Annotated in this window: 358 protein-coding genes, 2 tRNA genes, 3 pseudogenes and 2 riboswitches (2 of these 365 running past the window's edge); of the genes and pseudogenes, 212 read left to right on the forward strand and 151 right to left on the reverse strand. The window is 63.9% G+C overall.

What is annotated here, in order from left to right:
• On the forward strand, positions 1-704 hold the 3' portion of the coding sequence (locus LR961_RS01795; protein WP_232146718.1) for an alpha/beta fold hydrolase. The gene continues 190 nt to the left of window position 1, outside the view; the window shows 704 of its 894 coding nt (coding positions 191-894); its start codon lies off the left edge, out of view; it ends in the stop codon at positions 702-704.
• Between the two features lie 204 nt (positions 705-908).
• On the opposite strand, the gene LR961_RS01800 is transcribed toward LR961_RS01795, so the two are convergent.
• Entirely contained in the window at positions 909-1340 is a 432-nt protein-coding gene (locus LR961_RS01800) for a YkgJ family cysteine cluster protein (RefSeq protein WP_232146719.1), read from the reverse strand.
• Positions 1341-1444: 104 nt separating this feature from the next.
• Here LR961_RS01800 and oleC point away from each other — a divergent pair, with 104 nt between their 5' ends.
• Entirely contained in the window at positions 1445-3103 is a 1659-nt protein-coding gene (gene oleC / locus LR961_RS01805) for an olefin beta-lactone synthetase (RefSeq protein ID WP_232146720.1), read from the forward strand.
• A 168-nt stretch (positions 3104-3271) separates the two neighbouring features.
• On the opposite strand, the gene LR961_RS01810 is transcribed toward oleC, so the two are convergent.
• Positions 3272-3598, reverse strand: coding sequence for an endonuclease domain-containing protein (locus LR961_RS01810; protein WP_332311006.1), 327 nt, complete (start codon positions 3596-3598; stop codon positions 3272-3274).
• A 367-nt stretch (positions 3599-3965) separates the two neighbouring features.
• Here LR961_RS01810 and oleD point away from each other — a divergent pair, with 367 nt between their 5' ends.
• Complete coding sequence (oleD, locus tag LR961_RS01815) at positions 3966-4964, forward strand: 2-alkyl-3-oxoalkanoate reductase (RefSeq protein ID WP_232146722.1); 999 nt, start codon at positions 3966-3968, stop codon at positions 4962-4964.
• A gap of 222 nt (positions 4965-5186) precedes the next feature.
• Positions 5187-5342 (forward strand): DUF1328 domain-containing protein, encoded by a 156-nt coding sequence (locus LR961_RS01820; protein WP_232149146.1) that lies wholly within the window; start codon positions 5187-5189, stop codon positions 5340-5342.
• Between the two features lie 78 nt (positions 5343-5420).
• On the opposite strand, the gene ddlA is transcribed toward LR961_RS01820, so the two are convergent.
• Complete coding sequence (gene ddlA / locus LR961_RS01825) at positions 5421-6521, reverse strand: D-alanine--D-alanine ligase (protein WP_232146723.1); 1101 nt, start codon at positions 6519-6521, stop codon at positions 5421-5423.
• A gap of 229 nt (positions 6522-6750) precedes the next feature.
• On the opposite strand from ddlA, the gene LR961_RS01830 reads away from it, so the two are divergent.
• The 3 genes from LR961_RS01830 to LR961_RS01840 are packed head-to-tail and all read left to right on the forward strand — an operon-like array spanning position 6751 to position 9805.
• Positions 6751-7404: an SCP2 sterol-binding domain-containing protein gene (locus LR961_RS01830; protein WP_232146724.1), complete on the forward strand. Its 654-nt coding sequence runs from the start codon at positions 6751-6753 to the stop codon at positions 7402-7404.
• Positions 7401-9068, forward strand: a complete 1668-nt coding sequence (gene ubiB / locus LR961_RS01835) for a ubiquinone biosynthesis regulatory protein kinase UbiB (RefSeq protein ID WP_232146725.1) — start codon at positions 7401-7403, stop codon at positions 9066-9068. The genes LR961_RS01830 and ubiB overlap by 4 nt, the downstream gene beginning before the upstream one ends.
• Complete coding sequence (locus LR961_RS01840) at positions 9065-9805, forward strand: pseudouridine synthase (protein WP_232146726.1); 741 nt, start codon at positions 9065-9067, stop codon at positions 9803-9805. Before ubiB ends, LR961_RS01840 begins: the two co-directional genes overlap by 4 nt.
• Positions 9806-10172: 367 nt before the next feature.
• Here LR961_RS01840 and LR961_RS01845 read toward each other — a convergent pair whose 3' ends face one another.
• Positions 10173-10697, reverse strand: coding sequence for a DUF2059 domain-containing protein (locus LR961_RS01845; protein WP_232146727.1), 525 nt, complete (start codon positions 10695-10697; stop codon positions 10173-10175).
• A gap of 305 nt (positions 10698-11002) precedes the next feature.
• Here LR961_RS01845 and LR961_RS01850 point away from each other — a divergent pair, with 305 nt between their 5' ends.
• The 8 genes from LR961_RS01850 to dcp all read left to right on the forward strand — a co-directional run bounded on the left by LR961_RS01850 (position 11003) and on the right by dcp (position 21701).
• Positions 11003-12064, forward strand: coding sequence for a HEAT repeat domain-containing protein (locus LR961_RS01850; RefSeq protein ID WP_232146728.1), 1062 nt, complete (start codon positions 11003-11005; stop codon positions 12062-12064).
• Positions 12061-13578: a glycosyltransferase gene (locus tag LR961_RS01855; RefSeq protein WP_232146729.1), complete on the forward strand. Its 1518-nt coding sequence runs from the start codon at positions 12061-12063 to the stop codon at positions 13576-13578. Before LR961_RS01850 ends, LR961_RS01855 begins: the two co-directional genes overlap by 4 nt.
• Positions 13575-14876 carry a YaiO family outer membrane beta-barrel protein gene (locus LR961_RS01860; RefSeq protein WP_232146730.1) on the forward strand — a complete coding sequence of 434 codons (1302 nt, stop codon included), beginning with the start codon at positions 13575-13577 and terminating at the stop codon, positions 14874-14876. Before LR961_RS01855 ends, LR961_RS01860 begins: the two co-directional genes overlap by 4 nt.
• Positions 14877-14888: 12 nt before the next feature.
• Positions 14889-17270 (forward strand): LTA synthase family protein, encoded by a 2382-nt coding sequence (locus LR961_RS01865; protein ID WP_232146731.1) that lies wholly within the window; start codon positions 14889-14891, stop codon positions 17268-17270.
• Entirely contained in the window at positions 17267-18196 is a 930-nt protein-coding gene (locus tag LR961_RS01870; protein ID WP_232146732.1) for a hypothetical protein, read from the forward strand. The genes LR961_RS01865 and LR961_RS01870 overlap by 4 nt, the downstream gene beginning before the upstream one ends.
• A gap of 199 nt (positions 18197-18395) precedes the next feature.
• Positions 18396-18827: an alternative ribosome rescue aminoacyl-tRNA hydrolase ArfB gene (gene arfB / locus LR961_RS01875; RefSeq protein WP_232146733.1), complete on the forward strand. Its 432-nt coding sequence runs from the start codon at positions 18396-18398 to the stop codon at positions 18825-18827.
• Between the two features lie 45 nt (positions 18828-18872).
• Positions 18873-19433 carry a lysophospholipid acyltransferase family protein gene (locus LR961_RS01880; protein WP_232149148.1) on the forward strand — a complete coding sequence of 187 codons (561 nt, stop codon included), beginning with the start codon at positions 18873-18875 and terminating at the stop codon, positions 19431-19433.
• 111 nt (positions 19434-19544) lie between these two features.
• Positions 19545-21701 (forward strand): peptidyl-dipeptidase Dcp, encoded by a 2157-nt coding sequence (dcp, locus tag LR961_RS01885; protein WP_232146734.1) that lies wholly within the window; start codon positions 19545-19547, stop codon positions 21699-21701.
• 201 nt (positions 21702-21902) lie between these two features.
• On the opposite strand, the gene LR961_RS01890 is transcribed toward dcp, so the two are convergent.
• The 3 genes from LR961_RS01890 to LR961_RS01900 all read right to left on the reverse strand — a co-directional run bounded on the left by LR961_RS01890 (position 21903) and on the right by LR961_RS01900 (position 23129).
• Positions 21903-22127, reverse strand: coding sequence for a hypothetical protein (locus LR961_RS01890; RefSeq protein ID WP_232146735.1), 225 nt, complete (start codon positions 22125-22127; stop codon positions 21903-21905).
• 147 nt (positions 22128-22274) lie between these two features.
• Positions 22275-22718 (reverse strand): 3-dehydroquinate dehydratase, encoded by a 444-nt coding sequence (locus LR961_RS01895; protein ID WP_232146736.1) that lies wholly within the window; start codon positions 22716-22718, stop codon positions 22275-22277.
• A gap of 3 nt (positions 22719-22721) precedes the next feature.
• Positions 22722-23129, reverse strand: a complete 408-nt coding sequence (locus tag LR961_RS01900; RefSeq protein WP_232149335.1) for a hypothetical protein — start codon at positions 23127-23129, stop codon at positions 22722-22724.
• A gap of 172 nt (positions 23130-23301) precedes the next feature.
• Here LR961_RS01900 and lepB point away from each other — a divergent pair, with 172 nt between their 5' ends.
• From lepB to LR961_RS01930, 6 genes are all read left to right on the forward strand, one after another.
• Positions 23302-23922 (forward strand): signal peptidase I, encoded by a 621-nt coding sequence (gene lepB, locus LR961_RS01905; RefSeq protein ID WP_232146737.1) that lies wholly within the window; start codon positions 23302-23304, stop codon positions 23920-23922.
• Positions 23923-24295: 373 nt separating this feature from the next.
• Positions 24296-25954: an L-lactate permease gene (gene lldP, locus LR961_RS01910; RefSeq protein WP_232146738.1), complete on the forward strand. Its 1659-nt coding sequence runs from the start codon at positions 24296-24298 to the stop codon at positions 25952-25954.
• A gap of 54 nt (positions 25955-26008) precedes the next feature.
• A complete protein-coding gene (gene lldR, locus LR961_RS01915; protein ID WP_232146739.1) occupies positions 26009-26773 on the forward strand; it encodes a transcriptional regulator LldR in 765 nt (254 codons plus the stop codon).
• 3 nt (positions 26774-26776) lie between these two features.
• Positions 26777-27916, forward strand: a complete 1140-nt coding sequence (gene lldD, locus LR961_RS01920) for an FMN-dependent L-lactate dehydrogenase LldD (RefSeq protein ID WP_232146740.1) — start codon at positions 26777-26779, stop codon at positions 27914-27916.
• Complete coding sequence (gene dld, locus LR961_RS01925; protein WP_232146741.1) at positions 27913-29610, forward strand: D-lactate dehydrogenase; 1698 nt, start codon at positions 27913-27915, stop codon at positions 29608-29610. Before lldD ends, dld begins: the two co-directional genes overlap by 4 nt.
• Positions 29611-29987: 377 nt before the next feature.
• The gene (locus LR961_RS01930; RefSeq protein ID WP_232146742.1) at positions 29988-31304 is read left to right on the forward strand and encodes an MFS transporter; all 1317 of its coding nucleotides are present in this window, start codon (positions 29988-29990) and stop codon (positions 31302-31304) included.
• Between the two features lie 138 nt (positions 31305-31442).
• Here the strand turns inward: LR961_RS01930 and LR961_RS01935 are convergent, their stop codons facing one another.
• The gene (locus LR961_RS01935) at positions 31443-32363 is read right to left on the reverse strand and encodes a LysR family transcriptional regulator (RefSeq protein WP_232146743.1); all 921 of its coding nucleotides are present in this window, start codon (positions 32361-32363) and stop codon (positions 31443-31445) included.
• Positions 32364-32496: 133 nt separating this feature from the next.
• Positions 32497-33465, reverse strand: a complete 969-nt coding sequence (locus LR961_RS01940) for a LysR family transcriptional regulator (RefSeq protein WP_232146744.1) — start codon at positions 33463-33465, stop codon at positions 32497-32499.
• A gap of 107 nt (positions 33466-33572) precedes the next feature.
• Between LR961_RS01940 and aceB the strand changes: the two genes are divergently transcribed.
• From aceB to LR961_RS01960, 4 genes are all read left to right on the forward strand, one after another.
• Complete coding sequence (gene aceB / locus LR961_RS01945) at positions 33573-35213, forward strand: malate synthase A (RefSeq protein ID WP_232146745.1); 1641 nt, start codon at positions 33573-33575, stop codon at positions 35211-35213.
• 55 nt (positions 35214-35268) lie between these two features.
• Positions 35269-36600, forward strand: a complete 1332-nt coding sequence (gene aceA, locus LR961_RS01950) for an isocitrate lyase (protein ID WP_232146746.1) — start codon at positions 35269-35271, stop codon at positions 36598-36600.
• Positions 36601-36766: 166 nt separating this feature from the next.
• On the forward strand, positions 36767-37789 hold the full coding sequence (locus LR961_RS01955) for a GGDEF domain-containing protein (RefSeq protein ID WP_332311007.1): 1023 nt from the start codon (positions 36767-36769) through the stop codon (positions 37787-37789).
• A gap of 24 nt (positions 37790-37813) precedes the next feature.
• Complete coding sequence (locus tag LR961_RS01960) at positions 37814-40339, forward strand: putative peptide modification system cyclase (protein WP_232146748.1); 2526 nt, start codon at positions 37814-37816, stop codon at positions 40337-40339.
• On the opposite strand, the gene LR961_RS01965 is transcribed toward LR961_RS01960, so the two are convergent.
• On the reverse strand, positions 40318-40638 hold the full coding sequence (locus tag LR961_RS01965) for an NHLP-related RiPP peptide (RefSeq protein WP_232146749.1): 321 nt from the start codon (positions 40636-40638) through the stop codon (positions 40318-40320). The genes LR961_RS01960 and LR961_RS01965 overlap by 22 nt on opposite strands.
• Before the next feature lie 73 nt (positions 40639-40711).
• Here LR961_RS01965 and LR961_RS01970 point away from each other — a divergent pair, with 73 nt between their 5' ends.
• Positions 40712-41887 (forward strand): putative peptide maturation dehydrogenase, encoded by a 1176-nt coding sequence (locus LR961_RS01970; RefSeq protein WP_232149149.1) that lies wholly within the window; start codon positions 40712-40714, stop codon positions 41885-41887.
• 189 nt (positions 41888-42076) lie between these two features.
• Here LR961_RS01970 and LR961_RS01975 read toward each other — a convergent pair whose 3' ends face one another.
• The 3 genes from LR961_RS01975 to LR961_RS01985 all read right to left on the reverse strand — a co-directional run bounded on the left by LR961_RS01975 (position 42077) and on the right by LR961_RS01985 (position 47052).
• Entirely contained in the window at positions 42077-44056 is a 1980-nt protein-coding gene (locus LR961_RS01975; protein ID WP_232146750.1) for an acetyl/propionyl/methylcrotonyl-CoA carboxylase subunit alpha, read from the reverse strand.
• A gap of 19 nt (positions 44057-44075) precedes the next feature.
• On the reverse strand, positions 44076-45686 hold the full coding sequence (locus tag LR961_RS01980) for a carboxyl transferase domain-containing protein (protein WP_232146751.1): 1611 nt from the start codon (positions 45684-45686) through the stop codon (positions 44076-44078).
• 202 nt (positions 45687-45888) lie between these two features.
• Positions 45889-47052: an isovaleryl-CoA dehydrogenase gene (locus tag LR961_RS01985; RefSeq protein WP_232146752.1), complete on the reverse strand. Its 1164-nt coding sequence runs from the start codon at positions 47050-47052 to the stop codon at positions 45889-45891.
• A 145-nt stretch (positions 47053-47197) separates the two neighbouring features.
• On the opposite strand from LR961_RS01985, the gene LR961_RS01990 reads away from it, so the two are divergent.
• The 3 genes from LR961_RS01990 (at position 47198) to LR961_RS02000 (ending at position 50339) form a co-directional block, all read left to right on the forward strand.
• Entirely contained in the window at positions 47198-47815 is a 618-nt protein-coding gene (locus LR961_RS01990) for a TetR/AcrR family transcriptional regulator (RefSeq protein ID WP_232146753.1), read from the forward strand.
• Between the two features lie 149 nt (positions 47816-47964).
• Positions 47965-48483: a c-type cytochrome gene (locus LR961_RS01995; protein WP_232146754.1), complete on the forward strand. Its 519-nt coding sequence runs from the start codon at positions 47965-47967 to the stop codon at positions 48481-48483.
• A gap of 119 nt (positions 48484-48602) precedes the next feature.
• On the forward strand, positions 48603-50339 hold the full coding sequence (locus tag LR961_RS02000; RefSeq protein WP_232146755.1) for an ExeM/NucH family extracellular endonuclease: 1737 nt from the start codon (positions 48603-48605) through the stop codon (positions 50337-50339).
• 266 nt (positions 50340-50605) lie between these two features.
• Here the strand turns inward: LR961_RS02000 and LR961_RS02005 are convergent, their stop codons facing one another.
• Entirely contained in the window at positions 50606-51466 is an 861-nt protein-coding gene (locus LR961_RS02005) for an EamA family transporter (RefSeq protein ID WP_232149152.1), read from the reverse strand.
• 63 nt (positions 51467-51529) lie between these two features.
• On the opposite strand from LR961_RS02005, the gene LR961_RS02010 reads away from it, so the two are divergent.
• The 4 genes from LR961_RS02010 to LR961_RS02025 all read left to right on the forward strand — a co-directional run bounded on the left by LR961_RS02010 (position 51530) and on the right by LR961_RS02025 (position 58396).
• Positions 51530-52201, forward strand: coding sequence for an alpha/beta hydrolase (locus tag LR961_RS02010; protein WP_232146756.1), 672 nt, complete (start codon positions 51530-51532; stop codon positions 52199-52201).
• A 2-nt stretch (positions 52202-52203) separates the two neighbouring features.
• Entirely contained in the window at positions 52204-53301 is a 1098-nt protein-coding gene (gene zapE, locus LR961_RS02015; protein WP_232146757.1) for a cell division protein ZapE, read from the forward strand.
• 360 nt (positions 53302-53661) lie between these two features.
• Positions 53662-55203, forward strand: coding sequence for a VWA domain-containing protein (locus LR961_RS02020; protein ID WP_232146758.1), 1542 nt, complete (start codon positions 53662-53664; stop codon positions 55201-55203).
• A gap of 395 nt (positions 55204-55598) precedes the next feature.
• Positions 55599-55817: riboswitch (cobalamin riboswitch) on the forward strand.
• 269 nt (positions 55818-56086) lie between these two features.
• Positions 56087-58396: a ribonucleoside-diphosphate reductase subunit alpha gene (locus LR961_RS02025; protein ID WP_232149156.1), complete on the forward strand. Its 2310-nt coding sequence runs from the start codon at positions 56087-56089 to the stop codon at positions 58394-58396.
• A gap of 63 nt (positions 58397-58459) precedes the next feature.
• Here LR961_RS02025 and LR961_RS02030 read toward each other — a convergent pair whose 3' ends face one another.
• Complete coding sequence (locus LR961_RS02030; RefSeq protein ID WP_232146759.1) at positions 58460-58816, reverse strand: four helix bundle protein; 357 nt, start codon at positions 58814-58816, stop codon at positions 58460-58462.
• A 152-nt stretch (positions 58817-58968) separates the two neighbouring features.
• On the opposite strand from LR961_RS02030, the gene LR961_RS02035 reads away from it, so the two are divergent.
• The 5 genes from LR961_RS02035 to purU all read left to right on the forward strand — a co-directional run bounded on the left by LR961_RS02035 (position 58969) and on the right by purU (position 63989).
• Positions 58969-59967: a ribonucleotide-diphosphate reductase subunit beta gene (locus tag LR961_RS02035; protein ID WP_232149159.1), complete on the forward strand. Its 999-nt coding sequence runs from the start codon at positions 58969-58971 to the stop codon at positions 59965-59967.
• Between the two features lie 518 nt (positions 59968-60485).
• On the forward strand, positions 60486-60884 hold the full coding sequence (locus LR961_RS02040; protein WP_232146760.1) for an acyl-CoA thioesterase: 399 nt from the start codon (positions 60486-60488) through the stop codon (positions 60882-60884).
• Positions 60885-60945: 61 nt separating this feature from the next.
• Positions 60946-61764, forward strand: a complete 819-nt coding sequence (locus tag LR961_RS02045; protein ID WP_232149160.1) for an NAD-dependent protein deacetylase — start codon at positions 60946-60948, stop codon at positions 61762-61764.
• A 72-nt stretch (positions 61765-61836) separates the two neighbouring features.
• Complete coding sequence (locus LR961_RS02050) at positions 61837-62946, forward strand: NADH:flavin oxidoreductase/NADH oxidase (RefSeq protein ID WP_232146761.1); 1110 nt, start codon at positions 61837-61839, stop codon at positions 62944-62946.
• 191 nt (positions 62947-63137) lie between these two features.
• Positions 63138-63989 (forward strand): formyltetrahydrofolate deformylase, encoded by an 852-nt coding sequence (gene purU, locus LR961_RS02055; protein WP_232146762.1) that lies wholly within the window; start codon positions 63138-63140, stop codon positions 63987-63989.
• Between the two features lie 208 nt (positions 63990-64197).
• Here the strand turns inward: purU and pncA are convergent, their stop codons facing one another.
• The 3 genes from pncA to LR961_RS02070 all read right to left on the reverse strand — a co-directional run bounded on the left by pncA (position 64198) and on the right by LR961_RS02070 (position 68374).
• Complete coding sequence (gene pncA, locus LR961_RS02060; RefSeq protein WP_232146763.1) at positions 64198-64821, reverse strand: bifunctional nicotinamidase/pyrazinamidase; 624 nt, start codon at positions 64819-64821, stop codon at positions 64198-64200.
• A gap of 220 nt (positions 64822-65041) precedes the next feature.
• Positions 65042-67330, reverse strand: a complete 2289-nt coding sequence (gene metE, locus LR961_RS02065; RefSeq protein WP_232146764.1) for a 5-methyltetrahydropteroyltriglutamate--homocysteine S-methyltransferase — start codon at positions 67328-67330, stop codon at positions 65042-65044.
• Positions 67331-67532: 202 nt separating this feature from the next.
• Positions 67533-67769: riboswitch (cobalamin riboswitch) on the reverse strand.
• Positions 67770-68041: 272 nt separating this feature from the next.
• Positions 68042-68374: an SMR family transporter gene (locus tag LR961_RS02070; RefSeq protein WP_232146765.1), complete on the reverse strand. Its 333-nt coding sequence runs from the start codon at positions 68372-68374 to the stop codon at positions 68042-68044.
• A gap of 204 nt (positions 68375-68578) precedes the next feature.
• Between LR961_RS02070 and LR961_RS02075 the strand changes: the two genes are divergently transcribed.
• Entirely contained in the window at positions 68579-68923 is a 345-nt protein-coding gene (locus tag LR961_RS02075) for a DUF3307 domain-containing protein (protein ID WP_232146766.1), read from the forward strand.
• Between the two features lie 81 nt (positions 68924-69004).
• Here LR961_RS02075 and LR961_RS02080 read toward each other — a convergent pair whose 3' ends face one another.
• Complete coding sequence (locus LR961_RS02080) at positions 69005-73243, reverse strand: ESPR-type extended signal peptide-containing protein (RefSeq protein WP_232146767.1); 4239 nt, start codon at positions 73241-73243, stop codon at positions 69005-69007.
• A 622-nt stretch (positions 73244-73865) separates the two neighbouring features.
• Here LR961_RS02080 and dusA point away from each other — a divergent pair.
• The 4 genes from dusA to LR961_RS02100 all read left to right on the forward strand — a co-directional run bounded on the left by dusA (position 73866) and on the right by LR961_RS02100 (position 77680).
• Positions 73866-74909: a tRNA dihydrouridine(20/20a) synthase DusA gene (gene dusA / locus LR961_RS02085; protein WP_269670531.1), complete on the forward strand. Its 1044-nt coding sequence runs from the start codon at positions 73866-73868 to the stop codon at positions 74907-74909.
• Positions 74910-75102: 193 nt separating this feature from the next.
• Complete coding sequence (locus LR961_RS02090) at positions 75103-75474, forward strand: hypothetical protein (RefSeq protein WP_232146769.1); 372 nt, start codon at positions 75103-75105, stop codon at positions 75472-75474.
• 72 nt (positions 75475-75546) lie between these two features.
• Positions 75547-76230: a response regulator transcription factor gene (locus LR961_RS02095; protein WP_232146770.1), complete on the forward strand. Its 684-nt coding sequence runs from the start codon at positions 75547-75549 to the stop codon at positions 76228-76230.
• A gap of 22 nt (positions 76231-76252) precedes the next feature.
• Complete coding sequence (locus tag LR961_RS02100) at positions 76253-77680, forward strand: ATP-binding protein (RefSeq protein ID WP_232146771.1); 1428 nt, start codon at positions 76253-76255, stop codon at positions 77678-77680.
• A 65-nt stretch (positions 77681-77745) separates the two neighbouring features.
• On the opposite strand, the gene LR961_RS02105 is transcribed toward LR961_RS02100, so the two are convergent.
• Together LR961_RS02105 and LR961_RS02110 are read right to left on the reverse strand one after the other, a co-directional pair.
• Complete coding sequence (locus LR961_RS02105) at positions 77746-78474, reverse strand: M90 family metallopeptidase (RefSeq protein WP_232149162.1); 729 nt, start codon at positions 78472-78474, stop codon at positions 77746-77748.
• An 11-nt stretch (positions 78475-78485) separates the two neighbouring features.
• Positions 78486-78764 carry a hypothetical protein gene (locus LR961_RS02110; protein ID WP_232146772.1) on the reverse strand — a complete coding sequence of 93 codons (279 nt, stop codon included), beginning with the start codon at positions 78762-78764 and terminating at the stop codon, positions 78486-78488.
• A gap of 84 nt (positions 78765-78848) precedes the next feature.
• Between LR961_RS02110 and birA the strand changes: the two genes are divergently transcribed.
• The 8 genes from birA to LR961_RS02150 all read left to right on the forward strand — a co-directional run bounded on the left by birA (position 78849) and on the right by LR961_RS02150 (position 83705).
• The gene (gene birA / locus LR961_RS02115; RefSeq protein ID WP_232146773.1) at positions 78849-79853 is read left to right on the forward strand and encodes a bifunctional biotin--[acetyl-CoA-carboxylase] ligase/biotin operon repressor BirA; all 1005 of its coding nucleotides are present in this window, start codon (positions 78849-78851) and stop codon (positions 79851-79853) included.
• Positions 79850-80587, forward strand: a complete 738-nt coding sequence (locus tag LR961_RS02120; RefSeq protein ID WP_232146774.1) for a type III pantothenate kinase — start codon at positions 79850-79852, stop codon at positions 80585-80587. Before birA ends, LR961_RS02120 begins: the two co-directional genes overlap by 4 nt.
• 9 nt (positions 80588-80596) lie before the next feature.
• Entirely contained in the window at positions 80597-81376 is a 780-nt protein-coding gene (locus tag LR961_RS02125) for an SPOR domain-containing protein (protein WP_232146775.1), read from the forward strand.
• Positions 81377-81455: 79 nt separating this feature from the next.
• A tRNA-Thr gene (locus LR961_RS02130) sits at positions 81456-81531 on the forward strand.
• Positions 81532-81736: 205 nt separating this feature from the next.
• Complete coding sequence (rocF, locus tag LR961_RS02135) at positions 81737-82660, forward strand: arginase (RefSeq protein WP_232146776.1); 924 nt, start codon at positions 81737-81739, stop codon at positions 82658-82660.
• Between the two features lie 279 nt (positions 82661-82939).
• Positions 82940-83092: an entericidin A/B family lipoprotein gene (locus LR961_RS02140; RefSeq protein WP_232146777.1), complete on the forward strand. Its 153-nt coding sequence runs from the start codon at positions 82940-82942 to the stop codon at positions 83090-83092.
• 54 nt (positions 83093-83146) lie between these two features.
• Positions 83147-83281: an entericidin A/B family lipoprotein gene (locus LR961_RS02145; protein WP_232146778.1), complete on the forward strand. Its 135-nt coding sequence runs from the start codon at positions 83147-83149 to the stop codon at positions 83279-83281.
• Positions 83282-83483: 202 nt separating this feature from the next.
• Positions 83484-83705 (forward strand): CsbD family protein, encoded by a 222-nt coding sequence (locus LR961_RS02150; protein WP_232146779.1) that lies wholly within the window; start codon positions 83484-83486, stop codon positions 83703-83705.
• Positions 83706-83853: 148 nt separating this feature from the next.
• On the opposite strand, the gene LR961_RS02155 is transcribed toward LR961_RS02150, so the two are convergent.
• Positions 83854-84660: a hypothetical protein gene (locus tag LR961_RS02155; protein WP_232146780.1), complete on the reverse strand. Its 807-nt coding sequence runs from the start codon at positions 84658-84660 to the stop codon at positions 83854-83856.
• Positions 84661-84769: 109 nt separating this feature from the next.
• Between LR961_RS02155 and LR961_RS02160 the strand changes: the two genes are divergently transcribed.
• The 4 genes from LR961_RS02160 to LR961_RS02175 all read left to right on the forward strand — a co-directional run bounded on the left by LR961_RS02160 (position 84770) and on the right by LR961_RS02175 (position 89533).
• A complete protein-coding gene (locus LR961_RS02160) occupies positions 84770-86071 on the forward strand; it encodes a tryptophan--tRNA ligase (protein ID WP_232146781.1) in 1302 nt (433 codons plus the stop codon).
• A gap of 34 nt (positions 86072-86105) precedes the next feature.
• On the forward strand, positions 86106-86399 hold the full coding sequence (locus LR961_RS02165; RefSeq protein WP_232146782.1) for a hypothetical protein: 294 nt from the start codon (positions 86106-86108) through the stop codon (positions 86397-86399).
• Positions 86400-86484: 85 nt separating this feature from the next.
• Positions 86485-87417 (forward strand): MBL fold metallo-hydrolase, encoded by a 933-nt coding sequence (locus LR961_RS02170; protein ID WP_232146783.1) that lies wholly within the window; start codon positions 86485-86487, stop codon positions 87415-87417.
• A 463-nt stretch (positions 87418-87880) separates the two neighbouring features.
• Positions 87881-89533 (forward strand): M28 family metallopeptidase, encoded by a 1653-nt coding sequence (locus LR961_RS02175; RefSeq protein WP_232149163.1) that lies wholly within the window; start codon positions 87881-87883, stop codon positions 89531-89533.
• Positions 89534-89651: 118 nt separating this feature from the next.
• Here LR961_RS02175 and LR961_RS02180 read toward each other — a convergent pair whose 3' ends face one another.
• The gene (locus tag LR961_RS02180; RefSeq protein WP_232146784.1) at positions 89652-90983 is read right to left on the reverse strand and encodes an MFS transporter; all 1332 of its coding nucleotides are present in this window, start codon (positions 90981-90983) and stop codon (positions 89652-89654) included.
• 209 nt (positions 90984-91192) lie between these two features.
• Between LR961_RS02180 and yedA the strand changes: the two genes are divergently transcribed.
• Together yedA and rarD are read left to right on the forward strand one after the other, a co-directional pair.
• On the forward strand, positions 91193-92092 hold the full coding sequence (gene yedA, locus LR961_RS02185) for a drug/metabolite exporter YedA (protein WP_232146785.1): 900 nt from the start codon (positions 91193-91195) through the stop codon (positions 92090-92092).
• Positions 92089-92994, forward strand: coding sequence for an EamA family transporter RarD (rarD, locus tag LR961_RS02190; protein ID WP_232146786.1), 906 nt, complete (start codon positions 92089-92091; stop codon positions 92992-92994). Before yedA ends, rarD begins: the two co-directional genes overlap by 4 nt.
• Before the next feature lie 209 nt (positions 92995-93203).
• Here rarD and LR961_RS02195 read toward each other — a convergent pair whose 3' ends face one another.
• The 5 genes from LR961_RS02195 to LR961_RS02215 form a co-directional block, all read right to left on the reverse strand.
• Complete coding sequence (locus tag LR961_RS02195) at positions 93204-94274, reverse strand: alpha/beta fold hydrolase (RefSeq protein ID WP_232146787.1); 1071 nt, start codon at positions 94272-94274, stop codon at positions 93204-93206.
• A 111-nt stretch (positions 94275-94385) separates the two neighbouring features.
• Positions 94386-95693 carry an ABC transporter permease gene (locus tag LR961_RS02200; RefSeq protein ID WP_232146788.1) on the reverse strand — a complete coding sequence of 436 codons (1308 nt, stop codon included), beginning with the start codon at positions 95691-95693 and terminating at the stop codon, positions 94386-94388.
• A gap of 10 nt (positions 95694-95703) precedes the next feature.
• Positions 95704-96864, reverse strand: a complete 1161-nt coding sequence (locus tag LR961_RS02205; protein ID WP_232146789.1) for an ABC transporter permease — start codon at positions 96862-96864, stop codon at positions 95704-95706.
• An 11-nt stretch (positions 96865-96875) separates the two neighbouring features.
• The gene (locus LR961_RS02210; RefSeq protein WP_232146790.1) at positions 96876-97562 is read right to left on the reverse strand and encodes an ABC transporter ATP-binding protein; all 687 of its coding nucleotides are present in this window, start codon (positions 97560-97562) and stop codon (positions 96876-96878) included.
• A 766-nt stretch (positions 97563-98328) separates the two neighbouring features.
• A complete protein-coding gene (locus tag LR961_RS02215) occupies positions 98329-99582 on the reverse strand; it encodes an efflux RND transporter periplasmic adaptor subunit (protein ID WP_232146791.1) in 1254 nt (417 codons plus the stop codon).
• Between the two features lie 206 nt (positions 99583-99788).
• On the opposite strand from LR961_RS02215, the gene LR961_RS02220 reads away from it, so the two are divergent.
• The 4 genes from LR961_RS02220 to LR961_RS02235 are packed head-to-tail and all read left to right on the forward strand — an operon-like array spanning position 99789 to position 103326.
• Positions 99789-100694: an ABC transporter ATP-binding protein gene (locus LR961_RS02220; RefSeq protein ID WP_232146792.1), complete on the forward strand. Its 906-nt coding sequence runs from the start codon at positions 99789-99791 to the stop codon at positions 100692-100694.
• Positions 100694-101488, forward strand: coding sequence for an ABC transporter permease (locus tag LR961_RS02225; protein ID WP_232146793.1), 795 nt, complete (start codon positions 100694-100696; stop codon positions 101486-101488). Before LR961_RS02220 ends, LR961_RS02225 begins: the two co-directional genes overlap by 1 nt.
• Before the next feature lie 39 nt (positions 101489-101527).
• Complete coding sequence (locus LR961_RS02230; protein WP_232146794.1) at positions 101528-102727, forward strand: sensor histidine kinase; 1200 nt, start codon at positions 101528-101530, stop codon at positions 102725-102727.
• A complete protein-coding gene (locus LR961_RS02235) occupies positions 102724-103326 on the forward strand; it encodes a response regulator transcription factor (protein ID WP_057632236.1) in 603 nt (200 codons plus the stop codon). The genes LR961_RS02230 and LR961_RS02235 overlap by 4 nt, the downstream gene beginning before the upstream one ends.
• 88 nt (positions 103327-103414) lie before the next feature.
• On the opposite strand, the gene LR961_RS02240 is transcribed toward LR961_RS02235, so the two are convergent.
• The 9 genes from LR961_RS02240 to LR961_RS02280 all read right to left on the reverse strand — a co-directional run bounded on the left by LR961_RS02240 (position 103415) and on the right by LR961_RS02280 (position 111411).
• A complete protein-coding gene (locus LR961_RS02240) occupies positions 103415-103954 on the reverse strand; it encodes a cytochrome b/b6 domain-containing protein (protein ID WP_232146795.1) in 540 nt (179 codons plus the stop codon).
• A complete protein-coding gene (locus LR961_RS02245) occupies positions 103951-105057 on the reverse strand; it encodes a catalase family peroxidase (RefSeq protein ID WP_232146796.1) in 1107 nt (368 codons plus the stop codon). The genes LR961_RS02240 and LR961_RS02245 overlap by 4 nt, the downstream gene beginning before the upstream one ends.
• A 170-nt stretch (positions 105058-105227) precedes the next feature.
• A complete protein-coding gene (locus LR961_RS02250; RefSeq protein ID WP_232146797.1) occupies positions 105228-106595 on the reverse strand; it encodes a M17 family metallopeptidase in 1368 nt (455 codons plus the stop codon).
• Between the two features lie 31 nt (positions 106596-106626).
• A complete protein-coding gene (locus LR961_RS02255) occupies positions 106627-107337 on the reverse strand; it encodes an HAD family hydrolase (protein ID WP_232146798.1) in 711 nt (236 codons plus the stop codon).
• Between the two features lie 82 nt (positions 107338-107419).
• A complete protein-coding gene (locus LR961_RS02260) occupies positions 107420-108517 on the reverse strand; it encodes an AI-2E family transporter (RefSeq protein ID WP_232146799.1) in 1098 nt (365 codons plus the stop codon).
• A 47-nt stretch (positions 108518-108564) separates the two neighbouring features.
• Entirely contained in the window at positions 108565-109014 is a 450-nt protein-coding gene (locus LR961_RS02265; protein WP_232146800.1) for a protein sip-5, read from the reverse strand.
• A complete protein-coding gene (locus LR961_RS02270) occupies positions 109011-109499 on the reverse strand; it encodes a phage holin family protein (RefSeq protein WP_232146801.1) in 489 nt (162 codons plus the stop codon). Before LR961_RS02270 ends, LR961_RS02265 begins: the two co-directional genes overlap by 4 nt.
• 5 nt (positions 109500-109504) lie before the next feature.
• Positions 109505-109864 carry a hypothetical protein gene (locus LR961_RS02275; RefSeq protein ID WP_232146802.1) on the reverse strand — a complete coding sequence of 120 codons (360 nt, stop codon included), beginning with the start codon at positions 109862-109864 and terminating at the stop codon, positions 109505-109507.
• Between the two features lie 119 nt (positions 109865-109983).
• The gene (locus LR961_RS02280) at positions 109984-111411 is read right to left on the reverse strand and encodes a Do family serine endopeptidase (protein WP_232146803.1); all 1428 of its coding nucleotides are present in this window, start codon (positions 111409-111411) and stop codon (positions 109984-109986) included.
• A 466-nt stretch (positions 111412-111877) separates the two neighbouring features.
• Between LR961_RS02280 and LR961_RS02285 the strand changes: the two genes are divergently transcribed.
• The 3 genes from LR961_RS02285 to LR961_RS02295 all read left to right on the forward strand — a co-directional run bounded on the left by LR961_RS02285 (position 111878) and on the right by LR961_RS02295 (position 115932).
• Positions 111878-114028, forward strand: a complete 2151-nt coding sequence (locus LR961_RS02285) for an adenosylcobalamin-dependent ribonucleoside-diphosphate reductase (protein ID WP_232146804.1) — start codon at positions 111878-111880, stop codon at positions 114026-114028.
• A 148-nt stretch (positions 114029-114176) separates the two neighbouring features.
• Complete coding sequence (locus LR961_RS02290; protein WP_232146805.1) at positions 114177-115016, forward strand: histone; 840 nt, start codon at positions 114177-114179, stop codon at positions 115014-115016.
• Positions 115017-115095: 79 nt separating this feature from the next.
• Positions 115096-115932, forward strand: coding sequence for an NrdJb (locus LR961_RS02295; RefSeq protein ID WP_232146806.1), 837 nt, complete (start codon positions 115096-115098; stop codon positions 115930-115932).
• A 303-nt stretch (positions 115933-116235) separates the two neighbouring features.
• Here LR961_RS02295 and LR961_RS02300 read toward each other — a convergent pair whose 3' ends face one another.
• On the reverse strand, positions 116236-117120 hold the full coding sequence (locus tag LR961_RS02300; RefSeq protein WP_232146807.1) for a hypothetical protein: 885 nt from the start codon (positions 117118-117120) through the stop codon (positions 116236-116238).
• Positions 117121-117604: 484 nt separating this feature from the next.
• On the opposite strand from LR961_RS02300, the gene LR961_RS02305 reads away from it, so the two are divergent.
• The 3 genes from LR961_RS02305 (at position 117605) to LR961_RS02315 (ending at position 119448) form a co-directional block, all read left to right on the forward strand.
• Positions 117605-117904 carry a hypothetical protein gene (locus tag LR961_RS02305; RefSeq protein WP_232146808.1) on the forward strand — a complete coding sequence of 100 codons (300 nt, stop codon included), beginning with the start codon at positions 117605-117607 and terminating at the stop codon, positions 117902-117904.
• A 297-nt stretch (positions 117905-118201) separates the two neighbouring features.
• Complete coding sequence (locus LR961_RS02310; protein WP_232146809.1) at positions 118202-118633, forward strand: hypothetical protein; 432 nt, start codon at positions 118202-118204, stop codon at positions 118631-118633.
• A 137-nt stretch (positions 118634-118770) separates the two neighbouring features.
• The gene (locus LR961_RS02315; protein WP_232146810.1) at positions 118771-119448 is read left to right on the forward strand and encodes a hypothetical protein; all 678 of its coding nucleotides are present in this window, start codon (positions 118771-118773) and stop codon (positions 119446-119448) included.
• Positions 119449-119579: 131 nt separating this feature from the next.
• On the opposite strand, the gene LR961_RS02320 is transcribed toward LR961_RS02315, so the two are convergent.
• Entirely contained in the window at positions 119580-120884 is a 1305-nt protein-coding gene (locus LR961_RS02320) for an alpha/beta fold hydrolase (protein WP_232146811.1), read from the reverse strand.
• Positions 120885-120965: 81 nt separating this feature from the next.
• On the opposite strand from LR961_RS02320, the gene LR961_RS02325 reads away from it, so the two are divergent.
• Entirely contained in the window at positions 120966-121463 is a 498-nt protein-coding gene (locus tag LR961_RS02325) for a MarR family winged helix-turn-helix transcriptional regulator (protein WP_232146812.1), read from the forward strand.
• Positions 121464-121787: 324 nt separating this feature from the next.
• On the opposite strand, the gene LR961_RS02330 is transcribed toward LR961_RS02325, so the two are convergent.
• Positions 121788-123620 (reverse strand): hypothetical protein, encoded by a 1833-nt coding sequence (locus LR961_RS02330; protein ID WP_232146813.1) that lies wholly within the window; start codon positions 123618-123620, stop codon positions 121788-121790.
• A 569-nt stretch (positions 123621-124189) separates the two neighbouring features.
• Positions 124190-124555, reverse strand: coding sequence for an SH3 domain-containing protein (locus LR961_RS02335; protein ID WP_232146814.1), 366 nt, complete (start codon positions 124553-124555; stop codon positions 124190-124192).
• A gap of 392 nt (positions 124556-124947) precedes the next feature.
• Between LR961_RS02335 and LR961_RS02340 the strand changes: the two genes are divergently transcribed.
• From LR961_RS02340 to LR961_RS02350, 3 genes are all read left to right on the forward strand, one after another.
• The gene (locus LR961_RS02340; RefSeq protein ID WP_232146815.1) at positions 124948-125493 is read left to right on the forward strand and encodes an Ltp family lipoprotein; all 546 of its coding nucleotides are present in this window, start codon (positions 124948-124950) and stop codon (positions 125491-125493) included.
• A gap of 198 nt (positions 125494-125691) precedes the next feature.
• Positions 125692-126204 (forward strand): hypothetical protein, encoded by a 513-nt coding sequence (locus LR961_RS02345; protein ID WP_232146816.1) that lies wholly within the window; start codon positions 125692-125694, stop codon positions 126202-126204.
• 162 nt (positions 126205-126366) lie between these two features.
• On the forward strand, positions 126367-126687 hold the full coding sequence (locus LR961_RS02350; protein ID WP_232146817.1) for an MliC family protein: 321 nt from the start codon (positions 126367-126369) through the stop codon (positions 126685-126687).
• A gap of 217 nt (positions 126688-126904) precedes the next feature.
• On the opposite strand, the gene LR961_RS02355 is transcribed toward LR961_RS02350, so the two are convergent.
• From LR961_RS02355 to LR961_RS02375, 5 genes are all read right to left on the reverse strand, one after another.
• Positions 126905-128377 carry an MFS transporter gene (locus LR961_RS02355; RefSeq protein WP_232146818.1) on the reverse strand — a complete coding sequence of 491 codons (1473 nt, stop codon included), beginning with the start codon at positions 128375-128377 and terminating at the stop codon, positions 126905-126907.
• Positions 128378-128686: 309 nt separating this feature from the next.
• Positions 128687-129673 (reverse strand): hypothetical protein, encoded by a 987-nt coding sequence (locus tag LR961_RS02360; protein WP_232146819.1) that lies wholly within the window; start codon positions 129671-129673, stop codon positions 128687-128689.
• An 833-nt stretch (positions 129674-130506) separates the two neighbouring features.
• Positions 130507-133623, reverse strand: a complete 3117-nt coding sequence (locus LR961_RS02365) for an efflux RND transporter permease subunit (protein ID WP_232146820.1) — start codon at positions 133621-133623, stop codon at positions 130507-130509.
• A 9-nt stretch (positions 133624-133632) separates the two neighbouring features.
• A complete protein-coding gene (locus tag LR961_RS02370; RefSeq protein ID WP_232146821.1) occupies positions 133633-136857 on the reverse strand; it encodes an efflux RND transporter permease subunit in 3225 nt (1074 codons plus the stop codon).
• Between the two features lie 47 nt (positions 136858-136904).
• The gene (locus LR961_RS02375) at positions 136905-138143 is read right to left on the reverse strand and encodes an efflux RND transporter periplasmic adaptor subunit (RefSeq protein WP_232146822.1); all 1239 of its coding nucleotides are present in this window, start codon (positions 138141-138143) and stop codon (positions 136905-136907) included.
• Positions 138144-138426: 283 nt separating this feature from the next.
• Here LR961_RS02375 and LR961_RS02380 point away from each other — a divergent pair, with 283 nt between their 5' ends.
• The 11 genes from LR961_RS02380 to LR961_RS02430 all read left to right on the forward strand — a co-directional run bounded on the left by LR961_RS02380 (position 138427) and on the right by LR961_RS02430 (position 150664).
• Entirely contained in the window at positions 138427-139743 is a 1317-nt protein-coding gene (locus LR961_RS02380; RefSeq protein WP_232146823.1) for a M20 family metallopeptidase, read from the forward strand.
• A gap of 46 nt (positions 139744-139789) precedes the next feature.
• Complete coding sequence (locus tag LR961_RS02385; protein ID WP_232146824.1) at positions 139790-140653, forward strand: DUF4261 domain-containing protein; 864 nt, start codon at positions 139790-139792, stop codon at positions 140651-140653.
• Between the two features lie 82 nt (positions 140654-140735).
• Positions 140736-141551, forward strand: coding sequence for an NADPH-dependent 7-cyano-7-deazaguanine reductase QueF (queF, locus tag LR961_RS02390; protein WP_232146825.1), 816 nt, complete (start codon positions 140736-140738; stop codon positions 141549-141551).
• Between the two features lie 93 nt (positions 141552-141644).
• Entirely contained in the window at positions 141645-141947 is a 303-nt protein-coding gene (locus tag LR961_RS02395; protein ID WP_232146826.1) for a LysM peptidoglycan-binding domain-containing protein, read from the forward strand.
• A gap of 50 nt (positions 141948-141997) precedes the next feature.
• Positions 141998-142474 (forward strand): hypothetical protein, encoded by a 477-nt coding sequence (locus tag LR961_RS02400; RefSeq protein WP_232146827.1) that lies wholly within the window; start codon positions 141998-142000, stop codon positions 142472-142474.
• 678 nt (positions 142475-143152) lie between these two features.
• Positions 143153-145384: an NADP-dependent isocitrate dehydrogenase gene (locus LR961_RS02405; protein WP_232146828.1), complete on the forward strand. Its 2232-nt coding sequence runs from the start codon at positions 143153-143155 to the stop codon at positions 145382-145384.
• 459 nt (positions 145385-145843) lie between these two features.
• Positions 145844-146842 carry a hypothetical protein gene (locus LR961_RS02410; RefSeq protein ID WP_232146829.1) on the forward strand — a complete coding sequence of 333 codons (999 nt, stop codon included), beginning with the start codon at positions 145844-145846 and terminating at the stop codon, positions 146840-146842.
• Positions 146839-147387, forward strand: coding sequence for an ATP/GTP-binding protein (locus LR961_RS02415; protein ID WP_232146830.1), 549 nt, complete (start codon positions 146839-146841; stop codon positions 147385-147387). Before LR961_RS02410 ends, LR961_RS02415 begins: the two co-directional genes overlap by 4 nt.
• Entirely contained in the window at positions 147380-147796 is a 417-nt protein-coding gene (locus LR961_RS02420) for a roadblock/LC7 domain-containing protein (protein WP_232146831.1), read from the forward strand. The genes LR961_RS02415 and LR961_RS02420 overlap by 8 nt, the downstream gene beginning before the upstream one ends.
• 197 nt (positions 147797-147993) lie before the next feature.
• Positions 147994-149724, forward strand: coding sequence for a bifunctional isocitrate dehydrogenase kinase/phosphatase (aceK, locus tag LR961_RS02425; protein ID WP_232146832.1), 1731 nt, complete (start codon positions 147994-147996; stop codon positions 149722-149724).
• Between the two features lie 187 nt (positions 149725-149911).
• Positions 149912-150664 (forward strand): energy transducer TonB, encoded by a 753-nt coding sequence (locus LR961_RS02430; protein WP_232146833.1) that lies wholly within the window; start codon positions 149912-149914, stop codon positions 150662-150664.
• Positions 150665-150753: 89 nt separating this feature from the next.
• On the opposite strand, the gene rho is transcribed toward LR961_RS02430, so the two are convergent.
• Together rho and trxA are read right to left on the reverse strand one after the other, a co-directional pair.
• Positions 150754-152496, reverse strand: a complete 1743-nt coding sequence (rho, locus tag LR961_RS02435) for a transcription termination factor Rho (RefSeq protein ID WP_232146834.1) — start codon at positions 152494-152496, stop codon at positions 150754-150756.
• A gap of 237 nt (positions 152497-152733) precedes the next feature.
• A complete protein-coding gene (gene trxA, locus LR961_RS02440) occupies positions 152734-153063 on the reverse strand; it encodes a thioredoxin TrxA (RefSeq protein ID WP_232146835.1) in 330 nt (109 codons plus the stop codon).
• Positions 153064-153262: 199 nt separating this feature from the next.
• Between trxA and rhlB the strand changes: the two genes are divergently transcribed.
• From rhlB to LR961_RS02475, 7 genes are all read left to right on the forward strand, one after another.
• Entirely contained in the window at positions 153263-154924 is a 1662-nt protein-coding gene (gene rhlB / locus LR961_RS02445; RefSeq protein ID WP_232146836.1) for an ATP-dependent RNA helicase RhlB, read from the forward strand.
• A gap of 205 nt (positions 154925-155129) precedes the next feature.
• On the forward strand, positions 155130-155816 hold the full coding sequence (gene ftsE, locus LR961_RS02450; RefSeq protein WP_232146837.1) for a cell division ATP-binding protein FtsE: 687 nt from the start codon (positions 155130-155132) through the stop codon (positions 155814-155816).
• A 10-nt stretch (positions 155817-155826) separates the two neighbouring features.
• On the forward strand, positions 155827-156774 hold the full coding sequence (gene ftsX, locus LR961_RS02455; RefSeq protein ID WP_232146838.1) for a permease-like cell division protein FtsX: 948 nt from the start codon (positions 155827-155829) through the stop codon (positions 156772-156774).
• Positions 156775-156781: 7 nt separating this feature from the next.
• Positions 156782-157624, forward strand: coding sequence for a response regulator (locus tag LR961_RS02460; RefSeq protein WP_232146839.1), 843 nt, complete (start codon positions 156782-156784; stop codon positions 157622-157624).
• Positions 157621-158328: a uracil-DNA glycosylase gene (gene ung / locus LR961_RS02465; RefSeq protein ID WP_232146840.1), complete on the forward strand. Its 708-nt coding sequence runs from the start codon at positions 157621-157623 to the stop codon at positions 158326-158328. The genes LR961_RS02460 and ung overlap by 4 nt, the downstream gene beginning before the upstream one ends.
• Before the next feature lie 201 nt (positions 158329-158529).
• Positions 158530-159405: an RNA polymerase sigma factor RpoH gene (gene rpoH / locus LR961_RS02470; RefSeq protein ID WP_232146841.1), complete on the forward strand. Its 876-nt coding sequence runs from the start codon at positions 158530-158532 to the stop codon at positions 159403-159405.
• Between the two features lie 191 nt (positions 159406-159596).
• Positions 159597-159995, forward strand: coding sequence for a GFA family protein (locus LR961_RS02475; RefSeq protein WP_232146842.1), 399 nt, complete (start codon positions 159597-159599; stop codon positions 159993-159995).
• Between the two features lie 205 nt (positions 159996-160200).
• Here LR961_RS02475 and LR961_RS02480 read toward each other — a convergent pair whose 3' ends face one another.
• On the reverse strand, positions 160201-161484 hold the full coding sequence (locus LR961_RS02480; RefSeq protein WP_232146843.1) for an NAD(P)/FAD-dependent oxidoreductase: 1284 nt from the start codon (positions 161482-161484) through the stop codon (positions 160201-160203).
• Between the two features lie 126 nt (positions 161485-161610).
• Between LR961_RS02480 and LR961_RS02485 the strand changes: the two genes are divergently transcribed.
• From LR961_RS02485 to LR961_RS02495, 3 genes are all read left to right on the forward strand, one after another.
• Complete coding sequence (locus LR961_RS02485) at positions 161611-162462, forward strand: NYN domain-containing protein (RefSeq protein WP_232146844.1); 852 nt, start codon at positions 161611-161613, stop codon at positions 162460-162462.
• 229 nt (positions 162463-162691) lie between these two features.
• Positions 162692-163312: a glutathione S-transferase gene (locus LR961_RS02490; protein ID WP_232146845.1), complete on the forward strand. Its 621-nt coding sequence runs from the start codon at positions 162692-162694 to the stop codon at positions 163310-163312.
• 120 nt (positions 163313-163432) lie between these two features.
• The gene (locus LR961_RS02495; protein WP_232146846.1) at positions 163433-163894 is read left to right on the forward strand and encodes a hypothetical protein; all 462 of its coding nucleotides are present in this window, start codon (positions 163433-163435) and stop codon (positions 163892-163894) included.
• 3 nt (positions 163895-163897) lie between these two features.
• Here LR961_RS02495 and LR961_RS02500 read toward each other — a convergent pair whose 3' ends face one another.
• On the reverse strand, positions 163898-166672 hold the full coding sequence (locus LR961_RS02500) for a TonB-dependent receptor (protein WP_232146847.1): 2775 nt from the start codon (positions 166670-166672) through the stop codon (positions 163898-163900).
• A gap of 748 nt (positions 166673-167420) precedes the next feature.
• On the opposite strand from LR961_RS02500, the gene LR961_RS02505 reads away from it, so the two are divergent.
• From LR961_RS02505 to LR961_RS02540, 8 genes are all read left to right on the forward strand, one after another.
• Entirely contained in the window at positions 167421-169883 is a 2463-nt protein-coding gene (locus LR961_RS02505; protein ID WP_232146848.1) for a GH92 family glycosyl hydrolase, read from the forward strand.
• Between the two features lie 98 nt (positions 169884-169981).
• Entirely contained in the window at positions 169982-171043 is a 1062-nt protein-coding gene (locus tag LR961_RS02510; RefSeq protein WP_232146849.1) for a LacI family DNA-binding transcriptional regulator, read from the forward strand.
• Between the two features lie 39 nt (positions 171044-171082).
• Complete coding sequence (fucP, locus tag LR961_RS02515; protein WP_232146850.1) at positions 171083-172390, forward strand: L-fucose:H+ symporter permease; 1308 nt, start codon at positions 171083-171085, stop codon at positions 172388-172390.
• Between the two features lie 7 nt (positions 172391-172397).
• Positions 172398-172595, forward strand: a complete 198-nt coding sequence (locus LR961_RS02520) for a hypothetical protein (RefSeq protein WP_232146851.1) — start codon at positions 172398-172400, stop codon at positions 172593-172595.
• A 6-nt stretch (positions 172596-172601) separates the two neighbouring features.
• Positions 172602-173594 (forward strand): carbohydrate kinase, encoded by a 993-nt coding sequence (locus LR961_RS02525; RefSeq protein ID WP_232146852.1) that lies wholly within the window; start codon positions 172602-172604, stop codon positions 173592-173594.
• Entirely contained in the window at positions 173591-174829 is a 1239-nt protein-coding gene (locus tag LR961_RS02530) for an AGE family epimerase/isomerase (protein WP_232146853.1), read from the forward strand. Before LR961_RS02525 ends, LR961_RS02530 begins: the two co-directional genes overlap by 4 nt.
• A 324-nt stretch (positions 174830-175153) precedes the next feature.
• Positions 175154-177766 (forward strand): glycoside hydrolase family 2 protein, encoded by a 2613-nt coding sequence (locus LR961_RS02535; RefSeq protein WP_232149165.1) that lies wholly within the window; start codon positions 175154-175156, stop codon positions 177764-177766.
• Complete coding sequence (locus LR961_RS02540; RefSeq protein ID WP_232146854.1) at positions 177763-179202, forward strand: glycoside hydrolase family 47 protein; 1440 nt, start codon at positions 177763-177765, stop codon at positions 179200-179202. Before LR961_RS02535 ends, LR961_RS02540 begins: the two co-directional genes overlap by 4 nt.
• Positions 179203-179495: 293 nt before the next feature.
• Here the strand turns inward: LR961_RS02540 and LR961_RS02545 are convergent, their stop codons facing one another.
• Entirely contained in the window at positions 179496-181691 is a 2196-nt protein-coding gene (locus LR961_RS02545; RefSeq protein ID WP_232146855.1) for a primosomal protein N', read from the reverse strand.
• 421 nt (positions 181692-182112) lie between these two features.
• On the opposite strand from LR961_RS02545, the gene LR961_RS02550 reads away from it, so the two are divergent.
• The 4 genes from LR961_RS02550 (at position 182113) to sppA (ending at position 187138) form a co-directional block, all read left to right on the forward strand.
• A complete protein-coding gene (locus tag LR961_RS02550; protein ID WP_232146856.1) occupies positions 182113-183114 on the forward strand; it encodes a hypothetical protein in 1002 nt (333 codons plus the stop codon).
• Entirely contained in the window at positions 183101-183670 is a 570-nt protein-coding gene (locus LR961_RS02555; RefSeq protein WP_232146857.1) for a DUF3106 domain-containing protein, read from the forward strand. The genes LR961_RS02550 and LR961_RS02555 overlap by 14 nt, the downstream gene beginning before the upstream one ends.
• Positions 183671-183796: 126 nt before the next feature.
• The gene (locus LR961_RS02560; RefSeq protein ID WP_232146858.1) at positions 183797-185161 is read left to right on the forward strand and encodes an MATE family efflux transporter; all 1365 of its coding nucleotides are present in this window, start codon (positions 183797-183799) and stop codon (positions 185159-185161) included.
• Between the two features lie 69 nt (positions 185162-185230).
• Positions 185231-187138, forward strand: coding sequence for a signal peptide peptidase SppA (gene sppA / locus LR961_RS02565; protein ID WP_232146859.1), 1908 nt, complete (start codon positions 185231-185233; stop codon positions 187136-187138).
• Between the two features lie 355 nt (positions 187139-187493).
• Here the strand turns inward: sppA and LR961_RS02570 are convergent, their stop codons facing one another.
• Positions 187494-187724 (reverse strand): hypothetical protein, encoded by a 231-nt coding sequence (locus LR961_RS02570; protein WP_232146860.1) that lies wholly within the window; start codon positions 187722-187724, stop codon positions 187494-187496.
• A 94-nt stretch (positions 187725-187818) separates the two neighbouring features.
• On the opposite strand from LR961_RS02570, the gene LR961_RS02575 reads away from it, so the two are divergent.
• Positions 187819-188595: an SDR family oxidoreductase gene (locus LR961_RS02575; RefSeq protein WP_232146861.1), complete on the forward strand. Its 777-nt coding sequence runs from the start codon at positions 187819-187821 to the stop codon at positions 188593-188595.
• Between the two features lie 90 nt (positions 188596-188685).
• Here LR961_RS02575 and LR961_RS02580 read toward each other — a convergent pair whose 3' ends face one another.
• The 7 genes from LR961_RS02580 to LR961_RS02610 form a co-directional block, all read right to left on the reverse strand.
• Positions 188686-189309 carry a DUF4124 domain-containing protein gene (locus LR961_RS02580; RefSeq protein ID WP_232149167.1) on the reverse strand — a complete coding sequence of 208 codons (624 nt, stop codon included), beginning with the start codon at positions 189307-189309 and terminating at the stop codon, positions 188686-188688.
• A 193-nt stretch (positions 189310-189502) separates the two neighbouring features.
• Positions 189503-190063: a Sua5/YciO/YrdC/YwlC family protein gene (locus LR961_RS02585; RefSeq protein WP_232146862.1), complete on the reverse strand. Its 561-nt coding sequence runs from the start codon at positions 190061-190063 to the stop codon at positions 189503-189505.
• A 136-nt stretch (positions 190064-190199) separates the two neighbouring features.
• Positions 190200-192692, reverse strand: coding sequence for a DNA topoisomerase I (locus LR961_RS02590; protein ID WP_232146863.1), 2493 nt, complete (start codon positions 192690-192692; stop codon positions 190200-190202).
• Between the two features lie 185 nt (positions 192693-192877).
• Positions 192878-193837 (reverse strand): RDD family protein, encoded by a 960-nt coding sequence (locus LR961_RS02595; protein WP_232146864.1) that lies wholly within the window; start codon positions 193835-193837, stop codon positions 192878-192880.
• A gap of 376 nt (positions 193838-194213) precedes the next feature.
• Positions 194214-194687, reverse strand: a complete 474-nt coding sequence (locus LR961_RS02600; protein ID WP_232146865.1) for a DUF494 family protein — start codon at positions 194685-194687, stop codon at positions 194214-194216.
• A gap of 45 nt (positions 194688-194732) precedes the next feature.
• Positions 194733-195863, reverse strand: a complete 1131-nt coding sequence (dprA, locus tag LR961_RS02605) for a DNA-processing protein DprA (RefSeq protein ID WP_232146866.1) — start codon at positions 195861-195863, stop codon at positions 194733-194735.
• Between the two features lie 77 nt (positions 195864-195940).
• Positions 195941-197065: a LysM peptidoglycan-binding domain-containing protein gene (locus LR961_RS02610; protein ID WP_232146867.1), complete on the reverse strand. Its 1125-nt coding sequence runs from the start codon at positions 197063-197065 to the stop codon at positions 195941-195943.
• Positions 197066-197191: 126 nt separating this feature from the next.
• Between LR961_RS02610 and def the strand changes: the two genes are divergently transcribed.
• The 4 genes from def to LR961_RS02630 all read left to right on the forward strand — a co-directional run bounded on the left by def (position 197192) and on the right by LR961_RS02630 (position 201841).
• Positions 197192-197707 carry a peptide deformylase gene (gene def, locus LR961_RS02615; protein ID WP_232146868.1) on the forward strand — a complete coding sequence of 172 codons (516 nt, stop codon included), beginning with the start codon at positions 197192-197194 and terminating at the stop codon, positions 197705-197707.
• Between the two features lie 126 nt (positions 197708-197833).
• Positions 197834-198757: a methionyl-tRNA formyltransferase gene (gene fmt, locus LR961_RS02620; protein ID WP_232146869.1), complete on the forward strand. Its 924-nt coding sequence runs from the start codon at positions 197834-197836 to the stop codon at positions 198755-198757.
• A gap of 4 nt (positions 198758-198761) precedes the next feature.
• Positions 198762-200105 (forward strand): 16S rRNA (cytosine(967)-C(5))-methyltransferase RsmB, encoded by a 1344-nt coding sequence (rsmB, locus tag LR961_RS02625; protein ID WP_232146870.1) that lies wholly within the window; start codon positions 198762-198764, stop codon positions 200103-200105.
• 38 nt (positions 200106-200143) lie between these two features.
• Entirely contained in the window at positions 200144-201841 is a 1698-nt protein-coding gene (locus LR961_RS02630) for a glycosyltransferase family 39 protein (protein WP_232146871.1), read from the forward strand.
• A gap of 10 nt (positions 201842-201851) precedes the next feature.
• Here the strand turns inward: LR961_RS02630 and LR961_RS02635 are convergent, their stop codons facing one another.
• From LR961_RS02635 to LR961_RS02650, 4 genes are all read right to left on the reverse strand, one after another.
• Positions 201852-202973, reverse strand: coding sequence for a glycosyltransferase family 4 protein (locus tag LR961_RS02635; protein WP_232146872.1), 1122 nt, complete (start codon positions 202971-202973; stop codon positions 201852-201854).
• A gap of 308 nt (positions 202974-203281) precedes the next feature.
• The gene (locus LR961_RS02640; RefSeq protein WP_232146873.1) at positions 203282-204199 is read right to left on the reverse strand and encodes a glycosyltransferase family 2 protein; all 918 of its coding nucleotides are present in this window, start codon (positions 204197-204199) and stop codon (positions 203282-203284) included.
• Positions 204196-205275 (reverse strand): O-antigen ligase family protein, encoded by a 1080-nt coding sequence (locus LR961_RS02645; protein WP_232146874.1) that lies wholly within the window; start codon positions 205273-205275, stop codon positions 204196-204198. Before LR961_RS02645 ends, LR961_RS02640 begins: the two co-directional genes overlap by 4 nt.
• Positions 205276-205671: 396 nt before the next feature.
• The gene (locus LR961_RS02650) at positions 205672-206484 is read right to left on the reverse strand and encodes a glycosyltransferase family 2 protein (protein WP_232146875.1); all 813 of its coding nucleotides are present in this window, start codon (positions 206482-206484) and stop codon (positions 205672-205674) included.
• Between the two features lie 101 nt (positions 206485-206585).
• On the opposite strand from LR961_RS02650, the gene LR961_RS02655 reads away from it, so the two are divergent.
• Complete coding sequence (locus LR961_RS02655) at positions 206586-207617, forward strand: CDP-glycerol glycerophosphotransferase family protein (RefSeq protein ID WP_232146876.1); 1032 nt, start codon at positions 206586-206588, stop codon at positions 207615-207617.
• A gap of 37 nt (positions 207618-207654) precedes the next feature.
• On the opposite strand, the gene LR961_RS02660 is transcribed toward LR961_RS02655, so the two are convergent.
• The 4 genes from LR961_RS02660 to LR961_RS02675 form a co-directional block, all read right to left on the reverse strand.
• Entirely contained in the window at positions 207655-209154 is a 1500-nt protein-coding gene (locus tag LR961_RS02660) for a PH domain-containing protein (protein ID WP_232146877.1), read from the reverse strand.
• Entirely contained in the window at positions 209151-209666 is a 516-nt protein-coding gene (locus tag LR961_RS02665; protein WP_232146878.1) for a PH domain-containing protein, read from the reverse strand. The genes LR961_RS02660 and LR961_RS02665 overlap by 4 nt, the downstream gene beginning before the upstream one ends.
• Positions 209667-209910: 244 nt before the next feature.
• Positions 209911-211041: a GTP cyclohydrolase II RibA gene (ribA, locus tag LR961_RS02670; RefSeq protein ID WP_232146879.1), complete on the reverse strand. Its 1131-nt coding sequence runs from the start codon at positions 211039-211041 to the stop codon at positions 209911-209913.
• Between the two features lie 73 nt (positions 211042-211114).
• Positions 211115-212035: a lauroyl acyltransferase gene (locus LR961_RS02675; RefSeq protein ID WP_232146880.1), complete on the reverse strand. Its 921-nt coding sequence runs from the start codon at positions 212033-212035 to the stop codon at positions 211115-211117.
• Positions 212036-212098: 63 nt separating this feature from the next.
• On the opposite strand from LR961_RS02675, the gene dtd reads away from it, so the two are divergent.
• From dtd to LR961_RS02695, 4 genes are all read left to right on the forward strand, one after another.
• Positions 212099-212539, forward strand: a complete 441-nt coding sequence (dtd, locus tag LR961_RS02680; protein WP_232146881.1) for a D-aminoacyl-tRNA deacylase — start codon at positions 212099-212101, stop codon at positions 212537-212539.
• A gap of 92 nt (positions 212540-212631) precedes the next feature.
• Positions 212632-214485: an RNA polymerase sigma factor RpoD gene (gene rpoD, locus LR961_RS02685; RefSeq protein ID WP_232146882.1), complete on the forward strand. Its 1854-nt coding sequence runs from the start codon at positions 212632-212634 to the stop codon at positions 214483-214485.
• Positions 214486-215243: 758 nt separating this feature from the next.
• Complete coding sequence (locus LR961_RS02690) at positions 215244-216506, forward strand: outer membrane protein transport protein (protein ID WP_232146883.1); 1263 nt, start codon at positions 215244-215246, stop codon at positions 216504-216506.
• A 327-nt stretch (positions 216507-216833) separates the two neighbouring features.
• Positions 216834-216909: transfer RNA gene (locus LR961_RS02695), tRNA-Ile, on the forward strand.
• A 69-nt stretch (positions 216910-216978) separates the two neighbouring features.
• Here LR961_RS02695 and LR961_RS02700 read toward each other — a convergent pair.
• On the reverse strand, positions 216979-218166 hold the full coding sequence (locus LR961_RS02700; protein ID WP_232146884.1) for an integrase: 1188 nt from the start codon (positions 218164-218166) through the stop codon (positions 216979-216981).
• Between the two features lie 38 nt (positions 218167-218204).
• On the opposite strand from LR961_RS02700, the pseudogene LR961_RS02705 reads away from it, so the two are divergent.
• Positions 218205-218462: pseudogene (locus LR961_RS02705) on the forward strand (SOS response-associated peptidase family protein); the annotation flags it as partial.
• Here LR961_RS02705 and LR961_RS02710 read toward each other — a convergent pair.
• The 5 genes from LR961_RS02710 to LR961_RS02730 all read right to left on the reverse strand — a co-directional run bounded on the left by LR961_RS02710 (position 218459) and on the right by LR961_RS02730 (position 228729).
• Positions 218459-219235, reverse strand: coding sequence for a DUF5677 domain-containing protein (locus LR961_RS02710; RefSeq protein ID WP_332311008.1), 777 nt, complete (start codon positions 219233-219235; stop codon positions 218459-218461). The pseudogene LR961_RS02705 and the gene LR961_RS02710 overlap by 4 nt on opposite strands.
• A gap of 1161 nt (positions 219236-220396) precedes the next feature.
• Positions 220397-221911: a DUF1254 domain-containing protein gene (locus LR961_RS02715; protein WP_232146886.1), complete on the reverse strand. Its 1515-nt coding sequence runs from the start codon at positions 221909-221911 to the stop codon at positions 220397-220399.
• Positions 221912-221941: 30 nt separating this feature from the next.
• Positions 221942-223210 (reverse strand): DUF1214 domain-containing protein, encoded by a 1269-nt coding sequence (locus LR961_RS02720; RefSeq protein WP_232146887.1) that lies wholly within the window; start codon positions 223208-223210, stop codon positions 221942-221944.
• A gap of 1195 nt (positions 223211-224405) precedes the next feature.
• Positions 224406-224804, reverse strand: a complete 399-nt coding sequence (locus LR961_RS02725; RefSeq protein WP_232146888.1) for an autotransporter domain-containing protein — start codon at positions 224802-224804, stop codon at positions 224406-224408.
• A gap of 97 nt (positions 224805-224901) precedes the next feature.
• A complete protein-coding gene (locus tag LR961_RS02730; protein WP_232146889.1) occupies positions 224902-228729 on the reverse strand; it encodes a transporter substrate-binding domain-containing protein in 3828 nt (1275 codons plus the stop codon).
• A gap of 98 nt (positions 228730-228827) precedes the next feature.
• Here LR961_RS02730 and LR961_RS02735 point away from each other — a divergent pair, with 98 nt between their 5' ends.
• A complete protein-coding gene (locus LR961_RS02735) occupies positions 228828-229445 on the forward strand; it encodes a response regulator transcription factor (protein WP_232146890.1) in 618 nt (205 codons plus the stop codon).
• A gap of 581 nt (positions 229446-230026) precedes the next feature.
• Here the strand turns inward: LR961_RS02735 and LR961_RS02740 are convergent.
• The 5 genes from LR961_RS02740 to LR961_RS02760 all read right to left on the reverse strand — a co-directional run bounded on the left by LR961_RS02740 (position 230027) and on the right by LR961_RS02760 (position 239852).
• Entirely contained in the window at positions 230027-231577 is a 1551-nt protein-coding gene (locus tag LR961_RS02740) for a bifunctional diguanylate cyclase/phosphodiesterase (RefSeq protein ID WP_332311009.1), read from the reverse strand.
• Positions 231578-231907, reverse strand: coding sequence for a hypothetical protein (locus tag LR961_RS02745; protein ID WP_232146891.1), 330 nt, complete (start codon positions 231905-231907; stop codon positions 231578-231580).
• A gap of 346 nt (positions 231908-232253) precedes the next feature.
• Positions 232254-233087: an OmpA family protein gene (locus LR961_RS02750; protein ID WP_232146892.1), complete on the reverse strand. Its 834-nt coding sequence runs from the start codon at positions 233085-233087 to the stop codon at positions 232254-232256.
• Between the two features lie 94 nt (positions 233088-233181).
• Complete coding sequence (locus tag LR961_RS02755) at positions 233182-239205, reverse strand: ESPR-type extended signal peptide-containing protein (protein WP_232146893.1); 6024 nt, start codon at positions 239203-239205, stop codon at positions 233182-233184.
• Between the two features lie 53 nt (positions 239206-239258).
• Positions 239259-239852: a hypothetical protein gene (locus tag LR961_RS02760; protein ID WP_232146894.1), complete on the reverse strand. Its 594-nt coding sequence runs from the start codon at positions 239850-239852 to the stop codon at positions 239259-239261.
• 599 nt (positions 239853-240451) lie between these two features.
• Here LR961_RS02760 and LR961_RS02765 point away from each other — a divergent pair.
• Positions 240452-241555, forward strand: a pseudogene (locus tag LR961_RS02765) (IS3 family transposase).
• Positions 241556-241666: 111 nt separating this feature from the next.
• On the opposite strand, the gene LR961_RS02770 reads toward LR961_RS02765, so the two are convergent.
• Positions 241667-244585, reverse strand: coding sequence for a TonB-dependent receptor (locus tag LR961_RS02770; protein ID WP_232146895.1), 2919 nt, complete (start codon positions 244583-244585; stop codon positions 241667-241669).
• Between the two features lie 391 nt (positions 244586-244976).
• On the opposite strand from LR961_RS02770, the pseudogene LR961_RS02775 reads away from it, so the two are divergent.
• Positions 244977-246049: pseudogene (locus tag LR961_RS02775) on the forward strand (IS3 family transposase).
• An 858-nt stretch (positions 246050-246907) separates the two neighbouring features.
• Here the strand turns inward: LR961_RS02775 and LR961_RS02780 are convergent.
• A complete protein-coding gene (locus LR961_RS02780; RefSeq protein ID WP_232146896.1) occupies positions 246908-247045 on the reverse strand; it encodes a hypothetical protein in 138 nt (45 codons plus the stop codon).
• A 244-nt stretch (positions 247046-247289) separates the two neighbouring features.
• On the opposite strand from LR961_RS02780, the gene LR961_RS02785 reads away from it, so the two are divergent.
• Positions 247290-253511 (forward strand): autotransporter outer membrane beta-barrel domain-containing protein, encoded by a 6222-nt coding sequence (locus LR961_RS02785; protein WP_232146897.1) that lies wholly within the window; start codon positions 247290-247292, stop codon positions 253509-253511.
• 772 nt (positions 253512-254283) lie between these two features.
• On the opposite strand, the gene LR961_RS02790 is transcribed toward LR961_RS02785, so the two are convergent.
• Entirely contained in the window at positions 254284-255588 is a 1305-nt protein-coding gene (locus LR961_RS02790) for an MFS transporter (protein WP_232146898.1), read from the reverse strand.
• Positions 255589-255724: 136 nt separating this feature from the next.
• On the opposite strand from LR961_RS02790, the gene LR961_RS02795 reads away from it, so the two are divergent.
• Positions 255725-256309: a TetR family transcriptional regulator gene (locus LR961_RS02795; protein WP_232146899.1), complete on the forward strand. Its 585-nt coding sequence runs from the start codon at positions 255725-255727 to the stop codon at positions 256307-256309.
• Positions 256310-256382: 73 nt separating this feature from the next.
• On the opposite strand, the gene LR961_RS02800 is transcribed toward LR961_RS02795, so the two are convergent.
• From LR961_RS02800 to LR961_RS02830, 7 genes are all read right to left on the reverse strand, one after another.
• Positions 256383-257108, reverse strand: a complete 726-nt coding sequence (locus LR961_RS02800) for a nuclear transport factor 2 family protein (RefSeq protein WP_232146900.1) — start codon at positions 257106-257108, stop codon at positions 256383-256385.
• 93 nt (positions 257109-257201) lie between these two features.
• Entirely contained in the window at positions 257202-258245 is a 1044-nt protein-coding gene (locus LR961_RS02805; RefSeq protein WP_232146901.1) for a helix-turn-helix domain-containing protein, read from the reverse strand.
• 264 nt (positions 258246-258509) lie between these two features.
• The gene (locus LR961_RS02810) at positions 258510-259046 is read right to left on the reverse strand and encodes a Clp protease N-terminal domain-containing protein (RefSeq protein WP_232146902.1); all 537 of its coding nucleotides are present in this window, start codon (positions 259044-259046) and stop codon (positions 258510-258512) included.
• Positions 259047-259053: 7 nt separating this feature from the next.
• On the reverse strand, positions 259054-259272 hold the full coding sequence (locus tag LR961_RS02815; protein WP_232146903.1) for an Lrp/AsnC family transcriptional regulator: 219 nt from the start codon (positions 259270-259272) through the stop codon (positions 259054-259056).
• 614 nt (positions 259273-259886) lie between these two features.
• Positions 259887-261014, reverse strand: coding sequence for an agmatine deiminase family protein (locus LR961_RS02820; protein WP_232146904.1), 1128 nt, complete (start codon positions 261012-261014; stop codon positions 259887-259889).
• Between the two features lie 105 nt (positions 261015-261119).
• Positions 261120-262352 carry a HAMP domain-containing sensor histidine kinase gene (locus LR961_RS02825; protein ID WP_232146905.1) on the reverse strand — a complete coding sequence of 411 codons (1233 nt, stop codon included), beginning with the start codon at positions 262350-262352 and terminating at the stop codon, positions 261120-261122.
• Positions 262336-263013, reverse strand: coding sequence for a response regulator transcription factor (locus LR961_RS02830; RefSeq protein WP_232146906.1), 678 nt, complete (start codon positions 263011-263013; stop codon positions 262336-262338). The genes LR961_RS02825 and LR961_RS02830 overlap by 17 nt, the downstream gene beginning before the upstream one ends.
• A gap of 492 nt (positions 263014-263505) precedes the next feature.
• On the opposite strand from LR961_RS02830, the gene LR961_RS02835 reads away from it, so the two are divergent.
• Positions 263506-268326, forward strand: a complete 4821-nt coding sequence (locus LR961_RS02835) for an autotransporter outer membrane beta-barrel domain-containing protein (protein WP_232146907.1) — start codon at positions 263506-263508, stop codon at positions 268324-268326.
• A 50-nt stretch (positions 268327-268376) separates the two neighbouring features.
• Here LR961_RS02835 and LR961_RS02840 read toward each other — a convergent pair whose 3' ends face one another.
• Positions 268377-269840: an amidohydrolase family protein gene (locus tag LR961_RS02840; protein WP_232146908.1), complete on the reverse strand. Its 1464-nt coding sequence runs from the start codon at positions 269838-269840 to the stop codon at positions 268377-268379.
• Positions 269830-270117, reverse strand: coding sequence for a hypothetical protein (locus tag LR961_RS02845; RefSeq protein ID WP_232146909.1), 288 nt, complete (start codon positions 270115-270117; stop codon positions 269830-269832). Before LR961_RS02845 ends, LR961_RS02840 begins: the two co-directional genes overlap by 11 nt.
• Before the next feature lie 173 nt (positions 270118-270290).
• On the opposite strand from LR961_RS02845, the gene LR961_RS02850 reads away from it, so the two are divergent.
• From LR961_RS02850 to LR961_RS02870, 5 genes are all read left to right on the forward strand, one after another.
• Positions 270291-270776 carry an RNA polymerase sigma factor gene (locus LR961_RS02850; RefSeq protein ID WP_232146910.1) on the forward strand — a complete coding sequence of 162 codons (486 nt, stop codon included), beginning with the start codon at positions 270291-270293 and terminating at the stop codon, positions 270774-270776.
• Complete coding sequence (locus LR961_RS02855) at positions 270763-271335, forward strand: hypothetical protein (protein ID WP_232146911.1); 573 nt, start codon at positions 270763-270765, stop codon at positions 271333-271335. Before LR961_RS02850 ends, LR961_RS02855 begins: the two co-directional genes overlap by 14 nt.
• Positions 271336-271527: 192 nt before the next feature.
• Positions 271528-272433, forward strand: coding sequence for a LysR family transcriptional regulator (locus LR961_RS02860; RefSeq protein ID WP_232146912.1), 906 nt, complete (start codon positions 271528-271530; stop codon positions 272431-272433).
• Positions 272434-272558: 125 nt separating this feature from the next.
• Positions 272559-273566: a cyclase family protein gene (locus LR961_RS02865; RefSeq protein WP_232146913.1), complete on the forward strand. Its 1008-nt coding sequence runs from the start codon at positions 272559-272561 to the stop codon at positions 273564-273566.
• A 1138-nt stretch (positions 273567-274704) separates the two neighbouring features.
• Positions 274705-278814 (forward strand): autotransporter outer membrane beta-barrel domain-containing protein, encoded by a 4110-nt coding sequence (locus tag LR961_RS02870; RefSeq protein ID WP_232146914.1) that lies wholly within the window; start codon positions 274705-274707, stop codon positions 278812-278814.
• A gap of 400 nt (positions 278815-279214) precedes the next feature.
• Here LR961_RS02870 and LR961_RS02875 read toward each other — a convergent pair whose 3' ends face one another.
• Positions 279215-280216: a 2Fe-2S iron-sulfur cluster-binding protein gene (locus tag LR961_RS02875; protein WP_269670535.1), complete on the reverse strand. Its 1002-nt coding sequence runs from the start codon at positions 280214-280216 to the stop codon at positions 279215-279217.
• A gap of 9 nt (positions 280217-280225) precedes the next feature.
• Positions 280226-280492 (reverse strand): glutaredoxin family protein, encoded by a 267-nt coding sequence (locus LR961_RS02880; protein ID WP_232146916.1) that lies wholly within the window; start codon positions 280490-280492, stop codon positions 280226-280228.
• Between the two features lie 604 nt (positions 280493-281096).
• Between LR961_RS02880 and LR961_RS02885 the strand changes: the two genes are divergently transcribed.
• From LR961_RS02885 to LR961_RS02895, 3 genes are all read left to right on the forward strand, one after another.
• Entirely contained in the window at positions 281097-282575 is a 1479-nt protein-coding gene (locus tag LR961_RS02885; protein WP_232146917.1) for a DUF1254 domain-containing protein, read from the forward strand.
• A gap of 422 nt (positions 282576-282997) precedes the next feature.
• Positions 282998-284158 carry a serine hydrolase domain-containing protein gene (locus LR961_RS02890; RefSeq protein ID WP_232146918.1) on the forward strand — a complete coding sequence of 387 codons (1161 nt, stop codon included), beginning with the start codon at positions 282998-283000 and terminating at the stop codon, positions 284156-284158.
• A gap of 300 nt (positions 284159-284458) precedes the next feature.
• Entirely contained in the window at positions 284459-286840 is a 2382-nt protein-coding gene (locus tag LR961_RS02895) for a membrane-bound PQQ-dependent dehydrogenase, glucose/quinate/shikimate family (RefSeq protein ID WP_232146919.1), read from the forward strand.
• A 129-nt stretch (positions 286841-286969) separates the two neighbouring features.
• Here the strand turns inward: LR961_RS02895 and LR961_RS02900 are convergent, their stop codons facing one another.
• Together LR961_RS02900 and LR961_RS02905 are read right to left on the reverse strand one after the other, a co-directional pair.
• Complete coding sequence (locus LR961_RS02900) at positions 286970-287611, reverse strand: CDGSH iron-sulfur domain-containing protein (protein WP_232146920.1); 642 nt, start codon at positions 287609-287611, stop codon at positions 286970-286972.
• Positions 287612-287783: 172 nt separating this feature from the next.
• Positions 287784-288626 (reverse strand): MnmC family methyltransferase, encoded by an 843-nt coding sequence (locus LR961_RS02905; protein ID WP_232146921.1) that lies wholly within the window; start codon positions 288624-288626, stop codon positions 287784-287786.
• 339 nt (positions 288627-288965) lie between these two features.
• On the opposite strand from LR961_RS02905, the gene LR961_RS02910 reads away from it, so the two are divergent.
• Positions 288966-290465 (forward strand): SulP family inorganic anion transporter, encoded by a 1500-nt coding sequence (locus LR961_RS02910; RefSeq protein ID WP_232146922.1) that lies wholly within the window; start codon positions 288966-288968, stop codon positions 290463-290465.
• Between the two features lie 143 nt (positions 290466-290608).
• On the opposite strand, the gene LR961_RS02915 is transcribed toward LR961_RS02910, so the two are convergent.
• Complete coding sequence (locus LR961_RS02915; RefSeq protein WP_232146923.1) at positions 290609-292357, reverse strand: acyl-CoA dehydrogenase family protein; 1749 nt, start codon at positions 292355-292357, stop codon at positions 290609-290611.
• A gap of 179 nt (positions 292358-292536) precedes the next feature.
• Between LR961_RS02915 and LR961_RS02920 the strand changes: the two genes are divergently transcribed.
• Positions 292537-293451 carry a hypothetical protein gene (locus LR961_RS02920; protein ID WP_232146924.1) on the forward strand — a complete coding sequence of 305 codons (915 nt, stop codon included), beginning with the start codon at positions 292537-292539 and terminating at the stop codon, positions 293449-293451.
• Between the two features lie 227 nt (positions 293452-293678).
• Entirely contained in the window at positions 293679-294752 is a 1074-nt protein-coding gene (locus LR961_RS02925) for a chitinase (protein WP_232146925.1), read from the forward strand.
• 238 nt (positions 294753-294990) lie between these two features.
• Here the strand turns inward: LR961_RS02925 and LR961_RS02930 are convergent, their stop codons facing one another.
• A complete protein-coding gene (locus LR961_RS02930) occupies positions 294991-295338 on the reverse strand; it encodes a hypothetical protein (RefSeq protein ID WP_232146926.1) in 348 nt (115 codons plus the stop codon).
• 88 nt (positions 295339-295426) lie between these two features.
• Here LR961_RS02930 and LR961_RS02935 point away from each other — a divergent pair, with 88 nt between their 5' ends.
• Complete coding sequence (locus tag LR961_RS02935; RefSeq protein WP_232146927.1) at positions 295427-296200, forward strand: lytic transglycosylase domain-containing protein; 774 nt, start codon at positions 295427-295429, stop codon at positions 296198-296200.
• A gap of 164 nt (positions 296201-296364) precedes the next feature.
• Here LR961_RS02935 and LR961_RS02940 read toward each other — a convergent pair whose 3' ends face one another.
• On the reverse strand, positions 296365-296811 hold the full coding sequence (locus tag LR961_RS02940) for a hypothetical protein (RefSeq protein ID WP_232146928.1): 447 nt from the start codon (positions 296809-296811) through the stop codon (positions 296365-296367).
• An 88-nt stretch (positions 296812-296899) separates the two neighbouring features.
• Here LR961_RS02940 and LR961_RS02945 point away from each other — a divergent pair, with 88 nt between their 5' ends.
• On the forward strand, positions 296900-298981 hold the full coding sequence (locus LR961_RS02945) for an NHL repeat-containing protein (RefSeq protein ID WP_232146929.1): 2082 nt from the start codon (positions 296900-296902) through the stop codon (positions 298979-298981).
• Positions 298982-299097: 116 nt separating this feature from the next.
• Here the strand turns inward: LR961_RS02945 and LR961_RS02950 are convergent, their stop codons facing one another.
• The 3 genes from LR961_RS02950 to LR961_RS02960 all read right to left on the reverse strand — a co-directional run bounded on the left by LR961_RS02950 (position 299098) and on the right by LR961_RS02960 (position 306734).
• On the reverse strand, positions 299098-302079 hold the full coding sequence (locus tag LR961_RS02950) for a TonB-dependent receptor (RefSeq protein ID WP_232146930.1): 2982 nt from the start codon (positions 302077-302079) through the stop codon (positions 299098-299100).
• A gap of 859 nt (positions 302080-302938) precedes the next feature.
• Positions 302939-305965, reverse strand: a complete 3027-nt coding sequence (locus LR961_RS02955; RefSeq protein ID WP_232146931.1) for a TonB-dependent receptor — start codon at positions 305963-305965, stop codon at positions 302939-302941.
• Between the two features lie 391 nt (positions 305966-306356).
• Entirely contained in the window at positions 306357-306734 is a 378-nt protein-coding gene (locus LR961_RS02960; RefSeq protein WP_232149169.1) for a YciI family protein, read from the reverse strand.
• Positions 306735-306894: 160 nt separating this feature from the next.
• Here LR961_RS02960 and LR961_RS02965 point away from each other — a divergent pair, with 160 nt between their 5' ends.
• The 11 genes from LR961_RS02965 (at position 306895) to LR961_RS03015 (ending at position 316877) form a co-directional block, all read left to right on the forward strand.
• Positions 306895-307329 (forward strand): YciI family protein, encoded by a 435-nt coding sequence (locus tag LR961_RS02965; protein WP_232146932.1) that lies wholly within the window; start codon positions 306895-306897, stop codon positions 307327-307329.
• 26 nt (positions 307330-307355) lie between these two features.
• Positions 307356-307793, forward strand: a complete 438-nt coding sequence (locus LR961_RS02970; RefSeq protein ID WP_232146933.1) for a VOC family protein — start codon at positions 307356-307358, stop codon at positions 307791-307793.
• Positions 307793-308200 carry a VOC family protein gene (locus LR961_RS02975; protein ID WP_232146934.1) on the forward strand — a complete coding sequence of 136 codons (408 nt, stop codon included), beginning with the start codon at positions 307793-307795 and terminating at the stop codon, positions 308198-308200. Before LR961_RS02970 ends, LR961_RS02975 begins: the two co-directional genes overlap by 1 nt.
• 61 nt (positions 308201-308261) lie before the next feature.
• Positions 308262-308618, forward strand: a complete 357-nt coding sequence (locus LR961_RS02980; protein ID WP_232146935.1) for a DUF1428 domain-containing protein — start codon at positions 308262-308264, stop codon at positions 308616-308618.
• A 139-nt stretch (positions 308619-308757) separates the two neighbouring features.
• Entirely contained in the window at positions 308758-310023 is a 1266-nt protein-coding gene (locus LR961_RS02985; RefSeq protein WP_232146936.1) for an RNA polymerase sigma factor, read from the forward strand.
• A gap of 52 nt (positions 310024-310075) precedes the next feature.
• On the forward strand, positions 310076-311725 hold the full coding sequence (locus LR961_RS02990; protein WP_232146937.1) for a M28 family metallopeptidase: 1650 nt from the start codon (positions 310076-310078) through the stop codon (positions 311723-311725).
• 183 nt (positions 311726-311908) lie between these two features.
• Positions 311909-313861: a hypothetical protein gene (locus LR961_RS02995; protein ID WP_232146938.1), complete on the forward strand. Its 1953-nt coding sequence runs from the start codon at positions 311909-311911 to the stop codon at positions 313859-313861.
• A gap of 29 nt (positions 313862-313890) precedes the next feature.
• The gene (locus tag LR961_RS03000; RefSeq protein WP_232146939.1) at positions 313891-314340 is read left to right on the forward strand and encodes a GNAT family N-acetyltransferase; all 450 of its coding nucleotides are present in this window, start codon (positions 313891-313893) and stop codon (positions 314338-314340) included.
• A gap of 121 nt (positions 314341-314461) precedes the next feature.
• Entirely contained in the window at positions 314462-315757 is a 1296-nt protein-coding gene (locus LR961_RS03005) for a histidine kinase (RefSeq protein WP_232146940.1), read from the forward strand.
• A complete protein-coding gene (locus LR961_RS03010; RefSeq protein ID WP_232146941.1) occupies positions 315747-316520 on the forward strand; it encodes a LytTR family DNA-binding domain-containing protein in 774 nt (257 codons plus the stop codon). The genes LR961_RS03005 and LR961_RS03010 overlap by 11 nt, the downstream gene beginning before the upstream one ends.
• A 27-nt stretch (positions 316521-316547) precedes the next feature.
• On the forward strand, positions 316548-316877 hold the full coding sequence (locus LR961_RS03015) for a hypothetical protein (protein WP_232146942.1): 330 nt from the start codon (positions 316548-316550) through the stop codon (positions 316875-316877).
• Positions 316878-317001: 124 nt separating this feature from the next.
• Here LR961_RS03015 and LR961_RS03020 read toward each other — a convergent pair whose 3' ends face one another.
• Positions 317002-317604 (reverse strand): hypothetical protein, encoded by a 603-nt coding sequence (locus LR961_RS03020; RefSeq protein ID WP_332311010.1) that lies wholly within the window; start codon positions 317602-317604, stop codon positions 317002-317004.
• Positions 317605-317936: 332 nt separating this feature from the next.
• On the opposite strand from LR961_RS03020, the gene LR961_RS03025 reads away from it, so the two are divergent.
• Complete coding sequence (locus LR961_RS03025) at positions 317937-318857, forward strand: oxygenase MpaB family protein (RefSeq protein ID WP_232146943.1); 921 nt, start codon at positions 317937-317939, stop codon at positions 318855-318857.
• 245 nt (positions 318858-319102) lie between these two features.
• Here LR961_RS03025 and LR961_RS03030 read toward each other — a convergent pair whose 3' ends face one another.
• A complete protein-coding gene (locus LR961_RS03030; RefSeq protein ID WP_232146944.1) occupies positions 319103-321205 on the reverse strand; it encodes a M13 family metallopeptidase in 2103 nt (700 codons plus the stop codon).
• Between the two features lie 304 nt (positions 321206-321509).
• Between LR961_RS03030 and LR961_RS03035 the strand changes: the two genes are divergently transcribed.
• Entirely contained in the window at positions 321510-324455 is a 2946-nt protein-coding gene (locus tag LR961_RS03035) for an EAL domain-containing protein (RefSeq protein ID WP_232146945.1), read from the forward strand.
• A 205-nt stretch (positions 324456-324660) separates the two neighbouring features.
• Here the strand turns inward: LR961_RS03035 and LR961_RS03040 are convergent, their stop codons facing one another.
• Positions 324661-325557, reverse strand: a complete 897-nt coding sequence (locus tag LR961_RS03040) for a LysR family transcriptional regulator (RefSeq protein ID WP_232146946.1) — start codon at positions 325555-325557, stop codon at positions 324661-324663.
• Between the two features lie 122 nt (positions 325558-325679).
• Between LR961_RS03040 and LR961_RS03045 the strand changes: the two genes are divergently transcribed.
• Positions 325680-326471 carry a class III extradiol ring-cleavage dioxygenase gene (locus LR961_RS03045; protein ID WP_232146947.1) on the forward strand — a complete coding sequence of 264 codons (792 nt, stop codon included), beginning with the start codon at positions 325680-325682 and terminating at the stop codon, positions 326469-326471.
• Between the two features lie 224 nt (positions 326472-326695).
• Positions 326696-328345: a Na+/H+ antiporter gene (locus LR961_RS03050; RefSeq protein WP_232146948.1), complete on the forward strand. Its 1650-nt coding sequence runs from the start codon at positions 326696-326698 to the stop codon at positions 328343-328345.
• A gap of 184 nt (positions 328346-328529) precedes the next feature.
• Here the strand turns inward: LR961_RS03050 and LR961_RS03055 are convergent, their stop codons facing one another.
• Positions 328530-328778 (reverse strand): DUF3297 family protein, encoded by a 249-nt coding sequence (locus LR961_RS03055; protein ID WP_232146949.1) that lies wholly within the window; start codon positions 328776-328778, stop codon positions 328530-328532.
• Positions 328779-328908: 130 nt separating this feature from the next.
• Between LR961_RS03055 and LR961_RS03060 the strand changes: the two genes are divergently transcribed.
• Complete coding sequence (locus LR961_RS03060) at positions 328909-329451, forward strand: hypothetical protein (RefSeq protein ID WP_232149171.1); 543 nt, start codon at positions 328909-328911, stop codon at positions 329449-329451.
• Between the two features lie 93 nt (positions 329452-329544).
• On the opposite strand, the gene LR961_RS03065 is transcribed toward LR961_RS03060, so the two are convergent.
• The 5 genes from LR961_RS03065 to msrB all read right to left on the reverse strand — a co-directional run bounded on the left by LR961_RS03065 (position 329545) and on the right by msrB (position 333405).
• Positions 329545-329820, reverse strand: coding sequence for a DUF4031 domain-containing protein (locus LR961_RS03065; protein ID WP_232146950.1), 276 nt, complete (start codon positions 329818-329820; stop codon positions 329545-329547).
• 14 nt (positions 329821-329834) lie between these two features.
• Positions 329835-330308: a hypothetical protein gene (locus LR961_RS03070; RefSeq protein ID WP_232146951.1), complete on the reverse strand. Its 474-nt coding sequence runs from the start codon at positions 330306-330308 to the stop codon at positions 329835-329837.
• Between the two features lie 378 nt (positions 330309-330686).
• Positions 330687-331616 (reverse strand): flagellar motor protein MotB, encoded by a 930-nt coding sequence (gene motB, locus LR961_RS03075; protein WP_232146952.1) that lies wholly within the window; start codon positions 331614-331616, stop codon positions 330687-330689.
• A 10-nt stretch (positions 331617-331626) separates the two neighbouring features.
• Complete coding sequence (gene motA, locus LR961_RS03080) at positions 331627-332481, reverse strand: flagellar motor stator protein MotA (protein ID WP_232146953.1); 855 nt, start codon at positions 332479-332481, stop codon at positions 331627-331629.
• A gap of 456 nt (positions 332482-332937) precedes the next feature.
• Entirely contained in the window at positions 332938-333405 is a 468-nt protein-coding gene (msrB, locus tag LR961_RS03085) for a peptide-methionine (R)-S-oxide reductase MsrB (protein WP_232146954.1), read from the reverse strand.
• A gap of 124 nt (positions 333406-333529) precedes the next feature.
• On the opposite strand from msrB, the gene LR961_RS03090 reads away from it, so the two are divergent.
• The gene (locus tag LR961_RS03090; protein WP_232146955.1) at positions 333530-333985 is read left to right on the forward strand and encodes a classical arabinogalactan protein 4; all 456 of its coding nucleotides are present in this window, start codon (positions 333530-333532) and stop codon (positions 333983-333985) included.
• A 237-nt stretch (positions 333986-334222) separates the two neighbouring features.
• On the opposite strand, the gene LR961_RS03095 is transcribed toward LR961_RS03090, so the two are convergent.
• The gene (locus tag LR961_RS03095) at positions 334223-334702 is read right to left on the reverse strand and encodes a winged helix-turn-helix transcriptional regulator (RefSeq protein ID WP_232146956.1); all 480 of its coding nucleotides are present in this window, start codon (positions 334700-334702) and stop codon (positions 334223-334225) included.
• Between the two features lie 148 nt (positions 334703-334850).
• Between LR961_RS03095 and LR961_RS03100 the strand changes: the two genes are divergently transcribed.
• A complete protein-coding gene (locus LR961_RS03100; protein ID WP_232146957.1) occupies positions 334851-336116 on the forward strand; it encodes a D-amino acid dehydrogenase in 1266 nt (421 codons plus the stop codon).
• The gene (gene alr / locus LR961_RS03105) at positions 336116-337186 is read left to right on the forward strand and encodes an alanine racemase (protein ID WP_232146958.1); all 1071 of its coding nucleotides are present in this window, start codon (positions 336116-336118) and stop codon (positions 337184-337186) included. Before LR961_RS03100 ends, alr begins: the two co-directional genes overlap by 1 nt.
• A gap of 250 nt (positions 337187-337436) precedes the next feature.
• Here alr and LR961_RS03110 read toward each other — a convergent pair whose 3' ends face one another.
• Positions 337437-338006 (reverse strand): DUF3016 domain-containing protein, encoded by a 570-nt coding sequence (locus LR961_RS03110; protein WP_232146959.1) that lies wholly within the window; start codon positions 338004-338006, stop codon positions 337437-337439.
• 186 nt (positions 338007-338192) lie between these two features.
• Here LR961_RS03110 and LR961_RS03115 point away from each other — a divergent pair, with 186 nt between their 5' ends.
• The 5 genes from LR961_RS03115 to LR961_RS03135 all read left to right on the forward strand — a co-directional run bounded on the left by LR961_RS03115 (position 338193) and on the right by LR961_RS03135 (position 343184).
• Positions 338193-340208: a PAS domain-containing hybrid sensor histidine kinase/response regulator gene (locus LR961_RS03115; protein WP_269670537.1), complete on the forward strand. Its 2016-nt coding sequence runs from the start codon at positions 338193-338195 to the stop codon at positions 340206-340208.
• 69 nt (positions 340209-340277) lie between these two features.
• On the forward strand, positions 340278-340562 hold the full coding sequence (locus LR961_RS03120) for a DUF3247 family protein (protein ID WP_232146960.1): 285 nt from the start codon (positions 340278-340280) through the stop codon (positions 340560-340562).
• Positions 340563-340741: 179 nt separating this feature from the next.
• A complete protein-coding gene (locus tag LR961_RS03125) occupies positions 340742-341797 on the forward strand; it encodes a class I SAM-dependent methyltransferase (protein WP_232146961.1) in 1056 nt (351 codons plus the stop codon).
• Positions 341794-342495: a pseudouridine synthase gene (locus LR961_RS03130; RefSeq protein WP_232146962.1), complete on the forward strand. Its 702-nt coding sequence runs from the start codon at positions 341794-341796 to the stop codon at positions 342493-342495. Before LR961_RS03125 ends, LR961_RS03130 begins: the two co-directional genes overlap by 4 nt.
• Complete coding sequence (locus tag LR961_RS03135) at positions 342492-343184, forward strand: HAD family phosphatase (protein ID WP_232146963.1); 693 nt, start codon at positions 342492-342494, stop codon at positions 343182-343184. Before LR961_RS03130 ends, LR961_RS03135 begins: the two co-directional genes overlap by 4 nt.
• 517 nt (positions 343185-343701) lie before the next feature.
• On the opposite strand, the gene LR961_RS03140 is transcribed toward LR961_RS03135, so the two are convergent.
• Positions 343702-344268, reverse strand: a complete 567-nt coding sequence (locus LR961_RS03140) for a DUF1415 domain-containing protein (RefSeq protein WP_232146964.1) — start codon at positions 344266-344268, stop codon at positions 343702-343704.
• A gap of 205 nt (positions 344269-344473) precedes the next feature.
• On the opposite strand from LR961_RS03140, the gene LR961_RS03145 reads away from it, so the two are divergent.
• From LR961_RS03145 to LR961_RS03155, 3 genes are all read left to right on the forward strand, one after another.
• The gene (locus LR961_RS03145) at positions 344474-345955 is read left to right on the forward strand and encodes a benzaldehyde dehydrogenase (RefSeq protein WP_269670538.1); all 1482 of its coding nucleotides are present in this window, start codon (positions 344474-344476) and stop codon (positions 345953-345955) included.
• A 13-nt stretch (positions 345956-345968) separates the two neighbouring features.
• The gene (locus LR961_RS03150) at positions 345969-347090 is read left to right on the forward strand and encodes an NAD(P)-dependent alcohol dehydrogenase (RefSeq protein ID WP_232146965.1); all 1122 of its coding nucleotides are present in this window, start codon (positions 345969-345971) and stop codon (positions 347088-347090) included.
• Between the two features lie 72 nt (positions 347091-347162).
• Positions 347163-348269 (forward strand): helix-turn-helix domain-containing protein, encoded by a 1107-nt coding sequence (locus LR961_RS03155; RefSeq protein ID WP_232146966.1) that lies wholly within the window; start codon positions 347163-347165, stop codon positions 348267-348269.
• An 18-nt stretch (positions 348270-348287) separates the two neighbouring features.
• On the opposite strand, the gene LR961_RS03160 is transcribed toward LR961_RS03155, so the two are convergent.
• On the reverse strand, positions 348288-348773 hold the full coding sequence (locus tag LR961_RS03160) for a YajQ family cyclic di-GMP-binding protein (RefSeq protein ID WP_232146967.1): 486 nt from the start codon (positions 348771-348773) through the stop codon (positions 348288-348290).
• Positions 348774-348921: 148 nt separating this feature from the next.
• Positions 348922-349971, reverse strand: a complete 1050-nt coding sequence (locus LR961_RS03165; protein ID WP_232146968.1) for a serine hydrolase domain-containing protein — start codon at positions 349969-349971, stop codon at positions 348922-348924.
• Between the two features lie 153 nt (positions 349972-350124).
• Between LR961_RS03165 and LR961_RS03170 the strand changes: the two genes are divergently transcribed.
• The 6 genes from LR961_RS03170 (at position 350125) to LR961_RS03195 (ending at position 355409) form a co-directional block, all read left to right on the forward strand.
• On the forward strand, positions 350125-351021 hold the full coding sequence (locus tag LR961_RS03170; protein WP_232146969.1) for a DMT family transporter: 897 nt from the start codon (positions 350125-350127) through the stop codon (positions 351019-351021).
• A gap of 282 nt (positions 351022-351303) precedes the next feature.
• Positions 351304-352311: a methionine ABC transporter ATP-binding protein gene (locus tag LR961_RS03175; RefSeq protein WP_232146970.1), complete on the forward strand. Its 1008-nt coding sequence runs from the start codon at positions 351304-351306 to the stop codon at positions 352309-352311.
• Positions 352308-352997 (forward strand): methionine ABC transporter permease, encoded by a 690-nt coding sequence (locus LR961_RS03180; RefSeq protein ID WP_232146971.1) that lies wholly within the window; start codon positions 352308-352310, stop codon positions 352995-352997. The genes LR961_RS03175 and LR961_RS03180 overlap by 4 nt, the downstream gene beginning before the upstream one ends.
• Positions 352998-353078: 81 nt before the next feature.
• Positions 353079-353873 (forward strand): MetQ/NlpA family ABC transporter substrate-binding protein, encoded by a 795-nt coding sequence (locus LR961_RS03185; RefSeq protein ID WP_232146972.1) that lies wholly within the window; start codon positions 353079-353081, stop codon positions 353871-353873.
• 151 nt (positions 353874-354024) lie between these two features.
• Positions 354025-354588 (forward strand): DUF1453 domain-containing protein, encoded by a 564-nt coding sequence (locus LR961_RS03190; RefSeq protein WP_232146973.1) that lies wholly within the window; start codon positions 354025-354027, stop codon positions 354586-354588.
• 59 nt (positions 354589-354647) lie between these two features.
• Positions 354648-355409, forward strand: coding sequence for a YiiX/YebB-like N1pC/P60 family cysteine hydrolase (locus tag LR961_RS03195; RefSeq protein ID WP_232146974.1), 762 nt, complete (start codon positions 354648-354650; stop codon positions 355407-355409).
• A 210-nt stretch (positions 355410-355619) separates the two neighbouring features.
• On the opposite strand, the gene LR961_RS03200 is transcribed toward LR961_RS03195, so the two are convergent.
• Entirely contained in the window at positions 355620-356258 is a 639-nt protein-coding gene (locus tag LR961_RS03200) for an OmpW family outer membrane protein (RefSeq protein ID WP_232146975.1), read from the reverse strand.
• A 203-nt stretch (positions 356259-356461) separates the two neighbouring features.
• Here LR961_RS03200 and LR961_RS03205 point away from each other — a divergent pair, with 203 nt between their 5' ends.
• From LR961_RS03205 to LR961_RS03225, 5 genes are all read left to right on the forward strand, one after another.
• Positions 356462-357022: a DNA-deoxyinosine glycosylase gene (locus LR961_RS03205; protein WP_232146976.1), complete on the forward strand. Its 561-nt coding sequence runs from the start codon at positions 356462-356464 to the stop codon at positions 357020-357022.
• Positions 357023-357198: 176 nt separating this feature from the next.
• A complete protein-coding gene (gene aceF / locus LR961_RS03210; protein ID WP_232146977.1) occupies positions 357199-358590 on the forward strand; it encodes a dihydrolipoyllysine-residue acetyltransferase in 1392 nt (463 codons plus the stop codon).
• The gene (locus LR961_RS03215) at positions 358587-359246 is read left to right on the forward strand and encodes a hypothetical protein (protein ID WP_232146978.1); all 660 of its coding nucleotides are present in this window, start codon (positions 358587-358589) and stop codon (positions 359244-359246) included. Before aceF ends, LR961_RS03215 begins: the two co-directional genes overlap by 4 nt.
• 17 nt (positions 359247-359263) lie before the next feature.
• Positions 359264-361417 (forward strand): dihydrolipoyl dehydrogenase, encoded by a 2154-nt coding sequence (gene lpdA / locus LR961_RS03220; RefSeq protein ID WP_232146979.1) that lies wholly within the window; start codon positions 359264-359266, stop codon positions 361415-361417.
• 60 nt (positions 361418-361477) lie between these two features.
• Positions 361478-362179 (forward strand): DUF6624 domain-containing protein, encoded by a 702-nt coding sequence (locus LR961_RS03225; RefSeq protein ID WP_232146980.1) that lies wholly within the window; start codon positions 361478-361480, stop codon positions 362177-362179.
• Between the two features lie 73 nt (positions 362180-362252).
• Here the strand turns inward: LR961_RS03225 and LR961_RS03230 are convergent, their stop codons facing one another.
• Positions 362253-363074, reverse strand: a complete 822-nt coding sequence (locus LR961_RS03230) for a hypothetical protein (protein WP_232146981.1) — start codon at positions 363072-363074, stop codon at positions 362253-362255.
• 409 nt (positions 363075-363483) lie between these two features.
• Between LR961_RS03230 and LR961_RS03235 the strand changes: the two genes are divergently transcribed.
• From LR961_RS03235 to LR961_RS03275, 9 genes are all read left to right on the forward strand, one after another.
• The gene (locus LR961_RS03235; protein WP_232146982.1) at positions 363484-363849 is read left to right on the forward strand and encodes a hypothetical protein; all 366 of its coding nucleotides are present in this window, start codon (positions 363484-363486) and stop codon (positions 363847-363849) included.
• A 27-nt stretch (positions 363850-363876) separates the two neighbouring features.
• Positions 363877-364674, forward strand: coding sequence for a F0F1 ATP synthase subunit A (gene atpB, locus LR961_RS03240; RefSeq protein WP_232146983.1), 798 nt, complete (start codon positions 363877-363879; stop codon positions 364672-364674).
• 74 nt (positions 364675-364748) lie between these two features.
• A complete protein-coding gene (gene atpE, locus LR961_RS03245; protein ID WP_054661978.1) occupies positions 364749-365051 on the forward strand; it encodes a F0F1 ATP synthase subunit C in 303 nt (100 codons plus the stop codon).
• Between the two features lie 114 nt (positions 365052-365165).
• Complete coding sequence (locus tag LR961_RS03250) at positions 365166-365636, forward strand: F0F1 ATP synthase subunit B (protein ID WP_232146984.1); 471 nt, start codon at positions 365166-365168, stop codon at positions 365634-365636.
• A gap of 3 nt (positions 365637-365639) precedes the next feature.
• A complete protein-coding gene (locus LR961_RS03255; RefSeq protein WP_232146985.1) occupies positions 365640-366167 on the forward strand; it encodes a F0F1 ATP synthase subunit delta in 528 nt (175 codons plus the stop codon).
• A gap of 45 nt (positions 366168-366212) precedes the next feature.
• A complete protein-coding gene (gene atpA / locus LR961_RS03260) occupies positions 366213-367760 on the forward strand; it encodes a F0F1 ATP synthase subunit alpha (RefSeq protein WP_232146986.1) in 1548 nt (515 codons plus the stop codon).
• A 77-nt stretch (positions 367761-367837) separates the two neighbouring features.
• The gene (gene atpG / locus LR961_RS03265; RefSeq protein WP_232146987.1) at positions 367838-368701 is read left to right on the forward strand and encodes a F0F1 ATP synthase subunit gamma; all 864 of its coding nucleotides are present in this window, start codon (positions 367838-367840) and stop codon (positions 368699-368701) included.
• Between the two features lie 37 nt (positions 368702-368738).
• Complete coding sequence (atpD, locus tag LR961_RS03270; RefSeq protein WP_232146988.1) at positions 368739-370145, forward strand: F0F1 ATP synthase subunit beta; 1407 nt, start codon at positions 368739-368741, stop codon at positions 370143-370145.
• A gap of 83 nt (positions 370146-370228) precedes the next feature.
• Entirely contained in the window at positions 370229-370651 is a 423-nt protein-coding gene (locus LR961_RS03275; protein ID WP_232146989.1) for a F0F1 ATP synthase subunit epsilon, read from the forward strand.
• 590 nt (positions 370652-371241) lie between these two features.
• On the opposite strand, the gene LR961_RS03280 is transcribed toward LR961_RS03275, so the two are convergent.
• Positions 371242-371625, reverse strand: coding sequence for a GtrA family protein (locus LR961_RS03280; RefSeq protein ID WP_232146990.1), 384 nt, complete (start codon positions 371623-371625; stop codon positions 371242-371244).
• An 84-nt stretch (positions 371626-371709) separates the two neighbouring features.
• On the opposite strand from LR961_RS03280, the gene glmU reads away from it, so the two are divergent.
• Positions 371710-373077, forward strand: coding sequence for a bifunctional UDP-N-acetylglucosamine diphosphorylase/glucosamine-1-phosphate N-acetyltransferase GlmU (gene glmU, locus LR961_RS03285; RefSeq protein WP_232146991.1), 1368 nt, complete (start codon positions 371710-371712; stop codon positions 373075-373077).
• Positions 373046-373579 carry a GNAT family N-acetyltransferase gene (locus LR961_RS03290; protein ID WP_232146992.1) on the forward strand — a complete coding sequence of 178 codons (534 nt, stop codon included), beginning with the start codon at positions 373046-373048 and terminating at the stop codon, positions 373577-373579. The genes glmU and LR961_RS03290 overlap by 32 nt, the downstream gene beginning before the upstream one ends.
• A 312-nt stretch (positions 373580-373891) precedes the next feature.
• On the opposite strand, the gene LR961_RS03295 is transcribed toward LR961_RS03290, so the two are convergent.
• From LR961_RS03295 to LR961_RS03355, 13 genes are all read right to left on the reverse strand, one after another.
• Entirely contained in the window at positions 373892-375244 is a 1353-nt protein-coding gene (locus tag LR961_RS03295) for a HAMP domain-containing sensor histidine kinase (protein ID WP_232146993.1), read from the reverse strand.
• A gap of 10 nt (positions 375245-375254) precedes the next feature.
• Positions 375255-376598, reverse strand: coding sequence for a sigma-54 dependent transcriptional regulator (locus LR961_RS03300; protein WP_232146994.1), 1344 nt, complete (start codon positions 376596-376598; stop codon positions 375255-375257).
• A gap of 54 nt (positions 376599-376652) precedes the next feature.
• The gene (locus tag LR961_RS03305) at positions 376653-377876 is read right to left on the reverse strand and encodes an FtsX-like permease family protein (protein ID WP_232146995.1); all 1224 of its coding nucleotides are present in this window, start codon (positions 377874-377876) and stop codon (positions 376653-376655) included.
• A 13-nt stretch (positions 377877-377889) separates the two neighbouring features.
• Complete coding sequence (locus tag LR961_RS03310) at positions 377890-379221, reverse strand: ABC transporter permease (protein ID WP_232146996.1); 1332 nt, start codon at positions 379219-379221, stop codon at positions 377890-377892.
• Positions 379218-379706, reverse strand: coding sequence for a nuclear transport factor 2 family protein (locus LR961_RS03315; RefSeq protein ID WP_232146997.1), 489 nt, complete (start codon positions 379704-379706; stop codon positions 379218-379220). The genes LR961_RS03310 and LR961_RS03315 overlap by 4 nt, the downstream gene beginning before the upstream one ends.
• 41 nt (positions 379707-379747) lie before the next feature.
• Complete coding sequence (locus LR961_RS03320) at positions 379748-380971, reverse strand: FtsX-like permease family protein (RefSeq protein WP_232146998.1); 1224 nt, start codon at positions 380969-380971, stop codon at positions 379748-379750.
• 132 nt (positions 380972-381103) lie between these two features.
• Entirely contained in the window at positions 381104-382417 is a 1314-nt protein-coding gene (locus LR961_RS03325) for an ABC transporter permease (RefSeq protein WP_232146999.1), read from the reverse strand.
• Between the two features lie 22 nt (positions 382418-382439).
• A complete protein-coding gene (locus LR961_RS03330) occupies positions 382440-383663 on the reverse strand; it encodes an FtsX-like permease family protein (RefSeq protein WP_232147000.1) in 1224 nt (407 codons plus the stop codon).
• A gap of 147 nt (positions 383664-383810) precedes the next feature.
• Positions 383811-385115 (reverse strand): ABC transporter permease, encoded by a 1305-nt coding sequence (locus LR961_RS03335; protein ID WP_232147001.1) that lies wholly within the window; start codon positions 385113-385115, stop codon positions 383811-383813.
• A gap of 17 nt (positions 385116-385132) precedes the next feature.
• Positions 385133-386359 (reverse strand): FtsX-like permease family protein, encoded by a 1227-nt coding sequence (locus LR961_RS03340; RefSeq protein WP_232147002.1) that lies wholly within the window; start codon positions 386357-386359, stop codon positions 385133-385135.
• A gap of 2 nt (positions 386360-386361) precedes the next feature.
• A complete protein-coding gene (locus LR961_RS03345; protein ID WP_232149174.1) occupies positions 386362-387690 on the reverse strand; it encodes an FtsX-like permease family protein in 1329 nt (442 codons plus the stop codon).
• Between the two features lie 15 nt (positions 387691-387705).
• Positions 387706-388428: an ABC transporter ATP-binding protein gene (locus LR961_RS03350; protein ID WP_057631663.1), complete on the reverse strand. Its 723-nt coding sequence runs from the start codon at positions 388426-388428 to the stop codon at positions 387706-387708.
• A gap of 267 nt (positions 388429-388695) precedes the next feature.
• Positions 388696-389964, reverse strand: a complete 1269-nt coding sequence (locus tag LR961_RS03355) for an efflux RND transporter periplasmic adaptor subunit (protein ID WP_232147003.1) — start codon at positions 389962-389964, stop codon at positions 388696-388698.
• A 215-nt stretch (positions 389965-390179) separates the two neighbouring features.
• Here LR961_RS03355 and glmS point away from each other — a divergent pair, with 215 nt between their 5' ends.
• A complete protein-coding gene (gene glmS, locus LR961_RS03360) occupies positions 390180-392012 on the forward strand; it encodes a glutamine--fructose-6-phosphate transaminase (isomerizing) (protein ID WP_232147008.1) in 1833 nt (610 codons plus the stop codon).
• A gap of 116 nt (positions 392013-392128) precedes the next feature.
• Here the strand turns inward: glmS and LR961_RS03365 are convergent, their stop codons facing one another.
• The 7 genes from LR961_RS03365 to LR961_RS03395 form a co-directional block, all read right to left on the reverse strand.
• Complete coding sequence (locus LR961_RS03365; protein ID WP_232147009.1) at positions 392129-392365, reverse strand: hypothetical protein; 237 nt, start codon at positions 392363-392365, stop codon at positions 392129-392131.
• A complete protein-coding gene (locus LR961_RS03370) occupies positions 392347-392541 on the reverse strand; it encodes a hypothetical protein (protein WP_232147011.1) in 195 nt (64 codons plus the stop codon). Before LR961_RS03370 ends, LR961_RS03365 begins: the two co-directional genes overlap by 19 nt.
• The gene (locus LR961_RS03375; RefSeq protein WP_232147012.1) at positions 392538-395798 is read right to left on the reverse strand and encodes a DEAD/DEAH box helicase family protein; all 3261 of its coding nucleotides are present in this window, start codon (positions 395796-395798) and stop codon (positions 392538-392540) included. Before LR961_RS03375 ends, LR961_RS03370 begins: the two co-directional genes overlap by 4 nt.
• An 8-nt stretch (positions 395799-395806) precedes the next feature.
• Complete coding sequence (locus LR961_RS03380) at positions 395807-396220, reverse strand: hypothetical protein (protein WP_232147014.1); 414 nt, start codon at positions 396218-396220, stop codon at positions 395807-395809.
• Between the two features lie 214 nt (positions 396221-396434).
• On the reverse strand, positions 396435-397688 hold the full coding sequence (locus tag LR961_RS03385) for a restriction endonuclease subunit S (protein WP_232147015.1): 1254 nt from the start codon (positions 397686-397688) through the stop codon (positions 396435-396437).
• Between the two features lie 8 nt (positions 397689-397696).
• Positions 397697-399763 carry a class I SAM-dependent DNA methyltransferase gene (locus LR961_RS03390; RefSeq protein ID WP_232147017.1) on the reverse strand — a complete coding sequence of 689 codons (2067 nt, stop codon included), beginning with the start codon at positions 399761-399763 and terminating at the stop codon, positions 397697-397699.
• A 149-nt stretch (positions 399764-399912) separates the two neighbouring features.
• Positions 399913-400485 carry a hypothetical protein gene (locus tag LR961_RS03395; RefSeq protein ID WP_232147018.1) on the reverse strand — a complete coding sequence of 191 codons (573 nt, stop codon included), beginning with the start codon at positions 400483-400485 and terminating at the stop codon, positions 399913-399915.
• Between the two features lie 260 nt (positions 400486-400745).
• Here LR961_RS03395 and LR961_RS03400 point away from each other — a divergent pair, with 260 nt between their 5' ends.
• The 6 genes from LR961_RS03400 (at position 400746) to LR961_RS03425 (ending at position 409546) form a co-directional block, all read left to right on the forward strand.
• Entirely contained in the window at positions 400746-400910 is a 165-nt protein-coding gene (locus LR961_RS03400) for a hypothetical protein (RefSeq protein WP_232147021.1), read from the forward strand.
• A gap of 625 nt (positions 400911-401535) precedes the next feature.
• On the forward strand, positions 401536-402393 hold the full coding sequence (locus tag LR961_RS03405; RefSeq protein ID WP_232147022.1) for a TnsA endonuclease N-terminal domain-containing protein: 858 nt from the start codon (positions 401536-401538) through the stop codon (positions 402391-402393).
• Positions 402390-404597 (forward strand): Mu transposase C-terminal domain-containing protein, encoded by a 2208-nt coding sequence (locus tag LR961_RS03410; protein ID WP_232147023.1) that lies wholly within the window; start codon positions 402390-402392, stop codon positions 404595-404597. The genes LR961_RS03405 and LR961_RS03410 overlap by 4 nt, the downstream gene beginning before the upstream one ends.
• Entirely contained in the window at positions 404575-406200 is a 1626-nt protein-coding gene (locus LR961_RS03415) for an ATP-binding protein (protein ID WP_232147024.1), read from the forward strand. Before LR961_RS03410 ends, LR961_RS03415 begins: the two co-directional genes overlap by 23 nt.
• Before the next feature lie 2 nt (positions 406201-406202).
• Entirely contained in the window at positions 406203-407942 is a 1740-nt protein-coding gene (locus tag LR961_RS03420; protein WP_232147026.1) for a TnsD family Tn7-like transposition protein, read from the forward strand.
• Positions 407939-409546, forward strand: coding sequence for a hypothetical protein (locus tag LR961_RS03425; protein WP_232147027.1), 1608 nt, complete (start codon positions 407939-407941; stop codon positions 409544-409546). The genes LR961_RS03420 and LR961_RS03425 overlap by 4 nt, the downstream gene beginning before the upstream one ends.
• 443 nt (positions 409547-409989) lie before the next feature.
• On the opposite strand, the gene LR961_RS03430 is transcribed toward LR961_RS03425, so the two are convergent.
• The 5 genes from LR961_RS03430 to LR961_RS03450 all read right to left on the reverse strand — a co-directional run bounded on the left by LR961_RS03430 (position 409990) and on the right by LR961_RS03450 (position 414608).
• On the reverse strand, positions 409990-410940 hold the full coding sequence (locus LR961_RS03430) for a plasmid partitioning protein RepB C-terminal domain-containing protein (RefSeq protein ID WP_232147028.1): 951 nt from the start codon (positions 410938-410940) through the stop codon (positions 409990-409992).
• Positions 410937-411818, reverse strand: a complete 882-nt coding sequence (locus LR961_RS03435) for a plasmid partitioning protein RepB C-terminal domain-containing protein (protein ID WP_232147031.1) — start codon at positions 411816-411818, stop codon at positions 410937-410939. The genes LR961_RS03430 and LR961_RS03435 overlap by 4 nt, the downstream gene beginning before the upstream one ends.
• Before the next feature lie 11 nt (positions 411819-411829).
• Positions 411830-413395 (reverse strand): recombinase family protein, encoded by a 1566-nt coding sequence (locus tag LR961_RS03440; RefSeq protein ID WP_269670539.1) that lies wholly within the window; start codon positions 413393-413395, stop codon positions 411830-411832.
• Between the two features lie 98 nt (positions 413396-413493).
• The gene (locus LR961_RS03445; RefSeq protein WP_232147033.1) at positions 413494-413874 is read right to left on the reverse strand and encodes a helix-turn-helix domain-containing protein; all 381 of its coding nucleotides are present in this window, start codon (positions 413872-413874) and stop codon (positions 413494-413496) included.
• A gap of 242 nt (positions 413875-414116) precedes the next feature.
• A complete protein-coding gene (locus tag LR961_RS03450; protein WP_232147034.1) occupies positions 414117-414608 on the reverse strand; it encodes a helix-turn-helix domain-containing protein in 492 nt (163 codons plus the stop codon).
• A gap of 682 nt (positions 414609-415290) precedes the next feature.
• On the opposite strand from LR961_RS03450, the gene LR961_RS03455 reads away from it, so the two are divergent.
• The 7 genes from LR961_RS03455 (at position 415291) to LR961_RS03485 (ending at position 433981) form a co-directional block, all read left to right on the forward strand.
• Positions 415291-416358 carry a hypothetical protein gene (locus tag LR961_RS03455; RefSeq protein ID WP_232147036.1) on the forward strand — a complete coding sequence of 356 codons (1068 nt, stop codon included), beginning with the start codon at positions 415291-415293 and terminating at the stop codon, positions 416356-416358.
• Positions 416297-418045: a hypothetical protein gene (locus tag LR961_RS03460; protein ID WP_232147038.1), complete on the forward strand. Its 1749-nt coding sequence runs from the start codon at positions 416297-416299 to the stop codon at positions 418043-418045. The genes LR961_RS03455 and LR961_RS03460 overlap by 62 nt, the downstream gene beginning before the upstream one ends.
• Positions 418046-418899: 854 nt before the next feature.
• Complete coding sequence (locus tag LR961_RS03465; protein ID WP_232147040.1) at positions 418900-419769, forward strand: sulfotransferase; 870 nt, start codon at positions 418900-418902, stop codon at positions 419767-419769.
• On the forward strand, positions 419766-426353 hold the full coding sequence (locus tag LR961_RS03470) for a DUF4347 domain-containing protein (RefSeq protein ID WP_232147041.1): 6588 nt from the start codon (positions 419766-419768) through the stop codon (positions 426351-426353). The genes LR961_RS03465 and LR961_RS03470 overlap by 4 nt, the downstream gene beginning before the upstream one ends.
• Positions 426354-426557: 204 nt before the next feature.
• Entirely contained in the window at positions 426558-427154 is a 597-nt protein-coding gene (locus LR961_RS03475) for a PAS domain S-box protein (protein WP_232147042.1), read from the forward strand.
• Between the two features lie 501 nt (positions 427155-427655).
• The gene (locus LR961_RS03480) at positions 427656-432656 is read left to right on the forward strand and encodes an autotransporter domain-containing protein (RefSeq protein WP_232147046.1); all 5001 of its coding nucleotides are present in this window, start codon (positions 427656-427658) and stop codon (positions 432654-432656) included.
• A gap of 893 nt (positions 432657-433549) precedes the next feature.
• Entirely contained in the window at positions 433550-433981 is a 432-nt protein-coding gene (locus LR961_RS03485; RefSeq protein ID WP_232147048.1) for a CBS domain-containing protein, read from the forward strand.
• 233 nt (positions 433982-434214) lie between these two features.
• Here LR961_RS03485 and LR961_RS03490 read toward each other — a convergent pair whose 3' ends face one another.
• Both LR961_RS03490 and gloA read right to left on the reverse strand, forming a co-directional pair.
• Positions 434215-434643 (reverse strand): VOC family protein, encoded by a 429-nt coding sequence (locus tag LR961_RS03490; protein WP_232147049.1) that lies wholly within the window; start codon positions 434641-434643, stop codon positions 434215-434217.
• Positions 434644-434733: 90 nt separating this feature from the next.
• Positions 434734-435252, reverse strand: coding sequence for a lactoylglutathione lyase (gene gloA / locus LR961_RS03495; RefSeq protein ID WP_232147051.1), 519 nt, complete (start codon positions 435250-435252; stop codon positions 434734-434736).
• A gap of 56 nt (positions 435253-435308) precedes the next feature.
• Here gloA and LR961_RS03500 point away from each other — a divergent pair, with 56 nt between their 5' ends.
• From LR961_RS03500 to LR961_RS03520, 5 genes are all read left to right on the forward strand, one after another.
• On the forward strand, positions 435309-435521 hold the full coding sequence (locus tag LR961_RS03500) for a hypothetical protein (RefSeq protein WP_232147052.1): 213 nt from the start codon (positions 435309-435311) through the stop codon (positions 435519-435521).
• A 160-nt stretch (positions 435522-435681) separates the two neighbouring features.
• Positions 435682-436077 carry a CopL family metal-binding regulatory protein gene (locus tag LR961_RS03505; protein ID WP_232147054.1) on the forward strand — a complete coding sequence of 132 codons (396 nt, stop codon included), beginning with the start codon at positions 435682-435684 and terminating at the stop codon, positions 436075-436077.
• 101 nt (positions 436078-436178) lie between these two features.
• Positions 436179-438896 (forward strand): TonB-dependent receptor, encoded by a 2718-nt coding sequence (locus LR961_RS03510; RefSeq protein ID WP_232147055.1) that lies wholly within the window; start codon positions 436179-436181, stop codon positions 438894-438896.
• Positions 438897-438953: 57 nt separating this feature from the next.
• Positions 438954-439646, forward strand: coding sequence for a PepSY domain-containing protein (locus LR961_RS03515; RefSeq protein WP_232147057.1), 693 nt, complete (start codon positions 438954-438956; stop codon positions 439644-439646).
• The gene (locus LR961_RS03520) at positions 439643-441463 is read left to right on the forward strand and encodes a 2Fe-2S iron-sulfur cluster-binding protein (protein WP_232147058.1); all 1821 of its coding nucleotides are present in this window, start codon (positions 439643-439645) and stop codon (positions 441461-441463) included. The genes LR961_RS03515 and LR961_RS03520 overlap by 4 nt, the downstream gene beginning before the upstream one ends.
• Before the next feature lie 434 nt (positions 441464-441897).
• Here the strand turns inward: LR961_RS03520 and LR961_RS03525 are convergent, their stop codons facing one another.
• From LR961_RS03525 to LR961_RS03545, 5 genes are all read right to left on the reverse strand, one after another.
• Positions 441898-442455 (reverse strand): DUF411 domain-containing protein, encoded by a 558-nt coding sequence (locus tag LR961_RS03525; protein ID WP_232147060.1) that lies wholly within the window; start codon positions 442453-442455, stop codon positions 441898-441900.
• 57 nt (positions 442456-442512) lie between these two features.
• Positions 442513-442821 (reverse strand): EF-hand domain-containing protein, encoded by a 309-nt coding sequence (locus LR961_RS03530; protein ID WP_232147062.1) that lies wholly within the window; start codon positions 442819-442821, stop codon positions 442513-442515.
• Positions 442822-442882: 61 nt separating this feature from the next.
• Positions 442883-444037 carry a copper resistance protein B gene (locus tag LR961_RS03535; RefSeq protein WP_232147063.1) on the reverse strand — a complete coding sequence of 385 codons (1155 nt, stop codon included), beginning with the start codon at positions 444035-444037 and terminating at the stop codon, positions 442883-442885.
• A complete protein-coding gene (locus LR961_RS03540) occupies positions 444034-445833 on the reverse strand; it encodes a copper resistance system multicopper oxidase (RefSeq protein WP_232147064.1) in 1800 nt (599 codons plus the stop codon). Before LR961_RS03540 ends, LR961_RS03535 begins: the two co-directional genes overlap by 4 nt.
• 124 nt (positions 445834-445957) lie before the next feature.
• Positions 445958-446317 carry a CopL family metal-binding regulatory protein gene (locus tag LR961_RS03545; RefSeq protein ID WP_232147066.1) on the reverse strand — a complete coding sequence of 120 codons (360 nt, stop codon included), beginning with the start codon at positions 446315-446317 and terminating at the stop codon, positions 445958-445960.
• Between the two features lie 276 nt (positions 446318-446593).
• On the opposite strand from LR961_RS03545, the gene LR961_RS03550 reads away from it, so the two are divergent.
• From LR961_RS03550 to LR961_RS03560, 3 genes are all read left to right on the forward strand, one after another.
• Complete coding sequence (locus LR961_RS03550) at positions 446594-447715, forward strand: PLP-dependent cysteine synthase family protein (protein WP_232147069.1); 1122 nt, start codon at positions 446594-446596, stop codon at positions 447713-447715.
• Positions 447716-447751: 36 nt separating this feature from the next.
• The gene (locus LR961_RS03555) at positions 447752-449779 is read left to right on the forward strand and encodes a M3 family metallopeptidase (RefSeq protein WP_232147070.1); all 2028 of its coding nucleotides are present in this window, start codon (positions 447752-447754) and stop codon (positions 449777-449779) included.
• A gap of 78 nt (positions 449780-449857) precedes the next feature.
• Positions 449858-450205, forward strand: a complete 348-nt coding sequence (locus tag LR961_RS03560) for an SH3 domain-containing protein (RefSeq protein ID WP_232147072.1) — start codon at positions 449858-449860, stop codon at positions 450203-450205.
• 194 nt (positions 450206-450399) lie between these two features.
• Here LR961_RS03560 and fabB read toward each other — a convergent pair whose 3' ends face one another.
• Positions 450400-451608 carry a beta-ketoacyl-ACP synthase I gene (fabB, locus tag LR961_RS03565; protein WP_232147073.1) on the reverse strand — a complete coding sequence of 403 codons (1209 nt, stop codon included), beginning with the start codon at positions 451606-451608 and terminating at the stop codon, positions 450400-450402.
• Complete coding sequence (gene fabA / locus LR961_RS03570; protein ID WP_232147075.1) at positions 451608-452123, reverse strand: 3-hydroxyacyl-[acyl-carrier-protein] dehydratase FabA; 516 nt, start codon at positions 452121-452123, stop codon at positions 451608-451610. Before fabA ends, fabB begins: the two co-directional genes overlap by 1 nt.
• Before the next feature lie 211 nt (positions 452124-452334).
• Between fabA and dinB the strand changes: the two genes are divergently transcribed.
• From dinB to LR961_RS03605, 7 genes are all read left to right on the forward strand, one after another.
• A complete protein-coding gene (dinB, locus tag LR961_RS03575; RefSeq protein WP_232147080.1) occupies positions 452335-453411 on the forward strand; it encodes a DNA polymerase IV in 1077 nt (358 codons plus the stop codon).
• Between the two features lie 320 nt (positions 453412-453731).
• Positions 453732-454382, forward strand: coding sequence for a phosphoglycolate phosphatase (gene gph, locus LR961_RS03580; protein WP_232147081.1), 651 nt, complete (start codon positions 453732-453734; stop codon positions 454380-454382).
• Positions 454383-454629: 247 nt separating this feature from the next.
• Entirely contained in the window at positions 454630-456873 is a 2244-nt protein-coding gene (locus LR961_RS03585) for a TonB-dependent siderophore receptor (RefSeq protein ID WP_232147082.1), read from the forward strand.
• A gap of 13 nt (positions 456874-456886) precedes the next feature.
• A complete protein-coding gene (locus LR961_RS03590; protein ID WP_232147083.1) occupies positions 456887-457879 on the forward strand; it encodes an alpha/beta hydrolase-fold protein in 993 nt (330 codons plus the stop codon).
• A 188-nt stretch (positions 457880-458067) separates the two neighbouring features.
• Positions 458068-459450: an ATP-binding protein gene (locus tag LR961_RS03595; protein WP_232147084.1), complete on the forward strand. Its 1383-nt coding sequence runs from the start codon at positions 458068-458070 to the stop codon at positions 459448-459450.
• Positions 459451-459615: 165 nt separating this feature from the next.
• Positions 459616-460620 (forward strand): ABC transporter substrate-binding protein, encoded by a 1005-nt coding sequence (locus LR961_RS03600; protein WP_332311028.1) that lies wholly within the window; start codon positions 459616-459618, stop codon positions 460618-460620.
• Positions 460620-461373, forward strand: the 5' portion of a protein-coding gene (locus LR961_RS03605; RefSeq protein ID WP_232149176.1) for an iron ABC transporter permease. The gene runs 287 nt beyond the window's last position; only the first 754 of its 1041 coding nucleotides appear in the window; the start codon lies at positions 460620-460622; its stop codon lies off the right edge, out of view. Before LR961_RS03600 ends, LR961_RS03605 begins: the two co-directional genes overlap by 1 nt.

Consider the following 461373-nt stretch of genomic DNA (forward strand, 5'->3'; position numbering starts at 1 on the left):
CGGACCACATCGGCATGGGCCTGTCCGACAAGCCGGACGACAGCCGTTACGAATACACCCTGCAGTCGCGCGTGGATGACGTCGAAGCGCTGCTCAAGCACCTGGGCATCACCGGCCCGGTGACCCTGGCGGTACATGATTGGGGCGGCATGATCGGCTTCGGCTGGGCGCTGTCGCACAACGCGCAGGTCAAGCGGCTGGTCATCACCAATACCGCCTCGTTCCCGCTGCCGCCGGAAAAGCCGATGCCGTGGCAGATCGCAATGGGCCGCCATTGGAAGCTGGGCGAGTGGTTCATCCGCACCTTCAATGCGTTTTCCTCCGGCGCCTCGTGGCTGGGCGTAAGCCGGCGCATGCCGGCCGATGTGCGGCGTGCCTACGTGGCCCCGTACAACAACTGGGACAACCGCATCTCCACCATCCGCTTCATGCAGGACATCCCGCTGTCGCCTGCCGACAAGGCGTGGTCGCTGCTGGAGCGCGCGGCGGAGGCGTTGCCGTCGTTTGCCGACCGCCCGGTCTATATCGCCTGGGGCCTGCGCGACATCTGCTTCGACCATCATTTCCTGACCGGCTTCCGCAAGGCGTTGCCGCAGGCCGAAGTGACCGCGTTCGAGGACGCCAACCACTACGTGCTGGAAGACAAGCACGAAGTGATCGTGCCGGCGGTACGCGCGTTCCTGGAGCGCAACCCGATCGCCTGAAGGCAGGGTGGCGCGGCAATCCACCGGAACCGGCGCCAACGACCATAGGAGCGGCGTCAGCCGCGAAGCGGGCGATGTGGCCAGCGCCGGGCATGCGTGCGATTGCAGGTATTCCGCAACCGGGAGCTTGATCGGCTTCGCAGCTGGCGCCGTTGCTGCATGGCTGCCGTGCGCGACGGTGGAACTTTGCCGCTCAGTCGAACGTCACGCCGCAATCGGCGTATTGGGCGGCGACGATGGGGTGTTGCCGTTGTCGTCCGGATGATCGTCGTCATTGTCAGCGCCATCACGCCAGCGCCAGTCGGCCAGGGTCAACGGCTGCATGCCGTGGGCGATGCGCGCCCGATCACACTGCGAACTGGCCTTGCCGTATTCCCACGAGGCATCCACCTCGCGGCACACGCTGGGCCGGTTGGGGTGGATGGTGCAGCGTGAGTACACGCCGATTTCCGAATCCAGCGCCACGCAGCGGATCGGGTCCGAATAGGTGCCCTGCATGCACAGCCGGTGAGGGTCCAGGCGCTGAGTAAGCTGGTGGGGTACGCCGCCTTCGGTCACTTCGTCCGATTCCATCCAATGGAAGGCAACGCGGTACTGGGTGCAGCAGGCACCACACGTGAGGCAGGGATGGGGCATGGGGCACCGGCCTTGGGGCGGCGATTAGGACGGAAGGAAGGCGGCAGATTTTCCATGCTGCCGGCCCGCGCGCAAGAAATTTCTGCAGCGGCGACAATAGAAACATGAACAAACCCTGCAATATCGCCGCACGTTTGCCGGAACTGGCCCGTGAACGCCCCGACCAGATCGCCATCCGCTGCCCGGGCAAGCCCGCTGCCAGCGGGATGGCGGCCTACGACGTCAGCCTTGATTACCGCAGCCTGGACGCGCGCAGCGATGCGATCGCCGCCGGCCTGTCGGCTTATGGCATCGGCCGTGGCGTGCGCGCGGTGGTGATGGTGCGTCCGGGGCCTGAGTTCTTCCTGCTGATGTTTGCCCTGTTCAAGATCGGCGCGGTGCCGGTGCTGGTGGACCCGGGCATCGACAAGCGCGCGCTGCGCCAATGCCTGGATGAGGCGCAGGCGCAGGCGTTCATCGGCATCCCGCTGGCGCACGTGGCGCGGTTGCTGCTGCGTTGGGCGGGTTCGGCCACGCGGCTGGTCACGGTCGGCCAGCGTTGGGGCTGGGGTGGCACCACGCTGGCCCGGCTGGAGGCTGCCGGCGCCGGCAAGGGCAGCCAGCTGGCCGACACGGCTGGCGATGATGTGGCGGCGATCCTGTTCACCAGCGGCTCCACCGGCGTGCCCAAGGGCGTGGTCTATCGCCACCGGCATTTCGTCGGCCAGGTGGAATTGCTGCGCAATGCGTTCGGCATGCTGCCCGGTGGCGTGGACCTGCCGACCTTCCCGCCATTCGCGTTGTTCGACCCGGCGCTGGGGCTGACCTCGGTGATCCCGGACATGGACCCGACCCGGCCCGGCAGTGCCGACCCGCGCAAGCTGCACGACGCGATTGCACGGTTCGGCGTGACCCAGCTGTTTGGCTCGCCGGCGCTGATGCGGGTACTGGCCGACCACGGGCAACCCTTGCCGACGGTGACGCGCGCGACGTCCGCCGGCGCGCCGGTACCGCCGGACACGGTGGCCAAGATCCGCGCGCTGCTGCCGGCACATGCACAGTTCTGGACGCCCTACGGCGCCACCGAATGCCTGCCGGTGGCGGTGATAGAAGGCGGCGAACTGCAGGACACGCGCGTGGCGACCGAGCAGGGCGCCGGCACCTGTGTCGGCAGCGTGGTGCCGCCGAACGAAGTTCGCATCATCGCCATCACCGACGCGCCGATTGCCGACTGGAGCGACGTACGCGAATTACCGGTTGGCGAGGTGGGCGAGATCACCGTGATCGGCCCGACCACCACTGACAGTTACTTCAACCGTCCGCAGGCCACCGCTGCGGCCAAGATCCGCGAAGTGCTGGCCGATGGCAGCGAGCGCATCGTGCATCGCATGGGTGATGTGGGCTGGTTCGACGGCGACGGCCGTCTGTGGTTCTGCGGTCGCAAGACCCAGCGTGTGGAAACCGCCAGCGGCCCGCTGTACACCGAGCAGGTCGAGCCGGTGTTCAACACCGTTGCCGGCGTGCGTCGCACCGCGTTGGTGGGCGTGGGCGCGCTGGGAAGTCAGTTGCCGGTGTTGTGCTACGAACTGCTGCCTGGTGCCGATGCCGGCGTGGTGGAACCGCAGCTGCGCGCATTGGCGGCAGCGCAACCGAAGCTGGCAGGTATTGGTCATTTCCTGCGACATGACGGGTTCCCCGTGGATATCCGCCACAACGCCAAGATCGGCCGCGAGAAGCTGGCGGTGTGGGCGGCGTCGTTGATTGCCGGGAAGGCCAAGCGCTAGAGGCAGGGGCACCCCTCCCCAACCCTCCCCTTGGCCTTCGGCCAAAGGGAGGAGGCAGTGCGCGTGCGCGATGGGTTGGCCGAAGCGGGCATTGCCGCTCTTGCTCCCTCCCTTGCGCCGAAGGCGGAGGGGAGGGTTGGGGAGGGGTGCTCTGGCTCTGGCTTTGCTCTACCCCATCAACACCCGCAGAACATCCTCCAGCACATCCGAGGTCTGCTTCAGCACCGCATCATTCCAATAGCGCAGCACGCGATAGCCTGATGCTTCCAACACCTGGCTGCGTTGCTGGTCATAGCGCGCGTGCTCAAGGTGCTGCCCACCATCCAGCTCGATGACCAGGCTCCGTTCCAGGCAGACGAAATCCACGATATATCCGGCCAATGGAACCTGTCGGCGGAAACGGTAGCCCGCCAGTTGCCGTCGGCGCAGGAACTGCCACAGCCGGGCTTCGGCATCGGTGGGATTGTTGCGCAACCTGCGTGCACGCCTGCGCATCCGATCCATGCTGCCCCTGCACTTTCCGTTGAACACAGAGCAGAAGCTGGCCATGGCTGGTCTGTGCCGCCATCAGGAAGGTGTCGGTTCGGGCGGTCAGGGAGCGCTCTTTTGCATTGCGCGAAGAACAACCCCTCCCCAACCCTCCCCTCCGCCTTTGGCGCAAGGAGGGGGCAGTGCGCGTGCGCGATGGGTTGGCCGAAGCCGGCATTGCTGCTCTTGCCCCCTCCCTTGCGCCAAAGGCGGAGGGGAGGGTTGGGGAGGGGTAACTTTCCGCCAGATGCCAAAAGCCTCTCCCTGCCGCGTGCTGCGATACTTATGCCCGGAAGCGCTGGCAGCACGGCCGGCAACAGAGGCGATGGAGCAGATGAAGATTCTTGTCACCGGTGGCGGTGGTTTCCTCGGGCAGGCGTTGTGCCGCGGTCTGCGCGCGCGCGGGCATGAGGTGCTGAGTTTCAATCGCGGCCACTATCCGGAACTGCAGGCATTGGGTGTGGGCCAGATACGCGGTGATCTGGCCGATGCCAATGCCGTGCAGCACGCCGCGGCCGGCATGGATGCGGTGTTCCACAATGCCGCCAAGGCCGGCGCATGGGGCAGCTATGACAGCTATTTCCAGGCCAACGTGGTCGGTACCCGCAACGTGCTGGCCGCGTGCCGGGCGCATGGCATCGGTCGCCTGGTCTATACGTCCACGCCCAGCGTGACCCACCGTGCCACGCACCCGGTGGAAGGGCTGGGCGCCGACGAAGTGCCGTACGGCGAGGACTTCCAGGCACCGTATGCAGCCACCAAGACCATCGCCGAGCAGGAAGTGCTGGCCGCCAATGGCGCCGAGCTGGCAACCGTGGCGCTGCGGCCGCGGCTGATCTGGGGGCCTGGGGACAACCAGTTGGTGCCACGGCTGGCGCAGCGGGCGCGGGCCGGGCGTCTGCGCTTTGTCGGCGATGGCAGCAACAAGGTGGATACCACCTACATTGACAATGCCGCACAGGCGCATTTCGATGCGTTCGACCATCTGGTGGTGGGCGCGGCCTGCGCCGGCAAGGCGTATTTCATTTCCAACGGCGAGCCTCTGGAAATGCGTGTGCTGCTCAACAAGCTGCTCGAAGCCGTGGGCGCGCCGGCTGTGCACAAGTCGATCTCGTTCAAGACGGCGTACCGCATCGGTGCGGTGAGCGAAAAGCTGTGGCCGCTGTTGCGTCTGTCCGGCGAGCCGCCGATGACGCGCTTTCTTGCCGAACAGTTGTGTACGCCGCATTGGTATTCGATGGAGCCGGCGCGCCGGGATTTCGGTTATGTGCCTGCGGTGTCGATCGAAGAGGGATTGAGGCGGTTGCGCGAAAGCGTTGTGAACAAGGGCTAGAAGCCAAGGCCGGCCCTCACCCCAACCCCTCTCCCGCTGGCGGGAGAGGGGCTAGCTCGCTGTGAGCTGACGCACTGCGAGTCTCTCTCCCGTACACCGGAGAGAGGCTGGGCTGAGGGCAGCTTCCAGGCACTTGCATGCGTATTCATCACGCATCATCACCACATGGAAACCCGCCTTGGTGCAGTCTTGCTGTCACGTTCAGCTGATGTGGAGGGCACCATGCTGCATTACGCAGTGATTTTCTTCGTCATCGCCATCATCGCAGCGCTGCTGGGGTTCAGCGGCATCGCGGGTGCGGCGAGCAACATCGCCTGGATTCTGTTTGTCGTATTCCTGATCCTGGCCGTGGTCTCGCTGTTCCGGAAGAAAGGCTAGGCCGCAGCAGAACGCAACGGCCCGCCCGGGTTTCCCCGGGCGGGCCGTCGTTGTGTCATCCGCAGGGTGGTGGTGCGGTCAGGCGGAGGTGATCGAGCTACGCAGCGCCTTGTCGGCAGCGTGGCGTTCCAGCGCCAGTTCGATCAGGCGCGTGATCAGTGCGGTGTAGTCCAGGCCGGTGGCGCCCCACAGCTTGGGGTACATGCTGATCTTGGTGAAGCCGGGCAGGGTGTTCAGCTCGTTGATGACCACCTCGCCGGCCTCGGTGAGGAACACATCCACGCGCGCCATGCCGATGCAGTCCAGCGCCTGGTAGGCACGCGCGGCGATCTGGCGGATGCGCTCCTGCGCATCGGCCGGGATGTCGGCCGGGATCACGGTTTCCGCGCCGCTGGCGCTGATGTACTTGGTGTCATAGGCGTAGAAGTCGTCATGCACCACCACTTCGCCGCAGACGCTGGCCTCGGGGATCTCATTGCCCAGCACCGCGCATTCGATCTCGCGGCCGCTGATGGCCGATTCCACCAGCACCTTGTGGTCGAACGACAGCGCCAGCGCGATCGCGGTGTCGTACTCGGCAGCATTGCGTACCTTGCTCACGCCGACCGACGAGCCCTGGTTGGCCGGCTTCACGAACAGCGGCAGGCCGAGCTGGGCGACCAATGCGTCGTAGCCGGTGCTGGCGGCGCTGATGCGGTTCAGGCAGACGAATGGCGCCACCGCCAGGCCGGCATCGCGCAACAGGCGCTTGGCCACGTCCTTGTCCATCGCCGCGGCCGAGCCGAGCACGCCGGGGCCGGCGAAGGGCAGGTTCAAGGTGCGCAGCAGGCCCTGCAGGGTACCGTCTTCGCCCAGCGTGCCGTGCACGATCGGGAACACCACGTCGATCTGCGGCACGTTGCTGCCGTCGGCGGCAACCAGCTGACCACGTTCGGCACCGGGCACCACCGACAGCACCGGGCCGGCGGTGTTCAGTGCGATGCGCTTGGGGTCATCGGCGTTGAGCAGGAAGCTGGCCGGATCGCACAGGTGCCACAGGCCCTGCTTGTCCACGCCGATCAGGCTGACGTCGAACCGGTCCTTGTCCAGGGCGTCGAGGATGTTCTTCGCCGACTGCAGCGAGACCTCGTGCTCGGCCGAACGACCGCCGAAGATGATGCCAACCCGGGTCTTGCTCATTGCCTGTGTGCTCCTGCTGCTGTGCTTGGGGTGGGCATAGCATGAAGCAGGAAATGGGCGATGGGGAACAGGCAACGAACCGATGTTTGGGATGCAGCCATGTGAACGCGCTGCCCGCCGAAAGACGGGGCGCCGACGCAGCGCCCTGCGCCCGTGGCATATCGGCATGGATGAACCTCCCGTCTGCGGTTCCTCATTCCCGATTCCCCGCTTAGGTAGAATGCCCCGCATGTCTCCATCCCCCTTCAATGTCATCAAGCCGCTGGCCGGGCGTGCGCTGGAAGTGGCGCTCAACCGCGCGCTGGCGCTGGACCCGGATACCCGCACCGCACTTGCCTCGCTCGATGGCCAGCGCATCGTCCTGGCCCTGGAATCGCCCGCACTGGCGATGCAGATCGGGGTCAGCGGCCAGCGTTTGACCGTCGGCCCGGTTGATCCGTCGCTGGAACCCGACCTGGCGGTGCGCAGCACCACGCTGGGCGGGGTGCTGGCGCAGTTGCCGTTCATGGCCAATGCGCGGCGCGGCAACAGCGCGCCGGCCGGCAGGGTCAAGGTCTCCGGTGATGCGGAACTGGCGCGTCGCCTGCAGCAGCTGGCCGCCCGTTTCGATCCGGACTGGCAGCAGCCCTTCGTCAAGGCCTTCGGCGAGGTGCTGGGCGTGCAGATCGCGCAGACCCTGCGCGCGGCGCTGGCCCAGGCGCGACGCAGCGCGAAGGATCTGGCCGAAAGCGCCGCCGAATACGTCACCGAGGAATCGCGCGATGTGGTCGCGCGTGCGGAACTGGATGCGTTCCACGATGACGTGGATGTGATCCGTGATGATGTTGAACGACTGGCCGTGCGCGTGTCGCGGCTGCGTCAGCGCACTGGAGGTGCGGCATGAAGGCAACCCGCGCCATGTTCCGCGCCAGCCGCATCGGCCGGGTGATCCTGCGCTACCGCCTGGACGACCTGCTTGATGGCACGCCGATGGAGCGCTGGCTGCGTCTGGCCAAGCCGTTCGTGCCGCGCGCCAGTGCCAGCATCGCTTCGCAATCGCGCGGTGCGCGCCTGCGCCTGGCATTGCAGGAGTTGGGTCCGATCTTCGTCAAGTTCGGGCAGATCCTGTCCACCCGCCGCGACCTGGTGCCGCCCGATGTCGCCGCCGAACTGACCCTGCTGCAGGACCGGGTCAAGCCGTTCGACGGCGAACGCGCGCTGCAGATCGTCGAGCAGGCGCTGGGCCTGCCGATCACCGAAGCGTTTGCCAGCTTCGACACCGCGCCACTGGCGTCGGCCTCGATCGCCCAGGTACATGCCGCGACGCTGGACGATGGCCGCCAGGTGGTGGTCAAGGTGCTGCGCCCGGATATCGAAAAGCAGATCGACGGTGACATCGCGCTGCTGAAGTCGCTGGCCATGCTGGTCGAGCGCACCCACCCGCGTGCGGACAAGATCCGCCCGCGCGAAGTGGTGGCCGAAATCGAAACCACCCTGGCCGCCGAGCTGGACCTGCAACGCGAAGGTGCCAACGCCAGCGTGCTGCGCCGCTTCTGGCAGGACTCCGACGATCTGTATGTGCCGGAAGTGATCTGGAGCCACACCGCCGAGCGCGCGCTGACGCTGGAGCGGGTGTGGGGCATTCCGTCGGATGACATCGCCGCACTGGACAAGGCCGGGATCGATCGCAAAGCGCTCGCCGCCAAGGGCGTGCGCGTGTTCTACACGCAGGTGTTCCGCGACAACTTCTTTCATGCCGATGCGCACGCCGGCAACATCTGGGTGGATATCGACCCGGCACGGCGCGCCAACCCGCGCTTCATCGCACTGGACTTCGGCATCATGGGCCAGCTTTCGGAGGAGGATCAGTATTACCTCGCCGAAAACTTCATGGCCATCTTCAACCGCGACTACCGTCGCATCGCCGAGCTGCACCTGCAGGCCCAGTGGATGCCGGCCACGGTGCGCATCGACGAGCTGGAAGCGGCGGTGCGCGCGGTGTGCGAGCCGTACTTCACCCGGCCGCTGTCGCAGATTTCGCTGGCCGAAGTGCTGATGAAACTGTTCCGCACCGCGCAGCGCTACCAGCTGACCTTGCAGCCGCAGTTGATCCTGTTGCAGAAGACCCTGCTCAACATTGAAGGCGTTGGCCGCCAGCTCGACCCGCAGCTGGATATCTGGGAGGTGGCCAAGCCGGTGCTTGAACGCATCCTGCGCGAGCGCTACAGCCCGCGTCGTGCATTGAAGGAGCTGCGCAAGCGCCTGCCGGAGATCATGACCCAGGCCCCGGACATGCCGGCGCTGCTGCACAGCTGGCTGCGTCAGCAGGTCGAAGGCAAGCACGAACTGGCGATGCGTTCGCAGGACATCATCAATCTGGACTTGACGCTCAAGCGCATGCAACGGCGCGTGGTCACCGCCGTGACCGGCGTTGGCCTGGTGGTGGTGTCGGCGCTGCTGTACGGCCTGCAGGCCGGTGGCCCGCAGTTCGCGTCGATGCCGTTGTGGTCGTGGATCACTGGTGGCGTGGGCGTGCTGGCGCTGGCTTCGGCCTGGTTGCGTCGATGAGCGAGGCGTTGGAAACCGAAGAAGCGGCTGTCGTATTCGAGCCGTTGCCGTTGTTGTACGAAGACCAGTGGCTGGCGGTGGTCAACAAGCCGGCTGGCCTGATGGTCCATGACAGCAAGCTGGCGCGTGGCGAGGATGACTTCCTGGCCGACCGGCTGCGCGAGCAGCTGGGCAAGCCGATCTTCCTGGTGCACCGGCTGGACCGTGCCACCAGCGGCTGCCTGTTGCTGGCCTTCGATCGTGAAACGGCCAGTGCGCTGGGCAAGGCGCTGATGGGCGGCGAGGTGAGCAAGGATTACCTGGCCGTGTGCCGTGGCTGGCCGGCCGAAGATGCGTTCACGGTCGATCACGATCTGGACGGTGGCCCCGGCAAGCCGGTCAAGAAGCAGGCCATCACCCATTTCCAGAAGTTGCTGACGGGTGAATTGCCGATTCCTTCAAATGGTTTCCCGACGTCGCGTTATGCGCTGCTGCGTTGTCAGCCGCAGACTGGGCGGTTCCGGCAGATCCGCCGCCATCTGAAGCATCTGTTCCACCATCTGATCGGCGATACCAGCCACGGCGATGGGCGGCACAACCGAACCTTCCGCATGCAGGGCGTGCACCGCATGCTGCTGCACGCCGAGCGCCTGGCGTTCCCGCATCCGCACGAAGGTGGTCGGGTGGACGTGCGCGCACCGCTGGATCGCGAGTTCCAGAAGGCGATGGATCTGTTCGGGTGGGTTCTGGCTGAGTGAGTTGAGGGCAACGGCACAAGCCGAAGCAACGGCTGCCCTCACCCCTACCCCTCTCCCGTAAACGGGAGAGGGGAAAAGCAGCAGCAAACGCAGCAGCAAGAGCAGCAGCAAGAGCAGCAGCAAGAGCAGCAGCAAGAGCAGCAGCAAGAGCAGCAGCAAGAGCAAAAAAGCCGCAGCACGGCAGCGGCGATCATGCGCGCTGTGGCTGTGGCCTTGGTTGTGACCTCGGCTTTGGTTGTAGTTGTAGCCGTAGCCGAGGCCGAGCTGCTGTTGCCGTTGCTGTTGCACTTACTCCTCTCCCGTTTACGGGAGAGGATGCCGAAGGCAGGTGGGGGCAGCCGTTGCTTCGGCTTCTGCTGCTCTCAACTCACTCCTGCTTTTCGTTGACGATCTGCTCCAGGTCTTTCTGCAGATCCGCGAGCAAGGGATTCATCTTCTGCTGGATGGCCACCATCAGGTTCTGCATCAGCGCCGGCGTCTTGTCGAGCAGGCTCTGCCCGGCCGGGCTCTCGTAGAACTCGGCCATCGCAAGCACGTCCTCCTTCGAGAACGACTGCTTGTACAGGTCCACGTACATCGGTCGCAGCTGCGACCAGGACAGTGCCTCGCGCAGGGTCTGTGACGTGCGTTGCTGGATGCGCTGCACGCGTTCCTTCTGCGCGGCGCTCAGGCTCGAATCCTGGGCCAGCTTGGCGAACTGCTGCTGCTGCATCGCTTCCATCTGCGGCAGCATCGCGTCGAGCATGCTTTGCGCGCGCGAGGCGGCGAGCAGGCGGTTGATGTCGCTGTCCGTGGGCGGTGCGGCCAGCGCCGGGGTGAGCGTCGCCGCGCATAGCGCAGCGGCCAGCAACAGCCGCGAAAGCTGGCGATGGACGGGGCGGGCATGGGGCATTGGCTTGTTCCTGAAGTGTCCGGGACGTGCCGGGAGCATAGCCCGGCGCAAGTCAGAAGCGGGCTGTCCCCGGGGGCCCGGAATCGACGCGGATTTTTTCGGGTACAGCACCATCAGCAACTCGCTGTTTCGCAAGGGAAATGCTGCACTCTTACGATCCGCTAGCATAAAAAAATACGAATGTCTTCATGTTGCTGCAATAAAAGCGAGACTTGGTTCTCAGTTTTGTCTATCCTGAGGGTGATCGTAGAGGGTGGGGGAAACGGGCGACTGTCCGTGTACCCGGATGCGAACAGGGGAAAGTGATGGACGTCGTAACCAATCAATCAACCGTGCTGGTTGTGGCCGGCTGGGTAGCGGTACTGACCCTGCTGCTTGCCTTCGTGTTGCTGACAATCATCGTGATCCTGCGAATGCGCGCGCAGCGCCGCGAGCAGCGGGATCTGCTGGCACGCCAATACTGGACGCGTGTGATAGAGCGCGAGCTGGCCGGTGAGGATGTGCAAGTCCACCACCTGCAGCGGCACGAAGTGCCCGGTTTCATCGAAGCCTGGAACACCGCGCATGATTCCCTGCTGGAAGCCGACTCGCGGAAACTGACCATGCTTGGCCAGCGCGTGGGCCTGGAAGAAGCCGCAAAGCGGATGTTGCGCGGCAGTTACCACGACCGGGCGATGACCATCATCGCGCTGGGCCACCTGCATGATCGGCGCGTGTTCGACATGATCGAACCGTTCCTGGCCGACCGCAGCCCGATCGTCTCGCTGTGCGCGGCGCGTGCACTGGCGCAGGTGGACCCGCCGCGCGCGATGGCGCTGTTCGTGCCGATGATCGTGGAGCGCAACGACTGGGTGCCGGGCAGCGTGGCGCGCATCCTTTCCGAGAACACCGATGGCAGCGCCGCGCGCGAGATCAGCAACGCGCTGCTGCGTGCCAATGCCGATACCACGGTCAAGCTGGTGCGCTTCCTCACCGATATCGATCCCGGCCGCGCCGGCGCGGTGATCCGGCAACTGCTCGATGGCCATGTCGATGACCACATCATCTCGGTGTGCCTGCAACTGGTGAACGACAAGCAGGACCGCGACAAGGTCGCCAGCTTCCTGACTGCTTCGCGCTGGCACGTGCGCATGCATGCGGCTGCAGCACTGGGCCGCATCGGCGAGGCGACCGACAGCCGCAAGCTGGAGCCGCTGCTGGCCGACAGCGTGTGGTGGGTGCGTTACCGCACTGCACAGGCGCTGCTGGCGCTGACCGGCAGGAACGAAGAAGCCATGCGCGGCGTGCAGCAGCGTCAATCCGATGCCTACGGGCGCGACATCATCGACCACGTGCTGGCCGAACATGGTTTGAGGAGCATGTCATGAGTACCTACTGGCAGATGCTGGTGACCTACCTGCAACAGGTGCCGTGGATCCAGTTGGCCGCATCGCTGCAGTGGGTGTTCATGGCCTACTTCGTGGCGATCAACCTGGCCTACCTGATCCTGAACTACATCTCGGCCTATCAGATCGTGCGCTACATGCGCGAATACCGGGCCAACTACCTGCCAGCGGGGCTGCGTGACTACCAGCCGCCGGTGAGCATCGTGCTGCCGGCCTACAACGAGCACAAGTCGGTGGTCACCTCGGTGCGCTCGCTGCTGAAGACCAGCTACCCGGACTTCGAGATCGTGGTGGTCAACGATGGTTCCACCGATGGCACGCGTGAGGCGTTGATCGAGGCGTTCGGCCTGGTCAAGGTGCCCGAAGCCTACCGGGCACGCCTGCGCACCGAGCCGGTGCACGGTGTCTACGCATCGGCGCGCTATCCGCGCGTGCACATGGTGGACAAGGACAACGGTGGCAAGTCCGATGCGATCAATGCCGGCATCAACTGCGCACGCTATCCGCTGTTCTGCGTGATGGATGCCGACAGCATCCTGCAGCCGGAAAGCCTGTCGCGGGTGGTGCGTCCGTTCCTGGAAGACCGCCGCGTGGTGGCCAGCGGTGGCGTGGTACGCGTGCTCAACGGCTGCACCGTGACCGATGGCATGCTGTCCAAGGTCGGCCTGCCCAACCGCTGGTTGCCCAGCTTCCAGCTGGTGGAATACCTGCGTGCGTTCCTGTTCGGGCGCATGGGCTGGTCGCCGATGAACGCGCTGCTGATCATTTCCGGTGCGTTCGGTGTGTTCTACAAGGAGCGCGTAGTGGCAATCGGCGGCTACCGCGTGGACACGGTCGGTGAGGACATGGATCTGGTCATGCGCCTGCACCGCAACCTGCGCGAGGAGAAGCGCGACTACCGCATCGTATTCGTGCCCGACCCGGTGTGCTGGACCGAGGCGCCGCCGGATATCGCCTCGCTGCGCAACCAGCGCGTGCGCTGGCAGCGGGGCCTGGCCGAAAGCCTGTGGACCAACATGCGCCTGATGTTCAGCCGTCGTGGCGGTGCTGCCGGCTGGATCGCGTATCCGTTCATGCTGATCTTCGAGCTGCTGGGGCCGATGATCGAAGTGGTGGGCTACATCTCGATGATCGCGTTGACCATTGCCGGGCTGGTGTCGCTGGAGGTGTTCCTGGTCTTCCTGGCTGCAGCGGTCGGCATGGGGATCCTGTTGTCGGTCAACGCAATGCTGCTGGAGGAGTTGTCGTTCGGCCTGTTCACCCGGCCACGGCAGCAGTTGCGTCTGTTCGTGGTGGCCATCCTGGAGAACTTCGGCTATCGCCAGATGAATTCGTTCTGGCGTTTCAGCGGCACGTTGGGTTGGTTGTTCAGTAGAAAACGGCGACACAGCTGGGGACGGATCAACCGCGATGGTTCGTGGCAACACCGTCCGCAGGCGCATCCAGGGGCCGCCAGTGTGGCCGCAAGCTTTACCGAAGGGGGGACAAAGCCATGAAGTGCACGCAGGTTTCCAGGGCAGGAAGACAACGCGGGCGCCGTATCACCCGCCCGCTGCCGGCATGCCTGCTGCTGGCGCTGCTCGCCAGCCCGGCGCTGGTGCTGGCGCAGGAGGCAGCGCCCGATGCACTGACCGTGCAGCTGCAGCAGATCCGTGGAATGGCCACGGGCGGGCAACGCGCGCAGGCGATCGAGCGCTACAACGCGCTGCTGCTTGAACATCCCGGCAACGGTGACGTGCTGTTGGCGCGTGGCCGCGCCTACGCCTGGGATGGCCAGTACGCCGCCGCCGAAAGCGACATGCAGGCAGTACTGAGCAAAAGCCCCGACTACGCCGATGCGTGGTCGGCGCTGGGTGATATGTACCGCTGGAGCGAGCGCCCACAGCAGGCTGCCGAGGCCTACTCGCGCTGGGTGGCGCTGGCGCCGCAGGACCCCAGTGCGCACCTCGCACGCGGACGCGCATGGCGCGATGCCGGACAACTGGCCGATGCCCGTGCCGACTTCGATGCGGCAGCGGCATTGGGCGCCGATGCGGCCGAGGTATCGGCGCTGCGCGAGAGCCTGTTGCCGCGTATGGCCAACCCCGATGTTGCCGCACCGGAAGGCTATCGCTGGAGTGCCAGCGCGGGTTGGGACCACACCGGCTTCAGCGGTGACCGCGAAAGCTGGAACGACGCCGATCTGTCGTTGCGCCGCCATTTCAAGCGCGGTTCGCTGGCGCTGGAAATGCTGCGCGCCGATCACTTCGGTGAAAGTGATATCGCCTGGGCACTGGATGGATACGTGCCGCTGTGGTCGCGTGCCTACGCCAACCTGCGCTACCAGCATGGTCCGTCCGATGGCATGTTGCCGCGCCAGGCCTGGCGCGCGGAAGTGTTCCAGGGCATCGGCAGTGGTTGGGAACTGTCGGCCAGCGTGGACAACCTGCGTTTCTCCGATAACACCGAGTTCTACGGCATCGGCATCGGCCACTACACCGGCAACTGGTACGGGCGCTACAAGATCCAGCACGTTCCAGGGGTGGGTTCGGGCAGCTGGAGCCATCGCCTGTTGCTGCGCAACTACTACAGCGGTGATGGCGACAACTACCTGGAAGTGAGCGTGGGCAACGGCCGCAGCACCGACATGGATCGCTTCGGCACGGTGGTGCGCGACAACAATGCCGCCATCGGTGTTGCCTGGAAGTACTACTTCGCGCCGAACTGGGGCTTCAAGCTGGGCGCCGGTTACGCCGACGACGATGGCGGCTATGACGAGCAGCGTGTATCGCTGGCGTTGTATACGCGCTGGTGATGGAGCTGCACGATGAACGCGACACCCCACGACAGCGCCTACGCGCGTTTTTCCTCGGCCTTTCCCGCGTTGCTGTTGGCGCAGCTGGTGCTGGTGGCGGCGGCGGTGACCAATGGCATGGCCGGAGCAAGCTGGGACGCTAGCCAGCGCTGGGCAATTGCCGGGGTGGCGGTGCTGCAGGCGCTGGGTGTGCTGTTGCGCGCGGTGCCGGTGCTGCTGCTGCTGTCGTTGCCATTGCTGGCGATCCGGCAGCCACGCCTGCGGTTGATGGCACTGGCATTGCTGTGGTCGCTGTTCATCGTGGTCCAGTCGTTGCTGGACCAGTACTACCAGGTGGCGCATGTGCCGCTGGGTGCGGACCTGTTCGGTTACAGCGCGGCGGAAATACGCACCACGCTGGCCGATGGCGCCGCACTCAAGCCGCGCACGCTGCTGATGCTGTCTGCGCCGTTGCTGGCGTTGTGGCTGGGCCTGTGGTGGTGGGCGAGCCGCGCTGCGCCGGGGCGGCGTTGGCGCACGACGGTACTGCTGGTGGCCGGCCTGCTGTTGTGGCTGGCGCCGCTGTCGGCCGGGGCGGGCACGCTCAAGGATGACGCCGCACGCGAGCTGGCCAGCAACAAGCTGGCCTGGTTTGGCGCCGATGTGCGGCGCTGGTCCAGTCGCGGCAAATTGCCTTCCGCACCTGCCGACGCCAGCAGCAACAGTGTCGCTGCGACCGAGGCGGCGCTGGATCCCAAGTACCCGTTCCTGCGTGATGAACACACACCGGACGTGCTCGGTCCGCACTTCCGGCCAACCAGCGACGGACAGCCGCCGAACGTGGTGGTGATCGTGGTCGAAGGCCTGGGCCGCTCGTTCTCCGGGCCGCAGGCGTCGTTGGGCAGCTTCACCCCGTTCCTGGACGAGCTGGCCACGCGCAGCCTGTACTTCGACAACTTCCTGGCCAACCAGGGCCGCACCTTCGGCGTGCTGCCCACCCTGTTTGGTTCGGCACCGTTCGCCGACGAAGGTTTCACTGCGCTGGATGAGCAGATGCCGGCGCATCCGGGCCTGTTCAGCGTGCTGGGCCAGCAGGGTTATCACAGCGCGTTCTACAACGGCACCGATACCACCTTCGACAACGAGCGCGGTTACGTGGAGTTGCAGCAGGTACGCACGCTGGTGGACATGCACAACTTCGGTGACGGCTACCAGCGCAACCCGTTCAGTGCCTGGGGTTACCCGGACAAGGAGCTGGTCTCGCGGGTGCTGGCCGACAGCGGCACCTTGCAGACGCCGTTCGTGCTGGCCGTGCAGACCATCTCGATGCATACCAGCTACCAGTTCCCGGACCAGGAGCGCTACAAGGCGCTGTTCGAGCATCGCCTGGCCGAGCTGCGCATCAGTCCGGCGCAGCTGCCGGCTTATCGCGCGAATGCCGATATCTACAGCACCATCCTCTACACCGACGCGCAGCTGCGGCGTTACTTCGACGCGGTGAAGACCACGCCGTGGTACGCCAACACCGTGTTCGTGGTGACCGGCGACCACCGTCTGCCGGAGATTCCGATGGGCGAACACGTGGAACGCTACCACGTGCCTCTGCTGATTTTCTCGCCATTGCTCAAGCAGCCCAAGCGGGTTGCCGCGGTGTCCTCACAGCTGGATGTGACGCCGTCGTTGCTGGCGCTGCTGTCCAACACGTATGGCCTGAAGCGGCCACAGAAAACCGCGTGGCTGGGCACCGGGCTGGACATGGCCGAGAGCTTCCGCAACGTCCATCAGCTGCCGTTGAAGCAGACCAAGACCAGCGCGATGGAATACCTGGCCGACCGCTGGTGGCTGCGCGACGGCAAGTTGTACGAGTTGCAGGACGGCATGCACCTGGTGCCGGCCGCCGATGCAGCCGCGCGCGACTGGGTGGTGGGCCGCCTGCAGCGCTATCAGCAGGCCAATGCCGGCTTCATGGAGCAGCAGGCACTGACACCGGAAGGCGTGGCGCCGACCCTGGTGGCCTACCAGGCGCCACCGCCGGCGCCGGTGGTGGCCGCAGCGCCGGTGGCACGCGGCTTGTCGATGGAGTCGGCGCAGCTGGAAGCGGGTACCGGCAACGTGCAGCTCACGGCGGTGTTCAGCAACGGTGATGCACGGACCAGCCGCGTCTTCGTGCCCCTGGCGGTGATGGCCGGCCAGGATGGGCGTGAGCTGCTGGAGGTCTACGGCACCGCCGTGCAGTTGCCGGCGCATGGCCGCCAGCAGGTGCGGTTGCAGCTCAAGCCGGCGCAGCCTGCTGATTGCGGCGGGCGCTGTTATGTCTCGGTGTTTCCTTCGGACCCTGATACCGGCAAGGCGGTCGGTCAGGGCCGCTATCGCCTGCCATTGGACGTTGCCCCCGCTGCTGGAAGCCAACCATGAAGCTGTTTGCCCCGTTGCTGTTGTCCCTGTCGTGCCTGTTGCCGTTCACCAGTAAGGCCGCCAGCCGCGCGTTCTGGACCTGGGAGGCGGAGTCCTACGCGATGATCGAGGACCCCGCCGTGGCCACCGAAGCGATGGCCTATCTCAAGACCCAGCGCATCGACACGCTGTATCTGTACGCAGACGAGTTCAAGGGCCGCAACCTGATCGTGGAGCAGCCGCAGCTGTACCAGGCCTTCATCGAACGCATGCACGCGCAGGACATGAAGGTCTACGCGCTGCTGGGTTCGGCCTATCTCAATACCGAAAACTACGTGCTGCCGGCCTACCGCAAGCAGGCCGAAGCGATGTTCCGGCGGGTGGTCGAATACAACGCCTCGGTACCGGCAGCCGCGCGCTTTGATGGCGCCAACCTGGACATCGAGCCGCACATCCTGGACGAGTGGAATGACGACACGCGGCTACGGTTGCTGACCGGCTTCCTGGACATGAGCGATGCGGTGATGCGGATCAAGCGCGAGCACGGCGCGACCCTGGCGGTCGGTCCGGCGATCCCGTTCTGGCTCGACGGCATCGAGCTGGAGTGGAAGGGCAAGCTGCGCCCGGTCAGCGAGCACAGCATCGATGTGTACGACTACGTGGCACTGATGGACTACCGCGACAAGGCCGAGGGCAGCGACAGCATCCTTTCGCACGCGGCCAGCGAGATCGCCTACGCCAACAAGGTGGGCAAGAAGGTGGTGATCGGGCTGGAGGTGTCTTCCAACGACATCAACAAGGTCACTTTCTACGAAGAGGGCCCGAAGGTGTTCGAGCAGGAAGCGGCCAAGGTCGAGCGCGCGCTGGGCGGCGAGCCGTCGTTTGCCGGTTTCGCCATTCACCATTACCGCGCCTGGCGGCGCTGGGCCGAGCAGGACTGGGACTGACCGGCGCATGCCGCTGGAGCGGAGCCGCGCTCCGCTGTGGCGTTGCCGGGGATGGCACCTGCCGAGCATGGCTCGGCACTGCCGGCCCCGGCCGCACGGGTAGAGCAGACCCATGCTCCGCTGCGGCGTTGCCGGAGATGGCTCCTGCCGAGCATGGCCCGGCGCTACCGGCCTTCCGGCCCGCTTACAATGCGCGGCTATGGCAACCGGCGTGATTGAAATCTCCGAGCAGCTGGCGATACCGGAAACGGAGATCGTCGAACGCTTCGTGCGCGCCAGTGGCGCCGGCGGGCAGAACGTCAACAAGGTTTCCACCGCCGTCGAGCTGCGTTTTGACGTGGCCAACTCGCCGTCCTTGCCTGAACCGCTGCGCCTTCGCCTGCTGGCCCGGCGCGACCGGCGCATGACCAGCGAAGGCGTGCTGGTGATCGATGCACAGCGCTTCCGCACGCAGGACCGCAACCGCCAGGATGCGCGCGACCGTCTGGTCGCCTTCATCCAGGCCGGGCTGGCGGTGCCCAAGCCGCGTGTGGCGACCAAGCCCAGCTACGGCTCCAAGCTGCGCCGGCTGGATCAGAAAAAGGAACGCGCGCAGGTCAAGCGCGGCCGTTCAACACGCAACTGGGAGTAGTGTTTGAGTAATCCGAACCCAACGATTCCTGTCATTCCGCCGAGCATGCCGCAGGTCCGGGGCGGCGCGTTCACGCGCTGGCTGGGCCGCAGCATCCTGCGTCTGGGCGGCTGGCACATTCGTGGGCCGATTCCCGACCTGGCCAAGGCGGTGGTGATCGCCGCGCCGCATTCGTCCAACTGGGATGGGTTGTGGGGCCTGGCGGCAAAGATGGCACTGGGCCTGGAAGCGCGCATCCTGGGCAAGGACAAGCTGTTCTGGTGGCCGCTGAGCACCGTGCTGCGCCGGCTCGGGGTGGTGCCGCTGGACCGCAGCTCGCCGCAGGGCACCGTGGGCCAGGCGGTGGAGATGATCCGCACCAGCGAGCGGGTCTGGTACGCGCTGGCGCCGGAAGGCACGCGCAAGCCGGTCAAGGAATGGAAAGGCGGCTTCCTGAAGATCGCGCGGATGGCCGAGGTGCCGGTGATTCCGGCGTACTTCCACTATCCGGATCGGGTGATCGGCTTTGGCCCGCCCTTCCACACCAGCGGTGACGATGCCGCCGACATGGCCGCCATCCGCCAGTGGTACCGGCAGTGGATGGGCCGCAACCGCGGCACCGGCTGAACCGCTGCGGCAATGGCTGCGCGGTCATGCGCCAATATCGGCACATGCCGCAGATCGGCGAACGGAGTAGGGTTGCGAATCGATCCACGCCTGTTCCCAAGGAGCCGTTTCATGTCGCGTACCGTTGTTCTGGCCGCTGCCATCAGCCTTGCACTGGTGGCCTGTGGCAAGGAGTCCACCGCCCCCGTGAATACCAATGCCCCCGCCTCGGCCGGCCAGCCCGCCGACGCTTCGACCAACCCGTTCATGGCCGTGAGCACGCTGCCGTTCCAGGCGCCGGCTTTCGACAAGATCAAGGACAGTGATTACCTGCCGGCCTTCACCGAAGGCATGCGCCAGCACCTGGCGCAGATCAAGCAGATCACCGACAACACCCAGCCGGCGACGTTCGACAACACGCTGCTGCCGATGGAGCAGTCCGGTGAAATCCTGGACCGTGTCAGCCGCGTGTTCTTCAGCGTGGTGCAGGCCGATACCAACCCCGAGCGGCAGAAGATCCAGGAAGAAGTGGTGCCGAAGCTGGCCGCGCACAGCGATGCCATCTACCTCGATGCCAAGCTGTTCGAGCGCGTGAAGGCGGTCTATGACGCACGCGCCAGCGCCGGGCTCGATGCCGAGCAGCTGCGTGTGGTCGAGGAAACCTACAAGGGCTTCGTCAAGGCCGGTGCACAGCTCAACGACACCGACAAGGAAACGTTGAAGCAGTACAACGCCGAGGAAGCCACGCTCGCCAACGACTTCCACAACAAGCTGGTGGCAGCCACCGCCGCCGGTGCGGTGACCATCGAGGACAAGGCGCAGCTGGCTGGCCTGTCCGATGCCGACATCGCCGCCGCCGAGGAAGCCGCCAAGGGGCGCAAGCTCGACGGCAAGTGGGTGCTGAGCCTGCAGAACACCACCCAGCAGCCGGTGCTGACGTCGCTGCAGAACCGCGACGTGCGCGCCAAGGTGCTGGAAGCCTCGGAAACCCGCACCGAACACGGCGACGCCAACGACACCCGCAAGATCATCCAGCGCCTGGCCCAGCTGCGCGCAGCCAAGGCCAAGCTGCTCGGCTTCCCGAACTACGCCGCCTACAACCTCACCGACCAGATGGCGCAGAACCCGGCCAACGCGCTGAAACTGCTCACCGACACGGTGCCGGCGGCCACGGCCAAGGCACGCGGCGAGCTGGCCGAGATCCAGCAGGTGATCGACACGCAGAAGGGCGGCTTCAAGGCGGCTGCTTCGGATTGGGACTTCTACGCCGAGCAGGTGCGCAAGGCCAAGTACGACCTGGACGAGTCGCAGATCAAGCCGTACTTCGAGCTGGACAACGTGCTGCAGAACGGCGTGTTCTTCGCCGCCAACCAGCTGTACGGCGTGACCTTCAAGGAGCGCAAGGACCTGCCGGTGTACCACCCGGATGTGCGCGTGTTCGAAGTGACCGATGCCGACGGCAAGGCGCTGGCGCTGTTCTACGCCGACTTCTACAAGCGTGACAGCAAGTCCGGTGGCGCCTGGATGGACGTGTTCGTTGAACAGAACGGCCTGACCGGCACCCGCCCGGTGGTCTACAACGTGTGCAACTTCACCAAGCCCGCCGCCGGCCAGCCGGCGCTGTTGAGCTGGGACGACGTGACCACGATGTTCCACGAGTTCGGCCATGCGCTGCACGGCATGTTCTCCAACACCAAGTACCCGAGCGTGGCCGGCACCGGCGTGCCGCGTGACTTCGTCGAGTTCCCGTCGCAGTTCAACGAGCACTGGGCCTCGGACCCGAAGGTATTTGCCAACTACGCCAAGCACTACCAGACCAAGGAAGCGATGCCGCAGGCGTTGGTGGACAAGATCGCCAAGGCCAAGACCTTCAACCAGGGCTACATGACCACCGAATACCTGTCGGCGGCATTGCTGGACCTGGCCTGGCACACGCAGGGCGCCGACGCGCCGTTGCAGGATGTGGACAAGTTCGAAGCCGACGCGCTCAAGCATTTCAAGGTGGACCTGACGCAGGTGCCGCCGCGTTATCGCAGCAGCTACTTCGACCACATCTGGGGCGGTGGTTATTCGGCCGGTTACTACGCCTATTTCTGGGCGGAGATGATCGACCATGACGCCTTCGAGTGGTTCAAGGAGAACGGCGGCCTGACCCGTGAGAACGGCCAGGTGTTCCGCGACAAGATCCTGTCGATCGGCAACACCCGCGACCTGTCCACCGCCTACCGCGATTTCCGCGGCAAGGACCCGAGCGTGGAACCGCTGCTGCACAACCGGGGCCTGAAGTAATCGCGGCATCGCAGTGGTTTGATTGAAACGACGAACGGCAGGGAAAACCCTGCCGTTCGTGTGTGTGGCGTTGTTGCAGGAGCGGCGTAAGCCGCGAAGCCACTGACGTGCAACGGCGTTCTGCAGACTGCAATTGCAGACGCCTTGCATGCGTCACCGGTGCCAGTTTCGCGGCTTACGCCGCTCCTACAACAGCGGTTGTTACAACCGGCTGACCATCTTCAGCCGTACCTGCGAGGCGGCCACATCGTGGCGCTGTGCGGCCATCGCACACAGCCGATCCAGCAGTCCCTGCGGGTCGTGCAGCAGCGGGTCGGCATCATCGATGCGAACCGCAAGATGCCCCCACCAGAAAGGGTGGCCGTCAACGTAGATTTCGTAGCCGGCCACGTATTGGTGTTCGTGGTTCAGATCCATGGTGTTCATTGGCGATATCCGTCCGACCGCGCAGGAGCGGCCTTGGCCGCGAGGCTGGCATTGGTGAGGGCGGCATGACGCCTGCAATCACATGTGCCTTGGAGACGTTGTGCGTCACTGGCCTCGCGGCTTACGCCGCTCCTGCAGGTGCGTGTTTCAGGTGCCTACATGCACACGGTTGCCGACTTCATTGCAGCCCATGTGCTCCAGCGCCATCTCCAACGCCAGCACGTAGCTCTGTGCGCGGAAGCCCTGGGCCACGCCGAGACGATGGCCGTTCGCAGCAGGCAGGCGCGGTTCCTGGCCATCGTCGTCATGCACTTCGATGTAGGTGTTGTGCAGGCGCGGCAGCAGCCGTTGCAGGCGCGCACTGCGCACGCAGGCGCCGGGCGCGAGCAGGGTGATCTCGCCGGGGCTGTGGTCGGCCACGCACAGCGCTTCCAGCAGCTCCTGCTCGCAACGGCAGTTGCGCACGGCGATGCTGGTGCCGCTGTCCAGGGCGCGATGCACCAGCGACTTGAGCACTGCTTCGGGCAGCGGCGCGGCAGCGCGCTGCAACGGGCCGTTGCCCTGCGGGCCGCGCACGATATAGATCGACATGGCTCAGGCCTCCTGCGCTTGCAGGCGACGGGCGGCGATGGCCAGCGACAGGCGGCAGGCTTCATCGCGGGTGCTGCCGCAGACCAGCACTGCCGGTGCGTGCTGCGGATGCAGGTGGGTGTCCAGCGCATCGGCATCGCTGCGTGCGATCTCGATGTAGGGCACGGGCAGGGCATCCAGTGCCGCGCACAGGGCAGGGCCGTGCAGCGTCCATTGCTGTTCGTTGGCGGCTGCGGCTTCAATCAGCACCCAGGCCGGCTGGCTGCGGTGCGCATGCTGCAGGCAGCGCACCAGCGCCGGCAGCGAGTCGCAGTCCTGGCAGGACAGATCATGCCCGGCGATGCGGGCAGGCAGCGGCGAAGTATCCGGCGCGTTCGCGTCGCGTGCATGCCGGATCAACAGGATGGTCATGTGACACCTTTGCAAAGCGCCGATCGGCGCGGTGGTGGCACGATGCGCCTGCTGCCCGTAATGCCTCCATGCCGCACCACGCCGGCCCGCGTAAACAATGCGTAGCTTTTCGCGGCGGGAACTTACCCCGGCAGTGCCGGTCAACTGCCCAGCCCCTTTCCGGTGATCCCCCATGAACGCAGCCGCCCCTGCTCCCCGGCTTTCCCCCGTGCTTGCCTGGCTGCGCCGCGAGGCCCTGCCGCTGGCAGCGATGCTGCTGTTGCTGTGCGCCGCACGCGACAGCCTGGCCAATCATTACCAGGTGCCCAGCGGCTCGATGCAACCGACCCTGCAGCCCGGCGACCGGGTTGCCGTGGACATGCGCGCCTACGGCCTGCGCCTGCCCTTTACCGATGTGCAGCTGCTGGGTACCGGCCGTCCGCAGCGCGGCGACGTGGCGGTGTTCGATTCACCGGCCGAGGGCACGCGGCTGATCAAGCGCGTGGTGGCTGTGGGTGGTGACCGAGTGGAACTGCACGACGGCTACCTGAGCATCAACGGCCAGCCGTTGCAGCAGGCGCCGGCCAATGAAGCGTTTGGCAGCAAGCAGGTGCGTCTGGACCTGGACCAAGGTGGCGGCCCGGACATCAACGGCATCACCCTGCCCGAGGGCAAGCTGCTGGTGCTGGGCGATCACCGTGGCAACAGTTTCGACGGTCGCTTCTTCGGCCTGGTCGATGCCGATGCGGTCTACGGCAAGGCGCTGGCGGTGTACTGGCGGCGCGGAGAAGGGCCGCAGTGGCAGCGGCTGTAACGCAGCAGAAAACACAGAAGCCGGCACGGAAACGTCGCCGGCTTTTTCGTGGGCGACGAATCCTGCAGGAGCGTCTTCAGCCGCGAAGCTGGCCCGCCATCGGCCGCTTGCCGGCAACGGCATGGTCGGGATAGGCGGGCGGCTGCGCCCTGATCGCACACTCGCTTCGCGGCTGAAGCCGCACCTATGGTTGCGGCAAGTGGTATTACCAATAAATCAGGACTAACCCTATGGTCTAATAGAATCTTCGTTGAAACGGCGATTCAATCGCGGCTCGTTGGTCAGGTCATTGGTTTATTGGTAATACCAATGATCGTGACCACGGAATCTCCACCTGCGGGTGGGCCGCCTTTCGCCTTAGTCGAGAACCTGCATGCAGCCCTGGGAACAACTGTACGACCCCGCTGGCAACCTCTGGCTGTCCAGCCTGATCGCGCTGTTGCCGATCGCTTTCTTCTTCGTCGCCCTGGCCGTGCTGCGCATGAAAGGCTGGCTGGCCGGCACGATCACCGTGGTGATCGCGCTGGCCGTGGCGCTGCTGTTCTATCGCATGCCGCTGGAGCAGGCGCTGGGTGCGGCGGGCTTCGGCTTCATCTACGGCTTGTGGCCGATTGCCTGGATCATCATCGGCGCGGTGTTCCTGTACAAGGTTGCGGTCAAGACCGGCCAGTTCGCGATCATCCGCGCGTCGATCCTGTCGGTGACCGAGGACCAGCGCCTGCAGATGCTGATGGTGGGCTTCGCCTTCGGTGCGTTTCTGGAAGGTGCCGCCGGTTTTGGTGCGCCGGTGGCGATCACCGCCGCGCTGCTGGTCGGGCTGGGTTTCAAGCCGTTGTATGCCGCGGGCCTGTGCCTGATCGTCAACACCGCGCCGGTGGCGTTTGGTGCGATGGGCATTCCGATCATCGTCGCAGGGCAGGTGACCGGGCTGGATGCGTTCGAGATCGGGCAGATGGCCGGCCGCCAGCTCCCCTTCCTGACCCTGATCGTGCTGTTCTGGATCATGGCCATCATGGATGGCTGGCGCGGCGTCAAGGAAACCTGGCCGGCGGTGCTGGTGGCCGGTGGTTCGTTCGCCATCGCGCAATACCTGACGTCCAACTTCATCGGTCCGGAGCTGCCGGACATCACCGCGTCGCTGACCTCGCTGGTGTGCCTGACGCTGTTCCTGCGCCGTTGGCAGCCGCGCCGCATCTTCCGTTTCGAAACCGAGGCCAGCGCCGAAGCCGCCGCACAGGCGCTGGACGCACCGCAGTACAGCGCCGGGCAGATCACCAAGGCGTGGTCGCCGTTCCTGATCCTCACTGCGATGGTCACGCTGTGGAGCATCAAGCCGTTCAAGGCGCTGTTCGCCGCCGGCGGCCCGTTGCAGGACTGGGTGCTGAAGCTGCCGGTGCCGGGGCTGGATCAGCTGGTGCAGAAAATGCCGCCGATCGTAAACACGCCGACCGCGTATGAAGCGGTCTACAAGTTCGATGCGTTCTCGGCCACCGGCACCGCGATCATGCTGGCTGCAGTCATCACCATCGTTTACCTGCGCATGCCGGTACGTGCGGCGGTGCACACGTTCGGCGAGACGGTGAACGAGCTGAAGACGCCCATCTATTCGATCGGCATGGTGCTGGCCTTCGCCTTCATCGCCAATTACTCCGGTCTGTCGGCAACGCTGGCGTTGGCCCTGGCGCATACCGGTGATGCCTTCACGTTCTTCTCGCCATTCCTCGGTTGGCTGGGCGTGTTCCTGACCGGTTCGGATACGTCTTCCAATGCCTTGTTCTCGGCCTTGCAGGCCACCACGGCGCAGCAGATCGGCGTGTCCGAAGTGCTGCTGGTTGCGGCCAACACCACCGGTGGCGTCACCGGCAAGATGATCTCGCCACAGTCCATCGCCATCGCCTGTGCGGCGGTGGGCCTGGCCGGGAAGGAGGCGGACCTGTTCCGCTTCACCGTCAAGCACAGCCTGATCTTCACCGTGATGGTCGGCCTGATCACCACCGCGCAGGCGTACTGGCTGACCTGGATGATTCCCTGAGCCATGTCCGCGTCTGTTCGCCAACGTCGTGCAGCTTCGGGCCACAATGCCGGCATGAGTACGCAACGCATCTCCGACAAGGTGGCCGCGCAGCTGCGCGCGCTGGTGGATGAACAACAACTGCAGCCGGGCGACCGCCTGCCGGCCGAGCGTACCCTGGCGGTGCAGCTGGGCGTATCGCGCACCGCATTGCGCGAGGCCATCGCCCAGTTGGGCAGCCAGGGCCTGCTGGTGGCGCGGGTGGGCGGCGGCACCTTTGTTGCCGAGCCTGCCGCACGCGCGCGGCAGGCACTGGATGAACCTCTGGCACCGTACCTGCCGTTGTTCCAAGGCGATCCGGAATATCGCTTCGACGTGCTGGAAATACGCCACGCGCTGGAAGGCGCCACTGCCTGGCACGCCGCCCTGCGCGCCACCGACGCGGACCGCGCACGCATCGCGCAGGCGTTCCAGACGATGATGGATGCGCATGGCAAGGACGACCCGGCCGGCGAGGCGCAGGCCGATGCCGCGTTCCATCTCTCCATTGCCGAGGCCTCGCACAATCTGGTGTTGCTGCAGGTGATGCGCGGGCTGTTCGAGCTGTTGCAGACCAACATCTCGCAGAGCCGCGAGAAGCTTTACACGTCGACCACGACGTTCTCACCCCTGTCCAACCAGCACCGCGAAATGATGGATGCCGTGCTGGCCGGCGATCCCGAACGCGCGCGCGCCGCCGCGCACAACCACCTTGAGTTCGTGCACACCACGCTGCGCACGCTCGATGACAACGAAGCCCGGCGTGCGCGGGCCTCGCGTCTACCTTCCCCCCACGGTTGACCCATGATCATTTCCGCCTCCACCGATTACCGTGCGGCTGCGCAGCGTCGTCTGCCGCCGTTCCTGTTCCACTACATCGATGGCGGCGCGTATGCCGAGCACACGCTCAGGCGCAATGTTTCCGATCTGGCCGATATCGCGTTGCGCCAGCGCGTGCTGCGCGACATGTCCGAGCTGAGCCTGGAAACCGAGCTGTTCGGCGAGAAGCTGGCGATGCCGGTGGCGCTTGCGCCGGTCGGACTGACCGGCATGTACGCGCGCCGCGGCGAAGTGCAGGCTGCGCGCGCGGCCGACAGCCGTGGCGTGCCGTTCACCTTGTCCACCGTCTCGGTATGCCCAATCGAGGAAGTGGCACCGTCGATCAAGCGGCCGATGTGGTTCCAGCTGTACGTGCTGCGCGACCGTGGCTTCATGCGCAATGCGCTGGAGCGCGCGCAGGCGGCGGGCGTGACAACGCTGGTGTTCACCGTGGACATGCCGGTGCCGGGCGCGCGTTACCGCGATGCACATTCGGGCATGAGCGGGCCGAATGCCGGCATCCGCCGCATCGGCCAGGCGATGACCCACCCACGTTGGGCGCTGGACGTGGGACTGCTCGGTCGCCCGCATGACCTGGGCAACATCTCCGCCTATCGCGGCAGTCCGACCGGGCTGGAGGATTACATCGGTTGGCTGGGCAACAATTTCGATCCATCCATTTCGTGGAAGGACCTGGAGTGGATCCGCGAATTCTGGAAAGGCCCGATGGTCATCAAAGGCATCCTTGATCCGGACGACGCACGCGACGCGGTGCGCTTTGGTGCCGATGGCATCGTGGTATCCAATCACGGCGGTCGCCAGCTCGACGGCGTGCTGTCCACCGCGCGCGCGTTGCCGGCCATCGCCGATGCGGTGCAGGGTGACCTGAAGATCCTCGCCGACTCGGGCATCCGCAACGGCCTGGACGTGGTGCGCATGCTCGCGCTTGGCGCGGACAGCGTGCTGCTGGGCCGCGCCTTCGTCTATGCGCTTGCCGCGCAGGGCGAAGCAGGCGTGGCCAATCTGCTGGATCTGATCGCCAAGGAAATGCGCGTGGCGATGACGCTGACCGGCGCACGCCGCATTGCCGACATCAGCCGCGAATCGCTGGTCAACCTGGCATGAGCGTGCACGACGTACTGCTGGCGCAGTTGCGCGCGGCAGTTGGTGACACGCATGTACTGACCGGCGACAAAGCCACACGTCGCTTCCGCAAGGGTTATCGCTTCGGTGATGGCGCGGTGCTGGCGGTGGTGCGGCCGGGGACGTTGCTGGGAATGTGGCGTGCGCTGCAGGCCGCGGTGCAGGGTGGGGCGGCGATCATCCTGCAGGCGGCCAACACCGGACTGACCGGTGGCTCCACGCCCGATGGCGATGACTATGGCCGGCCGATCGTGCTGATCAGTACATTGCGCCTGACTGGTGTGCGGCTGCTCGACGGCGGCCGGCAGGTGCTGTGCCTGCCGGGCGCAACGCTGGACCGTCTTGAACAGACACTGGCGCCACTGGGGCGCGAACCGCATTCGGTAATTGGTTCCTCGTGCATCGGTGCCTCGGTGCTGGGTGGGGTGTGCAACAACTCCGGTGGCGCGCTGGTGCGGCGCGGGCCGGCTTACACCGAAATGGCGTTGTTCGCGCGTGTGGACAGTGCTGGTGAGCTGCAACTGGTCAATCACCTGGGTATCGCGTTGGGCGATACGCCGGAAGAGATACTGCGACGCGTTCAGAGTGGCGATTACAACGCGGCCGACGTGCAGCTGGAATGCGGCCGCGCCGCCTCCGATCCGCATTACGCCGAACAGGTGCGGCAGGTGGATGCGGACACGCCGGCACGTTTCAATGCCGATGCGAGCCGCCATTACGAGGCGGCGGGTTCGGCGGGAAAGCTCGCGGTGTTCGCGGTGCGGCTGGATACGTTTGCCAAGGAAGCGGCCGAGGTGTTCTACATCGGCAGCAACAAGACGCAGAGCCTGACCGCCATTCGCCGGCATCTGCTGACCGGTTTCGAGCGGTTGCCGATCAGCGGCGAGTACATCCATCGCGTCGCCTATGACATCGGCGAGCGTTACGGCAAGGACACCTTCCTGCTGATCGACAAGCTTGGTACTGCGCGGGTGCCTGCGGCGTTCGCGCTGAAGAGTCGCATCGATGGCTGGTTCGAGCGCATCGGGCTGCGCAGCGTCACCGACCGGGTGATGCAGGCATTGACGGGCTTGTTGCCCTCGCATCTGCCGGCGCGCATGGGTGAGTTCCGCCAGCGCTATGAACATCACCTGCTGCTCAAGGTGTCGGCGCAGGATGCGGCAGCGACCGAAGCCTGGTTGCAGGAGTTCTTCGCTGGGCATGAAGGCGGTTTCTTCCATTGCACGCCCGATGAGGGGCGCAAAGCCTTCCTGCATCGCTTCGCCGTGGCCGGTGCAGCGGTGCGTTACCGCGAAGTGCATCGCGCGCAGGTGCAGGACATCGTCGCGTTGGATATCGCGCTGCGCCGCGATGACCGTGAGTGGTTCGAGCAGTTGCCGGCCGATCTGGATGGACGCCTGCTGCACAAGCTCTACTACGGCCACTTCCTGTGCCACGTGTTCCATCAGGACTACATCGCCCGCAGGGGCGAAGATCCGATGGCGATCGAGCATGCGATGTGGATGCTGCTCGACGAACGCGGCGCCGAGTACCCGGCCGAACACAACGTAGGCCATCTCTACCCGGCCAAGCCGGCGCTGGCCGAGTTCTACCAACAGCTTGATCCGAGCAACACCTTCAACCCCGGCATTGGCCAGACCAGCAAGCAGCCGGGTTGGAAGGGCTGTGATTGCTGAGGCTTGCTCAAGCCTTTGCTTAAGCCTTTGCTTAAGCCCCTCTCCCGCGAGCGGGGCGATGCGGGCTTGCTTGCGAACCATTGGTTCGCAGCCCGTTGAGCGCCCCTGCGCTGGCGCAAGGGCCGGGGCGCGGAGCGGGGGTTGGGGTGAGGGAAAGCTTCTAGCTGGAAAGGCCAAGAGCCAAAGCTAAGAGCCAAAGCTGCCCTCATCCGCCCCTTCGGGGCACCTTCTCCCGAACACGGGAGAAGGGATGGCATCCACCGTCATGTAATTCGGCGCTGTCATCGGCTCCTGAATCGATACCTTCTACATATCAATCCGTACACAACAGGTTATGGATCGACCTGTTCAACAGGTTCAAGCTTTCCGCATCTTCAATGAACCGGTCCGGCCGCGACGGCCTTGATGCGATGGAACTTGAACGCAACGGCGCGCCCACCTGCCGTGAATCCCTGGCCCCGGCGACGGCATTGACCGTCAGCGCCGAACAGCCCCACATCCAACAGGGCACGTCTGAATTCCGGCGCGCGGTGCTGGCGCTGTTCATGGCCGGCTTCGCCACCTTTGGCGTGTTGTACTGCGTGCAGCCGCTGTTGCCGGGTTTCAGCAGCCACTTCGGCGTGAGTGCCGGTAACAGCGCGCTGGCGTTGTCGGTCAGCACGGGGGTATTGGCGGTGTCGATGCTGGTGGCCGGCATCGTGTCCGACCGCATCGGCCGCCGGCCGGTGATGGTGGTTTCGCTGATGAGTTCGGCGTTGCTCACATTGGCCACCGCATTGGTCGATGACTGGAGCACGCTGCTGGTGTTGCGGACGTTGCTTGGGCTGAGCCTGAGTGGTGTGCCGGCAGTGGCGATGACCTGGCTGGTCGAGGAAATGGACAGTCGCTCGCTGGGGCTGGCGATGGGCCTGTACATCGGTGGCAATGCCGTGGGCGGGATGAGTGGCCGGCTGATCGCCGGCGTGGTGGCCGATCACTGGGGCTGGCGTGCGGGCATCGGTGCAGTGGGTGCGATCGCCCTGCTGGCGACGGTGGCGCTGTGGACACAATTACCCGCATCGCGTCACTTCCGTGCCAGACGCGCGGAAGTGACGCGGCTGCCGGCCCGCTTCGCCGGACTGTTCCACGATGATGCGTTGCCCTGGTTGTTCGCCTGCGGCTTCCTGCTGCTGGGCATCTTCGTCACGCTCTACAACTATCTTGGTTACCACCTGCTGGCACCGCCCTACGGGCTGAGCCAGACGGTGGTGGGCTTGATCTTCACCGTCTACCTGGTGGGCAGTTTCAGCTCGGCATGGATGGGACAACTGGCGAACCGGCTGGGTCGCGGACCGGTGCTGGCCCTTTCCTTCGCTCTGGTGCTGGCCGGTGTCGTGTTGCTGATGCTGCCGTGGTTGGCTGCGGTTGCCCTGGGCATCGCGCTGGTCACCTTTGGATTTTTCGGCGGGCACTCGGTGGCGAGCAGCTGGGTGGGGGTGCGTGCCGGTGACCTGCGTGCCGAAGCGTCAGCGTTGTATCTGTTCTCGTACTACCTGGGGTCGAGCGTGCTGGGTGCGCTGGGCGGCGTGTTCTATACGCGCTGGGGTTGGGCCGGTGTGTGCGGTTTCACCTTGCTGCTGACACTGGCTGGCGTGGGTGCGGCGTGGCGGGTGTGGCATCAGGTGCAGGTCGGCGTGCCGGTGTTGGCGCGTTGACTGCAACGGCTGCCCCCTCTCCCCAACCCCTCTCCCGCAAGGGGAGAGGGGCTCAACTTCCCGCATGTTGAAGCAGTTCCTGCAACCGCAGCTTCCATAGCCCCTCTCCCCTTGCGGGAGAGGGGTTGGGGAGAGGGGTCAGCTTTTCGCAATAGAACCCACTTCCTGCTTCAACAACGCGATGAACTGCCGCATCAGCGGCGTCACCGCTTCGCGCCGCCACGCCAGTTGGATCTCCGATGCCGCGCCGCGGTCACTCAAGGCCACAAAGCACGCACCCTCCACCTGGATGTGGCTGCACGAGGAGGGCAGCACGCACACGCCCAGGCCGGCCGCGACCAGGCTGATCAACGTCGACGATTCGCCCGCTTCCTGCACGATGCGGGGGCTGAAACCGGCGTTGCGGCACAGCGTGATCACATGGTCGTGGATGCCGGCGCCGGCATCGCGCGAGAAGCCGACGAACGGGTCCAGCGCGAACTGGCGCAGGGACAACGTCGTGCGCTTCGGGTCCTTGCCCGCCAGTGCCGGATGCGTGGCATGCACGACCAGCGCAAGCGGGTCGTCGAGCAGGCGCTTGGCGACCAGTTCCGAAGGCAGCACGCGCTTGCGGATGATGCCCACGTCCAGCTCATCGGCCAGCAGCGCATCGATCTGGCGCAGGCTGTTCATCTCGCGCAACTGCAGCTGCACCTGCGGATGTTGCTGGCGATAGGCGAAGAACGCGCGTGGAATCTGCGGCAAAAGGGGCGTGGCGCGGGTAAGGCCGATGCGCAGTTCGCCGCTTTCACCGCGCTGCGAGCGCTGCACCATGTCCACCGCGGTATCGACGCGCTGCAGGATCTCGCGTGCCTGTTCCAGCAGCACCAGCCCGGCGGGCGTGAGCTGCACGCGGCGATGGCTGCGTACGAAAAGATGCGCGCCGATCAACGTCTCGAGTTGACGTATCTGCTGGCTGAGTGGCGGTTGCGACATGCCCAGGCGCTCGGCAGCGCGACCGAAGTGCAGCGTGTCGGCCACGGCGAGAAAGTAGCGCAGGTGACGGAGTTCCAAGGGCATGGGGAAGTCCGGGGGAAGGTTGGGGGATTGTAGTCAGGGGACGCCGGGTGACGTGTTGGGCTTGCCCGCCAACCCGCAGATCGTCATTCCCGCCTTCGCGGGAATGACGGCAAGTGAGATGATAGCCACGGCCTTAACGCTCCGAATGCCCGGTATCGTCGTACTGCCTCGGTGCGAACAGATCCGGCTGGATCAACTCCACAAACGCCCGCGCCTGCGGCGACAGCACCTTGCCCCGGCGCACCACCACGCCATAACTGCGCGGTGGGAAATATTCGCTCATCGCGCGCGTGGCCAGTTTGTCGCGGTCACTGTCATTGAGGCACAGCGCGGTGACGATGGAGATGCCCATGCCCATCGCCACGTACTGCTTGATCACCTCCCAGCCGCCGACCTCCAGTGCCACCGTGTACGGCACCCGATGCTGCTGGAACACCAGGTCCACCAGCCGCCAGGTGATCTGCCGGCGCGGTGGCAGGATCAGCGGCCATGGCGACAGATCTTCCAGGGTCAGGTTCTTCTTGCGTGCCAGCGGGTGATCGGGCGGGGTGATCAGCACCTGGTCGAAGCGGTACACCGGCGCATAGCTGAGGTCGGCCGGCACATCCATCATCGAGCCGATGGCCAGGTCGGCCGCATCGCTGCGCAGCAGGTCGGTGCCATCGGCGCTGATGGCGTTGTGCAGGGTCAGGCGCACGTCTGGGTGCTGGCGGCGGAAGTTTTCGACGATCTTCGGCAGCAGGTACAGGATGGTCGAGGAGTTCGCGGCGATGTTCAGTTCGCCGGCATCCAGCCCGCTGACCTTCTCGCGAAAGCGCGGCAACAGTCCGTCCAGGCTTTCCACCAGCGGCTGGGCCATGTCGTACAGCAGCTGGCCCTCGCGGGTGGGCACCAGGCGCCGCCCGCTGCGCTCGAACAACACCACCCCCAGCTCCCGTTCCAGCGCCTGCAGCTGCAGGCTCACCGCCGGTTGGCTGACAAAAAGTGCTTCCGATGCCCGCGAAACCGACCCCAATCGCACCGTTTGCAGGAACGCGCGCAGCGGCTTGAGCCGGTCCGACTTGTAGGAAAAACGCGGGGTTACGGGCGGTTTCGTGGCCATGGCGAAGCAAGTATTAGCACAGCTTATAGAAAACATTGCAAAAACTGTTTTGTTAAATATGTGCCTGCGGCGGCACGTTGGAGTCCCCCGACACCGCAGGAACCGCCATGTCCGCCGTCGCCCAAGCCATTCCCGCCCACACCACGCCGCGCCCGACTCCGGGCATCACCGTGACCACCCAGCTGGCCGGCCAGTCCGAACTGCTGCCGGCCGGTGCGCTCGGCCTGCTGGTGTCGTTGCACCGGGCAGTGGAGCCGGAGCGCCAGCAGCGGCTGGCCGCCCGTCGCCAGCGGCAGGCGTTCTTCGACCAGGGCGGCACCCCGGACTTCCGCGATGACACCCGCGAGATCCGCGAGGGCGACTGGACGGTGGCGCCGATCCCGGCCGCGCTGCAGGACCGCCGCGTCGAGATCACCGGCCCGACCGACCCGAAGATGGTCATCAACGCGCTGAACTCCGGCGCCAAGGTGTTCATGGCCGACTTCGAGGATTCCACCTCGCCGACCTGGCGCAATGTGCTGGCCGGGCAGCGGACGATGATCGGCGCGGTGCGTGGCGACCTGGCGTTCACCGCGCCGGCTGCGAACGGCAAGCCGGGCAAGCACTACACGCTGCGTCCGTATGACGAACAGGCGGTGCTGATCGTGCGTCCGCGCGGCTGGCACCTGGACGAGAAGCACGTGCTGATCGACGGCCAGCCGATTGCCGGCGGCCTGTTCGACGCAGCCGTGTTCGCCTTCCACAACGCCCGCACGCTGATGGACGCCGACCGCGGTCCGTACTTCTACCTGCCCAAGCTGCAGTCGATGGAGGAGGCCGCGCTGTGGGAGTGCGCGCTGTCGCACATCGAAGGCATGCTGGGCCTGCCGCATGGGCAGATCAAGGTCACGGTGCTGATCGAGACGCTGCCGGCGGTGTTCGAGATGGACGAGATCCTGCACGCGCTGCGTGATCGCATCGTCGGCCTGAACTGTGGCCGCTGGGACTACATCTTTTCGTACCTGAAGACCTTTCGCCGCCACGCCGACAAGGTGCTGCCCGAGCGCGGCCAGGTGACGATGACGCAGCCGTTCCTGAAGGCCTATTCGGAACTGCTGATCAAGACCTGCCATCGACGCGGCGCGCACGCGATGGGCGGCATGGCCGCGCAGATTCCGATCAACCACGATGCCGCTGCCAACGAACAGGCCATGGCGCGCGTGCGTGCCGACAAGCTGCGCGAAGTCACCGCCGGCCATGACGGCACCTGGGTTGCGCACCCGGCATTGATTCCGGTGGCGCGTGCGATCTTCGACGAGCACATGCCCACGCCCAACCAGCATCACGTGTTGCGCCGTGACGTGCAGGTGGGCCGCGACGAATTGATCGCACCGTGCAGCGGCACCATCACCCGCGCCGGCTTCGAGAACAACGTCGAAGTGTGCGTGCGTTACATGGCCGCGTGGCTGGACGGCAATGGCTGCGTGCCCATCCACAACCTGATGGAAGACGCGGCCACCGCTGAAATCAGCCGCAGCCAGATCTGGCAGTGGCTGCACGCCGGCAACCAGCACCTGGACGACGGCACCGCCATCGACTACGCGCTGCTCAAGAGCACCCTGCGCGCGCTGCCGGCACGGCTGGGCGACACCACTGCATTGCCCGGTGGCAATCGCATCACCCAGGCCATCGGCCTGCTCGATGACCTGAGCCTGGCCGACGAGCTGGCGCCGTTCCTGACCGTGCCGGCGTACCGGCAGATCGACTGACCTCCCCTTACGCACGCACCTCTTCACCCGCATTTCTTCATTCGAGGACGACACGATGAGCACCTACCAGCAACAGATCGACGCCCTGCAGCAGGACTGGGACACCAACCCGCGTTGGAAGAGCATCACGCGCACCTACAGCGCGGCCGACGTGGTGCGCCTGCGCGGCAGCGTGCAGCCGGAACACACGTTGGCCAAGCGCGGCGCCGAGCGCCTGTGGGACCTGGTCAACGGCGGTTCGAAGAAGGGCTACGTCAATGCCTTCGGTGCGATCAGCGCCGGCCAGGCGATGCAGCAGGCCAAGGCCGGGCTGGAAGCGGTGTACCTGTCCGGCTGGCAGGTGGCCGCCGACGGCAACACCTCCGAAACCATGTACCCGGACCAGTCGCTGTACGCCTACGACTCGGTGCCGACCATGGTTCGTCGCATCAACAACACCTTCCAGCGCGCCGATGAAATCCAGTGGAAGAACATCATCGACGGCAAGGTGAAGACCGAGGACGCCATCGACTTCTTCCTGCCGATCGTGGCCGATGGCGAAGCCGGTTTCGGCGGCGTGTTGAACGCCTACGAGCTGATGAAGAACATGATCGTTGCCGGTGCCGCGGCGGTGCATTTCGAGGATCAGCTGGCCGCGGTGAAGAAGTGCGGCCACATGGGCGGCAAGGTGCTGGTGCCGACCCAGGAAGCCATCCAGAAGCTGTCGGCCGCGCGCCTGGCGGCCGACGTGCTGGGCGTGCCGACCATCGTGCTGGCCCGTACCGATGCCGAAGCGGCCAACCTGCTGACCAGCGACTTTGATCCGAACGATGCGCCGTTCGTCACCGGCCAGCGCACCGCTGAAGGTTTCTACCGCGTGAAGAACGGCCTGGAACAGGCCATCAGCCGTGGCGTTGCTTACGCCCCGCACGCCGACCTGGTGTGGTGCGAGACCGGCACCCCGGACCTGGGCTTCGCTCGCGAATTCGCCCAGGCCGTGCACGCCGCCAGCCCCGGCAAGCTGCTGTCCTACAACTGCTCGCCCTCGTTCAACTGGAAGAAGAACCTGGACGACAAGACCATTGCCAAGTTCCAGGACGAACTGGCCGCGCTGGGCTACAAGTATCAGTTCATCACGCTGGCTGGCATTCACATCAACTGGTTCAACACCTTCAAGTTCGCCCACGACTACGCACGTGGCGAAGGCATGCGTCATTACGTTGAGCAGGTGCAGGAGCCGGAGTTCGCCGCGCGTGAGCAGGGCTACACCTTTGTTTCACATCAGCAGGAAGTGGGCGCTGGTTACTTCGACGATGTGACCACGGTGATCCAGGGTGGCGCTTCCAGCGTCACTGCGCTGACCGGTTCCACCGAGGAGGAACAGTTCCAGGCCGAAGTGGCTGCCTGAACGTCCCGAGGGGGATTTCAAAGGGGCTCTTACGAGCCCCTTCTTTTTTAGGCGCGCCGAAGCGGGATTTTGCAAGGACGCAGCGCACAATTGTTTGTTTTGATGGTAGCCTCCCGAACCTAACCGTCTGCTAGGGACGGTGACCATGAGGCAGGGAATGAGCGGCATGGGTTCAGGGGTTTTGGCAGTCCAGACAGGGATTCCCGACAGTTCGATCGCCGCCGGGGCCTCGATGGGTTGCGCCCGGCTTTCGGCGGTGGAACTGGCGCTGCTGCAGCAGTACGGCCGGCGCCGTGTGCTGCATGCCGGCGACGTGCTGTTCCGCCGTGGCGATGCGGGCACCTCGATGTTCATCATCATCAGTGGCGCGATCGGTCTGGATTTCTGCCAGGACATGCCGTCCAAGCAACTGGGGGCACACGATTTCTTCGGCGAGCTGGGTTTGCTGATCGAGCACCACCTGCGCTCATCCGATGCCCGGGCAACCGAAGAGACGGTGTTGCAGGAGGTCTCGCATGCCGACTTCCAGCGGCTGATCGACCTGGACCCGGAAATGGTGCTGTTCTTCCTGCGCCGCACGCTCTCGCGCGTGGTGTCCAGTGAACAGCGTCTGGTGGACCAGCTCAGCCGCCGCAACCAGGAGTTGGAGACGGCGCTGGGCAATCTGTACAACGCCAACGACGAGCTGCACCAGACCCGCGAACTGGTCTATTGCGATGACCTCACCGGGTTGAGCAACCGTCGTGCACTGACCCTGTATCTGCAGAAGGCGCACCGCGCAGGCGACGGCCCGCAAGGGTTGTTGCTGATCGATTGCGATGACTTCAAGGGCCTGAATGATTCGCAGGGCCACCTGGCCGGCGATCATGCGTTGCAGAGCGTGGGGCGCGTGCTGAGTTCAGTGGCCAGTCGCGACGACATCGCCTGCCGGCTTGGCGGCGACGAATTCTGCGTGCTGCTGCACCGCGCCGACGAGGCGCGTCTGGCCCGTGCAGCGGAATTCGTGCTTGAAGCGGTACGCGGGCTGGTGGCTTATCCGGGTGCCGCGCCAGGTGCCTGTTCGGTCAGCATCGGCCTGGTGCTGATCGAGGCCGGGCGGCCATGGAACAGCATCTACTCGCGTGCCGACCGTGCCCTGTACGGCGCCAAGCGGCGTGGCGGCAACCGCGCCTGCTGGTCACGGCGCTGATGGCCCCGGTGGAGTGATGACGCAGTGGACGCATTGGACAACCCGACCTCCCATCGTGAGTTCAAGACACTTGTACTGACCGATCTGTGCGATTCGGTCGCCTTGGTCGAACGCATCGGCGACGTTGCCGCCGCCGCATTGTTCCGCCGTCTGGATGCGCAGGTGTTGCGCCTGCTGCGGCGCAGGAACGGGCGGCTGATCGATCGTTCTGATGGCATGTTCCTGTTGTTCGACGCGCCGGCCGACGGACTGGGCTTTGCCCTGGACTACCTCGATGGCCTGGAGGTGCTGGGCAAGGAGCTGGGGATGCCGTTGCAGGCACGCGTGGGCGTGCATGTCGGCTACGTGCTGTCCTGGCAGAACAGCCGCGAAGCCGTGGCTGCCGGAGCCAAGTCGCTGGAAGTCGAAGGCCTCGCCAAGCCCATGGCGGCACGCTTGATGGCGCTGGCGCGTCCGGGGCAGATTCTTCTGTCTTCGGTGGCCGAATCATTGTTGCGCGGTAGCTGGCAGGAGCTGGGGGCGCGTGCGGACGGACTGCAATGGAAATCGCACGGGCGCTGGCGCTTCAAGGGCATGCCCGAGCCGCTGGAAGTGTTCGAGGCCGGCAGGAAGGGACACGCACCGATGCGCATGCCTGCGCGCTCGGCGAAGGCGCGTCGTGAGCTGCCGCTGTGGCGTCGTCCCGCCGCTCTGATAACCGAAGTGGCGCTGGTGACGGTGTTGGCAGTGGTTGGCTGGGTGATGGTGCGGCCGGAGCCGGCGATTGCCTTTGCCGAGCGGGATTGGGTGGTCATCGCTGGTGTGGAGAACCATACGGGCGATCGCTTGCTGGATGGTTCGGTCGAACAGGCGTTCCGGATCAGTCTGGAGCAGTCCCGGTTCGTGAATGTCCTCAGTGAACTGAAGGTTCGCAAGACGCTGGGCCTGATGAAGCAGAGCGCGGACCGGCCCATGAGCAGGAAAGTGGCGGGCGATATCGCCATGCGCGATGGCGCACGTGCCGTTCTGTTGGCCCGGGTCGATGAAGTCGGAAGAAACCTTCGCTTCACCGTGGAAGTGGTTGATCCGCACGATGGCGGGACGATTGAATCCATCTCGGCGCAGGGCCATGGCGTCGAGTCGCTGCTTTCCTCCATCGACGATGTGAGCGGGAAGTTGCGCGTGCGCTTCGGTGAATCAAAGGGGGCACTGGAGCGTGACTCCGCACCGTTGCCAGAGGTCATGACCGGCAGTATCGAGGCATTGCGCGCGTACTCTCTTGCCATCGATGCCATGGCGAACCGTGATTTGAGGTTGGCTGAGGATCTGTACAAGAGGGCGCTGCAACTGGATCCGGAGTTCGCCTTGGCGCATATGGGCTTGGCCCGTATCTACTGGTCAGGTCTCGACGAGGCGCCTGCGCTCAGGGAACTGGAACAGGCATTGGCGTATCGCGACCGGCTGCCACGGCGTGACCAGCTGTATCTCGATGCGTGGGAGAGCGAGCTGCGCGCGGCGGCCTCGCCCCTGCCGCAATGGAAGCTGTTGGCGACGGTGTACCCGGACTACTTCGCAGGTGCGTCCAATACATCGTGGCATTTGATCGTGGACAACCGCTTCGATGAAGCGCTGCCATTCGCGCAGGCAGCAGCCGTTCCGCAGGATCCATTGCGTTCGGTTCCACTGGACCACGTGGGACGCATCCTGCTAGCCAATGGAAAGCCACAGCAGGCGCTTGAGGTATTCCGCCAAGCGGAACGGGAGAGTGGCGGGCGGCCGATTCGGTATTCCGCCAACGCCCTGGCGATTCTGGGCAGGGGTGATGAGGCGCGGGCAATTCTTGACGGCATGAATGCCGTGTCAGGCAACCCGTCCAGCCTGTATTCGTCGCTGGATCGGATGAGCCTTGCATTGAGCCAGGGGCGCAACGCCGATGCCCTGCGCGAAGCCGCGCGTGCCCGACAGGCCTCAATCCAGTATGGCGAGGCGCATGAAACCCAGTTCGGCCTTGTCGAACAGAGCGTTCGTCTTCTTGCGGATCCGCATGGAAGTTCCGATGCGGAACTGCGCAAACTGTTCAACGTTTCCGTGGAGAACGCACGCGGCGAAGGAAATGTTCGCGGGAGGCAGGAGGCGCTGTTCCGGAGCATGGTGGCGATCTATATCGCGCAACGCTCTGGAATGCGCGAGTTCGCGTCATTGGCTTTGAAGCGTCTCCCACGGTTGCAGGAGCTGGATGGACAGAAATCGCTGGATTGGATGCGGCTTCTCGTGAAGGCAACACAGGCCAGAATCGATGGGCGCCCCAGGGAAGCGGTCGACCTGTTGCTACCGTTGCTTGATGGACAGGAGGCTGTCCAGGTCCGCGCGCAGCTTGCTGTCGCCCTTGATGCCGTGGGTGATACGGAAGGGCGCGACGAACAACGGCGCTGGCTGGCCGCGAACGTTGGAAGGGCGTATGTGGAAATAAACGTCAACCAACTCCTGCAACCGCTCAATGTGGCTGATGCAACAGCGGCCGGGGGGCATCCCCCGGCCGCTTCCAGCACTCAGGCGTTGCTGTCGCCATAGCCGGTTGCCGCGTGGGCCGTTTTTCCGGCTTCGTAGCAGAAGACAACCGTCAGGCCGGCGACCGAGGTCAGGTACTGTTTCAACATCGCTCGTGACTGTTGGAACTCCTCCTTGCTCGCCAGCTCTTCGAAATCCAGGCAGGCGACGTGCTCTTCTTCAGCAAGCACGTAACCGATATCCGCCAAGGCCTTGCGGGGATCGGCGGCAAAGAGGGCACGGTACTCATCGTCCGAGGAGAGCAGGTCAAGCAGCCTGTCGGCAACTGCGTCCGACAGCGGGGTGTGTCCGATCGGGTTCATGGTGAAGTTCTATGTATGAGTGGCTGGATATCCAGGCTGCCCACAATATCGGCAGGATCTTGGCGATTTGAATATGAAACTTGTGGAAGTTCGTCGTTGCGCGGTTCTCTTCCTTGAGCCCACGGAGAATATCCGCTTCAGTCTGGGGGCGGTTCTTTCCGGTGGTGACGGTCTGCTCCGTCACAGCGGCTGGCAGGCGATCGCCCCGCATCTGGAAGATGGTTGCGTGGAGATCGAGGAGTGGATGGCCGTCCTGCTCGGGAGGCTGAGCCCTTCCCGCTGGATACCCTGGCAAGAGAGTGGCGGCTCTTACGAAGAAGTTCTTGCACTGATCCAGAAGGGATTGATCGTCGCTGCCGTTGATCTCCCCGGTATGGAGCATTTCCGAAGGAGTGACGAGCGAGTCCGTGCGGCGGACTGGTGGCCGTTGGCGGCAGCCTGCGCCATTCGGGGGCGGTGGTCGGATGTCGACAGCGCAGCGGACATGGAGCGGAACGGAACCAATACGGTTGCCGGTCTGCTGAAAACGCTTGGGAACCCCATGCCGGAGCAGGTAATCGAACCGGACTTGTACCTGTCGCGAGTTGAACCAGACGTCTTCGACCACTTGCTGCGCCGGCGGGTGACCTGTCGCAATTTCTCTGGGCAGCAGCTGGAAACTGCCACGTTCGCTCGAATGATGGAGAGAGTGTTCGCCGCGACCCATGTGGAGGAGCCAGCTCCGGGGCTTCGGTTTCTCAAGCGCAGCAGTCCGTCCGGCGGCGGATTTCATGCGACCGATGCCTACATCCTGGTGCAACGTGTGGACGGGGTGGCGCCAGGCCTCTACCGCTATCTCCCAGAGTCCCATGCACTGTCCAGGATTGGAGGAGAGCAGAGCGAAACACAGCAGCTGGCGATGCAGATGGTGGCCGGCCAGCATTGGTTCGCCAATGCACCGGTAATTGTGGCGCTGGTGGCGACTTACCGCAGGAGCTTCTGGAAGTACCGCAACCATTCCAAGGCCCACAGGGCCCTGATCCTGGATGGTGGCCATCTGTCACAAACGTTGTATCTGTCGGCGACTGACCTGGGAATGGGAGCATTCGTGACCGCCGCTATCAACGAAAAGCAGATCGAGACAATGTTCTCCCTGGATCCGCTGGAAAAGGGAGTAATCGCGGTGTGTGGCTTCGGCCATCGGGCCGACGCAATGGCGATTACCGAGTTTGATCCAGGTGGAGCCGTGTGGCCGGCAATGGATGGTTGAGGCCAGCAAAGGCAGCCCGATGGGATGGATCGGCCTCGAGTCCCAGGGCTCGGTATAGACCTTGCGGGCCCAGCGATCTGTTGGCCTCGCCGGCCCCGGAACGGAAGACAGCGGGTGTGGCAGGCCTCGCCAGTCGAAGCCTGAAGAACGGCCGCTGGTGTTGTCACCAGCGGCCTGTCAGACAGGCACTCACGATGCCTGCGTGGCTTCGAAATCCACCAGCACCGCGCCATCGCCCACCTGATCGCCAGCCTTGGCGCGGAAGCCGTGCACGGTGCCGTCGGCCGGGGCCTGCAGGGTGTGCTCCATCTTCATCGCCTCCATTACCAGCAGCGGCGTGCCGCGGGTGACGGTGCTGCCGGGCTCGACCAGCAGCGTGACCACGCGGCCGGGCATCGGCGCGAGCAGGCTGCCGCCGTGGTCGTTGGCGTTGTCGGCCTCGGCGACCGGGTCGTGCAGGGTGAAGCGCTGCTGCCGCTCATCGCCGAAGACATGCAGGACGTTGCCATTGCGCAATGCGTTGCCGCGATACAAGCGGTCACCGATCTGCAGCGTGTAGCCGTTGGCGCCTGCGTGGCCGGTCACCTGCTGCATCTCGTTACCGATTTGCACCTGCCAGCCCTCGCTGCTGCGGCGTACCTTCAGCACGTGTTGCTGCTGTAGCTGTTCCAGCGTGATTGAACGCGCGGCCGGACCGGTCAGGCGCCAGCTGTCGTTGATGGCCCATGGGGATGCGTTGTCGCTGACAGCCGCATTCTCGTTGGACGCCAGTACAGCGGCCAATGCCCAGTCGGCGGGCGTGGCGGCGTTGTGCTGGATATCCAGCGCATCGCGTTCACGTTCGATCAGTGCGGTATCCAGGTTGGCGTGGTGGAACGAATCGGTCATCACCAGACGTCGCAGGAACGCCGCATTGGTGGTGACACCCACCACCTGGCACTGCGCCAGCGCACGCTGCATGCGCTGCAGGGCGCGGTCACGGTCCACGTCCCAGACGATCAACTTGGCAATCATCGGGTCGTAGTACGGTGTGATCGCATCGCCCTGTTCAACGCCGGCATCCACGCGCACGTTGGCATTGGTCTGCGGCAGGCGCAGGTGGCGCAGCGTGCCGGTGGAGGGCAGGAAGCCGCGGTCGGCGTCTTCGGCGTACAAGCGTGCTTCCAGCGCATGACCGTGAATCCGCAGTTGTTCCTGTGTCTTCGGCAGCGGCTGGCCGAAGGCGACACGCAGCTGCCATTCGACCAGATCGGTGCCGGTGATCATCTCGGTGACCGGATGCTCCACCTGCAGGCGGGTGTTCATTTCCATGAAATAGAAATCGCCATCCGGCCCAGCGATGAATTCCACCGTGCCAGCGCCCACGTAACCCACCGCACGTGCGGCGTCGGTCGCAGCCTTGCCCATCGCGGCGCGGCGCTCGGGCGTCATGCCGGGAGCGGGGGCTTCTTCCAGCACCTTCTGGTGACGGCGCTGCACCGAGCAATCGCGCTCGAACAGATACACCACGTTGCCCTGGCTGTCGCCGAACACCTGGATTTCAATATGACGCGGGCGCTCGACGTACTTCTCCACCAGCACATGCGCATTGCCGAATGCCGCCTGCGCCTCACGCTGGCAGCTGGCCAGGGCGGCCTCGAAATCCGCGCTGGCCTCGACCTTGCGCATGCCCTTGCCACCGCCGCCGGCACTGGCCTTGATCAGTACCGGATAGCCGATGGCGTCGGCCTGCGCGTGCAGGAAACCCGGTTCCTGGCGGTCGCCGTGATAGCCCGGCGTCAGCGGCACATTTGCCGCCTGCATCAAGGCCTTGGCCGCGCTCTTGTCGCCCATAGCGTCGATGGCGCTGGCCGGTGGGCCGATGAACACCACGCCTGCGTCCGCGCAGGCACGCGCAAAGCCGGCGTTCTCCGACAGGAAGCCGTAGCCCGGATGGATGGCCTGCGCACCCGTGCGGCGCGCAGCGTCGAGAATCACATCCGCGCGCAGATAACTTCCCGCTGCCGGTGCAGCGCCAATGTGCACGGCTTCGTCGGCCAGCCGCACATGCCGCGCATTGCGGTCCGCATCGGAATACACCGCTACCGTGGCGATGCCCAGGCGGCGGCAAGTGGTGATGACGCGGCAGGCGATTTCACCGCGGTTGGCGATCAGGATCTTGTTGAACATGGAAGGTCTCCGGTCGCCGTTACATGCGGAACACGCCGAAGCGTGTTTCCTGCGTAGGTGCATTGAGGCTGGCGGCCAGCGCCAGGCCGAGGATGCGGCGGGTGTCGGCTGGGTCGATCACGCCGTCGTCCCACAAGCGCGCACTCGCGTAGTACGGGTGCCCTTGCTGCTCGAACTGGTCGCGGATCGGCTGCTTGAACGCATCTTCTTCCGATGCCGACCACTGCCCGCCCTTGGCTTCGATGCCGTCGCGCTTGACCGTGGCCAGCACGCTGGCCGCCTGCTCGCCGCCCATCACGCCGATGCGCGCGTTCGGCCACATCCACAGGAAGTGCGGCGAATAGGCACGGCCGCACATGCCGTAATTGCCGGCGCCGAACGAACCACCGATCACCACCGTGTACTTGGGCACGCGCGCGTTGGCCACGGCCATGACCAGCTTGGCGCCGTCTTTTGCGATACCGCCGTGTTCGTACTTGCGGCCGACCATGAAGCCGGTGATGTTCTGCAGGAATACCAGCGGGATGTTGCGCTGGCAGCACAGTTCGATGAAGTGCGCGCCCTTGAGCGCGGACTCGGAGAACAGGATGCCGTTGTTGGCGATGATGCCGACCGGATGGCCGTGCACATGTGCGAAGCCGGTGACCAGCGTGTTGCCGTAGCGCGGTTTGAACTCGTCAAAGCGCGAGCCATCGACCACGCGCATGATCACTTCGCGCACGTCATAAGGCTTGCGCGTATCGCTGGGAATCACGCCGTACAGCTCATGTGCATCGAACAGCGGCGCTTCATCGGCCAGCAGCGCAACGCCCGGCGTCGGTTTGCGCCAGTTGAGGCTGGCGATGATGGCGCGCACCCGCGCCAGCGCCTGCAGGTCGTTGTCGGCCATGTGATCGGCAACGCCGGAAATGCGCGTATGCACATCGGCACCGCCCAGTTCCTCGGCGCTGACTACTTCACCGGTGGCGGCCTTCACGAGCGGCGGGCCGCCGAGGAAGATGGTGCCCTGTTCCTTGACGATGACCGTCTCGTCGCTCATCGCCGGCACATACGCGCCGCCGGCGGTGCAGCTGCCCATCACGCAGGCGATCTGCGGAATGCCCTGTGCCGACAGGTTGGCCTGGTTGTAGAAGATGCGACCGAAATGATCGCGGTCCGGGAATACCTCATCCTGCAACGGCAGGAAGGCGCCGCCGGAATCGACCAGGTAGATGCACGGCAGGCGGTTCTGCTGTGCGATTTCCTGCGCACGCAGATGCTTCTTCACCGTGACCGGGTAGTAGGTGCCGCCCTTGACGGTGGCATCGTTGGCCACGATCAGGCATTCCACGCCCGACACGCGGCCAATGCCGGCGACCATGCCCGCGCCCGGAACCGGGTCGTCGTACATGCCGTGCGCGGCCAGCGGCGCGACTTCGAGGAACGGGCTGCCCGGATCGAGCAGGGCGTCGATGCGATCGCGCACCAGCAGCTTGCCGCGTGCGGTGTGCTTGGCTCGCGCTGCATCGCTGCCGCCACGCGCGGTGGCTTCCAGCGTCGTGCGCAGATCGTCAACCTGCGCCTGCATGGCAGCACGGTTGGCTTCGAAGCTGTCGCTGCCGGGTTGCAGCTGGGTGGTGAGGATGGTCATGGCTGCGGAATCCTGGAGGTTCTGGAACATGCCTGTGCTCGCGAAGGCGGGAGCAGGGCTGTTGCATCCCTTCTCCCTTTCAAGGGAGAAGGTGCCCCGAAGGGGCGGATGAGGGGAGCTCTTCGGACATTGAGTCCGCGTGCTCAGAGCTTCCCCTCACCCCAACCCCTCTCCCGCAAACGGGACAGGGGCTTGAGCGGTATTACGCGGTCTTCTGGAACAACTCACGCCCGATCAGCATGCGGCGGATTTCAGAGGTTCCGGCGCCGATTTCGTACAACTTGGCATCACGCCACAAGCGGCCGGTCGGGTATTCGTTGATGTAGCCATTGCCGCCGAGGATCTGGATCGCTTCGCCAGCAGCCCACGTCGCCTTCTCGGCCGAATAGAGAATCGCACCGGCCGCATCCTGGCGCGTGGTACGGCCCTGGTCGCAGGCTTTGGCCACGGCATACACATAGGCGCGGCAGGCATTGAAGCCGACATACATGTCGGCCAGCTTGGCTTGGATCAGCTGGAACGTGCCGATCGCCTCGCCGAACTGCTTGCGCTCATGCACGTACGGCAGCACCACGTCCAGCGCAGCAGCCATCAGGCCCAGCGGGCCACCGGACAGCACCACGCGTTCGAAGTCCAAACCGGACATCAGTACCTTCACGCCGCCGCCGACCTCGCCCAGCACGTTTTCGACCGGCACCTCGCAGTCCTGGAATACCAGCTCGCAGGTGTTGGACGAACGCATGCCCAGCTTGTCCAGCTTCTGCGCGGTGGAGAAACCCTTCATGCCCTTTTCGATGATGAAGGCGGTGATGCCGCGCGAACCGGCGCTGAGGTCGGTCTTGGCGTAGACGATCAGTACGTCCGCATCCGGGCCATTGGTGATCCACATCTTGTTGCCGTTGAGCACGTAATGGTCGCCGCGCTTGTCGGCGCGCAGCTTCATCGACACCACGTCCGAGCCGGCGCCCGGTTCGCTCATCGCCAATGCACCGACGTGTTCGCCGCTGCACAGCTTGGGCAGGTACTTGTGCTTCTGCGTTTCGCTGGCGTTCTTGCGCAGCTGGTTGAGGCACAGGTTGGAATGCGCGCCGTAGGACAAGCCAATGCCGCCGGAGGCACGGGAGATTTCCTCCATCGCCACCACGTGCGCCAGGTAGCCCATGCCGGTGCCGCCGTATTCTTCTTCCACGGTCATGCCCAGCAGGCCCTGCTCGCCGAACTGGCGCCACAGCTGGTTGGGGAAGTGGTTGGTCGCGTCGGCCTCTTCGGCCAGCGGCGCGATGTGCGCGGCGGCGAACTGGGCCACGCTTTGGCGCAGCATGTCGATCTCTTCGCCGAGATCGAAGGACAGGGAGGGGATGTGCATGGGGGCGACTCCAGTACGGCTTGGCGAGGGGGCGCTCCGGGTTGGGGGTGACGGTGAGGCCGTCAGCACGGGCGTTTGCGCGCAGCCTATCCCGTTGCAGCAAAAAAGTGAACACAAATTCAAAAATTGAACCTAGAATCAGTACATGGCCTACAAACGTTCGGAATTGATGGAAAAACGCCTCGCCGGCAACCGCGAGGCGATCCTGGCCGCTGCCCGCCGGCTGGTCGCCGCCGGTGGCTATCGCAACGCGCCGATCACCGCCGTGGCGGCCGAGGCCGGGGTGTCCACCGGGCTGATCTACCGCCACTTCCCGTCCAAGGCCGAGTTGTTCGTTGAAGTGCTGACCGCTGCGGTCGAGCACGAGTTGGAGATCCTGGCGGCCATCGCCGAGGAAGCATTGCCTGCACCGCAGCGGCTGCAACGCGCGGTGGCCTCGTTCGTGCGCCGCGCGATGGCCGGCCCCGGCCTGGCCTATGCCTTCATCGCCGAGCCGGTGGATCCGGAGGTGGAAGCCGAGCGCATCCGTTGCCGGCGGCTGTTCGGTGATGTGTTCAAGCGCATCCTTGATGACGGCGTGCGTGCCGGCGAATTGCCGCCGCAGGATCTGGATATCAGTGCGGCGTGCATCGTGGGTGCCTTCACCGAGGCGCTGGTCGGGCCAACCGCCCCCAGCCGTGATGGTTCGCGCGATGGCGAGCATCTGGTCGATGCGATCGGCGCGCTGTGCCTGCGCGCTGCAGGGGCCACGGCGACCCATTGAGCGTTCCGCAGCGGACATGAAGCATGTGGCGATGATGGTGCGTTGCCGCACGCCAGCTCATGCCTGGACCCATTGCGGGCAGTGCCACACGCTGGTCTATACTCGCCGGCAGCCATAGTCCACCGACTACTCGCCTGGGGTGATGAGACGTGCGGAATTACGATCTGGAATTTCTCAAGCGCTTTTCCATCGTTATCGTCATCCTGGCCGTGATCACGGTTGGCCTGATCATCTTCGCTTACTTCCTGCAGCACTCCATTCCCACCGAGCCCTCGCCCAAGGCGGTGCAGCGCGTTGAACAGCGCATCGCGCCGTTGGGTGCGGTGTATGCCGGTTCCACCGGCGCGTCTGCGCAGGCGGCCGTGGCTGCGGCCGCCGCCGCTGCGGCAGCGGCCAGCGGTGCCTACGGCGGCACGCTGGACGGCAAGACGATCTACGACAACCTGTGCACCGCTTGCCACACCACCGGCGTCGGCAAGGCGCCCACGCTGGATCACGGGCATTGGGATGCGCGCATCGCGCAGGGCAAGGACACGCTCTACAAGCACGCCATCGAGGGCTACACCGGCCCGGATGGCGGGATCATGCCGCCCAAGGGCGGCAATGCCGGCCTGAGCGAGGAGCAGATCCACGCGGCCGTGGACTGGATGCTCTCCAATCTGAAATAACCAGCCGCCAGACTCCGCAGCTGGCAGCACGTCTGATTGCTGCAAAATAGCCGGCGCCGCCTTTCCAGGCGGCGCTTGTGTTTCCGCTTCCGTCGGTCTGCCTTTCATTGGAGTCGTCCATGCGTTGTTCCCCCTCGTTTCTCGCTCTTGCTCTGGCCGCGGTCTGCGCCGGCCCCGCATCTGCGGCTTCTCCGGCGGCATCGCTGCCCATCGGCAAGGTGCAGGGCAGTGGCGCGCGTAGCCCCTACGAAGGCAAGCCGGTGACGGTCGAAGCCATGGTCACCGCCGACCTGCGTGAGGGGCTGGGCGGTGTGTACGTGCAGGACGCAGGCGATGGCGATGCCGCCACGTCCGATGGGTTGTTCGTGCGTCTGCCGGACGGCCAGGCCGTGCAGGTCGGGCAATGGCTGCGCATCAGCGGCACGGTGCAGGAACAGGCCGCCGGCAAGGACAGCGGGCAATCACTGACTGCCCTGCAGGCTGACAAGGTGGACACGCTGGCCGCGCGCCCGGCACCTGCGGTGACCGTGCTCGCGGACGTGCCCGCCAGCTGGGAAGCGCTGGAAGGCATGCAGGTGCGGATCGCCGCGCCGTTGACCCTGGCCGGGCAGGACGGGCTGCAGCGTTTTGGTGAACTGACCGCCGCCTTCGGTGGCCGGCTCTGGCAGCCCAGCGAAGTGGCTGCCGCAGGAAGCCCGGAACAGGCGGCGGTGATCGCCGACAACGCACGTCGTCGCCTGCGCCTGGATGATGGCAGCAGCAAGCGCGACCCGGGTGGCGCGTCGTATCTGGTCAAGGGTGTGGTGCTGCGTACCGGTGCGCAGCTGAGCGAGGTGCAGGGCATCGTCGATCAGCGTTTCGACGCCGGCTACCGGTTGCAGCTGACCGCGCCATTGCGCGTCAGTACGGACCTGCGTCCGTTGCAGCCGCCGACCGTGGCCGGTGGGCTGCGCATCGCCGCGTTCAATCTGGAGAATTACTTCAACGGTGACGGCAAGGGCGGTGGCTACCCAACCCTGCGCGGTGCCAAGACGCCGGAACAGCAAGCCGCACAGCAGGCCAAGCTGGTCACCTCCATCGCCAGCCTCAATGCCGATGTCGCGGCACTGATGGAACTGGAAAACGATGGCTACGGCCCGGGTTCGTCCATCGACCAACTGGTGCGTGCGCTCAATGCAGGGCAGGGCAAGGGCGGCGACTGGAAGTTCATCGATGCCGGGCAGGGGCCGGGCGACAACCCGATCCGCGTCGGCATCATCTATCGCAGCGCCAAGGTGAGCCCGGTCGGCAAGCCGGCGGTGCTGGAGCGCGAACCGTTCGGCGAGCGCAGCCGTGTGCCGCTGGCGCAGGCGTTCCGCATGGGCCGCAACGGCGCGCCGTTCGTGGTGGTGGCCAACCACTTCAAGTCCAAGGGCTGCTCGGAGGCGAGTGGTGCCAATGCCGACCAGAACGACGGCCAGGGCTGCTGGAATGCGACCCGCGTCGAGTCGGCCAGGTTGCTGCACCAGTGGCTGCAAGGCGATCCGACCGGCAGCGGCAGCAAGGACGCGGTGTTGCTGGGTGACTTCAACGCCTATGCGATGGAAGATCCGATCCGCAGCTTGAATGCCGAAGGCTGGCAGGACGCGTTCAAGGTGGCTGGTGTGCAGCAGCCTTACAGCTACGTCTACAACGGCCTGACCGGCCGCCTGGATCACGCGCTGCTGAGCCCGGGCATGGCGGCGCGCCTGAAGGGCGCGGCCGAATGGCACATCAACGCCGACGAAGCCGACGATGTCGGCTACCAGGACCGCAATGTGCCGGGCCCGTGGCGCAGCTCGGACCACGATCCGTTGCTGCTGGGCTTTGAGCCGTAAGTTTCAGGGCTGAAAGACACCCAACCCACGCCCGCCCGGCCCTTCGGCGTAGCCTTCGGGCGTTCATCGGACCGCACGCCAGTGGCGTGCAAACGATCCTCTTCCCCCCCTCCGCCTTCGGCGCAAGGGAGGGGGAAGAGCAGGGTATCGCAGCGCTCTCTCAGTCCGCGCATGATCGGCCCCCTCCCTTGCGCCGAAGGCGGAGGGGAGGGTTGGGGAGGGGTGCAGTTGCAGTTGCTGTTGAAGCCTTCCAACAGAAAGAAAAGCTACAGCGTCCCGCGCGCAATCAATCCAATCGCCACCACCGCCAGCAACAGGCCCGCACGGTTCATCCGGCTGGTCTTCTCGCCGAACGCGAACACGCCCACCAGCGCACCCAGACACACCACGCCGATGTTCATGGTGGCGAAGATCGTCGCCGGGCTGTGTGGCATGGCCTGGTGCGCGCGCACGTAGAAAAGAATGTTGCCGAAGTTGGCCAGGCCGAGCAGCAGCCCGTAGCCGACGTTGTTGAGGGTGAGCCGGGAAGCGCCGCTGAAATGGCGTTGCAGCTGCCAGGCCAGCATCAGCACGAAGGCGATGCCGAAGCTGATCAGCAGCGCAGCGGTGGAAGGCGTGCCGGCCAACGCCACGCGTTTGAGCAGGATGTCGATCAGGGCAAACCCGGCCCACACGCCCAGCAGCCAGCCCCAGCTGCCACGATGTGCCGCGCCCGCCTCGCCATTGCGTGCAGTCACGCCGACGATGGCCAGCAGGCCAAGCCCCAGGCCCGCCAGCTTCCAGCCGTTGGCATGCTCGCCAAACAACAGGAACGCCGCGCACAGCGACAGCAGCAGCGACAGCCGCTGCGCCACATCACTGCGTACGATGCCGGCCTCGCGCACCGCGCGTGCCAACACCAGGAAGATGCCGGGCAACGCCACGGCAAGGGCCAGCAGCGCCAGCCACGGCGTGTGCCCGCTCTGCAAGGTCTGCAACGAAGGCTGCAACACCAGCAATGACAAGGCGCTGGCGGCCAGATAGTTCCAGGTCACCGCCTGGGCGATGTCCACGCCACGGCGCGGGGCCAGTTTCAGCAGCACCGAGACCAGCACGCTGCAGGCCACGCTCAGGATCAGGAAATGCATCGTTTCAGCTACCGTGAAGGCGATGGCGGTGAAGCCGCCGGACAGGGCCGGTATTATGGCGGCATGCAAACGCCCTTATTCCCCCACGAATCGGCGACGTTGACCCTGGAAGGCCCGGCCGGGCCGCTGGAAGTCGCCGTCGACCTGCCCGATGGTGATGCCACACCGCGTCCGATCATCGCGGTCATCTGCCACCCGCTGTCCATCGAAGGCGGCAGCATGCACAACAAGGTGGTCACCATGGTGTCGCGCGCGCTGCGCGACCTGGGTGTGACCACGGTGCGCTTCAATTTCCGCGGCGTCGGTGGTTCGGCCGGCGTCTTTGACAACGGCGAAGGCGAAGGCGATGACCTGCGCGCTGTGGTGAACTGGGTACGCAGCCAGCACCCCGACAGCGCGTTGTGGCTGGCCGGTTTCAGCTTCGGTGCCTATGTCTCGCTGCGTGCAGCCGCTGTGGTGCAGCCGCAGGCGATGATTTCCATCGCCCCGCCGGTGGGCCGCCGCACCTGGGATTTCAGCGACGTGCAGCCGCCGTCGAACTGGCTGGTGGTGCAGGGTGACGCCGACGAGATCGTCGATGCACAAGGCGTGTACCAGTGGCTGGAGACGCTGGAGAATCCGCCGCAGCTGGTGCGCATGCCGGATACCTCGCATTTCTTCCATCGCAAGCTGATCGACCTGCGCGGTGCGATCCAGCATGAAGTGCGGCGCTGGCTGCCCGACGAAAGCAATTGAACATGGATGCAATGACTCCCTCGCAACGCTACGCCGCCGGCGTGGCCCGTGGCGATTGGCGTGACGATCCGGCCCAGCATGCCGCCCTTGCCGAGCTGGACCGCATCCACGAAGCGTTGGTGGATACGGCACAGGACGGCTGGTTGGACCGGCTGTCCGCGTTCTGGAAAAAGCCTGAGCCGGTCAAGGGGCTGTATTTCTGGGGCGGCGTGGGCCGTGGCAAGACCTTCCTGGTGGACCTGTTCTATGACGGCCTGCCGATCGAACAGAAGTACCGCACCCACTTCCACCGGTTCATGCGTGGCATCCACGAGCGGCTGCGCGAGCACCAGGGCCAGAGCGACCCGCTGGCCAAGATCGCGCAGGAATGGCGCAACAACCTGCGCGTGCTGGTGCTGGACGAGTTCTTCGTCACCGACATCGGCGATGCGATGCTGCTTGCGCGCCTGCTCGAACGGCTGTTCGCCGAGGGCGTTACCTTGGTGACCACGTCCAATACGGCGGTGGAGAACCTGTATCTCAACGGCCTGCAACGCGAAGGCTTCCTGCCGGCGATCGCGCTGCTGGAAAAGTACTGCGTGGAGCTGTACGCCGAAGGCACCGAGGATTACCGCATGCGCGCGCTGACGCGTTCGCCGGTGTACCGCGCGCCGCTGGAAGCGGACAGTGATGCCTGGTTGGGTGGACGCTGGAAGGAACTCAGCGGTGCCGAGGATGCGCGTGCCGGCAACATCGTCATCGAAGGCCGCAAGATCCCGGTGCGCGGCCGTGGCAAGAGCATCGTCTGGTTTGATTTCCCGGCGCTGTGCGAAGGCCCGCGCGGTCCGTCGGATTACATCGAGATCGCGCGCGAGTTCAACACCGTGCTGCTCGGTGGCATTCCACATTTTGATCGCATGAACGAAGACGCCGCACGGCGCTTCGTCAACCTGATCGACGAGTTGTACGACCGCCAGGTCAACCTGGTCTGCACCGCACAGGATGCGCCGCCAATGTTGTATTCGGGCACGCGCTTGGCCGGTGCGTTCGAGCGTACCGCCAGTCGTCTGATCGAGATGCAGAGCGCCGAGTACCTGGGTACGGAGCACCGCAACGCGTAGCGCCGGGCCTTGCTCGGCGGCGTTTTCCAGCAAGGCGCCGCCGGCAGCGTTAGGGGGGGGTAATCCCGGCGGTTTGTGGTTTCCGCGAAGTGCTTACCCCTCCCCAGCCCTCCCCTTGGCTGCGCCAAAGGGAGGGGGTGGATCAGCGAGCATCAGGCTGACGCGGCTGTTGCTTCCGGCTCCCTCCCTTTGGCGCAGCCAAGGGGAGGGCTGGGGAGGGGTAAGCCTTTGCCCCAAGCCCCCTGCCGAGCATGGCTCGGCACTACAGCGCGTACGGCTTAACCCCGCGCGCCCTCTTCGCCCGTTCCTGTTCCCGCACGCCGCTGCATGCGGCCCATCTCACGCACAGGAGCATGAACCATGCGCAGTTCGAACGCTTCCAGGCCGTACGGCCTGCCGGCACGCAGTGTCGCCCTGGCTGCAGCCGTCACCCTGCTCATCGGCCTGCCGGTAACAGCCGCGGTACGCCCGGCGCCACCCGCCCAGCCGGCGGTGGAGGGCGACCTGCAGGCGCCGGTATCCCTGCGCGTGCGCCAGACCCAACCCAACTTCCGCGGCCCCTCGGCCCGCACCTGCAACAACATGCCGGTGCTGCACGAAGTCGCCGATCCCAGCCCGACGCCACCCCGGCACATCTCCCTGCGCAGCAGGCATTCAACGGCGGAAGCCGGCTATGCCGATGCCGCGGCAGCGGAGGTATATCTGGCCCCACCGGTGATGCCCGCGCCGCCGGCTCCGCCGCCGCCAGCCGCACCGTCCACGCGCAGTTCCGCTATGTCGGATTCCGTGCCGGCGGCTGCCAAGGCTTCCCCGAGCGCGCCAGCTTCTGGTTCCGTTCCGGCCTATCGGCAGCAGCAAACGCCGGTGACCGCCGGCGTGGTCGATGACAACACCGACTTTGGTGGCTTCCAGCAATTCCTGCAGCGCCATGAGGAGGCAACGCGGCTGGGACGCGATATCAGCGTGCGCCAGCGCCTGCAGGTGATCGATGCACAGGGCCGCCCGGTGCCCGATGCCGAAGTGGCGGTGAGCAGCGCCAACGGCGCGCGCATGTGGGCCCGCACCGATGCCGGTGGCCAGGTGTGGCTGCATCCCAATGCCTTTGATGATCGCGATTCGAGCAGCTACCAGGTGCAGGTGCGCCGCGCAGGCAAGACCAGCAGCGCAGCGTTGCAGCGCGGGCAGAAGAACGTGCTGCAGGTGGTCATGCCCGCCGCCACGCTGCCGGCACGCGCAAAGCTGGACCTGGTGTTCATGGTCGATGCCACCGGTTCGATGGCCGATGAAATCGACAAGCTGCGCGATTCGTTGCAGGGCATCGTCAACGAGATCGGCCAGCTGCCGTCGAACCCGGATATCTGCCTGGGACTGGTGACCTACCGCGATCGAGGTGATGAGTATTTCGTGCGTGGTTGGGACATGACCTACAACATCGCCGCGTTTCAGAAGGTGCTCGATGGCGTGCGGGCCAACGGCGGCGGTGATTACCCCGAGGCCATGAACGAAGCCTTCGATCATGCGGTGCAGGGGTTGAACTGGCGTGGCCCGTCGACGACCCGAGTGCTGGTGTCGCTGGCCGACGCGCCGCCACAGATGGGCTATCCGCCGCCGCGTTACGACCAGACCATGCTGGCCGCGCTGGGCAAGGGCATCAAGGTGTTCAGCGTGGCCGCCTCCGGCCAGGACACCACCGGCGAGATCGTGCAGCGGCAGATCGCCCAGTACACCGGCGGCCGCTTCATCTTCCTCACCTACAAGGATGCGTCCGACCCGTCGAGTGGCCCCGGCAGCGAGACCGTGCATGAGGTGGCCAACTATTCGGTCGACACGCTGGACCAGCTGGTGGTGCGGCTGGTGCGCGAGGAGCTGGCGCAGTTGCCGGTGGCGGGGAAGCGGGATTAGGAGGGATTGGGCCGTCCGTAGGAGCGGCGTGAGCCGCTAAGCCACCGCCGCATCCGGCGCGGTGGTGCCAGCAATTGCATGATCTTTCACCAATTGCGCCTTCATCGGCTTCGCGGCTCACGCTGCTCCTACAGGCAGCGGCATCGGATCCAATGGGCCCGGTGCCGGCGACGAAATGCGGTTGGTCTCTGCGAAAGCCACGCCGAATTTTCATCAGAACATCACGCACTGAACACGCAGTTTTTACGGATAAAAAAAGCCACAAAAAGTCTTGACTGCGCACTCCATCCAAGCAGTTGGCAGGGTCCAGGCCGGGTCGTTTCCAGGCCAGCCCTTGCGCCACAAGGCTCGGCACGAATTCACCACATTTCGTGTTGACCATGCCAACTACCCCCACTATCTTGTGGCTCGTCGGTTCCGGTGGGTTTGCGCCCACTGGATTGAAAGGGAAGCTGGTGACGCCTGCGGGCCATTCCAGCACTGCCCCGCAGCGGTAATTGGGAACGACCCCGTCAACGCACTGAGGCACCGGCCTTGGGAAGCGACGGAGTAGGAGAAGGCCCCCGCCTTCATGCCCAAAAGTCCGAAGACCTGCCGACAGCCGCGCGATGCACACCGCGCGGTGCCGGCTGCGGTGTCTTCGAGGGGAAGACGGCTGGTGACGCAGTGCCGTTTGTTGTATGGCCGCTGGCCATGCGCAATCTCGGCTGTTGCGACACCGTCCTTCCATGCTCCCGACTCCGCTACCGGCCCCGGTTCCTGCGAGGGCAGGGGCTGCGTGCAACCACGCCATGAAGGACACATCGTCGTGACCACTTCCGTTTCCGAAGTCGCCCCGGCCGAGGCCGGCTTTGAACTGACCCCGCCGCCCACCGCTACTGCCATGAGCGTAACCAAGCGCAATGGCAACACCGAGCCGGTGGACCTGAACAAGATCGTCCGCGCCATCCAGCGTTGCTGTGAGGGCCTGCATTCGGTCGACCCGATGCGCGTGGCCACCCGCACCATCTCCGGCCTGTACAACGGCGCCACCACCCAGGAGCTGGATGAACTGTCCATCCGCACCGCTGCGCTGCTGATCGGCGAAGAGCCCGAATACGGCCGCCTGGCTGCGCGCCTGCTGGCCAACTTCATCGCCAAGGAAGTGTCCGGCCAGGAAATCCACGCGTTCTCGCAGTCGGTGGGTCGTGGCCACGAAGTGGGCCTGATCAACGATCGCCTGCTCAACTTCGTGCAGATCAACGCACGCAAGCTCAACGATGCGATCGATCCGGCGTATGACCTGAATTTCGATTACTTCGGCCTGCGCACGCTGTACGACCGTTACCTGCTGCGCCACCCGCATACGCGCAAGGTCATCGAGAATCCGCAGCAGTTCTTCCTGCGCATCGCCAGCGCGCTGAGCGAGGACGTGCCTGAAGCACTGGCGCTGTACCAGCGCCTGGGCAGCCTGGACTACCTGCCGTCCAGCCCGACCCTGTTCAACGCCGGCACCAGCCACGAGCAGCTGTCCTCGTGCTTCCTGCTGGACTCGCCGCTGGATTCGCTCGAATCGATCTACGCCAAGTACGGCGACATCGCGCAGCTGTCCAAGTTCAGTGGCGGCATCGGCGTGAGCTACACCCGCGTGCGTTCGCGCGGCTCGCTGATCAAATCCACCAACGGCCATTCCAACGGCATCGTGCCGTGGCTGAAGACGCTGGATTCCTCGGTGGCTGCGGTCAACCAGGGCGGCAAGCGCAAGGGCGCGGCCTGCGTGTATCTGGAAACCTGGCACGCCGACATCGAGGATTTCCTCGAGCTGCGTGACAACGCAGGTGACGACTCGCGCCGTACCCACAACCTCAACCTGGCCAACTGGGTCCCGGACCTGTTCATGCAGCGCGTGGAGAGTGACCAGGAATGGTCGCTGTTCGACCCGCGCGTGGTGCCGGAATTCACCGACCTGTACGGCCCGGCGTTCGAGCAGGCGTACCTGCAGGCCGAGGCGCAGGGCAAGGCTTCGCGCACCATCTCCGCGCGCAAGTTGTACGGCCGGATGATGCGCACGCTGGCCGAGACCGGCAACGGCTGGATGACGTTCAAGGACAAGTGCAACCTGGCCAGCAACCAGACCCTGCGCCCGGGCAACGTGATCCACCTGTCCAACCTGTGCACCGAGATCCTGGAAGTCAGCTCCAACGATGAAACGGCGGTGTGCAACCTGGGTTCGATCAACCTGGGCAACCACTTCGACGAGCACGGTGATTTCGACTACGACAAGCTGGCCGAGACCGTGCGCCTGGCCGTGCGCCAGCTCGACCGCGTCATCGACCTGAACTTCTACCCGATCGAGAGCACCCGCCGCGGCAACCTGCGCTGGCGCCCGGTCGGCTTGGGCTGCATGGGCCTGCAGGACGTGTTCTTCCGCAAGCGCCTGGCGTTCGATTCGGCCGAGGCCCGCGCGCTGTCGAAGAAGATCGCCGAGACGATCTACTTCCATGCGCTGGAGACCTCGTGCGAGCTGGCGACCGAGCGCGGCAAGCACCCCTCCTTCAACGACACCCGCGCGGTCAACGGCGAGCTGCAGTTCGATGCCTGGAACGTGGTGCCGGAAGACACCGCGCGCTGGGACGCGCTGCGCGAGCGCATCAAGCAGCATGGCCTGCGCAACTCGCTGATGATCGCGATCGCCCCGACCGCGACCATCGCCTCGATTGCCGGTTGCTACGAGTGCGTGGAGCCGCAGGTGTCCAACCTGTTCAAGCGCGAGACGCTGTCCGGTGACTTCCTGCAGATCAACCGCCACCTGGTGGGCGAGCTGAAGCAGTTGGGCATGTGGACGGCGGAAATGCGCGATGCGATCAAGCTGGCCGATGGTTCGATCCAGAACCTGCCGCAGATTCCCGAAGCGCTGCGCCACATCTACCGCACTGCCTGGGAACTGCCGATGCGTTCGCTGATCGACATGGCTGCCGACCGCGGTGCCTTCATCGACCAGTCGGCCTCGCTCAACCTGTTCATGGAGAGCCCGAACATCGGCGCGATGTCCTCCATGTACATGTACGCGTGGAAGCAGGGCATCAAGACCACGTATTACCTGCGCTCGCGCCCGGCCACCAAGATCGCCAAGACCACGGTCAGCACGTATACACCGGTCGAAGCCGTGGCCTGCTCGCTGGAAAACCCGGAAGCCTGCGAAGCCTGCCAGTAAAGGCGAGCAACGAGGGAGCAGGAGTGAGGAATGAGGGAGTGCCGAATCAGCGTTTCTTCACCCTCACTTCTGTTTCCTTCGTCGGCGCCGCAGGGTGGTGAGCATGCGGCTGGTTTCATCGATCAGGGCGCGGGCTTCCATCGTCTGCTCCAGCGGAAACCAGCGCAGGTGTTCGCACAGCGTCAGCAACGTTTCCAGTTCGGCCAGCGAGCCATGCGCGATGGCAAGAAAGTGTGCTTTGTCGGCGTTGGTTTCGCGAGCCCAGCCTTCGGCGACGTTGGCTGGGACAGAGATGGCGGCGCGAGTGAGTTGGCTGCGCATGCCATACACCTCTTCGCGCGGTAGCAGGGGCGTCAGGCGATAGGACGCCAATGCCAGGCGCATCGCCTTTTGCCAGACCACTGCGTTTCGATAATACATTCCCCCTCCAGGGGCGGTGAGTACCCAATTTCGCTTCTGGCCTAAGAAAGCCAATCAAGGAATACCCAATGTCTTCGTCAGCCGATATCGATCAGGTCGCCACTCTCGCTTCTCACTCCTCATCACTCACTCCTGGACAGGAGCACGGCCGCATGCTGCTTGATCCCGGTTTCGAACTGACGTTGCGTCCGATGCGTTACCCGGACTTCTACGAGATGTACCGCAACGCGATCAAGAACAGCTGGACCGTGGATGAGATCAATTTCCAGATCGACATCACCGACCTGCACCACAAGATGAGCCCGGCCGACCGCCATCTGATCCACCGTCTGGTTGCGTTCTTCGCCACCGGTGACTCGATCGTTTCCAACAACCTGGTGCTGAACCTGTACCAGCACCTCAATGCGCCGGAAGCGCGCATGTACCTGTCGCGCCAGTTGTATGAAGAAGCGCTGCACGTGCAGTTCTACCTGACCCTGCTGGACAACTATCTGCCGGATCCGGAAGAGCGCTTCAAGGCATTCGATGCGGTGGAGAACATCGACTCGATCAAGAAGAAGGCCGACTTCTGCTTCAAGTGGATCGACTCCATCCAGGGCATCACCCGCATCGAGACTCGCGAGCAGCGTCGCCAGTTCCTGCTCAACCAGATCTGCTTTGCCGCCTGCATCGAAGGCCTGTTCTTCTTTGCCGCGTTCGCTTACGTGTACTACTTCCGTTCGCGCGGTTTGCTGCCGGGCCTGGCCTCGGGCACCAACTGGGTGTTCCGCGACGAAAGCTGCCACATGGATTTCGCCTTCGAATGCGTGCGCACCATCCGCGCCGAGGAGCCGGATCTGTTTGACGCGAAGATGGAACAGCAGGTCTACGAAATGCTGGAAGAAGCCATCGAATGCGAAGTGCAGTTCGCCGAGGACGTGCTGTCCGGCGGTGTGGCCGGCATCTCCACCCGCGACATGCGGCAGTACCTGCAGCATTGCGCCGACAACCACTTCGCCAAGCTGGGCATGGCCAGGAAGTACAACGTGCGCAACCCGCTGCCGTTCATGGAACTGCAGGACGTGCAGGAACTGACCAATTTCTTCGAGCGCCGCGTTTCCGCGTACCAGGTGGGCGTGCAGGGCGAAGTCTCGTTCGACATGGCGTTCTAAGCGGCCGGTTGAAGGGCCGTTGTAGGAGCGGCGTAAGCCGCGAAGCCGACAGCCTCACCGTTGTTGCAATGCCTGCAATCGCACACATCCAACGCCTCGATGCGAAAGCCTCGGGGCGTTGCTGTTCTCGCGCGGCCATGTCGTCTGCGCCATTGAGGATCGCCAGCTTCGCGCCCGAAGGCGCTCCTACGAAAATCACTGGCTGCCGCTGGCTGTTGTAGGAGCGGCGTAAGCCGCTAAGCCGACAGCCTCACCGTTGTTGCAATGCCTGCAATTGCACACATCCAATGTCGCGATGCGAAAGCCTCGGGGCGTTGCTGTTCCTGCGCGGCCATGTCACCTGCGCCATGGAGGATCGCCAGCTTCGCGCCTGAAGGCGCTCCTACGACGAGCGGTCCAGCCTGCGCCTGGATCCGGTTGGTACTTCGTAAAACACGCACGCTTCATCACCCCGCATACACCGGCCGCACAGGCTGCCGGGCGTATCATCTGCTCCAATCTGAAAGCCGGTATCCCCCATGACCCCCATTCCCGAAACCAATCCGCCTACCGAAGTCCGTATGGCCGAGATTGTGTTCCCCAACCACACCAACCACATGGGCACGCTGTTCGGTGGCCAGGCACTGGCGTGGATGGACAAGGCCGCATTCCTCGCCGCCGCCCGGTATTCGCGTTGCACGGTGGTCACCGCACGTTCGGACCAGGTCGATTTCAAGCTGCCGATCCGCATTGGCCAGATGGTGGAAACCATCGGCCGGGTGGTGCGCGTCGGGCGCAGCTCGATGACCGTCGAGGTGGAACTGGTCACCGAAGACCTGCTTACCGGTGAGCGCAAGCTGTGCACAAAGGGCACCTTCGTGATGATCGCGCTCGATGCCGACGGTCATCCGACCGCCGTGCCGGCGTTGCCGAGATAAGTCGGCGACCATCGCGATGAGCACCTCCTCGTTCGAGTACATCGATTGCCTGTCTCCGGCGCTGGTGACCGAGCTGCCGGAGTTCATCGCCAACCATCGGCGCCTGCTGGTGTTGACCGGCGCCGGTTGCAGCACCGATTCGGGAATACCGGATTACCGCGATGCCGATGGCCAATGGAAGCGCACGCCGCCGGTGACGTTCCAGGCATTCATGGGCCAGGCCGCGACGCGGCAGCGCTACTGGGCGCGCAGCCTGGTCGGTTGGCCGCGCTTCGGCCTGGCTCATCCCAATACCACCCACCACGCGTTGGCTGCGCTGGAGGCTGATGGCCGGGTCGAACTGCTGCTGACCCAGAACGTGGATTGTCTGCACCAGCGCGCCGGCAGCCAGACGGTGATCGATCTGCATGGGCGGCTGGACCAGGTGCGCTGCATGGACTGCGAGCAACGCTCCCCGCGCGATGTCCTGCAACAGCGGCTGCTGCAGGCCAACCCCGGTTGGGCGGAGTTGGAAGCGGCGATCGCGCCCGATGGCGATGCCGATCTTGAGACGGACTTTTCCGGCTTTGCGGTGCCGGCGTGCGAACACTGCGGCGGCATCCTCAAGCCGGACGTGGTGTTCTTCGGCGAAAACGTGCCGCGCGAGCGGGTGGCCGCGGTGCATTCACATCTGCAACGGGCCGACGCGGTGTTGGTGGTGGGCTCGTCATTGATGGTCTATTCCGGCTTCCGTTTCGTGGATGCAGCGGCCAAGGCCGGCCTGCCGGTAGCTGCGGTGAACATGGGGCGCACCCGCGCCGACGCGCTGCTGTCGCTGAAGGTCGAAATGCCTTGTGCGCAGGCGCTGGCGTTCCTGCTCGACGGCACCAAGACGCAGTGATCCACCACGCCGGTTGAATCGATCAGGGCGTGGGCGTGCAATGCACCTCTTTCCTTTTTCAGGATCATCCCCGTGAGCCACCTGTTCTCGCCCTTGTCGCTGGGCCCGCTGTCGCTCTCCAACCGCATCGTGATCGCACCGATGTGCCAGTACTCGGCCGAGGAAGGCCAGGCCACGGATTGGCACACCATCCACCTGGGCCAGCTGGCCCAATCCGGGGCGGGCCTGTTGATCCTCGAAGCCACCGCCGTGCTGCCGGAAGGGCGCATCAGCTGGGCCGACCTGGGCCTGTGGGACGACGCCACCGAAGCCGCGCTGGGCAAGGTGCTGCGCTCGGTACGGCGCTGGTCGAAGATGCCGATCGGCGTGCAGCTGGCCCATGCCGGGCGCAAGGCGTCCACCGCGCGCCCGTGGGACGGTGGCCGTGCGATCGCACCGGACCAGGAACATGGCTGGCAGGTGCTGGCGCCGTCAGCGCTACCGTTTCTGGAAGGCGAGCCGAGGCCGCAGGCATTGGATGTTGCCGGTATCGATGCAGTGGTCGAAGCCTTCGCCGAAGCAGCACGACGTTCCGTGCGGTTGGGCTTGGACCTGATCGAGCTGCATGCCGCGCACGGCTACCTGCTGCATCAGTTCCTGTCGCCGCTGAGCAACCATCGCAGCGATGAATACGGCGGTTCGCTGGAAAACCGCATGCGCCTGCTGCTGCGCGTGTTCGACGCGGTGCGTGCGGCGGTGCCGGGCAAGGTCGCCGTGGGCGTGCGTATCTCGGCCACCGATTGGGTGGATGGCGGCTGGGATGTGGCGCAGAGCATCGAGCTGGCCAAGGCGCTGGAAGCGCGCGGCAATGAGTTCCTGCACGTTTCCAGCGGTGGGCTGGACCCGCGCCAGCAGATTCCGGTGGGGCCGGGCTATCAGGTGCCGGCCGCCGAAGCGATCAAGGCGCAGATCAGCACGCCGGTGATTGCCGTGGGCCTGATCACCGTGCCGGCCCAGGCTGAAACGATTCTGGTCGAAGGGCGTGCTGATGCCATCGGTCTTGCCCGAGGCATCCTCTACGACCCGCGCTGGCCGTGGCATGCCGCTGCTGCGTTGGGCACGCATATCAGCGCATCGCCGCAGTACCTGCGTTGTGAGCCGCATGAGGCGCGTGGTCTGTTCGATGTCGGGCGTTGCGACTGAGTCATCATCGGCTGGCCTGATGGAGCGCAGCCGTGCTGCGCTGGGGCTTCATCGGCAATGCCCCTGCCGAGCGTGGCTCGACACTACCGGGGTTCTCGTGCGCGGCTGATCCGTGTCAGCTGCAACCGGTTTTGCGGGACGGTGAGCGCACCGGTTACTGTCCGCAGCCCGCTTGTGCGATGTGTGCGGCCATGCGCCCTGATTTCATCCTGACCCTTTCCTGCCCGGACCGAACCGGCATCGTCTATCGCGTCTCCGGCCTGTTGTTCGAGGCGGGCTGCAACATCCTTGATGCCCAGCAGTTCGGCGACGAGGAAAGTGGCCGCTTCTTCCTGCGCGTGCATTTCGACATGACCGATATCGGTGATGCGCCGACCGTGCGTGCGCGCCTGCAGGCGCTGGGCGAGGAGTTCGCGATGGCGTGGGAGCTGCATGACGCCCGCCGCCGTGCACGGCTGTTGGTGCTGGTCAGCAAGCAGGGCCATTGCCTGAACGACCTGCTGTTCCGCACCCACAGCCGCCAGCTGAAGGTGGACATCGCGGCGGTGGCGTCCAACCACGCCGACTTCGGTGCGCTGGCCGGCTCCTATGGGGTGCCGTTCCACCATCTGCCGGTGAATGCGGACAATCGCGAGCAGCAGGAGCAGCAGCTCATCGATCTGGTCGAACGCGAGCGCATCGACCTGGTGGTGCTGGCGCGCTACATGCAGATCCTGTCACCGCGCCTGTGCCAGGCGCTGGCCGGGCGTGCAATCAACATCCATCACAGCTTCCTGCCCAGCTTCAAGGGCGCGCAGCCGTATCATCAGGCGCACGCGCGCGGGGTCAAGATCATCGGTGCCACCGCGCACTACGTGACCTCGGATCTGGATGAGGGGCCGATCATTGAACAGGACGTGGCGCGCGTGGACCATGCGATGACGCCGCGCGACCTGGTGCAGCTGGGCAGCGACACCGAATCGCAGGTACTGGCCCGCGCGGTGCGCCGCCATGTTGAACATCGCATCCTGCTCAACGGCCATCGCACGGTGGTGTTTCGCTGAGAGACTGGGCTAGGGTGGGTAAAGACAGGGCAACGGCACCCCTCCCCAACCTCCCCTGCGCGATGCGCAAGGGAGGGAGCAGAAGCGGCTTCGGCGATGCGCTGCCGGTTCAAGCGGGACAGCCCCCTCCCTTTGCCGAAGGCAAGGGGAAGGCTGGGGAGGGGTGCCTCACTGTTTCAGCTCTTCAGCCCCAGCCTCCAATCCAATCTCACTCCCGCACTTCAACCCCGCCTTCGATCAATGCAATCCGCGTCATCGCGTCATTGGCCGCCGACACCGGCCGGGTCAACTGCCACAGAAAGCGCACGCGGAAACCGCTGATCGCCGCATCCTGCGCGCTCCACAGCACGCAGTAATCACGCGCCAGGCCGCAGACATGCACCTCGGCGATGCCGCGTTCATGCAGCCAGCCGGCCAGGCCGGTGGCCGGGCGATCACCACGCGGGCCGTAGTTCTCACGGAACGCGCTGTACGAATCCACCTGCCGGTCCATGCCCTTGCGCAGGATCAGGTCGACGCTGTTCCAATCCACGCGCGGATCAAGCGCAGCTCCGGCGCTGCCCTGCACGCAATGGTCGGGCCAGAGCGTCTGCGGATGGCCGTGCAGCGTGAGCGTGTCGAACGGCTTGCGGCCACCATGCTGGCTGGCGAACGAGGCATGGTCGTGCGGGTGCCAGTCCTGGGTGGCGACGACAGTGGCGTACTGGCGGGCAGCCAGCAGCGCGGCAATACCCGGCACGATGGCATCGCCCTGCTGGCACGGCAACGCGCCGCCCGGCATGAAGTCCGGCTGTAGATCCACCACCAACAATGCAACGTCTTTTGCGTACATCCAGGATTTCCTGACGCGGGAGTGGGCACAGTCTACGACCACTGGTTGCAGGCGGCTTGGGTAGTTGTCATCCGGCGGTGGGAACAGGCCGCCTGGCGGGGACGCCGCCGCTCCTGCAACGCAGCCGGTTTCGGAAGCCGATTCATCACCTCATGCAGGCGCGAGAAGTGAGCGACGCACATGCCACGTCAACTCACTCCCCCGCCTGTTCCCCCGGCGTTTATGCCACGGCACGCTCACTACGCAGCGTGCGCGCGGCATCCACCATTGCTTCCAGTGCGGCGCGGGTTTCGTCCCAGCCACGGGTCTTCAGGCCGCAGTCCGGGTTCACCCACAACTTCTGCGCCGGCAGCACGTCGCTGGCCTTGCGCAGCAGCTCCACCATCTCGGCGGTGTCGGGAACGCGTGGCGAGTGGATGTCGTACACGCCCGGGCCCACCTGGTTGGGGTAGTCGAAACGGGCGAACGCATCGAGCAGTTCCATCCGTGAGCGTGAGGTCTCGATCGAGATCACGTCCGCATCCAGCGCGGCGACCGCTTCGATGATGTCGTTGAACTGCGCGTAGCACATGTGGGTGTGGATCTGCGTGGCATCGCCCACGCCGCTGGCACTGATGCCGAACGCCTGCACCGCCCAGTCCAGATACTCCTGCCATTGCGCGCGACGCAGCGGCAGGCCTTCGCGCAGTGCGGGTTCGTCGATCTGGATGGCACGGATGCCGGCGGCCTCCAGGTCATTTACCTCATCGCGCAGCGCCAACGCGATCTGCCGGCAGGTGTCGGCGCGCGACTGGTCATCACGCACGAACGACCATTGCAGCACCGTCACCGGACCGGTCAGCATGCCCTTCATCGGCTTGTCGGTGAGCGACTGCGCGTACTGCGACCAACGCACCGTCATCGGTGCCGGGCGGCTGACATCGCCGTAGATCAGCGGTGGCTTCACGCAACGCGAGCCGTAGCTCTGCACCCAGCCGTTGCCGGTGAAGGCAAAGCCATCCAGCTGCTCGCCGAAGTACTCGACCATGTCGTTGCGTTCGAACTCGCCGTGCACCAGCACGTCCAGCCCGATCTGTTCCTGCACGCGCACGCAGTGCTCGGTCTGCTCGGCGAGGAACGCATCGTAGTCGGCGGCGGTGAGCTTGCCCGACTTGTGGCGCGCGCGCGCCTCGCGCACCTGTTGTGTCTGCGGGAACGAACCGATGGTGGTGGTCGGGAAAGCCGGCAAACGCAGCGCATGCGCCTGCAGCACCTGCCGCTGTACATGCGGCGTTGTGCGCACCGCATCGCCAGCGGCCAGTGCGGCAAGGCGGGCTTTGACCGTGTTGTTGTGCACGCGCGGCGAGCGGCGACGTGATTCGATCGCTTCGCGTGCCGCCGCCAGTGCCGGCTCGGCTTCGGCCTTGCCATCAAGCGCGTCGGCCAGGGTGCGCAGTTCCTGCAACTTCTGCCTGGAGAACGCGAGCCAGCTGCGCAGCTCCGGGTCCAGCTTCTTTTCCAGCGTGAGATCTACCGGGCAGTGCAGCAGCGAGCACGACGGTGCCAGCCACAGCCTGTCGGTGCCGCGGTGGCCGGCGGCGTAGCGGGCCAGGATCAGCGCATTGTCCAACGCGTTGCGCCAGATGTTGCGGCCGTTGACCAGGCCCAGCGACAGCACCCGAGCAGCGGGCAGTGCACGCACCACGGCGTCGAGCTGTTCCGGCGCGCGGACCAGGTCCACATGCAGGCCCTCCACCGACAACGAGGTAGCCAGGCCGAGGTTGTCGTCCAGCGCGCCGAAGTAGGTGGCCAGCAGGATGTCCGGACGCGGCACGTCGGACAGCCACGCATAGGCGCGCACGAAGGCTGCATGCGCGTTGTCGTCCAGGTCCTGCACCAACACCGGCTCGTCCAACTGCACCCACGATGCGCCCAGTTGTTTCAGTTCGCCCAGCAGTTGTGCGTAGGCTGGCAGCAGGTTGTTGAGCAGGTCCAGCGGATTACTGCCATCAGTGGTCTTGGACAGCAGCAGGAAGCTCACCGGTCCCAGCAGTACCGGCCGGGTGTCGATGCCCAGTGCCTTGGCTTCCCGGTATTCGGCCAGCGGCTTGTCGCCGCGCAGCGTGAATGCCTGGTCGCGCTGCAGTTCGGGTACCAGGTAGTGGTAGTTGGTGTCGAACCACTTGGTCATTTCCAGCGCGTGCAGATCCACGCCGTCGCGCTGCCGGCCACGCGCCATCGCGAAGTAGGCGGCCAGCGGGTTGTGTTCGGCCAGGGCGCGGTAGCGCTCGGGAATGGCATCAAACAGCACGGCGGTATCAAGCACGTGGTCGTACAGGCTGAAGTCGTTGCTCGGAGGCACATCGACGCCGGCTTCGTGTTGCAGCTGCCAATGGCGTGCGCGCAATGCGGCGGCGGTGGCCTGCAGTTGCGCGGCGTCGGTTTCGTCGCGCCAGTAGCTCTCAAGTGCGTGCTTGAGCTCGCGGCGCGCGCCGATTCGGGGGAACCCCAGGTTGGTAACGCTAGTCATGACTGTTTCCTCATTGCATGGGCATTGAGGAACGAAGGAACCGCGCGATGGCCGTGCCGATGTTGGCCGCGTCCACCCCGCCAGCGACCTTCGCCCCCGCGGGCGAACCGGACTCATGCGGGGGCACGGGGCACCGCCCCGCGCACAGGCAGGGACAGCGCCGGTCGTCTCCCCGCGGAGACTCCAGGTCGAAACAGGGGACGGCAGGTCCCCCGGCCGAGGCCGGTATTCGGGCTGATGGACGCGAGCGCGGATGCGCTCACCTAGTAGCCGTCGCTTCCCGGGCACAAGCCCAGTGCTGTTGACGGCGGTCGTTTCCATTCACCGCTGCGGGGCAGCTCCGGAATGACAGGCCTTGCGGCCGGCTTCACCGGATTCCCGTTTAAATTCATCCCTTCATGCGGATAGAGGGATGAATACCTTTGGCGCGCACAAAATAGGCCGCTTGCCGGCGGGGGTCAAGGGGATTGATCGGCGGGAACAGGGGCCAGGGATCAGGGATCAGGGGGCAGGGGGCAGGAGGCAGGAGGCAGGAGCTTTCCCTTCTCCCGCTTGCGGGGGAAGGTGCCCGCAGGGCGGATGGGGGTTCTTTGGGGTTTGCTCTGGAGGCAAAAGCTCAAAGCGCCCTCATCCGGTGCTTCGCACCACCTTCTCCCGCCGACGGGAGAAGTGATACGGCCCACGTTTTGAATCCCGAATTCCGCTAGTCCCTCAATGCGCCGTGGAGCGCGAGAACACGTTGATCACGATCACCCCGGCGCAGATCAGGGTAATGCCGAGGATGGCCGGCAGGTCCAGCCGCTGCTTGAACACGAACAGGCCGATCAACGAGATCAGCACGATGCCAACACCGGACCAGATGGCGTAGGCAATACCGGTGGGTATCGTGCGCATGACCATCGACAACAGCCAGAAGCACACGCCGTAACCGGCCATCGCGCCAAGCGTTGGCCATAACCGGGTCATGCCGTCGGAGGCTTTCAACAACGAAGTGGCAAGGACTTCCAGGGCGATGGCGCAGGCCAGCAGTGCGTAGGCATTCATGGGTAGAAACAGGTTGGCGACGTAATCGGCGCACGTTCGATTCTACTTGGCCTGCTTATCAACGTGGTTCGATGCAATGTCCTGGCGTGGCCGTGCGTAAGAGTTGGCGTTGTCCCATTGAGCGTACATGCATGCAGAGGACATCCCCTTCACGGCGATGCGTGACTGATGCAGACTCGGCCTTCACCCGACACCCGTCTGCTGATGACTTCATACGAGTTGTTCCAGATGTTCGTGCTGTTGCTGGTTGGCCATGCATTGGCGGACTACCCCTTGCAGGGTGAGTTCCTGGCCAAGGCCAAGAACCGTTTCGCCCCGGTTCCCGGCGTGCCGTGGTACCAGGCGTTGGGCGCACATGCGGTGATCCACGGTGGCGCAGTGGGATGGATCACCGGCAGCATCACTCTCGGCGTGCTGGAAGTGATCTGTCACATGCTGATCGACGATCTGAAGTGCGGCCACCGCATCAGCTACAACATCGATCAGCTGCTGCATGTCGCCTGCAAGGTCGTGTGGGTCGCGCTGGCTGTCAGCACGACATTGCCTTGACGCTTTCCCATCCGATAGAAAGCAAACGCCCCGGACAAGCCGGGGCATTTGCCTGTTGCAGATGATGACCTGCGCCGCGCGTCAGTCGCCCAGCACGCCGCTGACACCAACGTAGGCACCGGAGCCGTCGCCGTTCTTGGAGAAGCCACCTTCCAGGCTCCAGCGGCCGCTTTCAGCCGTGTAACGGCTGCTGATGCCAACCGCACCCTGCGACTTGTAGGTGGCGGCACCCACAGAGTAGGTAACCCTGCCGGCCACATAAGGTGCCTGGCGCGCTGCCATCGCGGTGGCGATACCGGCATGCATGCTGCGCTCCAACTCACCGATGCGGTAGGCCAGGCTGGCGTTGCTGAACTCGTTGTTGCGGTTCATCGTCCAGTCGTACAGCTGCGAGCCGTTGATGGCGTCGGTGCTGTCGGCACTGACGCGGCCACGTGCCACGTTGGACATGGTCACCGGTGTGCCCTGATGACCGAGCGTGACATGGCTGTAGTCGGTGCTGCCGTCGGACTTCTGGTCGTAACGCACGGTCTGCTTGAGCTGGGCGACGTTCACCGCATCGGTGTCTTCGGTGCCGGCGGCGACATTGGTCAGCTGACGCTCCTGACCCACTGAACCCACCGATACACTGTTGTCGCGGCTGGCAACCGAGCCGTTGCCCAGAGCAACCGAATTACTGCCGGTGGCCTGGCTGTTGTTGCCCAATGCGGTGCTGTCCTTGCCGGAGGCCACGGCACCGTTGCCCAGTGCCAACGCGCCCTCACCCGAGGCCAGGGCGAGCTGCTCGGTGCCATCGCCGATGTTGCTGCTGATCATGCCGCCAGCACCGAAGCTTCCGTCGGCAATGGTGGTTTCCAGTTGGCTGACACGGTTGTCCAGTTGGCCCACACTGTTGTTGACGGCATCGATGCGGTCATTGATACCGGCCACGCTACCGCTGATGTCGCCCATGCCGGCCTTCAGCTCGGTGATGTCATTGGCATTCTGTGTGGTGCGACCATCGATGTTGGCCACGGCATCGCCGATGGTGCTGACGGTCTTGCCACCCACCGAGTAGCTCGGTGCGGAGATCGAACCGTCGGCATTGACCGTCGCGCCACCGCCCAGGTGGGTGGCAACGGACTGGCTCACGCCATGCAGCTGCGCACCGTTGACGGCCTGCAGGCTGGACGCGCCCACCGCACCATTGGCGACGCCATCCAGTACGCGTGCCCCCTGGGAGCCGGCGAAGTTCACGCTGCTGCCAGCCTTGTCGCCGGCAACCGTGATGTCGCCAGTGGTGGCATCCTGCTTGACCAGGCCGACCGATCCGTCGCTGAGCTGTGTAGTCAGCTCGCCGATCTGGGTGCTGTTGTCAGCTACGCGGTCGTCGATGTGGGTGATGGCATCGCCCATGCTGGTCACGGTAGTGGTCGAGCCATCGGCGTTGGTCACCACATAGCTCGGGCCCGTGATCGAGCCATCGGCATTGACTGCGGCCCCGCCGCCCATGCCGGCTGCAAGCGCCTGCAACTGGGCAACGTTCACCGCATCGAGCGCCTGCCCGCCCGCCTTCACGCCAGTGAGGGTGCGCGCGCCGTTGGTGCCGGCGAAGTTCACCGAGGTGCCGGCGGTGTCGGCAGCCACGGTGATGTCCAGTGAATCGGCATCCTGCTTCACCAGGCCAACGCTACCGTTGTTGATGTTGTTGGTGATGGTGCTGATGTCGCCCTGCAGCGAGGTGATGCTGCCTTCGTTGAGCGTGGTGCGGTTGTCCAGGCTGGTGATATCACCCTGCATGCTGGTGATGTTGGTATTGATCGAACTGATATCGCCCTGCACCGTGGTGATGTTGCCTTCGGCAGAGGTCATGCGACCGTCCAAGCTTGTGATGTTGCCTTCAGCGGTGTCCATGCGGCCGCCAAGTGCGGTCACATTGGTGTTGGTGGCAAACAGCTGCGAGCCGTTGACGGCCTCGGTGCTGTCGGCGGCCAAAGCGCCCGCCTGCACACCGGTCAGGACGCGCGCACCATCGGTGCCGGCGAAGTTCACCGAGGTGCCGGCGGTGTCGGCAGCCACGGTGATGTCCAGCGAGCCGGCATCCTGCTTCACCAAACCCACGCTACCGTTGTTGATGTTGTTGGTGATGGTGCTGATGTCGCCCTGCAGCGAGGTGATGCTGCCTTCGTTGAGCGTGGTGCGGTTGTCCAGGCTGGTGATATCACCCTGCATGCTGGTGATGTTGGTATTGATCGAACTGATATCGCCCTGCACCGTGGTGATGTTGCCTTCGGCAGAGGTCATGCGACCGTCCAAGCTTGTGATGTTGCCTTCAGCGGTGTCCATGCGGCCGCCAAGTGCGGTCACATTGGTGTTGGTGGCAAACAGCTGCGAGCCGTTGACGGCCTCGGTGCTGTCGGCGGCCAAAGCGCCCGCCTGCACACCGGTCAGGGCGCGGGCGCCATCGGTGCCGGCGAAGTTCACCGAGGTGCCGGCGGTGTCTGCAGCCACGGTGATGTCCAGCGAATCGGCATCCTGCTTCACCAAACCCACACTGCCGTTGTTGAGGTTGGTAGTGATGGTGCTGATGTCGCCCTGCAGCGAGGTGATGCTGCCTTCGTTGAGCGTGATGCGGTTGTCCAGGCTGGTGATATCACCCTGCATGCTGGTGATGTTGGTGTTGATCGTGGAGATATCGCCCTGCACCGTGGTGATGTTGCCCTCGGCGACGGTGACGCGATCCCCCAAGTTGGTGAGATCGCTGTTGATGGAAGTGATGTCACCCTCGGCGGAGGTCAAGCGGCCGTCCAGGCTGGTGATGTTGCCTTCAGCGGTACCCATGCGGGTATCCAGTGCGGACACCATGTTGTTGGTGGCAAACAACTGCGAACCGTTGATGGCCTCTTCGCTGTCAGCGGACAACGCACCAGCCTTCACGCCAGTCAGCGAGCGGGTGCCATCGGTACCGGCAATGCTCACCGACGAGCCGGCCGTGTCAGCGGCCACGGTGATTGCCTTCGAATCGGCATCCTGCTTGACCAGACCGACGGCGCCATTGGTGAGATCGGTGGTCAGCGCATCGATGGCGGTCGTGTTGGACGACGTGCGGCCGTCGATATGGGTGATCGCATCGCTGAGGTTGCCTACCGGCTGACCGGCCACCGTGAGGGAGGGAGCGATGAACGCGCCGGTATCAGCGTCATAAGCAGCGCCTCCGCCGATTGCGGCGGCAATCCCGGCGGCGGTTACGTTTGATTTACTGACCTCTGCCTGGAGCTGGCTGACGTTGACGGCATCACTGCCTTCGGCGCCGGCGGCGACATTGGTGAGGCGGCGCTTCTGGGTTGCCGAGCCGACCGAGACTTCACCCGTTGCAACCGCGCCCACCAGGAGTGCACCCGACTGGGAGGTGTATGCGGCCGCGCCGAGATTGGCAGTGGTGGTGCTACCTGCGCCCAGTGCCACGCTGCCCTCATGCGTGGCACTGGCATTGGCGCCGATGGCGATGGCGTTCTTGACGGTCACGCTTGCTGCACGGCCCATGGCAATGGCGTCGTTGCCGGCAGCGCTGGCCGACGTGCCCACGGCGATCGAATCGGTGCCCGCCGCGCGCGTCTGATCGGTGATGTTCTGCTTGGTATCGGTAGTGTCCGAGCCCCCGTTCAGCGCCGAGCCCAATGCGATGGCGCGGGCGCCGCTGGCGGTCGATGAGGTGCCGATGGCGGTGGCGTCGGAGCCGGTGGCAGTGGCATTGGTGCCGAATGCGGCCGCACGCGCAGCATTGGCCACGGAGAACGTGCCGAAGGAAATGGCCTGGATGCCGCTGGCGTATGAACCGGAGCCGTGGGCGATGCTGTTACGGCCCAATGCATTGGAGTAAGTGCCGGTGGCCAACGCACCGATGCCGCTGGCGAGGGAGCGGCCACCAAGAGCGATGGAGCCGGCATCCGCTGCCTTGGATGTGTCACCTAGTGCAATTCCGCCGACCGTAGCGGAACTTGAAGTGATGTTCAGCCCTAGGCCGTCTATACGGCGGTTGCCACCGCCGCCGATATCCCACATGTTGCCAATGGATTGTGCGTTGAAGCCGATCGCAGTGTTGTTGGACGAGGTCCCCGAAGCGACAGCACCGGTCCCCAGCTTGGTGTTGTCGGCCAGTACCGCAGTCGGAAGCAGCAGCATCGCGATGCATGTCGCGAGCGCACTCGTTGCCGTCCGACGATCGCGGATAGCTGCACGACTGCGCTTGCCCTTACCGGATGCGAACTCACTGGCCACCATGAAAGCGCCCAGGGTCGAATTCCACACAAGCTTGTAGATGATGTTCACGAAGTTGGTCACCTGATCTGCTGCAGATCCGATGCATCTGCAGTGGTTGAATGGGCGGCGCCGGAGCAGCGCGCACGCGGAAATTGGAGTCGCGTGCAATGGGAAAAACATGTCCCCTGCAGGCAGGGACGCCACGGTAGTTGCCGATCCAAATCCGTTGAATAGGCCTGGTCCGAAAGTCATTTCGCACCGCCTTTTCACGTGATCGCGTGGAGGAATCCGCTTCGCTGTGTGTCTAGGGAAACGCCTGTGCCCAGGTGCTGATGCAACGCCTTGGCCTCGTCGTCATGGATGTCATGGAGAGGGCGTGCGTTTTAACTTGGCGTCAGTGGCCGAATGCGTTTGCACGATCAGGCCGGGCATCGGTTCATCTGGCCGAATGTCGAAACACGCGATGCAGTTTTGGGGTGGCCATGACCTGCTTCCCGTTGCCGGACTGCCTATGCGGAGCTGCGCAACGAATGGCTCGGGCGCAGTCCTTAGCAATAAAGCTGAATGAACGCGGCGCAGGCCATTCCGGTGGGAAGGCCGGCACGCGTGTACCCTATTGGCCCCTGTTTGCCACGATCGCTGGTGCCGCATTTGCATCGGCGGCTGGTCGCTGGCGAATGCCTCGTTTTTGAAGTCGATCCGAATGGCCGTAAACGCACATCCCGACCTGCCCCTGACCCCATCGCCACACGGTGAGGGCACGCGTTATGACGCCTCGTTGAGGCTTTCCGTTGCGCCAATGATGGATTGGACCGATAGGCATTGCCGGGTGTTCCACCGCATCCTGGCGCCGGGCGCGCGGCTGTACACCGAGATGGTTCACGCCAATGCGGTCATCCATGGCCACCGCGAGCGCCTGCTGGGTTACGACGCCGTTGAACATCCGCTGGCGTTGCAACTGGGCGGCAGCGAACCGGCGGCGTTGGCGCAGGCCGCGCGCATCGCCGCCGATTGGGGCTATGACGAGGTCAACCTCAACTGCGGCTGTCCTTCCGACCGTGTGCAGGCCGGGCGCTTCGGCGCCTGCCTGATGCGTGAGCCGGAGCTGGTGGCCGAGTGCGTGGCGGCGATGGTCGCGGCGGTGGGCATCCCAATCACGGTCAAATGCCGCCTGGGTGTGGACGAAGACAACGATTACGAGCTGTTCGCCGGTTTCGTCGACCGCCAGGTGCAGGCTGGCGCGGCGATGGTGGTGGTGCACGCCCGCAATGCCTGGCTCAAGGGCTTGTCGCCGAAGGAAAACCGCGAAATCCCGCCGCTGCGCTACGACTGGGCCTATCGCCTGAAGCAGGAACGGCCGTCGCTGCCCGTCGTGCTCAACGGTGGCATCGCCACCGTGCAGGCCGCACAGGAACACATGCAGCACCTGGACGGGGTCATGCTGGGCCGCGCCGCGTACCACGATCCTTACGTGCTGCATGCGCTGGAAGCCGCGCAGACCGGCGCGCCGCTGCGCCCCCGCGAGGAACTGTTGCAGCAGATGCGCCCCTACGTGGAGGCACAACTGGCTGGCGGCCTGTCGCTCAAGCACATCACCAAGCACCTGCTGGGGCTGTTCCATTCCCAGCCCGGTGGTCGGGCGTTCCGGCAGATCCTCAGCGAGGGAGCGCACCTTCCGGGGGCGGATTGGGGCCTGTTGGAGCAGGCATTGCGGGTAACCGGTGAGCAGGCGGCGCGGGTCGCCTGAACCGGGGGCGGGTGCAGGGCCATATATCCGGTCATCTAGCTGAACAGGGCAAATGGCAAGGGGTAGGGTTCAGACCAGATTCACCCCTAAAAATCAAGAATTTGGCTCAGTTTCGTAAGGGCCATGAAAGATATTTTCAGGCGCTCCTTTACGGATTTTGAACGTTGCTCCGCAGTCCGTTAGGATCAGTCCCATGCCGCCGCTCTCCTGTCGTCGCCTGTTCCTCACCCTTGCCGCCAGCCTGGCTGTGGCCGGTTCGGGCGTGGCCGTGGTCTCGGCTCAACCGGTGCAGCCGGAACTTGCCCGTACTCCGCCGCCGGCGGCCGAACGGGTTGCCCGCCAGGCCAACGACCGATCGCTGTCCGACGCGGTGCGTCGGGTACAGCGGGAAACGGGTGGTCGCATCCTCGGCGTGGAGCGCGTGCCTTACGATGGTCGCGACATCAATCGTGTCAAATACATGGATGATCGCGGACGGGTGCGCTACATGGATGACCCGCAACCCAGCCGGAGCGGCCCCCGCGGGCCCCGGGCCGAGTTGCCACCACGCGGCGATAACTCCTGAACAGCGATAGTTGTTCCGCGTTCCGCATACACACGCCGGCTGATGGCCGGCCCAAGTTACTAGGGAGAGTTCATGCGTATCCTTCTGGTTGAAGACGAAGCCCCGCTGCGGGAAACCCTTGCGGCCCGCCTGAAGCGCGAAGGTTTCGCTGTGGATGCGGCGCAGGATGGCGAGGAAGGCCTGTACATGGGCCGCGAAGTGCCGTTCGACGTGGGCATCATCGATCTGGGCCTGCCCAAGATGTCGGGCATGGAGTTGATCAAGGCGCTGCGCGATGAGGGCAAGAAATTCCCGGTGCTGATCCTGACCGCGCGCTCGAGCTGGCAGGACAAGGTCGAAGGCCTGAAGCAGGGCGCCGACGATTACCTGGTCAAGCCGTTCCACGTCGAAGAGCTGCTGGCCCGCGTCAACGCGCTGCTGCGTCGCGCCGCCGGCTGGTCCAAGCCGACCCTGGAATGCGGCCCGGTGGCACTGGATCTGGCCGCGCAGACGGTCAGCGTCAGCGGCAGCAACGTCGACCTGACCAGCTACGAGTACAAGGTGCTCGAGTACCTGATGATGCATGCCGGTGAACTGGTCTCCAAGGCCGATCTGACCGAACACATCTACCAGCAGGATTTCGACCGCGACTCCAACGTGCTGGAGGTCTTCATCGGCCGCCTGCGCAAGAAGCTGGACCCGGACAGCGAGTTGAAGCCGATCGAAACCGTGCGCGGTCGCGGTTACCGTTTCGCGATCCCGCGCAACGAAGGCTGAGCCCCGTCAGGGGCGTAGTGGCATGACGGGCCGTCAGTGGCTATTGAAGCGTTGGCGGCCTCGCTCTTTGCAGGCACGCCAGCTGCTGGCTGCCTCGGTGGGGCTGGTGGCGTTCCTGGCATTGGCCGGCTACGCGCTCAATGCGATGTTCGCCGACACCGCCCGCGCCAATCTCAGTGAACGCCTGAAGAACTACGCCACCGCCTATGCCGGTGGCATCGACTTCACCCGCGACCGCTCGCTGTATATCCGCGAGCAGCCGCCGGACCCGCGTTTCGATATTCCCGGCAGCGGCCTGTACCTGCAGGTGGTGATGCCTGGTGGCTACGGCAACTCGATGTCCGCTGAAGGGCCGATGCTGCCCGACGTCAGTGGCCACATGCTGCAGCCGCGCGAGGAAGTATTCGAAGGCCCGCTGCCGATCACCCAGATCGACGGCTCCCAAGGCGAGGTCTACCGCTACGGCATGGGCCTGGTGTGGGGCGGTGATGGCGCACCGGAAGCCGAGTTCCCGTACACGATCTACGTGCTTGAGGATTCACGCGCGCTGGGCCGGCAGTTGCGGGTGTTCCGTGGCGCGGTGTGGTTCTGGCTGGGTGTCACCGGCCTGATCCTGCTGCTGTTGCAGACCCTGGTGCTGCAATGGAGCCTGCGCCCGCTCAAACGCGTCATCAACGAACTGACCAAGGTGCAGCGCGGTGAGCGTGAGCGCATGAGCGAGATGCACCCGCGCGAACTGGAGCCGTTGACCGAAAGCATCAACGCCTTCATCGAGAGCGAGCGCGAAAACCTCGAACGTCAGCGCAACACGCTGGCCGACCTTGCACACAGTCTGAAAACACCGCTGGCGGTGCTGCGCACGCAGCTGGACAGCGGCAGCAGCAACGAGCAGGAACTGCGCGAGGAAGTAGGCGCGCAGGTGCAGCGCATGAACAACCTGGTGTCCTACCAGTTGGCACGCGCGGCCTCTTCGGGACACAAGTTGTTCTCCGCACCGGTGCCGATCGAAACCAGTGCCGAGGAAATCGTGCGCGGGCTGGAAAAGGTCTACGCCAGCAAGGGCGTGCTGTGCGAGTTCGAGCTGGAGCCGGGCGTCAGTTTCTACGGCGAGCCGGGTGACCTGCAGGAGCTGCTGGGCAACCTGCTGGAAAACGCCTTCAAGTGGGCCAAACGCCGCGTGTTGCTGACCGCCAAACCCATTCCGAGCACCCCCGGCCGTCGTGCCGGTCTGGCGCTGGCGGTGGACGATGACGGCCCCGGCATCGCAGATGAAAACATCGCCAAGGTGCTGCAGCGTGGCGTGCGCGGCGATGAGCGCGTGCAGGGCCACGGCATTGGCCTGTCGATCGTGCAGGACCTGATCAAGGCCTATCGTGGCCAGTTGCAGGTCAAGCGTTCCACCGAACTGGGCGGTGCGCGGTTTGAGGTCACGTTGCCGCCGGGCATCTGATCGACGAAGGCGTTGGGCTTCCCGGTAGAGCATCCGCCGAGCATGGCCCGGCGCTACATGACTTGTCAGCGCGGGCCGTAGAACCTGCGCAGATGCGCGGCCACCAATGGCATCTGCTGCTCCAGCAGTGCGGGTGCGGAGAAGTGGTACTCGCTGACCACCGCGAAGAATTCCTCGGGCGCTTCTGCAGCGTAAGGATCGATGGCAGTTTCTTCGCCGGCATCGACCTGCGCGCAGAACTGGTCGTAGCTGTGCTGGAAGTCGTGCGCCCATTGCCGTTGCCAATCGCGTGGCAGCGGCGGCGTGCCGTCCATCGCGCCGTCCAGGGCATCAAGCTTGTGCGCCATTTCGTGCACGGCCACGCAGAAGCCTGCATGCGGGTCGGCGATGTCGGCCTGCACATCGGCCCAGGACAGGATCAACGGCCCGCTGTCCCAGGATTCACCGATCAGTTCGTCATCCCATTCGTGCAGCACGCCAGCGGCATCGATGTGGCTGCGCTGCACGCGGAAGGCGTCGGGGTAGACCACCAGTTCCGACCAGCCATGCAGGCCTTCGCGACCGAATTCCATCAACGGCAGGCAGCACAATACGGCCAGCAGCATGCGCTGGGTCTGATCCAGTTCCAGCCCGGCAACCGGGGTGATGGTCTTGTTGCGCAGGAACAGCGCGGTCAATTCACGCAGCCGGGTTTCCTGTGCGGGCTGCAGTGCATGCAGCCACGGACATTGCTGGCGAACGTGCTGCCAGATGGTTTCGTCAACGGAAACGGGAGTGCGCTGCCACCAGCGCAGGAACGACTGGATCAGCGGAACATCCCGGGCAGCATGCGGTGCCAGCGCGGCGCGCGCAGGCGCGGGATGATCTCGTCATCACCGCCGCCGGCAGACTGCGCCGGCTTGGTCTTGGCCGGGGCCGGCGGGGCCGAATTGGCGATGTTGACCGATGCGGCCGGAACCGCCACGCGCTCCACTTCGGCCGGGGCGTAGCTACAGCCGCTCCGGCCAGCGCCGTCGGGCGCATCCGAAGCCTGCGCTGCAACCGGCGCCAGCAACAGGATCAGGCAATGAGCAAGGTGGCGCATCGTCAACATCCAGAGCAGGCGAGCCCCCGATTCTAGCCTGCTTTTTTGCCTGAATTGGATAGCCTGCTGGGCGCCCCGGAGGGCATGACGCATAATTTCCCGGTCTGTCGGGAGAGAACTGCTGTGGATGACCGCCAACTGCTGGCCAAGCTGGGTGCCGGCGCGCTGTCCGGCGACGCCCTGGCCCGCGAGCTGGGGCTGACCCGCGCAGCCGTCTGGAAGCGTATACAGAGCCTGCGCGCCGCTGGCGTGGAGATCCACGGCCGGGCCGGGGATGGCTACCGGCTGGGGCAGCCATTGGAGCTGCTGGACGCCGCGCGCATCAAAGGCGGCCTGCCCGACGCGGTGCAGACGATGCTGGCCAGCCTGGATATCGACTGGTCTCTGGCCTCCACCAACACCGAATTGCTGCAACGCAGCGCGCCTTTGCGCGGTGTTGCCGTGTTGCTGGCCGAGCGCCAGACCGGTGGACGCGGTCGTCGTGGCCGCCACTGGGCCTCGCCGCTGGCCGCACATATCTATGTATCGCTGTCGCGTGCCTTCGCCGGCGGGCTGTCCCGGATGGGCGGGCTGAGCCTGGCCATGGGCGTGGCGGTGGTGGAAGCGCTGCATGCGCTGGGGTTTGCAGGCGCGGGCCTGAAGTGGCCCAACGATGTGCTGGTGGACGGGCGCAAGCTGGGCGGGCTGCTGGTCGAGGGGGGCGGCGAATTCGCCGGCCCGGCACGGGCGGTGATCGGACTGGGCCTGAACGTGCGTATGCCGGTGACGGCCGCCACGGACATCACTCAACCCTGGACTGATCTGGATACGCTGGCCGGCGCGCCGGTATCGCGCAATGCGGTGGTGACGGCCTTGCTGTCGGCGTTGCTGCCGGCATTGGAGCAGTTTGAACAGCAGGGGCTTGCTCCCTTCCTGCCGCGCTATGCGGCAATGGACGTATTGCAGGGGCGGGGAGTGCGCGTGGAGGAAGCCGGCGTGATGCACGAGGGCGTGGCCTGTGGCCTGGCCGAGGACGGCGCACTGAAAGTACGCATGGGCGAGGTGGAAACCCATTTCCATGCCGGCGAAGTCAGCGTGAGGGCGGCATGAGCGATTGGTTGTTCGACCTGGGCAATTCCCGTTTCAAGTTCGCCCCGCTCAGCGGTGTGACCGTAGGCAGCGTGCAGGCCTGGGCACATGGCGCCGAGACAATGACCGCCAGCGCGCTGGAAGCCCTGCCGCGCGGTGACACCGCCTGGGTGGCCAGCGTCGCGGCGCCGGCATTGACCGAAAAGGTGATGACGCTGCTGCGCGAGCGCTTCAGCCAGGTGCTGGTGGCGCACACGCAGGCGCACAGTGCCGGCGTCAGCGTGGCTTACGCGCGGCCGGAGAAGCTGGGTGTCGATCGCTTCCTTGCGCTGCTGGCTGCCGCGCAGGCGCAGCAGCCGGTGCTTGTGGTTGGCGTCGGCACGGCCCTGACCATTGACCTGATGGATGGCGACGGGCTGCACCGCGGGGGACGCATCGGTGCTTCGCCCACGTTGATGCGCGAGGCGCTGCATGCTCGTGCGGTGCAACTGCCTGCCACGGGCGGAGATTACGCAGAGTTCGCCAACGACACGGCCGATGCACTGGCATCCGGTTGTGTCGGCGCGGCGGTGGCCCTGGTCGAACGCAGCCTGCGTCATGCCGGTGAGCTGCTGGGTACGCCCCCGCAGTTGCTGGTGCATGGCGGCGGGGCGCCGGAACTGCTGCCGTTGCTGCCCGATGCTGCCTACCGGCCGTCCCTGGTGCTCGACGGTCTGGCGCGATGGGCGGTGCATCACCGCACCGGCGAACGGTAGGATCACGCCATGCTTACCCGTTTCCTGATCGTCATCCTTGCCGTCCTGAATGTCGGCGTCGCGCTGTGGTGGCTGGCACCGCGTCCGCAGGCAGCATCTGCACCGGTTTCCACCGAACCCGGCGTGGCAACGCTTGAACTGCTGCCGGGGCCGGCCACTGCCGCTCCGCAAGTGGCGGTCAGCACTGCCGCTGCGGACGCAGCGAACGCCAGCACGGGAAACGCGCTGGCAGCGATCACAGCAGCGCCCGCCGCCGTCGCCGCGAAACCGGCAATCGAGCCGGCCACGCCGCCTGACGTTGCAACGCCGCCGGCCAAGCCGGTGCCCGAGCAGTGCGTCAGCCTCGGCCCGTTTGCCGATGCGGCCAAGGCGCAGGCCGCCATTGCTGCGCTCGGTGCCGATGCCCTGCGTTCGCGCACGCGTGAGACACCGGGCAAGCCGGCCAGCAGCTATCGCGTGTTCATCGCCCCGGCAGCCACCCGCGAAGAGGCGCAGGCCACCGCCAAACGCATCGTCGAGGCGGGTTTCAGCGACTACTTCATCGTCTCCCAAGGCGAGGAAGCCAACGCCGTGGCGCTGGGCCAGTACCGCAACCGCGAAGGCGCGCAGCGGCGGCTGAGTTCGCTGGAAGCAGCCGGCTTCCCGGCCCGGTTGGCAGCCAATGGCAACGAGATCCCACCGGGTTGGTGGCTGGACGTGGCCATGCGGGCTGGCGTCACGCCAGCGGCGCTGCAGCAACGCACCGGCGCCGGCCAACAACAATCGCTTGATTGCGCACGTCTGCGCTAGAATGGCGCCCGCTTGTTGGCCGCCGGGTAACCGCGCCGCCGCCGGTCAGGCGCAACGCCTCCGCCGGTAACTGCAACATGCCGCTTTAGCTCAGCTGGTAGAGCAACTGTCTTGTAAACAGTAGGTCATCCGTTCGATTCGGATAAGCGGCACCACTTTCGCCATCTTCGGCGCTCCTGAAGGCTACGCGGTTGGGTTGGGGGCATCCTCGCCCGGCTGGCGCGTGCCTGTTGCGACGCCCGAACCCAGTCGCACGTTGTCCCCGGCTAACGCACTTCATTCCGTTGCGGCCTGCTGCACCGCCGCAGGCTGTTCGCGTGGCGGCTGGCTAAACTGTTTTCATTTGCAATGGAGATGGTGATGGCCAGTTTTCGCCCTGTTTCGCTGATCGGTGTGCCTACCGATATTGGTGCCGGCCATCGTGGTGCGCGTCTCGGGCCGGAGGCGTTGCGCATTGCCGGGCTGCCCGAAGCACTGATTGCGCGTGGCGTGGAAGTACGGGACCTGGGCAACCTCGACGGGCCGCGCAATCCATGGACCGGACCGGTTCACGGCTACCGCCACCTGGATGAAGTGGTGGCGTGGAATCACGCGCTGATGCAAGCCACCTATGCCGAGCTGAGTGCCGGGCACATGCCGATCATGCTCGGCGGCGATCATTGCCTGGGCATCGGTTCGATCACCGCCGTGGCGCGCTGGTGCCGCGAGCACGGCAAGCAGTTGCGGGTGCTCTGGCTGGATGCACATTCGGACTTCAACACCTCCGATGTCACGCCCTCGGGCAACATCCATGGCATGCCGGTGGCCTGTCTGTGCGGGTTGGGGCCGGACGAGCTGACGCGTTTGGGCGGAACCGTGCCCGCCATTTCACCCAAGCAGGTGCATCAGATCGGCATCCGTTCGGTGGACCCGGAAGAAAAGCGGCTGATCAAGGATCACAAGGTCGATGTCTACGACATGCGTTACATCGACGAGGCCGGCATGAAGCGCACCATGGAAGCGGCGCTGGCTGGCGTTGATGCGAACACGCACCTGCATGTGAGCTTTGACGTGGACTTCCTGGACCCAAGCATCGCGCCGGGCGTAGGCACGACCGTGCCGGGCGGGGTGAACTACCGCGAAGCGCAGCTGGTGATGGAGATGATTGCCGACACCGGCTTGATGGGCTCGCTGGACATCGTTGAATTGAATCCGCTGCTCGATCACCAGAACCGAACTGCGGAACTGGCGGTGGACCTGGTGGAAAGCCTGTTCGGAAAATCGACGTTGATGCGCGATGTCTGAGTTGCGTTGAAGGGCCGCGCCCCGGGCAGGTGCGCATCAGCCAGTACAGCCATATGGCGGATCGTCATTCCCGTTCGTGCGGGAATGACGATCTGACGGCAGGTCTGCGATGCCTCCCGCCTGCCGTCCACTGACATCATCCACACCTGACTGAATGGCAGCGTCAGGCGTTCACGCGCCCTGAACATCGCAACGGCCAGATTTCCTTCCACGCGCGGTCATGCAGGTTGTGGCTCCATCGCAGCCGATGCTCGCCAGACCCATGAAGGAGGCAACACGATGAAACGTTTGATGATGCTCGCCCTGCTTGGACTGTTTTCGGTCGGAACCCTCAGTGGCTGCAATACCGTAGCTGGCGCCGGCAAGGATGTGCAGAAGGCCGGTGAGAAGGTGGAAGACAAGGCCAAGGATTGCAGCGACGGCAAGTGCTGAATCATGCGGTCCACCCCGTCGCTTAATTCGTGATACCAACAACTGGAGAAAAACATGAAGCGTTTGGTTGCGTTGATGTTGCTGTCACTGTTCTCGGTTGCGGTGCTCGCTGGCTGCAACACCGTCGCTGGTGCCGGCAAGGATGTGCAGAAGGCAGGGGAAAAAGTTGAGGATGCCGCCAAGCGCTGATGTTTCCGCGCGTATGCACGCATACACGAAAAGGCCGGCATTGCCGGCCTTTTCCATGTCATGAATGTGCGTGACGGCGTGCGAAGCTGAAGACGCATTCAACATCATCAGTACAAGGCAACGGAAACTGGACCTTGCGGCAACATGCGCTGCCTCATGCTGGCCACACGCGGATCAACCGCGTTGCATGAGGAAAAGCGCAATGAACAAAGACATCATTTCCGGCAAGTGGACCCAGCTCAAGGGCAAGATGCAGGCGCAATGGGGCGACCTGACCGACGACGACATGAAGGTGGCCGAAGGCAACGCTGAGTACCTGGCCGGTCGCCTGCAGGAACGTTATGGCTGGGCCAAGGACCGTGCAGAGAACGAAGTGCGCGACTTTGAAAAGGCGCTGCACAAGGATTATCCCGACTACCACTGACGCAGCGGTAGCCTGAAGGAAAACGGGCCGCAGCGATGCGGCCCGTTTCATTGCTGCCATTGGATGGGTAGCGCCGAGCCGCGCTCGGCGATGACATGGCCGCGAAGGCTTCCGCCGAGCATGGCTCGGCGCTACGGGCCGATGCGGGTCAACGGCCGCGTGCCGGCGGATCAGGAACGAAGCTGCCAGGAAACGCCTGCGGCGAGTTGTTGTCCATGTAACGCGGAACGATGCCCATCGCCACCAGGCGCGAACGTGCGTCGTAGCGCACCTGGCTGATCTGCGTTGGCGTGCGGCTGGCGCGCTCGAAGCTGGTCAAGGACGAATGCGACCACTCGCGTTCGCCATGGCCGGTGCCCAGTCGCTGGCGCTGGGTCTCGGCCTTGCCGTAGGCCGACGTGGAGGCATCGGCGCTGCGGCTTCCGGCACTGGCCGCGCTTTCGGCCTGGGCGCGTGGTGCCGGGTAGGGAGCAGGCAACGGACGCACGTCGTACATCGGCGGGCGGCGCTGTTCGTTGAACACGGCGATGCCGATCACCCCAACGTCGGTCGGGCGACCGGTGCGGCTGGCGTAGCTGTCGCTGTGGCGGGTGAACACGAACTGCGCCACTTCAGCGTTGGATTTGCGCCAGCCACTGATTTCGCTGCTCTGCCAGGGCTCCAGTACATAGCCGGACTGGGCCGGGGAGGCGGTCTGGCCGGTGATGGCATTGACCCCGTCCACCGACAGCACCACCAGCTTGCGCTCACCGCTGCGGTTTTCCAGGCGCACGCTGTAGCGGTGCCCCGGCGTGCCGGTCACCCAGGCCTGGCCGCGGTGCGGGTACTGCTCCAGCTCCCCGCCGTCGTCGCGGTCGATGACCGACAGCACCACCGGGCCGTCCAGAGGCGGTGGCACCGGCCGGAACCCGCACAAGGCAAGGACCGTCAACACACTGGCGAATATGCGGTACATGGCAGGCTCCTGGACGGGGGACGAGGCAATGAACGGCCAGGGGCGGCCAGCGGGGTTGCGCCATGGGGGTTACACTGGGCCGGTTCATCCTTTCGTCACGTTTTTGTTCATGACTACCCGCGTCCTTACCGGCATCAAGCCCTCCGGCACCCCGCACATCGGCAATTACCTGGGCGCCATCCGCCCGGCCATCGCCGCCAGCCGTGCCGCCGACACCGAAAGCTTCTTCTTCCTGGCCGACCTGCACAGCCTGATCAACACCCAGGACCCGCTGCGTGTGCAGCGTTCGACCTTGGAAATCGCTGCCAGCTGGCTGGCCGCAGGGCTGGACCCGGACAAGGTGTGGTTCTACCGGCAAAGCGACATCCCGGAAATCACCGAGCTGACCTGGTACCTGACCACCGTGGCCAGCAAGGGCATCCTCAACCGCGCGCATGCCTACAAGGCGGCGGTGGACAAGAACCGCGAGGAAGGCATCGATGAGGATGCCGGCGTCACCGCCGGGCTGTTCATGTACCCGGTGCTGATGGCCGCCGACATCCTGGTGTTTGGCGCCAACAAGGTGCCGGTGGGGCGCGACCAGATCCAGCACATCGAAATGGCGCGCGATTTCGGCCAGCGCTTCAATCACGTCTACGGCAAGGATTATTTCGTGCTGCCCGAAGCGGTGATCGACGAGGCGGTGGCAACCTTGCCGGGCCTGGACGGCCGCAAGATGAGCAAGAGCTACGACAACGTGATTCCGCTGTTCGCCCCGCGCGAGGAGCTGAAGAAGCTGGTGTTCTCGGTGCTCACCGATTCGCGTGCACCGGGTGAGCCCAAGAGCACCGAAGGCTCGGCGCTGTTCCAGATGTACCAGGCCTTTGCCACGCCGGAGCAGACCGCTGCGTTCGCGCAGGCCTTCGCTGATGGCATCGCCTGGGGTGAAGCCAAGGCGCAGGTGTTCGAGCGCATGGACACCGAACTGGCACCGCTGCGCGAGCGTTACAACGCGCTGATGGCCGAGCCGGCCAAGATCGAAGCGCTGCTGCGCAGGCGCGGCCAGCAACTGCGTGAGCAGTTCGCCATTCCGCTGCTGAAGGAGCTGCGTGATGCGGTGGGCCTGCGTGATCTGTCCAGCATCGGCCAGGCGCAGAAGACCGAGTCCGTGGCCAAGGCTGCGCTGCCGCTGTTCAAGCAGTACCGCGAGAAGGACGGCCGCTTCTACTTCAAGCTGCTCGATGGCGAAGGCGAACTGCTGATCCAGAGCGAAGGCTTTGACTCGCCGCGCGATGCCGGCCAGCTGATCGCGGTGATCAAGCAGGCCGAGCAGGGCGATGCCCTGCAGAGCGAGCTGTTCAAGATCGAAGGTGAACTGGAGCCGGTGCTGACTGCATTGCAGGCACTGCGCGAGGCCGCCGCCAAGGATTGACCCGGGATTGCCCACAGGGGAAAGGAGCACGTCGATGGCCTGGTTGTCGTTGTTGTTGTTCCTTCCCTGGTTCGGGGTGATGGCCGCGCTGTACTGGTGGTTTCCACGTCAGCCCCGGCACCGTGCGCGCACGCTGTACGACGCGGGCATGCTGTTGCTGGCATTGCTGGTCAGCATCGGCCTGATGTTGTGGGGCTATCGTGTGGGTGCGGCCGAAGTGGCCGATGGGCTGTGGAAGCAGATCATGGCGGTGCTGTACGCCTATGGCGGCTTCCTGGTGGTGATGGTGCTGGCGCTGCTGCTGCGCCCGCGCGTGCTGCAGCGCTGAGCCGGGCATCTGCGACCAAGGTTCAATGTGACCCATGCCGGGTGACTGGCACGATCGGCGATGGTCCCCTCAGCGAGTTGCGCCGATGTCCGTCGAGTTTGGCATTCACACCATCGACACCGCGTTCCAGCGTGACCATTTCGACGCGGCCTATCTCATCGCGCATGAAGGGCGCGGTGCCTTCATCGACTGCGGCACCAGTCACGCCGTTCCCAGGTTGCTGGCCTGTGCCGCGCAGGCGGGTCTGCAACCAGCCGACATCGACTGGCTGATCGTCACCCACGTACACCTGGACCACGCCGGCGGCGCCGGTGCGTTGCTGCAGGAACTGCCCAACGCCCGATTGGTGGTGCATCCGCGCGGTGCGCCGCACATGATCGATCCGGCCCGGCTCATTGCCGGTGCCACCGCCGTGTATGGCGAGGCGGAGATGGCGCGCAGCTACGGGACGATCGTGCCGGTGCCGGAAGCGCGTGTGGTGATTGCCGGCGACGGCCATCAGCTGTCCCTGGCCGGACGTGCGTTGTTGTGCGTCGATACGCCCGGCCATGCCCGCCATCATTTCTGTGTGTGGGACGAAACCAGCCGCAGCTGGTTCACCGGCGATACGTTCGGTCTGTCCTACCGCGAGCTGGACAGCGAGCGCGGGCCGTTCATCGTTCCCACGTCCTCGCCGGTGCAGTTCGAGCCGGAAGCGCTGCATGCCTCGATTGATCGGCTGATGACGCGCGCGCCCAAGGCCATGTACCTGACCCACTACGGGCGTGTGCAGGACGTCGCGCGGCTGGCCGGTGACCTGCATGAGCAGATCGACGAGATGGTCGGCATTGCGCGCCAGTACGAGAAAGCCGATGACCGGCATGACGCACTGGTTTCTGCATTGGGTGCGTTGTACGTGGCACGTGCCCGCAGGCACGAGTGCGCACTGGATGATGCCGGTGTGCTGCGGGTGCTGGCGATGGATATCGAACTCAATGCGCAAGGTCTGGTCTGCTGGTTGGAGCGGGACAAGCGGTGAATCGGCGGAAGGCAGGCGTGCGGTTGCAGGGTGATAGAGGCGTGCGACCGTCGGGCCGAAAACCACTTTTTTGATCCATCCCTTCCACCGCTTGCGGGGGAAGCTGCCCGAAGGGCAGATGGGGCGCTTTGGGTTTTTGTGTTGCGCCGTGCGATGACGAAAAGTCCAGAGCGGAAATCAGAACCTGAAGCTGAAAAGCGCCCTCATCCGGTGCTTCGCACCACCTTCTCCCGCAGGCGGGAGAAGGGACAGTTCAAGATGGTCGGCACTTCGCATCCGCTTCTCTCGCGTATCGGAGACGAGGTAGTTCGAGATAGCCGGCGTTCTGCATCCGCTTCTTCCACATGTCGGAGACGGGGCCATCCCAAGCTGGTTGCCCGCTTTGCTTCCGTTCCCCCAGTTATGGTCTTTCGCCTTAGAATTCGTGGCTCTGCCCGTAGCTCTGGTATTTGCCGTGAACCCGATGCGCATCCTGTTGCTCTCGTCCTGCCTGTTCGTCGGTGGCATCGCCAATGCGGCCAACGACCTGCCCGGCGGTGGCATCGATCCGGAAGCGCTGTCGCGGCACGTGCGCATCCTGGCGTCGGATGAATTCGAAGGCCGCGCACCGGCGACGAATGGCGAGCAGCGCACCGTCGATTACCTGGTCGAGGAGTTCCGCAAGGCAGGTCTGCAACCGGGCGGCAAGGACGGCAGCTGGGTGCAGGAAGTGCCGTTGGTGCGCGCTACGGTCAATGGTGAGGTGACTGCCAGCCTGTCGCTGGGTGGCAAGTCGCAGCCGCTGGTCAACGGCGAGGACGTCACGCTGCAGAGCCTGAGCCCGCTGGGTGTGGTCGACCAGAAGGATGTGCCGCTGGTGTTCATCGGTTATGGCATCTCCGCACCGGAGCGTCATTGGGACGATTACAAGGGCGTGGACCTGCGCGGCAAGATCGCGGTGGTGCTGATCAACGACGCCGACTTCGAGGCGGATGCTCCGGGTGCGTTCGATGGCAAGGCGGTGACCTACTACGGTCGTTGGACCTACAAGTTCGAGGAGGCCGCGCGGCGCGGCGCCGAAGGCGTGCTGATCGTGCACGAGACGGCCGGTGCGGCGTACCCGTGGGCGACGGTGAAGGCGTCGGGTACCTCGGCGCTGTTCGATATCGAACGCAGCCAGGAAGAAGCATTGGCTGCGCACACGCCGGTGCGTGGCTGGATGCAGCGGTCTCTGGCCGAACGCATCTTCAGTGCGGCCGGGCTGGATTTCGAGGCCGAAAAGCGCAAGGCGATGAAGGCCGACTTCCGTCCGGTGGAGCTGGGTGATGCGCGTTTGTCCACGAGTTTCCGGGTCAAGCGCGAGCGCGTGGTGACCCGCAACGTGGTTGCCAAGCTGGAAGGCGCCACGCACCCGGAGGAATCGGTGATCTTCTCCGCGCATTGGGACGCCTTCGGTATCGGCCAGCCCGATGCCAGCGGCCAGACCGTGCGTCATGGCGCCATCGACAACGCCACCGGTGTTGCCTCGGTGCTGGAGCTGGGGCGTGTGTTCGCTGCCGGCCCGCGTCCGCAGCGCAGTCTGTATTTCCTGGCACTGACCGCCGAGGAGAAGGGCCTGCTCGGTGCCAGTTACTACGCCGCGCACCCGCTGGCGCCGCTGGAAACCACCGCAGCGGTGCTGAACATCGAGATGTTCAGCCCGGACGGCGAAACCGCCGACATCGCCACCTGGGGCAAGGGCCGTGTGTCGCTGGAAAACGACGTGGACCGCGTGGCCAAGGCGCGTGGCCGGCATTGGTCGCCGGACCCGAATCTTGAAGCGGGCTTCTTCTACCGCGCCGACCACTTCGCCTTCGCCCGCAAGGGCGTGCCGGCGATCACCGTGGGTGCCGGCCTGGACAAGCTTGACGGTGGCGTGGCTGCCGGTCGCGCGCTGCGTGATGCCTACTTCGCCAAGTGCTACCACCAGGCCTGCGATGCGTGGACGCCGCAATGGGATGCACGTGGCCTGGCCGCTGACACATTGCTGGTCTACGACCTGGGCCTGGAACTGGCCAACAGCCGCCAGTGGCCGCAGTGGGACAAGGGTGCCGAGTTCGAGGCCGCGCGCGAAGCGAGTGACGCGTTGAGGCGTTGAGCTTTCTGCTTTCTGCCTTTCAAGCCGTCATTCCCGCCTGCACGGGAATGATGGCTTAACCGCAGGGCAGTCTGGCAGCAGCAACAACAGGAATCGAAAGCTGTTGTCGCATCCGGACTTACTGTCTGGTTCCGTCCAGCCAGTTCGGGCCCTTGTTCTTCAGGAAGAACACATAGACCACCAGCGACACCGCGATCACCACGGTGACGTAGATCGCGAACAGGTCCACGTGGCCGGTCTTCAATGCGCCCTGATACAGCAAGGGCGCGGTGCCGCCGAACAACGAGTTGGCCAGCGCATAGCCAAAGCCCACGCCCAGTGCGCGCACATGCGTGGGAAACAGTTCGGCCTTCACCACCGCGTTGATCGAGGTATAGCCGGTGAGGATGACGAAGGCCACGGCCAACGTCACGAACGCGGCCAATGCATCGTGCTGCTGCGGCAGGCGGGTCACCATGTACCAGGTGTAGAGCACGCCGCCGATACCGAAGAACACCAGCAGGCTCTTGCGGCCGATGATGTCCGACAGCCAGCCGCCGAGTGGTTGCAGCACCATCAGGAAGCTGAGCACGCCCAGGTTGATCAGCGTGCCGGTCATCACGTCATCGCCGGCAAAGGCGCTCTGGATCATCTTCGGCCCGTTCACCGAGTACGTGTAGAACGCCACGGTGCCACCGGCGGTGATCAGGAAGCACAGCAGCAGTGGGCGCCACTGGTGCACGAAAAGCTCGTACATCGAACCGGACGCCTTGGCGCGGCCTTCCTTCGCTGCTTCGATGGATTCGGCCTGCAGCGATTCGTCCATGCTCCGGCGCAGCCAGAACACCACGATCGCAGCGATGCCGCCGATGCCGAACGCCACGCGCCAGCCCCAGGCGGAGATGTCGGGCTTGTCCCAGAAGCTGAGCATGACCAGCAACGTCAGCTGCGCCAGCACATGCCCGCCGACCAGGGTCACGTAGTGGAACGAGGACAGGAAGCCGCGACGCCCGGGAATGGCCGCTTCGGACATGTAGGTGGCGCTGGTGCCGTATTCGCCACCGGTGGCGAAACCCTGCAGCAGGCGCGCGAACAGCAGGATCAGCGCCGCCGCGCCGCCGATCTGCGAGGCGGTGGGTGTGATGGCGATCAAAAACGAGCAGCCAGCCATCACCGACACTGAAACCGTCAACGCCAGCCGACGCCCATAGCGGTCAGCGAAACGGCCGAAGTACCACGCGCCGATCGGCCGCATCAGGAAGGTGGCGGCGAAGATCGCCCAGATGTAGATCGTGGAGTTCTTGTCGGTGGCCGAAAAGAACTGCGATTCGAAGTAGATGGCGAACACCGAGTAGACATAGACGTCATACCACTCGACGAGATTGCCGGCCGAACCTTTGAGGGTGTTGGAAATGGACCGGCGCAGGGCGCTGCGTTCGGCCAGGGTCGGGGAGACGGTGGAGGTACTCATGCGTCCGGGGTTCTCGCGTGCAAGGCAGGGACGGGCCATGCGCCGGTACCATCCGGGCGCGCAGCCATGCGCGTTACCGTACCGCAGCTGGATGTGAGGCGATGTAATGACTTGGCAGGGGGGCATCGAAAACAGCATGCCGTTTTCCGTACTGATAACTGGCGGCACGGTGGCCTAGAATTCGCATTCCCCTGATGGCGGTGCGCCCCATGTCCCCACCTGAAACCACGTCGGCTGCCCCCAGAGGCGGCCTTGTCGTATTGGCTCTGTTCCTGGTCTACGTGGTCTGGGGCTCTACCTATCTGGGCATTCATCTGGCGCTTGAAAGCGGCTTGCCGCCGTTGTCGGTGATCTCCGGCACGCGCTTTGTGATCGCTGGCGGCGTGCTCTACGCCTTCCTGCGCTGGCGTGGCATGGCCGCGCCGACGCGTGCGCAATGGCCAACCCTGGCGGTGATGGGCCTGTGTCTACTCTTCTTCGGCAACGGCATGGTGGTGATGGCCGAGCGCGACGTGTCCTCGGGCCTTGCAGCGGTGGCGGTGGCATCGGTGCCACTGTGGATGGCGCTGTTCTCCGCGTTCCGTGGCGACAAGGTGACGCGCGGCGAGTGGCTGGGCATCGCCATCGGCTTCGTCGGCGTGGTTTGGCTCAACGCCGGCAGCACGCTGACCGCAACGCCCAAGGGGCTGGTGTTTCTGCTGATCGCGCCGCTGGGCTGGGCGGCCGGTTCGATCTGGTCGCGTGGACGTGACCTGCCGTCGCCGTTCATGACTGCGGCCGGGCAGATGCTGTGCGGTGGCGTGATCCTGGTTGCCGTGGGCCTGCTGCGTGGCGAGCGCGTGGAAGCCTGGCCGACGCTGCAGGGCGTATTGTCGGTGGGCTACCTGACCGTGTTCGGCTCCATCGTCGCCTTCACCGCATATGTGTGGCTGCTGCAGAACGTGCGGCCCGTGCTCGCCGGCAGCTATGCCTATGTGAACCCGGTGATCGCGGTGGCGCTGGGCGCGTGGATCGCGCATGAGCGTTTCAGCGTGTCCGATCTTGGTGCGATGGCGGTGATCCTGGCCGGCGTCGTGGTCATCACCCTTGCCCGGATACGCCGCGCATGAGTTCCAACGAATATCGCAATGGCCTGTGGGCCGCCACGCTGGCCTTCGTCATCTGGGGCCTGTTCCCGCTGTACTGGCACCTGCTCAAGCAGGTGCCGTCGGACCAGATCATCGCCCACCGCATCGTGTGGAGCGCGGTGCTGTTGTTCGTGCTGCTGTTCATGCGCGAGCGGTTGGCGTGGCTGAAGCAGATCCGCTCGGTGCCGCGTACGTTCTGGTTGCTGGGCTTGGCCAGCATGGTGATCGGCTTCAACTGGAGCCTGTACATCTGGGCGGTGAATGCCGGCCACGTGGTTGAGACCAGCCTGGGCTATTTCATCAACCCGCTGCTGAGCGTGCTGCTGGGCGTGGTGGTGCTGGGCGAGCGCCTGGGCAAGCTGCAATGGCTGGCGGTGGGCCTGGCGGCCTTGGGCGTGGCGTGGCTGACCTGGCAGGGCGGGCGCGTGCCGTGGATTGCCATTGGCCTGTCGATCTCGTTCGCACTGTACGGCCTGCTGCGCAAGCTGACCCCGGTTGAGCCGGTGGCCGGCATCGGCATGGAAAGCCTGTTCCTGTTCGTGCCGGCGCTGGCCTGGGTGCTGTGGGCCGAAGCCGGGCACGGCGGTGGCTTCTTCACCGGCGGCTGGGGTTGGGGCACGTTGGCGTTGCTGGTGGCGTCCGGTGCGGTCAGTGCGGTGCCGTTGATCGCCTTCACCTACGGCGTGCGACGGATTCCGTTGAGCGTGGTGGGGTTGTTGCAGTACATCGGCCCAACCCTGCAGTTCCTGTGCGGCGTGCTGGTGTTCCGTGAGCCGTTCGGCATGGACCGGTTGGTGGGTTTTGCCTTCATCTGGGCCGGCCTGGTGGTGTTTGCGCTGGCCGGTTGGCGCGCAGCTGCGAAGGCGCGGGCTGCGGTGGGTTGAGGGTCTGAAGGTTTGAAGGCTTGAAAGCTTGAAAGCTTTCAAGCACCCCTCCCCAGCCCTCCCCTTGGCCTACGGCCAAAGGGAGGGGGTGGATCATGTGCTCGGTCGGTCTGTAGCGGACCGCTTCTGCTCCCTCCCTTGCGCCGAAGGCGGAGGGGAGGGTTGGGGAGGGGTAAGGCAGTTGCCCCGCAGAAGCGCCCGCCGGGATTTCATCCCAGTGCGCTGGGCGTCCGGCACTCACCGTTGTCACCGGCACCGCCAAACCAGTCGTTGACCACGCCGGAAAGACGGTCCAGCCGCATCGGCAGGGTCAGGTGATCTTCGCCTTCCACTTCCAGATAGCGCGCATGCGGCGCGGCTGCAGCCAGGGCGCGGCCCTGCGCGACCGGGATGTGCTCATCGTCGCGGCCATGCACCAGCAGCACGCAGGCAGGGACCTGTGCCAGCGCCTGACCGACGTCCACCTGATCCAGATCGATGCCCAGCTTGCGGTCGGCTGCGGCAATGGCCTCGTCCAGCCCGCGTCCGCCGTACTGCCAGCGCGCCAAGGGCAATGCCACGTAATCGCTGAGACGTTCCGGTGGCTTGGACAACATGTGCGGCACCATCGTGCGGATTGCCTGGCCAGCGTTGTCGAAGGACTCCATCGCCACCACGCTGCTCAGCTGCGGGCCAAGCTCACGCGCGGCGAAGATCGCCGTGGCCGCGCCATAGGAAACGCCAAGCAGATGCACCGGGCCGCTGATCTGGCCCTGCGCCTTCAACGCCTGCACGGCAGCCACCACGTCCGCGCCTTCGCGCGTGCCGTAACCGGAAGGCGCATGGCCTGAACGGCCGTGGTTGCGCAGGTCCAGGGCGATGGTGGGGTAGCCGTTCTGCGCCAGCTCCAGCGCCCACGGCAGCAGCGAGCCGCCGTCCATCATCCAGCCGTGCAGCAGGATCACCGTGCCGTGCGGTGCGGTGTCGGAGGTTGCCGGCGATGAGGCTTCCATCGAGAACTCGGGGAACTGCTGGCCCTTGCCCAGATAGCGGTAGTCCAGGCGGTAGTCACCGGGATCGAAGGCAACCCAATGCAATGCCACGCCATCGCTGCCGCTGACACTGCCCTGGTGGTGCGGCAGGCGTGCGAGCAGCGCATCGATGCGTTCGGTGGGGACCAGTGGCGAGGTGCCACCCGGTGCAGCCAGCCGCTCACTGAGTGAGAGCGGTGGCACGGGGGAGGAGAGAGCAAAGCCAGCCAGCATCACGCAGACGCCGGCCAGTGCCAGCGATCGAAGCATGGCCGGGTCCGGATTGTGGGAGCCGGCTACCGTAGCGGCCGTCCCTGGCCGCTGCTACCGCGTTTGCATTACATCCATGTGACCGTTGTGCTGTATTCGGTTTTGGCCGGCTCAGGTTTCGCGCAATGCGGTGGTGATCGGCAGCCGTGCCGCGCGCAGGGCCGGGAACAGCCCGCCCACCAGGCCGATGCCCAGCGCCCATTTCAGGCCGCTCCACAACAACTCCGGTGACACCTTGAACTGGAACACCACCTGGCTGAAATTGTTGCCCAGCGTGGACACGGTGAAGTTGTTGAATGCCAGCCACGCCACCGCGCAGCCGAGCAAGCCGCCGAGCAGCGCCAACAGCATGGTTTCCAGCATCACCGCAGTGACGACCGGCACGCCACGGAAGCCGATCGCGCGCAGTGTGGCGATTTCACGCGCGCGCGTGGCCACGGCCGCATACATCGTGTTGAGTGCACCGAACACCGCGCCGACGGCCATGATCGCGCCGATCACCGTGCCCAGTATCTTCAGCAGCGTGTTCAGGCTGCCGCTCTGCTTGCGGTAGTACTCGGCAGTGGTTTCCACATCCAGCTTCAGGCGCGGGTCGGCGGCCACGGCGGCCTTGAACGTCTCGAAACCCGCCTTGCCTTCGGTGCGCACGTTGATCGACTGCCACGCACCACGGTTGTAGGTCGTGGACAGGGTCTGTGCATCGGTCCACAACTCCGATTCGTGTGCATCACCGGATTCGAAGATGCCTACCACCGTCCAGCTCTGGTTGCCGAGGTTGAGCGTGTTGCCCACTTCCAGCCCCTGGAACTGCTTCTGCGCCCCTCGTCCGGCCACGATCTCGCGCAGGCCGGTGCCGAACTTGCGGCCTTCGACGATGCGCACCTTGTTGTGCACGGCCCAGGCCTGTTCGCCAACGCCACGGAACTGCGCGTTGACATCGGTGCCGTCGCTGCGCGAAGTGAGGTTGACCACCTGCGAAACCTCAGCCGATACCAGCGGCCGGCCGTTCTCACCGCGCGCCACGCCGGGCAGGGTTTCCAGCAGCGGCACCTGGTCGCGGGTGATGACCGAATTGGTCTCGGCCTGCGAGCCGCCGCGCAGCACGATGGCGGTGGTGTCATCGCCGGTGCTTTCCAGCGTGGCCTGGAAACCCTGGCCCATCGCCAGCATCGCCACCAGCACGCCGACCACGCCGGCAATGCCGATCACGATCACCGAGGAAGCGCCCCAGCGTTGCGGCAGGCTGGACAGGCCGATGCGGGTGGCAGCCAACGCCAGCCGTCCGCTGCGGGTGAGCAGCAACCACAGCACCAGTGCCAGCACCAGAACCACCACGCCGATCCACGGCATGGCGACCCACAGCCCAAGGCCCATCGCCAGCAGCACGATCACCAGCGCGTTTGAAAGAAGGTTCTTCATGTCGTTCTCCTCAGCGCCCGGCCAGTGCGTCAACGATCTTCAGGCGCTTGGCACGCAGTGCCGGCAGCACGCCCACCACCAGACCGATCGCAACGATCAACAGCAAGCCCATCACCCAGGTCTGGGTGGGAACATGCGGTGGCAACAGCCCCATCGTCTTGGGCGCCATCACCGGCAGCGCCAATGCGGCCAAACCCAGGCCGATGGCACCGCCCAGCCCGACCAGCAGCACGGACTCCACCATCACCAGGGTCAACACGGTGCCGTCCTTGAAGCCGAGCGTCTTGAGCGTGGCCAGTTCCGGGATGCGTTCGCGCACGGCCTGGGCCATGGTGTTGCCGGTGAGCAGCAGCAGGGTGAAGAACACCGCGCCCATGATCGAGGTGACGATCATGCCGATGTCGGCGAACTGCTTGATGAAGGCCTGCTGGAACGCCGACTCGGTCTGGCTCTTGGTTTCGTGGTCGGAGTTGGCCGAGATCGCATCGATGGCCTGGGCCACGCGTGAGGCATGGTCCGGGTTGTCCAGCTTGACCGTGTACCAACTGACCTGGTTCTTGATGTAGTCGTTGGATTCATCAAAGTACTTCCAGTTCATCATCAGCTGGCGTTCTTCGTTGGCGGCGGTGGCGGTGTTCTTGGAACGGAAGATGCCGACCAACTGCAACGGCCAGTCATTGCTGCCGCCACGCGGGAAGATGGTGGCCTGTAAAGGAATGGTGTCGCCGATCTTCCAGCCGAACTGCTTGGCCAGTGCTTCGCCGACAACAGCGCCGGTACGGGTGTTGCGGAACGCCTCGACCTGCTCCTTCGGTATTTCGAACTCGGTCATCAGGTCGAAGTAGTTCGGTGCCACCGAGAAGTTGGGGAAGAAGTTCTTGGGGTCCTGGTAGATGCCGCCGAACCACATGGCGTAGGTGACATCGCTGACGCCTTCGATCTGTCGGATCTGCGGTTCAAGGCGGATCGGGATGGTCTGGGTGATGGACAGCCGCGAGCCGACCACCAGCCGGCTTGCACCGGCCACGGTGTTGCCGCCGCTGGCAAAGGCCACGCGCACCGAGTCGAGCATGCCGAACAGCAGGAAGGCGGTGACCACCGACAGCAGCGTGAACAGCGTGCGCGTACGGCTGCGGAACAGCTGCGCCCATATCAATGAGAAGTACTTCATGGCGGCGCTCCTCAGTAGACCGGGGCGTCGGCCAGCTCGCCCTTGTCCAGATGCACGGTATGGGAGGCGTACTCGGCGGCCTTGGGATCGTGGGTGACCATGATGATGGTCTTGCCGTGTTCGCGGTTGAGCAGCTGCAGCAGGCCAAGCACTTCTTCGGCCGAGTGGCGGTCAAGGTCACCGGTGGGCTCGTCGCAGATCAGGAAGGTGGGGTCGGAGACGATGGCGCGGGCGATGGCCACGCGCTGCTGCTGGCCGCCGGACAGTTCGTTGGGGCGGTGATCACGGCGGTCGGCCAGACCGACCAGGGTGAGTGCGATCTGCGCGCGGCGCTTGCGGTCACTGGCGCTGAGCTTGGTCAGCAGCAGCGGAAGCTCGACGTTCTTCTGCGCGGTGAGCATGGGCATCAGGTTGTAGAACTGGAACACGAAGCCGACGTGGTGGCTGCGCCAGGTGGAGAGCTGGCCGGCGCTGAGCTGGTCGATGCGCTGGTCTTCGATATTGATTTCGCCGCCGGTGGGGGTATCGAGTCCGCCGATGAGGTTGAGCAGGGTGGTCTTGCCGGAGCCGGACGGGCCCATCAGGGCGACGAAGTCACCGCGGGCGATATCCAGGTCGATGCCGTGCAGGACCTGCACTTTTTCCGGTCCACGCTGGTAGGTCTTGGTGATGTTGCGCAGGGAAACGAGGGTGCTCATGGTTGATCCTCAGCAGTGACACGGTGACGTTCGGATTCTTGCTTTCCCCCTTCCTGGCGCAGTGCAGGGGAGGGCGGAGGAGAGTGGCTTCTGCGATTGTTTTTGAGATTGCGGCAGATGCAGTAGCAGCGTTGGTAGTAGCAGTAGAAATAGCAGCAGTAGTTGAAGTAGTAGCAGTTGCAGTTGCTTCTTCCCCTCCCTTTGCCGAAGGCAAGGGGAGGGCCAGGGAGGGGTGCAGTTGCTGTTGCTGTTTCTGTAGCCCTTGGTCTTCCTGATACCTGTTGAAACAACAACAGCAAGGGCTTTCACTCCCCTTCGGGGGGCGAGTTACTTTTCTTTGCTTGTGCAAAGAAAAGCTAACCAAAAGAAACGATCTTCAACAGCCGAATGGCTGGTCAAGCACACCCTGCCTACGCGCCTTCCGCGCTGCGCGCTACAGGTCCACTACGCTGCCGGAATTTTTCGACGGGACGTCCGTGTCCCGTCGAAAAACGACGTGTATCCATGCACGCCGCCCCTGCGGGGTCCTCTCCGTCAGCTCCGTCGCTGCGGAAGGGAACCTGGTACGGCAACAGCAACTACGACGGCCAAAGCCAAAGCCAAAGCCAAAGCAACGGCACCCCTCCCTGGCCCTCCCCTGCACTGCGTGCAAGGGAGGGGGAAGAGCAACAGCAAGATCAACTGCAACAGCAAGATCAACAGCGGCGGTTTGCCGCTGTCTGGTGCATGACACCAACGTCGCGTTGCCCGGGCCTGCGCCCGTTGCTTACTTTTCCGCGCCTGCCAATGTCACCTTGTCGCCATCCTTCAGTTCTTCCGGTGGATTGATCACCACCGTCTGCCCGGCGCTCAGGCCCGACACTACCTGCTTGTCCTTGCCCAGCGTGGCGCCGGTCTCCAACCCCTGCGCCTTCACCTTGTCGTCGGCCTGCAGCACGAAGGCCACCGGCTTGCCGTCACGCTGCACGATGGCCGTGGCGGGTACGCGCACGCCCTTCGGTGCTTCCGCGCCAGGCGCAGCAGCCTTCTCCAGGAAGCTCACGCGCACGCCCATCTCCGGCACGATGCGCGGGTCCTTCAGCTTCAATGCCACGCGCACCTTCACCGTCGCCTTGCCGCGATCGGCAGTCGGAATGATCGCGATCACTTCGCCAGGAATCTTCCAGTCCGGGTAGGCGTTGAGCACCGTCTCAACCGGCATCTTCGGCTGCACGCGACCGATGAAGGCTTCGCCGACTTCCACTTCCACTTCCAGCGATTCCATGTCGACGATGGTGCCGATGCCGGTACGGGTGAAGCCACCACCGGCCGACAGCGGCGACACGATCTCGCCCGGCTGCGCGGCCTTGGCGGTAACCACGCCGGAGAACGGTGCACGCACGATGTTGTTGTCCACGCCCAGGTCGGCGATGGACAGTGCGTCCTGCGCCACCTTGGCGTTGTGCCGGGCGGTCAGCAGCTGCGCACGCAGGCTGTCGCGTGCGGCCACGGCCTGGTCGTACTGCGAGCGTGAAACCAGTTGCTGACCTACCAGCGATTGCAGGCGCGATGCTTCGGCTTCGGTCTGCAGCAGCTGCGCCTGCAAGCCACCGATCTGGCTGCGTGCGGCATCTAGCTGTGCGGCGTTGAGGCTGCGCTGTGCGTTGGCGTCGATCGGGTCCAGCGTGGCCATCACCTGGCCTTCTTCCACACGCATGCCTTCTTCGATCATCACTTCGCGGACCTTGCCGGTGATCTTGGCCGACACGGTGGCCATGCGTCGTGCGACCACGTAGCCGCTGGCATCGAGCACCGCAGTGCTGCCGCCGCCAGCCTGGGCCATGGCCACGACCGGTGCGGTTTCCACGGTGATGGTCGGCTTGCGGCTGACCAGTACACCGATGACCAATGCCAGCAGCAGCGCCAGTACCAGCCCGATCACCACCCACAGCCAGCGGCGGGAAGAGGACGGACCGCCTGGCGGCGGTGTGGCCGAGCGGTCGATGCGGAGTTCCTTCAGCAGTTCAGCAGATGCATTCATGTGGAAAAGGACGGCGCGTGGTGGGAAATGTGACCGAAGGTAACCCAAACCACCACGACCGGTATGCCGTGGCATGCAGCGGATTCTAGACAGCGGCCGGTTCCGGCGCAGGTGACGGGTGTCACCCGCTTTGCCTGACCGCCGTGACTGCCGGCCCGGCTCCGGCGGATCTACCGTTGCGCCATTCCCGATGGAAGGCGACGACGATGGAGCAGGGTAACGAAGTACTGGCCAGCCTGCGTGGCGTGTACAAACGCTACGGTACGTTGGCCGCGCTCGATGGCGTGGACATGGACCTGCACGCCGGCCAGGTGCTGGCGTTGCTTGGCCCCAACGGGGCCGGCAAGACCACTGCCATCGGCCTGCTGCTGGGCCTGCTGCGCGCCGATGCCGGCCAGGTGAGGCTGTTCGGTGATGATCCGCAGCAGTTGTCCGCGCGGCGCGGTATCGGGGTGATGCTGCAGGACGCGCAGCTGCCGGAAACACTCGCCGTGCACGAGCTGCTGCGGCTGACCGCCAGTTACTATCCGGCGCCGCGCGCGCTGGACGAAACCGCGGCGCTGGCCGGTATCGAGGACCTGCTGCGGCGCCCCTACGGGAAGCTCTCAGGTGGCCAGCAGCGGCGGGTGCAGTTCGCCATCGCCATTTGTGGCCGCCCACGCTTGTTGTTCCTCGATGAGCCCACCGTCGGCCTCGACCTGGCCGCGCGCCGGCGCTTGTGGACCAGCGTGCGCACGCTGGTGGGCGAAGGCTGCGCTGTCGTGCTGACCACGCATTACCTGGAGGAGGCCGAACAGCTGGCTGACCGCATCTGCGTGATGCTGCGTGGCCGGATCGTCAGTGACGGCAGCGTCGATGCGTTGCGTGCGCGGGTGCTGGTCCGCGCGGTGCGCTGCCAGTCGCAGTTGGACGTGATGCAGGTCGAGCGTTGGCCGGGCGTACGCCAGGCGCTGCGCGAAGGTGCGCACCTGCATCTGGCCTGCGACCAGGTGGAAGCGGTGGTGCGGCGCCTGTTGGAAGCCGACCCTGCACTGTCGGCGCTGGAAGTCAGGCCAGCCGGCCTGGAAGAAGCGTTCTGTGATCTCACCAACCCACAACAGCAGGCTGCCTGATGAACACCTCGACCTCGTTTCTGGATGGTGCCCGCGCCGCCGCGCGCATGCCGGGCCTGCGCCTGTTGGGCGCCTACGCGCAGGAAGCACGGGCCGAATGCCTGCGTTATCTGCGCAGCCCGGGTTTCGTGCTGCCGACGATGTTGTTCCCTGCCACCTTTTACCTGATGTTCGCGGTGATGCTTGGCATGGGCAATTCGGTTGATGCGCCACGCTTTCTGCTTGGCACGTATTCCACGTTCGGGGTGATGGGGCCGGGCCTGTTCGGCTTTGGCGTGTCGCTGGCGCTGGAGCGCGGCAACGGCCTGCTCACGCTCAAGCGTGCATTGCCGATGCCGCCTGCGGCGTACCTGCTGGGAAAGATGGTGATGGCGATGCTGATGGCATTGATGATCGCCGTGCTGTTGCAGGGCCTGGCAGTGATGGTTGCCGGTGTGCAGCTGACGCCGCTGCAGATGCTGCGCCTGACCACAACCTGTGTGCTGGGCGCATTGCCGTTCAGTGCACTCGGCCTGCTGCTGGGCACCTTGGTCAAGGGCGATGCCGCACCGGCACTGGTGAACCTGGTGTATCTGCCGATGGCGCTGCTGTCGGGGTTGTGGTTCCCGCTGTCGGTGCTGCCGCCGCTGCTGCGCAACCTTGCACCGGTCTGGCCCAGCCATCACCTGAACATGCTCGCGCAATCGGCCGTTGGCTTTGACACCGGCAGTCCGTGGCCGCACGTGCTGTGGCTGGCCGCATTCACCGGGGTGACCGTCGCATTGGCCGGCTGGCGCCTGCGCCGCTTTGGCTGATGGCATCATGGGCCGCACTGGAACAGGAGTTCTCCGCTGATGTCGCGCCATCTTCCCGCCTGGCTGAAACCGGCACCGGATTCGGTGGTCGCCGACAACATCAAGCTCGGCAAGTGGCCGTGGCTGGATGCCATCCACCTGCTGTGGACGGTGTGGGTGTTCATCACGCCGATGTTCGCTGGCGGCTACACCCTGCGCTGGATGTGGATAACGCTGCTCTCGTATCCGGTGTTCGTGCTGCTGTACGCGCTGACGCTGCTGTCCTCGCGCCGCAACGTGGCCATCTACGCCATCGGCATGGTGGTGCTGGGGATCTCGCTGCTGAGCGTGTATCCCTCGGCCTTCAGTTACTTCGTCTTCGGCTGCGTCGCACTGCGCATCAATCGCAGCATTTCCACGGTGCGGTACCTGTGCGAGCTGGCGGCGCTGAACACGGTGTTCGTGGTGCAGGCAGTGTGGGTGGGCTACCCCTGGCAGGCCATCGCCTGGGTGCCGGTGTTGTCGACCATCATCGGCCTGATCGTCAGCGGCGAGCGTGCCGGCCAGGAGAAGGATGCCGCGCTGCGCCTGTCGCACGAGGAAGTACGGCGCCTGGCCGCTTCTGCAGAGCGCGAACGCATCGGCCGTGACCTGCATGATCTGCTCGGCCACACGCTCTCGCTGATCACGCTGAAGCTGGAGCTGTCACGCAAGCTGTTCGACCGCGATGCGGAGCGGTCACGCAATGAGCTGGCCGAGGCCGAACAGATTGCACGTGACGCGCTGGCACAAGTGCGCAGCGCGGTCACCGGCTTCCGCGCCGCCGACCTGGCCGCCGAGCTGGCCTCGGCGCATCTGCTGCTGGAATCCTCGCGCGTGCACCTGCGTTACGGTGTGCCGCCGCCGATGCCGGCGTGGATCGAGTCCGGGCTGGCGATGATCCTGCGCGAGGCGGTCACCAACATTGCGCGTCATGCACAGGCCAGCGAGGCGATGATCGGCATTCAATGTGATGCCGGCGCCGTGTTGCTGGAAGTGGTGGACGATGGTCGTGGCGGGGTATCGGTCAACGGAAACGGACTGGCTGGCATGCGCGAACGCGTGGATGCGCTGGGCGGCACATTGGATATCGATTCCCCGCGCGAGCGCGGTACGCGGCTGAAAGTGCGCATCCCGATCAACGCCACAACGGCTGCACCCACCGAATGGTTGGCCGCAGCGGTGCAGGACGGCATCACGCCGCGCGAGGCACGCGCATGATCCGCATCCTGCTGGCCGAGGATCAGGCGATGGTGCGCGGCGCGCTCTCGGCTCTGCTCAATCTGGAAACTGATCTGGAAGTGGTCGGCGCCGCCGCCGATGGCGAAGTGGCATGGCGCGAACTGCAACGGCTCAAGCCCGACGTGCTGGTCACCGATATCGAAATGCCCAACCTCACCGGCCTGGAACTGGCCCAACGCGTGCAGCGCCATCAGTTGCCGGTGAAGGTGGTGATCGTGACCACCTTCGCCCGCAGCGGTTTCCTGCGACGTGCGCTGGATGCCGGGGTGCAGGGTTATCTGCTCAAGGACTCACCGGCCGAAAAGCTGGCCGAAGCACTGCGTCAGGTGCAGCGCGGCGGTCGCGCGATCGACCCGCAGCTGGCGATCGAAGCGTGGTCCGAAGCCGACCCGCTGAACGACCGCGAGCGCCAGGTGCTGCGGCTGGCCGGCGAAGGCCGCTCGGCCAACGAGATTGCCGAACAGCTCGGCCTGTCGCACGGCACCGTACGTAACTACCTGTCCGAATGCATCGGCAAGCTGGGCGTGGTCAACCGCATCGAGGCGTACCGCCTGGCGCGGCAGAAAGGCTGGTTGTAACCGTAGGAGCGGCCTTGGCCCGCGAAGTCGGGAATACTCGCGTCATCCGACGACACTGGCTTCACGGCCAAGGCTGCTCCTACGAGATTCAATGCGGCTTGCCGCGCGCCATCGCCTGGAACACGCCATCGCGGCGCACCCACAGGTGGAACAGCGCCGCCGACAGATGCCCAATCACCGTGGCGAACAACAGGTAGGCCAGCAGGCTGTGCGCGTTGCGCAACGCGGCGTACAGCGCCGGATCGTGCGGCGCGATCGGCGGCAGGTTCAGGCCCGACCACATCACGATCGGGTAGCCGCCCGCCGACAGCATCGACCAACCGATCAACGGCATCGCCAGCATCAGGCCGTACAACAGCCAATGCGAGGCATGCGCGGCGGCGGCTTGCCACGCTGGCAGGTCGGCCGGCAGCGGTGGCGGCCGGTGGCGCAGGCGGTTGTAAAGACGCACCAGTGCCAGCAGCAGGATCGCGATGCCCAGCGGGCGGTGCAGGTCGATCAGCGCCGGGCGCCAATGCAGTGAGGTGACCATGCTCACGCCGACGAACAACATGGTCAGGATCATCGCCGCCATCAACCAGTGCAGTACGCGGGCGGTGAGATTGAAGTGGCCTGCGTCGCGGCTCATTGTGCATCTCCCTTGCCGGTGGCGTCGGCTGCCTTGCCGCTGGCGATCTCGCGCTCGCGGCGGTTGAATGACTGCGAATACACTGCTGAGCGCGCGGCCAGGATCGGGTCGTTCGAGCCCTTGATGCCATGGGGCAGGATCAACGGGTCGTAGTTGAGGTCGCGGCAGGCGCCTTCGGCCTGTGCCTGCATCGAGGTCAGGCTGAGCGTGCCGACCTTGACCTGGCGGCGCTGCTCGGGCCACACCTGCGAGGGATCATCGATCGGGTCGCCGGCCTCGGCCAGGGTCACCCACATGTCCCAGCGCACCGGGCCCTGCGCCAGCCGTTGCTGGAATTCGTCGGCCAGGTAATCCAGCCCGGCCTGTGCGCGTTGCTCCGGTGTCATCTCCACGAACGGTGCCTGCGGGCGCATGCTCCAGCGCACGAAGTGCTCGCTGCCGTCGGCGGCGATGAAGCGGAAGCTGTTGATTCCGTTGTAGTCGGTGTTGGCCCAGCTGTTTGACCACGGCGCGCTCTTGGCCCACTGCCCGAACGCACGCGCCGACGGATATTTCGCCTGCACCGCAGCCAACTTCGCCGGGTCTGGTTTGCCGGTGGCCGGATCGGGGATGCCGGCGCGGGTCTGTTCGAGGAAGGCTTCGGTGGTGGGCACGGCGAAGAACGGGAAGCTGTTCATCGCGGTGCGCCACTCCTGTCCGTCATCGCTGATCAGCTGCAACGCCATGCTGCGTACGCGCGCATTGGCATCGGCGCCGTGCGGGTCGCCACCACCGATCGACAGGCGGCCCAGCACCGGCACCTGCGGTTGCTGGAACACGCGTGCCGAACTCAGCGCCGCGCCTTCCGGCGTGCCCTGGAAGCTGCCACTCACGCACATGCCCTTGGCATGCGCACGACGGAAGCCGGGATGCGCCGCGCCGGTGGCTTCGATGCTGTCAGTGAAGGTCTGGGCAGTGGCGCGGTCGCGACCGATCCAACCGGCCAACCAGGCGAAGGCCAGCACCAGCAGGCCGGCGATCAGCGCGATCAGCGCGATCCATAACAGCGGCGAACGGGCGGCGCGTGATTCCTGGTCGGAGCGGGTATAGCCGAAAAGCGACATGACGGGATTCCTGCCTTCACGATGCGTGTGGGTGGGCGACGCAGGGATGCTGTCAGAAAATCCGTCGGGCCGATATTCACTTTTTCGACAACATTTGCCGAAACGACAGATCCCCGCCGGAGCGGGGATCTGTGGGTTCAACCGAATGCCGGGTGATGCCCGGCTTCAGCTCAGGCGTAGCGCGCCTTCAGCATCGCCCACGCCGAACGCAGGGCCAGTGCTTCGCCGCCGGCCGGTCGGCCCGGGCGCTCGCCGTCGTTCCAGGCATACACGTCCAGATGCGCCCACACCTGACCGTCATTGATGAAGCGCTCCAGATACAGCGCGGCGGTGACCGAACCGGCCATGCGCGAGCCGGAGTTGGCCAGGTCGGCGATGCCGCTGTTGAGGTAACGCAGATACGGACGCCACAGCGGCATGCGCCACAGCGGGTCGCGGGTGGCATCGCCGGCCTGCAACCACTGGTTGGCCAGCGTGTCGTTGTTGGAGAACAACGCCGGCAGGTCCGGGCCCAGCGCGATGCGGGCGGCACCGGTGAGCGTGGCGAAATCGATGATCGTTTCCGGTTGCTGTTCGCTGGCGTAGGTCAGCGCATCACACAGGATCAGACGACCCTCGGCGTCGGTGTTGTCGATCTCCACCGTGATGCCCTTGCGCGTGGTGATCACTTCACCCGGACGGAACGCATCGGGGCCGACCGCGTTCTCCACCGCCGGCACGATCAGGGTCAGGCGTACCGGCAGCTGCTGTGCCATCACCAGCCCGGCCAGCGCCAGCGCGTGCGCGGCGCCGCCCATGTCCTTCTTCATGTTGCGCATGCCGTCGGCCGGCTTCAGGTCCAGGCCGCCGGTGTCGAAGCACACGCCCTTGCCGACCAGCGCCAGGTGCGGCGCATCCTGCTTGCCCCAGCGCAGCACGATCAGGCGCGGCGCACGGTGCGAGGCGCGGCCGACGGCGTGGATGGTGGGGAAATTCAGTTCCAGCAGTTCGTCACCGGCAATCACTTCCAGCGCGCCGCCGTGGGCATCGGCCAGCTCGCGGGCGGCATCTTCCAGCTGCTGCGGGCCCATGTCCTCGGTCGGGGTGTTGACCCAGTCGCGCACGCGCAGGCAGGCGCTGATCACGTCCAGCACTTCCTGCGCCGGAGCGGCGAGCAACTGTGCCGGCGTGCGCGCCGGCTTGCGGTAGCGCGCGAAGCGGTAGCTGCCCAGGCCCCAGCCCAGCTGCAGGTTGGTCACGCTGGCGGCATCGAGTTCGTTGGCCAACTGCCAGTGGCTGCCAGCCGGCAGCGCGAACGGTGCGTGCGCATAGGCGTAGGCATCGGCGCGGTCGCCCACGCCCAGCACGGCGCCGGCAATGCCGTCGTTGCCCGGCAGTAGTGCCACCGAGGACGCTGCCGCGTTGAACTGCTGCGCGGCCAGCCATGCCTGTATGGCGGCCGGCTGCTGCGCGTTCCAGGCGGCAAAGCCGTCGCGGTCGAGGACGTACAACGGCAGTGCGTTGGATGCGTCGGAGGTGAATGCGTTGATGGGAGTCATGTGTGTCTCGTATCCGATGGTGGCCGTTGGCTCAGCGCTGGGGCGAGGATGCATTTGCATCCAGCCAGTCGGCCAGTCCGGTCAGGGTGTCGAACTGCAGATCCGGTTGCAGTTCCTCGTGGGTCCATGTGTGGGCTTCGCGGTTGATCCAGCACCCGCGCAGGCCCGCGCGCATCGCGCCGGCCACGTCCATCTCGGCGTGATCACCCACGTGCAGCACCTGCGCGTGGTCCACGCCCAGTCGTGCACAGGCAGCGTGGAAGATGCCCGGGTCCGGCTTGGCAGCGCCGTGTTCGCGCGAGCCCAGCTGGAAGGCGAACAGCTCGCCAATGCCGATGCGTTGCAGGTCGGCGTTGCCGTTGCTGACCGCCGCCACCGGCACGCGCGCGGCAATGCGGCGCAGTGCTTGCAGCGCGTCCGGGTAGAACTCCACCTGGTTGCGTGCGGCATAGAACGCTTCGTAGGCCGGCTCCAGCAGATCGCTGCTGGCCCCGCTGTTCTCCAGCGCTTCGGCCAGGGTCAGCCGGCGCAGCGCGCTCAGGTCGTAATGCAGGTGCGGGTTGTCGCGGAACGAGCGTTCGCGCAGTTCGCGCATGGCCGCCACCGGGTACATCGCGGCGGTGGCGGGGCTGTGCTCGAGCATCCAGTCGTGCAACACCTGGTCGATGCGGGCGCCGATGGGCGCGAACGGCCAGAGTGTGTCGTCCAGGTCGAGGGTGATGGCTAGGACAGGAAAATTCACCCGGCCATTTTACGGCAAGCCACTGGCCGGCTGTTGACGGCAACTGTCGCCAGCGCTGGGCGCAGATGAACGCCGGGTCGGTTCATTCCAGCAGCCGCGCCCAGCCCTGCATGCCATCCAGCTGGCTCAGCACCAGCTTCACGCAGACCAGCAGCGGCACCGCCAGCAGCAGGCCGACGATGCCCCACAGCCAGCCGAACAGCATCAGCGCCAGGATCAGCATCAGCGGGGAGATCGCCATGCTGCGGCCCAGCACGATGGGCGTGACCAGCTGCCCCTCCAGCGTGTGCAGGCCCAGGTAGCACAGCGCCGGCAGGGTTGCGGTGAGCGGGTCGCGGAACTCGACGAACCCCACCAGCAGCATCAGCGCGATGCCGATCAGCGGGCCCACGTACGGCGCGAAGTTCAGCAGCGCCGCCACCGTACCCCACAGCAGCGCATCGGGCAGGTCGATGCCCAGCAGCACCAGCACACCGGCCAGTACCAAGCCGAGCAGGGTGTTGATGATGGTGATGGTCAGCACGTAGCGCGATATCTCGCGTTCCATCGAACGCAGTATTCCGGTGGTGAAGCGCTTCTGCTGGCGGTTGGGCAGCAGGGCGATCACATGCCGTTGCAGGTTCTCGCCGTAGATCATGAAGAACAGCGTCAGCAGCACCACCGCCAGCGCCGAGGCCGCCAGCTTGGGCGTGCGCACCAGCGCGCCGTAGGGGTCGTCGAGCTGGGTGCGGATGATCTGCACCTTGCGGTTGCCTTCGCCACCGGCGGCGCGGGCAAAACTTTCGGCGGCCTGGTTGGCCTGCTGCACCGGTTTGACCAATGCCTGCACCTGGCGCGAAATCTGCCGCATCTGTTGCGGGGCCTGCTGCGCCCATTCGGTGGCGGGCCCGGCCAGTTGCACCGCCAGCGCGCCGGAGGCTGCCAGGCCGCCGAGCAACACCAGCAATGCCGCGAGCAGTCGCGGCAGGTGCAGCTTCTGCAACAGGCGGATGATGGGGTTGCCGACCAGCGCGAAGAACATCGCCAGCAGCACCGGCAGGATCACGCTCTGCGCGGCCCACAGCGTGTAGCCCACCGCCAGCGTGGTCAGGACCAGCAGCGCCGTCGACGCGCGTGGCCGCGTGGTCAGTGGCGGCGATTCGCCCGGCGCGGGCAGGGGGTCGGGCGACGGCTCGGACATGCGGAAGGCGCTCCCGGATCAGGGAATGGCGCGCAACTGCGCCGTGCTCAGGATTCTGACAGCTCCGTAGCCGCTTCGGCGGCACGTGGCGGCTTGGGGTCGTTGTTGTCGGCACCGGCGCTGCGCGAGGCGGGTGCGGGCGCGGCCTCCGCCTCCGCAGCGGCCTGCTGCGCCTCATCGGCGGCTTCGCTGGCGTGGTCGGCCGCCATGCCGGCCGCTGCTGCCGCGAACGAGGCGACCGAAGCCTGCGCCGAAGCAACCAGCCCGGAGACCGAACCGATCATCTGCAACCAGCGGGCGCCGCTGAAGGCGCCGCCCGGTTCCAGCTTGCCGGCCAGGAAGCCACCGGCCAGGCCGGCGACGATGATGCGGCCCGGTGTCCAGGCGCCGCGCCAGGTCTGATGCAGCTGGGCCCAGTGCTGGGTGGTTTCCTCGCCGCGCACTGTCACAACGGCTTCGGCACGGCGCACACGGCGTTGCAGGGCATCGAAATTCATGGCTTCTGCGCCTTGGAGATATCCACGTCGGCGTCGGGATCGTCCTGGCCCGGTTCATCGAACAGGCCCATCCGCGACAGCTGCCGACGCGTGGCGTGCATGCCGGTGTGATGGAAGAAGTACGAGACCCGCCATGCCGCATAGCCGGTGATGGCCAGGCTGGTCACCGTGGTGATCAGCAGCGCAACGAACAACGACAGGCCCAGGTACTGCAGGAAGGCGATCAGCGTGGCCGCCAGCAGCAGCCAGGCCGATGCGCCAAACACGATGGCCACACCGCTCCACGCCAGCGCCCTGCCAAAGGCGCTGCGGGCCAGTGCGAAATCAGCCGACGCCAGACGCCGCAGCGAACGCAGCGTGTGCGCGGCTGAATCCAGCGTCTGCCGCCCGGCCGTGCCGACCTGGCGGATGCTTTCTTCCAGACCGGGCTGGGCGGCGTCCGGCTTGGGCTGGTCTTCCGGCGGCGGTGTTGCGGCTTCGCTCACGCCGGTCAGTCGTTGCTGCGGGCGAGCTTGGCGATGATCCAGCCGGCGGCGAAGGCCACGCCGAACGAAGCCAGCGGACGCTCACGGATCAGTTCGGCGGCGCTGTCGATCAGGTCCTTGCTCTTGTCCATCAACGCGTCCATCTGCTCCTTGGCGGCGGCACCGCCCAGTTCGGCGGCGGCCAGGCCGGACAGGGCGCTGTCGGACAGTTCGGCCTTCAGGTTGGCCTTGCCCAGGCGCAGCTCATCGGCAGCGGCACCGGTGGCGCCCTTGACGGCCGAACCGGCGGCGGTGGCGGCGGACTTCAGGTGCGCGCCGGCCTCGCCCAGGTGTTCCTTCATGTTCTCGGTATTGGTGGGGCTCATCGTGTTCTCCTGGTTTCAGCGATTGCGCCGGCATGCGGCGCGCGGTTGCAGCGGATGTCCACAGATACCAGCTGGCGGGTGTAAAGAACGTTACGGGTGCGCCGGCGCCGATGACGCGATCATCGCATCATCAGTGCGCCGCGCTCGTTGCCGCGCAGGATGTTGAGCACCAGTTGCTGCGGCCGCGCGCTGAAACTGGCGCGCCAGCTGGCCAGGTCGGTGAACTGGCCAGTGCTCGCGGCCAGGATCACATCGCCACCGGCCAGGCCGGATTGCGCGGCGCGGCTGCCGCGTGCGACCTCGCTGACCAGCACGCCGTTCAGGCCGGCCTGGCGCAGCGATTCGGGCAGGTCGGCGAAGGTGGCGCCGGACAGGCGCGGGTCCAGCGTCTGCCCGCTGACCGCGCGCGGCTGTTCCTGCAACCGGGCCTTGAGCCGCAACGGCTTGCCGTCGCGGCGCACGTCCAGCTCGGCGGTGCTGCCCACGGTCGAAAGCCCTTCGAAGTTGTGTAGTGCCTGTGCGTTGTCCACGCGCTGGCCGTTGATCGACAGCACCACGTCACCGGCCTTCAGGCCTGACGCCGCAGCGCCGGAACCGGGCAACACGCGGGTGACCAGCGCGCCGCGGGTTTCGCTCAGGCCCAGCCCGCTGGCCATCTGCGGGGTCAGGTTCTGGGTTTCCACGCCCAGCGTGCCGCGCACCACCACGCCCTTGGTGATCAGCTGTTCGACCACGCTGCGCGCCAGGTTGGACGGAATGGCCAGACCCAGGCCGATGTTGCCGGCCATGCTGCCCTGCGGGTTGAAGCTGGCGGTGTTGATGCCGACCAGCTGGCCGGACAGGTTGACCAGTGCACCGCCGGAGTTGCCCGGGTTGATTGAGGCGTCGGTCTGGATGAAGTTCTGGTAGCCCAGCCCGCGGATGCCGCTGCGGCCGACTGCCGAGACGATGCCCGAGGTCACCGTCTGGCTGAAGCCGAACGGGTTGCCGATGGCCACCACGAAGTCACCCACGCGCAGCTGGTCGCTGTTGCCCAGCGGCAGCGCGATGAGCTTTTCGGCCGGGATGCGGATCAGTGCGATGTCGGTGTCCGGGTCCGAGCCGATGAACTCGGCCTGCACGGTGCGGCCGTCGGCCAGGGTCACGCGTACGTCGTCGGCGTTGTCGATGACGTGGTGGTTGGTCAGCACCAGGCCCTTGGCCGCGTCGATGATCACGCCCGAGCCCAGCGACTCGTTGATGCGCTCCTGCGGCACCTGCGGGAACAGGCGGCGGAAGAACGGGTCATCGAAGAACGGGTTGCGCACCCGCACCACCTGCTTGGTGTTGACGCTGACCACCGCCGGCATGGCCTGTTCCAGCATCGGCGCGAGCGAGGGCACCGCCTGCCCGGCGACCGAGGCCGGCAAGGCCGCCGCGGCAGGAAGCACGGCGCTGGCGTTGGCCGCGTCGGCACGGTTGTCCAGGTGGGCGTTGATGGCCATGGCGGTGAAGCCGCCAAAGGCCGAGGCCAGGGCCAGGGTGAGCAGGGTCGGTAGCGGTCGCATAAGCCGGGGGTTCCATGCGGGGGCGGCCGTGTTGGCGGCGCCATGGTGGGGCGGATTGCTGAACGCGAGTGTGGCGGTGCGTGGCTAAATCGACAATGAAATCTTCTGCATCGCCGCATCGCCAACCCCGGCGCGCCCTACGCGAAATGCAATAGTCCAAATGCAGATTTTTCGTTTGACAACACCCTGCCGGTGGGTAAGCTTGGTCCTGCCATCAGCCACAAGATGTTGGGTTGGTGTGAAAAACGTCCCCAAGCAGTAGGGTTAGTGCTCGGGGTGCAAGCACCCCAACGGAAGGCGTGCAATGACCGCGACAGTGATGCAGAACACCGGTAGTCCCCGGCTCGATCCCATCCCGCCAGCAGGCGCGTAACCACGCGTCTGCGCGTCGTCGTCGTTGCAGCCCGGCCTGCCGGGGTTAAAGAACAAACGCACCGCAAGGTGCCCCAGGAGAATTTCCACAATCATGAGCACGGTGCGTCTGGAAGTGGTCAGCAACCAAACCAAATCGGACCTTATTCCCTTGCAGCCTGCCTCGCAGGACATCTGGGAAAAGAAGTACCGCCTCACGACCAAGGCCGGCGACGCGCTGGATGCCGATATCGACGGCACCTACCAGCGTGTGGCGCGAGCCCTTGCCGATGCCGAAGCGACCGACGAGAAGCGTGCCTACTGGTACGAGCGCTTCGTCTGGGCGCTGCGTCGTGGCGCCATCCCGGCCGGCCGCATCACCTCCAATGCCGGTGCGCAGGAACACAAGCCGGCCACCAGCACGATCAACTGCACCGTGTCGGGCACCATCACCGACTCGATGGACGGCATCCTGGAAAAGGTCCACGAAGCGGGTCTGACCCTGAAGGCCGGCTGCGGCATCGGCTATGAGTTCAGCACCCTGCGTCCGCGCGGTGCGTTCGTTGCCGGCGCTGGTGCCTACACCTCCGGGCCGATGTCCTTCATGGATATCTACGACAAGATGTGCTTCACCGTGTCCTCGGCCGGTGGCCGTCGTGGCGCGCAGATGGGCACCTTCGACGTGTCGCACCCGGACGTGAAGGACTTCATCCGCGCCAAGCGCGAGGACGGCCGCCTGCGCCAGTTCAACCTGTCGCTGCTGATCACCGACGGCTTCATGGACGCGGTCAAGAACGACGCCGACTGGCAGCTGGTGTTCCCGATCAACATCAAGGAACAGTCCGAAGTCGACCAGAACTCGGCCGACGTGGTCTGGCGCGAATGGCCGACCCACGAAAACTACATCGTGCGCGACGACGGCCTGGTGGCCTGCAAGGTGTACGGGCACATCCGCGCCCGCCACCTGTGGGACATGATCATGGTGTCCACCTATGACTATGCCGAGCCGGGTTTCATCCTGATCGACCGCGTCAACGAGATGAACAACAACTGGTGGTGCGAGAACATCCGCGCGACCAACCCGTGCGGCGAGCAGCCGCTGCCGCCCTACGGCGCCTGCCTGTTGGGCTCGGTCAACCTGACCAAGTTCGTGCGCGACCCGTTCACCGACCAGGCCTCCTTCGACTGGGACGAGTACAAGGAAGTGGTGCGCGTGTTCACCCGCATGCTCGACAACGTGGTGGAAGTGAACGGCCTGCCGCTGGAACAGCAGCGCAACGAGATCATGCGCAAGCGCCGCCACGGCATGGGCTTCCTGGGCCTGGGCAGCACCATGACCATGCTCAAGATGAAGTACGGCTCGTCCGAGTCCTGCGAATTCACCGACGCCATTGCCCGCGACATGGCCGTGGCCGGCTGGGAAACCGGCCTGGAGCTGGCCCGTGAGAAGGGTGCCGCGCCGATCATGGACGAGCAGTTCGCGGTCACCGCCGCCATGCTGCGCCAGCGCCCGGAGATGAAGAAGGACGGCTGGAAGGTCGGCCAGAAGATCGCCGGCAAGGTGCTGCACGCCCGCTACAGCCGCTACATGCAGCGTGTGGCCACCGTGGCGCCGGAGCTGGTCGAGGAACTGGCCCAGGTGGGCGCCCGCTTCACCCACCACAGCTCCATCGCCCCGACCGGCACCATCAGCCTGTCGCTGGCCAACAACGCCTCCAACGGCATCGAGCCCTCGTTCGCGCACCACTACAGCCGCAACGTGATCCGCGAAGGCAAGAAGAGCAAGGAGAAGGTGGACGTGTTCTCCTTCGAGTTGCTGGCCTACCGCGCGCTGGTCAACCCGAAGGCCATGCCATTCAGCGACGAAGCCGGCGCGCAGCTGCCGGAGTACTTCATCAGCGCCGACGACATCTCGCCCAAGGAACACGTGGACGTGCAGGCCGCCGCGCAGAAGTGGGTGGACAGCTCCATTTCCAAGACCGCCAACGTACCCACCGATTACCCGTACGAGCAGTTCAAGGACATCTACCGGTACGCCCACGAGCAGGGCCTGAAGGGCTGCACCACCTTCCGCTTCAACCCGGCCGCCTTCCAGGGCGTGCTGGTCAAGGAAGCGGATCTTGAGAACACCACCTACCGCTTCGAGCTGGAAGACGGCCAGGTGGTGGAGGTCAAGGGCAACGAACAGATCGAGTACGACGGCGAAATGCACACCGCCGCCAACCTGTTCGATGCGCTCAAGGAAGGCTACTACGGCAAGTTCTGAGTAGCCCCGATGCCGTCCTGCGGGTCATGCAGGGCGGCGTTTGACGGTGGTGCCCACCACCGGGTTGTTGTGCGTTTGTTTCCCGTTGCATCGGCTTCGATATAGCATCGCCAACGTTTTACAGACCCGACGCCCTGAGGAGGGCTTTATGAGCAATGGTAATGGTGTGACGGCGACTGTTTCGCACGTCGCCGAGAACGTGAAAGAAACCGCAGCACACCTGGGCGAGACCATCGCTACGGCCACCACCGAAGCCGTTGCCGTGGTCAAGACCCGCGCACGCAAGGTGGAAGCCGGTGCGAAGAAGCAGGTAGCCAAGGTCAAGAAGGCCGTGGTCAAGGCTGAAAAGGCCGTGGCCAAGAAGGCCAAGGCCGCCAAGAAGGAAGTGACCAAGACCGTCTCTTCCGTGCGCAAGAAGCTGGAAACCGCCAAGGCCAACGCCAAGGCCGAAGCCGCTGACCTGAAGAAGAAGGGCGCCGGCAAGCGCGCTGCGACCAAGAAGGCGATTGCCAAGGTCGAGAAGAAGGCCGCCACCAAGGTGGCTTCGGCCAAGAAGTCGGTCAAGGCCACCGAGAAGAAGGTTGCCAAGGCCGTGACCAAGAAGGCCGCTGCCGCCAAGAAGTCGGTGAAGGCTGCCGAGAAGAAGGTCGCCAAGGTTGTCGGCAAGAAGGCTGCCGCCGCCAAGAAGACGGTGAAGGCTGCCGAGAAGAAGCTGGTCAAGGCCGTCGGCAAGAAGACCACCGCTGCCAAGAAGGCAGTGAAGAAGGTCGAGAAGAAGGCCGCCAAGAAGGTTGCCGCCGTCAAGAAGACGGTAAAGGCCACGCAGAAGAAGGTGGTCAAGAAGGCCGCAGCCAGCAAGAAGGTTGTGAGCAAGAAGGCCGCTTCGGCGAAGAAGACTGTCGCCAGGAAGGCTGCTTCGGCCAAGAAGACCGTGGCCCGCAAGACCACCGCAGTGAAGAAGGCCGCCAAGAAGGCCGCCCGCAAGTAAGCCGCACCGCGCGCCCCGTCCCTAGCGGGACGGGGTTGCTGCCGCAAACCGAATACAACGCATAACCAGGACTCGCACCATGGCCGTCAAGATCGACAAGAAAATCAAGGGCTATTCCGTCATCACCCCGGACGACAAGGCCCGCGAAGCAGCCGCAGCGGCCAAGGCGCCGGTTGTGGTGGCGCCGGTCGAGTCCCCGGCCGACAACATCGTGCACATGCACGAGCGCATCGAGCGCCCGGAAGTGCTGATCGGCAGCACCTACAAGATCAAATCGCCGTTGGTGGAGCACGCCTTCTACGTGACCATCAACGACATCGTGCTCAACCAGGGCACCGAGCACGAGCTGCGCCGTCCGTTCGAGATCTTCATCAACTCCAAGTCGATGGAGCATTTCCAGTGGATCGTGGCGCTGACCCGCATCATGTCGGCCGTGTTCCGCAAGGGCGGCGACGTGACGTTCATCGTCGATGAGATGAAGGCCGTGTTCGACCCGAAGGGCGGTTACTTCAAGGCCGGTGGCGTGTACATGCCGTCGCTGGTGGCCGAGCTGGGCTCCATTGTCGAAGACCACATGAAGTCGATCGGCCTGCTGCACGACCCGGAAATGAGCGCCCACCAGCGCGCCCTGATCGCCGAGAAGCGCAAGCAGTTTGAAGAACGCTCAAAAAAAAACAGTGAAGTAACCGCAGCTCCGGCGCAGAGCGCCGCGCTTGTCCCCTCCCTTTCGCAAAGCGAAGGGGAGGGCCGGGGAGGGGTAGCTTTTGACGCTGCTTCTGACTCCGAAGCAGAAAGCGCCGACAACGGCAGCTTCCCGGCCAGCGCCAGCATGTGCCACAAATGCAGCACCAAGGCGCTGGTGATCATGGATGGCTGCCAGACTTGCTTGAATTGTGGGTATTCCAAGTGCGGTTGAGTTGAAAAAGTTCTGAATAGCTTTCTCGATTGTATGGACCCTTATTAATCGCTAGCTGGGCACGTATCGGGTTCTGGTAGGGATCAAGGAAGCTACTGGTTGGAAAAGAAAGGGCCGCCCTCCCGGGTGGCCCTTTGCCATTTTCGAATTGTGAAATACATGGCCAGTTCTTATAGGGGATATCATTACTCTATACAGTCACCTAGAAGTAGCTTCCATGCATAGGCTTTTATCTATGGGGTCAATTTGAAAATGCATTTCTCCTATGGCGGAACGTGTCGTAGTACGTCCAAGAGAAGGCGGCTAATAGGAGGTGCAAGTTATCGTAACGTTGACGCCGGTCTCCGAGCTATCGGCGCTTTCGGTGCAACGTTGTCTGACATGGCCGGACGAGCCATTAACCGAAGCTCCCAATGAACTTACCCAATTAATGAATCGGAATCGATCGTCAGGGTTGTTCTGAAAGTCGTAGTAAGTTGTCTGTCCTAGCCCTCCTGCGATTTTAGCTGGCGATTCAGGTACGAAGTTTCCAGCGCGGTCTCGTACTGTATTCGGTTCATGGGCGAACCGCTCAGTCACGGGGTCCATTATGGCGATTACCCTCGAGCCGTCGGGAAGTTTGAGAGTGACGGATACTACCTTTGGTGGGAGGCTAAGGATGTATTTATCCACCAGTCCACGAAGCGATTGCGTGACGACGGTTAAGACTGCAGCTTTTGTGTGGGCTTGAGCCATAGTCACTTCCCTTGCTTGAGGGAATTGCACGAACTCGTAGGCGTTATTTGGGATGCCAGGTCCTGGAGAAATTTCTATCACAGAGCCCCATGCTTGCTGTGCCTTTATTCCGTAATCATGGAACTCGGGCTCTGGTGTCTCCGGTACGATTGTAATGATGTCCTGACAGCCCCAGGGGGTCGCTGGTGTGCAAGTAATGCTTGGCGCGTCATTTTCTTTGGACGTTAAAAATTTTAGGACTTCGCCAGTTTGGCGATTGACGTAATATTTATAACCCCAGAACGGAGCTTGTTCTGCGTTGGTATCGTGCCAGACGATCGTATTTATGTAACTTGAACTGCATCCATCGCAGACTTGTAAAGTATCTTGAGCGTTTGCCTGCAGTGAAAACAACCAGCCGGCAGCTGCGAGAAGAAAAGACGGTGCAAATCGTGTCAGTGCTTTACATGGCATCGTTGTGCTCTCCTTTTATCCACTGGCTCTTGGTAAAAGCTGTTGTGGGTCTTGGAAACTCCTTGAAAGACTGAGGTGCATTTATTCTCGCCCTCGCGCTATGTTTATCGCGTGTGGGATGGTAATTTTGGTAATGCAAATTACTAAGTGCAGGAGAGTAGGGTCGTAAGAATCAAGAGGACGAAAACAGGGGTCAGAGTCGGGTTTCCGCTCTGACCTTTGCGTTGTTTGCTGTAGAGAACGATGGGCGGAGTCGTGCTTCCGTTTCGGCCTTGAACGCTGTGGCTAATGCGATTTGTCTGAAACAGGGGTCAGTGAAACAGGGGGCAGCAGTGAAACAGGGGTCAGAGTCGAGTTTCATCAGTGCTGCGGTCTTCCTGTTCGGGTGGCTTACTCGACGTTCCATGCCGGTGTCGTAGTGCAGCATCCTGCTGCAACCGATCGCTATCATTGATGACTTCGGTGGTTCTACGGCCAGGATGTCATGAAGAGCGCATTGGTGATGTTGGCGGGAATGGTAGTGGTGGTGGCGTCGGCTGCTGCGCAACTCTCCGGCCCGCAGCGGTTGCGGGCTGCCCGCCAGGAAACGTTCGAGCGGTTGCGGTTTCCGTCGCGCGATGGTGTTGTCCTCACCGGTGCGCAAGTGCGGGTGGTGAAACAGCGGCACGGACGGTTCGATGGTATGCAGCAACCGGAGCCGCGCTGGATGGCACAGACCGCGGACGATGCATTCTGGTACTGCGTGGGGCGAAAAACAGGGGTCAGAGTCGGGTTTCCGCTCTGACCTTTGCGTTGTTTGCTGTAGAGAACGATGGGCGGAGTCGCGCTTCCGTTTCGGCCTTGAACGCTGTGGCTAATGCGAATTGCCAGGCTTTGCCTCTGCTGAGGCGCACCGATAGATTTTGAGCGCGGACGAGTGTGAGTTGAACGAAACGGGGGCGGCAGAGTCGAGTTTCATCAGTGTTGCGGCCTTCCTGTTCGGGTGGCTTACTCGACGTTCCATGCCGGTGTCGTAGTGCAGCATCCTGCTGCAGCCGATCGCTATCATTGACGACTTCGGTGGTACTACGGCCAGGATGTCATGAAGAGCGCATTGGTGATGTTGGCGGGAATGGTAGTGGTGGTGGCGTCGGCTGCTGCGCAACTCTCCGGCCCGCAGCGGTTGCGGGCTGCCCGCCAGGAAACGTTCGAGCGGTTGCGGTTTCCGTCGCGCGATGGTGTTGTCCTCACCGGTGCGCAAGTGCGGGTGGTGAAACAGCGGCACGGACGGTTCGATGGTATGCAGCAACCGGAGCCGCGCTGGATGGCACAGACCGCGGACGATGCATTCTGGTACTGCGTGGGGCCGGGGCCAAGCTGGTATCTGGCCATTCCGGTTTCAAGGCGCAATGGCTTCCACTGGGATGTCGAATGGGTGGTGCGCCCGCTGGACGAGAGCCGCATGCGTGCCGCGCTGCAAGGTGACACCGAAGCATTACGGTTGGCCTTTGGCGAAGACATCGAACGGGGATGACCGGCAGTTGAGTGGAAACAGGGGTCAGAGCCGAGTTTTCGCTCTGGCCCTTTCCTATTGCGAACCGCCAGAAAGCTGTGGCTCGAAAACACGAATCGTGACCTGATGTCGATAAGATGGCCGCATCAGGGCAGGGGATGAAGATGAAGGCTGATTGTAGACAGGGACTGTCCTTCGCCGCGTTGGACCAGCGCTTGCGCGATGTGCCGGATGGGCCTGCGGGTGCATTGAATACGCCGCAATGGTTGAAGGTGTTGCACATCGTTGCGTTCGCCGGGGCAGTGCTGGGATTGGCGCCGTACTTCCTGGCGAAGTGGTTGGGGCCGGCGCAGTGGATGGTCTACGTCGCGAAGAGCGGGCTTATCATTCTTTACGTCGCTGGGCTTCCCAGCGTTCTCAGGAACTGCGGTGTAATGGGCTTGCAGTTCTGGCACTGGCGGAAGGGTCAGGCGCAGCAGCTTGACCACGATCGCACGTACTTTGATCACATGCTGGCTTGGCTGACGGGGTTTTCGGCCTCAGAGCTGACCAAGGCTGAATGCGTCGTCCGTCTGCATCTTGGGCAACTGACCGCCAAGATTGGCTTTCTTGCTGGTGGCGTTGAAAGACTCGGCATGCTGCCGGTCCTTGTGTCCATGTTTCTTTTTATCCGCCAATGGAAGGACCTGCTGGGCATGCCGGCGTGGCAGGTCGTGCTTGGCGTATTCCTGATACTGCTGTACCTCGTCGTGAGCGTTGCCAACTTGATGCGTATCCGCTTGCAGCTCTATCAGGCGTTGTTGCTTGAGGCGGAGAAGCGGAAAGCGACGCCCTGACGCAGTTAAGACAGCAACAGGGCAGTGCGGAACAGGGGGCAGTTAAAACAGTGGTCAGGGCTGGGTTTCCATTCTGACCTTTCTCTTATTCTGAACCGCTCACCCATACGCACGCTGGAGAACTGGGCACTTCAGACATCATCGCTCTGCTTGATGAAGTCCACCATCATCTGCAGATACCCTTGGGGCTGCCGGGTCGACATGCGTTCGCCGTGAGCATCGGTCTCGAACTCGTACATGCCGTGATCCGCATTCGGGAAGACGAATGTGGCAACGGGGCGGCCTGCCTGCTTGAGCTTCTCCAGCCGGCGCAACGTTTCAAAAGGAGGGGCATCGCGGTCCTGTCCTCCGAATAGCCATAGTTGCGGCACATCGAGGTTGGACAACACTGGCATCGGATCGTAATGCGCCGGTACACCCTCAACCAACGCTGGAAAGTCCCTGCGCGCCGCTTCTTCGGGCGTAGAGAGCAGGTAGGAGCTGAAGTTGCCCCGCACGAGTGGAAACCACGGCTCCTTTCCGTACTTCATCTTCACCGCATCGAGTTTGTCGAACCCTTCCGTGAAGTTGCTTTCGATGATGGCTGCGGTCGCGTCGGCTACTTCGCCAGCCTTGCGTTGCACGTCCGCATCGAAGCCGGCGCGCGTCATGTCGAAGATGATCGCCTCACGATCTTCCTCTATCGGCGATACCGCCAGGCCGAAGCTGACGATCACGAAGTCCACGGGTTCGATTCTGGCGGCCAGCGGCGCCACCCATCCGCCCTGACTACCCCCCTGGTACCCGATGCGCCCTGCGCGCTCGCCGGCAAGGCGCCGTGCTTCATGCATGGCGTGGATGGCATCGGTTGCGAGGGTGAGGTAGTTCTGTGTGTAGCGGCCCTCCGACCGGCCAGTGCCGCGCTTGTCATATGCAAAGACGCCGATGCCCTGGCTTGCCAGTTCGCGCTGCAGTGAATAGTTGTCGACTGCAGACGTTCGTTCTGCACCGTGGACAAGCACGGCGATTGGCACGCGTGCCTCGCCTGGCGGCAGTGTCAATCGCCCGCGCAAAGTGACTCCTGAGCCCTGGAAGTGCGTATCGATCTGTTCCAGCGATTGTCGTCTGCCGGGCGTCTCGTCGAAGCGGATCTCGCCCTGCGCGCAGTTCTCCACTGTCAACCGGTGGCCGTCGGGAAGGTTGGTCCAGCCAAGCGTGCTGGTCCAGGCGCCATCATCTTCCCGCATCAATGCCCCGGTTTGGCCATCGGGGCGGCGCCAGCGAAGCGTGCCCGATGGCCCTGGCCCGATGTCGAGCGTGCTGCCATCGGCCATGCGATAGCTGCCGGTGTGGCAGGAAGGCGCTTGTGGAACGGGAGTGGCTGGCTCTGCCGCGATTGCGCTGATGTGGGGAAGTGCGGCCAGTGTGACGGCGATGGTGAATGACAGTCTGAGCATGACAACACCAGTTGCGTTACTATTTACGGAAATATTGACGTTTTAGTCTGAGGGCGTCAACCCTCGCGAGGAGACCATGACATGACCGATTTCATTCAACAGCAAGGGCCGGCTTTTCTCGCACATCTTCTGAGGCGCCTTGCCGATGAACTGGTGCAGGGTGCGGCCGATTGGTATCCAACGGTTGGTGTTACCGCGCCGCCACGCACGATATCCACGCTTCTGGCATTGGACCAGTACGGCTCTTTGGGCGTGACCGAGCTGGCGGCGCTGCTACGGCAATCGCATCCGCTGGTGATCACCTGGATCAAGGATCTGACGCAGCTATCGCTGGTGAAATCCAGCGGTGACCCGGCGGACCGGCGCAGAACCCTGGTGTCCTTGACCAAAAAGGGACGGAACGAACTGGTGCGTATCCGCGAGGCCTTGGCGGTCATGGAGCAGGCATCCACCGAGCTGCTGCGTCTGGCCGGCGCTGACGCGCTTGCAATGCTGTGGACTATGGAGCGCAACTGTCAGGAGCTTTCATTTCTGCAGCGTTTGCAGCGGAAAGCTGAGGAGAAGCAGGGAGCAGAGTAGGGCTTCGATGCAGAACAATGCAGAACAGGGGCAGAGTTGGGTTTCCATCTCTTCTCCCAGTTGCACAGTGAAAACAGAGGTCAGGGGGCAGAACTGCGGTCAGAGTCGGACTTCCATGCCACTCTGACCCCGATCTCTCCTTCCCGCCCAATAGCAGGGCTTAGCGGGAAGCTTCGCTGAGATTCGAAACTCCACTCTGACGCCATTCTCTTCGTTCTCTCTCGATCTCGATTGCATGATCTGAGCAGGAGCCGGAGGCCGATTCCAGTCATGGACGGCCTGACGTGCAGAAGTCTATTCTGTCCCTGTCGCTCCTTTCTTGGTTCACCAGACAAGGGCCTTGGCAAACTCCTCGGCTCGAAGCAGCTCCTCCGGCGCCTTGGTTGAAGCGCGCAACAGGGTTCGGGTGGTGCCTCGGTCCACCACCCAGAAGGTCACCTGGGTGACATCGTTATGGAAGCCTGCTTCAACCTGGAATGTCCAGCGCTTCCCGAGGATGGAGCTATCGTGCGTGCTCGCCTGGAAAGGTTGTTGTTGGAGGGAGCCCAGTGTCAGGTTGAACTGGTGGTTCATGACCTCTCGGAACAGCTGCTCCTGGACAGTGTCGGACGCCGGAACATCCAGGTTGGTGGTGAGGCCGACAATCTGGCCCGTGCGTAGGTCTTTGAACACGATGGCCGCGTCTGACTTGGGATGGCCAGCCAGAAATCCGGACAGCCACACCGGCACCTGCATATCCGAATGCTTGTTCCTCAGTACCAACGAATTTCCGTCCTGAATCTTGAACCACGGCTCGGCCCACCTTCCTGGGTAGTCCAGATACCTGTTCATAAGCGACGCGCCCCGGGGTGAGTCATTGGCGATGAACGAAAGCGCGGCAGCGTACTGAAGTGAGTCATCCTTGAGCTGTGCTTCGAACCGGTCGGCACCAATGTACTCCCAGGCGCGCAGTGCTTTGGCCAAGTGAGTCGCTGCTTTCGTGTCGTCTCCCTCACGAAACGCGGTGATGCCGATGATCGCATTCAGTACGGCAGCATCCCTGGGAAAGGTGGCAATAGCCAACGAGCTGGCGGCGAGCGCGGCTGCCTTCTGATTACTTCCTGAAGGCGTCCAGAGTTCCTCGATCATGCGGTCACGTTCAGGCCACTGCGCATCCAGTTCGATCGGCGTGCTCCAGTCTATCGCGCTCCACAATGAGGGCAGCGCTTGCAGCATGGTGTCGATGCCGTCAGTTCTGGAAGTCAAGTCCGCACCAATGAGCCAGCCGCTGCGATATCCCAACCATCGAGCGCGCTGCATTGCGGTGCCTTCAATTGTGACTTGCGATCGGAGGCTGGCTTGTAGCAGGCCGGGCAGGGCCATGTCAGGAAGTGTGGCCCCATCGACAGGGATCTCATCGTCAAAGCGAGGTCTGAGCCGGTTGAAGAGCTTATGTCGCCGTGCCTGATCATCAAGGCCAGACATATCGTCCGGGTGTTGCATGGAAATCTTCACTTCGGCCGTGGTTGCGTCGGCAGCTACGTAAAGGTACTTCCAGCGTGTGATGTTGCCCGGCTTCGACGCAGGCTCCATATGCACGAGCAGCCAGCGCCCGGCCGTCAATGGCATGGATAGTCCTGAAGCCGAGTCGGTAATGTGATGCTGGGAAAAGCTTGTATTCCACTGCTCAGGGAAAAGTCGAGCATCCTTCAGCATTCGATGTGAATAGCGCTCCGCCACGGCAACATTCTTGGCCAGGAACGAACTAATCAATCCCTCCGTGGTGTAAAGGTCCATCTGGTCGAAGTGGGGGCCGTTGACGGAGTTGTCGACCTTGGCAATGAGCCCGTCGATGATCCGGATGGCCTCCTCGTGCCGATCTTCCCGACGTAGGGTAAAGAGTAGCAACTGCAGTGCATCAATGGTTTCATACGGGTTTCGTGCCATCTCCAGCAGTTCTTCGCTGAGTGTGCTGGCCTGGCTCCACTGCTCCGCTTGGATGGCGGCGATCGATTTCGCGCGCTCATTCAGATAGAGAGGGGAAAAGGCCGACGACTGTTGATGTGTAGATGAGGCGAGCTCCTCCGAGACGGCGAAGAACGGGAGAAAGAAAAGTGCCGTAGCGAGTACCCAGCGGAGTGCCGGAGATAGGGCCAGAAGGCCGCGATGCATATCCATGTGCTCGTCCGTGGTTTGTGGCGTCCGTAGCGCAAAGAATAGTCGACAGCCAGTGCACGTCAAAGGAAGGGTGAAACAGAAGTCCGGCAGTGCTTTGGGACATTCAAGGGAATGTCCGAATTGGCTTTATTGTTGATGTGTCTATCGGTGAGCAAGATGCCGAAGCCCGGCGTGAGAGTCGGGTTTCAGTAAGGCCCCTTTCCTGTTGGACTGCGATGGGGTCATACAACGACTCGAATCGTGACCGAGCTTGCCTTCTTCGTCGAAGGTCTCTTTGCTGACACTTCGACGGCATGGTCTGAGTAGGAGTAGGTGTAGCGGGCAGCCTTGTGTCTGCAGTGCAGAGCCTGACTTGACGGCATGCGTTTCTCGCTGCGGAAGCTATGGCGCCAGATCCGGCGACAAGTAGCACCGCATAGCGGAGTTCACGTTGATGGCGTCCCCCCTCACGAAACTGCCTTTCGAACGTATCTCGCGCTCAGCGGTCAAAACAGGGGTCGGAGTCAGGTCTCCACCTTTTTCCACAGCTGCGCAGGGCGACGATTGTGGTCCCCGCCCGGAAGCAGGACTCAGCGGAAAGCTTCGCTGAGATTTGCAAGTGGAACCCATCCAGACTTCGAGGTGGTGGAGTTCTCGCACCAAACCCAGCCGTTGAGAATACTCATGCCAAGCAGCAGGTCCCCTTCTTTCACGTCCAATTCTCTGGCGGTGTAGTCCTCAAGCGCATGAGCGACGTTGCCATCGATGATTTCGATGATCTGTGCGGGTACCCAGCCACCTTCTTGCCCTGGGGTGTCACAGAACAGCCAGTTGTCCCAGCCTTCCGGGCCTTCGTACTTCTTGCCTACAACAAGCGTCGCGCCTTTCGCAAAAGAAATTGGCTTGGGGTACTGGCTGGTATGTCCTCGAATGACGAGGTACTGCTTGGCTTTCATGTACCTATCCTGCGAGTTGCTTTGAAGTTGAGCTGCGCCACGAGGGCGGGCCTTGGAATGAGGTGTCAGGGCTCAGCTTGGGGAAAAACCCGGGGGGCTGAGGATGGGAGACGCAGGAGCAGTGCCCTTTCCGCCCCAGCCTTGGGGCTTGAAGGATGGCCGGGAAACATGGTGCAAAGGTACGGGTTCTTTCCATGCCGACTGAGCGCCAAATTTTTGGCGTAAGTGCGGTGAATCAATGGCAACGCTTTGTTTGACAGCGATCACATGCGGCTTGATGATTCCGCGCATGCCTGCGATCCCGGAGGCTGTGTCAAGGAGGGGCCGCAGTTGCAACGCACTGCGTCACCGGTAGTGAAGAACAACGTTTTTGCAACCAACGAAGGGGAAGAATGAAGAAGTTTCTGAAATGGATTTTGATTGCTTTTGTCGGACTGCTCGCGCTCGGCATGATTATCGAAGCAACCAAGTCGCCGGAGCAGAAGGCAGCCGATGCTGCTGCGCGTGAGCAGAAAGCGGCCGAGCGCGCCGAGGCAAAGAAGCAGGAAGCCGCACGCGTTGAGGAAAAGAAGGAAGAGGCCGCGCCGGTCGAAGCAAAGAAGGAAGAGGCCGCAGCACCGAGCCTGACCGGGCCGCAGAAGAACGCGATCAGGTCCGCCGAGCAGTACCTCAGCATGGGCGGCTTTTCGCGGAACGGGCTCATCAATCAGCTTTCGGCAGATGCTGGCGAGGGTTTCAGCGTAGCCGATGCCACTTTCGCGGTGGACAGCCTGAATGTTGATTGGAACGAGCAGGCGGCGAAGTCCGCAGCACAGTACCTCAGCATGCAGGGCTTCTCGTGCAAGGGCCTGATTGAACAGCTTTCCTCGAGCGCCGGTGAAAAGTACACCGTGAGCCAGGCAACCTTTGGTGCACGTCAAGCTGGTGCCTGCAACTGATCATTTGAAGAAAACCATGGTCAGAGTCGGGTTTCCGCTCTGACCGTTGGCCTTCTGGAAATGAGTCAACGTCCCGTTCCGGGACCGACATCAATGCATCAGCAGGAACTGGCCGCGCTTTAGAACAGAACCCCACTTCCCGCATCCGACCCTCTTTACGGCGAACGGTCAGGACTTGATGAGGGTGAAGCTTCATCGGTGGAATTTCTGCTCGATCCTCCTGGTGTCGGCGATGTTCACCCAGACACAGGCGTCGTCATCGCCAACACCGGGACACGCGGCGCGGATACGACCCAGCATCTGCCGATCCCGGCATGGTTGAACGAAGGTTTGGCGGTGAACACCAAATACACGCTGTTCCCGCAGCTGGCTGCTCCCAGCGCGCAGCTGTACTTCCCGCACGAGGTTGCAGCCCAGCATGTGGCTTACTGGAACCAGGTCAGCATCCAGACCTTCTGGTCCGGCAAGTCTTTCTTGGCGGCCGATGACGGAAACCGGCTTTCCTACGACCTGGCCAAGAAGATCGCCGCGCTCACGGCAGGGGACAAGCCTGCATTCCGTGCATTCATGGCAGCCGCGAAGGGGAGTGATGGTGGCCTGGCGGCCGAACGGCACCTGGGCTATCCGATCCAGAACTTGCTTGAAGCAGTGCTGGGTGAGGGTGAGTGGTCGCCGAGGCCGGATAGCTGGAGACAGGGCACCGAGCGCTGACAGTTTTAGATAGCTTTGGGCGTCAGCGTTGCGATGTGTAAAGGATGCAGTGCAGCTCTCACGACGCATTCACCCAAGTCGCGCCAATCTGAATGTCGATGATGCGGTGGGCGTATGCCGTCCCCATCGCATGGACACGGCGAATCAGAACGGAGAAATACAATGCTGAAGATAATGTTCGTGGGCTTGCTTGTTGCTTCGCTGGCCGGTTGCGCAACCACCAGCCCATCGGGCGATTCGAGCGCAACCAGCAGCGAACGTCGCGTCACCTACGCCTGCGAAGGTGGGCCGGATCTGACCGTGGTGTATGCGGAGAACGTGGCGCGGGTGGTGCAGCCTGATGGCAGCACGGTGGACCTGCCGCAGCAGGTCACCGGTTCCGGCTTCTCCTACGGAACGCCGATGCAGTCGATTCGCGGCAAGGGCACGGAGCTGACTTATACGATCGGGCGGATGGTGCCCAGGCAGTGCCGCGAGAAGTAAGCGCGGCAGTGCATCAACGAAACAAACAAGGTCGGAACGGGGTTGCCGTTCCGGCTTTTTCGTTCTTTGTACAAGGCCGGCCGCATCGCCAGCCTGTAGAAGCGGCTTCAGCCACGAAGCAGTTGATTCAGACGTGTGCTGTCCACGTGCAATCTGTTGATGCGGCGTCCGCAGGATTCTCAGCTTCGCGGCTGAAGCCGCTCCTACGGCATGGCATTCAAACGGCCTTGTGCGTCCTGTGCCAGATGCCACCGGCCACCACGAGCAACAACACGGCGGCCGTGCCGATCACGCCGATGAAGGCCTGGTCGAATGCGGCGCCGGCGAGTTGGGTGAGCTGGCTGGCTTCGGCGCCGTTGAGTTGTTCGGCGATGAGGAGGGCTTCGTCGAGGCTGTCGCTGGCTTCGGCGGCGATGCCTGGTGGCAGCACCAACGCATTGGTATACAGCGCCGACATCAGGCTGCCGAGGATGGCGATGCCCAATGCGCCGCCGAGTTCGTAGGACACCTCTTCGACCGACGCCGCCATGCCGGCACGGTCTTCCGGGGCGGACAGCATGATGACGCTGGAGGCCGCGGTCATCGCCGCGCCGATACCGAAGCCCATGCCGGCCATGGCGAGCAACCACAGCCACGCATCACGCTGGTAGCTGAGCAGGTAGGCGGCCAGTGCAACGCCGGACACCAGAAGCGAACACCACAACACGCGCATCGCGCCGATGCGCGGAAGGGCCAGGCCGGTGAGCGGGCCGGCGACGAACGCCGCCAACGGGATCGGCAGGATCAGCAGGCCGGCCTGCAACGGCGAATGCCCGAGCACCAGCTGCAGGCGCTGACTGAAGACCAGCTCCACGCCGATCAACGAGCCGGCGGCGACCAGCGCGGTCGCGACGCCAGCGGAGAAGCGTGGGTTGGCGAACAGCGAGAAATCGATCAACGGAGCAGTGCTGCGCAGCTGGCGGTGAACGAAGATGGTCATCGCTATCACGCCAACCAGCAGTGCCAAGCCGGCAATCAACCACGACGGATTGCGCGTGCTGACTTCCTTGATCGCGTAGGTCAGGCCAACCAGGCCGACCATCACCTGTACCGAACCGATGAAGTCCCACGGATGCTGGGCGTTGCCGGGACGCGTGGGCAGCATCAGGCTGCCTGCCAGCAGCGCGATGATCACCACCGGCACGTTGATCAGGAACACCGAGCCCCACCAGCAATGCTCCAGCAGCAGCCCGCCGACCACCGGGCCGAATGCGGCACCACCGGAGGCCACGGCCGCCCAGATGCCGATCGCGAACGAACGCTCCTTCTCATCAGTGAAGGTCAGGCGTATCAATGACAGCGTGGCCGGCATCATCATGGCCGCGCCCACGGCGAGCAGGGCGCGTGATGCGATCAGAAAAGCGGGCGTTGGCGAGAATGCGGCCGCCAGCGATGCCACGCCGAACACGGTCAGTCCCGCGATGAAGATGCGCTTGTGGCCGAGCCGGTCGCCAAGCGCGCCGAGGCCAGGCAGCAGGGCTGCGGCCACCAATGCATAGGCATTGACGATCCACAGCTTCTCGGTGGCGCTCGCCTTCAGGTCATGGGTAAGCGAGGGCAGCGCGGTGTACAGCACCGTCATGTCGATGACGATCAGAAACAGTGCGCTTGAGACGATGGCCAGCACCAGCCAGCGGTTGGAGGAGGTCATTTCCTTATCCTTGGGTTACCTGCCTTCACGCGCCATCCGGGCGCAGGTTGCCGTAATGCGGAGGCGCGAAGCCTGCGCACGATAGAGGGCGGTGCCGGAATATGGGTTGAATAAAGGGCTTTTCCGGCCAATCTCACGCGGGGTGTGAGATTGGAAGGCGCGCAACCGAAAATGTGTTTGCGGCGAATGGACAGGCGGCACGCGATGCGCGCGAGAAGATCCGCACGCAAGTTGGCGGGGAATGCAGCAGCGCATCATTGAACGGAGTGTTCTTGTGGTGGATGCATTCCGTTCGCTGCGATGCTTCGGTTATGGCAGTACGTAGAGCTTCTGCGCGGGATAGTCGGCGACCATGCGCAATCGGCCGAACGCCGAGCCGCCGATGGCACCTTCAACCGGTGCATCGGTCATCGAGGACATGAACTCGGTGAAGTTCCGGTCCGGACGCGCAGCGAACCAGGCCGGTCCGGTATCGACGCCGGCCAGACGCACGTTCGGCACCTGGATCATCGGCATGCCACCGTCGCCCTTCATTGCCACCGGCCAGTCCGGATGCGCATCACGCCATTTGCGGTACTGGCGGGCGGTGATGAAACTTCCACCTGCGCGTACGCCTTCGGCCAGTCCCAGGGCCTTGGCGCCATCGGCTCCCAGCTCCACTGTCGCGCCGGTGTCGAACAGCAGCGGCAGCGTTTCGCCATCGATCTCGACCTGGACACGCGGCCAGTACATGTTGCGGTTGGGGAGCATGGTCAACGGGGTGCTATGGGCGGTTGCGGGTGCGGTCCAGCCCTGCAACACACTGACCGATTGCGCCGGATAGTCGAACTCCCAGACCCGCCCGGCGAACCAGCGACTGCCCAGGAAGCCTTCGTAGGTCATCGGTCCGTCGCCGAAGCCTTCGGCCGGAACCACCGCCAGCCGCCCCTCCAGGAAGCGGTCCTGTTCGGCGGCAGGAATGGCGGCGCCATCGACGAATGTTGGCCACAACGCGGTCTTTATCGGTGGCTGGCCCTGCTCCTGGATGTCGGCGCCTGCGATCAGAGCCAGGCGCTTGGCGATGTCGTCGCGGACCATGTTCAAGCCGCCACCGGTGTCGGTGAAAAACTGCATGCTGCCGCCATCGCGCAGCTGAGGTACAACGAAGATGCGCTGATGCTCGAAACGGGTGGGCAGCAGCGTGCGCGTCTGCATTGTCTGCGGTTTGTCGGAGGGCTGCGGCTTCGCCGCCAGCGCAGGTGCAGCAATGAGCAGTACGGCAACGGCAAGCAGGTTGCGACGGGACAGCAAGCGCATGTGAAGGACATCCTCTGTCATCGTTGGAGCGCCGATCGTGGCAGGCGATGACTGCGGGCGTCCAGTGGCTCCGGATGGGGCGGTACACGGGCGGCTTGCGTGACGGACGTGCAAGGCATTGGCGATACGCTCATCCGCCAGACACAAAAACACCCCCGGCATGACATCCGGTCATGCCGGGGTGACAAGGTGTGCCGACGCCTGGGGAGAGGGAGAGATGGAATCTCCGAGGTGCGGTGGACACGATGTAAGGATGTTTGCGTTACAGCGTTCACAGCGGTGCTGCGCGTGAAAGTTGTGTTGGCGATGTCCGGTGTCACGACATACCGTTTCCAACGGAATCCACTGTAGAAAGATGGACGGCATCACGTCCATTCAGTTGTGGTTTTCTGCTGATTTCCATCAGTCATGTGTGCGGCGGGAACGCACTGTTGCTGAACGCTCTGCTGCCGCCGCGCTTTCATCGGCGCAATTTTCCCCGGGTCTTAACGGGCGGGCGCGCAGTGTCTGATTCACCAATCACAATGCGCAGGAGCCGAACCATGGGACGCCGTCGCATTCTGTCCAAGCGTGGAATCGTGATCATCGGGGTGCTGGTGATCGTGCTGGCGTTGATCGTCAGCATGGCGCCGTGGTGAGTTGCGCACTGTTGTAGGAGCGGCGTCGGCCGCGAAGCCAGGAAAGCAACCGCAGCAGGCATAGTGGTAACCCAGCCGTTCGCGACCGTCAGGCTTCACCGGCATCGCGGCTTACGCCGCTCCTACAAGGGCGCAAAGGCCATGCTTCGTTGGATCGCGGTTGTCCGCGACCCGGTGACGGTCCAGCTTCGCCGCTTACGCCGCTCCTGCCGTAGTGACCGGCTTGCGGGCTTTGCGACGGGCGCGCCAACTGCGCCAGTGCTGTTGCAGGCAGGAGAAGATCACATACAACGCCGGCGTGCTCAGCAAGGTCAGGCTCTGCGAAATCAGCAGGCCGCCGATCATCGCGATGCCGAGCGGACGACGCAGTTCCGAACCTTCGCCCAGGCCGATGGCCAGCGGTAGCGCGGCCAGGATCGCCACCATCGTCGTCATCATGATCGGGCGGAAACGCACGATGCTGGCTTCGCGCACGGCTTCGGCCGGTGACTTGCCATGTTCGCGCTGCGCCACCAGAGCGAAGTCGATCATCATGATCGCGTTCTTCTTGACGATGCCGATCAGCAGCACCAGGGCGATCATCGAAATCACCGAAAGATCGGTGTTGGTGATCCACAACGCCAGCAACGCGCCCATGCCTGCCGCCGGCAGCGTGGACAGAATGGTCACGGGGTGCACCAGGTTTTCGTACAGCATGCCCAGCACCAGATAGACCGTGGCGATGGCGGCGATGATCAGCATCAGCATCGCCTTCGGGTCGGTTGCCTGACGGAAGCCACCGGGCGCGGCCTGGCGGATGTCGCCGGGCATGCGCAGGCCGGCGATCGCCGCCTGCACGATCGCATCGCCTTCGCCGCTGCTCACGCCGGGCGCGAGGTTGTAGCTCAGGTCCATCACCGTGTACTGGTTCTGATGGGTGACCTGTGATGGCGCCAATCCCGGTTCCTGGTGGGCAATGGTGGTCAGCGGAATCATCTGTCCGCTGGTCGAAGGCACGTACAGATCGTCGATGGCTGACGGGCTTGCAGTCTGGCCCGGCAACGCGTTGACCACCACGCCGTACTGGTTGAGGTCGGCGTAGATGGTGGAGATCTGGCGTTGGCCGAAGGCGCCGTACAACGCGCCGTCGATGGCGCCGATGCTCACACCAAGACGCGATGCCTTCTCGCGGTCGATGACGATCTTCTGCATCAGGCCGCCCTTGTCCACGTCCGAGCCGACATCACGCAGCTTGGGGTTCTGCTTCAGTACCGCCACCAGCTTTGGCAGCCACTCGGCGAGCTGGCCGGCATCGTTGCCTTGCAGGGTCACGCGGTTCTGTGCGCCCTGGCCACCGCCGCCGCCATCGGACGGCAGGTCCTGGATTGCACGCAGGCGCACATCCAGATCGGGGAACTGCGCCGCCTTCGCGCTCAGGCGGGTGACGACGACATTGGTGGGTTCCTTGCGGCCTTCGTCGCGGGTCTTCAGTTCGATGTTGAACTGCGCGCTGCTGCCCTGGCGGCTGGAGCCCAGACGCGCGCCGACCATCTTCACCGCCGGGTCGGCCAGGAACATGTCGGACAGGCGACGCTGGCGCTCGCTCATTTCCTGGAACGAAACCGTGGCGCTGGAACTGGCGCGGCCCCAGACCAGGCCGGTGTCCTGCTCGGGGAAGGAGCCCTTGCTTACCGCACCGGCCAGGAAGAACGTGGCGCCGATCAGCAGCAGCGGCGTCAGCGACAGGAGCAGGCAATGGCGCAGCGAGAAGTCCAGCGCCACTGTGTAAATGCGCAGCATGCCGGTGTGCAGCCGGTCCAGCAGCGGGCCGATGCGCGAAGGTTTGACCTGCACCGAGTGAGGTTGCAGGAAGCGCGCGCACAACGCCGGGGTCAGCGTCAGCGACACCACCGCCGAGACCACGATCGCCGCCACCAGGGTCAGGGTGAACTCGCGGAAGAACGCACCGATCATGCCTTGGGCAAAGATGATCGGCAGGAACACCGCGATCAGCGAAGCGGTGATCGAGACGATGGTGAAGCCGATTTCGCGCGCGCCGGCCATCGCCGCTTGCTTGCGCGGTACGCCTTCGTCGAGGTGGCGCATGATGTTCTCGATCACCACGATGGCGTCGTCAACGACGAAGCCAATGGCGATCACCAGCGCCAGCAAGGTGAGGTTGTTGAGGGTGAAGCCCAGCGTGGTCATCACCAACGCCGCGCCGGCCAACGACAACGGCACCGTCACCGCCGCGATCAGCGTCGGTGCCAGACGGCGCAGGAACAGCGCCATGGTCAGGATCACCATCACCAGGCTGATCATCAGCGTGATCTGCACTTCGGCCAGCGAGGCGCGGATGGTCGGGGTGCGGTCGAAGTACGGGGTCAGCGTGGTGCCGGCATCCAGGTAGCCGGACAGCGACGGGATCGCCGCCTTGACCCGGTCCACGGTGGCGACCAGGTTGTCGCCGCTGCGCAGGTACACGTACATCAGCACGCCGCGCTTGCCGTTGAACCAGGCCGCCTGATACGCGTCCTGCTGGCCGTCGTAGACGGTGGCGATGTCCTTCAGCCGCACCACCGCGCCGTCATGCGTGGAGATGGCGACGTTGGCGAAGTCCTGCGCCTTGCGCACCTGGTCATTGAGGACGATGGCGGTCTGGCTGGCACCGTCGCTGAGGAAGCCCAGCGGCGAGGCGACGTTGGCTGCGCGCATCGCGTTGCGCAGGTCATCCGGGCTCAAGCCCAATGCGGTCATCGCGCGCAGGTTGAGGTCGATGCGCACCGCCGGCGTCGAGGCACCGGCGATATCCACCTGCGACACGCCCGGCAGCTGCCGCAGGCGCTGGGCGAGCAGTGAGTCGGCGGTGTTGTACAGCTCGGCCACCGATTGGGTGTCCGAGGTCAATGCCACCGCGATCACCGGATCGTCGTTGGGGTTGGCCTTCTGGTAGGTGGGCGTGTTGATGCCGGCCGGCAGGTCGGCCATGGCGGCGTTGATCGCGGCCTGCACGTCCTGCGCCGCCGCGTCGATGTCGCGACTGGTGTTGAACATCAAAAACACCATGCTGCGGCCGTCGCTGCTGCTCGAGCGCATGGTGTCGATGCCCGGCACCTGGCCCAGGTGCCGCTCCAGTGGCGCGGTCACGGTCGAGGCCATGGTGTCGGCATCGGCACCGGTGTTGGAGGCCTGCACGAAGATCACCGGGATCGACAGGTTCGGCAGTGCCGCCACACCCAGCCGCAGGTAGCAGACCAGGCCGGCGAAGAACAGGCCGATGGCCAGCAGGCCGATGCCGATCGGGCGTTTGATGAAAGGTGCGGAGATATTCATGCCGGCGCGTTACCGGGCCGTCTGCAGGCGTGCGGCGGCGCGTTGTTCGCGACGCTTGGCGGCCCATTCGGACAGGCGTTCGAAGTACAGGTAGATCACCGGCGTGGTGTACAGCGTGACCAGCTGCGACAGCAGCAGGCCGCCGACGATGGCCACACCCAGCGGACGCCGCAGTTCCGAGCCGATGCCGGTGCCCAGCGCCAGCGGCAGCGCGCCGAGCATGGCCGCGGCGGTGGTCATCATGATCGGGCGGAAGCGCAACAGGCAGGCGCGGCGGATGGCGTCATGCGCATTGGCGCCCATGCGCTGCGCATCCAGTGCGAAGTCGATCATCATGATCGCGTTCTTCTTGACGATACCGATCAGCAGGATGATGCCGACGATGCCGTCCACCGACAGGCTCATGCCGCACAGGTACAGCGCCAGCAGCGCGCCGACACCGGCTGGCGGCAGCGTGGAGATGATGGTCAGCGGGTGGATGTAGCTTTCGTACAGCACGCCCAGCACGATGTAGATCACCGCGATGGCGGCCAGCAGCAACAGCACCACGTCGGTCTGGCTGCTGGAGAATTCGGCGGCGGTGCCGACGAACTGCGCCTGCATCTGCTGCGGCAGTTCCAGCTTGGCGACGGCGGCGTTGATCGCGTCCACGCCTTCGGACAGGGAGTAGCCCGGTGCCAGATTGAACGAGATGGTGGCCGACGGCAGCTGCTGCTGGTGGCTGACGATCAGCGGCGCGGTGCCCGGAATGGCGGTGGCAATGGCCGATAACGGAATGCTGCCGCCGCCGCCCAGCGCGATGCCGGTGTTGGCGTTGCCGATGCCGGTGGCGGTGGCGGAGTTGCTCGAGCTCACCTGGCCCAGAACGGTGGCATTGCTGCCCGTCAGCGTGCCGCTGCCGTTGCTGCCGATCGCCAGCTGGTTCATCAGTGCATCGCTGTTGCGGAACTCCGGCGCCACTTCCAGCACCACGCGGTACTGGTTGAGCTGGGTGAAGATGGTCGAGATCTGGCGCTGGCCGTAGGCGTCGTACAGCGTGTCGTCGATGGTCTGCATCGGCACGCCATAGCGCGCGGCCTTGTCGCGGTCCACTTCCACATGCAGCGCCCGGCCGTGGTTGGCCAGGTTGTTGTCCACGTCGGCCAGTTCCGGCAGCGAGCGCAGCGCGTCGGTGACGCGCTCGGTCTGCGTGGCCAGCTCGGTGCTGTCCATGTCAGACAGCGAGAACTGGTAGGCGGTGGCAGCCACGCGCGTATCCAGCGTCACGTCCTGCACCGGCTTGAGGTACAGCGCCACGCCCGGGATATGCCCGGCGGCGGCCTGCAGGCGCGGCAGGATCACATCCAGTCCGTCGCGATCACCACGGTCCTTGAGCACGATGCTCAGCTGACCCTGGTTGAGCGTGGGATTCACGGTACCCGCGCCGATGTAGGCAGCGATGCCGCTGACCGCTTCGTCCTTCTGCAACGCGGCGGCCACGGCCTGGGTGCGCTGCTGCATCTGTTCGAAGGCCACGTTCTGGTCGGCCAGCACCACGCCGGTGATCATGCCGGTGTCCTGGTCGGGCAGCAGGCCCTTGGGGATCACCATGTACAGCAGCACGGTCAGCGCGACCGAGGCCAGCGCGATGCCCAGGGTCATGCGCTGGTGGCGCAGCACCCAGTCCAGGCTGCGCTCGTAGGCGTGCACCAGCCGCGACCAGGCGGTGACCTTGCCGTGGGCTGCCGCGCGCTCGTGCGCGTCATCGCCTTCGGGCAATGCATCCGGCTTGAGCAGGTAGGCGCACATCATCGGCGTGAGCGTCAGCGAGATCAGCATCGAGATCGACACCGCGATCGTCAGCACCCACGCGAACTCATGGAACAGACGGCCGGTGACGCCAGGCATCAGGATCAACGGCAGGAACACCGCCACCAGCGACACCGTCAACGAAAGCACGGTGAAGCCGATTTCCTTGGAGCCGATCTCGGCCGCTTCCTGGCCGTCCTTGCCCTGCTCGATGTAACGCACGATGTTTTCGATCATCACGATCGCATCGTCGACCACGAAGCCGGTGGCCACGGTCAGCGCCATCAGCGACAGGTTGTCCAGCGACATGCCGGCAAACGCCATCACCCCGAACGTGCCCAGCAGTGACAGTGGCACCGCCACCGAGGGAATCACCGTGGCCCACAAGCGGCGCAGGAACACGAAGATCACCGCCACCACCAGGCAGATGGTGAGGATCAGCGTGAACTGCACGTCGTGCACCGAAGCGCGGATGGTCACAGTGCGGTCGGAGAACACATCCAGCGTCACGTCCGCCGGCAGCATGGCCTGCAGGCTGGGCAGGATCTGTCGGATGTTCTCCACCGTCTTGACGATGTTGGCGCCCGGCTGGCGGCGTACTTCCAGCAGCACCGCCGGTTTGCCATCGGCCCAGGCGGCGATCTGGTCGTTCTCCACGCCATCGACCACCTTGGCCACGTCGCGCAGACGCACCGGCGCGCCGTTCTGGTAGCGGATGATGATGTCGTTGTAGTCGGCCGCGTTGCTGAGCTGGTCGTTGGTGGACAGCGTGTAGCTCTGCGTCTTGCCGTTGAGCGAACCCTTGGGTGCGTTGACGTTGGCCTGGGTCAGCGCGCTGCGCAGGTCTTCCAGGGTCATGCCCATGTTGGCCAGTTGCGCCGGGTTGGCCTGGATGCGTACCGCAGGACGCACGTTGCCGGCAATGGACACCAGGCCCACGCCGTCGGTCTGCGACAGACGCTGGGCCAGCACCGAGTCGGCCAGGTCATTGACCTCGCGCAGCGGGCGCGTGTCCGAAGCGAGCTTGAGGGTGAGGATCGGCGCGTCGGCCGGGTTCACCCGGTTGTAGACCGGCTGGTAGGGCAGCGAGGCGGGCAGGGTGGCCTGGCGGATCGCGGCCTGCACGTCCTGCGCGGCGGTGTTGATGTCGCGCTCCATCGAGAACTGCAGCACGATGCTGGACAGCCCGGCCGAGGAGTCGGAGGTCATCATGTCCAGGCCGGAAATCTGGCCCAGCTGCCGCTCCAGCGGCGTGGTCACCAGCGCGGCCATGGTCTGCGCGCTGGCACCGGGGTACTGCGTGCTCACCACCAGGCTGGGCGCCTCGATCTCGGGCAAGGCGGCAACCGGCAGGCGCTGGTAGCCGAGGATGCCCAACAGCATCAGGCCGACCATCAACAACGAAGTAGCGATCGGACGGCGGATGAAAATAGTCGAGAAGCCCACGGGCGATTCCTGGTGCGTGTTGGAAGGGGGCAGGTGCGGCCGTCGCGTCAGCGCGGCGGGCCACCCTGGCCACCACGGCCCTTCCTGCTGGCCGCCTTGAGCTGTTCTTCAGTGGGTTCCGGCGGCGCCTGGCCCGGCGCCAGCTGGGTCACCTTGCTGCCTTCCTTGAGGCGGAACTGGCCTTCGGTCACCACCTTGTCGCCCGGTTGCAGGCCCTTGCTGATGACCACATGGCTGTCGTCAACCTGGCCGCCCTGCACCACGTCGCGCAGGGTGACGGTGCTGTCGGGCTTGATCAGGTAGACGAAATCACTGGAGCTGCTGCGCTGCACGGCTTCGGCCGGCACCACCACCGCGTCCGGCAGTTCGTTGAGCTGCATGCGCACGTTGACGAACTGGCCCGGCCACAGCGCACTGTCGGCATTGGGGAACTCGGCACGCAGGCGGAAGGTGCCGCTGCTGCTGCTGATCTGGTTGTCCACCACCTGCAGCTTGCCGTCGGCGTTGACCACCGCACCGCCCTCGCGGTCGAGTGTGGAGGTCTGCAACGGGCCGGCCTGCTGCGCGGTACGCACGGCGTCGAGCTGCTGTTCGGGCAGGTTGAACAGCACGTAGACCGGCTGCAGCTGGGTGACGGTGACGATCTGGGTGCCGGCGCTGACCACATTGCCGGGGTCGACCGCACGGATGCCGGTGATGCCGCTGATCGGTGAAGTGATGCGGGTGTAATCCAGCTGCACCTTGGCCTGGTCGGCCGAGGCCTGCGAGGCCGCGACCGCCGCCTGGTACTGCGCCACCTGGTTGCGCAGCGTGGTCAGGTCGGTCTGCGCGACGAACTGGCGGTACTCCGGCGAGTTGGAGCGCTCGTAGTTGGATTGCGCGGTGGCCAGCAGTGCCTGGTTCTGGCGCTTGCTGGCGACGGCCTGGTCGTACTGGGCCTGGAAGGTGCGCGGGTCGATCTGCGCCAGCAGGTCGCCTTTCTTCACCGCCTGGCCTTCGCGGAAGTTGACGCTCAACAGTTCGCCGCCCACCTGTGGGCTGACGGTGACGGTGTTGTAGGCCGCCACCGTGCCCTGTGCGGTGACGTAGACCGGCACGTTCTTGCGCTCGGCGGCGACCACGGTGACCGGCACCGGGGCGCTGTCGCTGCCACCTTGGCCGCCGCGGGCAGCACCAGCTGCTGGCGCATCTGCCTTCTGCTTGCCGCCCCCCATCACCCGATAGCCGATCCCGGCCACGAGCAGCACTGCGATGACCAGCAGCACAATCTTCCAGAAACGCGACATGCGAAAACTCCTGAGGAACCAATAAGGGAGGTGGAGCGGTGAAGCAGCAGAGGATACCGCCGGGGGGTGTAGGACTGTTTCATGACCGATGGGCCACGCGCTCAGACCACGACAAGTGATGAACGTTCCATCGCGGCATTGGTTGACCGCCCAAACCAAGGTAGTGCCGAGCCATGCTCGGCAGGAATTTCCCGGCACCGCGCCCAAGCGCAGCATGGCTGCGCTCTACAGCGGCCAGTTCTGGCTTACATTCCCTCAACGCACCCATTCAAGGATTCGCCCGATGGCCCGCAAGACCGTGTTGCTGTCCGCGCTGCTGTGTGCCCTGTCGCCGCTGGCGCAGGCCCAGGAAGTCCAGCGTCCGGAGGTGGCCGCTGCCGCCACGCGCCTGCAACAGCAGGTAGTGGACTGGCGACGCGACTTCCATCAGCACCCGGAACTGTCCAACCGCGAGGAGCGCACCGCGGCCAAGGTCGCCGAGCGGCTGCGCGCCATGGGCCTGCAACCGAAGACCGGCGTGGCCGTGCACGGCGTGGTTGCGATCATCAAGGGCGGCCTGCCGGGCCCGAAGATCGCGCTGCGCGCCGACATGGACGCGCTGCCGGTCACCGAACAGACCGGCCTGCCGTTCGCGTCCAAGGCCAAGGCCGAGTATCGCGGTGAGCAGGTCGGGGTGATGCACGCCTGCGGCCACGATGCGCATACCGCCACCCTGCTCGGCGTCGCCGATGCGCTGGTGGCCATGCGCGACCAGCTGCCGGGCGAGGTGATGCTGATCTTCCAACCGGCCGAAGAAGGTGCACCGCCGCCGGAGCAGGGCGGTGCCGACCTGATGCTCAAGGATGGCCTGTTCAAGGACTTCAAGCCGGAGGCGGTGTTTGGCCTGCATGTGTTCTCCAGCGTCCAGGCTGGGCAGATCGCGGTGCGCGGTGGCCCGCTGATGGCGGCGTCGGATCGTTTCTCGATCACCGTCAACGGCCGCCAGACCCACGGTTCGGCGCCGTGGAACGGTATCGATCCGATCGTCGCCGCCTCGGACCTGATCGGCACCGCGCAGACCATCGTCAGCCGCCGCAGCAATCTGTCCAAGCAACCGGCGGTGGTTACCTTCGGCGCGATCAAGGGTGGCATCCGCTACAACATCATTCCCGACTCGGTGGAAATGGTCGGCACCATCCGCACCTTCGACGCGGACATGCGCCAGCAGATCTTCGCCGACCTGCGCAATGTCGCCGAGCACAGTGCCGCCGCACATGGCGCCACCGCCGTGACCGATATCTACGACAAGGAAGGCAACCCGGCCACGGTCAACGACCCGGCGCTGACCGCACGCATGCTGCCCAGCCTGCAGGCGGTGGTCGGCAAGGCCAACGTCTACGAGCCTTCGCTGCAGATGGGTTCGGAGGATTTCTCGTTGTATGCCCAGCAGGTGCCGTCGATGTTCTTCTTCGTCGGCGCCACATCTGAAGGCATCGATCCAGCCACAGCGCCCAGCAACCATTCGCCGAAGTTCCTGCTCGACGAGAAAGCACTGGACGTGGGCCTGCGCGCGCTGTTGCAGGTGTCGCTGGATTACCTGCACGGTGGCAAGGCTGGCTGAGTCCCGGTAGTGTCTGCCCCCCTCGACACGGAAGAAGGACACTCCCATGAGCGCAAGCCTGGCCATGCTGCTGCAATCGCAGCTTGATCCCACCCTCACCGCCGAAGCCCTGCTCGCGCAGATGCGCAGCGATTGGCCCGACCTGGACCCGTCGCTGCTGCGGCTTGGCGAAGCGCCTGCTGCTGACGGTGCGGACAAGGATGCCGACGATGACGAATCGCCGATGCAATGCCTGGAATACGGTGATTCCCTGATCGCATTGATGCCGATCCCGGTTCAGATCGGTGATGACATCGGCCAGATCTGCGCACACAGCCGGCTGTGGCCCAACGCCACGCCGGCGCCGGTGGATTACGCCGCGCACACCATCGTCACCGTGATGGAGTTCGGCAAGGACGGGCAGGACACCAACCTCGTCGCACAGGCCGCACTGCTCAGCCGCGTGCTGGCCTCGGCCATTGCCGTGTCCGAGAGCGTCCAGGCCGTGTATTTCGGTAGTGCCAACCACGTGGTGCTGCCGGGCCTGTTCCGTGAACTGACCCAGGCCACCCTGCCCGAGCCGATGCCGATCGCCTGGGTGGCGATCAACGTCGGTGAGCGCCCGGACGGCGTGATGACCGGCCATACCCGTGGCATGGACATGCTTGGGCTGATGGATATCGAGATTCCCGAGACGCAGGACAGTGCCGAGGAGGTGTTCGGCCGGCTCACCGGGATCGTCGATTACCTGGTCGAGAACGGCATGGTCATCAGCGATGGCGACACCCTTGGGGCGACCGCCGAGGAGCGCATCCGCGTTGTCCACGGCCCGTCGGCATTGGACCCGGAGCGCCAGGTGATGCGCCTGCAGCACGAGGAGCTGCCGCAGGCCGGTTCCAACAAGTCATGGTGGAAGCGGCTGCTGAACTGAACCTGCGGGCGGGGCTGGCTTTTTGGCGGGAGAGCGTGTCGGTAAATCCGCCGCTCAACAACACGCAATTACAATTGCGCCAATGAATACCCCACAAGACTCCAGCCTCGGCCGCGAGGTCGACTACCCCCGTCAGTACGACGCCAGCCTGCTGTTCCCGATTCCCCGTGCCGGTGCACGCAGCGAGATCGGCCTGGACGGCACGGACATGCCCTTCCTCGGCGAAGACCGTTGGCACGCCTACGAACTGGGCTGGCTGGACGCACGCGGCAAGCCCTGCGTGGAGACCTTGACCCTGTGGGTGCCGGCGACCTCGCCGAACCTGATCGAGTCCAAGTCGCTCAAGCTGTACCTGAACTCGCTCAACAACGCCCGTTTCAACCGCGCTGAAGCGGTGCGCGAGCGAATCGCCACCGATCTGTCGGCCTGCGCTGGTGCCGACGTGCGGGTCGAGTTCGGGCTGCCGGCCTTTGCCCAGGCCCAGGGCGAGACCGTTGACCACCTGGACGTGGACATCGACTGCTACGGGCCGCCGAACGCGGCATTCCTCTCTGCCGATGACAGCCAGATCGTGGACGAAACCCTGACCTCGGCTCTGCTCAAGTCCAATTGCCCGGTGACCGGCCAGCCGGACTGGGCCAGCGTCAGCATCCAGTACCAGGGCCCACGCATCGACCGTGAGGGCCTGCTGCGCTATCTGGTCAGCTACCGCGACCACGCCGAGTTCCATGAACAGTGCGTGGAGCGCATCTTCCTGGAAGTCATGCGCCGTTGTGGATCCACCTCGCTGGAAGTGGAAGCGCGCTACACCCGCCGTGGCGGGCTGGACATCAATCCGCGCCGTGCAACTCCGGACAGAGCCACTGGCAATTCGCCAATCCGCGATCTGCGTCAATAAACATCCGCCTCCACACGCCGGCTTTACGCCGGCGCGATGAATCCTTAACAGGCACCGTGCAATGGTGGTTGCCAGTCAAGGAGGAGCACCTGGATGAGCAGTAGCGACAAGAAGGCCGATTTCTCCGACGTCTCTGGCACCGTCAAAAGTACGGAGCAGATTGTTCAGAAGGCCGATTTCTCAGACGTCAAAGGGTCGGTAACCAGTACCGAAGAGATCGTGGGCGGACAGACGTACACGGTGCAGAGCGGCGACAACCTTTCCAAGATCGCCAAGAACCTGCTTGGCGACGGCAATGCGTGGAAGCAGATCTTCGAGGCCAATCGCGACGTCCTCGACGACCCGGACAAGATCCGGCCAGGGCAGACCCTGAAGATCCCGCCGCGCCAGGGCTGATGCCCGCACCGTTTGCATTGTTCACTCCCTACACAGTTCCGGAGCAATCCATGAAGAAGACTTCACTCAGCAGTGCCCTGATGATCGCCGTGGTTGGTGCCGTAGCCCTGCTGGGCTGCAAGAAGAAAGACGAAGCTGCCACCGCGCCGCCGCCGGCTGCCGCGCCGGCACCGATGGCCGAGCCGGCTGCCGCTCCGCCAGCAGTCACCGTTACTTCGGTGACCGTGGGCAACACCGCAGGCGCCGATCTGTCGGTTGCACCGGTGGCCGTTCTCGGTGCCAAGGACAAGATCATTGTCTCGGTGAAGACCAGCGGCACCGCCAGCAACGTCAATGTCGGCGCCAAGCTGACCTATCAGGATGGGCAGGTCGCGGGTGAACAGAGCGGCACGCTCAACAGCACCGATACCGGCACCACCAACCTGGAATTCACCAAGGCAAGTGGTTGGCCGGCTGGCAAGTACACCGCCGACGTCACCGTCGACGGCAAGGCGGCAGGCATGCCGCAGCAGTTCGAAGTCAAGTGAGGTAGGGCGTCCGCCGACGCCTCTCTCCCGTCGGCGAAACGCATGGGCGCAGCCAATTGGCTGCGCCTTTTTTATGGGTGAGGCTTGCCAACTTGCCAACTGACGAACTGACGAACTGACGGAGTGGCAGAGTGGCCAGATGCCGCGAGCAAGCCGCTCTTCGGCTTTTTCCTTCTCCCGCTTGCGGGAGAAGGTGGTGCGAAGCACCGGATGAGGGGGCTCCTACGCTTTTGCTTTTTTGCCTTCGCCCTTGCCTGACTGAAAGCAGCGAACCAATTCAAAAGCCCCCATCCGCCCTTCGGGTACCTTCGCCGGCAAGCGGGAGAAGGGGCATCAACAGCGGCCCGCGCGCGCTGCCCACATCCCCAATCCAGCACCCGCCGCGCACCATCCCCAGCAGTCTGGTCACTGCGGTGTCGGTTGCAGCTGTGACCACCCCCGTCCACGCAGCGGTGATGCCCGTTGGCACAAGGCCTGCGCACGGTTGCATTGGAAACGCCGGATTCGCCCCTACGTCTGCGTATGGCGCGCTTTTGCCGGACCCGGTTGAAAGCGCGACAATGCAAAGGTTTCCCCACGGCGGCCAGGCCGGGGGCGGGCAGCGCCCGCGCCAGATGCACCGGCCACCCTCGTTCTTCATCACGCAACGCATCCGTCAGCAAGAGAGTTCCTGCCCCCATGTCGAATACGCCGAAGATCATCTACACGCTCACCGACGAAGCTCCGTTCCTGGCCACCCAGTCGCTGTTGCCGATCATTGATGCCTATACCGCCACTGCCGGTATCAGCGTCGAAACCCGTGACATCTCCCTGTCCGGCCGCATCCTGTCGCAGTTCCCGGATTACCTGGAAGAAGGGCAGAAGATCAGCGACGACCTGGCCGAGCTGGGCGAACTGGCGACCAAGCCGGAAGCCAACATCATCAAGCTGCCGAACGTCTCGGCCTCGGTGCCGCAGCTCAAAGCCGCGATCAAGGAACTGCAGGACCAGGGCTTCATCCTGCCGAACTACCCGGATGCGCCCACCGATGACGTCTCGCGCGACATCAAGGCGCGCTACGACAAGATCAAGGGCAGCGCGGTCAACCCGGTGCTGCGCGAAGGCAATTCCGACCGCCGTGCGCCGCTGTCGGTGAAGAACTACGCCCGCAAGCACCCGCATCGCATGGGCGCGTGGAGCAGCGATTCCAAGTCGCACGTCGCGCACATGGACGGCGGTGATTTCTACGGCAGCGAGAAGTCGGCGACCATCGCCAATGCTGGCAGCCTGAAGATCGAGCTGGTCCAGAACGATGGCAAGACCGTCGTGCTGAAGGAAAAGACCGCGGTCAAGGCCGGCGAGATCGTCGATGCCTCGGTGATGAGCCGCAAGGCGCTGGCCAGCTTCATCGACGCCCAGGTGGCCGATGCCAAGGCGCAGGGCGTGCTGTTCTCGCTGCACCTGAAGGCGACGATGATGAAGGTCTCCGACCCGATCATGTTCGGCGTCGTGGTCGAGGAGTTCTACAAGGACGTGCTGGCCAAGCACGCCGCTGCGCTGAAGGAAGTGGGCTTTGATGCCAACAACGGCATCGGTGACCTGTACGCGCGCCTGCCGCAGCTGCCCGAAGCCACCCAGGAAGCGATCAAGGCCGACATCGCTGCCGAGTACGCCAAGCGTCCGGCCGTGGCCATGGTCAACTCGGACAAGGGCATCACCAACCTGCACGTGCCGTCGGACGTGATCGTCGACGCCTCGATGCCGGCGATGATCCGCGACTCCGGCAAGATGTGGAACGCCGAAGGCAAGCTGCAGGACACCAAGGCCGTCATCCCGGACCGTTGCTACGCCGGCGTGTACCAGGCCGTCATCGATGACTGCAAGCTGCACGGTGCGTTCAACCCGGCCACCATGGGCTCGGTGCCGAACGTCGGCCTGATGGCGCAGAAGGCCGAGGAATACGGCTCGCACGACAAGACCTTCCAGATCCTGGCCGATGGCGTGGTGAAGGTCACCGACGATGCCGGCAACGTGGTGTTCGAGCACAACGTGGAAGCCGGTGACATCTGGCGCATGTGCCAGACCAAGGACGCGCCGATCCAGGACTGGGTGAAGCTGGCTGTGTCCCGCGCGCGCCTGAGCAGCACCCCGGCGGTGTTCTGGCTGGATGCCGCCCGTGCGCACGACGCGCAGGTGATCGCCAAGGTCGAGCAGTACCTCAAGGACCACGACACCAACGGCCTGGACATCCGCATCCTGTCGCCGGTGGAAGCCACCGCCGTGTCGCTGGAGCGCATCCGCAAGGGCCAGGACACCATTTCGGTGACCGGCAACGTGCTGCGTGACTACCTCACCGACCTGTTCCCGATCCTGGAGCTGGGCACCAGCGCCAAGATGCTGTCGATCGTGCCGCTGATGGCCGGTGGTGGCCTGTTCGAGACCGGCGCCGGTGGTTCGGCGCCGAAGCACGTGCAGCAGTTTGTCGAAGAGGATTACCTGCGTTGGGATTCGCTGGGTGAGTTCCTGGCCCTGGCCGCTTCGCTGGAGCACCTGGGCCAGCGTTACGACAACAAGGCCGCTGCGGTGCTGGCCAACGCGCTGGACGAAGCCAACGGAAAGTTCCTGGACAACGACAAGTCGCCCTCGCGCAAGCTCGGTGGCATCGACAACCGTGGCAGCCACTTCTACCTGGCCATGTACTGGGCACAGGCCCTGGCCGAGCAGAACGAAGATGCCGCGCTGAAGGCCAGGTTCGCGCCGCTGGCCGAGCTGCTGACCAGCAACGAGCAGAAGATCGTCGATGAGCTGGCCGCGGTGCAGGGCAAGGCCGTGGACATCGGCGGTTACTACCGTCCGGATCTGGCCAAGGCCGGCCCGGCGATGCGCCCGAGCGCCACGCTCAACGCAGCCATTGCCAGCCTGAAGGGCTGATCGCGCGCTGCCCGGCCTTGCGCCGGGCCACGCCACTGACCTGCGCCGGCAGTTGCCGGCGCAGGTTTTTTATTGGCTGGAAAATGTAGCCAAGTCTCGGTACCAACGCGGTCGGTAGCCGTGCAGATTCCCGGGGAGATTTCAGTGCCTTTCCGTGCTGCATGACATTGGCCGCATGTGCACGGCAAGCTCGTAAGAGTCCGCGCGCCACGGCCTTTCGTGGCCCGGAACCGGTACCTGCACGGACGGTTTCTGCGCCAACCATTCCGTAAGTGGCAACAAGTTGTGACACGCGTTCCAGCTCTACCAAGGTCGTGAAGTGCATCGCATCACATCAGGTGAGCTCAGGCCTTTTGAACTGAGTGGCCAGTCACCCTTTCACGCCCTGCTTCTGACTTAGCCTGATAAAACAAAGGCCGAGATGCGGCGACGCAACAGCGTCTACAAGGGGAAAGGAGCATGACCAGGGTGCTGGTGGTGGGCTCGGACACCCGCGAGGAGCAGGTGCTGCTGGGTCGGCTGCGGCAGGCGGCCGGGTTGCCGCCGGATGCGTTGCAGCGTTGTGCCGATCTGGACCAATGCGATCTGCTGCTGGTGCGTGACACACCTGCGCTACGCAGCGCGGCACGCCACATGGCCAGCAAGCGCCCCAACATGCGGTTGTGGATGCACGACGATGACGGCGTGGTCCATGACGGTCTGGCAGCTTCACCGGTGTCCCTGGATGATGCGCAGATCCAGCGTGCACTGGCACCGGTCCAGGTGGCAGTGCCAGTCCTGGAGGCAGCGCCGGTCGAGGCAACGGCCGATGGCGTGTTCGTGGCCACCGGCGCAAAGCAGGTCACCCGCGTGCTGCGACGGCGCCTGCAGGAAAAGCAGGGCTACGCGCTGCTATCGGTGCAACACAAACCCCGGTTGTTGATCGACTTCGAGCACGACCTGGCCGTTCCGCTGCAGGCCACTGCCGCCGATGAGCCAAGCCTGGCGCAGCAGCTGGGCGAGGTGTTCGACCTGTTGGCCCTGCAGGAGCTGTCGCCGTCCGGTTTCCTGAGGCAGGCCGGTGAACTGTCGCGCTTGCCGCTGCGGCCGTTGCTGTGGCAGATGGCCCAGTGCGGTGACAACTGGACCGACTTCGAGCGCCGCCTGCAGCAGCATGCGCAGATGCGCCTGCTGCGCTGGCCGGATTTCCGCGTGCTGGCGCATCAGCACGACGGTTTCCGGCTGTGTTCGCTGTTGCTGAAAAAGCCATGCAGCCTGCACGAATGCACGCAACTGCTGGACCTGGACGTGGATGCCACCCGCGCCTTCATGCGCTCGGCCTACCTGTGCGGCTACGCAGAGGTCAAAGTGCCGGAGACGCCTCCATCCCCGCCGCCCGCGCCCATCAGGAATGGCGCCGGAACGCTGCTCGCACGCATGTGGCGCAGCGTCCGCAACCGCACAGGACTGCATGCATGATCGAGCACAAGATCGTCGTACTCGGCGCGATGGGCGCCGGTAAATCCACTCTGGTGCGCGCCGTGGCCGGTGGCACCGTCATTGATACCGATGTGCTCAATACCGATGCCAGCTCTCCCAAGCTGGCCACCACGGTGGCCATGGACTACGCCGACGTGAACCTGCCCAACGGCGACCGCCTGCGGCTGTACGGCACGCCGGGCCAGCAGCGCTTCTCCTTCATCTGGCCGGTGCTGCTGCAGGGCGCGCGTGGCGTGGTGGTGCTGGCCGATGCCTCCAGCCCTGGAGCGGTCGAGGAGCTTGACTGCTACCTGCACACGCTGCGCGAGCACGCCGGCAACGTGCCTGCGGTGGTCGGCATCTCCAAGTTCGACCTGGCGCCGCATATCGACCTGGATGCCTGCCTGCTGCGGGTGCAGGAGGTTGCCGGGCGGCCGTTGCCCCTGGTGCCGTTCGATGCGCGTTCGGAAGATGCGGTGATGATGTTGATGGATGTATTGATGAGTGAAGTGGAAACCGCTGCACTGGTGGAATCGCATGTCTGAAACAAAAGGGGGAGCTGTGCTGGAAGACTGGGAAGTCGAGTTGGTCGATCGCAGGCTGCAGGAGTTCGCCAGTACGGTGGACGGCGTGCGCGCCGCCGTGGTTGCCAGCGTGGATGGTTTCGCCCTAGCACAGTCGGCCACCGAGGTCTCCAGCGGCGAGCGCCTGGCTGCGATGACCAGCGCCATGCTGGCGTTGGCCAGCGCCGTGGGACGCGAACTGGCACTGGGCACCCTGGACGTGCTGATGCTGGACGCCAGTGAAGGCAAGGTGCTGATGCAGTCGATTCCGCTGTCGCGCGGTTCGCTGCTGCTGATGGCCGCCTGCAACCAGCGCAGCGTGATCGGCCAGGTGCTGTGGAATGCGCGCGAATGCGGACGCAGAATCCAGGCCGATCTCTCCGGTAGCTGACGCTGCGCGGAGCGCCGTCGCAGGAGCGGCTTCAGCCGCGAAGCCGGGAGGGGGCATAACGTCTGGGTCTTGGGCCTGGTCTGTCACAAGCACCGGCCACTGGCGTATGGTCATGCCAACTCAACGGCAGCTTCGTGCATGCAATCGAACTCCCCCCTGCTGGCCGCGCATCCGGTGCGCGCATCGGAGCCGCACCAATGAATGCGACGGCAGCCGAACTCGCCCTGGCCGAAGACATCGCCCGGTGCATTGCACAGGGCTTCGAGCAGTACCACCAGGATTTCGCCACCCTCAGCCGGCGCGCGCGTGATCGCTTCCAGATGCGTGACTGGGCAGGGGCGAAGACCGATGCCGTGGAGCGCATCGAACTTTACGACGTGTGTGTCAGCCAGTGCCGCACGCAGCTCGAGCAGCGGCTCGCCGGCGTGGCTCCCACGCATGCCTTGTGGCAAGCGGCAAAGGCGCGGTTCGATGTGCTGATATCCGGCCGCATCGATGGTGAGTTGTACAAGACGTTCTACAACACGCTCACCCGGCGCCTGTTCCGCACGCATGGCGTGGACGACAGCATCGAGTTCATGGCGCTGGACATCGAACCGTCCGACGCCATCACCCATCCGGTCGCACGGCATGTCTATGCGGTATCCGAATCACGCCCGGCCGATGCGTTCTCGCGCCTGCTGGCCGATTTTGCTTTCGATGTGCCGTATCGGCACCAGCTGCGCTGCGCCGCGGCCATTGCAGTACGCCTGCAGGATGATCTTGCGCATTGGGGGGCGTACCCGGTGCGCGCGATCGAACTGCTGCAGACCGTGTTCTATCGCGAGCGTCGCGCTTACCTGGCCGGACGCGTGTTCGGTGAGCACCGCTTTTCGCCATGCGTGATCGCATTGGTCAATGAAGGCGATGGCATCCGCGTGGAGGCAGTGTTGAGCCGGCGTCGCGACGTGGCACATCTGTTCGGCGTGTCGCGCAGCTATTTCCAGGCCGACCTGCCGACCGTGGGCGATGCGGTGGTGTTCCTGCGCAGCATCCTGCCGGGCAAGCCGGTGGACGAGATCTACACGGTGCTCGGTCGTGCCAAGCAGGGCAAGACCGAGCGCTACCGCACCTTCTTCACCCACTTCCAGCAGCACGAGAACGAGCGGCTGGTGCACGCCGAAGGCACGCCGGGCATGGTGATGACGGTGTTCACGCTGCCGAGCTACCCACTGGTGTTCAAGCTGATCCGCGATCGCTTTGCGTGGCCCAAGACCATGAGCCGGCAGGACGTGGAGGAGAAGTACGCGCTGGTGTTCAATCTGGATCGCATCGGTCGCCTGCTCGACGCGCAGCCCTATCGTTATCTGCGCTTTCCGTTGAGCCGCTTCTCGCCCGAGCTGCTGGACGAGCTGATCAACCAGTGCAGCCAGAGCGTGCGCATCGAAGATCAGGATGTGGTGATTTCACTGTGCTACGTGCAGCGTCGCTTCCGCCCGCTGAACCTGTACCTGCGAGAGCAGGGCGCCGAAGCAACGCGTGCGGCGGCGCTGGACTACGCGCAGGCCATCCGCGACATGGCCTGCAACAACATCTTCCCGGGCGACATGCTGCTGAAGAACTTCGGTGTGTCGCGACATGGCCGGGCCGTGTTCTACGACTACGACGAGCTGTGCCTGGTCACCGACTGCAACTTCCGTGCCTGGCCGCAGCCGCGCAGCGAGGAGGAGGCCATGGCCAGCGAGCCTTGGTTTCATGTTGCGTCCAACGACGTCTTCCCGGAGCGCTTCGCCTTGTTCATGGGCCTGCCGGGACCATTGCTGGAGCTGGTGCGGGAAAAACACGGGGAGCTGTTCGACCCGGCGTGGTGGCAGGGACTGCAGCAGGGCTTCGCTCGCGGCGAGTTCCCCGACACTCCGCCGTACCCGCGTGCCTTGCGGGTGGCGTGACTGCCGATGTCATCGAATCGCCCGGATTCAATCTCAGGGATGTGATCATGAAAGCGCGATTGGGTGCACTGGGCATTGCCGGCGTACTGTTGTTGATGACGCCCGCGCTGGCATCAGCGGCGAACTCCAGCGGCAGCGCGGCTGCGGTTCGCGAGCAGGTGGAAAGCAGGATGCTGGTGCAGGGGATGTGCACATCGAGGCCGATGGCAGCGTATCCGGGCTGGTTTTCCATCAGGAGGAAGAGCTGCCGGAAAGTGTTGTCACACTGGTGCGTGGTGCCGCGCTGCAATGGCGCTTTGAGCCTGTCACCGCATCAGGCAGTGCCGTCCGGGTAGTGGCCCCGATGAGCCTGCGCGTGGTCGCGCGCAAGGTGGATGGCAGCAACTACGAGATCGGCCTGCGTGGCGTGAGTTTCCAGAAGTACGATTCGACCGATCCGCAGGACGTGGCCAGCATCGACATGAAGCCGCCGCGCTATCCGGAACAGGCTTACCGTTCCGGTGCGACGGGCAACGTCCATCTGCTGGTGAAGGTCGGTCGCGACGGCAAGGTCGAGGATGCGTTCTCCGAGCAGGTGAATCTGACCTTCCTCAGCCGCGAGGCGGATCAGCGGCACTTCCGCGAAGTGCTGGCCAGCAATGCGGTGGCAGCAGCGAAGCGATGGACGTTCCCTGTTCCCACCGAAGGGGACGCCGCCGCACAGCCTTACTGGAACGTGCGAGTGCCGGTCAGGTACAGCACGGGCGATGAGCGTGGTTCGGGGCGTGGCGAGGCGTATGGTCGCTGGAGCAGTTACGTCGCCGGTCCGCGCGGCGGCGCACCATGGCGTGACGCTTCGCAGGAAGCCGGCCCGGCACCGGATACCCTGGCCGCTGGTAGCGTCTACATGGCTGACAACAACAAGGGGCCGCGCCTGCTGACGCCGTTGCAGGGCAGCTGATCACCCGGTGCCGCTCCCACGGCATCGTCGGCAAACAAAAAGCCCCGCTTGCGCGGGGCTTTTCGCTGCAACCAATTCCAATGAAGGAATCAGCGCTTCATCGAACCGAAGAACTCGTCGTTGGACTTGGTGTTCTTCATCTTGTCGAGCAGGAATTCCATTGCAGCCATTTCATCCATCGGATGCAGCAGCTTGCGCAGGATCCAGATCTTCTGCAGCAGTTCCGGTTCGATCAGCAGGTCTTCGCGGCGGGTGCCGGAACGGTTGATGTCGATGGCCGGGAACACGCGCTTTTCAGCAATACGACGGCTCAGATGCACTTCGCTGTTGCCGGTGCCCTTGAACTCTTCGTAGATCACCTCGTCCATCTTCGAGCCGGTATCGACCAGCGCGGTGGCGATGATGGTCAGGCTGCCGCCTTCTTCCACGTTGCGCGCGGCACCGAAGAAGCGCTTCGGACGGTGCAGGGCGTTGGCGTCCACGCCACCGGTGAGCACCTTGCCGGAGCTGGGCACCACGTTGTTGTAGGCACGGGCCAGGCGGGTGATCGAATCGAGCAGGATCACCACGTCCTTCTTGTGCTCGACCAGGCGCTTGGCGCGCTCGATCACCATTTCGGCAACCTGCACGTGGCGCGCGGCCGGCTCGTCGAAGGTCGAGGAGACCACTTCGCCGCGCACGGTGCGCTGCATTTCGGTCACTTCTTCCGGACGCTCGTCCACCAGCAGCACGATCAGGTGCACGTCCGGATGGTTGGTGGTGATGGCCGTGGCCACCTGCTGCATCATCATCGTCTTGCCGGCCTTGGGCTGGGAGACGATCAGCGAACGCTGGCCCTTGCCCTGCGGCGCCATCAGATCGAGGATGCGGCCGGTGATGTCCTCGGACGAACCGTTGCCACGCTCCAGGGTGAAGCGGCGGCGCGGGAACAGCGGGGTCAGGTTCTCGAACAGCACCTTGTTCTTCGACGCTTCGATCGGCTCACCGTTGATGGTGTCCACGATCGACAGCGCGAAGTAGCGCTCACCGTCCTTCGGGAAGCGGATGCGGCCGGACAGGTGGTCGCCGGTGCGCAGGTTGAAGCGGCGGATCTGGCTGGGCGAGATGTAGGTGTCGTCCGGGCCGGCCAGGTAGCTGGCCTCGGCCGCGCGCAGGAAGCCGAAGCCGTCCGGCAGGATTTCCAGCACGCCATCGGCGGCGACGCCGTCACCGTGGCGGGTCAGCACCTTCAGCAGCGCGAAGATCACGTCCTGCTTGCGGGCGCGGGCCACGCCCTCGGAAATCTGCAGCTGCTCGGCGATCTCCAGCAGCTTCTGTGCCGGCATCCGCTTCAGGTCGCTGAGCGAATAGATCGGGAAACCTTCCGGCACGCTCGGCATCGAGCGCGGCACGTGGGTTTCGTTGGCGCCATCGTTGGGCATGCCGTTGTCGTCGCGGAACCGGCTGTTGCGGTCGCGGTCACGGCGGTTGCGGAAGCGGTCGCGGCGGTTGCCCTGGCCCTGCTGCTGGCCCTGGTTCTGGCCCTGCGGGTTCTGGCGCTGCTGGTTGCCGCCTTCGCCGCCTTCCTGGCCGCCCTGGGCGCCGGAAGAACTGGAAGAAGAAACGGAAGCATCACCACCAGCGGTGGCGGGAGCCGACGGTGCCGATTCAGCGGCAGGTGCCGGTGCGGGCGTCGGTGCCGACGGAGCGGCGGGAAGCGGCAGTGCGGGCTGGGCCGGAGCAGCGGAAACGCTGTCGGTGCTTTCAGCGGCCTTGGCAACGCGCGGCTTGCGCACGCGCTTCTCGACGGGCGCGTCGGGGCTCCCGATTTCGGAAGGAGTGTTCTCGGACAAGTGCTTGATTCCTCTCGCTAAGACGTGCGAGCGCCCTGGCGGGCGGCGAACTGGTTGGGAATGATCCGGTCGAGAACCCGGCCGGAGGGTGCGGCAGGCGGAAGCTGCCGGATGTAGCGACACTAACATCGCCCCGCGCGCGGGTGCAAGGTGTCTGCAAACCCTTGTTGGGCCGCCAGATGGGCGGCCCGTGGCTGTCGCCGCGAGGCCCCGGCGCTGGCGCGGGGCCCGGCTGGATCAGGCCAGCGCCTTGTCGATCATCTGGCTCAGCTGGCCCTTGCCGACCGCGCCGATCTGGGTGGCCTGGATCTGGCCATCCTTGAACAGCAGCAGCATCGGGATCGAGCGCACGTGGTACTTCACCGCGGTGGCGCGGTGGTCGTCCACGTTCAGCTTGACGATCTTCAGCTTGCCGTCATAGGCATCGGCCAATTCGTCGAGCACGGGCGCGATCATCTTGCACGGACCACACCATTCGGCCCAGAAGTCCACCAGGACCGGTTCGCTGGACTGCAGAACGGTGCTGTCGAAGTCGGCATCGCCGACGTGTAAAACCTTATCGCTCACTTGTGAGTCTCCTGGGTCAATGCGACCACCCATGCCGGGTTGGCGGTCGCATTGCGGTAAACTGGGGCATTGCGTGGACAAAAGGGCACAGTGCCCAACGTCGCGCGACCCGGCGCAGGGGCCGCAGTGTGCGACGGTGCCCGATACGATGCAAGCCGCCCGGCCGCTCTGGCCGCCCGGCACTACAAAGACTGAATCAATGAGCGACAAACCGCTGACCGATGTAACGTTTTCCTCCTTCGAACTGCAGCCAATCCTGTTGGCGGGCCTTGAAGGAGCCGGATTCACCCGGTGTACGCCGATCCAGGCGTTGACCTTGCCGGTCGCGCTTCCTGGTGGCGATGTCGCCGGCCAGGCGCAGACCGGCACCGGCAAGACGCTGGCGTTCCTGGTGGCGGTGGTCAACCGACTGCTGACCCGCCCGGCGCTGGCCGACCGCAAGCCGGAAGACCCGCGCGCGCTGATCCTGGCGCCGACCCGCGAGCTGGCCATCCAGATCCACAAGGACGCGATGAAGTTCGCCTCCGACACCGGCCTGCGCTTCGCGCTGGTCTACGGTGGCGTGGATTACGACAAGCAGCGCGAACTGCTGCAGCAGGGCGTGGACGTGATCATCGCCACCCCGGGTCGCCTGATCGACTACGTCAAGCAGCACAAGGTGGTTTCGCTGCACGCCTGCGAAATCTGCGTGCTGGACGAAGCCGACCGCATGTTCGACCTGGGCTTCATCAAGGACATCCGCTTCCTGCTGCGCCGCATGCCCGAGCGCACCACGCGGCAGACGCTGCTGTTCAGTGCCACCCTCAGCCACCGCGTGCTGGAGCTGGCCTACGAACACATGAACGAGCCGCAGAAGCTGGTGGTGGAGACGGAGAACGTCACCGCCGACCGCGTGCGCCAGCGCATCTACTTCCCGGCCGATGAAGAAAAGCTGCCGCTGCTGCTGGGCCTGCTGTCGCGCAGCGAAGGTGCGCGCACGATGGTGTTCGTCAACACCAAGGTGTTCGTCGAGCGCGTGGCGCGTTCGCTGGAAAAGGCCGGCTACCGCGTCGGCGTGCTGTCCGGCGACGTGCCGCAGAAGAAGCGCGAGAGCCTGCTCAACCGCTTCCAGAAGGGCCAGCTGGAAGTGCTGGTTGCCACCGATGTGGCCGCACGCGGCCTGCATATCGACGGCATCAAGTATGTCTACAACTACGACCTGCCGTTTGACGCCGAAGACTACGTGCACCGCATCGGTCGTACCGCGCGTCTGGGCGAAGAGGGCGATGCGATCAGCTTCGCCTGCGAGCGCTACGCGATGAGCCTGCCGGACATCGAGGCCTACATCGAGCAGAAGATCCCGGTCGAAGCGGTCACCAGCGAACTGCTGACCTCGCTGCCGCGTGCCGAGCGCGCGCCGGTGGAAGGTGGCGAGGACGAGGAAGGCGAGAGCGTGGGCGCGATCTTCCGCGAAGCACGCGAGCAGAAGGCCGCCGATGAAGCCCGTCGTGGCGGTGGTCGCACCGGCGGCAAGCCGGGCGCTGGCCGCAGTGGCGAGCGTGGTGCCGACGGCAAGCCGCGTCGTGAGCGCAAGCCGCGCGTGGAAGGCGAGCAGGTCGCTGCGCCCAAGCCGCCGCGTCCGGAGACCAGCAAGGCTCCGTCGGCCGAAGGCAGCCCGGCGGTCGAGGGCGAGCGCGCACCGCGCAAGCGCCGTCGTCGTCGTCATGGCCGCCCGGTCGAAGGCGCCGATGCAGCGGCACCGGCCGTGGTCAACAACAACGGGCCGGTGCAGGTGCAGGCCAAGTCGATGCGTCAGAACGACAACGACTCGTTCCTGACCCGTCTGGGCCGCAAGATCCGCCGGATGCTTTCGGGCAGCTGAGTGCGATCAGGCAGGCCCCGGCAGGGCGGAGCTGTGCTCCGCCGGGGCTCTGCCGGTGAGGCTACGTGCCGGGCATGGCCCGGCACTACCCGGCAGAAGCGGTAGGGCGGAGCCATGCTCCGCTGGTGCTCTCCCGGTGCGGCCATATGCCGGGCATGGCTCGGTACTGCACGCACCAGCCCCGCGCTCCGGCATAATCGGGACCATGAGCGTCCTGCGTTTTGACAATGTCAGCAAACAGTATTCCGGCGGCCATCTCGCGCTGGAAGATGTCAGCTTTGAAGTGACCGCCGGCGAAATGATCTTCGTCACCGGTCACTCCGGTGCCGGCAAGAGCACCTTGTTGAAGCTGATCCACCTGAGTGAACGTCCCACCCGCGGCGCGGTCGTGTTCGGCGAACGCAACCTGCTCAAGGTGCGTGGTGGCCAGGTGGCGCTGCATCGTCGGCAGGTGGGGGCGGTCCATCAGGATCACCGCCTGCTGGTTGACCGCAGCATCGGCGAGAACGTGGCGTTGCCGTTGATCCTGCGCGGTGACCGCCGCGCCGATACCGGCAAGCGGGTGCGCTCGGTGCTCGAACGCATGGGCCTGGGGCATCGCGAGAAAGCGCTGCCCACGCAGTTGTCGGCCGGCGAACAGCAACGCGTCGGCATCGCCCGCGCCATCGTCGCCGAGCCCAAACTGCTGGTGGCCGACGAACCCACCGGCAACCTCGATCCCACCCTGGCCGCGGAAATCATGGCGCTGTTCGCCGAACTGCCCGCGCGCGGCACCAGCGTGCTGGTGGTCAGCCACGACCTGGCGCTGATCAAGCAGATGCGCAAGCGCGTGTTGATCCTTGACCACGGCAAGCTGGTCGATGACATCTCGCCGAACGACCTGGCGGAGTGAAGCCAACCCGATGAGCACAACCGCCAATACCGAAGCCGCCACGCCGTCGCGGCTGGGCACCTGGTTCAACCATCATCTGCACAGCGTGGTCTTCAGCCTCGGTCGCGCGCTGCGCAAGCCGTGGGCCACCGCACTGACCGTGGCGGTGATGGCGTTGGCGCTGGCACTGCCGCTGGGCCTGTCCATCGCGCTGGACAACCTCAAGCATTTCGCCGGCAGCGTGCAGCAGTCGCGCGACATCAACCTGTTCCTGAAACCCGAACTTGATGCCGTCGCCGCGCAGGCGGTGGTTACCGCGTTGCGTGCACGAGCCGACGTCGCCGAAGTGGTGGTGCGCACCCCGGACGAGGGCCTGGCCGAACTGCGCCAGAGCGCCGGGCTGGGCGAGGCGATTGATGCGCTGGGCGAGAATCCGCTGCCGACACTGCTGATCGTCACTCCGGCAGACGGCAACGATGCCGCGCTGGCCAAATCACTTGAAGCGCTGCCGCAGGCCGATCTGGTCCAGCACGACGCGCTGTGGCGGCAACGGCTGGATGGCTGGCTGGCGTTCGGTACCCGGCTGGTGCAGGTGCTGTCGGTCTTGCTGGGCCTTGGCGCCTTGCTGGTGGTCGGCAACACCGTGCGCCTTGATATCCAGGCGCGTCGCGAGGAAATCGGCGTACTGCAGCTGCTGGGTGCCAGCGATGGCTTCATCCGCCGTCCGTTCGTTTACCTGGGCGCCTGGTACGGGCTGGGTGCCGGTGCGCTGGCGCTGGGCCTGATCGGCATCTGCGGGCTGGCCCTGCGGCCGCCGCTGGCCACGTTGTCGCAAAGTTACGGAAGCCCGTTCGTATTGCACGGGCTGGATCTTCTCCATTCTTCAATGGTGCTGGTTGCCACCACCATTCTGGGTTGGCTGGGGGCATGGCTGGTGACCGGCCATTTCCTCCGGCAGACTCGCCCGACTGAAACCTGAGGCCGGCATGTCCACGCAAGAGCTCAAGCACCTGATCAGCGACGCACCGCGAGTGATGGTGGTCGATGGTTCCAAACTGGTACGACGCCTGATCAGCGACGTGCTCAAGCGCGAACTGCCCGACGTGGAAGTGGTCGGTTGCGCCAGCATCGCCGAAGCCCGCGAGGCGCTGGCCACCGGCCCGGTGCATCTGGTCACCACCTCGCTGGCGCTGCCCGATGGTGATGGCCTGGCGCTGGCGCGCAGCGTGCGCGAAACCGCCGGCCAGGCCTATGTGCCGGTGATCGTGGTGTCCGGCGACGCGCAGCAGCACCTGGAGCAGCGCCGCTTCACCGAGTACGTCACCGACTATTTCGACAAGTCGCTGGGCCACGAGGCGCTGGCAGCGTTCATCCGTGGCTACGTGCAACCCGAGCCGGTGGGCGATGCCACGGTGCTGTACGTGGAAGACAGCCGCGTGGTGGCCGAAGCCACCAAGCGCATGCTCGAACGCCACAACCTGCACGTGGTGCACGTGCTTACCGCCGAAGATGCGTTCTCCCTGCTCACTGCCGAGTCACTGGGCCGCACCACCCGCGAGGTGGACCTGGTGCTGACCGACGTGACGCTCAAAGGCGAGCTGAGCGGGCGTGACGTGGTCGAGCGCATCCGCGTGGATTTCGGTTACGGCAAGCGCCGCCTGCCGGTGCTGGTGATGACCGGCGATGGCAACCCGCACAACCAGTCCGCACTGCTGCAGGCCGGTGCCAACGACCTGGTGCAGAAGCCCATCGAAGAACGCCTGCTGGTGACCAAGGTGCTGTTCCAGCTGCGGCTGGCGCGCATGGCACAGCCGGCCGTGGTGCTGTGAGTTCGAGCGAAGCGCCGCAGGTCCAGCTCGAACCCAGCTGGAAGGCCCATATCGGCGACTGGCTGCTGCGCCCGGAGATGCGCGAGTTGTCGGCATTCCTGCGCCAGCGCAAGGCCGCCGGCGCGCAGGTGTTCCCGCCCGGCCCGCAGATTTTTGCCGCGTTCGACGCCACGCCGTTCGAGCAGACCAAGGTGGTGATCCTCGGCCAGGACCCGTACCACGGCCACGGCCAGGCGCATGGCCTGAGTTTCTCGGTGCCACCGGGCGTGCCGGTGCCGCCGTCGCTGCTCAACATCTATAAGGAGATCGAAGCCGACCTGGGCATTCCACGGCCGAGCCACGGTTGCCTGCTGCCGTGGGCACGGCAGGGCGTGTTGCTGCTCAACGCGGTGCTGACCGTGGAAGAGGGCAAGGCCGGCGCGCATCAGGGCCGTGGCTGGGAAGGCTTCACCGACCACGTGGTGGATGTACTCAACCGCGAGCGTGAGGGCCTGGTGTTCCTGTTGTGGGGCGCCTACGCCCAGCAGAAGGGCAAGGTCATCGATACCCGCCGCCACCGCGTGCTCAAGGCCCCGCATCCCTCGCCGCTGTCGGCGCATCGCGGGTTCCTGGGCTGCCGCCATTTCTCGCAGGCCAACGAGTACCTGCAACGCCGTGGGCGGGCTCCGATCGACTGGGGCCTGCCACCGCCGGCGGCCCTGTAGGACACGCTCGCCGGGGGCTGAACCGGCTTGATCGGTGTCATATCGCGGTTAGGCTGGCTTTGATATGGTTGGGGTCTGGCGATTGACTGCAATGCCGTTCCCCATTCATGTTTCAGAGTGGGGATTGTTGCAGAAACGAAACGCTGGAACTTTTTCTGTACTGGTCAGTCCAATAGTTCTGACTGCTAAGATTGGGACACTATGAGCCTCAATACCTCTACTGCCCTTGTGGCAAACAATCTCCCGATTCCCAGCGCGCTTGGCTCGCTGGACGCCTATATCGGTGCCGTGCACCAGATCCCGGTGCTGTCGGTGGATGACGAGCAGGAATTGGCACGTCGCTTCCGCGAAGAGCAGGATCTGGATGCGGCCCGTGAGCTGGTGCATTCGCACCTGCGTTTCGTCGTGCACGTGGCCCGTGGCTACAACGGCTACGGCCTGCAGCTGGGTGATCTGATCCAGGAAGGCAACATCGGCCTGATGAAGGCGGTCAAGCGCTTCGATCCGGACATGGGCGTGCGCCTAGTGTCCTTCGCGGTGCATTGGATCCGCGCCGAGATGCATGAGTTCATTCTCAAGAACTGGCGCATCGTCAAGGTCGCCACGACCAAGGCGCAGCGCAAACTGTTCTTCAACCTGCGCAAGTCCAAGACCCGTCTGGGCTGGATGAACGCGGCTGAGGTCAGTGCGGTCGCCAAGGACCTGAATGTCTCCGAGCGCGAAGTGATGGAGATGGAATCGCGCCTGTCCGGCCGCGACATCGGCTTCGATGCGCCGTCCGATGAGGACGACGATCACGCACCGCCGTCGCCGGCTGCCTACCTGGTCGCGCGCGATGAAGATCCGTCGCAGGCCTACGAGCGTGAGGACAGCGAGGACAACCAGCTGAGCCTGCTGCGCGAAGGCCTGTCCAAGCTGGATCAGCGTTCGCGCGACATCATCGCCCGCCGTTGGCTGGATGCTGACAGCAAGGTGACGTTGCAGGAGCTGGCTGATGAGTACGGCGTGTCGGCCGAGCGCATCCGCCAGATCGAGGCGAACGCACTGAAGAAGATGAAAGCACTGTTCGCCGCCTGATCGGCAGGCAGTTGCAGCACACCAAAGGCCCGGAGAAATCCGGGCCTTTGTTTTTGGCTTCATGCAGTGCCGAGCCGTGTTCGGCAAGGGCAATGTCTGGAAGGCCCAGCGCAGCATGGCTGCGCTCTACCCGTTCCCCAATCCCCGACTAGGTGTAAATTCCTGCCAGATATTCCTGCCCGGAGACGACGATGAAAGGTAGCTGCCTGTGTGGTTCGGTCGAAGTGGTGGCCAATGAATCTTCCGAGATCGGCTTGTGTCATTGCGGCATGTGCCGGCGCTGGACGGGCGGGCCGTTCTTCGCGGTGCATTGCGATGACAAGGTGCGGTTCAGTGGCGACACGCTGAAGACGTTCCGCTCCTCGGAGTGGGCCGAACGTGCGTTCTGTGGCAACTGCGGAAGCACGCTCTATTACCGGCTGGTGCCGGACGGCGAGTACTACGTGTCGGCTGGCCTGTTCCAGGACCATGTGTTCGAACTGGCCAGCCAGATCTTCATCGACGAGAAGCCGGCGTTCTACACGCTGGCCAATCAGACGCCGATGCTGACCGGCCAGCAGGTGTTCGCGCAGTTCGCGCCTGACCAGTAAGACGGCAGTGCCGAGCCATGCCCGGCATCGAGTCACTGCAAAGCGCCCACGGACCAACCCCGCTCCGCGCTCCGGCCCTTGCGCTGACGCAAGGGCGTTCGATGGGCAGCGGCCCGGTGGTTGGCAAGCTGCCCTTCTTGCCCCGTGATACGGGGGAGGGGCTGCAACGTCGGAACATGCTCCGCGCCAACATCGTGGCCGAGTTTCACGGAGGGCCGGGTTTGCGGTCGTCGTAGGGATTGCCCAGGATGATGCGCGCGCTGCGTTGGTAGCTCCAGTACGCCACCGCCCAGTTGAGCAGCACCACCAGCCGGTTGCGGAAGCCGATCAGGAAGAACACGTGGGCGGCCAGCCAGAACCACCAGGCCAGCAGCCCGGACAGTTGCAGCTTGCCCATGTGCACGATGGCGGCCATGCGGCCGATGGTCGCCAGGTTGCCCTGGTCGCGGTAACGGAAGGGCGGCGGTGCGGGCTTGTTGTCCAGGCGCGCGCGGATCAACGTGGCGACGTACTTGCCCATCTGCTTGGCGGCTGGCGCCACGCCGGGCACCGGCCGTCCGTTGTCCTGGGTGAGCGTGGCCAGGTCGCCAGCGACAAAGACTTCCGGATGCCCGGGCAGGCTGAGGTCCGGCTGCACCTGTACGCGGCCGGCACGGTCCAGCGGCACCTCCAGCGTGCGTGCCAGTGGTGATGCCGCCACGCCCGCGGCCCAGACCACGGTGCGTGCGGGAATGTGGGTATCGCCTAGCTGGAAGCCGTTGCCGTCGATGTGGGTGACGGCGGTGCCGGTGAGTACTTCCACGCCGAGTTTTTCCAGCTGCCGGCGCGCCTTGAGTGACAGCACCTCCGGGAACGAGGACAGCACCCGCGGCCCGGCTTCGACCAGGCGTACCTTTGCCGAGGCCGGATTGATGTGGCGGAACTCGTTCTTCAGCGTGTGCCGGGCGATTTCGGCCAGTGTGCCGGCCAGTTCCACGCCGGTCGGGCCGCCACCGACCACGGCGAAACTCAGCCAGGCGGCTTTCTTCTGCGGGTCCGGTTCGGCTTCGGCGCGTTCGAAGGCGAGCAGCAGTTTGCGACGCAGCAGCAGCGCATCGTCGAGGGTCTTGAGGCCGGGTGCGTCCTTGGCCCACTCATCGTGGCCGAAGTAGGCATGGGTGGCGCCGCTGGCGACCAGCAGCAGGTCGTATTCCATGTGGGTGCCGTCGCCGAGCAGGACCTGGCGGTTGCGCTTGTCGATGGCGGTCACTTCGCCCAGGCGCACGTCCACGTTGCGCTGCTTGCCGAGAATGTGGCGCAGCGGCGCGGCGATATCCGGCGATGACAGTCCGGCGGTGGCGACCTGGTAAAGCAACGGCTGGAACAGGTGATGATTGCGCCGATCGATCAGGGTGATGCGCAGGCGGGCGCTGGCGAGGGCGCGTGTGGCCCACAGGCCGGCGAAACCGCCGCCGACGATGACCAGGTGGGGGACATGGCCGTGTGGCATGGACTCTCCTTGGGGACCGGTGAACCGGCCAATGGCAGGAACGGGCGCTGTCGATGATGGCATGTGACGTGGCTTGAACCCCAGATGGCAGATACTTGGCTCAGCCTTTCGTCATGGAGTACGCCCGTGTCCGAGCCAGAGAAGCGCATTGCCCTGTTGATCGATGCCGACAACGCACCGTCATCGAAGATCGATGAAATCCTGGTCGAAGTAGCGGGGTACGGCGTGGCCAACGTGCGCCGTGCCTACGGCGACTGGAAGAACCCACGCTTGAAGGGCTGGGAAAACACGCTGCACGAATTCGCGATCCGGCCGATCCAGCAGTTTGCCTATTCCAAGGGGAAAAACGCCTCGGACATGGCGATGGTGGTCGATGCGATGGACCTGTTGTATGCACGGAATCTGGACGGTTTTGCCATCGTCTCCAGCGATGCGGATTTCACCCCGCTGGTGATGCGGCTGCTGACCGATGGCCTGAAGGTGTACGGGTTTGGCGAGCAGAAGACGCCGCTGGCCTTCGTCAATGCCTGCTCGAAGTTCATTTACCTGGAGGCGTTGGGAAATGATCGAACCGATGCGCCTGAAGCCAATCCCGAGCCGGCGGCGGTGGTGCCCACGCATGCCCAACCGGCCACCACCGAAGTGACCGGGATGGCTGCGCCGCCCGCTGCCGCGCCGATCACGCCACGTTCCAGCAGCGAACTGCGAGGTGATGCGCGCCTGATCAATCTGCTGCGCGGTGCGGTGGAAGCGGTGGCCGATGAACAGGGCTGGGCGATGCTCAGCGCAGTGGGTAACCAGATTGCCAACCGGGCGTCGTTTGATTCGCGCAACTATGGTTATCGCAAGTTGAGCGACCTGATGAAGGCTACTGGCCTGTTCGAAGTGAAGAAGATCGGGAAGTTGTCGACAGTGCGTGCGATGCCAGGCAAGGGCGGCGCGAAGAAGACTGCGAAGAAGGCTGCGGCGAAGGCGTGACGGATGCAGTGGGTGTTACGTGCAAGGTCGTTGCTCCCGCGCAGGCGGGTTTTCAATCGTCGGGTGTCGGATCATCGCGCTGGCCTTTGCCTTTTATGTATCCAGAGCTGAAGCAGATGCATGAGCAGGAGCGATCCCCGCCGGCGCGGGGATGGCGTTCTGAAAGATGGCCAAGCAACTGTCTGCATCAATGCAGGATCAGCGGCGACGTTTCAAACGGAGAAGATGGATGTTGAAGATCTGGGGCCGGCGCAATTCCAGCAATGTGCGCAAGGTGCTGTGGTGTGCCGAGGAAATTGGCTTGCCGTATGAATCGATCGAAGTAGGTGGCGCCTTTGGCGGTACGCAGGTGCCCGAGTATCTGGCGATGAATCCCAACGGTCTGGTGCCGGTGATCGAGGACAACGGTCTCCCGGTGTGGGAGTCCAATGCCATCGTGCGCTACCTGAGTGCGCGCTATGCGCTGGGCATCCTGTATCCGGAGGAGGTGGCCGCGCGTGCGCAATGCGAGAAGTGGATGGATTGGACCATCTCCAGTTTCGCGGTGGCGTTCCGCGATCTGTTCTGGGGCGTGGTGCGTACCGCGCCGGCCGATCGCGATGAGGTGCGCATCGCAGCTGCGTTGCAGCGTTGTGGGGAGTTGTTGAAGCTGGCCGACGCCGAGCTTGCACGGCAACCGTGGTTGTCCGGCGGGCAGTTCGCGATGGGTGATATTCCACTGGGTGCGTTTGCCTATGCGTGGTTCGAGATGCCGATCCAGCGCCCGGATCTGCCGCATCTGGAAGCCTGGTATGTGCGGTTGAAGGCGCGGCCGGCGTATCAGAAGGGTGTGATGACGGCGCTGACGTGAGTGGCGCGGCCTTGCGCTTTTCCTGAGGCCCCTCTCCCTTTTTTTGCGGGAGAGGGGGTGGGGTGAGGGCGGCTTTCAGCGTTGCTTTCCGAGAGGACGTAGTGCTGCTGGGGGCTTCGGTTGAAGAGCAACAGCAAGGGCACCCCCATCCGCCCTCCGGGCACCTTCCCCCGCGAGCGGGAGAAGGAAAATTCCAAATCCAAATCCAAATCCAAATCCAAATCCAAGTCCAAATCCAAGTCCAAATCCAAATCCAAATCCAAATCCAAGTCCAAGTCCAAAGCCAAGTCCAAAGCCAAGTCCAAAGCCAAGTCCAAAGCCAAGTCCAAAGCCAAAGCCAAGTCCAAAGCCAAGTCCAAAGCCAAAGCCAAGTCCAAAGCCAAAGCCAAGTCCAAAGCCAAAGCCAAGTCCAAAGCCAAAGCCAAAGCCAAAGCCAAAGCCAAAGCCAAAGCCAAAGCCAAAGCGGTTTGCTGGCGTTGGCTGCTCTTCCTGCTTTCCCTTCCTGCAAAAGAAACGGCAGCCGCCTGGTACCAGCGCGACTGCCGTGGAGGAGCGCCCCGCGCGCTCAGCGCGGGGTGGTGAGGCTTAGAACTTCCAGGTCAGGCCCATGTACAACTGGCGACCTGCGTAGCTGTTGGACAGCAGGCGGGCCTTGGTGTCGTTGCCCAGGTGGATGCGCTGTTCGGACTTGGTGGCGTTCAGCACCGAAGCGCTCAGCGTCAGGTCCTCGCGGATGTTGAAGGCCGCGTTGAGATCCAGCTGGTCGTAGGGTTCGCTGTAGGCGTTGAAGCCGTTGTTGAGGTCACCCACCACTTCGCCGCGACGGTTGTACGAGGCGCGCGCCAGGAAACGGGCGTTCTCGTAGAACACGGTGACGTTGGCCTGGTTCTTGGCGCTGCCAACCAGCGGTGATTCACCGATGGTCTCGCCGTCGATCTCGACCGAGGCCATGTTGGTGTCGTTGTAGGTGTAGTTGGCCTGGACGCCCAGACCGAAGTCGAAGGTGTACTGGCCGTACACTTCGACACCCTGTGACACCGCGTCACGGCCGTTGGCATCGGTCTGGTAGTTCTGCACCGTCACCGTCTGTCCGCCGACGTTCATCGTCACGTCGCGTTCCACGCCGATGGTGAAGTTCTTCACGTCCTTGCGGAACAGGCCGACACCGGCAACCGCGCCCGGCTTGAAGTACCACTCCAGGCTCAGGTCGTACTGGATGGCTTCAAACGGATCCAGGTCCTTGTTGCTGCCTGAGCCGTACCAGCCCGGGTTGGTGGTGCCGCCGGTGACCAGGCGGTCGTTGCTGTATTCCTCGCTGTAATAGCTCAGGCCACCCGGGTAGGCGATGGAGGTGTAGCTCGGGCGTGCGATGACCTTGGAAGCGGCACCGCGCAGCACCAGGTCGTCGGTGATGTCCCAAGCGATGTTGAAGCTGGGCAGGATGTCCGTGTAGGTCTTGTCCAGCGAGGCCATTTCGTAGGACTTCTCGCGTGCAAGCCGGTCGGGCAGGCGGACCAGATCGTTTTCGCAGTTGTAGTCCTGGCCCGAGTTCAACAGTGCTGCGGCGGCCGGATCGTTGCAGGCCATCGGCGTGCCGGCGCTGTTGTCAGCCCAGTAGTCTATGAAGCGTTCCACCGAATCGCTGGACTCGGCGTGCTGCTTGGTGCGGGCCACGCGGATGCCGATGTTGCCGCGCACGCGCTCGGTGCGGAAGTTGGCCTGGAAGTAGCCGCTGTAGACCTTCTCGCCCACGTTGTAGACGAAGTCGTCCTCGCGACGGCTCTGCGCTGCACCGTAGGTCTTGTTGAGATAGTCGATGTACGCCGGGTAGTTGATGCCCGGGAATACATTGGCGTTGAAGCCGCCGGCGAGGTTGCCGCTCTGCCAGACGCCATCCACCTTGCGACGTGGCTTGGCAGACATGCGGAAGCTCATCGACGGGCCGCCCTCGGACCAGGTGCGTCCACCGGCGAAGCTGGCCTTCCACAGCGGGCTGATGTCCCAGTCGATGGTCAGGTCGGCGGTCTGCGACAGTGCCTTCTCGCGGCTGTAGGTGCCGGTCAGCTGCGGGGTGGGGATGGTGCAGTCATCCGGGCCCCAGCCACCGCCCGGCAGACCGGCGGCCTTGGCCTCGTCCTCGCTGCAGATGTAGGTTTTGCCCGCCAGCTTTTCGTACTCGGCGCCGGTGACGATGGTGCCGCTGGGGTCCATGGTGAAGCCGTTGAGCAGGCGTCCGCCTTCCCAGTTGCCGTCGCCCGCCACGCGCGCCAGGTTCCATTCCGGAACCTTCAGCATGTTCTGCGTGTAGTTGCCTTCCAGCTCGAAGCGGAAGTAGTTGGCGGTCATGGTGACGTTGTCGACCGGCTTGAACTGGAAGGTCAACTGGCCGCCGCTGCGCTCGCGCTCCTCGTCCTTCACCGCGAAGTTCACCGAGGTGGGCATGAAGAAGCCGGAGTAATGGCCGCCGTTCTGATCGTAGATGCCGGAGCGGCCCCAGAACTGGGAAGCGTCCTTCAGCGGCCTGCCGTGGACATCGACCGGCGGATTGCGGGTGGTGCCGGCTTCGTTCCAGACGTAGTCATGGCTGATGTTGCCATTGGCATCCAGGCGATCGCTGTACCACTGCCAGTCCTCGGTGCTGACTTCCATGGTGCGGCTGCGGCGGTTCTGCTGGGTGGCACCGATCAGCAGGCCGAAGCGTTCGTCCTCGCTGTGCCAGGAGTACATCGCCGATGCCTGCGGGTCGATGCCGCTGCTGGTGTCCGATGACGTGCCTTCGATGCTGGCGAAGCCGGAATTGGCCTCCAGATCCAGCGGGCGACGCGTGCGCAGGATGACGGTGCCGCCGATGCCGCCTTCTTCGATGCGGGCTTCCGGCGTCTTGTACAGCTCGGCGGCCGACAACATGTTGGACGGCAGCAGGGTGTAGTTGAATGAGCGCGAGGCTTCGTTGTTGGTTTCCGAGCTGGCGACGTAATTGCCGTTCAATTGGGTCAGGGTGAGGTCGGGTGCAAGGCCGCGCACGCTGACGTTCTTACCTTCGCCACCGCTGCGGGTAATGATCACGCCCGGCACGCGCTGCAGCGCATCGGCCACGTTCTTGTCGGGGAACTTGCCGACGTCTTCGGCGGTGATCACTTCCACCACGGCGTTGGCGTCGCGCTTCTGCTCAAGGCTCTTTTCGATGGCGTAGCGGTAGCCGGTGACGTTGACGCTGTCCAGCGTGGTGGCGCTGGGGTTCTGGTTGCTGTCGGCCTGCTGTGCGAAGGCCACGCCGGGCGTCGCCGCAACGGCGAACAGCGCGGTGGCGATGGCGGCGGACAAGGTGTCACGGCCATGCTTGCGGGTGATCTGTTTCATTCCACTCTCTCCCTCTCCTGGATTGAATATGTGGCTGATACCGAAACTTGAATCGATCTAATTTTTGTTGCCGATTTTCCCTGAAGGCCGGTGTTTCGCCTACGCCGTCGTGGGGCGTTTGCCAAACCCGTTTGCAATCTTGCTGCCGAGCAATCGCGATCCTGCAATTTGGATCGATCTAAACGGCTGGCGTGGATTTTTTAGCACGACGGAGGCCGCCGACGCATGCTGCTACGCAATATGACGGCGGGCGTTGCGGGAGGGCGCAGCGATCGGAGGAAGCTGCTGAAACCGATTCCTCGCCCCGGAAAGCCCGTAAGTGCGTGGGCCTGGAGCGGCTGACAGGTTGCTCCGCCGCCCGAAAAGCGGGGAGGACGTGGCGCCTCCAGTGACGCTTATGGTGCGGCGCAGGATGCAATCGCGAAAAATCTCGTGTTTTACTTAAATCGATCTAAATACACCGGGGTGTGCATTTGGATCGTCGCAGGGGGCTTGGCGCAGTGCTGCAGCTCTCTGTTCTCGTCCCGCCTGCCAGGAGCCCGAGCCGTGCACCGAACCGCCCGCCACCGTTGTGTCCGCCGAGATCGGGTCACGGTGTGTGCCGCCTGTCCGGCGCCCTGGCATCCGACGTTTTCCTGATCCCCGGCAACTCTCCCCCATCCCGCAAGGGGTGGGCCGGGCATCACCGGCCCGGCTTCGGCCGGGCCACCCTTATCGCCGTACCGACATCGACCCACAGGATCCAGCAATGAGCCGAATGCCGTCCGCCATCGTCCATCATCCCGCGCGCCGCCCGCTGGCTGGCCTGGCCTGTCTGCTGGCGCTGTCGTTTGCGCCGCTGCTGCAGGCCGCGCCCGCCGGGCTGGAGCGTGAAGTCAACACCTTCATCGGCAGCAAGGATGACGGCAACACGTTCCCGGGCGCGTCGGCACCGTTCGGGCTGATCCAGGTCAGCCCCATCGGCAGCCACTACGCTGGTTGGCGCTACGACGACGAGAAGATCCGCGGCTTCGGCCACTCGTTCATCTCCGGCGCCGGTTGCTGGGAGCAGGGCGGGCAGGTCTCGGTACTGCCGGTCACTGGCAGCATCGGTCCGGGTGGTGATTTCGACACCGGCAATGCCAAGCATTTCGATCACAAGAACTACGCTTCGGCCTACAGCCATGACGGTGAAGTGGGCCAGGCCGGCTACTACAAGGTGCGCCTGACCAGTTACGGTGGCATCGACGTGGAAACCACCGCACGCACGCGTGCCGCCAGCGAGCGTTACACGTTCAGCGCGGGCAGTGGCCAAGGCCATGTGCTGGTCAATGTGGCCCAGGCCAACGAGCGTCATTCGGTGATCGGCAGCGTGGTCGATGTGGTTGGCGACCGTGCGGTGGAAGGCAAGCTGGTGACCAAGAGCTTCTGCGGCGGGCATCAGTACACGACCTGGTTCCGCATTGAATTCGATCGTCCGTTCAAGGCCTTTGGCACCTGGGGCGAAACCGGTGGCCTGCCCAATGCGCGGCACAGCATGGAAGGCGAACTCAAGCCCAACGGTGCGTGGTTGAGCTTTGACCTTGCCGATGGCCGTGCGGTTACCGCCACCAGCGCGATCTCGCATGTTGACGCCGAAGGCGCACGCAACAACCTGCGCGCCGATGGCATGCAGGGCGGGGCACTGCTGGGCTTTGATCGCATGCGCGCGCTGGCACAGCAGGCCTGGCGCGAGGAACTGGACGCGGTGCGCGTGCAGGGCGCGAGCAAGGACGATCGCACCGTGCTGTACACCGCGCTGTACCACACGCTGCTGCAACCGATGACCGGCAGCGACGCCGATGGTCGCTATCGTGGTTATGACGATGCGATCCATCGTGCCGAGGGTTGGACCTACTACGAGTACTTCTCGCTGTGGGACACCTACCGCACCCAGAACCAATGGCTGGCGATGACCCGCCCGGACGTGGCGCGTGATATCGGACGCAGTCTGCTGGCCATCGATCAGCAGGGCGGCTGGTTGCCGCGCTGGGGCTATGCGAATTTCGAAACCAACGTGATGACCGGCGACCCGGTAACGCCGTTCCTGGTGGACCTGTGGCGCTTTGGCGCATTGCAGGGGCGCGAGGCCGATGCGTGGAATGCGCTGCGCCGCAACGCATTCTCGATGCCGCCGATGAACTCACGCCATGCCGGCCGTTCGGGCAACGTCTCGTATCTGGCCAACGGCTATGTCGCCTACGACCGTGCGTTCCCGTCCAAGGGCATGGATGTCGATCCGCATCATGGCGGCTCAGCAACGCTGGAATACGCACTGGCCGATTGTGCTTTGGCGCAGATGGCCAATGGCCTGGGCCACGCCGATGATGCAGCCACGCTGCGTGCGCGCGGCGGCAACTGGCACAAGGTGTGGGATGCGGATGTGCGCGATAGCGAAACCGGCTTCAGTGGTTTTCCGCGCCCGCGTGCCGAAGGCGGCCAGTGGTACACGCCGGCCGATGGTCACTACAGCCCGCGCTCGCAGCATGGTTTCCACGAAGGCACCGCGTGGCAGTACCAGTGGCTGGCACAGCAGGACATGCCGGGCCTGGTCGCGGCGATGCACGGCCGCGAACAGGCCGGCCGCAGGCTGGATGCGTTCTTCGCCTATGACGCACTGGTCAAGTCGCCGCTCACCGCCGCGCGCAAGGAATGGGTGGTGGGCCCGTACAGCTACTACAACCAGTACCGCTACAACCCGAACAACGAACCGGACCTGCATGCACCGTGGATGTACACGCTGATCGGCCAGCCGTGGAAAACCGGCACCGTGGTGCGTGCCGCGCAGCAGCTGTTCACCAATGCGCCCAATGGCGTCACCGGCAATGACGATCTCGGCACGATGTCGGCGTGGTACCTGTTCAGTGCGCTGGGGCTGTACCCGGCGGTTCCGGGTACGGGACAGTTCCTGCTGCATTTACCCCGGTATTCCAGCGCTGAAATCAAACTTGGCGAGGGAAAAAAACTGCTGCTGAGGGCACAGCGTGCCGATGCGCAACGCTTGCAGTACATTCACGGCGTCCGGTTCGACGGCAAGCCGCACACAGCGGTTTGGCTGGACTGGGAGCATCTGCGCAACGGTGGAACGTTGGATTTCCAGCTGGGCGAGGATGTACCGGAGCAAGGGTGGGGCACCACGACGGCCGATCTTCCGGTTTCGTACTGCGCCACGCCGGGCAGCGCATTGCAGTGAGCGGCAAAGGGGCCAGGAGTGATGGTTCCGCAACGGGCGCGCCAGCGCGTCACGGTGATCCATTAGGCTTGGCCCATTCAGACAGATCAGCGGAAACGATGAACGAGAAAACCCCAGGCGCCGGCAAGGGCGTCCGCAAGGCAGGCAACCGTGCAGTCACCGTCACCGATATCGCGCAGGCGGTGGGGATGTCGCGGGCGACGGTGTCGCTGGTGCTGCGCGGCAGCCCGCTGGTCAATGTCGACACGCGCGCCAAGGTGGAAGCCGAATTGCGTCGCCAGCGCTACGTCTACAACCGCACTGCGGCCAACCTGCGGCGGCGCACCTCGTCATCGATCGCGCTGGTGATCAACGACCTGTCCAACCCCTTCTTCGCCGAGTTCGCGTCCGGCGTGGATGAGGCGCTGGGCAGCAAGGGCTATGTCACCTTGCTGGGCAGCACCGGTGAATCACCGGAGCGGCAGCAGGCGGTGCTGTCCACGTTGATGGAGCACACGCCGACCGGTTTCATCCTGTCGCCAGCCGAAGGCAGCGATACGCAGGCACTGCGCCAGGTGTTGGGCGCGCATGCCAACGTGCTGTTGTTCAACCGCGAACTGCCCGGCGCCGAGTGGGACTTTCTGACCCTGGACAACCAGCACGGCGCCTATATGGCCACGCGTCATCTGATCGAAGGTGGACATCGCGACATCGCCTTCTTCGGTGGCCATGCCGCTTCCAGCTCGTGCCACCAGCGCCGTGCCGGTTACCAGCAGGCACTGTCCGAAGCAGGTCTGGAGGTGCGCCCGGAATGGCTGATCGAATCGGCACCGAACCGGCTGGAAGCCGCTGCACGTACCGGCGAACTGTTTGTCGGCGACGCGCGCCCCAGCGCTGCGGTCTGCTACAACGACACCGTCGCGCTCGGCCTGATGCTGGGCCTGACCTCGCGCGGCATTCGTCCGGGCACTGATTTTGCGGTCACCGGCTTCGATGACATTTCCGAAGCCGCGGTTGCCGTTCCTCCCCTTACCACGCTGACTGCGGACCCGCGCGAGCGTGGCCGGCAGGCGGCGGCATTGCTGCTGCAACGGTTGGATACCCCCGATGCGGCGCCGATGCGCGTGGTTGCGCCGGTGCAACTGCGTGTGCGTGAAAGCAGTACGGCACGGCCGGGCTGAGCCGGCTCTCCGCAACCCCCATCCTCAAGGCGTTCCCTCATGTCGATATCGTCTACACCCGCGCCATCGTCCGCATCGTCCACCCCGGTCGTCACCACCAAGTTGGCGTTGACGGTGGTCACCAGCATCTTCTTCATGTGGGGGTTCCTGACCTGCCTCAATGACATCCTGATTCCGCACCTCAAAGCGGTGTTCGAGCTGAGCTACGCGCAGGCGATGCTGGTGCAGTTCACCTTCTTCGGCGCGTACTTCCTGATGTCATTGCCGGCCGGGCGTCTGGTGGCGCGGCTGGGCTACAAGCGCGGCATCGTCGCCGGGCTGGTGATCGCCGGCATTGGTGCGCTCGGTTTCTGGCCGGCAGCCGAACTGCGCGTGTATGGCGCCTTCCTGGCTGCCCTGTTCGTGCTGGCCAGCGGCATCACCGTGCTGCAGGTGGCGGCCAATCCGTACGTGGCCCTGCTTGGCCCGGAGCGTACCGCCTCCAGTCGCTTGACCCTGGCGCAGGCGCTGAACTCGGCGGGCACCGCGATCGCCCCGCTGCTGGGCGGCATGATGATCCTGAGCAATACGGTGCTCAGCAGCGACCAGCTTGCCGCGTTGCCGGCGGCCGAGCAGCTGGCCTACCGCGCACAGGAAGCGCAGGCCGTGCAGGGTCCGTACATCGGCCTGGCAATCGCCCTGTTCCTGCTGGCGGTGTTCGTGTTCCTGTTCCGTCTGCCGGCGCTGGCCGAAACCAGCGAGCAGGCCGACAACGAAAAGCACGGCTACCTCGATGCGCTGCGCCATCGCCACCTGCTGTTCGGCGTGTTGGCGATCTTCTTCTACGTCGGCGGTGAAGTGGCCGTCGGCAGCGTGCTGGTGAACTACCTGTCGATGCCGAACATCGGTGGCTTCAGCGAGCAGGAGGCCACGCGCTATGTGTCGCTGTACTGGACCATGGCGATGGTTGGCCGTTTCATCGGCTCGGCGTTGCTGGCCGGGTTCTCGCCGCGGCGCCTGCTGGCCCTGTTCGCGACCATCAACGTGCTGTTGCTGGTGGTGACGATGAGCAGCGAAGGCCAGGTGGCGTTGTACTCGGTGGTAGCCATCGGCCTGTTCAACTCGATCATGTTCCCGACCATCTTCGCGTTGAGCATCGAGCGCCTTGGGCCGCTGACCAACAAGGGTTCCAGCCTGTTGATCATGGCCATCGTCGGCGGCGCGATCGTGCCGTACCTGCAAGGCGTGCTGGCTGACAACATCGGCCTGCATCATTCCTTCGTGCTGCCGCTGCTGTGCTACGCCTACATCATCTTCTTCGGCCTGGCCGGTGCGCGTGATGCCACCGCCGTGGGCAAGGCAGGCTGAGCCAGCAATGACCTGCCGCACCACGCCGCTGTCGATCGCCGCCCAGCTCTCCCCGTTCGGGGGAGAGCAACTCCCATGCCGGGAGCGGGTGGCCACGGCCGGCATGCAGGATTTCTTCATGACGATGCCGCTGCGTTGCGGCGGCATCACTTCCCACGGCAGGGCGGGCAAGCAGCCCACCGCCGTCATCGCCCAAGGAGACTGAGGCCAGATGGGCAAGATTGTTTGTTTCGGCGAAATTTTGATCGATCTACTAGCGCAGCCGCCGGCCACGCCGGAGACCCCGCGCGCGTTCCTGCAATACGCGGGCGGGGCACCGGCCAACGTCGCCGTGGCTGCCGCGCGCCTGGGCGCCAGCAGCCATTTCGCCGGCATGCTGGGCCGTGACATGTTCGGGGACTTCCTGCTGGAAAGCCTGCGACAGGCCGGCGTGGCAACCGATTGCATCGTGCGTACCGACGCGGCCAAAACCGCACTGGCGTTCGTCGCGCTGGATGCGGCGGGCGAGCGCAGCTTCAGCTTCTACCGGCCACCGGCCGCAGACCTGCTGTTCCGCAGCGCGCATTTCCAGCCGGCGTGCTTCGACCAGACCGCCTGCTTCCATGTCTGTTCCAACAGCCTGACCGAGCCTGCCATCGCCGAGGCCACATTCGACGGCATGGAACGTGCCAGCACCGCCGGTGCGGTGGTCAGTCTGGATCTCAACCTGCGCCCGGCATTGTGGCCGGCCGATGTCGATCCGACGCCGTGGCTGTGGCAGGCATTGGAGCGGGCCGATCTGGTCAAGCTTTCGCGTGAGGAGCTGGACTACCTGGCGCAGCCGCTCGGTGAAGACGGCGAAGTGCAGGTACTGACACGCCTGCTGCAGGCACGCGCACGATGGGTGATCGTCACCGATGGCGCTGGCGCACTGCGCTGGTATACGCGCCAGGCCAGCGGCGAAGTCCCCAGCTTCCGGGTGACCACCGTGGATACCACCGCCGCAGGCGATGCCTTCGTCGGCGGGGTGCTGGTTGGACTGGCGGAACGCGGTGGTGCCGGCACCGGCTTTGCCGCGTTCTGCGAGGACCAGCAGGCCATCAACGCGACGTTGCGCTTTGCCGCGGCTGTCGGCGCGTTGGCGGTGACGCGCAAGGGCGCATTCGCTGCCATGCCCACTCTGGAAGAAGTGCAACAACTGCTGCTACAGGATGCCATCGCATGAACACCAGCACCCCCGATTTCCGTTCCCCCGCCTTCCTGCGCGTGCATATCGCCGACACGATGGCCTTCTACCATCCGCATTGCATTGATCCCAAGGGTGGCTTCTTCCATTACTACCGCGACGACGGCAGCATCTACGACGCCAGCCATCGCCACCTGGTCAGCAGCACCCGCTTTGTCTTCAACTACGCCATGGCCTACCGCGAGTACGGCAATGCCGAGTACCTGGATGCGGTGAAACACGGTGTGGACTACCTGCGCAACGTGCACCGCAACCCGGCCACCGGCGGTTATGCATGGACGCTGCGCGATGGTCAGGTCGAGGACGACATGAACCATTGCTACGGCGTGGCCTTCGTGTTGCTGGCCTACAGCTGCGCGTTGAAGGCCGGCATCGAGCAGGGCCGGGAATGGATGGATGAAACCTGGCAGCTGCTCGAACGCCATTTCTGGGAGCCGCAGCACGGCCTGTACCGCGACGAAGCCGACGCGCAGTGGAACTTCACCGGCTATCGCGGCCAGAACGCCAACATGCATATGTGCGAGGCGATGCTGGCAGCGTTTGAAGCCAGTGGTGAGCAGCGCTATCTGGAGCGCGCACTGCAACTGGCCGACAACATGACCCGTCGGCAGGCGGCAAAAGCCGGCGGGCTGGTCTGGGAGCACTACGACACCGCCTGGAACATCGACTGGAACTACAACCTCGACAACCCCAAGCACCTGTTCCGCCCATGGGGCTTCCAGCCGGGCCACCAGACCGAGTGGGCCAAGCTGTTGATGATCCTGGACCGCCACGTGCAGGCAGATTGGCTGGTGCCGACAGCACGCCACCTGTTCGACACCGCATATGCCAATGCCTGGGACGACGCGCGCGGCGGCCTGTACTACGGCTTCGCTCCGGAAGCGCGCCGGCAGCCGGGGATGGACGGTGCAGCAATCGGCACCGACAGCTTTGTCTGCGATGACGACAAGTATTTCTGGGTGCAGGCCGAATCACTGGCCGCTGCCGCGTTGCTGGCCAAGCGCACCGGTGATGAGAAGTACTGGCAGTGCTATGACCAGCTGTGGGCGTACTCATGGGCGCACATGGTCGATCACAAGTATGGCGCGTGGTTCCGCATCCTGGATGCGGACAACCGCAAGTACAGCGACGAGAAGAGCCCGGCCGGCAAGACCGATTACCACACGATGGGTGCGTGTCACGAAGTGTTGAACGTGGTGCGCGGGAAGCACTGAACGGAAGCGTGCGTCGAAGCGTTGGTTCGTCATCCCGCCCACGCGGGCGTTGAACCAGCGGATGTCAGGCCATCGTTTCCGGTCGTTGTTTCAGCACTCGTTGATGGAAAGAACGAACGCATTACCGCAGCAGTGTCGGTTGAACGCCCCGCCCACGCGGGAACGATGCATTGAAAGGCGTCATCCCCGCCAACGCGGGGATCGCTCCAGGGAGGAGGTCAGATGCGATACGTGGGTCATAAATTTGGATCGATCCATATCCGGCTCGCCCGACTCTGGCGCGTGGCATGTCTATGCGTGCTGCTCAGCCTGGCCAACACCGCAATGGCGGCGCCGCTGCAGGCGCAATGGAGCTTCCGCCTGCTGCCCGGTGATGCGCAGCTGCAGGCGCATCCCGGCTTGGACGCATGGCGACCGGCGCAGGTGCCCGGCAGCGTGCATACCGACCTGCTCGCCGCCGGCGTGATCGGTGACCCTTACGTGGGTGCCGCCGAAGCCGGTCTGCAGTGGATCGGCCTGGGGGACTGGGAGTACCGCGCCCGTTTCGACGTGGACGCACGCACGCTCAGGCGCAGGCACGCCGAGCTGCGTTTCGACGGACTGGATACGTTCGCCGAGGTCAGCCTCAACGGTGCGCCGTTGCTGAGCGGTAACAACGCGCATCGCACCTGGCGTGCCCGCGTCGATGGCCGCTTGCGGGCTACTGACAATGAACTGCGCATTGTGTTCCGCTCGCCGATCCGTACGCTGCTGCCGCAGGTGCAGGCGATGCCGCACAGGATCGCCGGCAACTATCCCTCGCCCCATGGCGACGAACCGAAGGATGCGATGGTCGGCAACTTCGCGCGCAAACCGGCTTACCACTTTGGTTGGGACTGGGGCCCGCGCTACGTCACCGCCGGCGTGTGGCGCCAGGTGCAGCTGCAGGCCTGGGACGACAACCGCATCACCGATCTTGCCGTGCGCACCAACGCGCTGGACGCTGCGCATGCCGACCTGACGGTGCTGCTGCAGGTGGAGCAGGGGGAGCAGTCTGGCAAGGCCTCGATCGTGGTCGATGTGCTCGACCCGGACGGCAAGCGCGTCGCCCGCGTGCAACGTGATGCCGCGTTGCAACCCGGCAACAACGACGTGCAGCTGCCGCTCAGCCTGGACAACCCGCGTCGCTGGTGGCCGGTGGGTTACGGCGCGCAGGATCGCTACACCGTGCAGGCGCGCGTGGACGGTGGCCGCGACGCCGAACATCAGGCCAGCCTGCGCACTGGACTGCGCAGTGTGGAACTGCTTCGCGAAGACGACGACAAGGGCGGGCAGGGCTTTGCCTTCGTCATCAACGGGGTGCAGGTGTTTGCCAAGGGCGCGAACGTGATTCCGTTCGATGCGTTCCCGGCGCGGGTGACGCGCGAACGTCTGCGCCGTGACCTGCAGGCAGCACGCGATGCCAACATGAACATGCTGCGCAACTGGGGCGGCGGCTACTACGAGGACGACGCCTTCTTCGATATCGCCGACGAACTGGGCCTGCTGGTCTGGCAGGACTTCATGTTTGGTGGCGGCATGCAGCCCGGCTACGATCCGGCGTTCCGTACCAATGTGGTGGCCGAAGCGCGCGACAACGTGCGGCGCCTGCGCCATCACCCCAGCATCGTGCTTTGGTGTGGCAACAACGAGGAAGAAACCGCGTGGAAGGACTGGGGCCACGGCAAGGACCTGACCGCCGCCGATCCGGCGTTCGCAGCGAAGGTCTGGCAAGGCTATGTGGACCTGTTCGGCAAGGACCTGCGCACGGTGGTGGCCGAGGAAGGGCTCGGCGTGCCGTACTGGTCCAGCTCACCCAGCAATGACCTCGATGCCAAGGCCAATGATTCAACGCGCGGCGACAAGCACTACTGGCAGGTGTGGGGCAATCCGGCGTTGCCGGCGACCGCCTACCTGCGCGAGACGCCACGCTTCATGTCCGAATACGGGCTGCAGGCGTGGCCGCAGCAGTCCACGATTGATGCGTTCGCAACCCGGCAGGAGCAGCAGGTCGACGGCCCGGTGATCCAGGCCCATCAGAAGTTCATGGCCGGCAAGGGCAACGAACGCCTGCTGCACTACATCGAGATGGAATACGGAAAGCCGCGCTCGTTCGCCGACTTCGTCTACCTGAGCCAGGTGATGCAGGCCGAGGGCATCGAACTGGCCGCGCTGCACCACCGCGCCTCGCGGCCGTACACAATGGGTTCGCTGTACTGGCAGCTCAACGACGTCTGGCCGGGCGCATCGTGGTCGAGCGTGGATTACTACGGCAACTGGAAGGCATTGCATTTCCATGCGCGGCGCTTCTTTGCCGACGTGGCGGTTGCCGCATTGCGGGACGAAGGCACCACGCGTGTCAGCCTGCTCAACGATGGGCGCGCGCCGCTGCAGGCGCAGCTGCGTTACCGGGTGATGGATTTCGACGGTCGGGTGCTGCAGCAGCACCAGCAGCCGGTGACGCTGGCAGCGCAGGCCGCCACCGAGGTTGCGCGTCTGACTGACGCCGCATTGCTGGAGGGGGCCGATCCGCGCAGCAGCCTTGCCGTGTTCGAACTGCTGCAAGGCGAGAAGGTGATCGCAAGTCGCATCGTCTACTTCGCTGCGGCCAAGGAGCAGGCGCTGGCCGCGCCCCCGCTGCATGCCGAGCTGCGTGCCGACGGTGAGCACTACGTGCTGCGCCTGCGCAGTCCCGTGCTTGCGCGTGCGCTGTGGATCGACTTCGGTACCACCGATGCCCGCGTCGAAGACAACGCCTTCGACCTGCTGCCCGGGCAATCCCATGACGTGGTCGTGCGCAGCCGCGCCGACCTGTCCACCCTGCGTGCCGCACTGCGTCTTCAGACGCTGGGTGACGCGCTGCATTCCAACCCCGCTCCATCGCAAGACGACGTTTCCATCCTGAGGAACCAACGATGACCCGTGCCCTGCGTAATGCCCCCCTGGTAGTCGCCGTGATGCTGGCGCTGTCCGCCTGCAATGACCCGGCAGCACCTGCCGCCACCGATGCACCCGCCGCTGCACCCACCGCCGCCGCCCAGACGGTGCCTGCCGATGTGCCGGCCGTCGACGATGCCGAAGCCGCGCGCATGGCCGAGCAGGTCCGCGAGGCCACGCGCCACGCATGGCAGGGCTACATGCAGTACGCCAAGGGTCACGACGACCTCAAGCCGATCAGCGCCAAGCCGCGCGACTGGTACCCGCAGCCGCTGCTGATGTCGCCGGTCGACGCGTTGGACACGTTGCTGCTGCTGGGCATGGACAAGGAAGCCAACGAAGCGCGCGAGCTGATCGTCAGCCAGCTCTCGTTCGACCAGGACATCGACGTGCAGAACTTCGAGGTCACCATCCGCCTGCTGGGCGGGTTGCTCTCGGCCTACCAGATGACCAACGACGAGCGCCTGCTCAAGCTCGCCGATGATCTGGGCACGCGCTTGTCGCCGGTGTTCGACAGCCCCACCGGCCTGCCGTACACCCACGTCAACCTGCGTACCGGCAAGACCAGCGGCAAGATCAGCAACCCGGCCGAGACCGGCACGCTGTTGCTGGAGTTCGGCACCCTGGCCAAGCTCACCGGCAAGCAGGCGTACTACGACAAGGCCAAACGTGCGTTGGTGGAAACCCACAACCGCCGCTCCAAGATCGGCCTTGTCGGCTTGAACATCAACGTCGAGACCGGCGAGTGGACCAACAAGGACGCATCGATCGCCGGTGGCATCGATTCGTACTACGAGTACCTGCTCAAGTGCTGGAAGCTGTTCGGCGACGAGGACTGCAAGCGCATGTGGGACGAGAGCATCGGCCCGCTCAACCAGTACCTGGCCGATGAAGTCCGCGAAGGCGAGCTGTGGTACGGCCATGCCGACATGGACACCGGCAAGCGCACCGCCACCGTGTATGGCGCGCTGGATGCGTTCATGCCGGGGCTGCTGGCACTGGGCGGCGACCTGGACCGCGCCAAGCGTCTGCAGGAATCCAATCTGAAGATGTGGCGCCTGCACGGCATCGAGCCGGAGTCGCTGGACTACGCGGCGATGGAAGTGCGTTCACCCGGTTACGCGCTGCGTCCGGAGATCGTGGAGTCGGCCTACTACCTGCATCACTACACCGGCGACGCGCGCTACCGCGGCATGGGCAAGGAGTTCTTCGACGACTTCGTCAAGCACACCCGCACCGAGCACGGGTTCTCCGCCTTGAAGGACGTGCGTAGCAAGGAGAAGGACGACTCGATGGAGAGCTTCCTGTTTGCCGAGACGTTCAAGTACTACTACCTGCTGTTTGCCCCGGCCAAGACGTTGGACTTCAACGGCGTGGTGTTCAACACCGAAGCCCATCCGCTGCGCAAGACCTGGTAATCAAGAACAGCAAGCTAGCCCTCACCCCGACCCCTCTGCCGCATGCAGGCGGAGGGCTCAGGTTTGCATGGATTGGTGCTTATAGCCCCGCGCCGCTGTAGAAGCGGGGGCTCAGGTCAACACGGGCTGCCGCTCTTGAAGCCCCTCTCCCGCGTGCGGGAGAGGGGTTGGGGTGAGGGCATCGCTGGAGCCAATCACAACCGCTGGAAAAGCTCCCATCATCAGCCCCTTCCGAGCAGCCTCTTCCTCGTGCGGGAGAGCGGTTGCTGCTTGAGCATTGCTACTCAAACGGCTCAGTACAGATCCAACGGATCCACATCCAGCGACCAGCGCACGCGGCGCGCCTGCGGCAGTGCATACGCCTGCGCCATCAGTTGATCCAGCAGGCCGTGCAGCGGTCTGCGTTGCTCGGCCGAGAGCAGCAGCTGGGTGCGCTGGAAACCTGCGCGACGAGGCATCGGCGCCGGCATCGGGCCGTAGCGTTCGACGCTGCTTTCGTTGGGGATCAACTGCTTCACCGACGCCAGGAATGCATTGGCCTGTTCCACCTGCTTGGCCTCGGCGCGCATCAACGCCAGATGCGCGAATGGCGGGAAACCTGCGGCTTCGCGTTGCACCAGCTCGGCTTCGGCGAAGGCGTGGTAGCCGCCGTTGACCAGCGTGTGCAACAGCGCGTTGTCCGGGTGGTGGGTCTGCAACCAGACCTCACCCGGGCGCTCTGCGCGGCCAGCACGGCCGGCCACCTGGATCAGTTGCTGGGCCAGTCTTTCACTGGCGCGGAAGTCGGCCGAGAACAGGCCTTCATCGATGCCGACCACCACCACCAACGTCAGCTTGGGCAGGTCGTGGCCCTTGGCCAGGATCTGCGTGCCGACCAGGATGCCGGGCTGGTCGCCAAGCGTGGCCAGTGTCTGTTCCAGTGCATCGCGACGCGCGGTGGTGCCACGGTCGATGCGCAGCACCGGGTAATCGGGGAACAACTGCAGCAGCCTTTCTTCCAGACGTTCGGTACCGATGCCCTGCGGTTGCAGCGCGAGGCTGGCGCAATCCGGGCAGGCCAGCGGCACTGGTTGCCGCGCACCGCAGTGATGGCACTGCAGGCGCCGGCCCGCGCCATGCACGGTCATCGGCGTGCTGTGCAGCGGTGTGCTGCAGCGTTTGCACGGCGCGGTCCAGCCGCAGTCATGGCACAGCAGCACCGGTGCGTAGCCGCGGCGGTTCTTGAACACCAGCACCTGGTTGCCGGCTTTCAGGTGCTGGCCGATGCCGGTGAGCACCTCCGGCGACAGGCCATCCTGCAGTGGTCGCTTGCGCACGTCGTACACGCGCACCGCCGGTGGCTTGGCATCGCCTGCGCGCTGCTTCAGGCGCAGATGCGCGTAGCGGCCGCTGCGTGCGTTGTGCAGTGATTCCAGCGAGGGCGTGGCACTGCCCAGGATCACCGGCACGTCCAGCGCCTTGCCGCGCACCAGGGCGAAATCACGTGCGTGGTAACGGATGCCATCCTGCTGCTTGTAGCTGCCGTCATGCTCCTCGTCGATGACGATTAAGCCGGCCTGCGGCAGCGGCGTGAACACCGCCGAACGGGTACCGACGATCACCCGTGCTTCGCCGCGTGAGGCAGCGGCCCAGACGCGGGCACGCTCGTTGTCGTTCAAGCCCGAATGCAGCGCATGCACCACGATGCCCAGGCGGCTGCGGAAGCGCGTCAGCATCTGCGGGGTCAGGCCGATCTCGGGCACCAGCACCAGCGCCTGTTTGCCCTGTTCCAGGCAGCGGCTGATGGCTTGCAGGTACACCTCGGTCTTGCCGCTGCCGGTCACCCCGTCGAGCAGGAACGGCTGGAAGCCGCCGGCATCGGCAATGGCGTCGATTGCCGCCTGCTGTTGATCGTTGGGCTGCGGGCCGGGCTGGACGCGGGCCTGCGGCACCTGTGCCGGGACTTCCAGGCGCTGGGCGAAGTCGCGCTTGGCCAGCGCGCGCGCGGCACTGCGCCAGTCGTCCAGCTGCGCGTCGAGCAGGTCTTCATTGACCGGACCGGCGTCCAGCAGCTTGGCCAGCCGCTGCGGGCGGGTGTTGGCGCGCAGCTTGCCCATGCCGGCGCGGCCTTCGGTAGTCAGCTGCCAGGCCCAGCCGTGGGTATCGGGCAGGGGCTCGCCTCGGCGTAGGGGTGCCGGCAGCGCGGTTGCCACCACTTCTCCCAGCGGGGCGTGGGTGTAACGCGACAGCCAGTGCAGCGATGCGGCCAGCTCACCGCCCAGCAAGGGGGCCGGGTCCAGCCATTCAAGTGCGGCGCGCAACGGCGCCGGGTCCTCAACCTGGCCCAGCCCTTCCACCACCCCGACCAGTTCGCGCGGCCCGAACGGCACCCGCAGGCGCCGGCCCACATCGGCCGGCGAGGGCGCGGGGCTGCCGTCGGGGGGCAGATAGTCGAACAATTGCGGCAGCGGCACCGGCAGGGCGATGCGCAGAGTGGGGCAGGCGGGCATGGCGGAAGTGTAGCGTCAGCCAACGCTGGGCCCGCATCATCCACTTGCATCGGCTTGCTGTTAACAAGCGCATAAATGGCACGTAAATACGCGGGATGCTTGGAGATTTCGGCTTATCCACATTTGCTGTGGATAACTCTGTGGGTGAGTCAGGTGCTCCACGCGCTCAAGGCGATGCTTCAAGCCTCCGGCTCAACTTGGACAAAAAATAGCCACATATAATAAATCATTGAAATCAACAAGTTATCCGTGAAACAAAAAAGAAACATGGTGCCGTCGCAGCCACTGCGACCGATTTGTGATGGCGTATTGACGCTGTGCACAAGTTCCGGCAGGGCCACCCCAAGCCATGTGAAGCGGCCGTGTAGGCATCGGCAGCACACAGCGCGCTGGGTATCATTCGGTGAATGACGGAGTTCACATGATGGCTGCACCAGCCCCTCTATCCCCGGCCGCAGCCAATGCCCTGTCCGCTTTCCTGCGCGGGGTCGAGCGCCGTGCGCTGGTTCTGGCCCAATTGCAGACCGGCGATTCGGACGTAGCCGAGCGCGCGGTTGCCGTGGCCATGCGTGCCTTCACCGGTAATGCCAGCCAGTTGCAGATGGCTGACTGGCCCGGTCATTTCTGGGGCCTGCTGTGCAGCACGCCGCAGCTGTTGGCACCGTCGTCCGAGGGACATTGGCCCGAAGCGGTTGGTCACCTTCAGGTCCTGGCCCCGGCCGAACGCCTGGCGCTGCTGCTGCGCATCGTTGCCGGACTGGATGAGGACGCCGCTTCGGCGGTGCTGGGTGTGCATGCCGATGCCTATCGCCAGGCCCTGGCCGGCGCCTGCCCTGTGGATGCCCATGGCCAGCCCGATGCGGCCGGCTGGCGGGCGCTGGCTGAACAGGTGCAGGCGCAGGTGCGGGATCTGTCAGCCCGGCACCTGCAACAACTCGAACAACTGCGCGAGACCGCGATCAGCGGCGAACTGCCGCAGCGCCCCGCGCCCAAGCCGGCGCCGGTCGTCGACACGCCGCGACGCGCTCCGGCAAGAAAGCGCGCGCCGTCCGCGCCATGGCGCCTGCGCACCTGGTTGCTGCTGTGCCTTCCATTGCTGCTGCTGGCGGTGGTGCTCGCATGGTGGTGGCGCTCGCACCTGCCCGCCCAGCCAGCCGCCGATGGAAACGGGCTGGCCGACAGCGGTCCGGTGCAGGTGGAACCGTTGGCCGACGAAAGCACGCCCGCCACACCGGCTCCGGATCACAATGCAGCCAGCGACGCGGCCATGCTGGCCGACCCTGACCTGGCCATCGCCCGCAATGTGGATCTGAACGCCTGGTACGCCGCCGGTGGACCGTTGCCGGTGGACGAATCGCAGCCACAGCCCACCCGTCCGGAACCGGCCGGTGCGGCACTGGAGACGGTCGATGCGGAGAATTGAAGGCCCGCTGCTGTGTCTGGCACTGTTGCTGGCGCCGACGCTGACCGTGCATGCGGCGCTACCCAGCAGCACACTGCCGGCCAGCGCACCGACGACCAGCCTGCCGCCCAGCCCGCAGGCGCAGTGGGCGACGATGAGCCCGCAGCAGCAACGTCAACTGCGTGACCGCTACGCCGCATGGCAGTCCATGCCGGACGGCGAGCGGCAACGTGTACGTCAGGCGGCGGCCGCATTGGCCGCGTTGCCGGAGGCCGAGCGCCAGGCATTGCAGGAACGTTTCCAGGGCATCGACCAGATGCAGCGTGACGGCTGGTTGCTCGGCCCGCGTCTTGGCGCGTTGTACGCACAGCTGCAACCGTTGTTCGGCTACCTGCCGCCGGCGCAACGCGAGCCGGTGCTGGCGATGCTGCATCAACTCGATGCCGCCGAGCTGGAGCAACTGAGCCGGGTTTCCCAGCGCACGCCACCACAGGAGCGGGCGGCCCTGCGCACGACCCTGCTGGGCCTGACGCCGGCGCAACGAACCGCATGGCTGCGGCAGAAAGTGGGGCAATAGCCCGTCGCCAACGCCGTTCACGGCCGAGGCGGGTGGTCACACCGTCGCCACGGTAGAATGCGCACACTCTGCGACCCGGCATCGGTGCGCCTTCCCGCATCGGCCGCAGTCTGCGTCCCCGGTTTTATGTCCATCTCCTCCGCTTCGCCGCGCTTCATGAAAGAAGTGCGGACGACCGGTCTGCTCGCCTTGCCGCTGGTGCTTGGCCACGTTTCGACCGGTCTCATCGCTTTCGTTGACAACACCATCGCCGGCCATCACGGCACCGATACCTTTGCTGCCGTCAGCATCGGTACCGCGCTGCTGTGGCTGCCGATGCTGGTGCCGATCGGCACCCTGATCTCGCTGACCGCATCGGTCTCGCAGCTGCATGGTGCCGGTCGTGATCGCGAGATCGGCCCGCTGTTCCGCCAGGCCCTGTGGCTGGGCGTAGGCCTGAGCGCGCTGATGTTCCTGTTCCTGAGCGTGGTGCCAACGTTCCTGCCGGCGTTCGGCATCGCGCCGGAGATCGTGCCCGGTGCCACCGGCTTCCTGCACGCCATCCGCTGGGGCGTGCCGGCACTGACGCTGTACTTCTGCATGCGCTATCTCAGTGAAGGCATGCACTGGACCTTGCCGACCATGTTGATCGGCTTCGGCGGCCTGCTGGTGCTGGGGCCACTGGGTTATGCGTTGTGCAACGGCAAGTTCGGCTTCCCGGAACTGGGGGCCGAAGGCCTGGGCATCGCCTCGTCGGTGACCATGTGGGTGCAGGCGCTGTGCTTTGCCACCTACTTGTGGATGACCAGACGCTTTGCCCATCTGCAGTTGTTCAGTCACTTCGAACTGCCGCGCTGGCGGGCGATATGGGACCTGCTGCGTACCGGTCTGCCGATCGGCATCACCGTGCTGATGGAAGGCGGCTTGTTCATCATCACCGCGCTGTTGATCGGCCGCATCGGTGCCATTGAAGCCAGCGCCCACCAGATCGCCATCAACGTCGCGCAGCTGTGCTTCATGATCCCGATGGGCGTGGCCGAAGCCACCACCGTGCGTGTCGGGCATGCGGTGGGCAGCAACGATCCGCTGGGCGTGCGTCGCGCCACCTGGGCCGGCTACGCCATCGTGATGGTCACCCAGCTGCTGTCGATCACCGGCCTGCTGCTGGGCCACGACGCGGTGGTGCGCCTGTACACCGACGACCTGGCCGTGGCTGCACTGGCCTCCACGCTGCTGCTGTACGCGGCCACCTTCCAGATCCCCGATGGCATCCAGGTGTTGTCGGCCGGCGCGCTGCGCGGTCTGAAGGACACCCGCGTGCCGATGTTCATCGCCATGTTCGCGTACTGGGGCGTGGGCATGCCGCTGGGCGCGGGCTTCGGGCTGGGCCTGGGCTGGGGACCGCAGGGCATGTGGGTGGGCCTGATCATGGGCCTGACCGTTGCCGCGGTGCTGCTGGGCTGGCGTCTGCGGGTCAGCAGCCGGCGCTTGATTCTCCAGGCTTCACCCTGACTTAAAGGCCATGCCGGCCATGCCGGTTGTGGTTATCCTGCCTTGCACAAGCCCCTTTCCGGAGCGTCCATGAACCCCCCACCGCTGCCACGCCGCAACCCCATCGCCAGCTTCTTCATCGGCCTGTGGGATGTGATGAATTTCACCCGCCGGTTGATCCTCAACCTGCTGTTCTTTGGTCTGTTGCTGTTGGCGTTGATGGTGTTCGTGGCCGCGCTGGGCATGAGCGCTTCCTCGGCCAAGGTGCTGCAGGACCGCACCACGCTGGTGATCGCGCCCGAGGGCCGGCTGGTCGAGCAGTACAGCACCGACCCGGTCAGCCGCGCGCTGGCCAAGGCGCTGGGCGACAGCAATGCCGAGGAGATCCAGCTGCGTGACCTGATCCGTGCGATCGAGGCAGCCCGGGACGACAAGAAGATCGAGCGCGTGGTGCTGAACCTGGACAAGCTCCAGCCCAGTGGCTTCGCCTCGATGCGTGAAGTGGCCGTTGCATTGCAGGACCTGCGCGCGGCCAAGAAGCAGGTGGTGGCGTTCAGCGAAAACATGAACCAGTCGCAGTACCTGCTCGCCGCGCAGGCCGACGAGGTCTACCTGGACCCGATGGGCAGCCTGCTGCTGGAAGGCCTTGGACGTTATCGCCAGTACTTCCGCACCGGCCTGCAGGAAAAGCTGGGCGTGGACGTGCACCTGTTCAAGGTTGGCGAGTTCAAGTCGGCTGCCGAGCCGTACGTGCTCGACGCTGCTTCGCCGCAGGCCAAGGAAGCGGACCTGTTCTGGATGAACGACGTGTGGCAGCGCTACCTGGGCGACATCGCCAAGGCGCGCAAGCTCGACGCCGCGCAGCTGGCCGCCGGCATCGACACGCTGCCTGAAGGCATTGCCGCCGCCGAAGGCGACCTGGCCCGCTTCGCCCTGCAGCAGAAGCTGGTGGATGGTTTGAAGACCCGCGAGGAAGTGGAAGCGCTGCTCGCCGAGCGCGGTGAAGCCGACAGCGATGCCCAGGGCGGTTTCCGCCAGATCGGCTTGAACGATTACCTGATGCAGGTCGATACGCGCCGTTCGCCGGTGGATTCGCGTCCGCAGGTGGCGGTGGTGGTGGCCGAAGGCGAGATCGCCGGTGGCGACCTGCCGGCCGGTCGCATTGGTGGCGAATCGACCTCGGCGCTGCTGCGTGAGGCCCGCGACGATGACGACGTGAAGGCCGTGGTGCTGCGCGTGGATTCGCCGGGCGGCGAAGTGTTCGCCTCCGAGCAGATCCGTCGCGAAGTGGATGCGCTCAAGGCCGCCGGCAAGCCGGTGGTGGTGTCGATGGGTGACATGGCCGCTTCCGGTGGTTACTGGATCAGCATGAATGCCGACCGCATCTACGCCGACGAATCGACCATCACCGGCTCGATCGGCATCTTCGGCATGATCCCCAACTTCGCCCGCAGCCTGGACAAGATCGGCGTGCACACCGACGGCGTGGGCACCACCCGTTTCGCCGGTGCGTTCGACGTGACCCGGCCGATGGACCCGGCGGTGGGGCAGGTGATCCAGTCGGTGATCAACAAGGGCTATGCCGACTTCACCGGCAAGGTCGCGCAGGCGCGCAACAAGCCGGTCGAAGCGGTCGACGAAGTGGCGCGTGGCCGCGTGTGGAGCGGTGCGCAGGCCAAGGAGCGTGGGCTGGTCGATGAGTTCGGTGGCATCAAGGCCGCGGTGGCCGACGCTGCCAGCCGCGCCAAGCTCGGCGCTGCCGACGCGTTCCGCGTGCGTTACATCGAGAAGTCGGCAACCCCGTTCGCGCAGTTCATGACCGGTTTTGCCGGCAGCCGCATGGGCGCCTGGATGCTGTCAGATTCGAGCATCGCCCGCATGATGGTGGCCCGTTCGATGCCGGAGCTGGACACCCAGCTGCGTTTTGTCGAGGACGCGGTGAAGGACCGCAACGGCGCACCGGTGAAGTCGCTGGCTTACTGCTTCTGCGGCTTGTAAGCCGCTGTTCGATGCGTGATTGAACAACGCCGCCCGATGGGCGGCGTTGTTCGTTTGCGGGACGGATTTTGAAGGTCAACAACGACCCCTCCCCAACCCTCCCCTCCGCCTTCGGCGCAAGGGAAGGGGCTGTTCTGCGCCATCTGAAGGAGCTCTGCGCTACCCGTTTCTGCTCCCTCCCTTCCGCGTAGCGAAGGGGAGGGTTGGGGAGGGGTGCTTTTCCGCCTTCGGTGCAAGGGAGGGGGCTGTTCTGCGCCACCTGAAGGAGCTCTGCGCTACCCGCTTCTGCTCCCTCCCTTTTGCGTAGCGAAGGGTAGGGTTGGTGAGGGGTGCTTTCCGCTACCCCGCATCCACCTCACTGCGGCCTCGCATCTCCGGTAGCTGCTTCCAACGCCGCATGCTGTGCCCTGGCCGACTGCTCGGCCGTCGCCTGCGCGGTCTTGGCTTCTTCCAGCGGCTTGGCCATCGCATCACGCATCGCCGTGGCCTGTGGCTCCGGGCGGCGTTCGGTCTCAGGCGGTTGCGGCTTGCCGCAGGCAGCCAGCAACGGCAGCGACAACAGCATCAGGCAGCAGTGGCGATTCATCGGCATGCTCCACGGGACTCAGGCGCTATCCTAGCCCCATCCCCCCGCAGCGTCCCTTTGCGGCGCCGCATTCAAGCATTGATGAGGAGTAGCGATGAATCCGCAGCGTTGGCGACTGGATGGGCAGACCGCACTGGTGACCGGCGCCAGCGCCGGCATCGGTTTGGCGATCGCGCGCGAGCTGCTGGGCTTCGGCGCGGATCTGCTGATCGTCGGCCGTGATGGTGATGCACTGGAAACCGCTCGCGACGAATTGGCCGATGCCTTCCCGGAGCGCGAGATCCATGGCCTGTCCGCCGATGTCTCCGACGACGAGGACCGCCACGCCATCCTCGATTGGGTCGAAGACCATTGCGACGGCCTCAACCTGCTCATCAACAATGCCGGCGGCAACATCACCAAGCCCGCCAACGACTACTCGGAAGACGAATGGCGCGGCATCTTCGAGAGCAATCTGTTCTCGGCCTTCGAGCTGTCGCGTTACGCCTACCCGCTGCTGACCCGCCATGCGTCATCGGCCATCGTCAATGTCGGCAGCGTCTCGGGCATCACCCATGTGCGCAGTGGCGTGGTCTACGGCATGACCAAGGCGGCGATGCAGCAGATGACCCGCAACCTGGCCTGCGAATGGGCCGAGGACGGCATCCGGGTCAATTCGGTGGCGCCGTGGTACATCCGCACGCGCCGCACGTCCGGGCCGTTGTCCGATCCGGATTACTACGAGGAAGTGATCGCACGCACGCCTATGCGCCGCATCGGTGAGCCGGAGGAAGTGGCTGCGGCGGTCGGCTTCCTGTGTCTCCCGGCATCGAGCTACATCACCGGCGAGTGCATCGCAGTGGATGGCGGCTTCCTGCGTTACGGCTTCTGATCACACGCACCCGGTAGTGCCGAGCCATGCTCGGCAAGAGGCCTTCCCGGCAAAGCCGCAGCGGAGCATGGCTTCGCTCCACCGGCGTGCTCAGCTGCCGCCGCAATCCTGGTTCAAGCGCGCGTCAATGCCGCGCTGCTCGCGCGCCAGTTCCTGGCGCTCGCTCTGCAGCGCGCTGTTGTAGCGGCGGATCAACTCCCAGCGGCGATCGCGCAGGCGCGCACAGACTTCCTGCTGCGGCAAGGCGGTGCAGGTATCGCGCACCAGCACCGAACCGGCCGGGACGGCCACGCCGGGGCGCCAGGGTACCGGCGGTGGCGCCGCGCCATTGCCGACAGGCGGGCCCGGTGGACGCAGGCGCGGGCGGTAGTACGGGAGGAACACCGGAACCCAGCGTGGATTGCCTTCGTTGTTGTCGCTGGTGTAACGCTCGCCTTCTGCCGAAACGCACTCGTACATCGGCTGCGGCGCCTGCACGGTGACCACACGGACCTCGCGCTTGATGGCCGGCTTTGGTGGAGCAGGTGCCGGCGTGGCTGTCGCCGTGGGCGGCGGATCCTTGGGACGGACCATGTCCAGCACCTGTTGCCGGTGGTCGCCCCGACACGGCGCATCCTGCAGCGCGACCGCGCCATTGGCGCCGACGCAACGATAGATGCGCACGTTTTCGGCCGCAGGCGGATCTGTCGCCAGCACCATCACCGGCAGCAGCATCAGGAAGCCAAGCGGGAGCAGGCGGGCAGACATGGGGGAATGGTGCCACGCGCTGCGTGTAGACGTGTGCAGGGGCGGCCTTGGCCACGAAGCAAGGACGGTGTCCGCTCACGCGGCTTTGTGCGATTGCAGATTCAACCGCAACCTGCCGCATTGCCAGCTTCGCGGCCAAGGCCGCTCCTGCAGCCGTCCCTCAGTCGCGCAGCACCTGCCCGGTGGCCGCGATGCGGATGCGGGTGGGCTGGGCCAGGCCGCCGGTGGTGCCATCCAGCAGGCCGTCCAGCAGCGCAAGCAGGGCAGGGTCCAGCTGTGCGCGGCTGCGCGCCGGCGGCTCACCGGCCAGGTTGGCGCTGGTCGATACCAGCGGGCCGCCCCAGGCGCGGCACAGCGCCTGCACCAGCGGGTGGGCGCTGACCCGCACCGCGATGCCGGTGTGCTCGCCGGTGATCCAGCGCGGCGCACGTTCGCCGGCCGGAACGATCCAGGTGTTGGCGCCGGGCCAGCTGTCCAGCACCGCCTGGCGGCGGTCGTCGGCCAGCGCGTCCAGCCGCACCCAGCCCTCCAGCTGCGCCGGATCGGCAGCCACCAGGATCATCCCCTTCTCGACCGGACGCTGCTTCAGCGCCAACAGCTTCATCACCGCCGACTCGTTGGACGGATCACAGCCCAGGCCCCAGACCGCTTCGGTGGGGTAGGCGATCACGCCACCGGCCTGGAGCACCGGGGCGACGTTTTGCAGGTCAAGCTCGATCATTGGCGGCACCGTTCACATCCCTGCAGCGGATTGCGCAGGGGTTTGTGGGGAATCCAAATGCATCAGGCCGCCCGGAGGCAGCCTGGTGCGGGAGCGGTGATTATCCTCCTGCCGGCGCGGCAGGGGGTAATCGCACTCAGAACGGCGGCGCGTCGTCGGCAGCAGCCGACTTCTTCACGGCCTTCTTGGCGACCGTCTTCTTGGTGGCCTTCTTCGCGGCGGTCTTCTTGGTCGCAGCCTTCTTTGCCGGGGCCTTCTTGGCAGCGGCCTTCTTCGGTGCGGCTTCCTTCTTCACCGTGGTCTTCTTGGCGGCGGTCTTCTTGCCGAAGCCCTTGCGCACCGGCTTGCCGGTCTCGGCCATCAGCTGCTCGACCTCGGCCAGGGTCAGCGACGCCGGTTCGCGATCCTTCGGGATCTTGCCGTTGAGCTTGCCGTCGCTGATGTACGGGCCAAAGCGACCGTTCAATACCTGGATGTCCGAACCCTCGAACTCCTTGATGATGCGGTTGCGCGCGATTTCTTCCTTCTCTTCGATCAGGAACACCGCGCGGGCCAGGTCGATCTTGTACGGGTCGTCTTCCTTGGTCAGCGAGGCATAGGTGCTGCCACGCTTGGCGAACGGACCAAAGCGGCCGATGCCCACGGTGACTTCCTCGCCATTGGCGTCGGCGCCGAGCTTGCGCGGCATGTCGAACAGCTTCAGCGCTTCTTCCAGCGAGATCGAATAGATGCTCTGTCCCGGCTGCAACGAGGCGAACTTGGGCTTCTCTTCGTCATCGACGGTGCCGATCTGCACCATCGGCCCAAAGCGGCCAATGCGCGCGCTGACATCCTTGCCGCTGACCGGGTCCGGGCCCAGCACGCGGGCGCTGCCGGCGTCGGTGCGGTCCAGCGATTCGCTCTTGTCGCTGACCAGTTCCTTGAACGGGCCCCAGAAGCGTTCCATCAACGGCACCCACTCTTCCTCACCACGCGACACCGCGTCCAGCTCGTCTTCGAGCTTGGCGGTGAAGTCGTAATCGACGTACTGGGTGAAGTGGCTGGACAGGAACTTGCTGACCGCGCGGCCCACGTCGGTCGGCTTGAAGCTGCGGCCTTCCATCTCGGTGTACTTGCGGAACAGCAGGGTCTGGATGATCGAGGCGTAGGTCGACGGACGGCCGATGCCGTATTCCTCGAGCGCCTTGACCAGCGCCGCTTCGGTGTAGCGCGGCGGCGGCTGGGTGAAGTGCTGTTCGGCCAGGATGCGGTCCAGCGGCACGCGGTCGCCGGGCTTCATCGCCGGCAGCTTGCGGCCTTCGTCCTCGTCCTCGGCGTTCTTGCTGTCCTTGCCTTCCTCGTACACGGCCAGGAAGCCGGGCACCACCACGGTCGTGCCGCTGGCGCGGAACACATGCTCGCTGCCGGCGGACAGGTCGACGCTGACGGTGTTCAAGGTGGCCGGGATCATCTGGCAGGCGACGGCGCGCTTCCAGATCAGCTCGTACAGCTTGCGCTCGTCGTCGGTGAGGTACTTGCCCACCTGGGCCGGCGTACGCAGTGCCGAGGTCGGACGAACCGCCTCGTGGGCTTCCTGCGCGTTCTTGGATTTGGTGGTGTAGGTGTTGGGCTTGTCCGGCAACGAGCTGGTGCCGTAGTCCCGTGCGATCACGTCGCGGATCTCGGCCAGCGCATCCTGCGACAGGCTCACCGAGTCGGTACGCATGTACGAGATCAGGCCGACCGTGCCTTCGTCGCCGATGGCCACACCTTCGTACAGCTTCTGCGCCACCTGCATGGTCTTGCGGGTGGTGAAGCCGAGCTTGCGCGAGGCTTCCTGCTGCAGCGTGGAAGTGGTGAACGGCGCGGCCGGACGGCGCTTGCGCTCCTTGCTGACCACATCGGTGACGTGCAGCGAGCCCTGTGCGGCCTGCTGGATACGCAGGCGCGCGGCCTCGGCGGTGTCGCCGTCGGTCACGGTGAACTGTTCGAACTTCTGCCCGTCCAGCTTGATCAGGCGGGCATTGAAGTGCTGCGACGGGTGTGCGCACTCGGCCTCGATGCTCCAGTACTCGCGCGAGATGAAGGCTTCAATCTCTTCCTCGCGCTCGACGATCATGCGCAGCGCCGGGCTCTGCACGCGGCCGGCGGACAGGCCACGCTGCACCTTGCGCCACAACACCGGCGACAGGTTGAAGCCGACCAGGTAGTCCAGCGCGCGGCGCGCCTGCTGTGCATCGACCAGGTCCGCGGCAATGGCGCGCGGCTGGGTCATGGCTTCCTTGATGGCGCGCGGGGTGATCTCGGTGAACACCACGCGCTGCATCGGCTTGTCATCGACCAGCCCACGCTCTTTCAGGATCTCGGCGATATGCCAGCTGATGGCTTCTCCCTCGCGATCCGGGTCGGTCGCCAGAAAGATGTCGTCGGCGCCCTTTGCGGCCTTGATGATGGCTTCAACGTGCTTTTCGTTCTTCTCGATCAGGTCGTAGCGCATGGCGAAACCGTTGTCCGGATCGACCGCGCCCTCTTTGGGGACCAGATCACGCACGTGCCCATACGAGGCCAGAACCGTGAAGTCCTTGCCGAGGTATTTGTTGATCGTCTTGGCCTTGGCGGGCGATTCGACGATGAGCAGGTGCTTGGGCATGTCAGTACTTTATGGGGGCGGAAAGCGCCCCGGTGGGGGCGCTAGGGTGGCGTAAACCGGCACGATAGTGAAGCCGATGTCGCCGTTGTGCATAAATTGACGCCCGGGCAGGGGCCCGGGCGTTCAGCTTGTCCTTTATAGAGGAATCACGCCGGAGTGGCCCATGTCAAGCCGCCCGGCATGCCTCAGTTGTAGCCGGACGCGCCAATGGAAGCCACGACGATCGCCAGTACGACGACGCCGGCCAGCATCAGGCCGAACAGCGACAGCACCACGATGGTCACCGTGCCCACGCCCTGCTGCTGGCGTTCGGGCTGATCGGTGAAGGCCCACTTATCGACCACCACGGTGTCGCAGATCATGTCGTGCAGGCCCTGCTTGCGCTCGGTGACGCCGACCATGATCGCCGAGACCACCATGGCGATACCGCAGGTGACCACGGCCAGGGCAACCATGGCGATGTAGCGCAGGAAGGCGCGCCAGAAGCCCAGCCGCTCGCCGTTGCTGCGCACGACCTTGGCCCCGACCGACATCTTGCCCAGGCTGGCCATGTTGCTGGAGGACTGCATCCAGCCGAAGTAGATGGCCGGCACCAGGATGCTGATGGCGTAGTTGAAGATGTAGAAGGTCACTAGCGCACCGGCACCCGCCAACTCCGACTGGGCCAGGCTGATCAGGCTCACACCCATCAGCAGCGCCAGCGGGATCAGCAGCGCGTAGGAAACGACGCCGGTGACCACGCTGTCGATGATCGATGCGGCGAAGCGTCGCAGGAAGCCGGCATGGACGATGTGGCCGCCGCCAACGACGTTGCTCGGATCATGGGTGATGCTGCCCGGTGCGGCATAAGGCGAATACGTGCCGGTTGCAGCGGCTGCTTCGGTGACAACGGCGGGCAAGGGGGCGGTGCCGTTCTCGATGGCGCTGTAATCGGCGCGCAGGTCGATGCCCGGTTCGGCAGGCTGCGCCGTCACCAGCTGCAGTTCCTCGGTTGCCGCCGACAGCGGCTGCCATTGCTGCATGCCTTCGCGCCAGACCAGGGAGGCAAGATCCAGTTCGCCCTGGCGGAACTTCTCGCGGATCACAGCAGCATCAACCGGCCCGTGCCGCTCGCGCTGTGCGTCGGCGTAATACCACTCAGTCATCTCATTTTCCCTTGATGGTTCCAGTCATCCAGACGCGGCCGCCAGTTGCGGCCGGTGTATCCGCCGGCCTTGTCGGGGCTGCGCTCCCGGGCGGTGGTGTGCGTATCGTAGACGAGCCGGCGTCAAATGCCTTGTTTTCCTTGTGCAACTGTCGCGCCCTTTGCGCTTGGCGCGTACCGGTGGCGATCCGCGGGAAGGCGACAACGGGCAGGATTCTCGGCGTTGTGACTTCTGCCCCGCACCGGCCGGCCGGCATTGAGCGTGCGTGGCATGAACGCTGCCTGGGAAACGCATAAAGACAAACGCCCGCCGCTGTGGAGCGGACGGGCGCATATGGCTTGTGTTGCCTGTCCGTGCGTCCTGCACGGGCGGTGGTTCAGTGCAGCGGTTCGGGCTCGTCGACGAACATCTGGGTTTCCATCCAGGCGTAAGCCGCTTCGGCGCCGGGCTGGTTGAACAGCACCATCAGCACGACCCACTTCAGGTCGTCCAGATCCAGTTCGTCCTGGTCCAGGGCCATGGCGCGGTCCAGCACCAGTTCACGCTGGTCGGCGTCAAGGATGCGGTGCTGCTCCAGGAACAGCAGGAAGCCGCGTCCCTCCACGTCCAGCTTGTCCAGCTCCGGACCATGGAACACGCGCACGGGACCATCAACGCGAGGCTGGCTGACCGCCGGGCGCTGTTCGGCCAAGGCATCGAGCCAGTCGAAGGCCTTGTTGATTTCGGTGGGACTGAAACCGGCCTGGATCAGGCCGTTCTGGAGCGAATCGCGGTCTCGGATGAGATCGGCATCCTCGCTGAAATAGTGTTCAAACAGGTAAAGCAGGACGTCCAGGATGCTCTCTTTCATTGCCCCTCGGCCTGCGCCAACGGCGCTGTGGAGGTGAAGGAACCCTCAGATGCGGGTAAAGCGACCGTATGCGGACGACACCCTCCCTTCCAGTTCCATGACGAGCAGCATGGAGGACAGGTTGGCAGCCGTCAATCCAGTGCGCTCGATAAGTGAATCCATACCGGTTGGGTCGTAGCCCAGCGCTTCCCACAATAACTGGTAGTCGGGGTCCGACAGTGTGATGGTCGGGCCGGGGCCGGAGGATGCGATTGAGTTGGGGGCCAGGAGCCGGTTTTGCAAGCCCTTGGCCAGTTCGCCGGCCAGGTTGGCTATCCCTTCGAGGATGTCCTCGGGCCCGGTTACCAGGCTGGCGCCGTCGCGGATCAGCCGGTGGCAGCCACGGGCCATGGGATTGTGAATGGAGCCGGGTACGGCAAATACCTCCCGCCCGGCTTCGCTGGCCAGACGGGCGGTGATCAATGCACCGGAGCGTTCAGCCGCTTCGATCACCACCGTGCCCAGCGTCAGCGCCGCCAACAGCCGGTTGCGTGCCGGGAACTGGCCGCTGCGCGGGGGCGTGCCCGGTGGGTATTCGCTCACCACGGCGCCGTGGGTGGCCACCTGTGCCTGCAGTTCGCGGTGATGTCGGGGATAGGCCAGGTCCGGGCCGGTGCCGATCACGGCGTATGTCCCGCCGCTGCAGGCCAGCGCCGCGCGGTGTGCGGCGGCGTCAACGCCGGCGGCAAGACCGCTGGCGATGGTCAGGCCGCTGCGGACCAGTTGCGTGCTGAAGTCGCGGGCGTTGTCGCGACCGCCGGCACTGGGTATGCGGCTGCCGACCAGGGCGATGGCCGGACGCCAGAGCTGTATCGGGTCGCCAGCGATGAACAACGCCAAGGGTGGGTTGGGGCTGTCGCGCAGCAGCGGAGGGTAGTCCGGCGTGGCCCAGCCGACCAGGTGGTGATCGGGAGCCTCCAGCCAGGCGCGGGCGTGTGCCAGCCGTTCCGGGTCGGGCTGGCGGATCGCAGTGCATTGATCCGGGCTGCATCCGGCCGCGTGCCAGACATCGCGGCCAGCCGCCATCACGGCTTCGGCGCTGCCGAGCTGATCAATCAGATTGCGCAGCGGTTGCAGCGGGCCGCCGCTCAGTACCAGGGTCAGCAGCGCGCCGTGTTCAGTGGAGGGACTGGGCATCGGCCCAGCTTTGGGCCAAAACGACAACGGCGCCCTCGGGCGCCGTTGTCCTGCAACGTCGGGCTTTGCCCCGGTGCTTACTGCGCGTCCGGGTGCTTGAGCTCGTAACCCAGGCGGGCCGGCTTGGTGCCTTCCATGATCAGCGCGTAGCTGACCTTGTCGAAGGTGCGGAACACCATCGCGTGCGCGGCGTACTCGTCCGGCAGTGCGACGCGCCCGGGGCCCGGCTTGAGGGCGTCGTCGGCACGCGAAGTGTCCATGCGGCCGATGCGGTCATTGATGTGGCGACCACTGCGCCAGACCGAGAACACGGTGCCGTTGTCGATGCCGTCGCGGGCGCCGCCGGAGATGGCGATGACGTCGCGCGGGCCGCCTGAGGTGAAGGTGTCGGCCACCGCCAGGACGCGCAGCTGGCCCGGTGCGACGGGGGTGGCCGGCGCATGCGGGATGAACTGCAGGTCATACGGATTGGCCTGCAACGGCAGCACCCGGTCACCGGCGCGCACTTCACGGCCGCTGTCTTCCAGCCGCAGCGTGGAAGCCTCTACATCGCCTCCGGCCACCTGGGTGAGCGTGCCGACATTGACCTGCGCCAGTTCGTAACCGAGGAACTCGTTGCGGTCACTGCTGGCCACGTAGGACTTCCACAGGTTGCCGCTGCCGAAGATTTCGTTGCCGCGGGCATCCAGATCGGACTGGGCCTTGGGCTGGGCGTAGGCGACGGTCGGGCGGACCACGATGTAGCGCTGACCGGCCTGGGCGTCCTGCAGGCCCAGCACGTAGACCTGCTGGCCGGCGCTGGCGTGCATGCGGCTGTCTTCCAGGCCGACCACGTAGGGCAGCTGTTCAAAGCTGTCCACCACGGACAGGTTCTTCAGGAAGGGTTCAACGTCGGACAACGGAATGGCGTTGATCGGCGCTTCCTGGCGCGGGCCGGCCTGGGCGGTCACCCGGTCCAGGTACGCCAGGCTCAACACGTCACCCGGATAGATCAGGTGCGGGTTCTTGACCTGCGGGTTGGCCTGCCAGATTTCCGGCCAAAGCCAAGGCTTTTTCAGGAAACGTGCAGAGATATCCCACAGCGTGTCACCCTTCTTCACCACATAGGTGTCCGGGTGTGCGCCGTTCATTTCCACGGCGACGGCATAAGTCGTTACGGTCAGCAGCGCCACGGCGGCGACCGTACGGAATTGTTTCAACATGGTTGCGAGCCTGATTCCCCAACAGGTGGGGGCACTATAGTGCAGAACACGGGGCGCCAGGCAAGCGCAGACGGTAGAATTGGGACGTCTTGCCGAATTGCGCGGCATCCCCATATTGGTATTGCCATGGCCATCCTCCCCATTCTCGAATTTCCCGACCCCCGGTTGCGTACCAAGGCGGCCCTCGTCGAGGCCGCTGAAGTGACCACCCCGGTCTTCCAGCAGCTGCTCGACGACATGCTCCACACCATGTACGAGGCGCCGGGCATTGGCCTGGCCGCCAGCCAGGTGGACGTGCACAAGCGCTTCATGGTCATCGACGTCAGCGAAGAGCGTGACGTGCCGATGGTGTTCATCAATCCGCAGATCGCCAGCGCCAGCGACGGTGGCCGCGTCTATCAGGAAGGCTGCCTGTCGGTTCCCGGCATCTATGCCGACGTGACCCGCGCCGATTCCATCGTGGTGCGCTTCCTGGACCGCGAGGGCAAGGAGCAGGAACTGGCGGCCGATGGCCTGCTGGCCACCTGCATCCAGCATGAAATGGATCACCTGGACGGCAAGCTGTTCATTGATTACCTCTCGCCGCTCAAGCGCGAGATGGTCCGCAAGAAGCTGGCCAAGCAGCGCAAGCACGTTGCCTGAGTCGCGCGGTGGTCCGGCCGGTGCGCAATGCGCACGACCGGGTTGCCGTGGCCGGGACCTCCACGGTCCCCGCACCGCACGGCGCCGCCATCCGGCGCCGTTGTTCTTTCCGGGAGTTGGAACGCCATGAGAATCATTTTTGCCGGTACGCCGGAGTTCGCCGTCGCCTCGCTCGGTGCCGCCGCGCGCAATCACGAAGTGGTGGCGGTCTACACCCAGCCGGATCGCCCGGCCGGTCGTGGTCGCGGGCTGATGCCCTCGCCGGTGAAGCTTGACGCCATCGCCCGTGGCATCCCGGTGTTCCAGCCGGAAACGCTGAAAACTCCTGAAGCCCAGCAGCAGCTGCGTGAGCTGCAGCCGGATTTGATGATCGTGGTCGCCTATGGCCTGATCCTGCCCAAGGCGGTGCTGGCCATCCCGACCCACGGCTGCTGGAACGTGCACGCCTCGCTGCTGCCGCGCTGGCGCGGCGCCGCGCCGATCCAGCGCGCGATCGAGGCCGGTGATGCCGAAACCGGCGTGTGCCTGATGCAGATGGAGGCCGGTCTGGATACCGGCCCGGTGCTGCTGCACCTGGGCACGCCGATCAGTGAGTCCGATACCGGCGGCCAGCTGCACGACCGCCTGGCGCAGTTGGGTGCGCAGGTGCTGTCCGACGGCCTGGGTCTGCTGCGTGCCGGCATCAAGCCGATTCCGCGTCCGCAGCCGGAGGTCGGTGTCACCTACGCGCACAAGCTGGACAAGGCCGAGGCCAAGCTCGACTGGAGCCAGGACGCGGCCGCGCTGGCACGCAGGGTGCGTGCCTTCAACCCGTGGCCGGTGGCCGAAGCCACGCTGGCTGGTGAGCGCGTGCGCATCCACGGCGCGATCGCCATCGCTGACAACCTCGGCAAGGCGCCGGGCACGGTGATCGGCGCGGCCCGCGAAGGCATCGACATCGCCTGCGGGCAGGGCGCATTGCGCCTGCGCGTGGTGCAGCGTGAGGGCGGCAAGGCGATCACCGCCGCCGACTACCTCAATGCCCGCCGTGACCTGCGCATCGAGGGCTGAGCCGATGGTTGCCGCGCCTTCAAGACCCTGGAACAACAACAACGCTGCACGCCAGCCCGGCGTGCAGACGCGCGCGCTGGCGGCCAAGGTACTGGCCGCAGTGCTGGGACGCGGCCGTTCGCTGAAGGCGGAGCTGGCTGCGGCGCTGCCCAAGCTCGATGACAGCCGCGACCGCGCGCTGCTTGAGGCCATATGCTTCGCGGCGCTGCGTCGGCGCGCGGTCTATGAGCCGGCGCTGGGGCAGTGGCTGCAGAAGCCGTTGGGGCCGCGCGAGGCGGACCTGCGCGGATTGCTGATGGCCGGCTTCGCACAATTGGATGCGTTGCAGCTGCCGGCCCATGCCGCGCTGTCGGCAACCGTGGACGCGGCACGCGTGCTCGGTCGTGAGCGACAGGCCGGATTGGTCAACGCGGTGTTGCGCCGCGCGCAGCGCGAAGGTTTCGCCGAAGCGCGTGCCGAGGATGCATGGCCGCAATGGCTGCTGGCGCAGGTGCGCGCGGATTGGCCGGAGCAGGCGGCCACGATCTTCGCCAACAGCTTGCAACCGGCACCGCTGTGGTTGCGGGTCAACCGCCAGCAGCACGACCGCGAGGCTTATCTGGCGCTGTTGCAGGATGCCGGTATCGAAGCCGTTGCCGAGCCGCTGGCTGCCGATGCGATCCGGCTGCCGGTAGCGGTGCCGGTCGCCAGCCTGCCGGGCTTCGCCCAGGGCGCGGTCTCGGTGCAGGACCTTTCCGCGCAGCAGGTGGCTGATGCGCTGATGCCGGCAACTGGCGCGCGTGTGCTGGATGCCTGTGCGGCGCCCGGCGGCAAGTCCGCGCACCTGCTCGAACGTGATCCTTCGTTGAAGCTGCTGGCGCTGGATATCGATGCGCGGCGCCTACAACGCATCGTTGAAACGTTTGCCCGTACCGGCGTGGGTGCTGATGCCCAGGTCAAGGCCGCCGATGCGACCGACCTGGCCGCGTGGTGGGACGGTCAGCCGTTCGACGCGGTGTTGCTGGATGCGCCGTGCTCGGCCACCGGCATCATCCGTCGCCAGCCCGACGTGCTGCTGCACCGCCGCCCGCAGGACATCGACGCGCTGACAGCATTGCAGGCACGGTTGCTGGATGCGTTGTGGACGGTGCTGCGTCCGGGTGGCGTGCTGCTGTATTCGACCTGCTCGATCCTGCGCCGGGAGAACGGCCAGCAGGTTGCCGCGTTCCTGGCGCGTACCGCTGATGCGCGGCTGGAAGTGCTGCCCGAAGCGTTCGGCCATGACGACGGGGGCGCGCGTCAGCGCCTGCCGGGCGAGCAGGGCGGCGACGGCTTCTTCCATGCGCGGTTGGTGAAGCACGCCCGGTGAAATCGGCGTTGATCTTGAGCTGACTATCATCGCCGTCCATGGAAGATGGACGGGCGCGAAACGGATTCTGGTTGCTGGCGATAACCGCCGTGCTGGTGCTTGGCGCCGGCATCGGCCTGCGTGACCCCTGGCCGTCGGACGAGCCGCGCTTCGCGCTGGTTGCCAAGCAGATGGTGGAAAGCGGCCAGTGGTTGTTGCCGCATCGCGGTATCGAACTGTATGCGGACAAGCCGCCGCTGCTGATGTGGTTGCAGGGCGCGTCGTATCTGTTGTTACGTGACTGGCGTGTGGCTTTCCTGTTGCCTTCGCTGCTGGCTGCGCTGGGCACGCTGGCCTGCGTGTACGACCTGGGCCGGCGCCTGTGGACACGGCAGGTCGGCCTGTGTGCGGCGTGGTTGCTGCTGTTTGCGCTGCAGTTCACCTTCCAGGGCCGCAAGGCGCAGATCGATGCGCTGCTGTTGTTCTTCATCACCCTGGCCAATTACGGTTTGCTGCGGCATCTGCTGCGCGGCCCGGACTGGCGCTGGTGGACGCTGGGCTGGTTCGCCGCCGGGCTGGGCGTGATCACCAAGGGCGTGGGCATGCTGTCACTGGCGATGCTGCTGCCGGCACTGGTCGCGGTGACGCTGGGCTGGCTACGGCCGATGCTGCACGTTGCCGATGCGCGTGTGTGGCTGGGGCCATTGGCCTTTTTCGCTGCGCTGGCGTTGTGGCTGGCACCGCTGCTGGCGACGGTGCTGGGCAGCGCCGATCCGGCCCACGCGGCGTATCTGCACGAGATCCTGTTCCGGCAGACCGCCGGGCGTTATGTGCGCTCCTGGGATCATCACAATCCGCCGTGGTACCACCTGGGTGTGATGCTGAGCCTGTGGCTGCCGGCGGTGCTGTTGTTGCCATGGGCGCTGCCGGCGTGGTGGCGAAGGTTGCGTCGTCGTGATCCGCGTTACCTGCTGCTGCTCGGCTGGTGGTTGCTGGTGGTGGTGTTCTTCTCCATTCCCAGTGGCAAGCGTGACGTCTACATCCTGCCGGCGTTGCCGATGTTCTGCCTGGCGCTGGCACCGCTGCTGCCGGGCCTGCTGCGCAAGACGGGCGTACGTGCGCTGGTGCTGCTGTTCACCGCGGCGCTGACGCTGGTGTTGCTGGTGGCCGGTGCAGGCGTGTTGCTGGGCGAGGGCAGCGAACGCGTGCAGGCCCTGCTGGAGCGGCGTGAGTTGTCGATGGCGGCGTCGCGGATGATTGGCGGCACGGTGCTGATGATGGGTATCTGGGGAAGCGTGGCGCTGTGGCGGTGGGGCCGACGCTGGCCGGCACAGGTGCTGGCCTCGCTGCTCGCGCTGGTGTGGGTACTGCAGGGGCTGGTGGTCAACCCGTTGATCACCGATTCCAGTTCCGGACGTGGACTGATGCGTGAGGTCGGGCGGCGACTTGGGCCTGACGTCGAGCTGGGGCTGGTTGCCTGGAAGGAACAGAACCTGCTGATGGCTGACCGGCCGGTAGCCAACTTCGGTTTCCTGCGGCCGTGGCCGGAGCAGCTGCGGGCCGGCGTGGCGTGGCAGCAGGAGGCGCCGGCACGGCGCTGGTTGCTGGTGCAGGATGAAGCTGCCCTGGACTGTATTGACCGTGATCGCAGCCAGCAGGTCGGTAGCCTGAGTGGACGTGGCTGGTGGCTGGTACCGGCTGCGGCGGTGCGGGGGCCATGCGTGGCCGATGGGGAGGTGCCGACGGCTGCGGACTGAGGCGGCGTTCTCAGCCGGCGGGCAGTACTTCGCGGTAGACCGCTTCGGTGGCGCTCACAAAGCGTTCCAGGCCGAATTCGGCCAGTGCATGCGCGCGTGCGTTGGTGCCCATGTCACGTACGGCTTGACGATCCTGCAGCATGTTTCTCAAGGCCGCGGCCATTGCTTCATGTCCGTGCACCGGGACAATCCAGCCGTCCACGCCGGTGCGGATGTTCTCCGGCAGGCCCGCGTAGTCGGTGACCATCACCGGCTTGCCCATCGACATCATCTCGCGGCAGGCGAAGGAGATGGTTTCCACGTCATGGGACAGAACGAAGCCCGCATCCAGGGCTGAAATCACCGGGCGCACGTCATCCAGAAGGCCCGGAAAATGGAACTGCTGCTCCAGCCCGGCATGCCGGATCATCGCCAACTGCTGCGCGGATGGCGGCAGGCCGGCGACAACGACATGTATCCGGCGGCGTTGGCTTTCTTCCAGCAGGTTCATTGCCGTGGCCAGGTCGGTCCAGCCCTTGTAGCTGCCTGTGCCAGCACTGCTGCCGATCAGCAGTGCATCGTCGGCAATCGGCAGTCGTTCGCGCTCGATGCGCGCGGCCTCGGCATTCCAGGGACTGAATGCCAGCGTATCCACGCCGTTGTAGACGGTCTGCGGGCGGCAGACCCGATAGGGCGTTGCCTCCATCTGCAGGCGCACGTAATCGCAAACGGCAATCACCTTATCCGTGTGGTTGCGTGCGCGCAGGACGTGACGGAGCCCGCGCATCGGCTTGGTGTTGTGCTTGGTCAGCACGATGCGTGGCCGGACTGACATGCCGCGCATGGCATTGATCACCAGCCGATGATCGGCCGAGCCGTTGACATGCACCACATCGAAACGATGCTCCTGCAGATAGGCGCGGAGCTGCCGTACCGCACGCAGGATCACCGACGGCCAGCGCAGGCCGTTGGGAAACGACTGTGCGACCACGTGCACGCCTGGCAGTGCGGCTGCGTGCGCATACAGCCGACTGGTGGGAGGCGCGGCGACATGGACATCATGTGTCCGTGCCAATACACGGACCAGTTCGCGGATGTACGTGGTGTGTCCGCCACCGTTGCCTTCATGGAAGTTTGTGTAGAGCAGTTTCATGGACGATCGGAACGATTGCATGCCACGCGCATGCGGAGCGGGTTGCCAGGTGACAGCTGCCTGCTTCCTGGAGTGGAGTTGGATTGTCCGCTGGTCACGCGCTCGTCCTTGGTGTCCGGTAATGCGTCTTGCGTGCATGCCATGCCTGTTCCCCATGGAGTTGGCGGGCAGCAGGCCTGATGTGCGTTTGACACCTTCCTGAAGCCTGCATCAGGTAGGCAGTTGATGATAACCGCTAGTGTTTGTATCGGCAGGTGCCGATGGAAACTGTGCCAACGGGCGGACAATCGATGTGCATTGCCGTGCTGTCAGGGTTGGATGCCGACCTTGGATTTCGTTCCCTTGCGGCCAGGCATCACGTTCAGTGACAAGCTGGCAGCCAATGCTGCGTATCCCCAGGCCGCCCACTTGATGGCGTGCTTGCGGCGCAGCAGCAGGCTGTACACAAGTACGGCCGGTACCGAAGCAAGGAGCAGCTTGGTCAGGTGCAGGCGAGCGGCACCGGTACCCATGTAGCGACGAATGGCGATCTGACGCGAACGTGCGTAATGGAAGCGCTTGATGAATTCGGTGCGGATGCTGGGCTCCGAAGATGCACCACCCCTGTGGAAATTGCGTGCCGCCGGTTCCAGCAGGCAGTCATAGCCTGCCTGGCCCATCCGCAGGCACAGGTCATCGTCTTCGTAATAGAGGAAAAACACCTCGTCGAACCCTCCGATCCGGTGGAAAGCCGTGGTTCGGATCAGCTGGCAACAGCCGTGAATCCACTCTGCCTTTATGACTTCCTCGGGCAGTTGGCTGAGATCCTTGGTGTCGGGTTTGAAGAAGGCATCGCGATGGGACACCTGCGCAACGGTCTCGCTGCGCCAATTCTGTGGCCCAACCACGCCGGCATTGGGGAAGCGCTGCATGCATGCCAGCAATCGCTGCACGTCCGGCGGTGCAATGGTGCAGTCCGGATTCAACAGCAGCGCGAACGGCGTCTGGACCATGGCCATGGCCTGGTTGTTGGCGCTGCCGAAACCGGCATTGGAGGTGCGTTCGATGATGCGTGCGTGGGGCAGCAGCAGCCTGGCGCGCGCCACGGTTTCATCATCGCTGGCGTTGTCGATCAGGACCACATTGCGGAACTGGCCCAGCGTGCGCGCCATGCTCTCCAGGATGGCCGAACTGTTGTAGGTAACGCATACGACAGTCACATCATCAAGTGGCGGGGCGGCATTCATGGTGAGGGCAGGGCCTTCCTGTTGTTTCCGAGCCAAGGGAAAGGCCCGGTTGGGATGCAGGCGACAAGCAGGATGAAAACATGGCGGTGTGTGAAATTGCTCCATAGCCCGTTGGCCAGGCCAGCCGCCACGTAAATGATCAGGATGCTGATGAGGATGCCCTTCTGCGGGTCATCCAGTTTGGAGGCATGACGGAAGAGGGCCAACAACAGCACGATGAAGATCAACAGCCCCAGAGCACCCTGCTCGGCCAGGATGAGCAGCATCTCCTGATGCGGGTGCCCGGTGATGAAGGGTTCCGAGCCGGGGATGCCGCGCATCTGCTCAACGTAAAGCGGCTCCCACTGGTTCAGGCCATGCCCGAACAGTGGTGCCTCGGCGATGATGGGCAGCGTCTGCTGCCACAGCCAGAGGCGGATGCCGGTGGACGTGGGCTCCTGGTCGGTCAGGTAGCGGTCCACTTCGTCCCCGATCGACTCGACCATCCGATCGCGGACGCTGGGGGTGGACCACATCACCGAAATGGTGGCTACCGCCAGAACGGCACTGACCAACAGCATGCGCCAGCCGTTCAGGCGATGGGCGATCAGGCGGTAGAGCCAGTAGGTCAGCAGCGGCAGCAGAACAATGTAGGTGGTGCGGCTCTGGATCAGCAGCACTACGTTGCAGAGCACCAGGGAGGCGGCGACCAGCAGGGCCGTACGCCAGCGCCCTGGCTTCTGGATGAAGGCCACGGCGAGCAGCATCGACATCAGGATCAGGCTCGCCAGCCCTTGCTGGGTGTATTCCTTGAACACGGTGTTGCGCATGGACTGCACGGCTTCGGCCGAGGCGCGCTGCGGAATCAGGCCGAACTGCATCAGGTAGGAGATCAGCACCACCAGGCCGGCGGCCGCCGCAAACGCCAGCAGGGCCTGCCAGCGCCAACGGGCATCACCCAGGAGGCTGGCCATCAGTGCCGGATACACGCAGCTCCACATCGCGGTTTCACGATATGCGGGGGTGCCGTGGGAAATCCATGAATGCAGCGCACTGGCGAACAGTACGGCGAGCCAGAGCATGAAGCCGATGACCACCGGTTCACGCAGTGCTGCCTGCCAGCGCGAACGTACGTCGCTGCCCATCAGCGAACACAGCAGGCTCAGGATGATCAGGGACGTTGTGGCCGGTTTGTTGATCGGTGCGGCAAACAGGCTCAACACCGCGCACCAGCGCCCCGCCGCCAGCAAGCGGGCGCGAAGGGACTGCAACATCGGGGTTGGAAGGGCAACGGGCAACTGATTCACGTGATTGGGTCACACCGGATGGGCGTTGGGAACGCCGCTGGATAGGTGGCAGGGACATCAAGTAGGAACGGCCACCTGGTAGCCAATCTGACTCTGAATCACGGCTTTTGGGGGATTCTAGCGGCGGGGGAAGGGCCATTCAATGAAGCCCGCCGGGGAGATTCAGAAAGCGTCCGGGAGGCAGGGTTACCTGCCCCGGCCGGTTTCCACCGGCTGCCCGTTCTGCAGCAGCCACAGCATGATGGTCTTCTGGCGGACGTAGTTGGCGCTGACGAAGGCCTCGATCAGCCCCGGCCAGCCATCCAGAAAGCCACGCTTGAACACGTAGCTGCGGAAGAACCGCCAGGCCGGTGAGATGACCAGCTTGCCCAGGCTGGCACGCTTGCCGCGGCTGAATTCGTGCTCGGCCATCATCCGCGCGTACTTCTGCTTCTTGTTCAGCAACTGCAGGAAGCTACGGTAGGGGTGATGCAGCAGGTCGCCCTTGAGCAGGGCGACGGGGCCATCCACCGAGACCGCCTCGTGGATCTCGCGGTCGCCGCGCCAGCCACCGTGGCGGCGGTCGAACAGGCGCAGCACCCGGTCCGGGTAGGCGGTGCCATGGCGCAGGAAGCGGCCAAAGTATTCCGAGCAGCGGGCGAAACGGTAGCCCATGGCGCGGTTGAAGCCAGCCTCGCGCTCGGCCTCGATGGCCGCGCGCAGGGTGGGGTCCACGCGTTCGTCGGCGTCCAGGCACAGCACCCAGTCGTGGCTGGCCTGCTCGACGCAGAACGCCTTCTGGCTGCGGAAGCCGTCGAAGGCCCGTTGCAGCACCCGGGCGCCGGCCGCTTCGGCGACGGCCACGGTGGCATCGGTGGAGAACGAATCCACAACCACGATCTCATCACAGAATGCCAGCGAGGCCAGACAGTCGCCGATCCGGTCCGCTTCGTTGAAGGCGATGATGCAGGCCGAAAGCCGGGGACGGTTGTTCGGGGGCGACGGCTGTGGGCTGGGCATGCGGCTGTACGCGGGGGACCGGGGCCAAAGCCTAGCAGCGACGCTGCCTGCTGGCGATGCGATAATCGGCCGCATATCTCGGATATTCAGGAGTTTTCACCGTGCCACGCCACTATCTGCTGTACGGCTCGGAGCGTTACGCGCTGGCCATCCTCCGGCCGGTACAGGCAGCGATCCGGGCCCGTGGTGATGAAGCGGCGTGGTTCTTCGATGGCCCCGGTGCGGAAGACCTGGCCGAAGACGAGACGCTGCTCACCGTGCAGCAGGTGCGTGACTGGAATCCGTACGCGGTGATCACCTCGTCCAACGCGGTGCCGCATTTTTTCCCGGGCGTGAAGGTGGAAACCTTCCACGGTTTCGATGCCGGCAAGCCGCGTCATATCTATGTGCGTGGCTTCTTCGACCTGTACTGCACCACCGGTCCGCGTGACACGGCCGCGTTCTCGGCGCTGTCCAAGCAACTGGGCCACTTCTCGGTGGTGGAAACCGGCTTCCCGAAGATCGATCCGTTCATGAGCCAGCTGCGCGATGAGCCCGAGCCGGTGCGTGAGCCGCCGGTGATCCTGTACCACTCCACGTTCTCGCCGTCCTGGAGCGCCGCCGGAGTTCTTTACGATGAGATCAAGCGTCTGTCGCAGACCGGTGAATGGCGCTGGATCGTCACCTTCCACCCGAAGATGGACCCGGAAGTGGTGGCCAAGTACCGCGCGCTGGAAGGCCCGTACCTGCGCTTTGCCGACGACGACAACATCCTGGACCTGTTCCCGCAGGTGGACGTGATGTGCTCGGATACGTCTTCGGCGCTCAACGAATTCCTGCTGACCTACAAGCCGGTGGTGACCTTCAAGAACCGTCGCCCGGGCCCGCAGCTGATCGATATCGACGACCCGGCGCAGTTCGAGGGTTCAATCCGCAAGGCATTGTCGCGGCCGCCGGAGTTGATGGCGGCGGTGCGCGAGTTCGCCGACCAGTTGCATCCGTACCGCGACGGCAAGTCCAGCGACCGCATCCTGGATGCGATCGATGCGTTCGTTGCCAAGGGCGCGCGCAACCGCAAGCCCAAGCCAATGAATCTGTGGCGCAAGATCAAACTGCGCAAACGCATTGGTTACTGGGGCCCGGCGCGGACCTGAGCCGCGCTTTTCCCTCTCCCCTTGCGGGAGAGGGGGCTTACCAGCGCAGTTTGCGCCGCGCCATTTCCTTCACCAGCTGCTGCATCAGGTCGCGCGCCTGCTGTTCTTCCAGGAAGCGCAGCTGCAACGGCGGCGCACCGAAGGCACCGGCCGTATCCAGCGTCAGCGTGGCAGTGCCGAAACGGTGATCCAGCGGTGAGCGGTCCAGGCGCAGGGCCTGGAGTTTGTCCAGCTCGGCAACACGCCACCAGCGGTTCCACCAGCCACCGCGCACCGCAACCCGCCGCGCGTCGATGCTGTAGCCGATGCGCGTGACCTGTCGGTGCGCCTTGAACGCCGACCACGGCAGCCACAGCAGCGGCAGCAGCCCCCATGGGCCAGTCTCATAGGTGAGCAACGCGGCCAGCAGCCCGGTCACGATCAGCGCCGGCAGGCACAGCCGCCACCAACCGCGGGTGGAAACGGCATGCCATTGCTGCGGTGGCCATTGCAGCTGCGGCAACAGATGTTGCAGCAACCCGTCGCAGGCCTCCGGCGTGGCGACCGGAGCCAGTTCCTTCAGCGCGCGCCCATCCTTTTCCTGATTGCCACCGCTGGCGATGTCCACGCGCAGCTGGCGCCGCCCGAACAGACGGTGCAGGGCGCTTTCGCGCAGGGTCCAGGCCTGGATGCGGCGCCGGGCGACGCTGGTGCGCAGGCGGCTCAACAGGCCGCGTTCGACGGTCAGGCGCTTCTCGGCTTCGCTCAAGCGGAAACCGTAGTACTGCACGATCGCCAGCCCGATCGAGAGCAGCTGCATCAGCACCACCATCACCAGCAGCGCGAACACGCCGCTGGCGATCAACGTGGAAGTGTCCAGTTGCAACTGGCTGGCGTAGCCGGTCATCTGCCGGCCCTGTTGATCGATGAAGTCTTCCAGCGCGTTGCGCGGCAGCATCTGGTAGCCGGCACCGATGGCGGCGGCAATCACCACCAGGGCGCGGTTGGAAATCAGCCCCTGGCGCACGATTTCGGGCAGCGACAGCGTGAGCAGTACATCCGGCGCGGGTTCGGCCGGTGCATCGCTGGCGGCGGGCTGGCTGCCGCGTTGCCGGATCAATCGCTCCAGCTCCAGTGCCTGCTCCAGCTTGAGCACGCGCATCTGCGCTTCAGGCTTGTCGCCAGCGGCCGATTCCAGCCGCAGCTCGGCCACGCCGAACAGGCGATGCAGCAGATTCTGGTGCACCACTACGTTGTGGATGCGGGCGAAGGGAATCTCGCGCCGGGTGCGTTCAAGAATGCCGCTGCGGATGACCAGTGCATCGCTGCCGATGCGGTAGCGGTAGGTCAGGTACTGCAGCACCGCACTGGCGACCAGCGACACGATCACCGCCAGGGTCAGCCAGTGCGCATAGGGAAACTCGTCGCCCTGGCGGCGGCTGCCGAAGAACAGCAATGCCACCAGCGGCACCAGCAGTTGCTGGATCTGTTGCTGCAAGGCGAACAGCCACGACCAGGGATGCAGGCGTTGTTCGTCGGGAGCGGGGGCGTCGATCACAGCGCGTCGTCGTCGTGGTCGAGCTGGCGTGCCAGCCGGTCGCGCAGGCGCTCGGCATCGGCCTGCTCAAGGCTGGGGACGGCGACGGTGTTCATGCGGGTGCCGGCGGTATGCACGATCAGCGTGGCCAGGCCGGCGGCGCGTTCCAACGGGCCACGGCGTAGATCCAGATGCTGCACACGCGAGATCGGCACGTGGCTTTCGCTCTGCCACAGATGTCCGCGACGAACGCCAAGCGCCTGGGCATCCAGTCGCCAGAAGGTGAGGCGGTGGCGGCGCCAACCAAACCAGGCGCCGAGCAGCAGGCCCGCCACCATGCCGGCGCAGCCGGCCAGCAGCCAATGCGGGTAGCGCGCCACTTGGGCGAGGATGCCTGCGGCCAGCGTCAACGGGATGGCCATGGCAATCCCGCCGCCGATGGCAGCGAACACGGCGCCGCGCGCTGGCAGCGATTGCCAGTCCGTTTCGTGGGCGGGGAGGGTTTGTTCGGGGAGCGCAGGAGGTTCCGTCATGCGCAGACTCTAGCCGTTAGCGCAGCAGTGCGTGAAGGCCGGGAGTGGGTGTATTGGAATCTGGAGCAAATGCACCCCTCCCCAGCCCTCCCCTTCGCCTGCGGCGAAAGGGAGGGAGATAAGCAAGAACGTCGGCGCACGATGTGCTGCTCTTGGCCCCTCCCTTTCGCAGTAGGCGAAGGGGAGGGCTGGGGAGGGGTGCTTTCAGCTTGCCGCTTCTGCTCCGCTCCCTTATTCCTTCACTTCACTGCGCAGCCATGATCAGCGCATCGACATCCAGATGATGGCCCGCACGTTCGGCCTTGGTGCGCAGGTACTGCTCGTTCTCGGCAGTGATCTCGCCGGTCACCGGCACGCAGCCGACCACTTCGATGCCGGCATTGCGCAGGCGCTGCACCTTGGTGGGGTTGTTGGTCAGCAACTGGATGCGCTGCACGCCCAGGGCGCGCAGCATCGCCGCCGCGCTGCCATAGCGGCGCTCGTCGGCGCTGAAGCCCAGCTGCGCATCGGCATCGATCGTGTCCAGCCCTTCGTGCTGATAACCGTAGGCGCGCATCTTGGCGGCGATGCCCGTGCCGCGGCCTTCCTGGTCCAGGTACAGCAGGATGCCGCCGCCCAGTTCCTTGAGCGTGCGCAGGCCACGCCGCAGTTGGTCGCCGCAGTCGCATTTGAGCGAACCGAACAGGTCGCCGGTCAGGCATGAGGAATGCACGCGTACCGGCACCGCGCCCTGCAGGTCGGGCGTACCGACAATCACCGCCACCTGGTCGCGCTGCGCCACGCCGCCACGGAACACGGCGAATTCGCTCATGCCCACGTCGCGCAGCGGCACCGGCGAGCGGGTGACCAGTTCGTAGTCCTGGCCAGCCTGGGCAGCGCCGTGCGTGAGATCGTCCAGGCTCAGTTGCAGGCAGCCATCGAACTGGCTGCCGCCATCGCCCAGTTCCACGGAGATCATCGCCGGCAGCAGCAGGCCGAGCCGGGCGATCTCGACGCTGGCGGCATCCAGGTCGTTGCCGGCCGCACTGGCATCGTCAGGCGCGGTTGCATCACGCAGATAGGCCAGCGCCGGCAGGCTGGCGAAGTCACGCCCGGCCAGGGGAACGTGGATGCCGTGCGGCGCCTCGATACCCAGCGTCTGCGCGCGTGGCGCGGTGAGGAACAGGTAGTGCTGCTGGCCGGCGGCGCGGGCGAACCTGTCAAAACTTGCCGGGGTGCTGCTGTCCAGCGCGGAGGTCGCCAGCCGACGGTTGCCGTCCACCACCACCACCACCGGGCGGCCCGCGCGCAACTCGGCGGCGGCCCGTTCGCAGGCGATGGCTGCGGTTTCGGCGAACAGGGAAGGGCTGTCGGTAAGGTTGGGGGAGGTGTTCATCGGGGACCTTATGGGGGCCGCCGGTCGGGGATTCAATCGACGGAACCGGTGACGCAGTGTTGCAGCGGGCGTGTCAGTGCGGGTGCCTGGCGGTGGCGTAGGGGTCGTGCTCGCCGCTGCCCGGTGGGCGCAGCGTGTAACGCTTGTAGGTCCATTGGTACTGGCTGGGGTCGCGTCGGGCAATGCGTTCGATGCCGGCACTGAGCGTAGCGGCGGCAAGTTGCAGGTCCGGGTCGCCGATCTGCGCCGGAGCCGGCTCCACATGCAGGGCGAACTCGAGGTTCGGGCCGATGCGCTCGCACCAGGCGTACAGCACCGTTGCGCCGGTGCGCTCGGCCAGGCGGTTGACCAGGGTCATGGTCAGCGCCTGGATGCCGAAGAACGGCACGAACACGCCATCGCCGTTCTTGGGCTGCTGGTCGGGCAGGATGCCGGTGGCGCCGCCGTCCTTGAGCACCTTGAACAACTGCCGCACCGCCGGCCCTTCGGCACGCACCTGGCGCACGTTGTCGCCGCCGCGGCACAGCTGCAGGAATTCGTCGCCGACCGGGTTCTCCGGCGGCGCGTAGACGATGGCGATCGGCCCGCGCGAGGCCAGCCATTGGTTCAGCAACTCCCAGTTGCCAAAGTGCGGGGCGACCACGATCACCCCCTTGCCCGAGGCCAGCGCAGCGTCGTACAGCGCCTCGCCGTGGCGCTCCTGCAGGTGCCGGGACAGGTTGCGGGCCGGATCATGGGTCCACAGGTACAGCGTTTCCATCGCCTGGCGGGCAGTGGTGCGCAGTACCTGGCGGTGCAGGTACTGGCGATCGGCCTCGGACAGCTCCGGGTAGGCCAGTTCCAGGTTGCGGCGGGTAACCCGGCTTTCACGGGCATTGATCAGCCGCCACAGGCCCGCCACCGCATCGGCCAGCGTCCGTTGCAGGGCCCACGGCAAGTGGGTCAGCAGGGCGGCGGCGCGGTAATAGAGTTTGGCGGTGGCGTGCGGTTTCATCCCTACAAGTCTAGCCGCTGGCGGCCGGTGCTATCGTGCCCGTTTGCCTTGTCAGGACCTTGCATGCTTTCACTGATCCAGCGCGTTTCCCAGGCCTCGGTGAGTGTTGACGGTGAGGTGGTCGGCCAGATTGGGGCGGGCCTGCTGGCATTTGTCGGGGTCGAACCGGAAGACAACGAGGCGGGGCTGGCGCGGATGGCCGAGCGCCTGCTGGGTTACCGGGTATTCGCCGACGAGGCCGGCCGGATGAACCGCTCCCTGCGCGATACCGGCGGCGGCCTGCTGCTGGTCAGCCAGTTCACCCTGGCCGCTGACACCCGTTCGGGCATGCGCCCGAGTTTCACCTCGGCGGCCCCGCCGGCCGAGGCTGAACGGCTTTTCAACCAACTGGTGGCGATCTGCCGCGAAAAGCACGTGCCGGGGGTGGAAACCGGCCGATTTGGTGCCCATATGGTAGTCAGCCTGGTCAATGACGGGCCCGTAACCTTTCTGCTCAGACCGTAACGCGCCGTGGAACCACCGTCCCGGCAAGCGTTATGCTGCGCTGGTATAATGCTAGGTTCCCATTTCCTTACAGCCGGTGGCGCGAGCATTACATGGCCAACGAACGTCCTGCCCAGCAAAACGACATCAAGCTTCTGATCAGCAAGGGCCTGGAACAGGGCTACCTGACCTACGCCGAAGTCAATGATCACCTGCCCGACGACATGGTCGACCCGGAGCAGATCGAAGACATCATCGGCCTGATCACCGGCATGGGCATCGATGTCCACGAAGTTGCCCCCGACGCCGACACGCTGATGCTCAGCGACGGCAACACTGGTAACCGTGAAGTCGATGACACCGCGGCTGAAGAAGCCGCCGCCGCGCTGACCGCGCTGGATACCGAAGGTGGCCGCACCACCGACCCGGTGCGCATGTACATGCGCGAAATGGGTACGGTCGAGCTGCTGACCCGCGAAGGCGAAATCGCCATCGCCAAGCGCATCGAAGAAGGCCTGGGCCAGGTGCAGGCTGCACTGGGCACCTTCCCGATCGCGCTGGAAACCGTGCTGGCCGATTACGAAGCGCACAAGGAAGGCAAGAAGCGCCTGGCCGAAGTGATCGTCGGCTTCAACGACCTGGTCGAGGAAGAACCGGCCCCGGCCGCTTCGGCCGATTCCGATGACGCCAACAGTGACGACGCCGAAGCCGATGAGGACGAGGACGATGTCGCCGGCGAGGAAGACACCGGCCCGACCGGTCCGGATCCGCTGGAAGTGGCGCGCCGCATGGAACTGCTGGCCAGTGACCTGGCCAAGTACAAGAAGGCGCACGCCAAGGGCGATACCAAAGCACAGGCCAAGTTGCGTGAAGAGCTGTCGGCCACCTTCGTCACCCTGAAGCTGCCGCTGCCGCTGACCGACGTGCTGGTGCGCCAGCTGCGCGAGACCATGGGCCAGATCAAGGCCCAGGAACGCCGCGTGCTGCACCTGGCCACGGTCACCGCGCGCATGCCGCGCAAGGATTTCATCCGCTCCTGGGAAGGCAACCAGACCAACCTGGAGTGGGTGGAAGACGCGATCAAGCGCAAGCAGAAGTGGTCCTCGGCCCTGCGTGACGTCAAGGATCAGATCGTTGCCGAACAGCAGGCCACCATCGACCTGGAAAAGACCGCTCAGCTGTCGCTGGACGAGCTGAAGGAAATGAGCCGCGTGATGGCCTATGGCGAAGCCAAGGCGCGCAAGGCCAAGAAGGAGATGGTCGAGGCCAACCTGCGCCTGGTGATCTCCATCGCCAAGAAGTACACCAACCGCGGCCTGCAGTTCCTCGATCTGATCCAGGAAGGCAACATCGGCCTGATGAAGGCCGTGGACAAGTTCGAGTACCGCCGCGGTTACAAATTCTCCACGTATGCCACCTGGTGGATCCGCCAGGCCATCACCCGTTCGATCGCCGACCAGGCGCGCACCATCCGTATCCCGGTGCACATGATCGAAACGATCAACAAGTTGAACCGCATTTCCCGCCAGATGCTCCAGCAGTACGGCCGCGAGGCTACGCCGGAGGAGCTGGCCAAGGAAATGGACATGCCGGAAGACAAGATCCGCAAGGTGATGAAGATCGCCAAGGAGCCGATCTCGATGGAAACCCCGATCGGCGACGACGAGGATTCGCATCTGGGCGACTTCATCGAGGACACCAATGTGGAGTCCCCGATCGACAACACCACCAACATCAACTTGTCTGAGACCGTGCGTGACGTACTGGCCGGCCTCACCCCGAGGGAAGCCAAGGTGCTGCGCATGCGCTTCGGCATCGACATGAACACCGACCACACGCTGGAAGAAGTGGGCAAGCAGTTCGACGTCACCCGCGAGCGCATCCGCCAGATCGAAGCCAAGGCGCTGCGCAAGCTGCGTCACCCGAGCCGCTCCGAGCAGCTGCGCAGCTTCCTCGACATCGACTGATCGTCGCGTCGTAGAAGCCGCAAGGAAACATGAAAACCCCGCCGCAAGGCGGGGTTTTTCTTTGCGCGGGCAGCCACAAACGTGCCGGCCCACGCGGGTAGAGCGGAGCCATGCCCCGCTGCTTTGCACAGCCGCATGCGGGAACGAGAACAGCAGCACCTGGGCTTCGCAGGCCGGGATGCCACGACGTGCGGTTTCGGCAACGTGCGCGCAGCAGGTTTCATGGTGCGTGGATTTGATTCCAGCACTGCCAGTGCCACTCCCGCCATCGTTGGGGAGCATCATGCGCGGCATCGTTCGGCGTACCTGCAAATGCCGGGTACACAGGCCGGCCAGCCGAGGCACGGTGCGCATGATTTCCTGCATGACCACAGCCGTGGAGTGCAGCATCGCGCCACCGCACATACACGCCAGCACCTGCCAGTCCTTGATTGGGAAACGCATCGTTTCATTGCACGCCGAGGCCGCGAAAGATCGATGCAGGCCTGGGCATGCGGGCTGCTTCTGGCGTCTTCCATCGTGTGCATGTGATGCGTGCATGCCGGTTGCATCTGCGTTGCATGCGGGTTGTGTGTGCAGTTCCGGAACACGTGCTCTCGTGCAGTAATGCTGCGCGTGACATCACGCTCGTCGCATACATGAGCGCTCGGAATATCCAAACAATCACATATCAAAGGAACGCGGAAACGGCCGGGTATAGCTTCGAGGGCAGGCGATGACGCAGATCGCCGTACTGCATCTCCCCTTTCGAGGCTGTCATGAACGTCCGTACTCACGCTTCCCTTCGGCTTGCCGCAGGCATTGCCGCCTTGCTGGCCCCAGCCTTCGCTTCGGCCACCAATGGTTATTTCACCCACGGCAACAGCGTCAAATCCAACGGCATTGCCGGCATCGGCATCGCGCTGCCGCAGGATGCATTGGCGGCGGCATCCAATCCCGCAGGTACCGTTCTGGTCGGTGATCGGCTGGACCTGGGCGCCACCTGGTTTGCGCCGCGCCGCAGTGCAAACATCATCGGCAACGCGTACGGCGCGGATGCTCACTACGACGGCGATGACCGTGAGAATTTCGTGCTGCCTGAAGTGGGCTACACGCGAGCATTCGGTGATCGTTACGCCTGGGGTATTGCGTTGTACGGCAATGGCGGCATGAACACCGATTACGGCCAGAACCCATACGCGCGCTTTGGTGCGAGCGGCAAGGCGGGGGTGAACCTGGAGCAGATCTTCATCACGCCTTCGCTCGCGGTGAAGCTCAACGAGCGTCATTCGCTGGGCGTCGGCCTGAACCTGCTGTACCAGCGTTTCGAGGCCAAGGGCATTGGCTTTTTTGGTGCGCTCTCGCAATCGCCGAACAACGTCAGCAATCGCGGTACCGACACGTCCACCGGCGTTGGTGTGCGGCTGGGCTGGAACGGCCAGCTCAGCGACAGCGTGACTGTCGGCGCCACCTGGTCCTCGAAGATCAAGGCCAGCGAGTTCGACAGGTACAAGGGCCTGTTCGCCGACAACGGCAGCTTCGATGTGCCGGAGAACTACGGCATCGGCATCGCGTTCAAAGCCACCAACGCTGCCACCATCGCCGCCGAAGTGCAGCGCATCAACTACAGCGATGTGCGGTCGGTTGGCCAACCGCTGGCACCGCTGCTGCAAGGTGTGCCACTGGGTGCATCCTTCGGGCCGGGGTTTGGCTGGGACGATGTCACCGTCTACAAGCTTGGCGTGCAGTACACGCTGACGCCTCAACTCACGGTGCGGGCCGGTTTCAGCCACAGCGACCAGCCCGTGCCGGAGACGCAGACCTTCTTCAACATCCTGGCGCCGGGGGTGGTGGAGAACCATGTGACGCTCGGTGCGACATGGACCACGCGGCAAGGCAACGAGGTGAGTGGCTATCTCGCCCATGCTTCGTCCAAGCGTGTTGCTGGCAGCAATTCGATTCCCGCCAACTTCGGCGGCGGTGAGGCCGACCTGAAGTTGTCCGAAAACCTGCTGGGCGTGTCCTATGCGTGGACGTTCTGAGCGGGCGCGGGAGTCGCCGAGCGCGCCCCACGCTTGTGTCTGCGGGTGCACTGGCGTGGCTGGCTCAGCTGCGCTGACCTCGCCGCCGGCGTGCAGGCCAGGGGCATTTCCGCGTGTGCGATAAGCGGACCGGGCACGGTCAGCGCCGGCATGGTTGATCTGTGCGCTGACTTTCTTCGCGCGCGTAGAGACCAAGGCCCGGACCCGCTCCCGATGCGGGGCAAGCCCGGTGTGCCGGCCGGATGCTGGAATGCCAGCGGACTGGCCCCGAGTGTTGTTACAGCATGGCCGTCGACGGTGTCGTCCACTACACTGTGCCGTCACTGCGGGCCTATAGCTCAACGGTTAGAGCAGAGGACTCATAATCCTTTGGTTTCAGGTTCGAATCCTGATGGGCCCACCATATAAAACAGGCACTTAGGCTGTCGCCCAAGTGCCTTTTTTGTGGCCGTGGAAAAATTGGTGGAAAAATTCAGCGTGGTTTAGGCGTATCGACCACTGGTAGTTCATGGTCATAGCGATCTGTCGTTTCGGGTGTCACGTGCCCTGCAGCGTCCTGTTTGTCACCCCGGTTCCCGGCAGTGTCGGTGATGCCGCGATGCTTCAAGCCATGCAAAGAAAAGCGCTCTGCTTCGGTTATGACCTTCACCCGGATGGCTTCGCGAATGAAACGTTGCCACACGGTGTCTAGGCTCGATTTGCGCATGGGGTTGCCGGTTTGTTCAACCAGTAGAAACCTGTCTGACGCCTGCAACGGAATAGCAAAGCCACGGCCAGGGCGATTCCAGATGGCTTTGCGCCGGTCCACCAGCGCATTCCAAGCAACCGTGGTTTGCTCGTCCCAGCGCGTTACGTTGTCGCGGGAACCCTTGCGCCGATTGCTGTGGATGCCCTCATCGAGCCTATGGGCATCAGTGAGCGTGCAAACCTCAATGCCGCGAAGACGGACGCTGTAGGCCAATACCATCACGGGGACCAGATAAGATGGAAAGCTGCCTTTCGTGTGTGGGGTTAAGGCCCCCCGATCGCGCGCGAACTCAAGCACGCGCCGGTACGTGTCAGCCGTGGGCATCTTGAAAGCCTTGGCCTCTTTGGCCTGGCGCACTCCGAGCGCGGCGTTTTGCTTGCAGATGCCATGACGCACGCCCCAAGCGAGAGTGCGCCGGAGATAGCGAAAGAGGTGGTTGGCTTTCGATGGCGTTGCCGGGACTGCAGGTTGACGGCGTGTTGCGGGCCGACCCATGGCGTACGTTTCAACCAGACGCTGGACAAGCGGTGTTGTGACTCGTTCTACGGGAAGCTGGCCAAGGAGACTGCCATCCTTCAGCGCGTACTGTTCCAGTGCTGAGGCATACCCCTTGTAGTGCTTCTGTGTCAGCAACTCCAGCTCTTTGAACTCCAGCGATTTGTGGAACCTGTCGAACAAGTGCTCTAGCGTTCCCACAGTAGTGCCCGTGGTGCGCTTCTCCATGATTTCGTGAAGCTCTGACAGACGAGCGGTGGCGCTAGCCACCGTCACCTTTACATCACGACCACCTTCAGGGTGGGGAGCGTAAACGAACCAACGATCACGCTCCCAGTAGATACCGCGTGGCAGTGCTTCCTGCTCAATGTGCCCCGGAATCGTGGGGTTGAACTTCCTTTTTCTGCCACGGCTCATCAGATCAGATCCTCTGGTTTCTGCTCATTCTCGGCAGCGACCCGATGTTCGTCGCGTGCCTCTGGGCGAACTGGCAAGACCCGGAGGGTGTGGAACCCGACATGCTTTGCTTCGCGGCCATCACTGACGATCCCGAGCCAGAGGTGGCGGCGGCAGGGCACGACCGGACAATCATCAACATCAAGCCGGAGCACATCGAGGCCTGGCTCAATCCAGATCCCGCTGATCTCGACGCCCTTTTTGGGATCTTCGATGACAAGCGTCACCCGTTCTACGAGCACCGCATTGCCGCTTAGGCCTTCCGTTCACGGTTGTCGGGAGATTCTGACTCTATGCTTGGCGCCGGCGCCAAGCCAGTGATCGCGTCATACAAACGGCCGATCTCTGCTTGGTGATGATCGAACCTGCCGTCGGGAAGATAGACGACCGACTTCAACGCGCCCATTGCTCTCATAACTACGAAACTGGCGTGCGACAGCAGCAGGAAAGTGGTGTCCTCTGGGACAGGTTCCCGGTAGGTCATACCCCGTTCGCCTTGATGGCGATATGCCAAGGCAGTGAGATCGTTGTGCGCGAAGCTGCAAAGCATCGAGTACGGGCCGACCAGGGATTTCAAGCCTGCAAGTGCAAAGTCATCCACCTGGGGCCGCTTGTCGCCGCGAAACTCGTTGTGCAACGGCTGATACCTCGCCATGCATTCAGCGAGCCGCCCCTCAAGCATGACGCGTTGGCTCGCCGACAGTTCGGGGGACTCCAGCATTCGATCCAAAAAACGCTTCTCGCCAGCTGCTTGGGCGTACTTCATGCGGCCCAGGTGGTCGGCCTGCGTCGCCAGCAGTAGCAAGTCTGTCAGACCTTCCAGCATCGAGCGGACGTGTCCCGCTGCATGGGTCGCCAACCCCACCTGAACCAATCGCGTGGCAGCCTCGTACTGTTCCGCAAGGGTTAGAAAAAGCGCGCATTGCGGCCTACCAGGCGGCCTCGTAGGGGGGCGCATTTCGGAAATGAAAGCGCTGACGGCGCCGACCATCTCTATCGACAGGGTGACTAGCGTTTGTGGTTGGGACATACCGGGTGGCCAAGTAGGTTCGTCACAGTGTGCCCGAGTGCATCGACCATACGAGAATCTGTGCGAGCGGATGGCGCGTGCAGTTCACACCCCGGCGAGCGCACTCGTCTCCCCGCCACGCCTGCGCGCTTCATAGGCCTGTTTTCCTGCACCCCCTGCAGTGGCCGCTGGGGCACGCCCTGTATGGCGCTGCGTGCGATCTGGCGGCCCGCTGGAAACCTGCGGATCCCTGCACCGAAGGGGGCACGGCTGCGCGGCGTATGGCCCCGCTGCAGGCTTGCCCCGGTGGGCAAATTTTTTGGCTCGGGTCGGGAAAGAGGTAATAAGGTAATAAGTGCCGGAAAAGTGGTCGAAGTGATTGATTCTAAAGGCGCAAAAATATTACCTCAGAGGGTAATTAGAGGTAATTTCTCAGACGGCAAAAGGTTATGTCATTGATTTGTAAGGGATCAGACTTCCAAAAATATTACCTACCAAAAAGGTAATTCGATTACCCCAGTATTACCCTTTTATTACCTTTGAATAGTTGATCTATCTATCTGTTTTATATGGAAATTGCGCCTGAATTTTCAGCGTATTACCTTTATTACCCTTTCCCCGACCCGAGCCAATTTTTTTCTATAAGGGTGGTTGAGGAACCTTTGATGGCTCTATCCCCCTCCCTCATCTGCCCCGTCGTCGCCTCTTGTTCCTCGGTGCCGAAGGCCTCGTTGACGGGGCGGCTACAAGTGCGGAGGGAGGCTGGCCAAGTGTCCGTCCGGCGTGGACCTGCTCGATGCGCTCACGCCACTTGGTCGACCAGGCGCAAAGGAAGCGCATGCCGGCATCCATGTCGTTGTGGAAGGCGTGGCAAAGGTGAGGGGTGCCCACGTTGCGTTGAGATCTGACATGGCCGTTGGCCAGCGGCGTTACCAGGGCAATCATGCGGCCGTGCAGGAATAGCCCGTGGCCATCGACCCATGGGCGAAACTCAAAGTGTGGCGATAGGTTCATGCCCGGACTGTGGGCAGCTTGCCGCTCAAAGAATGAGATGCAGGAGCTTGAGGAGCCACTTCGCTACGCTTTCACCGGTTCGCGGCAGGCCAATCGAGTGGAACAGGGCAAGCGATGTTCTGTTTCCGGCCAGTAGCAGACATATGTAGTTCCGGTCGGTCGTCACATTCACTTGTCCAAACGCATCACCTCTGGCAGCACATACCCACCATTTAGAATGGCGACCTCGGGAACATAGGCTCGTACGATTAGTGCGAACTGGTCTGCTGGCGCAGGTAACCAGTTGGCCTTTCGTGAACTGTCCACCGGCTCGTCGCTGGACAGATAAATAGTCAATGATCCGTCTTCGTCGAAATGCAGTTCATTGGCATCCATATTGACGGTACCAATGTTGTGCCGACCGTTCGGCGTCTGGGGCATCATGTAGTAGTCCTTGTCGTACATTGTCAGTGACCAGAACCCCCCGCGCGCGCGATCAACTGGCGGAAGCTGGCCTTTTTCGAATCGCATCATGTATCGATAGCGCCCTTGCAGCAGCGCGCCGTCCGAATCTGTGCCGCGAATGAAGTAGGTCGCCTCTTCGAAATCATTAACGTAAATGTAGATCACCGCCGCCTGGGCCCTGCCCAACCAATCTGTGCCCCATCGGCCACCATTTAGTTGCCGCTGCCAGCCATTGCCAACATCGGTGCCGACCTGCTCATAGCGCGCACTTTGGAATAATTCTGCGTCCGCAGCGATTGCGATCCGATCAAGCAGGGCACGCCAGCCTGGGTCGCGTGCGCGCAGTGCGATCAGCGTGCGAGCCTGCTGCGCCATCGCCGCATCGGCGGGTCCAACGTCGGGGTTGGCATCCAAGGCCTTGATCAGGTCCTCCCAGAAGCTTTCACCATGAACCGGACGCTCCCGCAGCATGTCAGGATCGGTGGCCAGCAAATCGGCAGTGATACCTGGCGGGTACACCTTGTTGCGGGCGCTAGCTTCGCAGTCGAAACGGCGCCGCCCCGGCGCGTCCTCACTGAGCGGCGTTACACCCATCTGGTTGAGCACCAAGCGTGCCTGCTTCTTAGCTTCCGGCGTGCGCGCGGCAAAGCTCCTGGCCATCAGCACGGCGATGTTCGTAGGAGAGTGCAGTAGGTCAATAAAGCCGGCGGGCAAGTCGCCCTGCCATCCCGGTGGAACCAGCAGGTATTTGCCCGCCGGAGTGTGTGAAGCCGAGCCGAGTTGATGTGTCACGGTGGTGAAGGCATCGACGATCTGGATGGTCCAGTAGTGCCCCGGCGGCACGTCCTCGGGCGTCTGAACCACCACCGGTTCCTCAGCAAGGTCTGCAAAGCACGCGCCGTACACCGTGTCGTTGTTCGGCGTTACAACCTTGCGTTGCGCAGCCGGCATATAGTCATCAAGGTATCCCATGTGGTTCTTAGGCGAGCCCGGGAAAAGGCCCATCGCCATTCCTGGGCCGTGGCCTTTCATCAGTGTCCAAGTGCTTGTGCGCCTGAAAGTGTTCACGAGTGGGTGCCCCCATACATAGACCACGCGGGCGAGGGCTTCTGCATAGTGCTCGTTCGCAAGCGTCGCGGGCACGCCCGCGCCGTTCCCCAGATCCGGGTGCGCAGGAATGAAGGCACCAACTTGTACCGCGCCGGCTGGATGTCGACCGCCGAAAGTGCTAGTGCTCATGCCGTTCTCCGTTCTTAGTCGTTGTGCGCGTCATACGCGCTTGATCAATTCCGGCGGGTAGTAACTGCCATCAACTACACCGCCGCGCGGGCCATAAAAGCGGAACGTAAGGCTCCAAGGCTTTCCAGCACCCGTCGGCAACCAGTTGGCGTCGGGCGCATCCAGGGGCTTCTCTGGCGCAAAATAGAGAGTTAGCGATCCATCCGGACTCTTGACCACACCGGACTCTTTGTTCAGCAGGTAGCGATTCAATGAGTTGGGAAGTACCCGGCGATGCCCCCTGTCGACCGCGATCACTGACCAAAAATACTTCGCGAAAGTTTCTGGCAGCGCATCCGGGGGGAACGTCAATGTGTAGCTTCCCTCTGCTTCCAGTGGTGCACCGTCGCTGTCCAGCGCGCCGCGGTAATACAGCACTTCCTCGAATACATTGGCCCAAATACCGCCGAAATTGACCGTACTTCGGGTCAGCCAATCCTTGCCCCAGTGGCCGCAGCATGCCGGCCGAGCCCAGCCATTCCTGATCGTTCCTCGGCCGATATATGGCGCCGCCTCGGCGAAGTCTTTGAACGCCCTCGCGCGCACGACGCTGTCCACGTGCTTTCGCTGTGCGGAATCGCGGACAGCCGCGGCGATGCCCCGTACATTTGCCTGCAGTTGATCCAACAGACTGGCATCGGGTACTTGCAGCGCCAGTTCCGCCGAGTCGAACGCTTCCACTCCTGGAAGTTCCTCCATGTCGAACATCACCGTGCGGGGAATCTCCGGCAACGCAGGCGAGCCCTGCATCTCGAACGTGAATCGGTGCTGCAACGCGATGGCTTCATCCCAGTCCGCCCCCAACTCCACCCGCAACAGCACCCGCATAACTTTCGACGGCACTTCCACGCGCTGCGCGCCAGCAGGAATCTCCAGATTGCTACCCGCCAAACAGATGGCGAATAGCCCTTGGGGGTGGGCGGGATATACGCGCTCATTGAGGTTCGCCACGGTCTCCCCCCACCCATCGAGGAACTCGACCACGTAGTACCGTCCGCGTATTTCGGGCACGCTGACTAGCAGGAAGCTGTGCTCGTCCAGCGCAATCCACGCTTCGGAATAAGCGACGTCGAGGTTGGGATTCGGCCAGTCAACCTGACCGGGCTCCCGATGTAGCAGGGAGTTCCACTGCAGTCCTTCCTGGTCGAAATCGATCTGCTGCTGACGAGTGATCAGCAGTCTTCCTAGCAGATAGATATAGGCGTCGCTGATATCTTGGTCGGTCATGCCGGACAAGGTTTGGGCCGATGACTCAGCCATGACGTACTCCCATAGTGCCGTGCAGGGACTATCTCCGAAATCGGGCGATCGGGGGAGCGTGGTTCTTCTGTTGATCAGTAAGTAAAAATACCCAATCCCACCATCATGTGCCGGCAGGCCCCCACCTAGTTCTGCCATAGACCTGTCTACCGAGGCGACGTAGCGCTAGCGCAGTCCGTGCCATCGCGGAAAGCAGCATTGAATCGCTCAGCTCTTTCTGGACAGCGGAGGTCTGCTTTGGGTCGGTAGCGGCAGTCGAGGCTGCTTTGCCCATGGCCTCTGCCAACTAGCAAGGGCCAACGAAGACTGGGCGGAGACGGGGAAGCAGGGGGTGTGGTGAGCTGGAAGTTGTGGAAAAAATCCAGCCTGCACCGCGTACTATCAAGCACTTGAGCGGACCGCTTTGGAAAAAATAACGCAGGTAAGCGATTGATTCTGCGGAATAGAGGCATTGCCTCATAATCCTTTGGTTCCAGGTTCGAATCCTGGTGGGCCAAGAAAAACAGAGAGTTACAGAACAGAAATGCGCGCTTGTGCATAGTTTGGCCGGTTTGGTCAAACTATGAGATTGCGAAAGCAATATTTGGCCGGCGAGCTAGCTGTGATCTCTCCGCGGGTTGTTCATCCAGGGGCTTTCCGGAAGATGGTGGTTGCCGAGTCAAGCCGGCCCCTAGTGGCCAGGCTGAAGCTGCATAACCCTGTTCGATTGGCCCCGCGCGATAGAGGAGCGTGTGCAGATTTCTGTGTGGACGGTTTTTTGAATCGTCCTCGCTTTTGTACGCAGCTCGCATTCGGGGGGTATGTTCTCTCTTGGCCGCAGGGCGTCATGCGACCCAAAGCGGACATCAGAGGAAAGGCCTACTCGGTTGAAGAACGGGTGGTCTAACTCACCCGATCAAGGTCGCGACCGCCGGGACAAAGCCGGGTAACGCACCTTTGGACACAGCCTTTGTGCGTCCGGTTGTACGTCGGCTTGTTGGCCGGACCTAGCGACCCTAAGATCCACCCTTATCATGGGGACAGCTCACCACGCCGATATGAAGATTGGCGACAACGAATCGAATGGTTTGCATTGACCGACGAAGACATCAAACAGATATGCGCAGGGACAGGGTGCATGCAGAAAGCCAGCCATCGGGAGCGCACGAGCATCAATGGGTGACCTGAGAGGCTAGGTAATGGCTTCCTGTGATCTCTACCAGTTCGCGTGGATGCCGACTGTTCTTTTCCATGAGCGGCGGTCGTCAACCCGGCCCTGCAGGTACCCGAGATTCCCCTGGACGAAGAGGTTACGTTCGATCTCGCCCGTGAGGCCGATCTCCACCTCCCACCAGGTGCCGCCCATGTCGGCGCGGAAGGGAATCCATCCATCATTGGAGGAAAATTCGGTGATGGGGTTACCCCTGAACTCGTGACGGACGCTGATCCGGGTCCTTGCCGTGCTCTCGCGGACCGCATTATCCGCATCGGCGTGGTTCCAATTGCGCGATAGACGGCCACTCAGCCTGCCAACAAGCGAAGACCGTCGGTCTTCATCGCCGGAAGATCGAGTAGCTCTTGGCTTGATACAAGTCGCCTGCAGTACGTCATCCACGTACCAGGGATGCTCGTCGGCACCGTAGCGCGTCCAATGACATCCGCACGGCACGAATCACTTAACGCCTAACGGCAATTTGACATCAGCAAGTACGCTACCTAGCCTCCATCCTACGTACGACGTTGATCGCAACTTCAATGCAATCCATCAGAGACTCAAACGATGCTCGTTGTGCACTTAGATCTCCGCCGGCTATCGCTTGCGTCAACTCCTTTGCGGAAGAGGCCAGTTCGTGGAATCCGAACATGCCCAGTGCCCCCGCCATTCGATGCAAACTACGGGAAGCGGCCTCCCAGTCGCCCATACTGTGAGCTTGACGCAGTTCATTAAGATCCAGAGTTGTCGCATCAACAAAATCGGTTGCCACGAGATTTACGATAGCTGGCGAACCGAAGCGCTTAACCAATCTTTCAAAGTCAATGCAAGTTTCACCTCCGCCCAAGACATGGGGTTGGGGTAGTTGACTGCTTTGAGGGAGCCATCTCTGAATGATCAGTTGAAGATCCTCGATGGAAATTGGTTTCCGCATGTAGTCGTCTATACCAGCTGCCCGGCATTTAGCTTCGTCCTCAGCTTCCACGCCAGCAGTCATTGCAATGATCGGAATATGACGCGCACCGCCCGAAGCCAACTCCTGTTGGCGTACCGCACGTGCCAGACCATACCCGTCCAGACCGGGCATCTGGATGTCCGTGATCAGCAGGTCAAATTCATCTCGGTCGAGTTGGGTGATTGCCGACCGTCCATCGATCGCCAGCGCGCACCCATACCCTAATTCGGCCAGTTGGCTCTCAAGCAGAATTCGATTTACGGAGTGATCCTCGGCCACGAGGATGCGGGCCTGATACCAAACGCGCTCGCGCCGAGCGGGCATCTCAAAAGAGGTGGGTGCTTCCTTGAATACAGACAAGCACGCGTTTCGAACAGCGGTATATAGGATCGGGTTGATGCTAATCTGATCCGCTTGGACCCTTAGCGGAGAGATGTCGGCGACTTCCACGGTGCGTGCCCTGAACGCTGACATGGCGCGAGCGTGATCGGTAATGATCAGATCAGCAGTCTCGGCAGTGGCGGCCATTGTCATTCCGAGGGTGCGAAGGATCTCAGTCAACGACTCACTCACTGAAGAATGCTGGCACGAAACGTAGGCTGCACGATCGGTGAGATCCTCATCGAAAGTTGATCGTTCAAGCACGACGGCCGCCATAGCAAGGCAAAGCGTCGTCCCCTCTCCTACACGGCTGGAGAGCTTCAGGCAACCGCCCATCTGTTCTGCAAGCCGATGCGAGATCGTCAGGCCGAGCCCTGTGCCGCCATGCCGACGCGCAGTAGAGCTGTCGGCCTGGGTGAATGGTTGGAACAAGTGTCCCTGGACTTCGGTCGGGATGCCGATGCCGGTATCAGTAACCGAAAGCGACCATGCTTGTGTTCGTTCAAGGTCGGCATCGACCCGCAATGCAACCCGAATGCTGCCGCGCTCTGTGAACTTAATGGCATTGCTGAGCAAGTTCAGTAGTATCTGCCGCAATCGCGGTCCATCGCCTGCGATCTTGCCGGCGAGCGTCGTGTCGATGGTGCAGGAGAGTGCCAATCCCTTGTTTCGTGCCAAATCGGCGACAAGACTCATTGCACCACAGATCACAGTGCGCAGGTCGATCTCTGTATTCTCGATGCGGAGTTCGCCGGCCTCCATCCGCGAAAAATCGAGGACGTCATCCAAGATGACGCGCAGTGCCTCGGCGGACTCTTTCACCAGTGAGATCATGCGCTCCTGATAGGGGTTCAGGGGCGTACGGCTGACCAACTCAAGCAGTCCACAGATGCCGTTCATCGGTGTTCGGATTTCATGACTCATGACGGCCAAGAAGTCCGCTTTGGCTTTTGCCGCGATCTCTGCACGCTCCTTGGCGATCGATAGTGCCGAAGACCGCTCATGGTCCTCCGTGACGTCTGCCCAATAGCCACTCCAATGTACCGAACCACCATCCACTGCGCGTGGCACCGCATTGACGTGCAGCCAGCGTGGAGGGGCATCTATTGTCTGGAGATCCATCTCAACCGGTGTCAGGTCCTTAAAAGAGCGCTCCCATTCCGTTGATAGCAACACCCGATCATCATCTGCTAGCAGCGCATAAATTGCTTCTGGATCTTCCGACAAGCGCGCTGCGTTAGTGCCGAATAGTCGCTGCGTGCTTCCGGCGAGGTATGGCATGGTTACCTCGCCGGACTCACCTTGAGACATTTTGAAAACGACAACGGGCAGGTTGCGCGTCAGATCACCCAGCAATCGATCAGTAAGCCGGCGACGCTTGATTTCACGCCGCGTACGCCAATATGCGAACCCCAGCAATCCTATGATCAAGGCAGCACCAAAAATGCCAAACCAGACCGTGCGCCATCTTGCACCGTAGTGCAGGTCCACCTCGAGCCAGCCTGCACGGATGGATTGTTTTTCGCGTTCACTCATTCTTGCGAGAAGGCGATTAATGATCGGTACGAGAGCCTGGTGCCGCTCGTTGACTGCGAATGCTAGCTCGTCATCAAAGCCAGCAGGAGCGGCAATTCGTAGACCGGGAAACACTCCGCCACGTATAGCCTTGTCGGCCGAAACAATATCGCCAACGTATGCAAACGCACGGCCATTTGCCACTCTTGCTAACCCGTCGCTATGGCGGCTTACCAGCTCCACATCGGCCATGGGGGCAAGCTCGCGCAAGCGTTGCGCACGCCGTTCGCCAACCACCACCACAGATCGGCCATTCAAGTCCGCCACATCGCTTACAGGAGTGGCGCCACCCCGTGTAACCACCACATTGGCGAGCCTCAAGAACGGGTCAGTTAGGACCCAGCCTTTGCTCAAACGAGCGCTGGTTGAGGTCGGCGCGATATCAACCTCGTGCTTTCTGAGTAGGACCAAAAGATTGTCGCGGCGGGCGGCTTCACGCTCTTGGAAGCGCAGACCAAGTTGCGATTGCAGAATACCGACATAGTCTCCCACTATGCCGCTGATTGCACCTGAGCGGTCGGCAAAGCTGATCGGCTCCCAGCTCCCGTCGTAACCCAAGCGCAATGGGGACAGCTGCGCCAACCATGATCGCTCCACTGTTGTCAGTGGCATTTCATCCGCATGACTGGCCCAAGGCACACTCTGGTCGAGCCACTTGCCATCAATGGCGCTGCGGGCATCTTCCCCGAGCATGAGCAATGCCTTGTCCAGCGCGCTCACGAGGGGTTTACGATCGTCCGGGACTGCGAAGCGCAAGGATTCCGTGGGTAGGTCGATCGGCCCAAGGATCGAGAGCCTCCGCCGGGCTGGCTCCGAAAGGTGCCTAACCAACACAAAGGGATTACCGACGTACACATTCGCGTGTCCAGTCCGTACGGCATCCAATGCTGCATCCGTGTTCTCATAGACCACTAGCTCGGCAAAGGGATACCGGCCGCGAATCGCCGGGCCGGTTGCAAAATCACGCTCGACAGCAACGCGCAACCCAGCAAGACTCTTGCTAGGCCCCGCCTCAACATTCCCGGCTTGCCCGACCAGCACAGGCGTGATATTGGCGTATGGTGTCGTAAAGGCTAGGCAGGCTGTTCTCTCCGAAACGATGGCCACGTTCATCAAAACGTCCACCTGCCCATTGCAGGCTGCTTCCAATGCTTGGCTCCAGGAAGCAAAGGTCCGCACAGATAAGCGGACATTCAGACGGTCGGCCATTTGATGAAGATAGGCCGGTGCTAACCCCTCCAGGCGACCGTCACGCATTTGCTCAAAGGGCGGCCAGCCGCCCTCGTAGGTCCCGACGACGATTTGAGGATGAGCCGTCAGCCAGGCCTGTTCCGATGGAGTTAGCGCCGGCGATTGAGCGCGCGCCAACTGCATGGCTACCGATAGCAACCCCGCAATCACGACGATCGGCAACATTAATCGTAAAGACATAGTCTGATCATGAAGTTGTTTTTTAGGCGTATGCTTGGAGGCAAGTATAGGCTTGCTATCCGGTCGGAACTATGCAGCTACGTGTGTTTCTCGCAGACGATCACCCCATTGTGCTGCGGGGTGCACGGGCAATCCTTGAGGCCAATGATATTCGCGTGGTTGGTGAGGCGCGCTCAACCGATGAGTTGTTAAGCGGCCTGAAAACGACAGCATGTGATGTTGCTGTGACGGATTTTGTCATGCCAGGAGGCCTAGTTGCAGATGGCACAGCGCTGATTCAGCAAGTGCGGCAGGAACACCCGTTATTGCCCTTAGTTGTGATGACCATGATCGGAAACATTGGCATTCTGGATTCATTACTGCGTGCCGGACTATTAGGTTTGATCGAGAAAACTGAAGACATGGATGTGTTGCCCATCGCTGTTCGATCAGCAGCCAGTCGACGGGTCTTTGTATCTCCCGGCTTGCGTAGCCAGCTCAGTAGTTACCGTAGCGGGTTAAGCCGTGAAGGTCGGCTATCACCTCGCGAGATCGAAGTTGTGCGAATGCTGGCGGCGGGGCAATCGGTCAGCAGCATAGCCGAGCGATTGGGTCGAAGTGTCAAAACTATAAGTCGGCAAAAGATGGATGCCATGCGTAAGCTTGGCTTGGAGAACGATGCCCAGCTTTATGCCTATGCGCGCGATCACCGATTGATTTGAATGCAGCGGCAGGCGAGGGATCGGTGGTCGATGCGAATCCTCTGGCAGAGCACCAAGCTCCAATTCACATGGCGCGCTATAGAGTCAAGAGAGTCAGATGCACAGTTCGCGTTTGTAATACCCAATCGGAACGCAACGACTTTAAGTCGAAGCGTGATTGACAGATTGGTTATAAATTGCGCATTACTCTTTGAACTTCAGTAAGCGGCACCTGGGCTCGTCGAGCCTGTGCCGGCGATACTCTGGGTCGCCTTAACGCATAGCTATGCTCTTTCGATATCATCTGCCCCTGGACGGACTCCGGTTCCTTCATGCCGATTTTCTAGTGATTGGGCTCCGCTCCAATACGATTGAACGGATCAGGAAACGTAGCCACATGGAATAAAAGCCGGATCACGACGTGCCTTGCGGGCGTCTCGCGCCAGGTTTACTCGCTGGCGGCCGGCACGTTGAGGGTTGGGGAAATCCCGTCAACGCAAAGAGGTAAATACCGCTGCTCAGATCGACGCAAATCTCATGCAAGCGCGGATATTCTCATCGAATCCAATACACTCAGTTCACTGCACTTTGTGCTCGAGTTTTCAACTTTCGTACTGCGCTCTCTTCCGTTCATGCAGCTTAGCTATCAACACTGGAACATCAGATGATGGGATTGGCTGGCTGATCAAAAAGCCCTGGATCATGTCGCATCCCATCTCGGCCAGCAGCGCCTGTTGATCTCTCGACTCAACGCCTTCGGCCACCACTTCCAACCCCAATGCCTTTGCCAGCCCGATGATCGCCCTGACTATCGCTTCGCTCTCCACGGATTCGGTCACGCGACTAACGAAGCTGCGATCCACCTTGAGCTCCCGTACGGGAAATCTCGCTAGGTGTGACAAGCTGGAATGACCTACTCCAAAGTCGTCCATCGAGATGCGCACACCGTCAGTCGACAGCTTGCGCAGCGTCATCAAGCTCAACTCCACGTTCCGCATTGCACCCGATTCGGTGATCTCTATGCACAAGTCTTCCGGGTCGAGTTCATTGCGTTTCAGGGTGTCAACAACGTCTGCGTAGAAAGTTGTCGAGTTTATCTGGAACACGGAGGCATTGATCGATACATGCCAATCAACCATTTGGTCTTCATGCCACTCGTGCATCTGCCGGCACGCCTCTTCCAATACCCAGCGACCGATGTCCGTGATCATCCCGGTCTTCTCTGCGAGGGGGATGAAGTGATCCGGCGAGACCTGGCCGTGTTCGGGATGAGTCCACCGCAGTAGCGCCTCCATGCCAACCACCAACCCACTACTGAAATCCAACTTAGGCTGGTACAGCAGAAAGAACTCGCCTGCTCGCAGTGCACGACGCAGATCTCCCACCATCAGCTCAACCTCCGAAGGGCTGCTCCCCATCGTTAAGTCAAACACGGCGTAACGGTTTCGCCCCAGTTCTTTGGCTTCGGTCAACGCAGCGGTTGCCCGGGCCAACAGTCGGCTGGACTGGCCATCCACGGCTGCCTCCATGGCGACGCCGATGCTGACCGTGACATCGATCTCTTTGCTATCAACAACAAAGGGTTGCTGCATCTCATGTAGCAGGCGTTTGGCGATAGTCGCGGCCTGTCCGAATTCCTCGATCTCGGCTAGGACCGCAAATTCGTCCCCCCCAAGGCGCACCACCAGGTTGCCAGCCCGTACGCCGGAACGAATGCGCATAGCAACTGCCTTCAGTAGCTCGTCTCCGAAGACGTGGCCGTGGAGCTGGTTGATGTTGCCGAAACCATCCACGCCGATAACCAGTACAGCCATTAGTTGTCCTGGCTTGCGCGGCTCACGCAGTTTCTGCTCTAGCCGCGAGCATCGTGGCAGCATGGTCAAACGATCGTTCACCGCCGTCCGTGAAGAAGAGTCTACCGGCGTAGAGTGTTCCGATGTCATCCTGATACCCTCCTTCCTTGAGCGAACCCAGCCCAATCGGGACGCGGAATGCGTTGCGACTGTTTTGATAACAGCTTGAGCCACGGCATTAACGTGAACATCGGCCAACCGACCACCGCGCAAAGGGCAAGAGCTGAGGAGCGGTGGTAGGCCAGAGATCGATCCCATACTCGGTAGCCACGCAGTTCCTGAAAATCCGACTATCTGCATTCACACGCAAAAGCTGAATCGGCGTGCACCTTGATCGACGATCAGTAAAGTGCTACGGCTGTGATCACCATCCTCAAACTCCCACCTGTAGACGGGGAAAAAATAGCCCTCAAATCGCGCCTCTGGTTCACCGCAAAGATTGATGAGCTGCGCAACTGTCACGTCCAGCGATACCATCTGTCCCTCCGCGGCTCCGAACCTTCTTGCAATCGTCTCGACGATATCAATATCCGTTGGAGATACCTCGGACTTTTGCCGGACCAGCTCATCGCTAAAATCAACCAACGTCAGTCGTGTATCTTGGTCCTCAAATTCATTGCCACAAACCATGCACTCGAGTTGTTTGACTCGAGCCGTTGAGAATCCGCGACTCTTTGACAGGCCGAAACAAATTGGACAATTGATGCACACGACAGTGTCTTTATCAGGGACGCCCCATGGTGGACCCGATTTCGGCGCGTTGGAATAAGACTATTCTGAGCATCTTCCTATCTATCTTAAGGGCCGTCGCCACGAATCATTGTTCCCCACGGACGTCAATCGAACGATTGAAGTATAGGCAAGCGGTAGCCACCCGAAGGCGGCCAATGATGGAAATTCAGAACATGGAATCAATTCCAATGTTCTTGATTGCCTCGGCTGAGGCATTAGGAAAGTTCTTCAGTTTACCCAGTCCTCAGAGAGAAGATCCCGTCACCATGATCTCCACACGGCGATTGGGCGCCAAACACCGGATCAGTTCGCTTCTTGGGAGGTTCCCGCAGTGCTTTACCGGCTCACTTTCGCCACGACCTTCGATGCTAGTCATTTCCACATCAACGCCGCGCCCAACCAAATAGTCACGGATGCTCCTGGCCCGGCGTTCTGACAGAACACGGTTGTCCGCCTCGGTTCCGAGCCGATCGGTATGGCCAATGATCTTTAAGGAAGAAGCGCCAGACTCCAGAACATTCTTCGCCAGTAATTGAAGCTCCTCCTGCCCTCGTGAGGCGATCTCTGAAGATATCCAGCTGCCGAGCGGAAACAGCAAATCATCTGACAGGACGTACTTCCTATCGTCCGGTACCCTTGTGACGGACGTCTCTCGCTGTACGCTTGCCGGCTCCAAGTTCAATAGGTCCATGCACGCCGATTCATCCCAGTGCAACGACTGTGCGAGGTACTCCCCGTCCTTTCTCTCGTAACGCACCTGATACTGGCAGGTGATGTATCCCTCGCCAACACCAGTCCTGAAATTGAAAACGTAGTTCCACTCCCTCGAACCGAACACTCCTTCCGTGAAGTGCGGATTTCCCAACAGAAGCCGTACCTGGTCCTTGCCGAGCCCCGGTCTCATCTGACGCAGATTCCCGACGCTGACGAAATCGCCTTCTGACAGATAGGAATGCGACTTGTCAGGAAACGAAACATCACCGATGGACCCGGAAACCTTCACTGGCAGCGCCGCGTTCACAGGTGACGCGCATGCAATGACAACGACAAACGCGACAAGCATGTTTCTTTTGATCATTTGAGTCAGTTCCTATGCAATTCATCTGCCGTGAAGTCGCCGCGCCTACGCTGCTGACGCGGTGCTTCACTCGGGCTACGCACACTTGCGTCGGTCAGTCGCCAAGCACTCCACTGACACCTACATACGCGCCACTGCCGTCGCGGTTCTGGGTGAAGCCACCCTCCAAGCTCCAGCGCCCATTGTCCGCTGTACGACGCAGACTCAAGCCCACGGCGCCTTGATCGCGGTAAGCAGCAACGCCCGCGTAGTAGGTGGTTTTTCCCGGCACCCACGGCGCCTGCTTCACTGCCAATGCGCTGGCCACTGCTGCGTTCATATCGCGCCGCAGGTCGTTGTTGGACGTCCAAACGTCGTTCTGGATCTTCTCGATGCGGTCGTCCGTATAGCTGTTGGATTCGCTGATCGCATGGCGCACGCCGGCATTAAGCTGGCTGACATTGATGGCATCCGTATCTGCGATGCCCGGTGCCACGCCGGTGATCGTACGGCCACCAATATTCACTTCACCGGACGAGTTGCTGCTACCAACGTAGGCGGCGTTGTAGCCGGTCTGCGCACCAATCGCGGTCGCTGAGCCCTGTCCCAATGCCACGCTGTTGTCATGGCTAGCCTTAGCATTCTGGCCCAATGCGACGCTGCTGCTGCCGCTAGCTATGGCCTGGTTGCCTACGGCAAGACTGTTGTCACCACTGGCGACAGCCCCGTTGCCACCAGCCGCCGCGTTGGCACCGACAGGCGTCGGCGCAACATAGGCCTCGCCCTGCGTTATCTGGAACGGGCCGCTACCACCGTTCTCGATGTCGGTTACGCGGTTGTCGAACTCGTTGACCGTTACTGTCAGACCCTCGACATCACCCTCGACGGTGGTGACACGATCGCCGAGATCATTGATGTCGCCCTGGATGTCAGTGATGTCACCGCGGATATCAATGATGTCGCCTTCGACCGTGGTGACGCGGTTATCTATCCCATCGATTCGGGTATTGACCTCTCCAATCTGATTGTTGGTGTACTCGTTCGATATATTGATTGCGTGAGCCACGCCGGCCTGCAGCTGACTAACGTTGACTGCATCAGTCTGCGCTGAGCCCGCGGCGACGCCGGTAACTTGGCGGCCACCGATGTTCATCTCACCGGTAGAGCTGCTGTTGCCAACGTAGGCTCCTTCATAGCTCGCCTGGGCACCTACCGTAGTTACCGAGCCAGCGCCCAGCGCGATGCTGTTGGCGTGGTTTGTCACCGCGCCATATCCAATAGCCAGGCTATTGAGCCAGAGCGCCCGCGCACCAGAACCAAAGGCGAGACTCCCGGTACCGGCCGACACCGCACCGTAGCCGATAGCGACCGCTTCATCGCCCGCTGCCTTAGCCTCCTTACCCGCAGCAATGGCGTCGGAGCCTGTGGCGCCGTCGTTGCTGTAATTGCCGCCTTGCACGCCGTTGTCGTTCACGCTGTAGTAATGCGTCTTGGCTGCGTCCAACTGGTCCACGTTCACCGCGTCACCACCATCCACGCCAGCCGCCACGTTCTTGATACGGGTGCCGCCGATCTTGGTGGTGCTGTTATAGGTGTCGCCACCCAGAGTGATGGTGTTGTAGTTGACCGTCCCGTCGCCGTTGAGGTCGTACTTCACAGAGCCATGATCCAGTGTGTCGATCTCACCACTCAAGGTATCGATCGCCGAGTTGGTGGCGAACAACTGCGAACCATTGATCGCGTCAGTGCTGTCCGCGTTCAGACGGCCGGCGGCGACGTTGGTGATGGTCCGTTCGTTACCTACCGAGCCTACGCTGACGGTGCTGGTCGGGTTGGTGCCAGCGAAGCCGTAAGCAGTACCGGCAATGGTTGCACCAGCAGTACCTACCGCCACATCGGTCACCGAGCCTGCGCCCAGTGCCACGTCATTGGCGTTGACGGCTTGTGCTTCACGGCCCAGCGCCAAGCTGCTTTCACCGATGGAGGTGGCGTTGTAGCCTACCGCCGTGCTGCCCTGGCCTTCGGCCGAGGAGTCGCTCTGCACCAGGCCAGCTTCGTTGGTCCGCGCATAACGAATGCCCACGCCATGGGTGTCGGTGTAGGTGACACTAGTATCGCCAGCGATGTTGGTGATGGTGTCGCCCAGGTTCGTGACGTTTTCATTCGTCTCGTGCAGCTGCGAACCATTGATCACATCCGTAGAGGTGTCAGTGATCGCGCCCGCCGCGACGTTGGTCAGCACTTGAGCGGCACCCGGCGCGTTGGCATCGCCACCGGCCGCAATCAACGACAGTTGATCAGTGCCAGTGCGCTGCACCGGGCCGATCGTACCGTCGTTGAGGTTGTTGGTGATGTTGGTGATATCGGTGCTGTTCTGTTCAACCACCGAGTTGGTAACGAACAGTTGCGAACCATTGATCGCATCGGTGCTGTCCGCGTTCAGACGGCCGGCGGCGACGTTGGTGATGGTCCTTTCATTACCTACCGAGCCTACGCTGACGGTGCTGGTCGGGTTGGTGCCAGCGAAGCCGTAAGCAGTACCGGCAATGGTTGCACCAGCAGTACCTACCGCCACATCGGTCACCGAGCCTGCGCCCAGTGCCACGTCATTGGCGTTGACGGCTTGTGCTTCACGGCCCAGCGCCAAACTGCTCTCACCGATGGAGGTGGCGTTGTAGCCCACCGCCGTGCTGCCTTGTCCTCCGGCTGAGGAGTCGCTCTGGGCCAGGCCAGATTCGTTGGTCCGCGCATAGCGAATGCCTACGCCATGGGCGTCGGTGTAGGTGAGACTGGTGGCGCCAGCGATGTTGGTGATGGTGTCGCCCAGGTTCGTGACGTTTTCATTCGTCTCGTTGAGCTGCGACATGTTCACCGCATCGCTGTCGGCTACGCCGTTGGCCACGTTCGTAATCGTGGTGCCCCCGTTGTGCGTGACGCTGTCATAGGTGTCGCCCTGCAGGGTCACGCTGTTGTGGGTGCTGTCGTCGTACATCACCGCGTTGGCGGTGGCCATGCTCAACTGCGCCACGTTGACCGCATCGGTGCCAGCAAAACCTGCAGCGACGCCGGTGATCTGGCGGGTCTTGCCAGTAGCAGCATCGCCTACGCTGACGGCGCCCAGAGTGCTTTTCCAGGTGGCACTGGTATTGGTGGATGCCAGCTTCGTCAAGGGGTCGTACCCCGCAGCGCCGGCAGCGGTACTGGCCACCGAGCTTGCGCCAAGGGCAATACCGTTGGCGACGGAAACCGTCGCTACGCTACCCAGGGCGATCGAGTTGACCGCTCCGGCGGAAACCGTCGCCGCATTTCCGATAGCAATGGCGCTGGTGGATCCGGTGTCAGCCTTCGCAGTGTTACCAATTGCGATTGAGTTGGTCGCCGAAGTTGTGGCCTGGTAACCGATCGCCGCCGAGTTGTCGCCGTTGGCTTTGGACGCGTTTCCGACTGCCACCGCACTGCCTCCGGACGCGGTGGCATTCGCGCCCAGTGCGGCGCTGTAGGAGCCACTGGCAGAGGCAGTGTGCCCCAATGCTGAAGCCGCAGGCCCACTCGCCTTGGCATTGTTCCCCAGTGCAGTCGTGTTATTGCTCGTTGCTGCGGCGGATGTCCCGATGGCCAACGCATGGTCGCTGGAAGCGGTCGCATTCAGACCAATGGCGATCATGTCACTATGGGCTGGATTGGCACTCGACGCCGTTGCGTTATGACCCACTGCAATGGTATCGAGGTTGGTGGCCTTCGCCACATTCCCTACGGCAATGCCACTTTGACCAGCGGCGGCTGCGCCTATACCAGCCGCCAGAGCGTTGATGCCGGTCGCACCGTCGTTGTCGAAGTTGCTTCTAGCTATGCCACCGTCGTTCACGCTGTAGTAGTGGGTCGTTGAAGCTGTCACTGCTTTCTTCAACTGAGCCACGTTCACGGCGTCAGTATCCAGCGCGCCTGCGGCCAGGTTCGTGATCTGGCGGGTCTTGAAGTTGAGGGCTTCGCCGACGCTGACAGCGCCGGACGTGCTCCTCCACGTCGAAGTGGCGTTGGTCGATGCGGCCTTGGTAACAGCGTCATAACCCGCCACGCCTGCCGCAATGTCAGCCACCGAGGACTTGCCCAGCGCAACGCCCTCCGTCACCGATACTTTAGTATTGCTGCCCAGTGCCACGGAGTAGTCTCCCAAGGCCCTGGCGTCGTAACCATAGGCGGCAGAACTCTGGCCGGTGGCCTTGGACAAGTATCCAGAGGTCAACGATGCTTTCTGCGCTAGAGAGGAGACGCCCACCGCCACCGAGAAATCGTCTGCGGCATCGGCCCCTGCGCCCAGTGCCGTTGAGTTCAGCGTCCTGGCTTTGGCGTTGTAACCCATGGCGGTAGCACTGCCGCCAGTGGCCTTGGCTCCATCGCCTATGGCAATGTTTCCCGCACCGGTGCCCAATGCTGCAGCCTGGTAGCCAATAGCGACGCCGTAGATGCTATCAACCTGCGATGAGCTGCCGATAGCCACTGCATGGCCTATCGATGCAGTCGCGGCATCACCGATGGCAATGGAGCGATCGCCAGATGCAGAGCCACGCACGGCAATGGACATACCCCCACTGGCCTTCGCCCCGTACCCAAGGGCCGTGGCGGAAGTCCCGCTGGCAGAGGCATTGAAGCCAGCGGCAAGTGCATTAGTGCCCGTGGCGCCGTCGTTGTTGTAGTTACCTCCGACTATGCCGTTGTCGTTCACGCTGTAATAGTGCGTAGCCGAGCCGGACACAACGTTCTTCAGTTGGGCTACGTTGACCGCATCAGTGTCGGCGAAACCGGCAGCCACGCTGGTGATCTGGCGGGTCTTGCCATTGGCTTCGTCGCCAACGCTGAGCGCTCCCAGGGTGCTTGTCCAAGTTGCGGAGGTGCTGGCCGAGGCCGCCTTGATCGCTGGGTCGTAGCCAGCCACGCCAGGATTCGTTTTGGCTACTGAAAAGCTGCCTAGCGCCACGCTGTCGTCCAAGAGAGCGCTTGCGCCAGCGCCATAGGCACCACCCACTGCCACCGCGCCATACCCGAGAGCCTGGCTGTAGCTGCCCACGGAGACGGAATAGTAGCCTGTTGCGGAAACGTTGTAGCCCATTGCAGTGGCGCCAATCATCGTCGCATTGGCCAGATGACCCACTGCAACAGCACTCTCTCCAGCACTGCTCCCTGAACCAACCGCTGTTCCGTCATAATCCGCGTTGGTGGCAAAACCCAACGCCGTGGCTCCTTGGAAGCGAGCAGCGGCATTGCGCCCCAGCGCCGTACTGAAATGACCGCTAGCAACGGCTTTATCACCCATTGCAACGGAGGCGGTTCCATGCGCCTCAGCGGCACTACCAATGGCGATCGAATCGTTTGAGGTGACACTGGTCTCGTGGCCTATCGCAATCGAACTCGTTCCGTCGACTGAGGCGGAATCACCAATGGAAATGGCGCTATCACCTTCGGAATATGCCGCAACGCCCACTGCGATGGTGGATTCGCCAACAGCCATCGCCTGCTCACCCAGCGCGACGCTATGATCCCCAGTGGCATTTGCCGCCGAACCAATCGCAATGCCGCTCATGCCGCTGGCGAGCGTTGATTCGCCGAGCGACAAGCTTTTGTCCCCAGTCGCGGCCGCATCTGCGCCCAAAGCCGCTGAACTCTCACCTGAGGCGGTAGAATTGACACCTAAGGAAGTTGCCCAGTTGCCACTTGCATCTGCATTCTCACCGAGCGCTGTCGATTGGATGCCTAATGCCTTAGCCTCTGCGCCAATGGCTACCGCACCACCACTACCACCCCCGGCGCTTGCTTGGGGACCTCCTGCCTGGGCTGCGTAACCGATGGCAACGTTGGGTATCTGAAAGGCAGCTGCAGGCTGCAATCCAGCGACAGTTCCTCCGTCGCCGATTGCAATATTACGAGCATCGCCAGAATCACTAGCGCCCGCAGCAACATACGCCGACGCCGACCCAGCCAAACAGGCTATAGTCAATGCAACACCGGAGGTCGCACCAATGCGGGCAACTGAACGGCGGCCTCCACCTTTTCGCTTGCCTTTCCCTCTGGCAGAAGCGAATTCACTTGCGGCCACCCAAGTGCCGAGCGCTGCATTCCAGACCGAACAGAAGATTTTGTTCACAAGCTCTCCTTCCCTGAACGCTGAGGTCCCGGGAATTACTGATATCAGGTTGATTAGCGAGAAACGGCTAGCGCAGTGATCGCGCTTCGTAAGAGCGGTCGCTCGATCGACTCGCTGGCATGTGGTAACTCGCGCTGATATAGACTCAGCGCGGCTGATTCATCTTGACGAACGTACTGCAGATAACCGCCGGCGAAGAAGGCAGCCTCGGCTCGCGCATCACGACGCTGCGGCTCCTGGACAGCCACTCTGTCGATAGCTGCAAATACAGCATCTATCGTACCTTGACCACCATAGAGCTCCACCAAGGCTTGATGATAAGTGCCTTGCTTCCCGATCATTGCTGCATGTTCAAGCAGCATCTTGTGCAATTCTTCCGATTTTCCCGAATGAGTGCGAGCTGCAAGCCATAGCTGCCATAGCTGTGCATAGCTCGAATCCCGGACATCTTCACTATTTGCAATACGGGAGAAAGCAACTTTTGCTTCGCTGAAGCGCCCCAGCGCGACAAGATTGACGGCCGATGGCACGGCTGCTCGGTTCTTGAGCTCGGTCCCATCCAAAGCGTCGAACAATACCCGCGCTTGAGCATGGAGGCTTTCAGCATCAAGCGCGATCGCCGAGCTATAGGTTGCTACCGGATTCACACGCGCTTGCGCACTTGGGTGATTAATAGCGGAAGCCCCCTGTGCGGCAACGCAATCTCTCGATACACCTGCAATTAGTGCGACCAGTAGTGCAGCGCTGTGGACACCGAAACGGGTGCGACACAACAAGCCACGCTTTTGATTTGGGAAGGAACACGAAAGTCCTTTTCCAAGTCCCGAAGCCTGCCTTAGCATCTCGATAGATAGAATGGGCACATTGAATCTAGTAGACATACTGCTGACCACTACTGCCTATTGTTTAGGTAGGTGTGAGGATGCAGCACCTCTCAGAGTGGGTCTATACGACTAATCTGAGGACCGGCGCAGTATTTCAATGCTTCTAGAAGAGTGGCCGATGTCAGAAGCTAAGCCTTCTGATGTGCCTTCCTAGGGAGTTGCCATTGGAGAACTCGTTCTACTGACGGGCAGATCATTGCCGTGATCCAGCAAGCAGGTACCGAGACACTCACTCCAGAGTTGTTCGATGAGAAGAGCATCAGTTCGAGTAACCTCTGCACATGCCCAAGTGGGCGATGCCCCCCGCTTTTGAATCGCAGGCCGATTTTTGAGTCCAATCCCCAACGAGACGAAGATTGGACGTGAAGTAACGCTTTTCCGAAGAGCAGATCATCGGCTTCCTGCGTGAGGCCGAGGCCGGAAAACTGGTCAAGGAACAGTGCCGAGGGCATGGTTTCAGCGAGGCATCGTATGACCTATGGCGCAGCAGATTCGGTGGGATGACCGTGCCAGATGCAAAGCGGTTGAAGGATCTTGAGGCGAAGAACGCTCGGCTTAAGAAGCTACTGGCCGAACAGATGTTCGAGAATGACGTGATCAACGACGCCCCGCGAAGAAAATGGTGATCGCACCGGCACATAGAGTGCTGGTGCGACACTTGGTAGAGCGGGGGCTGAGCGAGCGCCGGGCGTTGGCGGTGGTGCGGATGAGCGCCAGCGCTTTGCGTTACACGCCCCATCCTGACCGCAGTGTCGAGCTGCGCGAGCGCATCCAGGCTCCGGCGCAGCGGCACAAGTGCTACGGCGTGGGGATGATCCATTTGAACTTCAGCAGGAGCAGTGGCCGGGGAACTACAAGCGTGTAGAGCAGTTGTACCAAGAAGCCCAACTGCAAGTGCGGCGACGCAAGCGCAAAATGGTCGCCGTGGGCGAGCGGCAGCCGTTGCCGCGACCTGAGATGGCCAACTAGGTCTGGTCCATGGACTTCAATTCGACCGCACCGCCGAGGGCCGGGTGATCAAGGCACTGACAATCGTTGACGATGCCACGCACGAAGCGGTGGCAATCGAGGTGGAACGAGCGATCCCCGACCATCGAGAGACGCGGGTACTGGAATATTTGGCGCAAACGCGTGGCTTGCCGCAGGTGATCCGGACGGACAACGGGAAGGAGTTCTGTGGCAAGGCGAGGGTGACATGGGCACACGAACGCGGTGTGCAACTTCAGTTGATCCAGCCGGGCAAACCAAACCAGAGTGCTTACATCGAGAGCTTCAATGGGTGCCTACGCGATGAATGCCTCAACGAGTACTGGTTCCCGACACCACTGCACGCCCGTATCGAGATCGAAATGTGGCGGAGGGAATACAACGAGGAGCCGCCGAAGGAATTGCTAGGCGGACCGACGCCAGCCGCTTATGCAGAACAACTGGCTGCAAAAGCCGCTAGGATTAACCCCGGACTCTAAAGAGTCCCGCTACTGAAAGCGGGGGATGTCGGTCCGACGTCCAAGCCTGACAAGAAGTCCACGGCCCGTAAGGGCCGTGGTTCCTGCTGCATCGGCGGGGGAAGCTGCCGATCAGAAGCGCTGCTGGTACTTCATGTAGACAAAGCGGCCGATGTCGTAGCCGCCGTAGTACGAGAAGGCGGAGTTCGGCTTGCTGTACATGACAGGGCCGTACTTGTCGAACACATTATTGGCACCGATGGCCACGGTGGCATGCCACGGCAGTGTGTAACGGACTTGAACATCGTGGAAGGTGACAGAGCCACGCTCATTGTAGTTGCGCGTTCCCTTATACCATGGGGCATAAACACCCGGATCGGAGCACTCGGCCGGGTACAGGCTGATACTGGCGCATTGTTCCTTGACCCCGGAGTAGTAGCGCGCGGTCCAACTGATGCCGAGGTTTTCCAGCTCCCAACCCAACGCTAGATTAGAGCGAATACGGAAGCCGCTTCCGATGCCATTGGTTGGAGTCGGAACCACTTTAGTGTCGTTGGTCGAACGGTAGATATTCTTGCTGACGTAGGTGGTGGCCCAACCAGCGTTGAACTTACCGTAGTCGGTATCCAAGCGGTAGCTCAGATCCATATCGTAGCCCTCGGTCTCCATGAAGCCGGCATTACGGTTGCCGAACAGGAGGGTGCTGACAATGCCGGTGGTCGGATCGCGAGTCAGGCGACTGCAACGTGGGGTAATCCCTTGCTCGTAGCAATCTATCAGGATCTGGTTGGGGCTGTCGGCAACGATGGTGTTATCGATGCGGATATTCCACCAGTCCAGCGAGACATTGAAGTTGCTGATGAAACTGGGGCTCCAAACCACGCCAAGCGTCTTGCTGGTGGAGGTTTCAGGGGTCAGTGTCGGATTGGAGCCAGAGGCGAACGGAACTGGTGTGGCGTCGGTGGCGGTGGTCACCGGCGTCATGCCCTGCTTGAGCTGCCGGAAAGTGTCTGCATTGGCGATGTCACGCGCACAGCGAGTACGGACTTCAGCGCTGCTTTTGGAGGCGCCAAATACGGTGTCGCAAGGATCGCTAAACTGTGCAAACGTTTCCGAGCCACCGCCGTACAGATCGTTGATGGTCGGGGCGCGGAAGCCTTCTGCCCAAGTGCCGCGGACCAGCAGCTGCCCCAGCGGCTTCCACTTGAAGCCGAACTTGCTGTTAAGCGTGTCACCGAACGTATCGTAGTCGGAATAACGCGTAGCCGCGTTGAAGCTCAGCTCCTTGGCACCGGGCAGATCGGCCAGCACCGGAACGTTGACTTCTAGGTAGGCCTCGTTGACCTGATAATCACCGCCGGTGGGGCCTGCGGCCAGGTTGGTGGTGGCACCGGTCTGGGCCAGTGGATCGGGGATGTACTCACCCGCTTCCTTGCGGCTTTCCACGCCAAAGGCGAAACCTAGGTCGCCAGCCGGCAGGGTGACGATGCTGCCGGCAATGTTGGCGAAGAAGTTCTTGCTAGTGGTCTTGCCCTTGGTGTATTCGGCCGGAAACAACCAATCCAACAATGTACTGTTGCCTGTCAAGCCGTTTGGACCGACTGTGCCGTAGGGCACCAGCGGATTCCACGGGGTGCAGTTGATGGCCGGTACGCCGGGCTTGCCGCATTCCACCTTGCCGGTGCTGGCGTTGTAGTAGGACGGCCCGACCGCTGCGGCGACACGCCCCTTATGCAGGTTGCCGACGGCAACCGAATCGAGCTCGTTGCGATTGTACTGGTAGCCAACTTCCCAGTCGAAATAGCGGTCACCGATATCGAACGAACCGTCGAACGATGCTACTGCACGGTAGGTTTTCAGCTCGCTTGTGGTGACACGCGGCACCTCCCATGTCCGGCGATTCCAAGCTACGGCCGTCGGAGTGGCATATCCGTGCTGGGTACCGAACGGGTTGAAGTAGCTGTCGATCGACATCGGACCGACCCCGGCGGCGCTGGACTGCAGTGGATAGCCGGCGATCTGGCGGGTTGAGGTGCGCTCATTGTAGCCAAACTCGGTCCGGAAGTTGATGCTCTCGGTGATCCTGAAGCGGCCGTCAAAGTACACAGCGTCGCGCTTGATTGGATACATCACGTGCATCTGGTCATTCGCATTACTGACGTCGCCGATGAACGGTGTGGTGTCGGTCTTGTGGTAGTTGGAGGGGCTCGTTGGATCGGTACCGCGATTGAGTGAATACCCACATCCACTGCTGGCGTTGGTGCAACCGGGGCCACCCTTCAGGCCGGTGATCTGACCCCACTGGCTGACCGTGGTCCAGTTAGTGGTGTCATTGGGATGACGGTCCGTCAGACCATACTTGCTGAACCAGCGATCCTTAGCCCATACCTCATCCTCTTCAGAATGCTCGCCCGAAAGCGTCAAGGAAATGCGGTCGGTACTCCAGCCGGAAACGACGTCAAAACGGGTGCGCTGACCGTCGCCACTGCCGTACTGTCCCATGTAAGCATTGATCGTGGTGCCGCTGACGTTGGACCGGGTGATGATGTTGACCACACCAGCCATGGCATCGGAACCGTAAATGGCCGACGCGCCGTCCTTCAGCACTTCGATGCGCTCAACCGACGAAACTGGCAGCGAGGACACATCCTGGTAACCGGATGTGCTGATGCCCAGGCGCTTACCATTGATCAGCACCAACGTACGCTGGGTGCCTAGGTTGCGCATGTCGATATACGTGCCCCCCGCATTCTCGCCGGCCGTCAGCGCGTTGGCGCGGCTGATTGTGGGGCTGCCCATGGCGGTGACGTTCTGCAGGATATCGGCGACGGAGCTGAAACCTTGTTGTTCGATATCAGTGCGGCTGATAGCAAACACGGGTTGAGCGGTTTCGACATCCACCTGGCGAATACGCGACCCTGTGATTTCGATGCGATCAAGGGTGGTGGGAATGCTGTCCTGTGCAAAGGCTGGAGTGGCAGCGGTTATGGTTACACTCGAAATCAGGGCATGACGAACGGCCAGCCCGAGCAGGTTGGAACGTGGATGCATTTTGGCTCTCTCTCTTGAGGTCAAAAAAAGGGAGAGCCCGCTAGAAGCCGCAGTAGGTCTCTCCCTAAAATGCCACCCAAAGTGAACTGGATTTCTGGGGGTACAACAGCTGCCAGTTAAAGTTGGTGGAACGATCTTCACTCAGAATTCCAAGAAAATTGATTGCACAAACAACTGGCTTTCCGAGTAGCACGTCGTCTGGCTACGCTTTGAGGCAGGAGCTTGTGTGCCCAAGTCTTTTGGAATTCTTGTGATGCTAAAGCAAGATCACTTGCCCTACTTTGAGATTATTCTCATGAAATGTGGGGTGGATCCCCCGACAATTAGCTAACCTCATAAGTGGAATCTTCTCGTACCCTGAGGTGAGGAGATTCCATGAAAATAGTCCCGCTTGATCGATAGCAAGATCATTGCCGTGCTTACGCAGGCCCAGACGAGCACCCACGTTCCGGAGCTATGCCGCGAGCACGGCATCAGCTCGGCCACGTTCTACAACTGGCGCAGCAGGTTCGGCGGCATGGATGCGTCGCTGATGTCCCAGCCCAAAGAGTTGCAGGATGAGAACCGGCGGCTGAAGAACATGTACATCGACGCCCAGAACAGCGCAGAACTGCTGAAGGAGGCGATGTCAGAATAATGGCGAGGCCATCTCAACGCCGTGAGATCGCCCGATGGGTGGTGGACAGTGGGCGATCGAGCACATCCGCCACGCTTGCTGGACGTTTGCGGTGAGCGAGACATGCTATCGGTACTAGGCCAATGTCTGTAGGAGAACGCTCGGATCGCCGACTGGGTAGTACGGCTGACCACCGTCCATCGCGACTGGAGCTTCGGCCAGTGCTACCTGTACCTGCGCAGCGTGAAATGCCTGTGCTGGAACCACAAGCGGGTGTATCGGATTTACCGCCAGTTCGAGTTGAACCTGCGGATCAAGCCGAAGAAGCGTCTGATGCGGGCGTAGCCCGAGCCGTTGGCGGTACTGGAAGCGATCAACCAGGTGTGGTCGATGGACGTCATGCACGACCAACTGGCAGACGGTCGCAGTTCCGGCTGTTCAACGCGCTAGATGACTTCAATCGCGAAGGCCTGGGAATCGAAGTCAACCTGTCGCTGCCATCGGCACGGGTGATCCGCTCGCTGGAACAGATCATCGAACGGCGGGGGAAACTCGGTGAAATTCGCTGCGACAACGGCTCTGAATACGTCAATGGCACACTGCTAGCCTAGGCCCAGCAACAGGGTGTCCGGATTGAGGACATCCAACCGGGAAAGCTGCAACAGAACGCTATCGTTGAACGTTACAACCGCACAGCCCGTTACGCTTGGCTGGCGCGAACCCTGTTCAACACTATCGAACAGGTTCAGGAAAGGGCCACGCGCTGAGTGTGGATATACAACCATGAGCGCCAGAACATGGCCCTCGACGGTATCACGCCCATGCAGAAACTGACACTGCCCGCTTAAATCCACTTCCGGAGTCTGCTAGAAGTGGGGGATTACCGGTATGCGCCGGCATTCGTGAGATGTGCGTAAAGCTTGAATGTCAAGTTCTGACCGGAAGCGGGATGCAAGTGGACGAGTGGGTTAGGGGCCTATATCGGGTGGAGAAGAGCGAGTTTCGACCGGAATCGTGCCTTCGAAGAGTGTCCATTTCTTCGAAAGAAGGTGACGTCTCGAATTGGTTACGTGAACTTGATTCACGATTCGGTAGAAATTCTGTCTCACCGACCAGTACTTTTTCGGTCGCGCCATCTCCGAGACTGCGGGACGGTAGGGCTGCTGCCGCAGCTGCCACTGGTTGGTAGCGGCGACTCAAGCAGATGAAGAGCGAGGCGATGCCTCGTCCAACATGCATACGGTACCGAGTGGAAAGTGCGCCGCCGGGGCAGCATCCACCTGTTCCACATTGTGGATCTGAGTGGGAAATCAGCATGCAAGGCCTCTGCGTTACGGCGAGTTTCATGGAGCGCGAAGAGCATCTTCGACATGAATGAGCTGGAGATTGGCTAATCGGGGGGCGTTTCTCTAGGCGCCGATGATACTCATCCCATCCGACGTAGTTTCATCCCACTGAATCACGCTTGGTAGAGCAGACGCTGAAGGCACCTATGCTCCCAACATGGCATACATAGATTTAAGGTTAGACACGCTGAGCACGCAACATGCTGCTGGACTCTAGCCGTCAGGCTGGATGAAGGGCTGACGCTGCGCTGGATCGCGCTTCGACAGATCGCCTTCCAATGCATTTGCGCGACTGCAGTCCAAAGAGGCAAGCGGCAGCATTTGATCTTCCGGTAGGTGACGCGTCGCCATGCTCCAGCGTCAGAAGTCATCAACTGCAATCAACGACCCAGGCACCTGCAGGGCTGCCGTGTCGCGCTCTGAATGCATCCTCCTAACTGACAAATAAGACATGAAGACCAACAGCGCATTGCCTGCAGAAACTTCTTCGCTCTTCATTCGTCTCTGCAACAGGCGACAGGGCCTGGGTCGGCTTACGTCGTTAGGATTCCCTGCGACCCTCATTGCAATTTCATCGCTACCGCAAACGGCTCTCGCCCAGGCGATTTCCGTGACCAACGGGAGTACGGTCAACGTACCTGGTGCGACTTACCCTTCCTCAACGTACAGCACGGCCACAGCAGATCTGGCTGGAGTAGGCATCCACGCGCAGAACACTGGAAGTACCGTCAATGCGACCAACGTGACGATCACCACTAGCGGTTCCCTGGCGCAGGGCATCCGGGTTCTGGGCGGCGGCAGGGTGGTAATGAGGGGGGGGCAGATAACTACGCTGGACACAACCGGCACGGCTACTGGCGCCGCCGATGCCGTCAGCATTCAGGGGGCGGGTACGACCGGACGGGTTGAGCTTTATGGAACACGCCTCACCACCTCCGGCGCGTACGCAAGCGGTGTAGAGGCCACCAGCAATGCAATTGCGCTGGTCGACGGAGCGGTAGTGGGAACCGCGGGCAACAATGCCTACGGCATAAGATCCGATGCCGGCGCCCTTGTTACGGTTCAGAATGGAACAACGGTAACAACCACGGGCGCAAATGCGCCTGCCTTCTCCGCCCGAAGCACCGGCGGTGGCAGCTCGCGAATTTTCATCAGCAACAGCACCGCGACCACTGAGGGCGACAATTCAGGCGGCTATTCGGCCGGCTCCACAAGTGCGAGCTTCCCCGGCGTTATCACTGCAACAAACTCGTCCGTTGAAACCAGCGGGGTTGCGGCGCATGGAGCAAACGCCAACGCGTTTGGAAGCACAGTTACATTGAGCGGAGGATCCGTCACAACGCATGGCAGCACCGCCCGGGGTCTATCGGCCACGAACAATGCAACGGTTTCAACAGATGGGACGGTGATTGTCACGACAGGCGCGAATGCAACAGGGGCGTATGCCTTTGGCTCGTCGGTTGCGACGTATGTACGCTTGACCAACTCGACCATTCAAACCAGCGGAAACAGCAGCAAAGGGCTTGAAGCCAGCACCCGTGGCGCTGTGGTGGCTTCCGGTACATCGGTCTCGACAACGGGCGCCTCTGCCCCTGGTCTATACACAGACAATGGTGCGGCGATCGATTTCTCCGGATCCACCATCACCACTTCGAACGCTTCTTCGCCAGGCATTCAATTTGGCGCCACAGGCATAGGCGCAACCAATACCGTAGTACTGACGAACGCGACAGTGAATTCTGCGGGGGACGCAGTCCTTGCAAGCGCCGGTGTGAACCTGCTCACGTTGAACAACTCGGTGCTCAACTCCGCCAGCGGTCGCGCAATCAATGTTCCGTCGTCAACAAGCACGACCATTACCGCCAACAGTTCAACCATCAATGGCATCGTGACTACGGCCGCCGGAAGTGGATCCACGCTGAATCTGCTTGGCACTTCACGCTGGAACATGGGGCTTACGAACTCGACACTGCGCAGCCTCACGATTGATGGCGGCACGCTGGGGTTTGAGGCCAACACTTCGCTAAGCGTGCCTACCGGCATACAGCTGCTTTCCGGAGGCGGGATTGCCGACACCAATGGCCATATGGGCACAATTGGATCCCAGTTCGCGGGGATGGGGGGCCTGACCAAGACGGGCCTCGGTACATTGATACTGACGGGTGCGAACACCCATGCGGGCGGCACCGCAATCAATGGCGGCACGCTCCGCATCTCCAGCGACGCAAATCTTGGAGCTTCAAGCGGACCACTGAGCTTTGACAACGGCACGCTGGAAACGGCGCTTGATATGGTGACCGCCCGCGCCACGACCTTGGCACTCGGCGGAGGCACGTTCGCCGTCACCAATGCCTCAACGCTCACCCATAACGGCACGGTCTCCGGCGCAGGCAGCCTCATCAAGAGTGGCGACGGCGCGTTGGTGCTGGCGGGAACGAACAGCTATGCCGGCCCAACGCATGTGGTGTCCGGGGCTCTCTACGCAAACGGCGACCAGACAGCAGCGACAGGGCCCGTCACAGTCGAGAATGGCGCAGTGCTGGGAGGGCGGGGTACGCTCGGCGGTGATGTGGCCATTCTCGATGGCGGCACGATATCGCCAGGCGCGTCCGGGCCAGCGGCTGGCACACTTGTGATCAATGGCGATCTCAGGCTTGCCCCGAACTCCCTGCTCGCCTACAGCCTCGGACAGGCCAATGTCGCCGGAGGCCCGCTTAACGATCTCACCGTGGTCCGGGGTGACGTGACGCTGGATGGGACGCTCAATGTTGCGACCTCGCCCGGTGGTGCCTTTGCCACGGGTGTCTACCGGATCATCAGCTACGGTGGAAGCCTGACCGACAACGGACTGTCGGTGGGCACCATTCCTTCGCCGAACTTTCACGTCCAGACCTCGATCAGCAATCAGGTCAACCTGGTCAACACCAACGGTCTGCTTCTCAACTTCTGGGACGGCGCCGCGGGCCCAAAGAACAACAGCGTGGTGGATGGCGGTGACGGCGTCTGGCAGAACAGCTCCGGCAATGACAACTGGACTGAAGCGACGGGCAGCATGAACGCTCCCTGGAGCCCGGGTGCCGTTGCAATTTTCCAGGGGGCATCCGGGACGGTAACCATTGACGACGGTCTTGGTGTCGTCAATGCATCCGGAATGCAGTTTGCGACCGACGCCTACGTTCTCTCTGGCCAACCATTGATGCTGTTGGAGGACGGCCCAGGCACAGGCCGCTCTGTGATACGCGTCGGCGACGGCACAGCCTCCAGTGCGGCCATGTCCGCGACCATTTCTGCCGTTCTGGAGGGAAACACCAATCTCGAGAAAACCGATCTCGGCAATCTTGTTCTTACAGGCTCCAACAGCTACACGGGCGGCACCACCATAAGCGGTGGCACCTTGCAGCTGGGCAACGGTGGCACAAGTGGTAGTGTCCTTGGAGATGTGACCAACAACGGCGCGTTGAACTTCAATCGATCAGACAGCACTGTATTTCTGGGTGCCATCTCGGGCAGCGGTTCGGTGCGCCACATTGGCAGCGGTACCACCACTCTGGTTGGCGCCAACAGCTATGCGGGCGGCACAACGTTCAACGATGGCGTGTTGCAGGTGTCAAGCGACACCCATCTTGGAGCGTTGACCGGTGGACTCCACTTTGACGGCGGCACGCTGGGTACGACGGCCGATATGGCTACGACGCGTGTGACTACGCTCGATGCCAACGGGGGCACGTTCGCGACGGCGGCGGCCACGACGCTTGTTCACTCCGGCATGATTTCCGGCGTCGGTACCCTCCGCAAAATCGGAGACGGCGCGCTCATCCTGACAGGCGACAGTACCTACGCAGGAGGCACGGTGATTTCAGCCGGGGCACTGCAACTCGGCACTGGCGGCACCGACGGATCGATCATTGGCAATGTGCTCAACGACGGTACGCTGCTCTTCAACCGCTCCGATGACATCGCCTTTGATGGCGTCATATCTGGTTCGGGACAGACGGCACAGATAGGAAGTGGCACGACGGTCCTCACCGGCAACAACAGTTACAGCGGTCCAACCCTGATTTCCTCGGGCGCGCTGTTCGTCAATGGCGACCAAACGGCCGCGGCGGGACTGACAACTGTTGCTGGCAACGCGATCCTTGGTGGGGCAGGGGTCATTGGTGGTGATGTGATCGTGGCCGACAACGCGACACTCTTCCCGGGGAACATCACCCCGGGACGCGAGACGCTCACGATCAAAGGCGATCTGACACTCAATGCCGGTTCGCTACTCGACTACAGTTTTGGCGCTGCTGATGTCGTAGGTGGGCCGTTCAACGACCTGGTGGTCGTCGGCGGAGATCTGGTGCTCGACGGGACGCTGGATGTGACCGTGACCCTGGGAGGCAGCTTCGGCACCGGGACCTATCGACTGATCAACTATGCAGGCGCCCTAACCGACAACGGTCTGACGCTTGGCACCTTGCCCTCATCAGCCTTTCATGTGCAGACGTCGATTGCCAAACAGGTCAACCTAGTCAACACAAACGGTCTATTGCTCAACTTCTGGGATGGAGCGGCGGGGCCGAAGAATGATGGTCATATCAATGGCGGCGATGGCCTTTGGCAGAATCACTCGGGCAATGAAAACTGGACACAGATCACGGGCACACCGAATGCCCCTTGGGCCGATGGCGCGTTCGCCATCTTCCAGGGAGCCCCTGGAATCGTATCTGTGGACAACAGCCTTGGCGCGGTGACCGCATCCGGCATGCAGTTCGCCGTGGATGGCTATCGCGTCAACGGGAATTCGCTGGGCCTGGTCGGACCTGCAGCGGAGATCCGTGTCGGCGACGGAACGGCCGCGGGGGCGGATTTCACTGTAACCATCGATGCGCAGATCACCGGCAGCAGCCAACTGGTAAAGACCGACCTTGGTACCCTGGAGCTGACCGGCAGCAATAGCTATGGGGGTGGAACATCGGTCAATGGTGGTGTGCTGCAGGTATCCGACAACAGCAATCTCGGGGCATTGGCCGGCGCCCTGCGCTTTGACACCGGCACGCTGCGGACGATTGCCAACATGGCAACTGCGCGCGTGACCACCATCGATACGAATGGAGGAACGCTCGAAACGGCCTCAGGCACGACGCTCATCCACGCTGGTGTGATCTCCGGTGCAGGCATGCTCACCAAAGCCGGGGCCGGTACGCTGGCACTGACGGCAGATAGCACCATTGGCCGCACGGCGATTCTCGCCGGAACGTTGCAAGTTGGTGTTGGCGGCACGAGCGGTTCGATCACGGGCGACGTCATCAATGATGGCGTTCTCTCGTTCAATCGGATCGACGATGTCACGTTCTCAGGCCGCATAACGGGCAACGGATCCGTTGTGCAGGCGGGAAGCGGAACCACGATCCTGGCTGGCGCCAACACCTATCTGGGCGAAACGCTTGTCTCCGCGGGCGTATTGCAGGCCGGTGGCGCAAACAGCTTCAGTGCGGACTCCTCACATCGGGTAGCACAGGGCGCCATGCTCTCGTTGGCAGGCCATGATCAGACTGTTCGCACGCTCATCAATGCCGGGCGAGTGAGCATGGCTGCGAACGACGTTTCTGCGCTTGGCACGGTACTGACCGTGACGGGCGACTACGTTGGCGAGGGAGGAACAACAAGATTCAACACCCAGCTCGACGGTGATCGATCTGCAACCGACCTGTTGCGGATAGACGGCAACAGCACAGGTCACAGCCAGGTCCAGGTGATCAATGTAGGCGGAGCTGGCGCACAGACGGATCGCGGCATCAAGCTGATAGACGTGGCGGGTGCGTCGAATGGCGTATTCCAGTTGCTTGGCGATTTCACGGCAACGACAGGCCAGCAGGCAGTGGTGGGTGGTGCCTATGCGTACACGCTCAACCAGAACAGCGACACAGCCGATGGAGACTGGTATCTGCGTTCAGAGCTGCGCGATGGCGGCGGGACGAATGTCGATCCTGCCTACAATCCTGGAACTCCGCTTTACGAGAGCTACCCGCAGGTCCTGCTCGTGCTCAACACACTACCGACGCTGCGCCAGCGAGTTGGTGCCAGGTCGTGGACCGATGGCGACGACAGTGCCGTGGCTGGGAACAGCACTTGGGGTCGGATCGACGTTGGTCGTCGCCGGTCCGATTCAGGTCATTCCACCACGGGTGCCACGCAACGCAGCGATGGTTACGCCTTGAATCTAGGGCTCGACATCACACTCAAAGAGGATGATGGATGGGGCGTTCTCGTTGGCGGGTTGACGGCGCTCCATGGTGTCGACCGCACGGATGTGCGGTCGATCCAGGGCAATGGACGGATCAGGACTGATGCGTATGGACTTGGCGCGACGATGACCTGGTACAACCCCAATGGGTTCTATGCAGATGCGCAGGCCGCTTACAGCTGGTACGCCAGCGACCTCGATTCCAACACCGCCGACAGGTCCATGGTCGAGGACAACGATGGCCGTGGCGTGGCGGCTTCGATCGAGGCGGGGTGGAAGCGGAATCTTGGCCAGACCTACAAGCTCACGCCACAGGCACAACTGGTCTATTCGCAGGTCAGCTTTGATACGTTCAGTGATGCCTTCAGGGCCCGCGTTTCGGATGACAAGGGCGAAAGCGTGCGGGGACGGTTGGGGCTTGCCCTTGAACGTGAAGCCCATGGGCTCACATCCAATGGCCGCGACAAGGGCTCCCACGTCTACGCCATCGCCAATATCTATTACGAGTTCCTGGACGGCGTCCGGGTAACGGTCGCAGGAGCCGACGAAAGCGACCCGGTTCCGTTCGCAACTCACGACGATCGCTTCTGGGGTGGCCTTGGCATCGGCGGCGTAAATAGTTGGAACGAGAACAGGGTTTCACTGTTTGCAGAGGTGAATATCGACACCAGCCTCCAGCATCTTGGAAATTCGCCCCTGCTCCGTGGCCGTGTTGGTGTTCGCGCAAAATGGTGAAATTGGCACCTTCAACCAATGGTGAGGATGTCGCTGCACAGCGGATGCATGGTCTCTGGAGCCGCTGTTCTGCCGTTTAATCCGAATGGCTGATTTGCTGGGAGCTAGAGAAAGGAACCCTTTAGCTTGGACCCGACAAAGGAGTACGTAGGATTCTGCTTGAATGTTGGCAATTTCTCAGGTTGAGACGACCGAGCCAGCACGGTCAAACTATGGGTTTCAACAGTGGCCAATCTATGCTTTCACGCACAAGAAAAGGCACCTATCAACGGTGCCTTTTTCGTTTGGTGCCTACTTGGTGCCTACATGTGGCTGGCTAAGCAGCTGGTGGTCCCACCATTGAATCAATTGCTTAGCCCTGTTTTTATCGAATCAGGGCAGGGGTTGTGGGGAGAAGTTCGCGGAGAGATTCCGTGATCGATCGATCAATGCCGCCCCGTTGCGCACAGTGTGAAATCAGTTGCTCAGCGCTGTTTTGCACTGCTTGAAGCAGATGTCCGGGCGTAATTCTTTTGAGAAGTTCCGTCGCTTGTCCGCAATGGTGTGGAGAAGCGTCCAGGCGACTCCGGCACGTTCCGCAAGCTATTCAATCGCATCGTTGGGCCGACGCCGGGCGAGTACCGGCGACGGTTCAACACGGGATGGGGGCGTGTGCTTGCAGCCTCCGCAATCCATGCGAAGAGATGCAGATCATGCCTCAATGCCGGGCGCGGATGCCGCCAACAGCAGCTGTCCACGTTGTCCGAACAGCCGAATGCGTGTGCCTTCTGCTCTACGCTGATCTGGACAGCGTGCGGGCGCCTGCGCAGGTAAGCAACGCCGCCAATGCCAGCGCCGCGGCTACCCACAGGTTGCCGGAGATCCCAACGGGATCGGCGCTGCAATCGATGTGGTCCGAGCGCTGGAGAGCCCGGCTGGTCAGCCATGAGGTGACCAGCACAACGCCGCCTGCGCACAGCGCAACGACGAAGCCAGCGTGAGAGTCGAAGCGATCGACCACCTGGCCGGACACTGCAGCACCTGCCGCCACGCCGACATTCAGGCCCGCCAGCAGCCAGGTCATGCCTTCGGTCACACGTCGCGCAGGAACCCGCCGTTCAATCAGTGACATCGCCACGATCATCGTCGGCGCGAAGAACAGCCCGGCCAGCAGAACCGCCGATGCCAGCTGGACGGTGCCTGTGACGTAGAGCAGCGGCACGGTAGTCAGCGCAGTTGCAGCACCGCCCAGCAGCAATTGCCGGTGCAGCGGAAGCGACATGCGCCATGCGCCGAACAGCAGCCCCGCCGTGCAGGAACCGAGCGCGTACGCAGACAGCACAAGGCTGGCTGCGCCGGGTTGGCCAAGCGCAGCGGTGAATGCAACGCTGGTGATATCGATGCTGCCGACGATGAGGCCCATCGCCATCATCAGCACGACCAACCAGAGAACGCCTGGGAAAGCGATCATCGGCTGTTGCTTGTGAGTCGTCGCTTCGATCAACTCCACGGCAGGCTCGGTACTCCGCTGCGCGACCAGTGCAGCGACGCCGATGGCCAGCAACACCGCCGCGGCCAACACGCCTGCCTGGGGCATCAGCGCGATCGACAGGCCGACCGCGATGGGCGGCCCGGCGATGAAGCTGAGCTCATCAAGCACCGTCTCCAGGGAGTAAGCCGCCTGCAACAGGGGACGACCACGATGCAGTGCAGTCCAACGCGCGCGCACCATCGCCGAGACGCTGGGCATGCAGCCTGCAAACAAGGCGGCGACAAACAGTGTCCAGTCGGGTGCGTCCCGCCAGGTGGCGGCGGCAAGCAACAGCAATCCGAAAACGCTGACCGCAGTGGCGATGGGCAGCACACGCCCTTGCCCGCGTCGATCAACCAGCCGCGAGACCTGCGGCGAAACGATCGCGTAGGTCAGAACAAACAGCGCGGACACCGCACCGGCCAGGGCGTAGCTGCCTCGCAACGAAGACAGCAGACTGATGATGCCGATGCCCGTCATCGGCAGCGGCAGGCGGGCGATCAGCCCTGCCAGCGCCAGGCCCGGCGTGCCGGGCGTAGCAAACAGTTCGCGATAAGCGGTAGCCAACAGGGGTCTCCAAAGCGGCCGGACTTGCCTGGCACAGGTCGCGCCATGACAATACATACAGAGCGTATGAATAAGAGGCTACATTCATACGCGCCGTATGTAAACAATCATGCACACCGTATGTAAGGAGCTCCGGATGGTCCGCCGCACCCGCGCTGAAATGGAAGAAACCCGCGCCAACCTGCTGTCCACTGCCCGCCGGGTGTTCAGCGAACACGGCTATGCGGCCACCTCGATGGACGACCTGACCGCCCAGGCCGGGCTTACGCGCGGTGCGCTTTACCACCACTTCGGTGACAAGAAGGGGCTGCTGGCAGCCGTGGTCGAGCAGATCGATGCCGAGACCGATACGCGGCTGCAGGCGATCAGCGATGCTGCTGAGGATGCCTGGGAGGGATTCCGCCAGCGGTGCGTCGCCTACCTGGACATGGCACTGGAACCGGAGGTCCAGCGCATCGTGCTGCGCGATGCACGTGCCGTGCTCGGCGGAGCTTCACCCGACTCGCAGCGACATTGCGTCGCCTCGATGCAGCGGTTGATCAGCAACCTCATCCAGCGGGGAGTGATCGCGCCGGTGGATGCACAGGCGCTGGCATCGCTGATCTACGGCAGCCTCGCAGAGGCCGCGTTCTGGATTGCCGAAGGAGACGACGCCAGTGCGCGTCTGGTACAGGCGACGGCCGCACTTGAACTGCTGTTGCGCGGACTGAAAGTCGCTTGAGATTGCGTCAGGCTTCGGTGAGCGCCGGAGTGGTTCCGACCTGAAACGGCCATCCTTGGCCTGATTCAGCCACTCAGCGGCTGGTGACCGGATCGACTCGCGCGGCACCTGCTTCGGCTTCCAGACTCTGGATGATGGCGGTGGCGACATCGCGGGTGGATTGCCAGTTCATGCCGGTGATGAGCCGGCCATCGATTTCCACATGCGATGTGTTGCGGACGCCATGACGGAACAGCCCCTTGCTCTCCAACAGACGCTGCTCGATCGAGAACGGAAAGGTCTTGTAGTAGGCCGCACTCTTGTCCTCGAATGCATCGGGATAGCGGGTGGCGGTCTTGCTGATGATCTGCCATTGCCCGCCAAGCTTTTTCAGCAGGAACAGATCTACGAAGCGCGCCTGGTCCTTGCCGATCAGGATCTCCGCCTTCGCCGTTGCGATGTTGCCATCGACCTGCGTGCCGAGCAGACGGCCGATACGGCCATTGAACTGCCCCGGGTTTTTGCTGAACCAGCCGGCGTACTCGGTGATGCTCACCTCGCGCATGCCGTCCGTTCCCTGGCTCAGGTACAGGCGTGCCTCAGGGTGAAACGCACGTCGGAGCTGGTCGGCCTGGTTGTAGGAACTGCCCTGCAGGTAGTCCTGGATGACCGCAGCGACCTGACCGTCCTCGGTGGCGGGCTCGGCGTGGGCGAGGCCGCTGAGCAACAGTGCGAAAAGGGCGATTCCAAACCGTTGGATGAGGCTTGCGTGCTGCGGTACTGCACCGGCGGTTGCCGGCTTGGATGGCGTTGCTGACATGGAGGGGCTCCGGTTGATGGATGCCCCGGATTCTGTCGGATGCCTTTGTGGATCAATATCTTGGTGTGCGTTTCCGAACTCCGGAAACGTGTTTCAGGAGCTGGGATCCAGCCGCGTCTGGGCCAGTCGCCATGCTGCCGGCGTCATCCCCTCGGCCTTCTTGAAGCTGCTGTAGAAGGTGGACATGGACAGGAAGCCGGAGGCCTCTGCGACGTGTTCCATCGGCACCGGGGCCGGCGCGCGCAGCAACTGCTTGGCGGCCTCGATCCTCAATTGCGCCAGGTACGGTTTGAAGGCGGTCTTGTGGTTGTCGTTGAGCAACTGCGACAGGCGCGCCGGCGGCAGGTTGAGACGGCTTGCGACCTTGGACAAGGTCAAGCCGGCGTTCTTGTACAGGTGCTCGTCGGCCATGAGTTTGTGCAGGGCCTGCAATGCCGCTTCGGCTTCGGTCGAGTCGATCTTGCGGTCCTGGTAGGGCGCGATGGCGGGGCGTGGCTTGCGCCGGGTGAGAACCACGACGCCACTCAGGTACAGCACGACCGAGAACGACAGCGCGCCGACAATGTACGAGGTCAGGCCGGCAGTGACATAAGCCAGCCATATCAGCGCAACGCCCGCGATGACCGAGGCGACATGGGTGCTGGTCAGCGCGTCGGGTGCCCCACGGGCGTGACCTTGCCGGGTGGCGCGGAAGAACAGCCACGATGCGACCAGCAGGCAGACCAGCCAGCCCACCTGGATGAAACGCCATACCGGCCCGGCCCACAGGCTCACGTTGTCGGTATAGGGGTAGGCCACGCCAAAGCCGGTGGCGAGCGCGAGCAGGCTCAATGTCAATGCCGGGTCGTAGCGGGTGTGCTGGCGTTTGGGGTCGGCCCAGGCACGCACAAAACCGATCAGGCATACGCCGATGAGGAAGCAGGCAGTCAGCCCGATCTGCAGGACCAGCTTGGAGATCTCCGGCCAGAAGTAGAACAGCACGGATTTCCCGGTGCGCAGGCTGAGCATCAGTACCAGCGCGGCTAACCACCGTTGCGCCGGCGTGACGGGTTGTCGCCATAGCAGGTACAGCGACAACGCCACGCCATTGAAGGCGCCCAGTCCGGCAAAGAAGAACAGCAGGTATGACTCGAACATGGATGCCATTGCCAGCGAAGGAGGCCTGAAGGGAGCGAGCGGGTTATAGCTGAACTCAGTGCGCTGGATTATGTCTGTTTTGGGGCGCATGGCGCCCCATGGTCAGGGGCGGAGAGCGTGTTTCGACGGGCCCGCAAGGCTCCCGTACGGGAGTTCATCCCATCGCCGAACGGTTGCATCCACATGGTGCTGCAACGCTCGCAACACCGGGCTTTCAACTGCAGTCGAGCCGGTCCGTTGCGATCCATCCGCAGCACGACACGCTCAGGCATTGCTTGCGCGTGCGGTGCGCGAAGCAATCGCCGCTGATGCCGCTTCGGTGATCTGTACGGTGCTGATTCCGAGCGACCGGAAGGCGCGGCTTGCAGGCGTGAACGCCTCCTGGGCCACGCTCAGCAGAACATCCGCGCCGAGCAGGCTGCGTCCCTTCCGTTTGCTGCGCGACTGTGCCAAACGCTGGACAAGCGTTTGGCCGGAAGCGTCTGCCTGGTAAAGCCTGCCTTTTGGAGCAACCAGTGCGTCGGTAGGCGGCCCTGGCAGCGCCGCCGGCCGCGCCATGCCGACGGATGAAAGTGCGGCCTCATGCTGTGAATCCAGCGCGCCAAGGAAATCCGCCTCGGTCAGCGAAAGATGCTTGAAAGCCTCGATCGCGGTTCTGTCATCCAATCCGAGTGCCGCCAGTACGAAGTGCTCGGAGCTTGGCTTGGCACGGCCATGGCCGCGTGCAATCTCCTCCGCAGCACTGCAAAGCTCGGCCAGGGTTCGGGAGTCCTGCGCATATCGACTGAACAACGTAAGCATGGTTGCGTCATCCCTTTGCGGTGGGTTGGAGGTGTGAAAGGCGCCGATGTGCGGCCTGCTTGGAGACACCCAGGGCCTCGGCGATCTGGGACCACGACCAGCCGTCGCGCAGCGCGGCATGCACGGCGCGGGCCTCGAGTTCATCGGCCAGTTGCCGCAGCGCCAGTACGGCGGCGAGGGCGTCGGCGCTGTTGTCGGGATCAGGTAGCGTCTTGGGCAGCGTCATGTCGTCAACATTAGTTGACGAGATTGGGGGTGTCAATACATGTTGACGATGCCGAGGGCAGGGCGGGATTCCTGCTGCTGGGTGCCTGGTTCAGGCCCAAAGCACCGTGCCGGGCCTGATGCTCTCCGTTTGAAGCGGTACGGATGCAATGCTTGAATCAAGCAGAGTCGCGAAACGGTCGGACAACGTAATCACACGGCGAGCGTTCCGCCTCGATGAGGCAGCTCGTAGCGATGTCCAAAGCAGTGCCGGAAATCTCAGCTTTTGCGCGGGCCGCTGTGGGACGACGGAGTGATGTACTACCACGATCCACAGCGACCAAGGTGGCCACTTCAACGCGAATAGTGGCACCGCGGCATCGCCCACAAACGCCGTCCGTGGGAAGTGAAGCGGCATCGGCAGCCGAAGGCCGCGCCTGATGCAACGAACCCGCGTGTGCGGGTTGGTTGCGGACCATCACGTCAATGCTGGCGCAGGTATCCAGGCAAGCGGTAATGCCTGGTGAGTGTCGGAGTACAACGACCCGACCGCCAAGCAGCACCACCGGCGTAGCACGTGCTCGTCATCAGCGGACGAAAGATATCAATGGAATCTCAGCTGCCAGCATGGAGCCATCACAACGCGGCGGGCTGCTGCTGGGTAACGCAATGCACCATGCCGCCGTTGCGGTACAGGTTGCGCACATCGATACCCACCACGGTGCGGCCTGGATACAGGCGCTGGAGAATGGCCTTGGCGACTGCGTCGTTGGGGTCTTTGTACTCCGGAACGAGCACCACGGTATTGCCGACGTAGTAATTGACGTAGGAACCCTTGTAGCCGAGTTCGTAGCCGTAACTGGTGACCACGTCGCGCTGGGTCAGCGGCAGTTGCACGAAACGGTAGGGTGCCTCGTCGATGTCGGTGGCGCGGTACAACGCGGCCACGTCGGTGTCCGACAGGCCCCATTCGCGCAGATCCGCGTGATTCATGGTGACGATGGTGTCCGGTGTGCCAAAGCGAGCAAAGCCATCGATATGCATGTCGGTGATGTCTTCCTTGCCGCCGGGTGCGCCGTCGAGCCAGATGAACTTGGCCACGCCCAGTTGGTCGCGCAGTACCTGCTCGAACTCGGACTGGCTCAGGTCCGCGTTGCGGTTGGGCTCACGCGTGGAACTGCGCGTGGCCATCAACACGCCGCGACCATCGACCTCGATCGCGCCACCTTCCAGCACCACATCGTTGAGGTCTACGCTGGGCAGACCATGCGTGCGTGCCACAGCACCGGGCACGCTGTCGTCCTTGCGGTACGGCGCGTCGTAGCCCCAACCGTTGAAGCCCCAGTCGGTGATGGTCAGTTTGTCGTTGCGGTCGTAGACGAACACGGGGCCGTTGTCGCGCACCCAGACGTCGTCGGTGGGGCGGACCAGGAAGTCAACCTTCGCCAAGGGCACGCCCGCGCCCTGAAGGACATTGCGTACGCGGGCCTTCTCGGCGTTGTTGTAGACGACGATGTGCACGTTCTCGCTGCTGACCAATGCACGCGTCATGGCCACCCATGTGGGCTCGATCCGGTCGCGGTAGGCGCGGCCGTAGGTGTAGTCATGCGGCCATTGCAGCCATGTGCCCTCATGCAGGGACGTTTCGTCGGGCATGTAGCCGGACTGGGCATTGGCGCTGCCGGGCAGGGCGAAAGCAGAAGCGAAGAGGATGCTGGTCATCAGCGAAAGCCATTTGGTGCGGGTGGTGGCGGAAGTAGGCATGGGGAGCGCTCAGGTAACGGGCTGCGGACGGCGTATTGCCGTTGGGCAGGGCCTACCTTAGGGAGCGAACCTGATATCTACCTGACGGCCTCCCGCCGCCGCTCGCTACAGGCGCAGTTCGGTGCGCGCCCCGCCGCCGGCACGGTTCTCCAGGCGCAGTTCGCCGCCGTGCAGTTGCGCGATGTGCCGGACAATGGACAGCCCCAGGCCGCTGCCGGGGCTGTTGGGGCCGGACACGAAGGGCTCGCCGATGCGTTGCAGCAGCGCATCGGGGAACCCCGGGCCGCGGTCTTCGACGACGACGGAGTGGCCCGCCACGGTCACGCGGATCGGCTCGCCGTTCCCGGCTTTTGCCGTATGTACCAAGGCGTTCTCGATCAGGTTCCGCACAGCGGTCTGGACCAGCTGAACGTCGGCGTTCACCACCGATTCGGTTGCGTGAAATTCGATCTGCTCATCCTCCGGCAGCACGGATTCGACCAGCAGGTCCAAACGCACCGGTTCTTTCGAAACGGGCGTGGCAGCGGTGTCCAGCCGCGCCAGCAACAGCAGCTTGTCCACAAGGCGGGTTGTCTGTCCAGCCACGCGCTCGACCTTGCCAAGTATCTGTGCGGGCGCCTCGCGCCCATCCCTTGCGGATTCGCACAATGCCTGCAATCGCGCGACCGGCGTGCGCAGTTCATGCGCAGCGGCGGAAAGGAAGCGCTCCTGCTGCTGGAAGGACGCGATTGCCGGGCGCATCGAACGCCGCGACAGGAAATAGCCGACCACTATTCCGAACGCCGCAAAGCCAAGGGCGATCAGCAAGGTCGAGCGCACGAAGGCCGACTGTGCCGCATCGCGCGCGGCGGGATCGCCCAGCACCAGGATGATGGCCGCAGGACGATCGCCTTCGTCGTAGGTTTCCTTGGCATACAACAGGAATGGGCGACCACGCCCGTCGCGGTCTTCTTGGACCGTATCGGCACCGTCGCGTATCGCCGCTTCAGCGGTACCAATCGGGTCGGCGAGTTCGAACTGCGGCTGGTCCGGGCGCAGCAGCACCGTCGCAGGCGTACCGTGGCCGACTACCCAGATATCGGCGCCCCCATCCAGCACGTCGGCTTCCTTGCGCAGCACTTCGTCATGGAATCTGCCGTCGGTATCGAACCAGGTGAGCCCGTATACCGCAGTCGCGCGAAGCCGCAGAGTGGAGGTGATGTCGAGTTGGGTCAGCCGGGCATGCGTGAGGATCGCGACCACGCACAACGCGATCACGCAGAACAACCAGGCCAGGCTCCAGATCGCCGTCAGGCGCAGGTGCAACCGGCGCAGCAGCCGGTCACGCGCGCGTGGCATCGGGGCTTTCCAGCAGATAGCCCGTGCCGCGTACGGTGCGCAGCAACGGTGGATCGCCGAGCTTGCGGCGCAGGGCGGCAATCAGCACTTCCTCGGCGTTGGAGGCCGGCTGCTGGTCCTCGCCCCAGCAGGCCGCGAGGAGGTCCTGTCGCGATACCACCTGTCCCGCACGTTCGGCTAGAAGTTGCAGCAACGCGAACTCCTTTGGCCGCAGCGGCAATGCGATGCCACCGCGTCGTGCCGCGCGTCGTGCCAGGTCGATTTCAAGGTCGGCGATGCGGATCGTACTGGGCCGGATCGCGCTGCCACGACGACCGATTGCACTGATGCGGGCGACCAGTTCGTCCATCGCGAATGGCTTGACCAGGTAATCGTCGGCGCCTCCGGCGAAGCCATCAACGCGGTCCTCGATCGAGTCGCGTGCCGTCAGGAACAGTGCCGGTGCAACGATGCCGGTCTGGCGCCAGCGCAGCAACGCGTCCAGGGCATCGCCATCGGGCAAGCCGCGATCAAGCAGAAGTACATCGTAGGCATACGACTGCACGAAGGATTCCGCCTCAGCTAGGTCGCGGGCCTCGTCCACCGCATGGCCTTGCGCGCGCAGCCGGCTGGCAACGGACTCGCGCAAATCGGACTGATCTTCGAGAACAAGCAGGCGCATCGCGGCAGGATACTGCCACCGCTGCGCGAAACCCAGAGCAGTCTGGGGGCGGGGGGAATGGCGTTTCAAATGGTGCGACCCCATCCCGCTGCCCGGGCCTCCTGCGGCGGGTGCCTTTGAGTACCAGCGGGCTTCCACCTTGCAGCTGTCTGCTTTCGGCCAGCAGCGGACCGTGTTGTGGGTGACGAGGGGTCACCATATCTCAGACGATTTTTCCGGAACGCGCTCATCTCCAGCCTTCCGCAACACCAGTAAAAGTACGGCCCGAGAGCCAGTTCTTCTACGGCTGCAACGTCCTGGAATTTTGCATAACGTAAAACCGCCTCGCCCGCGATACCAGGACGTATTGGCACCCAGTCAACTGATCGAGTTCCGCTCATCCGTGTCGATTGCATGAGCTGATCGAGCTGGAGGACGCAGGATGGAGAGACGAGTCGGCGGCCGCTTCAGCCATCACGCACAGCCAGATGCGAACGATCGGGAAGAGTCATCATGAGAATTGACGAGGCAGCATCCGCGACCTCAAAAAAAGTTGGAAATCGTATCGGTTTCGACTGCGCCTCACGACCTGATCTGTCGTGGTGGCCGGACACTTCTGCTGCACTCATTGGGTTATCTGTTCTTTTTGCGGCGAACATGGCAGAGGCGCAAGTCACGACCTGCTCCGGGCAGACTGCCGGCTGCAGAATAGACCAGGCTCTGTTCGGCAATTCCCCAGCAACCGCGCCAATTGGCAACGACACCGCTGGAGGGCTGACTATCGGCTACTCGAGTAATGGAGTTCTTGGCATCCAGGGCGGCACCACAGTCGTCAGTAGCTTCTCCTTCAATGGGATTGGAAACACGATTGGCGACCTGACGACCGGAACGGGCACAGTGACCGTAAGCGGCCTCAACTCCGCTTGGAACTCATCAGGCAATGCCCTCATCGTCGGCAATTCTGGAACGGGCACACTCAATATTCAGAGCGGCGCCCAGGTCGTAAGCACGGGTGGCGGGATCGTTGGCAATAGCGCCACTGGCTCGGGCACAGTGACAATGGACGGGCCGGGCTCACTCTGGCGGACCAACACTGCCAGCATCACGATAGGCAGTGCAGGACGGGGCACGCTAGCAGTCCTGAACGGCGCAAGTGTCTCCACCAACTTCCTGGACATTGGTGGAAGCGCGAATGGGTCGGGCGCAGTCACTGTGAATGGTTCTGCCTCGGTAGTGCAGACAACTGGCATGCGTGTAGGCACCGCCGGTACAGGGACGCTTGCGATCGAGAACGGCGGGACGGTCAACAACAATGGGAACGTGTTCATTGGCAACGGTGCGTCCGGCTCTGGCGTGGCCACGTTGAGCGGCGCTCAGACCAACTGGAACAACAGCGGCGGTATTTATGTCGGCCTGTTCGGTACAGGTGCGCTCACCGTTGCTGACGGTGCAACGGCAAGCGGCAGCTCAATCAACGTGGCTGCTCGCACTGGAAGCAAGGGCACTGTCAACATCGGTGCAGCGGCCGGCGCAGCGGCCGCCGCCCCAGGAACGCTGGCTGCTTCGTCCGTCGAGTTTGGCCCTGGTGCGGGCCTGCTTGTCTTCAACCACAGCGCAGCCGACCATACGTTTGTACCCGCCATCAACGGCCCCGGCGCGGTCAGCGTTCTTTCCGGGACGACCATCTTCGCCGCCGACAAGGCCTACACCGGCGGCACCACCATCTCCGGTGGCACCTTGCAGCTGGGTAGCGGCGGTGCTTCCGGATCGGTCGTCGGCAACATCACCGACAATGGAACGCTGGCGTTCAACCGGGGTGACGTCTACACGTTTGGCGGCGTGATTTCCGGCACCGGTGTGGTGAATCAGTTGGGCGCCGGAACCACCATCCTGACCGCCGATAACACCTACACCGGCAATACCACGATAGCCTCGGGCACGTTGCAGCTTGGCAATGGCGGTGCCTCAGGGGCAGTCGTCAGCGACGTCGCCAACGACGGGGCGCTAGCGTTCAACCGGAGTGACAGTCACACGATGGCCGGCCTGATCTCCGGCACCGGCACGGTCAATCAGATCGGAACCGGGACCACCGTTCTGACCGCTGGAAACACTTACAGCGGCGGCACCACGATCTCGGCCGGCACGTTGCAGCTTGGCAACGGCGGAGCCGCCGGTTGGATCGTCGGCGACGTCACCGATAACGGTGCGCTGGCATTCAACCGCAGCGACGTCCAGACATTCGCCGGCACCATCTCCGGCACGGGCACCGTAAGCCAGATCGGTGCCGGCACCACGGTGATGACGGGCGCCAACAGTTACGCCGGTGCCACAACGGTGGCTGCTGGCGGCCTCTACATAGACGGGAATCAGTCTGGGGCAACCGCAGCAACCAGTGTTGCTGCCGGCGCTACACTCGGTGGGTCAGGCACCATCGGCGGAAGCGTTACGGTTGCCGACGGCGCAACGCTGTCACCTGGCAGTCTGTCGAACGCACCGGGCACACTCGCGATCAACGGCGATCTATCGCTCAACGGCGGCTCGCTGCTTGCCTACAGCCTGGGTGAGGCCAATGCGGTGGGCGGCGCATTCAATGATCTGGTGACGGTTGGCGGCGATCTGGTCCTCGATGGCGTCTTGAACGTAGTAACCACACCAGGCGGATCGTTCGACACGGGCATCTATCGACTGATCAGTTACGCAGGAGCCCTGACCAACAGCGGGTTGGCCATCGGCACGATCCCCTCACCGGACTACTACGTCCAGACCTCGGTCGCCAACCAGGTCAATCTGATCAACACCAGCGGTCTCACGCTCAACTATTGGGATGGTGCCGCTGGTCCGAAGAACGACGGGATCGTCAATGGCGGCGTCGGCGTGTGGCAGACCTCGGCTGGCAACGACAACTGGACCAACGCCGTAGGCACACCCAACGCACCGTTCAGTGACCGCGCATTTGCAATATTCACCGGTCTGTCTGCAAACGTCAGCGTCGACAACAGTCTCGGCCCAGTGACCGCGTCAGGGATGCAGTTCGCAGTCGATGGTTATGTGGTCGGTGGCGACGTGCTGACCCTGGTGGACGACTCGTCCGCCCCGGGCATCTCGGTGATCCGGGTCGGTGACGGCACCGCGGCAAGCGCTGGCTACACCGCTACCATCAACGCGGTACTGACCGGCTCCAGCCAACTGGTCAAGGTTGATGGCGGCACGTTGGTGCTCACCGCCGCCAACACCTATTCTGGCGGGACCTTGATTCGTGACGGCGGGATATCGATCGCCAACGATGCAAATCTTGGCACGAGTGCTGGCAGCATTGTCTTTGAGGGTGGCACCCTGCTGACCACCGAGGACCTTTCCTCTGCGCGGGTGACAACGGTTGGGACCGGTGGCGGCACCATCGACACCGCCGCAGCGACGAACTTCGTCCATAGCGGCGCAATCTCCGGACCGGGCATGCTGACCAAGAACGGCGGAGGCCGCCTGACGCTGCTGGCCGACACCACCTATTCGGGCGGCACGGTGATAGGGGATGGCACCCTGCAGCTCGGCAATGGCGGCACATCGGGCGCGCTCGTGGGCGATGTCACCAACAACGGTCTGTTGGTCTTCAACCGGTCCAACATGATCGGATTCGCGGGCGCGATATCGGGTACCGGTGGGGTCGACCAGATCGGCACCGGCACTACCGTATTGAGCAGCACGGCCAACTCCTACAGTGGAGACACCCGCGTCAATGCGGGGGTATTGCAGGCCGGTGCCGCAGCTACCTTCAGCCCTAACACGGCTGTGACCGTCGCAGCTGCCGCCAGGCTTGATCTCAATGGTTTCTCACAGACCGTCGCCGGCGTGACCAATGCCGGGCGAATCATCTTTGGTGCAGGTGCAGCGCCCGGCACCACGCTTACCACGCGAGATTACGCCGGCCTCGGCGGCACACTGGAGATAAACACATTCCTGGGCGGTGATGGGTCACCGTCGGACCGGCTGGTGATAGACGGTGGCGCCGCTTCCGGTAGCACGATCATCGTCGCCAGTAATGCAGGTGGGCTCGGCGACGTTACCACCGGCAATGGCATTCTCGTGGTGGATGCGGTCAATGGCGGGGTGACCAGCGGCACTGCGTTCGCGCTCAGGGCGCCGGTGGTGGCCGGACCATACGAGTATGGCCTGCGGCGGGGCAGCGTTGATGCGAGCTCGGCCGAAAGCTGGTACCTGCGCTCCACCCTGGACTGCGGGGCTGCCGGTGCGCCTTCCCCCCCTTGCCCGTCACCGCCGGACCCGCCCGTGCCTCCACCGGATCCGCCGGCTTACAGGCAAGAAGTGTCCTTGGCTGCTGCACTCCCCACCATGGCTGCCATCTACGCGCGCGCAGTCGTTGACACGCTGCATGAGCGAGTGGGCGATGAACACCTGCTCAGCCAGCGCGGAGTCTCCTCACCAGACGCTGGCCTTGGCGGCGCGTGGGTACGGGCGCTGCACCACGACGGCGAACGAGATGGCGGCAACCAGGGCATCTATGGAAGCAGAGGGCCTGGCTTCGACTACGCATTTGATGTGCTGCAACTGGGCGTGGACCTTTACCGCTCCATCAACCAGGACGGCAGCCATCGGCATGCCGGTGGTTACCTGGCCTACGGAAAGGCGCGTGGGAGGGTGCGGCACAATCTTCTCGACTACGATTTCCATGCGGGCACGGACGAATTCGATGCGCGCACCGTCGGCGCGTACTGGACAGCATTCTCGCCCCGTGGTGCTTATGTGGACACCGTGGCGCAGTACACGTGGTACGACATGCGGGCCAGATCCACCCGGTTGCCGGACACCTTCACCAACGGGACTGGCGTGTTGGCGTCCGTGGAAGTGGGCTGGCCCTGGATGATGGGCGTGGAACGAAGCGGTGATAAGCCGGAGGCAGGCTGGCGCTTGGAGCCTCAGGCCCAGGTCATCTGGCAGAAGACCGCGCTGGACGACCTTGTCGACGAGACCGCGCGAGTACGTTACAGCGATGGCGACGCCAGCGTTGGCAGGTTGGGTGTGCGGCTCAGTCGGCTCGGCCAGCGAGCGTCAGACTCAGGCGATCGAGCAACAAGCTGGTGGATCCGCGGCAACGCTTGGCACGATTTCAGTGGTTCGCCAACAACCGAATTTTCCAGTGCAAGCGGCTACGTCCCCTTCACTGCAGACCTCGGCGACAGTTGGGGCGAAATTGGCTTGGGCGGCACCTGGCAGGTTAGTGCCGGCGGCTATCTCTTCGCGGATGCTGACTACACGTGGAGCTTCGATGGCGAAGAATCATCATGGAATGGAAAGTTGGGCATGCGTTGGCAGTGGTAGAGCTTTGCACGCACGGACGCGCTAACGACAAGTATCTCGATTCGGGGCGTTTATCGACGCACGATGCTTGCTGTTCGTGATTCAAAATCCACGCTGCCAAGAATCTGCTCGGGTGTTCCGGCTTTTCCATCGGTGAGCACAAGCGTCACCTCGCGCAGGCCTGCTGGATCACCAAGCGGGTTGCTCCCGAAGAAGACGATATCGGCCTCCATGCCTTCGGCAATGCGCCCGGTGCGGTTGCCGATGCCCAATGCATCGGCGGCATCCGATGTCGCGAGCCGGAGTACATCCCAGTCACGGATGCCGGCACGCAGGTGCAGTTGCAGTTCGCGGCTGTACGCCGGTCCGCCACCATTGCCATCGGTGCCCACCAGAATGGGAACGCCTGCGGCATGCAACCTTCGCGCGAAATCGAGCACCTTGGGCATTGCTGCCCGCGCTTTCCGGTGGTCCTCTTCGCTCATGCGCGGCAGGAAGCTCAGCAACGCCTCCAGGTTGGCCGGGTGAAAGTAGGCCCGGTCCTCGGGCGGAAGCACGCTGTCCAGGCGATCGCTGTTGTAGGTCAGCTCGTTGACGCCGAGCGTCGTGCTCACGACCACACGCCGCTGGGCCAGCACCACAAGCATCTCCTGTATCAGCGGGCCATCGAAGTCGGCCAGTTCAAACCAACGGAAAAGATAGCGGGCGTCTGCGCCACGCTCGGCCAGGTAGGTGGCGCGCTGCTTGGGTTCCAGCAGGTCGGAGCTGGTGGGCAGGGTATGTTCCAGGCCATCGATGCCGAGCCGTGCCGCCTGCGTCCAGCTGATGGTGTCCAGGTGTGCGATCGCCTTGAGCCCGTTCCGGTGCGCTGCCTGGATGCCCTGCTTGAGTTCATCGGCATCCAGTCCGCTGTAGAGCTTGAAGTAGCGCATGCCCATGTCGGCCTGGCGCCGGGCTTCCGCATTCCATTCCGTCTCCGAGCGCGGATAGGCGAACGCGGTACCGCCAAATGGTGGGGGCTGGATGACAGCGCCCGCATGCAGTGCTTCGGGGCCAAGCAACGCGCCCGTCCGGATCTGCGCATCGTAACGGGCGTTCGCCGCAGGATCGCCGCCGGGGTTGCGAACCGTCGTGATGCCGAAGGCGAGGGCGACGGCGGCGTTGTGCCGGGTGATCGCATCGACACTCGGAATGCTGATGAGAGGATCGCCATCGACCACTTCGACGCTGTGCGGGCCCGAGGTGATGTGGGCATGCCCATCGATAAGGCCCGGCAGGGCGTAGTGGCCTGTCATGTCCACCGAACGTTCCGGCGCCGGGCCCTTCCACTCGCCAGTACCGACCGCCGCGATTTTGCCGTCGTTGATCAGGACGTAGGCGTCGTCCACCACGCGCTCGGCATTGGGGTCCACCAGCGAGAAGCCGTGATAGAGCACGCCCGCGGGCACCACGTGCGTCGTGGCAACCGAATTGCAGCCCAGCAAGGATGCGCAGACCAGAAGCGCGATCAACGCCTGTCCGATATCACGCCGCATCGCCGCGCCTCCCGGGCAGGAGCTTGCCCAACAGTTTCCGGCGCAGTTGGACGACAGTAATGCCCAGCAGTGCAGCCGCGACCCAGAACAGCACCTCGGTGGCTACAAGCGCCACGCTCAGCAGGGCGATCCGCGCGCCGGTCCCGACGCCGAACGCCACCGATATGGCAAATGTGGCCCATGCCGCCAGGCAGATTGCACCGCCCACAGCAAGGATTCCCTTCTTTCCCTTCGAGCGGCCGAGCGCTGCGACCAGCTGGCCAATCGTCTTTCTCATGGTCGTTTCCCTGTGTAGTTTTCGCTGGCGCCTGCTCGCGATGAACAGGCCAGTCCCTTGGGTAGTAACCTCCGGGCGCTGGTTTCTTACCGTTAACGCAATCAGGAACTGCGTGTAAGAAATCACTGCCGCCGAGCGACTGTGCGCATGTACTGACTGGAGACACTGCCCCGATGCATCCGTTGTGGCCCGACGTCCAACTCCACCTGCCACGCGTATGGCGGGCGGTCCGCGCCTACGAGCGCGACCGGGGTGCGCAGGAGGACCTGGTGCAGGAAGTGTTGCTGGCCGTGTGGCAGGGGCTGCCACGGCTGCGTGATCCCGCCCGGCTCCCTGCCTACATGCTTCGCATTGCCCACAACCTCGGCGCCAGCCACGTGCGGCAGGCCGTGCGCACGCCGGACCGCTCACACCTGGACCAGGAGGCAATGGAGTCCATTGCCGATGCCGCATCGGCTCCCGGCGAAGCCGACACGCAATGGCTGCTTGACGCGCTGCGCCTGATCCCGCTGCCCCAACGACAAGTGCTCCTGCTGCAACTGGAGGGCTTCGATTACAAGGAGATCGCCGAGATGCTTGGCATCAGCACCGACAACGTGGGCGTGCGGGCGCACCGGGCCCGCAAGGCACTGCAGGAGATCCACGATGGACATCAATGACGACGCCCTGCGCACGCTCTGGCAACGCCAGCAGCCCCCCTCGGGCCTGGCCGACGCGATGGCCCGGAAGATCCAGCGGCACCGCCGCGTCGAGAAGCTGCGCCGCGTCATCGAAGTCGCATTGACGGTCGCGGGAGTTGCCCTGCTCACGTGGCCGGTAGCGGATGGGCGGCTGTCAGCGGGCCAATGGTTGTTGATCCCGTTCTTCTCGGTGTTCCTCGTCGCCAGCTGGACCATCCTGCTGCGACAGCAGGCCGACCAACACACCGCCGCCCGCGAGCCGGTGTCGGTCTACGCCTCCATCCGGAAGCTGCAACTGCGCAACAGGCTGCGGCACCTGAAGCTGGCCCATGTCTCGGCGCTCGCGCTGAGTGGCTATGCCCTGATCAGCCTGATCGCCTGCCAACTGCTCGGCACGACCGAGTGGCAGCACGCCGCGCTCCGCCTGGCGGCGTGGGCCATCGTCTGGATGGGCGGAACCTGGTGGCTGGTCAGGAGACAAGGCGCGACGATACGGCAGGAGTACCGTCGCATCGCGCGGCTTGGCGCAGGCGACTAACGCGAAATCAGCTGTTGCAGGAAGCCCCGGGCTGAAGCGATAGCAGCAGAACTGCCATCGCTGGTGCGGTGCCTGCTGCGGGCAGGAAACGCTCATCGAGCGACCAGAACAAGCGCACACTCCAGCGTCCCCGCCAGCGCCCGGCATCGCGCATTTCCGCTACCCTGTGCTCGTTTTGCAACGAGACCAGCCGTGGATTCCTTCAACCTGATGCGCGCTTTTCGACGAATCGTCGAACGCGGTGGCCTAGCGCGGGCAGCCGATGACCTGGGTATGTCGGCGGCGGGGCTGAGCAAGCAGTTGCGGATGCTGGAGGATCACCTCGGGGTCGTGCTGCTGCAACGTACTACCCGCCGCATGAGCCTGACCGATACCGGCAAAGCGTATTACGCGGAATGCTGCCGTCTGCTTGACGATCTGGACGCACTGGAAAGCGGTATCGCCGATCAGCGCGGTGAGATTAGTGGCCGACTGCGGGTCAACGCGCCGCTGTCGTTCGCACTGAGTACGCTGTCTCCGCTGCTGCCGCGCTTCCTCGCCCAGCATCCGCAACTGGCGCTGGACCTGGTGATGGAAGACCGTCTGGTCGATACGGTGGGCGAGGGCTTTGATGTATCGCTGCGGCTGCGTGCGGACCTGGAGGATTCCACGCTGGTCGCACGACGGCTGGCATCGGTGCAGCAGGTACTGTGCGCGGCGCCGGCTTATCTGCAACAGCACCCGGCACCCACCACGGTGGAGCAGCTGGGTGACCACACCCTGCTGGCCTACAGCCTGTCCGACTCACCCGGCAGCTGGCCGCTGCATGGCCCGGATGGCAGCGTCACGGTGACCCGGCCGGCGCGGGTCAGCGCCAACAACAGCCTGCTGCTGCGCGACCTGTTGGTGGCCGGCCTGGGCATCGGCGCGTTGCCCTCGTTCCTGGCCGCACCGGCGCTCGCCAACGGCCAGCTGCAACAGGTGCTGGCCGATCATCGCTATCCGCCGCGCATCGTCTACGCGGTCTATCCCACTCAACGCCACCTGCAGCGCAAGGTGCGCGCCTTCATTGATTTTCTGCACGAAGAACTACCGCAGGCCGACGGCCTGGATTGCTGACGCCCAGCGAAAAATGAGCTGCCCGGAGGCGGCTGTTTCGCTCCCCGGGCGCTGCCTAACCTGTGTTTACCCCCGCTGAACCAGGTACTGCAATGTCGCTTCCGTCTCCGTTCCCTGCATCACGCATGTCTCGCCTCGCCAGCGCGCTCGGCCTGTTGTTGGCCGCAGTCCCGCCACTGGCCGTCGCGCACCAGAGCCCGCCGCCCGAACAGGTACCCTCCGGCCAGCAGGTCGGTATCAGTCCGTGGGGCCCGACGGATGAAATCGGCCGACTCAATCTGATCACCGAAGCATCGCGCGCCGCGATCCTGTCGCGGGTCAGCGGCGGCAAGGTCTACGATCTGGCCACCGACTACTACGTCGGCATGCCCAGCTGGCAGGACGCAGGCGACCCGCACTACCAGTTCTGGATGACCCACACGCCGCAGGGCACCGTGGTCGACGACCCCATGGGCGTTGGCGCAGCGATGAATACCACGCGCAGTTACACCGGGACCGCGTTCTCGATGTACAGCCACACCGGCACGCATATCGACGCGCTCAACCACTTCGGCATCCACGGTCGCATCTGGAATGGCTTCGAGGCCAGCACGCACCTTGGTGATCGCGGCTGGAAGGTCACCGGCATCGAGAAATTCCCGCCGCTGGTAGCGCGTGGCGTGCTGATCGACGTTGCTAGTGCCAAGGGAGTGAACATGCTTCCGGACAGCTACCGCGTCACCCGTCAGGACCTGAAGGACGCGCTGCGCCGGCAGAACGTCAGCCTGCAGGAGGGCGACATCGTACTGATCCGCACCGGGCGCATGCAGCTGTTCAACCAGCCCAAGGCCTACATGGCCAACCCGCCAGGCATGAGCCTGGATGCAGCCCGCTTTCTGGTCGAGGACGGCGGTGCGATCGTGGTGGGTGCCGACAACCTGAGCTTCGAGACCTTCCCCTCCGAAGTGGCTGACGACTATGTGCCACTGCACACCTACCTGCTGGCCCAGCAGGGCGCACCGATCATCGAGCTGATCGCCCTGGACGAACTGGCCCGCGACAAGGTCTATGAATTCGCCTTCATCGGCGGGCCGCTGAAGATCCGCGGCGGTGATGCGGCACCGTTGCGTCCGGTGGCGTTGCCGGTGCGTTGAGAGTGATCCGTGGTGCCGGCTGATGCCGGGTACCGCTGGATGAGGCGCGTGTTCTCGATGCGCGGGTCTGGTTGCGCGCGTTCGCGGGATGACTGCTTCCGGTCGTATGGCGCCTGCCACAGGATAGCGGTCTTCCACACCATGCCCAGCAAGGCCCGGGCATCTTCATCGGGGCCGGGCCTTGCGCCAACTTTCAGTCCGGCGTGTGGAATACATCCGCGTGCAGACTTCCGGATTGCGGTCCGCGTGCGTGTGTCATCTGAACAGCCGTATCGACCATCGCCGGCGGGCTGGCAACTTGGGCTTTCCAGCCGTCTAGGTCCTGCAAGTCTTCGGCATCGGTGACCATTCTGCTGCGGCCAGTAGGTGCCGTAGAGGTGCCGTAGAGGCGCCGGAAAGGCGCCGGAAAGGCAAGCGTGAAGGAGCGCCAGGTTCGAGGGCAGCGACGCCAGCGCCCGTGCCCACTGGCCCTGGCCGGTAGTTTTACTGGTGCGGCCTGCGTAGAACCGCAGAGGCGATTCCGGGCTGCCGGGAGCAGTATCGTGCTGTTGGATTGGCGAATCAGTGATAAGGCCCGCCAGCTGCTGCGGCGGATGAAATGTCAGGCTCGATGCCCGGTGCGGGTGCACCCACCTGGCCCCCAACGTGAGGCCGCCGACCTTCTCTCGGTCGGGATTTTCCTGCGATATCGACAGCGGTGGCGCGCTCAACAGCGCAAGCCGTACATGGCTCTTCTCACGTGGATCTACAAAGGATTCCGTTCGCCATGAACAGGTTCTATAGGGTGATCTGGAGCGCCGCAGTTGGCGCATGGGTGGTCGTTTCTGAACTGGGAAAGCGACCTGACTCCACTCGTTCCTCCTGCAGCAGCAACGCCCAAGACGGCGGTTCTCATCAGACATTGATAAGGAATGCCTGTGCGGCAGCAATCTCCGGCATCTGCCTGGGAGCGCCGAGCGCTGCGTTTGCGACGTGTACTGGATTGAGCTCCCCGACAATCACCTGCACGTCTCCGCCTCCGGATACGGGGTACCTGCAATCATTCTCATCGGTGCCTACGGTCGCCACCCTGACGAACTGGCAGGTGACCGATGGCGCGCTTTCGCTGGTCAATGACAGTACGTCCCCAGCGATATCCATGGCGATCAACGCAAACGGACTCCTGATCAACAACACCGCCTTCACCACCAGCCCCGCCTTGAGCGTGAATGCGGGAAACAACTCCGTTGCCGGTGGGCAGGCAAGCATCATCATCCGTGATTCCACGATACAGGGCGGGGCATCCGGGACCAACGCGGTTGGGCTGTTCGCGCAGTCAAGCAACGGTAGCGCGACCATCACCGCAACCAACACCAATGTCACATCGCCGTCCGGCGCGACCCAGGGCGCGGTCCGTGCATTTGACAGTGGTGCCGGTTCGGCAAGGATTGAATTCACCGGCGGCGCAGTTACCACTGCGAACAATGCGGGCTATGGCCTGTTGGCGAGCTCCAATACGGGCGCTGTCACCATCGTTTCGACAGCCGGCACGATCACCACTGGCGGAACAACGGCCGCGGGCATCCAGGCCATGACCGGCGGCGCAGGCACCGCAAACATCAACAATTCTTCCAAGGTCACCACGACAGGAGGAAGCAGCAGCGGGATCAACGCGATGATCTCGTCGGGGACGTTGGACATCACCAACAGCGGTGATATCACCACAGGCGGGGCAGACTCCTCCGGAATAAGCGCGCAGGGATCCGGCGGTGCGATTCGTATCGACAACAGAGCAGCCATTTCCACGAGCGGTGCAACCGCTTACGGCATCACGGCGACGGGCTTCGGTGGTTCGGTCACGGTGACCAATACCGGCACCCTCTCGACAACGGCCAGCGGCGCGGAAGCCATCCGCGCATTCGGTGCGAATGCCGATGTCAACGTCACCAACGGAGGCGCCATCACCACCGGCACGGCGGGGGCGAACGGTATCACGGCGCTTGCTTTCGGCACTGGCAACAGCACTTTGACCAATACAGGAAACGTGACGATCAATGGCGCGGCCAGAGCGTTGGACGCGGAGGTCAGTGCCGGCACGGCGACGATTAACCAGCAGGCGGGAGACCTGCGCATCACCGGCGCGACCGTACCCGTCGTCTACGCGCGAACCCAGGGTGCGGGTGCTGCCACTATCAACATGAGTGGCGGAACCATCAACGTCAGTGGCACCAACACCAACGGTCATGGCATGGAGGCACATGCTTCGGGAACCGGCAATGCGGCTGTGAACATGACGGGTGGGAGCGTCATCGTGCCCGGCACCGGTATTGCGGTCTGGAACGGAAATACCGGCACAGGCGTAGTCAGCGCCACGACGTCGGCGGGAACCACGATCAACTCCGGCTCCACGGGCATATGGGCGTATGGAGGGGTGGGCACAAGCGGGTCCGTATTGATCGACTCGCAATCCGTCATCACCTCCACGAACCAAGGCGGTATCAGTGCAACCGGTACCGGCACCGCGCCCGTCACCGTCAAGCAAACCGGAGGCAGTATTGCCTCTGCCGGGACTGGCATCCTCGCAAGGGGTGGCGGCACGGTCGATGTAACCAACAGTGGTGTGGTCACGACCAGTGGGGCAGGGGCCTACGGCATCGACGCCTATACAAGCGGGCCGGCCAATGTGGTCGTCAGCAATATGGGAAACATCTCCACGTCCGGTAACAGTACGGTCGGCATCCACGCATCTTCAACAGGTGTTGGCGGCATTGCCCTGACCAACAGTGGCGCGCTCACAATGGCGACCGGATCAGGCATCTATGCCTCCAATGGCACGGGCCCCATCAGCATCAACAATGCGGGCGCGATCTCGATAGGCGGGCCGAGCTATGCAGGCATCATCGGCTACTCGCAGGATGGCCCGATCGATATCACCAACTCGGCACGCATTACGGCTACCGGGTTGTACACATCAGGCATCAATGCTTCGAGCGGCTTCGGCGCGGCCGCTGCCAACCCGATCATCAAGGTGACCAATACCGGGGACATCGCCGTCGGGGGCGACGGCATTTCGCTTTACTCGGCCCTCGGTAGCATTGCGGCGAGCAACACCGCTGCGGTCACTTCCACAGGCCAGGGATACGACGGCGCTTTCGTACGCGCGGACAGGGGAACGGCACGGTTCGACAACGCGGCGACGGGCAACGTTCAAGGCGGTTGGGGGGCCTATGGCGGCATAGGGGTTCGCACCGGGGGGCGCACGCAGATCGTGAGCAATGCCGGTACGGTGGGCGCGCTGAGCGATCGCGCTGTCCAGTTCGATCACAAAGGGCTATGGGGTGTCGCGCAGCTGAACAATACCGGCACCCTGCTGGGAACCGTCACCGCGTACCAATCCGGGGTGACCATCGGCAACGGTGGCCAATGGAATCTGCGCAGCTTTGCCGACAGCGATGGCAACGGCGTACGCGATACGTTGGCGGTGGCCATCAGCAATCTGGGGACGAGCGGCGTAAACGTCGTCAACAACACGGGGACGTTGGCTCTACTCACGCATGACGGTACCGGAACAACGCTCGATACGACCGGAATGTATCTCCCGTTCGGCAATGCAAACAACACGATGGCGCTCAACAGCCCCGCACAGGGACAGCTGTTGAATGTGCTGACCTTCAACAACAGTGGCGTCATCGATCTGCACGCCAATCCGGACGCAGGCGACGTGCTGGTAATCAGTGGAGGCGCCACGCCCGGCGCCGACGGCGGCGGGGTATTTGTCAGCAACGGCGGCACCTTGCAGCTGGACACCGTACTCAATGAGGGCGCCACCGCTTCGGTGTCGGACATTCTGGTTCTGGATTCCACGCAGCTGGGCACCGGGCCCACCGGTGTCGTGGTGACCAATGTGGGCGGTGCCGGTGCACAGACCTTGGCCGATGGCATACCTGTCGTGGAGGTGCTCAACAAACTCGCCTCCGCGCCCGGCGTACTTGCGTTGACTGGCAGGGCGGTCGCCGGGCCGTACGACTACTTTCTGTATCAGGGCGGAAACCCGGTGGGTGGTGATCCCGCTGATGGCAACTGGTATCTACGCAGCGAGCTCCAGCCGCCACCCCCACCTCCTCCGCCACCCCCACCCCCGCCTCCTCCACCACCACCGCCGGTGCCGCCGGACCCGGACCCGCCGCCTCCGCCTCCTCCTCCCCCAGATCCGCCGTACCCTCCGGTACCGCCGGATCCGGATCCTCCTACGCCGCCGAACCCACCGGCACCGCCCACACCGCCGGCGCCATTCTGTGAAGATTGCCCGCGGCCGTTGCCAATCATCCGTCCGGAAGTGGGTGCTTACCTGGGCAACCAGGCGGCCTCGATCGGGATGTTCCGCCACACCCTGCATGATCGTCTTGGCGAGGTGGACTTCACGGAGCGTCAGCGACGCGACGGCAATCCCGGTGGAGCATGGGCCCGCGTACAACGCCGCCAGTTCGATACATCCGCCGGGCGCACGCAGGTGGATCTGAGTACGGACACCACGCTGGTGCAGGTGGGCGCCGAGTTCGTTCGCTGGACGCAGAGCGATCAACGGTTCCACCTGGGCGCGATGCTTGGGTGGGGGCAGGCCGACACCGATGCACAAAGCATCTGGACCGGTTACCGCGCCAAGGGCAAGGTGGAAGGCACGCTTATCGGCATATATGGGACGTGGTATCAGAGTGCAGCCGAACCCACTGGATTCTACGTGGACAGCTGGGTGCAGTACGGTGACTTCCGCAATCGTGTTCAAGGTGAACTGCTGCCACTGGAGCGCTACGACAGCACCGCTTGGGCGGTTTCCATCGAGGCCGGCTATGCGTTCGAACTCGGGCGAGGAACGAACAGCGTGTACTACCTTGAGCCTCAGGCGCAGGTCATCCACAGCGAGTACGACGACGATGCGCATCGCGAAGTCAACGGCACGATAGTGCGCTCGCGGGATGCGGGAGATCTGACCACGCGCCTGGGCGCGCGGGCATATGCACGTTCGCTCAGCGAGAATCGCGTCCAGCCGTTCGTGGAGGTCAACTGGTGGCATTACGGCGGCCACGAGGAGTTCTCGTTCAACCGGTACGTCGAACGCCTGGAGCGGTCTGCGGACTCCTATGAGTTGAAAGTCGGCGCACAAGCGGAGCTGGGGTCGCGCTGGACCGGCTGGGCCCACCTTGCCTACCGGAGTGGAGACGGCGACTTCCGCGACATAGAGGCGCTGCTGGGCGCGAGGTACGGATGGTAGGAAGCAGGACCGCGAGCCAGCGCCATCGAGGCGTGCATTGACAAAACGCCCAGCCGGCGCTGGGCCTTGGTTTGTGTTCGTGAATTGCCGGTCAGGACTCGAGCGAGCTGCGTTGCCGCGCCATTGCGCAGCTGCTACGTCGCGAGCGAGGAAATGTGCCCAGCCAGAAGCTGGAAGCAGTCTCGCTCGCGACGACTTGATGACGCGATTTCAGGAAGCAACACCATCGACTGGTCACAAAGTGGCCGATACGACATCTGCAGTCAGCTGCCCTCTACTGGAGAGAGTGTAAACAATGGCATCCGCTCTTCGGATGCCATTGGATGCATGGTTCTGGCCGACTGCGAGCATAGGCAGTTCATAGCCGAACGAAGTCTCTCGAGCGGCCCTGTACCAAATTTCAGTCCGGCGTGTGGAATACATCCGCATGCAGATTCCCGGATTGCAGTCCGCGTGCACGCGTCATCTGAGCAGCCGCGTCGACCATCGCTGTCGGGCCGGCAACATAGGCCTTCCAGCCGTCGAGGTCCTGAAGGTCTTCAGCGACGGCGTCGGTGACCATTCCGCAGCGGCAGGAACTGCCCGGGGAAGCATCGGAGAGGACCGGTGTGAAAGAAAGGTTCGAGTGCCGGCGCGCAAGATCCTGGAAGTGATCGACGAGATAAAGATCCTCATGGCTGCGTGCGCCGAAATAGACATGGATCGGCTGCCTCATGCCGCATGAAAGTGCGGCCTCCACGATGCACTTGATCGGGGCGAGGCCAGATCCGCCTGCGATGCACAGCATCGGCCCAGCGTGGTGCTCACGCAGGAAGGAGGAGCCGAATGGGCCTTCGACAAGCACCGGTTCACCCGGTTTCAATTGCGAATGAATGCATTCCGTCGCTGCGCCACCGCGCACGCGGCGAACGTGGAATTCAAGTGTGTCGTCGCCCGGCTGGCTGGCCATCGAGTAGTCACGGGAAGGTGCGCCCGGGAACGTGAGTCGCGCGTATTGGCCGGCTGAAAAGACAAGTGGCTCGTCGCCGTCGCTGGTTAGAAGAATGCGCTTTATGTCATGCGTGGCATCTTCGATCACCAGCACGCGACAGTTGAGGCGGCGCAGCGGATGGGATGGCATGACTTCCTCTTCAAGCCAGGTGACGACCCCATCGGTTGTCGGGACGGCGCGGCAGGCAAGGATCAACCCTTGTGCCTTCTCTTCGTTCGAGAGTGCGAAGCGGTTGTGATCGAGGAGATCAACTCCGCCACTGACAAGACGCGATTTGCAGTTTCCGCAACGGCCCGAGCGGCAGCCATGCGGATAGGCGACGCCGTCGGCAAGCGCGGCGTCGAGCAGGGTCATGCCTGGCGGAACCAGGATTGTTCGTCCCGTTCCGCGTATCTCCACGATGTTCGTCATGGTGCGGACTCAGACAGCATTGGCCAGTCCAAGCGCCACCGTTAGACCCGGCTTCTGCGAGGCGAACGTGCCGTAGAAGACCTGCTCGCCCACCAGGGTGATGGGTGCGACGCGCACGCCGGTACGGCGCTTGGCTTCTTCGCTGATTGCGGCGTCGGTCAGATCGCGCTCCTCGAACGTGATTCCTTCCCGGTTGAGCCAGTCTTTCAGCATCCGACAGTCAGGGCAGGTCGGTGTCGTGTAGATGGTTACAGGGGGATGCGATGCAGTGCTCATGGTGGCCTCCTCGATCTATCCATGGTGTTCGTGGGAACACTGATGCAGCGATCAATGGAGCAGCTGATCATCTGTGTTGACCTGAAGCCTAGGGATTCCCGCCATGGGAAGGTCAAGGGGTTTGGGTGAATCCCTGCAAAGATCAGCTTGTCGATGCCGTGGATGCCTGGAGATGGGGGCCGACGCATCTGGTTCTGCGCCAACTGCTTTGAACCGTTCGCTGGGCGGGCGCCTTGTCCTTGCTGCCGGGCGAACGGTCGATCCGAAAGATGGCAGTGCTTGATGGCCTGCGTCCAGCGGACATCTGGAGTCATGTTGCGCGAGCGCCCTTCACGAAGCATCCACAGGGGTTGAGCGGACTCTGAAGCAATCGCTACGTTGCGCTGCAGGCGATGTCACGAGCGGTAACGTGTCGTACCTTGCGTGGCCATGCATCAAGTCATCTTCCATAGTCTTTGGGTGCGTTGTCTTGCAAGCAGCCGGCATCCTCACTGCAAGAAGGATTCACGCGGCCGCAGCAGCGGGATTTGAACTGCCAGCGGGGCGCAGTGCATCCAGAGATCAGAGCGAATCAGTGCAATCCCTTCACTCAGAGGAAAAGCGCATGAACCTGATGGCCAAGCATCCGTTGGTGCTGGCGTTGGTCGCGGTGGCCCTGGTGGCCTGCACACGCGACCAGACTGCCGCGCCGTCTGCGCCGGAGGGCCGGACCGAAGTTGCCAAACCGGCGCCTGCCGACACCAGCGCCGCCGCGTCGCTGTCCGAGCAGGAGGCTTACGCCATCGCCAAGGACGCCTATGTTTACGCGTACCCGGCAATGCTCACCTACGCCACTGTGCGCAAGCTGAGCAACTTCGCCGAGCCGAAGGTGGGCGATGCCTTCGGTCCGCCCAACCAGTTTCATCATGCGCTGGCCTATCCCAATGCCGAGGACAGGATCGTCATCCGTACCAATGTCGATACGCTGTACTCGGCGGCGGTGCTGGACCTGAAGGCTGAACCGCAGGTGCTGTCGGTGCCGGCCACCGACCGTTATTTCCAATTGCCCATGTTGAGCTTGTGGACCGATGTGTTCGCGGTGCCTGGCACGCGTACCACCGGCAAGAACACCGCGCGCGATTTCCTGGTGGTCGCGCCGGAATGGAAGGGCGATGCACCGTCGAATGTGGAAGTGATCCGCAGCCCCACGCGGTATGTGTGGATCATCGGCCGTACCCAGACCAATGGCGCCGCCGATTACGGGAATGTCCATGCGATCCAGAACGGCTACAAGCTGCGGCCGCAGTCGGCCTGGGGCAAGGGTGACTACACGCCGCCCAAGGGCACGGTGGATGCCAGCATCGACATGCGGGCCGATCCGCCGATGGTGGTGGACAAGATGGATGCGACGTCCTACTACGCGCAGTTCGCCGAGTTGTTGAAGGACAACCCGCCAACCCCGGTCGACTATCCGATGGTGCATAGGCTTGAACGTACCGGCTTCCGCGTCGGCCAGGGCTTTGACCTGGCGCAGGCATCGCCGACGATTCGTCAGGCATTCGAACGCGGCTATGCCGATGGCCGGGCACTGGTGAAGGCAGAGGGCGACAGGGCGGCGGGCAAGGGCGGCAAGGGCTGGGTCTACACCACGCGCAGCGGTACCTACGGCACCGATTACCTGTACCGCGCGGCCATCGCGCAATGCTGCGTTGGCGAGAACCTACCGCAGGATGCGGTCTACCCGGCGCTGTCCAGTGACAGTGAAGGGCGCCCGCTGGATGGCAATCATGCCTACGTGCTGCATTTCGAGAAGGACAAGTGGCCGCCGGTAGATGCCTTCTGGTCGGTGACGGCCTATGACGCCGACGGATATTTCATTCCGAATGCGATCAAGCGTCAGGCCATCGGCGACCGCGACAAGCTGGTGGCAAACGCGGACGGCTCGCTTGATCTGTACATCCAGGCCGATTCCCCCGGCGCGGACAGGGAAGGCAACTGGTTGCCGGTTGCCAAGGCACCTTTCACCTTGCTGCTGCGGCTGTACTCGCCGCGCGAAGTGTTCCTAGAAGGCAACTGGGCGCCGCCGCCGGCTGTTCGCCAATAACCCATCCGGGTGGAGAACGAAGGCCAGGCGCGGATGCCTGGCCTTCGTGTGTGTGCATGCATGCAACCCGTCGATGATGGCGCTGGCGAGCGGGTGGCAGGGTGCTTGTCATGTCAGGAAGTACGGGTGGTTCGACGCTTGCTTGAACAGATCGGCACGATTGGCACATGATCCTTCGGTCGCGGGTTTGAAATCCGGCAAGCCAGCCGTGAGCAGTGGCCGAACGCACTTGTGGCAGGCCTGGAGCAGTTGCAGCGGCCGGTGCTCACCGGGACGACAGCAGCAGGTGGCCCGTTCCAGCATGGGGAGCAACGGTAATGCCGATTTATCCGGTTCCAGGTCGCCGCCGCTTCATGGCACGGGCGGCCGCGTTGGCTGCGCTCGGCGCTGCTGCTCCCGTGCTTGCGTTGCCGCCTTCGTGCATGAAGTTGGATGGGCGTCCGTGGATTCCTGACGATGCGTTCCTGGCCGAACTGCCGCGCATCATGCAGGCCTTTGCGGTCCCCGGCGTGGGCATTGCCGTGGTCGAAGAGGGCGCAGTGGTCTGGAGCCGTGGTTTCGGGTTGGCGAACGCAACGACTGGTACGCCGGTCGATGCGCGCACGGTGTTCGAGAATGCGTCGTTGAGCAAGCCGCTGTTCGCCTATCTGGTGATGCAGCTGGCGGACCAGGGGCTGATCGATATGGATCAGCCTCTGGCGCGGTATCGGCGCCCCGATTATCTGGCCGATCATCCGTGGCTGGATTTGATCAGTGCACGCGACGTGCTGCGGCATAGCACCGGCTTGCCGGATTGGCGCACCTCGCCGATGACGGAGAAGCTCGCGCCGATGGTCAAGCCGGGTACGGCGATCAACTATTCCGGCGAGGCGTTCTTCTGGCTGCAACTGGCGGTTGAAACGATCACCGGGCAGAGTCTGGATGAGTGCATGCAGGCGCATGTGTTCGGACCGGCCAACATGCGTGACAGCAGCTTCAGCTGGAATGCGGATCTGGCTGCGCGCTCTGTCCATGGCCATCGCGCGCATGACCGCGCAGATGCCGAAGCGCCCCGACAGGTGCTGCGAGAACAATGGGGCGCCGCCCAGCAGGTCGCAGAGCGTTTGGGCAAGCCGCTGTCTGCGTGGATGTACGCCGATGCCGAACGCGCGTTGCCGGAGGTGCTGGCGCTTGCGCCGCCCGGGCTGGTGGCGTGGCCGGGCGACATCATGGCCAATGCCGCAGCCAGCCTGCGTACCACGGTGCAGGATTACGCGACCTTCCTGACTCTGATGATGGCGCGTTCGCAGCGGGCGTCATGGGAGATCACCGAAGCGACGCGGCAGGCCATGCTCACGCCGCAGATAACCGAACCGGGCCGGTGGACCGAGAAGGGCCTGGGCTGGAACATGGAGCAGACCCGCGACGGCCCGGTGTTCTATCACTCGGGCAGCAACAGCGGAATCTTCAAGAACTTCGCCATCGGTGATGCACAACGCCGCCGTGGCATCGTGGTGCTGACCAATGGTGGCAGCGGTGCTTTCGTGCACCAGCGCGTGGTGCGCGCAGCCACCGGCTACGACCTGCTTTCCCGCGACCTGTGATCGCATCGGCGTGTAGTTCTGATCTGCCGGGCTGAAGTTCACGACGGTGGCACCGATGCCGAGCGCCGGGAGGCTTGCAGCGGTTGATGGCCGGCGCCCGCAGCGGCCTTCGCTGGGCAGACTCCCGCTTCCTTTGACGGCCTCTCCCACAGCCTTCATCCGCTCTTGGCGGCGCTGACGTTACGTTCGCGGCATCGGCGTGCGGCGGTTGTGGCGCCGGGGCTGTCGGGGTTGGGGCGTGCATGGGGTTTCCCCTGCGGTTGGCCAGATGACCGAATCCATCCGAGCTGGGAGCAAGACATGGGAGTGTTGCTGCGTCTTTTCGCGGTGCTGCTGGGCCTGATCGGCGTGGGGTTGCTGCTGGGTGGGGGCTGGCTGGTCGCGCTGAAAGGCTCGCCGTATTACCTGGTGGCCGGTGCGGCCTATCTGCTGGCGGCCTGGTGGTTGTGGCAGCGGCGTCGGCATGGGGCGCTGGTGGTGGCAGCGGTGGCGCTGCTGACCATCCCGTGGGCGCTGTGGGAAAGCGGCGCCAACTACTGGGCGCTGTTTCCGCGCCTGCTGGCACCGCTGGCGCTGGCCGCCGTGGCGCTGTGGCTGATGCCCCGTGTGGCCGATGAAACCCGCAAGCAGGCAAGGATGCGCCGTTGGGGTGCACTGGGCTTCTCGCTGCTGTTCGCGGTGGGCTTCGTGCTCGCGTTTGTACCGCACGGGGTGATCCGCCCCGGCAAGGACATCGCCTATACGCCGCCCAAGGGCGACAACACGCCATCGGACTGGAGTGCCTATGGGCGCACCCCCGAAGGCCGACGCGACGCGCCGTTCGACCAGATCAATCTGGAGACCGTGACGCAGCTTGAGCAGGCGTGGTCCTATCGCACGGGTGACCTGGGCCCCGGTGTTGACCAGAACACGCCGCAGCAGATCGGCGACCTGCTGTATTCGTGCTCGCGCAACAACATCGTCAGCGCCCTGGATGCCGATACCGGCGCGCTGCGCTGGAAGTACGACCCGGTGGTGCGCGCGCCATTCTGGCAACGCTGCCGTGGCCTGGGTTACTACAAGTTGCCTGCCGAAGCGCTGGTGATTGCTTCGGCCGATGCGGCCGATCTGGCCGATGGCGCAGTGGCGCCGGCGCAGGCGTGCAGCGAGCGGATCATCGAAACCACCGCCGACGCGCGGTTGATCGCATTGGATGCGAACACCGGCAAGTTGTGCGCCGGCTTTGGCAACGGCGGTACCGTGCAGCTGTCGCAGGGCATGGGGCCGGTGCAGCGTGGCTTCTATTTCCAGACATCAGCGCCGTTGGTGGCGCGTGACCTGATCGTGGTCGGTGGCTGGGTGGTGGACAACCAGATGCGCGATGAGCCGTCCGGCGTGATCCGCGCCTTCAGCGCACGCACCGGCCAGCTGGTGTGGGCATGGGACCTGGGCAACCCGGAGATCACCCGGCTGCCACCGGAAGGGCAGACCTACACGCGCGGCACGCCCAACATGTGGACCGCAGCGGCCTACGACGACACGCTGGGGCTGATCTACGCCCCGCTGGGCAACGCCACGCCCGATTACTACGGACAGGACCGCCCGCCGTACTCGGACGAATACAACTCCTCACTGGTCGCGCTGGATATCCAAACCGGCCGCCCGCGCTGGAAGTTCCAGACGGTGCATCACGACATCTGGGATTACGACCTGCCTTCGCAGCCGGCGCTGATCGACCTGCCTGACGGCAAGGGCGGCGTGCAGGCGGCGGTGTTGCAGACCACCAAGCGCGGGCAGGTCTTCCTGCTCGACCGCGCCACCGGCAAGCCGCTGGCAGAAGTGGCCGAGAAGGCTGTGCCGCAGAAAGGCGCGGTGCCGGAGGAAACCCTGTCGCCCACGCAGCCGTATTCGGTGGGCATGCCGACGATTGGCACGGAAAAGCTGGACGAGCGACGCATGTGGGGCATGACCATGTTCGACCAGCTGGCGTGTCGCATCGCCTTCCGGCGCATGCGCTACGACGGTGACTTCACTCCACCTGGCCTGGACATGGCGATCCAGCATCCGGGCAACATCGGCGGCATGAACTGGGGCAGCGTGTCGGTGGACAGCAGCAACCAGCGGGTGTTCCTCAATGACATCCGCGTGCCGAGCATCTTCCAGCTGGTTCCACGTGCGGCGTTTGAGCAGTACGCCAAACTGCATCCACCGGTCAGCGATGGGCACGGCCCGTCGCCGCAGGCCGGGACGCCGTATGGCGTCTACACCACCATCTGGTTCTCGAAGCTCGGCGTGCCCTGCGTGCAGCCACCGTTCGGCACGATCAGCGCGTTGGATCTGAATACCCGCCGCATTGCCTGGCAGATTCCGGCAGGCACGGCGTCGGAGTTGGGCCCGATGGGCGTGCGCCTGGGCCTGCCGATGAAGCTGGGCATGCCGTCCTACGGCGGCACGTTGAGCACTGCGGGCGGGTTGGTGTTCTTCGCCGGTTTCCAGGATTACTACCTGCGCGCCTATGACGGGCGTGATGGCCGCGAAGTGTGGAAGACACCGCTGCCCGTGGGCGCCAGCGCCACGCCGATGAGTTACGTATCGCCCAAGAGCGGACGGCAGTACATCGTGGTGTCCGTTGGTGGCGCGGCGTACTCGAAGAACGTGGGTGACTACGTCATCGCGTTTGCGTTGCCGGAACAACGCAAATAGGTCAGCCCGGCGTCGGGTGGTGATCCGCCCCGCGCCGTCGCGATCTGATTCGTGCGTGAGGGCGGGTGCGCGGTAGTGCGGCCTCTGGAGTGTCGCTTCATCAAATGAATGTGCGGGCGGGAAATCGCATCATTCCCCGTCCGCCTGGAAGCCCGCCTTGCGGTGCGATCCATCGCAGAACGGCTTGTTGTTGGAGTGGCCGCAGCGGCACAGCCAGGTTTCGGTCACGCGGTTGAGCGTGCGGCCGGTGCCGCTGACCACTTCCAGGTTGCCGACGATATGCAGCGGGCCGTCCCTGGTCGGATGGATCTGCAGCGGGCCATCGCGCTGGGCCAGTGTTTCGGACTTCTGTTCCGGCGGCTCGCCGCTGGCGATGAAGCCGCAATCGACATGGCGGTGGTCGCAGAACGGCTTGTTCTGCGAAGCACCGCAGCGGCACAACGTGGCACGCATGCCTTCATCCTTGCCGGCGATGTGCAACGGGGCGTTGAAGGCCAGCGGGCCGTTCTCACGCACGTGCACAAGATTGACCACGGGGGCCGGTTCGGCGCGGCTGGCGTCGTTGTATTCGCAGCGGATGGCGCCGGACGGGCAGTTGCGTGCGATCAGCTCCACTTCCTCCGGCGATACCGCGTCGGGGTGGATCCACTCGCCGACCACGTTGGGTACGAATACATCCGGGTGGCTGAGCACGCAGTTGCGTGAATGGATGCAGCGGGCGCCGTCGAAATGAATGGTGACGGTTCTGCCGCGAACGGTCTCGGTTGCCATTGGCTGCCTCCGTTTCGGAAGCGCCAGTGTCGCGCGTTGGGTGTGAAACAGCCGTGGTAGCCCCTGGCGCTGCTGTAGGAGCGGCGTGAGCCGCGAATCGCAGAGGCTTGACGGCCCGAGGAGCGTTGCCTCTGCTTTCCTGTTTCCGGAGACGCCGCTGCAGAAGACGCGTTCAGCGGCGCGTGGCGAACACTCCATCCAACACCAGTTCGGTGTTGAAGCCGGCTTTCTGCAGGCGGGCGGCGACTTCGCGCGGGACGTCCCTGCCGCTGGTGAGCTTGTTCGGCGCGCCGGTGTAGTGGAACAGGCGGCCGCCCTTGCGCAATACACGCGCCAGCTGGTCATAGAAGACCTGCGAGTACAGTTCGCCGGCAATGCCGAAGCGTGGCGGATCGTGCAGCACGGCATCCATCGAGGCATCGGCGATGTGTTCGATCTCCCTGGAGACATCGCCGTGATTCAGTTGCAGACGGCCTTGTGCATGCTCCGCTTCCGGGTCGGGCGACCACGGATTGAGCGTGCGCAGCCACAGCACTTCCGGGCTCTTCTCGAACGAACGGATGCCGGCCACGCCATCGTCCAGGCAGCACGCGGCGAAGTAGCCCATGCCACCGCAGGTATCGAGCACCTGTTTGCCGCGTGGTTCAACCAGCGCCACTTTGCGGCGTGCATCGTCCATCGGCGAAAGCTGCGCGCTGACCAGCATCTTGATGCCGTCGATCTCGAAGGTGGGCACGCCCCAATCGGTGGGCACCAGCTTGTACAGGCCAGTGCCGAAACGCGAGGCGGCACTGAACTCGTCGCCATCCCAGTAATAGATGGTGCGGTCCTTGAGCTTGCCCGGCCACGGGAAGGTCTGTCCTCGCCATTGCCAGCCATCCGGAGCGAGGCTCACCGGGTCCTGGCTGCGGCCCAGGTCGAACGAGGCGGTCGCTTCGCTGGCACCCTTCTTCAGTGCGGTCTGCAACTGGTCGAGCAGCGGGCGGGTGAGCAGGGGGCCGGTGTAGTGGGGCATTGGGGTGAGGCGTGGTGCGGGGGAGGGAATGCTACCGCAGGGGGCAATTGGGGGCTCGGGTTGGCGTGAATGACCTCCAGAAGCACCCCTCCCCGGCCCTCCCCTTCGCTGCGCGAAAGGGAGGGGGCAGAAGCGGGTTGTCCGCACCCTGATCAGCCAGGCAGAACCGCTCCCTCCCTTTCGCGCAGCGAAGGGGAGGGCCGGGGAGGGGTGATTTCGGATGTGCACGGTCTGCCGGGAACTCACCGCGACCCACGATGGTTGGATGGCAGCAGGCATAATTCGCGGCCTGTTCCCCCCGGATCCCGCCGGCCCTGCCATGCAGGGCGGCCTGCCCGCATGTCCTTCCTGAATACCGAACTGGCGCAATGGCGCGCCCATCCCCTGCGTGAAATGCTGGCCGGTGCCGTGGCCACCTTCGCGCTGATCCCCGAGGTCATCGCCTTCTCGTTCGTGGCGGGTGTGGACCCGCAGGTCGGCCTGTTCGCCTCGTTCGTGCTGAGCATCGTGATCGCGGTGTTCGGCGGGCGGCCGGCGATGATCACCGCCGCGGCCGGCTCGGTGGCGCTGGTGGCCGCACCGCTGGTGAGTGCGCATGGCCTGCCGTATTTGTTCGCCGCCGGTCTGCTGGCCGGTGTGATGCAGGTGCTGTTCGGGGTGTTGCGGCTGGGCGTGCTGATGCGCTTTGTCAGCAGCTCGGTGCGTACCGGCTTCGTCAATGCACTGGCGATCCTGATCTTCTCCGCGCAGCTGCCGCAGTTGCAGGGCGCCACCACCGCGACCTGGGCGATGCTGGCGCTTGGCCTGCTGGTGATCTACGGGCTGCCGCGGCTGCCGTTGCCCGGTATGCGTGCGATTCCCTCGCCGCTGATCTGCATCGTGGTGCTCAGTGGGTTGTCGGGGTGGTTGAAGCTGGACCTGCCGACGGTGGCCGACCTTGGCCGGTTGCCCGAATCGCTGCCGCACTGGATGGGGCTGCCGCAGTTGCCGTTGGACCTGCAGACGTTGCAGATCATCGCCATGCCGGCGCTGGCGATCGCCATGGTCGGGCTGTTGGAATCAATGATGACCGCGCGCGTGGTTGATGAGCTGACCGACACACCCAGTTCCAAGAACCGCGAATGCACTGGCCTGGGTATCGCCAACATTGCCACCAGCCTGTTCGGCGGCATCGCCGGCTGCGGCATGATCGGGCAGACCGTGGGCAACGTGAAGTATGGCGGTCGCGGCCGCCTCTCCACCTTGTTCGCAGGCGTGTTCCTGCTGGTACTGATGGTGCTGCTCAAACCGTGGGTGGCGCAGGTGCCGGTGATCGCGCTGGTGGCCATCATGGTGATGGTCAGCGTGTCCACCTTCGACTGGTCCAGCCTGGGCGCGTTGCTGCGCCACCCGCGCCTGTCAGGCGTGGTGATGCTGGCGACGGTGGTGGTGACGCTGGGCACGCACAACCTGGCCGCGGGCGTCGGCGTTGGGGTGCTGTTGAGCGGCGTGTTCTTCGCGCTGAAGGTGGCACGACTGCTGCACGTGGAAGTGGGCGACGACGCCGATGGTGGCCTGCGCTACACGGTGCGTGGGCAGGTGTTCTTCGCCTCGGCCGACGCGTTCATCGATGCGTTCGATCCGCGTCAGGCCGAAGGCCGCAAGGTGGTGATCGACCTGTCGCGCGCGCAGCTGTGGGACATCACCGCCGTGGCGGCGTTGGAGAAGGTGGTCAGCCGTTATCGTCACCACGGCATGAAGCCGCGCGTACAGGGCCTGGACCGACAGGGACGCATGCTGCTGCGGCGGGTGCTGCGTGACGGGGCGGTGGCGCTGGAGGATGCACCGGCAGGGCGTTGAACGGCGAGCATCGCAGGAGCGGCCTTGGCCGCGAAGCCGTCGATGCAACCACCGCGCGGGAATCGAGCAATTGCAGGATTCCTGCTGTCTGCATCTGCATCTGTATCGGCTTCGCGGCCAAGGCCGCTCCTACGGGCGTGGGTTTACATCACATCCCAGGCATAGCCGCCGCGCTCCAGCACCGAGGCGGCCAGGGATTCGATGATCTCGTCCTCGTTGCGCTCCAGGCCACGGATGTTGCGGGCCATGCGGCGGCGGGCCTGGCGGGCGAACAGGCGGGCGATCCGGACCGCATCATCTGCCGCCGGGTGCTTTGCCTGGATCAGGCTTTCCACGCGTGACAGCACGCACAGGCCGACGAACAGGTCGATGGCGACATCGGCCACGCGCTTCTGCGCATGCTGCTGGTCGGCGATCTTCTTGCCATGTTTGCGCAGCAGACGGTCGGAAGCCTTGGACAACTCCACCGAATACTTCTCGCACAGGCGCGCCAACGGGCGCAGTGCATCGTCGAACGGTGTGCGGATGCGCCCGGTGCCGTAACCGGTGGCTTCGCGGACCTTGCGGCCAGCGTAGTCACCGAGCACGCCAAAGCCCTTGATCGGGTCGTTGAAGATGCCGCCCACCGCGCTTTGCAGTTCGGCCAGCGTCGCACCGACGCCTTTGAGCCCATTGAGTGCAACATACAGGCGCAGGATTTCGTTGGTGCCTTCGAAGATGGACAGGATGCGCGTGTCGCGGGTCATCTGTTCGTAGGGCAGCTCGCGCATGAAGCCATTGCCGGCGGCGATCTGCAGCGCTTCGTAGCAGCAACGCTGCACCGCTTCACTGGCGAAGACCTTGCTCATCGCCGCTTCCACCGAATAGTCGGTGCGACCACTGTCGATCAGGTGCGCCACCATCCACACCGTGCTTTCGGCGGCGAAGCAGTCGGCGGTCATCTGCGCGATTTTTTCGCGCACCAGCCCGAAGTCAGCGATGGGTTGGCCGAACTGCTTGCGTTCGCTCGCCTGCGCGCAGGCCATGCGGATCAGCGCACGCATGCCGCCCACCGCACCGCCGCCAAGGCCGGTGCGGCCGCTGTTGAGGATGTTCATCGCCACCTTGAAGCCCTTGCCGACCGGGCCCAGCACGTTGGCGGCGGGAACGCGCACCTCGTTGAAGGCAACGGTGGTGGTGGACGAGGCGCGGATGCCCATCTTGTCTTCGTGCGGGCCGTGGCTGACGCCTTCCCATCCGGCCTCGACGATGAAGGCGGTGACCTTGCCTTCGGGCGTGTCGGTGCGCGCGAACACGGTGTAGAAGTCGGCGATGCCGCCGTTGGTGATCCAGATCTTCTCGCCGTTGAGCGTCCAGGTACCGTCGTCGTTGCGCGTGGCCTTGGTGCGGATGGCCGCAGCGTCGGAACCGGCGCCGGATTCGGTCAGGCAGAACGCGGCGATCATTTCGCCACTGGCCAGCTTGGGCAGGTAGCGCTGCTTCTGCTCGTCGTTGCCGAACAGCAGCAGGCCCTTCATGCCGATCGAACTGTGCGCGCCAACGGTGAGCGACACCGAGCTGTCATGGCTGCTGGTCTGCCCAAGTACGCGTGCATAGGCACCGTTGGACAGTTCCAATCCGCCGTACTCCTCGGGAATGATCAGCCCGAACAGGCCCATGTCGCGCAGGGCCTGGATGAACGCTGGCGGCTGCTCCGCATCGCGGTCGTACTGGCGCAGCTCGGCGGTCTTCTCGCCGAGGAACTGGTCGATGGCATCGGTCATCGCGCCGAGCATCTCGCGGTCACGCTCGCGGATCTGCGGATAGGGGAACAGCGCGTCCTCGGCGATATGGCCGAAGAACAACTGCTTGGCGATGCTTTCATCCAGGTTCGGCGATGCGCTGGTATTCACGGACAGCTCCTTGCGGGTCAAAGACGGCTGTACCCATCATCGCCCAGCCGAACGAAAGGTTCACGTTTACAGCGGTGTAATCCACGGAACTCGCCGTCTCCATTGTGGTCTGTGGTTCTTCGCACGATGCCGTGGCAGGGCCGGTTACCGCCCTGTGAAGACACCCCAGATGGAAATGCATGCGCGCAGGCAGTCAGTCCGAACCGATGTCCAACCGGGTGGTCGCCAGCATGGCGACGTTGGCGGTGCTGTCAGCGCTGGCACGCCTGTTATGGCAGCAGCCCGAACTGGTGCCTTCGACACGCGAAACGCGCATCCAGCTGCGTTGGTTGCAGGCCGCGCGGCAGCAGCAGTTTGTTGATCCCTTGCTGCCACAGGTGGTTGAACAGGCCCCGGCAGATAGATCGCAGCAGCCGGCAGCGGCCAACTCCAACGTGGCTACCGCGCAGCCGGTGGCGGCACCACCGGCCACCGGCCAGCAGGCGCTGCGCCTGTACGGCCCGGACGGTCGGCCCGATCTTGTCGATGACGCCACCGGCCTGAGCAGGAAGTCCGCGCCGGAACGTGTGTTCGAACATCGCGACGAGCTGGCTACGGGTGTTGGCGAACGTGCCACCGCCAATCTTTTTTCGGGGAAGGTGGCGGGTACCGCACAGAAGCGTTCGGAACGATTTATCTACGGACGTGATATCCAGGCCGCAGAGGCGCGCCGGCCGCCGAATGTGGCGTTCAATCCCAACCTGCACGAACGCAGATCGGACCTCGGCAGCGAAGCGACCGGTGATGCCTACAAGGCCGCGCCGATCCGCTACGAACCCGCGCCGGGGCTGAAGGGCGAGGCCAGCCGCCGCATCCGTGCGGCTATCGGTGAACTGGAAGGCCGCTACCCGCGTTGCAGCAGTGCGCAGCGCAGCCAATGGCTGGCGCCGGCGCTCGCGCAGCTGGATGCATTGCAGCGCGTGGAGTACCGCTACAACAACGGTGCCGACCCCACCGAAGCCGAACACACCCTGCCCAGCGCCGCCGACAGCGCCTACGACCAGGCCCGGCGTGCGTTGTGGGATGCCGAGCGGCGCATGAAGACCTGCGGATGAGGCTTGGCTTGTCCTGCCGGTAAGGGGGTGAAGACGAACGAGGGGGCTTGGCTGGCCTTCTGGGCTGGTCGAAACGTCAGCAGGAATGTCTTCGTGAAATGTCTGCGCGCCATGCAGAAGACATTCTTCTGCCAATTCCGGACAGGTTTCATAACCAATTGTTTTTCTGTGATTTTATGACTTTGGCTGTGCCTAGAATCGGGGTTCTTCGTTTACATGGACACCCGATGAAGCCGATCACCCTGTTGTCATGCGCGCTGGCTCTTTCCATTTCCCTGGGTTGCCAGGCACAGCCGGCTGCTGTGGCTGGCGGCACCGGCGTCGGCGTCGCAGCGGGTCACAGCCATGCACTGCCCAAGCACGCCCTGGTGGGTTACCTGCACAACTTCGACAACGGCCAGGGCCTGTTGCCGGTGGCGCAGGTGGACGACAGCTGGGACGTGATCGTGCTGGCCTTCGCCGATGACATGGGCGAGGGCAAGGTGGCCTTCAATCCGGACCCGAAGTTGGACCGCGCGCAGTTGATTGCCGACATCGCCGCCAAGCGCGCGCAGGGCAAGATCGTGGTGCTGTCCTTCGGTGGCGAGCTGGGCACGGTGACGCTCAACACGCAGCGCGATGAAGACAACTTCGTGCGCACCACCGCCGAGGCGATCAACACGTTCGGCCTGGATGGTATCGACGTGGACCTGGAGAAGATCGCCGGCGTGACGCATGGTGCGCCGGTGGTGCCGCACCTGATCTCGGCGGTGAAGCGCCTGCATGCGATGTACCCGGACCTGTACGTGTCGATGGCGCCGGAGCATCCGTACGTGCAGGGCGGATATGTGTCGATGGACGGCATCTGGGGCGCCTACCTGCCGCTGATCGACGGCCTGCGCGGGGAGCTGGACCTGCTGCACGTGCAGCTCTACAACAACGGCGGCCTGCCGACGCCTTACCGTGCGGAAAAGTATCCCGGCGGCAGCGTGGACATGATGGTGGGATCGGCCAAGATGCTGATCGAAGGCTTTGACCTGGCCGGTGGCAAGGGCCGCTTTGAAGGCCTGCGTGCCGAGCAGGTGGCGTTGGCGTTGCCGTCGGGGCTGCGTGCCGCGAACAACGGTTATGCCACGCCTGCCGACATCAACCGCGCCTTCGATTGCCTGACCACTGCGACAGGCTGCGACGAAGTGAAGCCTTCGCAGCCGCACCCGGATTTCCGTGGCGTGATGACCTGGTCGATCAACTGGGACGTCAGCGACAAGCGTGCGTTCTCGCAGCCCGTGGGCGCGCACCTGCGTGCAGCCAGCAAGCGCTGATTGGTGGTTGGGGCCGGCATCTGCCGGCCCTTTGCTGCTGTAGGAGCGGCCTTGGCCGCGAAGCAGGAAATGCGTTTCGAACTGCGGCGTCGGCTTTGGTTGCAGATGGTTCTGCGCCATCACCGGCTTCGCGGCCAAGGCTGCCTCACGAATCAGGCAGTGCCTAGCCATGCTCGGCAGGACGATTGCCGGCCAAGTCCGAGCGGAGCATGGCTCCGCCCTGCCGATGCAAACGCATTCATGCGTTGACCAGATCGAAGTGCACCAAGGTGACCACCTCATCGCGCTGGAAGCCGGGATACAGCTGCTCCATCACCGCCAGCAATCCTTCCGGCGTGCGGCAGGCCGGGTCATGTTCATTGCGCAGCTCGGCCGCTGTCAGCGTGTCGAAGCGGCGCAGCTCGGTGTGCAGTGGCACTGGGTCGGAATGGTGCCCGTCGCCCAGTTCGATCCGCGCAAGAGCCACGCCGTGCCAACGCGTCCCACGCCGTACGCTGGTGTTGCGGCCGGTATGGAAAAGCGGATGAGAGAAGCCGAGCAGGGGCGGTTCTAGGTTCATGGCGGGGCGCAGGAAGCGGCTGTTCATTCTGGCTGCGATTGGCGACTTTTTCATCACCTGTCGTTCAACCGGCCGGGTTCAGCATCATCGCCCACCTCCCTGATCCGGGTCCGGCATGTCCCGCGCGGCCGCCGTTGCGATGTTGCTGCTGTTGTATGCGGTGTGCGCGCCGTTGCAGGCGCGCACCGTCTACCGCTGCGTGCAGAAAGGCACGGTAAGCATGGCCACCGCGCCGGAACCCGGTTCCAGCTGCAAGGCGATGACCGTGGACGACAACGCGGTGCAGATGCCCAATCTGTGGGGCAACTTCGGCGTGTTCAGCGGCACGCTGTACGAGCGTGAGCAGGACGGCAAGCTCGTGTATTCCACGCGCAACCTGCCGGGCTCGCGGCCGTATCTGCGCTTCACCGTGGCCACGCCACCGGGCGAACCGGCGCATGAAGGGCTGGGCAATGTCGGCAAGCCGCAGCTGGATCGCCACGCGACGCAGTTCCGCGCCGCGGCCAAGGCCACCGGCGTGGACGATGCATGGCTGCGCGCGGTAGCGCATGCGGAAAGCGCGTTCGATGAGAAGGCGGTGTCGCCCAAGGGCGCACAGGGCGTGATGCAGTTGATGCCGGATACGGCGCACGAGTACGGCGTTACCGACCCCTTCTCGCCGGCGCAGTCGATCAGCGGTGGCGCGCGGCACATGAAATCACTGCTGCGCCGCTACGACGGTGATCGCACCCTGGCCGCAGCCGCCTACAACGCCGGCATCGGCGTGGTGGCACGTTATGGCGGCGTACCGCCGTACGCCGAAACCAGGCATTACATCGACAAGGTGCTGGCGCTGTACGGCCGGTATCGTGCGGCGATGGGCACCGCGCCGGAGCGCCCGGCGCAGTAATAGCAGCGTCTGGGCGGCGATGAAGTTGCGGCCGCGGCGCACTTGCCGGGAGCGCCGAGCCACGCTCGGCAGGCGGGTTTGTCTGCAAGGCCTCAGCGGAGCATTGCTCCGCTCTACTGCCGGGTCTGATGGCACGACGGGCGTGCCGGGGGATCGCATGCCGTTTACGGCAGCTGCAGTTCTTTCCAACCGACGTGGTGCATCAACTCGCGTACCACCAGTAGTGCGGCGACGAATCGGGGCTGTTCCGGGATGCCGAGGCTGCGCGCTGGCAGGCCGGCGGCGACGGCGGCCAACTGGTTGAAGGCGCGCTCCACTGCTTCGACCGTCAACGGCGCTCCCGCAGGCTGGCCCAGCACGGCGGGCAGTTCGGCCAATGTCTGATCCGCCAGTTGCAGCAGCTCCAGCGGTTGCGCACGCAGGGCGGGCATCTGCGCCATCAACGCATCTTCGGTGGTGGCGATGGCCTGTTCGAGCGCGAGTTCGGTGGGCGGGAAATGGCCCAGTCCTGCCGCCAGCAGCTGCTCCAGCGACAGTTGCAGGGGGATCGCTTCACCCTGCGCCGGTTGCAGGCGGATGGGTGCGGTGTCCAGGTACAGGCGGGTGCTCATGGATGTCTCCGTCGATCGGGACCGATGGCAGGTTACGCCTCGCTGCGTGAGCGTCTATCGTGCCCGCTCCGGAACAGGGTAGGTGTGGATGGAACGCAAGTATTGGATCAGTGCTGTAGTCGTGGTCACCGGCGCCGCATTGGCAGCCAGTTTTCTGTGGGTACCGACGCCGAAAGGCCCGGTAGGGCCGGCGCCGACGCCGCTGGGCTGGCAGGCCTCGATCGAACTGCTCGGCGGAGATGGCATTGCCGGCAACAGCGCCGGCAGCGCGGCGCAGACCCGCTTCAGCGACCCCTGGGGCGTGGTGATGGGCGGCAGCGTGCTGTTCGTTGCCGATGCCGGCGACAACAACCGCATTGTCTATCGCGGCCTGGATGGCGCATTCCATCTGCTGGCCGGTGGTCGCGAAGGGTTTGCAGACGGGCAGGGTGCGGCCGCCGCGTTCAATACGCCATCGGGCATTGCGCTGGACCGGCACGGCAACCTGTACGTGGCCGACACCGGCAATCACGCCATCCGCAAGGTGACGCCGCAGGGCCAGGTCAGCACCGTGGCCGGCAATGGCATGGCCGGTTTCGCCGATGGCACGGGCGCGCAGGCACGCTTCGACGGCCCGATGGGCGTGGCGGTGGGCGCCGACGATCGCATCTACGTCGCCGATACCTGGAATGACCGTATCCGCGTGATCGAGCCCGATGGCCGCGTGTGGACGCTGGCCGGCGGCGAGCGTCCGGGCTGGGAGGACGGCGCCGGACCTCTGGCGCGTTTCGACACACCCACCGACGTGGCGCTGGATGCGCAAGGCAACGTGTGGGTGGCCGACCTGCAGAACAACGCGCTGCGCATCGTCAGCCCGCAGGGCATGGTCAGTACCCGCGTTGGCACGCCCGGCGGCGAGCGGCTGCTGTGGGGGCCGATGGCAGTGGCCCTGACCCATGACGGCGTGGCTTACATCAGTGAGCGGCTCAGTGGCCGCGTGGTGCAGCTCTCGCCGAGCGGCCACATGGTGGCGGTGGCAGGCAACGACGCGCAGCGCTTCGCGCGACCGGCCGGTGTGGCGGTGGCCGCCGATGGCAGCCTGCTGCTGGCCGATGCCGACGCGCACCGCGTGCATCACCTGCGGCCCTTGCCTGTCGGTGTCGAGCCGCCGCTGGTGCAACTGGGGCCGTCACCGGACAACCCGCTGCCACGCAACGAGAAGCGTTGGCCGCTGGCGCCGCAGACCGGTTGGCATGAAGTGACCGGCACGCTGGGCGAAGTGCGTGGCAACTTCAGCGGCGAGAGCCGTCATCACCTGCACAGCGGTTTCGACGTGCGTGGTGATGTGGGGCAGACCGTGTTGGCGGTAGCGCCGGGCAAGGTCAGCAGCCCGGCATCGACCTGGACGCTGGGCGGGCAGGCGGAAGGTTTTTCGCTGGATAAGCTCGACTACATCCACATGAAGGTCGGGCGCGATGCGTCCAATCGCCCGCTGGATGCCAAGCGTTTCCAACTGGTCAACGACGAACACGGCCAGTTGGACCGCGTGCGCGTCCGCCGAGGCACCCGCTTCCAGCCGGGCGACGCATTGGGCAGCATCAACAACCAGGCGCATGTGCATCTGGCAGTCGGCCCGTCGGGCTATGAGCGCAACGCGGTGCGCCTGGGCTTCGCCAACTATGCCGATCACGTCGCGCCGAAGATCGACGACATCGCGCTGTTGGATGCCAATGACCAGCGTTTGAAGGACACGGTGGACGGACGCCTGCGCGTGGCCCGCGATGGCGATGGCCTGCAACTGGTGGTGGAGGCGTGGGACCAGGTCGACAACAACCTGCCGCGTCGCCGTCTTGGCCTGTACACGCTGGGTTACCAGATTCTGGACAGCAACGGTCGAGCATTGCCCGGTTACGAGCAGCCACGGATGAACATCATCTTCAACCGCATGCCGCCGCAACGCGAAGCCGTGAAGGTGGCCTACGCCGCCGACAGCGGCATCACCGTGCATGGCAGCAGCAGCACGCGCTTCCGCTACGTGCTGACCAACACCGTGCGTGACGGGCTGCTGTCCACCGGCCTGCTGCAACCTGCGGAGCTGCTGCCGGGGAATTACACAGTCCGCGTTACGGCGAAGGATTACAGCGGGAATGAGGCGGCCAGCGGTCGTGAGCTGCAGTTGCAGGTCGAATAACGCGCGTTCGATGCGGCTGTTCCCGCCCGGACGCACATAAAAAAGCCCCGGCATGATGCCGGGGCTTGAAGTGACTGCAATCAAAGAGAGATTGTTTTCACATCCCGCTCGTTCGATCAGAAATCGTACGAAGCGGTCAGACGCACCGAGCGCGGCGCGGTGTAGTACGTGCCGATGCCGTAGGTTTCCGAGATCTTCTTCGGGCCCACTTCATAGACGGCATCGCTCTGCACCGGCTTCAGTTCATTGAACACGTTGAACACGTTCAGACCGAAGGCCAGCTTGTGGTCGGCGAAGGACGGGCGGTACTGGACGCCCAGATCCAGACGCTTGGTCCACGGCTGGCGACCGGCATCACCCGGACGCGACGGCTTGCCACCGCAGTAGTGGTAGGCCGCTTCGTAACCCATCGGATCGGTGATGTCGGTGCCGTAGTAACCCAGGCAGCTCTTGGGCATGCCCGAGGCGATGCTCATCGTTGCCGAGGCGGTCCACTCATCATTGAACTGATATGCGGCGAAGCCCTTGAGCTGGTGGCGACGATCGTTGGCCAGGTAGCCACCGGCGTACTCCATCAGATACGAGCCATCCCAGTCCTGGGTCTTGGACACGTCGTCCTGACCGATGTCGGACTTGACCTGGCCTTCGGTATTGCCGAAGTTGCGCGACCAGGTGTAATCCAGGCGGCCATACCACTTGTCGCTCATCGGATGTTCCAGGAACAGGTCGATGGCAACGTAGTCGCGCTTGGCCTTGGTGCTGCCGAAGCCCCAGTCATGGCCGCTCATCTGCAGGCGCGTGTAGCCGGAGCCGTCAACATTGGCCAGCATGAAGGTGTTGGTCTTGCCCGGGTTGAAGATCAGGCAGCCCGGAATGGTCACCGAATCCGGGTCCACACCCATGCCGGTCAGCTTGTCGGCCATGCGGTCGGGGTCGCAGACGTCGTCGATTGCAGCCTGCAGGCGACGGTAGGTGACCTTCGCACCGGTGTTCCAGGACTGGCCCAGGGTCTTCTCAAAGCCGAGGATCAGTTCGTCCTGGTACTGCGACTTCAGGTCGGTCGGTGCCACCGAGTACGGGTCCGGAGCTACGCCATATTCGTTGTTGGACGAAACCGGGCCCGGGCCAAGTGCGGTCAGGCCAGTCGGGTTGCCGTCAGCATCGATGCCGGAGTAGGTGAAGTACTCACGGGTGTAGGTCGAAGCCGAGGCGCCACGGATGGCGACGCTGTTCGGCAGAGCCAGGTAGTAACGGCCCAGGTTGGCGAACACCTTCAGCGAGGAATCACCAAATACGTCCCAGCTCACGCCGGCACGCGGTGCCCACTGGTCGCCGCTTTCCACATAGGAGATGGCCGAGCTGTTGTAGTTGGTGAACTTGTCATTGCGCAGGCCCAGCGTCACCAGCCAGTTCGGCGTGATCTGCCAACGGTCTTCCAGGTAATAGGCTTTCTGCTTGACGCTCATGCTGGTGGTGGTGGAGAAGATGTACTTCTGCACCATGTAGCCCTCACCGCCCGGCGGGGCGATGTTGAACTTGCTGTTCGGCGATTCGTTCGGGTCCAGCTGCGAGTAGATCCACGCATAACCCGGGCCGGTCATCGACTGGCCTTCGTTGTGCGCGTTGTAGTACATGTTGTCGATACCAGCTGTCAGCTCGTGATTGCCGATACGGTATTCCAGGTCCACGCGCAGGCCGCGGGTCTTGCTGCCGGCGTCGTCCGCCTTGCCTGCATTGGTGGCCTGCGAGTTGCGGATCGGCGTACCACCGGTGATGGACGGATCCTGGTAGGCCGAACCACTGATGTAGGGCAGCGGCGAGTCGCTCGGATTTGAGGACAGGTTGTCCTGCTTGCTGCGCCCGTAGGTGGCGCTCAGGGTCAAGTCATCGGTCAGGTAGCCGGTGTACTTGAAGATGTCGTAGGTGTCCTTGAGCTTGGTGGTGTTCGGGTAAACACCCGTACGACCGCCTTCGGACAGATCGTCATAGTCAAACGCGGTGTAGTAACCGGCCTGACGGTCGGTGTTCTGGATGCGGGTGTATTCCAGGGTGTGGTCGTCGGTGATGTTCCAGTCAACCTTGCCGTAGAACTTCGGTGCGCTGTAGCTGTAGTTGTTGCGCGCCTGCTGCGCCGATTCAATGCTGTTGGTGGAGACACCGTCGGTCTTGTTTGACTCGGCGGCCAGGTGCACGAACAGGCGGTCTTCGATCAGCGGGCCGCTGACATAGCCGCTGTAGGTGGTCTGGGTCTTGGTGTCGTTGTTGCGATAGCGGTAGATGGAACCATCACGCGGATACCAGATATCACGCGGCGAAGCTGCCAGGCTGTCCGGGGACCAGGTGGTCTGCACGCCGAAGTGCCACTCATTGGTGCCACGTTCGCCAATCTGGTTGATCACGCCGCCGGTGGAACGACCGTAACGGGCGCTGTAGCCGCCGGTGTAGGTTTCCTGCTGATTGATCGAGCCGTACGGCAGGCTGACGCCGCCCATGTTGCTCAGCGGGTTGGAGGCATTGAAACCGTTGATGTAGTACGCATTCTCGGTGACGCTGGCGCCGCCGAAGGACAGCACGGAACGCGAGCCGTTGCTGAACTCACCGCTGCCAGGGATGACGCCAGGTGCCAGCAGTGCAATGGCTTCGGCGCTGCGGCCCAAAGGCAACACGGCCAGCTGTTCGGAAGTAACCACCGACTTGGAGACGGTGTTGCTGACGTCGATCTTGGGCACGCTGGCCGCAGTAACGGTCACCGCATCCAACGTGGTGGCACCGTCACCACCGAAGGACACCTCGGTACCCGTGCCAACCTTCAGCAACACGTTCTCGCGCTTGTCGACCACGGCGCCGTCGCGCTGCAGGGTGACGGAGTAGTTGCCCACCGGCAGCGAGCCGAGGTTGTAACGGCCGTTGGCATCGACCGTGGCGGTGCGCTTGAGGCCGGATTCGTTCTGCACCGTGATGGTTGCGCCGGCTGCGGCAGGGGCGCTGCCGTACAGCGAGCCGGTGGTGCTCTGGGCGGCGGCGGCGCCGATGACGGAGGTCAAGATCACCGCGAGCGCTGTGCGCTTCAGGCGGACTGCTTTCGTTGCACTGCTCATTGAATTCCTTTGATCGTTGGAAGCGATTACGTGTCTTGAGCTGCGCCGATGTGAAACTACCGTTACAGCTGAACGAAATATTAATTTCATTTGCACGGACTTTGCAATATCAGATGAAACGAAATTCAAGTCATTGAAAACAAAGAAAATTAGTTTCTATATGCAAGGTGAATGGGCGCTCGGGCGTGCTCGAAATGTCTTCCAAGACTGGCTTGAGCCACAACTTTCGGGGAGTGGATTCCCGTCTGGGTTACCCGCGAACAGACGCTGGGAGGTGGTCGCTCTGTTGTTTGAATCGATGCGGAAAGAGCGGGACAACCGGCTTCCAGCCCAGGGGGCTTCCAGCGTTCGGGCCGGCTTGGTTGTCGCTTCCCACGGGTGTGCTCGATAGATCAGGTAATTGCCCGTGTGGCGGTACCCGCCACAACGCAATCGGCAGATCGGGCCGCCCGGATCACGGCAGATATTGCGTCGCTGCTTCGGCCTGCGGATTGGCATCGAGTCTTCCCGCACCGGGTGTTCCGCTGCTTGTGTCTGTGCGGAACGAAGGCAGTTGCGCTGGCTGACACGGTGGCATGGCCGTGAGGATGCAGATGCTGAACTGCGTCGGATTGTTCACTTTGGCTGCGGTAGCCAGCGGTGCGCGCGGCACTGTCCGCAAGTTCGCCAAGCGTGCCTGTCGCACCGTGTACGTGTGAATTGCTCGGCTCCTGGCCAGCGCAACACCGGCTTCGTTGGTGTCGAGGCTGCGGATGTGGAGGAGAGGTGCGCGAATGCAGGCAAAAAAAGCCCCAGCACAAGGCTGGGGCTCAAGCATTTTGCCAGAGAGATACCTGCTGTGGAGCTGTGTTGCTGATGGTCAGAAGTCGTACGACGCGGTCAGGCGAACCGAGCGTGGCGTGGTGAAGTAGGTCTCCATGTCGTAGCTGTTGGAGATCGTGTAGGGGTCAGATTCGTAGACCGCGTCGGATTGGATCGGCTTCAGCTCGTTGAGCACGTTGAACACATCCAGGCCGAAGGCAAGCTTGTGATCGGCGAACGCAGGCCGGTAGATCACGCCCAGATCAATCTGCTTGGTCCAGGGCTGGCGGCCGGCATCGCCCGGCTTGGATGGAACGCCGTCGCAGTAGTGGTACGAGGAGCCGTAGTCGATCGGATCTTCATGTTCAGGCCCGTAGTAGCCCAGGCAGTTCTTCGGTGCACCGGACATGACACGCAGCGTCGCCGATGCGGTCCATTCGTCGTTGAACTGATAGGCACCATAGCCCTTGAGCTGATGGCGACGATCATTGGCCAGGTAGCCACCGGAGTACTCCATCAGCAGCGCCGAGTCCCAATCCTGGGTCTTGGAGATATCGTCCTGGCCGATATCGGATTTCACCTGGCCTTCGGTGTTGCCGAAGCTGCGTGACCAGGTGTAGTCCAGGCGCCCGTACCACTTGTTGCGCAGCGGGTGCTCGATGAACAGGTCCACCGCAACGTAGTCACGCCTGGCCTCGTTGTTGCCGAAGCCCCAGTCGCTGGCGCTCATCTGGAAAGCCGTATAGCCGGAGCCATCGGTGTGGGTGGCCAGGAACGTATTGGTTTTGCCGGGGTTGAAGATCACGCAGCCAGGAACCTCCAACCCGGAGGTATCCACGCCGGTCGACTGCAGCTTCGCCAGCATGCGGTCGGGATCGCAGACATCGTCGATGGCGGACTGCAGACGGCGATAGGTGAACTTCGCGCCGCTGTTCCAGGATTGGCCGATGGTCTTCTCGAAGCCAAGGATCAGCTCATCCTGGTACTGCGACTTGAGATCGGTCGGAGCGATATTGGCCGGATCCGGCGTTTGCCCGTACTCGTTGTTGGTCGATACCGGCCCGGGGCCGAGTGCGGTCAGGCCGGTCGGATTGCCGTTGGCATCGATGCCTGTGTACGTGAAGTACTCGCGGGTGAAGGTCGAGGCGGACGCGCCGCGGACTGCGACGCTGTTGGGCAAGGCGAGGTAATAGCGGCCGAGGTTGGCGAACACCTTGAACGAAGCATCCCCGAACACGTCCCAGCTGGCGCCCAGCCGCGGTGCCCATTGGTCACCGCTCTCGACGTAGGGCTGGGCGGCGCTGTTGAAGTTGGTGAACTTGTCGTTGCGGATGCCCAGGGTCAGCAGCCAGCGTGGCGTGACCTGCCAGCGGTCTTCCAGGTAATAGGCCTTCTGCTCCACCGCCATGCTGGTGGTCGTGGAGAAGATGTACTTGTAGACATAGTAGCCATCCCCTCCCGGTGGGGTGATGTTGAAGCCGGGGCTGGGCGACTGGCCTGGCGCGATGCGCGAGTAGTACCAGGCGTAGCCGGGGCCGGTGATGGTCTGCCCCTCGTTGTGGCCGTTGTAGTACATGTTGTCGATGCCGGCGGTCAGCTGGTGGTTGCCGATGCGGTAGTCCAGGTCCACGCGCAGGCCGCGGGTCTTGCTGCCGGCGTCGCGCGCCTTGGTATCGCGCGCCGCCTGGCCATTGCGGATCGGTGTTCCACCGGTGATCGCCGGATCCTGCAGTGTTACCCCGCTCAGGTAGGGGTCGTCGGATTCAAGCGGGTTGTACTGCAGGTTCTTCTGTTCACTGCGGCCCCATACCGCGCTCAGGGTCAGGTCGTCGGTGAGGTAGCCGGTGTACTTGAAGATGTCGTACTCGTCTTCGAGCTTGGTGATGTCCGAGTACGTTCCCGTGCGCTCGCCGCTCTGCAGGCCCTCGTAGTCGAATGCGGTGTAGTAACCGCTGCTCCGATCATTGTTCTGGAACCGGGTGTACTCCAACGTGTGGTTGTCGGTGATGTTCCAGTCGATCTTTCCGTAGAACTTGGGTGTGCTGATGGTGTAGTTGTTGCGCGCCTGGGTGGTCGAGGAAATGCTGTTGGTGCTTGCCCCTTCACGCTTGTTCGATTCGGCAGCCAGATGGACGAACAAGCGGTCTTCGATCAACGGTCCGCTGACGTATCCGCTGTAGGTGGTGGAGCTGGAGGTGTCGTCATCGCGTGATCGGTAGAGCGTGCCGGGGCGGCTCGGGTCCACGTATTCGGAGCCGGGAGGCAGCGTATCGTTGGGATACCAGACATCGCGCGGCGAGGCTGCCAGTGACTTGGGCGACCAGGTGGTCTGGAAGCCGAAGTGCCATTCGTTGGTACCGCGCTTGCCCAGCTGGTTGAGCACGCCGCCGGTGGAGCGGCCATAGCGCGAGCTGTAACCGCCGGTATAGGTTTCCTGCTGGTCGATCGAGCCGTAGGGCAGGCTGGCGCCGCCCAGTGCGTTGTACGGATTGGAGACATTGAAGCCGTTGAGGTAATAGGCGTTCTCGCTGACGCTTGAACCGCCGAAGGACAGCACCGAGCGCGAGCCGTTGCCGAAGGCACTGCTGCCGGCAATCACGCCGGGTGCCAGCATGGCGATGGCTTCGGCGGTGCGTCCCAGTGGCAGCACGTCCAGTTGCTCGGAAGTAATGACGGACTTGGCCACGGAGGTGGAGACGTCGATCTTGGGCACGTTGGCGGCGGTGACCGTCACCGCATCGAGCGTGGTGGTGCCCTGGGCCCGGAAGGAAACCTCGGTGCCGGTGCCGACCCGCAGCAGGACATCCTGGCGTTGTTCGATCACACGGCCGTTGCGCTCCAGCTTCACCGTGTACTTGCCCACCGGCAGCGTGCCGAGGTTGTAGCGGCCGTTGGCGTCCACGGTGACGGTACGCTGCAGGCCCGATTCGTTCTGGACGGTGACGGTTGTTCCATCAGCCGCAGGCGCCTGTCCGAACAGCGAGCCGGTGGTGCTCTGGGCGAAGGCGCCGCTGATGCTCGCGCCCAGTACCAATGCCAACGTGGTGCGCTTAAGTGCGTGGTTCTTGTGTTTGAAACTTGTCATGTATATCCCCGAGAAGTTGCGCTCTGTCCTGGTGCCCTGTTGTGCGGGGCGCTGACATTGCGGTTCGCAGAGAGTGCAATGCGGCAAGACGATACGTGCCGGAAAATTGTTGGGATCGAATCGATGCGGGGCGTTCAATGCGCTTGTTTTATGAAAAACAAACGCTTGGAATTGTTTGTCCGTATTTTCTCGCTTACTCGAAAATTGCCTTGAATTCCGCTGTTTTCACAATGCAGGGGAACAGTTGAAAAGTTCCTGCGTAAAAATCGGTGCGCACAGTGCAAAGGGGCATCGGAAGTACGGACGGCAGAAACAAGAGAGCCCGGCATCAGCCGGGCTCTTCGTTTCCATATCTTCCTTCTGCGTACCGCATCCGCATCAAGGCGGTCGATCAAGCTCCCACGCGCACCCGCTCGGCGTCGAGGTCATCCAGCGGCCTGACTTCGATGCTGCCGTAGGCCGACCAGGGGAACTGCCTGGCGATGCGCATCGCTTCATCGGCGTCGGCGGCTTCGATGAGATTGAAGCCGGCCAGGACCTCCCGGGTTTCGGCGAACGGACCATCGATGACGCGGGCCTGGCCCTGGCGACTGCGCAGGGTCTGCGCACTTTCCACCGGCTGCAGCCTCTGTGACAGCAGCAGTGTTCCCTGGGCCTGCAACTGGTCGGCGTGCTGGATGCAGCCACGCATCAGCACGTCGTACTCGTTGGCGGGCAGTGCTTGCAGCAGTTCCGGTTCGATATAGATCAGTAGCAGGAATTTCATCAGGCGGACCATCGGTGGCGTGTCGGGCGATGATGCCGCATAGGTGTTGCTGCGTTGCCGCATAAACATGTTCAGAAAATTTCCCCGGATGAATGTCGAAAACGTCAGCGCTGGTTCGTCGTAGTAGGTGTGAGCTGGCAAAGGGCCGGCGACGGAGACTGCGATGAAAGTGATGGTGATAGTGAAGGCCAACGCCGACAGCGAGGCCGGGGTGATGCCGAGCCAGGCTGAACTGGCGGCGATGGGTGCCTTCAACGAGCAACTGGTCAACGCCGGCATCATGCTGGCTGGCGAAGGCCTGCATCCCACCGCGAAAGGCGCGCGGGTGCGCTTTGACGACGCCAGCAGGCGCAGTGTGATCGACGGCCCGTTCACCGAAACCCGCGAGCTGATCTGCGGGTTCTGGCTGTGGCAGGTGCGCTCGATGGATGAGGCCGTGGAGTGGCTCAAGCGCGCACCGTTCAATGCCGACGGCACCGAGCCGATTGAGGTGGAAATCCGCCCCATCTTCGAGGCCGAGGATTTCGGCGACGCCTTCACCCCGGAATTGCGTGCGCAGGAGCAACGTCTGCGCGAGCGCATCGAAAGCAACAACTGACCCTTCCGCACGACGAGGAAATGACCATGAAACTGATTCCCTTCCTGGGCTTCAATGGCAATACCCACGAGGCGATGGCGTTCTACGCCAAGGCACTGGGCGGCAAGGTGGTATCGGAAATGAAATACGGCGACATGCCGCCCAGCGCGGACATGGATGGCGAAGGTTGCGGTGGCTTCAACCCGACCCCGGACCAGGTGGCGCACAGCCAGGTTGAGGCCGGTGGTGCGGTGCTGATGGCCGCCGATGGCCCGCAGGCCGAAGGTCAATGCGCGACCACCATCAACGTCGACGTGGACAGCGTCGAAGAGGCCGAACGCGTGTTCGCCGCGCTGGCCGAAGGCGGACAGGTGCAGATGCCGCTTGCCGAAACGTTCTGGGCAACACGCTGGGGAATGCTGGTGGACCGCTACGGCAAGCCGTGGATGGTCAACTGCATGAAGCCGATGGAGGGTGGAAAGTAATGACGACCACGCCACAGATGATCTTCGTCAACCTGCCGGTGCGTGACCTGGAAGCATCGAAGAAATTCTTCGCAGCACTGGGTTACAGCTTCAACCCGCAGTTCACCGATGAGAACGCCACCTGCATGGTCATCAGCGAGAGCATCTTCGTGATGCTGCTGGTGGAGCCGTACTTCGCAACCTTCAGCCCCAAGCCGCTGTGTGATGCGCGCACGCACACCGAAGTGATCACCTGTCTGTCGGCCGAAAGCCGCGCGGCGGTTGATGTGCTGGTGGACAAAGCCATCGCTGCGGGCGGCAGCGAGCCGATGCCGATGCGCGATTACGGATTCATGTACCAGCGCGGCTTCCAGGACCTGGACGGGCACCTGTGGGAAGTCGTGCACATGGATGGCGAGCCGGGCTGATCCGCATGCGGTCGCGCGTTGGCGCGGCCGCTGTCCTGTTCCAGCAATGGAGGAAACAACCATGAGTTACGTTGATGGATTCGTGGTGCCGGTGCCGCAGGCGCGGCTGGCCGAGTACCGGCGCATGGCACGCAAGGCCGGCGCGGTGTGGAAGGAGCATGGCGCGCTGGCGTATCTGGAAGCGGTGGCCGATGACGTGCAGCCCGGCAAGCACACCTCGTTCCCGCAGGCAGTGAAACTTAAAAAGGATGAAGTGGTGGTGTTCGCCTACGTGGTGTACCGCTCACGCGCGCATCGCGACCGGGTCAATGCCAAGGCGATGGCCGATCCGCGACTGGCCGGCATGGACGCCAAGACCATGCCGTTCGACGGCAAGCGCATGTTCTGGGGCGGCTTCAAGACCTTCATTGATCTGTGAACCCCGCGTCCTGTCCGCGCGGGAGCCGGGCGGGGCCCATGCATGCTTGATCACGCACGACCGGTAGCCGGTTCGTGCGTGATGCCATCTGCCGTGCCGGCTTGCATGCACAGCGCCGCAGTGGTGTGATCGCGGGCTGATGGAACACCCCGAACTCCAGCGCAGGCTCGACACCTTATGGCGAATGGAATCGCCACGCCTGGTTGCGCGCCTGGCGCGGATGCTCGGTGATCTGGACAGCGTCGAGGAACTGGCCCAGGACACGCTGGTGGCCGCGCTCGAACACTGGCCGAAGCAGGGCATTCCCGATAATCCCGCAGCCTGGTTGATGGCCACCGCGCAACGGCGCGCCATTGACCGGCTACGGCAGCGGCGCCTGCATGCCCAACGGCAGGTGCAGGTGCTGGACGAGCAGCAGGAGCACGTCATGGGGGCTGACCAGGCTGACCACGCGGATGATATCGGTGACGACCTGCTGCGGCTGGTGTTCGTTGCCTGCCATCCGCTGTTGCCGCCTGACGCGCGCGTGGCGCTGACCCTGCGCCTGCTGTGTGGCCTGACCACGGCCGAGATCGCACGCGCCTATCTGCAGCCGGAAGCCACCATCGCCCAGCGCATCACCCGCGCCAAGCGTTTGTTGGCCGAGCGCCAGGTGCCGTTCGAAGTGCCGCGTCGGCAGGAATTGCCGCAGCGGCTGCAGTCGGTACTGGACGTGGTCTACCTGGTGTTCAACGAGGGCTACGCGGCCAGCAGTGGCGAAGACTGGATGCGTCCGGCGTTGTGCGAGGAAGCACTGCGGCTGGGCCGCGTGCTGCATGGCCTGATCCCGGCAGCGGTGCCGGTGCTGGGCCTGCTGGCGTTGATGGAGTTGCAGGCCTCGCGGCTGCGTGCGCGCAGCGGCAGCGACGGTACCCCGGTGCTGCTGATGGAGCAGGACCGCAGCCGCTGGGACTGGTTGCAGATCAGCCGTGGCGTGGCGGCGCTGGACAAGGCCACCGCACTTGGCGGCACTGATGATCCTTATGTGCTGCAGGCGATGATCGCCGCCTGCCACGCGCAGGCCCGACGCGCCGAGCAGACCGACTGGTCGCGCATCGCCACGCTGTATGGGCAGCTGGCCGAAGTCAGCCCGTCGCCGGTGATCGAGTTGAACCGCGCGGTGGCGGTGGCCCAGGCGCATGGCGCCCAGCAAGCATGGCCGCTGGTGGAAGCGCTGGCCGACGATGCCCGCCTGCAAGGCTATGCACCGCTGGCGGCGGTACGCGGTGATCTGCTGGACAGACTCGGCCGCAGTGCCGAGGCACGCGCGGCCTTCACCCAGGCCGCAGCCCTGAGCGGCAACGCCCGCGAGCGCGACATCCTGCTGGCCCGCGCCGCAGGCGTGCCCTCCGGCACTGCCCGCTGAGGCGTGGGGCTGGCTACACTCGGCCCGTTGCCTGACCCAGTGGAGATGCAGTGTGAAGCGAGTAGTGATCAGCCTGTTGGCGATGTCGGTGTCCACGGCCCTGATGGCCGCACCACCCAAGTTCGATGGTGCGCGTATTTCGGCCGACGTGAAGGAGCTTTCCTCGGACGCATATGAGGGCCGCTCCCCGGCCACCGCCGGCGAGGAAAAGACCATTGCCTACCTGAGCGGGCAGTTTGCCGATGCGGGCCTGCAGCCGGGCGGCGACCTGAAGGACGGCAAGCGCCTGTGGACCCAGGCAGTCCCGCTGCTCAAGGGTGACATCGTCGGCAAGCCGGTGTTGTCGTTGTCCAGCAACGGCAAGCCGCAGTCGCTGACCCAGGGCCAGGAAATCGCCGTGCGCGCGGCCATGAACGGCGACAGCCAGGTCGCCATCGAGAACGCGCCACTGGTGTTCGTTGGCTATGGCGTCAAGGCTGCCGAGCGCAACTGGGACGACTTCAAGGGCGTGGACCTGAAGGGCAAGATCGCCGTTGTGCTGATCAACGACCCGGACTTCGAGACCGGCGCCGGTGACTTCGACGGCAAGGGCATGACCTACTACGGCCGCTGGACCTACAAGTACGAAGAAGGTGCGCGCCAGGGCGCGGCCGGCGTGCTGATCGTCCACGAAACCGCACCGGCATCCTACGGCTGGGCCACCGTGGCCGGCTCCAACACCAACACCATGTTCGACGTGGTGCGGCAGAACCCGGCCGAAGCGCACCCGGCGCTGGAAGGCTGGATCCAGCGCGACCTTGCGGTGGACCTGTTCAAGCGCGCCGGCCTGGATTTCGAAACGCTCAAGAAGCAGGCGCAGTCGCGTGACTTCCAGCCGGTGGAGCTGAAGGGCGAGACCTTCTCGGCCAACTACCAGGTCAAGAACGAAGTCATCACCTCGCACAACGTGGCCGCGCGCCTGGAAGGCAGCAGCCACCCCGACGAAACCATCGTCTACAGCGCACACTGGGACCACATCGGTGTCGGCGAGCCGGACGCGCGTGGCGACCGCATCTTCAACGGCGCGATGGACAATGCCAGCGGCACCGCCGCACTGGTCGAACTGGCACGTGGTTTCGCCAAGCAGCCCCGCCCGCAGCGTTCGATCCTGTTCCTGGCGGTCACCGCCGAGGAAAAGGGCCTGCTGGGTTCGGAGTATTACGCCAGCAACCCGCTGTACCCGCTGTCCAAGACGGTGGCGCTGATCAACATGGACGGCATGTCGCCGTACAGCCCGTCGCGTGACTTCGGCATCTACGGCTCGGCCAGGATGGAGCTGCTGGACCAATTGAAGGACGTCGCCAAGGGTTGGGACATCCGCTACACGCCGGACCCGAAGCCCGAAGCCGGCCTGTTCTTCCGCTCCGATCACTTCCCGTTCGCCAAGCGTGGCGTGCCGGCGCTGTCGTATGCGGCGGGTCAGGACTGGATCGACGGTGGTGTGGAAGCCGGCAAGAAGGCCTCCGACGACTACACCGCCAAGCGTTACCACCAGCAGGGCGACGAGTGGCAGGCCGACTGGACCTTCGCCGGCGCCGTGCGTGACCTGGAAGTGGTCTACACGCTCGGCGAGCAGTTGGCCAACTCGCGCAGCTGGCCGAACTGGAGCACGGAAGAGGCGTTCCGCGCGGTGCGTGACGCCAGCGCTGCAGAACGCAAGTAAGTAAAAAGCGATCGCCTGAAGCCCCTCTCCCGTCAACGGGAGAGGGGTGAGGGCAGGGCGCAGAGCGCCCTCTGCCATTGATTCTTTTCCCACTACCCCAATTCTGTTCCCAGGCTTCAACGCACCAAGGGAACACGGATGGCATGTATCGGCAGATGGAAGCGCGCAGGGTGGCTGCTCGCAATGAGCAGCGCAGGATGGGCCAACGCTGCGACGTTGCCGCCGAACTGGCAGATCCTGCCAGTCTCACCGGATGTGGTTGAAGACGGTCTTCCCACCGCGCTGCGTTCGCCGCAGCTGGGCAAGGAAGGCAAGCGCCTGCCACAGGTGCAGATGGTGGTGGACCTTCCTTTCGCCCAGGTATTGCCGCTGGTGCAGACGGCACTGAAGCCGGTCGGTACGTTTAGCGGCGAACTGGGCAGCAACCAGGTCGCCCGCATCGACCAGGGCTGGGGCGACGTGCTGTTGGCGCGCAGGCCCGAGCTGGTACGCGACTACCTTCGCCAGTACGAGTTGCCGACATTGCAGCAATACGTCAGCGAGGGCGCCCTGCTCGACACGGAAATCCCGGGGCGCCTGGCGCGGCTGGAACGTCAATTCCGCTTCGAAGGCCGAGGTGAGCGCATGCCGGCGTTGCAGGGCGCATTTAGCTACTGGACCGGCAGCTCCGAGCAGCGCTATGGCGCGCTGGGCCGCAGCAAGAGCACGGTCCATGTCCGCGTGACCCAGCTGGATGCGGTGATGGGGCGCCCGGCCACGGCGGTCACGCTGTGGCGCACGGATGATTGGCCCAACCCCGGCGGCGGCATCGTGGGGCAGGTGCGTGCGCTGGCCGACGCCAACATTTTCAGCAGCGGTCCGCAGACGCGGATCCAGCGCAACAGCGTGCCGCAACCGGTGTTCAACCCTGTGTTCGAGGCATTGAGCGCGCAGCCCGGTGCGCGGTTGCGCATTGGTGCGGGCGCGCTGGATTGGATCGCCCCACCCAAGCCGGTGGCCGCGATCATCGAGCCGCAACGAAAGGCCCCCGATGCCGATGCAGCGACCATCCCGGCGCAACGCATGCTGCGCATCGAGCGGGTGATGGCACTGCAGACGTTCGAGGCCGATGACATGCAGATACTGGCCGATGGCAGCGCACTGCTGGTGCAGAACCATCCGTTCAAGCTGATGCGCTGGTCGCCTGCTGACGGCGACACGCCGCGCACCCTGTGGACCGCTCCGCAGCCGAGTGTGAGCCGCTGGATGTTGTCGGCCGACGCACGTGGCCAGGTGGCGCATCTGCTGGTGGATGGGCAGGTGATGCGCTACGAGCTGGCCCATCCGGCGCTGGTCACCCACCCGCTGGCATTCGACCAGAAGGGCGTGCTCGGCGACAGCTATGTGCGTTACTTCCACGACGGCAATGGTGTGCCGCTGGCCTATCGACGCGACTATGCGGGCAAGCGGGATACCTTGCAGGTGTGGGCACCGGTCGCGTCGGCCGCAGACGAGGGCGCGCGCTGGGACTACAGGCTTCAGTTCGCCGCGCCACGGCAGCACGTGATGCGCGGCGACTTCCCCGGCAACGCACAGGTCAAGCCGGTGCAATGGGATGGCCCGACGGCCAATCGGTGGATCGAGGATGTGTTCGGCCTCAGCGAGCTGGATGCAGCTACCGGGCGCGTGCTGCGGGTGCTGCCATTGCCGCGCCGCTTCGGCAACGTGGATGCGTTCGACGATATCGGCATGGCGCAATGGACGCCGCCGCCGTTCGGTTCCATCAACGGGCGCTGGATCGCGGTCGGCTTCGTGTTGATGGACGGGGAGCGCCGCAACCCCGGCATGCATGTGGTGGACATGGACAGCGGCAAGCTGCGCTACTCCTTGACCATGCCCGGCCGGGATTCGCTCACCGTGGCCGCCGGTTCGCTGGACGGTCGCCTGCTGGCATTGGGCAGCGCCGGTGGTGACAAGGCTGCGGTGCTGTGGAACCTGGACACGGGCCGTTCGCTCACCCTGCAGGCCAACCGCGAAACCTGCGAAGAGCTGCGCCAGCTGCAATGGAGTGCGGACGGCAGGCGCCTGTGGGGGCGTTGCGTCAACGCGCTGGTGCAATGGGAGCTGCCCGCGGCCTGGCAGTCGCGGCAGGAATGAGCCCGCAGATCACTTCCGGAAGCCAAACGATGACTTTCACTGTCCGCCCCGCCAATGCCAGCGATGTCGAGGCTCTGTTCGACATCCGTACCAGCGTCACCCAGAACCACCTTTCGCGCGAACAGATGGCGCAGATGGGCATCGATGCCGAAACGTTGACGGCGATGTTGTCGGCCGGGCCGTGTGCCTGGCTGGCCGAAGTGGAGGGCCTGCCGGTGGCGTTCTCGATGATCGACCTGGATGACGCCTGCCTGTTCGCGGTGTTCGTCCGGCCCGGCCACGAAGGGCGGGGATTGGGCAGCGCGGTACTGGCACCGGCCGAGGCTGCCCTGTTCGCGCAGCACGCACGCATCTGGTTGAGCACCGACGGGCGCGAGGAAATCCGTGCCAACGGCTTCTACCGGCGGCACGGCTGGCAGGTGGTGGCACAACTGCAGGACGGCGACGTGCGCTACGAGAAAGCCCATCCGTCCAACTGACCGGGCCGGCGCCCGGAATCCCCGGTTTGGTCGCCGCCAGCCGGGTTTCGTCGCATCACGCTTGCGCCATTGACGGCGGCGCCTATCCTCGACGCCAGTTCCCCAGCCCGCAGGCCTGACCATGTTTGCCAGCCTCTTCCTCGGTTTCCGCATTCTCCTGGCGTGGGCCTTGACGCTTGTGGCTGCCGGCTTCCTCTGGAGCGGCCTGTTCAGTGGCATGGACGAGCCGCCGGGCTGGATCTTCGGCCTGCTGGCGATGACCCTGATGGTGTTCAACCTCAGCGCCATTGCCGGCCATGTGCGCCGGGTGTCGCTGATCGCCGACCGCCTGGACACGCAGACCCTGGGCAACCGCCACCGGCGCCAGGTGGAGCTGCCGCTGGATGCCGCTACCGCCTTCACTCTGCTGGAGCAGGTGATCGGCCAGATGCCGCGCCTTGAGGGGCTGGAGCGTTCGGCCGGCACCCTGCAACTGCGCGCCACCCAGCGCCGCGCCGATCCGTTTGGCGACCGCCCGCCGTCGCGCTGGAACCTGCTGGCGCGGCTGGCGATCAAGCGCAATCAGATCACCGCACGGGTCACCCCGGGCACCGACACCAGCAGCGTGACCTTGTTGTTCGAGCCCGATGCCGGTGCCTGGGTGGACCTGCTGCTGCTGGACGAGGGCAGCAATTTCGAGAACGCCGAGGCGGTGACGCATGCACTCAGCGGCAAGGTTGCCGAGCAGCGCCGTTCCGAACGTGAGCAGGCCGCGCGCACCGAAGCGGAGAAGGAACTCAGCGTGGCCCGCCTCAACCTGCTGCACGCGCAGGTCGAACCGCACTTCCTCTACAACACGCTGGCCAACGCCCAGGTGCTGACCCGCGCCGACCCGGTGCGGGCCGAGCAGATGCTGGGGCACCTAATCCAGTACCTGCGCAGCTCGTTGCCGGGCATCGATCAGTCGGTGTCCACGCTGGGCCAGGAACTGGAGCGCGTGCAGGCCTACCTGGAAATCCTGCGCATCCGCATGGGCGCCCGGCTGGCGCTGCAGATCGATGTACCCGAAGCCCTGCATCACGTCGCCTTGCCATCGATGGCGCTGCAGACGCTGGTCGAGAACGCGATCAAGCATGGCCTGGAACCCAAGGCCGGCGGTGGCACCGTGTGGGTGCTGGCACGCGAACTGGATGGTCAGGTCACCATCACCGTGGCCGACGATGGCCAGGGCATGGCCACCAGCACCACCGGCACCGGCATTGGCCTGAAGAACCTGCGCGAGCGCCTGCGCCTTACCTGCGGTGAACACGCTGGCGTGGCGCTGGTATCCAATTTCCCCAGCGGCATGGCCGCCACCATCAGCCTGCCGTGGAAAGCTCCCGAGCGGCCGAACGTGGTTGCCGTCCCACCGATTCCGGAGTTGCCCCGTGCAGGTTGAAGCGCTCATCGCCGAAGACGAACCGCTGCTGCGCGAAGCCCTGCTCAAGCAGTTGCAGCGGTTGTGGCCGGAACTGAAGGTCGTGGCCGAATGCGAAGACGGTGCCGCCGCGCTGGAGGCACTGGAAACGCATCAACCGGACCTGGCGTTTCTGGACATCCGCATGCCCGGCATCACCGGCATCGACGTGGCGCGTGCGCTGCAGAGCGTGAGCCCACGCACCCAGGTGGTGTTCGTCACCGCCTACGACCAGTACGCCATCGATGCGTTCGAGCAGGGCGCGGTGGATTACCTGCTCAAGCCGGTCACCGATGAGCGCCTGCTGGCCACCCGCCAACGCGTGCTTGCCCGTCGTCAGGCCGGCATGCCCGATGCAGCGGTGCTGGAACGGCTGCTGCGGCAACTGGGGCAGCAGCCGACCACACCGCAGACCGCGCCGCCGCTGGCCTGGATCACTGCCAGCAACGGCCGTGAGACGCGCCTGGTGATGCTGGACGATGTGCTGTATTTCCGCGCCGACAGCAAATACACCTCGGTGGTCACCGCGCACGAGGAACTGCTGCTGCGCAGTTCACTGCGCGAGCTTGCGGCGGCGCTGGACCCGCAGAACTTCCGCCAGATCCACCGCGCCACCATCGTCAACATGAAGGCGGTGGCCTCGGTCAGCCGCGAGGACACCGGGCGCGGGGTGCTGCGGCTCAAGGGTCGCGACGAGACGCTGGTGGTCAGCCAACCTTTCATGAGTCTGTTTCGCGGCATGTGATGCCGCCCGGTTACCTGGAGAATCGCCATGCATTACCTGACCGTCCTGCTCGGCAGCCTGCTGTCGATGCTGGGTATCCAAGAGTCGCCGGGACAGACCTCGGTCACCCGCATCAGTGGCGACGAACAGTTGCTCAGCCGCACCACCGTTTCCTCGGGCGTGGCGCGCTTCCAGTGCCTGCAAAGCGACAGCGGCAAGTGCGTCTACCACGTCTACCGCGAAAGCTGTCGCAGCGGCCAGGACAAGGCGGTGTGCGAGCGCCAGGCGCTGGCCGACTTCTCGCTGCTGGTGGGCCGCACGCGCGACATGGACGGCTTGCCGGCCGGATTCGGGCAGCAGGTGTTGCTGCGCAGATGAAAACGCCGCGACGAGCGCGGCGGGAGGAACAGATCAGAGACGTGAGGCTCAACCTGCCTGTGCTTCAGCCCTTCTCCCGCCTGCGGGAGAAGGGCGTACTGCTCGCATCAGCTGTGCAGTTGCCTCAGAACGCCGGCTGCAGGCGCAGCCCGTCATCACCGATGTGGTTGAGCTTGCCTACCAGTTCGGAGTGCTGCCGCATGCGTCCGAGCTCGCGCATGATGCGTATGTCCTCGTGGCGCAGTTCGCGGTTGGCGGTGACCGCCTGCTTGTAATCGAGCACTTCCGGATAGTGCTCGGCCATGTCCAGCGCTTCGGCAACCTCGTCCACGCTGTCGGCGTCGGAGCTGATCCGGGCGCGACTGTTGAAGGCCTTCATCCAGCGCTCGAAGCCGGCGGTGTGGTCGAACATGTTGGCCATGAACCAGATCACGAACAGGATCGACACCCACGAGCCGAACACGATCACCACGCGGGTGAAGGTGATGTGGAAGTCATCGCGCCACAGATAGTTGGTGATTAAGCCAAGAATCAACAGCGATGACGCCTGCCACAGCACGATGGACGCCATCAGCCACTGGCATTTGGCCTTGTTCAGCACCGCCACCTCGTCGCGTATCTGCTGATCGCTCAGGTTCTTCCAGTGCTCAACCTGTTTTTCGAACGGGCTGCGGTACAGCTCGTTGTCCTGCAACAACAATCCCAAACCTTTGAACAACGCGATCATGGTGAGCTCCTTGCAGTAACGATCTGGAACGAGCGACGGATGCAGCGTGGAACGGTCAGGCACTTGCAGTTCTAGCACTTTCAGGCGGCTTGGCAATGGGGGCAGGCAATGAGGTACAGCCTCGTGGCTCACGCAGCGTTGATGTCGATCTGCGGATTTTGCGATGCAGCATCACGCAAGTGCTGGAAAGAAAAATTGAAATCGACGCGACATGCTGCATGCGCACACATGAGGCAGGGCGGGGCCTCGGGGGCTGGCGGCTGGGGGCGGCAGGTTGCCTGTCGTTGCCGGGGGAGGGTCAGTTGCGCGGTGCCGGCGCTAGGATATGCCCCATGCCGCTACTGTCCCGACGTGTTTCCACCGCTGCCACTGCCCAGATCGGACGCTGGGTGCTGGAGGCCTTCCCCCGCAACCAGAGTGGCGTGGATTACGACTTGCCGCGCGATGATCCCGGCTGGTTCGGCCCGGACAGCGTCACCTGGCGCATTCATTCCGAGTTCCCCGGCATGCTTGCCGGCGGCCTGTGCGCGCTGATGTTGCAGCTGCTGCATCCACGCGCGCTTGCTGGCGTCTATGACCACTCCAACTTCCGCCAGGATCTGGTCGGGCGCCTGCGCCGCACCACCAGCTTCGTTGCGGCCACCAGTTATGCACCGGCTGCGGCGGTGGAAGCGGTGATCGAACGCGTTCGTCGCATTCACGCGCAGGTGGTTGGCCAACTGCCGGACGGCACCGCCTACGCCGCCGATGATCCGGAATTGCTGACCTGGGTGCATGTCACCGAGGCGTATGGCTTCCTGGAAGGCTGCCGGCGCTATTGCCGCGAGATTCCCACCGCCATCGCCGACCGCTATTACGACGAGTATCGGCGTGTGGCCGAGGCGCTGGGCGCACGTGCGGTGCCGGCCAGCCAGGCGCAGGTGCTGGCCTACTTCGAGGCGCAGCAACCGCAGCTGTGCATGGATGCACGTTCGCGTGAAGTGCTGGACGTGCTCAGTGCGGTGCGCCTGCCGGTGCCGCTGCCGGGTGTGTCGCGCGACATGTTCCTGGCTGCCGGTGCCGCACTGTTGCCGGCCTGGGCCGAGCAGATGATCGGTCGCAGTCGTGGTCAGCACCTGCAATCGGTGGTGGCCGCGCGCGTGTTGCGCAGCGTGGCGCCGTTGTTCCGGATCGCGTTGAACGATGGGATTTCCACACGCGCCTGCCGCAGGGTGGGGGAAGACCCGAAGATCCTGATGCAGTGGCCTGTGTGAGGGTGTAGGCAGAAGCAGAAGCAGAAGCTACCCCTCGCCAGCCCTCCCCTGCGCCAGGGCGCAAGGGAGGGAGCAAGAGCGCTTTCGCTGCAATCGGGCAGATCGCGCATGACCACTCCCTCCCTTGCGCCTCTGGCGCAGGGGAGGGCTGGGGAGGGGTAACGCTCCTCGTGCATTCCCACCGCAGCAGCAAAGAAAACGGGCGCTTTCGCGCCCGTTTTCATTCCAACCTTCAAACCAATCCGTTACCAGACCTTGACCCGCTTCTCCGGCGCCAGGTACAGCTTCTGCCCGTCCTTGACCTCGAACGCGGGGTACCACGCGTCCAGGTTGCGCACGGTCAGCGTGCGGAACTGCCCCGGGGCATGCACGTTGGTCAGCAGCGAGTTGCGCAGTGCCTGTTCCCGGGCCTTGCTGCGCCAAGCCTGGGCAAAGCCGAGGAAGAAGCGCTGGTCCGGCGTGAAGCCTTCCAGGGTCTGTTCCTGCTTGCCCTGCAACGACAGGCGATAGGCGTCATAGGCGGTGGCCAGGCCGGCGACGTCGGCGATGTTCTCGCCCAGGGTCAGGCGGCCATTGACGTGTACGCCCGGGAACGGCTCGTAGCTGTTGAACTGTGCGGCCAGCGCATCACCGGCGGCGTTGAACTGCTTCAGGTCCTCGGCCGTCCACCAGTTGTGCAGCTTGCCGGTCTCGTCGAACAGCGCACCGGCGTTGTCGAAGCCGTGGCTGATCTCGTGGCCGATCACCGCACCGATGGCGCCGTAGTTGATCGCATCATCGGCAGCACCGTCGAAGAACGGCGGCTGCAGGATCGCGGCCGGGAACACCAGGCGGTTTTCCAGCGGCACGTTCATCGCGTTGATGGTCTGCGGCAGCATCGCCCATTCGCTGTGGTCCACCGGCTGGCCGAGCTTGGCCACGTTGCGCTGGTACTCGAACGCCGCCGCGCGCTGGGCGTTGCCCAGGGCATCGTCACGCTTGATTTCCAGCGCGCTGTAATCACGCCATTTGCTCGGGTAACCCATGTCCACCTTCAGCCCGGCGATCTTGGCCTTGGCGTGGGCCTTGGTTTCCGGCGACATCCACTCCAGCGCGTCGATGCGCTTGGCGAAGGCGGCGATGATGTTCTTGGCCATCTCGTCGGCGCGGGCCTTGGTGGCCGCATCGAAATGACGCTCGACGTAGATCTTGCCGACCGCTTCGCCGACAGCACTGTTGGTCTCGGCGACGCCGCGCTTCCAACGCTCGCTCTGCTGCGGGGTGCCGCTCATGGCGGTGCCGTGGAAGCCGAAGTGCGCATCGGCGAAGGCTTTGGGCAGATAGGGTGCGGCTTCATCCAGTGCGTGGAAGGCCAGGTAGTCCTTCCACACGTCCAGCGGCTCGCTGGCCACCAGTTTGGACAGGCCGGCCACGGCCTTGGGCTGCCACACGATGAAGTCCTGCTGCGCGCCCAGCTTGGCGCCGTCGAGGAACGCTGCCCAGTCCATGCCCGGCGCCTTGGCGCTCAGGTCGGCCTGCTTCCAGGCGTTGGCGCCCTTCTGCACGTCGTTGGTTTCTTCCTGGGTGGCGTGGCTGCGGGCGATCCTGGTTTCCAGCGCGACGATCCGCGCGGCCTTGGCGGCGGCGTCGCTGTCGCCGGACAACTCCAGCAGCTTGCTCACATAGCCTTCATAGGCCTTGCGCAGCTCGGCCATGCGGCCGTCCTGCAGATAGAAGTCGCGGTCGGGCATGCCCAGGCCGCCCTGCACCAGATACGGCGCGTTGCGGTCCGGCTGCATCAGGTCCACCGATACCCAGACGCCGAACAGGTGCGGGGTATAGAAGTTGGTGGCGTTGAGCAGGTCCACGTCGGCACGTACGGTGGCGCCCAGCGCCTTGGCCAGCGCCTGCTTGTCGGCGATGCCGGCGATGGCCTGCAACTGCGGCTGCAGCGGTGCGGTGCCGCGGGCTTCGATGCCGGCCTCGTCCATATAGGCGGCGTAGTAGTCGCCGATCTTCCGCGCCTGGGCGTCGCTGGCCTTGCCGGCGTCTTCCAGGATCGCGCGGGTGTCGAGCAGGGTCTTCTCGGCGATCAGGTTGAAGCTGCCGTAGTTGGAGCGGTCGGCCGGGATCTCGGTGCGCTTGACCCATTCACCATTGGCGAAGTCGAAGAAGTTGTCACCGGCGGCCACGCTGCGGTCCATGCCGGTGGCATCGAAACCAAAGCTGCCCAGCTGCGGCTTGGCGGCGGCCGTGGCGGCCGGTGCCTGTGCATCGGTGGGGGCCGGTTGCGGTGCCTGCTTGTCGCAGCCGCCGAGTGCAAGTGCGGTGCCGATCGCCAGCACCAGAAGGGGACGTTGCAGAGCCATGCGGGTTTCCAGATGAAGGGACCGGCCAAGTCTAGACCCGAGGCCCGGCGCATGCAGATACCAATCTTGGCACTTGACCGGCGCCTGGCCACCGGGGCCTGAAGAAAGTGCGGCTGCGCTCTTCACGCCAGTGGGCTTGTGCTGCATGCTGTGCCAGGTTCGCTGCATGTGGTGTCTGGGGAGGCGCTTGCAGAGCGGCGCACGGGTTGTTCGTGTGCGGTCGTCACCTGCCGGGCCCCCTGCTGCCAACGTACATGGATCAACCAATGCTCGCCTGTCCCTCATTGATGTGCTGGAAACTGAGATGAACCGGTTGCCCGCCCATCCTTTGCGCGTGCTGGTCATTGCCGGCACGGTGGTGGCGGTGATGCTGGCGGTGGCATTGACGATGATGCTGTGGAACGACCGCAGCAGCCGTATCGAAGCAGCGCAGCGGCAGAGCATGGCACTGGCCAATGGCAGTGATCGCCTGCTGCGTGCGCAGCTGATCACCCTGGAACGCGCGCTGCGCGGTACCGCCAACGATGGCCGCGAGTTCTACCGGCGCGTGCCGGACCAAGCGGTGGAGCTGTTGCAGGCCAATATCCGTGGCGTGCTCGAGCGCAACCATGACCTGGCATCGATCACCCTGGTCAACGGCCAGGGCCAGCCGCTGTCGGAAGGTACCGGTGACCCGACCCTGCACAGCTGGGTGGTAGCTCCCAACCGCGTGCTCAGCGGCGAGCTGTACATCGGCCCGCTGGAGAAGTTGCCCGGCGAGCACTGGGTGGTGCGCACGGCGGTGCCGATGCAGCCGGACCAGTGGTTGCTGGGACGGGTGCGGCTTGGCACCTTCCAGGAAGTGGTCAGCGGCCTGGACCTGGGCCGCGATGGGGCCGCTTCGATCGGCAACCGCTTCGGCCAGATCCTGGCCCACAGCCGCGATCCGGGCGGCCTGGTGGGCAAGCAGCTCACCAATCCCGCCTCGATCCCGCCGCCTTCAAGCAAGGTGCTGGCGCGTGGCATCAGCGCCAGCCCGGTGGACAACCAGCTGCGCATCAGCGCGATCAGCGTGCCGCCGGACTATCCGCTGACCTTGTTCGCCGCGTTGTCCTACCAGGAAGTGATGGCGCGCTGGTATGTGTTCCTGTACGCCGGCATCGGCATCTTCGTGCTCTACCTGATCGGCTTTGTCTGCCTGCTGCGCGGGGTGGCCCGCAGCGCCGCCCATCAGCAGCGCATGGGCGAGCAGCTGCAGGCTGGCGCAGCCGAGCTGGCCCTGGCGCATGAAGTAGGCAAGGTCGGCACCTGGTCGCTGCATGGCAGCGTTCCTACTTTGCATTGGTCCGGGCTGACCCAGCAGATGCTGGGCCTGACCGGGCGCGCCTCGCCACTGGAGGTGTTCCTGACGCGGGTGCACGAGGACGACCGCGCCTGGCTGCGGGTCATGCTCGAACGCGCCCGGCAGGGCAAGGGCGCGCTCAATGCGATGTTCCGCCTGTGCATGCGTGACGGCTCACTGCGCTGGTTGTCCGCCCGTGGCGACCTGGTGGACAGTGCCGGGCAGTCGCCGCGCCTGGCCGGTGCGGTGGTGGACATCAGCGAGCGCGTGCAGACCGAGGCGCGTGTGGTGGAAGCCGAGCGCCAGTTCCGCCTGGTGTTCGATCGCAACCCGGCACCGTTCTGGATCTTCGACCTGGTGACGCTGCGCTTTCTGGAAGTGAACCAGGCCGCGGTGGAGCAGTACGGCTACAGCCGCGAAGAATTCCTGACCATGTCGATCCTGGACGTGCGCCCCAGCGAGGACTGGGAGCTGCTGCGCAACGGTGTGGACGATTTTGCCAATGGCGGCCCCGCGCTGCAGCTGGTACGCCGTCATCGGCGCAAGGACGGCAGCGTGTTCCAGGCGGTGGCGCATGTGGCGCGGCTGGAGTTCGCCGGCCACGATGCCTGCCTGGTGCTGGCCGAAGATGTCAGCCAGCGCCTGCGCTACGAGAACGAACTGGCCTACCGCGCCAGCCACCATCCGGGCACCGGCCTGCTGACCGCGCGTGCGCTGTCCGAGCGGCTCGACGGCGAACGCGGCTACACCATCATCCACGTGCAGCTGCGCGGCCTGCAGATGATTGCCGACACCCTGGGCCGCGAGGCCGGCGAGGAAGCGCTGCGTTCGGTGGCAGTGCGGCTGGGTGGGCTGGCCAGCCGTTACGGCCTGCTGGCGCACCAGCCGGCCGAAGACTTCGTGCTGGCGGTGGAGAACCCCGACGACGCCCAGCTGGCGCTGGATGCCTTGCTTGAAGCCGTCGCCGAACCGGTGCGCGGCCACGACACCTTCCATCAGCTGGAAGCACGGGTCGGTGTCGCCAGTTGTCCGGCCGACGGTGATACCGCCGAGCTGGTGCTCGGCCGCGCCGCGCAGGCAGCCCATGCCGCGCGCGAAGACGGCGTGCCGGTGGCGCGTTTCACGCCGGCCATGGCCGCCCGTTACACCGAGCGCCTGCAACTGGCCGGGCGCATCCACATGGCCATCGACAGCGACGAATTCGAGCTGCATTTCCAGCCGATCCGGCATGCGGCCGACGGCACTCCGGCGGCGCTGGAGGCACTGTTGCGCTGGCCGCAGACCGACGGCAGCCAGATTCCGCCGGGCGACTATATCCAGCTGTGCGAGGACACCGGCCTGATCATCGCGCTCGGCCGTTGGGTGTTGCGCGCGGCAGCACAGGCGCAGCGGCAGTTGGTCGCTGCGGGCTGGGACAACCTGCCGATCGCGGTGAACGTGTCGGCGGTGCAGTTCTTCAACACCGACCTGGCCGGCGAGTTCACCCGCGTGCTGGAGGAGTTCGGCCTGCGCCGTGGCGCATTGCAGCTGGAGCTGACCGAAAGCAGCCTGATGCGTAATCCGGCCCAGGCGTTGCAGGCCATGCAGCGCCTGCATGAGAAGGGCATCAGCATTTCGCTGGATGACTTCGGCACCGGCTTCTCGTCGATGTCCTACCTTCAGCACCTGCCGTTGGATTCGCTGAAGATCGACCGCAGCTTCGTGGCCGATGTGGAGAGCAACCCGCGCAATGCCGCCATCTGCCGGGCGTTGTTGTCGCTGGGCCACAGCATGGGGTTGTCGGTGATCGCCGAAGGCGTGGAGACAGAGGGCCAGCAGCGCTGGTTGGCCGCGCACGGTTGCGACCAGGTGCAGGGCTATCTGCTGGGCCGGCCGATGGCGCTGGACGAACTGCTGATGGAACTGGCCCTCACCCGCAGCATGGAGTGAGGCGAAGCGCCTTGCTGGAACCGCGCCCGCCGTGACGGCGGTGCAGTGCCTGTCGATGCCCTGCCGCGAACGGCAGGCAGGACGTCGGCAAGGCCGAGAACCCAGCGCCGCTGCGGACGGGCAAACCCGTCACCACATGCGGTGGGTTGTTTCGAAGCCCAGGGAATTCCGCTGTGCTGCATCCCGGCTTACCGCTGCCCATATTTCACGGGCTTTGCGGCGGCTCCAGCTGCTCCACCAGGTAATCGATGAAGCTCCGTACCTTCGGTGCCAGGTGGCTGCGGTTGGGATAGACCGCGTAGATGCCGATGGCGGGAGTCTCCCAATCCGGCAGGACCGGCATCAGCCGGCCATCGGCCAGTGCGTCGCCGATGATGAAATCCGGCTGCAGGGCAATGCCCATGCCGGCGATGGCCGCTTCACGCAGCACCTCGCCGTTGTTGGCGCGCATGCACGACACCACGTTGACTTCCACCGGGCCTTGGGCACCTTGCAGTACCACGCTGTCACCGTTGGCGGCGTAGCTGTAGGACAGGAAGTCATGCTCGGCCAGTGCCTGCGGGGTGGCCGGCACGCCGCGCCGTGACAGGTAGGAGGGCGCCGCGCACAGCTGGACACGGGACTGCGCCAGCAGCCGTGCGATCAGCTGTGGTGCCGGCTGGCGGGTGATGCGGATGGCCAGGTCGTAGCCTTCCTCGACCATGTCCACCAGGCGGTCGGACAAGGACAGGTCCAGCTCCACCTGCGGGTAACGTGCGTGGTAGCCGGGCAGCAGCGGTGCAAGCCGGGCGATGCCGTAACTGACCGGCGCGTTGATGCGCAACCGTCCGGACGGTTGCAGTGCCTGCGCTCCGACCGAGGCTTCCAGGTCATCGAATTCGGCCAGCAGCTGCACGCAGCGCTGGTAGTAGGCCGCGCCGGTGCTGGTCGGGCTGACCCGCCGCGTGGTGCGGTTGAGCAGGCGCGTGGACAGGCGCTTCTCGAGCGCGGCGATCTGCCGGGTGACCGCCGCGGTGGACAGGTCCAGGGCCTCGGCCGCCGCGCTGAAGCCGTTGCGTTCGACCACCGCCACAAACACCCGCATGGCATCAATCGTGTCCATTGTTCCGCCCTGCGTAATAAACCGAAGCGTCTGATCCTATTTTTCGCCCCAGCCATGCGCAATACCCTGATGGCGTTTCCAGAACCCGTGAAATTTCGTTGTCCCCTCAGTTGGAGCCTGTGATGACCCGCCTGCCTTCCTTGTTCATTTCCCATGGTTCGCCGATGACCGCCCTGGAACCCGGGCAGATCGGCCCGCGCCTGGCCGAACTGGCGGCCGGCCTGGAGCGCCCGCGCGCCATCGTGATGGCCTCCGCGCACTGGCTGGGCCGGGCGCCGCAGGTGTCGAGCACGGCCACGCCGGAAACCATCCACGATTTCGGCGGCTTCCCGGATGCGCTGTACCAGCTGCAGTATCCGGCCCCGGGTGCGCCGGCGCTGGCCCAGGATGTCGCCGCGCGGCTGGCCGCAGCCGGTCTGCAACCGAGCATCGATCCGCGGCGCGGGCTGGACCACGGTGCCTGGGTGCCGCTGCGTTATCTGTACCCGCAGGCCGACATTCCGGTGCTGCAGGTGTCGATCCAGCCGCAGCTCGGCCCGGACCACCAGTTCGCGATGGGCCGTGCGCTGGCGCCATTGCGCGAGCAGGGCGTGTTGCTGATCGGCTCGGGCAGCATCACCCACAACCTGCACGACTGGCGCAATTACCAGCAGGGCAAGGAAGCGCCGTACGTGCGCCCCTTCATCGAGTGGGTGGAGCGCAAGCTGGAGGCCGACGATGTGCCGGCGCTGTTCGACTATCGCCAGCAGGCCCCCTTTGCCGCGCAGGCCCATCCCACCGATGAACATCTGCTGCCGCTGTACTTCGCGATGGGCGCGGCCGGTTCCGGACAGCTCGGCGCGCAACGCATCGATGCCGGCATCGACATGGGCTTTCTGGCGATGGACATCTATCGGTTTGACGGCAGCCAGTGAGACGCGCAGGCCGAGCCAAGGCCGCTTCAATACTTTCAGCCGTCATTTCCGCCAGCACGGGAACGACGGCTGAAACAGAACAGCACGTGGGCAGTCGGTTGCATTTCACGTCAGGTCATCATCGGCATGTTCAGCTTGCCGTGGTAATTTTTACGCGTTTGATACATCCGTCGTAGCCAGCGCCGGCAGCCAGACTGTCGTGGTGGTGATTCCGTGGAACGGGCATGCACACGATCGAAGTTGTCCTGGCCATGCTGGTGGCCGTTGTCGCCAGTGGTTATCTGGTAAGAATCCTGCCCTTCTCACTGCCGCTGCCCCTGGTGCAGATCGGCCTGGGGGCGTTGATTGCCGGCGTGTTCAACCGCGGCCACGCGCTCGAGCCGGACATGTTCTTCCTGCTGTTCCTGCCGCCGCTGCTGTTCCTGGATGGCTGGCGCATTCCCAAGCAGGGCCTGTTCCGCGACAAGGGCGCGATCCTGGAACTGGCCTTCGGCCTGGTGGTGTTCACCGTGGTCGGCGCCGGCCTGCTGATTCACTGGATGATTCCGGCCATGCCACTGGCGGTGGCGTTTGCCTTGGCGGCGATCATTTCGCCGACCGATCCGGTGGCGGTTGGTGCGATTGCCTCGCGTGCACCGATACCCAAGCGACTGATGCACATCCTGGAGGGCGAGTCACTGCTCAACGATGCATCGGGCCTGGTGTGTTTCCGCTTCGCGGTAGCGGCGGTGATGACCGGCAGTTTCTCGCTGGCCGACGCATCGCTGACCTTCCTGTGGGTGGCGTTCGCCGGGCTCGCCATCGGCGTGGCGGTGACCTGGGGCGTGTCCACGTTCCAACGCTGGTTGTGGCATGGCTTTGGCGAGGAGCCCGGTGCCGCGCTGCTGGTCAATCTGCTGATTCCCTTCGCCGCCTATCTGATGGCCGAAGAGCTGCATGCCTCGGGCATCCTCGCCGCGGTGGCGGCGGGCATCACCATGAGCTACGTCGAGCTGACCGGCCGCATCAGCGGCAGCATGCGCGTGCAGCGTGCGGCGGTGTGGAACACGGTGCAGTTCAGCTTCAATGGCATCATCTTCGTGCTGCTGGGCGAGCAGTTGCCGGGCATCGTCGAACGCGCCATCGACACGATGCAGGAGACCGGCCGCCACAGCCCGTGGTGGCTGCTGGTGTACGTGCTGGCGGTCAACGCGATGCTGGTGGTGCTGCGCCTGATCTGGGTGTGGCTGTCACTGCGTTGGAACCTGCTGCGTGCTCGCATGCGCGGTGACCAGGGCGGGGCGGCGGTGACCTCGTGGCGGGTGGTGCTGGCGATGTCGGTGGCCGGCGTGCGCGGTGCCATCACCCTGGCCGGCGTGCTGACGCTGCCATTGATGATCCCTGGCGGCGAGCCGTTCCCGGCGCGTGACCTGGTGATCTTCCTGGCCGCGGCGGTGATCCTGGTGTCGTTGATTGCAGCCAGCCTGTTGCTGCCGCGCCTGCTCAAAGGCCTGGAACTGCCGCCGGATGAAGGCGGGCGGCGCGAGGAAGACCGTGCGCGTCGTGCGTCCTCGCGTGCCGCATTGGCGGCGGTGGAGAAGGCCCGCCAGCAGTTGGTGGATGGCCAGACCACCACCAATGTGCAGCTTTACAACGACGCCGCCGCACGGGTGAGCCTGCTGTACCAGCGCAACCTGGAGCGCGGGCAGGGCCCGGACGAAGACCCGGACAAGGTCAAACGCATGGAGCAGGCGTACCGCAGCCTGCGTTCGGCCGGGCTCAACGCAGAGCGCGAGGAGTTGTTCCGCCTGACCCGGCACGGCCAGATATCCGATGAGGTATCGCGCAAGCTGATCCGCAATCTGGACCTGCTGGAAAGCCGACAGCGCGATTGATGTGTTGTTGGGGGTCTTTGGCTGGAAGCTTGCCTTCAAGCCAGAAGCTTCCCCTCACCACAACCCGCTCCGCGCCCCGGCCCTTGCGCCAGCGCAGGGGCGCTCAGCAGGCTGCGAACCAAGGGTTCGCAAGCAAGCCCGCATCGCCCCGTAAACGGGAGAGGGGTTGGGGTGAGGGCCGCTCTCAGGCGTTCTTCAACTCAAGAAAATACGGTTCCACCGCGCCCTTGATCTTCAGGGTCATCGGGTTGCCACGGCGGTCGCGGGCCTTGCCGGCCTGCACGCGGATCCAGCCTTCGCTGACCGAGTATTCCTCCACGTCATCGCGCTCGATGCCGTTGAAGCGGACGCCAACGCCACGCTCGAGGGCGGCGGCATCATGGAACGGGCTGGCCGGATTGACCGCCAGGTGATCGGGAGGGGTATCGCTCATCTTCATCGTGGATTGAGGGCCACCGTGGCCTTCTTCTGCCGCACAGGATACCCGCTGCGACCGGCCGACGACTTCCGCTGCTGGTCCGGCGGGGGCAGAATGCGCGGCAAACATGCAGTGGAAGACCCAGATGCCCGACAACAGCGCCGATTACGAAGACTCCGACGAACTGCAGCCCACCTTCGACGAGGACGACCATCCGGCGCGGGTCTGGAACCTGCTGTGGCTGATCAATCCGGGCGACGAGGACGCGGCGTTGCAGCAGTTCGACGCCTGGCGTGAAGCGCGCGCCGGAGCCGAGGACGATTTCACGGATGAGAGCTGGTTGTGGGACCTGAAGGACGCCATCGACTGGCGTGCTGGTTTCTACGTGGACTGGAAAGACACCGATTCGTTCGTCTCGGCGATTGAGGAACTGGCGGCGCGCTGGAACCTGGGTATCGACTGGGGCGGCGATCTGGATGACGAGGATTTCGCCGAAGACCTCGACGTGGCAGCGTTGATGAGCACCGCGTACGACAAGCTGCGCGAGCATGGCTATTCGGTGTGGAACTGGAACACCGGCGGCGACGCCTATGCCGGCTGGATCGCGCTCAGCCGCGATGACGAGGCGATGCTGGCACTGTGCTCGTTGCTGGGCGTGGAAGTGCGGCCGGGCAGCGACCCGTTCTGATCATTGTCCCTTTGTAGAGCGCAGCCATGCTGCGCTGGGACACTTCCGGTAAAGCTTCTGCCGAGCATGGCTCGGCACTACCGGAGTGCGGTCTTACGGCAGGTACAGCGCCCGTGCATTGGCGATGACCCGGCGCATCAGGGCGCGGTCGGTGTGCCGCGAAATCGCCTGCGCGCCCAGCGCGATGGCCTGCTCGCGCAGCGGTGCCGGCACGTCGTAGTGCACGCCGCTGGGGCGGTTCTGGAACGCGCGGCGTGGAATCCCGAGCTGCTGTGCCAAGGCATGCAGCTCGGGCAGGGTGTCGGCCATCAGATGCGCCCAGCGCTCGCCGCGCCAGGGATGTACCGCATCGTCGATATAGACCGTCACTGCAAGCTCGTGGCTCAGGCCTTGGGCTTGTCGTCGGCGTCGGCAGCCACGTCGGCAGCCGGTGCTTCGTCAGCGGCTTCTGCCACTTCGACCGCTTCCTCGCCATCCACGCCCTCGAACTCGGCGACCAGACCGGCCAGGTAGTCGTCGGCGGTCTTGCCTTCGTCGGCAGCCAGGTCGTCGATCATCTGCTGCAGCTGGCCGGAGTACTCCAGGCTGACCTTGCGGCCTTCCTTCTCCTGCACGTTGGCCAGGTGCTTGAGCATGGCCAGCATCGGCACCGGGTTGTCGGCGTTGCCCATGGTCTGGCCGCCGATGGCCAGCAGCCATTCATTGCCCTGCATGCCGATGGCGGCGACCACCTGGCCTTCTTCGTTGACCAGCACGGCGTGGTTTTCCACCGGCTGCTGGGCGTTCAGGCGGGCGAACGGACGGCGCGGGGCCTGCTTCTTGCGCTTGTCGCGCTTGGCTTTGGAAAGCTTGGACATGGTGCTCGGCAATAAGGGGAAACCAGCGGCCATTGTAGGCGCCTGGGCCGTTGCTGGCCTCTTCCTTGGGTCTTGTGCCGGGGAGCGGCTGGTTTTCCGTTGAGGCCAGAAGCCAAGGCGTCACCCCTCCCCAGCCCTCCCCTCCGCCTGCGGCGCAAGGGAGGGGGCGGTTCGTGCAGCTCGGATCAGGTCCCAGCGAAACCAAGCGTCTGCCCCTCCCCTGCGCCGCAGGCGGAGGGGAGGGAGTGGTTCGTGCAGCTCGGATCAGGTCTCAGCGAAACCAAGCTTCTGCCCCCTCCCTTGCGCCGCAGGCGGAGGGGAGGGCTGGGGAGGGGTAGCTTTCCGCCTCCGGCTCGCAAGCCTGCGTTACAACGACCGTCAGTCGGCAGCCGTCGGCACCGCTGCCGGCTCGGCAGCGGTTGGCAGCACCGGCAACGAATCGGTCTCGTTCAACGCCGCCGCTTCGGCGTCCTTGGTCATCACCACGATGCTGATGCGGCGATTGATCGGGTTCTGCGGATTGGTCTTGTCGAACAGCACCGATGAGGACAACCCGACCACGCGCGCCACTTTGGCCTCGTCCATGCCGCCTTCCAGCAGGGTGCGGCGTGCGGCATTGGCGCGGTCGGCACTGAGCTCCCAGTTGCCGTAGCCCAGCTGCGTGGAATAGGCGGTGGTATCGGTGTGGCCGGTGATGCTGATGCGGTTGGGCACCTGGTTGATGAAGTGCGACAGTTCCACCAGGATCGCCTGGGTGTAGGTCATCAGGCGCGCGCTGCCCAGGTCGAACATCGGCCGGTTCTGCTTGTCCACGATCTGGATGCGCAGGCCTTCGGGGGTGATGTCCAGGAGCAGCTGGTCCTTGAACGGCTCCAGTGCCTGGCTCTTGCTGATGGCTTCCTGCAACTCCTGCTTCAACGCTTCCAGCCGCTGTTTCTCGCGTTCGCGTTCCTGCACCGGCGTGGGTACGGCTTCCTGCTGGTTCTGGAAGGGGTCATTGCTGTTGCCGCGCGAGACATCGGTAGCGCCACCGAGCTTGATCATCGAGGTGCTGGCACCGCCGGGGCCGGCCATGCCCGGTGCCGGCGTGCTGCTGGTGCCGCTCAGCGGGCTGGGGTTGCGGAAGTAGTCGGAGATGGCCGCGCGCTCGGGCTTGGTGGTGGCCGCCAGCAGCCACATCACCATGAAAAAGGCCATCATCGCGGTGACGAAGTCAGCGTAGGCCACCTTCCACGAACCGCCGTGGTGGCCGCCTTTCTGCACCTTCTTTACCCGGCGAACGATCACCGTAGGCTTGTTCTCGCTCATGGCGTGCGCCTTACTTGACCGACTTCAGGTGCTGCTCGAACTCGCTGAAACCCGGACGCAGCGCCGAGGGCACGGTCTTGCGCGCGAACTCCAGGGCGATCTTCGGGTTGTAGCCACGCAGGCAGGCCAGCAGTGCGGTCTTGACCGACTCGTAGATGCGCGCGTCCTGTTCGGCGCGGGCTTCCACTGCGGCCGCCAGCGGGCCGATGAAGCCGTAACCCAGCAGGATGCCCAGAAAGGTACCAACCAGTGCGCCGGCCACGTGCGCGCCGACTTCCTTGATGTCACCGCCAATGGAACCCATGGTGATGACGATGCCCAGCACCGCGGCGACGATGCCGAAACCGGGCAATCCATCGGCCACCTTGTTGAGCACGTGGGCCGGTTCCATCGCCTCGTGGTGATGCTTGTCCAGCTCCAGTTCGAGCAGCGGTTCCAGCTCGTGCGGCTCGATGTTGGAGCCGATCATCAAGCGCAGGCAGTCGGTGATGAAGTCCAGCAGGTGGTGGTCGTCCAGCACCTTGGGGTAGTTGGCGAACAGCGCACTTTCCTGTGGGTTTTCGACATGCTCTTCCAGCGCCATGAAGCCTTCGCGGCGTGCCTTGTTGAGCAGTTCGTAGAGCAGGCTGAGCACGTCCAGGTAGTCCTGGCGCTTGTATTGCGGCCCCTTGAAGACACCGACGGTGGCGTTGAGCGTCTGCTTGACGGTTTTGATCGGCGTGCCGATCAGGAACGCACCCAGTGCCGCGCCACCGATGATGACCAGTTCATAGGGTTGCCAGAGCGCGCCCAGACGACCATGCGCACCGACGTAGCCGCCAAGCACGCTGATGATGACGATGAGCAAGCCAACGATGATGAGCATGGAACCGGCATACGAAGTGGGGGTAATCCGTTGTCGGCGCCTGAGGCGGGTTCTGAAGTGTGAACTGGGGTTTTTTACGGCTTGCCGGGTTTGGACGCCCTTTGAAATTCGGCAGGCAAGGTGTTTGGGCTGGGCTGGCGGGTTGTTGGCGGCCAGGCCGGCATGGAAGGGGCGTTGCCAGCTGGCGGGAAATCACGACCGGCTTCAAGTCTGAAATGAGAACCCCGTTCTCCGATCGCGAAGGCGGCATCCCTTCCTTCTCCCGCGCGGGAGAAGGTGGCGCGCAGCGCCGGATGAGGGGGCTTTGGTTTCAGCGCACAGGTCGCCCTCATCTGCCTGTCGGTTTCTTCTCCCGCAGCGGGAGAAGAGTCAGCGTCCTGTCTTGGTTGCAGGAAGGGGTGCCACGAACGGTGATGCCGGGCCAGCGAGCAGGCGGGCGCTATGACGGGCAAGCGTTCACCCGGCGGGCAGGGCTTCCGCGTCGCCGCGCTGCAGCGGGTTGGGGTAGTTCTCGCCCAGGCCGACGAATCCCAGCGATACGGAGTTCAAACAGTGTCGCTCGAACGTCGGCGGCGGGCCGTCCGGGAACACATGGCCAAGATGGCTGCCGCAACGGGCGCAGACGATCTCGGTGCGCACCATGCCGTGGCTGGTGTCGCGGATCTCGGTTACATGTGCCGGGTCGAACGGGGCGAAGAAGCTTGGCCAACCCGTGCTCGAATCGAATTTGGCGCTGGAACGGAACAGCGGCAGCGCGCACAACCGGCAGCAGTAGACGCCTTCGCGCTTGTTGTCCAGGAATACGCCGCAGAACGGTGCTTCGGTGCCGTGGTGCAGGAGTACGCGCTTTTCTTCGTCGTCCAGGCCTGCGATCAGCGCATCGCGCTGGGCGGCGGTGGGTGGGGTGAGGTCGAAAGCGGTCATGGCGGGGGATCCATAGGGCAGGCGGTCATGGTAGGCCGATGCGCGGGTGGCTCCAATGGCTTGCATTCACCGCTGCGCCAGCCGGTCGATCACATACTGGCCAGCAACTGGCAGGGGCGTGACGATGAAACTGAATGTAATCGTGTGGTTGTTGGCGCTGTCGCCATCGCTGGCGTTGGCGCAGCTGTCTTCGCCCACGGCAACACGCGCTGCCAGTCAGTCTTCGCCAACCGCGACACGGCAGGCCAGCCCACCACCACCCACCGAGACACGGCCGGTTACCGTGCCGCCGGTGAGCACGCCTACGGACGAGGCGTCCCGCCAGGCCGCCGAAAATGCGCGCGTGCGTGAGCGCCTGAAGAATCCGGCGCTGGGTACGCCGCCGGCCAAGCGCAGGCCGATCACTCCGCCGCAGACGACGCGCCCGATCTACAACAGCGCCGGCCAGCGCATGAACGGCATGCGCCAGGTCACTCCGAACCGGGTGATGGATACGCGTACCGGCCGTTACTACAACACCGTGCCCAGCGGTGATGGCCAGCGGATCGTGCCGCCGCCAGCTGCGGCGCGAGGGAAGTAGCGGTAGCGACGTCAACGTCAACTGCACCCCTCCCCAGCCCTCCCCTTCGCTGCGCGAAAGGGAGGGAGCGGGTCTAGCGATTTGTCAGGTTCCGGCGATCCGTCAGATTGCAGCAACGCCGCTTCTGCCCCCTCCCTTTCGCGTAGCGAAGGGGAGGGCTGGGGAGGGGGGCCGTGGGCAGAGGGATTCGGATTCACCAATCCCGGAAGCCGCCCGCATTTGCAAATCCCCAATCCCCTACTCATCAATCGGCAACGACAAGGTCTCCTTCACCTCTTCCATCACGATGTAGCTCTTGGACTCGCGCACATGCGGCATGGTCAGCAAGGTGCTGCCGAGCAGCTTGCGGTAGGAGGCCATCTCGTTGATGCGGGCCTTGAGCAGGTAGTCGAAGTCGCCCGATACCAGGTGGCACTCCAGCACGTTGGGCAGTTTCAACGCGGCGCGGCGGAACTCCTCAAAGATGTCGCCGGACTTGTAGGCCAGGCTGATCTCCACGAACACCAGCAGGCTGGCTTTCACGAACTGTGGATCGAGCCGGGCGTAGTAGCCGGTGATGACCCCCTCGCGTTCGAGCCGGCGCACGCGGTCGGTGCAGGGCGTGGTGGACAGGCCCACCCGTTCGCCCAGTTCGGTGAAGGAGATGCGCCCTTCCTGCTGCAGGATACGCAGGATCTTGCGGTCGATCTTGTCCAGTTCGCGGCTGCGGGTGGCCATGGCGCTCTGCTTTTGATGAACGAAACGGGAAATTACTCTGTATTCGCAATTCAATACAGAAGAAAACACTGGTCAAGCGTGAATATACTGCGCCGTTTCCAGTCTCTGGCCGCTGTGGCGCAGGGAATGATGGGGTCAGGAGAAGACAATGCGCGTTCTGGTGCTCGGCAGCGGTGTGATCGGTACGACCAGTGCCTGGTATCTGCGGCAGGCCGGCCATGAAGTCACCGTGGTGGATCGGCAGCCGGCACCGGCGCTGGAAACCAGCTTTGCCAACGCCGGGCAGCTCTCGTTCGGCTACACCTCGCCGTGGGCCGCCCCGGGCGTGCCGCTGAAGGCCATCAAGTGGCTGTTCGAGGAGCACGCGCCGCTGGCCATCCGCCCGACCGCCGATCTCAACCAGTACCGCTGGCTGTGGCAGATGCTGCGCAACTGCACCTCGGCCCGTTACGCGGTGAACAAGGCGCGCATGGTGCGCGTGTCCGACTACAGCCGCGACTGCATCAACGAGCTGCGCGCGGCTACCGGCATCAATTACGAAGGCCGCCAGCTGGGTACCACCCAGTTGTTCCGCACCCAGCAACAGCTCGACGCCGCCGCCCAGGACATCGAAGTGCTGCGCCAGTACGGCGTGCCTTACGAAGTGCTGGATCGCCAGGGCATCGCCCGGGTCGAGCCGGCGCTGGCCGGCAAGACCGGCATGCTGGTCGGCGCGCTGCGCCTGCCCGAGGACCAGACCGGCGACTGCCAGCTGTTCACCGAGCGCCTGGCCACGCTGGCCGCAGAAGCCGGCGTGGAGTTCCGTTTCGACCAGCACATCACCGCGATCCAGCGCGATGGCGACCGCATCACCGGCGTGTACATCAACGGCAAGCTGGAGACCGCCGACCAGTACGTGCTGGCGCTGGGCAGCTATTCGCCGCAGCTGGTGGCACCGCTGGGCATGCATCTGCCGGTGTATCCGCTGAAGGGTTACTCGCTGACCCTGCCGATCACCAACGGCGCGATGGCGCCGACCTCAACCATCCTGGACGAGAGCTACAAGATCGCCGTGACCCGCTTCGAGGACCGAATCCGCGTCGGCGGCATGGCCGAAGTGGCCGGCTTTGACCTGTCACTGGCACAGCGCCGTCGCGCCACGCTGGAGAAGGTGGTCAACGACCTCTACCCGGATGGCGGCGACCTGTCCAAGGCCACGTTCTGGACCGGCCTGCGCCCGGCCACGCCGGATGGCACCCCGGTGATCGGCGCAACGCCGTACCGCAACCTGTTCCTCAACACCGGCCACGGCACCCTGGGCTGGACCATGGCCGCCGGCTCGGGCCGTTACCTGGCCGACCTGATGAGCGGCAAGAAGCCGCAGATCAGCAGTGAAGGCCTGGATATCTTCCGTTACGGCAAGGGGCAGCACTGATGCGCCCGGCACAGGCATTGATCGACCTGGAGGCGCTGCGCCACAACTACCGCCTGGCCCGCCAGCTCGGCGGCGGCAAGGCGCTGGCGATCATCAAGGCCGATGCCTACGGGCATGGCGCGGTGGCCTGCGCGCGCGCGCTGCAGGACGAAGCCGATGGTTTCGGTGTGGCCTGCATCGAGGAAGGGCTGGAGCTGCGTCAGGCTGGCATCCGTGGCCCGATCCTGCTGATGGAAGGCTTTTTCGACGCGGCCGAGCTGCCGCTGATCGTTGAACATGATTTCTGGACCGTGGTGTCCTCGCGCTGGCAGCTGGAGGCAGTGGAAGCGTTCAAGACCGACGCCACGCTGCGCATCTGGCTGAAGCTGGACAGCGGCATGCACCGGCTGGGTTTGTCGGTGGAAGAGTTCCGCGATGCGCATGCGCGTTTGAGCGCGCTGCCCAACGTCGCCCCGCTGGTGCTGATGACCCACCTGGCCCGTGCCGACGAACTGGACAGCAACCGCACCCGCGAACAGCTGGACGTGTTCAACCGCGCGATCGAAGGTCTGGCCGGCGAAACCAGCTTGTGCAATTCGCCGGCACTGCTGGGTTGGCCGGACGTGCGCAGCGACTGGGTGCGTCCCGGCTTGATGCTGTACGGTGCCGATCCGCTGTACCCGCAACCGAGCCCGCACGCCGACCAGCTGCGCCCGGTGATGACCCTGCAATCGCGGGTGATCGCAGTGCGCGAACTGGCCGTTGGCGAACCGCTGGGTTACGGCGCGCGTTTCGTCGCTGAAGTTCCCACGCGCGTGGGCGTGGTGGCCATGGGCTACGCCGATGGCTACCCGCAGTTCGCGCCGAATGGCACACCGGTGCTGATCGATGGCGTGCCGGGACGGCTGATCGGCCGCGTGTCGATGGACATGCTGACCGTGGACCTCACCGATCATCCGCAAGCCGGGCACGGCAGCATCGTACAGCTGTGGGGCAACGCACCGACCATTTCGGAGTTGGCGCCGCGCTGTAATACGAGCGCGTACCGCCTGCCGTGCAGCCTCAAGCGCACCCCGCGGGTGTATGTCTGACGGGGATTGGTGATTCGTAGAAGCGGTGCCTGCAGAGTTCTGTAGGAGCGGCTTCAGCCGCGAAGCCACTGCTCGCTCAGACGCAGACGCAGTTCGTCATCCGGGAATCTGCAATTGCCAGCTCCAGTTGCAGTGAGGCAACGCCAGCTTCGCGGCTGAAGCCGCTCCTACAAAAGCGGGGTCTGGCCTCGCGCCGAAACAGAAAGGGCCGCTATGCGGCCCTTTCTGCTTTCTTGCTGCTGCTTCCGAATCACAACCCGGCAGTCTTGCGCTCGTCCTTCAGTTCGCGGCGCAGCCAGTCATCGAGCAGGCGCTTTTCGTAGCGCAGCGGGTCGGTGTTGCTGGGCAGGCTGCTGTTGAACAGATAGCCGTTGTCCACCAGCTTGCGCTCGCCCTGGTCGATCACCTGGCCGTTGCTGTCGGTAAGGGTGAACTGCAGGCTGATGCGCGGCGGGTAGATATTGCGCATGAAGCGCACGTCGTTGAAGTTGGGGCCATGCCAAGGCTCATAGTCGCCAGCGCGCTTGATGTCGGTGATGGTGACATCCAGCTTCTGGCCTTCGGGCAACTTCTTGTCGGCCTGCTCGCGCAGGTGTTCGGCCAGCGTCACCACCCAATCGCCACGCTCGGCGTCCCAGCGGTTGCGGCTGCTGCGCAGCTCGGTGAACTGGGCCGGGTCGCTCCACTGCACCTGAACAGGCCCTTCCACGGCGAGCGCACGCGGGGCCTCGGGGTCGACGATGGTGCGCGGTTTGGCGTCAACGTTGCCAATGGCAAGCAGGCAGGCCAAGGCAAGTCCGGTCACGGTCAGGGTCTTCATGGCGAACTCCTCCGGCTGGTTTACTGAGATGAGTGTGCGGCTGTTATCCATACGGAACAATGAACAGCGCTGACAGAACGACGGGGAGTTGCCGGATGGTTCATCATCACATTGCCTGAATCGTTTGCTGCCCAGACTGCCTCCCCCGTTTCGTCAATCCTTTTTGGTTCATTGCCCACCCATACGATGCTGCCGCTCAATAGCGAACCGCTGCTGGCTCCAGTGCCCCAGGTTGATGAAGACCTGGGCAATTCACTGCTGTATCGCGAAGTCTTCGACGCGGTCGGCTCCGGGTTCTGCGTCATCGAGATGGTGTTCGAGGATGGCCGGCCGGTGGATTTCGTGTACCGCAAGGCCAACAGCGCGTTCGAGCGGATCACCGGCCTGGTCGGGGTGAAGGGGCAGCGTGCCAGCCAGGTGCTGCCGAATCTGGACGAGTACTGGTACCGGGTACTGGGTCGGGTTGCCAGCGAAGGGGTGATGGCGCACTTCGAGCGTCAGGCCTGCGATGCAAGGCACTGGTATTCGGTGGAGGCGGTGCGCATTGGTGCTCCCGGCAATCACCGGGTGGCGGTCCTGTTCTTCGACATTTCCGAGCGCAAGCGCATTGAAACCGAGCTGGCCGAAAGCGAGGCCCGTTTCAGCGCGCTGGCCGACGGCCTGCCGATGCCGGTATGGGTGCTGGACGACCTGGGCCACGTGCGCTTCGCCAACACCGCGTTCGCCACCTTCTTCGGCCTGGCCATGGATGCGGACTTGGGGCCGCGCTGGTGGCTGCGCCTGCTGCATCCGGATGAGCTGGCGCCGTTCGAGTACGAGTTGCAGGCGGCCTTGGCCGAGCGCCGCAAACTGCATATCAACGTGCGTGCGCGGCGCCATGACGGGCAGTGGCGGTGGCTGGAAATGAACGCCGAGCCGCGCTTCTCGCCCGATGGCCGCTTCATCGGCCTGGCTGGCAACAGCCCGGACATCACCGAGCGCCGCGAGATCGAAATGGCGCGCGAGGAACTGCTCGATGCCGAGCGCGCAGCGCGCAACATCGCCGAAGGCATGGCGCGGATGAAGGATGAGTTCCTGGCCACGCTGTCGCACGAACTGCGTACACCGCTGACCACCATCCTGGGCTGGAGCGAGCTGCTCCTTCAGCGCATGGAGCCCGGGCATCCGATGCGCAAGGGCATGGAGGTGATCGCCAACAGCGCCATGACCCAGAAACATCTGATGTCGGACATGCTCGACCTGAGCAGCATGCTGCTGGGCAAGGTGCAGTTGGAGGTCGAGGTGCTGGACCTGGCCGAACAGGTGCGCGAGGCCGTGCGCGCGCAGGAACTGGCGGCCGAAGGCAAGGCGCAGACGTTGCGGGTGAGTACCCCGGATCGGCCCTGTCCGGTGCTGGGCGACGCCACCCGATTGCGCCAGGTGCTGTCCAACCTGTTGTCCAACGCGATCAAGTTCACCCCGGTCGAAGGCCACATCGAGGTGGAGCTGTGGCACGAGCCCGGTCGCTACGTGGTGCAGGTCCACGACGATGGCGATGGCATCGCCCCGGAATTCCTGGAGCACCTGTTCAGTCGTTTCAGCCAGGCCGATGGCACCACCACCCGGCGCCATGGCGGACTGGGCCTGGGCCTGGCCATCGTGCAGCAGTTGACCGAGCTGCATGGCGGCACGGTGTCGGCCGAAAGTGCCGGGGCCGGGCAGGGCGCCACGTTCCGGGTCCACCTGCCCGAATTCCAGGTGCAGAAGGCCGCCGGCCGGCCCCGCCGCAAGGTGCAGCGTGGCCCGATCGGCGACCAGGTGGTGACCGCCAATGCCCTGCAGGGGGTGCGCATCCTGGCGGTGGAAGACCAGCCGGACATGCTGGGTTACATCCGCCGCGTGCTCGAAGAACAGGGTGCCTCGGTGGTGACCGCCGGCACTGCGGCCGAAGCGTTGGAACTGCTCGATCTGCGCGGGCATACCGCGTTCGACGTGCTGATCAGCGATATCGGCATGCCGGGGATGGACGGTTACGGGTTGGTGCACACGCTGCGCGAAACCATGGGCGTGAGTGGCGGCGAGCTGCCGGCCGTGGCGGTGACCGCACTGGCGCGGGCCGATGACCGCCGGCGCGCGTTCTCGGCCGGCTTCCAGGGGCATATCGCCAAGCCCTACAGCGTGGCCCAGCTGGTGGGTGCGGTCCGCGACGCCCGCCTGCACTGAATCTTTCTTTGCATGTGATTCACGCGCGGCGGCGCTAATGTGATCCCGGCTCATCCGTGGATCGCCGCCATGGTCCTGTACGCGCCGCACGTTTACACCGATCCGCTCAGGATCGCCCTGCTCGAGACCCTGCTCGGTGAGCTGCCCGGGCAGGCACGGGTACTACTGGTCCTGCAGGATGGCAGTCGCGTTGCCGGCATGGTGACGATGCGCCCGGTGCTGCAGCAGTTCACCGACCCGGAGGAGCACCTGGGGGTGAACGGCACGGTACGCCTGGACGATCTGACGCGGATTTCGCAGCAGCATGTGATCTGGCTGGACAGCGTGCGCGAGGTGCAGCGGTTGTCGGCCTGACGGGGTGCTCGTGAACGGGATGGAGTGCCGGGGAATCCCGGCAATGCGGCCATTCGCCGTGCCGGGGCCCGATCCCGGCCCAGGTGCCCGCCCTGACGGATTCCCCTGCTCAGCTGCCATTTCCGGCCGCATCCGCCCCGCCGGGTAGAATGGCCGGCCCTGTTTGACGAAGTACCGGCATGGCCGCCTCGCACGACGCTCCGCTGGAGACGCTGTTCCTCCCCTTTACCAACGCCGGTCTGCGCTGGCCGCAAGGCCCGGTGTTGTTCCTGCGCGCCCGCGACGGCTGGCCCTTGCGCGAGCATGCCAGCGCCGAGCAGCTGATCTGCGCGCAGAGCTTCCGCCCCTTCGCCGATGCGCTGGAGCGCAGCGGCTGGCAGGTGCGCCAGGAGCAGGCGCTGGAGACCTCCAGCGAACGCTACCCGCTGGTGCTGGTGCTGCCGCCGCGGCAACGTGACGAAGCCCGCGCCCTGTTTGCCCGCGCGCTGGCGATGGTGGCGCCGGGTGGCCAGATCGTGGCCTGCCAGTCCAACAACGAGGGCGCGCGTTCGGGCGAAAGCGACCTGCAGCAGCTGGCCGGGCTCGGCGGCAAGCTGACCAAGAACCATTGCCGCGCCTACTGGACGGCACCGGCCGACGGCAGCCACGACGAGACGCTACGCAAGCGCTGGGCTGCGCTGGATGCATCGCGTCCGATCCTCGATGGCCGCTTCCACAGCCGTCCGGGTGTGTTCGCCTGGGACCGCATCGACCCGGCCTCGGCGCTGCTGGTCGAGCAGTTGCCGGCTGACCTGGCCGGCCGTGGCGCCGACCTGGGCGCCGGTTGGGGCTATCTGACGGCCGAAGTGCTGGCACGTTGCCCCAAGGTCACCGCACTGGATCTGTACGAAGCCGAGTCGCGCGCGCTGGCGCTGGCCCAGCACAACCTTGCCGGCAGCACCGCCAAGCTGGATTTCCGCTGGCAGGACGTCACCGCCGGCATCGATGGCCGCTACGACTTCATCGTTTCCAACCCGCCGTTCCACACCCCGGCACGCGAGGACCGCCCCGACATCGGCCAGCGTTTCATCGCCGTGGCCGCGCAGGCGCTGCGCCCGGGCGGCAAGCTGTTCATGGTCGCCAACCGCCACCTGCCGTACGAACAGATCCTCAACGACAGCTTCGGCCAGGTGCGTGTGGCCGCCGAGCGTGACGGCTTCAAGGTCATCGTCGGCACCCGTGGTGGCCGCGCATGAAGCTGGTCAAGCACATCGCCAACCTGGGCTATGGCAGCCGCAAGCAGGTGCAGGCGATGTTCCGCGAAGGCCGCGTCACCGACGCCGAGGGCGAGGTGCTGTACGCCGATGACAAGGTCGATCACGACGCCATACGCATCGACGGCGAGCCGTTGGACCCTCCGCCGGGCCTGACCCTGATGCTGCACAAGCCGGCCGGCTACACCTGCTCGACCAAGGACCAGGGTCGGCTGATCTACGACCTGCTGCCGCTGCGCTTCCGCGACCGCGCGCCGGTGTTGTCCACGGTGGGCCGGCTGGACCGCGAAACCAGCGGCCTGTTGCTGCTGACCGACGACGGCGTGCTGCTGCACAAGATCATCTCGCCCAAGTCCAAGCTGCCCAAGGTGTACGAAGCGGAACTGGCGCAGGACCTGCGCGGCGACGAAACGGCGCTGTTCGCCAGCGGTACGCTGATGCTGGAATCAGAAAAAACCCCCCTGCTGCCTGCTGAACTGCACGTCCACGACGCACGCCACGCGCAGCTGGTGCTGCATGAAGGCCGCTACCATCAGGTGCGTCGCATGTTTGCCGCCACCGGCAACCACGTGGCCTCCCTGCATCGCAGCCGTATCGGCGGTCTCGGCCTGGATGGGCTGGCCGAAGGGCAATGGCGGATGCTCACCGCCACCGATCTGGAAACCCTGTTCGCTCCATGAATCACCACGCTGCGCTGCCGTTCCTTCCCGACGCCGTCATTTTCGACATGGACGGACTGATGATCGACAGCGAGCGGGTTTCGGTCGCCTGCTGGAGCCAGGTGGCCGAGGAGTTCGGGCTGGCGCTGGAGCGTTCGTTCTTCCTGGGCATGGTCGGTTTCGGTGACCGTGATTGCCGCGCGATGCTGCGCCGGCACGCCCGCGACGATGCGCAGGTCGATGCGATGAGCGAGCGCTGCCACGCGTTGTACGAGGAGCGCACCCACGCCGGCCTGCCATTGCGTCCTGGCATCGTCGAGCTGCTGGAACTGCTCAAAGCGCACGAGATCCCGCGCGCGGTGGCGACGTCCACCCGCCAGCCGCGTGCCGACCGCAAGCTCGACAGCGCCGGACTGCTGCCGTACTTCCACGCGGTGGTGACCAGCAGCGATGTGTCGCGGCCAAAGCCGGAACCGGAAATCTACCTGCTGGCCGCGCAACGCCTGGGCCACGCGCCGGCACGCTGCCTGGCGCTGGAGGATTCACCGGCCGGCATCCGCGCCGCGCTCGGTGCCGGCATGACCGCCATCCAGGTCCCCGACTTGGTGCATCCGGACGAAACGGTGCGCGCGCTGGGCCATCGCATCGTCGGCTCGCTGCACGACGTGCGGCAGCTGTTGTCGCCGTGGCTGGCCAACGCGGAAGCGTAATCACCGCCGCCGCCGCCGCCGTCGTAGGAGCGGCTTCAGCCGCGAAGCGAGCAATCCATCGGCATGCGGAATACCGGAGTGGAGCCGCAACGGGCAAAAGCAGAGCATGCAGTTCTGTAGGAGCGGCGTAAGCCGCGAAGCCACCGTTGCCTCAGGCGCGGATGAAGCCCGTCATCCGACGTTCTGAAATTGCAGACGTTCCTCCTGCGAATGCAACGCCAGCATCGCGGCTTACGCCGCTCCTAGAACAGCCGAGCGCGACTCGGTGCCGATAGAAAACGGTGCAGGCAGTTTCGTAGGAGCGGCTTCAGCCGCGAAGCCATAGTTGCCTCGGGGCGCCGATGAAGCCTGTTATCCGGCGCGCTGCAATTACAGATTTTGCTTCTGCGGATGCAACGCCGGCTTCGCGGCTTACGCCGCTCCTACAACAGCTCGTTGTTACTTCGTGCCAAGAAAAAGAAAAGGGCCGCATTGCGGCCCTTTCTGTTTGGGTCCTGAAAATCCCGAACCCGCAACTTCAATGCGGCTTGTCGCCGGCCAGCAGCTTGTTCCAGCCATCGATGCCGAGCTTGTCCAGCGTCTCGATATTGCGCTCGACAATCACGTCCGGGTCGGGGAAGGCGGCCACTGCACGCTCGACGCTGTCCTCGCGCAGCAGATGCAGGGTGGGGAACGGTGCGCGGTTGGTGTAGTTGCTCACGTCATCGGGTGCGGCGCCGGCGAACTGGTACTCGGGGTGGAAGCTGGCCACCTGCAGGATGCCCTGCAGATCCAGCGCTTCCACCGCCGCGTCGGCGTTGTCGAGGAAGTCGTTGTAATCCAGGAAATCGGTCAACACGTCCGGATGGATGATCAGCGTGGTGTCGATCTGCTCGGCCGGCGTGTCGCGCAGCAGCACCAGTTCCTCGGCCAGCTGTTCCACCAGCGCCTCCGGTGTGGTGGCGTCGCTGAGCACGAAACGCACCTGTTGCTTGACGTATACCGCCTTGGCGAACGGGCACAGGTTCAGCCCGATCACGGCCTTCTCCAGCCAGTTGCGGGTGATGGCGATCGGATCGGAAGTGGGCTGTGAGGAGTCGTTCATGACGGGCCTGGCACTGAGCGGGGGCAGGCGATTGTAGTGGCCCAATGGCATGGGCGTACGCTGCGACGACCAGTGATGCAGGCAACTGTCCAGTAACAGGGCGCCGGAACACGTACCAAACGGCACAGGAACAAGCACTTGGGAGATTGACGTGGGCGGCCAATAGGCAGCGCTCGGTTGCCGGGTATCCAATGCCTGGCAACTGATGCAGGAGTCCAAGGTGATGGCGATACAAGCGTTTCTGCCGGCCGCGGTGTGGTCGGGCAAGCAGTTCGATGGCCAGTGGCGGCCGGGCGCGAGCATTCAGGAAGTGATCGAGCCGGCCACCGGCAAGGCGGTGGGCGCGCTGGCGCTGGCCGGTCCGGAGCAGATCGCACGCTCGGCAGCGGCGGCAGCGGTGGCGCAGCAGGAATGGGGCAACGCGCCGTATGAGGTGCGTGCCCGCGTGCTGCGGCAGGCGGCGGCGTTGGCCGAGACCCATTCCGGGGAGATCAGCGAGTGGCTGGTACGTGAGGGAGGTTCCACCCGCCTCAAGGCCGGCGCTGAACTGAAGGTTGCCACCCGTGCGTTGCACGAGGCCGCCGCGCTTCCGTCGCGTGCGGTGGGCGAAGTGCTGCCATCGGAATCCGGGCGGCTGAGCCTGGCGCGGCGCCGACCGCTGGGCGTGGTCGGGGTGATCTCGCCGTTCAACTTCCCGCTGTACCTGGCGTTGCGCGCGGTGGCGCCGGCGCTGGCGCTGGGCAATGCGGTGGTGCTCAAGCCCGACCCGCGCACCGCGGTGTGCGGTGGTCTGGTGATCGCGCGGCTTTTCGAGCTGGCCGGGTTGCCGGCGGGCGTGCTGCATGTGTTGCCGGGCGACGGTGAGGCCGGTGCAGCGCTGACCAGCGATCCGCATGTGCGGATGATCCAGTTCACCGGTTCCACCAGCGCCGGCCGCAAGGTCGGCGAAGCCGCCGGCAAGCACCTGAAAAAAGTGTCGCTGGAACTGGGCGGCAAGAATTCGTTGATCATCCTCGACGACGCCGACCTGGATCTGGCCGTGGCCAATGCTGCCTGGGGTTCGTACCTGCACCAGGGACAGATCTGCATGGCGACCGGGCGGGTGCTGGTGCAGCGCGGACTGTACCCCCGCTTCGTGGAAAAACTGTCTGAAAAGGCGAAAACCCTGAAGGTGGGTGACCCGGCGCGCGAGGACGTCGCATTGGGTCCATTGATCAACGCAACCCAACGCGACCACGCCGCACGCATCGTCGAAGCAGCGTTGGCCGCCGGTGCCACGCTGGCTGCCGGTGGCAGCTACCGCGAGCTGTTCTTCGAGGCCACGGTGCTGGCGGATGTGGATCGCGAAAACCCCGCATTTCGCGAGGAAATCTTCGGGCCGGTAGCGGTGGTGGTGCCGTTCGACAGCGACGAAGAAGCCGTAGCACTGGCCAACGACACGGTCTACGGTTTGGCGATGGCCATTGTCTCCAGCGACGTAGGACGTGCGCTAAAACTGGGTGAGCGGTTGCACACCGGGCTCCTGCACATCAATGACCAAACGGTAAATGACGAGGTGCTCAATCCGTTCGGCGGTATCGGCGTCTCCGGCAACGGGACCAGCATAGGCGGGCCGGCCAACATCGATGAATTCACCCAATGGCAGTGGCTCACCCTCAAGGGCCAGGCACCCGCCTATCCGCTGTGAGCAGGAGACCGTGATGAACGCGAGCAACGGAGTGCAGGAGATCACCGTGGCGGTGGTGCGCGGCAAGCAGCAACCCTTTCGCATTGAGCAGGCGCGTATCCGCGCCCCGCGCAGCGACGAGGTGCGGGTGCGCGTGGTCGCCACTGGCCTGTGTCATACCGACCTGATCGTGCGTGACCAGTACTACCCGGTGCCGCTGCCAATCGTATTGGGCCACGAAGGCGCTGGCGTGGTGGAAGCTGTCGGCCCGGAAGTGAAAGCGCTGAAGGTGGGCGACCACGTGGTGCTGACCTATGGCGCCTGCGGCCACTGCAATGCCTGCAGCAGCGGCCATGGCGCGTACTGCGACGACTTCTATGCGCACAACTTCGGTGGCGCGGATGTGGACGGCAGCAATGCCATCGAAGACGCCAGCGGGCAGCCACTGCATGACCACTTCTTTGCCCAGTCCTCGTTTGCCACGTTGGCCTTGGCGCGTGAGAACAATGCGGTCAAGGTGCCGGCCGAAGCGCCGCTGGAACTGCTGGGCCCGCTGGGCTGCGGCATCCAGACCGGTGCCGGCGCGGTGATCAACTCGCTCAAGGTCACCGCTGGTAGCCGCTTTGCCGCCTACGGTGCTGGCGCGGTGGGATTGAGCGCGGTGATGGCCGCACGCGTGGCCGGCGCGGCCACCATCATCGCGGTCGATGTGGTGCCTTCGCGGTTGGAGCTGGCGCTGGAACTGGGCGCCACCCATGTCATCAACAGCCGTGAGCAGAACATCGTGGACGCGGTGCATGCGATCAGCGGGGGCGTGGATTTCGCCCTGGAATCCACCGGCCGGGTGGAGGTGCTGGAGCAGGGCATCAGCGCTTTGGCCAAATTGGGCGTGATCGGCGTGGTGGGCGCATCGAAGATGGGCACCCAGGCCAGTTTCGAGATCAATACCTTCCTGATGGGCGGGCGCAGCATCCGTGGCGTGGTCGAGGGCGACAGCGTGCCGCAGGTGTTCATCCCGCAGTTGGTGCAGCTGTATCTGCAAGGGCGCTTCCCGTTCGACAGGCTGGTGAAGTTCTATCGGCTGGATCAGATCAACCAGGCCGCCGAGGACAGCGCCAACGGCATCACCCTCAAACCGATACTGCGGATTGCCTGAGCGGGCGAACCGTACCCGATGCCGCGATCAGAGCCTGCGCGTGATGAGCGCTCAGCGGAAGGAGAAGGTGCAATGGCCGGAACATTGCTGGAACACCAGAAGCTGCTGCAAGCCGCACGGCGAGATTTCGCCGAAGGCGGCCCGCTGCCGCAGCACCTGCTGGCACCACCGTTGCAGCGCTCGTGGGAGCGCTTGCGGCGCAGCGGCATGCAGCCGCGCGAAGCGCCGTTACCGCAACCCCGCCTCAACTGCGTGCCGCAGCTGGAGCACAACGACGACCGTCGTCTCGCACGTTGCGCGCAGTACGACATGGATCAGCTGTGGTCGGCATTCGGTGGTCGCCAATGGACGCTGTTCTGCGTCAATGCCGACGGCTTTATCGTGGCCCAGCGTGAGCACGGTTTGACCGATTCACCGCTGCTGCGGCCCATCCAGGTGGGGCGGCACCTGCGCGAGTCGCATCTGGGTACCACCGCGCCGACCTGCGCGCTTAGCGATGACGTGCCTACGCTGGTGCGTGGCAACGAGCATTACCTGGACCACTTTTCGGCCATGTTCTGCCTGAGCGTGCCGCTGCATGGGCTGGAAGGTGAAGTGCTGGGTGCGCTGGATATCACCGGTACCGGCGCGCGCAGTGGGGAGCTGCTGCTGGACTACTTCCGCCAGGCGGCCTTGTCGGTCGAGAACCGGCTGATGCTGGAATGCCGGCCGTGCCACCTGCTGGGGTTGCAGCACGACGCGCGCTGGTTGAACACGCCGTTCCAGGGCTTGCTGGCGGTCAGCGAGGACGGCCGCATCCACGCCGCCAACCGTGTCGCGCGGCGGCTGCTGGGCTTGCCGCAGCGCGGGCCGTTACCCGGCTTGACCCTTGAGGGCGTTTTTGCCGGAGCCAACATCCATCAGCGGCGACGCCTGTTGCAGCCCGGGCCGGCGCGTCGCATCCGCCTGGCCGAAGACAGCGCCGTGCAGGTGCAGTACCTGCGCGCGCCGGTGCCGCGGCGCGGCAGCGTCTCCGTCCCGACGGCGGCGCGCGAAGCGGCCAAGGGTTCCTTGCGTGCGCAGGGCGTGCAGGCAGTGCGTGACGCGGTGGTCACCTGCAAGGGCAACGTCAGCGCTGCGGCACGCCGGCTCGGCATCTCGCGTACCACGCTGTACCGCAAGCTGCAGCAGGGCGATTGACCCTGCTGCGGCAGTGGATCAGTCGCGGAAGTTGTCGAACTGCAGCGGCTGCTCGAACTCGTTCTTCTTCAGCAGCGCGATCACTTCCTGCAGGTCGTCGCGCTTCTTGCCGTTCACGCGCAGCTTGTCGCCGTTGATCTGGGTGTCGACCTTGATCTTGGCTTCCTTGATCTTGGCGGCGATCTGCTTGGCCAGCTTCTGCTCGATGCCCTGTTTGACCGTGACCTGCTGGCGCGCACCGCCCAGGTTGGTTTCGATGTCGCCAAATTCCATGCAGCGGAAATCGATGTTCCGCGCGGACAGGCGCAGGCGCAGGATGTCGGCCATCTGCTTGAGCTGGAAATCGGTCGGCGCGGTGAGCTTGATCAGCTTCTCGTCTTCCAGGTTGAACTTGGCATCCACGCCCTTGAAATCGAAGCGGGTGGCCAGCTCGCGGTTGGCCTGGTCGATGGCGTTGGCCAGCTCGTGCTTGTCAACTTCGGAAATGACGTCAAAGGAAGGCATGGGGGCTGCTCCAATCAGTGAAAACGGGCTCCATTCTAGGCGATTGGCGCCCCGCATCCTGTAGAGCGCAGCCACGCTGCGCTGGGGGCCTACCGGGTAATCCAGGCCGGGCAGGGCTCGGCGCTGCCACTTGCCCAGCCAACGGGCTTCAAGGCCCCTTCCACTGCGCATGCAGGAAGTTGGAAACCGCAAAGCACGCCGGGGCGTCCTTGTTCGACAGGACGATCACCGTCTCCCCGGTATGCGGGTAATGGCGCACGTCGCTGCAGATCCCATCTGCGTTGCCGCCGTGGCCCCAGCGGTAGTCACGCTCGGGTACGTCCTTGCCGTAGCCGGTGGCGAAAAAGCCCAGGCCCATGAATTCGCGCTGGGTGGTCGTTGCCTGCGCGAACAAGGCCGGTGGCAGCAGTTTGCCCGCGTTCAATGCCTGTACGAAACGCAGCAGGTCGCGCGCGGTGCCAACTTCGCCCCCGGCAGCAAAGCCGCGAGAGGGCAGGGTCTGGCAGTTGCGTACACGCTTGCCGGCGACATCGACGTAAGCGGCGGCAATGTCATCGGCCGGGTCGGTGCATTCCACGAAACCGGTGCTGGCCATCCCGGCAGGCTTCAACACATGCGCGTTGATGTAGCTCTCGAAATCCTCGCCCGACAGCACCTCGACCATCCGCCCGAGCACGACGTAACCGTAGTTGCCGTACTTCTGCTGGGTGCCTGGCGTGAATTCGGGCTCGCGCCCTCCATGCAGCGCGATCATGTCGGCCAGGGTGCGCAGCCGGGCCCGATCGGCCGCGTGTCCGGCACCGAACAGTTCGTCGATGTCACCCGCGCCTGCGGAATGGGTGAGCAACTGCTTCACCGTCACCGTGTCGGCGAAGCGGCGGTTGGGGTAGGCCTTGAGCACCTGACCGACTGTCGTATCCAGCGTCAGCTTGCCGGTGGCGATCTGCTGCAGTACCGCCACGCTGGTGAACATCTTGCCGGCCGAGGCAAGGTTGAAACGGTCGCCGGGGGATAGCGGCGCCTCGCCGTTCTCGTCGCGCAGGCCGTAGGCCTTCTCGAACACCACCGCATCGCCATTGGCCACCAGCACCGTGCCGGAGAACCTGCCAGCCGCTTCCAGCCCCAGCGCGAAGCCGTCCAGCTGCGCCAGCGCCAGTGGATCAGGCAGCGGGGCTGCCAGCAGGGGCAGTGGCAGCAAGGACAGCACCCCTCCAAGCAGCAAGTGCAGGCGACGTAGGATGGGCCGAACGATTGCACTGCACTGCATGGCGGTCCCCGACATGATGTGGGCTGAACATATAGCCTGCCGTGGGGATATCGGCAATCGGCATGACAGCGGATAATCGGGCGCATGTCCCCGACCAAATCCCCTGCGCGCGCCATCGTCTGGATGCTGGCGGCCGTCGCCTTCTTTTCGCTGATGGATGCCGGCATGAAGATGCTGTCAGCGAGCTATCCCACCTTGCAGGTGACCATGCTGCGTGGCGCGGCATCGCTGCCGTTCGTGCTGGTGTGGGTGCTGGCCACCGCTGGTCCACGCTCGATCATCCCGGTGCGCTGGGGCCTGCACCTGCTGCGTGGCGTGCTGGGCATGGTGATGATCGGCTGCTTCGTCTATGCGCTGCGCACGCTGCCGCTTTCCACCGCGTACACCATCTATTTCGTCGCGCCATTGCTGGTGGCCGCGCTGTCGGTGCCGTTGCTGGGTGAGCATGTGGGACCGCGTCGCTGGGTCGCGATCGGCATTGGCCTGATCGGCGTGCTGGTGGTGCTGCGTCCGGGCGTGGACGGCATCATTTCCTTCCCGGGGCTGATGGTGCTGCTGGCGGCCACCGCCTACGCCATCGCTGCGGTCACGGTCAGCCTGCTGACCCGTACCGACACGCCGCAGTCGATGGTGGTGTGGTTCCTGCTGATCATGGCCATCGGTGCCGGCGTGCTGGCCTGGCCGGAATGGCAGCCGTTGCAGTGGAGGCACGCCGCGCTGATCGCCGGCATGGGCCTAGCCGGCGCGCTGGGCCAGATCGCGCTGACCCGCGCCTTCCAGCTGGGCCAGGCCTCGATGATCGCCCCGCTGGAGTACACCGGGCTGGTCTGGGTGATCGGCTGGGACCTGCTGTTGTGGGACAAGCTGCCCGATCGCTGGACCTGGGCCGGCGCGGCCATCATCGTCGCCAGCGGCCTGTATCTGCTGCACCGCGAGCGGGTGCAGCAAGCCCGGCGCCCGGACCAGGTGGATCATCCCTGAGTTGCCGGGATTGGGGATTGGCAAAGCGGCATCGGTGCCCCTGCAGGAGCGGCGTAAGCCGCGAAGCTGGTGGTGCTTCCGACAACCGGCATTTATGCGATTGCAGTTGGCACGCCAGCGGTGCCGATCCCGGCATCGCGGCTCACGCCGCTCCTGCAGGTCCTGCGGTGGTGGTCTCTTAGAACCAAAAGGAATAAGGTTCAGCAAGCCTGCGCGAGCGTCGCCGGCCCGGCGCTGCTAGGCTGCACGCCCCCGTTCCAACTACCCCCGGTTGCCCTGGCAGTGATCGCGTTCCAGAACCTGCAAAAGTCCTACGTCGTCGACGGCCGCGCGATCACCGCGCTGCATCCGCTCGACCTGCAGATCCAGGCCGGCGAAGTGTTCGGCATCATCGGCCACTCCGGCGCCGGTAAATCCACCCTGATCCGCCTGATCAACCGTCTGGAAGAACCCAGCGGTGGTCGCGTGCTGATCGATGGCGAGGATGCCACCGCACTGGACGCCGATGGCCTGCGTGCCCTGCGCCGTCGCATCGGCATGATCTTCCAGCACTTCAACCTGCTCTCGGCACGCACCGTGGCCGGCAATGTCGCCTTCCCGCTGGAGCTGGCTGGTACGCCGCAGGCTGAAATCGACGCGCGTGTGGCCGAGCTGCTGCGCACGGTTGGCCTGGAGGCGCATGCAGCCAAGTACCCGGCGCAGCTGTCCGGCGGCCAGAAACAGCGCGTGGGCATTGCCCGTGCGCTGGCCACGCGCCCGCAGATCCTGCTGTGCGACGAGGCCACCAGCGCGCTGGACCCGCAGACCACCGCCTCGGTCCTCTCGCTGCTGGGCAAGATCAACCGCGAGCTTGGCCTGACCATCGTGCTGATCACCCACGAGATGGATGTGATCCGCCGCGTCTGCGACCGTGTGGCGGTGCTTGATGCCGGCCATCTGGTCGAAATGGGCCCGGTGACGGACGTGTTCCTGCACCCGCAGCACCCGACCACGCGCCGCTTCGTGTCCGAGTCCGAGCATGTGGACGAAGGCGAACAGCTGCGTGACTACGCCGCCGTGCATGGCCGCATCCTGCGCCTGACCTTCCTTGGCAACGACACCTACGAGCCGCTGCTGGGCCGTATCGCGCGCGAGACCGGGGTGGACTACAACATCCTTTCCGGCCGCATCGACCGGATCAAGGACACGCCTTACGGTCAGCTCACCGTCGCGCTGGTCGGCGGCGACCAGAACGCCGCGCAAGCCGCCTTCGTTGCGGCCGGGGTCCATGTGGAGGAGCTGCGCCAATGATGTTTGCAACCGCTGGCGGCTTCTTCCGCCATCTTGATGCCGGCAAGTGGGCCGACATCGGCCAGGCCACCATCGACACCCTGCTGATGCTGGCCGGCTCGCTGCCGCTGACCCTGGCCATCGGCCTGCCGCTGGGCGTGCTGCTGTTCCTGACCGGCTCGCCGCAGCTGCACCGCAAGCCGGTGGTCTACGGCGTGACCGCGCTGCTGGTGAACCTGCTGCGCTCGGTGCCCTTCATCATCCTGATGATCGTGCTGATCCCGGTCACGCTGGGCCTGATGGGCACTTCGCTGGGCGTGCGTGGCGCGATCCTGCCGCTGGTGGTGGGTGCCGCTCCGTTCTATGCACGCCTGGTGGAAACCGCACTGCGTGAAGTGGACCGTGGCGTCATCGAAGCCAGCCAGGCGATGGGGGCGACCACCAAGCAACTGGTGTTCAAGGTGCTGCTGCCCGAAGCACGGCCAGGCCTGATCGCCGGCGCCACCGTCACCACCATCGCCCTGATCGGCTTCACCGCGATGGGCGGTGCGATTGGTTCCGGTGGCCTGGGCGACCTGGCTTTCCGCGACGGCTACCAGCGTTCGCACACCGACGTGGCCCTGGTCACCGTGGTGTTGCTGCTGGTACTGGTGCAGCTGCTGCAGATGCTCGGCGACCGCCTGGTCGCGCACTACAGCCGCAAGTGATCACCTGCCGGCCGTGCATCCTCTGCACGGCCGGCCTGTTACGGTACGCCGTCTGTCCTTCCCCGCAGGATTCCGATTCCAATGAACAAGCTGCTTGCGTTTCCCCTGTTCGCCGCCGCACTGGCACTTTCGGCCTGCGGCAAGCCCGCTGCCGATGATTCCAGGCTGGTCGTGGCCGCCACCGCGGTGCCGCACGCCGAGATCCTGGATGTGGTCAAGCCGCTGATGGAGAAGGAAGGCATCAAGCTCGACGTGCGCGTGTTCAATGACTACGTGCAGCCCAACGACCAGCTGGTGCAGAAGCAGGTGGACGTCAATTACTTCCAGACCGAGCCGTACCTGGATGCCTACAACCGTGACCGCAAGACCACGCTAGTGACGGTCACCGGTGTGCACATCGAGCCGTTCGGCGCTTACTCGCGCCGCGTCAAGTCGCTGGCGGAACTGCCCAGCGGTGCCGACGTGGTGATCCCGAACGACCCGAGCAACAACAGTCGCGCGCTGATCCTGTTGGACAAGGCCGGCGTCATCAAGCTCAAGGACGCGTCCAACGCGCTGTCCACCCAGCGCGACATCGTCGAGAACCCGAAGCAGCTCAAGTTCCGTGAACTGGACTCGGCCATGCTGCCGCGCGTGCTCGACCAGGTGGACCTGGCGTTGATCAACACCAACTACGCACTCGATGCCGGCCTCAATCCGACCAAGGATGCGCTGGCCATTGAAAGCAGCGATTCGCCGTATGTGAACTTCCTGGTCGCGCGCACCGACAACAAGGACGACTCCCGCGTACAGAAGCTGGCCAAGGCCCTGACCAGCCCGGAAGTGAAGGCCTTCATCGAACAGAAGTACAAGGGCGCGGTGCTGCCGGCGTTCTGATACCCAACGGTAGTGCCGAGCCACGCTCGGCAGGAAATCCCGCCGGTAGTGCCGAGCCATGCTCGGCAAGCGACAACCCCGGCAGGCCCCAGCGGAGCATGGCTCCGCTCTACCGGCAGTGATCACCGCGCAACCAACGGATCAGACCATCATGCCGCTGCTCCTCGCATTGCCCCTGGCGTTGCTGGTGTTCATCGCGATCCTGCTGTTGCTGCTGCCATTGTCGCTTTGGCAGCGCTTGCGCAGCAGCGGTGCGCGCCGCCAGGCACGGCCGTGGCTGGTGAGTCTCAACCTGTGGAGCACGGTGCTATCCACGCTGCTGTTTGCGATCTTTGCCGCCATCGCCGGCTACTGGTGGCCCAATGCATGGGCCTACGCAGCACTGGGATGGTTGGCCGGGCTGCTGCTCGGCGCGCTGGGTCATGCGTTGACCCGCTTTGAAGCGGCGCCCGAGACCCTGTTCTACACGCCCAACCTCTGGCTGGTGCTGGCGCTGACGTTGATGATCGTGGTGCGGCTCGTCGCTGGCCTGGTGCAGGGCTGGCAGGCGTCGGTAGGCGGCGTGGCATGGCCGCAAAGCGGTTGGCTCAGCCATGCCGGGTTGCTGGCGATGGCAGCGGTGCTGCTCGGTTATGCAGGCATGTACGCCCTGTTGCTGCGACGCCGGGTACAGCATCACCTGCGTTATCGCCGCCACGTCATGCCCCGGCGCTGAGCCATGGCGATCATGCCCGGCAGTGGTTAGGCTGGGGCGAGCATCCTCGGGGCTTGGCCATGGGCTTGTTGAACCTGCTTGGACGTCACCTGGCACACTTCCTCGCGCAGCCGCGACGTCGCCAGTTGTGTCCGTCAACCAGCGATCCAGCGATGCTGGCGCGTGCCCTGCAGCGCGGCGATGTGCTGCTGGTGGAAGGCAACAGCCGCTTCGCCACCGCCATCAAGTACCTCACCCAGTCCACCTGGTCGCACGCGGCGCTGTATATCGGCGAGGAGGCACTGGTCGAAGGTGCGCGGCCACAGCCGATGTTGATCGACGTGGATGTGGAAGTCGGCGTGCGGCGGATTCCGCTGAGCGACTTCGCCCATCAGCACACCCGCATCTGCCGGCCACATGGCCTGACTCCGGCGGTGGTGGATCAGCTGATAGGTTTCATGCGTACGCGCATCGGCTACAGCTACGACCTGAAGAATGTATTCGACCTGGCCCGCTATCTGATCCGGCAGCCGCCGGTGCCGTGCCATATGCGGCGTCGCCTGATTGCGCTGGGTAGTGGCGAGCCGACCAAGGCGATCTGTTCGACCTTGCTGGCACAGGCATTCGAATCGATCCGTTACCCGATCCTGCCGGATGTGGAAACCGTGATGGATCACGCCGGCGGCCATGAGCAGCGCCTGGAAATCCTGCATATCCGCAACTACAGCCTGTACACGCCGCGCGATTTCGATGTCTCGCCGTTCTTCGATATCGTCAAGCCGCGCCTGCAGTCGAACTTCGATTACCTTGCGCTGCAATGGAGTGACGAGGGCAGTCCGTGATCCGGTGCCCTTGCGCTTGTAGGAGCGGCGTAAGCCGCGAAGCTGAAAGTCCAGCAGGGCCCCGCTGAATCAGCGATTGCAGGCGTTGCGACGGCGGAAATACCATCGACTTCGCGGCTTACCCTGCTCCTGCAACCGCACAAACGAAAACAGGCACGGATCGCGAACGATCCGTGCCTGTCGATGTAACGCCAGCGGTGTTTCGAAGAATCAGAAACGCGCGCCGATGCCGAAGCCCACGGTCCACGGGTCCAGCTTCAGTTCACCGGCATTGCTGCCAGCAACGCGCAGGTCCGGGCGTGCGTGCATGTAGCGTGCATCGGCGCGGGCGAACCAGGTCGAGTTGATGTTCAGGTCCACGCCGACGGTGCCGATCGCACCCTTGGCGGTTTCCACGCCAACATGGTTGCCGCTGTCGCTCAGGCCGTCGATCTTCTCGTTGCTGAAGTTCGACTCGTAGTAGCCCACGCCCACGAACGGACGGAAGGTGTTGTCGGCAGCGCCGAAGTGGTACTGCGCGCTCAGCGCGATCGGCTGCTGCTCAACGCTGCCGGCCTTGGCGCCACCATCGGTGCGCACGCGGTGGTTGAACTTGTCGGCAGCGCCCCACAGTTCAACGGCGAAGTTGTCGTTGATGTAGTAGCTGGCGCTCAGCGTCGGTGCCGGGCCGCCATCGAACTTGTCGATGCCGCCGATCGGATCGCTCTTGGGCTGCAGCAGTGCCACGCCGCCAACCACGGCAAAATGCTTGCCCGAAGCGGTGTCGCCGCTGCCATCCTGCGCGAACGCGGTGGACGACAATGCCAGGGCGCCAAGGGTGGCAAGGCTGAGAATCTTGATCGAACGCATGGTTTACTCCTCGTATCTCTTGAATCGGGATTACGTTGTTATCGAGGCCCTCGTTGCGGGGCGTGCAAACCGTAGCGATGCGAAGATGAATCGCTCTGAACACAGTGGTATTTCGACAGGCTAGCGTTCAGCAAGAACGGGACGAATCCCATGGACACGAGGTTTTCTTCGGCAATGTTGTTCACGATGTTGTGGTGCGTGTGATGACGAACGACGTGTTGCGTGGATTGCCCGCGCAGGTGAACGCGCAGTGCCGCGTGCTGGTGCTGGGTTCGATGCCGGGCGCGATGTCGTTGCAGCAGGCGCAGTACTACGCACATCCGCGCAATCGCTTCTGGCCATTGATGGAGGCGTTGTGTGGTGTTGATCCGGGCCTGGATTACGCAACGCGCCTGCAACGCCTGCAACGCGCGGGCGTCGGCCTTTGGGATGTCATCGGCATGTGCCGGCGCAGCGGCAGCCTGGATGCGGCCATCGTGCGTGGCAGCGAAGTGGCCAATCCGTTGCCGGCATTGATCGCAACCCTGCCGTCGTTGCAGGCCATTGCCTGCAACGGTGGTGCGGCGCATGCGGCGTTCGTGCGCTGGGTGCAGCCGGCTTTGCCGGTTATGGCGATTGCGCTGCCGGTTCTGGCCTTGCCATCCACCAGTCCGGCCAATGCCGCCTGGTCGCTGCCACGCCTGCTGGAGGCCTGGGAACCGTTGCGGCCCTTGCTGGATTCGCCGCACAGGGCCGCGCAGCAGGCCGCCGACAGTGACGTGTGACCGTGCAGGACAAGCAGGACAGCGGCCTTTTGCCGGTCCGGACAAGTGTGAAGCCCGGGTGGACATGACACCTGCCTGTCCTGGGACATACGTATGCGAATTCAGTTGCAGCGGTTGGCGCTGCGGCCCGGTGCCGCCACAATAGGGGTTTCCCCTCACTGTTGCTGGAGTTAGTCATGGCCGAAATCAAGGAAGCACTTGTCCCCGATATCGGTGACTACAGCGACATTCCGGTGATCGAAGTGCTGGTCGCCGTAGGCGATACGGTCAAGAAGGATCAGGGTCTGGTCACGCTGGAGTCGGACAAGGCCACGATGGAAGTGCCTTCTTCGGTGGCCGGCGTGGTCAAGGAACTCAAGGTCAAGGTTGGCGACAACCTGTCCGAAGGCAAGGTCGTGGCGCTGATCGAAGTGGCCGAGGAGGCTGCCCAGCCTGCCGCTGCAGCCGCCCCGGCGGCGCCCGCCAAGTCCGAGCCGGCCAAGGTCCAGCCCGCTGCCGAAACCGGCGCCAAGGTCGAGCCGGTGGCCGTGGCCCCGGTGCCGGACAAGTTGGCCCAGCGCGAGATCGCGCAGGAAGCCGCGCTGTCGGCCGGCAAGCCGGCCAGCCCGCCGGTGCAGTTCGGCGCCGAAAGCGTGCTGCCGTCCAAGGTGCCTTACGCCAGCCCGGCGGTGCGCGTGTTCGCCCGCGAACTGGGCGTGAACCTGGACCAGCTGACCGGCACCGAAAAGGGCGGCCGCATCACCAAGGATGACGTGCAGAAGTTCGTCAAGGCCGCACTCAGTGGCGGCGTTGCCGTTGCTGGTGCCGCGCCGGCCGCAGCCGGTGGTGGCCTGAACCTGCTGCCGTGGCCGAAGGTGGACTTCAGCAAGTTCGGCGAAACCGAAGTGCAGCCGCTGTCGCGCATCAAGAAGATTTCCGGTGCCAACCTGGCCCGCAACTGGGCGATGATTCCGCACGTCACCCAGTTCGACCAGGCCGACATCACCGAGCTGGAAGCCCTGCGCGTGGCGCTGAACAAGGAAAACGAGAAGGCCGGCATCAAGCTGACCATGCTCGCCTTCCTGATCAAGGCCAGCGCCGCGGCACTGAAGAAGTTCCCCGAGTTCAACGCCTCGCTGGATGCAGCCGGTGAGAACCTGACCCTGAAGAAGTACTTCAACATCGGTTTCGCCGCCGACACGCCGAACGGCCTGGTCGTGCCGGTGATCCGCGATGTCGACAAGAAGGGCGTGGTGCAGATCGCGCAGGAAACCGGCGAGCTGGCCAAGAAGGCACGCGACGGCAAGCTCGGCCCGGCCGACATGAGCGGCGGTTGCTTCTCGATCAGCTCGCTGGGCGGCATCGGTGGCACCGCGTTCACGCCGATCGTCAATGCACCGGAAGTGGCCATCCTGGGCGTGTCCAAGTCCTCGATCCAGCCGGTCTGGAACGGCAAGGAGTTCGCACCGAAGCTGCTGCTGCCGCTGTCGCTGAGCTACGACCACCGCGTCATCGACGGCGCCCTGGCCGCACGCTTCACCACGTACCTGTCGCAGGTGCTGGCCGACATGCGGCGCGTGCTGCTGTGAGAGCAGGCGCTCTCACGCGCAGGCTGCTGGTCGCCGCGCTGGCGCTGACCTCGGCGCCGGTGCTGGCCGCGAGCCAGTGCGGCCCGGTGGTCGGTGAGGGCTGGCCGCCGGCGGTGGGCAACTACGGGCAGGCCGCCTCGCAGCTGCTGGGCGGGCAGGGCGGTGACGACCTGTCGCTGCTGGTGCTGCCGGCGCGCGGCGTGGAAACCCAGGTGCTGCTGCGGCGCGATGCCGGCAACGGCCAGTGGTCGGTGCTGGCCGGCCAGGCCGAGAAGCGCATCTACAACTGGGACAGCAGTGCCGGACGTGGTGGCGTGAACCTGCGCCTGGACCAGACCCCGGAGTTCGCCCAGGCGCCGATGCCCGACGCCCTGGCGCAGCGCCTGGTGCAGGTCTGGGCCAGCGCCCTGGCCACGCCGGAAGTGGCGCAACGCGCGCCGGTCACCGAGGGCGAGGTGGTGTCCTTCACCGTCAATGGCGAGCGTTACAGCGGGCTGCGTCCCGGTTGTGGCCAGCTGGAGGCGTTGCTGGAACAGGCCACCCTGCTGGTCGAACTGGCTCACAGCAAAGACAAAAAGTACGGGAAGCGCTACGAGGACATCGAACGCGCGCTCGACAAGATGCATGACCGGTTCTACGGCGAAGACGCCGGCTGAGCCCACAGGAGAAGACAATGGCGACGATTGAAATCAAGGTTCCGGACATTGGTGATTACGACAATGTGCCGGTGATCGAGATCCTGGTGGCCGTGGGCGACACGGTGAAGAAGGATCAGGGCTTGGTCACGTTGGAATCGGACAAGGCGACGCTGGAAGTGCCGTCTTCGGCAGCCGGCGTGGTCAAGGAAATCAAGGTCAAGCTCGACGACAAGCTGTCCGAGGGCGACGTGGTGGTGATCCTGGAGGCCGAGGGCGCAGACGCTGCCCCGGCCGCCGCTTCGGCGCCTGTCGCTGCCGCTCCGGCCGCAACCCCGGCTCCGGCCCCGCAGCCCGCTGCTGCCGTTGCCCCGGCGGCGGTGAGCGCCCCGGCCGCCGCGACCGGCCCGGTCGAAGTGAAGGTTCCGGACATCGGCGACTACGACAAGGTGCCGGTGATCGAAATCCTGGTGGCCGTTGGCGACACGGTGAAGAAGGACCAGGGCCTGGTCACGCTGGAGTCGGACAAGGCCACGCTGGAAGTGCCGTCCTCGGCCGATGGCGTGGTCAAGGAAATCAAGGTCAAGCTGGACGACAAGCTGTCCGCCGGCGACGTGGTGGTGGTCCTGGAAGGTGCCAGCGCCGCGCCGGCAGCCGCTGCCAGCAAGGCCGCTCCGGGCAGCAAGCCGCCGGTGACCCCGTCGCATCGCGCGCCGGACCCGGCCGTCGCCGCCAAGGCGCTGCCGTCGACCGGCCGCACTGCCGACATCGAATGCCGCATCGTGGTGCTGGGCGCCGGCCCGGGCGGCTACACCGCCGCGTTCCGTGCCGCGGATCTGGGCATGGATACGGTGCTGATCGAACGTTACGCCAGCCTCGGCGGCGTCTGCCTCAACGTCGGCTGCATCCCGTCCAAGGCGCTGCTGCACGCGGCCGAGATCATCGACCACGCCGCGCACGCCAATGATCTGGGCATCGAGTTCGGCGCGCCGAAGATCAGCCTGGACAAGCTGCGCGAGTACAAGGAAAAGGTCGTCGGCCAGCTGACCAAGGGCCTGGCCGGCATGGCCAAGCAGCGCAAGATCCGCACCGTGCAGGGCGTGGCCAAGTTCGTCTCGGCCAATGAGCTGGAAATCACCGGCGACGACGGCAAGACCCAGCTGCTGCGCTTCGAGCAGTGCATCATCGCTGCCGGTTCGCAGGCGGTGAAGCTGCCGAACTTCCCGTGGGAAGACAAGCGCGTGATGGACTCCACCGACGCACTGGAACTGGCCGAAGTGCCGGGTTCGCTGCTGGTCGTCGGCGGCGGCATCATCGGCCTGGAAATGGCCACCGTGTACAGCGCGCTGGGTGCCAAGGTCACCGTGGTCGAGTTCATGGACCAGCTGATGCCGGGCGCCGACAAGGACCTGGTCAAGCCGCTGGCTGACCGCCTGAAGAAGCAGGGCATCGAGGTCCACCTGAAGACCAAGGCCTCGGGCGTCAGCGCCGATGCCAAGGGCATCACCGTGACCTTCGAGGCCGCCACCGAAGGCGAGAAGCCGGCGATGGAAAGCGGCACCTTCGACCGCGTGCTGGTGGCCGTCGGTCGTTCGGCCAACGGCAAGAAGATCGATGCCGACAAGGCCGGTGTGGAAGTGACCGACCGCGGCTTCATTCCGGTCGATCGCCAGATGCGCACCAACGTGCCGCACATCTTCGCCATCGGCGACATCGTCGGTAACCCGATGCTGGCCCACAAGGCCACGCACGAAGGCAAGCTGGCGGCTGAAGTGGCCTTCGGCGAGAAGAAGGAATGGGTGGCCCGCGTGATTCCGTCGGTGGCCTACACCAACCCGGAAATCGCATGGGTGGGCGTCACCGAAACCGAGGCCAAGGCCAAGGGTCTGAAGGTGGGCGTGGCCAAGTTCCCGTGGGCGGCCAGCGGTCGCGCCATCGGCGTCGGTCGTACCGAAGGCTTCACCAAGCTGATCTTCGACGAGGAAACCCATCGCGTGATCGGCGGCGCCATCGTTGGCGTGCATGCCGGTGAGTTGCTGGCCGAGATCGGCCTGGCTATCGAAATGGGTGCCGAAGCCGAGGATATCGGCCACACCATCCACGCCCACCCGACCTTGAGTGAGTCGGTGGCGATGGCCGCGGAGATTTACGACGGCACCATCACCGATCTGTACATTCCGAAAAAGAAGTGATCCACACGACGCCCCTTCACCGGGGCGTCGTTGTTTCTGCTGATGGGAAGGGGCAAGGGAATGTTGCGACTGTTCATGGCGGCGACGTTGTTGACAGCTGCAGGCGTGGCAAGCGCGCAGGATGAAGATCCGAAACTGGCGGCAGCGTTGCTGCAATGCCCGGGTGCTGCGGTCTTCGTCCAGGCTGAAAGGGCGCGCGGGCAGGAGCAGGCGCAAAAGCTGGTCGGCATCGTGCCGTCGCAGCCGCAGCTCCGCGAACAACTATTGGAAATGATGCGTATCGATCAGGAGGCGCGCGACGGTGACTGGTCGCCGCCGATGATCGAAAAAATGCTCGCTGTGGACGCGGCGAACCTGCCGAAGATCAGGAAGATCGTGGCCGATCATGGCAGCCTGCCGAGCGCACGCCAGGTGGGGGGCGATGGTGTATCGGCCGCCTGGCTGCTTGTGCAGCATGCCGATCGTGATCCGGCGTTCCAGCAGCAGGTGCTGGACAGGATCATGCCGCTGGTGGAGAGCGGTGAGGTCTCCTCGCGTGAGATTGCACTGCTGACCGATCGCGTGCTGGTGAACGCCGGTGCGCCGCAGCGCTATGGCAGCCAGTTGGCCGCCATCAACGGCAAGTGGGAGCCCAAGCCGATGGAAGCGCCGGAGCAGGTTGATCAGCGTCGTGCCAGCCTGGGCCAGATGCCGCTGGCTGACTACCTCTGCGTGGCCACACAGATATTCCCGCCGCCGCTCGCAGACAGCCTGACGCGGTAGAGCGGAGCCATGCTCCGCTGGGGCTTCACCGACGGGGCCACGTGCCGAGCATGGCTCGGCACTGCCGCGACGATCAGAACGACAGGCTCACGCCCGCCAGTGGTCCCTTGAACTCCTGCTTCAAGCCGATCACGCCATCGCTGCCGCGCTTGTCGGCATCGAGCTTGAACCAGTCATAGCCGGCGAAGATGCCGAAGTTCTTGTTGAAGTTGTATTGCACGATGGCGTTGGCGCGGCTCAGGTCGCCCTTGTAGTCATCGAAGCTGCCCCAGCGCGTATTGAGGTACTGGCCCTGCAGGTTGATCAGCCAGTGCTCGGACGGGGTGAAGGTCAGCCGTGCGCCGACCACAGGCGCGACGCCGTCGGTCTTCTCGTCGATGAAGCGATCCTGGTAGAGATCGCCAAGGTCGGCATACGCATTCGCGCTGACCTTGGCGTACTCGGCACCCAGTTGCAGGCCGAAGTCGAACTGCTCGCCATCAACGACCGAGTAGTCGTACACCAGCGTGGCCACCTGATACTTCAGCTCGCCCTTGACGAAGCTGCCGGCCGGCACCGTGATGTCGCCGACGCTCACCGAATCGCCAAGCGTTTCGCGGTGGTCCTTGTCGTACTTGAAGTAGTCGAAGATCAGCCGTTGCCGGTCGCTGATGCGGAACAGGCCGTCCACACGCGGTTCCCATTCCTTGCCGCCGAGATCGAAGTCTTCGGACAGGTTGATGTCCTGGCCGGCGATGTTGGTACTGCCGCGGATGGTGTTGTCGGTGTCGATCTGCATCGCACCCAGGCGCAAGGTGAAGCGCGGGTCCTCCTCGGCAGCGTGGGCCGGGAGCGCGGCGAGCAGGCCCAAGGTCAACGCACACGGGGCGAGGGTGATCAGACGGAAATCATGCATTGCCACTGCCTTCTCCTGTTGCGGGAAGGCCGACCATCAGAAAAAACCGCGTAGGGCAGCGTGAGCGCAGGTGATGGGGATGTGTGCAAGTGAATTGCGGTGAGGTGGTGCTGCGGGCTGGCAGCACCACCTCACCCCGCCCGTTGCGCGCATCGACGAGGTAATGTGCAACGGGCAAGGAGGTCTGACACGGCCCGATCCGGGAAGTTCCCGCTGCTGCATTGCAATATGCAACCCCGCCAAACGCCCTGTTGCCGGCAAAATTCCTGAAATTGCGGCAACTTGCATAGTCAAATGGGATGCCAAGTGGCGGTTGTCTCCCAAAATGTCCCACTGTTATACTTTCGCGGCTCGACGAGGCGCCTTTGCGCGATTCGGCTCTTTCCTTTACCTGGCAGGACACTTTGACGTGCTGAACTCCGTTGACGCGGGTCGGCGACTGATGTTGCGCGCCGCGGTCTACCCGCTGGCAGCAGTGGCTGTCCTGGCTCTGGCCTTCCTGTTCATGGGGCCAAGGTACGCACTTGGCGCGCTGGTTTCCGGCGTGACGGTGGTGGCGGGGACGGTGCTGGCCGCGTGGGTGGGGCTCGGAGGCGGCGTTCAGGCGGCTGGTTCAGCAATGATCCGGTTGTTTCTGGGCTTCACGCTGAAGATCGTGCTGATTGTTGTTGTGCTGGTGCTGGCGTTTGTCTGGTGGCGGCTTCCTCCTTTGGCTCTGCTGGCGGCAATTCCAGTGGCGCTGATGTTCCAGGTTCTGGCTTTGGCCAGGCGTTGATCGAATTCATATAAAGGTTCAGGACACATGGCGGGCGAGGCTCTAACCCCTACCACCTATATCCAGCATCACCTGCAGAATCTGACCGCAAAGGTCGGTGATGGCGGCACGTTCTGGACCATCCACGTCGATACGATCGTCACCGCGGTGCTGATGGGCCTGCTGATGGTGTTCGCCTTCTGGATGGCCACCCGCAAGGCCACCGCCGGCGTGCCGGGCAAGTGGCAGGCCTTCGTGGAGATCTGCCTGGAGTTCGTCGACCGCCAGGCCAAGGACACCTATCACGGCAAGAGCAAGCTGGTGACGCCGATCGCGATCACCATCTTCTTCTGGATCCTGTTGATGAACTTCATCAAGATGATCCCGGCCGACTTCATCGCAAAGCCGCTGGAATGGGCAGGCGTCCACTACTGGAAGCCGGTGCCGACCGCTGACGTGAATGCCACCCTGGGCATGTCGATCAGCGTGTTCTTCCTGATGATCTTCTTCTCGCTCAGCTCCAAGGGCGTGGTTGGCTTCATCAAGGAGTTCCTGACTGCTCCGTTCGGCAAGTGGATGATGCCGTTCAACCTGATCCTCAACATCGTCGAGTGGCTGAGCAAGCCGATTTCTCTGGCGATGCGACTGTTCGGCAACATGTTCGGCGGCGAAATCGTCTTCCTGCTGATCTGGGTGCTGGGCGGCGCCGGCTTGTTCGGTGCTGTTGCCGGTGGCGTGTTCGGCCTTGGCTGGATGCTGTTCCACCTGCTGGTGATTCCGCTGCAGGCCTTCATCTTCATGATGCTGTCGATCGTGTACCTGAGCCTGTCGGAAGACAGCCACTGAGTTTCAAGCTTCAACCAGTTTCAACCTTCATCCGTTTCATCACCCTTAGCTACCAATAGTTCTCGGAGAAAACCATGTACTTCGCCGTCCTGACCAATCTCGCCCAAGTTCAGAGCTCCACCGCCCTTGCCGTCGGCATCATGATCGGCCTGGCCGCGCTGGGCGCCGGTCTGGGTCTGGCCATCATGGCTGGTAAGTTCCTGGAATCGGCCGCTCGCCAGCCGGAACTGATCCCGGTCCTGCAGGTCCGCATGTTCATCACCGCCGGCCTGATCGACGCCGCATTCATCATCTCGGTTGCTGTGGGCCTGCTGCTGGCCTTCGCAAACCCGCTGGCCGCTGCCCTGCTGGCCGAAGCCGCCAAGCTGGCAGGCTGATCCAGCTGAAGTGAGAAAGCCGGGTGCCCTTGTGGCATCCGGCTTCGGATGAAGGTTTGGTTGCGCCGCTCCGGCGGCGCATCCACCCCCCGACACCAGCGATCGAGCTAATCCATGAATATCAATCTCACCCTCTTTGCACAGGCCCTGGCCTTTGCTGGCCTGATCTGGATCATCGCGACCAAGATCTGGCCGCCGCTGATGAAGGCCATCGAAGAGCGCCAGCAGAAGATCGCTGAAGGCCTCGCCGCTGCCGACCGCAGCCAGAAAGATCTGGCCCAGGCCGAAGTGAAGGTCAACGAGGCGTTGAAGGAAGCCCGTGGCAAGGCCAACGAGATCATCGACCAGGCTCACGCCCGTGCGAACCAGATCGTTGAAGCTGCCAAGAACGAAGCCATCGCTGAAGCCACCCGCCAGAAAGACCTGGCCCAGGCTGAAATCGACGCCGCCGCCAACCGTGCCCGTGAAGATCTGCGCAAGCAGGTGTCCGCGCTGGCTGTGACCGGTGCCGAAAAGCTGCTCAAGCGCGAAATCGATGCCAACGCCCACAAGGCGCTGCTCGACGAGCTGGCCGCGGAGATCTAATCGATGAGCCAGGCCCTCACGCTTGCCCGCCCGTACGCCCGCGCCGCTTTCGCGATTGCGCGCGAGGAAGGCAAGTTCGCGCCGTGGTCGGACGCACTTGCGTTCTCCGCCCGCGTTGCCGCCGATCCGCGCGTGTCGGCCTTGCTCTCCAATCCGGAGCTGGGCCGCGGCGACGCCGTTGCCCTGCTGGCCCCGGAAGCGGCGGGTGAAACCTACGGCCGCTTCCTGAACCTGCTGGCCGAATCGCGTCGTCTGCAGCAGCTGCCGGAAATCTCCGGCCTGTTCGACCAGCTGCGCGCCGAAGCCGAAAACGTGGTCAAGGCCACGGTGACCTCGGCCACCGAGCTGTCGGCTGACGAGCTGGAAAAGATCAAGGCCGCGCTGCGCAAGCGCTTCGGCCGCGACGTCGAGGTATCGACCGCGGTGGACGCTTCGCTGATCGGCGGCGCCGTGATCGATGCCGGCGATGTGGTTATCGATGGTTCGCTCAAGGGCAAGCTGTCGCGCCTGCAGACCGCGCTCGCAAACTGAATTCAATTTAACGTCCGGCTTGATCGCCGGCACTAGGACTTGACGATGGCTACCACGCTCAACCCCTCCGAAATCAGCGAACTGATCAAGAACCGCATCGAGAAGGTCGCCCTGTCCGCGGAATCGCGCAACGAAGGCACCGTGACCTCGGTGTCCGACGGCATCGTGCGCATCTACGGCCTGGCTGACGTGATGCAGGGCGAAATGATCGAACTGCCGAACAACACCTACGCACTTGCGCTGAACCTGGAGCGTGACTCGGTCGGCGCCGTGGTGCTGGGTGACTACGAGCACCTGCGCGAAGGCGACGTGGCCAAGACCACCGGCCGCATCCTGGAAGTGCCGGTCGGTCCGGAAATGCTTGGCCGCGTGGTCAACGCGCTGGGCGAGCCGATCGACGGCAAGGGCCCGCTGGGCACCGACCTGACCGCTCCGGTGGAGCGCGTTGCTCCGGGCGTGATCTGGCGCAAGTCCGTCGACCAGCCGGTGCAGACCGGTTACAAGTCGGTCGACTCGATGATCCCGATCGGCCGTGGCCAGCGCGAGCTGATCATCGGTGACCGTCAGACCGGCAAGACCGCGATGGCCATCGACGCGGTGATCAACCAGAAGGGCACCGGCATCAAGTGCGTGTACGTCGCGATCGGCCAGAAGGCTTCGACCGTGGCCAACATCGTGCGCAAGCTGGAAGAGAACGGCGCCCTGGCCCACACCGTGGTCGTGGCCGCTACCGCTTCCGAGTCGGCCGCGATGCAGTACATCAGCGCCTACTCCGGCTGCACCATGGGCGAGTACTTCATGGATCGTGGCGAAGACGCTCTGATCGTGTACGACGACCTGTCCAAGCAGGCTGTTGCCTACCGCCAGATCTCGCTGCTGCTGAAGCGTCCGCCGGGCCGTGAAGCCTACCCGGGTGACGTGTTCTACCTGCACTCCCGCCTGCTCGAGCGCGCAGCTCGCGTGTCGGAAGAGTACGTTGAGAAGTTCACCAACGGTGCGGTGAAGGGCAAGACCGGTTCGCTGACCGCGCTGCCGATCATCGAAACCCAGGCTGGCGACGTGTCCGCGTTCGTTCCGACCAACGTGATCTCGATCACCGACGGCCAGATCTTCCTGGAAACCGATCTGTTCAACGCCGGTATCCGTCCGGCCGTCAACGCCGGTATCTCGGTATCGCGCGTGGGTGGCTCGGCCCAGACCAAGATCATCAAGAAGCTGTCCGGCGGCATTCGTATCTCGCTGGCCCAGTACCGTGAGCTGGCTGCGTTCGCGCAGTTCGCCTCGGACCTGGACGAAGCAACCCGCAAGCAGCTGGAACGCGGTCAGCGCGTCACCGAGCTGATGAAGCAGAAGCAGTACCTGCCGATGTCCATTGCCGACCAGGCGCTGTCGATCTACGCCGTCAACGAGGGTTACCTCGACGACGTGCCGGTCAACAAGCTGCTGTCCTTCGAAGCCGGTCTGCACGCGCACTTCGCCAACACCGCCGGCGAGCTGGTCTCCAAGATCAACGCCACCGGTGGCTGGAACGACGAGATCGAGGCTGCCTTCAAGAAGGGCATCTCCGATTTCAAGAGCACCGGCACCTGGTAACAGCGTATGTAGAGCGGAGCGCTGCTCCGCTTCACACTGATAAAGCGGGGCTCAGCCCCGCTCTACGGGAATAAGAGATGGCAAGCGGACGCGAAATCAAAACCAAGATCAAGAGCGTGCAGAACACCCGCAAGGTGACGCGCGCGCTCGAAATGGTCTCGGCCTCCAAGATCCGCAAGGCGCAGGATCGGATGAAGACCTCGCGTCCGTACGCGCAGGCGATGAAGCAGGTGATCGGTCACCTGGCCCAGGCCAGCACCGATTTCCAGCATCCGTTCCTGGTTGAGCGCGAGAACGTCAAGCGCGTGGGCTACATCGTGATCTCTTCCGATCGCGGTCTGGCTGGCGGCCTGAACAACAACCTGTTCCGCAAGGCTGTGGCAGAAATGCGCACCTGGCAGGAAAAGGGCGCCGAGATCGACATGGTGACCGTCGGCCAGAAGGCCAGCGTGTTCTTCCGTCGCGTCAACGTGAACATGGTCGGCAGCGTCACCCACATCGGCGACCAGCCGAAGCTGGAAACGCTGATCGGCGTGATCAAGGTCATGCTCGACGCCTTCACCGAAGGCAAGGTCGACCGCGTGTACCTGGTCTACAACCGTTTCATCAACACGATGACGCAGAAGGCTTCCTTCGACCAGCTGCTGCCGTTGCCGGCCAGCGAAACGCAGGTGGCTTCGCACGACTGGGACTACCTGTACGAACCCGATGCCGCGACCGTGCTCGAGCACGTGATCACGCGTTACATCGAGTCGCTGGTGTACCAGGCCGTGCTGGAGAACGTTGCTTCCGAGCATGCGGCACGCATGGTGGCGATGAAGGCGGCGAGCGACAACGCGAACAAGCTGATCGGAACCCTGCAGCTGGTCTACAACAAGGCCCGCCAGGCAGCGATCACCCAGGAAATCTCCGAAATCGTCGGCGGCGCGGCAGCAGTCTGACGCGCACAGTCAAAGCACACATTTAGAGGATGCAGCAATGAGTCAGGGCAAGATCGTTCAGATCATCGGCGCGGTCGTCGACGTCGAATTCCCGCGCAGCGACGTACCGAAGGTGTACGACGCGCTGAAGGTGGAAAACACCGAAATCACGCTGGAAGTCCAGCAGCAGCTGGGTGACGGCATCGTCCGTACCATTGCGCTGGGTTCCACCGACGGCCTGAAGCGTGGCCTGGTCACCGTCAACACCAACCGCGCCATCTCGGTGCCGGTCGGTGCCGGTACCCTGGGCCGCATCATGGACGTGCTGGGTCGCCCGATCGACGAAGCCGGCCCGGTTGCCGCTTCGGACACCTGGGAAATCCACCGCGCTGCCCCGTCGTACGAAGACCAGTCTTCCTCGACCGAGCTGCTGGAAACCGGCATCAAGGTGATCGACCTGATGTGCCCGTTCGCCAAGGGCGGCAAGGTCGGCCTGTTCGGCGGCGCCGGCGTCGGCAAGACCGTCAACATGATGGAGCTGATCAACAACATCGCAAAGGCGCACAGCGGTCTGTCCGTGTTCGCCGGCGTGGGTGAGCGTACCCGTGAGGGCAACGACTTCTACCACGAGATGAAGGACTCCAACGTCCTGGACAAGGTCGCGATGGTGTACGGCCAGATGAACGAGCCGCCGGGCAACCGTCTGCGCGTCGCACTGACCGGCCTGACCATGGCCGAGTACTTCCGCGACGAGAAGGACGCCAACGGCAAGGGCAAGGACGTGCTGCTGTTCGTCGACAACATCTACCGCTACACGCTGGCCGGTACCGAAGTGTCGGCGCTGCTGGGCCGTATGCCGTCGGCAGTGGGTTACCAGCCGACCCTGGCTGAGGAAATGGGCGTCCTGCAGGAGCGCATCACCTCGACCAAGACCGGTTCGATCACCTCGATCCAGGCCGTCTACGTGCCGGCCGATGACTTGACCGACCCGTCGCCGGCAACCACGTTCGCCCACTTGGATTCGACCGTGACCCTGTCGCGTTCGATCGCCTCGCTGGGTATCTACCCGGCCGTGGATCCGCTGGATTCGACCTCGCGCCAGATGGACCCGCAGGTCATCGGCAACGAGCATTACGAAACCGCCCAGCGCGTCCAGCAGACCTTGCAGAAGTACAAGGAACTGAAGGACATCATCGCCATCCTGGGCATGGACGAACTGTCCGAAGAAGACAAGCAGGCCGTGACCCGCGCCCGCAAGATCGAGCGCTTCTTCAGCCAGCCGTTCCACGTGGCCGAAGTGTTCACCGGTTCGCCGGGCAAGTACGTGCCGCTGAAGGACACCATCCGAGGCTTCAAGGCCATCGTGGACGGTGAGTACGACCACCTGCCGGAGCAGGCGTTCTACATGGTCGGCGGCATCGACGAAGCGGTCGAGAAGGCCAAGAAGATGGCTGAAAAGGCCTAATTCCCGCATAAGGCGGAGTTCGCTCCGCCTTCGCGGCATTCTGCGGTGGGCGCAGGCCCACCCAACCAGGCGAAGAGATTTCCATGAGCACCATCCGTTGCGACATCGTCAGTGCCGAGCAGCAGATCTTCAGCGGCGAAGCGACCCTGGTCGTGGCCACCGGTGAGCTGGGCGAACTGGGCATCGCGCCCAAGCACGCACCGCTGATCACCCGCCTGAAGCCGGGCAAGGTCGTGGTCACCACGGCAGCCGGCGAGCAGCTGGATTTCGCCATCTCCGGCGGCATCCTGGAAGTTCAGCCGCAGGTCGTGACCGTGCTGGCCGACACCGCCATCCGCGCCACCGACATCGACGAAGCCGCTGTGCGCAAGGCCAAGGAAGAAGCCGAGCGCGTGCTCGCCAACCGTGGCGAAGCCATGGAGCTGGCCGAAGCACAGCAGCGTCTGGCCGAAGTCACCGCGCAGCTGCAGGCGCTGGAGCGTCTGCGTCGCACCCTCAAGCACTGAGGCTGCCCGCAGCGCATGCAGAAACGCCGGCCTTTGGCCGGCGTTTTTGTTTGGTGCGATTGGTGCCAGGCGAGCATCTGCTGCGGGAGCGTCGTGAGGCCGAGGCTGGTGATGCTCCCGCAGCAGTCCTTGAAGAACAACTGCAATCAGTACCGCCTTTGCAGGAGCCAACTGCCCTTGTAGGAGCGGCGTAAGCCGCGAAGCTGGAGATGCCTGTCAGCAGTGCGGTTGGCAATCCCAGGGTTGCGGATGATGTGCCGCTTTGGTCGTTGTGTGCTTCGCGGCTTACGTCGCTCCTACAAAGGGAGGACTGTGCTGCTGGCAATGCCATTCCGCGTCGTAACAACGGCTTCAGCCGTGAAGCTGATGCAACCGCCGCAGCACGGATGACTACGGTTGCGGATGGTAAATGCCGGACGACGCGCCAGCGTCGCGGCTGAAGCCGCTCCTACGACGTCTTGCCCGTCCGCGGTGGCTGGCGGCTCCCCAACAGCAGTGCAGGCCGGGAGAAATCCCAGATACTGGAACCGCACGACGACGAATGAACGAGGATTCTGTCCGGGTGAACGGGCCGACCGCAGCTTTGCGGCTCATCGGTAGACCAGGTGGCGCAGCAGGAAGAACGAAACGAAGGCCAGCCCGGCCTCGACGACGGGTTTGGCGAGCCAGGCGTAGCGCAGGCCCAGCGTGTCGGCAGTGATGGCGATGAGCCAGGTGCTGATCGCGGTCATTGCCAGCCACCAGATGCTGAACCGGATGAAGCGTTTCCAGCCATGGCGTTGCTGGCCCTGCGTGGCGAAGGTGTGCCGGCCGTTGAGCCAGAACCCGAGCAGCGCGCCGCTGACACGGCCGAGCAGATTGGCTGGTGCGACCGGCAACCCTGCGGCACTGGTGATGACGAACAACGTCCAGTCCAGCAGCAGCTGCAACAGGCCGATGGCGATGTACTGGCTGCCCTGCCGAAGCAGACTCATGGCTTACCGTATCCCTGATGCATGCCTGCAATGCTACGACTGGCAGGCTTAGAATCCGATCATTGATTCCAGGAACTGCAGTCCATGACCCAGCCATTGCACGTAATCATCCTCGCCGCCGGTGCCGGCAAGCGCATGAAGTCGGTGTTGCCGAAAGTGCTGCAGCCGATCGCTGGGCGGCCGATGTTGGCGCATGTGATCGATGCCGCACGTGAGCTGCAGCCGGCCGGCGTCCATGTGGTGTACGGCCATGGTGGCGAAGCGGTGCGAGCTGCGTTTGCCGACCAGCCTGATCTGAACTGGGCCGAGCAAAAGGAGCAGCTGGGCACCGGCCATGCGGTGCAGCAGGCGATGCCCGACGTGCCGGACACGGCACAGGTGCTGGTGCTGTACGGCGATGTGCCGCTGATCCGGACCGACACGCTCAAGGCGTTGCTGGAAGGCGCACCGCGCCTGGCGGTGCTGGTGGCCGAACTGGACAACCCCAACGGTTACGGCCGCATCGTGCGCGATGCCGAGGGCAAGGTGGCGGCCATCGTCGAGCAGAAGGACGCCGATGATGAGCAGAAGCGTATCCGCACCATCAACACCGGCATCATCACCGCCGAATCCACCGCGCTGCGGCGTTGGCTGGGGGCGCTGTCCAACAGCAATGCGCAGGGCGAGTATTACCTGACCGACGTGTTTGCCTCGGCCGCCGCCGAGTACACGCCGGCCGAGCTGGTGTACGTGGCCGATCCGCAGGAAGCCGAAGGCGCGAATGACCCGTGGCAGCTGTCGCTGCTGGAACGCGCCTGGCAGCTGCGCGCGGCCAAGGCACTGTGCGAGCAGGGCGCGCGTTTGCTGGACCCGTCGCGCTTCGATCTGCGTGGCACGGTGAAGGTGGGCCGCGACGTGCAGATCGATGCCAACGTGGTGCTGGAAGGCGAGATCGAACTGGGCGATGGCGTGAGCATCGGCGCGTTCGTGCGGCTGAAGGACGTCAAGCTTGGCGCCGGTACGGAAGTGCGCCCGCATTGCGATCTGGAAGGCGTGGTCAGTGAGGGTGCGGCGCAGATCGGGCCGTTCGCGCGGTTGCGTCCGGGCACCGTGCTGGCCGAGGGCACCCATGTCGGCAACTTCGTTGAGACCAAGAAGGTGACGCTGGGCAAGGGCAGCAAGGCCAACCATCTGACCTACCTGGGCGATGCGGTGATCGGCAGTGGCGTGAACATCGGCGCCGGCACCATCACCTGCAACTACGACGGCGTGAACAAGTTCCAGACCGTCATCGGCGACAAGGTGTTCGTGGGCTCCAACAGTTCGCTGGTGGCACCGGTGACGTTGGAGGAAGGCGCCACCATTGCTGCCGGCTCGGTGGTCACCCGCACCGCACCCGCTGGCAAGCTGACCGTGGCGCGCAGCCGCCAACAGACGATCGATGGCTGGAACCGGCCCGTCAAGAAAAGCTGAGCCGCGGCTGGCGCGACAGGAAGAGTTGGCACTGCTGCCGAGGATCGAGCAGCAGGCCGGCGAACGTCTGCGCGGTCATCCGGCGTGGCCGGTATTTGCGGCGTGCCCGACCGATGTTGTTGCCTTCGAGCAGGGTTGGCTGCGGCAGTCGCTGTGGGTGATTGAAGGCGGTAACGGCGAAGTCGTTGGTTATCTGTTGGCCGGCGTGCTTGGCAGCGATTTTCATGTCCAGCAGATGGACGTGCTGCCTGCACATGGAGGCAAGGGATATGGGCGGACGTTGCTGCGGCATGCGTTGATGCAGGCGGCCGAACGTGGGCATCACCGCGCGGTGCTGACGACCTTGAGTGATGTGCCGTGGAATGCGGACTTCTATGCGAGCGAGGGATTCCGCGTGGTGCCACGTGCTGCCTGGAGCGATGCAATGCAGTCGGTGATGGCCGAAGAGGCTGCTGCCGGGTTCCCGATGACGTTGCGCGTGGTGATGCTGCAGGAGTTTTGATCCTGCGCGGGCTTCGAAAGCGTGGAGCCTAGTCCCAGCGCTTTGGAGGTTGCTGATGTGTGGCTGGAAGTGCCCTCCCGTCTACCGCGCAGCCATTGTCCGGCTGCGGACGCTACCGGTGCGAATGTGTAGGAGCGGCGTTCTCCGCGACGCCGGTGCTGTGCCCGCAGCGGGGATGGTTGCGATTGCAGGTATTCCCGCAGCTGTGGTTCTGGTCAGCTTCGCGCCGGACGCCGCTCCTACAACGGCAGGTGCGGCGCTGACATTCGCGGGAGCGATGATCTTTCGGCTGCAAAACCCAACCCGTGCGCCTCAATCGTGCGGCAGCAGGATCGCCACGCACAGGCCGCCTTCATTGCGGTTCTGCAGGGAAATGCGGCCGCCATGGGCTTCGACGATCTCGCGGGTGAGGGCCAGGCCCAGGCCGGTACCGTTGCGCTTGGTCGAGTAGAACGGCATCAGTGCGTTCTGCAACACCGCCTCGTTCATGCCACTGCCGCGATCCAGCACTTCGATGCGCAGCCAGTGCGGCAGGCGCGCCAACCGCAACTCCACCGCATTGTCGCCGGCGCCGTTCTCGCTGCTGGCCTCATGGGCGTTCTTGAGCAGGTTGAGCAATGCCTGCGAGAACTGGGCCGGGTCGATGCGGCTGCACAGATCTTCCGGCGGTGGCGTCATCTGGAAGGAAATCTGCTGCTGCAGGCTGTGCAGGAAGTTCCCCCAGATGATCGTCTGCAACTGCGGCTGCGGCAGTTTGGCGAAGCGTGCATAGCCACGGATGAAACCTTCCAGATGGCGGGCGCGTTCCTCGACAGTGGCGAAGATGTCCTCCAGCCGGTCGAAGCGATTGCGCCGCACCAGTTCGGCGCCGGAGTGCGCCAGCGAGGCGATCGGCGCCAGCGAGTTGTTCAACTCGTGGCTGATGACGCGGATGACCTTCTTCCAGGTCTGTACTTCCTGGCGGCGTAGTTCGGCGGTGAGCAGGCGCAACAGCAGCAGTTCGTGCGGCCGGCCATTGAGGTGGAAGTTGCGCCGCGACAGATGGTAGATCTGCTCGTCGTCGTCATCGCCTTCCAGCGCATCGGGTTCACGCACCGCGAATAGGCTGTCGCCACCGCGGGCGATGGCATTGCGCAGCTCCACCGGCATGTTTTCCAGCAGCTCGTGCATGCGCTTGCCTTCCAGCTTCCAGCCTCCGTGCAGCAGCTTGCGCGCGGCGGTGTTGGAGAAGGTCACGCGCTGCACGCCATCGCCACCGTCGGTGAGCAGCAGCATCGCCACCGGCGTGTTCTGCACCATGGTGTCCAGCAGCAGTTCGCGCTGCACCAGCGACTGGCGCTGCTCGCGCAGCACTTCACCCAGTTCGGCATGTGCCTTCACCAGCTGCGCGAACTCATCGTTGCCGCGCCAATGCACGCCGAAGTTGAACTCGCCGTCGCGGTAGCTGCTGGTGGTGCCGGAAAGCGCCCGCAACAGCGATCGGATCGGTGAGGTGGCGCGGTGCAGCGCGTACCACATCGCACCCAGCACCACGAGCGTGGAGCTGACCACCACCAGCCAACCGTGATCCATCCAGTACGCCAGCAGCCAGGGCAGCGCGGCAGCCAGCGCCAGCACCGGCAACAGGCGCAGGAACAGGGTGAAGGTGAAGGAGCGTGATCTCACCGGGGCATTCTCATTCGCGCGGGATGCCGTGGCGGTCCATGCGGCGGTACAGCGCCTGACGGCTCAGGCCGAGCTCGCCCGCGGCCTGGGCGATGACACCACCGGCACGTTCGAGCGCGGCCAGGATGCGCGCGCGATCGGGCTCTTCGGCGCTCTGCGTGGTCGGGCGTGCCGGCGCGCGTGGCAGGTTCAGGTCGGCCACTTCGATGCGTGATCCCTGCGCCAGCAACGCGGCACGTTGGATCACGTTGCGCAGTTCACGCACGTTGCCCGGCCAGGTGTGGCGTTGCAGTGCCTGCGCGGCCTGCGGGGACAACTGCTTGTTGTCCTCGCCGAGGAAGTGGCGGGCCAGCGGCAGGATGTCCTCGCGGCGGTCGCCCAATGGGGGGAGCACCAACTCCACGGTGTTGAGGCGGTAGTAGAGATCCTCGCGGAACGTGCCTTCGCGGATCATCGCTGGCAGGTCGGCATTGGTGGCGCTGACCACGCGCACCTTGACCTGGCGCTCGCGGTTGGAGCCCAGCCGTTCGAAGCGGCCGGTTTCCAGCACACGCAACAGTTTCATCTGCCCGGTGAGGGAAAGGTTGCCGATTTCATCCAGGAACAGGGTGCCGCCATCGGCGGCCTCGAACTTGCCTTCGCGCGCCTTGTTGGCGCCGGTGTAGGCGCCGGCCTCGGCACCGAACAGTTCGGCTTCGATCAGTTCCGACGGAATGGCACCGCAGTTCAGCGCCACGAACGGGCCTTTTCGGTGCGGCGAGTTGGCCTGGATGATCTCGGCGATCTTTTCCTTGCCGGCGCCGTTGGGGCCAGTGATCAGTACCGGCAGGTCCGATCGTGCGACCTGGCAGGCAAGGGCGATGACGCGCTCGCTGACCGGGTCGGCGAAGACCAGCGAACGCAGGTCGTAACGCTCATTCAGGCTCTGCCGCTGGGCCAGTTCACGTTGCCGGCGTCGGGCCAGCTCGCGGCGGGTTTCGGCCAGTTCGAGCAGGTTGTTGACGGTGGTCAGCAGGCGGCCGTCGTCCCACGGCTTGGCCAGATAATCGGCGGCACCGGCCTTGACCAGCTCCACCGCGCTGTCCAGGTGGGTCCAGGCGGTGAGCAGGATCACCGGCAGGTCCGGATGCGCATCGCGGATGCGCCGGAACAGCGCCTGGCCTTCCTCACCGGAGGTGGTGTCGGCGGTGAAGTTCATGTCCTGCAGCACCAGGTCGAATTCGTGTTCCTGCAGCATTGCCACGCCCTGTTCGGGCGAAGTGGCATGGCGGGTTTCGATGTCGTGCAGGGAGAACAGCACGTCCAGCGCGGTGGCCACGGCGGTGTTGTCGTCGATGATCAGGATCTGCGGCATCGGGTATCGAATGAGGCGAAGGGTGGGTGCTGGTGAGACAGCAAAGTCAGCACATTACACGTTGCGGGTGGCGCTGGCAGGTGGCAGCCGTGCTGCGCGCCGGGCCGGCGCTGCCACGGCGGCCTGTCCGAGCAGCACCAGCAGCAGCGCGGCGACCGGCAGGTAGATCCACGGCAGACGCGGCAGTTCATAGTGTTGCATCAACCACTGGTTGATCAGCACCGCAAGGGTGAGGCCGGCGACCACGCCGCTGATGGTAAGCAGCAGGTTTTCAGCCAGGAAATGGCGCAGGATCTGCGCACGGGTGGCGCCCAGTGCGCGGCGGATGCCGATCTGGCGCGTGCGTTGCTGGATCCAGTAGCCGCTCAGGCTGGCAATGCCGATCAAGGTGATGGTGGCGATAACCGCGTTGACGGTGAGCAGCAGCCACACCGCAGCACGGCGCGAGCCCAGGGCTTCGGCGCGCAGCTGTTCGTAGTCGGCCACCAGAGGTTCAAAGCCGGTGGCTATCTGCCCACCATAGGTGTGCTTCAGGACGCCCGGTACTGCCTTGAGCACGGCGTCGCGTTGCGCCGCATCGCTGCGAACCAGGAAGCTGAGCATCGGCAGGCCGGCGGCGCGCTGTGGCAGCAGCATGGCGTACTCGGCCTTGCCGTCATCCAGCTCGCTGAGCTGGTAACGCATCAGATGGGCGACCACGCCTACCACCACGTAGTGGCCACTGCCATCGCCGCCAGTGAGTGCCTGGCCAACCGGGTTTGCGTCGCCGAACAGGGCGCGTGCCAATGCCTCGGTGATGACTACCGGCACGCTCGCGCTGCCGCCACCATCGCCCAGTTGCAGGTCGCTGTACTCATCGTCCTGGAAGTCACGGCCGCGGCTGAGCTGCAGGCCAAGGGTATCGATGAGCCGTTCGCCGATGTAGCCGCTGACCTGCAGGGTGGGGCCATTGGCGGACTTGATGTCGTACACCATCGTCAGCGTCTGCCGCATCGGCGCGCCGACCACCGCCGAGGCGCGTTGGACGCCGGCAATGCCCGCCAGCGCGTCGGCGCCGGCGCGGGCCTGGGCCGCGTTCCAGTTGCCACCCCGGTTGACCAACTGGTCGACGATGATGACTTCCCCGCGTGCGATGCCGTCATCGATGAGCAGCGGGGTGGCCTGCTGCGCGAGCAGGAACAGCGTATTGCACAGGATCGCGCAGGCCACGGCGATCTGCAGCACGATCAACCAGGGCATCATTGGATGGCGGCGCAGCGGGGACAGTAGATGATTCATTGAGCGACCTCGTTCAAAGCGTCTTGACCTGCAGGGCAGGTTCCTGCCGCGCTGCGCGGAATGCCGGCAGCAGGCCGACCAGTACACCGGTGATCAGGGCCAACACCAGCAGCAGGGCGAACAGCGAGGGATTCAGTCGCGCCAGCGGAGCATAGGCCTCGCCTTGCTGGCGCATCAGCCACAGGCCGGCCAGGGTCAGCGGAAACGCCAGCAGGCCGCCCAGCAGGCCGGCCAATGTCGATTCCACCAGGCAGGCACCTACGATGGCACGGCGCGGCGCGCCCAGCACGCGGCGCACGCCGTGTTCGCCGGCCCGGCGCAGGAAACGCGCGGCAAGCAGGCCGGCGACGTTGACCAGGCACAACACCAGCAGGCCAATTGCCAGCCACAGGTTCAGGCGCACGCTGTCGGGCACGACCCGGTTGAGGTGCAGCCACTGCGCCATCGACTGCAGGCGCGTGGCAGGCGGTCGCGGAAAGATGCCGGCGGCATGGCGTTCGGCGGCGAAGGACTGCAGGCTGCGTGCATAGTCCTGCCGCTGCTGTGCATCCTTCAACTCGGCCCAAAGCACCAGCCAGCGGCACTGTTCCACGTTCACCTGGTCGAAGCGGAAGCCGCCGAAGCCGGCGTCATCGCAGATGCGGGTGCTGGAGATTTCGATGCCCGACGCCAGTGCCACTTCGGCCGGCACGAAGACCTCGTCACCCGCGCCGCGCCAGCCGGCATCACTGGAAGGCAGGAAGTGCGGACGTGGGCGCGGCGCCCAGCGCTCGCTGATGCCGATCACGCGGAAGTTGTGGTTGCCGAGCCGGACCTCGCCGCCGGTGCCATCCTCGCGGCCCAGCAGGCGTTCGCTCAATGCGCGGCTGATGACCACCACCGGCATGCGCGAGGCCTCTTCTTCCGGGGTCCAGAAGCGTCCATGCTTCAGCGGCACGTCGAACACCGACAGCATCGGGCCGATCGCCATCGCTGCCGACACGGTTTTGCTGGCCGTGCCTTCGCTGTTGGCGACGGTCACCGGCGCGGTGACCAGGGCGACCTGGCGGATGTCGGGGCGCGACTGCTGCATTGCGCGGACGTCGGACAACTTCCACAACGGTGGGACCAGCGAGCCGTCACCGTAGGTGTCGGAGTCGCCGCTTTTAGCCAGTGGGCGTGAATCGGCCCAGGCGATGTGCAGCTTCTGGCTCACACCGGGCAACGGATCGGCGGCCAGAACCGAGAGCAGGGTCAGCATCGTCATCACCGACGCCAGGCCCAACGCTAGGGTGAGCACCACCAGCAACATCGTGCGCGGATGGCGCAGGGTTCCGCGCAGTCCGGTTTCCAGAACGTAGTTCATCGCGTCGGGGTCCCTCCACTGGCGCGGTGGGCATAGCTCAACACGCGGGTGATCTGCCACTGGCCATCCCGCAGGCGCCAGATGATGGTGAAGTCGGCCAGCCCTTCGCACTTGCCGCTGGCGCTGTCACAGAAACGGTGCTGGCCTCGGGCGATGGCGCCGAAGTCCTTGATGGGGAAAACTTCCAGCGTTTCCGGCAGCAGTTGCCGGGTGAAGTTGCCGCAGACGTGCCTGGCGGTGTTGGCAAGCATGGCCTCGCGGGTCCAGGTAACGCCGCCGGTGTCGTGATAGAACTCCACGGCCGCGTCGAAGTACCCGGCGTGCTTGTGCAGCTGCGCCGGATCGGCGCAGCGGTTGAAGCTGTCGAATACTTCCTGGTCGAGCGCGGCGATCGTGGCGTGCAGCGTGTCCTGGCCAACGTCGGCCGACGCCGCATATGCGGTCAACGGTGCAACGGCCAGCAGCAGGCAGAGCAGCTTGTTCATGTGCGTGATCGGCTTCAGAAGGGAAGTGGAGCGCGAGGTGGTCATGCGCTGCGCGTGGCCACGGCCGGCGGGATCGCGGCAGCCCTTCGCGCCGGCCAGAACACCGCCGCCTGGCCCAGCAGCCACAGCAGCAAGGCGCTGGCCGGCAGATACAGCAGCGGCAGGCGGGGCAGCTCGTAGCGGTTCATCAGCAGCAGGTTCAGTGCATACGCCAGGAGCAGGCCGAGCACGATACCGATGCTGGTCAGCAGGAAGTTCTCGATCTGGAAGTAGCGCAGGATGTGCCGACGCGTGGCGCCCAATGCACGGCGGATGCCGATCTGGCGGGTGCGCTGCTGCACCCAGAAGCTGGCCAGACCAATGATGCCGAACGCGGTCACTGCCAGCAGGGCGAGGCAGACGGCAACCAGCAGCAGGATCACCGACCGGTCGCGGTGATGGAAGTCGATGCGCATCTGCTCCAGCGTATCGCTCTGCTCGATGAGGCGATTGGGGTCTGCGCGCAGCAGTGCGGCGCTTGCAGCCTTGAGCACCGCTTCGCGCTGGTCAGGCGTGGTGCGCAATGCATAGGCGCCGTTGGACGTACGGATCGGAAACACCATCGTGTGGTAGCGGTTTGCCAGGCTGTTGGTTTCGCCGGGAGCCAGCAGGTCGTCGATCACGCCGACCACCGGCGAAGGTGGCTGCTGTTCGCCCCAGACGTAGATGCTTTTGCCCACCGCGCTCTGGTTCGGAAACAATGTGCGTGCCAATGCGCGGCTCAGCATGATGGCCGGCACGGACTGGCCAACCTTGTTGGGGTCGAATGCGCTGTTGTCCAGATATTCGTCGGCGTTGAAACCACGCCCCTCGATCACCTGCAGGCCGAAGGTGGACTGCAACTGGCCGTCATCCATGTACAGCGAGGCGTGCGCGGTGGGACGTGGCTGGTCGCGCTCCAGGCGGATGTCCGAGGCCCAGACATTGCCGCCGTAGGGGATCTGGTTGACGCTGCTGACTGCCTTCACGCCGGGAATTGCGGAAAGCGCGGCGACGTCCTGCCTGCGCTGGGCATCCATGTTGATGTCGGGCAGCAGGCTGCTGGTTGCCACGTAGACCAACTCGTCATTGGCGATGCCACTGCCTACCTGCAGATCGGCGATGCGGTTGCTGATGATGAACACCGCGTTGCAGATGATCGCGCAGCTCAATGCGATCTCCAGCACGACCAGCGCGGCGGCGGTCTTGTGGCGTGACAGCGTGGCAAGGATGGGGCGGATATGCATGGGGTCTCCGGTGGCAGAACAGGAGCTACGGGACAGGAACCAGAAGCCGGGAACGACAACAGCTTGGCTCTGCGTCGCTTGGCTTCTGGTTCCTGTCCACTGGCTCCTGCTTCCTGGTTGCGGGTGTCTGTGTCACTGGGCTTTGAGTTGCAGTGCCGGAGGGATGCGCATGGCCCGCCATGCGGGCAGCAGACCGGCAACCGTGCTGACCACAATGGCCAGCACGAAGGTCAGCCACAAGGTGGTGCCGTCCATCTGCGCGAGCTTTGCGTACGGGTCTGGTTGTTGCCGGATCAGCCACAGTCCGACAGCGGCAAAGCCCAGGCCAACACCACCACCGACCAGACCGATGACGCCGGCTTCGGTCAGGCATTGCTTGAAGATGTCCGTGCGCGATGCGCCCAGCGAGCGGCGGATGCCGATCTCGCCACTACGGCGCAGGAACTTGGCCAGCAGCAGGCTCACCGTGTTGACCATGCACACCAGCAGGAAGCCGAACGCCAGCCACATCTGCAGCCGCACATCGTTGGGAACGATGCGGTTGTGATCCAGCCAGCCCATCACGTCGTGCAGGCGCACATTGGTCGGTCGCTCGAAACGGCCGTTTGCGCGCTGGGCATCGGAGTAATCGGTCAGGTACTTCAGATAGGCTGCGGCCTTCTGCGGGGAGTCCAGCTCCACCCAGTACTGCAGCCATCCGCAGGGAGCGTTCAGGCCACGGTTGCCTTCGGCATCGTCGGGGCTTATCCCCCAGCAGCTCATGCTGCCCTGCGTGTCCAGGCGCAGGGCACGCGAGGTGGAGAACGGCAACAGGATCTGCTCGTCACCGCCGTAACGCCGGCTGGTCAGGTCGTAGAAGCGTGGCGTCGGTGCCCAGTCACCGAGTACGCCCACCACCTGGAATGCGCCCTGCGGCAGATGCAGCTGCCTGCCGACCGCGTCTTCGGTGCCGAACAGCCGGTTGGCCAGTTTGCGGTCGATGACGGCGACCTGCGCGCGCGCCTCGTCCTCGGCCGCGCTCCACGCGCTGCCGCTACGCAGCGGCACATCGAACATGGCAAAGAAGTCGGCCGAGGTGTAGCGCGTCATCGCCCGGAACGGCTGGGCGGCATTGCCGCCGGGCTGCACGGTGACCGAGCCGGCGCTCATCAACGCCTGGCGATCACCGCGCTTCTGCCGCAGCAGCTCTTCGGCGTCATAGCGCGAGAGCTGCTGCAGCGGATCGGCGTCCAGCGTGGCGTCCTTGCCAAGCGTGCGCGGCTCCAGTTGCGGATAGAACAACCGCGCGCTCTTGTGCGGGATGGGATCGCCGGAGAGCACGAAGTACAGACCCAGCGTGGTCATCGTCGCGCCGATGCCGACCGCGATGGTGAGCACCATCAGCGCGGTCAGCACCTTGTTGCGGCCGAAGCTGCGCAGCGCCAGTTGCAGGTAGTAGCCGAACATTCGATCCCCCGCTCGTCCGTGATCAGGTGCTGCGCGTGGCAACGGCCGGCGGAATGGCAGCGGCCTTGCGGGCCGGGCCGAACACCGCGACCTGGCCAAGCAGCCACAGCGCAACCGCGCCTACCGGCAGATACAGCAGCGGCAGGCGCGGCAGCTCGTAGCGGCCCATCAGCCACTGGTTGAGCAGATAGGCCAGCAGCATGCCGACCACGATGCCGATGCCGGCCAGCAGGAAGTTCTCGGTCTGGAAGTAGCGCAGGATCTGCCCACGGGTGGCGCCCAGCGCACGGCGGATGCCGATCTGCTTGGTGCGCTGCTGCACCCAGAAGCTGGCCAGGCCAATGATGCCCAGTGCGGTCACCAGCAACAGCAGCACGCTGACGATCAGCAGCAGGCCGATCATGTCGCGGTCGTTGGCGAAGAACTTGGCGCGACCTTCTTCAAAGGTGAGCTTGCGCCAGGTCAGGCGGTTGGGGTCGTTCTTCTCCAGCGCAGCAAGCGCCTGGGCGAGCACTTCATCGCGACGGGCCGGGTCGCTGACGCGGATCAGGAAGCGGCCACCGTTGGAGAAGTTCATGCGGATCGGGAACAGCACCGAGTAGGTGCGGTTGTTGTTCTGCATGTTCGGACGCAGCAGGGTATCCACCACGCCGACAACGGTCAGCGGGATGTTGGCCATGTACAGCGTCTTGCCGACCGCGCTGCCGTCCGGGAACAACTGCTTGGCCAGCGGCTGGGTGATGATCACCGAGGCGCGCAGTTTGCTCACGTCCAGTTCCTGCTCAAGGATGGCGCTGCTCTCGAACTCGTCGGCGTTGAAGTCACGGCCTGCGACCAGGTCCAGGCCCATCGTGGCCAGCGTTTGTTCGCCGACCATGTACTGCGCCGCGTTCACCGATTGCGCATCGGGTTCGGGAGTGGTGGTCAGGCCGGTGTTCCAGGAGCCGCTCTGGAACGGCAGCTGGTTGACGATGGCCGCCCTCTCCACGCCGGGAATGGCGCGCAGGGTGGCCAGATCCTCGGCCGTGCGGGCGTCGCCATCAACCTGCTTGCCGATGCCGCTGAGCGCGATCTCGACCAGTTGGTTGTCGTCCATGCCGCTGGCCAGGTTCAGGGTTTCCACACGCTGGGAAACGATGAACAGGGCGTTGCAGATGATGGCGCAGCTCAGTGCGATCTCCAGCACGATCAGCGCGGCAGCAGTCTTGTGCCGTGTCAGCGTGGAGAGGATGGGGCGGATGTCCATGAGGGTTCTCCGGTGAAACGAGGAGTGAGTGTCGATGAGTGAGTGATGCGACGAGAGGAGTGAGAAACGAGGAGTGCGTTGCAACGGGCCGGTGAACGGAAACAGGCGCTTGTACTCTCTCCTCACTTCTATTCACTCCCTCCTTGCTTATTGGCTCTTGAGTTGCAGCGCCGGCGTCACCTGCATCGCACGCCACGCCGGCAGGATGCCGGCCAGCATGCTGGCGAAGATGGCCAGTACGAAGGTCAGCAGCAGCATCGAACCGTCCAGGTGCGCCAATGAGGCGTACTCGGCCGGACGCTGCCGCACCGCCCACAATCCGAACAGGGCAAACACCAGCCCCAGCAGGCCACCGGCAAGGCCGATCGTGCCGGCCTCGACCAGGCACTGCTTGAAGATCTCGCCACGACTGGCACCCAGCGCACGACGCACACCGATCTCGCCGCTACGACGCAGGAACTTGGCAAGCAACAGGCCGACGGTGTTGACCAGGCACACCAGCAGGAAGCCGAATGCCAGCCACATCTGCAGACGCACGTCGCCCGGCACCGCGTTGCGGTATTCCATCAGGTCCATCACGTTGCGCAGGCGGGTGTTGGCCGGGCGCTCGAAACGGCCGGCGGCACGCTGCTGCTCGGAGTAGTTGTCCAGATAGGCCTTGAAGCCGCCGGCATCGGAGGGCGAGTCCAGTTCCACCCAATACTGGATCCAGGCACAGGGAACGTTTTGCGCGGTCGCATCGTTGACGATCTCGCGGCCGAAGCAGTTCATGCTGCCGTTGCGGTCCAGCTTCAGGTCGATGGCGGTGCTGAAAGGCAGGAAGACATCTTCGGCGGCGTCGAAACGACCGGTGTACAGGTCATAGAACTTCGGGTTGGGCACCCATTCGTCCATCACGCCGACGATGCGCAGTGCATGGCCTTCGATCAGCACTTCCTTGCCAACACTGTTTGCACCCTTGAACAGCTTTTCGTTGAGTTCCTTGCCGATCACCGCCACGCGGCCACGTCCGGTGTCCTCTGCACTGCTCCAGCCCTGGCCGAACAGCAGCGGGGTGTCGAACATCGGGAAGAAATCGGCCGAGGTGTAACGCATGTCCACACTGAACGGCTTGAGCGCATCCACGCGCGGATCAACGATGCCACCACCACCGGTCATCATCGCCTGGCGCGGCGCCTTCTTCTGCCGCAGCAGTTCCTCGGCATCGAAGCGGGTCAACTGCATCTCGGGCTCTTCGCCGGGCTGGTAGCCCTCACGCATGCCCGGGTCCATCTGCACGTAGAACAGTCGATCGCTCTTGTGCGGGATCGGATCGCCGGAGAGCACCTTGAACACCGTCAGTGTGGTCATCGCAGCACCGATGCCCAGTGCGATGGCCAGCACCATCAGCGCGGTGAGGATCTTGTTGCGACCAAAACTGCGTAGGGCGAGTTTGAAGTAATAGCTGAACATGAGCGTTCCTTGGCAGGTCAGGCGCTGCGGGTGGCGGCGATGGGAGGGATGGCAGCCGCGCGCAGGGCAGGGCCGATAACGGCGGCCTGGCCCAGCAACCACAACAGCACGGCGCCAAATGGCAGGTAGTACAGCGGCAGGCGGGGAATCTCGAAGTACTGCATCAACACCTGGTTGCCGGCGTAGGCCAGCAGCATGCCCAGCACGATTCCGAAGCTGGTCAGCAGGAAATTCTCGGTCTGGAAGTAGCCGATGATCTGCCCACGCGTGGCACCCAATGCGCGGCGGATGCCGATCTGCTTGGTGCGTTGCTGCACCCAGAAGCTGGCCAGGCCGATGATGCCCAGCGCGGTGACCAGCAGCATCGCCAGGCACACGCCCAACAGCAGCCGGGTCATCGCACGGTCCTGCTGGAAGAAGCCATCGCGCAGCTGCGTCAGCGGTTTGCTGTAGTCCATCGACAGAATGGCTTCCGGCGTTACCTTGGGCGCGGCGGCGATGGCGTCAGCGATGATGCGCGGCAGGTCGCTGGCGTTGGCACGCAGGACGTAGGTGCCACTCTGTGCGTGGGTGGTGACCGGCACGATCACCGACCACTGCGCGCCGGCAACACCGTTCTCGCTGCGGCCCGGGTCGGGACGGGCGAAGTGTTCCAGCACGCCGGCGACCGTGAAGCGGTACTCGGCCATCCAGAACTGCTTGCCCAGCGCCGATTCACCTGGCCACAGGTGCTCGGCGAAGGCACGGGTGATCCACACCTGTGCGTTGGCCGGCAGGAAGTTGTCCACGGCCTGGAAATCGGCATCGTTGAAGCTGCGGCCCTGCACCGGCTTTAGCTGCATCACCTCGATGGCGCCGGGGTCGAGCAGGTAGAAATGCGGCACGCCGCCGAAGTGCTTGCCTTCCGGATCCAGGCTGATGCCGGCGGTGCCGGCGGTGCCGGCGCGCTGGCCGAACGGCACCGCGTTGGCCACGCCCACGGCCTGCACGCCGGCCTGGCTGCGCAACTGCTGCAGCCAGCGGCCGTTGAGATCCACCGGTTCGCAGCCCTCGCAGTCGTTGAGGCTGAGCGTGGCGATGGAGGTTTCATCCACGCCGCTGTTCATGCCCATCATGTCCATGCGCGAGACGGCCAGGAACAGCGCATTGCACAGCACCGCACAAGCCAGTGCGATTTCCAGGGTGATGAGGGTGGCCGCGACGCGGTGGCGCGAGAGTGTGGCCAGGATGGGTTTGATATCCATGCTCACAGTGCCTTGATCTGCAGGGCTGGATCGATGCGGGCGGCGCGCAGCGCCGGCAGCAGTCCTGCCAACAATGTGGTGGTGATGGCGGCAAGCAGGGTGAAGCCGAGCATGCGGAGGTCCAGCTGCATCATGTCGGCGTAGGCCAGCGGTTGCTGGCGCACGCTCCACAGTCCGAACAGGGTCAGCAGCAGGCCCGCCAGGCCGCCGGCCAGACCGATCAACGCCGCCTCGGTCAGGCATTGCTTGAAGATCATCCCGCGGGTGGCACCCAGTGCGCGCAGCACACCGATCTCACCAGTGCGGCGCAGGAACTTGGCCAGCAGCAGACCAATGGTGTTGAACAGGCAGATGCCCAGGAAGGCCAGTGCCATCCATGCCTGCAGGCGCACGTCACGCGGTACCACGCCGTTGAAATCCAGCCATTGCATCAGGCTGCGCAGGCGTACCAGTTCCGGTTGGCTGATGCGGCCGAGCTGGTTCTGCTGCTGCACGTAGCTTTGCAGGAACTGTTCGTAGCCGGCGACCTGCGCCGGTGTATCCAGTTGCACCCACTGCTGCAACCACACGCAGTTGGTGTTCTCCAGGTGGCCGGGCTTCTCGGGCAGATCACCCCAGCAGGTGAACTGCTGGAAGTGGCCGGCGTTGATCTGCAGGCCGGTGAAGAACGGCACCATCACTTCCTGCGGCGGGCCGTAGAAATCGGCGGTGTCGCCCTGGGCGAAACGGCCACCGGCCACCCGGTAGTACAGCGGTGCCGGACGCCACGGCTTGAGCACGCCGATGATGCGCACTTCGCCGTCGCGGATGCGCAGCATCTGCCCGACGCTGTCCTTGCCACCGAACAGGCGCTGGTTCAGATCCCAGGAAATCACCGCCACGCGTGCACGGCGCTCGTCATCCTCGCTGGACCAGCCGCTGCCATAGGCCATAGGCACCTGGAACATCGGGAAGAAATCGGCGGTGGTGGACAGCAGGCGGCTGATGCTCGCCGGTGCCGCACTGCCGGGTGCGGACAGCTTGATCGGGCTTTCCGAGATCAACGCCTTGCGCTCGGCCGGACCCTCACGCCACAGGTCGACGGCCGAGGTGTAGTCGAGCATGTCCAGCGGTTCCTCACGCGCCTTTTCCCCGCGCGGGGACGCGTCTACCTGCGGGTAGTACAGGTGCTGGCTGCGTCCGGGCAGCGGGTCGCCCGAGAGCAGGTGCATCACCGTCAGCGTGGTCATCGACGCACCGATGCCCACGGCGATGGACAGCACCATCAATCCAGTGAGCACCGGCGTGCGCCGCAGGCTGCGGATGCCTTGCTGCAGGTAGTAGGAGAACAGGGACATGCGCGGCCCTCAACCCTGCGCGTTGGTTTCAGCGATGCGCGAGGCGTGCGCCAGCACCGGCTCACGCAGCAGGTCGGTGGCCTGGCCATCGACGATGTGCACGTTGCGCTGCGCGCGTGCGGCCAGTTCCGGATCGTGGGTGACCATCACGATGGTGGTGCCCTGGCTGTTGATCTCCTCCAGCAGCTCCATCACGCCACGTGCCATCTGCGTGTCCAGGTTGCCGGTCGGTTCGTCGGCCAGCAGCAGGCGTGGGCTGCCAGCCAGGGCGCGGGCGATGGCGGCGCGCTGCTGCTGGCCGCCGGACAGTTCGGCCGGGTAGTGCTTCATGCGCGAACCCAGGCCGACGCTGCTCAGTGCCTTCTCGATGCGCTCGCGGCGCTCGGCGGCCGGCATGCCGCGGTAACGCAGCGGTACGTCGACGTTGTCGAACAGGTTGAGGTCGGGGATCAGGTTGAAGCCCTGGAAGATGAAGCCGATCTTCTGGTTGCGCAGGCGCGAGCGGGCGTCATCGCCGAGGTGGCTCACGTCCTGGCCGTCGAGCAGGTACTGGCCGCTGGTGAAGGTTTCCAGCAGGCCGGCGATGTTGAGGAAGGTGGTCTTGCCCGAACCGGACGGACCGGTGACGGCTACGAACTCGCCTTCGCGCACATGCAGGTCCAGCGAACGCAGCGCATGGGTTTCAACCTGTTCGGTACGGAACACCTTGGAGACGGATTGCATGTGGAGCATGGCGGTTTCCTTTCAGGGCAGGGAATGGGGTGAAACACGAAACGGGGTGAAGCAGGGGGCAGGGGCCGGGAACAGGGAGTGGAGAACTTGGGTGATCGTCCAGGTCACATGGATTTCAGCCTTGGGTTCTGCCACTCCCTGTTCCGGTTTTTGACAGTGCGAAACAACGGTGGGTGGGGAGGTGGATGGGAACAGCTCCAGTTGTCTGGCTTCACGACGAACCGGACGACTACAGCCCCTCCCTGATCCAGGCCCTCCATTGCCCGCTTAGTTGATCGACACGCGTTCGTTGTCACCGAACAGGTCAGCGCCGGAGACAACGACCTTCTCGCCCGGCTGCAGGCCGGACACGACTTCCACTTCACCCAGGCTGCTCACGCCCAGCTGCACGGGGCGACGGGTGGCGGTGCTGCCGGTGACCACATACGCATAGCGGCCACCGGACTGTTCAACAAACGGGCCGCGTTCGACCTTGAGCACGTTCTTGCGGGTATCGAGCAGGATGCGTGCGCTCATGCGCTGGCTCTGGCGCAGGCCCGGTGGCTGTTTGTCGGAGAAGCGGATGCGGGCGACCACTTCGCCGTTGACCACTTCCGGCGACACCGCTGCGATCTCGCCCGGGAACGGTTGGCCCGAGCCGCTGGTGAGCTGGGCCGGCATGCCGATGGCCAGGTCACGGGCGAAGCTCTCCGGCACCTTGATCTCCACTTCGAAGCGCGACAGGTCGACCACGCCCAGCACCGGTGCATTGGCGATGACCTGGGTGTGCTGGGTGGCCTGCACCTGGCCGACCTGGCCGTCGAACGGTGCGCGCAGGGTCAGTGCGTCAACCTGGCGCTGCACTTCTTCAACCACGGCCTTCTGGCGGCCAGCCAGCAGGCTCTTGTTGCGGGCATCCAGGGCTGCGCCCTGGCTCTGCAGGTTGGCGTCCTGACGGGCGTGCTGCAGCTCGATGTCGGCCTTCTTCAGCTCGTCCTGGGCCTTGGCCAGGTCCACCTGCGGCACGGCGCCGCCATCGAAACCACGCTGGTAGCGGTCCAGGTCACGCTGCGCGGCGGTGCGCTGCAGCCCGGCCTGGTCGGACATCTTGGCGCCGGTGGCGCGGGCCAGGGTGGCATCCAGTGCGGCGCTGCTGGCTTCGGCCTCCAGGCCGGCCAGGGTGGCCTGTTCCTGGGCCAGTTTGCTGCGCAGCTCCGGGCTGTCGATCACCGCCAGCTCCTGGCCCTGCTTGACCACGTCACCGGCCACCACCTTCAAGGTCACCGTGCCGGCGGAGATCGCGTACAGCACCGGGCTGTTGGCGGCGATCACGCGGCCGTCGGCGGCGATGTCGCGGACCAGGTCGCCACGGCCGACTTCGGCCATGCGCAGGCGGCTGCCGTCGAACGAGCGGCTGGCGCCGAGCCAGTTGCTGGCGACGTAGCCGATGCCGACCACCACCACGGCGGTGGCGACAGCGGGCCACAGCCAACGGCGCCACTTGGGCTGCGGGCGCTGGGTGGGAACATGGTCCTGGGCAGAGGTGTCGCGGATCATCGTTGGCTTCGCTGCTGGGGTTGCTAACCATTAAGCAGGCGCCGTGCCAACTTCAACTTCATGAATCAAAAGGAAATTTACAGTGCATGAAGAGTGTCCGGGTGTCCGCGGACACTTTCGCGGACAGTGTCCGCAGGGCCGATGGCCGCAGATGTCCGCTGTGTGGCCGGAAGCCTGACTTAGAATGTCCGATCACCATTGCGAACGGATGGACTATGTGCGGCATTGTGGGTGCGATCGCTGATCGCGATGTGGTTCCGGTACTGATCGAAGGACTGAAGCGGCTGGAATATCGCGGCTACGATTCGTCCGGCATCGCGGTGCTGGACGGCGACACAGTCAAGCGCGTGCGCCGCACCGGCCGCGTCGCCGAAATGGCCAATGCCGCGCAGAGTGAAGGTTTCCACGCCGTGCTGGGCATCGGCCACACCCGCTGGGCCACCCACGGTGGCGTCACCGAATCCAATGCCCACCCGCACATCAGCCACGGCGTGGCGCTGGTGCACAACGGCATCATCGAGAACCACGAAGAGCAACGCGAGCGGTTGCGTCAGCTCGGCTACGAATTCGAATCGCAGACCGATACCGAGGTCATCGCGCACCTGATCCATCACCACCTCAAGGACGATCACGACGACCTGCTCGGCGCGCTGCAACGTACCGTCAAGGAACTCACCGGCGCCTACGCGCTGGCGGTGATCAGCCAGAAGGAGCCGCAGCGCCTGGTGGCCGCGCGCATGGGCTGCCCGCTGCTGGTGGGCCTGGGTGAGGGCGAGAATTTCGTTGCCTCGGACGTGTCGGCGATCATCCAGGCCACGCGCCGGGTGATGTTCCTGGAAGAAGGCGACACCGCCGAGCTGGGCCGCGAAGGCGTGCGCGTGTTCGACGCGGACAATGTGCTGGTGCAGCGCGAAGAGCGCATGTCCGAAGTGTCGCTGGCATCGCTGGAGCTGGGCCCGTACCGCCACTTCATGCAGAAGGAAATCCACGAGCAGCCGCGCGCGCTGGCCGACACCATCGAGGCCGCCATCGATGCCGGTGGCTTCCCGGCCGAGCTGTTCGGCAAGAACGCCGAAGCCGTGCTCAAGGATGTCGAGGGCGTGCAGATCCTGGCCTGCGGCACCAGCTACTACGCTGGCCTGACCGCGCGTTACTGGATCGAAGCCATTGCCGGGCTGCCGTGCAGCGTGGAGATCGCCAGCGAGTACCGCTACCGCGCCGCCTACGCCAATCCCAAACACCTGATCGTCACCATCTCCCAGTCCGGCGAAACCCTGGACACGATGGAGGCGCTGAAGTACGCCAAGTCGCTGGGCCACCTGCACACGCTGTCGATCTGCAACGTGCCCGAGAGCGCCATTCCGCGCGCCAGCGAGCTGGTCTGCTACACCCGCGCCGGTGCCGAGATTGGTGTGGCCTCGACCAAGGCGTTCACCACCCAGCTGGCTGCGTTGTTCCAACTGGGCGTGGTGCTGGGCAAGCTGCACGGCAAGGTCGATGCCGCGCAGGAAGCCGATTACCTGGAGCAGTTGCGCTTCCTGCCGGGCAGCGTGCAGCACGCGTTGAACCTGGAGCCGCAGATCGTGGCCTGGGCCGAGCGTTTTGCCGGCAAGTCCAATGCGCTGTTCCTGGGCCGTGGCCTGCATTACCCGATCGCCCTGGAAGGGGCGCTCAAGCTCAAGGAAATCTCCTACATCCACGCCGAGGCCTACCCGGCCGGCGAACTCAAGCACGGCCCGCTGGCCTTGGTCGATGCGGAAATGCCGGTGGTGGTGATCGCCCCCAACGACAGCCTGCTGGAGAAGGTGAAGTCCAACATGCAGGAAGTGCGCGCGCGTGGCGGCGAGCTGTTCGTGTTTGCCGACCAGGACAGCAATTTCAGCGAATCCGAAGGCGTGCACGTGATCCGCACGCCACGCCATTCCGGCGTGCTGAGCCCGGTGGTGCACACCATTCCGGTGCAGCTGCTGGCCTACCACACCGCCCTGGCGCGGGGCACCGACGTGGACAAGCCGCGCAACCTGGCAAAAAGTGTGACGGTCGAGTAAGCCTTGTAACGGGAACGTAACCGGTGTCGACAGAAAATAAAGTTCTATCTCTGGTAATAAATATCTATCTCAGAGAACAAAGTTTTATCTGGGGAAATAAAGTTTGATTCTATGAATCAGGCCTTCAGGCTGTTGGTCTGTGAACCGAGGCGATAAAAAGCTGCCGCCATCATGGGCGGCAGCTTTTTAGGCTGCGAACCGGCTGAAGCGCCGAAAGGCGCATTGCCCTGATGCAGGCTTCCAACAGACGGATGTCTGATCAACTGGTACTGCTGTTTGGCTCCGCTGTTGGAGTCCAGCCAAGCGGGATAGCAAGTTTCAAGGGCGAGCAAACTTACGTGGTCACAACCCATTCCTGCTTTTCCTGACTCCCATCCGGATTGGCCCAGAAGATCACCACATCCAACCGGGACGGTGTATCCAGATAGGTGGCTGCTAGCACTTCAATGGATTGTTTGGGGGCCAGCGTTGCCGGGGTCTTGGCGGCATGGTCTTGCGAGACCAAGGAGCTGCCTTCGTAGTACGTCATGCGCCAAGACCAGCCTGGTCAATGTTCTGTCCCGCCTTGATCAGTTCGTAGACCAACCCGATCAGTGGGGCCATCGCCTGATGGTCATGCTTCATGACGTGCGCAGCCAAGTCGCCATGCGATTGAAGCGCACGCACCACCGCTGACTGTACTGTGCCATTGATATTGCCGTTCATGGCTACATCGCGCGGGTTGCTCTTGACCTGGGCCATAGTGTTGGCGTCTTCGCGCACTATGTCGGCGACGTGATTTACGAACGCCACCTTGTCGGTCAGCGGTGTAGCTTCACCGAAGATCGAATTGAGGCGTGCAATCACTTGACGCAGATAAACCGGGAGCGATGGCTGACCACCGCCACCCGCACCGATGGGCTTGAGGATGACAGCATCATCCTTGGGTGGTTCGTCACCATCTGGCATGTCTTGTGGCTTGATGTCGAAGCCGGTCAGGACAAGGGCGGACACGTCTACCTGCTCGGGCGGCACGCCGTGCAGGCGTTTGGCCAGCAACCGGGCGAAGCTGGCGAAGCCTTCCAGCTTGGCATCGCCTAGGTCGATGGTCTGGGCGATATAGGTGTACAGCGAGCCAAAGCGGCTCAGCCCGGATTTGAAATCCAGCAACTCCTGCAACGTATCGGCATGCGCAGTGCGGGCGGCATCGGCCTGTTTCATGCCGGCTTCGTTGCCCTGTATTTTGGCCAGCTCGAACGCTTGCTCAGCCGACTGCATGGCGGCCAGCCCGGCCTTGATGGCGTCATTGAAGCGCTGTGTCGGCTGGCTGGTGGCGGCGTACAATGCCTTGTGCTGCGCCTGTTCTCCCGCCGCAAACGCCGCGGCCGATTTGTAGCGCACCGCGGTGTAGGCAGCCACGTCTTCGCGTGCGTAGATGCGCGCCTTATCCAGGTCGGCCTGCAGGTCGTAGATGATGTTGGGGTTCTGCACGTCCACGATGCGCGCGCCGGTGTCGTACTTTGCAAACGCATCCACGATGGCCTGCGGCTCGTTGACGAAATCGACCACGAAGGTGGTGTCCTTGCCCGGCGCAGTGCGGTTGAGCCGCGACAGCGTCTGCACAATTTCCACTTCGTTGGCAATCTTCTTGTCCAGGTACATTGCGCACAGCTTGGGCTGGTCGAAGCCGGTCTGGAATTTGTTGGCCACGATCATCACGCGGAACTCGGGACGGTCGAACACCCTGCGTAGGTCGCTGCCGTACTGGCGTGGGTTCATGCTGCTTTCGGTGAACTGTTCGTCGTCCTGCGCGGTGAACGGGTCGTCCCGCAGTTGCTCGTCTGAGCTGTGGCTCACTTCCTTGCCGGTCAGTGCGCCGGAGAACGCCACCAGCGCCTGAAACGCTTTGTGCTGTGGGTGGGCAGCAATGTACGCATCGAACGCACGCTTGTAGCGCACGGCGGAGGCACGCGATGAGGTGACAATCATCGCCTTGGCGGTGCCGCCTAGCAGTGGCGCCACATTGGCCGCAAAGTGCTCAACGATGAACTCCACCTTCTGTGTGACATTGGTCGCGTGCAGGTTGAGCCACTTGGCCAAGGCGCGTTTGGCTGCCTTCTGCGAGAAGCGCTTGCCGTCCTTGGTCGGCTCGGCCAGGTTGAATGCGGTTTTGTACGGCAGATAGCCGGCCATCACGTCGAGGATGAAACCTTCCTCAATCGCCTGGCGCATCGGGTACTTGTGGAAGGATTGCGGCTTGTTTTCTTTGTTGGGCGGCAGCGTGGGGTCGGCAAGCCGGCCGAACAGGGTCAGCGTGGCGTGCTTGGGCGTAGCCGTGAAGGCAAAGTAAGAGACGTTCTTCGGGCGCACGCGCGAGGACTGGATCTTCTCCAGCAGCTCCTCGACGGTCAGCCCTTCCATTTCCTTAGCATCGCGCAGCGCGAGCGTGGCCTGCAGTTTGGAGGCGGCTGAGCCGGTCTGACTGGTGTGGGCTTCGTCGATGATGACGGCAAAGCTGCGATCTTTCAGCTTGCCGTTGGTCAGCACCTGCTCCATGGCGTACGGGAAGGTCTGGAGCGTCACCACGATGATAGGCGTGCCGCGCTCCATAGCCCTGGCCAGCTCCTTGGACTTACTTTCGCCAGTGTCCTTGTCACCGATGGCGGCAATCAGGTCCTTCTGGTGGTCGATCTGCTGGACGGCGTCCTGGAGCTGCTTGTCCAGCACGGTACGATCGGTGACCACAATGACCGAGTGGAAGTAGGGGGAGCCCTCTTTGTTGCGCAGGCGGATCAAGTCGTGTGCGGTCCAGGCAATGGTGCTGGTCTTGCCGGAGCCGGCCGAGTGTTCGCACAAATAGGTCATACCCGGGCCGTTGGCTCGGGCGTCGGCAATCATCCGTGTGACCGCATCCCACTGGTGGAAGCGCGGAAAAATCTGCGTCTCCTTGCGGTGGTGGTTGCCGGCAAGGTCCACCACGTCTTTCTTTTCGGTATAGACGAAGCTGTGGAAAATCCGAAGCCAGTTGTCGCGCTGACAGACCTGCTCCCAGAAGAACGCCACCGGGTACTCGCCGTCCTCCCGGATGGGGTTGCCTGTCCAGACGCCATTGCTACCGTCTCGGCCCTGGTTGAAAGGCAGGAAGTAACTGTTCTTGCCGGCCAGCTTCGTGCACATCTGGATGTCGCTGTCAGACATGGCAAAGTGAACAACCGCACCGCGTTGAAAGGTCAGCAGTGGTTCGACCCGACGGGTTTTCGGATCCATCGGCAGACGGTCGTTCTTGTACTGCTCGACGGCGGCTTCCGCGGACTGGGTGAAGTCGGTCTTGATCTCCACGGTGGCCACGGGAAGGCCGTTGATGAAAAACGCCAGGTCGATGGCCAGCTTGCTGCCAGGGCGATACATGAGCTGGGGCACGACGCGCAGAATGTTGGCGTTGTAGCGCTCCCAGGCTGACGGGTCGCGTTTGTCTTCAGGCAGGCCTTCGCTGAGTGAAATCTCACCGGCGCCGGCTAATTTGATGCCCTTGCGCAGCACGTTGACCGTGCCCTCGCGCTCCAAGGCCTGGGCAAGACGATCCATGAGGGTGTCGGTGGCCCTGCTGCCATTGCCGGCCTCCAGCTTCTGCCACTTCTTGGGCTGGGTCGCCTTCACCCACTCGACCAGATCTTCCGGGTACAGGGCATGGTTCTGGTCGTAGCCTGGGGTGTCGCCCACCCTCCAGCCGCGGGCTTCCAACTGCTTGACGACGTAGTCCTCGAAGTACTTCTCGCGATGGGCGGTGTCGGTGAAGACGGGATGCATGGCTGTCCTTAGGCGTTGGCGCTCAGGTGACTGAAGAGGAAGACGGCAATACAGGCATAGGCGGCGATGATCAGCGCCAGCTTCGACCAGTAGAAGATGATGCCTGGCCAGTTGAACCAGTGGCGGGCGGCGACATTGGCGTCAGCTGTGATCGACTTGGCGGCCAGTTCCTCCTCCTTGATACGGTGGAAGTACCCCCAGATCGCAGACGCGATGGCGTACTGGAGGAGGTCGCAGGCCAAGGAAAAGCAGAGCAGGATCATGGCCCAGGTCAGGATCGATGGAAGCGCGATTCTTGGTTGGTTCTGAGGCTGGTTGAACACCCACACTGCCGCAATGCCGGCGAACGCCAGTTGCCTTGCCCCAGCGCTTGCCGCAGCAGAGTGGCAGTAGTAGTTCTCCTTGGCCTCTGATAGCTTCATTTCGACTTCTGGCCGCCTGAGGGATTACGCGGGCCGCCGCTGTTCGTATTGCTGCTTCGGTTCCCGCCACCGGTAGGCGTACTGGCACCGGGGCCATTCCCTTGTTGCCGGATCCGCCACCGGTACCAGGAGAAGAGGGCTTGTTGTTGCCGCCAGATGAGCCACTGCGATTGGATGAGGTCATTGTCGTAAGGAGGGCCGGTTGAGGGATTGGTCAGTTGCTCAGATCGATCTTGCCGGTGACGCCAGCGGTAATCAGCGCGGTGCGGTGCTCGTGAAGGAGCTCGATGGATTGCTCGGTCTTGGCGATCAGGGTGTCGATGCGGGTGGTGGCGCGATCAAGAAAGTCGGCAATTTGGGATTGTTCATCCTTTGAAGCCACAGGAAGTGGAACCTTGGTGAAATTCTCAAAGCGAAGTGCCTGGCCATCACGGACAAGATCAGATGTGCTTTGAAGTGCCTGGATGTACGTACTGCTCTTGAACAACCAGCGGAAGTAGCGCGGGACAACCATCTTGATGGGGACTAGGGGTACATAGGCCGAGCTCACCGAGCCGTGATGCTCGGAGTATTCCAGCCCCCCTTGGAAGCTTCGCATGCTAATGACGAAGTCGCCTGCATAGGCTCGCTTGAGGATCTCTTGGCCCTTTTGCACGACAACAACACGACGACCCTCCCTTTCCATGAACTCAGTTTGGGGAAGGAGGCCGTACTTCTGCGAAACCGTTAGTTGAATGTCTCCGTTTCTCGCCTTTTCATTACGCTCACGGAAAAGGCGGCGACTCTGGCCCACAGACCAATGCGCAGGTACCTCTCCCAACCACTCCACTCCGCTCTCCTTCATCGGCACATTCGGATCGAGCCCCTTGGTCACGGCATGCGTGATCAGGGCCTGGCGCTTCTCGCGCAACAGCTCAATGAAGCTGGTCTTCTTGGCAATGAGGGTGTCGATGCGGGAGGTGGCACGGTCAAGGAAGTCGACGATGGCCTGGGCTTTTAATTCATCGGGATGGGGTACTTGAATGGACAGAAACGGTCCAGGGCGGATCGTCTTTCGTAGCCCCTTGTAGAAAGGCTTGAGACGCTTGTACTCGTCTACATGGAGAAAAAAGTAGTAGAGATAGCGCGCCCAGATTTCGTTTTTTGGCCGAAATACCGTGTAGGCCCCAGTCAGCATGCCATCTTGTGGAGCTACGCCGACGGTCCGCGGCGTTTCGTCCATGTCGAAGAGGCAGAAGACCATTTCGCCCGCAGCAATGCGCTGATAGCTGTCGAACGACGCGGGCAGCTTGCCGGCTTTATTTTCCAAGTCGCGCTCAATCACACCTTGCAGGGTGAGGGATAGCAGTTTGGTATTTGCGCTTTCAGTGCCGACAATGTCTCGACGAAGCTGTAGGAATGACTTGAGTGGGGCCGTATCCCAGGTTTCAGGAACCTCCTCCAACCACTTAACCCCACTGTCTTTCATTGCCACAGTCACTCCGCCACCTCATCCAACAGTGCGGCGATCTCTTCTTCTACGGCCTTCAGTTCGGCGTCGATCTCGTGCAGATCGCGCGGCGGAACGTACTTGTAGAAGTAGCGGTTGAAGTTGATTTCGTAGCCAATCTTGCCCACTTGGCAATCGCGCTCGTCGCTGTACTCCGAATCCACCCAGGCATCTGAGACGTGGGGTAGAACTTCGGCTTTCATGTAATCGCCGATGTTCTGGTCGAGTGGAACGCTCTCGAAGTCCTCCAGTTCCTTGTCTGGCACGGGGTTGCCTTCGTCATCGAGGACTTCCGGGGCATCAGAGGTGCGCACGCCCAGCGCGCTTTCCAATGCGTTGGCCAGCGGTTTGGCGATCTTGGGTAGGCCAGCCTTTTTGGTCAACGTGGGCAAGCCCGCGAACCACTCGTAGGGATAGGTCTGGCCCAGGTGCTTGCGCAGCAGCTTCGCCCAGCCGGCTTGCGCGTCCTCATCCAGCCTGACGAAGGGCTTGCTGGCCTGGAGGGCTTCGATGGCCTCTTCGGTGATCTTGGCAACCAGGCGCAAGGGGCGCAGCACCTTGATTCGGCGGTAGCCGAAGTCGCGGTAGTCCACGATCCGCACGTTCTCGCTGGGCGCGAAATCGGCATACAGGCGAGCGATGTCCTGTGCCTGCTCGTCGCTGACGTAGCGGCGCTTGTTACCCTCGGATTTTCGCATGGGGCTGTGCATGCCCGTGGCGTCGATCAGCTGAACCTTACCCTTGCGCTCCTTGGACTTGTTGTTGTCCAGCAGCCAGATGTAGGTGCCGATCCCGGTACGGAAGAAGATGTCGGTGGGCAGGGCCACGATGGCGTCGATCAGGTCGTTTTCCAGCAACCAGCGGCGGATCTCGGTTTCACCCTGGCCAGCGTTGCCGGTGAACAAGGGCGAGCCAGACAGGATGATGGCCGCGCGGCCACCGCCATTCTCAGGGCGCTCCAGCTTGGAAACGAGATGCTGGATGAAGAGCATGGAGCCGTCGGACACGCGCGGCGTTCCTGCACCGAAGCGGCCCTCAAAGCCCCTCTCTTTGGCCTCGCGCTCAACGAACGCCTGGTCCTTCTCCCACTTCTTGCCAAAGGGTGGGTTGGACAGGCAGTAGTGGAAGCGTTGACCGGCAAAGGCGTCCTGGGACAGGGTGGACTTGGGGCCAGCGATGTTGGCCGACAGGTCGCGTGCGGGCTCGGTTTCCAGACGACGCAGCAGCATGTTGGCCAGGGCCACAGCGTGGGTTTCCGGTTCGAGCTCCTGGCCGAACGGAATCAGCACGGGCGGGGCCTTGCCCTGGGCAGCGAAGCCATCGACGTGGTTCATGGCATCGGTGAGGAAGCCGCCGGTGCCACAGGTGGGGTCGTACAGCGTGCGGATCAGGCCAGGGTTGCTGCGGAACAGCGCATCGTCCGGGTCGAGCAACAGCGTGGTGGCCAGATGGACCACATCACGAGGTGTCATGAAGTCCTCGGCAGCCTCATTGACCTCCGCACCGAAGCGGCGGATGAGGTGCTCGTAGATATTGGACATCACGCGATCGGGCACGACATCCGGGTGCAGATCGGTACTGGCGAAGTTCTGGCAGATCTTGAACAGGATGTCGGCACGCGCCAGCCGCGCGATGGTGTCGGCAAAGTTGAACTGGTCGAAGATGACGCGGGCGTTGTCCGAGAAGCCTGCGATGTAGGCTTCCAGGTTGGACTTGGTTTTGGTCGCGCCCAAGGTGGCCAGCGAATATTGCGAGGTGTTGTAGAAGGGAAGTGCGGCGGTCTGGCGCAGGATCAGCGCTGTATCCAGTCCCTTGTCTTTGAACTTAGCATGTGCTTCGCGGACCTTCTCGCCGGTGGGTTCCAGCACGCATTCCAGACGGCGCAGCAGGGTGAACGGCAGGATGATCTTGCCGAAGTCGGTGTGCTTGAAATCGCCCCACAGGTCTTCGGCGTTCTTCCAGATGAAGCTGGCCAGGACGGTGTCGGAAGCCTTGGGGGGGATTACCGGGGCTTCTGCGGTCGGGGTGCTGGTGGTCTTGCCGTTCTTAGTCATGGTGCCTGTTTCAAAGTCGAAAGTGATGTGCAGCCTGAGCGTTGAGCGCAGGCGACAAAAAGAGGAAACCGCATGGGAATGACTATCTGCTCACTTAGCCCACGTAGGCTTTTCTTGTTCTTTCTCGTTCTATGACGAGAGGTGAGAATTCAATGCGAGGCAAGGTTGCGCACCTTGTTGTGGGATCGCGTTGTACTTGCGGTACAAAGTGCGTCGAACGTCTGACCGTACTTTGAAAGGGCATGCTGGGGGCGTGATGTGTACAGCGACCAGCCGTAGTAGAGGAAGCAGTAGACGAAGGCTACAGCCAGGATGACTACTACCTTCAACCAAATCGGTCCAGTTAATGCGACCGTCATCGCGCACATCAAAAACATGTGCACAACGATGATGCTTGCGAAGACGGTGTTGAGAACAGTCATGAAGAAAGAGCGGCGTAGATGAACCTGCCCATCCCTGACTCTCAGGTCGGTGTTGAGGACAACAAGGCGGACAGCATCCACAGGTATACCGGCATCAAGCGCTTTTGCCGCTACCTGCATCACTGGTCCGGGCGCTGAGCGCCAGTAGCGGACCGCGAAGTCGGCTCGGCGATAACGTTCGGTTGCCCGTCGCGTTTGCATGGAAAGGTCACCATGTCCGTCAAGGGCGCGTTGGAGGCATCGTTCTGAAATCCAGCGTTTCAGGGACCAATACCAACGTCCGGCGAAGAACGGATCCAACGTCTGCCCTATCCGCTGAAGCGTTCGCTGGGCTGCGCGAGGAAGAAGTCTCTTCATGAGCGCATGAACCTCACTAGTCGCTCCTTCAGCTCGTTGCTCGATTTCGGAGAGCTGGTTTGCGCGAGTGTCGTGCAAAGGAAAGAGAAAAATCGCTCGCGTTCCACGTAAGGGAGGGGATTGCCAGCGTCGTCTCTAGCGAATTCGTCGACGGTACGGAACGCCGCTACGTAGAGGTCAGGTGAGGCTGAAGCTGCCTGCGCATGGCCGGCGCTGTCGCCCAGAACGAGGTAGTTCACATCGACGCCGTGCTCTTTGAGGCGCAAGAGGTAATTGAGGTCGGGTACCCGGGCGTCCTGCTCGTAAAGATGCTGGGAAACACGCTTGACGCCCCCCAGTTCTGCGAACTGCTGCTGAGTCAGGCGTAGTCGATCCCTAGCCTCCCTGAGTCGCCTGCCAAAGCTCAAATTCCAGCCTCCCAGGCTTGTAAAAGCCAAGAAAATACACTAAAAGATACTCAGTGTTTACGATTGTGAACTATTGAGTGCCATCATGGATGCAAGCATACCCGGAGCCAAGGCTGATGCGATACGACTGGAATTCGCTCGCCGGGGCGTATCGATCAGCGCATGGGCGCGTACCCATGGCTATTCGAAACAACTCGTTTACCAAGTGCTTGCAGGGCGAAAGCGGTGTGTTCGTGGTCAGTGCCACGAGATAGCTGTGCGGCTCGGATTGAAGACGGGCGTTATCGGCACCGTGGCAGATATTGATGCGCTGAGTGCGGCTGGCATCACATCACGGCCTTCCGCTGACGAAGAGGACGATGTGCCATGAGCTAGCACCGATACGGCAGCAAAAACTCGGGCATAAGAAAACCGCCGGCTAGGGCGGTTTTCTTGGGCAAAGCATGTGAATCAAGCGTGGCGCTTGGTCAGGAGTCTGCTCGACTCCGAAAAACGTGTCAAGCCTCCCGGGACAACCCGTGTTCCCCAAGTGGAGGCAGCCATGGGCACAGCCCAACGAGCCGTCCGTCACGTCACGAGGTGACGCATGGCAAAGCGCAGATACGATTTCGACGAAGCCAAAATCTCCCGATTCCTGAAAGAAGGACGTGGCAGAGGTCAAGGTCAGGACTACAAGCCCTGGCTGACTATCCACGACGTTCCATCGCTGGGGCTTGCCTCGCGAATCTTCGGGTTCAAAACAAGGCGGGAGCATCACTGCTTGTCCAATCTTGAGGCGGGATTCCTTCGCATTCTCGAGTGGTCGGACTTGGTGCTCGATATCCGAGAACAGTTTCCGTTGGACCGGGAGGTCACGCGCATGCTGGCCGGGAAGATGGGCATCGAGCATCCACGTGATCCTCGTACGAGGGTCGACGTAGTCATGACGACGGACTTTTTGGTAGATGTCCGAACCGATGGCCGGTCGAAGACGGTTGCGTACGCGATAAAACCCGCCCAGGACCTCGAAGACCTGAAGACGGGCCAAAGGACGATCGACAAGTTGGAGTTGGAGCGCCGCTATTGGAGCCGTGACAAGATTTCATGGCATCTGGTGACTGACCGGGACCTTCCAAAGCTCCGGATCATGAATCTTGCATGGCTGCATGAAATGCGGTCGTTCGAGCATGAGTTGGCCCCGCATCCTTGCTATTGGCAGGACCGGTGTGACCAGTTTCTTGGCGAGTTTCAACGCGTTCGCAGTGGCTCCATTGATGATTTTTTCATGCACTTGGAGGGCCGGCGCCAGTTTGGCCCGGGCGAATCCTTGAAAGTGCTGCGCCATCTGGCTGCCAACAAGCAAATTGTCATCGACTTGGACAGGGAGTTTTCACACCGTGACCGGTTCGACGTACTGCGCCTTCCTGAGCGAGAGCAGCCTCGGCTGCAGCTGGTGGGCACATGATTCTGAAGATAGGTGATGTACTCGTACTTGATCCCGACTCGAATAAGCGGGTTAGGGTCGTGTGGATGACGCCCGATCGTGCGTCGGTAGCGCTCTACCCCTTGGACGCAGACAAGGCCTTTCCTGAGCTGGTTCCAGCCGCGGCGCTGGAGGCTGGAATCCGTGCGCGTCAGACGAGGCTGATACCGGATCCTTTCATGGTCGCCGTCATGGAAGACCAGCTGAAACAGATGCATAAGGACCGGCGCGATCGTGCTTGGAGGTTGATACGGCCCCTCGTGGCCGAGGTGCCATATATCTTCGCCGCGGATCGGCGGGGTGCCTTGGTGTCAGATGCAGTCGAGAGGGCCAGGAGCGGTAGCGATCCGGATCTTCAGCGAGTCACCAAGGCGCTGGCCTATCTATATCTCCGGCGCTTCTGGCAACGGGGAATGACGGCCAACGCATTGCTTCCGGACTACGAAAAATCTGGCGGCCGGGGCAAGACACGGAAAGCAGGTGAGAGCAAGCGCGGTCGGCCGCGGAAGTTCGGAAATCAGATGGGTGTCAACGTAACCCCCGATATGCGGAAAGTTTTTTCCGTGGCCTATTCCCGCTACTACGTCAGCCAAGTTAAAGGGAAATACACGCTGATCGGTGCCTACCGGAAGATGGTCTCGGATTTCTATTCGGTGAAGGACATCGACCCGGAGACGGGTCAGATCATACATTACCGGCACGAGGAGATCGAGGCGCAGGGTGGCATCCCGACCTTCGAGCAATTTCAGTATTGGTCCAGCAAGGATCACCTCCGGCTCGAGATCAAGCGCAAGCGGATGGGCGAGAAGCTCTACGACAAAGACATGCGTGGCTTGCTGGGCACGTCAAATGCTGAGGTGATCGGGCCCGGTAGTCGTTATCAGATCGATGCCACGATCGGGGATGTCTACCTTGTCTCGCGGTTGGATCCGAACCTGATCATTGGCCGCCCGGTTGTGTACGTCGTGATCGATGTATTCAGTCGCTTGATCGTTGGGATCTACATCGGCCTGGAAGGGCCTTCTTGGGTGGCAGCGATGATGGCACTGGCGAATACCGCGATGGACAAGGTGGCGTACTGCGCGCAGTACGGCATCGCCATCCAGCCGGAGGATTGGCCGGCGCACCATCTGCCGGGCGCATTGCTGGGAGACCGCGGTGAGATCGAAAGCGAGAAGATCGATACCCTGATCAATAGTTTCAATGTTTCCGTCGAGAATGCGAGTTCCTATCGTGCAGACTGGAAAGGTATCGTGGAGAGCCGCTTCCGTCTGCTGCCTGCGAAGTTCAAGGCGTACACACCGGGCTACATCGATGTCGACTATCGGCAACGTGGCGGTACCGACTACCGCCTCGACGCGGTGCTGAACCTAGATGATTTTACGAAGATCATCATCAACTGCGTCCTCCACTACAACAACTCGCACGAGATCGTGACCTACGACTACGATCGAGACGTCCGGGCGGACAGCGTACCCGCCATCCCCGGTCACCTGTGGGAATGGGGGATTCGCCACCGTTCCGGCGCCCTGAGAGCGTTTCCGGAGGATCTTGTGAAGTTCAGTCTGATGCCGAAGGATCGGGCATCCATCACCGAAACCGGAGTAGCTTTCCGCAGCCGCTTCTACACCTGCCAGCGTGCGATAGAGGAGCGTTGGTTCGACAAGGCCCGCCAAGACGGTCGCTGGCAGGTGGACGTGTCCTACGATCCGCGGGACATGGACCAGATTTACCTGCATGTGTCCGGGGCCAGGATCGGGTTCGAGGTATGCACGTTGACCGACCGAAGCCGCGCGGACAGGCATCTGTCCTCATGGGAGATCGATCAGGTCGATCAGCGTGACAAGCATCGTCGTGCGGACGAACGCACGGACGCCCTATTTGCGTCGGCAAACACCGATGCAGCGAACGAGCGAGTCATCAAGGAGGCTCAGGAACGACGCGGACCGCCAAGCCAGGCTAGTGCGGCCAGTCGAACCGCCAATATCAGTCGCAACCGCGCCGAAGAAAAGAAGGCTAGTCGCGGCACGGAGATCTTCAGGCTGGGCGAGCATGCGTCCGGGGTGATGAGGCCGAGTGCGGAGGTGGTGTCAATCAGCGGAAGAACCATGCCTGCGGATGACATCGACTACAGCGCGCCGTCGATCGACGAAATTTTAGGGGATGACGATGGCCACCGTGCCTGAAACTCCAGAATTGCCGGAGTATGCCGGCAACCCCTTCATCGCGAGGCTGCCTCCCCTTCAGTCGCAGCGGTCGCTGTACGCGAAGATGCTACGCGTGCCGCATTTCGACGAGAAGGAGGTGGCTTACCCCGCGCATGTGCGTAAGCACTGCATCGTACGTTTAGCTAAGTGCTTCCTGCCGCAAGCTCGCCAAGTGGATCTGGCCGACCGGTTCTCCCTGCTGCTCTTGCAAGGTTATGTGGGCCGAAACCCGCTGACGCACGATTACCTGAGCCACCTGCAGAACGGTTTCGAACGAATCGAGCGGAAGTCGCTTGAGGCTGTGGTTTCAATGCCGGTACAGAACACCGCAAACAGCTTCGCGCTACTTGGTTGCCCGGGTGTGGGTAAAACCTTGGCGATGAACTGCGTACTGGAACAGTACCCGCAGGTCATCTGGCACGAACAGCCTCAGGTCCTTGTCCAGATCGTCTGGTTGCGACTGGAAGCTCCCGCTCTGGGATCGCTGAAGCAGCTTTGCATCGACTTCTTCCAGGCGATCGATCAGTTGATCGGCACCGACTACGTAAAACGCTATGCCACCGGCGTCACCGTGGAGCAGATGCTCCTGCAGATGGCCTATGTCTCCCAGCTGCATGCGTTGGGTGTGCTGGTGATCGATGAAATCCAGCACCTGCGCGGCGTGAAGGTGGGGGCGGATGCGTTGATGAAGTTCCTTGTGAAGCTGGTCAACACCATAGGCCTGCCGGTCATTCCGATTGGAACTTTGGGAGCGTTGGAGATCCTGCGGGGCACCTTCAGTCAGGCCCGTCGATCGACGGGGCTCGGATTCCTGGTCTGGGAACGGATGGCGCCGGATGCCGTCTGGAATAGATTCATCGAGCAGTTCTGGAAGTACCAGTGGACCACGCCGCGGACCGAGCTGTCCGACGAGTTGAACGCGGCTCTGTACGACGAGTGCCAAGGCGTGGCCGATCTCGCGGTCAAATTGTTCATGCTGGCGCAGCTTCGGTTGGTCGGGATCAGTGAAGTCAGAAAAGGCAAGCCGGAAATCCTGACTCCTGAGCTGATTCGAAGGGTTGCCAAGGAGGAGTTCGTCCTTGTGGCGCCGATGATTGAGGCGCTTCGTCAGAACGATGCGGTCAAACTCGGCAAGTTCGATGACCTGCGCTCGCTGAACGACCATATCGGAGTGGTATTGAGCCGGACTATCGCGGGCGCACCGGGACCGGCTGATGGGACCATGTTTCCGGTTGCGGCAGAAGCTGGAACGCGCGAGAACAAGACGGTTGATTCAGCGCTGCTTGCGTCTCTGCGGAGCATGGGCGTGGCCCAAGATGTAGCCATGGCGCTGGTCGATGAAGCTGTCGCGAAGAATCCTTCTGGCGATCCACTGTTGCTGCTGCAGAAGATCGTTTCAACGCTGACGGCCAGCCCACCCAAGAGGAGCTCAGCCAAACCCACGGCGCCGCCGCCGAATGAACTTCCTGAAGACGATTTGCGTCGTCTTGTGGCGAAAGGTAAGCAAAACAACACGTCGGCCTACGAGACCTTGTTGATAGCAGGCGTAGTGCGCCCACCGATTACGGATTTTGCGGCCTGACTATGCTGGCCTATTTCCCCCAGATCTATCAGGGTGAGCTGTTCTACAGTGTGCTGGCGCGCTACCACCGGCATATGGGGGCACCATCGCCAATTCAGTCCATGGAGGCGCTGTTTGGGCGTCGGCTAGTGACGATGAGCGTCGATCTTCCCGGCTATCTGCAGGTGCTGGCCGATCGGCTGCCGGTCGGATTCGGGTGGACAGCCGAACGGTTCATCGACGAACTGACGCTGCTGCCGTACTACACCGCCTTCCAGCCAGCTTCTGTCAGGCGGCGGGCGCGGCAGACGATGCTCCAAGGGAAAACGGACGGTCTACTGATCCGGCTGGGTATAGCGGCTTTCCCCGCCGGACGAGTCACTCGGCTCCGGTTCTGCTCGTTATGCCTGAAGCAGATGTGGGAGCAGTGCGGGGAATACTACTGGCGCAGGGACCATCAACTGCCAAGCGCACTGGTCTGTCCAGAACATGGCTGTCCCTTACAAGCTAGTGCTGTTTCAATGACATCACTGAGTCGGCATATCCCCGTCGCGGCTGACGATAAAAGCTGCCCATGGAATGCTCCAGCTCTCATGTTAAGCAGTGCTTCTCTGGTGTTGTCCGATCTCCAGCGGCTGGCGCGGGCTAGCCGAACCTTGCTGGAAAATCCTGGACAATCGCGATCACGATCAGAATGGACCCGGCACTACCGACAAGGGGTCCATCTTGCTGGACTGGCGTACTCAGTAAAACGTTTCGACCAGCAGCGGCTGCAGGAAAAGTTTCGAGAGCATCATCGTGACATTCTTGCTCGCTGGCCAGAGCTGATGGCAGGTCTGGTCTTCCGTGGCGATTGGTTGCCGGCCATGGTGCGGAAGCATCGCAAAGCGTTCCATCCTCTTCAGCACATTCTCTTGCAAGACTTCATTGATCACCAGTCACCGACCGCCAAGCCATTCGGGGCCGGGCCTTGGCCATGTCTAAATCCGTTGGCTCGGCATCGAGGACGGGAGCTGATTTCTACCTTTGAGATGCATCGTAACCATAGTCATCAGGTCGGCGTCTTCACCTGTAGGTGCGGATACATGTACACGCGCAGCTACTTTCCAGATAGAGGTGACGTAGGGTTTCCAAGGTTTCATTCATATGGACCGATGCTGTTGCCAGCCCTGAGAAAGATGATATCTGATGGCGTGTCACTGCGTGGGATCGGGCATCGCCTGCAACTTGATCCCAAGACGGTAGTGAAACTTGCAACCGATCTTGGTGTTCCGGTTGTCCGGAAGGGTGGATTGGATCGAAAGCAACCTGGAAGCAGCACCATCGCATTCGAGCGGGTGATTTCACCGAGGATGAAAAATCGTAAGGCGCGGAAGGCGAGCACTCCACTTCTGGATTGGCCTTCGGTGGATCGGGAAACCCGTCATAACATCCAAAGCGCTGCTCAGCGTCTGCGAACGTTCGAGCCGCCAGTGCGTATCACTGTGGCGCGCTTAGAGCGACAGATATGGAGTCGTGGATGGCTAAGTAAGCGCGCCAGCAAGCTTCCAGCGGCAATGGCATGTCTGAGTGGCGTTGTCGAGTCGGTCGAGCAGTTCCAGCGGCGGCGAGCCGGCTGGGTTATTCAACAGATGGACAAGTTCGGTGAGCCGCTGCAGGTTTGGCGGATTTTGCGCAGGGCTGGCCTTACCTCCCGACATGAAGATGTGGTCGCGTCCGTGTTGGCAGAATTTCTTGGTGGCGTGTACAGGAGCGTTGTATGACGCGGATGGTGTTCAAGTCGGTCGCGAACCTGACCGAGGATCCGGTTGAGGTTTTCTGGTTGGCTGGATTCGTGTGCAACGAGCGTAACGAGTGGCAAGTGCGAGTGGTCTACCGGAACAAGCGCACCGGGGAACTGATTCCAATGTGTGAGCCCATTGGGATGTTGCCGATCCTAAGTTTGGGAACTTGGTTCGACTACGGTTTACTGCAAACGGAAGGTCTGCCGGGTGACCTCATGGAGGTTGTCATTCCTGATGTAGGGCAACCAGAGGTGATCACCTCGGCGGACATGCCTAGTTCGCTATATCGGCTTCCGGCAAGCCGCGCTGGACACCAACGATTGTTTCGATACCGCACACGACACGGTGTCGTTCATATCCCGGCGGCGGAGCTGATCCGAGCCCTGTTCATTCACAACCGTGCGTTGGCATTGGCTTTGATGCGCCCAGCGGGATTGGAGCAGTTGTACATACCGATGGCATCTGGGCCTCGGGAGCTGGCGACGCTCTGTTTTACGAAGGAAATTGCCAAGAGTGTGCTGAGTCGGGAGTTGGCCATGGAGTTCGCGTGGCTGGTGCTGGATGTGGAAGCTCGGCGTTCATGGGAGAGCGTCAGGTGTCTCTCGGCTGGCCAAGATTGTATTTTTTTTGAGCCACCCCCTATCCGGGGTTCGTCGTGGCAGTTCCGGGGCATCCGGCACGGAAACCAAATGTTAGTACTTGAATTGAATAATTTGAGTGGGCGCGCGGTGCCGGTGAAAATACTTGAATACACGCATCCGGACTTGAAGAAGGCGATTCGAGCACGAGTGTCCGGTGCCAAGCCGGGCAATCCGAAGGGAGGTGATAAGCCGGATACCGGAGAGCCGGGTGACGACATTGATGTGGCCGGCACAGATCAGGGAAGTAGTGGTTACCGCAACCCGTTAGTCGCTAACATGGGCCGACGCCAGAGCGCTTTTGAGAGCCAGATCAAGGTAATCAAAAAAGAGATCGAGGTGGAACATGCACCACGCGAGCCGACTGGCAAGGAACCCAAGAAGAAGCCCCGACATAAGAAAAAGATACAAGTGACGACCAGTGAAAGGGCAGGTGGTAAAGGGCTCCGCCCCATAGACTTCGGGATCCTTTGCCGGGCCCCCTTGCACAGAATTGGGGATCTGGTGGCATTTGATGAAACCATCCGTCACATGCGCGACAGATTGCCAGATGTGCAGTTTGCTGCAGGGCTGGTGCTACTTAAACAGGGCAGGGCTGCTGCGAGCGTGGGTTCCGCGCCACGGGCGGCGATGGTGGTGAGGATCAACAGACTCAAAGAGCCTCCCATAGTTTTGATAGATATCGATCGCACCGGGATCGTGGCGCTTTCGCTGATGGTTTTGCACTTCAAGAGAGGGGAGAAAGAGGATTGGATCGAGAGGGCGATACAGAAAACATTGAACGGCTGGGCCGATGTTGGTGGGCATTGGTCTACTGACGTCGAAGCCGAGATGGAGCCCCTGTGTCGAAGCGAACGGATTCCGAAAGCCATGGTGCCGAGAGAAGGATTTGAAAAGCAGGCAGAGGGATGGGCGCTTCGGCTGATTGATAGGTTGGGACTGTGAAGCGTCGGGTTCAGACCAAGGGGGATTGGACTCGGGGCGTCGCAGATTGAATTGGTCGATAGCAGGCGTTGGGTGCGAGGATTACCGCAGTACGCCGCCGGTCAACGGGGTAGCATCTGGGTCACATGGGCGGGCATCTTCCAAAGCGGACCGTATCAACGCCGCTGCTTCTCAAGGGGCTTGAGTTTGGTCGCGTGGCGATTCCAGATGCAGTTCACTTCAATCGAGAAAATGAAAATAGAGGCTCGCGCAAAGCTGTTCTACGTGGCGTTGTCGCGTGCAGGATCCTCACTGATCATTTCCTCAGCTTCTCCTGTCGTGGAGCTTCCTTTGTCGACATAGGCGTTCTTGAATCCTGTAAATTTCTCGCCGGCTTCGCGTTGCACGCTTCTAAGCCTGCCCTGTACCTGTTTTGGTTGCTGCATAGGTAATTTTTACTTCTCCTACCGGCGATCAGGTGCTGGTGCGCTTTCGTGTGTTTTTCCAGTAACCGTGGCAGGATCGAAATCGATGCGGTCGATATCTCCGATTCGCTGGAACTCCGCGAGGTATTCGGGTTGTTGGATGTTGAGCCAACGGACAATATTTGGTCGGCTAAGAATTTTGTTCAGGAAGCCTCGTGCGATCGTCAGGTGCAGGTTGTCGATGCCATAGGTCTCCTCGGCGAACATGGTTCGACTCTGTACCAAGGAAAGCTCACGCTCTAGCTTGGAAATTTGCTCGCGCGTGATGTCCGGCTTTCGACCAGTCACCATAGGTTTGACGAGTTGATCATCAGGAGTGGCATGGAGCAATGCGCGTGCGAACTGGGTTGTAAAAGTGCGATGTCCTGACATCAACTCGGCTGCTTCAATCTGCCTAAGCGGCTTCATACGTTTGAGAATCTCGAACACGACCATCGGACAGGTCTTGTCTGATAGAAGCGTGGCAACTTCGGGACATATTCCATCAAGCAATCGGAAGCGCCGACGAATCGATGTGGCCTCAAGGTTAAGTGCCTCGGCGATGCGATCCTCAGAGACACCGTGCTCGACGGCGCGCACAATCATCATGTGCTCTTGAACGGCTGATAGCCTGCTGATGCGCTTGTTGTAGGTGTAGGATTCGTCATCCGTTGAGATCAGGCACTCGACGTCTTCGGCACCTAAATCCCGGAGAATTTCAACGCGCATTAATCCGTCCAGTAGTAGGTAGGTTCCGTCGTCCAATGGGTTGGGGGCGACGACGGGAAGTTCGACCAAGCCGATGGTGCGAATGGATGCCGTAATCTGCTGGAATTTCTGACTCTGCCTGGTTGCCTTCCGCAGGGGCTTGAGGGGGACGATGCTGCATATCGGGATTAGCTTGGTATCTAGCCGGAATCCTAGGGGGGCATCTTGATGGCCGTTGTTCATTGAGTCACCCTCCTTTTCATTCGGTCATCAATCGCCTTTGGAAGGGAGTCAATCCCTTCTGCGTGGAGGAGCTCGACAAATTTCGGTACGGTGAGTAATTCTCGGAATGCCTCAACCACAAACAGTAGTCGGCCCTGAGTGAATTCAGCCTTCTTGGCTAGAAGTTGTTGCTTCTTTACCTCTTTTTCGTAGACGCGGCGGAGGTCATCCGCGGACAACTTTTTGCTAGCCTTCTTCCCGTCAAAAGGCTTCCTTTGGGATTTCCCTCGAGCGGCTCTTTGCTCAAGAATTCGCCTGATGATCGCGAGCTTCTTCCCCTTCAGTTTTCCTTGGGTATACGCATCTGCGAGGGCAGCCTGGATCCCTGCATCGTCGCTTCTGGATATGACGACTGCCAAACTTACAGGGATAAGTCCCGTTTCGACCGCTGATATGAGGCGTTCTTCGCCGTGTTCGAATAGGCGAAGCACCATGCCAACCCAGGATTGGGTGACGCCGAGTTTCTGTGCGATCTGGTTCTCGTCGTAGCCGCGCTTGTCGAGCGTGCATATTTCCTGCATCAGCTCGATGGGGGAATGCTGGCGTCGGGCGATGTTCTCGACCAGACTCATGACAAGGCACCGTTCTTCGCCTTCCTCAACGACGAAAGCGGGGATGTCAGTGTGTCCAAGTCGCTGGAAAGCCTCCAAGCGGCCTTGGCCGCAGACAAGGTCGTAGTGCGGCGCACTGTCTCCGCCCTTCCGCAAGCTCACCGTGATCGGGCGTTTCAGTCCGATGGCGCTGATGTTGTCGATGATGTTCTTGTGTGCGCGCGCACTCCTGTTTCTGGGGTTGATCACGCGGATGTCATCAACGGGGATCATCTGGATCGGGCGCATACGTGCCTCCTCTAGGCGGCGATGCTCATATGGAATCGTTCCGCAAGCTCATACAGCGGCGCGAGAGATTCGAAACGGTACGAATCGAGGCTTACTTCGTTGTTGTCTTCGGAGAGTCGGTGGCCGTGCAGTGGCATGTCGAGACGAGGGAATATGTAGTAGTCGAAGATAGTTGTGTTCGTGGCTGCCATGCGGGCGACCACGGTGACATCCGGCCTTAGACTGGTATCAAAACGAAGATGCCAGCGGAAGGATCCACTTGGGAGTTGTCGGCATCTGGCCAGCACGATGGAGACAGTGAACTCATCATTGACGGTGACAAGGCCCGAAGTTGCGATGTTGCTCTGACCGCCTGCAGCCATCAGGCCCTCGATGATCTCCGTCAGGATGCTCGGTAGGATCGATCTCAGCCTCTGATTGACTTCGAGGTAGCGAAAGTCACGGTCCGGTCGGAAGCCAATCAGGGAGTAGGCGCGTACGAGGCCGCCGAAGTGCGAACGGTAGACGCTGCTAGAGGGCATCCCCTCCTGTTCATCTATCAGTAGGCCGGACAGGGCTCCTGTGCGGTCGTACAGGCGCTTGAGGAGATCAAGCATGGTGGCTTCGTCGAAACGACGTGATCTGGCCTCGATCAGTTGTTGGGCCGCGCCAAATAAATCGGTAGGGACAATTCCTTCAAAAGCGCCGTTGCTCCGGACCCAGGCGTTGGGACTGTTTTTTACGTGTCGCTGCTTTAGCTTGAACGAGGTCCGGTTGTATACGTTGTTGCCGACGTATTTTTCATTGGTCAGAAGTTGGTGGACCGTTCCACGCGTCCATCGACGCCCCAGATCGGTACGTATGCCCATTGCATTGAGGTTGTCGGCGATCTCTCGTTCCGTGGTGCGGCGATGAACAAATTGCTCGTAGATTTCTTGGACCACGGCCACCTCGTCGGCCGGGCCCGGTGCCAGAATCACTCGATCGGTCTGTAGGCTCTTTCGTTCACCAGGCTGAAGTTGCGCCTTCGGGACCCGGCTTTCGTCCAGCAGCATGCGGCGTAGGCCGAAGCCGGGTGATCCTCCTTGTCGAAAGCCGAGTTCGATAAGCCGGCATTGCCCTTTGAAGACTTTGTTGGAGAGTTCGCGACTGTATTCGCCTGCCATTGCGCGTTTGACGCTCTTCATGATGACGGACATGGGGCTGCCGTCATTCTCAAAGGGCTCCGCGCAGTACACGACCTGAAGTCCGGCCCGTCGGCAAACGTACTCGTAGTAGGCGCTCTCATCAGCGTCCTGGAATCGTCCCCAGCGACTGATGTCGTAGACCAGAATGGCCTTGAATTCCAAGTTGGAGGTCTGAACGTCCTGAATCAGCTGTTTGAGGGCGTCACGGCCATCCAAACTCAAGCCGCTTTTGCCTTCGTCCGCATAGGTGCGAACGATGTCAAAACCATGCTGAGCGGCATACTTCTCGATGGCCTCGCGCTGGTTCTCCGTTGAGTAGCGCTGATGGTCAGTCGACATGCGCACATACCGCGCGGCGGGGATGAGAGGTTCCCCGCCGATCTGAAGCGGACCTAAGCGTCGATCAGCCATTGCCGTGCTTGGGCGTAGCCCTGCCAGCTAGATGAGGATTCAATCCTCTACCAAAATGTTGGAAAATGTCAAGCCATTCCAATACTTTGCAAATTTCCCTACTCAAGCTGAAAGGATTCGTCGCGGGTGGTTTCGACCGATTCGGAGGATATTGCGATAAGTAGTTGGAGCACCGCTTTTTGTTGCGCCGCAGTAAGCCCTCGAAACCGGTCGAGCAGCCGAATTTCGCGTGATTCAAGTGGCCGGGGCACATCGTCTGCAACGAGCGCCCAAGGGTGGCAGCCCAAGGCCTGTCCCAGGCTTTGAAGCCAATCGGCGGTTAGCCGGCGCCTACCTGCCTCAAGATTGCTGATTTGCTGGTTTGTTGTGTTGGTGAGCGAGGCGAGCTTGTCCAGCGACAGTCCTCGAGCCTCGCGGAAGGCCTTAATTCGGTTGTGCACGCTCCGGCATATCCCTGAAATTGGGGCGTCGTCGCCCATTTTTCCTGCTGTGTAACTCAATCAGAACATCCAGCTTCTCAAGCAGCAACCCTTCACCATGATCTAGATCGTCTTCGGCAATTGCTGGCGCTGCCCCTAAAGCGGGAGCTTTCAGTCGCAATCAGACAATCTGGAAAAGAACCTGGCGCAGTTCGTGCCAGATGACCTGCGAAAACCGTGTCAGGACGCAGTTCATTGCCAGGGTTTGTCTATCGTCGAGTGTGAATTTGAATCGCTGAAGATCAGCCAAGATCCTCCTCCCGTATCCGCCACAATGCGGTATCCGGGATCTCGGTTTCAGCCTGTTTCAGGAGATGGCGGCGAAGCTTTTCGGAGACTGCCTGATCTTCCAACTTCATGTGGATCGCAGTCCGATTGAATGTGACGTTGAAGAGCTTCAGGCGCTGTTGATCGACGCTGGTCTGCAGCGGCTGACTCGGCACCACCAGTAAAACCACTTCACAATCCATGGCCGCGGCTGCGCGGCGCAATGTGTCAATCTGCACCGTGCCGGCGCGCTCGCTGTTCTCCAACTTGAGCACCGAGCTAGGTTGCACCCCCAGTCGTCGTGCGAGCTCGGTTCGCGACATCCCTAAGGCGTCGCGGGTGGCAGCGATCCAACCGCCGCGTGGTACAGGACGAAGCCTGGGTAGTATCTGACGCAGCCAATTGCCGGTTTGATCGAGCTTGGATCTGGCTAAGCGACGCATCTGGGAAGTCGCGTTGGGAGCCATCAGGGGGTTCCTTTCAAGGATCAAAAGATTAGCGTAATTATTCCCTGTATGGCTCTTTTGTATGTGTGGTTTCTGCCACACAGGGCTCTAGTCACTATTCAATCGCTCTATGAAGCGCTTGTTCGGCCGGCCGCGCCGGATGGCCTCCTACCCGGATCGTCGATGGTCAGCTGTAGGCGCCTCTGACGTCGGCGTTGGTGCCGGAGAGTCAGTTGCGCTCTCACCATCTCTCCACGCGTCCAAAAGATTGCCCCAACATGTCGCTTGGTGGCATCCCTTCGCCTCGAGAATTTTCGGCTTCAAGACCGGACGGGAACACCATTGCCTGTCGAATCTGGTATCGGGGGGGCAATCGCCGCTTAGGCCCTTTTTTGGAGAACGCTAAAAATGGGAGGATTACCATGCGTCTTGCAAGGACGCCGATGAATGACGGATCAGATGCCGTAATGCTTGGGTAGATTTTTAATCCTGAGATCATCGGGGCGTACGGAACGGAGAAATCTATGCGCGCGCGCCTGCTGCGGTGCGGCATACAGGCCGACAGGGGGGGGGGCTCGCGTATACTGTTAAGCTGGGGAATGCCACATGCCGGTCGACTCACCTCGGGCCTCTCAGCCCCTGAGACGCATGGGAAGGATCATGCGTGCGTGCGGTACTTGTGATTCTGAGGAAAGGGAACTCAATGAACGCGATCGTTGCGCCGTCGTCTAACCGTAGGGTTCTGAGCACCACGCTGCACCATTTGGACCTGAACAGCAGCACGTGTACTGCTGCCACCATTCCAACTGGCAATTCTGACCTCGGTACGTATTTGGATGAGCTGCTTTATGAGATTAGCGCCAAGCCCCAGCACCGCGCTTATCAGCTGTCCAGTGGCACGACTGAGTTCGCTACCTCGCTAGGCGGGTTCTATCAGGCGCAGGGCCTGGCCACGACGGGGACCGAAGCACTTGCTGAGCGTTTGCTCCGCATCGAGCTGCAGACCGATGCCAAGTACGGACATTTGAATCCAACCGGCACACATATTCGCAAGGGGAGCTTCCTGCAATACATGTACCAGGAGAACTCCCGGTACCACTATCTTGGCGTGAAAGTCGATCACCACGCCTTTATCGATGAGCAGGACCTCCGTAAACGAATTGGCCTTGGACAGACACAAAAACTGTTCAAGGCATGCCGTGTGACGTTCGATGTCAACGGCGCGCCGGAGGAGACGCTCGTATTCGATACGAACACGCGCCCATCGGTCTATTGGTGGCGTGATTTCTGGGAGCTCAAGGAACTTAGGAGCGATCGCCACAATACCGAGACTGCCATTCGGGGTGTTATCAAATGTCTCAATGCGATCAAGAAGACAGCCCCAACCGACTATACCCATCTAAGAAATGCAGCAATCACCGCATTCAAGCAAGCCGGCGCGCTCGACTTTACAGTCTTTGTCGATGGCATTTTCGCTAATTACCAACCCGTAGAGCAGTTGTTGGCGCAATCCCTCCCTAAGGTCGTGGAGAAGATTAGGCAGTTGCCGACCACCAGCAAGTTCGACGTGCAGTTCACGCTCGTCCCGGAGGCGGTGCCTTTCAGACGCATGAATGTTGCTGTTAGCGAAGAGATATCGCTGAGTTACAACGAGGATGTGGCTAACCTAGATGACAAGATCTGGTCTTCAAAGACGCGGGACGGCCGGGATGTCGTTGTCATTCGCGCCACTGAAGCAGCTGATCGATTCAAGTTCAAACCTTGGACGTGACATGGGCGTCGACTTTGGTGCCATATTCGCTGCTGTAGACCTCGCCAATGCGACGCGGGTGGAGCGCCTCGACGAGTTCGAGCTTTTCGTTGAAGATGAATTGACTCAGGCCCAGGCGCATGTGGTCGCGCTTGCACTCCTTGGGATCGGTCCCTCTTTGCCCACTCGTGATCGATTTGAAATCACGATCACAGTCGACGGTGAGGCCGCCAGTGCTTGCGACGATGAAGAGGACAGCCGCGTCAGGATTGGAGGTCTGTTTGATCTCGGAAGTAATACCCGTGCCGAGGTAGGCTTTCGCGTCATCATAGGCAAGCAGGTGCAGCACAATGCCATCTCTGTCTATGACATGGAGGCTTTTGGTCGGTACCTCGCCCAGGAGCCCCTCACGCAAGTGCTCGAGGCGCTTGCGGCTCGGCTTGACGGGCACCTCCGCCTAGTTTGCATTGGCTTACGTAAGCAGGGAGGTAGCGCCACCCTGAAGTTCGTGCCGGAGGACCACGAAGAGCCAGCGACGGCTACGCTGCCGAGCGCGGCGCGTGAGCGCATCATTGCGCTGTTCAAGGAAAATTCATTTAGCGCGTCTCTTCCTGGGAAGCTTATTCCTCAAGACTTTCAGCTCGACACACCGTTGGGACAGCCCGCGGTCGATGGATTCTTTGCACGCGCTAGCGCGGTTCTTAGTGCTGTGTACCTATGTAACAACGCAGAGCTTGAATCCGACAACACCTTGACCTACCGCATGGCCGGTTACAAGGTTCTGGAAGAGAAGCGGATTCCCGTGGCCGAACTCTCCGGTGCGCATGAGGTGCTGAACAAGATCGCCAGTTGGGCATACGATGCCGGTGGCAGCACAGACAAGGTGGGCCTGGCGCGCAATGTACTTTCCCTCCATGTGGCGTCTTTGTGCGACCTAGCCCACCAGCCCCATGTTCTGAATGCCATCTTGTCCAACTACCAGATCTATCTGAAGGACAACGTATCGGCGTATCTCGAAGTGAGAAATCGAATGGCCGAGCTTCTGCTGGAATCCACGGCCAAAACCCATGCGCTCGTAGAAAGCCTATTGGACTCTGTGCGCAACGGCATGCTGGTGGTGTTTACGTTCGTGCTGACCGTGGTGGTGGTCAACGGCTTAAAGGACACCGGTGCGAGGGTGGTTTTCTCGGGAGAGTACGTTTGGATCGTCATTATCATCGCAGTACTTTGCAGCATCTGGATACATAGTGCGTGCAAAGATGTCGTGACTAGGTTCGACAGTGCGACTAGATCCACAACGCAGCTTCTCCGGGACAGTTACCGAAACGTGCTGATCGAGGACGAGGTCGATCAACATACGGCCAAGACGTTCGCCAACAACAGAGGCCATTTGATTGAGCAGGTCAGAAGATACCGCCGTCTGTGGTATTTGGTGTCGGTGACGCTGGTGGCCACGTTCGCCATCGGCTACGTAGTGAGCTATCAGCTGCCTAGATTCAGTAGTCCGAAAGCTGATAGTGGAGCCGCTTCTACAAACCAAGCGCCCGCCTCATCGCGTGAGGAGCCGGGGCGCGTTCGGAGTAAGGGCGTCGGAAATGTTTCTGGTGCGGTAAAGCCGACCGCGAGGGCTTCGCAGATGGCGCCCGCAGATAGTCAGGCGCCCCCGGTAAGCAAGGAGACGGCGGTCCATCGCGAAACCTCACAGTGATCACGATGATTCATCGACAAATGGCAGCGCGTGTCCAAGGGTGGCCTTGTAGTCATGGGGCTAAAGGCTGCCTTGTGTATGCGATTTTGCTTTTTTGCAGCGGGTGGCAGGACTGCGAAGTGATCGATATGTGCTGGATTGCGTGTGCCAGTCTTCTGGGAGGATCGGTACGAACCTATCAGGACTGGGAGCAAGAACGGCTCGAATCATCCGGCGCAGCCAAGACGCTGCTGAAGGTTGCCCCCATCCGCCCTGATGCTGTGCGTGAAGCCATGGCAGTTTGAACAGGAAGGGCAAATCGCAGGATCACGAATGGCGTGGTCGGGACAGGACTTTATTTCCGGAGCTTGCCATTGTGGCTGGTGGCCAGGATAAAACTTTAAAAATTCCTGTCTGATCACACGAACGAGCAATCAATGGGTTGCGTGCGTTTCAGGATAGAACTTTATTCCCCGTACACAACCGGACATGTGGAGAATCACTCCCGCAGCCCGGTTCTCTCTCCCCCGACGCTGTGACGAAGCCCGGCCCCGTGCCGGGCTTTTCTATTGTCGGGCCGCCACCTACAGACACGGCGCAGCAGCCCTGTCACCGTGCGCGCCTGATTTGACGGGGTTGAACGCCGATCCGGTGGGGAAATACCCGGCGTCGTGATGTTCATCGACAAAGCCTGATGGGATGGCGCCACTTTTTCCGGTTAACGGATTAAGGATGGCGCTGGGCGCTGCAAGAACGACTGGGGAATGCATGGCAAGGGGCGGTAGGTGCGAGACAGGGGCGGCGCGGCCAGCAGTGGCGGTGCCCGCATATCAGTGGTTGGCGGCCAGCGGGGGCGGCGTGACCGTGTCCGGCGCATGAGTGCACCTGCCGGCCGTACCTACCATTTCATCGCCGGTCTGCCGCGCTCGGGCTCTACGTTGCTGGCCGGCATCCTGCGGCAGAACCCACGCTTCCATGCCGCGATGAGCAGCCCAGTCGCGGGCCTGATCAATGGCGCACTGGAGCAGATGGGCGCCGGCGCCGAATCGGCGGCGTTCTTCGATGAGGGCAAGCGCAAGGCGATCTGCCGGGCCATGCTCGATGCGTACTACGCCGATGTGGCCGCACCGGTCGTGTTTGACACCAATCGCCACTGGACCGCGCGCATGCACCAGTTGGCCGGTCTGGTGCCGGACTTCAAGGTCATCTGCTGCGTGCGCAACCCGGCCTGGGTGATGGACAGCTTCGAAGCCATCCACCGCAGGAATCCGTTCGACTACAGTCGCATGTTCAACCCGGCCACGCGTCAGACCGTATACAGCCGCTGCGAGCAGCTGATCAGCGCCGATGGCGCGGTCGGCGGTGCATGGACCGCGTTGAAGGAAGCCTATTACGGCGACTTCTCCGAGCGCCTGTTGCTGGTGGATTACGAGCTGCTGAGTCGCCATCCGGAGCGCACCCTGCAACTGGTCTACCAGTTTCTGGGTGAAGCGGCGTTCGCGCACGACTTCGACAACGTCGAGTACGCCGAGGAGGCGTTCGACCAGCAGCTGGGTGTCAAGGGGCTGCACGACGTGCGACGCAAGGTCGAGTTCAAGAGCCGGCGCAGCATCCTGCCGCCGGATCTGTTCACCAAATATCAGGACATGGATTTCTGGCAGGACCAGACGGGTACCTCCGCGGGCATCATCGCGGCCCGTCGTTCCGAGAGCCAGGCTCCGCTCATTACCAAGGCAACCCCATGAAGCACGCACTGTTCGGCGCACTTTCCACGCTGCTGCTCCCGTTCTCCTCACACGCTGCCGCGTCCTCCGCAGGTGGCTACCTGATGCGCGGCGGCTATCAGCCGCGCAGCTATATGCGAGTGGGACAGGCCGGTGATTCGATGACCTCCTTGCCGCTGGGTAAGGTAGCCAGCCGCAAGCATCGCGCCGAAGCGAGCGCCTCTGCCAATGCGCTGGATATCCGGCGCCATGCGGACATCACCGAGCTGGTGGTGATCGACAGTTCGGTGCGGGACCGGGCCACCCTCTATGCCGGGCTCAATGCCGGTGTCGGGGTGGTGGAGATCGATGCCGGTCGTCCAGGCCTTCCGCAGTTGGTGCAGGCATTGCAGGGCTATAGGGATCTTGCCGCGGTCCATGTGGTGTCGCACGCAAGCCCGGGCGCATTGCAACTGGGTAGCAGTCGCGTCACCGCGGAATCCGTGCATGCGGAACTGGGGGCGATGCAGGCGCTGCGTGCGGCTGTGCGTGAAGGAGCTGACCTGCTGTTCTACGGCTGTGATCTGGCGGCAAATGACGAAGGCGAGCAGCTGCTGGACATCATCCGCGACCGGAGTGGGATGGATGTGGCGGCGTCGTCCAATCTGACCGGTGCTGCTGGCCAGGGTGGGGACTGGCTGCTGGAGGTGCAGCGCGGCGATATCCAGGCAGCGCTGGCCTTCTCGGACAAAGCGCTGCGGGATTACTCTGATGCGCTGGCGGCCCCCAGTGGCGTCAAGACGTTCTCAAGCGGCTGGACGGATAACAACTTCAATTTGGCGTCGGCCGATTTCATCGTCACTGGCAAGGATGTTGGTGGTTCGCCCATCAGCAACATCAGCATCTATCACGTCCCGCCGAACGTTGCGTATCTTCAAACTGGTTACAACGGCACGACCACCGGCACGTACTTTCATGTCGCCGCAGACGGCGTTAGTACTGGTAGTTTCGAGCTGACTGGATTGGAGGCGGGCGAGGCGCCAGGCCTTGGCGGGCACTTCAGCAATGTGCGTATCGTTGGCATCAAGCCGGACAACTCCACGATTACATCTGCTCCCATAAATGGCACTGGTGTCCCGGATGAAACATTTTCCTTCGGTGCCTCGCAGCTGGCAGCTTTCAACGGTGTGAAGCTGAAGGCCTTCAAACTGGTCTTCGACACCGATTCCGCTTCGAATACCAAGCCATTCTTCGAATTCCGCTCGTTCACCATCCAAGGAGCGCTTGCGCCAGTACCGCAGGTGACCGATGCCAGGATCAGTATCTCGGGTGCCAGCGGCACCGGTGGCGCATACAAGATCGGCGACACGGTGACTGCCAGTTGGAACAACACTGCCAGTGGCGACAACACTGCTGGGGTCAGCGGCGTAACCGTGGATTTCAGCCAGTTCGGTGGTGGTTCTGCCGTAACCGCGACGAACAGCAGTGACACCTGGACGGCGACCTATACCCTGACCGCCGGTTCGCTTGACACCACCAACCGCAATGTCAGCGTGACCGCGACGAATGGTAATGGAAGCACCACAACGGTCGACACCACGAACGCCACCGTGGACACCATGGCACCCACGGTGACCGATGGCAGCATCAGCATCAGTGGCGCCAGCGGAACCGGTGGCGCGTACAGGATCGGCGACACGGTGACTGCCACCTGGAACAACACCGGCCTTGGCGACAACAACTCCGACGCGATTTCCCATGTGTTGGTGAACTTCAGCCAGTTCGGTGGCGGTTCCGCCGTGGCTGCGACCAACAGTTCCGGCACCTGGACAGCGACCTACACCATCGTTGCCGGTGCCATCGACATGAGCGGCCGCAATGTCACCGTTACTGCGACCGACAACGCCGGCAACGCCGTCTCGACGTCGGATACCAGCAACGCCACCGTGGACAACATCGCACCTTCGGTGAGCAGCATCTTGGTGAGTGGTACACCGGGCTCGGGCGATACTTCGATGGCGTTCACCGCGAACTTCAGCGAATCGGTTGTCAATGTGTCCATCGATGATTTCATGCTCGTTCGCACGGGCAGCGCATCCGGGTCGATTGCCAGCATTTCGGCGTCGTCCGGCTCGGCGATCAACGTCGATGTCGTGGGAATCAGTGGTACCGGCAGCCTCAAGATCGATCTCAACGGTTCGACGAATGTTGCCGACGATGCCGGTAACACGGTGGCTGCTTTCAGCGGCGGGTCCACGCATTCGGTGGCGGTTCTCACCGCACCGGATGCGCCAACCATCGGTGCGGCGACCGCAGGCGATGGCCAGGTGAGTGTGGCGTTCACTGCACCTGTCAGCAATGGCGGTTCGGCGATCACCGGTTACACCGTCACTTCCAACCCAGGCAACATCACAGCCGGCGGCGCCGGCTTCACCACCTCGCCTATCACCGTGCCCGGGCTGACCAACGGCACTGCCTATACCTTCACGGTGACGGCAACCAATGCCGTCGGTACCAGCACAATGTCGGGGGCGAGCGCTCCAATCACACCAAAGGGCGCGCAGAGCATCACCTTCGCCAACCCGGGTGCGCAGACCTACGGCACCTCGCCAGACCTGTCGATCCTGGGCAACGGTGCTTCGGCGACCTCGGGGCTGCCGGTGACGTTCACCTCATCGACCGCGGGCGTCTGCACGATCACCAGTGGCGGCATGTTGACCTTCGTCACCGCCGGCAACTGCACCATCACTGTCGGGCAGTCCGGCAACGGCAGCTGGAGCGCAGCGGCCGAGGTCAGCCGGACTTTCACGGTCAATCCGATCGCGCCGGGGGTACCGACCATCGGGACGGCGACGGCCGGTGACACACAGGCGGACGTGACCTTCACCGCGCCGGCCAGCACCGGTGGCGCGGCCATCACGAGCTATACGGTGACCTCCCATCCGGGCAGCCTGAGCGGCACCGGTGCGGGGGCGCCGATCACCGTGACCGGTTTGACCAACGGTGCCACCTACACCTTCACCGTCACCGCGACCAACAGCGCCGGGACCAGCGCTGCGTCGGGTGCTTCCAACCAGATCGTGCCGGCTTCACCACAGACCATTACCTTTGCCAACCCGGGCACGCAGAACTACGGCACATCACCGAACCTGTCGATCCTCGGCGGTGGCGTTTCGTCGACGTCGGGGCTGACGGTGACCTTCACCTCATCGACCACGGGTGTCTGCACGATCACCTCCGCTGGCGTGCTGACGTTCTTTACCGCCGGTACCTGCAGCATCAATGCCGACCAGGCTGGCAATTCATCGTTCCTGCCCGCCCCACAAGTGACGCGCTCGTTCACGGTCAATCCGGTTGTGCCCGGTGCGCCCGTCGGTGCGGTGGCTACCGCCGGTGACACACAGGCACGTATCGATTTCGTGCCTCCGGTGGATATTGGTGGTTCGGCCATCACCGGCTACACCGTCGCTGTCAGCCCTGCCGATGTCGCGCCGGTAAGTGGCGCAAGCTCTCCGATCGTCGTGTCCGGGCTGACCAACGGCCAGGCGTACACCTTCAGCGTCACTGCGGAAAATGTCGCCGGCACCGGCCCGGCTTCGGTTGCATCCAACAGCACCACGCCGAAGGCAACGCAGACCATTACGTTCAGTGCGCCGGGCGCGCAGAACTTCGGAACCGCACCGACGCTTTCGGCTACATCGGACTCCGGCCTGATCCCGACCTTCACCTCGAGCACGATGGGCGTCTGCACCATCACCCCCATTGGGGTGCTCACGTTCGTGACTGCCGGCAGCTGCACCATCAATGCTGACCAGGCGGGTAACGGCATCTACCTGGCGGCGCCGCAGGTGACCCGCAACTTTGCCGTCAATGCGGTGGTGCCAGGTACGCCGACCATCGGCATCGCAACTGCACAGGGCATCGACACGGCGGAGATCAACTTCACCGCGCCGGCCAGCAGCGGTGGCGTGGCGATCACCGGCTACACGGTGACAGCAAACCCGGGCGGCCTGACCAAGGGCGGCGCGTCCAGCCCGATCACCTTTACCGGTCTGAATCCGGCCACGACGTATACGTTCACGGTAACCGCGACCAACAGCGTTGGCACCGGTTCGGCATCGGCCGCCTCCAATCCGGTCACCACCATCCCGCTGCTGCAGGCCAACGATGTCAGCGACACCGTGGCCTATGGTGCCGGCGCAACCCACATCGGGCTGTCGATCACCGGCACCGCCGATGAAGTGTTGATCATCTCGCAGCCGGGGCATGGCATCGCTGCCGTGAGTGGCACCACGGTCACCTACCAGCCGCATCCCGGTTACGCGGGTCCGGACCAGTTCACCTATGCCGCCAAGGATGCCTACAGCACCTCGGCAGCGGCACGTGTGGACATCACCGTGTCTGCTCCGGCGCTGGCGATGACGACGACTACGTTGCCGGCTGCAAAGGCCAGCACGCCCTACGCGCAGACATTGGTCGCCAGTGGTGGCACCGGCCCGTACCGCTATGCGGTCAGCAGCGGCAGCCTGCCCAATGGCGTGCAGCTTTCTGCCGATGGTGCCTTGACCGGTACGCCGACCCAGGTGGGCACCTTCAACGTGACCATCACCGCCACCGACAGCAGTACCGGCGCCGGGCCGTTCGATGTGTCGCACGCCTTCGCTCTGGAAGTGATTGCCGCGCAGGTGGAACTGGATCTGGACGTGTTGCCGCCGGCCAGCGGCGACCAGGACTACACGCAGGCACTGACGGCGCGCGGCGGTACCGCGCCGTATCGCTTCGCAGTGACCAGCGGCCAGCTGCCGCCGGGCCTGTCCTTGGCAGCGGATGGCACGTTCTCCGGTGAACCGGAAGCGGCAGGCAGCTACACCTTCGCACTGGAGGTGACCGACGCCAACGGCTTTACCGGCACCGCCTCGCTGACACTGAAGGTGGAACTGACCGCGCAGGCGATCACCGACATGACCACCGATCCGCAGGCGCCGGTGTTCGCGCAGGGCGGCAGTTTCACGGTATCGGCCAATGGCGGCGCCTCGGGCAACCCGGTGCTGTTCAGCAGTGCCTCGCCGGGCGTGTGCTCGGTGTCCGCTGCGCAGGTGACGATGCTGGCGGCGGGCAATTGCGTGTTGAACGCAGACCAGTCCGGCAACGCCATGTACCAGGCCGCAACCCAGGCGCGTCTGGAGGTTGCGATCGCTGCGGCCACGCCGACCCTGCAATGGGTGCAGGCGTTGACCAAGGTCTACGGTGAAGCAGCATTCGATCTGGTCGATCCGCGCAGCGACAGCCAGGGTGCTTTCACCTTCAGCAGCAGCAACGCAGCGGTCGCCACGGTCAGCGGTCGCACCGTGACCCTGGTCGGCGCCGGCACTGCCACCCTGATTGCCACGCAGCAGGCGCATGGCAGCTACACCGCGGCAACGGTTGAAGTGGAGCTGACGGTAAATGCGCGCCCGGACCCGACGCTGGATGCGGAGGTGCGTGGCGGCATACAGGCGCAGGTGGATGCGAGCGTGCGCTTTGCGCGCGTGCAGTTGAGCAACATCCAGGCGCGCCTGCAGCAGGTGCGCTCCGGCGACAATCCGTCCTCGGCGGCACTGACGCTGGCCTATGCCGGCGATGCGCTGGGCCAGGGCATGTCGGTGCCGGTGACGTTGCCGATGAACTCTTGGAACGCCTTGCCGACCGGCTGGGGTGGCTGGATGTCCGGCACCGCGACCTTCGGCAACAGCGGCCAGCAGAACGGCGGCGAGTTCGATTTCCACACCGATGGCATCAGCCTGGGCCTGGACCGTGCACTGGGCGAGAACGCTCTGATGGGTGCGGCGGCCAGCATGGGCCGCAACCGCAGCCGCCAGGATCATTCGCCGTCGCGGATGGATGCCGACCAGTACTCGCTGGCGCTGTACGGCCTGTGGCGCTCGGGCGAGCACCTGTTCGTCGATGGCGTGCTGGCCCACGGCTGGCTGGACCTGGACATGGCGCGCTGGAGCGAGGTGATGGCCCGCTCCGCATCGGGCCAGCGTGATGGCCGGCAGACGTTTGGTGCGCTCACCTTCGGCTACCAGCAGCAGCGCGACCGCTTCTCGCTGGCCGGTTACGGCCGCTTCGATGGCAGCCGCACCACGCTGGACAGCTACCGTGAGCATGGCCTGGGCGTGTACGACCTGGACTACGCCGCGCAGACGGTGGACAACAGCGGCCTGGCGGTCGGCATGGACGGCAGCTACCTGTGGCGCGGCGATACGCTGGAACTGCGTCCGTTCTGGAAGATCGAGTACCGCCAGTCGTTGTCCAACACCGGCGATGCACGCATCAACTACGTGCAGCAGCCGGTGCCGGGTGGTTACCGGTTGGGCATGAGCAGCTACGCCGACGACATGCTGACCCTCGGTGCCGGTATGGACCTGCGCACGCAACGCGGTTGGTTGATCTCGTTGCTGTTCGGCCGCGACCAGGGCCGCAGCAGTGACAGCAGCAACAGCGTTGGCCTGCGTATCTCGTACGGAAAGGGCGGTGCTTCGACAATGGACATGGACGCCTATTCGGCCGATGGCCAGATGATGGGCTGCCAGGGCCGGCGCTGTCGCAATGGCCAGATGCGTGGCGGCGACATCCATCCCTGAGCCACTGTGCAGGCCCGGGCAATGATTGCCGGGGCCTGCAAAAAAAAAAGCGACGTCCAGCCCGGCCCCGTGCCGGGCTTTTCGTTTCTTTGCACCGCGCTCCGGTACGATCTGCGCTGACAGGTGGTCCGGTCCATCGCCCCATGCGCGGCGGATCATGAACTGTCCGCCGCAGGGGAATGGCGGTGCTCACAGGGGAATGCAATGACGCCGACCGGCAATGACAACGCGTTCGAAATCTATGACCAGCTCCCCGATGCGGTGTTCATGGTGGGTGCGGGCAACCGCATCGCTTACGCCAGCGCCGCGTGCAAGGACATCTTCGGTTATGTGCCCGGTGAGCTGGTCGGCGTGTCGTTGCTGGACCTGGTGATGCCCGAGGAGCAGGACCGGACACTGCGGGAAGCCCGCAACGTGGTGAGCAGTGGAGCACGGGTAGGGTTCGAGAATCGCTATCTGCACAAGCAGGGCAACGCGGTCCATGTGAGCTGGTCGGCGCGCTGGTTGCAGGCGCAGCAGCTGCGCATCGGAGTTGCCCGCGACGTCACCGCCTTGCGTTGCAGCGCGCCTTCGATGGTGGAGGCCTTGCTGGCCAAGGCCAACCTCGCGCCGCATGAAAAGAGGGTGCTGCGCCTGCTGCTCACCGATGTCACCGAAAAGCAGATCGCCGACCAGCTGGGCCTGGCGGTATCGACCACGCATTCCTACGTCTCGGCGATCTTTCGCAAGTTTGGCGTGCGCGGCCGTGCCGGGCTGATGAGCCTGTGGCTGAAGTCATTGAAGATCGACACCCATCTGTGAAGTGGCTGCGCGATCACGCACGGTGATCGGCAGCGTCTGTCTACCCTGCTGAATAGCAGGATTGGGCAACCGCGACGGGTTGCCTAGCATGCCCGGGTGATGCAACGAAGCTTGCTGCAAAGTGGACGGTGACGCCCGTCATGCGCCTGCCTCCCTGGTATGGCGGCTGCGTTCGTGCAGCTGTTTGTTTCGACAACGAGCCGTCTGTCCGGCCGGGGATGACATCGCCTGATGGTGCCAACGCTGTTGTCGCAAGGCCGCCGCTGGCTGCGCTGTTGCCGCGATGCGAAGAGCGCAGGGTGCTGTCGGGGCGTGCGCATGGGCACCAAGTGATGGCGCTGGCATGAGGGGGGCGCCGGCTCGGCATGCGCCCGCGCACTGCCCGACGCACGCTCCGCCGCAGCATGCCGCGCCTGCATCCATACAGCGTGAGCCTCGGCCATCGCTTTCATCTTCGCAACAACGGGCTGCCGTGCCCGGCATTCGCCTTGGGGGCACTGCATGAACCATGTTTATCGCTTGATCTTCAACCACAACCTCGGCCTGATGCAGGTTGCCTCGGAACTGTCCTGCGCGGCAGGTTGTGGCGGACGCACGCGCTGGTGTGCTGCCCGCGCCATGTCGGCGCGGCTGCTGGGCGCGGCGCTGTGCATGGCGCTGATGGTCCCGGCCGCGCAGGCTGCCGACCACAACTGGTTCGGCAGTGGAATGGCCGACTGGAACGATGCGGCAAGTTGGGATACGGGGCGTGTGCCCGTTGCCGCGGATGTGGTGCAGTTGTACGGCTCAGGCACATTGACGCTGGGCGACGGTGATGTCGGTGCAGTCAATCGCATCCGGATGCATGACGGCATTCTGCAGATCCATGGAAAGCTGTGGAGCGGTCTTGCCGAGTTTGGCATCCACTCCGGAAGTACCGCAGCGGTCGTTGTCAGCGGCACCGATGCGGTGTGGGATGGAATGTCGCAACTGATTGTCGGGCTTTCCGGCGCGGGCACACTCCGCGTGGGCGGTGGTGGCAGCGGGGGCAGTCATCAACTTTTCATAGGTGGCTACGCCGGTAGCGGTGGATCGATGACAGTGACGGGAGCTGGCTCGCGCTGGTCCAATTCCGACCAGCTGCAGGTGGGTGTCACCGCCGCCGGAAGCCTGTTGGTCGAGCAGGGTGGACAACTGCTGAGCACGGGCCGCAGCATGTTGGGCGTCAACCAGACCGGTGCAGGCTCCGTGGTTGTCAGTGGCAGCGGCTCACGCTGGCAGAATGCAAACGTGCTGTGGATCGGCATGAATGGCAGTGGCACGCTGGACATCGATAAGGCGGGCACCGTAACCAGCATCACGACGACGCTGGCCGATGGGCCCAGTGGTACTGGCACGCTCAACCTGCTGGGTAACAGTATTGGCGGTCGTGGTGTGCTCATCACCGGACAACTGATTGACGGCCTTGGTGATGCCACGCTCAACCTCAATGGCGGCATCCTGCAAGCCACGCATAGCCAGCTCAACTACCTTTCCGGGTTTTCCACGCTGGCGGTGGGTGGCGAAGGCGCATGGTTTGATACTGCCGGCTTCAACATCGAAGTGGGCACGGCGTTCTCGTCGCCAACGGGGGGCGGTCTCAACAAGCAGGGCGCGGGCACGCTGACGCTGAGTGGCGACAGCAGTGCGTTCAGCGGGCGCACCACGATCAATGCCGGCACCCTGGCGGTCAACAACGCGCTTGGTGGTGATGTGCAGGTCAACAGCGGTGGCACGCTCGGCGGCAATGGTCGCATTGCAGGCGATGTACAGGTGGTTGATGGCGCCACCCTGGCTGCCGGCAACAGCCCTGGCACGCTGACCATCGATGGCGACCTGACGCTGCAGCATGGCGCCACCACGGTGTTCGAGCTGAACCAGCCTGGCGTGGTGGGCGGCGCCAACAATGACCTGATCGATGTCGGCGGCAATCTGGCACTGGATGGCAACCTGCAGGCCAGCGTGTCCTCGGCCGGCTGGTATCGGCTGTTCAACCATGGCGGTGCGCTGTCCGGTGGCTTTGACAGCGTCACCGCAACGGTTGCGTCATCGCCCGGCGCCCGCGCGCTGATCGATACGGCCACGGCGCATCAGGTGAACCTGTCGGTGCTGGCCAGCGGCCACACGATGCAGTTCTGGAATGGGAGTGCCAGCGGCGCCGGCGTGGTGGGTGGCAGCGGCAGCTGGAGCAGCAGCGGCAACAACTGGACCGATGCCAGCGGCACCACGGCCGACAGCTGGAACAACTCGGTTGCGGTGTTCATGGGTACGGCCGGCGTGGTCGATGTACTGGGCATGCAGTCCTTCGACACGCTGCAGTTCAAGACCGATGGCTATCGGCTGAATGCCGGCACAGGCGGCCAGTTGGCATTGAGCCCGGCCAGCGGCAGTGCCGCCACCATCAACATCGATGGCGGCGTGCACGCAGAGCTGGACGTGGCGCTGGTGGATGGCAGCGGCAATGCGCTGCGCAAGGTCGGCGCCGGCACACTCACCTTGCGTGCGGCCAGCAGCTACAGCGGCGGCACCGAGGTCAGTGAAGGCAGCCTGGTGGTCGCCGGCAACAACGTGCTGGGCAGCGGCGTGGTGCGGGTGGACAACAGCCCCGGGCGGGATGCCACCTTGCAGGTGACAGCGGGCAACCTGCTGTCCAACGCGCTCATCCTGGACAACGGCGGCACGCTGGACAACGCCGGCGGTGTGGATGCGGGCGTCACGCCGGTCCGTGGCGGCGTCGGTGGCGCGGTGATCCGCAACCAGGGCGTCATCGTCGGTGGAACGCTGGCGGTGGATCTGCTGGGTGGCGGTGACGTCCACAACGCGGCCGGCGCGGTAATCGGCGCTGAGGTCGCGTTGCGCTCGGGCGGGGCGGTGATGCTCGACAACGCCGGCGTGCTCGACGGTGATGTGCAGCTGGCTGAAAACGCCCAGCACCAAGTGACCTTGCACGCCTACAGCACGGTCAGCGGTGACCTGGATATCGGCAGCAATGCCGCTTCCACGCTGACGCTGGATGTCGATGACGGCCTTGCCTATCTGCATTCACACGCGGTGGTTGGCGACACCCGCTTCTCGGGGCAGCTGGACAAGCGTGGCGCCGGTGCATGGATCATCGATCGTGATCTCAACGCCGCCAGCACCACGCTCAGCGAAGGCATCCTGCAGCTGGGCACCAGTGCGGCGGGCAGCACCCGCGGCAGCCTGGGCGACGGCGCCATCATCAACCTGGGCCTGCTGGTGATCGCGCGCGATGACGACTTCACGATGCGCAATGCGATCAGCGGCAGCGGTGGCTTCGTCAAGGAGTCCAGCAACACACTGACGCTGACAGGCAACAATCATTCGACCGGTGACTTCGATATCCAGCGCGGCACGTTGGTACTGAGCGGAGCGGGCAGCGTCGGTAGTGGCGCGCTGTTCTTCGGCAATGCCGGCGCCACGCTGGACATGAGCGCTGCCGATGGCCATCGCCGCATTGCGGCGTTGAGCGGCGTTGAAGGAAGCAGCATCGTGTTGGGTGCGAATGACCTGATTCTTGGCGATGCAACGAACCGCAGTTTCGACGGTGTGCTCAGCGGAAGCGGCGGCATCGTCAAGCAGGGCAGTGGAACGCAGACCTTGGCCGGCGCCAATACCTACAGCGGCGGCACGGCGATCCAGGGCGGCACGCTGGCCATCGCCGGTACCGGCTCGCTGGATGAGCGCGGCGATGTGGCGCTGACTGCCAGCGGTGCCGTCTTCGATATCAGTCACGCGAACAAGGTGCAGTCCATTGGCAGCTTGACCGGCGTGAGCGGCAGCATCGTGTCGGTCGGCAGCAATGCGTTGCGATTCAGCCACACGGACGCTGCAGTGTTCAGCGGCAGCTTCATCGGCGATGGCGCGTTGACCAAGCAGGGCAGCGGCAGCCTGCTGTTCGACGGCGACAATCGGGCATTCGTTGGCCGCATGACGGTCGATGCAGGCACGCTGCGCCTGAATGGCCAGTTGGGCGGTGATATGCAGGTCAATGCCGCCGCTGCATTGGTCGGCAATGGCCATATCGGCGGGAATCTCGAACTGGCCGGCACGCTCGCACCGGGCAACAGCATAGGGGCACTGGAAATCGGCGGTGACCTGCTGCTGGCTGCGGGCAGCACCTACGCGGCGGAGATCGACGCCAGCCACGGTGATGCGGTGCATGCCGGCGGTGTGGCAACGCTGCAAGGTGGCACGCTGCAGGTGATTGCGCTGGATGAGAAGACCAGCTACCGCGACGGCTACCGCTATACGCTGCTCAGTGCCGACGGCGGCATTACCGGCAGTTTCGGGCAGCTGGTCACCCCATCGGCATTCCTGCCGTTGGCGCTGGACTACAGTGGCAACGCGCTGGTGCTGCGCATCGATCAGCCTCGGGATTTCCGCACTGCAGCGGAGACCCGGAACCAGCGCAATACCGCAGATGCGTTGAACACGTTGCCACAGGCGGGCGAGGCCTTGGCGCTGTACAACACGCTGCTGATGTACGACGCCGCCACCGCGCGCGCCGCGTTTGATGCGCTTTCCGGTGAGATACATGCTGGCGCCCGCGCGCTGCTGCTGGATGACCGCTTTGTTGTTGATGCGGTCAATCGCCGCCTGCACGGCGATGTGACGCAGACACAGGGGCAAGGCGGCACGCTGTGGCTGGGTGGCAGCGGTGGCAGCGCACGCCAGGATGGCGACGGCAACGGTGCCCAATCCCACGATTATCGCGATGGCATGTTGCTCGGTGCGGACCTGCAGCTTGGCGAACAGGGCGTGCTGGGTGCGGTGATCGGTACGCAACGTCTGCGGCAGCGTCTATCCGCGCACGATTCGTTGGCCAAGGCGCAGGACACCGTGGTTGGCCTGTATGCGCAGGGGCGTTGGGGCGGGTTGAGCGTCGCAGGCAACGTGTCGTACAGCCGCTACCGCATCGACAGCGAGCGCACCTTGCAGCTGGACGGCCTCGGCGCACAGACGCTGCGTGCCAACCACGACGCCCAGGCCACCACCGCACAGCTCGAGATGGCTTGGACGCAAGCGCTGGGAACGATGCAGATGCAGCCGTACTTGCAGCTCACCAGCCAGTGGCTGGGCAATGATGCCGCGCAGGAGTGGGGCGGCCCGGCGGCTTTGGTGGTGCAGGGCGATGATGCACAGCGTCTGGTCAGTCGTGTCGGCGTGCGCGGCATCTGGGATTTCAGCGGTGGCTCGGCTGCGTCATCGGCGGTGCTGCGCGTCGGACTGGGCTGGGAGCATGCCGGCGGTGATCTGTCTGCCTCCAGTCGCCAGTGCTTTGCGGCCGGCGGTGAGGCATTCGAGGTGTTGTCCACGGCCCGTGCTCGCAACGCGGTGGTTGGCGAAGCAGCGGTGGATGTGGCAACCGGAGGTCGCAGTCAGTTGTCGCTGGCCGCACAGGCGCGCAGCGGTGATGGCGTCCGCGAACTGGGCGCGCAGCTGAACTGGCGTCTTGGCTTCTGAGTGGTATGGCCGCCGCACGTTGCTCGAACTTGACCATGCCGTGCACCAGGTAAAGCGTGCGATGGCGGAGAAGTCGCTGTAGCGAAGTCGCAACCGTGGCTACGGACAATGGCATCCGACAGTACGGTTTTCTCTCCCCGACGCTGCAAACAAAAACCCGGCCAAGTGCCGGGTTCTTTGTTTGCGCGATCCTGTCTGCATCGGGGCGAATGACGGGAGTGCTGGCCGCCGACTGCATTCATCGGAACAGGGTGCGCGCGGTGCGACGCGACACCACATCCAACACGAAGGCGGCAGGCGCCGCAGGGCGTGCCCTGCTTCCCGTGAGTTTCCTGCCGGAGGACTGCATGGGTTCAAGCTGCCGACCGGCGTGGAGTCCGCGCCCGAATGCCTGTCTGGGACAGCGAGCCGCCGACCACCGGGGGCGCATGCGAAGTCGCATGGCAATGGAACGAGCCGGTGCGGAGCCACGGGGCGCGAAGGACGTCGTGGTCGGTGTGATCGGCGGTGCTGTCGGCACGATGACGCGCACGTTCCGTGAACTGTTGCTGCGCTTGCGGAAAGTTGGCGTTCGGAAAACTTAAGCGGGCGCCATCGTGGGCATTCAGTGGCGGTTTCACCTGTGGTGCGATGCTCCGGCTTGTCATCCGATTCCACGATGAACCGTCCCATCCGTGGCGACTTCCGTCGTCGGGACGCAGTCGTAGAATCGATTTGACCGAGGTCGGGGTGTGCAGTTGCACCGGCCTCGTTCGTGATGCAGTACTCCGCCCTGCCGGTGAGTCATCAAAGGCGAGCGAGTGCGCTGGACGTGCGCTGAAAGGTCTGTTCCCGGGAGGGGCGTATCGGCAGAGCACAATTTCGACTTCAGTTACCTGCAACAGGAAACAAGAATGAACGTTCGCGAACTTCTGCAATCGAAGAAAGAAGCTGTCATCACCATCGACACCGAAGACACAATCGGTGCCGCCGCGCACAAGATGAGCGCGAACCGGATCGCCGCACTGGTGGTCATGAAGGACGATGCCCCGGTCGGCATCATTTCCGAGAAGGACATCGTGCGTACGCTGGCCGACGACGGCCCGCAGGCGGGTCGCCGGGTGATCTCCAGCCTGCCGTCGACGGGCCTGGAGGGTATCGCGCCGGAGGCCAGCCTGAAGCAGGCGATGTCGTTGATGACGTACTCGCGACGCCGCCATCTGATGGTCACCGAAGGCAGCCGGCTGGTCGGAATCCTCAGCCTGGGCGATATCGTGAAGAACCTGCTGGGCGAACTGGAACTCGAGAAAGCCGTGTTGCAGGACATCTACATGGCAGCGCACTGAGGCGGCGGTCGATCCTTTGCCATGGCGTTGAATCGCGGCCAGGTGCATCAGCATCTGGCCGTTTGCGTTGGTCTGCGCCGCCCCGTACTTGCAACGCGGATTGCCGCTGCATGATGCACCGCAATTCCGGTTCTAACGCACCCGCTGCCTGATGCTGGAAGCGCTGCGCGCGCGATACGGACACAACCGGCCGTATCTGTTGTTTGAACGCGGGGGCCAGGCCGGTACCAGGATCAGAACGTGACTCTCACCGAGTCGGTGCTGTAGCGCGCCGGGCCGTGATAGACCACTTCGATGTTGTTGCCGTCCGGGTCCAGCACGAAGGCGGCGTAGTAGCCGGGATGATAGGGACGCTCGCCGGGCGCACCATTGTCGGTGCCACCAGCAGCCAGTGCTGCCTTGTGGAAGGCATCGACGGTCGCACTGTCGCGTGCCTGGAATGCCAGATGGTGGCGGCCGGTCAACTCGCCGGCGGCGGCCTGGCTGCTGGCGGTGGAGATGAACAGCTCATCGGCCCAGAAGTAGTCATCGCCTTCGCCGGCAATGGGAATGCCGATCGTGTCGAGAACTGCTTGGTAGAAGCGGCGACTGGCGGTGAGATCGCGCACCACCAGTTGCAGGTGATCGATCAGGCGGCCACGGTGCAGTTCCATCGTTTCCATACAGACCTCGGAGGAAGGTAACGGAGGGAATCACTTGCTTGCGGCGGCATGGTGCCGCAAGCGCCGTGATCCCCTCGTTACCCCCTGCGATCAGGCGTTGGAGATGATCTCCACCCAATAGCCGTCCGGGTCCTTGATGAAGGCCAGGTTCTTCATGCGGCCGTCGCTCAGGCGCTTCTGGAACGGCACGTCCAGTGTCTCGAAGCGCGCGCAGGCCGCTTCGATATCCGGCACCGACACGCAGATGTGGCCGAAGCCGCGCGGATCGCTGTTGCCGTCGTGGTAGACCGGGCCGTCATGGTTCTCGGTGCCATGGTTGTGGGTGAGTTCCAGCACGCCGGGGATGCCGGCCATCCACAAACGGCGCGCGGCATCATCGGCGGGCACCTGGGTGCCGGCCGGTACATAGGCCAGGAAGTACAGGCTGAAGGCTGCATCCGGGAAATCACGCTGGTCGATCAGCTGGAAACCCAGCACGCGCGTGTAGAAATCCAGCGAAGCGCGGATGTCCTTGACCCGCAGCATGGTGTGGTTGAAGACGAAGCCGTGTGTTTCGGCAGGCACCTGTGCGGCCACGCCGGGCTGCTGATGGGGGGATTGAGCGCTCATTGTTTACATCCTGTTGCCGTGAATGGGGGAGGGGAAAGGTGTTGTTGGTGAGGATCTTGAAAGTTGCTTCCGCAATCAACAGTGGCCTGGAAAAGTTGCACGAGAAATCAATTTTCCAGCCAAAACCAGCGCTTTCGTGCGTCGAAAGAAAAAAACATCAATGCGATGCCCTGCGCATCTTGGCGCTGACAGATGCGCTGGCTATGCTGCGACGCAGGATAGTCGTTGTTGCTCTGCCGGGGACTGAAGTGTGGTTGCACCGCACTTGAATGGGGCGGAGATGACGCTGGTACAAGTGATGTGCCGGTGATTGCGCAGGGCGCGCACCCATGGACTGACACACGCCGGACGCCAGGGCAGTTGACAGGCTTTCTCCGGACGCGCTATTGATTGTATGTATATACAAATAACGAGAGCCACCGGAACCCCATGCCGTACCGCTTCTGGCTGCCACTGCTGCTGATCTGCGTGTTCGCAGCCGAAGGCGTGCTGGGTGCATGGGCTGGCACGCGCATGGCCGTGGAAGCAGTGGCCGTCGCCGCCGATGGCAGTGTGGCACTGGATGCCGATTGCGAGCCGGTCAAGCCCGTGCCCGCCAAGACTCATCCCGGTCACGGCAAGTCCGGTGAGATAACGCATCACAGCGACTGCACCTGCGTGGACAGCATGGGCTGCGAATGCGTGTGCGTGCTGGCCCTGTATCCACCGACCACGGTGGCGTTGTTCGCGGGCGCGTATCCGCCCGTATCACTCGATACCGCGCTGCCGGTGCTGCAATTGCCGGCGAGCAAACTCTCCAGGGTATTCCGACCTCCCATCGCTTGACCTGTCGTCCCTGCGTCATCACGACGTTGCAGTGCCCCTGCGTGTGCCCTTTGTGCACGCGGACATCGCCCAGAGACAGGTTTACCCAGCGGGAGAGAGAAATGTATTTGAAGTCCCATGCCTTGGCCGCGGCCATTGGCAGTGTGTTGTGCGTGGCCGCCACCAGCCAGGCCGCGCAAGCGCAGCAGCCCCCCAATCCACCGGAAAACGCGCGCACGCTTGATGCGGTGCAGGTCACCGGCAGCCATATCAAGCGTGCGCAGCTGTCCGGCGTAGGCCCGGTCAGCGTGGTGGATGCCGAAACCATCGAGCGTTCCGGCGCCACGTCGGTGGAAACGCTGCTGCAGCGCTTGCCGGCATCGGCCGGCTATGCCGGCAGCCAGAGCAACGCCTACTGGGCCGAGAACGGCTACGGCACCACCCAGGTCAACCTGCGTGGCCTGGGGGCCAACCGCACCCTGGTGCTGCTCAATGGTCGCCGTATCGTCAATGGTGGCACCGGCGCCAACAGCTCGGTCGATCTGAACGTGATTCCGGTATCGCTGATCGAACGCGTGGAAGTGCTGAAGGATGGCGCCTCGGCCATCTACGGTGCCGACGCCGTGGCCGGCGTGGTCAACATCATCACCAAACATGGCTTTGACGGCGCCGAAGTGGCGGTGCGTTATGGCCAGACCGCAGAAGGTGACGGCGAGGAAACGTCGGTCGATTTCACCTGGGGCATCACCGGCGAGCGCGGCTCGCTGATGACGGCGATCAACTACTACGACGGTGGCTCGGTGAACATGGCCACGCGTGCGCCGTGTGGTCTGGTCGAGTCGGACGGCAAGCTGGTGTGCTCGGGCAGCTCCACCACCGTGGGCGGCCGCGCATTGCTGGCCGATGGCAGCCGCGTCAACTTCAACCAGGTGCTGGGCGGCAACGGCGACTTCTACGAACCGTATTCAGCGGCCAAGCACAACTACAACGGCAACTACACGCTCAATGCGGTCAACCCGATTGAACGCCTGAGCTTCAGCGTGTTCGGCGACAGCCAGATCAACGACACCACCACCGCCTTCGTCGAGATGATGTACACCAACCGCCAGTCCAGCCAGCTGGCGACGGCCGGTGCGCTGGGCGTGTACCGGCCCATCAACATCGCCGCCGATCATCCGACCAACCCGACCGGACAGGATCTGCTGCTGCAACGTCGGCGCCTGGAAGAGGCCGGCCCGCGTCACTTCTTCCAGGAAACCGATACCTGGCGCGTGGTCGCTGGCCTGAAGGGGCAGCTCGGCACCAGCTGGGACTGGTCGGCGGCGTTCAACTGGGGACGCAACACCGGTGTGGACGGCTCGGACAAGGTTGCCAACCTCGACCGCGTCGAGCAGACGCTCGATCGCAGTATCTGCAGCCCGCTGCCGGGTGCAGCGATTCCGTGCGGCGACTACCTGGGCTATGGCGACCTGAGCCAACAGGTGCTGGACTACATCCTGTTCAACTCGCGCGACACGGGCGGCAACGAGCAGAAGAGCTTCACCGCCAACCTCAGTGGCCAGATCTTCGAGCTGCCGGCCGGCTGGGTGGGCTTTGCGGCCGGTGTGGAAGTGCGCAAGGAGCGCGGCTGGCGTGATCCGGACCCGCTCACCGTGCTGGGCATCGGCAACACCAACCAGCAGGATCCCATCCACGGTGAATACACCGCCAAGGAAGTATTCGCCGAACTGGCGATCCCGCTGCTGCAGGACAGCGTCATTGCCGATTCGCTGTACCTCAACCTGGCCGGGCGTGCGTCGGACTACGACCTGTTCGGGCGCGACTATAACTACAAGGCAGGCCTGGACTGGCAGGTCAACGAATCGTTGAAACTGCGCAGCACCTACGCCACCGCGTTCCGTATCCCCAACATCCCGGAACTGTTTGGCGGTGTGGCCGAGGGCAACCTGACCACCACCGACCCGTGCAGCAACTGGAGCAGCCTGCCGTCCGATTCGGTGGTGCGTGCCAACTGCCAAGCCTATGGCGTGCCGGCCGGCTACGTGCAGCCGGGCAACAGCATTCTCACCACCTCCGGAGGCAATGCGGAGCTGAAGCCGGAGGACGCCACTTCGTTCACCGCAGGTGTGGTGTGGACACCGGCGTTCGCTTCCGGCCTGACATTGACGCTGGACTACTACAACATCCGCATCAAGAACGCGATCCAGCGCATCGCCGGTTCCACCAAGCTGGCCATCTGCTACAACACGCCGGGCTTGGCGCATCCGTTCTGTGATGCCAGCAACTTCACCCGCAATCCGCGTACCGGCGAAGTCGACTACCTCTCCTCGCAGCCGGTGAATGCGGCCAACGAACGCGCCAGCGGCGTTGATATCGGTGCGCTGTACGAGTTCGAGCTGGCAGGATTCGATGCCAGTGTCAGCGCTGATGTGTCGTACCTGCAGCGCTATGACGTGCGTCCGTACGCAGGCGCGGAGGTCATCGAGTACGCCGGCAAGATCACCGGCGGCCGCGGCAGCTATGCCAAGTGGCGTGGTCTGGCGGCGTTGAACGCGGCACGTGAAAAGTGGTCGGGTACGTGGACCATGCAGTACATCGGCCGCACCGACGACATCAACGCCACGCGCGGTGATATCGGTGATCATGCGCCATCGGTGTTCTATCACAACCTGCAGCTCAAGTACGCCGTGAGCAAGGCGTTGGATGTTTCGCTTGGCCTGGACAACGTCTTCAACAAGAAGGCGCCCTTCATCCAGAGCTACACCGACGCCAACACCGACACCATGACGTATGACCTGCTGGGTCGTCGCTGGTACGCACGCATCGGCTATCGCTGGTGATCGCAGGCGCCCCGTCGTGCAGACGGCGGGGCGCATCGCAGACTGAGGATGATGTAGATGAAACCCGCTTTCTGGGCGCGCCGCGCCCACAAATGGATCGGCCTGATCATCGGCGTGCAGGCGCTGTTGTGGATGCTCAGTGGTGTGTACATGACGGTGGTGCCGCTGGACGTGATCCACGGTGACCACCTGGCGCACGTACATGGCGAACCCTTGCCACCGCAGGCCGCGCGCATCGATGCCGATGTGCTGGTGGCGCGCTATCCCCAATTGCAGTCGTTCCGGCTCAAGCATGTGCTGGAACGCGAGGTGTATGAAGTAAGGCAGGGCGGGACGAAATTCCTGGTCGACGCTGCCAGCGGCGAGCGCCTTCCAGCGCTGGATCGCGAAGCTGCGATTGCGCTGGCGCGTTCGCTGTACCAGGGCGAAGGCGAGGTGACACGCGTGGAATGGATCACCCAGGCGCCTTCGGAAGTGAAGACGCGGCCGGTACCGATGTGGGCCGTGCATTTCGCCGACAGCGGCGATACCGCGCTCTATCTGTCACCGGACAGCGGCGAGCTGTTGGCACGTCGTCACAGCCTGTGGCGGTGGTTCGATTTCCTGTGGATGTTCCACATCATGGATTATGAAAACCGCAGCGACGTCAACAACACCCTGTTGCGTGTTGCTTCCGTCATCGGGCTTGGCTTTGCGCTGAGTGGCATCTGGCTGCTGTTCTACAGCTTCGGCAAGCGGAGGCAGGCATGACGCCCTGGATGCGTACCCTGCATAAGTGGGTGGGCCTGTTGATCGGCCTGCAGTTCGTGGTGTGGCTGGGCAGTGGTTTGATGATGAGCCTGCTCGACCCGGACAAGATTGCCGGTGCCGAACAGCGCACACCCAGGATGGAAGCGCCGGCATGGCCTGCCAATACGGTGTCGCCGGCCGAAGCATTGCGCGCAGCGAAGCACCCGGCGGCAACGCTGGACAGCGGCTGGTTGCTGGACAAGCCGGTCTATCGCCTGCAATCGCCGGAAGGCACCGAGGTGATCGACGCGCTCGACGGCCATCGCATCGACATCGACAGCGGGCTGGCCCTGCGTGTGGCACAGGCAGCCTATCGCGGTGATGGCGTGCCGGCTGCACCGCAACACCTGAAGAAGACGCTGGAAACGCGCGCCAACCCCGATCCGGTGTGGCGGGTGGATTTCAGCGACGCGCAGGACACCACCATCTATGTGTCCGCGCACAGTGGTCAGGTGATGGAACACCGGACTGCAACGTGGCGGCTGTTCGATATTTTCTGGATGTTGCACATCATGGACTACAGCGAGCGGGTGAATTTCAACAACCCGCTGGTGGTGGGCATGGGCATCGGCGGGCTGTGGCTGGCGCTGACCGGCTTCTGGCTGCTGGTGGTCAGCTTCAATCTGCAGGAATTCATCCCGCGCCGCTGGCGCAAGCAGCGCCAGCTGATGGTGTTTGCCCCCGGCGGCGCGCACCTGCGCACGGTGACCGCTGCCAATGGCGACAGCGTCTATGTAGCGCTGGCCCGTGAAGGGGTGAACCTGCCGTCCAACTGTGGCGGTGGCCAGAGCTGTGGCCTGTGCGAAGTGCGTGTGCGTGGCAGTGCCGGCAAGGCCACTGCATCGGACCGTTCGCATCTGCCGGCGACCAAGCTGAAAGTGGGCTGCCGCCTGGCCTGCAACCTGCCGGTGGATGAGGACCTGGAGATCGAGGTGGCCGGCGGCGCCAGCCTTTGGACCGAACATTGGGCCACGGTGGTCAAGGTCGTGGCGGTAACGCCGTTCCTGCGCGAGGTACATCTGCGTCCGGAGAACCCGGCCGATGCACAGTTCCAGCCCGGCTGTTATCTGCAGCTGCATGTGCCTGAGTACGAGTTGCCGCGCAGTGCGTTGTGGCATCCGGACGATCATCGCGATGACTGGAAGCCGCTGCCGTTGCCGGCAACGTTGCAGAACAAGGCTGCGGTGCGTCGTTCGTATTCACTGGCGATGCCTGTGACGGCGACCGAGGGCGAGCTGGTTCTACTGGCGCGTTTCAGTCCGGGTTGGCAGGAGAACAAGCGTCATCCACCGGGCAAGGGTTCGACCTGGCTGTACACGCTGCGCGAAGGTGATCGGGTGCGCTACAGCGGGCCGTTCGGAGACTTTGCCTTGAGTGGCGTCGAGCGCGAGAAGGTGTTCATCGGCGCCGGTGCGGGCATGGCACCGCTGCGCGCGATGATCCAGCAGCGTCTGGAGGAGGGCGGTGGTGAACGCATCCATTTCTGGTATGGCGCACGCAATGCGCGCGATTGTCCATATGCAGAGCAGATGCAGGGGCTGGCGCAGCGACATTCGAACTTCAGCTGGCATCCGGTGTGGTCGGGTGATGCCGCTGACGGCGCGCCACGACGTGTGCATGACGCGATCCACGAAGATCTGCTGCTGGAGCATCCGGATCTGTCCGGCTGCGAGTTCTATCTGTGCGGTCCCCCGGCGATGCTGGCGGCAACGCGCCAGCTGCTGCGCAAGCTGGGAGTGGAGGAGTCGAGGATCGCTTACGACGACTTCAAGATCTGAAGTGGGTGAATTGCTGCGTCACCCCTTTCCCAGTGGACGGGGAAAGGGGGGCGCGGGGGGCTGAGGGCGTTGTTGTTGCTTCATCGAAAGCGCCCTCACCGCAACTCGTCTACCGCACGCGGGAGAGGGACTCGGATGGCCTGATGCGTACTGCTCTTGTCCCTTCTCCCGTTTACGGGAGAAGGTACCCCGCAGGGGCGGATGAGGGGGCTTTGGCTCTATGCGTTTTCAGAGCAGCCCTCACCCCAAACCCTCTGCCGCGTGCGGGAGAGGGGCTCGGATTGCCTGATGCATGCTGCTTTTGTCCCTTCTCCCGTTTACGGGAGAAGGTGCCCCGCAGGGGCGGATGAGGGGGGGCGTTGGCTCTACGTGCTTTCAAAGCAGCCCTCACCCCAACCCCTCTCCCGCACGCGGGAGAGGGGCTTCACCTGAATTCACTCGTGCTTCGAGAATTCACTCAGGCTGCCATCCTCGGCCAGCAGTGCGACGGTGAAGGCTTGGCGGTAACCATCCGGTGACTCCATGCCCGGCGAGCCGATCGGCATGCCCGGCAGCACCAGCCCGCGTGCCTTCGGGCGTTCTGCCAGCAGCTTCTGGATGGCGGCGACCGGCACGTGACCTTCCACCACATAACCGTCGATCTCCGAGGTGTGGCACGACATCATGCCGTCGCCGATGCCCAGGCGTTCCTTCACCGAAGCCATGTCGCCGGTGTCGTGGATCTCCACCGGGAAGCCTGCGGCCTGCATGTGCTCGGCCCAGCCACCGCAGCAGCCGCAGTTCGGGTCTTTGTGTACTTTCACCAGCGGCAGGTTCTTGTTGACCGGCGCCTGCGTGGATGCCGCCTGTGCGGCAGCGACTGCTGTGACATTGGCTGTTGCCATGACGGCAGGTGCCGCCGGTGCTGCCGGCGTGGCATTGCAGGCACTGATCAACAGCGTGCCGCCTGCCAGCACCAGCCCGTAGATTGACGTTTTCGACTGAATGTTCATGAGGTTCGGTTCCTTGCAGATCGCCGCGCCGGTGGTGTTCCGGCGCAGCGGGAATGGTCAAAGCATGGACAGGCCGCGCTTGAACTCGTTGAGATCAAGCTTGCCGTCGCGGTTCGCATCGCTCATGTCGAAATGCGGCAGCAGTGCATGCTTGGCGGGCAGTTCCTGGCGGGTGACGAAGCCGTCGTTGTTGGCGTCGAAACGCTTGAACGTCGCGTCACTGTCAGCAGCGGCTGCTTTTGCGACGGGCTTGGCCTGATGCGCGCTGTGGTCGTGCGCGCCATGGCCGGCATGTTGCGCCTGGGCCATGGCGATCGGGGCCAGCGTTGCAGCAAAGGCAAACAGCAGGGTGTGCAGAGTCTTCATGTGTATTCCGTAATCGAATGTAGGGGAGCGGCGGCGCCAATGCGCCGGCCGTTCCAGGGGATCAGAACCAGAAGCGGATGCCCGCCACCCAGCGCGAATCGCTGACGCCTTCACCGGCATCACGATGGATGTCCGCGGTGCGTCCGAACTTGCGCTCGTGCAGGAAGCCGACGTACGGCGCGAAGCGGCGGGTGATCTCGTAGCGCAGGCGCAGGCCGGCTTCGACATGGCCCAGGCCACTGCCCACGCCACGGCGCAGGTCGTCGTCGGCGGCGATGCTGGCTTCGACCACCGGCTGCAGGATCAGGCGGTTGGTCAGCAGCACGTCGTACTCGACTTCGAACGCCAGTTCCGCCTTGCGCGAACCGCCGAGGTAGGCCATCGCCGACACCTCGAACTTGTACGGCGACATGCCCTGGAAGCCGATGGCTGCGCGGGTCAGGTCCGGATTCTCGCGGCTGTTGTCATGACGGACACCGGCCACCACGTCCCACCACGGTGTGATCGAACGGCCGTACAGCGCATCGGCTGACCAGTCGCCCAGCTTGTCGTCGTTGCGGCTGCCTTCCATGCGTACCCACAGGCGGTCGATGTCGGTGCCGAACCACGCATCGATGCCCCAGGCCTGGCCACTGCCGTGATCGTTGTTCCAGCCTTCCAGGTGGTCGAACACCACCAGGCTGTTGAACGAGGACGCATGTTCCATTGCATGCGGCTTGAGCACCGGGAACGCGGCAGCGAAATCCTCGGCCGTCGGCACCGGGATCGGCTCGCGCGGCGTGTCGCTCGCAGCCTTCGCGGGCATGGTGTGGCCCGCATGCGGATCGGCACCGTGTGCGCTGTGATCCATCGCCGGCATGTCGTGGCCCGCGTGCGGGTCATCCTTCGCAGCTGGCGGCATCGTGTGGCCGGCATGCGGATCGGTCGCATGTGCGCTGTGATCCATGGCCGGCATGTTGTGGCCTGCGTGCGGGTCATCCTTCGCCTTCGGTGGCATCACGTGCCCGGCGTGCGGATCATCCTTTGCCGCTGCCGGCATTGCATGCCCGGCATGTGCGTCGTGTGCGCTGGCCTTGGCCTTGGGTTTCGCATGGCCGGCATGCGGGTCCGCAGACGGCTTTGCCGCAGCACCGTGCCCGGCATGCGGGTCCTGTGCAAATGCAGTGCCGCTGGCTGCCAGTGCGAGGAACAGCAACGAGTGGGAAAGTGTCTTCATGCCTCGATCCTCACTTCGCGCATCATGCCCGCTTCCATGTGGTACAGCAGGTGGCAGTGGAAGGCCCATCGGCCCAATGCATCGGCACGCACGCGGTAGGTGCGGCGGGTGCCCGGCGGCATGTCGATGGTGTGCTTGCGCAGCTGGAACTGGCCATTGGCATCTTCCAGGTCGCTCCATACGCCGTGCAGGTGAATCGGGTGCTGCATCATCGTGTCGTTGACCAGCACGATGCGCATGCGCTCGCCGTAGTTCAGACGGATCGGCTCGGCGCCGCCGAACGGGATGCCGTCGAAATTCCAGGCGAACTTTTCCATGTGCCCGGTCAGGTGCAGCTCGATTTCGCGACTGGGCTCGCGGCCATCCGGATCGTCGAACAGCGAACGCATCGCGCCATAGGTCAGCACATTGCGGCCATTGCCACGCAGGCCGATGCCTGGATCATCCAGCTTCGGTTCGGTGGCTGCGGTCTGCATGTCCACCAGCGGATTACCCGCTTCGCTGGGCTTGTGCTTGGGCGACTTGTCGCCGCCACCATGCGCACCGTGGCCCATCGCCGCGCCGCATCCGCCCTCCATGCCCTTGCCCATGTTGGCGCCACAACCGCCTTCCATCCCGGCATGGCCGCCATGGCTGCCCATGTCGTGGCCCATGTCGCTCATGGTCAGCAGCGGACGCGGATCAATGGCGGGAATCGGTGCCTGCAGGCCGTGGCGTACCGCCAGCGTGCCGCAGGCATAGCCGGTGCGGCCCATGTCCTGGGCGAACACGGTGAATGCATCCTGCCCGGTCGGCTCGACGATCACGTCGAAGGTTTCGGCCGGGGCGATGCGGAACTCGTCGATGCTGACCGGATGGATGTACTGGCCGTCGGCGGCCACCACGGTCATCTTCAAGCCGGGGATGCGCACGTCGAAGTAGGTCATCGAGGCGCCGTTGACGAAGCGCAGCAGCACCTTCTCACCACTGCGGAACAGCCCGGTCCAGTTGCCGGCCGGGGCCGTGCCGTTCATCAGATACGTGTAGGTATGAGCGTTGATGTCGGAGATGTCCGAAGGCGTCATCCGCATCCGGCCCCACATGCCACGGTCGCTCAGTGTTTCGCGCAGGCCATCCTTGCGTGCATCACGCAGGAAATCGCCGACCGTGCGCAGGTAGGTGTTGTCGTGCATCGGCATCTTCTTCATGCGCCGGTGCAGGGCATTGACGTCCATGTCCGTCCAGTCCGACAGCATGACCACGTGCTCGCGGTCGAAGTGGTACGGCGGTGGTGCCAGCGGATCGACGATCAGCGCGCCGTACAGGCCGGCCTGTTCCTGGAACAGCGAATGGCTGTGGTACCAGTAAGTGCCGGACTGTTTGAGCTGGAAGCGGTACTGGTAGGCCTCGCCCGGCGCGATGCCGTTGAAGCTCAGGCCCGGGACGCCGTCCATGTTGGCCGGCAGCAGGATGCCGTGCCAATGGATCGAGGTCATTTCATCGGTGAGCGTGTTGGCCACGCGCAGGTTGACCGTATCGCCCTCGCGCAGGCGCAGGATCGGTGCCGGCAACGAGCCGTTGACGGTGATCGCACCGCGCGTGCGGCCGGTGAAATTGACCGCTGAACGGCCGATGGCAAGGCTCAGGTCAGTGCCACGCAATTCGGTGGCAGGGACCGCCATCGCGGGGGTTGAGGCGAAAGCACTGGGGATACGGCCCAGGCCGGCACCGGCGACCACGCCGCCCAGGGCCAGGCCCTGCACGAAGCGACGCCGCGACAGCGCCGAGCGCGAATCGGAAAGGAAATCGGATGACATGTGGAACTCCCGGACATGCACGGGCGACACGATGCGCCGCGGCATGTCCTGAACAGATCAGGGAAGCACCAGGGCAGGGCCGTGGTGCAGGCATCTGTAGTGGCGCGTGGGCGCCAGCGGGAGATCAGGCGATGGGGGGGCGGTTGAGTTCGCCGGGTGCCACGTCGTAGCGCGAGGGCACAGGCGGAACCGGTGCCAGCGCGTGGTGCATGTTGCCTACGCGCACCATGGCGGTGCTGGGAAGCATGTTGCATTGCTGCTTGCAGTCGCAATGATTGCCATCGGCACAGGAAGCCGCCGTGGCGTCGCCACCGTCATCTGCACATTGCAGGCTGGCTTCTTCGTGGCAGCAGTCGTGCCCGGCGTCCATGGTCATGGACATGGTGTCCATCGGCATCGCCATCACCGTTGCAGACCACACCGACCCGACCGCACCGGCGATCAGGGACAGGCACAGCAGCAGGGGCAGCAGGATGCGCGGCACAGACTGGGTTCCAGAAACAGGCCTGAACCATACCATTTCGCGATAGGGAAAGGCCTGAATGGTTTGTTGGGTTTTGGGTGTGTGCGCGAGGAGCACCCCTCCCCAACCCTCCCCTGCGCCTGAGGCGCAAGGGAGGGGGCAGGAGCAGTGTGCGGCGATCTTGCAGGCCGAGGGAACCGCCCCTCCCTTTGGCGCAGCCAAGGGGAGGGCTGGGGAGGGGTAGCTTCCGTCCCCAACCAGTAGAATCCCCACCAGTCTTCACTGAAGTGGCGTTCCATGTCCCAGCGTGCATGGGTGGCGTCGGCCATCCGCAAGATCGAAGCCGATTTCAACCGTTCGGCCGACACCCACCTGATCCCGATGGACCTGCCGGGCTTCCCCGGCATCGAGCTGTACCTGAAGGACGAGTCCAGCCATCCGACCGGCAGCCTCAAGCATCGTCTGGCGCGTTCGTTGTTCCTGTACGCGCTGGCCAACGGCTGGCTGCGTGAGGGCCGCCCGGTGATCGAGGCGTCCAGCGGCTCCACCGCCGTGTCCGAAGCCTACTTCGCGCGTCTGCTTGGCCTGCCGTTCATCGCGGTGATCCCGGCCAGCACCTCGCCGGAGAAGATTGCCGCCATCGAATTCCACGGCGGCCGCTGCCATCTGGTGCAGCGCGCCTGCGATCTGAACTGCGAATCCGAACGGCTGGCGCGTGAAACCGGCGGCCATTTCATGGACCAGTTCACCTACGCCGAGCGCGCCACCGACTGGCGTGCCAACAACAACATCGCCGAATCCATCTTCAAGCAGATGGCCGAAGAGCCGCACCCGGTGCCGGAATGGATCGTGTGCAGCCCCGGCACCGGCGGCACCGCCGCCACGCTAGGTCGCTATGTCAGCTACCGCCGCCACAACACCCTGATCCTGTGCGCGGACCCGGAAGTGTCGGTGTTCTACGACGGCTACTGCGCTGCGCTGGCCGGCAATGGCTGGCGCGAGATGACCTGCGAAGGCGGTTCGCGCGTGGAGGGCATCGGCCGCCCGCGCGTTGAACGCAGTTTCATCCCGACCAGCGTCGATGCGATGGTCAAGGTGCCCGATGCACTGAGCCTGGCCGCGATGCGCCACGTCAGCGCCACGCTGGGTCGCCGCGTCGGCGGTTCCACCGGCACCAACTTCATCGGCGTGCTGTATGCCGCCCAGCAGATGCGCGATGCAGGCCGCAGCGGCTCCATCGTCACCATCCTGTGTGATGCCGGCGAACGCTACGCGCACAGTTATTACAACCCGGCCTGGTATGAGCAGCAGGGCATCGACGTGGTCAATGCCGATGCCGTCATCGTCGCCGCCGTTGCCGGGCAGGGCACGCTGGAACTGCCTTGTGCGTGGCTGGAACCGTCGCCATATCAAGCCTGAAGCCGGCCACGCCGGCGCTGTTTTCCCAGGACAAACATGAACACCAACCCCCTGCTCGATTTCTCCGGCCTGCCGCGTTTTGATGAAATCCGCCCGGAACACGTGACCCCGGCCATCGATGCCCTGCTGGCCGAGGCCGAAGCCGCGGTGAAGGCGGCCGAGACCGTGACGCCGGTCAGCTGGGAGACGTTCGTGACGCCACTGGATGACGCCACCGAACGTCTCTATCGCGCCTGGGGCCAGGTCTCACATCTGCAGGCGGTGATGAACACACCGGAACTGCGCGAGGTCTACAACGCCAATCTGCCGAAGATCAGCCGCTTCGGCAGCGCGGTGGCGCAGAACCCGGCGCTGTACGCACAGTACAAGGCGCTGGCGGCCGCGCCGGAAGCGGCTGGCTACGACGCGCCCCGCAGCAAGGTGCTGGACAACGCACTGCGCGATTTCCGCCTGGGCGGCGCCGAGTTGAACGAAGCCGACAAGGCCCGTTTTGCACAGTTGCAGGAAGAGTTGTCCGGGCTGCAGGCGAAGTTTTCGCAGAACGTGCTTGATGCCACCGATGCCTTTGCGTTGTACGTGGACAACGAAAGCGAACTGGCCGGCTTGCCGGCCGATGTCATCGCCAGCGCCCGCGCCGCCGCGCAGAAGGACGGTCGCGAAGGCTGGAAGCTGACCCTGCAGATGCCGTGCTACCTGCCGGTGCTCACTTACGCCGACAACCGCGCATTGCGCGAGCAGCTGTACCACGCCAGTGCGGTGCGTGCCTCCGAGTTCGGCGATGCCGCGCTGGACAACAGCGGCAACATCGATCGCATCCTGGCGGTGCGCGCCGAACTGGCCGCGCTGCTGGGCTTCGCCAACTACGGCGAGTATTCCATCGCCACCAAGATGGCCAAGGATGCGCCGCAGGTGCTGGATTTCCTGCGCGACCTGGCCGCCCGTGCCAAGCCGTTCGCACAACGCGACCGTGCCGAGCTGGAAGCCTTCGCGCGTGATGAGCTGGGCCTGGAAGATCTACAGGCGTGGGACCTGTCCTACGTCGGCGAGAAGCTCAAGCAGGCGCGCTACAGTTACTCCGAGCAGGAGGTGAAGCAGTACTTCACCGAGCCGAAGGTGCTCGCCGGTTTGTTTGGTGTGATCGAGCGTCTGTACGGTTTGAAAGTACAGCCTGACAGCGCGCCGGTCTGGCACGAAGACGTACGTTTCTATCGACTGGTGGACGCCGACGGCGCGCTGGTCGGCCAGTTCTACATGGACCTGTACGCACGCGAGGGCAAGCGCGGCGGTGCGTGGATGGACGATTGCCGCAACCGTCGCGTCACCGCTGCCGGCGTGCAGACACCGCTGGTGTATCTGGTCTGCAACTTCGGCCGTGGCAGCGACGGCAAGCCGGCGACCTTCAGCCATGACGAAGTCACCACGATCTTCCACGAGATGGGCCATGGCCTGCACCAGTTGCTGACCCGCATTGGCGAGCTGGCGGTGGCCGGCATCAACGGCGTGGAATGGGATGCAGTGGAACTGCCCAGCCAGTTCATGGAGAACTTCTGCTGGGAGTGGGACCAGGTGCAGGAAATGACGGCGCATGTGAGCACCGGCGCGCCGTTGCCGCGTCCGTTGTTCGACAAGATGCTGGCGGCGAAGAATTACCAGAGCGGCATGTTCACCGTGCGCCAGTTGGAGTTCGCGCTGTTCGACATGCTGCTGCACAGCCAGTACCAGCCGGAACAGGAAGGCGTACTGCAATTGTTGGAGCGTGTGCGCGAGGAAGTGGCGGTGAACTTCCCACCGGCCTGGAACCGCTTTCCGAACCAGTTCAGCCACATCTTCGCCGGCGGTTACGCGGCCGGTTATTACAGCTACAAGTGGGCCGAGGTGCTCAGCGCCGATGCTTATGCCGCCTTCGAGGAAGCACCTGACAAGCTGCAGGAGACCGGTGCGCGGTTCCGTGCGGAAGTGTTGTCGCGGGGCGGCAGTCGCAGTGCGGCTGAGAACTTCCGTGCGTTCCGTGGCCGTGATCCGCAGATCGACGCATTGCTGCGTCACAACGGCATGGCAGCCTGAATAGAGTCCGCGCCCGGGGCTGGTCAGCCGGGGTGTTGAGGATCAAGCTAGGGCACGATTTCCCCCAGTCCTGATCACATGCCCCGGCTCATTACCCGCATTGCAGCCTGCGCGGCCATCATTGGTGCGGTTCTGTGGTTCCAACCGCGCATCAACGAACCTGCCGCACAGGTCAGCAATGGCCTGAATCTTCGCAGTGCCCCCGACCAGCGTGCCGAGCGCCTGGCGGTGCTGCCCGTGGGCACCACGGTGGAAGTGCAGCGCTGCCTGGATGACCTGCAGTGGTGCAATGTGCGTGCCGGTGGCAAGAGCGGTTGGGTAGCGGCCGATTACCTCGTCGCCAAGAGCGACGGCAAGCGTGTGCGGCTGGCCGATGCAGGCAAGGACATGGGCGTGGTGATCGAGACCGCGCGGCCAGGTGGTTGACCCGGCTTTTGTAGGAGCGGCGTAAGCCGCGAAGCCGGAGCTGTTTCAGCAGCCACGGATCTCTGCGATCTGGCACTTCATCAGCTTCGCGGCTTACGCCGCTCCTACATTGCGACCATCACGCATGCGCAGATACAAGAACAACCGCTTTCGCGGCTGTTCTTGTTTGCATCAACCTAGATCTCAACCAGGCATCACACCCGGCCGAAGATCAGCGTGGCATTGGTGCCGCCGAAGCCGAAGCTGTTGGACATCACCGTGTCCAGCTTGGCGTCCTGCGTCTGGCGCAGGATCGGGAAGCCTTCGGCACGTTCGTCCAGCGTCTCGATGTTGGCCGAGCCGGCCATGAAGCCGTCGCGCATCATCAGCAGGCAGAAGATCGCCTCGTGCACGCTGGCAGCGCCCAGCGAGTGGCCCGACAGTGCCTTGGTCGAGGACAGCGGTGGCACCGCGTCGCCGAACACTTCGCGCACCGCGCCCAGCTCGGTCACATCGCCCAGCGGCGTGGAGGTGCCGTGGGTGTTGAGGTAGTCGATCGGGCGATCAACCGTGGCCATGGCCATCTTCATGCAGCGCACCGCGCCTTCACCGGACGGGGCGACCATGTCGGCACCGTCGGAGGTGACGCCGTAGCCGACCAGTTCGGCATAGATCCTGGCACCGCGCGCGATGGCGTGGTCGTAGTCCTCCAGCACCAACATGCCGCCGCCGCCAGCGATGACGAAGCCGTCGCGGTTGGCGTCGTACGGACGCGAGGCGGTGGCCGGGGTTTCATTGAAGCTGGTGGACAACGCGCCCATCGCATCGAACATCACGCTCATCGACCAATGCAGGTCTTCGCCGCCGCCGGCGAACATCACGTCCTGCGCGCCGTGACGGATCAGGTCCGCCGCCGCGCCGATGCAATGCGCCGAGGTGGCGCACGCAGCCGACAGCGAGTAGCTCAGGCCCTTGATGCTGAACGCGGTGGCCAGGTTGGCAGACACGGTCGAGCACATCGTGCGCGGCACCATGTACGGGCCCACCTTGCGCACGCCACGGTTGCGCAGCAGGTCCGCCGCTTCCACCTGCCATTCGCTGGAGCCACCGCCGGAGCCGGCGATCAGGCCGGTACGCGGATTGCTGACCTGGGTTTCTTCCAGGCCGGCATCGGCGATCGCATCGCGCATGGCGATGTAGCTGTAGGCGGCCGCATCGCTCATGAAGCGCTTGAGCTTGCGGTCCACCTGCGCCTCGATGTCCAGCTGCACCGTGCCGGTGACCTGGCTGCGCAGGCCGGCTTCGGCGTGGTCGGGGGCCGCGACGATGCCGGGACGGCCATCACGCAGGGCGCTGGAAACGGTATCCAGATCGTTGCCAAGGCAGGACGTGATGCCCATGCCGGTAATGACGACACGACGCATCAGAAGCTCTCGGTAGAAGTGAACAGACCCACGCGCAGGTCCTTGGCGGTGTAGATCTCACGGCCGTCCACCAGCATGCGGGCGTCGGTCTGCGCCATCACCAGCTTGCGGTTGATCACGCGCGAGACATCGATTTCGTACTGCACCAGCTTGGCGCTGGGCAGCACCTGGCCGGTGAACTTGACCTCGCCACAGCCCAGGGCGCGGCCACGGCCTTCGGCACCCAGCCAGGTCAGGTAGAAGCCGGTGAGCTGCCACATCGCGTCCAGGCCCAGGCAGCCGGGCATCACCGGGTCGCCGATGAAGTGGCAACCGAAGAACCACAGGTCCGGAGTGATGTCGAGTTCGGCCCGGATCAGCCCCTTGCCATGTGCGCCACCGTCCTCGCGGATGTCGGTGATGCGGTCGAACATCAGCATCGGGTCGTTGGGCAGGCGGCCCTTGTTGGGGCCGAAGAGTTCGCCACGCGCGCTGGCCAGCAGCTGGTCGCGGGAGAACGAGTGCAGACGGGTCATCCGGGGGTAATCCAAAGCCAGGAACGAGCCGCCGAGCATGCGTCAGCACCTGCGTTCAATCAAATGTTTTCACTGGACGGCGGCGTATGTTCGACGCAGTTCGCTGCCGTTCGGCGGCTTTTATCGACGATATTGAATTGCACAATTGTGAGGACAAGTGTGCATTTAGCGACAACAGCTATCATGTTGGCGACCGTTTCGGACTGTTGTCGTGGCCCAGCTTCGCAAGATCATCCATGTCGACATGGACGCCTTCTATGCGTCCGTGGAGCAGCGCGATGACCCCCAATTGCGCGGAAAGCCGGTGGTGGTGGCCTGGAAGGGCGCCCGCTCGGTGGTCTGTGCCGCGTCCTATGAAGCGCGCACCTTTGGTGTGCGCTCGGCGATGCCGGCGCTGCGGGCCGAGCGGCTGTGCCCGGACGCGATCTTCGTGCCGCCGGACTTCGCCCGCTACAAGGCGGTCTCGCGGCAGATCCGCGAGATTTTCCTGCAGCACACCCCGCTGGTGGAGCCGCTTTCGCTGGACGAGGCCTACCTGGACGTGACCGATTCACCGACCTGTGATGGCATCGCCACCGAGATCGCCCGCACCATCCGCGCGCAGATCCGCGAGACCACCGGGCTTACCGCCTCGGCCGGCATCGCCCCCAACAAGTTCCTGGCCAAGGTGGCCTCGGACTGGCGCAAGCCCGATGGCCAGTTCGTGGTGCCGCCGTCGAAGGTGGAGCAGTTCCTGACGCCGTTGCCGGTCGGCCGCATACCGGGCGTGGGCAAAGTGATGGCCGGAAAGCTGTCGGCGTTGAGCATCGCGACCGTGGGCGACCTGCGAGCGCTGCCGCTGGAGCAATTGGAAGCGTTGTTCGGCAGCTTTGGTGGCAGCCTTTACCGGCGTGCGCGCGGTATCGATGAGCGACCAGTGGAGCCGGATCAGCCGGTGCAGTCGATTTCCTCGGAGGACACCTTTGCCGAGGACCTGCCACTGGGTGCGTTCGATGAAATGATCACGCAGCTTGCGGAGCGGACCTGGCGTGCGGCCGGCCGCACCGAGCGGGTGGGGCATACGGTGGTGCTCAAGCTCAAGACCGCGCAGTTCCGCATCCTTACCCGCAGCTTCACGCCGGACGCGCCGCCGTCATCGGTGGAGGAGTTGCGCGATATCGCCCTGGCGCTGTGCCAGCGCGTGCAGCTGCCGGCGGAGACCTTGTATCGGCTGGTGGGCGTGGGGCTGTCGGGTTTTCGCGATCGTGAGGATGTGATGGTGCAGGGGGATCTGTTTCGCGGGCACTGACGCTTGAAGTGCGGTGTTGATTGAAGTGCCCCACAAGCTTCCCCCTCTCCCCAGCCCCCGCTCCGCGCCCCGGCCCTTGCGCTGGCGCAAGGGCGCTCAAGGGGCTGCGAACCAATGGTTCGCGAACAGCCCGCTTCGCCCCGCGAGGGGAGAGGGGCTCAGTGCGCTTTGAGTTGAAGCACTGCTTGCCGTCTCCGCTTTCAAAGCCCCTCTCCCCTTGCGGGAGAGGGGGTGGGGAGAGGGGAGGAACTTCTTCATGCAAGCAGCTGCGCCGCAGCCCCCAGCTACAATGCCCCGCTTCACGCAAACGGAGTAACGCCTTGGCAACGTCGGCAGTGGTTTTTGATCTGGATGGCACCCTGGTGGACAGTGCCGGTGACATTGCCGAAGCGGTGAACCGCACGCTTGAAGACCTTGCACTGCCACGCGTGAGCGAAGCCACGGTGCGCAGCTGGATCGGCGAGGGCGTGCGCAACCTAGTTGCCACCGCGTTGCGCCACGCCGGCAGTGACCGCACGCTGGACACCGTGATGCCGACTTTCATGCGTCACTACCACGACTGCCTGCTGCGCAGTCCGCGCCTGTACGACGGCGTGACCGAAACGCTGCACGCATTGCAGCTGCGCGGCCTGCCGATGGCGATCTGCACCAACAAGCCCGTGGCCCTGGTGCCGCCATTGCTGGAGCACCTGGGCATCGCCGCGTTCTTCGCGCACATCATCGGCGGTGATTCGCTGCCGCAGCGCAAGCCATCCGCGGAACCGCTGCAGCACGTCGCCGCCTTGCTTGGTCAGCCAGTGCAGGCCTGCCTGATGGTGGGTGATTCGGCGACCGATCTGCACGCAGCCAACAACGCAGGCATGCCGATCGTGCTGGTGCGCTACGGCTATCCGCGCGACCTGGATCTGGATGCCGCCGATGCAGTGGCGGTGATCGATGTGTTGCCGGAGCTGTTGGGCCACATCGCATAACCGGCCGGTAGTGCCGAGCCATGCTCGGCAAGGTACTTCATAGGTAATCCAGCGCCGCATGGCCGCGCTCTCTCTGCCGTGCGGCGCTTTGTCGCGCCTTAAAGTTAGTAATAATCATTATCATTTAGTGTAGAATGCGGCCAATCCGCAGTGGACTGGTGCCTGATCCCGGTCGCTGCAATCGATACCTGCCGTACCTCAAGCCGTTCGCCAGAGGTTCGCACCCCCACTGTCGAGAGGCTTTGCCATGTCCCGTCGTTCTTCGTCGCGGTTGCCCGCGCGTGTCCTGTTGTCCCGTCGCCGCCCGCTTGCCGTTGCCCTGGCCCTGTCCGCATTGATCGCAGGCCCGGTGGCCGCCGAAGGCGCCCCCGCAGCCACCGACATCGACACCGTGCATGTGACCGCCGAGCAGATCGCGCGCCAGGCACTGGGTACCTCGGTGATCACCTCGGTGGACCTGGAACGCCTGCCGCCGGCCAATGACCTGTCCGAAGTGATCCGCCGCATGCCGGGCATCAACCTGACCGGCAACACTGCCTCCGGCGCTTACGGCAACTTCCGCCAGATCGACATCCGCGGCATGGGTCCGGAGAACACGCTGATCCTGATCGACGGCCGCCCGGTGAGCTCGCGCGACTCGGTGCGCATGGGCCGCAGCGGTGAACGCAACAGCCGTGGCGACAGCAACTGGGTGCCGGCCGAAGCGGTGGAGCGCATCGAAGTACTGCGCGGCCCGGCAGCAGCGCGTTACGGTTCCGGCGCGTCCGGTGGCGTGGTCAACATCATCACCAAGAAGCCGACCGGTGACCTGACCGGCTCGCTCACGCTGTACGGCAGCCAGGTCGAACACAGCGACGAAGGCGACAGCGAGCGTGTTGGTTTCCAGTTGTCCGGCCCGTTGAGCGAGCAGCTCTCGTTCCGCCTGTTCGGCAACGTCAACAAGACCGATCCCGATGCGCTGGAGCTCAACGAAGAGTTCGCCACCGGCGTGACACCGCCGGCGGGCCGTGAAGGCGTGCGCAACCGCGACATCAGCGGCCTGCTGCGTTACGACATCAATGACAACCACGTGCTGGAACTGGATGCCAGCGTCAGCCGCCAGGGCAACATCTACTCCGGCGAGCGCGGCGTCAGCGGTGACGGCTTCCAACGCCTGAACAACTTGTACGGTGCCGAGACCAACGTGATGCTGCGCCGCTCCTTCGGCCTGACCCATCGCGGCAGCTACGACTGGGGCACTTCGCGCATCACTGCCGCCTATGAAGACACCGACAACACGCGCCTCAACGAAGGCTTGGCCGGTGGTCCGGAAGGCTCCATCACCGAAGGCGCAACCTTCTCCACCTCCGAGCTGACCTCCGCGCGCGTGGACGGCGAGATCAACGTGCCGTTGAACTGGGGCGGTATCGAGCAGGTGGCGACGCTGGGCTTTGAATACCGCGACATGAAGCTGGATGACCCGTACTCGGTCACGCAAAGCTCCACCAGCGGTGGCGGCATCCCCGGCTACACCGGTACCCGCACCGGCAAGAGCGACCAGCAGTTCGCCGCAGTGTTCGTCGAGGACAACCTGTACCTGGGTGATCGCTGGACGGTGACGCCGGGCGTGCGCTTCGATCACCATTCGCAGTTCGGCAACAACGTCAGCCCCAGCCTCAACGTGCAGTTCAAGCTGGCCCAGGACTGGGCGATCAAGGGCGGCATCGCGCGTGCGTTCAAGGCGCCGAACCTGTACCAGGCCAACCCGGATTACCTGTACTACACGCGCGGCAACGGTTGCCCGGTGCTGAGCCCGAACATGGGCTCGGGCTGCTACGTGATGGGTAATGCCGACCTTGACCCGGAAACCAGCATCAACAAGGAAATCGGCGTGGAGTGGGCGCCGGACAGCGGTTGGCACGCGTCGGTCACCTATTTCCACAACGACTACAAGGACAAGATCGTCGCTGGCCAGGAACGCATCGGCGTGACCAACGACACCAAGGGCCAGGTGTTCCAGTGGACCAACGCGCCGGAAGCCATCATCCGCGGCGTCGAGGGCAACCTGAAGGTGCCGCTGGTTGGCGGTGGTGATGTGCTGTCGTGGAATACCAACGTCACCTGGATGATCGAGAACGTCGACAAGACCACCGACCAGCCGCTGTCGATCATTCCCGAGTACACCATCAACACCTTCCTGGATTGGCAGGTGAACGCGCAGCTGTCGTTCATGCTGACCGGCACGTTCTACGGCAAGCAGGAGTCGGCCACGCAGTCGAGCACCACCGGTGCGGTGCTGCCGCCGGATACGCGCGCGGCCTATGACCTGTGGAGCCTGGCCGGCCAGTACCGCATCACGCCCAAGGTGCGCGTGGGCGGCGGCATCAACAACCTGTTCGACAAGCGCCTGTTCCGCGAAGGCACCACCAGCACCAGCGCCACCGGTGCGGGCGCCGACACCTACAACGAGCCCGGTCGCAGCTACTGGGTCAACCTGACGGTCGGTTTCTGACGGGAATACAGCGATGAACAAGGGCATGCGCGGCGTGATTGGCCGCGCCATGGCGACGATGGCCATGGCGGTTGTGGGAATGGTGGGGCTGCTGGCTTCGCCGGCGTTGATGGCACAACAGCGCAACCCGGCGCAGGCCATCGGTGAGACGGTGGCCGAGCGCACGTCCGCGCATTACCGGTTCGAGCGCTTCGTGGTGACCAGCCAGGACGGCAGCCGTCGTTGGCGGGTCAATCTGGGCATTCCCACCGGCAAGGCGCCGGCCGCCGGTTTCCCGGCGATCTGGATGCTCGACGGCAATGCGGCCTTGATCGAGTTCGACGACAGCGTGTTGGAAGAGCTGGCGCAGACCACGCCGAGCCTGCTGGTGTTCGTCGGCTATGACAACCAGTTGCGCATCGATTCACCGGCACGCACCCGCGATTACACGCTGGTCGCCGATGAATCGGAAAACGGTGCGGTGATCGGTGGCGGTGCCGATGCATTCCTGGAAACGCTGGAACGCCAGATCCGCCCGGAAGTGGCGCGCCGCGCCGCGCTCGATGCTGGCCGGCAGACGCTGTGGGGCCACTCGCTGGGTGGCCTGTTCGTGCTGCACACCTTGTACAGCCGTGCCGGAGCCTTCCAGACCTACGCGGCGGCCAGTCCTTCGTTGTGGTGGAAGCAGGGTGCCATGCTCGGCGCGCCGGAGCAGCAGTTCATCGCCAACAACGCCGGCCATCGGGCGCGGTTGCTGCTGATGCTCGGCGGCGGTGAGCGCGCGCCGGACTTCAGCAATCGCGACATGAGCAATCCGCGCGTGCTGGCCCACCTCAAGCGTGTTTCGGGTGCGCCGTCGGGTGCGGCGGCCGAGCTGGGCGTGCGCTTGAAGCAGGTGCCGGGGCTGGAGACCGACTACATCGAGTTCAACGGACTCAGCCATGGCCCGATGTTCCGTGCCTCGCTGATGCGCACGCTGCACCTGGTCGGCGGCATCCGCGACCGCAGTGGCGAGCCGCGTCCGTGATCCAGAAGACCATGATCCAAACGACTGCGATCCGCGTGTGCCGCATCGTTGCGGCCGGCTGATTCCGGCGATCAAACACGATGGGCCGCGCGCCCATCTGCATGTGAATTACCCAGGCCGCGTCATGGCCCAGGCAAACCCCCCAACTGCATGCCGAGGGCATGCATCCAATGATGAGGTAAAGCGCCATGACGGTCATTCGTTCCCATTCCCGTTCCCCACGCCCGGCCGTACTCGGCCTGGCCCTGCTGCTGGCTACCGGCATCGCCGGCGCGCAGGTGTTCGGCCAGCCTGACAACGATTTCAAGGGCAGCGTGCGTGCCACCGCACCGGTCGTGCTGCCGGGCGGCGAAACCGGCCTCGAAGGCAGTGGCTTCAAGCCCGGCCAGAAGGTGACGCTGCTGCGCGGTGACAGCGTGCTCAACGCACAGCCCTACGTGGCCGACGGCGAAGGCAAGTTCACCGGCAAGCTGGCGGTTCCTGCCGACGCGGTGCCGGGCCAGCAGCCGATCGTGGTGCGCGCCAGCGGCCCGGATGCGGCGTCGATCTTCGAGCTGAAGGTCTCGCGCGATGTGCCGCTGTCCGGGCAGGAGCGCATCCAGGCGGCCAGCAACAAGCTGGCGCAGGGCCTGTACCAGGTGGCGTACAGCCCGAAGAGCAAGGCCGCGTTCGTGACCAGTGCGGTCGGTCGCCCGCCGGTGAAGCAGTCCGAACTGCTCAAGGTGGACCCGGAAACCCTGCAGGTCATCGCCCGCGTATCGCCGCAGGCCGCGCCGGGCAACGACGGCAACCTGTTCGCCGTGTACGGCGTCGGCGTGGATGACGCCAATGGCAATGTCTGGGTGACCAACACCCGCCAAGACACGGTGGCCGTGTACCGGCAGTCGGATCTGGCGTTGGTCAAGCAGTTCCCGGTCGGTGCGGTGTCGCATTCGCGTGACGTGGTGATCGATCCGCAGCACAACCGCGCCTACGTGTCGGCCACCGGTGCGGACTTCATCAGCGTGTTCGACACGCGCACGCTGCAGCAGCTGGACAACATCACCATCGCATCCAGCAAGCGCGGTGAGACCTTCACCCCGACCAGCCTGGATATCGATCCGGCCACCGGCAGGATCTACACGGTGAGCCTGGGCGTGGCCGAAGCGGCGGTGATCGATGGCGTCAGCGGCAAGGTGGAAAAGGTGTTCCCGCTGGCTGGCGCACGCGATGCCATCGGCGTGGCCTGGAACCCGCTGGCCAAGCGTCTGCTGGTGGTCTCGCAGGGCAGTGACAACCTGCTCATCGTCGATCCGGAAAGCGGCAAGGTCGAGCACGACGTGTACGTCGGCGCCGGTGCGTTGAACGTGTCCTACAGCCCGTCCACGCGGCTGGCCTACGTCAGCAACCGTGCCGCCGGCACGGTGACCGTGGTCGATGAGGCCGGCAGCATCGTGGCCAATCTGGATGGTGGCACCTACCCGAACCACGTCAGCAAGGGGCCGGACACGGTGATGTTCGCGATCAACAAGTCGCGCGGTGCCGACGATGCCAAGGGTGACCGCATCACCCGTTTCGTACCGAAGCAGTAATCGCCACGTCTGCACGTGGTGCTGTCAGTTCGAGCGGGAGGTGCCGGCAACGGCATCTCCCGCATTGCCATGAAGGGTCCGCCGCAGCATTGAGCGCCGGCAACCGCAACCGTCGAGGAGACCATGATGAAAACCACCACCGCATTGCCGACGGGCATCGGCCTGATGCTGGCTCTGCTCGGCGCCGGTTGCGAGCGTGCGCCCACACCGGAACAGGCAACGCCTGCACGGGTGACCGCCGCTGCCGCGTACGTGGATGCCGCCGCGCTGCCGCAGGGTTGGAAGCGCGTGGCCGGACAGGACGTGCCGCAGGTGGAGGCGGGCACGGCGCAGCTGCCGGCCAAGGTGCATTCGGACGACGGCGCCGATGTCGAAGTGAGCGACATCAGCCGCATCATTGCCGGTGGCGATGACGTGATCGCGGTGCTTGAGGCACTGGGCTTGTCCGGCAATGTCTACGCCGCACCGGAGCGCTCGGCAACGGCAGCGGGCAAGGCGGCAAAGAAGCACTTCCTGTTCAACCGCACCACCGGCGTGGAAGGCGTGCTCAGCCTGGAAGGCAGCCTGTTCCTGGGCAACAGCCTGCGCCGCCACGCAGTGCTGGCCGAACGCCTGCGTGCGACGGGTCATGCCGCGGTGGTGATCGACGATCTGCAAGCCTCGCCGGACAAGGTGCGCAAGGTGGCTGAAGCCGTCGGGCTGTCGTCGCAGGGTCGGCAACTGGCTTCCAAGGTGCAGGCGCAGCTGGATCAGGCTGCTGCCATCGCCAGCGGACAGGCACATCGTCCGCGCGTGATCGCGTTGTCGGCCAGTGGCGCCGGCGGTTTGCCGACCGTTGCCGGCGCCGACAGTGCCGCCAACCAGCTCATCAGCATTGCCGGTGGCATCAACATTGGTGAGGAAGCCGGCGTGGCGAACTACTCCCAGCTCAGCAATGAAGGCGTGGTGGCAGCGGCACCAGAGGTGATCCTGGTGACCGAGAACGACCTGCGCCTGTTCGGCGGTGAAGCCGGCTTGTGGAAGGCCTATCCGACGCTCAGGCACACCCCGGCCGGCACCGCCAATCGCGTGTGGGTGATGCCGGATATCGAACTGAAGTCCACCAGCGTGGGCTCCGGTGCCGGTGCGTTGGCATTGGCGCAGGCCTTGGCGGAATTGCCGCGCCAATGATGTCCGGGCAGGTGCGGCGGCCCAACGGCGCGCTGTTGTTGTGGATGTTGCTGGCGGTGCTGCTGGCGGCGGTGCTGTTGTCCTTCGGCACCGGGCCGCTGAAGCTGCCGCCGTCGGACGTGCTGCAGGCCATCGCGGTGAAGTTGGGGCTGGCTGATTCATCGTCGATCAGTGCCCGCGACATGGGCGTGGTCTGGCAACTGCGCATCCCGCGCGCGCTGCTGGGGGCGCTGGTGGGCGCATCGCTGGCGATGGCCGGTGTCGCCTTGCAGGGATTGTTCGGCAACCCGCTGGCCGATCCGGGCATCGTCGGCGTCAGTCAGGGCGCATCGCTGGGTGCGGTGGCCGCCATCGTGCTTGGCGCCGGAACGCTGGGCGCCTGGCTCATTCCCATCGCTGCCTTTCTCGGTGGCGCTGGTGCCACCACGTTGATCTATCTGCTGGCGCGGCCCGGGCGCGGTGAGGGCACCGCCACATTGCTGCTGGTCGGCATCGCCATCGGTGCGGCCTGCTCGGCGGCGGTTGGCTTCCTGACCTACATCGCCAGCGAGAGCGAATTGCAATCGCTGGTGTTCTGGCAGATGGGCTCGCTGGCACAGGCCAGCTGGAGCGATGTGGCCGCAGTAGCGCCGGTGTTCGTGATCGGCCTGCTGGCGCTGTGGCGGCTGGCCACGCCGCTGGACATGCTTGCACTGGGCGAGCGCCAGGCGCGGCATATCGGCCTGGATGTGGCGCGCACGCGCTTGTTGCTGG

Origin of the sequence: Stenotrophomonas sp. SY1 (assembly GCF_021202945.1) — a bacterium.
In the GTDB taxonomy this organism is placed as follows: Bacteria; Pseudomonadota; Gammaproteobacteria; order Xanthomonadales; family Xanthomonadaceae; genus Stenotrophomonas.

Bases quoted from the DNA above. Each gene is read 5' to 3' on its own strand.
- LR961_RS01800 (WP_232146719.1), bottom strand. From the start codon at position 1,340: ATGCCCCATCCCTGCCTCACGTGTGGTGCCTGCTGCACCCAGTACCGC.
- oleC (WP_232146720.1), top strand. From the start codon at position 1,445: ATGAACAAACCCTGCAATATCGCCGCACGTTTGCCGGAACTGGCCCGT.
- LR961_RS01810 (WP_332311006.1), bottom strand. From the start codon at position 3,598: ATGCGCAGGCGTGCACGCAGGTTGCGCAACAATCCCACCGATGCCGAA.
- oleD (WP_232146722.1), top strand. From the start codon at position 3,966: ATGAAGATTCTTGTCACCGGTGGCGGTGGTTTCCTCGGGCAGGCGTTG.
- LR961_RS01820 (WP_232149146.1), top strand. From the start codon at position 5,187: ATGCTGCATTACGCAGTGATTTTCTTCGTCATCGCCATCATCGCAGCG.
- ddlA (WP_232146723.1), bottom strand. From the start codon at position 6,521: ATGAGCAAGACCCGGGTTGGCATCATCTTCGGCGGTCGTTCGGCCGAG.
- LR961_RS01830 (WP_232146724.1), top strand. From the start codon at position 6,751: ATGTCTCCATCCCCCTTCAATGTCATCAAGCCGCTGGCCGGGCGTGCG.
- ubiB (WP_232146725.1), top strand. From the start codon at position 7,401: ATGAAGGCAACCCGCGCCATGTTCCGCGCCAGCCGCATCGGCCGGGTG.
- LR961_RS01840 (WP_232146726.1), top strand. From the start codon at position 9,065: ATGAGCGAGGCGTTGGAAACCGAAGAAGCGGCTGTCGTATTCGAGCCG.
- LR961_RS01845 (WP_232146727.1), bottom strand. From the start codon at position 10,697: ATGCCCCATGCCCGCCCCGTCCATCGCCAGCTTTCGCGGCTGTTGCTG.
- LR961_RS01850 (WP_232146728.1), top strand. From the start codon at position 11,003: ATGGACGTCGTAACCAATCAATCAACCGTGCTGGTTGTGGCCGGCTGG.
- LR961_RS01855 (WP_232146729.1), top strand. From the start codon at position 12,061: ATGAGTACCTACTGGCAGATGCTGGTGACCTACCTGCAACAGGTGCCG.
- LR961_RS01860 (WP_232146730.1), top strand. From the start codon at position 13,575: ATGAAGTGCACGCAGGTTTCCAGGGCAGGAAGACAACGCGGGCGCCGT.
- LR961_RS01865 (WP_232146731.1), top strand. From the start codon at position 14,889: ATGAACGCGACACCCCACGACAGCGCCTACGCGCGTTTTTCCTCGGCC.
- LR961_RS01870 (WP_232146732.1), top strand. From the start codon at position 17,267: ATGAAGCTGTTTGCCCCGTTGCTGTTGTCCCTGTCGTGCCTGTTGCCG.
- arfB (WP_232146733.1), top strand. From the start codon at position 18,396: ATGGCAACCGGCGTGATTGAAATCTCCGAGCAGCTGGCGATACCGGAA.
- LR961_RS01880 (WP_232149148.1), top strand. From the start codon at position 18,873: ATGCCGCAGGTCCGGGGCGGCGCGTTCACGCGCTGGCTGGGCCGCAGC.
- dcp (WP_232146734.1), top strand. From the start codon at position 19,545: ATGTCGCGTACCGTTGTTCTGGCCGCTGCCATCAGCCTTGCACTGGTG.
- LR961_RS01890 (WP_232146735.1), bottom strand. From the start codon at position 22,127: ATGAACACCATGGATCTGAACCACGAACACCAATACGTGGCCGGCTAC.
- LR961_RS01895 (WP_232146736.1), bottom strand. From the start codon at position 22,718: ATGTCGATCTATATCGTGCGCGGCCCGCAGGGCAACGGCCCGTTGCAG.
- LR961_RS01900 (WP_232149335.1), bottom strand. From the start codon at position 23,129: ATGACCATCCTGTTGATCCGGCATGCACGCGACGCGAACGCGCCGGAT.
- lepB (WP_232146737.1), top strand. From the start codon at position 23,302: ATGAACGCAGCCGCCCCTGCTCCCCGGCTTTCCCCCGTGCTTGCCTGG.
- lldP (WP_232146738.1), top strand. From the start codon at position 24,296: ATGCAGCCCTGGGAACAACTGTACGACCCCGCTGGCAACCTCTGGCTG.
- lldR (WP_232146739.1), top strand. From the start codon at position 26,009: ATGAGTACGCAACGCATCTCCGACAAGGTGGCCGCGCAGCTGCGCGCG.
- lldD (WP_232146740.1), top strand. From the start codon at position 26,777: ATGATCATTTCCGCCTCCACCGATTACCGTGCGGCTGCGCAGCGTCGT.
- dld (WP_232146741.1), top strand. From the start codon at position 27,913: ATGAGCGTGCACGACGTACTGCTGGCGCAGTTGCGCGCGGCAGTTGGT.
- LR961_RS01930 (WP_232146742.1), top strand. From the start codon at position 29,988: ATGAACCGGTCCGGCCGCGACGGCCTTGATGCGATGGAACTTGAACGC.
- LR961_RS01935 (WP_232146743.1), bottom strand. From the start codon at position 32,363: ATGCCCTTGGAACTCCGTCACCTGCGCTACTTTCTCGCCGTGGCCGAC.
- LR961_RS01940 (WP_232146744.1), bottom strand. From the start codon at position 33,465: ATGGCCACGAAACCGCCCGTAACCCCGCGTTTTTCCTACAAGTCGGAC.
- aceB (WP_232146745.1), top strand. From the start codon at position 33,573: ATGTCCGCCGTCGCCCAAGCCATTCCCGCCCACACCACGCCGCGCCCG.
- aceA (WP_232146746.1), top strand. From the start codon at position 35,269: ATGAGCACCTACCAGCAACAGATCGACGCCCTGCAGCAGGACTGGGAC.
- LR961_RS01955 (WP_332311007.1), top strand. From the start codon at position 36,767: ATGGGTTCAGGGGTTTTGGCAGTCCAGACAGGGATTCCCGACAGTTCG.
- LR961_RS01965 (WP_232146749.1), bottom strand. From the start codon at position 40,638: ATGAACCCGATCGGACACACCCCGCTGTCGGACGCAGTTGCCGACAGG.
- LR961_RS01970 (WP_232149149.1), top strand. From the start codon at position 40,712: ATGAAACTTGTGGAAGTTCGTCGTTGCGCGGTTCTCTTCCTTGAGCCC.
- LR961_RS01975 (WP_232146750.1), bottom strand. From the start codon at position 44,056: ATGTTCAACAAGATCCTGATCGCCAACCGCGGTGAAATCGCCTGCCGC.
- LR961_RS01980 (WP_232146751.1), bottom strand. From the start codon at position 45,686: ATGACCATCCTCACCACCCAGCTGCAACCCGGCAGCGACAGCTTCGAA.
- LR961_RS01985 (WP_232146752.1), bottom strand. From the start codon at position 47,052: ATGCACATCCCCTCCCTGTCCTTCGATCTCGGCGAAGAGATCGACATG.
- LR961_RS01990 (WP_232146753.1), top strand. From the start codon at position 47,198: ATGGCCTACAAACGTTCGGAATTGATGGAAAAACGCCTCGCCGGCAAC.
- LR961_RS02000 (WP_232146755.1), top strand. From the start codon at position 48,603: ATGCGTTGTTCCCCCTCGTTTCTCGCTCTTGCTCTGGCCGCGGTCTGC.
- LR961_RS02005 (WP_232149152.1), bottom strand. From the start codon at position 51,466: ATGCATTTCCTGATCCTGAGCGTGGCCTGCAGCGTGCTGGTCTCGGTG.
- LR961_RS02010 (WP_232146756.1), top strand. From the start codon at position 51,530: ATGCAAACGCCCTTATTCCCCCACGAATCGGCGACGTTGACCCTGGAA.
- zapE (WP_232146757.1), top strand. From the start codon at position 52,204: ATGGATGCAATGACTCCCTCGCAACGCTACGCCGCCGGCGTGGCCCGT.
- LR961_RS02020 (WP_232146758.1), top strand. From the start codon at position 53,662: ATGCGCAGTTCGAACGCTTCCAGGCCGTACGGCCTGCCGGCACGCAGT.
- LR961_RS02025 (WP_232149156.1), top strand. From the start codon at position 56,087: ATGAGCGTAACCAAGCGCAATGGCAACACCGAGCCGGTGGACCTGAAC.
- LR961_RS02030 (WP_232146759.1), bottom strand. From the start codon at position 58,816: ATGTATTATCGAAACGCAGTGGTCTGGCAAAAGGCGATGCGCCTGGCA.
- LR961_RS02035 (WP_232149159.1), top strand. From the start codon at position 58,969: ATGCTGCTTGATCCCGGTTTCGAACTGACGTTGCGTCCGATGCGTTAC.
- LR961_RS02040 (WP_232146760.1), top strand. From the start codon at position 60,486: ATGACCCCCATTCCCGAAACCAATCCGCCTACCGAAGTCCGTATGGCC.
- purU (WP_232146762.1), top strand. From the start codon at position 63,138: ATGCGCCCTGATTTCATCCTGACCCTTTCCTGCCCGGACCGAACCGGC.
- pncA (WP_232146763.1), bottom strand. From the start codon at position 64,821: ATGTACGCAAAAGACGTTGCATTGTTGGTGGTGGATCTACAGCCGGAC.
- metE (WP_232146764.1), bottom strand. From the start codon at position 67,330: ATGACTAGCGTTACCAACCTGGGGTTCCCCCGAATCGGCGCGCGCCGC.
- LR961_RS02070 (WP_232146765.1), bottom strand. From the start codon at position 68,374: ATGAATGCCTACGCACTGCTGGCCTGCGCCATCGCCCTGGAAGTCCTT.
- LR961_RS02075 (WP_232146766.1), top strand. From the start codon at position 68,579: ATGACTTCATACGAGTTGTTCCAGATGTTCGTGCTGTTGCTGGTTGGC.
- dusA (WP_269670531.1), top strand. From the start codon at position 73,866: ATGGCCGTAAACGCACATCCCGACCTGCCCCTGACCCCATCGCCACAC.
- LR961_RS02090 (WP_232146769.1), top strand. From the start codon at position 75,103: ATGCCGCCGCTCTCCTGTCGTCGCCTGTTCCTCACCCTTGCCGCCAGC.
- LR961_RS02095 (WP_232146770.1), top strand. From the start codon at position 75,547: ATGCGTATCCTTCTGGTTGAAGACGAAGCCCCGCTGCGGGAAACCCTT.
- LR961_RS02100 (WP_232146771.1), top strand. From the start codon at position 76,253: ATGACGGGCCGTCAGTGGCTATTGAAGCGTTGGCGGCCTCGCTCTTTG.
- LR961_RS02110 (WP_232146772.1), bottom strand. From the start codon at position 78,764: ATGCGCCACCTTGCTCATTGCCTGATCCTGTTGCTGGCGCCGGTTGCA.
- birA (WP_232146773.1), top strand. From the start codon at position 78,849: ATGACGCATAATTTCCCGGTCTGTCGGGAGAGAACTGCTGTGGATGAC.
- LR961_RS02120 (WP_232146774.1), top strand. From the start codon at position 79,850: ATGAGCGATTGGTTGTTCGACCTGGGCAATTCCCGTTTCAAGTTCGCC.
- LR961_RS02125 (WP_232146775.1), top strand. From the start codon at position 80,597: ATGCTTACCCGTTTCCTGATCGTCATCCTTGCCGTCCTGAATGTCGGC.
- rocF (WP_232146776.1), top strand. From the start codon at position 81,737: ATGGCCAGTTTTCGCCCTGTTTCGCTGATCGGTGTGCCTACCGATATT.
- LR961_RS02140 (WP_232146777.1), top strand. From the start codon at position 82,940: ATGAAACGTTTGATGATGCTCGCCCTGCTTGGACTGTTTTCGGTCGGA.
- LR961_RS02145 (WP_232146778.1), top strand. From the start codon at position 83,147: ATGAAGCGTTTGGTTGCGTTGATGTTGCTGTCACTGTTCTCGGTTGCG.
- LR961_RS02150 (WP_232146779.1), top strand. From the start codon at position 83,484: ATGAACAAAGACATCATTTCCGGCAAGTGGACCCAGCTCAAGGGCAAG.
- LR961_RS02155 (WP_232146780.1), bottom strand. From the start codon at position 84,660: ATGTACCGCATATTCGCCAGTGTGTTGACGGTCCTTGCCTTGTGCGGG.
- LR961_RS02160 (WP_232146781.1), top strand. From the start codon at position 84,770: ATGACTACCCGCGTCCTTACCGGCATCAAGCCCTCCGGCACCCCGCAC.
- LR961_RS02165 (WP_232146782.1), top strand. From the start codon at position 86,106: ATGGCCTGGTTGTCGTTGTTGTTGTTCCTTCCCTGGTTCGGGGTGATG.
- LR961_RS02170 (WP_232146783.1), top strand. From the start codon at position 86,485: ATGTCCGTCGAGTTTGGCATTCACACCATCGACACCGCGTTCCAGCGT.
- LR961_RS02175 (WP_232149163.1), top strand. From the start codon at position 87,881: ATGCGCATCCTGTTGCTCTCGTCCTGCCTGTTCGTCGGTGGCATCGCC.
- LR961_RS02180 (WP_232146784.1), bottom strand. From the start codon at position 90,983: ATGAGTACCTCCACCGTCTCCCCGACCCTGGCCGAACGCAGCGCCCTG.
- yedA (WP_232146785.1), top strand. From the start codon at position 91,193: ATGTCCCCACCTGAAACCACGTCGGCTGCCCCCAGAGGCGGCCTTGTC.
- rarD (WP_232146786.1), top strand. From the start codon at position 92,089: ATGAGTTCCAACGAATATCGCAATGGCCTGTGGGCCGCCACGCTGGCC.
- LR961_RS02195 (WP_232146787.1), bottom strand. From the start codon at position 94,274: ATGCTTCGATCGCTGGCACTGGCCGGCGTCTGCGTGATGCTGGCTGGC.
- LR961_RS02200 (WP_232146788.1), bottom strand. From the start codon at position 95,693: ATGAAGAACCTTCTTTCAAACGCGCTGGTGATCGTGCTGCTGGCGATG.
- LR961_RS02205 (WP_232146789.1), bottom strand. From the start codon at position 96,864: ATGAAGTACTTCTCATTGATATGGGCGCAGCTGTTCCGCAGCCGTACG.
- LR961_RS02210 (WP_232146790.1), bottom strand. From the start codon at position 97,562: ATGAGCACCCTCGTTTCCCTGCGCAACATCACCAAGACCTACCAGCGT.
- LR961_RS02215 (WP_232146791.1), bottom strand. From the start codon at position 99,582: ATGAATGCATCTGCTGAACTGCTGAAGGAACTCCGCATCGACCGCTCG.
- LR961_RS02220 (WP_232146792.1), top strand. From the start codon at position 99,789: ATGGAGCAGGGTAACGAAGTACTGGCCAGCCTGCGTGGCGTGTACAAA.
- LR961_RS02225 (WP_232146793.1), top strand. From the start codon at position 100,694: ATGAACACCTCGACCTCGTTTCTGGATGGTGCCCGCGCCGCCGCGCGC.
- LR961_RS02230 (WP_232146794.1), top strand. From the start codon at position 101,528: ATGTCGCGCCATCTTCCCGCCTGGCTGAAACCGGCACCGGATTCGGTG.
- LR961_RS02235 (WP_057632236.1), top strand. From the start codon at position 102,724: ATGATCCGCATCCTGCTGGCCGAGGATCAGGCGATGGTGCGCGGCGCG.
- LR961_RS02240 (WP_232146795.1), bottom strand. From the start codon at position 103,954: ATGAGCCGCGACGCAGGCCACTTCAATCTCACCGCCCGCGTACTGCAC.
- LR961_RS02245 (WP_232146796.1), bottom strand. From the start codon at position 105,057: ATGTCGCTTTTCGGCTATACCCGCTCCGACCAGGAATCACGCGCCGCC.
- LR961_RS02250 (WP_232146797.1), bottom strand. From the start codon at position 106,595: ATGACTCCCATCAACGCATTCACCTCCGACGCATCCAACGCACTGCCG.
- LR961_RS02260 (WP_232146799.1), bottom strand. From the start codon at position 108,517: ATGTCCGAGCCGTCGCCCGACCCCCTGCCCGCGCCGGGCGAATCGCCG.
- LR961_RS02265 (WP_232146800.1), bottom strand. From the start codon at position 109,014: ATGAATTTCGATGCCCTGCAACGCCGTGTGCGCCGTGCCGAAGCCGTT.
- LR961_RS02275 (WP_232146802.1), bottom strand. From the start codon at position 109,864: ATGAGCCCCACCAATACCGAGAACATGAAGGAACACCTGGGCGAGGCC.
- LR961_RS02280 (WP_232146803.1), bottom strand. From the start codon at position 111,411: ATGCGACCGCTACCGACCCTGCTCACCCTGGCCCTGGCCTCGGCCTTT.
- LR961_RS02285 (WP_232146804.1), top strand. From the start codon at position 111,878: ATGAGCACGGTGCGTCTGGAAGTGGTCAGCAACCAAACCAAATCGGAC.
- LR961_RS02290 (WP_232146805.1), top strand. From the start codon at position 114,177: ATGAGCAATGGTAATGGTGTGACGGCGACTGTTTCGCACGTCGCCGAG.
- LR961_RS02295 (WP_232146806.1), top strand. From the start codon at position 115,096: ATGGCCGTCAAGATCGACAAGAAAATCAAGGGCTATTCCGTCATCACC.
- LR961_RS02300 (WP_232146807.1), bottom strand. From the start codon at position 117,120: ATGCCATGTAAAGCACTGACACGATTTGCACCGTCTTTTCTTCTCGCA.
- LR961_RS02305 (WP_232146808.1), top strand. From the start codon at position 117,605: ATGAAGAGCGCATTGGTGATGTTGGCGGGAATGGTAGTGGTGGTGGCG.
- LR961_RS02310 (WP_232146809.1), top strand. From the start codon at position 118,202: ATGAAGAGCGCATTGGTGATGTTGGCGGGAATGGTAGTGGTGGTGGCG.
- LR961_RS02315 (WP_232146810.1), top strand. From the start codon at position 118,771: ATGAAGATGAAGGCTGATTGTAGACAGGGACTGTCCTTCGCCGCGTTG.
- LR961_RS02320 (WP_232146811.1), bottom strand. From the start codon at position 120,884: ATGCTCAGACTGTCATTCACCATCGCCGTCACACTGGCCGCACTTCCC.
- LR961_RS02325 (WP_232146812.1), top strand. From the start codon at position 120,966: ATGACCGATTTCATTCAACAGCAAGGGCCGGCTTTTCTCGCACATCTT.
- LR961_RS02330 (WP_232146813.1), bottom strand. From the start codon at position 123,620: ATGGATATGCATCGCGGCCTTCTGGCCCTATCTCCGGCACTCCGCTGG.
- LR961_RS02335 (WP_232146814.1), bottom strand. From the start codon at position 124,555: ATGAAAGCCAAGCAGTACCTCGTCATTCGAGGACATACCAGCCAGTAC.
- LR961_RS02340 (WP_232146815.1), top strand. From the start codon at position 124,948: ATGAAGAAGTTTCTGAAATGGATTTTGATTGCTTTTGTCGGACTGCTC.
- LR961_RS02350 (WP_232146817.1), top strand. From the start codon at position 126,367: ATGCTGAAGATAATGTTCGTGGGCTTGCTTGTTGCTTCGCTGGCCGGT.
- LR961_RS02355 (WP_232146818.1), bottom strand. From the start codon at position 128,377: ATGACCTCCTCCAACCGCTGGCTGGTGCTGGCCATCGTCTCAAGCGCA.
- LR961_RS02360 (WP_232146819.1), bottom strand. From the start codon at position 129,673: ATGCGCTTGCTGTCCCGTCGCAACCTGCTTGCCGTTGCCGTACTGCTC.
- LR961_RS02365 (WP_232146820.1), bottom strand. From the start codon at position 133,623: ATGAATATCTCCGCACCTTTCATCAAACGCCCGATCGGCATCGGCCTG.
- LR961_RS02375 (WP_232146822.1), bottom strand. From the start codon at position 138,143: ATGTCGCGTTTCTGGAAGATTGTGCTGCTGGTCATCGCAGTGCTGCTC.
- LR961_RS02380 (WP_232146823.1), top strand. From the start codon at position 138,427: ATGGCCCGCAAGACCGTGTTGCTGTCCGCGCTGCTGTGTGCCCTGTCG.
- LR961_RS02385 (WP_232146824.1), top strand. From the start codon at position 139,790: ATGAGCGCAAGCCTGGCCATGCTGCTGCAATCGCAGCTTGATCCCACC.
- queF (WP_232146825.1), top strand. From the start codon at position 140,736: ATGAATACCCCACAAGACTCCAGCCTCGGCCGCGAGGTCGACTACCCC.
- LR961_RS02395 (WP_232146826.1), top strand. From the start codon at position 141,645: ATGAGCAGTAGCGACAAGAAGGCCGATTTCTCCGACGTCTCTGGCACC.
- LR961_RS02400 (WP_232146827.1), top strand. From the start codon at position 141,998: ATGAAGAAGACTTCACTCAGCAGTGCCCTGATGATCGCCGTGGTTGGT.
- LR961_RS02405 (WP_232146828.1), top strand. From the start codon at position 143,153: ATGTCGAATACGCCGAAGATCATCTACACGCTCACCGACGAAGCTCCG.
- LR961_RS02410 (WP_232146829.1), top strand. From the start codon at position 145,844: ATGACCAGGGTGCTGGTGGTGGGCTCGGACACCCGCGAGGAGCAGGTG.
- LR961_RS02415 (WP_232146830.1), top strand. From the start codon at position 146,839: ATGATCGAGCACAAGATCGTCGTACTCGGCGCGATGGGCGCCGGTAAA.
- LR961_RS02420 (WP_232146831.1), top strand. From the start codon at position 147,380: ATGTCTGAAACAAAAGGGGGAGCTGTGCTGGAAGACTGGGAAGTCGAG.
- aceK (WP_232146832.1), top strand. From the start codon at position 147,994: ATGAATGCGACGGCAGCCGAACTCGCCCTGGCCGAAGACATCGCCCGG.
- rhlB (WP_232146836.1), top strand. From the start codon at position 153,263: ATGAGCGACAAACCGCTGACCGATGTAACGTTTTCCTCCTTCGAACTG.
- ftsE (WP_232146837.1), top strand. From the start codon at position 155,130: ATGAGCGTCCTGCGTTTTGACAATGTCAGCAAACAGTATTCCGGCGGC.
- ftsX (WP_232146838.1), top strand. From the start codon at position 155,827: ATGAGCACAACCGCCAATACCGAAGCCGCCACGCCGTCGCGGCTGGGC.
- LR961_RS02460 (WP_232146839.1), top strand. From the start codon at position 156,782: ATGTCCACGCAAGAGCTCAAGCACCTGATCAGCGACGCACCGCGAGTG.
- rpoH (WP_232146841.1), top strand. From the start codon at position 158,530: ATGAGCCTCAATACCTCTACTGCCCTTGTGGCAAACAATCTCCCGATT.
- LR961_RS02475 (WP_232146842.1), top strand. From the start codon at position 159,597: ATGAAAGGTAGCTGCCTGTGTGGTTCGGTCGAAGTGGTGGCCAATGAA.
- LR961_RS02480 (WP_232146843.1), bottom strand. From the start codon at position 161,484: ATGCCACACGGCCATGTCCCCCACCTGGTCATCGTCGGCGGCGGTTTC.
- LR961_RS02490 (WP_232146845.1), top strand. From the start codon at position 162,692: ATGTTGAAGATCTGGGGCCGGCGCAATTCCAGCAATGTGCGCAAGGTG.
- LR961_RS02500 (WP_232146847.1), bottom strand. From the start codon at position 166,672: ATGAAACAGATCACCCGCAAGCATGGCCGTGACACCTTGTCCGCCGCC.
- LR961_RS02505 (WP_232146848.1), top strand. From the start codon at position 167,421: ATGAGCCGAATGCCGTCCGCCATCGTCCATCATCCCGCGCGCCGCCCG.
- LR961_RS02510 (WP_232146849.1), top strand. From the start codon at position 169,982: ATGAACGAGAAAACCCCAGGCGCCGGCAAGGGCGTCCGCAAGGCAGGC.
- fucP (WP_232146850.1), top strand. From the start codon at position 171,083: ATGTCGATATCGTCTACACCCGCGCCATCGTCCGCATCGTCCACCCCG.
- LR961_RS02520 (WP_232146851.1), top strand. From the start codon at position 172,398: ATGACCTGCCGCACCACGCCGCTGTCGATCGCCGCCCAGCTCTCCCCG.
- LR961_RS02525 (WP_232146852.1), top strand. From the start codon at position 172,602: ATGGGCAAGATTGTTTGTTTCGGCGAAATTTTGATCGATCTACTAGCG.
- LR961_RS02530 (WP_232146853.1), top strand. From the start codon at position 173,591: ATGAACACCAGCACCCCCGATTTCCGTTCCCCCGCCTTCCTGCGCGTG.
- LR961_RS02535 (WP_232149165.1), top strand. From the start codon at position 175,154: ATGGCGGCGCCGCTGCAGGCGCAATGGAGCTTCCGCCTGCTGCCCGGT.
- LR961_RS02540 (WP_232146854.1), top strand. From the start codon at position 177,763: ATGACCCGTGCCCTGCGTAATGCCCCCCTGGTAGTCGCCGTGATGCTG.
- LR961_RS02545 (WP_232146855.1), bottom strand. From the start codon at position 181,691: ATGCCCGCCTGCCCCACTCTGCGCATCGCCCTGCCGGTGCCGCTGCCG.
- LR961_RS02550 (WP_232146856.1), top strand. From the start codon at position 182,113: ATGATGGCTGCACCAGCCCCTCTATCCCCGGCCGCAGCCAATGCCCTG.
- LR961_RS02555 (WP_232146857.1), top strand. From the start codon at position 183,101: ATGCGGAGAATTGAAGGCCCGCTGCTGTGTCTGGCACTGTTGCTGGCG.
- LR961_RS02560 (WP_232146858.1), top strand. From the start codon at position 183,797: ATGTCCATCTCCTCCGCTTCGCCGCGCTTCATGAAAGAAGTGCGGACG.
- sppA (WP_232146859.1), top strand. From the start codon at position 185,231: ATGAACCCCCCACCGCTGCCACGCCGCAACCCCATCGCCAGCTTCTTC.
- LR961_RS02570 (WP_232146860.1), bottom strand. From the start codon at position 187,724: ATGAATCGCCACTGCTGCCTGATGCTGTTGTCGCTGCCGTTGCTGGCT.
- LR961_RS02575 (WP_232146861.1), top strand. From the start codon at position 187,819: ATGAATCCGCAGCGTTGGCGACTGGATGGGCAGACCGCACTGGTGACC.
- LR961_RS02580 (WP_232149167.1), bottom strand. From the start codon at position 189,309: ATGCTGCTGCCGGTGATGGTGCTGGCGACAGATCCGCCTGCGGCCGAA.
- LR961_RS02585 (WP_232146862.1), bottom strand. From the start codon at position 190,063: ATGATCGAGCTTGACCTGCAAAACGTCGCCCCGGTGCTCCAGGCCGGT.
- LR961_RS02590 (WP_232146863.1), bottom strand. From the start codon at position 192,692: ATGCCCAAGCACCTGCTCATCGTCGAATCGCCCGCCAAGGCCAAGACG.
- LR961_RS02595 (WP_232146864.1), bottom strand. From the start codon at position 193,837: ATGACTGAGTGGTATTACGCCGACGCACAGCGCGAGCGGCACGGGCCG.
- LR961_RS02600 (WP_232146865.1), bottom strand. From the start codon at position 194,687: ATGAAAGAGAGCATCCTGGACGTCCTGCTTTACCTGTTTGAACACTAT.
- dprA (WP_232146866.1), bottom strand. From the start codon at position 195,863: ATGCCCAGTCCCTCCACTGAACACGGCGCGCTGCTGACCCTGGTACTG.
- LR961_RS02610 (WP_232146867.1), bottom strand. From the start codon at position 197,065: ATGTTGAAACAATTCCGTACGGTCGCCGCCGTGGCGCTGCTGACCGTA.
- def (WP_232146868.1), top strand. From the start codon at position 197,192: ATGGCCATCCTCCCCATTCTCGAATTTCCCGACCCCCGGTTGCGTACC.
- fmt (WP_232146869.1), top strand. From the start codon at position 197,834: ATGAGAATCATTTTTGCCGGTACGCCGGAGTTCGCCGTCGCCTCGCTC.
- rsmB (WP_232146870.1), top strand. From the start codon at position 198,762: ATGGTTGCCGCGCCTTCAAGACCCTGGAACAACAACAACGCTGCACGC.
- LR961_RS02630 (WP_232146871.1), top strand. From the start codon at position 200,144: ATGGAAGATGGACGGGCGCGAAACGGATTCTGGTTGCTGGCGATAACC.
- LR961_RS02635 (WP_232146872.1), bottom strand. From the start codon at position 202,973: ATGAAACTGCTCTACACAAACTTCCATGAAGGCAACGGTGGCGGACAC.
- LR961_RS02640 (WP_232146873.1), bottom strand. From the start codon at position 204,199: ATGAATGCCGCCCCGCCACTTGATGATGTGACTGTCGTATGCGTTACC.
- LR961_RS02650 (WP_232146875.1), bottom strand. From the start codon at position 206,484: ATGCCCAGCCCACAGCCGTCGCCCCCGAACAACCGTCCCCGGCTTTCG.
- LR961_RS02665 (WP_232146878.1), bottom strand. From the start codon at position 209,666: ATGACGGAACCTCCTGCGCTCCCCGAACAAACCCTCCCCGCCCACGAA.
- ribA (WP_232146879.1), bottom strand. From the start codon at position 211,041: ATGAACACCTCCCCCAACCTTACCGACAGCCCTTCCCTGTTCGCCGAA.
- LR961_RS02675 (WP_232146880.1), bottom strand. From the start codon at position 212,035: ATGAAACCGCACGCCACCGCCAAACTCTATTACCGCGCCGCCGCCCTG.
- dtd (WP_232146881.1), top strand. From the start codon at position 212,099: ATGCTTTCACTGATCCAGCGCGTTTCCCAGGCCTCGGTGAGTGTTGAC.
- rpoD (WP_232146882.1), top strand. From the start codon at position 212,632: ATGGCCAACGAACGTCCTGCCCAGCAAAACGACATCAAGCTTCTGATC.
- LR961_RS02690 (WP_232146883.1), top strand. From the start codon at position 215,244: ATGAACGTCCGTACTCACGCTTCCCTTCGGCTTGCCGCAGGCATTGCC.
- LR961_RS02700 (WP_232146884.1), bottom strand. From the start codon at position 218,166: ATGAGCCGTGGCAGAAAAAGGAAGTTCAACCCCACGATTCCGGGGCAC.
- LR961_RS02710 (WP_332311008.1), bottom strand. From the start codon at position 219,235: ATGTCCCAACCACAAACGCTAGTCACCCTGTCGATAGAGATGGTCGGC.
- LR961_RS02715 (WP_232146886.1), bottom strand. From the start codon at position 221,911: ATGAGCACTAGCACTTTCGGCGGTCGACATCCAGCCGGCGCGGTACAA.
- LR961_RS02720 (WP_232146887.1), bottom strand. From the start codon at position 223,210: ATGGCTGAGTCATCGGCCCAAACCTTGTCCGGCATGACCGACCAAGAT.
- LR961_RS02730 (WP_232146889.1), bottom strand. From the start codon at position 228,729: ATGTTGCCGATCGTCGTGATTGCGGGGTTGCTATCGGTAGCCATGCAG.
- LR961_RS02740 (WP_332311009.1), bottom strand. From the start codon at position 231,577: ATGCAGATAGTCGGATTTTCAGGAACTGCGTGGCTACCGAGTATGGGA.
- LR961_RS02745 (WP_232146891.1), bottom strand. From the start codon at position 231,907: ATGGTTTGTGGCAATGAATTTGAGGACCAAGATACACGACTGACGTTG.
- LR961_RS02750 (WP_232146892.1), bottom strand. From the start codon at position 233,087: ATGATCAAAAGAAACATGCTTGTCGCGTTTGTCGTTGTCATTGCATGC.
- LR961_RS02770 (WP_232146895.1), bottom strand. From the start codon at position 244,585: ATGCATCCACGTTCCAACCTGCTCGGGCTGGCCGTTCGTCATGCCCTG.
- LR961_RS02780 (WP_232146896.1), bottom strand. From the start codon at position 247,045: ATGAAGAGCGAAGAAGTTTCTGCAGGCAATGCGCTGTTGGTCTTCATG.
- LR961_RS02795 (WP_232146899.1), top strand. From the start codon at position 255,725: ATGGTCCGCCGCACCCGCGCTGAAATGGAAGAAACCCGCGCCAACCTG.
- LR961_RS02800 (WP_232146900.1), bottom strand. From the start codon at position 257,108: ATGTCAGCAACGCCATCCAAGCCGGCAACCGCCGGTGCAGTACCGCAG.
- LR961_RS02805 (WP_232146901.1), bottom strand. From the start codon at position 258,245: ATGTTCGAGTCATACCTGCTGTTCTTCTTTGCCGGACTGGGCGCCTTC.
- LR961_RS02810 (WP_232146902.1), bottom strand. From the start codon at position 259,046: ATGCTTACGTTGTTCAGTCGATATGCGCAGGACTCCCGAACCCTGGCC.
- LR961_RS02815 (WP_232146903.1), bottom strand. From the start codon at position 259,272: ATGACGCTGCCCAAGACGCTACCTGATCCCGACAACAGCGCCGACGCC.
- LR961_RS02820 (WP_232146904.1), bottom strand. From the start codon at position 261,014: ATGCCTACTTCCGCCACCACCCGCACCAAATGGCTTTCGCTGATGACC.
- LR961_RS02825 (WP_232146905.1), bottom strand. From the start codon at position 262,352: ATGCCACGCGCGCGTGACCGGCTGCTGCGCCGGTTGCACCTGCGCCTG.
- LR961_RS02830 (WP_232146906.1), bottom strand. From the start codon at position 263,013: ATGCGCCTGCTTGTTCTCGAAGATCAGTCCGATTTGCGCGAGTCCGTT.
- LR961_RS02835 (WP_232146907.1), top strand. From the start codon at position 263,506: ATGAGAATTGACGAGGCAGCATCCGCGACCTCAAAAAAAGTTGGAAAT.
- LR961_RS02840 (WP_232146908.1), bottom strand. From the start codon at position 269,840: ATGCGGCGTGATATCGGACAGGCGTTGATCGCGCTTCTGGTCTGCGCA.
- LR961_RS02845 (WP_232146909.1), bottom strand. From the start codon at position 270,117: ATGAGAAAGACGATTGGCCAGCTGGTCGCAGCGCTCGGCCGCTCGAAG.
- LR961_RS02850 (WP_232146910.1), top strand. From the start codon at position 270,291: ATGCATCCGTTGTGGCCCGACGTCCAACTCCACCTGCCACGCGTATGG.
- LR961_RS02855 (WP_232146911.1), top strand. From the start codon at position 270,763: ATGGACATCAATGACGACGCCCTGCGCACGCTCTGGCAACGCCAGCAG.
- LR961_RS02865 (WP_232146913.1), top strand. From the start codon at position 272,559: ATGTCTCGCCTCGCCAGCGCGCTCGGCCTGTTGTTGGCCGCAGTCCCG.
- LR961_RS02870 (WP_232146914.1), top strand. From the start codon at position 274,705: ATGGCGATCAACGCAAACGGACTCCTGATCAACAACACCGCCTTCACC.
- LR961_RS02875 (WP_269670535.1), bottom strand. From the start codon at position 280,216: ATGACGAACATCGTGGAGATACGCGGAACGGGACGAACAATCCTGGTT.
- LR961_RS02880 (WP_232146916.1), bottom strand. From the start codon at position 280,492: ATGAGCACTGCATCGCATCCCCCTGTAACCATCTACACGACACCGACC.
- LR961_RS02885 (WP_232146917.1), top strand. From the start codon at position 281,097: ATGAACCTGATGGCCAAGCATCCGTTGGTGCTGGCGTTGGTCGCGGTG.
- LR961_RS02890 (WP_232146918.1), top strand. From the start codon at position 282,998: ATGAAGTTGGATGGGCGTCCGTGGATTCCTGACGATGCGTTCCTGGCC.
- LR961_RS02895 (WP_232146919.1), top strand. From the start codon at position 284,459: ATGGGAGTGTTGCTGCGTCTTTTCGCGGTGCTGCTGGGCCTGATCGGC.
- LR961_RS02900 (WP_232146920.1), bottom strand. From the start codon at position 287,611: ATGGCAACCGAGACCGTTCGCGGCAGAACCGTCACCATTCATTTCGAC.
- LR961_RS02905 (WP_232146921.1), bottom strand. From the start codon at position 288,626: ATGCCCCACTACACCGGCCCCCTGCTCACCCGCCCGCTGCTCGACCAG.
- LR961_RS02910 (WP_232146922.1), top strand. From the start codon at position 288,966: ATGTCCTTCCTGAATACCGAACTGGCGCAATGGCGCGCCCATCCCCTG.
- LR961_RS02920 (WP_232146924.1), top strand. From the start codon at position 292,537: ATGCGCGCAGGCAGTCAGTCCGAACCGATGTCCAACCGGGTGGTCGCC.
- LR961_RS02925 (WP_232146925.1), top strand. From the start codon at position 293,679: ATGAAGCCGATCACCCTGTTGTCATGCGCGCTGGCTCTTTCCATTTCC.
- LR961_RS02930 (WP_232146926.1), bottom strand. From the start codon at position 295,338: ATGAACAGCCGCTTCCTGCGCCCCGCCATGAACCTAGAACCGCCCCTG.
- LR961_RS02935 (WP_232146927.1), top strand. From the start codon at position 295,427: ATGTCCCGCGCGGCCGCCGTTGCGATGTTGCTGCTGTTGTATGCGGTG.
- LR961_RS02940 (WP_232146928.1), bottom strand. From the start codon at position 296,811: ATGAGCACCCGCCTGTACCTGGACACCGCACCCATCCGCCTGCAACCG.
- LR961_RS02945 (WP_232146929.1), top strand. From the start codon at position 296,900: ATGGAACGCAAGTATTGGATCAGTGCTGTAGTCGTGGTCACCGGCGCC.
- LR961_RS02950 (WP_232146930.1), bottom strand. From the start codon at position 302,079: ATGAGCAGTGCAACGAAAGCAGTCCGCCTGAAGCGCACAGCGCTCGCG.
- LR961_RS02955 (WP_232146931.1), bottom strand. From the start codon at position 305,965: ATGACAAGTTTCAAACACAAGAACCACGCACTTAAGCGCACCACGTTG.
- LR961_RS02965 (WP_232146932.1), top strand. From the start codon at position 306,895: ATGAAAGTGATGGTGATAGTGAAGGCCAACGCCGACAGCGAGGCCGGG.
- LR961_RS02970 (WP_232146933.1), top strand. From the start codon at position 307,356: ATGAAACTGATTCCCTTCCTGGGCTTCAATGGCAATACCCACGAGGCG.
- LR961_RS02975 (WP_232146934.1), top strand. From the start codon at position 307,793: ATGACGACCACGCCACAGATGATCTTCGTCAACCTGCCGGTGCGTGAC.
- LR961_RS02980 (WP_232146935.1), top strand. From the start codon at position 308,262: ATGAGTTACGTTGATGGATTCGTGGTGCCGGTGCCGCAGGCGCGGCTG.
- LR961_RS02985 (WP_232146936.1), top strand. From the start codon at position 308,758: ATGGAACACCCCGAACTCCAGCGCAGGCTCGACACCTTATGGCGAATG.
- LR961_RS02995 (WP_232146938.1), top strand. From the start codon at position 311,909: ATGAGCAGCGCAGGATGGGCCAACGCTGCGACGTTGCCGCCGAACTGG.
- LR961_RS03000 (WP_232146939.1), top strand. From the start codon at position 313,891: ATGACTTTCACTGTCCGCCCCGCCAATGCCAGCGATGTCGAGGCTCTG.
- LR961_RS03005 (WP_232146940.1), top strand. From the start codon at position 314,462: ATGTTTGCCAGCCTCTTCCTCGGTTTCCGCATTCTCCTGGCGTGGGCC.
- LR961_RS03015 (WP_232146942.1), top strand. From the start codon at position 316,548: ATGCATTACCTGACCGTCCTGCTCGGCAGCCTGCTGTCGATGCTGGGT.
- LR961_RS03020 (WP_332311010.1), bottom strand. From the start codon at position 317,604: ATGATCGCGTTGTTCAAAGGTTTGGGATTGTTGTTGCAGGACAACGAG.
- LR961_RS03025 (WP_232146943.1), top strand. From the start codon at position 317,937: ATGCCGCTACTGTCCCGACGTGTTTCCACCGCTGCCACTGCCCAGATC.
- LR961_RS03030 (WP_232146944.1), bottom strand. From the start codon at position 321,205: ATGGCTCTGCAACGTCCCCTTCTGGTGCTGGCGATCGGCACCGCACTT.
- LR961_RS03035 (WP_232146945.1), top strand. From the start codon at position 321,510: ATGAACCGGTTGCCCGCCCATCCTTTGCGCGTGCTGGTCATTGCCGGC.
- LR961_RS03040 (WP_232146946.1), bottom strand. From the start codon at position 325,557: ATGGACACGATTGATGCCATGCGGGTGTTTGTGGCGGTGGTCGAACGC.
- LR961_RS03045 (WP_232146947.1), top strand. From the start codon at position 325,680: ATGACCCGCCTGCCTTCCTTGTTCATTTCCCATGGTTCGCCGATGACC.
- LR961_RS03050 (WP_232146948.1), top strand. From the start codon at position 326,696: ATGCACACGATCGAAGTTGTCCTGGCCATGCTGGTGGCCGTTGTCGCC.
- LR961_RS03055 (WP_232146949.1), bottom strand. From the start codon at position 328,778: ATGAGCGATACCCCTCCCGATCACCTGGCGGTCAATCCGGCCAGCCCG.
- LR961_RS03060 (WP_232149171.1), top strand. From the start codon at position 328,909: ATGCCCGACAACAGCGCCGATTACGAAGACTCCGACGAACTGCAGCCC.
- LR961_RS03070 (WP_232146951.1), bottom strand. From the start codon at position 330,308: ATGTCCAAGCTTTCCAAAGCCAAGCGCGACAAGCGCAAGAAGCAGGCC.
- motB (WP_232146952.1), bottom strand. From the start codon at position 331,616: ATGAGCGAGAACAAGCCTACGGTGATCGTTCGCCGGGTAAAGAAGGTG.
- motA (WP_232146953.1), bottom strand. From the start codon at position 332,481: ATGCTCATCATCGTTGGCTTGCTCATCGTCATCATCAGCGTGCTTGGC.
- msrB (WP_232146954.1), bottom strand. From the start codon at position 333,405: ATGACCGCTTTCGACCTCACCCCACCCACCGCCGCCCAGCGCGATGCG.
- LR961_RS03090 (WP_232146955.1), top strand. From the start codon at position 333,530: ATGAAACTGAATGTAATCGTGTGGTTGTTGGCGCTGTCGCCATCGCTG.
- LR961_RS03095 (WP_232146956.1), bottom strand. From the start codon at position 334,702: ATGGCCACCCGCAGCCGCGAACTGGACAAGATCGACCGCAAGATCCTG.
- LR961_RS03100 (WP_232146957.1), top strand. From the start codon at position 334,851: ATGCGCGTTCTGGTGCTCGGCAGCGGTGTGATCGGTACGACCAGTGCC.
- alr (WP_232146958.1), top strand. From the start codon at position 336,116: ATGCGCCCGGCACAGGCATTGATCGACCTGGAGGCGCTGCGCCACAAC.
- LR961_RS03110 (WP_232146959.1), bottom strand. From the start codon at position 338,006: ATGAAGACCCTGACCGTGACCGGACTTGCCTTGGCCTGCCTGCTTGCC.
- LR961_RS03115 (WP_269670537.1), top strand. From the start codon at position 338,193: ATGCTGCCGCTCAATAGCGAACCGCTGCTGGCTCCAGTGCCCCAGGTT.
- LR961_RS03120 (WP_232146960.1), top strand. From the start codon at position 340,278: ATGGTCCTGTACGCGCCGCACGTTTACACCGATCCGCTCAGGATCGCC.
- LR961_RS03125 (WP_232146961.1), top strand. From the start codon at position 340,742: ATGGCCGCCTCGCACGACGCTCCGCTGGAGACGCTGTTCCTCCCCTTT.
- LR961_RS03130 (WP_232146962.1), top strand. From the start codon at position 341,794: ATGAAGCTGGTCAAGCACATCGCCAACCTGGGCTATGGCAGCCGCAAG.
- LR961_RS03135 (WP_232146963.1), top strand. From the start codon at position 342,492: ATGAATCACCACGCTGCGCTGCCGTTCCTTCCCGACGCCGTCATTTTC.
- LR961_RS03140 (WP_232146964.1), bottom strand. From the start codon at position 344,268: ATGAACGACTCCTCACAGCCCACTTCCGATCCGATCGCCATCACCCGC.
- LR961_RS03145 (WP_269670538.1), top strand. From the start codon at position 344,474: ATGCAGGAGTCCAAGGTGATGGCGATACAAGCGTTTCTGCCGGCCGCG.
- LR961_RS03150 (WP_232146965.1), top strand. From the start codon at position 345,969: ATGAACGCGAGCAACGGAGTGCAGGAGATCACCGTGGCGGTGGTGCGC.
- LR961_RS03155 (WP_232146966.1), top strand. From the start codon at position 347,163: ATGGCCGGAACATTGCTGGAACACCAGAAGCTGCTGCAAGCCGCACGG.
- LR961_RS03160 (WP_232146967.1), bottom strand. From the start codon at position 348,773: ATGCCTTCCTTTGACGTCATTTCCGAAGTTGACAAGCACGAGCTGGCC.
- LR961_RS03170 (WP_232146969.1), top strand. From the start codon at position 350,125: ATGTCCCCGACCAAATCCCCTGCGCGCGCCATCGTCTGGATGCTGGCG.
- LR961_RS03180 (WP_232146971.1), top strand. From the start codon at position 352,308: ATGATGTTTGCAACCGCTGGCGGCTTCTTCCGCCATCTTGATGCCGGC.
- LR961_RS03185 (WP_232146972.1), top strand. From the start codon at position 353,079: ATGAACAAGCTGCTTGCGTTTCCCCTGTTCGCCGCCGCACTGGCACTT.
- LR961_RS03190 (WP_232146973.1), top strand. From the start codon at position 354,025: ATGCCGCTGCTCCTCGCATTGCCCCTGGCGTTGCTGGTGTTCATCGCG.
- LR961_RS03195 (WP_232146974.1), top strand. From the start codon at position 354,648: ATGGGCTTGTTGAACCTGCTTGGACGTCACCTGGCACACTTCCTCGCG.
- LR961_RS03200 (WP_232146975.1), bottom strand. From the start codon at position 356,258: ATGCGTTCGATCAAGATTCTCAGCCTTGCCACCCTTGGCGCCCTGGCA.
- LR961_RS03205 (WP_232146976.1), top strand. From the start codon at position 356,462: ATGACGAACGACGTGTTGCGTGGATTGCCCGCGCAGGTGAACGCGCAG.
- aceF (WP_232146977.1), top strand. From the start codon at position 357,199: ATGGCCGAAATCAAGGAAGCACTTGTCCCCGATATCGGTGACTACAGC.
- lpdA (WP_232146979.1), top strand. From the start codon at position 359,264: ATGGCGACGATTGAAATCAAGGTTCCGGACATTGGTGATTACGACAAT.
- LR961_RS03225 (WP_232146980.1), top strand. From the start codon at position 361,478: ATGTTGCGACTGTTCATGGCGGCGACGTTGTTGACAGCTGCAGGCGTG.
- LR961_RS03230 (WP_232146981.1), bottom strand. From the start codon at position 363,074: ATGCATGATTTCCGTCTGATCACCCTCGCCCCGTGTGCGTTGACCTTG.
- atpB (WP_232146983.1), top strand. From the start codon at position 363,877: ATGGCGGGCGAGGCTCTAACCCCTACCACCTATATCCAGCATCACCTG.
- atpE (WP_054661978.1), top strand. From the start codon at position 364,749: ATGTACTTCGCCGTCCTGACCAATCTCGCCCAAGTTCAGAGCTCCACC.
- LR961_RS03250 (WP_232146984.1), top strand. From the start codon at position 365,166: ATGAATATCAATCTCACCCTCTTTGCACAGGCCCTGGCCTTTGCTGGC.
- LR961_RS03255 (WP_232146985.1), top strand. From the start codon at position 365,640: ATGAGCCAGGCCCTCACGCTTGCCCGCCCGTACGCCCGCGCCGCTTTC.
- atpA (WP_232146986.1), top strand. From the start codon at position 366,213: ATGGCTACCACGCTCAACCCCTCCGAAATCAGCGAACTGATCAAGAAC.
- atpG (WP_232146987.1), top strand. From the start codon at position 367,838: ATGGCAAGCGGACGCGAAATCAAAACCAAGATCAAGAGCGTGCAGAAC.
- atpD (WP_232146988.1), top strand. From the start codon at position 368,739: ATGAGTCAGGGCAAGATCGTTCAGATCATCGGCGCGGTCGTCGACGTC.
- LR961_RS03275 (WP_232146989.1), top strand. From the start codon at position 370,229: ATGAGCACCATCCGTTGCGACATCGTCAGTGCCGAGCAGCAGATCTTC.
- LR961_RS03280 (WP_232146990.1), bottom strand. From the start codon at position 371,625: ATGAGTCTGCTTCGGCAGGGCAGCCAGTACATCGCCATCGGCCTGTTG.
- glmU (WP_232146991.1), top strand. From the start codon at position 371,710: ATGACCCAGCCATTGCACGTAATCATCCTCGCCGCCGGTGCCGGCAAG.
- LR961_RS03290 (WP_232146992.1), top strand. From the start codon at position 373,046: ATGGCTGGAACCGGCCCGTCAAGAAAAGCTGAGCCGCGGCTGGCGCGA.
- LR961_RS03300 (WP_232146994.1), bottom strand. From the start codon at position 376,598: ATGCCGCAGATCCTGATCATCGACGACAACACCGCCGTGGCCACCGCG.
- LR961_RS03305 (WP_232146995.1), bottom strand. From the start codon at position 377,876: ATGAATCATCTACTGTCCCCGCTGCGCCGCCATCCAATGATGCCCTGG.
- LR961_RS03310 (WP_232146996.1), bottom strand. From the start codon at position 379,221: ATGAACTACGTTCTGGAAACCGGACTGCGCGGAACCCTGCGCCATCCG.
- LR961_RS03315 (WP_232146997.1), bottom strand. From the start codon at position 379,706: ATGAACAAGCTGCTCTGCCTGCTGCTGGCCGTTGCACCGTTGACCGCA.
- LR961_RS03320 (WP_232146998.1), bottom strand. From the start codon at position 380,971: ATGCATATCCGCCCCATCCTTGCCACGCTGTCACGCCACAAGACCGCC.
- LR961_RS03325 (WP_232146999.1), bottom strand. From the start codon at position 382,417: ATGTTCGGCTACTACCTGCAACTGGCGCTGCGCAGCTTCGGCCGCAAC.
- LR961_RS03330 (WP_232147000.1), bottom strand. From the start codon at position 383,663: ATGGACATCCGCCCCATCCTCTCCACGCTGACACGGCACAAGACTGCT.
- LR961_RS03335 (WP_232147001.1), bottom strand. From the start codon at position 385,115: ATGTTCAGCTATTACTTCAAACTCGCCCTACGCAGTTTTGGTCGCAAC.
- LR961_RS03340 (WP_232147002.1), bottom strand. From the start codon at position 386,359: ATGGATATCAAACCCATCCTGGCCACACTCTCGCGCCACCGCGTCGCG.
- LR961_RS03350 (WP_057631663.1), bottom strand. From the start codon at position 388,428: ATGCTCCACATGCAATCCGTCTCCAAGGTGTTCCGTACCGAACAGGTT.
- LR961_RS03355 (WP_232147003.1), bottom strand. From the start codon at position 389,964: ATGATCCGCGACACCTCTGCCCAGGACCATGTTCCCACCCAGCGCCCG.
- glmS (WP_232147008.1), top strand. From the start codon at position 390,180: ATGTGCGGCATTGTGGGTGCGATCGCTGATCGCGATGTGGTTCCGGTA.
- LR961_RS03365 (WP_232147009.1), bottom strand. From the start codon at position 392,365: ATGGGTTGTGACCACGTAAGTTTGCTCGCCCTTGAAACTTGCTATCCC.
- LR961_RS03370 (WP_232147011.1), bottom strand. From the start codon at position 392,541: ATGACGTACTACGAAGGCAGCTCCTTGGTCTCGCAAGACCATGCCGCC.
- LR961_RS03375 (WP_232147012.1), bottom strand. From the start codon at position 395,798: ATGCATCCCGTCTTCACCGACACCGCCCATCGCGAGAAGTACTTCGAG.
- LR961_RS03380 (WP_232147014.1), bottom strand. From the start codon at position 396,220: ATGAAGCTATCAGAGGCCAAGGAGAACTACTACTGCCACTCTGCTGCG.
- LR961_RS03385 (WP_232147015.1), bottom strand. From the start codon at position 397,688: ATGAAAGACAGTGGGGTTAAGTGGTTGGAGGAGGTTCCTGAAACCTGG.
- LR961_RS03390 (WP_232147017.1), bottom strand. From the start codon at position 399,763: ATGACTAAGAACGGCAAGACCACCAGCACCCCGACCGCAGAAGCCCCG.
- LR961_RS03400 (WP_232147021.1), top strand. From the start codon at position 400,746: ATGGCCGGCGCTGTCGCCCAGAACGAGGTAGTTCACATCGACGCCGTG.
- LR961_RS03405 (WP_232147022.1), top strand. From the start codon at position 401,536: ATGGCAAAGCGCAGATACGATTTCGACGAAGCCAAAATCTCCCGATTC.
- LR961_RS03410 (WP_232147023.1), top strand. From the start codon at position 402,390: ATGATTCTGAAGATAGGTGATGTACTCGTACTTGATCCCGACTCGAAT.
- LR961_RS03415 (WP_232147024.1), top strand. From the start codon at position 404,575: ATGACGATGGCCACCGTGCCTGAAACTCCAGAATTGCCGGAGTATGCC.
- LR961_RS03420 (WP_232147026.1), top strand. From the start codon at position 406,203: ATGCTGGCCTATTTCCCCCAGATCTATCAGGGTGAGCTGTTCTACAGT.
- LR961_RS03425 (WP_232147027.1), top strand. From the start codon at position 407,939: ATGACGCGGATGGTGTTCAAGTCGGTCGCGAACCTGACCGAGGATCCG.
- LR961_RS03430 (WP_232147028.1), bottom strand. From the start codon at position 410,940: ATGAACAACGGCCATCAAGATGCCCCCCTAGGATTCCGGCTAGATACC.
- LR961_RS03435 (WP_232147031.1), bottom strand. From the start codon at position 411,818: ATGCGCCCGATCCAGATGATCCCCGTTGATGACATCCGCGTGATCAAC.
- LR961_RS03440 (WP_269670539.1), bottom strand. From the start codon at position 413,395: ATGGCTGATCGACGCTTAGGTCCGCTTCAGATCGGCGGGGAACCTCTC.
- LR961_RS03445 (WP_232147033.1), bottom strand. From the start codon at position 413,874: ATGGGCGACGACGCCCCAATTTCAGGGATATGCCGGAGCGTGCACAAC.
- LR961_RS03450 (WP_232147034.1), bottom strand. From the start codon at position 414,608: ATGGCTCCCAACGCGACTTCCCAGATGCGTCGCTTAGCCAGATCCAAG.
- LR961_RS03455 (WP_232147036.1), top strand. From the start codon at position 415,291: ATGAACGCGATCGTTGCGCCGTCGTCTAACCGTAGGGTTCTGAGCACC.
- LR961_RS03460 (WP_232147038.1), top strand. From the start codon at position 416,297: ATGTCGTTGTCATTCGCGCCACTGAAGCAGCTGATCGATTCAAGTTCA.
- LR961_RS03465 (WP_232147040.1), top strand. From the start codon at position 418,900: ATGAGTGCACCTGCCGGCCGTACCTACCATTTCATCGCCGGTCTGCCG.
- LR961_RS03470 (WP_232147041.1), top strand. From the start codon at position 419,766: ATGAAGCACGCACTGTTCGGCGCACTTTCCACGCTGCTGCTCCCGTTC.
- LR961_RS03475 (WP_232147042.1), top strand. From the start codon at position 426,558: ATGACGCCGACCGGCAATGACAACGCGTTCGAAATCTATGACCAGCTC.
- LR961_RS03480 (WP_232147046.1), top strand. From the start codon at position 427,656: ATGAACCATGTTTATCGCTTGATCTTCAACCACAACCTCGGCCTGATG.
- LR961_RS03485 (WP_232147048.1), top strand. From the start codon at position 433,550: ATGAACGTTCGCGAACTTCTGCAATCGAAGAAAGAAGCTGTCATCACC.
- LR961_RS03490 (WP_232147049.1), bottom strand. From the start codon at position 434,643: ATGGAAACGATGGAACTGCACCGTGGCCGCCTGATCGATCACCTGCAA.
- gloA (WP_232147051.1), bottom strand. From the start codon at position 435,252: ATGAGCGCTCAATCCCCCCATCAGCAGCCCGGCGTGGCCGCACAGGTG.
- LR961_RS03505 (WP_232147054.1), top strand. From the start codon at position 435,682: ATGCCGTACCGCTTCTGGCTGCCACTGCTGCTGATCTGCGTGTTCGCA.
- LR961_RS03510 (WP_232147055.1), top strand. From the start codon at position 436,179: ATGTATTTGAAGTCCCATGCCTTGGCCGCGGCCATTGGCAGTGTGTTG.
- LR961_RS03515 (WP_232147057.1), top strand. From the start codon at position 438,954: ATGAAACCCGCTTTCTGGGCGCGCCGCGCCCACAAATGGATCGGCCTG.
- LR961_RS03520 (WP_232147058.1), top strand. From the start codon at position 439,643: ATGACGCCCTGGATGCGTACCCTGCATAAGTGGGTGGGCCTGTTGATC.
- LR961_RS03525 (WP_232147060.1), bottom strand. From the start codon at position 442,455: ATGAACATTCAGTCGAAAACGTCAATCTACGGGCTGGTGCTGGCAGGC.
- LR961_RS03530 (WP_232147062.1), bottom strand. From the start codon at position 442,821: ATGAAGACTCTGCACACCCTGCTGTTTGCCTTTGCTGCAACGCTGGCC.
- LR961_RS03535 (WP_232147063.1), bottom strand. From the start codon at position 444,037: ATGAAGACACTTTCCCACTCGTTGCTGTTCCTCGCACTGGCAGCCAGC.
- LR961_RS03540 (WP_232147064.1), bottom strand. From the start codon at position 445,833: ATGTCATCCGATTTCCTTTCCGATTCGCGCTCGGCGCTGTCGCGGCGT.
- LR961_RS03550 (WP_232147069.1), top strand. From the start codon at position 446,594: ATGTCCCAGCGTGCATGGGTGGCGTCGGCCATCCGCAAGATCGAAGCC.
- LR961_RS03555 (WP_232147070.1), top strand. From the start codon at position 447,752: ATGAACACCAACCCCCTGCTCGATTTCTCCGGCCTGCCGCGTTTTGAT.
- LR961_RS03560 (WP_232147072.1), top strand. From the start codon at position 449,858: ATGCCCCGGCTCATTACCCGCATTGCAGCCTGCGCGGCCATCATTGGT.
- fabB (WP_232147073.1), bottom strand. From the start codon at position 451,608: ATGCGTCGTGTCGTCATTACCGGCATGGGCATCACGTCCTGCCTTGGC.
- fabA (WP_232147075.1), bottom strand. From the start codon at position 452,123: ATGACCCGTCTGCACTCGTTCTCCCGCGACCAGCTGCTGGCCAGCGCG.
- LR961_RS03585 (WP_232147082.1), top strand. From the start codon at position 454,630: ATGTCCCGTCGTTCTTCGTCGCGGTTGCCCGCGCGTGTCCTGTTGTCC.
- LR961_RS03590 (WP_232147083.1), top strand. From the start codon at position 456,887: ATGAACAAGGGCATGCGCGGCGTGATTGGCCGCGCCATGGCGACGATG.
- LR961_RS03595 (WP_232147084.1), top strand. From the start codon at position 458,068: ATGACGGTCATTCGTTCCCATTCCCGTTCCCCACGCCCGGCCGTACTC.
- LR961_RS03600 (WP_332311028.1), top strand. From the start codon at position 459,616: ATGCTGGCTCTGCTCGGCGCCGGTTGCGAGCGTGCGCCCACACCGGAA.